This window comes from Cupriavidus sp. AU9028, assembly GCF_019795295.1.
GTDB lineage: Bacteria > Pseudomonadota > Gammaproteobacteria > Burkholderiales > Burkholderiaceae > Cupriavidus.
On sequence record NZ_JAIMCG010000002.1, the window covers coordinates 1 to 397,178 of the forward strand.

Genomic DNA, 397,178 nt, shown 5'->3' on the forward strand with positions numbered 1-397,178 from the left:
AGCTCAAAAAGGTGGCGTTGGTGGCAGCCATGCGAAAAGTCCTTGGCATGCTCAACGCCATGGCCAAGCACCGTTGCCCCTGGAATCCTGCTCTTTCCGCTTGACCGGCAAGACGGTTGCTCTCCCCCGGCCCCTCTCCCGCATGCGGGAGAGGGGAGCAAACCGGGGCAAGGCTGGACCTTTGGCCCATTGTTGCGAAGGCGCGGGTGGAGTAGCAATAGCATTCGTTGTACGGTATCGTTGCTTTTTAGGCAACGGATGGCCGGACCATGGCACATGGAGGACGGGGCGCGCTAAGCGAGACGGCACGCGATACCGCGCTGCCTGCGGGCTTGAGCGAGCGGAGGCTGCGGTATTTCTATGCGGCGGTGACATGCGGGTCGATTCGCGCCGCCGCGGACAAACTGGATGTGGAACCGTCGGTGATCAGCCGCCAGATCCAGCAGCTGGAAACCGAGCTTGGCGCGACGCTGCTGGAGCGGCGGGGCCGAGGTGTCAGCGCGACCGAGGCCGCGCAGCTGGTGCTGGATCACTACCGCGAGCGGCTGACCGGCGAGGAGACGCTGCTGGCGAGGCTACGGGAACTGCAGGGCCTGGAGCGGGGCACGATTCATATCGTGGCCGGCGAAGGGTTCACCGACGAGTTGATCAACGCCGTGCTCAACCAGTTCTGCCAGCGCTATCCCGGCATCGACGTGACGCTCGAACTGATGAACGTCAACGAGGTCGTGCGGGCGGTGGCCGAGGACCGCGCACATGTCGGGCTTGCCTACGCGCCGCCGCCGGGAGCGGGCCTGCGCGTGCTGGCCTCGCGCCGCCAACCGGTCTGCGCGGTGGTCCGGCCCGACCATGCCCTTGCCCAGCGGCGTGGACCGCTGACCATTGCGGACCTGCTGGATTGTCCCGCGGGCCTGATGACCGGCGGGTTCGGCCTGCGGCAGCTGATCCAGATGGTCGAATTCAGCGAAAAGGTCCGCTTCCGCCCGGGATTGGTGTCGAACTCGATCGCGGCGCTCAAGCACTACGCCAGCACCGGGCTGGGCGCATCGTTCCTGCCCGAGCTGGTGGTGGTGCGCGAGTCGGCCGCGGGGCAGCTGGTGGCGCTGCCGATCCGCAACCGAATTCTGGAGGCCGCGGACGCGCAGCTGGTGGTGCGGGACAAGCGGCCGTTGTCGGCGGCGGTCAAGCGCCTGCTGGACAACCTTCGGGCGATGACGGTGGTGCGGTCGCCCTCGACGCCTCGGTAGCAACTCATCGATCATGACCTGGCGGCAACCGGAACTCTCCGGTTCCATGCTGCCTCGTCAGAGTGGATGGAGATGAGAAAAGGAATCCTTGCTCATCAGCACATCGACACGGTGCACCTTTGCCGCATCGGCCAGGATGGCGTTCATCCGCTCGCGGTCGCGGAAAATGTCTCCGCCACCACCCTCCACGTGTGCCTGGCGCCCGGCCAGATCGGGAAAAGCTTCGAAAATGGCGAAGCTGGTCTCTGAAAATCGGGCAGCGAACCACGGGCCGGTGGCGGGCTCATCCTCGACGCAAGCCCGGATGTCACGCAGCATCTGGACTACGGCATCCTCTTGACCGGGGCGGGCTTCGATCCGAATGAAGAATGCCTTGCGGCCTTCAGCACCCTGCTCTCCAAGAACCTCCACACCGCGGTGCGGTCGGGGGACAATTTCCGGCGCAGGGGAGAGAGAATCGATCGGCAGATGGGTCATCTTTGAGTCTCCTGGTTGAATGCGAGTAGTGTCGTGCTCGCACTTCCTCGATCTATGCTTGAACGTCGATATTTCTTGCCTGATCGTCTGGACTCGATGGGTCGTGCAAACGGATGTGTTCAAATTCCACATGGTCGACGAACTGAAGCATGCGCTCCTTCGCTACACGCGATCGCACCCTCAGGTGGAAGGCGTGGCGGTAACGCCCGTCCAGGGCTTTTACCTGTTCCAGCGTACCACCCCGAGTGAGGTGGAGCACACGGTGTTGAATCCGTTGGTATGCCTGGTCCTGCAGGGACGCAAGCGGGTCTCATCAAGCAGCGGTGTGTCGTCATACACCGCTGGAGACATGTTCATGGTGACCGGAAATGTGCCGATTGCCAGTCGGATCAGCCACGCCAACGTTGCCAACCCCTATCTCGCGTTAGCGCTTGACCTGGACCCAGCCGTGATCACCGATCTGGTGGTGAGCGAGTCCGAAGCCTATTCATCGCATCCCGCGCACGACACCAGCGGCGATCTGCGCGATGCCCTGCGTCGGCTGGTCATGCTGCTGGACCGCCCGGAATCGCTGGCGTTGCTCAAGGATGGCGTGGTTCGGGAAATTCATCATTGGTTGCTGCTGGGCCCCCAAGGCCGCGCCATCCGGAACCTGGGCCTGCCCGATAGCCATGTGCGGCGCATCGCACGTGCTGTCGCGATCCTTCGTGCGAACTACGCCCAACCACTACGAATCGAGCACCTGGCAGCGGCAGCTGGCATGAGCCGAGCAGCGTTCCACCAGCACTTTCGCGCGATCACATCGCTGTCGCCACTACAATTCCAGAAGCAGCTTAGATTGATCGAGGCGCGCCGGCTGATCTTGTCCAAAGGCAAACGCTTGAGCCAGGCCGCTCTCGAAGTGGGATACGAAAGCACCTCGCAGTTCAGCCGGGAATACAGCCGAATCTTCGGCCGACCACCGATCAAAGACAAACAGGCAGCATCGGACCGGTAGAGATGGGTTGACACGAATGGACGGCACGCTGTCATGCGGTGCCGGCGGCTCTTTTAGTGACCCGAAGACCATGGATCCCGTGCGCACGAGTGTCGCTGTGGGTCGTTAACGGCCGCACTTTTCTCGTCAGTTCCCAAAATGCGAATACAAAAGAAACAAGGCCCGGCAATGCCGGGCCTTGTTTCTTTCGCCGGACCGATTACTACTGGTCCAGCCCGTACCAAGCATCGCGCAGCGGCCCGACCCGGACGTTCTCGAAGTCGCCAGATGCCTGCAACCACTTCTCGACCGCTTCGCGCTGCTCCGCAGTGACCGAACCGCGCGCGGCGTTCAGCAGGATATAGGCGGACAGCTGGCCGTTGTCGATGGCGCCGGCCATCAGCAGACCGTTGGCCTCGATCGCGTCTTGCAGGAACCGGTCAAGCAGCGCTTCGGGGTCGCCCTGGCGAGCCGGTTCGGCGATATCCGCCATCACTTCGAATGCCAGTTCCTGATACTCGCCAATATGGAGCTTCTTGCGTTGACGGTGGTTGTAGCGGCGGGGAGACTTCATGGGATTCCTGGATGCTCGGTGAGAAAGGTGCAATTGTGCCAGTTCCCGAGTGTCACGAGCGCTTCACAGGGCCAGACTCGCTCCACCCGGGGACGACACCGACGGCATCCAGGAAGCCAGGGCCCTTTGTCCAGCCTCTTAAGCGGAGTCAACAGGCGCAAACCGCCCGTCCCGTGCGAGGGACCGCAAATTCGGTCATTTCTTCCTGCCTTTATCGTAATGCCACTTGACGGCGAAGAACATGCCGGTGCCCAACACGAGAACCTTGAACACGATAAAGACTATTGGAAACCAATCCATCATTTTGAGTATTTCCGGGATATGACTTGACACTGTTTAGTGTGAGAAGCACTCGCCCGAGGCGCTGCTTCCGCACCAGGCTGGGGCCATCGCGCCCCGGCAAGGGAACTGAACCCGTGTATTTGGCGGTCGATCAAGCACATCGCTCCGACGGTGACGCGATCGAGGACGGTGCTCGATATCAGGCGGTCGCAGTCTACAACAAAGCCGCAGAGTCGGTTTCCCCTACCCGCGAAGGCCGACTGGAACGCGTCTGCCTCCCTCCTGCCGGCATCGGCGCCTGGCTTTCCGCAAGGCCTTGCAACCAAACGATGACAGCAGGATTACAGACGGGGGGCAGGTGTCCCCTACTGCCGGGCGGCAGGCGTGCCGCGCCGGTTGCCGGCCTTGGTGACGGCCAGGGGCCGACCTCGCACCGCTTCGCTGGCGGCGGCAAGCTGCGCGACGAGCCAGGCCAGGCCGGCGTCCATCAGCGCGACCTTCGGTACGACCAGATTGATGTCGAAGCGTCCGAGCGGGACCGGTGCGGCGACGCTGGCCACGCCATACCGGCCGCCATGCATGGCCACCAGTTGTTGCGGCAGTGCCGCCACCAGGTCGGTCTCTGACAGCACCCCCAGCGCGAACAGGAAGTTGGGCACCGTCAGCGCAACACGCCGCGACAGCCCATGCTGCGCGAGCACGGCGTCGACGAAGCCAAAGGGGTCGCCCGCATCGGACACGACCAGATGTTGCAGCGTGCAGTAATGCTGCAGCGTCGCGGCGGCCAGGAAGGGATGGCCTGCCCGCATCGCAATGACGAACTCCTCCTGATACAGCCGCTGGCAGACGAAACGCGCGGGGAGATCGCCATATGGCATGACGCAGACATCCATTGCCCGGGTTTCCAGTTCCGCCAGCGCATCGCGCCACGCGAGAGCCGGCGATGGCTCGCCGTGGCGCGGCAGCAATTGCCGGATGCCGATGTCCACGTGAGGCGCCGACTGGCGCAGCGTCGCGAGCAAGGGCGGCAGCAGGACCGCCGCCACGGCGTCCGGCGCGCCGATGGTGAAGCGACGCACCGAGCGGGCCGGCTCGAACGGCTCCCCGCTTTCGATCAGGCTGCGGACATCGCGCAATACCCTGGCGACCGGCTCGGCCAGCTCCATCGCCCGTGCGGTTGGCACGACGCCGCGCGGGGTCTTCAGGAACAACGGATCGCCAAGCAGCCGCCGCAGCCGGCCCAGCCCATGGCTGATGGCGGACGGGGTCAGATGCAGCCGCGCGGCGGCGCGGCCGACATGGCGCTCCTCCATCACCGTCTCGAACAGCACGAGCAGGTTCAGGTCCACGCGGGAAAGATCGATCCGATTCAGCATATTGCTGAAATCATATCGGTGGCTTCAGGACCCGGAAAGCATGGATTCTGTCGATACGGCATCCCGCCGTAGCTGGATCGGCCAGCCAAGCCGAGCAATCTGGATATCCCATGACAGCCACACAGCACAGCCAGTTCGGCCCCCCGCACCTGGCATCGGCCGCTGAAGACGTGCAACCGACATCGCCGTCAACCTCCACCCTATCCTCGCTGATCCAGCGCACGCAGGACCAGGCCCGCGCCTTCAATGCCGGCCACATGGACCGTTGGTTCCGGATGATCCGGTTAGCCGACGACTTCACGCTGATGCAGCCGTTCGGCGGCGCGGCGACACACGGCTTCCATGCCACGCCCGAGCGGCTGGCACGGATGTCGAGCCTGTTTCGCAATGGCGATGCGAGGCTGGAAGTGGCGCAGACCCATGTATCGGACGATCTGATCGTCCTCGTCTTCATCGAACGGCAGCATGGGGAAGTCCATGGCCTGCCGCTGCAGGATTGGTCGCTGCGGGTGACGCAGGTTTACCGGCGGCAAGGCGGGGAATGGCAGCTGGCGCACCGGCACGCCGACCCGCTGGTGCATGAACTGGGAGTGCGGGAGGCCGCGGCCCTGGCGCGAGGGGATCTGTCGCTGGAGGCGATGCAAGCGGGGCTGCGGCTGCGGCGTTATGGATAACGGGAGCGTTGGCATGGCGGCGGTCGCGGGCGGAGGGGCGCTCGATGCCCTCTCCCCCGCCCCTCTCCCGGAACGGGAGAGGGGAGCACACCGACGCAGCCGGATGGGGCCCTGCCTGCCTGCGTTCCCGCGGGAGAGGGAGTCGCGAGGGAGGCCCGTCGCGCCGGCTACCCGCCAAACCCGGAACCACCACACACTGCCACATCTCCAACCTCTGAACCAGGGACCATACGCCGGAGCAGCCCGATGCCCAGCCACAGGACCTCGAATCCGCCAAGGCCGCAGGGCAGCGCCGGCATCCCGCACGCGGTGCCGGCCGTCACCACCGCGGCCTCGGACGGACCCAATCCGAACGCCCCGCCGGGAGCAGTGCCGCCCGGTCCGATTTCCGTTCCAGCGGAACCGGCGGTTACCCGGCTGCCCTGCCCCGATCCCGGCCGGCTGGGCGGATGCGCGGATCCGGACGATGTCTCTCCCGCGCAGCGCTACCGTGAGCTGTTCGTCGCCGTGCAGACCGGCGGCATCTTCGCGGACAGCAAGACCTTCCCGGACTGCGTGCCGCTCGCACCGCCGGCGGAAATTCGGCGACGCTATCGCCAGCTGCGCGAGCGGCCCGGCTTTTCCCTGCAGGCCTTCGTCGCCGAGCACTTCGCCCGCAGCCAGGTGCCGGACAGCCACTACGTCTCGGTTCCCGGCCAGACCCTGCACCGGCATATCGAAGCGCTGTGGCCGGTGCTGACCCGCGATCCGGTGGAGCACCGCCCCGGATCGTCGCTGCTGCCACTGCCTCTGCCCTATGTCGTTCCCGGCGGCCGCTTCAGCGAGCTGTATTACTGGGACTCCTTTTTCGTGATGCTGGGACTGGTCTGCGGCGGCCGGCACGACCTGGTCCGGGCCATGGCGGACAATTTCGCCTACCTGCTGGGCACCTACGGCATGATTCCCAACGGCACCCGGTCCTACTACCTGAGCCGGTCCCAGCCACCCGTCTTCACGCTGATGACGGAGCTGTTCGAAGCGCATGGCGTCCTCAGGGCGCGCTCGTACCTGCCGTATCTGCGCGCCGAACATGCGTGGTGGATGGACGGCGCCGAGCGGCTCGACCCGGGCACGGCACACCGGCGCGCAGTGCGCCTGCAAGACGGGACGCTGCTCAACCGGTACTGGGACGACCATGCGCGTCCCCGGGAAGAGGCCTTCGTCGAAGACCTGACGACCGCGCAGCGCAGCGCACGGCCCCACCATCTGGTGTTCCGCGATATCCGGGCCGCGGCGGAATCGGGCTGGGACTTCAGCTCCCGATGGCTGGACGCGGACGAAAATGGACAGCCGCTCGGGATGCCGACGATCAGGACCACCGCGATCCTGCCGATCGATCTGAACTGCCTGCTCTGGCATACCGAAACCCGCATTGCGCAGCTGAGCGAGCGTCAGGGAGACGAGCAAGGTGCCCACCATTACGCGGCGCTTGCCGATGCACGCCGGCGTGCCATCGAGCGCCACCTCTGGCGCCCGGCCAGCGGCGCCTTCGTCGACTTCGACTGGCAGCGCGGCATGCAGCGACCCGGGCTGACGGCGGCCACGCTGATGCCCTTGTTCGTGGGGCTGGCTTCCCACCAGCAGGCAGCGCGCATCGCCGCGACGGTGCGCGAGCAGCTGCTGCGCGAGGGCGGACTCGCGACGACCTGCTTGCGCTCCGGCGAGCAGTGGGACCGCCCCAACGGCTGGGCGCCACTGCAATGGATCGCCGTCGAGGGGTTGCGGCGCTACGGATTCCACGACCTCGCCCGCGCGATTGCCCACCGATGGCTGGTCACGGTGAGCAGTCTCTACCGGCGAGAACGCAAGCTGGTGGAGAAATACCGCCTGCGTCGCAACCCCGCCCGGGCGGTCGGCGGCGGCGGCGGCGAGTACCCCTTGCAGGATGGCTTCGGGTGGACCAATGGCGTGACGGCCATGCTCCTGCAGGCCTATCCCGACTCCCTGGCAAGCGCGGCGCCGCTGCCCGGCATCGGCACTTGACGGACGGCGTGGCGCGGCCATCAGCCGAAGCATTGGCGTGACATCGCTCCCCTGTGGTTCCGGCCCGCCCCGTCGATACGCTCGCCCCCTCCTCCAGTCTGGCCCTCACTGCTGTCGGTATTCAGCGACAATGCCCGACTTAAAGCATCTTTAACCTTGGTGGTTGGAACCCACAGGGAGCGGGAAAGAACTGTGGGTTCTGGCTTTACCCCTCAAGCTTTCCCGATCCGTGCCTCCTCGAATTGGCACACCTATGTGGAGAACAACCGATGTCGCTTGCCCATCTGCACTCCGGTGCAACCCACTATTCCAGCCGTGGCAAATCCGCGCCGTTGCCGCCGTGGATTTCGAAGCGAATGGACGCCCATTTTGTCGAGCGAATGGGCAAGCTCTGGGGAGGCGACCACCTCCTGCATGGCCGCATTCCGGGGCCGGACGCGCTGCATCTGAGCAGCAACGACTATCTGTGCCTGCTCGGCGAGCCGTCGCTGGTCCAGGCCCAGGCCAGGGCCCTGCTCAACGAGGAGCCCGAGCTGCTGATGTCGTCGGTCTTTCGTCATGGCGACACGCCGCAGCAGCAGGTCGAGCGCAAGCTGGCGGCCCTGATGCAGGCCGAGGACGGCCTGATCGCGCAGTCCGGGTGGGCGGCGAATGTCGGGCTGGTACAGTGCATCGCCGGGCCCGGTGTGCCCGTCTATATCGACATGAACGGCCACGCGTCGCTGTGGGAAGGCATCAGCGCCGCCGGGGCGCAGGCCGTACCGATCCGCCACAACGATTTCGGGCACGCGCTGCGGCAGATCGAGCGGATGGGTCCGGGCGTCATCATGGTCGACTCGGTCTACAGCACCACCGGCAGCGTCGCCCCGCTGGAGGAGTACGTCCAGGTGGCCGAACGGACCGGATCGGTTATTGTGGTGGATGAGTCACATTCGTTGGGAACCCATGGGCCCTCCGGCGGCGGACTGGTGGCGGCGCTCGGCTTGTCCGACCGCGTGCACTTCCGCACCGCGTCGCTGGCCAAGGCCTTCGCCGGCCGGGCCGGTTTTGTCACCTGCTCGACCGCGTTCAAGGAATTCTTCGCCGTGGAGGCCCGTCCCGCCATCTTCAGCTCGGGTCTGCTGCGGCACGAGATCGCCTGGTTCGACGCCGCCACCGACTTCATCGCCCGTGCCGACGACCGCCGGGCGCGCCTGCACGAGATCACGCGGTCGACCCGCGCGGCAATCACGGAACTGGGCTACAACATCAGCGACGGCAGCGAGCAGATCATCGGGCTGGAAGCGGGCACCGAGCCGCAGGTGATGGTGCTGCGCGACGCGTTGCAGCGGCGCGGGATTTTCGGGGCGGTGTTCTGTTCGCCGGCCACGCCCAAGAACCGGGCGTTGATGCGCCTGACCTTGCATGCGAAACTCTCTGCCTCCGATGTCGACCGTCTGATCTCGGTCCTGGCCGCGATCCGGGACGAAGTCAGGCTGTCCGAATGGTCCTCGACGCGCCGGGCGCGCCGCGGCCAGGCAAACTCCCCAGACGGTGCCATGCCATTACCCAGCAGGAATTCAGAAGCGCACGATGCAAGCCACGCATGAGCAAACCGCAGGCGGATCGCTGTTGGCACGGCTTGCCAGGGAGGCTTCGCGCGCCGTCTTCGAGACGGCATCGAGAACCACGTTGCTGGACGAGGAGAGCGTGGCGCGGCTGCGCCGCATCCAGATGGTGGGGGCGCTCGGCGTCATCGGGCATCCGCTCTACTACGTCATCTGGTCCTATGTCTTTCCACAGCCCTACGAGAACATCTGGCTGCGGCTGATCTGCACGGCACTGTTCGTGCCGCTGCTGTTCGCCTCCGCCCTCTCGCACAAGCGGTGGCTGCCGGCGTATGCGCTGGTCGCCATCACCGTGGGGATGCCGTTCGCCTTCATCTTTCTCTATCTGGAGAATCACGGGTCGCTGGTGTGGGCCGAATCGGTGATCATCGCGGTGGTGGTGCTCTACCACTTCAGCGCGGCGTTCGCCACCATCGCCCTGCTCTCGGGCGCCGCGGCCGCATTCGCCCTCTTTGCGGTCGCCGGCAATTCGGTGGCCGGCATTCCATGGGACTCGCTGCTGCTGCAATTGCCGGTGATCGCCTTCGTGATCGCGGTGCTGTTCGTCATCAAGCTTGACCGTCAGCTGCTGCTGGAACAGAAGCGGCGCGGCATGGCGGTGGCGCTGGCCACCGTCGCGCACGAGCTGCGCACCCCGCTGACCAGCCTGATGATGACCGCGGCGGGACTGAAGAACCGGTTGCCGCCCGCGCTCAAGGCCGACGCCGCGGACCGGCAGGCGCTGCTGCAGGCCATTGGCCGGTTGCAGACCGACCTCGCGCACGTAAACAGCAGCATCGATTTCCTGGTGGCCAACTCCAAGGACCCGAAGGCGGCCCCGCAGGAACGGTTCGACCTCGTCGCGGCGATACGGGAGAGCCTCGGGCGCTTTCCGTTCGAGCGTGGCCATCACGACCTGGTAACGCTCGAATGCGCGGAGCCAGTGATGGTGGTGGGCAACGCGCAGCTGTTCGAACTGGTCATCACCAACCTGACCAAGAACGCCGTGGAAGCCATCAAGCGGGCGGGCAAGGGGAACATTGCGATCCGCTGCGAGAACCGGCCAGGCAGCGTCCATGTGCTGTTCCGCGATACCGGCGCCGGCGTCGCGCCCCACGTGCTGGCCCGAATGTTCCAGCCCTTCTTCACCTACCCGGCGCATCGGGGCACCGGCATCGGCCTGGCATTCTGCCGGGACGTGCTGCGCAGCTGGGGCGCTTCCATTTCCTGCCGCTCGGTCGAGCACGAATTCACCGAGTTCGAACTGCAATTTCCCCGGCCGAAGGACTGAAGGGACTGCCCCGCTCCACCGGCGGCACCTTCAGTGACCGCGTCTTGCCAGCACCTCGTCGCGCGGGCCGGCGTCGACCACCCGGCCGCCCTCCATCACCACCACGGTATCGAAACGGGCCAGCAGGCTCGGGCGGTGCACCGACGCCACGATGCAGGCCGACGGAAACGCCTCGTGCATGCGGTCGAAGACCCGGGCTTCGGCGCGCGGATCGAGCGCGCTGGTCGGTTCGTCGAGCAGCAGCAGCGAACTGCCCCGCGCCGCCAGGCCGCCCCGGGCCAGCGCCAGGCGCTGCCGCTGGCCACCGGACAGATTGCCGCCGCGCTCCGTGATCGGGCTGGCCAGTCCATCGGGCAGGCGCTGCAGCACCTCGTCGAACCCGCCGGTATGCACCGCCGCCTGCAGTGCGGCCGGCTCGACCGGCTCGCCGAAGGTCAGGTTCTCCTGCACGCTGGCTTCGAACACCTCGGCTTCCTGCGGAATCAGCGTGGCCAGGCCGCGCAGTTCCGACCAGTCGATCGGCGCGCCATCGCGCAGCAGGCTGCCCTGCTGCGGCCGGTAAAGACCGGCGAGGGTGCGCAGCAGCGTGCTTTTGCCGCCGCCGCTGGGGCCGATCAGCGCCACCCTGGTCCCGCGCTGCAGCTGCAGGTCGACCTCGTGCAGACCGCCGCGCGCGTCGTCGGCATAGCGCCAGCTGGCGCCGCGCAAGGCGAGCGTGCGCCACGGCGCGTCCGGCACCACGGCCGGCACGGCCTCGTCCGGGTCGCCCGGCGCCTGCCAGATCGGCTCGGCGCTTTCGTAGTCGGTATGCATGCGGGCAAAACTCTGGAAATTCGCCGCCATCGACCCCACCACCGACGCGGCCTGCTGCGCGTACTGGTAGATCATGAAGACCGTGCCCAGCGCCACCGCCTGTCCCGGCTGGCGCTCCTGCAGTACGTAGACCACCACCAGGATCCAGGTCAGCCCCATGCCAAGCAGGTCCACCGCGAACCACTTGCCCTCGTTGACCATCACCGCGCGCCGCAGCGGCGCCATGATCGCCTCCATGCGCCGGCCCAGCAGCTTGCGCGACGCCCGCTGCAGCCGCAGGCCGATCACGGTGCCGGCATTGCCGACGAAGTCGAGCAGCGCGGCGGCATAGCGCCGCTCGGCATCGTTCTCGGCCCGCGCCAGCTGCATCAGCGTGCGATCGAAGCGCAGGATGATCAGCGCAACGACGATGTAGCCCGTCACCGCGATGGCCCCGCTGGTCTTCGACAGCAAGGTCAGCGCGACCAGGGGACCGACGAAGTTGAACATGTTCTGCAGGTAGACGAACTGGTTCTGCGCGAAGTCCGATAGCGCGCGGCTGGCCTGCACTACCCTGTGCTGCAGCTCGCCGGAATGCCGGCCGTCGCGCCAGGCGAGCGGCGCGGCCGCGATGCGCGCGTACAGCTGGTCGGCCAGGCGCTCGCGCACGCGCACGCCGACATTGCGCTCCAGCACCCGGCCCGGGCCGTGCAGCAGCCAGGACAGCAGGTAGATGCCGGCAAGATAGACGATCCAGCGGCCGGCGTTGGCCAGGTCGCCCCGTTGCAGGGCGTTGATCGCCTGGGCCGCCAGCCACGGCATGGTCAGGCGCAGCAGTTGTGCCGCCGACAACAGGCCGCAGGCGCCGAGCAGCTGCGCACGTACCCCCTGCGCGTGACGCCACAGCGCCCGGTAAAGTTCGCTCGCGGCGCTGCCCAGGCCGATGGCGCGGGCGCGCGGCGGCAGGTTGGAATCGAACTGCGTCATTCAGTCATCGCTCCGTTTGGTGCAGGGCCTGCACCGGCTGGCTGGCAACGGATGCCGTGCGGCATGTGCATCAAGGTGCGTCGCTATACCGCAGGTGGCATGCAGGCCAAACTGCTATTCTCTCCGACCACGAGACCATCCACTCAGGAGACGCCATGACAGCGCCCGTCCCCGGCAGCGCGGGATACGACACGCACGCCAGCCTGCTGGCGCAACGCTATGAAGCGCTGCGCTTCGAGGACGTCCATCGTCATGTGCTGCATCTGATCCCGCCGCAGCCGTGCATGGCCGCGGATATCGGCGCAGGCTCCGGGCGCGATGCCGCCGCGCTGGCCGCACGAGGACACACCGTCGTGGCGGTGGAGCCGACCGCCGCGTTGCGTGCCGAAGGCCAGCGCCTGCATGCGGGCATGCCGATCGAATGGACCGACGACTCCCTGCCGGCGCTGAACCGCCTGCGCGAGGCGGCACGCCGCTTTGACCTGATGCTCTTGAGCGCCGTATGGATGCATCTGGACGAAGGCGAGCGCGCCGAGGGGATGGCATCGCTGGCCGAGCTGCTCGCGCCCGGCGGCGTGGCGATCCTGTCGCTCAGGCACGGCCCGGTGCCGGAGGGCAGACGGATGTTCGATGTCTCGGCGGAGGAAACCCTCGTGCTGGGCGGCCGGCATGGCCTGCAGCCCTGCCATCGCGGCACCCGACAGGACATGATGGGCAGGCCCGACGTGCACTGGAGCCTGGTGGGACTGAGAAAGCCGCAATAGCGGCCGTCGTTTGCCTGTGTCGTGCGAGGCGAAATGGCGTCGGTCGGTTGGACCCGGCTCTTTCCGCCGCAGCACGCGCGTCAGAACGCGACCGTTTCTCCGGGCTGCGGCACGACCACGCGCGTCGCCGCGTCCTTGCCAAGCGCCGCCTCGAACTGTTCAGGCGTCCCGCGGGCGTTCGGGCTGGTGCCGTAGTGGATGGGAATGGCAAACCGCGGCCGGATCAATTCGCGCACGGCGATCGCCGCTTCCTCCGGCCCCATGGTGAAATGACCGCCAATCGGGATCAACACGACATCAGGCCGATACAGCTCGCCGATCAGCCGCATGTCCGCGAACATCGCAGTGTCGCCCATGTGCCAGATGCGAAAGCCGTTCTCCAGCTCGATGATGTAGCCGACCGGCTCGCCGCCATAGTGGGTCTCCTCCTTGCCTGTGGCCGGGTTCTTCCACGCCATTTCCGAAGAATGGTCGGCCTGCACGGCAACGATACGGATGCCGTCCGGGCCGAACGGCGTCACCATGCTGCCCTTGTTGAACCGCTGCGATAGCGCGTCGGGCACCAGGCCGAGGCTGACCAACGTCCGGCTCATGCCGCCGCCGTTATAAATAGGCACGTTGTGCATTTTTGCGAGCGCCGGCGCATCGCCCAGGTGGTCGGCGTGTGCATGGGTGACCAGGAGCAGATCGACCTTGCCGATCGCGCTCAGTGGCTTGAAGGCTGGGGGTGTCTTCGGGTTGCCCGTCAGCCAGGGATCGATGACGATGACCTTGCCACCGGGGCTGGTGATGCGCACCGCCGCCTGGCCTAGCCAGAGCACTTCGGTCTTGCCGGTCACGGCGGCGGCGGCCCGGGGTGGCAGCCTTGCGGCCGACGGCGCAACCAAGCTTGCAGCGGAAGCCGTGGCCGCACTACCGTCGTTCCCCGGGGAGGCACAGCCGGTCTGGAGGGCGCTGGCCGCCGAGAGCAGAGCCAGCAGGACGGGACGTAGCAAGTGCATGGGCGTTCCTCGCTGTCGCGCGGGTTGACACCAGTGCCCCCAGCAGGGGGGCTTGTGCAGTATTGGCGGGCGAACCTGTACTGTCAAGGCAGGCCGGCCGCGCCCTGGCCTGCGCCCATCACGATGTCAGTTCGACAGCCGGCGGAAATCCCGATCCAGCCGCGCCAGTGCCGCATCGATCGCGGCACGACGGCTCTTGACCCAGGCCTGGTTCTCGACGATGCGCTGCCTGGCGGCGCCGAGCATGCGCGCCATCTCTGCCTGCTGCGGCCCGCCCTGCGTAGCGCGGTGCTTGACGATCGCGCTCGGGTCCAGGGTGGCACGGAATGCCGCCTCGCCGATCGGCAGTTCACCCAGGTTGTACTCCTTGCCAGCTTCGCGATAGATGCGCTGCGCCTGCGCATAGGGAAACTCGCTGGGCCGGATGTTGTTGGCCTTGGCGTATTCCACTACCTCCGAAGCGAAATGATGGCCGGCGCGGAACGGCACGCCGTGCTCGCGCATCAGCGTATCGGCCAGCTCCTGCGACGCGGTCCAGTCGCTGTTGAGCTCCTCCAGCGCGCGCTGGGGGTCGATCACCAGCGCCTTCAGGATGCGGTCCCATTCGCGCAATACACGGGTGCCGCTCTCCACCATCGCCGCGTTCGCCTTGACGTCCTTCGCGTCGGCCATGCCCGGCGGGATATTGTGGGCCTGCCACACCGGTCCCATCGCCAGCGTGATCGCCGTCGAGGCATGGCTGCGCGCATTGTTCAGCAGGCCGGGATTGCGCTTCTGCGGCATGGCGCTGGACACATAGGTATTGCCACCGCCTTCCTGCAGCAGGATCCAGGGCCGGGACTGCGCGTATTGCGTCATCACGTCCTCGACGAAGCTGCCGGCCTGCAGCGCGATGGTCGTCACGATGCCGCCGACCTCCACCGGATACTCGGCCGACGAAATCTGCGCGGCGTCGTAGGCGTTCTCCACCACGCCGGCGAAGCCGAGATAGTCGGCCATGCGCTTGCGGTCCAGCGGCCAGCTGGTGCCGTTCAGCACCGTCGTTCCCATCGGTGAACGGTCCACGCGCGCATACGTCTCGCGGATGCGCTGCGCGGCCCGCTCCAGCCCGGCGGCATGACCGAGCAGGTAGTGGCCGTAGCTGTTGGCCTGCGCGGCGACCCCATTGGTGTAGTTCGGCACCATGGTCTGGGCATGCCGCTCGGCCAGGCCGACCAGCGTGCCCGCCGTTGTGTCCAGTTGCGCCGCCAGCGCCAGCAGGTTGTCCCGCATGATCGCCGCGCGATAGGTTGCATGCATGTCCTGGCTGGAACGCCCCGCGTGCAGCAAGGTCGCCTCGACGCCAGCCGCACGAATCAGCATCGGCTCGAAGGTGATCACCGTGGAGGGCCGTTTCGCCCCCGGTTGACGACCGTCTTCCAGCACCTTCGCCAGGCCGGCCGCAATGCGGGGCGCAACGCTCCTGTCCAGCAGGCCTTGTTCGGTGTTGATCACGGTTGTGGCCTTGTTGATCTCCCCCAGCCAGAAGAACTCGTCGCGCTGAGGTTGGGGTGCGGCAGCGGCCTGCGCCCGCGCCGAGGCGCCGTGGAGGCACGAGATGGCGACAGCGATGGCAGCAGCGCGGGAAAGCCAGGAAGTGGTCATGAGCCGTGAGGAAGTGTTGTGAGGACATCCGGGAAACCGCGCCCCGGCCATGACGGCCGGTCACCCTGCCGATGCCGAAAAGCAAGCGCATGTCGCCATGTCCGGACTGGAATTATTTCCGGGCCATTTCCATTTCGCAATTCAGGTTGACCACTATGCGCAGGGCGGCCCATTCCGGCTCGTGCTACGTCGAACCGCGCAAGCCAACGGGAAACACGGCAATCAGGCAGCGCAGGCGCAAGTCGCGCCCCCTTTGGCACATCGCTTGCTTATGGCCGAAAAGACTGAAAAATGGGAGACGAAATGGTGAGTGCAATTGTCGTAGAAGATCATCCACTGATTGCTCTCGGCTTGCAGCAGATTCTCGAAAACACGAGCGGTGTCGAACAGGTCCAGCTGATTGAACCGTCCGCGATCGTCGATATTGCGCACAGCCTGGCACCGGTACTGGTCGTCTACGGCATGTCGGACCAATCGACCCACAATTGCGATCTGCTGCGACGCCTACACAAGCGGTTGCCCAATGCGGCGATCTTGCTGCTCTCGGACAATATCTGGACGGGGATGCCGGACGGGTGCGGCGTGGTGGACCATCTGCCCAAGACGGCATCGATCGACCGGATCGAAGCGGCCATTGCGCGCGCCTTGCCCTTGCCGGGCCGCGACCGGCAGGCCGCGCGCCGATGCGGCGCCGCGGCGCCGGTATATCCGAGCACGTGCCGGGGCATGCTGCGGTTCGCCTAGCCGCGCATCGTCAGCAATATCAACGACGCCGGAGCCTGACGCGCACGCCGTTTCCCGAGCGGATCGTCACGCGCCCCACCACCTGGGGAACATGCTCGGCCACTGCTTCGACTCGGTAACGCCGTACGATCGTCGCGAGGATCAGCACCGCTTCCTGCGTCGCGTAGGCAGCGCCGATGCACACGCGCGGCCCCTTGCTGAAAGGAATGTAGGCACATCTGGCGGACTCCTTCCCCGCCGGGGTGTCGAAGCGCTCCGGGTCGAAGTCGTCCGGCCGCTCCCACAGCGAGCGATGCCGATGGATGAGCCACGGCGAGATCAGGATCGGCGAACCCTCCTTGACCTCCTTGTCGCGGATGCAGGCCGTCTGCATCGCCTCCCGTACGAAGAAGCCGACCGGCGGATACAGCCGCAGCGTTTCCCGGAAGACGTTGCCGACGGCCGGCAGGCTCTTGATGTCGCCCAGTTCGAACGGGCGATCTCCGACCACCGCCAGGATCTCCTCGTGCATACGGTCCTGCAGGTGTGGGCAGTTCGAAATCAGATAGAGCGCCCATGTCAGCGCGCTCGCCGAGGTCTCGTGCCCGGCGAGGAACAGCATGCAGACCTGATCGACCAGTTCCTCGTAGCTGAAGCGGTCGCCGCTGACCGGATCGCTGGCGGCCATCAGGCCGGCCAGGATGTCCTCCTGCCCGCCTCGCTCGCCGCGCTCCCAGGCATCGAACCGGCGCTTGATGATCTGCGACAGGATGGCCCGGATTTTCGCGGCCGCACGCGCGCTTGCACGGCGTGCGAAGAACGCGGGCAGGCGATAGATCATCAGGATCATCGCGCGCTGGGCGTGATGCTGGAAATCGAGGAAAGCGTCGTAGATTGCCTTCGCGTCGGCTTCCTCCAGATTCTCCGACAGGATGGTGCGGAAGATGATGTCGGCCGTCACATAGGTCATCTCTCCATCCACCTCCCAGGAGCGGCCGTCTGCCACTGCATCGAGGCGGGTCACCATGCCAGCGACCGAATCCGCCATCAAGGAGAACACCAGCTTCAGCCGCGCCTGCGCGAAGGCCGGCTCGACCAGGCGGCGCTGCCGCTCCCAGGTCGGACCGTTGGTGGTGAAGATGCTGCTGCCGAGCAGCGGCTCCAGCATCCGGTGCATCAGCCGATGCTTGGGGTACTCGCGCGTATCGGCCAGGATTTTCCGCACCCAGTCGGCGTCGTTCACCATGAAGATGTCCATGCCCGGCTGGGAGATCTTGCCCATCTTCATGGAATAGCTGCGCTCGAACAGCACGTGAATCCATGAATTCCAGCCGCGCAGGAAGCGCAACAGGAACGAACTCTTGCGCACGTGCGGCTTGGGGTACGGAGGCTGGAAAGACATCGCTGCGACAGAAAGGATCAGAATGGCCGAATGCGGCTTGGCCCCGCCGTCATCCGGAAGTAGTCGTACTCGTTGGGCAAGGCACTGGCCATCAGGTACTGGAAATGCAGGCGCTGCTTGCTCAGCTTCATCCTCGCGTACTCCCCCTTGCCGAACATGCGGAAGGGTCGCACCACCAGGCGCAGGGGGCGGCCAGCGTTGCCCGCAATACCGGCAATCTCCAGCGGACTGACCTGTGCGAAGCAAAGCGAGTCCGCGCGCGCATTCATGTCAAACCACTGCATCTCGCGCTCCTGCCCGAGGCGCCGCAGCGATGCGCGGAAGGCCGTGGCGGTGGGAATCAGGCCAAGCAGCGGGATGCACTGGCCCAGCGTAATCAGTGTCATCGTTCGCCGCTGCTCCGGCGGCAACGCGTCCAGCAGCCGAGCCGCCAGCGACGTCGCCACGATGGAGCCGACGCTATGGCCGATCAGCAACGCCTCGTCTGCCGGCGAGCGCTGCAGGTCCTCTCGTATCCACGCCGCCAGTTCTTCGATACGGCGATCGAGCTCCGGCTGCTCGCGTACGCCCCAGCCGTGGACGCAGCGATAGGTGCGCAGCAGCCAGAAGACCGCGAGCCGATTGCCCAGGGACATCCCGGACCAGATGGCACCACCCGCAACGGCAAGCGCCGCAGCCGATGCCGCAAGCGGAGGAAGCGCGGCGCCCAGCAGCGCAAGGACCGCGGCGCCGGCGCCGAGGCCCAGCAGCAGGACCAGCGCGACATAGGCGACCGGATAGAGGGCGCTATAGAACGGCCCCCGAAATCCGCGCCGCAGCCGGGCAAAGGCGCCGCAGCGCGCATAGCCAGCATAGCTTGCCATCGCCGACCACAGCAGCCGCAGCAGATTCGGCTCCCACTGGGAACGGACCAGATCGTCCCAATGCAGGAACTGGTATTCCGTCACGACCTCGTGGGCGCCCCATCGGCCCGCGACGTCCCAGCCGCTGACGTGCGGGCCCCGGCGTGATCGGGCACCCACCTCCACCCTGCCATCGCCATGATGGACGGACTGCCGGGCCGCTTCCTCGCGATACAACCGATGATAAAAGGCGGCGCCGCGTGGATCGAAGCCGCTGACGTAGTAGACCTTGCGACGCCGCACCTGCGCCTGGCTGGCCGGCTCGCTGGCGTTGGTTTGCATTGTCGTCATAGCGTGCGGTCGTGCAGCTTCTTCTTCAGGATCAGGTCCACCACCGGCTGCTCCCGTTTGTTCGCGCGCCGGCAGTGGTCCTTCTGGAACTTGTCGGTCAGCCAGATCACGGCCTTCGCCCACCACAGATGCTGCTCGCGCCAGGCGTGCGAGGACACCGACTCCCAGGCGTAACCGTTGAAGACGGTCGCATTGACGAAGTGGTCCAGCGCCCGGACGCCCGCGCGGCCCCGCTCGGTCTTGCCGAAGAAGCCGACATAGACGATCAGGAGGTAGCCCGCCAGAGCAAGGGGCACGATGAAGACCATCAGCAGGAAGCCGGCGATTCGTTCTTTCATATAGCGATTGGACGCTTTGTCGCTTGAGCGGGCGTCAGCCCGCCAGCCACGCGTAAGCCGGCTGCACGAGCGACAGGATTCTCGATACCTCGATCTGCGGGAACCAGTGCGGATCCACGGCGAGCAACGCACTGAAGCAGGCGACGCGCGCCGGCCACCGCCTGTACCACCCTGCCCGCTGCCCCGCACGGCCAACGCGCTCGTCCGCGTAGAACGAGGAGTTGATCTGCGAGGCGTGGATCAGATAATTGCGGAAACGCCGGAAGGCGGGAACATCCACCGGAGGCGGGTGCTTCCAGAAGCTGTCCAGGCTACCCTGATAGGTCAGCCCTGCCTTGTCGTAGAAGCACCGGCCCAGGACGATGACAGGCACGCGGTGATAGAGCGCCTGCAGTCCGGTCGTTGAGTTGATCGTCACCACGCCGTCGCAACGCTGGAGCAGACTGGGCAAATGCGCATCGTGGACATAGACCACGCGATCTTCGACCTCATATCGATACGCGGCGGCGCGGATGACCTCGGTGTAGTCCCGGTGTCCCCGGTCCATCGGATGATGCTTGATTACCAGCATCGTGCCGTCCGGCGCATGATGCGCGAACGAATGGACCGTCCATTCGATGAAGTCCTCGATCCGGCGCCACGGGCTGTAAAGCCGTATCTGGCTGTCGTTGTGGACCTGCAGCGCAACCAGGTAGAACGGCGCGTGACCGTCCGACAGCAGCTGACGAACGATAGGCCGCTCCAGCTTGCGGTACAGCCGCTTTCGATAGGCGGCGCGCAGCCAGAAGCCAACCTCCCGCAGATGGAAGGGTTTGTGGTGACGGTAATCGGGATAGCGATGCTGCAGTGCCAGCCCTATCAGGAAATAGCAGAAGGAGTACCAGGCCATCCTGCCAAAGGCATGACTGAAAGTGCGGCCCTTCGGTTCAGCGGGAATCAGCGGCATTTCGTCCAGATCGACGGCGGCAAGCGGTGAGGCAGCATTGACTCCACCACGCTCGAGCGTGACGTAATCGGGACGGAGATACCCCTCTTCGAACACCCAGAACGCGAGCCCCAAAGACAGCGCCAACCGTTCCGCAATCCGATGGTGACGACGGGCGCTACCGAAGACAACTATCGCCTGAATGCCGAGCCGCTGAACGAGATCATGCAGAAATGCCTCCCACTCCGGCATCGGCCGGGCAAACCGGATGACATTGGCGCCACGAAAAAAGAGGTCGTCGCCCCCATTGAAGTTGACCTTCCATACCTTTCGGTCCGCACGTTCAAGAGCGTCGCGCAAGCGTGAGAAGAAGGGACCATTCGGTCCTTGGAGGAATAGCAATCTCGAGTGGCGCATCAGCTGATCCAGCGATGCCCGCTCCACCAGGCCCCGGTCTGCCACTACCGGCGTGTTGACACGCCTCGTCTCACCGGGCGTGGCAGGAACGGACCCCCATTTGCCGACGGGCTGTCGCCCTGCGCCCATTTCCCGAAATGACAACATCGTTGCTACCCCCGCACCGTTGCGACGACACGGATCAGTTGGCGCGCTTTGCGCAGTTGCTTTGCGAACCACGTGCTCTCGAGCCGTGAAGTACTGCCCGGCCGAATGGAGGCAAGATGCTGTACCACGTCCTCGACGGAGCAAAATCCGTCGACTCCGGGAAGCCGATAACGCGGATACAGACACAGCGCGGCATACACCAACTGGTCGAGCGACAGACGGCGCTGTCGGTGAGGCAACGCGAAGTGGTCGACTGTAAGACCCCAACCCGCGTAAAACGGTCCGCCATGACAATGGACTACCTTTCCGTGCAAGAGCGCCTCGAAGCCAGTCAATGACGTCATCGTATGGACCTCGTCCGCAGCGGCAATGCAGTCCCCAATGTTCGCCTCCTCAGCCACTTCATCGGCCAGTTCGCGTATGTCTTCCGGCAGCACCGCACCGCGCCGATTTCCACTGACGACGTCCGGATGCGGCTTATAGATGATCCAGGCGGCGGGATTGGCACTGCGGGTTACCCTCAGCAGTTCCAGGTTGCTGGAGACCACCGGAGAGCCGGCAAGAACCGACGCGTCATCCTCAACCTGGCCGGGCACCAGGATGATCTTCCTGCCGGCGCTCGCACGAGCGGGGCGGAATGCTCTCCCGACGTTGTATTTGCTGATCCGGTTGCGAAGCAATGTCTCCCGGAGGAGCAGGGCCCGCTGTTGCTGCGCGTCGTCCAGCTCGACCTCGGTCAACAGGCGCTCGAGACGGCTACCCGAGAAGGGATCGTAGTAGATGCCCGGCCCATCGATCGCCAGCGAAAGCGGCGCATGGAGATTGGAACCAAGTCCGATCGAGCGCACGAACCCATCCTCCACGCGCAATACCGGGATGCCGAGTACAGCGGCCTGTCGTGCAAGCTCCGGGAACCGGTTGCCCCAAAGGACGATACGCGTGTCTTTGGGCAGCATGGCAAGCTGATGGCCATCGAGCCGACGGACGAATCGAAGCCGGCTGGATGGCGTCCCGAGGAAGGGCTTGATGACGCTCCGCTTCCACAGACTCATTCCCACGCAAACGTGTGTGCCGCGGCTCTCGTCGTTGATTGCCTTGTTGCGCGCGAGCCAGTCTATGAGTTCGAAAAGACTGCCAGGTGCGCCGGTGGCCGGGTGGATGTATCGCGCGTACTGCAAGTACGCAGCGGCAAACAGCTCCTCCAGTCTGCGAGGGCTTGGCCGACGTGCCCGCAATGACTCCATATCTGCATGGCGATCGTCGGTCAGCCCCCAGCCGGCATACCACGGCTTTCCAAACACGGTTACCGGCTTCCCCAGCATCAGGGCTTCAAAGCCCAATTGCGATGTGGCAACGTAGATGTGGTCGAACTGGCCAAGCAGGCCGAGGGGACACCCGTCTTGTGCAAGCAGGTGTACCCGTGCATCCTGGGCCTGCGTCGTCAGGTTTCCCTTTTTCTTTCCCGAAATGACATCGGGGTGCGTCTTGATCCAGATCTCGGCATCAGGGTGCTCGGTTCGCGCGGCATCCAGCATGTTCCCGAAGGTGCTGGCATCGCATCCGCCGAGCAGAATCGACATGTCTTCGGCGGTCTGATCAATGACGAGGACGCGCCGTTTTCCACTCCTCGGCGCAAGAGTCAACAACGGCGCCTTGTTGTATTTGGACAGACGGTGCTGTTTCACCAGGTCCATTGCGCGGCACGCCGCGGCCATAAGCTCCGCGTCCATAGTGCCTTCCGCAATAAGAACCTCCAGTCGCGACGGTTGGCTTGCGTCATAGTAGATGCCCAGATCGTCCACCACGAGCGATAGTGGCTGGGCCCGCTCCACTCCCAATCCAATCGAGCGAAGGAACCCGTCCTCCAATCGAAGGATCACCGCGATGCCTGCCCTTCTTGCGAACGCCTCGGCAGGAAGCGCGGTTGCCCGCTTGCCCCATACCGCGACAGCCGCGGCACCAGCACCGCCTTCTGCCTGGTGACGCACGAAGACAACGTCCCTGCCCAGAAAGGACGGCAGGTTCCTGATCCTGCGGATTCCTCGCGAGCAGACGAGAATGGGGCCCGGTCCTGCTGGAGTCACGGGTGGGGATTCGTGCGGCCTCACTGCCGGGCGCCTTCCTGTTGCGCCGTGATGCAAAATGGCTTTCCGGCTTTGAAGACCACGATTCCCGGCGTGAACCTGTCGAGTCGTTGTTGGCCGATCAGCTGCTCCACGCGGTTGACGAAGTCATCGACGTTCGACATGTCGAGGTCATGCTCCTCGGGAAGCAGTTTCCAGTCCCACCAGCGGATGCTTAGCAAGCGTTCGATCGTTTCCGCCGGGAAACGGTACCGTAAAATCCGTGCTGGCACACCGCCAACGATGGCGTAGGGCGGAACGTCTCTGCTGACGAACGCGTTTCCAGCAATGACCGCCCCATCGCCAACCCGGATCCCTTGCCTGACGATGGCATTCCTGCCTATCCAGACATCGTTCCCGATGAAGGTGCGCGCGGAATTGCCGTGAAAGCGTTGGCGCGAGTCCTTGAAGAACTCCCATTCCTCCCTGCCATCGAAGTACCGCACACCATTGAAGCCGACGGGATGTGACGAAACCCAGTCGAGCGGATGCTCGGCAGGTCCGATGGCGACATTCGCGGCAATGGAACAGAAGCGGCCGATGGTCGCCCGCCTCACCTCAGCGGAGGGTCCCAGATAACTGAAGGCACCGATGGAACAATCCCCGATGATATTGGCCTTCGAGATCCGGCAAGGCGATTCCGCCTCGAATCCCTGGCTGATCTGCCGAACCGAGTCGATGCTGATTCCCATGCCCGCCAGGTGACGGCTTGCCACAGCGGCGTCGTCTGTGAAGACCGGGCTCGCGCTGCAGTCGTGCTTCTGCAGTTTGCTCATGACGGAACCGCCACCTTGGCCCAACGCTTCCATACCAGATTCTTGCTATCCGCGAAGAACTGCGTCCTGTCGCGAAGATACTTGCGATATTTGCGCTCGCCTCCCACCCACCTGACGATCCGTCCCTCGACACGTCGGAAGATCAGCACCGGTTGGGAGACGGTCTTCGCCGTCTCATGAGAGGCTCGGTGAGATTTGACAGAAGCCGTGCTTGCTTGCTGGCGGGTTGCGACCACGCTGTCGCCTTGAGTATTGCTGCTCAGGCAATCGAAACCCTGCCTCCATACCGACGCGTCCCGATCCCGAGGCGAAATCACATACCGCTGCCTGATTCCCCCGAAGGAATCCTCGAAGGCCACGCCGCGCAACAACGCCGCGTCCGCCGGGCAGGGGCGCGTGATGAACTCGCTCATCACGCGGGAAGCCGTGGAGGGGTCGATATGGATGTGCTGGAGCAATTCCCCGTAGCCGCCGCGCAGATCGGCGGCAAACGCCATGGCACCGCGGTGCACTTCCTGTATCAGGAGCCGGCGGGATGCATGCTCGCTCTCCATACGCATCACGGGCACGAACCTGTCTCCCTCCCGCGTCATCCGTTCCAGGCTGCGGTCGGTATGGCAGGTGAGAAACTCGAGCAAGTGTCGGTTGTTGACCAGCGCCGGTGCGTACCCCTGGACAAGATAGTCGCCAAGATATGCAGACAGCCGGTGCCCTTGATGAAGCCACCGTTCGGCACCCTGAAGCGTCGCAAGGTAATACCCGCCCAACGGCTTTCCCAGCAGTGCGCCAAGTGAGCCCTGCATATTGGCCTTCCAGCCGATGTCAACCACCGCGGGCGCGGGTTCGCTGTCGAGATTCTGAGCGGTCAGATACTGCAGATATGGTTCGCGTTCGCCCTCGGCCTTGGCAAGAATCAGATCCTTGATTCCGACACAAAGGTTGGTGAACGCGAGACGCCCGCCCGCACTCGACTCCATGGCAAGGTCTACTGACGCAATTCCTGCGGCTTCAAGCACTGCAGCGGGGACATCCTCGCATCGCACACCGAATCGGTCGCCGAGCAGGTCCGACAGCCGGGCGCCATTGACGAAAGGCTGCGCCGCAACCGAGCGAATATCATCCTCCGTGCGCAGCGCTGCAACACGGGCCGCCCGGCGTGAGGCATAGAGATAGCAATTCGGAATCTCCTCGGACGTGCCGTTGAAGAGCGCCTTGTATACCTGATGCAATAGCCACCCTTCCCGGGCCAGGAAGAACAGCTTCGAAACGCCATCGACCTTGGCTCGCCTCCCCAACCACAGTACGTAGCCAGCAACCAGCGGGCCGAGCGCTGCATATCCCAGCCGGAAGGGACTTCCGGTGAAGAGGCCGTCCTTTTCCGCCGCGCCGCCCGGTGCATCGAAGACGGTTCTTGCGATCAGACCGGCGATCGCGCTTCGCGGGCGCTCGCCCGCGGAAGCCCGAGGATCGAACAGGGTCTTGTAGTGGGGGTTGCCCCGCATCCTGTCAATTGCCCGCAATAGCCGGTATGGCCTCACACCCTTCGCCGCAGCCTGCTCCACGTCTGCAACCTTGTTGTCTCCAACGTGGAACATCTCCTCCGGCTTGCATCCAACTCTGGCGAGTGCCACGTCGTACAGATCGCCGGTCTTCTTCCTTGCGCCGTACTCGCTGGATACAAACAAGTGCTCGTACCCTGCGTACCCGGCCTTGTCGAGAAATTTCCGCACGACCCGGGCTGGCAGGTACATGTCGGAAACAAGCACGATTCGTTTGCCGCTCTCCACCGCGAGCTGCCAGATCCGCCGTCCAAAAGGTCGGACGTCGATTAGCTGATACTCGACGTCCACCTCCAGGTCCATCAGGCGGGCCCGCTCGGCGTCCGACAATCCGTAATGCGCCGAAATCGCGTCATAGATGTCGTCGAACGTGATTTCGCCATCCGGATTCGCCTCACGAGCCGCTATCTCGGCGGCCAGCCGCACGCGGGCGAAATCCTCGAGGCGGCCCGCCGTCATCCTCACCGCCTCGGCTTCGAGCAGCCGGTATGCGTCCGCAGGGACCTCGACCGCCCTGGAAATCAGCGTATCGAAAACGTCGAACGAGATCACCTTGGTGCGCGGGTCACGAATACCGCGCGCTGCCTTTGAAATATCGTCCATCTCGGCGCTGAGCCGTGGACTTGCCTCTTTCACGGACTTCAGCGCGCGCGCCGAGGAGAACTCGCCGAGGAGCTTCTTCTCGTAGCCGGAATCAATTTCCCGGAAATCGCAAAGGAGCTCAAGTCCGGCCTTTCCTGACCGCTTCTTCTTCACCATCGAAGAGAGAAGCTGCAACAGGAAATTCCTGTCCTCGATCACCAGCCTGGCCAGCGGCTGGTGCCGGGACAGGATGAAATCGAGCACATTATCGTATCCGGGCCGGCGATCGCCGGCCATGCGGACAATGTTCTCCGTCGAATACTGTTCGAGAAAGGTGGGCGCGGTGATGTCGATATCCGCATCCCAGAGCATCGCCTGCAAGGCAACCGAGGAGGAACAACTGACCACTCTGCCCACATAGGGCAACAGGTATTGCGAAACCGTCGGATATTGGTCGAAGCAGCGGTCGTACACAAGGTTCGGCCACCGTTGCGCCAGCACCGCGCGAATCTCCTCGTTGATCACCGTGTCCTGGACATGGTTGGAAATGTACTGAGTGACCACAATGCCGCTGCTTGGCTTGGCTTTGTGCATCACGTCGAGCAGCAAATCGAGTTGAGAGGAGTAAGGCGTGTCGGCTCGGAACGCGTAGTGCCCCGACACTTGCAGTGGGAGAAGTACGAGCTCTTCGAACCCGCCGGACAGGACAGCGGCTTCAATGTCGGTGGGTCGAATCTCCGCGAAGGCACTCCTTGCCAGATGGCGGAATCTGTCGACAAGCCCGGGGCTTCCAGCCACTGGCAGCGACGACACGATATCGCTGGCGTACCGGTGGAGCGTGCCGTGCTTGTACAAGCCGACTGGGTCGAAGGTCACCGTTTGCGGATAGGGCGCGCGGCTGAACACGCCTGGCATCTGGTGTACGACGACACTCTCTGGATAGAGCACTTCCAGAAACGGCACCGGGTTTTCCCACAACAGGATTGCATCGTAATGCGATCCGAGCCTGTCCCTCAGGCCGTCCATCAATCGCGGGTACTTGCCCTGCCAGTCGCCGGCGTAGAGTGTCAGCGCCGGATCCTCAAAAGAACCGAGCATGTCAATGACAGCGTCCATGCCGACCGGGATCCGGCGGACATTCGGTACGAGGATGTCGGCATCCGCGCCAAAAGCTTCCGGCACCACGACGTCGACCGAGCAACCGGCCGTGGCAAGGGTATTGGCTTGCGGAGCAAGATGCTTCAGGAAGCAATTCCTGAAGTGGAGGAGACTGCCGTTCGCGCCCCAAGGCGGATTCCAGATGAGTACCTTCATTTTGTCCCTTACAGCCCCAACACGACCTTCGCACTAATGGCAATCTGATAAAGAATCTGGAATACGTCCTTGGCGAACTGTCGCGTCTTCACGTCCACGCGCGGCAGTACCAGGATCTCATCACCAGCCTTGATGTCCGGATCCTGCCGGCCGTCGGAGAAGCTGCCGTCCCGATGCGCGATGATCACGCGCGAGGTATCGGCGTTCTGGGAGAAGCCTCCGGCCTGCTGGATGTAATCCTCCAGATCCATCCCCTTATCGAAGGCGATGGCGTTCGGGAACAGCACTTCGCCGTTGACGATCACCAGTCCATCCTTTACGGGGACGCGAAGGATGTCGCCGTTCTCCAGCAGCAGGTCATTGCGGTTGCTGGACCTGGCGATCAGCGTCTGCCCGGTCGGCTGGATCTTGCGCGCCCGATCGACCCACTGCAGCACCAGCGCGGCCTCTTCGCGACGCAATTGCGCCTCTTCCGCGGTGCCGGAGCGCGCGGTGAGAACGCTCGACTCGAGGCTGCGCAATGCGGCCTGCAGCAGCGTTTTCTGACGCTCGGCGACGCTGAGGCGGAACATCTGGATGCTGTCCGGGTCAGCCTGCGGCGTCATCTGGACCTTGCCGAGCACGTCGCCGATACGGCTGCCATACGGCAGCACGAATTCCTGCGGGCCGAGGTGCTCGCCTTCGACGCGGACCGTAATGGTGCCGGGGCGCTTGTCGGCGGTGAACTCGATTTCGTCGCCGTCCTTCAACACCACATTGGGGGCCTGCGATAGCGGGTAGTACTCGACGTTGCGAACGGTTCCGGTATTGCGGATCACGCGCACGTTGGTCGATTGCGGGAAGGGCTTGGCCAGGCGGACGATCTGCTCGAGGTTCGTCACGTCGCCGGCAAACTCGAAGCGCCTGGCGTTCTCGGCAAGTCCGCTGACCTTGAGCGTCTTCTTGCGAGGCTGCACGAAAATGACATCGCCATTGTTCAGTTGCCGTGAGGCAAGCTCGCCCTTGAGCAGGAAGTCGTAGAGGTTCACCACGGCAAGGGTCTGCTGCCCCCGCTTGATGGCGACATCGAGGAAGGAGCCCCGCTCCGGATCGATACCGCCCGCCTGATCCAGGTAGCGCAGGATGCTGTCGCTGGACGTTCCCGTGTACAAGCCCGGTCGATACACGGCGCCGGTCACGTACACGCGTACCGGCTGTGCGGCAAGCAGGCTCGCGTAGATGGAGACGCGCCCCGCGAACACGCGGCGCATGGCGGCACCGAGCGCGGCTTGCAGATTCTCGTTGGTAATCCCCTGCACGCGGAACGGACCCACCTCGGGCAGAACGATATTGCCGGCCGCGTCGACGGTCAGCACCGTGTCGACGTTATAGCCGTTCCACATGCGCAGCTGGATGCGGTCGCCAACCGAGATCACGTGGCTCGGATTGAATATGGAGGCGCTGTCGCGGCTGAAGGCACCGGTGAAGAGCTGCGCCCCGAACACGTCGCTCGCGAGGTTGGCGCTGTAGTCGTCCTGCTGGGGCACACCCGGCGGCATGTCGGCGCGCGCATCCTGGCCCGGTATCATCTGCGAGCCAGCGTCGGCGTACTGCCGGTCGGCGACGCCTCGCATGCCGGTCGCCGAGGATGGGGCGATCCCGCCTTGCGCCGCCCAGGTGGCATAGTCAAAGCCGGTGGCGTGATTGGTGGTGGTCGTGCGCCCATTGGCGGCGATGCCCGACGACGCATTGCGCGCTGCGTCGGCACCGATGCCGGCGTTGGGCGACCGGGCGGTCTGGGCATGCCCGCTGGCTGCGCCGAACAGGGCAAGCAGCAGCGCGAGCGACAGGGTCTGGAACTTGTCTCGCATCATCAATCCCGGTGATCCTTGATGATGGTCATGACCAGCTCGATCAGGCCGGCGACCATCAAGGTCATCAGTACAAACACCACGATGTTGTAGAAGCGCCGTGGTTGCAGGGGGTATTCCGGTGCGGTTGGCTTCTGCACCACCGCTACGTTCTTCAGCTTGCGGGTCGCCTCGATACGGGCCTTCTCCAGTGCGCCGAGCGCGGTCTTGTAGATGTCCTGGGCGAATTCGGCGCTCGCCTGCAGCCTTTCCTGCTCCTCGACAACGCGGTTCAGGCCGCCCTTGCCCTTGGTCGAGACCATGCGGCTGCGCTGCGCGGCGATCTGCCGCTCGACCGCCGCGATCTGGGCGTCCACCTCGAGGATGGCGGGCGACTGCGCGGTGAAGACGTCCAGCAGCGTGCCACGGCGCACCCGCAGCTCGGCGAGCTCGCCCTCGGCGCGCGCCACCACGCTGGACAGGCTCTCGACATCGCCACGCGGCGACACCAGCCCATTCCTGTTCTGGAAGGCCAGCAGATCCTGACGCGCGGCGATGGCTCGCTCGCCCTGCACCTGCACCTGTTTCTCGATATAGACGACCTGCTCGCTGGCAATGCGATGGGTCATCTCGTTCATGAAGCGCTCGCCTTCGGTAACGAGCATCTGGGCGATCGCCTGGGCCATTTCCGGGGTATAGGCCTGCGCCTGGATCGAGAGCACACGGGAGAAGTCGTCATACTCGATGCTGACGCGCTGCAGGTAATGGCGGTGGAAGCGTTCGAGGGAGGCATCCTCGAACCACATCCTGGACAGCGGATCCCGGGCGCCGTCGCTGTAGTGCGCACGCAGCTTGAACTGGTCGTCGAGCTTGCGCAGCATGTCGACCGAGAGCAGGTATTCGCGCAGCAGAAGCAGGTCCTGCGGAGCCGTATTGCCAACCAGCAAGGAAGCGAAGTCAGAGGTGCTCGCGCCGATGGCATCGCTGCGCTCCACTACGACCTTGGCTTCGGAGACATAGCGGTCGGAGGCGATCAACCCCCAGTAGAGCACGGCGAGCGCGCACAGCACGGCGGCCGCCTGCCATAGCCGGCCCAATCTCAAGAATCGTTTCATACGTTGATGCTTTCCTGGTAGCGATCAAGCGCTTCCTCGACCGTATCGAAGAAGCGCGCTTCGCCGTCATGCAGCCAGATGGCGGAATGGCAGAAGGTCCGCAGCGTGGAGGCGCTGTGCGAGACCATGATCAGGCCGGCCCTTCCGGCCATGTCCTCGAAGGCCCGCTGCGATTTGCGCTTGAAAGCCGCATCGCCAACGGCGGTCAATTCGTCGACCAGGTAGGTGTCGAAATCGAATGCCATCGACATGGCGAAGGCAAGGCGCGAGCGCATGCCGGACGAGTACGTCTTGACGGGATCGTCGAATGCCCCGCCCAGCTCGGAGAAGTCGCGCACGAATTCCAGCGTTCGCTCCAGCTCCTCGTGAACACCGTGGATGCGGCTGACGAACTTGGTGTTCTGACGGCCGGTCAGCGACCCCTGGAATCCTCCTGCCAAACCGAGCGGCCACGACACCCGGCACCCGCGCTCGATGGCCCCCTCGTTGGGCTGGTCGATGCCGCCGATCAGCCGCAGCAGCGTCGACTTCCCTGCGCCATTCGCCCCGATGAGGGCGACTCTGGCATTGGCGGGAATCTCGGCGGTAATGCCCTTGAGCACCCAGCGCGAGCCTCGGTGGTTCCGGTACCGCTTATGGACGTCGGTGATGCGGATCATTGCGCCACCAGTCGCTGGGAATAGCGGGTATGCAGCGCCAGGCCAAGAAACAGCAATACCAGCGCCGAGGTTCCCAGATAGCCGAAACTGACGTGGCTTTCCCCGTGATAACTGGCGAAATATCCGCCCCGCATCAGTTCCAGTCCGTGCACGATGGGATTGAGCAGCATCCACTCGCGCATCGCCCGCGGTACGCCGGAGATCGGATACATGACAGCGGAAAGGATGTACAGCGGCATGAAGGTCAGCCGGATGATGCGTCCCGCCTCGGGCAACAGCGAGGCCAGCACGGAAAACACGAGCGCCATGCCCATGCCCAGAAACCACAGCAGGAACGCCGCTGCCATGACCTGCATTGGATCCGCTGGCACGACATCCACCCCAACCAATGCCAGACCGCCGAGCAGCAGGAACCAGACGATCAGATATAACGAGCCTTCCAGCGCGGCACGGACGATGACGGTATCGACGGGGCGGACCTGCCGGTAAGCGAACAGCGCCGCGTTGGCGCTGATGGCATCCATCCCGCGGCTCGCGCCATTACGCACCAGGAAGAAGCCCCAGACGCCCAGCAGCACGAACACTTCCGCGTTGGCTGCGCCGCTGGCCAGGTGATGGCGGATCGCGCCATACAGCACCATCAGGAAGACGAGATGCGCCGCCGGTTCCAGAAAGAGCCAGAGGGCGCCGGCCCGATCCGACGCAAGGCGAGCGGTGGCCTCGCGCAAGAACAGCGCGCGCCACACGGATAACGCTACGGAAACGTCCGAGCGGACTCGGGTCGCGGTCATGCTAGTTGTCGAAGATATCCAGCACGCCAGCGACCTGGCCTTCGTCATCCAGCACGATCAGTGCGCGAATGTTGCCGTCCCGCATCAACACTTCGGCGTCGCTCAGGCGCGTGCCGGCCGTCACGGTGATCGGGTTGGCGGTCATGAAATGCGATACCGGCCGGGAGAGTGCGGCCGGATCCTTCGCGATCGCGCGGCGCAGATCCCCGTCGGTGAAGATGCCGGCCAGCTGCTCGCCGTCCATCACTACGGTCAGGCCAAGGCGACCGCTGGTCATGCTGTTGATGGCGTCTTGCAGCGGGGCGGACGGATGGACGGCCGGAATGCGCTTGTGCATGACATCCGCGACGCGGGTCAGCAGCTTGCGGCCGAGGCTGCCTCCGGGGTGGAAGCGGGCGAAGTCGAGCGGCTTGAAGCCCCGCAACTGGATCAGCGCGACCGCAAGCGCATCGCCCAGCGCCAGGGTCAGCAGCGTCGACGTGGTCGGGGCCAGATTGTTGGGACACACCTCGCGTTCCATCGGCAGATGCAGGAACACCGTGCTGTGCCGCGCGAGGGTGCTGTTCCTGTTGCTGCTGATGCCGACGATCGCGTTGCCGAAGTCCTGCAGCGAGGGCAGAAGGCGCAGGATCTCTTCGGTTTCGCCGCTATTGGAAATCAGCATGACGACATCGTCGTGACGGATCACGCCGAGATCGCCGTGCAGGGCTTCTGCCGGGTGCAGGAAATAGCTCGGGGTTCCGGTCGAGCTGAACGTGGCCGCCATCTTGCGCCCGATCAGTCCGGATTTGCCCATGCCGCTGACGATCAGCCTGCCACGGCAGCGAAGGATCATGTCGACCGCTGCCTCGATTTCAGTGCCGAAGCTCTGGGCCATCGCTGCAAGCGCTCTGGCCTGCTCCGCCACCACTCCCCTGGAAATGGCAGCGGCTGATTGCCCGACTTCGGCTAGCCCGCGTACTAGCCCTTTGCCGGTGTTCATCGTCTTGTCTTGTTATGGTAGTTGGTCTTTCCGACCTATCTGGAAGGCGCGATGTTAAGCGCCCACCGACCGACTCGCAACAAAAAGTAACAATCGTAACGAGCAATGGAATGTAACTTGCGAGCAACATTGCGGAATTGCGGCCAAATTTCGCTTTCCTCCTCGGATCGACTTCTGGAGAGCTGGATTAGCCACCAGGGGAAGCACGAGGCAAAGTGACGATATATGCTCCCCGCCGAAAACGGTGGCCGACGCCCGCAGCGACCCGCCAGGACGTTCCATAGCGGCTATGTTGCACTGAAACAACAGGTCGAAGAGGGAAAACCCTCTGTCGCGGGCTGCTTGGCACCGTCTTCTTCAAGAAGAGCGGGCGGCATTCTCCGACGTCGAAGCAGGCTGGATGCTGCCCGCCAAGGGTGGTGATAGCGGCCTGAGCGGCCGGTAGGCGATAATCCAGCCTTTGTCCCAGCGAGCGAGCGGCTCAAGAGGCTGTTCACACTGGCGCGAAGGGCCCCTATCCCCCTGGCCCGCTTTCCTACAGCGCTATTTCTTCCCCGCAAGCAACGATGCCCGCATACCGTTCCAAAACCTCCACCGCCGGCCGCAATATGGCGGGGGCGCGCTCCCTGTGGCGCGCCACCGGCATGAAAGACGAAGACTTCTCCAAGCCCATCATCGCGGTGGTCAATTCGTTTACCCAGTTCGTGCCCGGCCACGTCCACCTGAAGGACCTGGGTCAGCTGGTCGCCCGCGAAATCGAGGCGGCCGGCGGCGTCGCCAAGGAATTCAACACCATCGCCGTGGACGATGGCATTGCGATGGGCCATGACGGCATGCTGTACTCGCTGCCGAGCCGCGACATCATCGCGGACTCGGTCGAATACATGGTCAACGCGCACTGCGCCGATGCGATGGTCTGCATCTCCAACTGCGACAAGATCACGCCGGGCATGCTGATGGCCGCCATGCGGCTGAACATTCCGGTCATCTTCGTCTCCGGCGGTCCGATGGAAGCCGGCAAGACGCGGCTGGCAAACCCGGTGACCAAGGCGGTCGAGTTCAAGAAGCTCGATCTGGTGGACGCGATGGTGATCGCCGCGGACCAGTCCTATTCCGATGCCGACGTCGCCGAGGTCGAGCGCTCCGCCTGCCCCACCTGTGGTTCGTGCTCTGGCATGTTCACCGCCAACTCGATGAACTGCCTGACCGAAGCGCTGGGCCTGTCGTTGCCGGGCAATGGCACCATCGTCGCCACGCACGCGGACCGCGAGCAGCTGTTCAAGCGGGCCGGTCGCCGCATCGTCGAGCTGGCACGCCAGTACTATGAGCAGGAAGACGAGCGCGTGCTGCCGCGCTCGGTCGGCTTCAAGGCGTTCGAGAACGCCATGACGCTCGACATCGCCATGGGCGGTTCGACCAACACGATCCTGCACCTGCTGGCGATCGCGCGGGAAGCCGGCATCGACTTCACGATGACCGACATCGACCGCCTCTCGCGCGTCGTGCCGCAGCTGTGCAAGGTGGCCCCGAATACCAACAAGTACCACATCGAGGATGTGCATCGCGCCGGCGGCATCATGGCGATCCTCGGCGAGCTGGAGCGCGCGGGCAAGCTGCATACCGATGTGCCGACCGTGCACGCGCCGACCCTCGGCGATGCGCTGGAACAATGGGACATCGTGCGCACGCAGGACGAGGCCGTCAGGACGATGTACCTGGCAGGTCCGGCGGGCATCCCGACCCAGGTGGCCTTCAGCCAGAATACGCGCTGGCCGAGCCTGGACCTGGACCGCGCCGAGGGCTGCATCCGCTCCTACGAGCACGCGTTCTCGAAGGAAGGCGGCCTTGCGGTGCTGACCGGCAATATCGCGCTGGATGGTTGCGTGGTGAAGACCGCGGGCGTGGACGAGAGCATCCTGGTGTTCGAAGGCACCGCGCATGTCACCGAGTCGCAGGACGAGGCGGTCGAGAACATCCTGAACGACAAGGTCAAGGCCGGCGACGTGGTGATCGTGCGCTACGAAGGCCCGAAGGGCGGCCCGGGCATGCAGGAGATGCTCTACCCGACCAGCTATATCAAGTCGAAGGGGCTGGGCAAGGCGTGCGCGCTGCTGACCGACGGCCGCTTCTCCGGCGGCACCTCGGGCCTGTCCATCGGCCATTGCTCGCCGGAAGCAGCGGCGGGCGGCGCGATCGGCCTGGTTCGCGATGGCGACCGCATCCGCATCGACATTCCCAACCGCACCATCGACGTGCTGCTGTCGGACGAGGAACTGGCGCGCCGCCGCGAAGAGCAGAACGCCCGGGGCTGGAAGCCGGCCAAGCCGCGTCCGCGCAAGGTGTCGGCCGCGCTGAAGGCGTATGCCAAGCTGGTGATGTCGGCGGACAAGGGCGCGGTACGCGACCTGTCGCTGCTGGACGATTGAGGCGGGGGCGGGCCTGCCCCCGCCCTTCCTGCGCGCTACCGGTCACCGAGCCGCGCTTGCCGGGGCCACTGATCCACTGATCTATTCCGGCAGGGGGGCGGACCAGTCCCGGACCACGAATCCGCGGAGGCGATGGAAGGCCCGGTCGCCGTGCATGGCACGACGAGCGCATGCGCTATCATCGCCAATCACTTTCCTGTTCCGGCCATCAGGGGCGCTTGCTCCCGCCTTGCCGGCCTGCACCCTGCCCATGGCGATCTCCCTGCTGACACTGCTGATGGCGTGCGCGTTGCTGGTCTGCGCGACGGTCGCCATTGCCGGCTGGGCACGGCGCGACGATCCGACCGTGCGCGCCTTCCTGCTGCTGGCCATCGGCGCCGGCGTCTGGTGCGGGGGCCGCATGATGGAAATCCAGGCGACCAACCTCGCCGATCGCATCCTGTGGGCGAAACTGCAATACCCCGGCATCCTGATGGTGCCGGTGGGCTGGCTGCTGTCGGTCGTGCGGCTGACGCGTCCGAACCATGTCGCGGGCCATGCCTGGCTGGCGCTGGCACTGGTGATCGGGCTGGCCGGCATGGGGCTGGTGCTGACCAATGAGAGCCACCGGCTGATCTGGTCGTCGATCCAGTGGTTCGGTGGCGAAGGACTGCACACGCGCGCGGTCTTCCGCCACGGGCCGGCCTATTGGGTGCTGGCCGCCTATAGCTACGCACTGCTGGTCTCCAGCTTCTATTTCCTGCTCACGCGCCGGCCGGCGGGCAAGCTGTCGGTACGGGGCCGCAATCTGCTGGTCGCAGGCCTGATGCTGCCGCTGGCCGCCAATGCGGCCTATCTGCAGGGCTGGACTGCTGCCCTGGGCGGCGACCTGACCCCCGCCACCTTCTCGGTGATGGCGCTGCTGGTCTGGGTCTGCGCGCTGCGGCCGCATCTGGGCGATGTCGGCCACTACGCCCGGTTGCGTGTGTTCGACGCGCTGCGCGAGGGCTGCGTGATCGTCGACGACAGTGGCAGGATCGCCGACCTGAACAGCAGCGCGCGGCGGATGCTGCCGGGCCTGCGCCGCGGCGACCCGGCGCCCGGTTCCTGGCAGGCAGGCAGGCCCAATGCCGCCGACACGCCCGACTACGAACTGACGATGGAGCCAGTGCGCAATCTGGATGACCGCGTCATCGGGCGCATCGTCTTCGTGCGGGACATCAGCGCATTCCGCACCCGCGAACATGCGTTGGTCGAAGAGAATTCGAGCCTGGCGGTTCGGCTGAACGAGACCGCCGACAAGCTTTCCCGCATCGAGGGCGATCTCTACCGCGATCCACTGACCGGCCTGTTCAACCGGCGCTTCTTCCAGCGGGAGGCGGCGCTGCTGGTCGCTGCCGCGCGGGAGCGCCGCTCGCCACTGGGTCTGCTGCTGGTCGACGTGGACTTCTTCAAGCAGTACAACGATGTCTATGGCCATTTGCGCGGCGATGAAGGCCTGCGCAGGGTCGGCATCACGCTCGCCCAGATGCTGGACGAGGCCGGCAGCTTCTGCGCCCGGATCGGTGGCGAGGAGTTTGCGGTAGTGCTGCCCGAGGCGGACGCCGCCCAGGCCAGGGCGGTCGGCATGCGCATGCTGCACGCGGTGCGCGCGCTGCAGATGCCGCACGTGGGCGCGGACCCGTCTCATCCCTTCCTGACGGTCAGCATTGGCGCCGTGTCGCGCGTGCCGGAGTCGCCGCTGATCGAAGACCTGCTCTCCGCCGCCGATATGGCGCTGTACGCGGCCAAGCGCGGCGGCCGCAACCGACTGACGATGGCCGACGGCCAGCCGCAGCCGCCCGCGCGGCCCGCCTCCATGCGCCCGCTGGCATGAGAAATGGCCGAACCGGCCTATCACACTACCGCCAACATGGCAATCGGCATTACCTCTTGATATGCGGTATATTTGCGCCTTCGTTTTTTACAATGGGCAACAGCCGGGCCTCCCGGGACGCAATTCATAGTGGTCAAGACAATCAAGGCAGTTTTGCTTGGCGTGGTGCTGTCGTTCACGGCGCTGTCGGTCCAGGCACAGGAAGCGAAGAAGGTCGATGTCGTGCTGATCGGCGGTGGCATCATGAGTTCGACCCTGGGTGTATGGCTGAAGGAACTCGAGCCCGAATGGTCGATGATGATGATCGAGCGGCTCGACGGCGTTGCCCAGGAGAGCTCGAACGGCTGGAACAATGCGGGCACGGGGCACTCGGCGCTGGCCGAGCTGAACTACACGCCGGAAAAGCCGGACGGCAAGATCGATATCTCGAAGGCGATCGCCATCAACGAGTCGTTCCAGATCTCGCGCCAGTTCTGGGCGCATCAGGTCCGCAACGGCGTGCTGCAGAATCCGCGCTCGTTCATCAATTCCACCCCGCACATGAGTTTCGTCTGGGGCGATGACAACATCGCTTTCCTGAAGAAGCGCCACGCGGCGCTGCAGGCCAGCCCGCTGTTCCGCGGCATGAAGTACTCGGAAGACTACAACGAGATCAAGCAGTGGGCGCCCCTGATGATGGAGGGCCGCGATCCCGCCCAGAAGGTGGCCGCGACGTGGTCGCCGCTGGGCACGGACGTCAATTTCGGCGAGATCACCCGCCAGTTCGTCGGCCATCTGCAGAAGCAGCCGGGCTTCACCCTGGCGCTGTCCAGCGAGGTGCGCGACATCAAGCGCAATGCCGACGGCAGCTGGCGCGTGAGCTACGCGAATACGAAGAACGGCGGCCCGGCGCAGGACGTTGACGCGAAGTTCCTGTTCATCGGTGCAGGCGGCGGCGCGCTCCATCTGCTGCAGAAGTCGGGAATTCCCGAGGCGCAGGAGTACGGTGCGTTCCCGGTGGGCGGCTCGTTCCTCGTGACCGAGAACCCCGACATCGTGAACCAGCATATGGCCAAGGCCTACGGCAAGGCGTCCGTCGGTTCGCCGCCGATGTCGGTGCCGCACCTGGACACCCGCGTGCTCGATGGCAAGCGCATCATCCTGTTCGGACCGTTCGCGACCTTCTCGACGAAGTTTCTGAAGAACGGCTCCTACATGGATCTGCTCACCAGCACCAACCTGCACAACGTCAAGCCGATGGTTCGCGTCGGTATCGATGAATTCCCGCTGGTCGAGTATCTTGCCGGCCAGCTGATGCAGTCGGACGACGATCGCTTCAATGCGCTGAAGGAGTACTTCCCGAATGCCAACAAGGCGGACTGGCGCCTGTGGCAAGCCGGCCAGCGCGTGCAGATCATCAAGCGCGACGAGCAGAAAGGCGGCGTGCTGAAGCTGGGCACGGAGATCGTCAGCTCGCAGGACGGCACCATTGCCGCACTGCTCGGCGCCTCGCCGGGCGCATCGACCGCCGCGCCCATCATGCTGTCGATGCTGGAAAAGGTCTTCAAGGACAAGGTGGCGACGCCGGCCTGGCAGCAGAAGATTCGCCAGATCGTGCCGAGCTATGGCACCAGGCTCAATGCCAGCCCGGAGAAGGTCCAGCAGGAATGGGACGACACCAGCAAGGCGCTGCAACTGGCGCCGCCGCCGCGGATCGACCTGTCGCCGGCCGGCACCAGCGGCAATGCGCCGGCGCGGCCGAACAAGGCGGCCGTTGACATGGCGCTGTAAGGATTGGGGCCCCGCATCGAAAGCCACTGGGTCCCCGCTTTCGCGGGGACGACGGCACGTTGACAGCAGTCTGAGGGCTGGCCGGGAGGCCAGCCCTTTTTCATGGCGCGGCGCGAGGCGGGTCCGTCATGCCACCGGCTGGCCACCGTGCACCGGCGCCCCAGCCTGCGGCATCCCGACACTGAGGATGGTGCTGTCGGTGGAGTTGGTAATGAAGACGGTCCGCCCGTCGTCGCCGCCGAAGCACAGGTTGGTCAGCGACGCCCCGGCCGGACCGCGAATGACTTCGACCGGCTCGGCGCGGCTGTTCAGTACCCAGACGTAGCCCAGGCCCGGATTGGCGACCAGCAGATGGCCGTCGGATCGCATTGCCAGCCCGTCCGGGCCGCTCGGCCCATAGCTGGTGAAGAACTGGCCGACCTTGCTGACCGAGCCATCGCGCTGCAGCGGCATGCGCCAGACGCAATTGGCCCGCGTCATCGCCACGTACAGCACCTGGCCGTCCGGCGACAGCACCAGTCCGTTCGGACTGGGGGCGTTGGACAGCAGCATGTCCAGGCGCCCATCCGGCGACAGCCGGTAGACGCGTCCGGTCGGATCGTGCAGGCCGGTCTGGCCTTGGTCGGTGAAGTACAGGTTGCCGCGCGCGTCGAACATCAGGTCGTTCAGTCCGCGGAACCGCTCGCTGTTGCGGCGCTCGAGCCAAGGGCGCACGTTGCCGCTGGCGACATCGAGCAGCATCAGGCCGTTGCGGTAGTCGGTGATGATGAACTGGCCGTCGGCCAGCCGCTTCATGCCGTTGGGCTCGCCGTCATACTCGGCGACCTGCTCCCATTCCCCGCTGGCCGAAATGCGGAAGATGCGGCCGAACGGAATGTCCGTCACCCACAGGTAGCCGTCGGCCCATACCGGGCCTTCGAGGAATGCCTCGATGTGCTCGCCGCCCCGGTTGGCGTTCGCCCAGTCCGACGCCACGCCACGGCGGCGGAAGCGGTCCGGCATTGACGAGAAGACGGTGGCGTCGCGTACGGCGGGCGGATTCAGTAGATACATGCTTGCGGTCCTCCTGGTTCGGCGAGCGGGGGCGCGGGGCACTCGCGCTCGCCCGCCTGCCGGCCCGCTCATTGTTTCTCGATATTGGCCTTCTGCGCCACCGGCGCCCATTGGGCAGTTTCCTTGCGAATCAGCTCGGCAAAGTCCTTGCGATCGAGCTGACCGGGCTTCGAGCCCATGTTGGCGAGGAACGACTGGATATCCTGCGACTGTACCGCCTTGTGGACGGCGGCTTCCAGCTTCGCGACGACTTCCGGCGGCGTTCCTTTCGGCGCGGCGAGTCCAGACCAGTTGAACAGGCTGAAGTTCTTCACGCCGGCCTCGGCGAAGGTGGGCACGCCTGGCATCGCCGCAACGCGTTCCGCGCCGCTGATGGCCAGCAGACGGATCTGCCTGCCGTTGACCTGCGCGAGCACGCTGGCGGTGGACAGCAGCAGCACGTCGACGCTGCCGGACAGCAAGCCGACCATCGCTTCGCCCGCGCCCTTGTACGGCACATGCATCATCCTGATGCCGGCGGCCTGCTGGAACGCCTCCGCGGCGAGATGCGGCGCGCTGCCGGCCGTCCTGGCGGCGCGGGCGGCCGCTAGTCCAGCTGGACGATCTGCTGCTCGATGGTGCGGGCCAGCGTCAGCAACGGCCGGGCCAGCACCGCTTCCACGCTTGCGGCGTCCTGCTGGGTAGAGACACTGACGTTGAGTACATGGATGCCGTAGCCAGCCATGCGCAGCGGCGTGGCGATGGCGACCACCTGCGGCTGCCACGCCGCCACGCAGTAGCCGGTCGTGCGCACCGCCTGCACGGCCGCGGCGATCTCGCCCTGCAGCGCTGCCCAGCCGCGCCCGCCATGGCGGGCGGCGAGCGCGGTCATCCGCATGCGGAAGGACTCGGGGTCCAGCGTGGAAAGGTAGGCGCGGCCGAGCGAGGTCAACGCGATCGGGATGCGCTGGCCGCTGACGACGGTGCGCAGCGACTGCCGCCGGTTGTAGCGGAACGACTCGAGATAGACCATTTCATCGCCATCGGGCACCGCCAGACCGACGTTGATCCGATGGCGCATCGCCACGTCCACCATCATCGGCGTGGCCACCTTGAGCACCGCCGAGCCGTCGCGCATCGCGTGCGCCATGCTCAGAACCGGCACGCCCAGGCGGTACGCGCGATGCTGCGGCACATATTCGAGCATGCCGCTGTCGATCAGCGACTGGGTCAAGCGGCTGACGGTGGAGCGCGACAGCCCGGTGCGCTCGGCAATCTCGCTGTTGCCCAGCATCGAGGAGCCGGCGCGGAACGCCCGCAACACCGCGATGCCGCGTTCCAGCGAACGGTTGGGAGTGGCCTTGCCCTGTCCGGGCTTGAGGCGATCGGTCCTGGGCAGGAGGGCGGGCATGGCAGGAAACGCAGGACGAAGCGGAGTCGGTTCGCTGCAATGCTACCCCAGCGTTGCCTTGCCGGCCGCTGCTACCGGGCGGACAGCACCGCCACCCCGTCGGCCGCCACCACCCCCTGCCCCTGCGGCAAGACGAAGACCGGATTGATCTCCGCCTCCTCGAGCCGCTCGCCCATGGCAACCACCATGCGCGAGAACGCCACGATGGCGTCGGCAAGCGCATCCACATCGGCCTTCGGACGGCCGCGGTAGCCCGTCAGCAGCGGCGCGGTCTTGAGCGCGCCAATCATCTGCATGGCGTCATCGCGCGTCAGCGGGCGGCCGGGCGCCAGCAGGCGCAGCGTGGTGTCGCCGATCAGCTCGGCAGTGACGCCGCCCATGCCCAGCAGGATGGCCGTGCCCAGCGCATCGCGATGCATGCCGAGGATGACCTCCACGCCGCCCCTCACCATTTGTTGCACGAGGAAGCGGTCCGGCACGGTACCGGTGGCCGCGCCGACTTCCTGCGCCATGCGCGCCATGCGGTGCTCGATATCCTGCGGCCCGACATCGACCGCCACGCCGCCAACGTCGCTCTTGTGGGCGATCTGCGCCGACAGGATCTTCAGCACGACGTTGCCGCCGAACTGCCCGGCGGCGTCGCGCGCCTGGCTGGCGTCGTGCACCACCGTCTCCCTGACGACCGGAATGCCGAAGCGGGCAAACAGCGATTTCGCGGCGGCTTCGTCGAGGGAGCCGCTGCCGAACTGCGCGAGGTCCGGCAACGGTTGCGGCGACGAAACGTCGGCAAGCGGGCTTGCCCCTGCCCTCGCCTGCTTGGCGCGCAGCATCGCGTCGAAGGCGACGGTGCAGGCCTCGGGTGCGGAGAACGCCGGCACGCCGTTGCGGTTGAGCAGCGCCGCCACGCCGGGCGCGTGCGGGCTGACGTAGGCGACGACGGGCTTGTCGCTATGCGGCAGGCAGTCGCCAATCGCGTTGGCCATCAGGTCCGGCATCGCCAGCGCCGAGGAGCCGACGATCACGGCGATGGCATCGTAGCTGGGGCTGTCCAGCAGGATCCGGATCGCCGCGCGCAGCAGGTCCGGCTGCAGGCCGGCCAGCGTGACATCGATCGGGTTGCGGTCCAGGGCCGCGTGGTCGCCCTTCTGCAACGCACGCAGCTTTTCCGCGGTCGCTTCGTCGGGCGCCGGGGTTTCGAAACCGGCCACGCCCAGGCTATCCGACACCAGCGTGCCGGCGCCGCCGGTCGAGGTCAGGATGGCGATGCGCTTGCCGCCCAGGGTGCGCCCGGTCGCCAGCGCCGCCGGCATGTCGAGCAGGTCGGCGAAGGTCTGCGCCCGGATCACCCCGACCTGCTCGAACAGCGCGTCGTACATGCGGTCGGCGCCCGCCAGCGCGCCGGTGTGCGACACCGCGGCGCGCGCGCCGCTCTCCGAGCGGCCGATCTTGTACGCGACCACCGGCTTGCCGGCCGCGGCTGCTTTCAGCGCCGCCCGGCGGAAGGCGTCGGGATTGCGCACCGCCTCCACATAGAGCGCGATCACGCGGGTCGCCTCGTCGTCGGCCAGGTAGTCGATGAAGTCGGCCAGATCGAGATCGACCTCGTTGCTGGTCGACACCAGCTTGGACAGGCCGATGCCGCGCGCCGCCGCACGCGAGAGCAAGGCGCCGAGGATGCCGCCGCTTTGCGACACCACGCCGATGCTGCCGGTCGGAAAGTGGTCCATCTCCAGCGCACCGCTGGCCGACAGAGGGATGTTCTCGGTCAGGTTGACCAGCCCGATGGTGTTCGGCCCGAGCAGGCGCATGCTGCCTGCCGCCTCGACCAGCTCGGCCTGCCGGCGCGCGCCCTGCGCACCGGTTTCGGTATAGCCGCTTGCCAGCACAATGGCGGCACCGGCGCCCCGTGCGGCCAGCTCGCGCACCGCCAGATGGGCGCGTTCGGCCCCGAGCAGCACGATGCCGACATCGGGCACCTCCGGCAACGAGGCGATATCGGGGTAGCAGCGCAGCCCGTCGATCGAATCGACCTTGGGGTTGACCGGGTAGATCGCGCCGCCGAAGCCGTGCTTGCGCAGGTAGGCGACCGGACGGCCAGCGGTCTTGGCCGGGTCCGCGGACGCGCCGATCACGGCGACGCTGCGCGGGGAAACGAGGCGATGGATGGCGCTCATGGTTTCAGGCCTTGTCCGCGGTCTTGTTGAGGAAGGCCAGCACCGACTCGCGATGTTCGGTGCTGGTGTAGCAGATGCCCTGCGCCTGGCTGCCCTGGCCGAAGACCTGGTCCGCCGGCAGCTCGAACGACTGGTTCACGATGCTCTTGCCCAGCGCGATGGCGGTGGCCGAGCCACGGCTCAATTCCGCGGCCCAGGCCAGCGCGTCGGCGATCAACGCCTCGGGCTTGCTGAGGCGATCGGCGATGCCCAGCGCCAGTGCTTCGGCGGCATCGACCTTGCGCCCGGTGAACACCAGCTGCTTGGCCATCGACAGGCCGACGCGACGCGGCAGGAAGTACATGCCGCCACCGTCCGGAATCAGTCCGCGGTGGATATAGGACCAGACGAACGATGCCGACTCGGATGCGAGCACGAAGTCGCAGCACAGCGCGGTGTCCGCGCCGAGGCCCGCCGCAGCGCCGTTGACCGCCGCGATGGTCGGCTTGGGCATGGTATGCAGCAGCTTGACCGTATGGTGCACGCGCTGCTGCCGGCTCCAGCCGTTGAAGCCGACCTCGCCCTGCGGTGCCTCCATGCGCCGCTGCATGCCCGCCACGTCCCCGCCGGCGCAGAAGCCCTTGCCGTTGCCGGTCAGCACCAGCGCGCGAATGGCCTTGTCCGCGGCGACGCGCTCGAGCGCATCGATGAACTCGGCGCGCATCTCGTCGCTCATCGCGTTGCGCTTGTCGGGACGGTTTAGCGTCAGCAGCGCGATGCCGGCTTCGACCTTGAGTTCGATGAGGGAATACGTTTGCATGATGGGATCCTGATTGCGAATCGGTTGCGCAAGGGGGCGCCGCGCTCAGTCGGCGGTGATGTTGGCTTGCTTGATGACCTTGCTCCAGCGCTCGCTCTCGCCCTTGACATAGCGTCCCAGCTCCTCGGGCGTGCCGGCGCTGATGGCCAGTCCTTCCTGCTGCGCGCGCTGGCGAAAAGCCTCGGACTGCACCGCCTTCCTGGCCGCCGCGTTCAGGCGCGCGATCGCCGCCGGGGGCGTGCCGGCCGGCACGAAGAGGCCATACCAGCTGTCGGCGACATAGCCCGGTACGCCGCTCTCGGCAACGGTCGGCACCTTGCTGAGCGCCGGCGCCTGCGAGCGCTGCGCGGTGGTGACGGCCACCGCGCGCAGCCGGCCGGCTTCCAGATGGGGGGCCACCGACGCGGCGGTGGCAAACATCACGTCCACCTGGCCGCCAAGCAGGTCGGTCAGCGCGGGGCCGGCGCCACGGTACGGGATGTGGATCATGTCGACCCCGGCCAGATTCTTGAACAGCTCGCCGGCAAGGTGGGCCGAGGTGCCGGCCCCCATCGACGCATAGCTCATCTTGCCGGGCTTGGCCTTCGCCGCCGCGACCAGATCCTGCACCGTGCGGATCGGGCTGTCCGGCTTGACCACCAGCACGTTGGGCGAGCGACCGACCAGCATGACCGGCGCAAACGCCTTCTCGGTATCGAACGGCAGCTTCTTGTGCAGGCTCGGATTGGTGGCATGGGCGATAGTGGCCATCACCAGCGTGTAACCGTCCGGTGCGCTCTTGGCGACCATGTCGGTGCCGATGATGGTGCCGCCGCCCGGCTTGTTGTCGATGACCACCGGCTGGCCGAGATCGTCGCCCATCGTGGTGCCCATGGCGCGGGCAATCAGGTCGGTGCCGCCTCCCGGGGCGAACGGCACCACCATGCGGATGGGCTTGTCGGGGTAGGCTGCCAGTGCCGCGCGCGGCGCGGCCGCTGCGATGGCGAAGGGAATGATCGCCGCCGCCAGGCGGCAAAGGAAGATGCGAGGAATCGATGTCATGTCGTGTCTCCTGGTGGTTGCGATGCCTCGGTAGCTCCGGGCCCGGCGCCTCTTTGATGAGGACAGCATAGCCCCGGCCGGTCGATCGCACACCCTTCCAATTCCATTCCATGGAATTTACCCCCGACCGCGCTCCGGCGGCGCGCAAGGCGCCCGGGCACGGCATGGGCGAGCTGGCCCGTTGGCCGAGGCCGCAAAGGTGCTGGCCGGACGCGGTCGGCGTCGCCTTGGCGGCCATTACGGAAATCCGCTATGCTCCACGCACTCCGGCCACCAAGTCGCCTTCACCCCCGCCTTTCCGGTGCAGGCATGAGCCGCGGCAAATCTCCCGCACTTGCCCTATGCGCGTTCTGCTGGTCGAGGACGACTCCGAAATCTGCGCCAACCTCTACGACTACCTGGCGTCGCGAGGTCATCAGGTCGATGCCGCATCCAACGGCCTGGTCGCGCTGCACCTGGCCAGCTCCCACGGCTTCGATGCCATCGTGCTGGACCTAGGGCTGCCGGGCATGGACGGCCTGACCTTCGCGCAGCGGCTGCGGCGCGATGCACGTCTGGCCACTCCCATCCTGATGCTGACCGCGCGGGACACCCTTGACGACAAGCTGGCCGGATTCGAAGCCGGCGCCGACGACTACCTGGTCAAGCCGTACGCGATGAAGGAAGTCGAGGCGCGGCTGCTGGCGCTGGTCAGGCGGGCGCAGGGCCGGGTGGTGGACGACCGGCTGCGGCTCGGCCAGCTCGAGTACGACCCCGCCAGCGGCGAGCTGCGATGGCGAGGCCGGCAGGTCACGCTGCCGCCGAAGTCGATGCAACTGCTGGTGGCCCTGCTGCGGCGCCCGGGCCAGCTGTTCAGCCGTGCGGAACTGGAAGTGCTGCTGTGGGGCGAGGAACAGGCGACCAGCGATGCGCTGCGCACGCATATCGCGCAGGTCCGCCGCGCGTTGCAGGGCGAGGACGGCCGCTGCCCCCTGGTGACCGTGCACGGCCGTGGATACCGACTGGTCGATCCCGATGCCTGAACAGGAGCGCCGCAGTCTTCGCAAGCGCCTGGTCTGGGCGTTCTTCCTGCTGACCACGTTCGTACTGATGGTCCTGGTCGCGGCCTTGTTCATCGTCGGCGAGGCGCAGGAGCGCGACTTGATCGACGAGGTGGTGAACTCCGCGCTGGATAGCGCCATCGTGCAGGGCATGACCAGCCAGCGTGGCGTGCTCGGCGAGCACCTTACCGTGTATCGCGCACCGATCGGCGCCGTTCCGCCGGGGATGCCGGCGCCAGTGGCATCGTGGCCAACCGGATTGCACACCTTCGTCACGGGCGAGACCGAGTATCACATCGGCATCCGCGAACACAACGGCGAGCGGCTTTACCTGTTCTATGACGAAACCGGCTATGCCAGGCGCATGGGGCTGCTGTACTGGTCTCTGGCGCTGGGCGGCGTCCTGCTGTCCCTGCTCGCCCTGTGGCTCGGCTCGCGCATCGCCCGCTCGGTGCTGCGCCAGTTCGAGCAGCTCGCGTCGCGGATAACCAGCGGTGAAGGCCCGCTCGCCCGGGCGGACCAGGATCGCGAGGTGGCGGTGCTGGCCCGGGCCCTCGACGACTATCGTGCGCGCAATGCGGCACTGATCGCCCGGGAACGGGACTTTACCGCCAACGTCAGCCACGAACTGCGCACGCCGTTGACCCGGATCCGCACCAGCGCCGAGCTGGTCGCCGAGGGCCTTGACGCGGACGGCACGCGGGCAAGACGGATCGTGGCGGCCGTCGACGAGCTGGAGCGGCGGCTGAAGGGTCTGCTGTTCCTGGCCCGTGGCGACGCCCCGCCCGATGTGCGCGATGTCCGGCTGCGGCAGCTGGTGCAGGCGCAACTGGAACCCTACCGGGACAGCTGTGAGGCGCGCGGCGTGGCACTGCGCAACTGCGTGCCGGACCAGGCCACCGTGCCCGCGGACCCCGACCTGCTGGCCCTGCTGTTCGACAATCTGGTGCGCAACGCGGTGCAGTTCACCGAACGTGGCTCCATCGTCGCCAGCTTTGAAGACGGCTGGCTGTCGCTGCGCGACACCGGCATCGGCATCCCCGCCGAGCGCCAGCAACAGGTCTTCGACCGGCATTTCCGCATGGAGGGCTTCAGCCAGGGATCGGGCCTCGGCCTTTCGATCGTGCGGGAAGCCGCCATCCGGTGCGGCTGGGCCTGGCATATCGATAGCCACCTGGGACAGGGCACGGAAATCCGCGTCAAGCTGGCATAGCCCCGGCCCACAAAACCCTCACAAATCCCCAGCAGTATCCTCACGGCCGCATTGCTACCTTGTGCGGCATGATACTGCCTCGCCCCGCCGCCTTGCTGCATGCCTGGAGCCGAGCGGCCCGCCGCCCTGGCGCGGTGCCGCTGCGGGTCGAATGGCTTACGGTGTCCCTCGCGCTGTTCCTGCTCGTCTTCTGCAACGTCCCGTTCTGGAGCCGCTTGCTGGCGGTGCATCCCCTGCTGCCGGCCAATGCGGCCGGCCTGCTTGCCGCCTTCGCCTTCCTGCTTGTCACCCTTCATCTGGCGCTGCACCTGCTGGCGTGGCCGTGGGTCCTTCGTCCCGTGGGGACAGTGCTTCTGCTCTCCGGTGCCGTGGTGTCGTACTTCGCGGGCCGGTATGGGGTCATGGTCGACGTCGAGATGGTCCGCAATGCGCTGCAGACCGATGCGCGCGAAGCGTGGGATCTGGTGACCCCGGGACTCGCCGCCCATGTCGCCGCGCTGGGCGTTCTACCTGCCTTTCTGCTCTGGAGAACACCGATCCGCTGGCGCTCGCCCGGCAGGGAGATCGTCAACAAGGGGCTGGTCGTCCTGGCCTCGGTGGTGCTGTTGGCGGGCATAGGGCTTCCCTGCTACCAGACGTTTTCCGCCGTGGCGCGCAACCACCGCGAGCTGCGCCTGCTGCTGACCCCGCTCAACCTTCTGCAGGCGACCAGCCGCTACGTTCGGCACCACGGAACATCGCCGCAAGCCGTGGTGCCTTTCGGCACCGACGCGGTGCGGGTCGCGTCCTCGCCGCAGCGGTCGCGCCCCGCCGTCACCGTCCTGGTCATTGGAGAGACGGCGCGCGCCGACCATTTCTCCTTGAACGGCTACCCTCGCGACACCAATCCCCTGCTGTCGCGCGAGCCTGGCCTGATCAGCTTTGCGGATACCTGGTCCTGCGGCACCGAGACCGCCGTTTCCCTGCCGTGCATGTTCTCGGGCCTGACGCGCAAGGACTTCGACGTGGACCAGGCCAGCCGCCAGGAAGGACTGCTCGACATACTGCAGCGGGCGGGACTCGAAGTGGAATGGCAGGACAACCAGTCCGGCTGCAAGGGCGTCTGCGACCGCGTAGTCCATGCAACGGTAAAGGCCGCAACCTCTCCTGGGCGTTGCACCGAGCATGGCTGCCTCGACGAGGCGCTGCTGGAGGGGCTGGGATCCAGGCTGGATCGTCTGGACCGGGATGCCGTGATCGTCCTGCACATGATGGGCAGCCACGGGCCCGCCTATCACCACCGCTATCCCGCCAGTTCCGGCGTGTTCCGGCCGGCGTGCGGAACGAGCGAACTGGACCAGTGCAGCCGCGAGGAGATCGTCAACGCGTACGACAACTCCATCCGCTACACCGACACCGTTCTCGCCGGGCTCCTCGGCATTCTTCGCCAGCACGGCGACCGGCTCGATACGGCGATGATCTACGTCTCGGACCACGGCGAATCGCTCGGCGAGCATGGCCTCTACCTGCATGGCACGCCTTACGCGCTCGCTCCGGATGGACAGAAGCACGTGCCGATGCTGATGTGGTTCTCCGACGGTTTCCAGCGCGACTTCGGCGTCGACACCGATTGCCTGCGCAAGCGCCGGACCTCGGCCTTCTCGCATGACCATCTCTTTCACTCCATGCTCGGCCTGCTGGACGTGCACACCGGCGTCTACCGGCGCGGCCTGGACCTCTTCGCCGACTGCCGGTCCATGCCCTGAGCAGTAACGCTGCGGCCGGAGTACCATAAACGCCGACGAGCAGTAGCCAGGCAAACAGGGGAAACGGCGAGGAGAACTGCAGTGGATTCAGGCATGGTGAAATCGGCCAACCGGGTCTTCGATCTGCTCGAGCTGTTCGAGCGCGAGCGGCGACCGCTGCGGGTCGGCGAGATCGTCGACCGGCTGGGCCTGCCGCAGTCGAGCGCGTCGATGCTGCTGCGCACGCTGGTCGCGCGCGGCTATCTTGAATTCGATGCGCAGACGCGCACGTTCTGCCCGTCGGTCCGGGTGTCCTTCCTTTGCCACTGGACCGCCCGCAAGCATGGCGCCGGCGCCACCGTGCATGACGCGATGCGGCGGTTGTCGGAAGAGACCGGCGAGACCGTGCTGCTCGGACGGCAAAGCGGCATCATGCTGCAATACCTGTCGGTGGTGGAGTCGCGCCACGCGTTGCGGCTGACTGCCGTCTCCGGGGGCATGCGGCCGATGCATCTGACCGCGATCGGCATCATGCTGATGAGCCGGATGGACGACGACGAGGTGGGACGGCTGATCAGGCGCTACAACGCCGAACGCAAGCCCGGCCTGCCCGCCGCGAAACTGCCCGACACGCTGCGCGACGTCAGGCAGGCCCGCGAACAGGGCTACTACGAGTCGGCCAACCTTGCCACGCCTGGGGCCGGCGTGCTGGCCACGCTGCTGGCCACGCCGATCCGCGGGCAGTGGCTCGGCATTGGCACCGGCGGGCCGGTCGCCCGGCTTCACGCACGCAGGAAGCAGCTTCTTCCCGCCGTGCTCGCGGTCGCGCGCAGCTGCTGACGGCTACGCGCCGGTTCACTGCGCGCGCGCGGCGCGGGCCGCTTCGATGGCGTCGACCCGCACCAGCAGCCGCTGCGCCTGCTCCAGATGCAGGCGTTCCACCATCTTGCCGTCCAGGTTGATCACGCCGGCATCGCGATGCTCGTCGCGGGCGAAGGCCGCGACGATGCGGCGCGCTTCATCCACCTGTTCCCCGGTGGGAGCAAAGGCCGCGTTGGCCCCGTCGATCTGCGAAGGATGGATCAGCGTCTTGCCATCGAACGCCATCCGCACCCCCTGCGTGAGCTCCGCCGCGAAGCCGGCCTGATCGCTGAAGTCGTTCCACACCCCATCGAGGATATCGACCCGGTGGCGTTTCGCGGCCAGCACGGCGTGCATCAGCCAGGGCAGCAGATAGCGCCGCTCGTCGCCGGCGAACACGCCGGTCTCCTTGGCCAGATCGTTGGTGCCCACTACAAGGCAGTCCAGCCGCGGACTGGAGGCACAGCCCGCCGCGACGATGGCGTCGAGCCGATGGATCGCGTGCGCCGTTTCCACCATGGCCCACAGCCGCGGCGGCCGCGCCCAGTCCAGCTTGCCGCTCGCCTGCGCGAAGGCGGCGATATCGCACGGGTCCTCGACCTTGGGCAGCAGCACCGCGTCGACACCAAGCCGGGCCGCCAGGGCGAGGTCCTTCTCGAAGTCGGCAGAGCCGAGCCCGTTGACCCGCAGCACGATCTCCTGGGAGGGGCGGCTTGCGGCGAGAGCGTCGGTCAACTGCTGCCGTGCGGTCTCCTTCATCGCCGGCGCCACCGCATCCTCCAGATCGAAGACGATGGCGTCGCAGGGAAGGCCGCCGGCCTTGCCGATGGCGCGGGCATTGGAGCCCGGAACATAGAGCACCGATCGGCGCAGGCGTGGAATGTCGTCGGTCATGGCTGTCATGAAAAGAGTCGAAAGTTGCTTGCCGATACGCAAGGCCCGTGCGCAAGGCCCGGTGCGGCTCGAGTCTGACCGGACCATCGCACCCGGTCAATCACATATGTGATGGATTGAGGCAATCGGCATTCATCACATATGTGATGCCCGTCGCGGCCCGGCTGGGAAATACTGCCCTCACCTCAACGAGCGACCCCCGCAAGCCGGGCACATCGAAGGTGGACATGGACCCATCCGCAAAGACCCTGACAGGGTATACGCAAGCCGTCGCGCAGTGGATCAGCACGGTGAACGACGAGGAAATCGGCGCGGCGGCCTTCGTCTGGGCCCGCCACGCGCTGCTGGACTGGCTCGCGGTATCGATCGCCGCGGCCGACGAGCCGCTGGTGCGGATGCTGGCCGACGAGTACGGCGACGAGGACGGACCCTGCTCGCTGCTGCGCGGCGGAGGCGCGCGGCCGGCCGATGCGGCGCTGATCAACGGCTCGGCTGGCCACGCACTGGACTTCGACGACGTCGCCTCGGCAATGCGCGGCCATCCCACCGTGCCGGTGGCGCCCGCGGCGCTGGCCCTGGCGCAGTTGCAGGGGTCGAGCGGCCGCGAGCTGTTGCGCGCGCTGGTGATCGGCCACGAGATCGAATCGCGCATTGGCGAGCGCCTGGGCGATGCCCAATACCGCTTCGGCCTGCACCCGACGGGCACCACCGGCGCGCTCGGCGCCGCCGCGGCGTGTGCCCGGCTGATGGCGCTGGACCAGGGCAGCACCGCCCATGCGCTGGGACTGGCCGCGACCCAGGCCTCCGGCCTGAAGTCGATGTTCGGCACCATGGCCAAGCCGCTGCACGCGGGCAAGGCGGCCATGCACGGGGTGATGGCGGCGCGGCTGGCGGCCCGCGGCTTCACGGCCAATACCGCGGCGCTGGAATGCCCGCAGGGCTTCGCCGCGACGCAGGCACCCGGTGGCGATGCGTTGCCCGACGACTTCGAGCGGCGCGACGGCATGGCGATCGAGAAGACCCTGTTCAAGTACCACGCCTCCTGCTACCTGACGCACTCCACGCTGGAAGCGGTGGCGCAGCTGCGCCGGCAGCATGGGCTGGAACTGCACGACATGGAATCGATGACGGTGCTGGTCGCCGGCCCCCATCGCGGCGTCTGCGATATCGCCAGTCCGCGCACCGGCCTCGAAATCAAGTTTGCGATCCAGCATCTGGCGGCGATGGCGCTGGACGGCCGGGCGACCGCATCGCTGGACGCCTATACCGAGCAACAGGCCACCGATCCGAGACTGGTACGCGCTCGCGAGCGGGTCGCGCTGCGCACCGACCAGCCTGGCGAGCGCAACACCGCGACGGTGGAAATCCACACACGCGATGGGCGCACCTTGCGGCAAAGCGCCAATGTCGCCGTGCCGGCCAAGGACCTGGACCAGCAATGGCAGAAGCTCGCTGCCAAGGCGCAGGCCATCGTCACGCCGGTATTGGGCGCCGCCCGCTTTGGCCGGCTGGTGGAGGCGGTGCAATCGCTGGACCGGCTGACTTCCGTTGACCCCCTGTTCGAGGCTATCCGATGACATCCCAGGACCCCGTCGTGGCCCGGCTCAAGGCCGAGGCCACCCTTCGCGCGCGCGGCAATCGCTACGAGGACTTCGAGCCCGGCCGGCAGTTCACCCATCACTGGGGGCGCACGCTGACCGAGGCGGACAACACGCTGTTCTCGGTGCTGACGCTGCACTACAACCCGCAGTACACCAACGTGGCGATGGCCGAAGCGGCCGGGCACGCGCGCATTCCCGCCAATCCGCTGCTGGTGTTCAACACCGTGTTCGGCCTGTCGGTGGAAGACCTGTCCGAGGGCGGCGGGCCGTTCCTCGGCGTCGACGAGCTGAGCTACCTGGCGCCGGCCTACCCGGGCGACACGCTGTACGCCAGCTCGGAAGTCGTGGCGCGCCGGCCTGCCAGCAATCGTCCCGGCTACGGCATCGTGACCTGGCACACGCGCGGCAACAACCAGCGCGGGGAAGCGGTGATCGAGTTCAAACGTTCCAATCTTGTGAGGACCAGGGCATGACGATATCGGCAGACGGCAAGGGCTACATGACCGAAGAGCGCGAGATGATCCGCGAAGCGGCGCGCGACTTCACCATGCGCGAGGTGCTTCCGGTGGCCAACGCGCTCGATGGCCCGGAGGCGGAGATTCCGATGGCGCTGCGCGACAAGATGGCGCAAATGGGCTACTTCGGCATCACCATCCCGGAGGAGTACGGCGGCCTGGGTCTCGGGGTCTTCGAGTACTGCCTGATCTGCGAGCAGCTCTCGCGCGGCTGGATGTCGGTTGCCTCCATCGTCGCCCGCGCACAAGGCGGCTGGATCATGAAGGCGATGCCCGAGGAGATGCGGCGCGAGTACCTGCCGCGCGTGGTGCGCGGCGAGTTCCTCAATGCCAGCGCGCTGTCCGAGCCCGACACCGGCTCCGACCTGGCGTCGATCTCCTGCCGTGCCGAGCGCGACGGCGACGACTGGGTGCTGACCGGCAACAAGTACTGGTGCACCTTCGCCGACGGGGCGGACTACCTGATCGTGTTCGCCCGCACCTCGCCGCCGCCGTCCGCCGACAAGCGCTGGGAGGGCATTTCCTGCTTCATGATCGAGAAGGCGCGCGGCACCTTCCCGCCGGGCATGACCGGCTCGCCGATTCCGAAGATCGGCTACTTCGGCTGGAAGACCTTCGAGCTGGCGCTGGACGGCGTCCGGGTGCCGGGGCGCAATCTGATGGGCGGCGAAGGCAAGGCCTTCCTGCTGATGGCCAAGGGGCTGGAAGGCGCGCGCGCCCATACCGCCGCGCGGGCGATCGGACTGGCGCAAGGCGCGCTCGAGGACGCCATCGCCTACTCGCTGGAGCGCCGCCAGTTCGGCATGCCGATCGCCGAGTACCAGGCGATCCGCTTCAAGATCGCGACGATGGCCACCGAGATCGAGGCGGCCCGGCAGTTGCTGTACTACGTCTGCAACGAAATCGACAGCGGCCGGCGCTGCGACAAGGAAGCGTCGATGGTGAAGTACTTCGCCTCCGAGATGGCCGAGCGGGTGACCTCCACCGCGCTGCAGATCTTCGGCGGCGCGGGCTACACCAAGCTGTTTCCGGTCGAGCGCTACTGGCGCGATGCGCGGCTGACCAAGATCTTCGAGGGCACCTCCGAGATCCAGCAGCGCATCATCGCCAGCAGCCTGCTGGGCCGTTCCGAAGTGGAAACGATGATTGCCGGCCGCGCCTTCGAGCAGCGGCAGGGCGCTACGAGGAGCCACGCATGAAGACCCATGCGATGACCAGCGACGACGGCTATTTCGAGGATTTCGCTCCCGGCATGTTGATCCGCCACGCCCGTGGCAAGACCGTGACGGAGATGGACAACGTGCTGCTGACCAACATGGTGATGAACACCGCGGAGGGGCATTTCAACGAGGACGCGATGCGGCGCGCGTCCAACGGCATCTTCAGCCAGCGGGTGGTCTTCGGTGGCATCAATCTGTCGATGGTGCTGGGCCTGGCCGCGCAGGATACCGCCGAGCAGTGCCTGCGCGAGATCGGCATGGACAAGATCCGGTTGTCGCACCCGGTATTCCACGGCGATACCCTCTACGCGTTCACCGAGGTGCTGGCGACCGAGCCGTCGGGCCGCGCCGACGCGGGAATCGTGCGCTTCCGCCATTTCGGCATCAATCAGGACGACAAGCTGTGCGTGCAGGCCGAACGCACCGTGCTGCTCAAGCGCAAGAGCCATTGGGGCAACGCATGACGACCGCCGCAACCCGGCAGGGGTCCCCACCGGGCGCACCGGGCGCACCGGGCGCACTGGGCGCACTGGACGGACTCGTCGTGCTGGACCTGACGCAGATGCTGGCGGGCCCCTATGCCTCGATGATGCTGGCCGACCAGGGCGCGCGGGTCATCAAGATCGAGCCGCCCGGCGGCGACCAGACCCGACGCAACGGGCCGCACCTGGAGGGCGCGGTGCGGCCGGAGCAGCGCGGCTACGGCGCCTACTTCGGCTCGATCAACCGCAACAAGGAATCGGTGGTGCTGGACCTGAAGCACGAGGCCGGCCGCCAGGCGCTGCTGCGGCTGGTGCGGCAGGCCGACGTGCTGGTCGAGAACTATCGCGTCGGCGTCATGGATCGGCTGGGGCTGGGCTATGACGTGCTGGCCGCGGAGAATCCACGGCTGGTCTACGCGACGCTGCGCGGCTTCGGCGATCCGCGCAGCGGTGCCAGCCCTTATGCGCAATGGCCAGCGTACGACCCGGTCGCGCAGGCGATGGGCGGCATCATGGGCATCACCGGCCCGCGCCGAGGCGGCGCGCCAACCAAGATCGGCCCCGGGGTTGGCGACATCGTGCCGGCGATGTTCCTGGCCTACGGCATCGCGGCGGCCTGCTGGCGCGCGCAGCGCACCGGCCAGGGCCAGTTCGTCGACGTCGGCATGGTCGATGCCGTGCTGGCGGTCTGCGAACGGCTGGTCTTCCAGTACGGCGTCACCGGCAAGGCGCCGGTGCCCGAAGGCAACGGCCATCCGCTGCTGTGTCCGTTCGGCCTGTTCCCGGCCGCCGACGGCTACGTCAGCCTGGGCGTACCCAACGACCGCTTCTGGGCACTGCTGGTGGCGCGCATGGGCCGGCCCGAGCTGCAGCACGACCCGCGCTTTGCCTCCAACGACGCCCGCGTCGCGCATCGCGAGGCGGTCGAGGAGATCGTGGCGGCCTGGACGCGGGGGCAGACCAAGCAGCAGCTTGCGCAGGCGCTGGGCGGGGACATCCCCTTCGGCCCGGTGTTCGATGCCGGCGATATCTTCGCCGACCCGCATTTCCGCGTGCGCCAGATGCTGGTCGAGGTCGAGCAACCGGGCGCGGCGCGGCCGCTCACCGTGGCGGGAACGCCAGTGCGCATGAGCGCGACGCCGGGCGGCGTGCGGCGGCGTGCGCCGATGGTGGGCGAGCACACGGAGCGGACGCTGGCGGACTTCGGCTTCTCCCCGGCGGAGATCGCCGCGCTGCAGCCTGCAACCGCCCTGCCCTCCTCGCCGACGCGCTAGCGGAGCGACGACTGGGCAAACGACACCACAACCTGAAATAACGGAGACAACCATGCAACGCGATGCACAATCACGCCCCAGGCGTCTGCGCCGATGCCAGCTTTCGGTGCCCGGTTCGAGCGAGAAGATGATGGCCAAGGCCGCCGCGATGAACGTCGACTTCGTCTTCCTGGACCTGGAAGACGCGGTGGCGCCGTCGGAGAAGCGGCCCGCGCGCGCGAAGATCGTCGATGCGCTGAACCGGCATGACTGGGGCAAGACCACGCGCTGCGTGCGGATCAACGACCTGAGCACCGAATACGCCTACGAGGACATCATCGAGGTGGTCGAAGGCGCCGGCCGCAATCTGGACGTCATCATGCTGCCCAAGGCAATGCAGGCGGCCGACGTCCTGTTCGTCGACAAGCTGCTCACCATGATGGAAACCAAGCTCGGACTGCCGCACCGCATCGGTATCGACGTGCTGATCGAGGAAGTCGAGGCGATGATGAACGTGGAGGCGATCGCCGCGTCGACGCCCAGGCTCGAATGCCTGATCTTCGGCATGGGCGATTACTCGGCCAGCCAGGGCGTCTCGGTGCGCGACATCGGCGGCAACGGCGCCTACCCCGGCGACATCTGGCACTACCAGCGGCACCGGCTCACCATCGCGGCGCGCGCCAACCGGCTGGACGCGGTGGACGGCCCCTTCGCCGATTTCCGCAACCCGGACCTCTACCTGCAGGAAGCGCGCCGGGCGATGACCCTCGGCATGGTCGGCAAATGGGCGATCCATCCGTCGCAGGTCGAACTGGCCCAGCAGGTGTTCTCCCCCACCGCCGACGACGTGGCGCGGGCACGCGACATGATGCGCGCCTACGAAGAGGCCACCGCACAGGGGCTGGGCGCGGTGCAGTACGACGGCAAGATGATCGACATCGCGTCGATCCGCATCGTGCGCAATGTCGTCGAACGCGCGGACCTGATCGGCATGTAGGCATTCCATGCCGCGTTGGCGGCAGATCGGCGCAGCCCGCCGCCAGCCGGCCCGCTCATGCAGTGAGAACAACGATACGGAGACGATATGAAGCCTGACACATCGACGCCATGGATGGTGGACGAACGACGCCGCCGCTTGCTGCGTGCCGGCGCAGCCCTCGCCGTTCTGCCGCTGCCGCTCGCCTCGGCCCGCGCCGCCAACTGGCCGGCCCGCTCGATTCGCATCATCGCCGCGCAGGCGCCCGGCTCCTCCAACGACAGCACGGCGCGCGCATTCGCGGACTACTTCACCAGCGTGCTGAAGGTGCCGGTGGTGGTGGAGAACAAACCCGGCGGCGTCGGCATGATTGCCGCGGAAACCGTCGCCAGAAGCGAGCCCGACGGGTATACGCTGCTGTTCACCCTGCACAGCCAGCTGGCCCAGGCGCCGGTGCTGCTGCGCAAGCCGCCGATCGATCCGTCGCGTGACCTGGTGCCGATCGCGGCGGTCAGCACCGGCGTCGGCGTGATGGTGGCGAACAAAAACCTGCCGGCCAACAACTTCAAGGAGGTGCTGGCGCTGGCGCGCACCCGTCCCGTCTCGGTGGGCAACTACGGCGTCGGCTCGGGATGGCAGCTGATGGTGAGCCAGTTGAAGAAGGAGACCAACGCGCAACTGGACATCATCAACTACAAGGGCACCGGCGCGATGATGGGGGACCTGCTGGCGGGCCATATCGACGTAGGCGCGGGGTCGCTGCTCGGCATGACGGCCGGGCTGCAATCCGGCGGCCTGAAGCCGATCCTGGTCATCTCCGGCCCGCGTACGGACCGGCTGCCGGGCATTCCGACCTGGGCCGACGAGGGCTTCTCCAGTCCGGTCTTCCGCAATCTGACCGAATGCAACATGCTGCTGGGCCCGGCCGGCATGCCACCAGAGGTCGCCGCGCGACTGGCCGAACTGGTTTCCCGCTCGATCCACGAGTCGGAGCAGGTCAAGAACGTGCGCCAGCAACTGGGCAGCCAGGACACGCCGCTGACCGGCGATGCCCTGCGGCAGTTCATTGGCAGGGTCTGGCCCACCTATCAGGCGGCGACCAGGGAGATCGGGCTGACGCTGCAATAGCTGGGCAATCCCTCCGCCCGCTGCTGCCTCTGCCGTCCCCGCTGCGCTCGTTGGCCGGGCCGGCGAGGCAGCCCCTGTCCGGTCGAAAACGGGAAAACTGTACATGGCCGCGGGAGGGACGGGAGGGCTATCGTGGCGCCTCACCCACGGCAGAAGGAGAGGCGGCAGTGAAGACCATCGGACTGATCGGCGGCATGAGCTGGGAATCGTCGGCGGCATACTACCGGCTGATCAACCAGGGGATGAAGGCCCGGCGCGGGGGCCATTGCAATGCGCGCAGCATCATGGCGACCGTCTGCTTCGAGGACATCCAGGCGCTGCAGCACGACGGCCGCTGGGACGAACTGGCAGGCCACATGCAGCAGGCCGCCCGTCAGGTAGAGGCAGGCGGCGCCGACTTCGTCCTGCTTTGCACCAACACCATGCACCGCCTGGCGCCCGCCATCGAGACGGTGCTGAGCGTGCCGTTCCTGCATATCGTCGACCCGACCGCCGCCGCGCTGCGGTCCGCCGGCATCCGCAAGGTCGGCCTGCTGGGCACCCGCTTCACCATGGAGCAGGACTTCTACCGGGGCAGGATGGAGCGGTTGCACGGCATCAAGGTGGTGGTGCCGGAGGAAGCCGGCCGCCAGACCGTCCATGACATCATCTATGGCGAGCTGTGCCATGGTGTCGTGCGCGACGACTCCCGCACGGCGTACCGGCGCGTGGTCGAGCGGCTGCAGGCCGAGGGCGCCGAGGGAGTGATCCTCGGCTGCACGGAGATCGGCCTGCTGGTCGGCGCCAATGACCTGCCGCTGCCGGTGTTCGACACCACCGCGCTGCATGCGCAGGCCGCGGTGGCGATGGCGGACGTCAAGGTCTGACGGCGGTTCGGCGGCCTCAGGCGTGCCTGGCCACAGCCGGCTCGCCGACGCCCCGCGCCTCCCGGTGCGCCAGCCGGTACAGCACCGGCAGCACCAGCAGCGTGAGCGCGGTCGAGGACAGGATGCCGCCGATCACGACGGTGGCCAGCGGGCGCTGCACCTCGGCCCCGGTGCCGGTGGCGACGGCCATCGGCACGAAGCCCAGCGAGGCGACCAGCGCCGTCATCAGCACCGGCCGCAGCCGGGTCAGCGCGCCTTCCCGGATCGCCCGCTCCAGCGGCTCGCCCTGCTGCCGCAGCGCGCGAATGAAGGCGAGCATCACCAGCCCGTTCAGCACCGCCACGCCAGACAGCGCGATAAAGCCGACCGCCGCGGAAATCGACAGCGGGATGCCGCGCAGCCATAGCGCCAGGATGCCGCCCGTCAGGGCGAAGGGGATGCCGGTGAAGACCAGCAGCCCGTCCTTCACATTGCGAAACATGGCGAACAGCAGCACGAAGACCAGCGCCAGCGACAGCGGCACGACGATGCGCAGCCGCTCGGTGGCCGACTGCAGCTGCTCGAAGGTGCCGCCCCAGGCGGTCCAGTAGCCCGGCGGAATGCGTACCTGCGCGCGGATGGCCGCCTCCGCTTGCGCGACGAAGGAGCCGATGTCCCGGCCACGGACATTGGCGCTGACGACGATGCGGCGCTTGCCGTTCTCCCGCGAAATCTGGTTCGGGCCGGGCGCGAGATCGAGCGAGGCGAGCTCGCCCAGCGGAATGTAGGTCACGCGTGCGTCGCCGTTGCTGGGCAGCGGAATCGGCAAGCGGCGCAGCGTGTCGATATCCGCCCGCACGTTCTCGGCCAGCCGCACGACGATGTCGAAGCGGCGGTCGCCCTGGAAGAAGGTGCCGGCCTGCCGGCCCCCGATCGCGGTGGCGACCACGTCCTGCACATCGCGCATGTTCAACCCGTGGCGGGCCGCCTTGCCGCGGTCGATTGCGACAGTCAGCATCGGCAGTCCTGTGGTCTGCTCGACCCGGACCTCGGATGCACCCGGCACGTCCTGCAGCACCGCCGCCACACGCCGGGCCGAGTCGCCGAGCACGGCATCGTCGTCGCCGAAGATCTTGACCGCCACGTCGGCGCGCACCCCGGAGATCAGCTCGTTGAAGCGCAGCTGGATCGGCTGCGAGAACTCGTAGTTGTTGCCTGGCAGCTTGCCGACCTCGTCGCGGATGGCCTCGATCAGTTCCTCGCGCGTCTTGTCCGGGTCCGGCCATTGGGCGCGGGGCTTGAGCATGACGTAGCCATCGGAGATGTTCGGCGGCATCGGGTCCGAGGCGATCTCCGCCGTGCCGGTACGGGCGAATACCCGTTCGATCTCCGGGAAGCGGTCGATCAGCGTCGATTCGAGTTGCCGCTGCATCTGCACCGATTGCGACAGGCTGGTGCCCGGCACGCGCAGCGCCTGGATGGCGAAGTCGCCCTCGTTCAGGCTCGGCACGAACTCGCTGCCCAGCCGCGTGGCGATGGCCAGGCATACCGCGACCGCGACCGCCGCGAAGGTCAATACCACCGGCGTGTTGGCGATGGCATGGTCCAGCAGCGGCGCGTAGCGCTTCCTGGCCCACGCCATCACCCGGTTTTCCTTCTCGCCGACCTTGTCGCCGATGAACAGCGCCACGGCGGCAGGCACGAACGTCACCGACAGCACCATGGCGCCGAGTAGCGCGAGCACGACGGTCATTGCCATCGGATGGAACATCTTTCCTTCCACGCCGGTCAGCGCGAAGATGGGCAGGTAGACGATCATGATGATCGACTGCCCATACAGCAGCGGCCGGCGCGCCTCCCGGGAGGCGGCGAACACCTCCTCGAACCTCTCCGTACGGGTCAGCGGGCGTCCAAGCGCGCTCTGCGCATGCGAGAGCCGCCTCACGCAGTTCTCGACGATCACCACCGCACCGTCGACGATGATGCCGAAGTCGAGCGCGCCCAGGCTCATCAGGTTGGCGCTGATGCCGTACTGCACCATGCCGGTGAAGGTGAACAGCATCGACAGCGGGATCACCATCGCCGTGATCAACGCCGCGCGCAGGTTGCCAAGGAACAGGAGCAGCACCGCGATGACCAGCACCGCGCCTTCCAGCAGGTTGTTCCTGACGGTTTCGATGGCCCTGTCCACCAGCACGGTGCGATCGTAGACGGTGACCGCCCTGACGCCCTCCGGCAGGGTGCGGTTGATCGCTTCGATCCTGGCATCCACCGCACGCGACACGGTGCGGCTGTTCTCCCCGATCAGCATGAACACCGTACCGAGCACCACCTCCCTGCCGTTCTCGGTGGCGGCGCCGGTGCGCAGCTCGCGCCCGATCTCCACCTGGCCGATATCGCGCACCCGGATCGGCTGCCCTTGCGCGGTGCCGACGATCACCGCTCCCAGCTCGTCGACGGACTGGACCTGCCCCGGTGCGCGCACGAGGTACTGCTCGCCACGCCGCTCGATATAGCCGGCGCCCAGGTTGTCGTTGTTCCGCTCCAGTGCGGCCAGCACATCGGCCAGCGACAGGCCGAACGAGGCCAGCCGCTCCAGGCTCGGTGCGATCAGATACTCCTTCTCGAAGCCGCCGATCGAGTTGATCTCGGTGACGCCTGGCACGTTGCGCAGTTGCGGCTTGATGACCCAGTCCTGGATCTCGCGCAGATCGGCCGTGGTATAGGCAGAGCCGTCCGGCTTCCTGGCCCCGGGCTCGGCTTCGACGGTCCACAGGTAGATCTCGCCGAGGCCGGTGGAGATCGGCCCCAGCGCGGGGGCGATGCCCGCGGGCAGGTTCTCCCTTGCCTGCTGGATGCGCTCGTTGACCAGTTGCCGGGCGAAATAGATGTCGGTGCCGTCCCGGAAGATCACGGTGACCTGCGACAACCCATAACGGGACAGCGAGCGCGTCTGCTCCAGGCCGGGAAGGCCGGCCATCACGGTCTCGATCGGATAGGTGATGCGCTGCTCGGTCTCCAGCGGCGAATAGCCCGGGGCGGCGGTGTTGATCTGGACCTGGACATTGGTGATGTCGGGCACCGCGTCGATGGCGAGCCGGGGATAGCTGGCCGCGCCCAGCACGGCCATCATGGCCACCAGCAGCATGACCAGCCAGCGCTGCTCGATCACGAGGCGAAGAAGGCGTTCGAACATGGCGGCCCCTCAGTGCGTGTGCTCGGCGCTGGCCTTGCCCAGTTCCGCCTTCAGCACGAAGCTGTTGGCGGCGGCGTAGCGCTCGCCCGGCTGCAGGCCCTGCCGGATCTCGGTGCGCACGCCATCGCTGCGTCCGACCGTGACCGGCCGGGCCGCAAAGCCGCCGGGCACCGCGACGAACACCGAAGGGCGGCCATCGACGGCATGCACCGCATCGGCGGCGACCGACACCGGCACATCGGCCGCCTCGCCCACCACGCTGACCGTGACGAACAGCCCCGGCCGCCATGTCATGCCGGGATTGGCCAGCGTGACGCGCGCCGTTGCCGTCCGGGTCTGCTCGCCCAGCAGGGCGCCCACGTACGAGACCGTACCCTGCGCTTGTCCTTCGAAGGACGTGGAGCGCACCACTACGTTCTCGCCCACGCGCACCCGAGGCAGATCTCCGGCCGACACGACGAAGTCGGCCCACACCGTGCGCAGGTCCGAGATCGTGAAGACGACGGTGTCCTCCTTGACCGCTTCGCCCAGCGTCAGGTGCTTGGCGACCACCATGCCGTCGAACGGTGCACGCAACTCGAACCGATTGAGGCCACCCGCCGCCGGACCGGCGCCGATTGCCGCCAGCTTCTGGCGCGCGTTGCCGACCGCGATACGGGCCTCTTCCAGCGCCGCGCGGGCCTGCAGGAAATCCTGCTCGGCGGAGATCTTCTCCTCCCACAGCCGCTTCTCGCGCGCGTAGACCGAGCCGGCAAGGTCCAGGCGGCGCTCGGCCGCCAGCAGTTCGCTGCGCTGGTCGGAGACGCTGGTGCTGGCGATGACCGCCAGCACCTCCCCCTTGCGGACCCGCTGGCCGATCGCGGCAGGCACGGCCTCGGCCACGCCGGCGACCCGGGGCACGACATGGGCGGTGCGGTCTTCATTGAAGCGGATCTCGCCGGGGAACTGATGCGTCAATGCAATGCTGGCGGGACCGGTGGTGTCGATGCCAATGGCGGCGCGCAGGCGCTGCTCGTCGGTCAGCCGGACGATGGCTGGTCCTCCTTGCTGCTGCGCCGGGGCGTCGGCGCCCCGGCCCTTGTCGTCGCCCTGCGCGTGCGCGTGCTCCACGTCATGGTCATGCCCATGGTCGTGGTCCCCGCCAGGACGGCCGCCGAGAAGGACCGCCGCCACGGCGACGATACCGGCAACGACGATGGCCGCGATCGCGGCGATTTGTTTCTTGCTGAGGCTCATGCTTGTCACGATGGCGCGATTACTGGCCGACGATGCGGTCGATGGAAGTGGCCGCCTGATAGGTGCGGGCGAGAACGTCGAGATAGCGCAAGCGGGCCTGGAACAGCGTCCGCTGGGCGTCCAGCACATCGAGGAAGCCGAACTTGCCGGCTTCGAAGCCGCGCAACGCCACCTGGTAGGCGCGCTCCGCCCCGGGCAGGACCGTCGTCCGTAGCGTGCTGGCCGCGACTCGCGCGGCGTCGAGCTGGTTCGATGCCTGCAGCAGCTCGGTGCGCAGCCGGATTTGCGTGGCGCGGTATTCGTCCTGCGCCTTGTCGGCACGGCGGATGGCTTCGTAGAGATTGCCCTGGTTGCGGTCGAACAACGGCAACGGAATGGCGACACCGAGCACCGCCATGTTGCGGTTGACCTCGTTGTCGCGCTGGGCACCGACGCTGACCGTGATATCGGGATACCGGCGGCTTCGCTCCACGGCGACCTGCGCCTCGCGCCGCTCGATGGCCAGCCGGCTTGCGGCCAGCAGCGGCGAGCCCTCCAGCCGCGCCTGCAGCGCATCCCCGGCGGGACGCGAGGGCAGCGCAGCGAGGTCTCCCACCGCCTGGGTGAAGCGCGGCGCGGTATTGCCCCACAGCGCGGCCAGCGCCACGCGGGCCGTGCGCAATTCGGCCTCGGCCTGCGCCAGTTCGAGCTGCGCGTTGGCCTGCTCGACCTCCGCACGGGTCTGCTCCAGCGGCGGCACCTTGCCGGCGGCGACCCGGCCGGCGGCGACCGCGGCGCCGCGGGCGGCGATGTCGAGCGAGCCGGACGCCAGCGCCCGGCGCTCCTGCGCCACCAGCACGGCGAAGAAAGCCGCAATCGCGTTGGCGCGCAGCTCGGCGCGCACGCCGTTCAGCTCCGCTCGTGCCACCTCGCGTCCCCGCTCGGCGGCGGTCACCCGCGCCGAGCGCTTGCCGCCGAGTTCGAGCGGTATCTGGACCTGAGCGGTGGACGTGCGCGTCGCGCTGCGGACGCCCTCCGTGTCGGCGACGATCTGCGGGTTCGGTATGGTTGCGGCCTGGATCACGGCGCCCTGGGTCGCCTCGACCTCCTTGGCCGCGGCCGCCAGCGTGGGATTGCCGGCTTCGGCCAGCGTCAGCGCCGCCTCCAGTGTCAGCGGCTCGGCCGGCTCCGGGGCAAGCGTCGGGTCATGGAAGGGCGCCCCGCCCGCGGCAGCGGCAGCGGCAAGGGAAAATGGGACGAAAAGGATTGCCGCCAGCCCGAGCGGCACAACGAGTCTTCGCATCGAATTGCAACCGAAAAGGGATCGGGAATTCGGCGAGACGAAGAAAGGGGATTGGGGGGGTCGCCTCGCCGGTTATGCGAGGCTGTGCCATTGAGGACGGTCGGGCGCCCGGGCCCAGGGCGAGCGCGGCGACGGCGTGGCCATCGCAGCGGGAAGACCGGCCGGCAGCATGGCGATCGTGCCGGGGTTCTGCGCGAGTGCGAAGGGCACCGAGGCGGTATGGCAGGTGCCGCAGTCGGGGTCGACCAGCAGTTGCTTCTTCTGGTCGTCCTGCTTGGCGTGCTTGTCGTGCCTGGCACCGGCATCCTGCCGCTGCGCCCCGGCCTGCCCGGCGTGATGCTCGTGCTCGTGGTGGCCGAAGTGCGATGCGCCCCTGCCTTCGTGCTGGCAATAGGCTGCCGCGCCGGCCCAGGCGAACTGGAGCGGCAGGATCAGCATCAGCACGATGAGAAAAAGTCGGCGCATTCGGCGGAGTATAGCGGAGTGGGCATGCGCCTTGCCCCAATTCCCCTGCCGGCCCCTGCCGCCGCATACAGTGCGCGCTTGCTCGCTACCCCTGCCGGCAGGCGCGGAAGATGCTTGTCATCGGCTGTCGTGCACGGTTCTTCACAAAAGTTCGGTACGATTGCGCTGGTTGAACGACAGGAGCTGCGGCCGCCCCGGCTCCCGGCACGCAGGATGGCCACCGGCCGGACCTGAAGCCAGCCCGAAGGATGCAGCCAGTCGCGGGGGCGGTAACGAGAACCGGCCAAAAGCAGCTTGCCGCCGGCATCCGTGTAGCGGCACGCCAATATCCATGACGACAGCTCCCGTTCCACTCAACGAAGCGCGCAGAATCAGCGTACTGCGCTCCCTCGACGTCCTCGACACCGGCAGCGAAGAGCGCTTCGACCGGCTGACCCGGCTCGCGCAAAAGCTGTTCAATGTCGCGGCCGCCGCGGTGGATTTGCTCGATGCCGACCGCCAGTGGGTGAAATCATCGTCGGGCCGGCTCGATGGCGACATGCCGCGGTCGCAATCGTTCTGCGCCCATGCGATCGTCAGCGACGACATCATGGTGGTGCCCGACACCGCGCAGGACAGGCGCTTTCGTGACAATCCGCTGGTCGCCGGGCGTGGCGGCGTCCGTTTCTACGCCGGCTGTCCGCTGAAGGTGGCCGACGGCGTGAACGTCGGCACGCTGTCCCTGTACGACGACAAGCCGCGCGAGCTGGAAGCGCAGGAACTGGCACTGCTGGGCGATCTGGCAAGGCTGGTCGAGCGCGAACTGACCGTGCAGCAGTGCGAGACCGTCGACCGGCTGACGCAGCTCTCCACCCGTCGCGGCTTCCTGTCACTGGGGGACCGCGCCCTGGCCAGCTGCACGCGCCACGAATGGCCGGCCACCCTGCTCTTCCTCGTCCTGGACGAATTTGCCGGCATCGACGAGCGGTCGGGCCAGGCACAGGCCGCGCGCGCCCTCGAGGCGTTCGCGGACATCCTGCGCACGACCGTGCGGCAGTCCGATGTGATCGGGCGGCTGGAGGGGAATCAGTTTGTCGTGCTGCTGGTGGACGCGACCAGCGAGGACAGCGAGGCGCTGATCGAGCGCCTCGACCAGATGGTGATGGCACAGGGCCGGAGCCAGGGCGCCGGCCATGCATTGCGCTTCCGCGTCGGGGCGGTGGACTTCGACCCCGACCGGCATCGCTCGCTCGCGGACATGCTGGTCGAGGGGGAGCACAGGATGAACGGCAGCACGCGGCGAGGGAATTGACTGCCGAGGAGTGGCAGGCGCCCGCTGCCCTCTCCCCCGGCCCCTCTCCCGCGGGGCGGGAGAGGGGAGCAAACCCGCTGCGGTTGAAAACCCGTCGGTTTGCTCCCCTCGGCCCGCTTGCGAGAGAGGGGAGCAAACCCGCTGCGGTTGAAAACCGTCGGTGTGCTCCCCTCGCCCGCTTGCGGGAGAGGGCAGTCCGGAGCGACCCGGCCCTGCCGCCAATTACCCGCCGATCTTCATCGTCTTGATATCGCGATCCCAGCGCGACAGTTCTTCATTCACGCGGGTCTTGAACTCGGCCGGCGTGCTGCTTTCCGGCTCGACGCCCTGCTGGGCAAGGGCAGCCACCACATCGGGCTTGGCCAGCGCCTTCTTGACCTCGCGCGCCAGCTGCTCGACGATCGCTGGATCGGTGCCGCCGGTGGCGAACAGGCCGTACCAGCTGGAGAACTCGTAGCCGGGTACGCCGGCTTCCTCGATGGTCGGCACGTTAGGCATCGACTTGATGCGCTTCTTCGTCGTGACCGCCAGCACCTTGGCCTTGCCGGTCTTCAGCGACGCCATGGCGATGGGCACGCCCGAGAACACCATGTCGACATTACCGGAGTAGAGGTCGTTGATCGCCGGGCCGTTGCCCTTGTACGGGATGTGCAGCAGTTCGATGCCTGCCAGCTTTTCCATCAGCGCGCCCGAGACATGCAACGTGGAGCCGTTGCCCGACGAGGCGTAGGTGTAGGTGCCCGGCTTCTGCTTCGCCCCAGCGATCAGTTCCTTGACGTTGTTGAACGGCAGGTCGTTCTTGACGAGCAGCACGTTGGCCGCTTCCGCGACCAGCGACACCGGCACCAGGTCCTTGCGCGGGTCGTACGGCAGCTTGCGGTTGACCGCCGGCAGCACCGTCTGCGCGCCCGCGCTGCCCAGCAGCAGCGTATAGCCGTCCGGTGCGGCCTTGGCGACAGCGTCCGAACCGATCATGCCGCCCGCGCCCGCACGGTTTTCCACCACGAAGGTCTGGCCCATGCTCTGGCCCATTTCCTTGGCCAGGATTCGCGCGATGATGTCGTTGGCGCCGCCGGCCGCAAAGGCGACGACAAGGCGGATCGGCTTCGACGGATACTTGTCGGCCGCATTGGCAAAGGCCGGCATGGCGCAGAGCGCGGCGAGCGCCAGAACGGTGCGACGGCGAAGGGAATGGCGAACAGCTTGCATGGCAGTGAGGCTCCTGATGATCGGCAAATTATAGGGAGCCCGCACATAAAGGAAAATTAAGAAGTTGTTTGATGAAACAAAAGAAAATCTTGCATTAACCAAAGTCGGGAATGGTGCCCCGAAACGGTTCCAGCGGTATGCGGGAATACCCTGAAATGGACCCGGCTTTTCGCTCGCTCGCACCATTAGAGTGCGATGTGAATGCATAAATGGCGGCGATTCCTTTCTGATTCGCTTTCTGCAATGCGGCGCTGTGTCGCAGACCGGAGACAGCGCCCGCCAAATAGAATCGGCAATTCCCCACGTCCCTTTCCGCCCTGAATGCCGATTGCCGCCAAACGCATGCTGTTCCTGACGCACCGCTGGCTCGGCATCGTCCTGTGCGCATTCTTCGCCATGTGGTTCGCGTCGGGGGTGGTGATGATGTATGTCGGTTATCCCAAGCTGACGGAAGCGGAACGCCTGGCCCACCTGCCGCCGCTGGACGCCAGCGTTCCCTTGCTTGCGCCCGCGCAGGCGCTGCATCTGGCCGGCATCGACACACCACTGCTGTCGCTGCGCCTCGCCATCGCCAGCGGCGGGCAGCCGGTGTACCTCGCCGTCGAAGGGGCGCACAGCGATGGGCACGGAGTGGAACGCGCCCGGACCGCGGGCACCATCGCCATCGACGCACTGACCGGCGCCAGGCTGGCCCAGGTCGACCGGAGCCGCGCACTGGCAAGCGCTGCGGCGTATGCGCGCACGGCGGCGTCCGGGCGCCCGCCAGGGACGGCTGCCCTGCCCGCACTGCATTACCTCGGCACCATTGACGAGGATGCTCTCACCCATACGCGCTCTCTGGATCCGCATCGCCCCCTGCATCGCGTGCAACTGGACGACGAGGACCACACGCTGCTGTACGTCTCCGGCCTGACCGGTGAAGTGGTACGCGACGCGCCACGCGTCGAACGGTTGTGGAACTACGCAGGCGCGTGGATTCACTGGCTCTACCCCCTGCGGGGCAACGTGTTCGATCGCTACTGGGCAGACATCGTCAACGCACTGTCCATCGCCGGCATCGCCGTCGCGCTCACCGGCACGGTGGTCGGCTTGCTGCGCTGGCGCTTCGGCCGGCCGTATCGGGACGGCTCGCGCTCGCCCTACCCGTCAGCGCTGATGAAGTGGCACCATGTCGCCGGCCTGCTGTTCGCCGCCGCGACGCTGACATGGATCTTCAGCGGCCTGATGTCCATGAACCCATGGCGCCTGTTTTCCAGCGATGCGCCGGCCTTGCGCACGGCAGCGCTGCACGGTGGGCCGCTACGCTTCGACGGCAGTGAAGCGCATCCGGCCGCGCTGCTGCAAGCCGCCGGGCCGGGAGCGCGGGAATTGCGCTGGGTGCGCAATCTTGGCGCGCTCTCGGTTCAGGTGCGAAGCGCCGCTGGGCGGCCGGCGCTGCTCGACGGCCACACCGCCCTGGCACGCACACTGCCCATCGATGCCCTGCGCGGCGCCGCCGCCGGCCTGATGCCGGACAAGCTGCTTCGCATCGACGTCCTGCACGACTACGACCTGTATTACTACGACCGTGCGCCGCACACCATGACCGGAGGCGGCGACAAGCCGTTGCCGGTCTGGCGGCTGGTGTTCGCCGATCGCGACCGGATCTGGGTCCATCTGGACCCGCACACCGGCGCGGTACTGGACCGGCTGGACAAGCGCCGGCGCACCAGCCGCTGGCTGTTCTCCATGCTGCATAGCTGGGATTGGCTGCCGCTGCTGCAACGCCGCCCGCTCTGGGATCTGTTGCTGCTGACGCTCGCCGCCGGCGGCGCGGTGATGAGCATCACCGGCGTGGTGATCGGGTGGCGCCGGTTGAGACGACAGAGAAGACAGGCGCGGCAGGGACGGCAACGGCGCCGCGGCAGCGCGCCGATACAATGACGTCCTTTGCCTATCGGGGCCACGGCACCGTCATGATCCGCACCCGCAGCTTCTTTGCCCGCTACTTTGCCCGCTTCTTTGCCCGCTTCTTCCCCGGGCTTGTGCGCCAGGGCGCCCTGGCCACGATGGCGCTGTGCAGTCTTGCCCACGCCTCCGACATCAACTGCGACCCTGCTGCCAGCACCAGCGCCAATGTCGCGCCCGCCCATCGCCTGATCTGTGAATCGGCGCTGTTCTCGATGGGCGACCAGCGCATCCATGCCGAGCAGCAACGCCTGCTGCGCTCCGGCGAGTTGACGGAGGCAGAGATCGCGGCGTTCCGGCAACGGCGGGACCGCTGCGACACGGCATCCTGCCTGGACACGGTGCTGCGGGAAGAGCGTGCCGCGCTTTCCGCGCGCAGCCAGCGCAAGCCCTAGCGCGGCCGTCACACATCAAGCTGCCGCCATCGCCCCCGCCATCCGGGTGATGTGTTGCGTGCCATCGGGTACTACGAGGACAAGACCATTCGTCCTGCCTGACGCAGGCAAACCCAAGGAGTGCACCAGCCCGGACCGGCGCGTGCGACGGGCTACTTCGCCGCCAGATAGCTGGCCACCACGGCCTCCCACGACAGCCTGCGCTCCGTCGGCGCCTGCTCGGCGTCCGTCACGCCGACGCGGACCTGGCCGCTTGCATGCGGCCGCAGCGTGCCCGCCGGCGGCGCGTTGTAGTCCCTGCCATAGGTCAGTTCGCCCTGCTGCAGCGACAGCGCGTTGCCCTCGCTGCCGAACAGCAACGGCGCCGTGGTGCCGTAGTACACCCCTCCGACCATGCCACTCAGGTGCAACGCCGCCGCGCCGCTCTGCCCCGTCGCGCGGAAGGCCGGGGTCAGATCCAGACGCGTGAACACGCCCTGCGTCATCAGGCTGCCGCCCTCGACGTTCAGGTAGACGGTAGCGTCGTCGGTCAACACCGCGGGAGAACCGCCGCTGACCACCGAAGGGTCGATCGCACCGGGCGCGCCGAACGCGGCCCGGTCCACCCAGCTGCCGTTGGCACGGAACAGCACCGACTCGGCGCCTTCCGGCGTCCGGCCGTCATGGAAGACCATGTCAAAGCGGACATGGCCGCGCAGATCCGGTACCGCGTCGTCCGGACGGCCGTCATACTCGACCTGCATCCTGCCGGACCTGGCCAGCGACTGGCCCGACAGCGGCTCCTGGGTCAAGCAGCGGTCATAGTCCAGTTGAAAGGTGTCGCCATTGGTCAGGCTGGCGCTATTGTCCGCGTCGGCGAAGCGGATCGTGACAGTGCCCGCCTTTGCCGTGCCGACCGTGCAATCGAAGCGCGCCTCGCCCGCAGCCACGGCGGCGTCCAGGCGGGCAACCGGCTCCATGCGCAGCAGGGCCGGCAGCAAAGCCGTCCGGAGCACCATGGTCAGGTCGGCATTGGGTACCGGCTGTTTCTCGCGAGCGGCGGCAAGCGCCTGCTCCAGCAGGCCGCGCGCCTCGCTCGGCGGAACGTAGTCGACCTCGACCTGCCGGATCACGCCCGGCAGATCGATCACGATCTGGCTTGCCGGCGCGCCCACCAACGACATGCCGTCCCAGACGCCGGACGGACTCGGGAAGCCGAGTTGCACTCCCGAGTACCCGTACAGCAACTGGGCGATGGTCTGCGCGGTCTGGTCGCTCAGACTGCCCGACGAGGCCCAGTCCATCTGCGTGGCAAGCCCCGCTGCCTGGAGCTCCAGCATGTTGACCCTGGCATCCAGGGCGGCACGGCGGGCTTCGGTGACCTGCCGCATCACGGCACGGATCGTCGCTGCCACGTGTCCCTCGGTCGTCTGAGGCAGCGGCGTTGTCGCGTCGGCGATCTGCGTCGGGAGGACGGTATGGAAGCCCGGTTGCAGGCCGATCTTCTCGGCCAGCAGCTTGCTGATGCTGTCCTTCAGCTTCTTCGCGTGCTCGATCGCTGCCACGGTCTGCGGGTCGACACCGGCCGATGGGTCCAGCGGAACCGACGGGCGCGCGCGCATCCCAAGAATGGCGTCACGGAACGCTGCCGCTTCGGCACTTGGCAAATGCAGTGCGATTTCGTCCAGGATGCTGAGCGAGACCGGTGTCTCGGTGCCGCACACATCGGGCACCAGTGCGCGAATGCTGTCGGTATCGGGCAGCGTCTCGAACTGGCCGGTGCCTTCATTGAAATACACGGTTTCGGTGGAGCCGGCCAGCGCCACCAGCGCCGGGCCACAGCGGTCGGCGGGCACCTTGAAGACCGGATCTCCCGTCGGCGGAACCTTGGTGGTCAACGGGCCGCGAGTGTCCCCGAGGGGGACCAGGATCAGGTTGGCCCCCGGGCGCACCGCCCCCAGATGCGGGCGAACCGCAAGGCTGTACTCCCGAGGCGTGGCGGGCGGTTCCCCTCCGCCCCCTCCGCCCGTGCCGCCACCCGCCGCCGGGCTGTCGCCATCGCCGCCACATCCGGCCAGCAGGGCGGCCGCCAGCGCGGCCGCTCCCAGCGCCGTCCATTTCACCTTCACCGTCATGATCCCGTCCGTTCGAAAGGCCGCTCGCGGTCCGTTGATGCGATAACCGCCGCCGGCAAGTGTTTTTTGATATTGCCGCCGCAAGTGTAGCGGGCGGCAAGGGCATTGCGGTGAACTCGCACGGCGGGTGTGTCAAAGCTGCAACCCCGGACCGACGCAGCCACTCGCGCATCGGTGGCGGGCGGCAATAGCGGCTATGTTTACCGGGCCGGGCTCGCCAGCATGGCGGCCCGGCCCTTCTTTCAGTCCTTCGCCGCTGCCACACCCGGGATCGCCGCGAAGCCCCTCCCATCCGAAAGGTCCCTCGTGCCACCTGCCCACCGTTGCCTGCATCTCGCCCTGCTGCTTGCCGCGCTTGCGTTGGGAGGCTGTGCCAGTACGGGCAGCTCCCCGCTTTCCACGGCGACGATCCAGGAAATGCCGGAGCGCGTCTGCGTGCGCGCCGCGCATGCCGCGTATCTGCCCACCGCCGCGGATTCCGCGGGCGAACCGGAGGCGGCACAGGTCCCTGCCCGCCACGCGCTGCCCTTCTCGCGCACGGCGCTGGCCACCGCGGCCGCCATCGGCGTGCTGCCGGCGCTGAACGAGATCGTCGCGGCGAACGCCTCCCCGGCGTCCAGCGCGTCTCGCGAACAGGCGCTGCTCGCACGCCAGGCGCTGATGGAACGCATCACGCTGACGATGCTCGACGTCGCCAGCGTGACCGGGGAGATCGACTGCGAGAACGAGCGCAGCGGCCAGTTGCGGGACCAGTTGCAACGCCTGGAGGAACAGCGGCTGCGCGGCCTGACGGTGGCGGGCCTGGTGATCGGCGCCGCCACCGCGATCGTCTCGGGGGGCATCGCGCTGTATGACTCCGACGCCGTCGCCGCCAGCGTCATCAATGTGGTCGGCGGCGCGGCGCAGGCCGGCACCGGCTTTGCCGCGCTGACCTACACGCCAGCGGCAACGCTGCGGCATGAGCGCAACCTGCTGGCCGATCTCTGGGAGGGCAAGCCGGACTCGACGCTGTTCCCGCCATCGATCTGGCGCTTCCTCACCCAGGTGCGCGAGGAGGACACCGGGGTGCCGCTCGGACAAGCGCTGGTCGAGCAATGGCGCGCGGGCGAACGACTCGGCCCGCGCGACTCGCAGGAGGAACAGCGCCGCGCGGCGCTGATCTTTGGCAAGGGCGGCAACTACACCGCCGATGACCTGCGCGCCCGCGACGCCATCCTGGATCAGCTGGAGGCGACGGTAAAGCTGCTGTACCAGGACCTGGGGCTGCTGATGCGGGAACTGTCGGCCTGGACCGCGACGCGGGCCACGGCAGGAAGCGCGGCGGAGCCCGATAACGGCACGAGGAAGTCCGCCCCGCGCCCTGCGCCCGCTACGCGGCGCTGAACCTCGACCGCCGAATCCTCGCGGCGCCGCGCGCCATGTCCTAGTATGGCCAGACGAGCAGCAGATGCGACCCGCGGCGCTGCCGCGGCGATCGCCGCACCGGGCCGGCCCGGGATCTGCCGACCTCGAATGGAATCGAACAGGAGCCGACGTGAAGCGAAATCGAATGGCCTGGCTTGCCTCGCTGCTGCTGCCGATGCTGTGCGCCGGCCCGGCAAGCGGGCAGCAAGCCGATACCGCGGCCCAGGCCATTTCGGACGCCGTGCGCAGCGGCGAAACGCCATACCGGCCGTTGCCGGCCGAGGCGGTCGAAGCGGGCGCATTGGAGTCGGAGGAATGCCGCTCGCTGCGGGAACGGATCGCGGTCGCGCCCACCCGCGAGTACCAGGCGAACGGCCCGGAGATCGAGGACAGCCAGGGCACGACCTTCCCGGGCCTGACGCGGGAACGCCCGCGCCGGGAACTGGAACGGGCCTACCGCGACAACTGCCTGCGTTGACGGACTGCGGCGGCTATTGCCGCTGCGCCGGCTTGCTGAAGCTGCCGCCGGCCGCGGCCAGTTCTTCCAGCGACCGCGCCGGCTCGAAATCGGCGCCCAGGGTTTCCTGATAGCCGCGCAACGTCTGCACGACCTTGTCCAGCCCGACGGTGTCGGCATGGAACATTGGCCCGCCCCGATAGACCGGCCATCCATAGCCGTTGACCCAGATCACATCGATATCCGATGCGCGGATCGCCTTGCCCTCCTCCAGGATCTTCGCGCCTTCGTTGATCATCGGATAGAGACAGCGCTCCAGAATCTCCTGATCCGACACGGTGCGGCTGGTGCGGCCCTGACGCGCCGCGAACTCGCGGATCAACTGCTCGACCACCGGCGACGGCCGGGCGTTGCGGGCTTCGTCGTAGTCGTAGTAGCCGGCACCGGTCTTCTGCCCGCGCCGATCCATCTCGCACAGGATCTCGCGCAGGGTCGAGCCGGTCGACGTCTCGCGGCGCCACCCGAGGTCCAGCCCGGCGAGGTCGCTCATGGCGAACGGCCCCATCGGGAAACCGAATTCCACCAGCACGCGATCGACGTCCCAGGGTAGCGCGCCCTCCAGCACCAGCCTGTGCGCCTCGCGCTGGCGCTGTGCCAGCATCCGGTTGCCGACGAAGCCGGGGCATACGCCGACCAGTGCCGCGATCTTGCCGATCTTGCGCGCCAGCTCCATCGCGGTGCGGATCACCGGCCTGGAGGTCTTTTCCGCCCGCACCACCTCCAGCAGCTTCATCACGTTGGCGGGCGAGAAGAAGTGCAGCCCGATGACGGACTCGGGCCGCGATGTCGCCGAGGCAATCTCGTTCACGTCCAGTGCGGACGTATTGGTGGCCAGGATGGCACCGGGCTTCGCGATGCGGTCCAGCCGCGCGAACACCTCCTTCTTGACGTCCATGTTCTCGAACACGGCCTCGATGACCAGGTCGGCCTGGGACAGCGCTTCCATCTGCAATGCCGGGGTCAGCAGCGCCATGCGCCGCTCGATGTCGGTGGCGCTGATGCGCCCCTTCTTCGCCGTGTTCTCGTAGTTGCGGCGGATCGTGGCCAGGCCCCGGTCCAGTGCCTGCTGCGAGGTCTCGACGATGGTCACCGGATAGCCGGCGTTCAGGAAGTTCATCGCGATGCCGCCCCCCATCGTCCCCGCGCCGACGATGCCGATTGCGGCGACCGGCAGCAGCGGCGTCTCCGCGCCGATGTCGGGAAGGCGCCAGACCTCGCGCGAGGCAAAGAAATAGTGCCGCTGCGCCGCCGATTGCTCGCCCTTCAGCAGTTCGACGAACATTTCGCGCTCGCGCCGCAAACCTTCGTCGAAGGGCAGTTCGACCGCCGCCTCGATGCAGCGGATGTTGTACTCGGGCGCGAGGAAGCCGCGAAACCGCTTCGCGTTGGCACGGCGGAACTGTGCGAACAGCTCGGGCTTGCCCCGGGCAGCGGCGACACGGTCGTCGAGATCGCGCACGCGCCGCAGAGGGCGCCGTTCCGCCACGACCTGCCGGGCGAAGGCAATGGCCTCCTGCCGCAGCGAGGCGTCGTCGACGACCAGGTCGACCAGACCCATCTCGGCCGCCGCCGGCGCGGGCACATGCATGCCGGTGGTGACCAGCTCCAGCGCCCTTTCCACGCCTACCAGCCGGGGCAGCCGTTGCGTGCCGCCCGCGCCGGGCAACAGGCCCAGATTGACCTCCGGCAGGCCGCATGCCGCCGAGCGGGCCGCGACGCGATAGTGGCAGACCAGCGCCACTTCCAGGCCCCCGCCCAGTGCGGTGCCGTGGATGACGGCGATCACGGGCTTGGGCGAATCCTCGATGGCCGATTGCACCTCGGGCAAGGACGGCGGCTGGGGCGGCTTGCCAAACTCGGTGATGTCCGCGCCGGCGATGAAGGTCTTGCCGGCGCAGATCAGCACGATGGCCTGCACCGCGTCGTCCTCGACGGCCTGCCTGATTCCGGCGAGCAGGCCGGCACGCACGCCGGCGGACAATGCGTTGACTGGCGGGGCGTCGATGGTCAAGACGGCGATGCCGTCTTCAAGGGTGAGGTCGGTGACGGCGTTGAGGGTTGGCATGGTGTCTCCGTGTTTGATGGGCAAGTTGCTGGTCTGGCGCAATTGGGAGGACGTGGGCGTGGCGTGCGCTCGCTGGCCCTCTCCCCCGCCCCTCTCCCGCACGCGGGAGAGGGGAGAAAACCGTCGGAACTCGTGATGGCGATGGGCTTTCCCCCTCTCCCTCAACTCGCCCGCGCGCTGACGTCCTTCGCTATCGCCAGGAAGCGTTCCAGTTCGTCCCGGATACGCTTCTTGTTGTACTTGCCGACACTGGTCTTGGGAATGTCGCGCGTGATGGCCACGCGCGTAGGCAGCATCCACTTGGTGATGCGGCCGGCCTGCACGCCATGGACCTTCAGGAATTCGATCACGTCGACTTCGTCGGCCTGGAAGCCGGTGCGCACGCTGACCAGTGCCATCGGCCGTTCGCCCCAGACGGGATCGGGCACGCCGACCACCGTGGCCTCCTGGACGAAGTCGGCCATGGCGATCAGGTTCTCCAGCAGCACCGTGGGCACCATCTCCGCACCGCTGCGGATGACGTCCTTGATGCGGTCGGCAATGGTGATATAACCGTGCTCGTCGACCTTGCCGAGGTCGCCGGTATGCAGCCAGCCCCCGCGCCACAGCTCCGCGCTTTTCTCCGCGTCACGGAAGTAACGCTCCGTGGTCCAGGGCGCGCGCACCACGATCTCGCCGACGGTCTGGTCGTCGTGCGGCACCGGATTGCCGTCGCCATCGACCACCTCGACATCGACGCCGAGGATCGGCAGGCCGGCCTTGACCAGCAGCGCGTCGGTCTGCTCGCGATCCAGATCGACCAGGTCCTGCTTGATGAACGAACTGACGATGGTCGGCGCGGTCTCGGTCATGCCGTAGCCGGAGCTCATGCGGAACGACGGAATCAGCGCTTCGAGCTTCTTCTTCAATCCGAGCGGCAGCGCACCGCCGCCGACGTTGACGCGCACCAGGCTGCTGAGGTCGTACTTGTGCAGGTCCGGGTATTCCAGCAGCATGGCGGCGATGGTGGCGACAATGCCCACGGACGTCACCCGCTCGCGCTCGACCAGCTCGCAGAACCCCTGCACGGTGAAGGTGCCGTGCAGCACGATCTTGTGCGCGCTGTAGACCGCGACGAAGGGCGCGCCCCAGGCGTGGATGTGGAACAGCGGCGTATTGAGCAGCGGCACTGCGCCCTCGCCGAGCCGCACGCCCAGGCCATCGGCGATGTCGATGGACGGCGTGTTGGCAATCGCCTGCTGCGCCATCATATGGATGGTCATCAGGTACAGCTGCCGGTGCGTGAAGGTCGCGCCCTTGGGCTGCCCGGTGGTACCGGTGGTGTAGCAAAGCGTGGCGTTGGTGTCCTCGTGCAGCGCGGGCCAGTCGAAGCCGGCCGGCTGCCGGGCAAGCAGGTCCTCGTAGTGGATCAGTCCGGCGATGCGCGTGTCGGGCAGGCCTGGCTTGTCGGACATATAGACGAACTGCTGCACCACGTCCTTGATATGGTCGTAGATGCCTTCGACCAGCGGCAGCAGCACGTCGTCGAAGAAGATCACGCGGTCCTGCGCATGCCGGATGGTATAGACGATATGCTCGGGCGACAGGCGGACGTTGACGGGGTGCAGCGTGGCGCCCACGCCGGGCACCCCGAAGTAGAGTTCGAGATGGCGATGGGTGTTCAGCGCCATGGTGGCGATGCGGTCGCCGGGCTCGCCCGGGCTGCCGGCCGCGACATCGAGCTCGCCCGTCAATGCGCGAGCCAGCTGGCAGACCCGCCCGTACCACTCGCGCCAGGTGAAGCGGAAGTACTCGCCGCTGACGTGATTGCGGTAGACGATGCCCGTGCGCTCGGGATACATCCGCACCGGGCGCCGCATGATGGTCGTCAACAACAGCGGGTAATGGGTGCTGAACTCCGGATAGGTCCTCGCTTCCATCTTGTCTCCTGTCGTGAATGGCGGGCCGCGGCGTTCCTGGGCGCCCCTCTATCCTCTCCCCCGGCCCCTCTCTCACAAGTGGGAGAGGGAGGCAAACCGACAGCGCGTCGAACGCGCCCGTTTTTCTCCCCCTCTCCCGCCCCGCGGGAGAGGGGTTGGGGGAGAGGGTAGCGAGCCATCACCGGCCGGCGTCGCCCGGCCCTGGCTTGTCGGTGCCGGCACGCCAGACCTGCGCATAGCGCCGCAACCCGATCTCCAGCGGCACCGTTTCCAGCGACAGCATCTCCGTCACTGCGACCAGCCACGCCGGCCGCTCCCGCGCGCAAACTGTCACCGGCGTGTCCAGCGGCGATTGCTGCGCGGCGAGCATGGCAAAACTGGCTGCGTAGCCCGGCGGGCGCACATCGTTGGACAGCTCCGCCATGGCGTAGGGATCGGGCGGCGCCCACTGCCGCAGATCGGGCACCGGGATCGTCGGGTTGCTGGTGGTCCCGCCGCCGGTCAGGCCCGGCCCGTCCAGGATCAGCGCGCCGCGGATCGCTTCGGGCCGGGCCCCGGCCAGCAGCAACGCCACATAGCCGCCGATGCCCCGCCCTGCCACGGTACAGGGTCCCAGATGCGCGAGCGCGGCATCGGCGTCCGCCAGCAGCGTCTCGCAGCTATATCCCCCGCCGCGCGGCGCATCCGATTGCCCATGGCCGCAGAAGTCCAGCGCGAACACCGACCCCGGCCAATCCGCGTAGTGCCGCGGCAGAGAGGACGGCGAGCGCTCTCCCAATCCATGCAGCAACAACAGGGGCGGCCCCTGCCGCTCGGCGAGCCGATGCAGCGCCAGCCGCAGGCGGTGATGTCGCAGGGTGTGGCTCGACGGAAGTGTCATGCGCGAAGAAACTCCAGGATACGTTGCGCCGTTTCCCGCGGCTGCTCGATATGGATGAAATGGCCAACGTCGCGCATCCGGTGCACTTCGGTGTCGGGCGGGAAGTACGGCATCAGGTCGTCCGCGGTGGCATCCCACCCCATCGGCTCCTTCTCCGAGCCAAAGATCGCCAGCATCGGAATCGGAAAGCCCGGCAGGCGGTCGGTCATCCAGTGGGCCCGCATCGGGCCGAAGCCGCCCACGCCGATCATCGGATCGAGCTTCCAGCGCCAGCCGTCGGCATCGCGGCGCGCGCCGTGCGAGGCGATGTAGCAGAGCCACTCGTGATCGAGGCGCGGGTTCATCCTCGCCCTGCGCGTGGCGAGTTCGCGTAGTGTGCCGGGACGCCGCTCTCGCGCGCTGCCCTCGCGCCGCGAGTCGAGCCAGCGCGCCACGGCGGGCAACGTCAACGGCGACTTGCCGACCCGCACCGCGCCATCCTTGGCCGGGCTGCGGAACGGCAGGCCATCGATGGCGGCAAAGCGGGTGAAGCGGTGCGGCAGGGCCTGTACGGCGTGGACCAGCAGCGCGCCGCCCTTGCTATGGCCGATCGCGGGCAGCGGCGCGCGGTCGATGGAATCGGCGACGGCAAGGAGATCGCGCACGTCCGCCAGCCAGCTGTAGAGATCGGCGTGATCCGAGTCCCCATGGCCGCGCTGGTCGTAGGAGACCACCCGCAGCCCGGCATCCGCAAGCAGGGGCGCGAAGGTGTCGAAGGTGCGGGCGAAGTCCAGCGCGCCATGGACCAGCAGCACCGGCGGGGCATCCGGCTCGCCCCATTCGTGAACCGCCAGGCTGACGCCTCCCGCGTCTATCCGGCGCTGTCGATCCGGCGCTCTCGCGCCGGGATAGGTCCATGCCTCGCGGCATGCCGTGGCCTCGCTATCTTGCATGTCTCCGCCTTGCGCCGGCCTCCACGATGCATCGCAACGTCCCGGGGCCAGGCGTACGCCGATCGGACCTGGTCGGCGCGCAAGCTCGCAAGCGTGCCGCCTTCCCTGCCCTTTCGTGTTCTTGGTATGTTCCGATCGATCCTAGCACATCCAGCCGAACGCGCCAGCTGTCCGTTTATTGTGCGCCGCTTCCTCGCCGCCGGGCCGGCTTTCGCTCCGTACGCGAGATCTCATTTTCGTAAATTGCGTATTGACCCGCGCCGATGTCGCTCCTATAACGGACTGCACGGCCCGCAGAGGCCGGTGTAGACAGGAGACGGAAGTGGACGACCTCGAGACGTTCCGGCGGCAGGCGCACGCCTGGCTGCAGGCCAATTGCCCGCCCGAGATGCGGCAGCCCGTGCAGGACGATGACGACATCTGCTGGGGCGGGCGCAAGTTCCGCTTCCGCTCGCAGGCGCAGCGCCAGTGGCTCGAACGCATGGCCGAACGCGGCTGGACCGTGCCGGAGTGGCCGCGCGAATATGGCGGCGGCGGGCTGACCCGCGAGCAGGCCAAGGTGCTGCGCGAGGAAATGCAGCGGCTCGGCTGCCGCACCCCGCTGCAGAGCTTCGGCATCTCGATGCTGGGACCTGCGCTGCTCAAGTACGGCACGCAGGCGCAGAAGCAGCAGCATCTGCCCCCCATCGCGCGAGGCGAGATCCGCTGGTGCCAGGGCTACTCCGAGCCCAATGCCGGCTCGGACCTGGCCGCGCTGCAGACACGCGCCGAGGACCGCGGCGATCATTTCGTCGTCAACGGCCAGAAGATCTGGACCTCCTACGCCGACAAGGCCGACTGGATCTTCTGCCTGCTGCGCACCGATTTCGCGGCGCAGAAGCACACCGGCATCAGCTTCCTGCTGTTCGACATGGAGACGCCGGGCGTCACCACCCGGCCCATCGTGCTGATCTCCGGCAAGTCGCCCTTCTGCGAGACCTTCTTCGACAATGTGGTGGTGCCGCGCGACCAGCTGGTCGGCGAGATCCACGGCGGATGGGAGATCGCCAAATACCTGCTGACGCACGAGCGCGACATGATCAGCGCCATCGGCAGCCGTGGATTTCGCCAGCCGCTGGGCCAGCACGCGGCTCGGATCATCGGCACCGACGAAGCCGGGCGCCTGGACGATCCCATGCTGCGGGCGCAAATCGCCCGCTTCGAAATCGACGAGGCCGCATTCGGCTTCGCCGGCGAACGGGTGCGCGACCTTGCCCGTCAGGGGGACGGCATCGCGGCCTTCTCCTCCGTGCTCAAGTACTACGGCGCCGAACTGAACAAGCGGCGTCATGAACTGCTGATGTCGGCCGGCGGCAGCGACGCGCTGGAATGGGAGAGCGAGCGCAGCCGCCAGGGTGCGACCGCACGGGCATGGCTGCGCACCAAGGCCAACTCCATCGAAGGCGGCACCAGCGAGATACAGCTGAACATCGTCGCCAAGCGCATTCTCGGCCTGCCCGGCGCCTGACCAGACGCCCACGCAGTCTCCCGCCAGCCCGTCCCGAGGACAGTCAATGGCCATCGTATTGACCGATACGCAGCAGATGCTGCGCGACAGCGCGCTGACGTTCCTGCGCGAGAACGCCCCGATCCGCGCGCTGCGCGCCATGCGCGACGCCGGCGACGAAACCGGCTTCTCCCGTGCGCTGTGGCAGGGCTTTGCCGACCTGGGCCTGGCCGGCGTGCTGGTGCCGGAGCGCTGGGGCGGCAGCGAGCTTGGCGCGGTCGAGGCCGGCGTGGTCATGGAGGCCATCGGCAGGACCCTCGCGCCCTCGCCGTTCCTGTCCACCGCCGTGCTCGGCGCCTCCCTGCTGACCGCCTGGGGCACGGAGGCGCAACGCGACGCCTTGCTGCCGGAAATCGCCAGCGGGCGCCACCTGACCGCGCTGGCGCTGGACGAAGGCGCGCGGCATCGCCCCTCGCGCGTCGATACCCGCGCCACGCCGCTCGCGGACGGCTACCACATTGACGGCTGCAAGCAGTTCGTGGTCGATGGACATGTTGCCGACACGCTCATCGTGGCGGCGCGCACTGGCCACGACGATGGCATCACGCTGCTGCTGGTGCCGCGGGGCACGCCCGGCGTGGCGGTCGAGCGGGTCGTGCTCGCCGATGCCTCGCAGGCAGCGCGCATTGCCTTCGACAATGTGGTGGTCCCCCACAGCGCCGTACTCGGCGCGCCGGGCGAGGGGGCGCCGATGCTCGAGCGCGCGCTTGATCTTGGCCGCGCCGTGCTGTCCTCGGAACTGCTGGGCATCGCCGACGAGGCCTTCACGCGCACGCTTGCCTATCTGAAGGAGAGACGCCAGTTCGGCCGCATCATTGGCGAATTCCAGGCCTTGCAGCACCGCGCCGCGCACCTGTTCACCGAGATCGAACTGACGCGCGCGGCCGTGCTCGGCTGCCAGCAAGCGCTCGATCGCCGCCCGCCCGACGGACCTGATGCATTGGCCTCGATGGCGAAGGCCCGTGCCGGTGACACCGCGACCCTCGCCGTGCAGGAGGCCGTGCAGATGCACGGCGGCATCGGCATGACCGACGAGTTCGAGATCGGCTTCTTCATGAAGCGCGCCCGCACCGCGCAGGAGTGGCTCGGCGACTCGCTTTTCCATGCCGATCGATGGGCGCGATTGCGGGGCTACTAGCGCGCCGTCTTCGCAGTGCAACAGCCGCCTCCGGGAAATTCACTAGCGCCCTGGCGGCATCGCAGGTTGTCAAGGGTTCGAACGATTAGTATGCTGGACTCGGTGATGCGCGGCGCAGGCGAGCAGCAGTGCAAGCGCCGCCGCGCAACATCCGTCGCGCATCAGAACCGCTGCATTCCCCGTGCAAATAACCCGCATGCCACCCCAGCGCAATGCGGGAACAGGAGACAGCATGGCCGGAGCATCAGCAAGAATCGTGAAGGCGGTATCTCCGTTCGCGATACGCGCGGGGAGCCGTTCGATGCGCCTGCACCCACCGCGCAAACGGTGCCGCCCCGGGCCCGCGGCGTGCCGTGCCGGGGATTGACATGAGCGCCTACCTCGCACGCCGCCTGCTGGCGCTGCTGCCCACCCTGCTGTTTGCCAGCATCATCGTGTTCTCCATCGTGCGTCTGGTGCCTGGCGATGTGGTGGACCTGATGCTCAGCCAGAACGACATCAGCGCCGATGCCCGCACCCGCGACGAACTGATGGCGCTCCTCGGGCTGGACCAGCCCATCTGGCGCCAGTACCTGCACTGGATCGGCAATATCGTGCTGCGCGGCGACCTTGGTGTGTCGCTATGGCAGCAGGAGCCGGTGCTGCGGATGGTGGCGGACCGCATCCCGGTCACGCTGTCGCTCGGCCTCATCGCGCTGGTGGTGGCGTTGTCCGTCGCGCTGCCGATCGGCGTGCTGTCCGCGATCCGGCAGGACAGTGCGGCGGACTACCTGGCCCGCTCGTTCTCCATCCTGATGCTGGCGGTGCCAAGCTTCTGGCTCGGCACGATGGTGATGGTGTTTCCGTCGGTGTGGTGGGGCTGGTCGCCCGAAGTCCGCTTCGTGCCGTTCCGGGAAGACCCCGTGCAGCACGTGCGGCAGATGCTGGTGCCGGCGATCGTGCTGGGCATGTCACTGTCGGCAATCACCATGCGGATGACGCGCACCATGATGCTGGAGGTGCTGCGGCAGGACTATATCCGCACGGCCTGGGCGAAGGGACTGAACGAACGGATGGTGATCCTGCGGCATGCGCTGCGCAACGCCCTGATCCCCGTGGTCACGCTGGTCGGCCTGCAGGCGCCGCTGCTGATCGGCGGTGCCGTGATCATCGAGCAGATCTTCGCGCTGCCAGGCATGGGGCTGCTGCTGCTCGATGCGGTGCACCAGCGCGACTATCCCATCATCACCGGGGTGTTTCTCGTCGTCGGCGTGGCGGTGATGCTGATCAATCTGCTGGTCGACCTGAGCTACGGCCTGTTCGACCCGAAAGTGAGGCATCGCTGATGGCCCGCTCCGCCACCTCCCCTTCCGCGCTCGCCGCAGTCGCACCGGCGGCGGAGCCCGTCACGACGGCCCGCCGCTGGCCCGGTATCGCGGCCGTGCGCCGGCTGTTTCGCGAAAAACCGCTCGGCGCGGCCGGCGCCGTGATCTGCGCCCTCTTCCTCTTCTGCGGCGTCTTCGCCGACGTGCTCGCACCCTACGGCGTCAACGAAATCAACATGCTGCAGCGGCTGCAGGCGCCCTCGTGGGAACACCCGTTCGGCACCGACAACCTCGGCCGCGACATGCTGTCGCGCTGCCTGCACGGGGCCCAGCTGTCGGTGGTGATCGGCCTGTCCGCCGCCACGCTGGCCACCGCGGTATCGGTGCTGCTCGGCATCCTGACGGGCTATCTGGGCGGCAAATTCGATCTGGTCACGCAGCGCTTTGTCGACGCGTGGATGAGCTTTCCCGACCTCGTCATCCTGATCGTCGTGGTATCGGTGCTGGGGCCCGGCAGCTGGCAGATCGTGGTGACCCTCGGGCTGCTGCTCGGCATCGGCGGCTCGCGCATCGTGCGCAGCGCGGTGGTCTCCGTGCGCGAGAACATGTACGTCCATGCCGCGCAGTCGATGGGCGCCTCGACCTCGCGCATCCTGTGGCGCCATATCCTGCCCAACGTCCTGCCGCCGGTCATCGTGCTGTTCACCACCCGGGTCGGCACGGCGATCCTTGCCGAATCCGGGCTGTCCTTCCTTGGCCTGGGCGTTCCGCCGCCTGCCCCCACCTGGGGCGGCATGCTGTCCGGCGACGGGCGCACCTTCATGTTCCAGGGACCCTGGCTCGCCCTCGCGCCGGGCGCGTGCCTGACCGTCGTGGTCTACGCGATCAATGTCTACGGCGATGCGCTGCGGGACCTGCTCGATCCCCGCATGCGTGGCTCGCGCTAGCCACCGCGACCGCGGCGCGGAAACGCGCGCCGCTGCCCGAATTTCCGCCAGCGAGTTTCGCGGCAACAAGAACGACAGGAGACAGCGATGAAGCAGAAGCACCGTACTGCCCGCAGCCTGGCAACGCTGGCGGCAAGCGTGGCCGCAACCGCCATGCTCGCGCTGCACCCCGGCCCCGCCCACGCGCAGGGCCAGCCGCAGGCGCCCCGCTATGGCGGCACGGTGGAGATCGGCTCGGTGTACCCCACCATCTCGGCATTGTCCTGGGATCTGGCCGACTGGAACTGGAAGCAGAACTACGACACCGGACAGGTCTACGAACATCTCTTTGCCGCGGACCTGAGCAAGGCAAAGCGCAATGGCGGCAAGTATGCGTTCCAGGCCGATGCCTGGCTGCCCGAGGATGCGATCCGCGGCGAACTGGCCGAGTCGTGGAAATGGATCGACCCGCTGACGCTGGAGGTCAAGCTGCGCAAGGGCGTCACGTTCCCTGCCAAGCCCGGCGTGATGGAGGCGCGCGAGCTGGTGGCCGAGGACGTGGTGTTCAGCTATACGAGACAGGAAGCGAGTCCGAAGAAGATCCCGACCTACTTCGATCACCTGAGCAAGGTCGAGGCCGCGGACAAGCACACGGTGTTGTTCCGCTTCAAGGAGTTCAATGCGGAATGGGACTACCGCTTCGGCTGGGGCTACTACTCCGGCATCATGCCCAGGGAGGTGGCGACGGCCGGCGCGGCCAACTGGAAGCACGTCAACGGCTCCGGCCCCTTCACGCTGACCCAGTTCGTCCAGGGCAATTCGACCACCTACGACAAGAACGCCAACTACTGGGACAGCGAGCGCATCGGCGGCAAGGAGTACAAGCTGCCCTTCGTCGACAAGGTGGTGCTGCGCACCATCAAGGACGAGGCCACCCGCAACACCATGCTGCGCACGGGCAAGCTCGACATCATGGAAGGCCTGCGCTGGACCGCCGTGGAGGAGTTGAAGCGCAGCGCGCCGCAACTGCAATGGTCGCGCTGGCTGTCCTATACCGGCCAGTACCTGGCGCTGCGCGTCGATACCAAGCCCTTCAACGATATCCGGGTCCGGCGCGCGCTGAACATGGCGGTCAACAAGCAGGAGATCGTCAAGCAGTACTACGGCGGCAACGCGGAGCTGTTCGCCTATCCGCAGCATCCGGACTATGGCGGCTATTACGAGCCGCTCAGCGCAATGCCCGATAGCGTGAAGGAGCTGTTCACCTACAACCCCGACAAGGCGCGCAAGCTGCTGGCCGAGGCCGGCTATCCGAAGGGCTTCACCTTCAAGGTGCAGGTCTGCGCCTGCAACCAGGACCACATGGAATTGCTGCCGCTGATCGCCGCCTACCTGCAGCAGGTCAACGTGAAGATCGAGGTCCAGCCGATGGAGTACGGCGCCTTCCTGTCGGCCATGACGACCAGGACCAATGCGCCGGGCTACCTGATGAGCAATGGCCATACCAATCCCACCACCACCATCCGCAAGAGCTTCGTCAGCGGCCAGGTGTGGAACGCGGCCCAGTGGAAGGATCCGAACTTCGACAAGCGCGTCGAGCAGGCCTTCGAGATTCGCGATACGGGCAAGCGCCAGGAGGCGCTGCGCGCGCTGACCCGCGAGATCGTCGACCAGGCCCCGTATATCTGGCTGCCCACGCAGTATGTCTACACCGCCTGGTGGCCGTGGGTGAAGAACTATGGCGGCGAACTGCGGGCCGGCGCGGTCCGGCCCGGGCCGATCTATGCGCGGCTATGGATCGACCAGGAGATGAAGAAGAAGATGGGCTTCTGACCCGGATGCCCGGGAAACCCGCCCTGCCATGCCTGACGAGGAGCCAGCGATGACGCAGCCCATCCTGCAGGTCCGTAACCTGACCACCCGCTTTCGCACCGATCGCGGTGTGGTGACCGCGGTGGATCGGGTGTCGTTCGACGTCGCGCCCGGGGAGACGCTTGCCATCGTCGGCGAGTCCGGCTCCGGCAAGAGCGTGACCGCGCTCTCCATCCTCGGCCTGATCCCTCGACCGGCCGGTTCCATCGACGAAGGAGAGATCCTGTTCGATGGCAAGGACCTGCTCAAGCTCGATGCACCCGGCATGCGTGCGATCCGCGGCAACCGCATCGCGATGATCTTCCAGGAGCCGATGTCGTCGCTGAACCCGGCGCTGACCATCGGCAAGCAGATCGCGGAGCCGATCCGCCTGCACCGCGGCCTGCCCTGGAAAACCGCGCTCGGCATGGCGACCGAACTTCTCGGCCAGGTGCAGATACCGGAGCCGGCCAGCCGTCTGGGCGCGTACCCGCATCAGTTCTCCGGTGGCATGCGCCAGCGGGCGATGATCGCCATGGCGCTCGCGTGCCGGCCACAGTTGATCATTGCCGACGAACCGACCACCGCGCTGGATGTCACGGTGCAGGCGCAGATCCTGGACCTGCTGCAGGATCTCGCCCGACGCACCGGCACCGCACTGATCCTGATCACCCACGATCTCGGCGTGGTTGCACGCTATGCCGACCGCGTCGCGGTGATGTACGGCGGCCGCCTGGTCGAGATGGCATCCGCCGAAGCGCTTTACCGCGCGCCGCGCCATCCCTATACGCGCGGGTTGATGGCGTGCGTGCCGAGGCTGGATGGCGACACCAGCCAGCCGCTGGTGCCTATCGAGGGGCAGCCGCCCGACCTTACCGCGTTGGGGCCGGGTTGCGCATTCCGGCCCCGCTGCCCGCTCGCACAGGCGCGCTGCGCCACGGTGCGTCCCGCCCTGCAGGATGCCGCCGGGCCGAAAGGCGATTCCCGTCACCTGAACGCCTGCCACCTGCAGGAGATCGCATGACCGCCACCCTCGACATCGAAGCGAGCACCGCTACCCCGCCTTCGGTGGCCACCGCCATCGAGCCCGCCCCCCGGCCGCAGCCGGGCCGCGAGATTCTCCGCGTGCAGGATCTGAAGGTGCATTTTCCCGTCACGCGCGGCGTGCTGGTCAAACGCCGGACCGGATCGGTCAAGGCGGTCGACGGCGTATCGTTCACGCTGCGTCAGGGCGAAACGCTCGGACTCGTCGGCGAGAGCGGATGCGGCAAGTCGACCACCGGCCTGGCGATCCTGAAGATGCTGGAAACCAGCGGGGGACGCATTACCTACGACGGTACCGACCTGGCCTCGATGGACCGCGCCCAGGAGCGGCACTTCCGCCGCAGCGTGCAGATGGTCTACCAGGACCCGTTCGGCTCGCTCAATCCCCGCATGCGGGTGCGCGACCTGGTCGCCGAACCGCTCGAGATCCACGGCCTTGCCGGCGACCGCGAGGCGACGCGGGCCCGTGTGGCGGAGCTGCTGGAAATGGTCGGACTGCTGCCCTACATGGCCGACCGCTACCCCCATGAGTTCTCGGGCGGCCAGCGCCAGCGCATCGGCATCGCCCGCGCACTGGCGCTCAAGCCCGCGGTGATTGTCTGCGACGAACCGGTCTCGGCGCTCGACGTCTCCATCCAGGCCCAGGTCGTCAACGTCTTCATGGCGCTGCAGCGCCGGCTCGGGCTGTCCTATCTGTTCATCGCCCATGACCTTGCCGTGGTCCGGCATATCAGCGACCGCATTGCCGTGATGTACCTGGGCCGTATCGTCGAGATCGCGGACCGGGACGCGCTCTATGCGCGCCCCCGTCATCCCTACACACAGGCGCTGCTGTCAGCGGTGCCCGTCGCCAACGTGCAGACCGAGCGCTTGCGCAAGCGGATCGTGCTGCGCGGCGAGGTGCCGAGCCCGCTGAATCCGCCGGCCGGCTGCCGCTTTCATACGCGCTGTCCCGCGGCGATGGAGCACTGCCGCAGTCAGGAGCCGGACTTGCGCGATCATGGCGACGGGCAGATGGTGGCCTGCCATCTTTACGACTAGCCAGGCTGACCTGTCGACGCCGCCATCTCTCCCTACTGCAGCTTGACGTTGGTGCCGGCCGCCGGGGAGGGTCGCCAGGAAGCGGGCGGATTCCGTTTCAGAAAACGACTCAGTCACCGTCCCCGAGCTCATAGGGACTGTCGATATGCAGCGCGCGGATGTGCATTCGCCGGAGTCGTTGCATCTCGGCCGCCTCAATGTGCTTGACAACAACATCTGGTACGGAACCGAAGCGGTCGGTGAGCACATCGAGCACTGCCATCCGCATGGCACTGGTCGAACCTTCCTCACGCCCCTCCACGCGTCCCTCCACGCGTCCCTCCACGCGCCCTTCCTCCAGTCCCTTCTGCCGCACCTCCTCAGTCCAACGCTCCACTCCCATTGAAATTTCCATCTTCAGGTCCTCCAAGGTTTCAACGTCTGGAAGCTTCATTTCAGGCATATTTCGCCGCACTGTTGCACACATCCACAACGCGAAGGTCCGCCGCAAGTCGCAATTGTTTTCCATGAACTCCCTCACATGCTCAACAAGGTTAGACAACATTTTGGGAGTAGAGCACTGCTCCATCTGCACGACCGCGGCGAACAGGTTCCGCATCCTCGCCAGCTTTGATTTCGGGTAGCGGCTCTGGTCGATCAGCTTGAACGCCGACTGCAGCCGGTAGCGGGCCGCCCTTCCCTTCATCACGGGAATCATCCGGGACAGGTCGGTCGGCACGCCCCAGCGCCGCTTTCCCGTGTAGATCACGATGGGCAGCACAGGCGGCAACTGCTGGTGGGGCTGGACCTCTTTCCCATTGACCAGGTCCTGATACAGCAGCGATACGTAGTTGGCGATGCGCACCGCCATGAAATAGGGAGCGCTGCTCTGGAATTCGATCAGCAGGTACAGGTAGACCCATTCGCTGTCGGCGCGCACGCGCCAGACGACGTCACTGAGCCGTTGCCGCAGGTCGTCGGTGACGAAGGAGCAGGGCACCTTCTGCAAGGTGCTGAAGTCCAGCTGGCGCAGCCAGCGGTCCGGGATGAACCCGCGCACCAGATCGCGCACGAGCTCGGGGTGGGAGAACAGCAGCTTGTAAGAGGCATCGGTCTCTTGTGCCATGGCGCCATCCGGAAAGGAAGTGTTTGTCGAACAGCGTGATCTTCCGGATCGAGCGGTCCACGTGCTTTAGGTTCTCGACGGGAACTGTCAAGAGGCTGTAACGCCGCGCGGGGAAGCTATCGCAACGGCTCGCACTCGTCCGACAGCAACCCCATCAGCAACGGCCGCACGAACAGCGCCGCGGCATTCTCGGCAGTGGCATCGCGCACCCAGCGGCGCAGCTCGACCGCGGCGTTGATCATGCCGTTGACCTGCAGCGTGGCGATGGTCTGGTCCAGCGGACGGATCGAGCCGTCCTGCATGCCCTGCACCAGGAAGCGGACGTAGCGCGCCGACAGCCGGTTCATGGTCTGCATCTTTTCCTTGCGCATGTCCTCGGGCAAGGCGCCATAGATGGTCAGTCGCAGCAGCGGCCCCTGGCTGGAGAACTGGTAGTGGACCAGCGCGCGGGCGACCGCGCACAGCTTGTCCCAGCCGGTTCCGCCGCCGTTCTCGACCAGCGTCTGCGTGTTCCGGATGACGTCGAACATCCGGTCGATGCACGCGCCGATCAGCTCGTCCTTGTTCTCGTTGTGGTGGTAGAACGCGCCCTTGGTCAGGTTCAGTCGCGCGGAAATGCGGTCAGCCGACGCACCGCGATAGCCCTGCTCGTTGAGCAGTTCCGTGGCAGCGCGAAGGAACGCCTGTTGCGTGGTCTCCGGCTCGTTCAGCGCCGGCAGCAGCGCCGCAGTGTCCAGTGTTGCCTGCCACTGGGCCGACGCAGAGCCGATGCCGTGCAGCAGCACGTCGATCATGGTGTCGGCGACCTTCGGGTAATCCTCGGCCTCGTAGCGGTCCAGCCACAGCATCGCACCGCTTGTCAGCGACAACAGCAGATGGGCGCGGGCGCTGAGCCGACTGCGCTGCTCCGGCTCGGAAGGGACGCTGTCGCGCAGCAGCCGCCTGATCTGCCGGAACATGTCGTTGTAGGCGCCGAAAGCGATCTGGGCATGGCCCTCAGGCAGCGAGCGGATTTCCCGAAAGCTCATCAGCTCCGGCCGCTCCCCGGTCGCCGTGCGGGCCAGGCGGGCGAAGTACAGCCGGATGAAGGCGGCCACGCGGCCGGCGACCGTGGCCTCCGAGGCGGCCTGCGCCGCGATGCCGGCCATCTCGTCGATCGCCCGCAGCAGGCAAGCCACGACCAGATCTTCCTTCTTGCGATAGTAGTAGGTGACACTGTTGGTGCTGAGCCCAACGTCCTGCGCGACGTCGGCGAGCGTGGTGCCGCGCACGCCCTGGCGGTTGAAACGCGCCGCCGCGGCGTCCAGGATGGCCTCGCGCTTTTCGACATAGCGGCGCGTGGGGCGGGCTTCCAGAGATTCGTTGAGCATGGGTTCGGCGCGAGGGACACCATTGCGCGGCACGAGTCCGATCGCCAGACTCGATTTTCCAAGCCGCTGATGTTCATTCTATGCCGAGCGCAGGACATCGCATCGACTATGGCGGAATACCCGACCAACGCGCTGGTCCCCGCCATACCGGAGGCACGAAGAAAACCGCAAGCCGGCGCCCCTCGCCGCGCCGGGTGGTTCCGGACCAGCTGGTACTGCCCTGCGCCCGATGGCCCGGATCATGCATCGCGATGCCCTGTTCGCGGGAATTCCCCCGCGGCACCGCACTGGAGGATCAGCAGATGAGTATCTTTGGCGAAATCCTGAACAGATTGCGCGGCAAGGCGCGCCCGACGTCGCAAGCATCGCAGACCCAGGCGTCCGGCCAGCCGGCGACCCAGACGCAGGGGGCACCGGCAGGCGCTCCGGCGCAAGGCGCGGGTCAGGGTACGACCCAGGCCCAGCCGTCCCCGACCGCGCCAGTGGCAGCGGGCGCTACCGCATCGGCCGGCGGCGCCGCGGCCGCGGGCGCCAATGCCGCACCACAGGCGCCGCTGTCCGAAGTGGACGTGGAGAAGATCATGGACGATCTGGTCGGTGAGAGCGGCCAGAAGCTGAACTGGCGCACCTCGATTGTCGACACCATGAAGGCCCTGGGCATCGACAGCAGCCTGGACCACCGCAAGGAGCTGGCGCGCGAGCTGCAATATACCGGCGACATGAACGACTCCGCCGCCATGAACGTCTGGCTGCACAAGCGCGTGATGAAGGAGCTGGCCGCCAACGGCGGCAGGCTGCCGCCGGAGCTGCGCGACTGAGGGCAGCCGGTCCCTGCCGTTCGTGCGGCGGCGGGCCTGGGCAGGTGACGCAGGAAATCCTGCTCAGGCCCAGCTGGTCTCGGGGTCCAGCGGATACACCGGGTGCTGCACGTGCTGGAACGGAAACCGCTCATAGCGAGAACTGGTTACCCCTTCCCCATCGCACTCGACCACCCCACGCGCGATGGGGACAAACACCGGCCGGCAATACATGCGCGACTTCAGCAGCAGGAAGCGCGCCTGATGCGGATCGACGCCGATATGCGTGAAGATGCCCAGGTCCCAATGCTCCTGCGGCGTTTCCACGATGACGATCTGCGCCGCGCCGATATCCAGCAGCGCGCTGCGTCCCATGCGGATGCGCTGCCCGGTATAGGTGGGTCCGCTGATCACGTATTCGCCGTCGCCCAGTGCCGCGACCTTGCCGGTCAACGGCCGCGATTCCGGATAGACACCGAGCTGGGTCAGCGCCACCTTGTCGCCCACCGGCAGCGTCACGGTCGCGCCGATACCGGCGGCGATCAGCGCCGCTACCGCCTCGGGATCGCAGACCGGTCCCACCGCAATTCCGCGCAGGCCCTGCGCCAGCGCTTCGTGCAGCACGGCCATGTTGTCGCAGGTGCCGCCCGACATGCAGTTGTCGCCGTGATCGAGCAGCAGCACCGGTCCCTGCCCCGGCTCGTCGGCGAGCGCGGCTGCGCGCGCGATGGAGGCGGACAACGGTTCGCTCTCGTAGACAAAGCCGGCACGGTCGTCCCAGATACCTTGGGCGATCCGCTGCGCCACCGCATCGGCAGCCGCGCCATCCCCGTCGCCGACCACGATCACGCTCAGGCACGGCGCGGCGATGTCGGCCAGACCGAAGCCGGCCAGTACCGACACCGCCAGCATGCCCTCCGCTTCCGCCCGCCTCGCCGCCTCGACGGCGCGATGCATGGCGCCCTGGTCGGTGCGGCTGCACAGTGTATGCGTCAGCAGGGGCAGCCGCCGCCACGCCACCACCGGCCGGCTGCGTCCCGCCAGCTGGTCGAGCAGCAGGCGCCCGGCGTGCTCTCCCGCCTCGTACATGTCGACGTGCGGATAGGTCTTGAAACTGACCGCCACGTCGACATGGTCGATCAGCTTCTGCGTGATATTGCCGTGCAGATCGAGGGCGACCGCGACGGGCACGTCCGGCAGCACCGCCCGTAACCGCTCCAGCAGATCGCCCTCGCCGTCGTCGCTGTTCTCGGCGACCATGGCGCCGTGCAGGTCCAGCATCACCGCGTCGCAGCCGGGCGCCGCCTCGATGATCGCATCGCACAGCGCGGTATAAGCCTGCGCGGCAACGCGCCCGCTGGGATTGGCGCCGGCAATCACCGGCACGACGATATCGGCGCCGGCGGCCTCGGCCAGGTCGATGAAGGCACCGGCGGCCGTGCGCGTACCCCTGGCGGCCCGGTAGCCGTCCTCGCCATAGCGGGGGTCGAACGAGGCCAGCGGCGTCGGCACCGGCGAAAAGGTATTGGTTTCGTGGTTCAGGCGGGCGATCAGGATCTTCATGGCCGGGAGCTCGGATGCGGGATGGTCGCGGACAACTCAACGGGCGGCGTCGAGCATGGCGTGCAGCAGCACGTTCGCTCCCGCCTCGAGATGCTCGGGCCGCGCGTCCTCGATCTCGTTGTGGCTGATGCCGTCCTTGCAAGGCACGAAGATCATTGCGGTGGGCGCAACCCGGGCCAGGTAGACCGCGTCGTGCCCGGCGCCGCTGACCACGTCCATCGCCGACAGCCCGAGCGACGCGGCGCCGTCGCGCACCGCGTTCACCAGCCGCGGCTCGAACGGTTGCGGCGGGAAGTACACCACCTGGCTGATCGCGATATCGACGCCGGTGCGCTGCGCGATGGCGGCGCCGGTCTCGCGCAGCGCGGCGTCCATGGCGCCCAGCACGGCGTCGTCCGGCGCCCGCATGTCCACCGTCATGGTGACCTTGCCCGGGATGACGTTGCGCGAATCCGGATGGACCGAGAGGCAGCCCACCGTACCGCGGCCGTGCGGCCGGTGTTCCAGCGCGATCCGGTTCACCGCGCCGACCAGTTCGGACGCCGCCAGCAGCGCGTCGCGGCGCAGCGCCATCGGCGTCGGTCCCGCATGCGCCTCCATGCCGGTCAGCACCACGTCATACCAGCGCTGTCCCAGCGCGCCCGTGACCACGCCGATCACCGTGTCGTTGGCCTCCAGCACCGGCCCCTGCTCGATATGGGCCTCGAAATAGGCGCCGACCGGCCGGCCACCGACTTCCTCGCCGCCGTCGTAGCCGATCCCGCGCAAGGCGTCGCCGACGCTGATGCCGTCGCGATCCGTCTGCTTCAGCACATCATCGAGCGCGAACTCGCCGATAAAGGCGCCGGAGCCCATCATTACCGGCACGAAGCGGGAGCCTTCCTCGTTGGTCCAGACGGCCACTTCCAGCGGCGCCTGCGTGCGCACGCCGGCGTCGGCAAGGGTGCGCAGCACCTCCAGCCCCGCCAGCACGCCATAATTGCCGTCGAACTTGCCGCCGGTGGGCTGCGTATCGATATGGCTGCCGGTCATCACCGGCGGCAGCGTCTCGTCCCGCCCCGCCCGGCGGGCGAAGATATTGCCGATGGCATCGACGCGGATCGTGCAGCCGATCGCCTTCGCCTCGGCGATGAAGAAGTCGCGCCCCAGCCCGTCGAGCTCCGTCAGCGCCAGCCGGCACACCCCGCCCTTCGGGGTGGCGCCGATCTGCGCGAGCCGCATCAGCGAGTCCCACAACCGCTTGCCATCGACCCGCAACGATCGCAGATCGGAGACGCCTGTGGCCGTGTCCAGCATTGCGCTTGCCTGTGTGCTCATGATGATGGTTCCTGCTCCCTGCTGTCTGTCTGGATTCCGTTGTGCCGCTCAGGCGGCCAGCCCCACGCCAAGGTAGCGGTCCTTGACCGCCTCGTCGGCGATGAAATCGGCATTGCTTCCGGTATAGACCACCGCGCCCTGCTCGATGATCACGTGGCGGTCGGCCAGCTGGGTGCAGACCTCAAGGTTTTGCTCGACCAGCAGGATCGGCACGCCGGCCGCCCGGATCTGCTTGAGCTGCGCGACGATCTCCTCGACGATCACCGGGGCCAGGCCCTCCACCGGTTCGTCCAGCATCAGCAGACGCGGGTGATTCATCAGCGCGCGGCCGATCGCCAGCATCTGCTGTTCGCCGCCCGACAGATTGGCGCCGCTGTTGCGCCGGCGCTCCCGCAGGCGGGGAAAGATCCGGTAGACGTCGTCCAGCTGCCAGGGCGACTCGCGCCGCGCCCCGAGCTTCAGGTTCTCCTCGACCGTCAGCAGCTTGAAGATGCCGCGGTGTTCGGGCACGAAGCACAGTCCCTGCGCCGCGATGCGATGCGGGGCGAGGCCGGCGATATCGCGGCCGTGGAATACGACGCGTCCCTGCCGAGGCGCGACGATGCCGGCGATGGCCTTCAGCGTGGTGGACTTTCCCGCGCCATTGCGCCCCAGCAGCGTGACCAGTTCGCCCTCGCCCACCGTCAGGGACACCCCTTGCAGCACGTGGCTCTTGCCGTAGTAGCCGTGTATGCCTTGCACCTCGAGCATCATCGCTGGCCTCCGGTGATCATGTTGCCCAGATAGGCGGCGCGCACACGCGGGTCGCCGCGCACCATGTCGGGCGGGCCTTCCATCAGCACCTTGCCCTGCTGCATCACCGTGATGGTGTCGGAAATGTCCATCACGATGTCCATGTTGTGTTCGATCAGCACCACCGTATGATCCTCGGCCAGCCCGCGGATCAGCCGCTTCATCGCGCCCAGATCGTCGACGCCCATGCCGGAAGTCGGCTCGTCGAGGAAGATCGCGCGAGGCCGGGCGGCAAGCGCCATGCCGACTTCCAGCCGTCGCTGCTGGCCGTGGGACAGCGCCGCGGCCGCCGTATCGGCGACCCGCTGCAACTCCAGCCGGGCGAGCACCTTGTCGACCGTGTCGTCACAGGCCAGGTCGCCCACGGGCCGCCGCCAGCAGTTCATCGCCCGCCGCGGCGCGGTCCCCAGCGCCGCCAGCCGCAGGTTCTCGCGCACCGGCAGGCTGGGGAACAGGCTGGTCACCTGGAACGAGCGCGCGATGCCGCGCTGCACGCGCTGGTAGTCGGTTTCGCCGGTGACATCGGCACCGTCGAACACGATGCGCCCGCTGGTAACGCTGCGGGTGCCGGTCAGCATGTGAAACAGCGTGGTCTTTCCCGCGCCGTTCGGGCCGATCACCGAATGCACCGTACCGGGCATCACGCGCAGGTCGACCCCGCCCAGCGCCATGAACTTGCCGTATTGCTTGACCACGCCGGTCGCTTCGAGGATGGGTGCGGTCATGCGCGCTCCTCGTGGGCCTGGGCGGCGCCGTCAGGCTTCGGTCCGATCGCGGGCTGCGTCGCCCGCAGGCCCAGTACCCGTGCCCACAGCGTCGTTCCCAATCCCCACAGGCCGCGCTGCATGAACAGGCTGACGGCGATCAGCAGGAAGCCGAGCAGCATCAGCCAGCGCGGCCACAGGGTCGACAGCCAGTCCGACAGCAGCACATAGAAGGCCGCGCCCAGCACGGAAGCGAAGACGTTGGCGGTGCCGCCGATGACCGTCATGATCAGGATCATCTCGCTGATGTGGTAGTCGATATTGGCCAGCGGCGCGATGCCGGTCAGCATCGCGTGCAGTCCGCCGGCAAGGCCCGTCACCGCACCGGAGATGACGAAGGCCAGCAGCTTGAACGCCTTGACGTTGTAGCCCACCGCCAGCGCGCGCTCCTCGTTGTCGCGGATCGCCAGCAGCGTGCGCCCGAACACCGATTCGGTCACGCGCAGCACCAGGAAGAACACGATCAGGAACAGTACCGCGACGAAGCCGTAGAACTGCCACGGCGACGCGAGTTCGACCAGTGGCCGGCCGGCGACCGACAGCGGCGGACGGGGGATGTCGAGCAGCCCGTTGTCGCCGCCCGTCAGCGACGGCACCGAATACGCAAGGAAGTAGAACATCTGCGAGAACGCCAGCGTCAGCATCACGAAGTAGGTGCCGCGCTGGCGAATCGAGAACCAGCCGACCAGCGCCGCGGCCAGCGCGCCGATGGCCACTGCCAGCGCCAGCGACAGCGGTACCGGCAGGGCGACCCGCGTCAGCGTCAGCCCGAGCGTATAGCTGCCCAGCCCGAAGAAGATGCCCTGGCCGAACGACAGCAGCCCGGTATAGCCGAGCAGCAGATTGCAGGCCATCACCGCCATCGCATAGATCAGCACTTCCGTCGCCAGCGTGCCGGAGCGCAGCATCAGTGGCAGCAGCAGGGTGACCGCCAGCGCGAGCCACCAGAATCGGTATGCCATCATCCCCTCCCCAGCAAGCCGTGCGGGCGCAGCAGCAGCACCGCCGCCATCGCGACATAGATCATCAGCCGGGCGCCCTCGGGCCACAGCGTGCTCATCAGGCTCTGCACGATGCCCACCAGCAGTCCGCCAATCAGCGCGCCGGTAAAGCTGCCCATGCCGCCCACCACCACGACGATGAAGGCCACGCCCAGCGCCTCCACGCCCATGAACGGCTCCGCGCCGCGGATGGGCGCCGCCAGCACGCCGGCCATCGCCGCGGTGGCCGCACCCAGCGCGAACATCAGGCTGAACAGGCCGAAGACGTTGATGCCGAGCAGCGACACCATTTCGGTGGACTCGCTGCCGGCCCGCACCGCGCTGCCAAGCCGTGTCCCTTCCAGCAGCCACCACAGTGCCACCGCCAGCAGCGCGGTGAAGGCGATGACGAACAGCCGGTACTTCGGATAGATGAAGTCGCCCCACATCACCACGCCCTGCAACGCGTCCGGCGGCTGCACATCCACGCCGAGCGGTCCCCAGCCGACGATGATCAGTTCCTGCACCGCCAGCGCCAGGCCAACCGTCACCAGGATATGGAATTCATGCGGCTGGGCGTAGACGTGGCGCAGCATCACGCGCTCCACCACCCAGGCGAGCGCGCCGATGACCAGCGGCGCGAGCACCAGCGCGGCCCAGAAGTTCAGGCCCAGCTGCAGCGCCTGGAAGCACAGGTAGGCGCCCAGCGCGTAGAAGGCGCCGTGGGCGAAATTGACGAAGCGCAGCAGACCGAAGACGATGGACAGCCCGACAGCCAGCAGGAAATACAGCATGCCGATGCCGACGCCATTGATCACCTGCAACAGATAGACGTTCATGAAGCGCGTCCGAAGCGTGTGGCGGCCGTGCCGGCCGGCGTTGGCATTTCAGCCGGCGGGCACGGCAAGGGATGGGGCCCCCGCTGCGTCAGGGACGACGAGGAAGGCGCGCAAGCGGTGGCCAGGGGCGGTGGCCGGGAGCGGTGGCCGGATCAGGCCATCTTGCACTGCGTCTGCTCGACCGGCAGGAACGCCTTGCCGACGCTGACCACGTCCGCGTAGTCGTCCTTGTCCTTCATCTTCCCCTTCGCCTTGCCCTTGAGCAGGTAATAGTTCTTCAGGACCTGATGGTCTGCCGCGCGGATTTCCTCGGGACCGGTGAGACCGTCGTACTTCAGCCCCTCCATCGCCGCGATCACCGCCTTCGGGTCGGCGCTGCCGGCCTTGATCATGGCATCGACCATCAGCTTGGTGCAGATGTACGAGCCCGCCAGGCTGTAGTTCGGATTGAACTTGAACTTCGCGCGGGTACGCTGGACCAGGTCGCGGTTCAGCGGCGTGTCCACGCCATGCCAGTACTGCGCGCCGAAATAGACGCCATCGCACAGGTCCGCGCCCAGCGATTCGAACTGTTCCAGCCCCGACGCCCACGCCAGCAGGATGGTGGTGTTCTTCTTCATGCCGAAGCTGACCGCCTGGCGCAGCGTATCGGCGGACTGCGAGCCGAAGTTCAGGATCAGCAGCACGTCGGGCCGGGCCGCCATCGCGTTGGTCAGGTAGCCGCTGAATTCCTTCTCGTTGAGCGCGTGGTAGCTGTTGCCGACGTGCTCGATGCCCTTTTCCTTGAAGATGTTGGTCGCCGCCGACAACAGCCCTTCGCCGAAGACATACTGCGGGGTGATGGTGTACCAGCGTTTGGCCTTCGGCAGCGATTCGATCAGCGGCCGCACGGTCCGTTCGATGGCACCGAAGGTTGGCACCGACCAGCGGAAGGTCGCGCGATTGCAGTCCTTTCCGGTGATCTCGTCCGCGCCCGCCGTGGTGATGAACACGCCGCCGAACTTCTCGGCTTCCTTGCCCATGGCCAGCGACTCGGACGACAGGATGCCACCGGCGAAATAGCGCGCGTTCTTCTGCTGCGCCAGCTCCTGCATCTTGCGCACGGCGGTGGCCGGCTTGCCTTCGGTGTCCAGCACGCTGTAGCGCAACGGCTTGCCCAGCACCTTGCCGTATTGCTCCACCGCCAGCTTCATGCCGAGATCGGCGAACTTGCCGTTGGCGGCGAAAGGCCCGGACATCGGCACGGGACAGCCCAGCTCGATCGCCTCATCGGCTGCCAATACCGAACCGGCACGCAGCAGGGAAGCGGGAACGGCGGACAGCGCGCCCAGTTTCAGCAGATCACGACGATTCAAGGCTCACTCCTCGGATTGGTTGGTCCATCGATGGGGTGCGGCATGAAGCCGGGATGCAGGCTTCACTGGGGAAACGCTACTGCAAGAACCGAACCCGTTTATTCTATTTATGCGTATAAACTGGTGAAGGCATCTTAGGAGGCGGCCTCCACGGCTGTCAATGAAACGGAACTTGGGGTTTACCTGCGACCGAAGCCGGTGCGCGGCGCGCTGCGATGCACCAGCGTGGCGGCGGTCCTGCCCGATTGCAGGGCATGGCGGCATGGGTATCGTGCGGGATGGCAGATGCCCGCGGCCCTCTCCCCCGCCCCTCTCCCGCTGGGCGGGGCGGGGAGCACACCGGATGCCCGGAAAACGCTGACGGTTTGCTCCCCTCTCCCGCTTGCGGGAGAGGGGCCGGGGGAGAGGGACCCGCCGTCGGTTGAAAGCGCAACGAATCATCAACACGAGGACCATAGCAATGGTGATGTTCCGCGGTGCCAAGACGCCGGCACTGTCCATCCGCAAGCAGAAGCGCGCCGACCTTGTCGCGGAGGAACTGAAGCGGCTGATCACGGAGCGCAATCTGAAGCCCGGCGACAAGCTGCCGCAGGAAATCAAGCTGCAGCAGACCTTCGGCGTCAGCAAAAGCACCATTCGCGAGGCGCTCAAGTCGCTGGAAGTGCAGGGCCTGATCAGCGTCAGCACCGGACCGGCAGGCGGCGGCACCATCGTCGAGGTGCCACTGGACCGCACCTTCCAGCTGATGCAGAACTACCTGTTCTTCAAGGACGTCGGCATCGCCGACATCTATGCGGTGCGTCGTCTGCTGGAGCCCGAGCTGGCGGCCGGGGCGGTGCCGCATCTGACCGAGGAAGACTTCGAGGCGCTGGAGCACACCATCGCGCTGTGCGACCCCGGTTCCGCCAGCGCGGCGGCCCCGCTGGACCAGCGGCAGGAGGACCTGAGCTTTCACGACATCCTCGCCACGGCAAACCCCAATCCGATGCTGCGCTTCTGCTGCGAGCTGATCAACGAGATGCTGCGGCAGCTGGTCGTGTTCGGCAACGACACGCCGGCGTGCGAGCACGAGAAGTTCGGCGCGTCCAACGTCCGCTTCCACAAGAAGATCGTCGCCGCGGCCCGCGCTGGCGACGCAGAGCAGGTGCGCAAGCTGATGGCCGCGCATATGCAGGACTGCACCCGGCACGTCACCCGCATGAACGGCCGGGTGCACGGCCGCCTGGTGCTCGATTCGGAATTGCCGCGCCGCGTGCCGCAGGTACGGCCACGGGACGCCGATTGAGGCCGGCGTCGTCCGGCAAGTCGCGCTTCCCTTCCCCGCTTTCCGGCAGCACCGCCTACACTATCAACGCGCTGGTGCAGCGCCCTTCCCTGTCCGCGACGCTTCCGGAGGTGCCCCATGAACGGCCAACACGTCTTCATCGCCGGCGCAGGCCCGACCGGTCTTGCCCTGGCCATCTGGCTCAGGCTGCAGGGCATCGAGGTGACGATCGTGGACAAGTCGGCCGGACCGGGCCTGACCTCGCGGGCGATGGTGGTACAGGCGCGCACGCTGGAGTTCTACCGGCAGGCCGGCCTCGCCGAGGAGGTGGTGGCCGCCGGCAATGTCAATCCCGGCGTCAACCTCTGGGTGCGTGGCCGCAAACGCGCCCGCATCTGGTTCGGGGACGCGGGCAGTGCGGTGACGCCCTACCCCTTCATCCTGGTGTTCCCGCAGGACCAGCACGAACGGGTGCTGCTGCATCGGCTCGAGCGCCTGGGCGTCACGGTCCAGCGCAATACCGAGGTAGTGGCCTTCGCGCAATCGGCCAACGGCGTGCAGGTGCGGGTGCGGCAGGCCGATGGCACCGAGCGCGTTCACGAGGCGGCCTTTCTCGCGGGCTGCGACGGCGCACGGTCGGCGGTACGCAATCTGCTCGGGGCAGGCTTTCCGGGCGGGACCTATCAGCAGGTCTTCTACGTCGCCGACGTCACGCTCAGGGGCGAGGCCGTCGACGGACAGATTCATGTGGCACTCGAGGCGGCGGACTTCCTCGCGCTGCTGTCCTATGACAGGCAGGGGCATGCCCGCCTGATCGGCACCGTGCGGGAGGACCGCGAGGATGTGGACTCGCTGACCTTCAACGATGTCAGCCATCGCGCCATCGACGGGCTCGGCCTGTCGGTGGCGCAGGTCAACTGGTTTTCCACCTATCGGGTGCACCACCGGGTCGCCAGCCGCTATCGCGACGAGCGCGTCTTCCTGCTGGGCGACGCCGCGCATGTGCACAGCCCGGCCGGCGGCCAGGGGATGAACACGGGGATCGGCGACGCCATCAACCTGGCGTGGAAACTGGCGGCCGTCTGCAAGGGCGAGGCCGCGCCGGCGCTGCTCGACACCTACGAGCTCGAGCGCCGGGCCTTTGCCGAGCGGCTGGTCGAGACGACCGACCGCGTCTTCTCGCTGGCGACCTCGGAAAGCCGGCTGGCAAGCGTGGTCAGGCAGCACCTGGTGCCGTCGGTCGCATCGCTCGGCTACGGCATCCGTCCGGTGCGCCAGCGCATGTTCCGGGTGATCTCGCAAACCCTGATCGACTATCGCAACAGCTGGCTCAGCGTGGGAGAGACGGGGCGGGTGCGGGGCGGCGATCGCCTGCCCTGGGTCAGGTTCGAGGATGGAACGGACAACTATGCGGCCCTGGCGCGGCCAGCATGGCAGGTCCACATCTACGGCGAGGCCGGCGCGGAACTGAAGCAATGGTGCGCGTCGAAGGCGCTGGTGCTGCAGGCGTTTCCGTGGAGTTCGCACTGCAGCGACGCAGGCCTGGTGCGCGACGCGCTCTATCTGGTCAGGCCGGACATGCACGTGGCATTGACAACGGCGCGCGCGCGACCGGACGAAGTGCAGGACTATCTGTCCAGCCGATCGCTCTGGCCGCGGCGTGCCGGGGGCGGCTAAGGAGCCCCGTGACTTGCCGGCGATCCGCGTGTTTGCGCCGGACCCATCAACAATAATCGGGCAAGTTCGGCGATCTTTTACAATTGAACACCAATTAAAGCCTCATCAAAGGAGGCATTACCGTCACTTCGAAATTGTGCCGGACGGGTTTGTCCCATAGAATGAGGCTCCTCTTTCTCTCCTCCCCCGGCGCTCGCCGGAATTTTCCATGATGGCAACCGCAACCGACACGCTTCTGGCGCTGTTTGACGGCAGTATTGACGAAATTTCCGAAGAATGGACCGCCGAGTACCAGGCGTACACTGGCGCGGCGCTCTCCGGCAACGCCGTGCGGGGCGATCAGCACCGCCTGGTGCAGACCCTGCGGGAAATCCTGCGCGCGGGAGCCGATATCGAACGTTTCGACTCGCCGGAATGGGCGGCACTGCGCCACCTGCTGGCCGACCTGTCCGCCTCCCGGGCCGCACAGGGCGAAACTGCCGACGTGACCAGCGGCTTCGTGCTCGCGCTCAAGCGCCCGGTGTTCGCGCGGCTGCAACGCCAGCAGGGCGGCACGCAGGACCAGATCAATGCCATCTGGGCGGTATCCCGCCTGATCGATCGGATGGCGCAGTGGACGGTATCGACCTATCAGCGCACCCGGGAAGAGATCATCGTTCGCCAGCAGCATGAACTGCTCGAGCTGTCGACCCCGGTGATCAAGCTGTGGGACGGCGTGCTGGCGGTGCCCATCATCGGCACCCTCGACAGCAGCCGCGCCCAGCTGATCATGGAGACGCTGCTCGAGCGCATCGTCCATACCGGCGCGGAGATCGCCATCATCGACATTACCGGCGTACCGACAGTCGACACGCTGGTGGCGCAGCATCTGATGAAGACCGTGACCGCGATCCGGCTGATGGGCGCCGACAGCATCATCAGCGGCATCCGTCCGCAGATCGCCCAGACCATCGTGCATCTGGGCATCGACCTGCAGGGCATCAAGACCAAATCGACGCTGGCGGACGCGCTTGCGCTGGCCATGGCGCGAACCGGCAACGTCGTCGGCAACACCGCCGCGCAATAACCGGGCGACGGGCCGACGAACTGACGGGCGAACATCGTGGAACGCATTCCAATCCTCCAGATGGGCAAGTCCCTGCTGGTGACCATCCAGATCGACATGCACGACCAGACCGCGCTGCAACTGCAGAACGACCTGGCCGAACGGATCGAGAAAACCGGCGCCACCGGGGTGCTGATCGATGTATCCGCCCTCGAGATGGTGGACTCCTTCATCGGCCGCATGCTGGTCAACATCTCGTCGATTGCCAGGGTGCTCGACGCCGCCACGGTCGTGGTCGGCATTCAGCCCGCGGTGGCGATCACGCTGGTGGAGCTCGGACTGTCGCTTGGCGGCGTTCGCACGGCCCTGAATGTCGAGCGCGGCATGGCCGTGCTGGCCGCCGAGCGCGGGGAGCGCCTGCGTGGCTGACATCCTGCCGGGCAACGCCCCCGCCCCGGTCGGCTCGATGCCGCTGAACGACGAGCGCGACATCGTGCAATGTCGTGCCGCGGTCCGGCAGCTGACCGCGGGACTGAAATTCTCGCTGGTCGAGCAGACCAAGATGATTACCGCGGCCAGCGAACTGGCCCGCAATACCGTCATCTACGGCGGCGGCGGGCGCATGCGCTGGGAGGTGGTGCAGCAGGGTGTGCGCGCCGGACTGCGACTGCATTTCGAAGACGAGGGCCCCGGCATTCCCGATATCGAACAGGCCCTCACCGACGGCTGGACCTCCGGTTCCGGCCTGGGCATGGGACTCTCGGGCAGCCGGCGGCTGGTCAACGATTTTTCCATCGACAGCAAGGTCGGCGAGGGCACCCGTGTCACGATCGCTCGGTGGAAGTAGCGGCCACCCTCCCCATCTTTCGATACCGCTGAACGATCCGAGCCGGCTCGGCGAAGCGCGCAGGATAGCGGCGTCGATGAGCGGTGCGGCCGGTTTCGACAGCGTGGCCGCCGGCAGGGTCGCGCTGGTCGTCAGCGAGATGGCCAGCAACCTGCTCAAGCACGCCACCGGCGGCAGGCTGCTGCTGGCCTCGCGCGAGACTGCGAACGGGGCCTGCATCGACGTGCTGTCGATGGACGCCGGCCCCGGCATGGCGGACCTGGCGGCGTGCCGCCGTGATGGCTATTCCAGCAGCGGCAGCCTCGGCCAGGGGCTGGGCGCGATGGAGCGGCTGGCGGACGAATTCGACCTGATCAGCCATCCCGGCATCGGCACGCTGATCTTTGCCCGGATCCACGGCCATGGCGGTCCCTCCCCTCGCCCTGCAGCCCCTTGCAATGGCATCTTCGAGGTCGGCACCATCTGCCTGCCCGCCCCCGGCGAAGGGGTCAGCGGGGACGGCTGGGGGTTCTCCTGCGCTGGCCAGCGCCTGAGCGTGATGATGGCCGACGGCCTGGGTCACGGCCCCGGCGCTGCCGCGGCCGCCCAGGCCGCGCAGGACGTCTTCACCGCGCAATTTCCGGCCGACTGCCCCGGGGGGCCACAGCGGATGGTCGAACGTGCGCACACGGCGCTGCGTGCCACGCGCGGTGCTGCATTGACGGCAGCCTGCCTGGATGCCGAGGCCGGTACGATTCGCTATGCCGGCGCCGGCAATGTGCTGGCGCGGGTGGTCTCCGGCGTCGACGACCGCGTGCTGCAGGTGCAGAATGGCACCGTGGGCGTGCAGATTCGAACCGTCAACGAACAAACGGCCGCCTGGCCGGCCCACGCCCTGTTCATCCTGTTCTCGGACGGTGTGCAATCCCGCTGGCAACTGGACCCGGTGCTGCTGCGCGCGCATCCGGCATTGGTCGCCGCCTGGCTTGCCTGGCGGTATGGGCGGGGCAAGGATGACACGACCGTGTTGGTCGTGCGGCGCGCCAGGACATAGAGACGCAGCAACAAGACAATCGAGCAACATGACATCCGAGAATCAGGCGCAGGACAAAGACCTGCGGATCCAGACCCTGCAGCAGGCGCTGGACGCGCGCACCCGGGAGTGCGAGGCACTGCGGACCGAACTCGAGGACACCAATCGCGGCGTGCTGGCGCTGTACTCCGAGCTGGACGAGCAGGCAGAGCAGCTGCGCCACGCTACCGAGCTCAAGAGTCGCTTCCTGGCTTATATGAGCCACGAATTCCGCACGCCCATCACGGCCATCCAGAGCATCACCCGCCTGTTGATCGACCGCGTGGACGGGCCGCTGACCACCGAGCAGGAGCGCCAGGTGATATTCGTGCGCGATACGGCCGCCGAATTCGCCGACATGGTCAACGACCTGCTCGATCTTGCCAAGCTGGAAGCGGGACGGGTGGACATCTCCCCCGCCTGGTTCGAAATGGTGGACCTGTTCTCCGCGCTGCGCGGCATGTTCAAGCCGGTGCTGACCAACCCCGACGTGTCGCTGATCTTCGAGCCGCCGCAGGAACTGCCGCGCCTCTATACCGACGATCGCAAGCTGTCCCAGATCCTGCGAAACTTCATCTCCAACGCGCTGAAGTTCACCCCGCGGGGGGAGGTGCGCGTCGCTGCCGAGCTGGCTGACGCCGACCGGATCACCTTCTCGGTCACCGACACCGGCATCGGCATTGCACCGGAGGCCCACGGTTCGGTATTCCAGGACTTCATGCAGATCGATTCGCCGCTGCAGAAGCGCTATCGCGGCACCGGTCTTGGGCTGGCGGTCAGCCGGCGCCTGACCGAACTGCTCGGCGGCACCATCGGCTTCGACAGCGAGCCCAATGTCGGCTCGCGCTTCTACGTCACCATACCGCTGGCCTACGCGTCCGCGACGCAACCGTCCACGGCATCCGGTGCGCAATGACAATGAGTGAAGCCGCTTATCCGCTGCACTGGGAAGACAGCGACGACAGAGGGCCGCCGCTGGTGCTGGTGGTCGACGACAACCCGGTCACGCGCTATTCGACCGCCCGCCTGCTGACTGCGGCCGGCTACCGCACCGTCGAGGCCGACACCGGCCAGCAGGGCATCGAGCGGGCCGACGAAAGCGTCTCCGCGGTCGTGCTCGACGTGCATCTGCCCGACATGGACGGCTTTGCCGTGTGCGAGTGCATTCGCGCCAATCCGTTGACCGCTTCGCTGCCGGTCATCCACCTGTCCGCCGCCTACGTCGACACCCACGACAAGGTCAAGGGGCTGGATTCCGGTGCGAACGCCTACTTGACGCATCCGGTAGAACCGATGGTGCTGACGGCGACTGTCAGTGCGCTGATTCGCGCCAGCGCCGCCGAGCGGCGGATGCGGCGAAGCGAGGCCCGCTTCCGTGCGATCTACCATCAAGCGGTGGGCGGCATCTGCGTGCTCGATGCGAAAGGACGCTTCCTCGAAGTCAACCCCGCGCTCGTCGGCATGTTGGGGCGAGCGGCCTCGGAACTCGTTGGCACCCCGCTGTCCGACCTGCTGCCGGCCGAGTTCGCCGGCGACGTGGCGCTGGCCACCGCGCCAGAGACCGGGGCGAGCTGGCGTGGCACCCTGCCGATACGCACCCCAGCCGGCAAGCTGATTCACCTGGACTGGAATATTTCGGCCGCGCTGGACTCCGGCAGCCGCGTTGCCGTCGTCTCCGACATCACCGAACGAATCGAGCTGGAGCTGCAGCGTGACCAGCTGATCGAGCGCGAGCAGGTCGCACGCACCACGGTCGAGCGGCTGAACCGGATGAAGGATGAGTTCATCGCCATCCTGTCGCACGAGCTGCGCAATCCGATCAACGTGATTTCGGTGTGGAGCCAGATCATGGCGCGGCACGCCACCAGCGACGAGTCGCGACGGGGGCTGGCGGCGATCAACCGCAGCATCCGCATCCAGCAGCGGCTGATCAACGATCTGGTCGACGCCTCCGCCCTGAACGTGGGCAAGATGCAGTTGCAGCGCGAATTGGTCGATCCGGCCGAACTGATCCAGGCGAGCCTCGCGGAAATGCAGGCCACCGCGGCGGAGAAGCGGGTCACCCTGCATGCCCGGCTGGAAGGCCTGCCGCAACGACAGTTGCTCGATCCGGGCCGCTTCCAGCAGATCGTCTGGAACCTGGTATCGAACGCAATCAAGTTCTCGCCCGCCGACGCGACCGTTCACATCGATGCCTTCGAGCACGAAGGCATGCTCCATGTGCAGGTCATCGACCGTGGCGTCGGTATTCCGTCCGACTTCATGCCGTTTCTGTTCGACCGGTTCACCCAGAGCGAGGACGCCTCGCGCCGACGCCAGGGCGGCCTGGGGCTCGGGCTCGCCATCTCCAGCCAGCTGGCCGCCATGCATGGCGGCACCCTGCGGGCGAAAAGCGGGGGCAGCGGCCTGGGATCGACGTTCGAGATCGTGGTGCCGGTGCTGCGAGAAATGCCGCCGCCGGAGGGCGAGGACGAGCCGGGGCCGATGCTCGACGAGAAGGTCCGGCTGGAAGACATGGATGTGCTGATCGTGGAAGACGATGTCGACGCGGCCAGTGCACTGTCCACCGTGCTGCGCACACAAGGCGCCTCGACCCGTCTGGCCGGCGACTACGACGCGGCGCTGGCGGCGATCGAAGAGCGCAAGCCTGCCCTGATCGTCAGCGACATCGGCCTGCCGGGGCACGACGGCAATGCGCTGATCCGCGAATTGCGGATGCGGGAGGCACGCGCCGGGCAGCCTCACGTACCAGCGGTGGCGCTGACCGCGTTTACCCGCGACAAGGACCGCAAGTCCGCGCTGGAAGCGGGCTTCGACGCGCTGTGCGGCAAGCCGATGCAACGACAGGCACTGATGCGAGCCATCGCCGCGGCAATCAGGGTCCGCGCGGCCTGACAGCCCGGCGCCTGCTGGCCAAGTCCGGCCCCGGCGGCGGGCGACCTGGTGACGGCGCTGGACGACTTCAACCAGCCGGGGCACCTTCCGCATGCTCCGGCCCTCCCGCAAGCCCGGGCGACCGCCGGCACATCGCCGTCCTTGCCCCCGCGCGGCCCAGTGACTAACCTCCAGTCAAACCAGATCGGGCGGCTGGGGGATAGCTTCGACCCGATCGATACAGCCCGAGTTCTCCGTCCGACCCGCTTCGTCCGTTGGCAACTGGCGCGCCGTCGTTGCCGGCGCACCGCCGGCTCCGCGGTCGCTTGCGCTTTTCGAAAAGCCGGGGTAAAGCCAGCAAAGCCGGAAGGAGCAACACCATGGGCATGACCGCTACGAAGGACGGCAACGAGATCTTCTACAAGGATTGGGGCGAAGGGCAGCCGATTGTCTTTCACCACGGGTGGCCGCTGAGCGGCGACGACTGGGATGCGCAGATGCTGTTCTTCCTCGCCAGGGGCTATCGCGTCATCGCGCATGACCGGCGCGGCCACGGCCGGTCCAGCCAGGCCGCCAGCGGCCACGACATGGACCACTATGCCGCCGATGTGGCCGCGATGGTCGAGCAGCTGGACCTTCGGGACGCCATCCATATCGGCCATTCGACCGGTGGCGGCGAGGCGACCCGCTATGTCGCCCGCCACGGCAAGGGCCGCGTCGCCAGGCTGGTGCTGATCGGCGCGGTGCCGCCGCTGATGGTGAAGACTCCAACCAATCCGGGCGGCCTGCCGATCGAGGTGTTCGACGGCTTCCGGCAGCAGCTTGCGGCCAATCGCGCCCAGTTCTACCTCGACGTGGCCAGCGGGCCGTTCTACGGCTACAACCGCGACGGTGCAATGGCGCAGGACGGCGTCATCCGCAACTGGTGGCGGCAGGGCATGATGGGCGGGGCCAATGCCCATTACCACGGCATCAAGGCCTTTTCCGAGACCGACTTCACCGAGGACCTGCGGGCGATCGATGTGCCCACGCTGGTGATGCATGGCGACGATGACCAGATCGTGCCAATTGCCGACTCGGCGCTGCTGTCGGTCGAGCTGCTGAAGCGGGGCACGCTGAAGGTCTACGAAGGCTTGCCGCACGGCTTGTGCACCACGCACGCCGACATGGTCAACGCGGACCTGTTGGCCTTCGTGGAAGGCTGATCGCACACGAGGGCCGCCTCGGTGGCGGCCCTGTAGCCCAGCATGATCCGGTGCGGCATGGCGTAGCGCCACGGACGCTCCCGATGCGGGGCGCAGTAGCCGTGCCGGCCGGCTGGGAAATGCCCTGGACCCGGTGCGCCCCGTCGCGGCGTTATCTCCCCGCGCTGACAATACGCTCGGACGTCGCCCTGCAGCCGCGCCACCGTCGGCGGCAGTGTAAACTGCTGGGTTTTTCCTTCCGGCGGTATGTTGCAAGTGCCTCAGCGTCCGGCCCTGTCCGGTCCCGCGCTCGTTCGCCTGCTGGCCGGCCTGTCCGGTATCGACGCAGCCGCGCCCACCGAGTCGCTCGCCAACCAGCTCAGCCAATGGCTGGGGTGGACGGAAGCGATCGCGTTGTCGTCGGCGCTGCAGGGCCCCGCCGGTGGGGCGCGCACGCTCGCGTCCGTCGCGAACGATCCGGCGCAGCGCGAGGCGCGGGAATGTGCGCGCGTGCGCACGGCGCTCGCCACCGCGATTGCCGGGGAAACCGGCGCGGGCAGCCAGCGACGCGGGCCGGGACGCCCTGCCGCGATCGCCGCGGCGATCGACGCCGCCGTCGACTACAGCGTCTACCAGCAGCGCTATCAGCATCTGCAGCAGACGATGGAAGCGGCGATCCGGCCCCTGCGCACGCGGCTGCGGGCGGCCTTGTCGGTACGCCCCGGCATGGCGCAGCTGGCCGCGGTGGATGCCGTGATGGAGCGGGTGCTCAGCCAGCGTGAGCAAAGCCTGATGGCCGGCGTGCCGGCGCTGCTGCAACCGCATTTCGAGCGGCTGCGCCAGGCGGAGGCGCTGGCGCAGCAGAGCGATGCCGCAGACACCGCTGCCCGCCCCGGCGCCTGGCTCCGGACGTTCCGGGAGGACATGCAACGCGTATTGATGGCCGAGCTGGAGATCCGCTTCCAGCCGGTCGAAGGATTGCTGGCTGCCCTTCGCGGCGGCTGATCACCGACCATGACCCGACCCTATCACTTCATTGCCGTATTCGCCGCGGGCCTGGCCGTCCTGCTCTGGATCGCGCTCGGCTATGCCGGCACCAACCTGCTGGCGCTGGCCGTCACCCTCGTCATCGGCGGCTTCTATGCAGCCGGCGCCGCCGAGCTGGTCCGCTACCGGCGCGCCACCGCGTCCCTGCACCAGGCAGTGGCGAACCTGGGCGAGACGCCGGCGTGCCTCTCGTCCTGGCTCGGCCAATTGCCTGCGGCCCTGCAGAATCCGGTGCGGCTGCGCGTCGAGGGCGAGCGCGTGCCGCTGCCCGGTCCATCGCTGACCCCGTATCTGGTCGGACTGCTGGTGCTGCTCGGCATGCTGGGGACCTTCCTCGGCATGATCGCCACGCTGCGGGGCACGGGCCTTGCACTGGAGACCGCCGCCGACCTGGCAGCAATCCGCAGTTCGCTGGCCGCGCCCGTCAAGGGGCTGGGATTTGCCTTCGGCACCTCGGTGGCCGGCGTGGCGACCTCCGCCATGCTCGGCCTGCTGGCCGCGCTGGCGCGGCGCGAGCGGGTGCACGCCGCGCAGGCGCTCGATGCCGCCATTGCCACCACGCTGCGCCCCTACTCCCGCGCGCATCAGCGCGACGAGGCGTTCCGGCTGCTGCAGCGCCAGGCCGATGTCATGCCCGCGCTGGTCGAACGCATGCAGGACATGATGCATGCGATGGAACAGCAGAACCGGCTGCTGGGCGAGCGGCTTGCCGAAGGCCAGGCCGCGGCGCGCGAGAGTACCGAGCAGGCATGGGGCCGCCTGGCGGCGTCGGTCGGGCAGGCGCTGCAGGAAAGCGTCGCCAACGGCGCCGAGGCAGCGCGCGCGGCGATCGAGCCGTCCGTGCAGGCGACCATGGCCAGCCTGGCCGGCCAGTCGGCGGCGCTGCGCGAATCGGTGGACCGCGCGGTGCAGCAGCAGCTGGACGGCATGACGCAGCGCCTGGACAGCACCGCGGCGGAGCTGACCCGCCGCTGGAACGACGCTCTGGACGGCCAGCAGCGCACCAACGACGCGACGGCGGCGCGCACGCAGGCCATGCTGGAAGCGTTCAGCGAGTCCTTCGAGCGGCGCGCAACCGCGCTGGTCGAGACCGTCGGCGCGCGGCTGGACGCGAGCAGCGAGCGCACCGCGCTGGCCTGGGAGGCAGCGGCGGCGCGCCAACTGAGCGCCGGCGAACAGCTCGCCGCAGCCAGCCAGCAGGCCGTCACGGCCGCGTCCGCCGCCTTTGCCCAGCATGCCGCCGCACTGCTGGAATCGGTCGACCGGTCGCACGGCGCGCTGCAGGATCGCCTGCAGGCGGCGGACGAGGCGCGCCTTGCAGCATGGCGCGAGGCGCTCGCCGACAGCGCCGCGCAGCTGCGCGCCGGCTGGGAACACACCAGCGAGGCGGTCACCGCGCGCCAGCAGGCGATCTGCGAGACGCTGTCACACACCTCGCTCGACATCGCGTCGCGCGCGCAGGAGCACGCGACGCGGACCATCGCCGAGATCGACCGTCTGCTGCAAGCGGCTGCACAGGCACCGAAGGCAGCGGCGGCGCTGCACCAGGAACTGGCCGAGCGCGACGCGCAGCGGCTCGCCGCCTGGAGCGCGCAGCTGGAGAGCATCGCCCGCAGCGTGGGCGCGCAATGGGAACAGGCCGGCCAGCAGGCCGCGCAGCGTCAACAGCGCATCTGCGAGACGCTGGCGCAGACCGCCAGCGAACTGGGCGCGCGTACCGAGGCGCAGGCCAGGGACACCATCGCGCAAGTCGCGCAACTGGTGCAGAGCGCCGCCGAGGCACCGAAGGCCGCCGCCGAGGTGATTGCCGAACTGCGGCACAAGCTGACCGAAGGCATGGCGCGCGACAACGCCATGCTGGAGGAGCGCGGCCGGCTGCTGGAGACGCTGGCGACGCTGCTCGATGCCGTCAATCATGCGTCCAACGAACAACGCGTGGCGCTCGACCGGCTGGTCGGCTCCACGGCCGATCTGCTGGACCGGGTCGGATCGCGCTTTGCCGATACCGTTGCAGCGGAAAGCGGCAAGCTTGCCGGGGTCGCGGCACAGGTCAGCGGCAGCGCGGCCGAGGTGGCGAACCTGGGCGAGGCGTTCGGTACGGCCGTGCAGCAGTTCGCCAGCGCCAACGAGCGGCTGCTCGAACGCCTGCAGGCGATCGAGGCGGCGATGGACAAGTCGCTGTCCCGCAGTGACGAACAACTGGCCTACTACGTCGCGCAGGCACGGGAGGTCGTCGACCTGAGCATCCTGTCCCAGAAGCAGATTCTCGAGGAGCTGCAGCAGGCCGGTGGCGGCCGGGCAGCCGGCATGGCGGCATGAGAGACGACATCGACGCCGCCGTGGAGCCGGCGGCGCCCGCCTGGGCCGTCTTCGGCGACCTGATGTCGGTGCTGCTGGGCGCCTTCGTGCTGATCCTGCTGGCGGTGATCGGCTTCCAGCTCGAACTGTCCGCCCGGCTGGAAGACGAAGTACGCCAACGCCAGCAGGAGATGCAGCGCCGGCAGACACTGGAGCAGGCACTCTCCGGGCCGCTGGCCAGCGGACGCGTGACGCTGGTCAACGGGCGCATCGGCATCAATGGCAGCGTGCTGTTCGCCGTCGCCTCCGACGAGCTGCAGCCGGAGGGCGTCGAGCTGCTGCGCAGCCTGGCCGGTCCGCTGACGGCGTATCTGCGCTCGCGCGACGAAATCCTGATGGTCAGCGGTTTCACCGACGACCGGCAGGTACGCGATGGCAATGGCCGCTTTGCCGACAACTGGGAATTGAGCGCGCAACGCGCGCTGACGGTCACGCGCGCGCTGATCGCGGCGGGCGTGCCGTCCTCCTCGGTGTTTTCCGCCGCGTTCGGCTCGCAGCAGCCGGTGACCTCCAACGCCGATGCGGCCGGCCGCGCAAAAAACCGCCGCGTCGAGATCGCCCCGGTGCCACGCGTGTCGATGGGCGCGGCGCCGGCGGCGCGCTGACCGGCACAGCCATCATGCAAGACAGCGACCAGCGCGACCGCCCGGATGCGAAGCGAGACCCCAGCGCCGGCCCACTTGCCGAGCTGACCCGGCATCTCGCCGCCCAGCGCGCAGCGACGCCGCAGCTCGCGCGCATGGACCAGGGGGCGGCACTGGACCCGCAATTGACCGGCTATTTCCGCGACACCTGGAGCCGCGTGCGGGCGCGCGGACAGCTGCGCCAGTCGCTGCAGCGGGTCCCGGAGAACGCGGGGCCGCTCAACTCCAGCCATCTGCTGCACCGGGCGCTGACGGTGATGGAGCAGGCTTCGCCGGCCTATCTGCGCGAATTCCTGGCCTACGCCGACGCGCTGGCGTGGCTGGAAGGGATCGCGCCTGCGCAGGGGGCGCCGGTCAAGGACGGCCGCGCAGCCGCCCCGCGCAAGGCCGGCAAGGCGAAAGGCAGGAAGCCCTAGCCGCGCCAGCGGCCGATCCCCCGATGCGCGGGCGGCGGCCCTCTCCCGCGGCCCCGCTCTCGCAAGCGGGCGAAGGGAGCAACGCGGCGGCACAAGCGCCGTCCCCGTTGTCAGACGCCTTCGGATGGAACCTTTTTGCCCTCCGGGCGATGATCGCCAGGCGGCTGGCACGCTGCCGCCGCTTGCGAGGGACCGCCTGACGCCAGGAATCCGGCTTCCGATCCGCCCGGCCATTTCCGCCACCTCTGCACCGCACGATGGGCGCCACCAGCGACGAATACCAGTTCAAGCCGCACGAACGGCCGATGATGCCGGGCTCGCCCGCGACGCCGGATCATCCCGTCCCGCGGCGCATCGCGTACTTCTGCGTCGGCAGCCTGCTCGGCCTGACCGGCGGCTTCGGCAACGCGCTGGTGGTGGCGAACCTGAGCCATATCCAGGGAGTATTCGGCCTGTACAGCGACGAAGTGGCCTGGTTGTCCACGGTCTACGTCATGACCAACGTGACCATGAGCCTGCTGCTGATCAAGTTCCGGCAGCAGTTCGGCCTGCAGCGCTTCACGGCGATTTTCCTGCTCGGCTACGTCGCCCTGGCCCTCGCCCACATCTTCGTGCACACCTTCGAAACGGCGTTGCTGGTGCGCGCGGCAAACGGCATTACCGCCAGCGGCCTGAGCACGCTGGCGCTGTTCTACATGATCCAGTCGATGCCCCCCGTGCATCGGCTGAAGGGCATCGTGCTGGGCATCGGCGTGCCGCAGCTTGCGACGCCGCTGGCGCGTACCCTCACCTCGGGCATGCTCGAAGCCGGCAACTGGACCTCGCTGTACCTGTTCGAGCTGGGCCTGGCGCTGCTGTCGCTGGCGGCGGTGGCGCTGCTGCGTCTGCCGCCCAGCGAGCGGATCCGCGCCTTCGAGCCGCTGGACTTCGTCACCTTCGCGCTGTTTGCCCCCGGCATCGCGCTGCTGTGCGCGGTGCTCGGGCAAGGCCGCATCGTCTGGTGGACCGAGGTGCCATGGCTGGGCTACGCGCTGTGCGGCGCGGTCGTGCTGATCACCGCTGCATTGTGGATCGAGCACAACCGCGCCAATCCGCTGCTCAATACCCGGTGGCTCGGCAGCCGCGACATCGTGCGCTTCGCCGTCGTCGCGGTATCCGTGCGGATCCTGCTGTCCGAACAGAACTTTGGTGCGGTAGGACTGCTGACGGCGCTTGGCCTGAACAACGACCAGCTGGTCTCGCTGTTCGCGGTGGTCACCGCGGCGACCATCGCCGGCATCGCGGTCAGCGCCTTGACACTGAATCCCGCCAATATCGAGCGGCCCATCCGCATCTCGCTGGTCCTGATCGCCATCGGCGCCTTCATGGACGCGCGCTCCACCAACCTGACGCGGCCGGCCACGATGGTCCTGAGCCAGGCGCTGATCGCCTTTGCCGCCGTCTATTTCATGGGGCCGGCGCTGCTCAGCGGCATGCTGCGCGCGCTGTCGCGCGGCATGAGCCATATCGTCAGCTTCTCGGCGCTGTTCAGCATCACGCAGTCGCTTGGCGGACTGGGCGGCACCGCGTTGCTCGGTACCTTCCAGGTGTACCGCGAGAAATTCCACTCGCATGCGCTGGCGCAATCGATCTCGCTGTCCGACCCGCTCGATGCCGCCCGCATCCAGGCGCTGGGCAACGCCTATGGCCGGGTCGTGCAAGACCCGGCGCTGCGCCAGTTCGAAGGGGTGGCACTGCTGAGCCAGCAGGTCACGCGGGAAGCGAACGTGCTTGCCTTCAACGATGTCTTCCTCGTGGTCGGTACGGTGGCCGCGCTGACCTTTGTCTGCCTGTTCGCCATCTACGTGCGTGACCGCATCCGCGGCCATGATCCGATGGCGGAGACGCTGGCCGAACTGGCCCGCAGACGGGCACAGGCACAGCAAGGCACGCCGCCTGCCCCCGCGAGCAGCAATCAGGAGAAACAGTGAGGGAACGCGATCAGGACGACCGGCAGCAACCTTCGGCGGGCGGCCCTGGTGCCGCGCGCGACGGCAAGGACGAACGGCTGGAGGACCCGGTCGAGGTCGCCGAAGGCGAGCCTGCTGCCAGCCACGAGCCGGCCCGGGGATGGGCACCGCCGCGCGGTTCCCGCCGCGCCACGCTGGCGGTCGTGCTCATCGCGCTCGCCGCCATCCTGATCATCCTCTATGCCTGGGGCCTGCCCCCGTTCAGCCATGTCCTGCAGGGCACGGACAATGCCTATGTCCGCGGGCAGACCACCATCATCAGCCCGCAGGTCAGCGGCTATGTGGTGCAGGTACCGGTCCACGACTTCCAGCAGGTCAAGGCCGGACAGGTCCTGCTGAAGATCGACGACCGCATCTATCGCCAGCGGGTCGAGCAGGCACGCGCCAATCTGGATACGCAGATCGCCAGCCTGAACAACCTGGACCAGACCGAACGCTCGCGCCGCGCCACCGTGTCGGCGCAGCAGGCGAACGTCGCCAATGCCAGGGCGCAGTTGCTGCGCGCGCAGGCCGACATGCGGCGCGTGGAGGAACTGGTGGCGGACGGATCGGTATCGCTGCGCGAGCGCGACCAGACCCGGGCCCAGTTGCGGCAGGCGGAAGCGGCCGTGGAACAGGCATCGGCGTCGCTGGCGATTGCCCGGCAGGATGTGGCCGCGGTCGGTGTCAACCGGGAAGGACAGCGCGCCGCGGTGGAAGCGGCCCGCGCCGCGCTGAAGCTGGCCGAGATCGACCTGGCCAACACGGTATTGCACGCGCCGCAGGACGGCCAGCTGAGCCAGATCGCCGCAAGGCTCGGCCAATATGTCACCGCGGGCACGCAGTCGATGTTCCTGGTGCCCCCGCCGCGCTGGGTGATCGCCAACTACAAGGAGGGCCAGACCTCCCGCATGGCCCCGGGACAACCGGCCAGCTTTCGCGTGGACGGCCTGGACGATGCCCGCTTCACCGGACGGGTGGAGCAACTTGCGCCCGCCGCGGGATCGGAATTCAGCGTAATCCAGCCGGACAACGCCACGGGCAATTTCGTCAAGGTGGCCCAGCGCATCTCGGTGCGCATCGCCATCGACGACGACCAGCCGCTGGTGGCCCGGCTGCGGCCCGGCATGTCAGTCCGGGTGGAGGTCGACACGAGCGGTGGCAAGGCCGGCACGCCATGACGCAACTGTCGCTGCGCCGCCTGTCCCTTGCCGCGCTGGCGCTGGTGCCGGTGGTGGCATTGCTGATGTCCGGCTGCGCCGGTCCACGGCCTGCCGCGCCGGAGGCGGCCGCCGTGACGCCGCCCCCTGCATGGCGCGAGCAGGCCGGCCCGGCCGCGCCAATCGAACGGGACTGGTGGCGGCGCTATGGCGACCCGGTCCTGACCCAGCTGGTGGAAACCGCGCTGCGCAACAATCCCGATCTGGGCATCGCTGCGGCGCGCCTGGCCGAGGCCAACGCACAGCAACGTCTCGCGCGTGCGCAGATGCTGCCGACACTGGATGCCGTGGCCAGCGGCGGCCGCTCGCGCAGCCTCAGCGCCCTCGGACGGGAGAGCCTCTCGAACACCTTCGAGCCGCAGCTGGAAGCCGCCCTGCCGCTGGACCTCTACGGACGGCTGTCCGATCTTCAGCAGGCGGCACGGCTGGGCGGCATCGCCGCACACGCCGCCCGCGACGCCGCCATCCTGACGGTCGCGGCCAGCACCGCACGCGCCTATCTGACGCTGCGCGCCTTCGATGCGCAGCTGCAGGTGGTGCGCGACACCCTACGGGCGCGCGAAACCGCGTTGCGGCTGGCCCGCCGCCGGGCCGAGGCAGGCTACACCTCGGAACTCGAACTGGAGCAGGCCCGCGCCGAATACGAAGCTACCGCGCAGGCCGTGCCGCAGGCCGAGCTGGCCGTCTCCCAGCAGGAAAACGCGCTGCTGCTGCTGACCGGCGACACGCAGGCCACTGCCATTCCCCGTGGCGAGCCGCTGTCCGCCTTGCGCATTCCCGCCCTTGCGCCCGGGCTGCCGGCCGAACTGCTGCGGCGGCGCCCCGATCTGGCGCAGGCCGAGTATCAGCTGGCGGCCAGCGACGCCAATCTGAGCGCCGCGCGCAAGGCCTTCCTGCCGCAGATCGACCTGACCGCCTCCACCGGCCTGCTGTTTACCAGCGCGGTGTCCGGTCCGATACAGCTATGGAGCATCGGCGGCAGCATCCTTGCGCCGATCTTCGCGGGCGGCAGGATCGAGGCCAGCGCGGATCTCGCCGCGGCACAGCGCGATCAGGCGGCGTTCGCGTACCGGCGTACCGCCTTGGCCGCCTTCCGGGAGGTCAACGACAACCTTGCCGCGCTGTCGCGGCTCGACGCGCAGGCGCAGCGCCTGCGAGCCCAGCGCGACGCACTCGCGGCTGCCCTGCGGCACGCCACCAACCGGTACCGCGCCGGCTACTCCCCCTACCTGGAGCAGCTCGATGCGCAGCGGGGCCTGCTCAATGCCGAACTGAGCCTGATCCAGGTGGAAGCCGACCGCTTCGGCGCCAGCGTCGCGCTGTATCAGGCGCTGGGCGGCGGCTGGGACGCCGCGCTGTTGCGGCAATAGCGGATCCACGATTGCCTTGGGTCACTCCTGCCCTTGCGCAGGTGCGGCGCCGGGCCCCTTGCCTTTACATCGGCGCCGGCCCTGCCTTAAATGATCGGCACCAGCTGCCTCCGCCGATCCCCTTGCCCGCCTGACGCGACCTCCCCATCGACTGCATGGATGCCGCATGCGGCCGCGGGCCGGCCGGACGGCCCGTCGAGACCGCTGCGTCAACGTACTGCGGGGGTGGAGCATGTCCGATGTAACCAGACAACAAATCGACGATTGGATGGCGGGGCTGCGCGGCGCCGTGATACAGCCGGAGGACCCCGGCTACGAGGCAGCGCGGCAGGTGTGGAACGGCATGGTCGATTGCAGGCCGGCGGCGGTGGTTCGTTGCGCGGGCGTCGCCGACGTGCAGGCGGCGCTGGCCTTTGCCCGCTCGAACGGCATGCGCGTGGCGGTGCGCGGCGGCGGGCACAATATCGCCGGCACCGGCGTTTGCGACGGCGGGCTCGTGATCGACCTGTCGATGCAGCGGGGCGTGCGCATCGATCCGGATGCGCGCATGGCGTGGGTCGATCCCGGCGCCACCCTCGCCGACTTCGATCATGAGGCGCAGGCCTTCGGCCTTGCCACCCCGCTTGGCATCAATTCGACCACCGGCGTGGCGGGGCTGACGCTGGGCGGCGGCTTCGGCTGGCTGAGCCGCCGTCATGGCATGACGGTCGACAACCTGCTCGGCGCGCAGATGCTCACCGCCGACGGCAGGCTGCACCGCCTCGACGCGAAGCACGAAGAGGACCTGTTCTGGGCGATCCGAGGCGGCGGCGGCAACTTCGGCGTCGTCACGATGTTCGAGTTCGGCCTGCATCCCGTGGGACCGGAAATCTATGGCGGCCTGGTGGTCTATCCCGCCGAGCAGGCCGACCAGGTGCTGCCGGCCTATCGGCGCTTCATCGCCGCGGCTTCCGACGATCTCGCGGTATGGGCCGTGCTGCGGCTGGCGCCGCCGCTGCCGTTCCTGCCGCCATCGGTGCATGGACAACCGGTGGTCGTGTTCGCCAGCTGCCATGTCGGCAAGCCGGACAGCGGACCCGACGCGGTGGCGCCCGTGCGCGAGTTCGGCCAGCCTTGCGGCGAGCATCTGGGACCGATGCCCTATACCGCCTGGCAGAAGGCCTTCGATCCGCTGCTGACGCCCGGGGCGCGCAACTACTGGAAGTCGCACAATCTGGCTTCGCTCGGCGATCCGGTCTTTGCCGCGCTGATGCAGGCGCTGCGCGAGGTGCCCTCGCCGGAATGCGAGATCTTCATCGCGGCGCTGGGCGGCGAAGCCGGCCGCCCTGCCGGCGACGCGATGGCCTACGCGCACCGCGACGCCGACTTCATCGTCAATATCCACGGCCGCTGGCAGCGCGCCGAGGATGATGCCCGCTGTGTCGGCTGGGCGCGCGAGAGCTTCGACCGGTTGAGCCAGTTCGCCCTTGGCACCGTCTACGTCAATTTCCTGACGAGCGACGAGTCGCCGCGGGTCAGCGCCGCCTATGGGCCCAACTACGAGCGGCTCGCCCGCATCAAGGGCCGGGTCGATCCGAACAACCTGTTCCGCGGCAATCAGAATATCGCGCCGCTGCAGTAGCCTGTTGCCCGCTCCTCCCCGTTCGTCACGGGAGGAGCGAGTCTCCATCCGTCCCCGCTCGCCGGTCGCATCGGTGCGGCGGCTCTGGCACGCCGGTTGCATTCCATCTTGGATACAAGATTGGATGCACCGAAATGCGACCTGAACACTCTCCGACGACCCCTGCTGCACCCGGCTCTGCACCGGCCTGGATCCTCCGCCTCGATATCGCTGCGCAAGCGCGGCCCACGCCGTCGGGCCGCGCCCTGGAAGGGCTCACCTTCGCCATCAAGGACAACATCGACGTTGCCGGGCACCCGACCACCGCGGCATGCCCGGGCTTCGGCTTCGTGCCGCAGCAAAGCGCCCCCGTGGTGCAGCGGCTGCTCGACGCTGGTGCACGACTGCTGGGCAAGACCAACCTCGATCAGTTCGCCTGCGGGCTGAACGGAACCCGCTCGCCGCATGGCGCCGTGCCGAACGCCATCGATGCGCGCTTCGTCTGCGGCGGCTCGAGTTCCGGTTCCGCATACGTGGTGGCGACGGGCGAGGTGGACTTCGCACTGGGAACCGATACGGCCGGTTCCGGGCGGGTACCGGCGGGCCTGAACAACATCGTCGGACTGAAGCCGAGCAAGGGCCTGATCAGCGCGCGCGGCGTCGTTCCCGCGGCGCAAAGCGTGGATTGCGTATCGATCTTCGCCCGCACCGTCGGAATGGCCGCACGCGTCCTTGCCAGCGCTGCCGGGTACGACGCGCACGACCCGTACTCGCGACCGCTGACACTCGCCTCGCAGCCCTTTCCGGCCGCGTTTCGCTTTGGCGTACCCGAGCAGCTCGAATTCTTCGGCGATGCGCTGGCCCGCCGCGAGTTCGACGAGGCCATCGAACGCCTGCGCGGCCTTGGCGGCGAGCCGGTGCCGATCGATTTCGCTCCGCTCGCCGAAGCCGCTGCGCTGCTCTACGAGAGCGCGCTGGTGGCCGAGCGCTATGCCGCGATCCGGCCCTTCTTCGATGCGCACGAGGACCAGGTCGTCGAGCCGGTGCGCTCGATCCTCGCCGCCGGCCGCGCCTATGGCGCCGCCGATGTCTTCGAGGCGCAGACGCGCCTGCGCATGCTGGGCCAGCAGGCAGCGGCGATGTGGCAGAGCATCGACCTGCTGCTGGTGCCCACCGCGCCGACCCACTACACCATCGAGCAGATGCGCGCCGACCCGATCGCCTTGAACCGCAATCTGGGCGCCTACACCAACTTCGTCAATCTGCTCGACTACGCAGCGCTGGCCGTGCCCAGCAGCCTGCGTGAAGACGGCCTTCCGTTCGGCATCACGCTGATCGGCCCGTGCGGCAGCGATCTGCAACTGGCCGAGCTGGGCCAGCGTTACCACCATTGCACCGGCCTCGCCCAGGGCGCCACGGGCGAGCCGCTGCCGCCTGCCGAACCGATCCCGGGGTTGCTGCCGCGCACGGCGGCAACCGTGCAGGTGGCGGTGGTGGGCGCGCACCTGAGCGGCATGCCGTTGAACACGCAGCTGACCGAGCGAGGCGCCCGTCTGCTGCGTGAGGCGTCGACCTCGCCCGACTATCGGCTCTACGCCCTGGCCAACACCTCCCCGTCCAAGCCTGGCCTGCTGCGGGTCGAGCCGGACACCGGCGCCCGTATCGCCCTCGAAGTGTGGGAGATGCCGCTGCAGGCGTACGGCGGCTTCGTCGCGCTGATTCCCGCGCCGCTTGGCATTGGCCGGATCCGGCTCGATGACGGCGGCGAAGTCCAGGGCTTTCTCTGCGAGCCCATCGCGCTGCAAGGCGCAACCGATATCAGCGAGTACGGCGGCTGGCGCGCATGGATTGCCGCGCAGGCCTGAACACCCCATTCCAATCAATCACGCGAACTCAACCCAGGAGAATTCCATGTCCCGCGAACTTCGCGCCGAGCGCGCGCCTGCCGCCGCATCGGCCGACGCCGGCCCTAGCCAGGGCCGCCGCACCGTACTGAAAGCCGCCGCCGCACTCGGCGTGCTTGCCGCACCGGCCATCGTCCGCGCGCAAGCGACGCCGGCCATCCGTATCGGCTTCTGGCCGGTCGCTTCCGGCCTGCCCTTCTTTGTCGCGATGGACAAGGGCTACTTCAAGGAGGCCGGCCTGAACGTGCAGGCGCTCAAGTTCGCCAGTCCGCAGCAGGTCACCGAGGCCATCCTCGCCGGCCGGGCCGAAGGCAGCGCCAACGGCACCGCGTCGGCCGCGCTGGCCATCGGCGAAATCGCGCAGCCGGGACTGGTCAAGATCTTCTGCACCAATCCCACCAATGCGAAGTACGTGCTCGACGAATTCATCGTGGCCAGGGACAGCCCGTTCAAGAGCATTGCCGAACTGAAGGGCAGGAACATCGGCTGCGGGCCGGGTCTTCAGAATGTCGTGCTGGCCAAGGCGGTGCTCGAGCGCGCAGGCGCGACGGGCGCGCGCGTGGTCGAACTGCCGATCGGCCAGCATGTGGCCGCCATCGCGGCGGGCCAGCTGGATGCCTGCTACACGCTGGAGCCGACCGGTACGGTGGGACGCCTGAACGGCACCACGCGCACGCTCGAGGTCGGCGTCATCGCGCGTTATGTGCTGGGCGACCCGATGGCTCCGTGGCACGGCGGCTCGGCAAGCCTGTCCAGCGAATTCATCGGCCGGCATGCCGACGTCGCGCGCAAGTACATCGCCGCCTACCGCCGCGGCGTCGAACTGGTCAAGACCGACCCGACACAGGCGCGCGCCTCGCTCAAGGGCTATACCGCCATCGAGGGCGCGCTGACCGCGGAGGTGCCGATGTCCGACTACCAGTTCTCCACCGAATTCAAGCCAGCCGATATCGCGCACTTCCAGAAGTACTTCGACCTGTTCTCCGAGAAGGGCGTCTTCAGCCGCCGGGTACTCGTCGACAGCATGCTCTACAAGGGTTGATCGTCATGCAGAACACCACCACCTCCACCCCGGCGCCACCGTGGGCAGCCGCGCGCGGCGCCACGCGCGCGCCTGCCGCGGCGGGACCGTCGCTCGCGACCCGGCTGCTGCCCTTCGTCGGCCCGCTGGTCCTGTTCATCATCTGGGACCTGGCCGTGCGCGGCGGCTTCATCAAGGCCATCCTGCTGCCGCCGCCCTCGGACACCATCATCACGCTGGTATCCGGCCTGCTGGGCGGTCCGCTGCTGGCCGATTTCCTCGTCACCGTGTCCCGGACACTGCAGGCATTCCTGATCGCCGCCGCGATCGGCATGCCGGCGGGCGTACTGCTGGGCAGCAACGAGAAGGCCTACCGCAGCGTCGAATTCCTGATCGACTTCTTCCGCTCCACGCCGTCCTCCGCGCTGATTCCGCTGTTCCTGCTGATCTTCGGCGTCTCGGACATCAACAAGGTGGCGATCGCCGCGTTCGGCGCCTTCCTGATCGTGGTCTTCAACAGCGCCTACGGCGTCATCAACGCGCGCAAGCAGCGCGTGGCGGCTGCCAGGGTGATGGGCGCCTCGCGCTGGCAGATCTTCAAGGACGTCCTGCTCTGGGAAAGCCTGCAGCCGTCCTTCGTCGGCCTGCGCTCGGCGGTGTCGATGGCGCTGGTCATCGTCATCGTGGCCGAGATGTTCATCGGCTCCGAGAACGGACTGGGGCACCGCATCATCGACGCCCAGCAGGTGCTGAACGTCAAGACCATGTACGCAGCGATTCTCGCGGCCGGCGCGCTGGGCTATGTCCTGAACATCGTGTTCCTGGTGATCGAACGCCGGATCGTCCATTGGAGTGGCAGATGAGCGCCGTGATCAACGCCCCTGTTTTCGCCGACGCGCCGAAGCCCGCGTTTCGCCCCGGCCCTGCCGGCACGCACATCACGATTCGCGGCCTGACCAAGTACTTCGCCGGCTGGCCGCTGTACGAGAACTTCGACCTGGACATCCCGAAGGGCAAGATCGTATCGATCTTCGGCCCGAACGGCTGCGGCAAATCCACCCTGATCAACATGATCGCGGGACTGGTGCCGATCGATTCGGGCGAGATCCTGTTCGATGGCAAGTCGCTGAAGGACACCAAGATCGGCTATGTGTTCCAGAACTACCGGGAAGCGATGTTCCCGTGGATGCGCACCATCGACAATATCGCCTACCCGCTGAAGCTGGCCGGCCAGTCCAAGGCCGAGGTCGACCGCCGCATGGAGGAACTGGTCGCCTCGTTCGATGTCAAGTTCGACCTGAACCGCTACCCCTACGAGTTGTCCGGCGGGCAGCAGCAGACGGCCTCCATCATGCGTGCGCTAGCGCCCAGGCCGGAGGTGCTGTTTCTCGACGAGCCGTTCTCCGCGCTCGACTTCGAGATGACACTGTTCATTCGCGAGAAGCTGCAGGAAGTCTTCATGCAGACCGGCACCACGATGATGCTGGTCTCGCACGACCTGGAAGAGGCCGTCTATCTGGCCGACGAGGTGCTGTTGCTGACCAAGCGCCCGACCCGGGTCGCGCAGATCCTGCACTATGGCGACGTCCGTCCGCGCACCGTGGAGACCCTGTCGCGACCGAGCTTCGTCGAGACGAAGCGGCTCAGCATGGAGATCTTCCAGCGCGAAGTGCGGCGCTAGGCCGCGCGGCCCTGCGTCCGGCACGCTATGCTTGATGCAGGGCCAACCAACCGACGTGACGCCTTCGATGCTACCTCTCGTGAACCCGCCCATCGGCGCACCGCTTACCGCCACGCCTCGCCGCTCCGTCGCCGAACAGGTCTATGAAGAGCTCAAGCGCGATATCGGCCAGTTCCGCCTGGTGCCGGGGGACCGCTTCTCGGAACTGGAACTGTGCGCGCGCCTGGGCGTCTCCCGCACGCCGGTGCGGCAGGCGCTGGTGCGGCTGCAACAGGAAGGCTATGTCGAGGTGCTGTTCCGCAGTGGCTGGCGCGTGCTGCCGTTCGACTTCGACAAGTACGAACAGCTCTACGACTTGCGCATGGTGCTGGAGGTTACGGCCGCACAACGGCTCTGCGGCGACGCGCCCCCGACCGGGCAGCTCAGGCCGGCCCTGCTGCAGCAGCTTGCTGCGATCTGGCTGGTCGATCCCGCCGCGCGCAGCACTGACGGCGCCCAGGTGCGGCAGTGGGACGAAGCGTTTCACTGCACGCTGGTCGAGGCCGCCGGCAACGCGGAGATGGCGCGCGTGCACCGCGACATCACCGAGCGGATCCGGGTGATCCGCAGCCTCGATTTCACCAAGTCCTTCCGCATCGAGGCAACCTACGACGAGCACGCCCAGATCCTGCGCGCCATCCTTGCGCACCGGCCCGACCAGGCGACCATGCTGCTGCGCGCGCATATCGGCAGCAGTCAGGCCGAGGTGCGCAAGATCACGCTGCACCAGTTGCATATGGCGCGGCGTGAAGGTGGCGGCCCGGACCACATGCCGTAGTCCGCGCTCACGCCATCATCGCCATTCCCGTCGCGCGCGCCAGGCGCGCCACCGACCAGCCATTGCCGAGCAGCACCATGCGGGTGTGCAGGTCGTTCAGTACCGCGGGCGGCACGTCCTTCCCGAGCCAGCGCATCTGCTTGTCCCGCACCTGGACGTAGCCTGCCGGGTAGTGCGTGCCGAGCGATTGCCACAACGCATGCGCGCCCGGCGACTGGCGCGCGCCGCTGATCAGGCAGCGCCCGGTGTCCAGGTACCAGCGGTACAGCGCGGTAGCGAGGCCGCGGCGCTGATAGGCCGGCGCGAATTTCGAGTGCGGCGCCCGCAGGTGCCGGTCGGCGCGGCGGTCCACTTCGATCAGCCGGTTGAACACGGTATAGCCGGCCAGCCGGGCGCTTGCCACGTCCTCGACATAGCAGTAGTACTCGCCATCCGCCTCGCGGTACCGCACGGCGAACCCCGGCACGCCGCAATCGCGTACCGCGATGCCGCAGAGCGGGTCGCCGCGGCAATGCAGCCGTTCGTGCAGGGCCCGCAGTTCGGCCTCCAGTTCCTCCTGCCCGTGCTCCACATCGATGCGCAGCTCCAGCGTGCGCAACAGCCGGGACGCGTGCAAGGCAAGGCCACGCAGGCCACTTGCGAGCAGAGGCCGCACCGGCAGCGCTGCATGCAACTCAGTCTGCATGCCACGCTCCGCTCAGCAGGTTTGCGGGCCGGCTGCGGGCCAGCACGCGCGCGCTCGCGTCCCAGCAGTCCATCCGGACATTGAGGCCGGCATGGATGCCGTAGCCGGTCCCGGCGACGATTTCCTCTTCGGTCTGTACGCCCTCGCCGGACTTGATCGCACCGCCGGCCACGATGGATGCTGCGGCTCGAATGCCCCAGCCTGCCTCCAGATGGCGGCCCGCATGAATGCCGCTGCCGGCGTCGATGCCGTGCGCGGCCACGATGTCGCTGCCCGAGACGATGTTGCCCTCGGCCTTGATGAGGCCGTCGCAACGGATCGCACCCTGCGCGGCGATGCCATGGCCGGCGCGCAGGTTCGCCCCCACGGCGATATCGAGCCCGGCAACCACGTCCCAGCCGGCACGCAGATGCCCGCGGCAGTCGATGGTGGAGGCCGCTTCAACGCCCCACTTCGCGCGGATATCGCCAGCGGCTTCGATCGTGCCATCGCTGTACAAATAGCCGCCGCAGTCGATGCCGCCGCCCGCGACGATGGCAGAGCCCGCGCGGATGCCGCCGCCGACGCGGAGACTGCCGCCGGCGCGCACCACCGAATCGACGTCGATGCCGCCCTGCACGACCAGCGTGCCGGCGAACACCAGCCCTTGTGCCTCGACCGAGCGCAGATGCAGTACGGCATCGGTGGCGCCGAACTGATCCAGCAGCCAGCAGGCGTCATTGACGCGCCCGGCCTGCACCAGCGCGTCGAGCAAGCGCTGGTAGTCGCTGCCGTCCTCGCGGTTGCGCAAGAACCATTTGTAGCCATCCGCGCACGGGCGCTTGGCCTTGACGAAATCCTGTGTAAGTTCCATGGTCATCGGTGCGTCCCCTTGCAGGCAGCCGAAGCGCTGGCGCGAGGCCGATCAGCCCGCCAGCGCGATAGAGAACATCGGCCGGCGCCGCCCCGCGCACGAGGGCGACGGCGCGGCGCGGCCGATCGATCAGTCGAGACTCAACGCGAGGTAGAGGACGGCGACGCCCATCATGGCGTACGCGGCGCGGCGGTACACCGCCACGGTTTTCTTTCGAAGGGACATACGATCTCCCGTCTGCACGTTGAACAGCGGGTCATCGGAAACGACGACCCCCAGGGCAATGTGCCGTGCAAGGGAGCGAGACGATGGACCGGTGGTGGTCAGTCCCTGGCTCCCCGCACGGCCAAGGGAAGCACGGCGGGGGAGCAGGCGAGTTGGGCGATGACGATGGCACGCCGGGCGGCGCAGCCGCCCTGCACCGCACGGGCGCGCGCGGTCGCGGCATGCTGGGCATGCCGGGAACGGGCGAGGCGGCGCTGGTCAAGGTGCATTCGGTCGCGGATCGAGGGTGGCGCGAAAAAATCGCGGCGAAATTCGGTGGAAAAACGCAGGCGCCTGGGCATGGACCTCGGCGCGGACGGCGTTGTCCCGCAGCGGCAGGACCGGGCAAGTATTCCATAGACCGCAGAAAACCTCAACCCGGTCCTCCGCGCATCACGCCACCATGGGCATCCCGGCGAGCAGCTTGTCCAGCGTAATCGGATAGTCCCGCACGCGTACGCCGGTGGCGTGATAGATCGCATTGGCCACGGCCGCGCCGACGCCGCAGATGCCAAGCTCGCCCACGCCCTTGGCCTTCATCGGCGACGACAGCGGATCGGTCTCGTCCAGAAAGATCACCTCCTGGTGCGGGATGTCGGCGTGCACCGGCACCTCGTAGCCGGCCAGATCGTGATTGACGAAAAAGCCCAGCCGCTTGTCCACCGCCAGCTCCTCCATCAGCGCCGCGCCCACGCCCATTGTCATCGCGCCGATCACCTGGCTGCGTGCCGACTTCGGATTGAGGATGCGGCCGGCCGCGCAAACGGCGAGCATGCGCCGGACCCGCACCTCCGCGGTCGCCACATCGACGCCCACTTCGACGAAGTGCGCGCCGAAGGTGGACTGCTGGTACGCCTTGTCCAGCTTGCCGAAGACGATGCCATCCTCGGCGACGATCCCGCCCTCCCCCGCCGCCTCGCCAAGGGCAAGGGTGCGGCCGCCGGCGCGGATCTGCCCGTTGTCGAACACCGCGGTGCTCGCGTCGAAACCATGCCGGCGGCCCAGTTCCTCGCGCAGCCGCACGCAGGCAGCATAGACCCCGGAGGTCGCGCTGTTGGCGCCCCATTGCCCGCCCGATCCCGCGGACACCGGAAAATCCGAGTCGCCCAGCCGCACGGCGACCTGGTGCAGCGGCACACCGAGCATCTCCGCCGCGGTTTGCGCGATCACCGTATAGCTGCCGGTGCCGATATCGGTCATGTCCGTTTCGACCGTGACCCTGCCCTGCCCGTCCAGCCGCACGCGGGCCGCCGAGGCCATCACCAGGTTGTTGCGAAACGCCGCGGCGACTCCGGTGCCGATCCACCACTGCCCCTCGCGTTGCGAGCGCGGGCGCGCGCTGCGCGCTTGCCAGCCGAACCGCTCGGCGCCAAGACGCAGGCACTCCACCAGGCGCCGTTGCGAAAACGGTCGCCCATGCTGTTCGGGATCGACCTGCGTATCGTTGCGGATGCGAAATTCCACCGGGTCCAGGCCCAGCTTCTCGGCGATCTCGTCGATGGCGATCTCCAACGCCATCATGCCTGGCGCCTCCCCAGGGGCGCGCATCGCGTTGCCTTCGGGCAGATCGAGCGTGGCCAGCCGCAGGGCGGTATAGCGATTGGCGCCGGCATACAGCAGGCGGGTCTGCTGGACCGCCGTCTCCGGGCTGCCGCCGGGCAGGTCGCCCGACCAGCTCTCGTGCGCAATCGCCGTGATGCGCCCGTCCGAGCCCGCGCCGATGCGAATGCGCTGGATGGTGGCCGGACGATGCGTGGTGTTGTTGGCGATCAGGGGCCGCTGCAGCGCGACTTTCACCGGACGCCCCGCCGCGCGCGCGCCCAGGGCGGCGAGCAGCGCGTCGGCCCGCACGAACAGCTTCGCGCCGAAACCGCCGCCGACGTAGGGCGAGATCAGCCGGACGTTCTCGCGCGGGATACCCAGTGTCCTGGCGACGTCCCCGCGGCTCCAGTTGACCATCTGGTTGGAGGTCCACAGCGTCAGCCGGTCGCCCTGCCAGCGGGCGATGGAGGCGTGCGGTTCCATCATGGCGTGCGACTGGTCGGGCGTGGTGTAGGTCGCATCCAGTTGCACCGGCGCCGCAGCGAAGGCCTTGTCGAAATCGCCGACCGCGCTCTCCGGCTTCTTCTCCCCGGTCGCAAGCGCCGCGTTGCCGCGCTCGCGCGCCAGATCGAAGCGGCCGCGCTCCCTCGCGTAACGCACGCGCACCAGTTGCGCGGCGGCGCGCGCCTGCTCGAAGGTCTCGGCCACCACCAGGGCAATGGCCTGATGGTAGTGCTCGATCTCCGGGCCGCCGAGCAGCCGCGCCGTGTTGAAGTCGCCCTTGCCGAGTTTTCCCGCGTTCTGCGCGGTGACGATGGTCAGCACGCCGGGCGCGCGGCGCGCGGCGTCCAGCTCCATCGACACGATGCGCCCCTTGGCAATGCCCGCCCCGATCACGTAGCCATAGGCGGCGCCGGGTACTTCCTCGTGGTGTTCGTATGCATAGCGGGCGTGACCGGTGGTCTTGTCCGGGCCGTCGATGCGGTCCACCGGCTGGCCGACGACCTTCAGCCGGTCGATCGGATTCTCTTTCGCTGGATTGTCGAAGCGCATGGTGTCACCCCCTCGCCTGTGCCAGCGCCGCGCCCAGCGTACGCTGCGCCAGCGCGATCTTGAACGCGTTCTCGTGCGTGGGCCTTGCCCCCGCCAGCGCGGCCTCGGTGACCGCCTTCGCACCGCGCGGCATTTCCGCCTCGGCCGCTTCGACGCGCCACGGCTTGTGGGCGACGCCACCGAAGGCAACGCGGCCGCTGCCGTCTCGCTGCACGATGGTCGCCACCGATACCAGCGCGAACGCATAGGACGCGCGGTCGCGGACCTTGCGGTAGCCCTGCATGCCGCCCACCGGACGCGGCAGCGTCACCGCCGTGATCAGTTCCCCGGGCGTCAGCGAGGTTTCGATGTGCGGCGTGTCGCCGGGAAGCCGATGCAGCTCCGCGATCGGGATCACGCGCGCGGTGCCATCGGGACGGACCGTCTCGACCTTGGCGTCGAGGACGCGCATGGCCACGGCCATATCGCTGGGATGGGTGGCGATACAGGCGTCGCTGCCGCCGATCACCGCATGGTGGCGCGTGAAGCCGCCCATCGCGGCGCAGCCGGCGCCGGGCTGGCGCTTGTTGCACGGCTGGTCGGTGTCGTAGAAATAGGGACAACGGGTGCGCTGCAGCAGGTTGCCGCCGGTCGTCGCCATATTGCGCAGCTGCCCCGACGCGCCGGCCAGCAGCGCGCGTGACAGCACGCCATAGTCGGCCCGTATGCGCGCATCCGCCGCCAGGTCGGTGTTGCGCACCATCGCACCGATACGCAAGCCGCCGTCGGGCGTCGGCTCGATCCGGTCCAGCCCGATGCCATTGACGTCGATCAGATGCGCCGGCGCTTCGATGCCCAGCTTCATCAGGTCGAGCAGATTGGTTCCGCCCGCGATGAACTTCGCACCCGGCATCCGCGCGGCCGCCGCGGCCGCCTCCGCAGGCGTCGCTGCCCGCTCGTAGCTGAAGGCCTTCATGGCTGTCCTCCCGCGACCTCGGCGATCGCCTCGACGATATTCGAATAGGCTCCGCAGCGGCAGAGATTGCCGCTCATCCGCTCGCGGATCTCGTCGACCGTCAGCCGCGCGCGCGCCGTCAGGCTGGGGCTGACGTGGCTGGGGACGTTGGCGTCGATTTCCTGCAGCACGGCCACGGCCGAGCAGATCTGCCCTGGCGTGCAATAGCCGCACTGATAGCCGTCGTGCCGCACGAACGCCGCCTGCATCGGGTGCGGCTTCTCCGGTGTGCCCAGCCCTTCGATCGTGGTCACCGTCGCGCCATGCTGCATGACCGCCAGCGTCATGCACGAATTGATGCGCCGGCCGTTCACCAGCACGGTGCATGCGCCGCACTGGCCGTGGTCGCAGCCCTTCTTTGTGCCGGTCAGATGCAGATGTTCGCGCAGCAGGTCCAGCAGCGTGGTGCGGGTATCGACTTCGCCCGTCCATTGCGTGCCATTGACAAGCAACGACACCGCCACCGCCACCGGGGGACGGAGCGGCGCGCCGCCGGCTGCCGCATCGACGTCGGCGGCCGCGCTTTGCCCGGCGGGAAGCGCCACGGCCGTCGCCGAAGCCGCACCGACGATGAACAAATCGCGCCGGCTGATCCTGATATCGCCAAAGTTTTCCATGGGAACCTCGTCGCTGCCCGCTCCGCCTGCCGCGAACCGCCAGCATTGATGTTTTTGGAATGATGAAGCGCAAAAGGGTGGAATGTAGGCCGATCGGCTCGCTTGGCGCAGTCGCTCGGGCGCTGCGGCGGAGAATCGTCCAGAACGGACGGACGCAGGCATTGGGCGGAAGTTCCCCGGCAACGGACTGGATGCGCAGGGAGGACGTCAACGGCACGGGCGGTGTAATCTTGCGGGTCGTCGCCCCAGCGGTGACCGTTTACCAGCGCACGCCATGGACAAATTGCTCGCCCTGAAGATGTTCGTCGAAACCGTCGATGCCCGCGGTTTCTCCGCGGCCGCGCGCCGGCTCGAGATTGCGACATCGTCGGTGACGCGCGCCATGGACGGGCTCGAGGACGCCCTCGGCGCCGTGCTGCTGAACCGCTCCACCCGCCAGGTCACGGTCACCGAGGCCGGCGCCACCTATTACGAGCAGGCGCGGCGCATCCTGGAAGCGATTGAGGAAGCCGACGCGTCGGTCTCCGACCGGGGCGACGCCGATGGTGCGGTGGGGCAGCTGCGCGTTTCGGTGCCGGTTGCCTTCGGCAGGCGCTGCATCGCGCCGCATCTCGGACAATTGCTGGACCGCCACCCGAAGCTGGAAGTGGAAGTCACGCTGACCGACGACATTGTCGATCTGCTCGGCGAACGGATCGACCTTGCCATCCGCATCGGCAGCGTCGCCGCCTATGACCACGTGGTGGCGCGGCCGATCGGCGCGTTCCGGCGCCGTGTGGTGGCCGCACCGGGCTATCTGGAGCGGCACGGCACGCCGGGCCATCCGCTGGAGCTGGGCGGCCATCGCTGCCTGCGCTACAGCTATGGCGGACGCGACCAGAGCTGGCGCTTCCGGCTCGGCGACGACACTGTGTCGGTACCGGTGCGGGGTGCATTGCGCAGCAACAACATGGAGGTGCTGCACGACGTTGCCCGCGCGGGCCACGGCATCGCGCTGCTGCCTGACTGGATCGCGGACGCCGGCATCGCCGCCGGCAACCTGCAGCCGCTCTTCGACAACTGGTCCGTCGAGCCTGGCGATACCAGCGCGGCGATCCATGCGCTGTACTTGCCGAACCAGCGGGGCTCGCGCCGGATCAACGCTTTTCTGGACTTTCTCGCCACGCTGCCCGGCCCCCTGCAGTCGATCGCCGCGACCCGCGCCTGATCGCCCTGCATCCGGAGCGGATGCGCCATTGTCCGGGGCGCAACGCTGCGTTGCGTCACGCCCCGATTCTCGCCGCGCAACGTGGCCCCTATGCTTGGCCCATCGCAACCCCTGCCCGCTTCCCGCGCGCTCACCATGCAACCTCACACCATGACCACACGTGCTCACGCGGCCAACGACGCCAGCGTCCGCCCCGCTTCCGAGTCGCAGCACGCCGACGCCCACCGGCCCATGTCCGCTTCCCTCGTCGCGCTGTTTTCGCTCTGCGCGGGCGTGCTGGTTGCCAACCTGTACTACGCGCAGCCGATCATCGAGCTGATCTCGCCCGCCGTCGGCCTGACGGCGCAGCAGGCCAGCCTCATTGTCTCGCTGACGCAGGTGGGCTATGCCATCGGCCTGTTCTTCCTGGTTCCGCTCGCCGATCTGCACGAGAACCGCCGCCTGCTGGCGATCAGCGGCGTCGCGGCCACCGTCAGCCTGCTCGGTGCGGCCCTGTCCACGCAACCGGCGCCCTTCCTGCTGGTGTCGCTGCTGATCGGACTGAGTTCCGTCAGCGTGCAGATCCTGATCCCGCTGGCAGCGCACCTGGCGCCCGAAGCCACGCGAGGCCGCACCGTCGGCACCATCATGGGCGGGCTGCTGAGCGGCATCCTGCTGGCGCGGCCGCTCTCGAGCATGCTCGCGGAAGCATTCGGCTGGCGTGCCGTCTTCGTGGCCGGGGCGGCAATGACGCTCGCCACCGTCGTCATCATGATCGCTACCCTGCCGCGGCGCGTGCCCGAGCACAAGGCCACCTATGCCAGCCTGCTCGCCTCGCTGTGGCATCTGCTGGGCCGCTTCGCCGTGCTGCGCCGGCGCGCCCTCTACCAGGCCCTGCTGTTCGCCGCCTTCAGCCTGTTCTGGACCGCGGTGCCGCTGGAACTGGCCAATCGCTACGGACTGTCGCAGGCACAGATCGGCCTGTTCGCGCTCGTCGGCGCGCTGGGCGCGGTGGCGGCTCCGGTCGCCGGCCGCCTGGCCGATGCCGGCCACACCCGCATCGCCTCGTTCGCCGCGATGGCCCTGGCCGCGGCCAGCTTCCTGCCCGGCCTGCACGGCGGCGCCCACGGCGTGATCTGGCTCGGCCTGACCGGCATTGCGCTGGACTTCGCCGTGCAGATGAACATGGTGCTGGGCCAGCGCGCCATCTACGCGCTCGACGCATCGAGCCGGGCCCGGCTGAACGCGCTCTATATGACCGCCATCTTCGCCGGTGGCGCGGCAGGCTCGGCCGTCGCCAGCATGCTCTACAGCAGCGCCGGCTGGGCGGGCATCGTCGCCGCTGGCGCCGGGCTGTCGCTGGTCGCGCTCGCGGCGCTTATGGCAGGCACTGCAACCGCCAGGAACAAGTAGCAGCAGCGCTCTGGACGCGCCCCATCCCCTCTCCCCGGCCCTCTCCCGCAAGCGGGAGAGGGAGAAAACCGGGAGCACTCCAACGTCGCCGGTTTGCTCCCCTCTCCCGCGCGCGGGAGAGGGGCCGGGGGAGAGGGCAGCGAGCGCCAATGTTCACCCCGGCTTCTCCGCTAGTCCCGCTAGACGCCGCCCCGATCCTGCGGCCCCGAGGTAGCAAGCGATATCCCGCGTCGCGTCGCCGCCCAGAACAGCATCGCCAGCAGACTCACCCCCGCACCGAGCACGCACACCCCCTGCCACCCGGCACGCGCATACGTAGCCGTCGTGGCGATGGCGCCCGCCCCGCTACCCACCGCGTAGAACAGCATATAGAGGCCAACCAGCCGCCCATGCGCCTGGGGCCTCGCTCGCAGGATCATGGCCTGGTTGGTGACATGCAACGCCTGCCCGCCCAGATCGAGCATGACGATGCCAAGCAGCAGCGGCCACAGCGACTGATCGAGGCGCGATAGCGGCCACCACGACAGCAGCAGCAGGAACAGCGCCGCGCAGGAGGTATGCTGGCCGTATCCCCGGTCCGCCCATCGTCCGGCGAGGGCAGCCGCCAGCGCGCCGACCGCACCCACCAGGCCCAGCGCACCGATGGCCGTATGTGACAGCTGCCATGGCGCGGCGCTCAGCGGCAGGACCACCGCGCTCCAGAAAATATTGAAGGCGGCGAACATCAGCATGGCGAGCACGCCCCGGACCTGCAGCACCCGTTCCTCGCGCAACAGCGTCAGCATGGATGCAAGCAGCCGCGGGTAGCTGGCCGCGTCCGCCGCCACCGGCAGCGCCGGCAGGCGCCGCCACAGCGCCAGCGCGAGCGCGAGCATCAATCCCGCGGAGCAGAGGTAGACGCCGCGCCAGCCGGCCACATCGCTGACGGCACCGGCGAATACCCGCGCGAGCAGCAAGCCGATGAAGACGCCGCCCTGCGCCGCGCCCACGACGCGCCCCTGTTCACCGGCACCGGCGGCGGTCGCGGCATAGGCGATCAATCCCTGCGTCATCGCCGTGCCCAGCAGGCCCACCCCAAACATTCCCGCCAGCAATACCGGCACGCTGGGCGCGAAGCCGACCACGCCAAGCGCCACTACCAGCGCCAGCAGTTGTGCGGCCATCAGTCGACGACGATCGATCCGGTCGCCCAGGGGCACGAGCATCAGCAAGGCAATGGCGCAGCCCAGCTGCGTGGCGGTGATCACGCCGCCGACCGAAGCCTGGCGGATGGCGAACTCGGCCGCCAGCGCATCGAGCAGTGGCTGCGCGAAATAGACGTTGGCGACGCTCAGGCCGCTGGCGGTGGCGAACAGCAGCACGGACGCGGCGGGCAGCAGCGGTGGCTGGCAAGCCGGCAGCGCATCGCAGGGGGAGGACCACAGCGGGGGCATCGATCAATCCAGTTGCAAAACGAAACTGGTTGTATGGTAGGCATACCGGTTTTAAAATGCAACTACAGCTTCCCGCCTTCGCCCTCCGCTTCCCATGCCACGCCTGAAGTCCAGCCTCGATCCGACCTGTCCTGTCGCACGCGCGGTCGACCTGGTCGGCGACCGCTGGTCCCTGTTGATCGTGCGCGATGCCTTCGATGGCACGCATCGGTTCGGCGATTTCCAGCGCAATCTTGGCGTGGCGCGCAATATCCTGGCGGACCGGCTGGCCCGGCTGGTCGAGGCGGGCATCCTGCAGACGCAACCGGCGTCGGATGGCACCGCCTATCAGGAATACGTGCTGACAGCCCGGGGACGGGAGCTGTTTCCGATCGTGGTGGCCCTGCGTCAATGGGGCGAACAGCACCTGTTCTCCCGGGGGGAGCGGCACTCGCGGCTGCTGGATACCAGGACGGGCAAGCCCGTTCCGTTGATGATGCCGCGCGGCAGCGACGGCACGGAACTGCTGCCGGAGAATACCGAGGTCAGGAAGGTGAACGTGCCACAGGGCTGACGACGGCGGCACTTGCTTCGGTCATGATGACCCGGGACTTACCCGCCCTCATTCCCGAGCAGGAACGCCATCGCCTCGCTCCACCACGGTGCATCTACCCGGCCGAACCAATCGTTGTGCTCGGCGCCGGCCACGACGCGCAGCTGCCGCCGGGGACCCAGCGAGTCGTAGAGCGCCCGGCCAAACCGCGCCGGGACGATGCGGTCGCGTTCGGCGATGACTACCAGTACTGGACCCGCGAAGCCCGCGAGATTGCGCACGCTGTCATAGCGGTCGCGCAGCAGCCAGGATGTGGGTAGCCAGGCGTAGTGATGGGACGCGATATGGGCGAGCCGGTCCCAGGGCGTGATGAGCATGATGCCGGCGATCTTTTCGCGTTGCCGCTCGCCAGCAGCCGTTGCGGCCGCCACGCCGGCCCCGAGCGATTCGCCGATCAGCAGCAGCGGCGCGCCGAACTGCGCATGCGCCAGCTCGACGGTGCGCTGCGCGTCGGCAACAAGGCTGGCCTCGCCCAGTGCGCCATCGCGGGGACCGTAGCCCGGATATTCGGCAAGGATGACGCGCAGGCCCTGCGCGACCAGGGCGTCGGCATACAGCTGCCGGTGGCCGGCATGTCCTGCATTGCCATGGAGCACGATCACGGTACCGTGTGCCGGCCCCGCCGGTTCCGCCAGCAAACCCCGGAACTCCGCTGCTCCTGGCCACGCCTGCAATCGTCCGGAAACCAGCTCGTCCAGGGAAGCCTTGCTGGGGTAGTACAGGAAGCGATCCTGCAAGGCCGCCAGCGCGCCGCCAGGGGCCATGACAGCGAGGGTGGCCATGCACAGCGCAGCCACCCGGGCGGTCAGCGCGTGACGGCGAGGGATTGCGGTGCCCATACTGCCTCCGGATCGGCTGCCATCCGCATAGTATGCGCCCCGCTCTTCTGCACGGAAACCGCGCAATACAACCTGCCAGCCTTATTCCATCGGCCGCCCGTCGATCGGGTTGTGCATGCCGATCGCCATCCGGTTCCAGGCATTGATCGCCGCCACGACCCAGGTCAGCTCGACGATCTCCTTCTCGTTGAAATGCTCGCGCAGTGCCTCGAAGGCAGGACCGCGGTCGATATGGTTGTCCGGCAGACGCGTCATCGTCTCGGCCCACTGCAGCGCCGCGCGCTCCCTGGCGGTGAACACGTCACCGGCCTCGCGCCAGGCGGCAACCAGGCTCAGACGCTGCCACGACTCACCCGCCTTGCGCAGGTCGCGTACGTGCATGTCGATGCAGAAGGCGCAGCCGTTGATCTGCGACACGCGGGTCTGCACCAGTTCGATCAGCTTGCCGCCCAGCGACGAGCTGGCCAGCGCCTGGTTGACGCCGGCAAGCGACTTGTATTGGGCCGGGGCAAGGGTAGTCCAGGGAAGACGGGGTGCGCTCATGATGTTGCTCCTTGGTCGTGAATCGATATGGGTTGTAGAGAGTTCAGACGGGATGGCAGCGTGGCCCGCCCGCTTCGGGCAAGCTCGACCGGTCGATGCTGCGCGGCCAGCCTTCACCAGTTGGCGCCCCAGCTGGCGGCTGGTGGACCGGTCGCGACCGGGGCTGCATTCGAGCAGCAGCAGTTCGATCGGTTCATGGCGGGTTCCGGCTGCCCGCGCACAGGCATCGTTCTCGTGGTCGATGGCGACAGTGTCGGCCATCGATGTCACAATCGACAGGCACAGTTTCAGACAAAGCGACTAGGCCATCCGCCGTGCGGCGCGAGGCCAGCGAAGGCACCAGGGAACCACGGACACGACCACGCCATGACGCCACAAGCCGCCGGTACCGAACCGAACGCCGCCACGCCGCTGCATCTGCAGATCTATTCGCGCTACAAGTCGCTGATCGTGCGGGGGCGCATGGCGCCGGGCGAACGGGTGCCATCGCTGCGGGTTCTGGCCGTCGAACTTGGCGTTGCGCGCGGAACGGTGGAGGCCGCCTACGACCGGCTGATCGGCGAAGGCTACCTGGTGGCGAAGGGTCCGGCCGGGACCTTCGTCGCCGACAAGGCGGGCAGCGCCGCCGCGGTGCCGGCGCGTCGCGCCAGGGCCGCGCGTGCAACGCCGGCCGCGCCGCCGGCGCGGCACGATTCGATGGGCTTCTACGAGGATGGCAAGCCGCCGCTGCTGCAGATGGGGCTGCCGGCGCTGGACGCCTTTCCCCGCAAGCTGTGGACGCGGCTGCTGGCCCGGCACGCCCGCACGGCCACCGCATTGACACGGCCGCCTGCCGCCGGGCTGCCGGCGCTGCGCGAGGCATTGGCGGACTATCTGCACCGCTCGCGCGGCATCGAAGCCCATGCACAGCAGATCTTCATTCTGCCGGCCTATACCGCGGCGCTCGGGCTGGTGGCGCAGACGCTGCTGCGGCGCGGCGATAGCTGCTGGATCGAGACGCCGGGCTTTCCCCCCACTTCCCATGTGCTGGCGCAGCTGGGCTACCGGCTGGCCCGCATCCCGCTGGACGAGCAAGGCCTGGACGTCGCCCACGGCCGCGACAGGCATCCCGGCGCCCGCCTGGCCGTCGTTACCCCTTCACACCAGAGCCCGACCGGCATAACGATGAGCCTGGCGCGTCGCAACGCCCTGCTGGACTGGGCGGGCGAACACAACGCCTGGATCATGGAGGACGACTACGACGGCGAGTATCGCTACCGCGGGCACCCGCTGCCCGCGCTCAAGAGCCTGGACCGGGTTGACCGGGTGCTCTACTGCGGCACGCTGAGCAAGGTATTGTTTCCCGGGCTGCGGCTCGCCTATCTGGTGGTGCCGGAAAGCCAGCGGGAAGCGTTCGGCGCGGCCTGCCTGCGCACCCTGCACGGCGGCTGTCCCGAACTGTTCCAGGCGGTGGCGGCCGACTTCATCCGCGAGGGGCATTTCGCCCGCCATATCAAGCGCATGCGGACCCTCTATGCCAGGCGGCGGGCGATGCTGGCCGACGCCCTGGCGCCCTACCTCGGACACGGGTTGTCTCTCGAACTGCGGGATGGGGGGATGCACCTGCTGATCGGCCTGCCCGACCATCTGGACGATGTTGCGCTGGCGCGGCGGGGACGGGAGGCCGGCTATGGCCTGCAGGCCTTGACCGACTGGCGTGACGGCGAGCCCGGGCGACGCGGGTTGATGGTCAGCTTCACCAACGTCGCGACGCCGGTGCAGGCGCGCGAGCTGGTGGCCAATCTGATGGCGGCGCTGCAATTGCCGGCTGCCGCGCCGCCGGGAAAAACGACCGGCCCGGGCCGGCGGGCCCCGGCTTAGAGGATGTCGTCCAGCAGGTCCGGGCCGAACACCTCGCGGTGGATGCGATGCGCGGCAACCCCGTGGCCTTCCAGCGCGGCGCGCTGCACCTGCATGAACGGCAGCGGCCCGCACAGGTAGAAGTCGCAGTCGGTACCGACCTCGGCCAGCACCCGCTCCACGGCCATCCGGCCTGGCAGCGCCTTGCCGCCGGCGATGGTGGCCGGCTCCCCGGATTCGAGGAAGTAGTGCGTGGAGAGCTTCGGCAGCTTCGCCACCGCCGCCACCACGTCCTCGATGTGCGCCACCTGCGATCGCTCGCGCGCGGCATGGGCGAACACCACCCGGCGGTTCGGGTTGCGCTGCGCCAGCGTATTCAGTGCCGAGATCATCGGCGTAATCCCCACCCCCGCGGACAACAGCGCGACCGGTGTATCGCCCTCGATCGACGGCGCGAAGTCGCCATAGGGCTGGCTCACCATCAGCACCGTCCCCTCGTCGGCGTTGCGGTGCAACCAGTTCGACACCGTGCCGACCGGCCGCTCGGCGTCGCCACGCTCGACCTTGACCGAAATGCGCCAGGTATTGCCATTCGGCGCGTCCGACAGGCTGTACTGCCGCTGCTGGAACTTGCCGGGCGACAGCTCCACCACCACCGAGACGTACTGCCCCGGGGCAAAATCGACCAGCTTGCCGTCGCCCACCGGCGCCAGCGTGAAGGACACGATATCGTCCGACTGCTGCTTGCGCTGGACCACACGCACCGGAACGCGATGGTCCGGTCCGCCATTCGTGCTCTGGTACAGGCGCGCCTCCGCGGCGATCAGTTCACCGGCCAGCACCCAGTAGGCCTCGTCCCATGCCGTCATCAGTTCCGGCGTCGCGGCCTCGCCCAGGGTCGTCTTCACCGCACCCAGCAAATGCTTGCCGACGATGGCGTAGTGACTCGGCTTCAGGCCGACCGACACATGCTTGTGCACGATGCGTTCGAGCACCGGGCCCAGCGCCTCGGCGTTGCGATGGTTCGCTGCATAGGCGAAGACCGCCGCCGCCAGCGACTGCTGCTGGGAGCCATTGGCCTGATTGCCCATGTTGAACAGATTCGTCAGCTCCGGCCGCTCCTCGAACATGTTGCGATAGAACAGCTGCGTGATGGCCAGTCCATGTTGCCTGAGGACTGGAACACTGGCATCGATCAGGGGTTTCGAAGCGTCGGACAGCACGGGATTCTCCAAATATGCATTCGCATACATCAAAATAGGCGCAGCAGCGCCACCGGGGACAGGGTCGATGCGCGCCGTTGCTGCGCTGCATCGACCATGGCAGCGATTCTATTAAAGATGCATATCTAGTGCAACATTCCCATGCGGCGCAAGTTGCTTGACGTTGGCAAAGGTGTATGACAGCCGGATGTTAAACTGCGCTGTCCCGCCGCCCACCCCACCGATGCACCGCCTGCCATGAAACTCACCGACTACACCGATTACAGCCTGCGCGTGCTGCTGTACGTCGCGGTGCATCCGGACCGGCTCGTCACGGTGCAGGAGATCGCGGACACGTTCGGCATCCCCAAGAACCACCTGATCAAGATCGTCCAGCATCTCGGCCAGCTGGGGTTCCTGCATACCATGCGGGGTCGATCCGGCGGCATCCGCCTCGGCAAGCCGGCCGCGGACATCGTCATTGGCGACGTGGTGCGCGCGATGGAGCCGGACTTCAAGCTGGTGCAGTGCTTCCGCGATCCGGGCGAGCACGCCGGCTGCCCGATCCAGGGGGTCTGCGCGCTGCAAGGGGTGCTGGGCAACGCCCTGCAGGCGTATTTCAAGGTGCTTGACAGCGCCACGCTTGCCGACGTCGTGCAACAGCCGGCGCTGGCGCGAATGCTGGGGGGCACGGCGCTGGTTCCCGTCGGCGCATTGCGCCCTGCCGCGCGGGCGCGGTCGGTCGCCTGAGACGGCCGGCGGCCGCTCAGCCCCCCTGCGCCCCTTCGCGCTCGATCCGCTCCAGGTAGGCCTCGACGATCCGCGTCAGTGCACCGAGCTTGCCGGTGAAGAAGTGGTTGGCACCGGGCACCACCACCACCGGCAGCTCCTGCGGTCTTGCCCACTCGAAGATCGCCGACAGCGCAACCCGCTCGTCCTGCTCGCCATGCACAACCAGCGCGCTGGCTGCCACCGGCGGGGTCTGGTAGTCGGCGTGGGCGTGCACCTTGCCCCACGGCATGCCGGTCAGGATCAGGTGCGGGCAGGGGGTGCCCTGCTCCTTCAATTGCGCGGCTGCACGCGCCATGACGTAGGCGCCGAAGGAAAATCCGCCGAGCACGAAAGGCAGCGACGGATACTGCTGGCGCAGCGCCTCCAGCACGGTGAGCATGTCGCGCGTTTCGCCATCGCCGTGGTCGTGCTTGCCGGCGGAGGCCCCGACGCCGCGAAAATTGGGCCGCGCCGCCACATAGCCCTTCGACACCAGCACCTTCGCCAACTGCACCGGCACCTTGTGGGTCGCCGTCCCGCCCTGTACCGGATGCGGATGCGCAATCAGCGCGATGCCGCGCGGCTGTCCCTCGGGCCGGTCGACCAGCACCTCGATCTGCCCTGCCTCGCCTTGCACCTGCATCTGCTCCGTGCCGGACGGAATCGTCATGGTTCTCCCTCGGAAAACAAGAAGCCGCGCCGGGCGCGGCGGTTGGACAAGCCGTGATGGTACTGGATCGTCGCCGCTCGAGCCGCGTCGTTGCCCTCTCCCCGGCCCTCTCCTGCAAGCGGGAGAGGGGGAACACCCAGCGCGACGGTCTGCCCCCTCGCCGGCTTGCGGGAGAGGGGGAACACCCAGCGCCCGTGGTGCGCTCCCCTCGCCCGCTTGCGGGAGAGGGGTCGGGGGAGAGGGTAATCAGGCCGAACCGGCCTGCTCCGGCGGGATATCGTCCGTCAGCTTCTCTTCGAGCCGCTGGAACACGCGCGCCGTTGCTCCCTTGGCTTCCAGCGAGAACAGCAGCAGCGAGCGGCCGGTGACCGCATAGACGTCGCCGGACTCGAAGGTCGGCAAGGAATCGCGCACCGGCATATTCGTGTCGATCAGGCAGGTCCACTGGTCGCTGCCCGCGATATCGGGGAGCTTGAATTCGACCACGTCGTGATAGGCATTGAACACCAGCAGCAAGGTGGCGTCCGAGGCAGGACGTCGAATGCCGCTGACGCGGGCGCGCCCGTCGATCACCAGGCCGAAGCAGCGCATCGACGCATCGTCCCAATGGTCGGAGGTCAGCGCATCCCCGGCCGGGCTGAGCCACTTCACATCGGCGACATCGAGCTCCTCGTCGTACTCCCCGGTCAGGAAGCGGCTGCGCCGGAGTACCGGCAGCGTCCTGCGCAAGGTCGTCAGCTTGCGCACGAACTCGATCAGCGCCTTGCCCTCGTCGCCGATGTTCCAGTCCACCCAGCTGATCTCGTTGTCCTGGCAATAGGCGTTGTTGTTGCCGTGTTGGGTGCGGCCAAACTCGTCCCCGGCGACGATCATCGGCGTGCCCTGCGAGAACAGCAGCGTCGCCAGCAGATTGCGCTTCTGCCGTTCGCGCAGCGCGCAGACTTCCGCATCGTCGGTCGGCCCTTCCGCGCCGCAGTTCCAGGAGCGGTTGTCCGAGGTGCCGTCCTGGTTGTCCTCGCCATTGGCCTCGTTGTGCTTCTCGTTGTAGGAGACCAGATCGTGCAGCGTGAAGCCGTCGTGCGCGGTGATGAAGTTGACGCTGGCCCACGGGCGGCGGCCGGCATGGTTGAACATGTCGCCCGAGGCGGTGATGCGGGTCGCCAGATCGGAAGCTACCCCTTCCTCGCCGCGCCAGAAGTCGCGCGCGGTATCACGGAAGCGGTCGTTCCACTCGGCCCAGCCCGGAGGAAAGCCGCCGACCTGGTAGCCGCCCGGCCCGCAATCCCAAGGCTCGGCGATCATCTTCACGCTCGACAGGATCGGGTCCTGCCGGCATGCCTTCAGGAAGCCGCTGTCATAGTCGAAGCCGCCCGGCTCGCGTCCCAGGATGGTGGCCAGGTCGAAGCGGAAGCCGTCGACCTGCATCTCGGTGACCCAGTAGCGCAGACTGTCCATCACCATCTGCAGCACGCGCGGGTGCGACAGGTTCAGGGTGTTGCCGGTGCCGGTATCGTTGATGTAGTAGCGCTTCTGATCGGGCAGCAGCCGGTAGTACGACAGGTTGTCGATGCCGCGGAACGACAGCGTCGCGCCCAGCTCGCTGCCCTCGGCGGTATGGTTGTAGACGACGTCGAGGATTACCTCGAGGCCCGCTTCGTGGAAGCGGTCGATCATCTGCTTGAGCTCCGCCACGGCACCCGGGCCGCGGGCGAAGTAGCGTGGATCCGGGGCGAAGAAGCCGATGGTGTTGTATCCCCAGTAGTTGGTCAGCCCCTTGTCCAGCAGATGGCTGTCATTGAGGAACACGTGGATCGGCAACAGCTCGACCGACGTCACGCCCAGGCTGCGGATATGCTCGATGACCTCGCGCTGGCCCAGCCCCTCGAAGGTGCCGCGCAGCTTCTCGGGCACGGCCGGATGCAGCTTCGTGTAGCCGCGCACATGGGTCTCGTAGAAGATGGTCTGGTCCCAGGGCACCCGAATGCTCAACGGGTGCTCCCAGGTGAAGGTCTGGTCGACCACCTGGCATTTGGGCATGAAGGGCGCGCTGTCTTCGGTATTGAAGGTCAGGTCGTCCTCCCCCAGGTTGTAGCCGAAGACGGCCGGATTCCATTGCAGCTCGCCCACATAGGCCTTGGCGTACGGATCGAGCAGCAGCTTGTTGGGGTTGAATCGATGGCCGTTCTCCGGGTCGTAGGGCCCATGCACCCGATAGCCGTAGACCGCGCCAGGCGCGATGCCCTGCAAGCGCACGTGCCAGACCTCGTCGGTGTATTCCGGCAGGACGATGCGTTCGACCTCCCGCTCGCCTCGCTCGTCGAACAGGCAAAGTTCGACCTTGGTGGCATTCGCGCTGAACAGCGCAAAGTTGACCCCCTCGCCGTCCCAGGTGGCTCCCAGCGGGAACGGCAACCCCTCACTGATCCGGATGGATGACATGTCTTCGGTACTCCGCGTATGAGTTGGCCCGGAACGTTCCGGGCCGAAATCACCAGCAGAGCACGGCGCGTGCCGGGACACCGATCCGGCAATCCGCCGTGTTTCCCCACGCAAGCGCCTTGAAATCAGGCCGATTCCCGGCGGGGATCAGCAGTGCATCCCCTCGCCTCGCCAATCCCGCCGGGCCACATGGAAAAAAGCACCCCTCCTCCTTGTAGTTTCTTCCAGCGAGGAGAGAAGGGCTCCTTCACCATGTATATTTCACACCCACCCGAACGGTGTACTGGTCGTAATCCTGCTTGCCCCAAGCGCCGGCGACATTGGCCCAGCCGCTCCAGCGACGGTCCAGCTGCGCATTGACGCCCAGCTTCACCTCGTAGCGGTTCTCGGGATAGAGGTCGCCAACCGGCACCTGATCGAACCGCACGCTCTCCCCGGCATCCCCGTGCCACCAGTTCAGCGTCAGATAGGGCTGGATCCGCCGGGTTTCACTTTGTACCAGGGTGCGATGCAGCCGCACCCCAAGCCGGGTGAGCACGCCATCCGCATCCGCGCCGGAGACCCGCGTGCCGTTGGCCTCGCTGACGTCGTCGGTGCGGTTGTTCACATAGATCAACTGCGCCTGCGGCTCGACCACCCATTGCCCGCGCACGGGAACCGCATAGCCCATTTCCCCAGAGACTGCATAGCCATGCCCGTCGTACTTCACGGTGGGCAGGCCCTGCCCCTGGACTTCGTTGTCGAACCAGCCGTACTGGAACCAGCCATCCGCATAGGCGCCCAGCCGGCTCTCGTCGTTCTGGTACCAGGTCGCGTAGGCGCCGGCCAGAAAGCCATCCACCTTGCCGCGTGCGCCCGCGCTGTTGCCTTGCGCCGAGGCATCGGAGCGCGAATTGACGTAGCTGCCCATCAGACCGAAGTGCGCGCGATCCGCGCCGCCGAACACGCTCCATTTGGCCAGCTCCGCGCCGCCCTGCAGCAGGAAGGTGTCGGTATCGACATCGAACTGCCCGTTCGCGCTGCGGCTGCTCTCCCAGTTGCCGACCGCGCGCAACCAGCCGGAGCCCAGCTGCGCCACGCCGCCCCCGGCCGGGTTGCGCTGCGACTCGATGAACTGCGGTTCCCCGAGCCTGTCATGCAGGCTGTGCACGAACATCTGCCCGGCGACGCGCTGGTTGGCCAGATAGGCGGCGACTTCCGGACGGAAGAGCGGCCGAGGCGGCTCCGGCGGCGTGGGCGGTTGCGGCTGCGGCGGCTGCGGTGGCTGCGGCTGCGGTGGCTGCGGCTCCGGTGGCTGGGGATCGGGCGGCTGCGGGGGGTCCGGCTCCTGTTGCGAGCGCAGATACCAGGACTGTGGCGAAGACGAATCGGTGCTGCCCCGGAACAGCCGGTATTCGTAGGCGCCGGCGACGACCCGGCCGTCCAGCGCGAAGGCGTCCGGCGTCGTGGTGGCGGTGCCCGCCGCCTCGACCACCCGGATGCCATTCGCCTGGGTCAGGGCCCCGGTGCCGCCCGCGTTGACGATCTGCAGCCGCGTCGATCCGCTCGCCGTACGATTGACGACCAGGCGGTCGGACGGTGCCCCGTCGCCCGCCAGCACCGTGTTCAACCGCACCGTGCCGTTGTTGCCGACGTATTCGTCGACGGTCAGCGTCTTGAAGGCAGCGCCGGCGGGAGCGCCGAACCGTATCTGGCTGTTGTCCACCAGCAGTCGAGTCAGGTTCGAATTGCCAGTCATGTCCCAGTTGGTGCCCCCCAGCAGGCGGACATCGGAGACGCTGCCGGTATCGGTGAGCGCCGCACCGGTCAGCTGCGAGGCGCTGGCCGTCACGGTGCCGAAGCCCACTGCCGCATAGTTGCCGATCGCCACGTTCGCTACCGTCAGCGAACGTCCCTCGTCGGAGGCGTCCGGATTGGCCTGCGGCTCGGGCAAGCCCTCCGGCCGTGGCGAGAGCAGGCGCCTGCGCGCCTGCTCGGAGAAGGCGTCGCCGGCGCCCACGCGCAGCCACAGGACATCGCCCGTGACCTCGCTGTCCGCAAGTTGCACCTGGCCGGATCCTCCGGCGATGGCAATGGCCGGTGCCGTGGTGCTCGACAGGCTGCTGCCGCTATCGAACGTCGCGCTGGTCGCCCCCGGCTCCCCATTCGCCCCTGCAGGAGTGACGCCGTTCAGGAACAGCGCGGAAGCGTCGGTCCCCGTCGCCCGCGCCGTCACGGCCGAGCCGCGGATTTCGCCCGCGGACCACGCCGCCATCGCATGGGCTCCGACCCCGGCGGTGTCGATGGTCGAGCGCTGTGCCGATGCACTGGCGCCCAGGCCATTGGCCGTCAGGCCATGGGCGCCATCGCCAAGGGTCCGGATGGTGGTATCGGCCATCGACAGCGCGCCCCCGTCGAACGCGCTCGCACCGACAGCATCCCGCCCGCCGGTTTCGACGGTCACCCCGCTGGCCGTCAGGCGCGTGCCGCCGTCGCCCGCCCGTATCCCGTGACCGCGCTCGCCCGACGTCGTCACCGAGGCGCCCTCCAGGTCGAGGGTCGCACGGGCACGCGCATAAGCGCCGTACCCGTCGGTGCCCGCCGTGACCACCGTGGAGCCGTTGTTCGCCTCGATCGCCCCGGTATGGATGGCATACAGGCCCGCGGAGCGGTCGCCCCGCGTCTCGATGCTGGAGCCCGAGATCCGCGCGCGGGCGCCCTCGACCGTGGCCACCACGCCGTGCGTATCGCCCCAGATCGCCAGCACGCGGGTCGCATTCGCGGTGATGGTGGCGCCCGGACCGGCAATTCCTGAGGCGAACAGCGCCGTGCCGCGCTCTCCCCGCAGCGTGATGGAGCCACCCTGGATGCGGGCGACGCCGCCGGTTTGCGCCGTGACACCGTGCGCGCGGTCGCTGCGGGCATCGCCCACCTCGACCGCGACGTCGGTCAGCTCGAGCGTGCCGTCCCTGACGAAGGCCGCGCCGCTCAGCCCGCTGGTCGTGACGCTGCCGCCCGTCAGGCTGGCCGAGCCGCGCGAGTTGACGCTGACCCCGTACGCGCCGACATTCGAGGACGTTACGCCGCCGCTGGTCTGCAGCACGGCATCCACCAGGGACACCGTGCTGGCATCGCGCACCGCCAATGCGGAGGCGCCTGCCCCGGCCGTGCGCACCGAGAACCCTGCAGCGGGGGCCGTCAGGGTCGACGACTGTCTGACCAGCATGCCGTGCACGAGACCGGCGCTGGTGCTGACGGCGATGGGGCCGCCGGTGGTGTCCAGGCGTGCAGTGCCGGTGTTGAAGACCTCAATGCCCGAAGTCTCGGTGGATCCGGTCACCACGTTGACCGGACCGATGACGGTCCCGTCGCCCCCAATGAGGATCTGGCTGAAATTGCCCGGTCCGATGGTCTGGCCGAAGGCGGGCTGATAGCCCGAGAACGCCAGCGTGATGGCCGCGGTGCCGATCCACCGCATGGCCGGCTTGCCGGAGGGCTCGAGTTGGTGTGGCAGCGTATCCCGGGCAGCTCTCCCCGGGATCGCAATGGTGCGTTGGGTACGGGCGCGCGCATCCCGCGCGGCATGGCGCCTGGTCATGACGGTTTCCTCCTTGGTTCCCCTGTCGGCCTGCAGCCGTGCCTTGCTGCCGCGTGAATCGACGACGCGCGGACAGGCTTGCCGGTGCTCGGCCATAGCGGAAATCTAGATTCCCTTGGCGCCCATTTGCGACAAAAATTCATCGCCGATTTCCGATTCGGGAGCAATGACCTGCGCAAGGGCAGGATGAGATGCGCCACGGGGCCGCCGCTGTTGCGCGCACGCAAGATCGGCGACGAGAAGCGTGGTCGACAGGGCGCGTTAGAATCGCTGGCAGGAAACGACCAGCGCAACGCAACCTGCCTTCATGTCAGCCATTCGATCTCCCCAGCCGTCCTCGCCGTCCTCGCCTTCCTCCTTCACTGTCATCGGCGGTGGCGTGATCGGCATATCGGTGGCGCTGACACTGCAACGCGAGGGGCACCGCGTCACCGTGCTGGAACAGGCGGGACCGGGCGAAGGCTGCTCGTTCGGCAATGCCGGCTGCGTCAGCACGGCCTCGGTGATTCCGATGGCGATGCCCGGCATGCTGGCCAAGGTACCCGCCTGGCTGAGCGACCCGATGGGTCCACTGACGGTGCGCTGGCGCTATCTGCCCAGGGCGATGCCGTGGCTGATGCGCTGGCTCCTCGCGGCGACGGAAGCGCGCGCGCGCCACACCTCGCGGGCACTGCATGCGCTGCATCAGGAAACCTGGCCGGGGTACCGCGCGCTGCTCGGCCCCGCGCAGTTCGACGATCTGATGCAGGCCGCCGGGCACCTCTACGTCTGGCGCGCGGCCGAACTGGGCGCGGGGGACCGGCTCGCGCAGCAGATGCGCGACGACCTTGGCATCGCCTCGCAGGCCTTGAGCGGCGACCAGGCGCGCGAGCTGGAGCCGGCGCTGAGCCAGGGGATCCGCACCGCCCTGTTGCTGCCCGAGAACGGCCATACCTGCAATCCCGAGCGGCTGGTCAAGACATTGGCGGCCGCCTTCGTGCGCGAGGGCGGCGTGTTGCTGCGGCGCAAGGTGCTCGGCTTCGACATCGGCGCGCAGGGGCCGCGCACGGTCTACACCGATTGCGGCTCCTATCCGGTATCGCGGCTGGCGATCTGCGCCGGCGCCTGGTCAATGCGGGTGGCAAGGGGACTGACCGGGATGGCGGTGCCGCTGGAGACCGAGCGCGGCTATCACGCGATGCTGCGGGCGCCAGGCGTGGCGCCGACGCGGCCGATCATGGATTGCGAGAACAAGTTCATTGCCACCCCGATGGAGCACGGCCTGCGCATTGCCGGGACGGTGGAAATCGGCGGGCTGGACGCGCCCGCGAACTTCCGGCGCGCGGCGTTGCTGGCCGAACAGGGGCGCCAGCTGTTCCCGGGCCTGACCTACGAGGACGCAAGCCACTGGATGGGCTATCGGCCTTCGACGCCGGACGGCTTGCCGGTGATCGACCGGTCCGATCGCTTCTCGAACGTGTTCCTGGCGTTCGGCCACGGACATCTGGGCATCACCGAAGCGCCGGGCACGGCGCGGCTGCTGGCCGACCTGGTCGCGGACCGGGCGCCGTGCATCGACCCGGCGCCGTTTGCCATGACGCGCTTTGCGCGGGGTGGCGGCGCCGCCCAGCGAGGCGTTGCCGCGCCGGACGCGGCGCAAGCCAGCGCGGTGGCGAAGGACGCGCGGCGCAGCGCGGCTTCGTCGCGCTGACGGCCCGCTGACGGCGCGCTGACGCCGCGCAGACAGCGCCAAGACCATACGCCGACGCTGCGCCCACGTTCAGTCGGCGAAGGTGCCGGCCTTGCGCAGCATCGGCTGCCACTTGTCGCTTTCGGCCTTGAGCCAGCTCTGCAGCCCTTCCGGCGTCTGCTTCGCCGGCGGCACGATCTCGGCGCCGAGTTCGTCCAGCTTGCGCACCACCGCCGGGTCCTTCAGCGCGGCCTGCAGGGCCGCCGTCAGCCTGGCGACCACCGGCGCGGGCGTGCCCTTCGGCGCGTAGACGCCATGCCACACCTTCATCTCGAAGCCCTTCAGACCGCCCTCCTGCAGCGTGGGCGCGTCGGGCAACGCGCGGATCCGCTGCGGCGTGGTCACGCCGTACAGCTTCACCTTGTTGCCGGCGATCTGTGGCAGCGTGGCAGTGGTCTGGTCGCACAGCAGGTCGACCTGGCCGCCCAGCAGCGCCGTCATTGCCGGCGCGGTGCCCTGAAAGGGAATGACATTCAGCTTGACCTGCAGCGCCTGTTCGAACAACAGGCCGCATAGCTGCGAGACCGCGCCCAGACCCGCGTTCGCCAGGTTCAGCTTTGCCTCGTTCTTGCGGACATAGTCGATCAGCTCGGCGGTATTGTTCGGCGGCAGGTCTTTCTTGCCCAGCAGGGTCATCGGCACATCGGCGACCTGGCCGATGTACTCGAAATCCTTCAGCGGGGCATAGGAGAGTTTGCGATACAGCGCGGGCGCGGTTGCCATGCCGTTGTGATGGATCAGCAGGGTGTAGCCGTCCGGGTCGGCCCGCGCGACATAGGCGGGGGCGATGGTGCCGCCGGCGCCGGTCTTGTTCTCCACCACCACGCTCTGCCCAAGGTGCTTCGACATGGCGGCACCGAGGCTGCGGGCCACCACATCGGTCGGACCGCCTGCGGAGAACGGCACCACCAGGGCGATCGGCTTGCTCGGGTAGGGGTCCGCAGCACGGGCCTTGCCGGGCGCCACCGCCACGGTCAGTGCCGCGGTCAATGCGACGGCCGCGGCAAGCCCCCGAAGGGCGGGACGAAAGGAATCGGTGCGCGCACGCGCGATGCAGGCTGCGATACAGGCTGGCATAAGCATTGTCTCCACGAGAGTGAACTGCCCCGTTTCATCGGCCTGCGAAGGCCGCACGGGTTTTCGCCAGTGTGCGGCCAGGGGCCGGCCGGCGGCCATCTTCCATTGCTTAACCCCGTGTACGAAACTGACAAACGCGGGTTTTCGAGGAGTGGCGCGGCGCTGGCCGTGCCGCAGCCCGGAGGCGAATACTGTATATTTGTACAGCCTCCCCGCTGTGCGGGTTCTTCGCTGCGCTGCCATGTCTTCCGCCTCTCCCTCGCCTGCTGCCGCTGCCATGCCGCCGCGCTATACCGTCGCGGTGCGGACGCTGTGCGAGTTCAGCGGCCGCAGCGGCGACCTGGACCTGCGCTTCTCGCCTTCGCCCACCGCGCAGGAAGGCATTGCCGGCCATGCCGCCGTGGCGGCACGCCGGGGGCCCGGATATCAGACGGAGGTGGCGCTGACGGCGGACTTCCTGGCGCTGCGCGTGCGGGGCCGGGCCGACGGACTGGACCGGTCCGCCCGCCTGCTCGAAGAGATCAAGACCGTGCGCGGCGACAAGACCGAGGTGCCGGATGCCCAGCAGCGTCTGCACCGCGCGCAGGCCGAGACGTACGGCTGGATGCTGTGCCAGCAGGAGGCCTGGGACAGCATCGAAATCGCGGTGGTCTATTTCGACGTGCTCAGCGGCCGCGAGCGCTCCACCCGGCGCCGCTATGCCGCCGACGAGCTGCGCGAAGCCTTCGAGCAGCACTGCCGGCGCTTCCTGCAGTGGGCCGAACAGGAGATCGCGCATCGTGCGGCACGCGACCATGCCATCACGGCCCTGTCGTTCCCGCATGCCGGCTTCCGCCCCGGACAGCGCGTGCTGGCCGAAGCGGTCTACCGCGCCAACCTGGCAGGCCGGTGCCTGATGGCGCAAGCCCCGACCGGCATCGGCAAGACCGCGGGCACGATGTTTCCCGCCCTCAAGGCCATGCCGGCGCGGCAGATCGACAAGCTGTTCGTGCTGTCCGCCCGCTCCACTGGCCGCGCCCTCGCCGCCGAGGCGATGGACCGCATCGGCGAGGCCGCCGGCAGGTTGCCGCTGCGGGTGCTGGAGATGGTTGCGCGCGAGAAGGTCTGCGAATACCCCGGCCGCGCCTGCCACCCCGACGACTGCCCGCTGGCGCAGGGCTTCCATGACCGTCTTCCGGCCGCGCGCCAGCAGGCGGTGGCGCAGGGCCGGCTCGGCCGCGCCGCGGTGCGCGAGGTCGCGCGTACCCACGGCATCTGCCCCTACTACCTGAGCCAGGAACTGGTGCGCTGGAGCGACGTGGTGATCGCCGATTACCACTACTACTTCGACCGCAGCGCCCTGCTCTACGCGATGACCGCGCACGAGGACTGGCGCGTCAGCGTGCTGGTCGACGAGGCACACCAGCTGGTCGATCGCGGCCGCGCGATGTACACCGCGGCGCTGGAACAGGACACCCTGCGCGCGGTGCGCCGACGCGCACCTGCCGAATTGCGGCGGGCCCTGGACCGCGTGCGGCGGCAGTGGAACGACGCAGTGCGGGACCAGCAGCAGGACTACCAGGCCTTCGACACGGTGCCGCCCGCGCTTGTCGCCGCGCTGGATCAGCTCAGCGCGGCCTTGCTGGAGCGCTTCAGCGAGTCGCCCGCGGAGCTCGATCCTGTCTTGCAGCAGTTCTACTTCGATGTGCTGCAATTTTGCCGGCTCGCCGAACAGCCCGGGCCGCACGCGATGTTCGACATCACGCGAGTACCGCCATCCGACGGCGCCGGCAAGCGCGGCAAGCCGAAGGTCACCACGCGCCTGTGCATGCGCAACGTCTTTCCCGCGCCCTTCCTGCGGCCACGTTTTGCCGCCGCGCATTCGGTGACGCTGTTCTCGGCGACGCTGGGCCCGGCGCACTTCTACGTCGACACGCTGGGGTTGCCGGAGGATGTGGTCTGGTGCGACGTGCCCTCGCCATTCCAGGCGGATCAGCTGCAGGTCCGCATCGCCGACCGGATTCCGACGCGCTATGCGCAGCGCCAGCGCTCGCTGCCGGCGCTGGTCGCGCTGCTGCAGGCGCAATACCGTGCGGCGCCGGGCAACTACCTGGCCTTTTTCAGCAGCCATGCGTACCTGCAGGAGGTGCTCGGCGCCTTTCAGGCGGCGCATCCCGACATTGCCTGCTGGGCACAGTCGCGCGGCATGAGCGAGGCCGATCAGGCCGCCTTCCTCGACGCCTTCCGTCCCGGCGGCTGCGGCATCGGCTTTGCCGTACTGGGCGGCGCGTTCGGCGAGGGCGTGGACCTGCCGGGCGACCGGCTGGTTGGCGCCTTTGTCGCCACGCTCGGGCTGCCGCAGTTCAATGCGGTCAACGAACAGCTGCGCGCGCGGATGCAGCAGGCCTTCGGCGACGGCTATGCCTACACCTATCTCTATCCCGGCCTGCGCAAGGTGGTACAGGCCGCCGGGCGGGTGATCCGCACCACCGAGGACCGCGGTGTGCTGCATCTGATCGACGATCGCTTTGCGCGGCCGGAGGTCCTGGAATTGCTGCCCGACTGGTGGCGCATCGACCGCCCTGCGAGAGTGGAGCCTGCACGCCCCGACTGCGCGCCCAATGCCAAATTGCTTGCGGCGTTGTGAGATGTACCGCCTCGGCATGGGCCGCAAGAGACGTGCGCACAAGGGGGAGCGGATGGTACGGCATTTGCGTCCGACGATGGGTCCTGTCCTCGTATCCGGAGCCATCATGCGACCACAGCGCAAGATCACGATCGTCATCACCGGCGCCTCCAGCGGGATCGGCCGCGCGACAGCCTCCGCCTTTGCCATGCCGGGCGTCCGGCTCGTGCTCGCGGCCCGGGGGCGGGAAGCGCTGGACGTGGTTGCCAGGGAGTGCGAGGCGCGGGGCGCACGGCCGATAGTCGTACCGACGGATGTCACCGACGCCAATCAGGTCCGCCAGCTGGCTCGAGAGGCCGCTGACAGCGGCGACGGGCGCATCGATGTGTGGGTCAACAACGCCGGCGTCGGTGCGATCGGGCTGATCGAGCAGGTTCCGGCCCACGCGCACGAGAAGGTGCTGCAGACCAACCTGCTGGGTTACCTGTACGGCGCACAGTCGGTGCTGCCCTACTTCAAGCAGATGCGGCAGGGGACGCTGATCAACGTGCTGTCGCTCAACGCCTGGGCGCCGGTGGCGTATGCCGCCTCGTACAACGCCAGCAAGTACGGGCTGCGCGGGCTGTCCGAAGCGCTCCGGACCGAGCTGACGGATTGGCCCGGCATCCATGTCTGCGACATCTTTCCCACCGTCATCGATACGCCGGCGTTCCGCCACAGCGCCAATTTCACCGGCAAGCAGGTCCGCCCGCCCAAGCCGCTGTACGACGCGCAGAAGGTCGCGCGGGCCATCGTGCGGGCCGCCGCAAACCCGCGACGGCGCTCCACCACGGTCGGTTGGCCGGCCCGGCTGGCGCGCCTTGGCCACTTCGTCGCCCCGGGGCTGACGCGGCGCTTCGCCTGGACGCTGACGCGCACCTATTTCGGCCAGGCCGACGAGGCCCCAGTCAGCGAAGGGAACCTGCACCAGCCGAGCAAGGGCATGATGACCGTCGATGGGGCGTGGAAGACACAGCCGCCCCGCTCGCATCGCACCGCCGGGCTGGTCGGCCTCGGCCTTGCCACCGTGGCCACGCTTGCCGCGCTCGCGCTGAGCCGCGACACGCGGCTGCGCTAGCCTGCCCGCTGCCCTCTTTCGAACCGCTGGCCATCGCACGCCTACGCCGAGCTCCCCTCTTCCGCCCGCGGGAGTGGGGCCGGGGGAGAGGGCAACGGCGCCCGGCCGGAGCCGCAGCCGGCACCTGATCGCGATTTGCAGGACAATACGCCCTCAGCGCCGGCACAGGCGCGGAATACACAATGCGCAACGACGCGATCTCAATCTGGCTTCTTCCATGGCATTTCCTGACGGCAACCGACACACACCCTCCGCTACCCCCACCCCCTCCTCCACCGAATCCGCTCCAGGCGACAGCCGCCGCATCAGCCGCCGCGCACTGCTGGCGCTGGGCGTCGGCGGCTTCGCCATCGGCACCGGCGAGTTCGTCATCATGGGCCTGCTGCCCGACGCGGCGGCGGACCTTCGCATCTCGATTCCGGAGGCGGGCCACCTGATCAGTGCCTATGCGCTGGGGGTGGTCATCGGCGCGCCGCTGCTGGCGGTGCTCGGCGCGCGCTGGCCGCGGCGCAACCTGCTGATCGCGCTGATGGCGGTGTTCGCCGCCGGCAATGTCGCCAGCGCGCTGGTACCGGGTTACGCCTCGATGCTGGTCGCGCGCCTGCTGACCGGCTTCCCCCACGGCACCTACTTTGGCGTGGCGGCGCTGGTCGCCGCCGGACTGGTGCCGCGCGAGAAACGCGCGCAGGCGGTCGGGCTGGTGATGCTCGGCCTGACCACCGCTACCCTGATCGGGGTACCGATCGCCGCGGCGATCGGCCAGTGGCTGGGCTGGCGCGCGGCGTTCGCGCTGGTGGGCGCCATCGGCGCGGTGACGGTGCTGCTGGTCTGGCGCTGGGTACCGTTCGAAGCGGCGGACATCCATGCCAGCCCCCTGCGGGAACTGTCGGCGCTTGCGCGCAAGCAGGTCTGGCTCACGCTGGGCATCGGCGCAATCGGCTTCGGCGGCATGTTCGCCGTGTTCAGCTATATCAAGCCCACCATGATCGAACTGGCGCATATGCCCGCCGGCGGCATTCCGTTCGTGCTCGCGTTGTTCGGTGTCGGCATGGTCATCGGCAACCTGGCGGGATCGCGGCTGGCCGACAAGGCACTGATGCCGACCATCGGCGGCCTGCTGGTCTGGTCGGCCCTCGTGCTGGGACTGTTCGTGCTGACCGCGCCGCATGTCTGGCTCGCCTCGGCCAATGTGCTGCTGATCGGCACGGTGGTCGCGCTAGGACCGGCGCTGCAGATTCGCCTGATGGACGTAGCGGGCGACGCCCAGACGCTGGCCGCGGCGCTGAACCACTCGGCATTCAATATGGCGAACGCGCTCGGCGCATGGCTCGGCGGTGTCACCATCGCCGCCGGCATGGGCTGGGCCTCGACCGGCTGGGTAGGTCTGCTGCTCGCGCTGGGCGGGCTGGTGGTGTACGGCGCCTCGCTCGCCGTCTCGCCGAAGGCCCGGCGGCAGGCGCTGGCCTGACGACCCGGGGTAGCCCAGCCGCGACGGGTCACTGGCCTCGGCTAACATGGCGCGATTCGACAACGACTCCACCATGAACGACGAGCCACAACCGCACCCCCGCGCCGGCCGGGCGTCCACGCAAGCCGACGCGCCGGCGCCCACGCAGGCGGCCCAGCCCGGCTCCGCCTGGCAGGTCTTCCTCGTATTCCTGCGGCTGGGCCTGACCTCGTTCGGCGGCCCCGTCGCCCATCTGGGCTACTTCCGGGAAGCCTTCGTCGTGCGCCGGCAATGGCTGAGCGATGCCGCCTATGCGGAACTGGTGGCGCTCTGCCAGTTCCTGCCGGGCCCGGCAAGCAGCCAGGTCGGCATGGCGATTGGCCTGTTCCGCGCCGGCGTGCCTGGTGCCTTCGCGGCCTGGACCGGCTTTACGCTTCCCTCCGCGCTTGCGCTGGTCCTGTTTGCGAGCGGGCTGGCGCACTGGGGCGCGGGCGTACCGACCGGCCTGCTCGACGGCCTGAAGATCGCCGCCGTGGCGGTGGTCGCGCAGGCAGTGTGGGGCATGGGCCGTACGCTCTGCCCGGACCGCCTGCGCGCCACGGTTGCGCTCGCCTGCGCATGCCTGACGCTGGCCTTGCCGTCGGTCGCTACCCAGCTCATGCTGCTGGTCGCGGCAGGTTGGCTGGGCCGCAGGTGGATGGCGACAGCCGCGCCCGCAAGCGATGCCCCACTGCCCGTCCCCCTGTCCCGCGGCACGGGCGCCGCGCTGCTGGCGCTGTTCGCGGTGCTGCTGGCCGGCTTGCCGCTACTGGCGGCCGCCTTCCCCTCGTCCTGGTTGACGGTCTTCGACGCCTTCTACCGCAGCGGCGCGCTGGTGTTCGGCGGTGGACACGTCGTGCTGCCACTGCTTCAGGCCGCCGTGGTACCCAGCGGCTGGGTCGCCAACGATGTCTTCGTCGCCGGTTACGGCGCTGCGCAGGCGGTGCCGGGTCCGCTGTTCACCTTCGCTGCCTTCCTTGGCGCCGTCATGCGCAGCACGCCGAATGGATGGGCGGGGGCGTTGCTGTGCCTGGTGGCGATCTTCCTGCCCGGCATGCTGCTGGCGGCCGGCGCGCTGCCTTTCTGGCAACGCCTGCGCCATCACGCCGGCATGCGCGGGGCGCTTGCCGGCGTCAACTGCGCGGTGGTTGGCGTGCTGCTCGCCGCCCTGTACGACCCGGTCTGGACCAGCGCGATCCAGCGGCCACTCGACGCCGCGCTGGCGTTGGGCGCCTTCGCCGCGCTGGCCTGGTGGCGCACGCCGCCATGGCTGGTGGTCGCCGGCACGGCACTCGCCGCAGCGCTGGCCGGGGCGCTGCCGTAGGTCGCCACAGGCGGGCGGCACGGACGGGCACTACTGGCAAGCACCACTGTCGCGCACTACCGCGGGGGCGAGGCCGCCGTGCGGTCTGTCCAGGTTCGAACAACCGGGGATACTTTCGATAGTTGAGGTAGCGGTCCTGATGATGATGGCAGGCCTCGTATGCCACGCGGCGACGAGACGGGCGCTTCGCCAACAGCCACCTGCACCGTGACCGGACCTCGACATGCCACGCCTATCCTCTCGCATCCCGTTCCAGCCACCCGGATCGACCCACCGCTTCACCAGCGCCAGCGCGTTCTTCGCCCGCGCCCGCGCCTTGCGAGCAAGCGAGCATGCGCTACCCTGCCCGATCCGCAATGGTGGCATCTACATCGTCCGCGGACGGCCGGTTCGACTGTCGATCGAATCGGGCCACGGCGCCGGGCACAGCCCGCGGGTGCGGCTGCTGCGTACCGACTGGTCCGCGCTGACCAGACGGCAGCGATGGCTGGCGATATGCCTGAGCCTGGTCGGCCTGGACCTGCGCGCCTGCACGGAAGCCACGCCGGCACAGGCCCGGCGTACCGTCAAGCTGCTCAACGAGAGGGAGCAGGCCGCGGCCCTGCTGGCGAGGGATTGCAGGGCGCGGCAGTCCTGCCATATCGGGACGATACGCAACGGCTCTCGCTCCACCGCTGCAATCGACGACGCGGAGCTGCGGCTCGCTGCGTCGCTCGCGGAGGAATTCGCGCCTCGCCTGTGGGAATGCGCACATGCTGTCGATGCAGCAGAACGATACCTGGCAACGCCGGCCGGGGAAGAGCACCGCAAGAGGATACTTGCCGAGATCGTGGCGCCGGTCCGCCAGCAGCTTCACCTGCGCGTCCAGGGCTTGCGCGCCGAGCACAGCCGTATCACGGTCGGAGCCGTCCTGCAGGCGTTCGAGGCGTCGGAACCGTGGAGCAGGCTGATCGCCGAGGACTGCCACGGCGCCGGCGTGCGGCTGCTCGAGGCACTGAAGCTGAAGGCGCAATGGCGCCGGCAGCCGGACCCTGCTGCGCAGGGAAGCCGACCTGTCGTCGCGGACGTGATCTGTGCACCGCGCGGCAATCCGTTTCCCGTGCTGCGCGACCTGCTGCATGCCGGGCTGCTTCGCTGGACCCCGGACCAGCAGCTGGGGACGGAGGGTGTCAAGGTGAAACGCCGGCTGTCCGACTGGATCGGGGGCGCGGAAAAGGGAGAGCTGCACCCCGATGACCTCGCGCAGGCCTTGCGGGAATGCCTGCAGCCCACGGGACGCAGGCAAAAGGTCATCCTGAACGGTGACATCCTCGCCTGCGACGGGAACGACCCCCTGCCCATGCTGGCAACGCTCGGATTCCTGACCCGGGCGGGCGTCGCCGTGGAGTTCCTGCTGTCCGCCGACGATGCCGCGATCCTCAAGTACTACCTGGAGAACCGGGGCACCCCCGAGACGGGCAAATGGTCCAGTCAGCGTGGCGCGGTCCTTGCCGACGGCAGCACTGCGGTGGTGGCAGGGCTGCACCTGCGGCTGCATGGCGTCGATGGCAGACAGGTCCGCGCGCAGTTTCGCCGAGGGATGGAATCCGTCTATCTGCCCCGTGTCAGCTTGCTGGCGGTGGACAGCAACGCCGAACTGGCCATTACCCAGGGACTTGTCGACGCGGGCCTGTTCCGCAGGCTGTGCGACGAGGCAAATGCCACCCAGGAGCCGACCCTGGAAGACCAGGTCCGCGGCATCAATACGTGGCTGCGGCAATCGGTGCTGCGCGACGACAGGTCGCTGACGGCGGGCTGGCACCGAGGGATCGCGGACGCGTGCGGGAACGCCAACTGGGGGCCTGACCGGAAGCAGCGCACCGAACGGCGCCCGCTGGGGAATCCGGTGTTGCACCCGCGCCTGCATGGGGTGCTGCACCGCGTTCCCTCGTTGCAGGCCAGCGCCGCGGCCAGCGCCGGCACTCCCGCCCAGCATGCGTTGCTCAGCTGGTTTGCCCTTGCGGAGAATCGGCGGGCGCCGGCCGGCCGCAAGCTCGGGCAACTGCTCGCGGGGCTGCATGACGCGCCCGCCAGCTTCCAGCTGCTGGCCGCACGGCTGGTGCTGCGCACCCTGCGTCTTGCCGCGGAGAACGAGCAGGCGCCTTCGCCGGCCGCCGCATCGGCGCTTGCCGCCTGCAGCTGCGATCCCGCCGCCGATCCGTTCGATTCCGCGCGTCTGGAGCGCATCGGCGAGGAACTGGCGAGGTGCTGGTCATCCGTGCTGGTGCCGGGCTCCGTCACACTCGCCCCTACCCTCGCCCCGGCACTGCTCAGGGCCGTCGTCCGCGTTGCACGGGAGAACGACGCGGACAGCGAGCAGGCCGATCTGGACGCATGGCAAAACGTACGCGACCTGCTTCTCGATCTGCGGATGCGCGCCATCATGGAAGTCGGACCGCAACTGGAGCAAGCGCATGCCGGCACCATCGGCCAGGACGCGGAATTCCGGCTGCTGCACCGGATGCTCAGGCCCGTGCGCAGCCACGGCGGCCCGGTGCGGGGGCGGCGATACGATGCACAGCCGATCACGCTGACGCTATATGCCCATGCCGCGCAGTGATGCGCGGAGCGAGCGGTCTGGCATGACCGATGCTTGTTGCATGCCAGGACGCCATTGGTCAGGAGCCCCAGGAATCGTCATGCCGAGCACCGCCTCCCCACCCTCTTCCGACCACCCGGCAACGCTCGACGCGTGCCGCCGTTGCGATTTGTGGCGCAATGCGACGCAGGGCGTGCCGGGGGACGGGCCCGCGTCCGCGCGGATCATGCTGGTCGGGGAGCAGCCCGGCGATCAGGAGGACCTGGCCGGCAAGGCCTTCGTCGGCCCCGCGGGCCGGCTGCTCGACGAGGCCTTCAAGGAAGCCGGGCTGCGCCGGGACAAGGTGTTTCTGACCAACGCGGTCAAGCACTTCAAATGGGAGCCGCGCGGCAAGCGGCGCCTGCACAAGACGCCAGCGCAGCGCGAGATCGAAGCCTGCCACTACTGGCTGGAAGATGAACTGGAACGGGTGGCGCCGCGGATCGTGGTCGCACTGGGTGCGACCGCGCTCAAGGCCGTGCTGGGGGTCAAGGCGGTCGCGCTGACGAAGGTCCTCGGCCAACCGATCGAGCACGAAGGCCGGATCGTGATTGCCACCTGGCACCCCTCCTACGCGCTGCGGGTGCCCGACCCGGAGGCGCGGGAAGCGGCCTTCGGGCAGATCGTCGAGGCCTTGCGCCGGGCCGCCGAATTGAGCCAGGGAGCGAATCGCAACCGCCGCACCCGGGCAGCAGCGCCCGCAGAGCCCGGAGCAACCTGACGGTCAGCCGTGCCCGCCGCGCTCGGACGGCGGCGGCTCGCGGACGTCGTCCGTGAAGGTGTCGGCCCTGAAGGCGTCGTCCCTGAAGGCGTCATCCGCAAGTTCGGGCGCGTCGCGCGTGAGCGGATGGGTCGGCAGACGCTGCTGGATGGCCGCCTTCGCGAGCATATGAGCGCTGACCGGTGCGGTCAGGAACAGGAACGCGGTGAGCAGCAACTCATGCAGGCTGAGCGCGTGCTCGCGGCTGCTGAAGGCGATCACCGACGCCACCACCACGCCGCCGACCCCCAGGGTGGTGGACTTGGTCGGACCATGCAGACGCATGAAGAAGTCCGGCAGCCGGAACAGCCCGATCGCGCCGACCAGCGTGAAAACGCTGCCCAGCAACAGCAGCGCCGATACGATGGCTTCCTGCCAGATGGTCATGATGGCCCCTTTCAGCGCAATTCGATGATGTCGCCGCGCTGCAGGTACTTGGTCAGCGCGACCGTGCCAACGAAGCCCATCACCGCGATCAGCAGCGCGGCTTCGAACACCTCGTCCGAATCCACCCAGATCCCGAACACGACGATCAACGCGATCGCGTTGATGTTCAGCGTATCGAGCGCGACGATGCGGTCGGGCAGCGACGGCCCGTACAGCAGGCGCAGCACCGTCAGCAGGAACGCCAGGCCAAGCAGCGCCAGGCAGACGGGAATCACGGTTGCGAGCATGACAGTATCTCCAGCAGGGGCGCTTCGTAGCGGGACTTGATCCGCGCGATCAGTTCGACGGGGTCCTCGAGGTCGAGCACATGAATCAACAGGCTGCGCCGGTCCTCGCTCAATTCGGCGCAGACCGTGCCGGGACTGAGCGAAACGATGCCGATCAGCGCGGTCAGCGACAGCTCGTGCGCGGGCTCCAGCGGCAGCACCACGAAGCCGGGCCGCAGCCGCGAGGTGCGGCCCAGCACCAGCAGGGCAACGTGGAGATTGGCGACGACGATATCCATGGCGACGTGCCCCGCCAGCCGTAGCGCCAGGCCAGGCCGGCGCACATGGACCGGGGCGAACCACAGGCGCGTGCCCGCGATCTTGCCGCCTCCCCAGGCAAGGAACGCACCGAGCAGCCAGTTGCCGGGCGAGCCGATATCCGTCAGCAGCAGCCACACGATCAGCAGCAGCAGACTGAGCCAGGGGTGCGGTAGCCAGCGATGCATCATGGCCGCTGCTCCCAGGGTTTCTCGGTGACCTCCTGCGGCTTGTATCTCTCCTGGCCGTGCTGCGCGCCGTCGCCCATTCCCTCGGGATGCGGGTCCGCATGGCCGAGAATGGCGCGGGCATAGGACGGCCGGTCCAGCAGCTGCAGCGCCGTCGCGTCGAGATACCGAACCAGCGGCCGCGCGCCCACCACCAGACCCACCACGCTGGCCAGCAGAAGCATCGCGCCGAGCAGCTTGGCGGGGTCGGCGCGCGCCGGTAGCGGCGCATCGTCCGCGTCCGGATCGCTACTGGTCGAACGCGTGGTGCGGCGGGCCTGCGCCGACGCCGCCGCCGGCCCGCGCCACAGCAGCCGGCTGCCGGTACGGCTGACGGCGACGATGGCGGCAAGGCTGGACAGCACGACCGCCGTCCAGAATACCGGCGCGCCGTGCCAGGCGTGACCGGTCGGCGCCGCCTGCATCAGCAGCATCTTGCCGACAAACCCGGACAGCGGCGGCAGCCCCGCCACCGCGATCGCGGCAAGCAGATACAGTACCGCGGTGAGGCGGGAGGCCACTCTTCCCGGCTGCGCCTCGACCGCGTCGGCCAGCAGGAACAACGCGGCGGTCGACAGCGTGGTACTGGCCAGGTAATACAGCAACGCGCTCCACGCGCCCGGCGTCTGCAGCGACATGGCCGCCAGCAGCAGCCCCATCGACACCAGCACCAGGCAGGCGGTCAGCGACTTCATCGTCCTCGCCGCCAGCGTGCCGGCCGAACCATAGACCAGCGTGGCCAGCCCGAGCCACCAGAACCCCTGCTCGAAGAAGCGCGAGAAGTCGGCGCGGCCCGCGTCGAACAGCAGCGCCTGGCTGCGAAGCATCGCGTAGACGCCGACCTTGGTCATCACGGCGAACAGCGCCGCGACGGGGCCCGCCGCCTCTCCATAGGCGCGTGGCAGCCAGAAGCCGAGCGGAAACACCGCTGCCTTCAGGGCGAAGACCAGCATCAGCATCACGGCCGCGGTATTGGCCAGCGGCAGCGACGCCGGCCCCAGCGCCAGCAGCCGCTCGCCCAGGTGCGCCATGTTCAGGGTGCCGGTCAGCCCGTAGAGGATGCCGATGGCGATCAGGAAGAACGACGACCCGACCAGGTTCAGCACCACGTAGTGCAGGCCGGCGCCGACGCGTCCGCGGTCATTGCCGTGCACCAGCAGCGCGTAGGACGCCATCAGCAGGATTTCGAAGAAGACGAACAGGTTGAACAGATCGCCCGCGAGGAAGGCGCCGTTCAAGCCCATCAGCTGGAACTGGAAGATCGCATGGAAATGACGCCCGGCCTGCGCTTCCGGCGTGCGCACGCTGAGCAGCGCCGCGGTGCCGAGCAAGGCCGTCAGGGCCAGCATCAGTGCCGCGAGGCGATCCAGTTGCAGCAGGATGCCGAAAGGCGCAGGCCAGTCGCCCAGGTCATAGGTACGAATGACGCCGTCGTCGGCCAGCACGGCAAGCACCGCCGCCACCGGTATCAGCGCCAGCGTGGCCGCAAGATCGACCAGGCGGGAACGCGCGCGCCAGCGCGACGGCAGCATCGTCAGCGCGGCGCCGCAGAACATCGGCAGCAGGATCGGCAGCAGAACCAGATGATTCATGGTGCCGGCCCGTCCGCGTTGCCGCTGGCGCCCAGCGGCGCCTCGCGCCTGCGCGCCTCTTCGGGCAGCGCCTCGGCGGACTGGCCGTCGGGCTCGGAGTCATCGCCGCCACCGGGCTCGGAGAACGAGAGGCCGGTCTCCGGCTCGGCGCCATCGACATGGTCCGATCCCTGTTGCGCCCGCGACCGTAGCGCCAGCACCATGACGAACGCCGTCATGGCGAAGCCGATCACGATCGCGGTCAGCACCAGCGCCTGCGGCAAGGGATCGGCATAGCTGGCCCCTTCCGCGATGATGGGCGGCTTGCCGGTGGACAGCCGTCCCATGCCGAGCAGGAACAGCGTGACCGCATAGGTCAGCAGGGTCAGCCCCATCACCACGGTAAAGGTGCGCGCCCGCAGCACCAGGTAGATTCCACAGGCGGCCAGCATGCCGACCGCCGAGGCATAGACAGCTTCCATCAAGGCTCCTTGGGATCGGCCACGGCGACCTGTACGGTCCGGCGAGAGGCGGGGAACGGGTACCAGTCCGAATGGCGGCGCTCGCTGCCGCGCTTGTCACGTACTCCCAGATGGGACACGATCAGCATCACCGTACCCACGACGGTCAGGTAGACGCCAAGGTCGAACAGCATTGCCGTCGCCAGCTCGACGTGTCCGAGCACGGGCAGCTCGAAGTGGCCGAAGGCGGTGGTCAGAAACGGCCGGCCGAACACCAGGCTGCCGAGCCCGACCAGGCCCGCCAGCGCGATACCGGCGCCGCCGATGGCGCGGTAGGGCAGCGCGATTCGCTCCTCGGTCCATAGCACGCCACTGGCCACGTATTGCAGCAGCAGCGCGACCGAGGTAACAAGCGCCGCCACGAAGCCGCCGCCGGGCAGATTATGACCGCGCAGCAGCAGGAAGACCGACACCAGCACCATCAGCGGCAGCATCAGCCGCGCCAGGATCGCCAGCAGGAGCGGATGCGGCTGGCCTGCCCAGGGATACCCGCCCGGGCCGGTGTCCGGACCTTCCAGCCGCAGCCCCTTCATCAGCGAATGGACCGCCAGCCCGGCAATCAACAGCACGCAGATTTCGCCCAGCGTATCGAAACCCCGGAAGTCGACCAGGATGACGTTGACCACGTTGTGCCCGCCGCCGCCCGGCACGCTCTGCTCCAGGAAGTAGCCGGCGATGGTCTGGCCTGGCTGGGTCATCAGCGCGTAGGCAGCCACGCCGATCGTTCCGCCCACCGCCACCGACAGTGCCGCGTCGCGCAGGTACCGGGCCGGCGTCGCACCCTCGGACTGATGGGTAGGCAGGAAATACAGCGCCAGCACCAGCAGCAGGATCGTCACCACTTCGACCGAGATCTGGGTGAGCGCCAGGTCCGGCGCCGAAAAGCGGTTGAACAGCAGCGACACCAGCAGACCGCAGAAGCTGAGCAGCACCAGGGCGATCACGCGCTGGCGGTAGGCCATCACGACGGCAAGGGCGGCAAAGGCGAGCATGCCCAGCAGGACCACGGTCGGCACGTCGACCGCCATGGCAATCACCTCCTGCGGCGGCCATTCCAGCGCCGCCAGGTGATAGGCGGGAAGCAGCGCCAGCGCGGCGATCAGCCATGCCACATAGTCCTGCAGGCGGCCAGTCTCCAGCAGCGACACGCCGCGCGCGCAGGTGCGCTCCACCCACGCCACCCCTTCCTCGAAGCGGTCGCGCGCGCTGACCGCGAACTCGCTGACCTGGTATTGACGGAAGGAATCGCGCCGCAGATAGAACAGCGTGCCGCCTGCCGCCAGCGACAGCACGCTCATCGCCAGCGGCACGTTCAGCCCATGCCATGGGCTGAGGCTGTACAGCGGCAGGGGCGGCCCCATGGTGCCCCGCGCCGCGGCATCGAGCAGCCCGCCCACCGTATAGGCGGGCAGCAGACCGACCACCAGGCAGATCACCGCCAGGATCTCCACCGGGATCTTCATCAGCCGGGTCGGCTCGTGCGGCGGGTACTTGGGCAGCGAATCCGGTTCGCCATCGAAGAAGACGCCGTGGATGAAGCGCAACGAGTAGGCCACCGTCAATGCGCCCGCGCTGGTCGCCACCAGCGGGATCACCCAGTTGAAGGGCCCGAGCAGTCCTTGCGCCAGCGTCTCGCCGAAGAACATCTCCTTGCTGAGGAAGCCGTTGAGCAGCGGCACGCCTGCCATCGACAGCGAGGCGATGATGGCGAGCAACGCCGTGTGCGGCATGTAGCGGCGCAGCCCGCGCAGCTGCCCGAGGTCCCGCGTGCCGGTCTCGTGGTCGATGATCCCGGCCGCCATGAACAGCGAGGCCTTGAACACCGCGTGGTTCATGATGTGGAACAGCGCCGCGACGGTACTCAGTCCGGTGTCGAGCCCGAACAGCAGCGTGATCAGTCCCAGATGACTGATGGTCGAATAGGCCAGCAGCCCTTTCAGGTCGCGCTGCAGCAGCGCCATGCCGGCGCCGAGCACCAGCGTGGTGAGTCCCGTGAAGCTGAGGATGTAGAACCACCATGGCGTCCCTTCCAGCACCGGATAGAGCCGCGCCAGCAGGAACACGCCCGCCTTGACCATGGTCGCCGAATGCAGGTAGGCCGATACCGGGGTCGGCGCCGACATGGCGTGGGGAAGCCAGAAGTGGAAGGGAAACTGCGCCGACTTGGTGAAGACACCGATCAGCACCAGCATCAGCACGACAGGATAGAACGGGTGCTTCTGCACCGTACCCGCATTGGCGAGCACCACCGACAGCTCCATGCTGCCGCAGATGCGCCCGAGCAGCAGCACGGCGCACAGCAGTGCAAGGCCGCCGCCCCCGGTCACGGTCAGCGCCATGCGCGCGCTCTTGCGCGCATCGGAGCGGTAGGACCAGAAGCCGATCAGCAGGAAGGAAACGATGCTGGTCAGCTCCCAGAACATCACCATCAGCAGCAGGTTGCCCGACAGCACCACGCCGAGCATCGCCGCCATGAACAGCAGCAGCAGCGCGTGAAAGCGCGTGCTCGACGCGCTCCTGCCCATGTAGTAGCGAGCGTACAGCAGCACCAGCACCCCGATGCCGAGCACCAGCAGTGCGAACGCGAAGGCCAGCCCGTCCAGCCGCAGGGTCAGGTGCAATCCGGCGGCATCGAGCCATTGCACATGCCAGATCCGCACGCCGCCGGCGAAGATTTCCCCTTGCAGCGTCGCCAGCATGCCCAGCGCGGCCAGGGGCCCGCCGAGCGCGACAGGCGTCACCAGCCGGGTGAAGCGCCGGCCGAACCAGGGCAACAGGGCCGCTGCCAGCAGTGGCAGCGCAATCAGCGAAAGCACGACCATGCAGGGTCTCGCCAGCGTTCTCAGGATTGAATGGGACGACGCGGCAGGAACCGCGCCACGAAGCGATGCGCCGGCCGACGACGCAAGCACAAGGGTCTTGCGCAGGGCGGGAAAGGCGCTGCATATCGGACAGGCTAGATGGGCGTGGACCCGCCTGCAACACGAGCGGCATGAGAGAGCGCCGCAGCGACCCCCGCCCGCAATCGATCCGTCCCCCTGCACGTTGCGTGCCCAGCACTGCAATAAGAGAGGACCGCAACGACCGCGCCAGGTTCCCTCGACGCCATCCGGGTTACTCCGAGGCTGTTCCGCGAGCCCGCGTCTACATATACTGGCTAACGCCCCGCCCTGCCCGGCGGATCCGCACAGGCCCAACAAGACCGGAGAGTACGGATGCCGACGACGGAACAATACCTGGCGACACAGGAGTCCCGCCGTGCCGGGTTGCGCGCGCTGCGCGCGGCCCTGCTGAAATCCCACAAGGAGATCATCCAGTACGACCGCGCAGAGTACGAGCGGCTGCATGGCCGCATCCCGGCAGGGCAGTTCGTGCAGATCGTCACCGAGGACCGCTACTTCCGCTGGCTCGACCCGCTGTCACGGCTGATCGTCGAGATCGACGAAGAACTCGATGGACCCGAGCACCACGACGACACCTGCCGCGCCGTGGCTTCCGCCGCGGAACGGCTCTTCAGCCAGCGTGGCGATCCGCTCTTTCGCCAGCGCTACCAGGGCGCACTGCAGGACGAACCGGCCGTGACCGTCGCGCACGGGCAGCTGATGTCCGTCATCGCCCAGCTGCGGCAGCTGTAGCGGCCGCCGCCCGCATCGATTGCTGTCCTGGCAAGACAACGGGCGCCCGAAGGCGCCCGTCATGCGGCATCGTCCACCAGGGACGTGCCCTTCCTCGCAAGGCGATCAGTTACCCGGTGGACGTTCGTTCTCGACCGCCTCGGGATCGATCGAAATCGGGTCGCTGGCGGGGAAGGTCTCCTCGAGTGCCTCGTCCAGAGTGCGCTCGCCCTTGTCCTCGCCGGTGCCCGGCTTGTTCTGTTCGTCGGAAGGCCTGCGTTGCTGCGTCATGCTCCTCTCCTTCGGGCCGCCAGTGCGGTCCCGGGTTTCGTCCTGCCCCGAGGGGGCAAGGAGCCGGCACCGCCATCCCGGCAGTGCCGGCACCGATCACGAATTGGCGCGATAGCGATTGCGCAGATCCTTGACCAGGTCGTGATTGCGCAGCACGCCCTGATACTGGCGCTCAACCAGGGCACGCACTTCGAAGCTCAGGTCATCGTTCTGCAGTGCATCCGCATACTTCTTCTTGGCCACGTCCTCGCCGCGCTCGCACTCTTCCAGGATGGCGGTATCGGTGCGATCGGCCACCGCGCTGCGCAGGCTGACCCAGCCGCGGTGCAGCGCACCGGCGACGCTGCCGTCTTCCTCCGGACGGCCGCCCAGCGCGATCACCTGCGACTGCAGCTCGCGGATCGCCGTATTGATCTCGGCGGCGCGCTTGGTGAACAGCTCCTTCAGTTCCGGGTTGGTGGCGTCCTCGGCGGACTTCAGAAAACCCTGCTCGCCGTCACGCGACACTTCGATCAGATCGTTCAGCACGGAAATATTCTTGTCTGCCATGGCGGTTCCTCATCTCGTGATGCCGCAAGCGCGGCATGGGTATCGAAACGGCGCGCCGCGCAAGGCAGCGGCCCCTTGTGATCACGATAAGAGAAGCGCCTTGACGGGACTGTAAGGCGCCCTCGCAAGTCCCTGTCGGCCATCGGCCTACAGAGCCTTTCAGCAAGAATAGAAGAGATTCCGAAAACGGTGCCAGCTGGGCCGCGGCGGGCGCGGGAAACGCGCGCGGGAGCGGTTTTCAGTCGAGCAGATGGCCCAGGCGAACCCGCTTGGTCGCCAGGTATTTCTCGTTCTCGGCGTTGGACGGGACGATATGGCGCACCTGTTCCTGCACGACGATACCGGCTTCCTCCAGTTGCTGCCGCTTGCGCGGGTTATTGCTCATCAGCCGGATCGATTGCACGCCCCATTGCCGCAGCAGGTCGGCGGCGAAGGCATAGCTGCGGGCATCGATGGCCTGGCCCAGCGCCAGGTTGGCGTCCACCGTATCCAGCCCGCCGTCCTGCAGGCCGTAGGCGCGAATCTTGTGCCCCAGCCCGATGCCGCGCCCCTCGTGGCCGCGCAGGTAGAGCAGGATGCCCTGCCCTTCCTCGGCGATGCGCTCCAGCGCCAGGGCCAGTTGCTCGCCACAGTCGCATCGGCACGAACCGAACACGTCGCCGGTCAGGCATTCCGAATGCAGGCGGGTCAGCACACCCTCGCCCTTGACTTCACCCATCGTCAGGGCAAGGTGTTCCGTGCCGCTGGTCACGCCACGGAAGGCGTGCGCGGTAAATTCGCCGAACTTGGTCGGAAGCCTGGCCGCGCCAATCAGCGTGATTTCGGTATCGTTCATATTGTTTGGCCGGCCGTCGCCACCGCCGCTGCGGGAAGCCCATGCAGCAGGCGGACGGGACGGTCCGGTACGTCAGTCCTTGCGCGTGCGAACGCGCACCACCGCCAAGGATACCGCGAATTGCCGACACCCTCCGGTCGACCGCATCGAACGCGATCGCGTGTAGCCCCAGCACATGCCTTGTAAAAGTGACAGGGGCCTGCCATGCCCGGAGGACGCGCCCGCCCCCCCGCCGCGGCGGCCTACAGGATCGGCGCGAACAGCTTGGCCACGTGCATCGCCATACGCCGCCAGGCCGGCGCGTCGAGAAACTCGTCCGTGCCGATCTCGCGCGCCTGGGCAAAATCGGCCAGCAGCATGCCCTCGACCTGGGAGGCGAACTTGCGGTCGGCGGTCAACAGCATCAGCTCGAAATTGAGCCGGAACGAACGGTTGTCCAGATTTGCCGTGCCGACCGCCGCCAGTTCGTCGTCGATCAGCATGACCTTCTGGTGCAGGAAGCCCGGCCGGTAGCGGTAGATACGGATGCCGGCCGCGGTGGCCTGGTGCGCATACAGCGTCGACGCGGCGAACACCACCCGGTGATCGGCGCGATCCGGCAGCAGGATCCGCACATCCACACCCCGCAACACCGCCAGGCGCAGCACCGCGAACACCGCCTCGTCCGGCACGAAGTAGGGCGAGGTGATCCAGAGCCGCTTTTTCGCCCACTGGATTGCCTCGACGAAGAACAGCGAACACGTTTCCTGGGAGTCGGCCGGCCCCGTCGGCACCACCTGGCAGACCATCTGCCCGGCCGGCGCGGACGGCGGCAGCAGCAGCGTCGGCACCTGCCGCTCCGCCCAGTACCAGTCCTCGGCGAAGGTCATCTGCAAATCCAGCACCGCCGGACCCCGCACGGCAACGTGGGTGTCCCGCCAGGGCGCCAGCGGGGGGCGCAAACCCAGGTATTCGTTGCCCACGTTGTGACCGCCAAGGAACGCCAGTTCGCCATCGACCACGACCAGCTTGCGGTGATTGCGGAAGTTGAGCTGGAACCGGTTGACGAAGCCGCGATGCGGGGCAAAGGCACTGACGGCGACACCGGCGTCGGCCAGGCGCCGCACATAGTGGCGCGGCAAGGCGTGGCAGCCGATGCTGTCATAGAGGAAATAGACGCGCACCCCGGCCGCGGCCCGTTCGCACAAGGCGGCCGCCAGGCGCCGGCCCAGTTCATCGTCATGGACGATGAAGAACTGCACCAGCACCACCCGCCTGGCCCGCGCAATCGCCCCGAGGACGGCGTCGAACGTCTGGGTTCCGTTGACCAGCAGGTCGACGTGGTTGCCGGACAGGCAGGCCAGGCCGGTCAGCCGGGACAGTGCAAGCATCCCGGGCTGGGACGGTGTCCTGACGATCGAGGCTTCCTGGTCGCGCGGGGGCTCCATCCCATCGCGCAATTCGCGCATCTGCGCGCGGTAGAAGCGGCGGGCATTGACATAACCCACCAGGTTGCTGCTGCCGAACACCAGGTAAGGCACCAGCGCGACGTACGGGATCAGCAGCAGCGAGCCGGCCCAGGCTATCGCCCCCGGCGCGGTACGCACCGTCATGACGGCGTGCATCGCCGCCAGCGCGCCGACGACATGGGAGCACAGGACGAGGGTCGCGACAACGCTGGCAGTGGAGAACTCGACCATCCGTACGGAACCGGGTGAACGCCTTGACCGACATTGTGGCATGGCCTCCGCACCCGGTGAAGCGGGCTGCACGTCGGCAGCCCGAGCGGCGAGGACCGCACAGCGACCTGCGCCAGGGGAGTTGCCACTTTTTTGTGCACGCCGATGCGAAAACGCCGCAGCGCAGGCTCGCGCCGCCCCGGCCCCGCGTTATCCACACAAATTGTGGATAACCTGTCTCACCTCGGCCGAGGGTGAGCGCAGCCCCCGGCCGTCGCCTACACCTCGCCGATCAGGGCGACCCGCCCGCGCGTCAGCTCGACCAGGGCGAAGCCGTCGGCGCTCTTCTTCGCCTCCCGCTTGGCCGCGGCCGCCGCCGTGGCGATATCGCTGCTGCCCACCCTGCCCTCCAGCGTCTGCGGCAGGTTGCCGGCGACCCGGACGGAGCCGATCGCCAGGGTGACCAGCGGGAAAAAGGTGGTGCGGCCGTGCCGGTCCTCTCCGTGGATGCCGCCCGCCGCCCGGTCGGACGCATCGTAGAGGGCGCGAGCCGCCTCGTTGAAGCGGGCGATGGCCGAACGGGCACGGGCCGCCCAGTCCGGGCTCTGGAACAGCAGCAGAAAGTCGTCCCCGCCCACATGACCGAGAAAGTCGCGAGCCGGGTCGCAGACGTCGGCGAGGATGGCCGCCGCGCCCTTGATCATTTCGTCGCCTTTCCAGTACCCATACACGTCGTTGAACGGCTTGAAGTGATTCAGGTCGGCATAGCAGGCGCAGAACGGCGCGCCGGCGTCGAGCAGGCGCTCGATATGCCGGTTCAGCGGGATATTGCCGGGCAGCAGGGTCAGTGGATTGGCATAGCGTGCCGCCTCCATGCGGATCTCCGTCACCGCCCGGATCAGATCGGCGCCCGTGGCCAGGCCGACATAGGCGCCGCCTTCGGTGATGACGAAGCCATCGGCGAGGTCCTGCTGGCTGCCCTGCGCCAGCACCTGTGCCATGGTTTCGATGGTCGCATTGCGCTCGAAACACACCGGCTGGCGATTGGCCAGCAGGATGCAGGGCTTGCGGCCGAACAGCTCCCGGTGGTACGGGGCCGCATAACGATCGATGAAGCGCTGCCGGCCGATCAGCCCGACCGGCACGCCGTGGTCATCGACCACCGCCAGCGCATGCAGCTCGGCCTGGGCATGGAATAGCGACAGCACCTCGTTGTTGGACTGGTTCGGCGCCACCGTGGGTGCCTCGCGCAGCAGCCTGCCGGCGTCAGAACCGGACCAGTTCGACCGCACGGCCTGCGGAAACACCGCGATCTGCGCCGACCCCAGGGCATTGGCGATGTCCTCGCCGATCGCCCGGGCCGGCTCGGCCAACGGCCGCCCCAGATGGAAGCCCTGTCCGAACGGCACGCCGAGGTCGCGCAGCACGGCCAGCTCGTCCGCCGTCTCGATGCCCTCGGCGATCACGCTGGCGCCCAGCGTGCCGCCCAGATCCAGCAGGCTGCGCATCACTTCGAGCGTGCGCGAGCATTCGGCCACGCCGCGAACCAGCGACTTGTCCAGCTTGAGGAACTGCGGCTGCAGCGCGATCAGCAGATCGAGGTTGGCGTGGCCGCTGCCAAAGTCGTCCAGCGCGTAGCGCAGGCCCTGCTCGTGCAGCAGCCGCAGTGCGCGCGCCAGCGCGGTGGGATCGCCCACCCGTACCTGTTCGGTCAGTTCGAGCACGACGCGCGAAGCCGGCACGGTGTCGCGCAGCAGCTCCCCCATGGCTCGCCCGCCATCGGCGAGCAGATGCCGCAACGAGGAGGCGCTGAAGTTGATGAACAACAGACCCGGCAGCATCAGCTCGGCAAAGCGGGTCAGTGCCAGGCGCGCGGCGCGGATCTCCAGGCCAACCGTCTCCTCGACGTTGCGGGCCAGCCGGAACAGCGCATCGGGCGAGGCCAGATCCGTTCCCTGCGGGCCGCGCAATAGCGCTTCGTACCCCAGCAGCTCAGCCGATTCGAAGACCACGATCGGCTGGAACACGGTATGAAGGGGCGGCAGGCGTTCAAAGACCGCAACGGCGGAGGCAGGGGCGGCGACGGACATAGGACAGGTGCAGAGTGAGGCAAGCGGCCTGAGCTTGTCCCCCTTTTGTGACAGTCACATGACGCATCACAAAATCCATTGAAGTCTCATCTAAGTCACATAGAAGTCATTCGGATGGGCGAGGATAGCCATCCAACCATGCTGAACTCAGGAAGCCAGGAAGCATGCTACGTGCGTTCACCCTCTCCCTCCCCCGCCCCCGCACGCGTTCCCCGCGCCTGGGCGCCTTCGTCGCATCGTTACGCCGGTTGCCGCTGGTCGCGCGCATGGGCATCGCCTTCGTGCTGGTGTACGTCACCGGCGCCACCGCCGGCATCACCGGTATCGTCAACCTCGTGTCCGTCAAGGAGATGACGGACACGCTGTATCAGCGGGACATGCGCGGCGCGGTTGCGGCCGAGCAGGCCCGTGCCGAACTGGCGCGGGTCGCACATGGCCAGCTCGCGCTGACGATGGCGACCAGCACGGCGGAGCGCGACACGGCCGCCGGCACCATCGGGCAGGCGCAGGCGGCGCTGGACGCGACACTCGAACAGGTCGGCCAGGCCGCGCCAGAGCTGGCCCCGAAGCTGGCGGACGAGCGTGACAAGGTCCGCCACGCGCTGGACGGCTACGTCGCGCTGGTGCAGAAACAGCCGCTCGACCAATTGCAGTTCGACAGCGCCGTTTCCATCGAGGCTCACTTCCTCGCCGAGCGGCTCGGCGCACTCGCAACCCTGGTGGAGACGGCCCGCGATGGACTGGGCCAGCAGGCCGCCGCCACGGTAGCCGCGGTCGCCGGGCGACAGCATCGCGCGCAGTGGCTGACCGCCGGCATGCTGCTCGCCAGCCTGCTCGCCGCGGCGCTGCTGGCCGCACTTGCCGCCCGCGCGCTGTTGCGGGAGCTCGGTGGCGAACCGAGCGAAGCCGCGGACGCGGCGCGGCGTATCGCAGAGGGCGACCTGACGGAAACGATCCGCGTGCGCCCCGGCCGGGAAGGCAGCCTGCTGCACGACCTGGCGGGCATGCGGGACGGTCTGGCCGCCCTGCTGTCGAGCATCGACGCCTCGGCGCGCCAGATCCACCATGACACGGAAGGCATTGCTGCCGCCAACCGCGACCTGGCCGAGCGCACCGAGCGGCAGCTGGCGGCGGTCGATCAGGCATCGGCCAGCATCGACGAGCTGCGCGGCCTGATCGAGCAGGTGCACCGGGGCGCGGGCGAGTCCAGTGCCATGGTGGAGCAGACCCGGGTGGCGAGCACGCGGGGCGCGGACGTCGTCCGGCAGATGCGCGCGTCCATGGACAACGTGCAGGCGCACTCCCGATCGATCTCGGAAGTGGTGACGATGCTCGAGAGCATCGCCTTCCAGACCAATCTGCTCGCCCTGAACGCGGCCGTCGAGGCCGCCCGCGCTGGCCCCGCCGGGCGCGGCTTCAGCGTGGTTGCACACGAGGTGCGGGCGCTGGCCGAACGCAGTCGGCAATCCGCGGGAGAAATCGGCGGCCTGCTGCGGCAGACCACGGAGGAGATCGGCGCCGGCGCACGGCTGAGCATCAGCGTCGAGCAGGCGATGGCGGCCATCCACCACGCGGTCGGACAAAGCCATGCGCTGGCCGAGCAGCTCAATGCGCTCGCCCAGCAGCAGGCCGCGGGCATCGCCCGGGTCGACACCGCGCTGGAGGGATTGGACGCCACCAGCCAGCAGAATGCGGAACTGGTTACCACGGTCGCCGCGCAGGCGGAATCGCTGGACCGGCAGGCAGCGGAACTGGCGGCGGACGTCGGCCGCTTCCGGTATTGACGAGCCGTCGGTCCGCCTCCAGCGACCGTAAGGGAATCGGTGTTCTGCATTGCAGAACACCGATTCCGCCATGCAGTTGACGCGACCAGCAAACAGTGCAACCATCGCGGAAAACCAACCGGCGGAATCACGCCGGCGCTTTCCATGGAGACTCCGATGAGCAGCACTGCCGGCGCAACGCCCGCACCTGGTTCCATCGCGCCGCCGGCAACCGGCGCCGCCTCGCCCGCCTTCGTTCCCCCCGCCGCACGTCTGCACCAGACCATCCAGCCCTGGGTGACCAGTCAGCCCGATGTCGTCGCACTGATGGACGCCGACCGCGCGATCCGCTATGGCGAACTCGGCGAAGCCGTCCAGCGCACCGCCGCGACGCTTGCGGGGCTCGGTGTGCGAGGCGGCGACCGGGTCGTTCTCGTCACGGAGAACAGCGTCGGCTCGGCCGTGCTGATTCTCGCGCTCAGCGCGCTCGATGCCTGGGCCATTCCGGTCAACGCACGGCTGTCCGCACGCGAAATCGCCAATATCGTCGAGCATGCCGGCGCCCGGGTGGCGCTCTATATCGACAACGCCTACTCCGAGGCGCGCGACCACGGGCTGGCGCGCGGCGCGCAGTGGGCGGAATGGCCATGGGTAGGCCGGCTGCTGGTCGGGGCGCTCGACGAGACCACGCAACCCGAGCCCGTGCACGCCGAACCGGGCGAGCAGGTCGCGGCAGTGATCTACACCACGGGCACCACCGGTGCCTCGAAGGGCGTGATGCTGACCCACGCCAACCTGATGTTCATCGGCGTGTCGAACCGCATCCAGGGCCGCGTCCAGCAAGGCGACCGCGTCTACGGCGTGCTGCCGATCTCGCACGTCTATGGACTGTCGGTGCTGCTGGTCGGGCCGCTGAGCAATGGCGCGACGGTCTACTACGAACCGCGCTTCCGGCCGGAGCGCCTGGCCCGGGCGCTGCAGGAGGAAAACCTGACCGTCCTGCATGGCGTTCCCGCCATGTACGCCAAGCTGATCGAATGGGGCCGCACGCAGCCCGGCTCGCTGCGCACGCCGGCACTGCGCATGGCGCAATCGGGCGGCGCGCCGCTGACGCCGACCCTGAAGGCCGCCTTCGAGGAGACCTTCGGCATCACGCTGCATAACGGCTATGGCATGACGGAGACCTCGCCGACCGTCTCGCAGACGCGCGTCGATTCGCCCCGCACCGACTGTTCGGTGGGGCCGGCCGTTCCCGGCGTGGAAGTGCGGCTGGGCAACCCGCTGCCCGATGGCAGTGGCGAGTTGCTGGTGCGCGGCCCCAACGTGATGAAGGGCTATTACCGCCGGCCCGACCTGACCGAGCAGGCCATCGACGCCGAAGGCTGGCTGCATACCGGCGACCTGGCGCGCATCGACGACGACGGCGCCATCTCCATCGTCGGCCGCTCCAAGGAGATCATCATTCACTCCGGCTTCAACGTGTACCCGGAGGAAGTCGAGCAGTCGATCAACGCCCACCCGGCGGTGGTGCAGTCGGCGGTGGTAGGCCGGGCAACCGATGGCAACGAGGAAGTGATTGCCTTCGTCGAGGTGCGCGCCGGCGCGGACTTCGACCCCGCCGAGTTGAAGACTTTTCTGCGCGAGCGGCTGTCGCCGTACAAGATCCCGGCGGAAATCCGCGTGGTGCCGCAGCTGCCGGCCGCACCGTCGGGCAAGATCCTGAAGGCGCGGTTGCGCGAGATGCTGGCCAGCGGCACGATCTGAGTCGCACCATGCCGCAGCCCGCTCGCGCGCCGGACGAGGACACTGGCGCCGCCCTCGCGCCCGAACACGACAGCAGGCCGCGCGGCCCGAAGGACGATCGGCACTTCGTCACCGCCCTTTCCCGCGGACTCGACGTGCTGGCCTGCTTCCGCAGTTTCGAGGTTGCGCTGGGCAATGCCGAACTTGCGCAGCGCTGCGGCCTGCCCAAGTCGACCGTATCTCGCCTCACCCATACGCTGACGGAACTGGGCTACCTGCGGCTGGAAGCGGAAGCGGGCAAATACCGGCTCGGCAGCTCGGCCCTGACGCTGGCTCCCGCCGCGCGCGAAGGCGCCGAGGTGCTGGCGGTGGTCCGGCCCCACATGCTGCGGCTCGCCGAGTTGTCGCAAGGCGTCGCCTCGCTGATCCTGCGCGACCGCGACCGCATGCTGATCTTCGAGAACTGGCAGTCGGAGTCGTATCTGACCCTGCGGGTCGGCGTCGGCACGCGCATCTCGGGCCTGAGCACCGCGGCCGGCCGTGCCTATCTGCACGCGCTGCCCGCTGCCGAGCAGCGCCAGGCGCTGGCCGCCTTCCGCGCCGCCGACGGCGTCTCGCCACGCGATGCCGACCAGATCCTTGCGCGCAGCGCCAGCGAGGTGCGGCAGCTGCAGTGCACTACCTCGTTCGGCGAGTGGCTTCCTCATATCAACTCGATTGCCGCGGCCTTCCTGCCCGGAAAGAACCTGCCGCCGATGACCCTGAGCTGCAGCGGGCCCAACGCGGTGGTACCGCCGGCGCATCTGCTGGACAACGTTCGACCGGCACTGATCGAGAGCATCGCGACGATCGAGCGGGAACTGGGGGTCTGAGGTCCCGGGCACCACGCCGCTGCCAGGACTGTTTCTGCTGTAGGGCATCGGCGGACAGTCGCCCGTTCGGATCGGGCGCACGATAGAGAGCGTGACAACCGATACGCATGGGTTGCTGCAGCCTTTCCAGTTCGCCCATGCCCCCCCATGGCGTGCAACGCGTGACAGACCCACTTCTCCTCTCGGTTCGCCCCGCCGAAAGCGTCTCGACGCCTCGCGCTTACCAATGCGTGTGCGGGCGCCGGGTGTTCTTCGGCAATAGCCGCTGCCTCGCCTGCCAGACACCGCTGGGCTACGTGCCGTCCCGCTGCATGCTGTATCCGCTACGGCCGGCCGAGGAGCCGGACACCTGGCGCGTCGCCGGCGAAGAACCGAACGGTCCGGTGTACCGCCGCTGCGGCAACTTCACCATGGCGGCGGCCTGCAACTGGATGCTGGAACCCGACGACTGCAGGCCCGGCTCCACGCTGTGCAAGGCCTGCCGGCTGAACCGCACCATTCCCTATCTCGGCGACAGCCGCAACGCCGAGCTGTGGCTGAAGATGGAACGCGCCAAGCGGCGCGTGGTTTCGCAACTGATCGGGCTCGGTCTGCCGGTCGCATCGAAGGTGTCGGAGGATCCCGAACGCGGCCTTGCCTATGATTTCCTGCGCAGCCAGCCGGGCGAACCCCGGGTGCTGACCGGGCACGCCAACGGGATCATCACGATCAACCTCGAGGAAGCCGACGACGCCATCCGGGAACGGACACGCGTGCTGATGGGCGAACCCTACCGGACCCTGCTGGGGCATTTCCGTCATGAAGTGGGTCACTATTACTGGAGCCGGCTGATCGACGGCACCGAATGGCTGCCGGCCTGCCGTGAAGTGTTCGGCGACGAGCGCCAGGATTACGCGGCGGCCCTGAAGCTGAATTACGATCAGGGTCCGCCAGCGGATTGGCGGCGCCGCTTCGTCAGTGCCTACGCCAGCATTCATCCCTGGGAGGACTGGGCAGAGACCTGGTCACATTACCTGCATCTGCGCGACACCCTCGACACCGCGGAAAGCTACGGCATCGAACCGATGCAGATGGACGACGAGCCGGAACCCTTCGTTGCGGCGGACCTCTGGCGTGCCGATGCGCCCAATGGCCCGGCCTTTCTCGAGATGCTGCACCGGTGGATCCTGATCACCGGCATCATGAACGAAATGTCGCGCGCGATGGGCCAGCACGACTTCTATCCGTTCGTACTGCCGCGGGCCGCCGTCGCCAAGCTGCACTTCATACATTGCGCGGTGTCCCGACTGCCACGCCCCGCGCTCCCTGCGGAGGAGACCGCATGACCGAGGACCCCGCCACGGTTCGAGTGCAGCTGGAGGTCGATCTCGCCTATGCCGTCGAGCCCCCGGGTGCCGACTTCATCTTCAATATCCACCCGGCGCGCACCCCGCGCCAGGCGGTTTCCGACGAGCGGCTGATCCTGAACCAGCCCATCGAGGCCAGCGTCGAGACGGACCCGCACACCGGCAATCGCTATATGCGGCTGCGAGGAATGCCGGGCGAGTTGCGGGTGTCCTATCGCGCCACCGTCGACCTGCACCATCACCGGGCCGAGCCGGCGCAACTTGCCCAGGTGCCCATCCACATGCTGCCGCTCGGTGCGCTGGGCTACATCTACCCCAGCCGCTACTGCGAATCGGATCGGCTGCTGCGCCTGGCGATGAAGCAGTTCGGCCAAATGCCGCAGGGCTACGTGCGCGTGCAGGCGATCCGGGATTGGGTGCAAGGACAGATCGCCTACATCTCCAACACATCCGATGCGACCACCTCGGCCGTGCAGACACTGGTTGGACAGGCCGGCGTCTGCCGCGACTTCGCCCATCTGATGATTGCGCTCTGCCGCGCCGTCAATGTCCCGGCACGATTCACCACCGGTACCGACTATGGCGCCAACCCGGCTCTGGGCCCCTCCGATTTCCACGCCTATGTGGAAGCGTACGTAGGGGACGGCTGGTACATCTTCGATCCGTCCGGGACCGGAATTCCGATGGGCTTCGTTCGCATCGGCACTGGCCGCGACGCCGCCGATGTCGCGTTCGCCACCATCTTCGGCACGGTGACGCCGCTGCTGCGGCCAATCATCCGTGCGGTGGCCGTCGACGATCCGGCGGCCGGCTTTGCGATGCCTCGTCAGACGGCGCTGGGGGTGTCCACCGATAGCGGCTGCGCATAGCGGCCGCACAAGCCCCCGGCCCTCAACCGGGAGTACCGGCGACCACGCGCTGACGTTGCTCACCCAGGCCGGCGATCCCGAGCCGCATGGTGTCCCCCGGTTTGAGGAAGCGTTGCGGCCGACATCCCATGCCGACCCCCGGCGGCGTGCCGGTGGCGATCACATCCCCGGGCATCAGCGTCATGCAGCGGCTGATGTAGCTGACGAGGTGCGCGACGCCGAAGATCATCGTCCGCGTATTGCCGCTCTGCAAGCGCTCGCCATTGACCTCCAGCCACATCTCCAGCGCCTGCGGGTCGGGCACCTCGTCGGCCGTGACCAGCCATGGCCCGATGGGGCCGAAGGTGTCGAAGCCCTTGCCCTTGTCCCATTGCCCGCCGCTGCGTTCCAGCTGGAACTCCCGCTCGGAGACATCGTTGACCACGCAATAGCCCGCCACATGTGCCAGTGCGTCCGCTTCCGGCACGTTCTTGGCACGGCGTCCGATTACGACGCCCAGCTCGACCTCCCAGTCGCTCTTCACGGAGCCGGCCGGCAGCACCACCTCGTCATTGGCGCCGCAGATGCAGGTAATCGCCTTGCTGAACAGGATCGGTTCGGCGGGAATCGGCATGCCGGCCTCGGCGGCGTGATCGGAGTAGTTCAGCCCGACCGCGATGAACTTGCCGATGCCTGACACGGGTACCCCAAGCCGCGGCTGTCCACCGACTTCGGGCAGCCGGCCGGGGTCGATCGCCGCCAGCGCCGACAGGCTCTCCGGCGCCAGCAGTCGAGGCTCGATCTCGCCGACCAGCGCCGACAGATCGCGCAGTTTTCCCTCGGCATCCAGCATGCCGGGGCGTTCCGCTCCGGGAGGGCCATAGCGCAGCAGTTTCATGTCCGATTTCCTCTTTCGATTTCATCCCCTCCGGTATCGCATGCCGGACGTATATTGCCTCAAAGCGCAAATACGGCGCCACCCGCCCGGCTCCATTTCGCGGCCCGTTCCCGAACGGCTGCGTGCAAATCCGGAAGCGTTCTGATTGACCAGCAGGCAAGCTGCCGCCCTTGCATGTCCTCGCCGCGCCGGCGAGGCATTGGACAAGGGCATCACCATGAATATCTCCAATTTCTCCAGTACGCAGGCTCTTCTGGACGCCGTCACGGCGTTCGGAAAAGGTTACGCATTGACGCCGCCGGGGGAAACCACGGCTCTCAGGTCGGCCACGTCGGTCCGGCCCGATGACGTCTACCGGGTCAGGAACGTACCGGTCGCCTTCATTATCCGCCGGGAGAACGGCGACCGGAGGGAGTCCGTCACGCTGGAGCGGCTGGACTGGGCAACCATGGGTACGTTCCAGCGGCTGCTCAAGCGGTTGCTTGCGCTGGTCGGCAAGGAGGTCGCGCCCCGCTATCGGTTGTCGGCAAAGGAAATTTCCGATTTCCGCTGTGCCTTGCTCCAGAGGCCCGAGGAGCCGGCCTGGTTGCAGTGTTTGGAAAAGGCGGCGTGCAGCAGTGAGCAAGGGCCTGGTGGGCGGTCCAGCGGCGTGGAAGCGCTGGTCAACGCACTGCACAGTACGGTCAGCGCGCGCCTGCACGACATCGAAGGCCAGGTAGCGGTGTTGTCCGTCACCGATCCGGATGCCGCCCCCGTCGCCAGAACCACCATGCGCGAGTTGCTGACCTCCGATGTCTATCGCTTCCTGTTGGACCGGCGGCTGACCGCAAAGCAGACGGATGACGCAGTCCGGCAACTGGGGCTGAAGCGAGTCCGCATGCTGGCGCCCGGGCTCCACGGCCAAGGGCATCCCGCCGTGAAGCTCGCAGCGAGCCGACTGGTCGAACTGGACTGCCGGCTGGATCAACGCCCCGTCCCGGAGCCGCAGCTGGTATCGAAGCGCGAAGTCGCCATCGGCGACCTGCATGGCAACGGCCTGCTGCTTCTTCATACGCTGGTCCACGCCGGCTTTCTGCGTATCGAGGACGGACAGAAGTGGGACCAGGCGTGTGCGCAGCTGAACTCGCTCGAAGGTCTGAACCCGGACGAGAATTGGCAAGGCTTCGCCCGGTTGCTCTGCGACGCCGTGAAGCCGGTCGCCGGCACGGAGAAGCGCAAGCTCGTGCTTCTGGGCGATGTGTTCGCGGACCGCATGCATTCCGACCTGTTCATGCTGGCCATCCTGCAGGTAATGGCGCAAAATACGCTGGATTTCGACTGCATCTTCGGCAACCACGATGCCGAGTTCCTCGCCGCTTGCCAGTCCAATGCCACGCGGCCGTCGAACGAGGACTACTGCAGGCGTCCCGGCAATCGGGAGACCATGCAGAGCCTTTCCCGCACGATCGAGTACCTCAATGCGCATCCGGAGGACAGGGACCAGTTCAACCAGCTCGTGCGGGAGATCTGGCTTCCAAGGCTGAAGGTATGCGCGCTCAGCCATGATGGCACGGTCTTCTATTCCCATGCGTTTGCCAACCAGGATGTGTTGCGGGGAGTCGAGGCGATGGCTGGGGCTCGCCATTCCGCCACGCTGGCCGTACGGGTAGCCGACATCAATCGCTGGTTCGAAAACAGTGTGGCAACGAACAAGCAGACGCTGGACGACCTTTACGCCAACCAGACGCAGCGCTTCAAGCCAGTCTCGCCATTACAGGCAATGTGCAACAACGTCGGGCTGGACAACCTGGCCTATGACGGCAAGCTTGCGCATCGCATGAACTCCGCCCCGACGCTGGCGGATCCGTCCGTCGCGTACTGCGTCCACGGGCACTGCGAAGACATCGAGAATCGCCTGGCCGGGCTGCAGGCCGACTGCGACGTCCAGGGACTGGTCCGACTGCAGCAGTCGCTGGACCTGCACCTGCGTATCGAGCAAGAAGGCCGCGCCCGGGTTCGCCAGACATTGGCGGGGATCGGCGCCGATGCGAACGTTGACATCATCGACTTCGCGGCCCGCGTCGTCGCGTTCCATCTGCTGCACGGCCGGCTGCCGGAGGAGACGATGAGCGGCTTGCAGCAGGCTTTCCCCGCGGTCACGCCGACGGCCATCGCGGGTCCGCCGGCGAACGCCGAGGCAATCGCTGCCAGGGTGGAGAAAGCCTGGGCAGCAGTCGCAGGGCCCGATGCAAAGCCATGGCTGTACCGGCTGAGCGCGGACCAGCGCGCTCGCTTCCTGCTGACCTTCTGGCAGTTCTTCAGCACCGCCGGCAAGGCGTCCAGCATCGAACGCAGTACACACATTGCAACGAAACTCGCCGAGGCGATCAACAAGCGGCGGCACTTGAAAGCAGAACTGGACAAGGTGGCCTCAGAATTTGTCCGCCAGGACCGCGACAAGCCAAAGTACGACGTCCGCGGCAAACGGGAAAGCGCGGTGCGGACCTATCGAAGGCTGTTTGCACAGCGCTTTCACTCGCTGGACAGCATTCACGGCAGCCGCCCGGACCACATCGGTTTCCCCGTCAGGCTGCATGTCCTCTAAGCGCAGGGGCTGGCTCCGGACGACGGTAGTCAAGGGCAGCAAGGCATTATCATTTCGGCTCGCCAGCTTCATGGCAGCCGATCCCCATCCGGCCCGCCGTGCAGAGCCTCTGCATGACAGCCGCCCCTCCAGGAGACAGCCTTGCCCCACCTCGTCATCGAGTTTACCGAAAACGTTCGCCTCGCCTGCTCGGCGGAGGAACTGCTCGAGCAGGCCAACGCCACCCTGCTCGCCTCCGGGCAGTTCAACGAACCGGACATCAAGTCCCGTTGCATCAAGCTGGACATTTATCGGCAAGGCGTCGAGGCCGTCGAGCGCGCGTTCGTCCATGCGCGCCTGTCCATCCTCGACGGCCGCGACCTCGCCACACGAAAGGCGCTTGGCGAAGCGGTGTCGGAGGTTCTCGCCGAGGCAGTCAGGCCCGGCGGCGAGGGCAGCCAGGTACAGGTCACGGTCGAAGTGCTGGAAATGGAGCGCGCCACCTTCGCCAAGAAGATCGTCTCCCGATAGTCGGTCAACATTGGGCGCTGCGGATCGCCCGCAGCCATTGTTCAGGGTGGCTGAACAGGGCATGAAGCCAGCCACCCTTTTTCACCGACAGCGACGCTCGTAGCATCCTTGCATCGAGTCGCCGGCCACCTCCGGTCCGGCTGCCCTCGGTATCACGTGTGAGGGAAGAGCATGAATGCACCGTCGCTGCTCCGCTTCCGGGGCCGGGTGGCCGCGCCGATCATGGCGCTGGAGCCATTGGCCTATCTGGCGCTTCGCGCCATCTTCGGCGCCGTCATGATGACGCACGGCGTACCCAAGCTGCTCGGCATGCCGCACGGTTCGATGTCCGATCCGATGGCCGGCGCCACCAGGCTGATCGAAACGGTATTGCACCTTCCCTTCGCTGCGCAACTCGCCTGGCTCGTCGCGGGTCTGGAAGCCGTCGGTGGCGCGATGCTCGTCGTCGGACTGGCGACGCGCCCGGTCGCCGCGCTGATGACCGTGCAGATGGCGGCAATCTGCTTCATCCACCGGGCTCACTTCGCCTGGATCGACCGCGGCATGGAGTACCCGCTCGTGCTGCTCGGCGTTGCCTTCCTGCTTTGCGCGCGCGGCAGCGGGCCGCTCTCGCTCGATGCGCGGCTGACCGGCAAGGCGGCAGGAGTGCAGTCGTGAGGGAAAGCCGGCGCACCTTCCTCAAGTCCGGTATTGCGGCGGCGGGATCGGTTTCCGCCGGCGCCATTGCCGGCGCGGCGACCGTGGCCGCGGGCGATGTCTCCGAACGGACGGCACCCGGCAACGCCCCGCACCTGGAACACAGCGCGGCCGTGACGCTCGAAGTGAACGGTCAACCGGTCATGCTGGCGCTGGACAGCCGCACCAGCCTGCTCGACGCGCTACGCGATCATCTCGGCCTGACCGGTACCAAGAAGGGCTGCAACCACGGCCAGTGCGGCGCCTGTACCGTGCTGCTCGATGGCCGGCGGGTGCTGTCCTGCCTGACGCTGGCCGTTCAGGCCCAGGGCCGGCAGATCACCACCATCGAGGGGCTGGCGCGGCATCCAGGTGCGTTGCATCCCTTGCAGCAAGCCTTCATCGACCGCGACGCGCTGCAATGCGGCTACTGCACCCCCGGGCAGATCCTCTCCGGCATCGGCTGCATCCGGGAGGGGCACGCCGGCAGCGATGCCGCAATCCGCGAGGCGATGAGCGGAAACCTCTGCAGGTGCGGCGCCTATGCCAACATCGTCGCCGCGATCCGGGATGTCGCCCGCCGCAGTGCGAGCGATGTCGCCAACGATGTGCCCGCGACAGGAGGTTGACCGATGCAGCCCTTTCGTTACCAGCGCGCGGCCTCCGTGGCCCAGGCAATCGAGGCGTGGCGGGCCGGCGCACCGCACAGCTGCTATCTCGCCGGGGGAACCACGCTGGTGGACCTGATGCGCGCCGGCGCCGTCGCGCCGGCGTCCCTGATCGACGTCAGCGCCATTCCCGGCCTGGACGGCATCGCCGTCTCCCGCGAGGGCGAGTTGCACCTGGGCGCGATGGCAAGGATGCACGCGGTCGCGGACCATCCCGAGGTTCGCTCGCGCTACCCGGTGCTGGCCGAGTCGTTGGCGCTGGCAGCGTCCGCGCAATTGCGCAATATGGCGACCCTGGGCGGCAATCTGCTGCAGCGCACTCGCTGCGCCTACTTCCGCAGCCCCGAGTTTCCATGCAACAAGCGCGAACCGGGCACAGGCTGCAGTGCACGGGGAGGGCTGGACCGGGGACATGCCGTGCTCGGCGTGAGCGAGGCCTGCCGCGCGGTGTATCCAGGAGACCTGGCCATTGCGCTGGCGGCGCTGGACGCCTGGATCGACCTGCATGGCCCGTTGGGCAGGCGCTCGATCCGGCTTGCCGACCTGCACCGCTCGCCGGGCAAGGCCGCCCATGTGGAAACCGTGCTGGCCCCCGGCGAACTGATCGTCCGCATCCGGGTTCCCGCCGATGCGCCGGTCGGGGCGTCGGCCTATCTGAAGGTGCGGGACCGCGCATCGTTCTCGTTTGCCCTCGCTTCGGCCGCGGTGGCGTTGCGCCTGCACGATGGCCGGGTGGCCGACGTACGCATCGCGCTGGGCGGCGTTGCCACTCGTCCCTGGCGGGCGCGCGAGGCCGAGCGATGGCTCAGGGATCGGCGGCTGGAGGAAGCGTCGGCCAGGGCGGCGGCCGAGGCTGCGTTTGCCGGTGCAACCGTTGGCAGCCATAACGGCTACAAGGTGCGGCTTGGCATCGATACCGTCGTCGAGGCCCTGATGGTGGCGCGCAACCGGACCACATCATGACCATGAACCCGATTTCCGCTGCCAAGCCCGGGACAGACCGCCGCATTGGCGCGGACGCGCCTCGCGTCGACGCCCACGACAAGGTGACCGGCCGCCTGCGGTACGCGGCCGACCACACGCCGCCCCGACTGACGCATGCCTGCGTGGTCACCGCGACGATCGGCAAGGGAGTGATCCGTCGGATCGACACCGCGACGGCGGCGCGGGTACCCGGTGTGCTGCTGATCCTGACCCACGACAATATGGACCGGCTGCAGCCGGTCGGCTTCGTGCTCGCCGGCGGCCACGCCTTCCAGAGCCGCCCGCCCCTGCAATCCCGGCGCGTGGCCTACCGGGGGGAAATCGTCGCACTGGTGGTGGCCGAATCTGCCGAAGCGGCGGCGCAGGCCGCCGCCGATATTCGTGTGGATGCGCTCGCCGAACCGTTCGCGGTCAACATGGATGCCGCGCTTGCGCAGACCGTGGACCAGTCCAGCGCCATCCCGCTGCCCTTCACTGCCGACAAGGCCTTCGGCGATGCCGACCGGGCCCTCGCCGGCGTGGACGTCGTGGTGGAGCGCGAATACCGCGTGCCGGCGCAGCATCAGAACCCGATGGAACTGCTGGCGACCGTGGCGGAGTGGACCGGCGGCGAGCTCACCGTCCATGAATCGACGCAGGCGGCGGACGCCGTGCGGCATGGGCTGGCACGGCAGTTTGGCTTGGCCGCTGAACGGGTACGGGTTCTCTCCCCGTCCATCGGCGGCGGCTTCGGCCAGAAGAACTCGCTGATGCCGCACACCACGCTTGCCGCCGCCGCAGCCCGCCGCCTCGGACGACCTGTCAAGCTGGTGCTGCCGCGCGCGCAGGCGTATCACAACGCCAGCTTCCGCCCGGCATCCTTGCACCGCATCCGGCTTGGTGGCAACCGCGACGGCCGCATGGTGGCAGCCATCCACGAGAGCCGCTCGCAGACGTCGCGCTTCGACCTGATGCCGGCGCTGGGCACCGACATCACCGCGCGCATGTACGACCTGGCGCATTTTCGAGGCCACGAACGGCTGGTCAGGCTCGACACGCAGACGCCGGGTTTCATGCGCGCGCCCTACGAACTGGCGGCTTCCTTCGCGCTGGAAAGCGCAGTGGACGAACTGGCCACCCGACTGGCCATCGATCCCGTCGCGCTGCGTCTGCTCAACGATACACCGCGCGATCCGCTGACCGGCAAACCGTTCTCGTCGCGCCGGTTATCCGACTGCCTGCGGCGCGGCGCGCAGCGCTTCGGCTGGAGCCAGCGCAGCCTGCGTCCTGGCTCGATGCGCGCGGCGGACGGCAGCCTGGTCGGCTTCGGCGTCGCCGCTGGCGCCTACAAGGCCGCCACCGCCCCGGCGATGGCCCGGGTGCGCCTGCATGCCGATGGCACCGTGGACGCCGCGGTTGGCGTGCACGAGATGGGCCAGGGCGCGCGCACCGCCATTGCGGTGACCATCGCCGAGGTGCTCGGTGTCGATGCTTCGCGCGTTCGCCTGACGGTTGGCGACACCAGTGCTCCGCCTCAGCACCTGACGGCAGGCTCGTGGGGGACGGCCACGGCGGTGCCGGCCGTGCAGCAGGCGGCCCTGGCCGTGCGTGCGGCGTTGTTCGAGCTGGCACGCACCACGCCCAGTTCACCCCTGCATCGCGTACCGCCGTCCGCCATCCAGCTGGACGGCGCCGCCTTGCGCAGCGCCGGCGGGGCCACCGTGCCGATCCGCGACCTGCTCTACGACGCCCGCCAGCAATCTATCGAGCGCGAAGCGCGATGGCAGGCGCCGGGACAGCCCGCCGAGGCGATGCAACGGGCGATGCAGGGCCTGGCTGCGGCGCAGGGACCGGAGTACGCCGGCTTCGTCGCGATGTCCTATGCGGCGCAGTTCGCCGAGGTGCATGTCAATGCGAGGACTGGCCAGGTGCGCGTCGCCCGCGCGCTGGGCGTATTCGACTGCGGCCGCGTGGTCAGCAGGCGCACTGCCCGCAGCCAGGCGCTCGGTGGACTGGTCTGGGGCATCGGCGCCGCACTCGCCGAACAGAGCGAGGTCGACCCGCGCTTCGGCGGCTTCCTGAACGCGGATATCGCCGAGTACCTGGTTCCCGTCCACGCGGACATCGGCGAGCTGGAGGTCGACTTTATCGACGAAGCCGATCCCCTGCTCAATGCGGCGGGCGTCAAGGGGCTGGGCGAGGTGGTTACCGTTGGCGCCGCGGCGGCGATCGCCAACGCCCTGTATCACGCCACCGGCCATCGCTTCACCAGCCTGCCAATTCGCATCGAGGAAGTGCGGCACGCGCTGTCGCCGGTCGGGGGGACGCCGACGACCTGACCCCTCCGAAGGGGGAGCCGGAGAGGAAACGATGCATGCCCGGGACTGCTACCATTGCCCACGCATCGCCACTTCCCTTCGCGCCTGCCCCATGTCCCCCATCGCCCTCAGCGATCTCGAAGCGTTCGCCGCCGTTGCCCGTCATCGCAGCTTTCGCCAGGCGGCCCTGGAGCGCGGCGTGTCGCCGTCCCTGCTGAGCCAGACCGTCCGGCGCCTGGAAGACACCCTGGGCGTGCAGCTGCTGCACCGGACCACGCGCAGCGTGACGGTGACCGAGGCCGGGCAGATGCTGCTGTCCGGTATTCAACCGGCCTTCTCGGACATCCAGCGGACCCTGCAGGAGCTGGGGGCCATGCGGGGCCGGCCGGCCGGCCGTCTGCGCATCAACGCGCCGCTTCCGGTCGCCCATCTGCTGCTGGCGCCGCTGATCGCCGACTTCCTGCGTGCCCACCCGGAAGTCCAGCTCGAAATCACCAGCGACAACGCGATGGTCGACGTCATCGAGCAGGGCTTCGATGCCGGCGTGCGCTATGGCGACGACCTGGCGCAGGACATGGTGGCGGTGCCCCTGCCGCTGCCGCGCCGGCGGGCGGTCGTGGCCGCGCCCGCGTTGCTGGCGCGCGTGGGCACGCCGGCGACACCGCACGCGCTGCGCGACCACAACCTGATCGCGCACCGCTTTCCGCGCGGCAATCTCTATCACTGGTCCTTCTGCCGAGGCGAGGAAGAACTGACGATCGTGCCCAGCGGTTCGCTGGTGGTCAACGATCCGCTGGTCGGCCTGCAGGCGGCCATCGATGGCGTCGGCTTTGCGTGGATGTTCGAGGATTACGTGCAGCCGCACGTCGAGTCGGGTCGTCTGGTCCGGCTGTTCGACGACTGGGCGGCGCCCTTGCCCGGGCCCTCGCTCTACTTCTCCAGCCGGCGGCACGTGGCGCCGGTCCTGCGGGCCTTCATCGACTTCGTACGGTCGTGGCAACCGCCGGCCGGCCGCACCCCCGTGGCGGCAAACCTGGCAGCCCGCTCCTCGCCTGGGGAACCGGCACGGCAATAGCCGGCATCCGGCGCCGTCCAGGACAACGCCATGACGGCTTGCTCCGTCCGGAAAAAAGAAAAGGGAGCCGCGCGGGCTCCCTCTGCACTGCTCGTTTCGGCCATTGCCACCGCTGCACCAGGCAGCCGTGGCGACCGGCGTCCTTACAGGGCGGCGTCCTTCAGCTTCTTCAGCGGACGGACCTTGACCTTGACGCTGGCCGGCTTGGCCGGGAACCAGCGCTCTTCGCCGGTGAACGGATCCTTGCCGAAACGCTTCTTCTTCGCCGGCACTTGCTGGGCGGAGATCTTCAGCAGGCCAGGCATGGTGAACTCGCCGGCGCCCTTCTTGTGCAGCGCGCTGACGATGGTGTTCTCCAGATGCAGCAGCACCGTCTTGACAGCCTTCGGGTCCAGTTGCGTTTCAGCGACCAGATGCGCGACCAGGCTGGACTTGTTGAAGGTGTCCTTCAGCGGGCGCGGCGTCACCGCGGTCGCAGCAGTCTTCTTCGCAGCGGCCTTCACGGGAGTCTTGGCCGGAGCCTTGGTGGCGGCGGCCTTCCTGGCCGGAGCCTTGGTGGCAGGAGCCTTCTTGGCAGCAGTCTTGGTTGCGGTCTTCGCGGTCGGTTTCGCTTTGGTCGCCATATTCGTCGGAAAGAGTTGAACGATACGACGCCGCGAGCGCGCGCTACAGCGCGTCGATCGCGGCGGCCAACGAATCATAGCGGAAAGTGGCTTATTTGCAGGGGTTTTCGTCAGTCGCGCGCAGAAAACCCGCGTAAACCCCGGACAAAACCGTGCAGAGTGTCGCGCCGCCGCGTCGCCGGTCCACGATCGGCGCAGGAACGGCGGGCCGGCAATGCGGCCCGCAGCCTTCAGCAGGCAGCCGTCATCTTGAAGATGCCCTGTGCATTGCCGGCATCGAACGACAGGTCCAGGCCCGACTTGACGCCTTCGCCCGCGGGCATGACGTCGCGCGTGATGAACTCGTAGAACGAGCCCGGCACGGTGCGGCGCACGGTCACTCCGCTGGCGTCGACGAACTCGCGCTCGACCGGATCGGCCTTGAACGCGGTCTGCAGCACCCGGCCCGAGCGGGACACCTCGACGGCATCCTTGATGGGGCGGCCAAGCTCGCGCTGCGCCTGTGCCAGGGCATGGACGTCGGGCACGCGGTCGGTCGCGTGGTTGAACGCATTGCCCTCGGTGGCGATCCACGCCATCTCGGCCGACTCCTTCAGCAGCAGCTCGTAGTCGGCGAGCGCGACCGGGCCATGCTGGCGCTCGAAGCAGGCGACCAGTTGCGGCACCAGCCTGGTGGCGTCGTCCAGCGACAGATGGCCCTCGCGCTCCACCTGCGCAAGCAGGGCGACCGCGTCTTCGCTCAGCGGATCGACCGAGCTGGCGAGCACGCGGGTGACGGCCTGCTGGAATGCCGCGCTGAAGCGCTCCGGGTGCAGTTCGCTGACGAAGTACTGGGCAATATCGTCGGGCAGGTCGACATGGGCATACGAGCGGCCGGTCATGCCGATGCGGTCCAGCGGATACTGACCATTGAGCTGGTAGCCCAGCGGAACCAGGATGCGGGTGAAGGCGATTTCGCCGGCCGGCAGCGCACCGCTCTCCCACTTCACCGTGCGTAGCGCGCCGTGGTCGAACACGACCTTGCCGCCGGCTTCGATCACGTCGCGGGTGTACGCCATGCCGGTCGGCACGCGCTCCAGGATGCCGGCGAACAGCACCATGTTGAGCGCCTGCGCGATCTCCGCGCGGCTGACCCGTTGCGCGTCCGCCCGCAGCAGCGCCGGCGAAACATTCATCAATTGCATCAACTCGGCAGACTGTGCTTCGCCGCATGCGACATCCAGCATGCGCTTCAGATTGGTTTGGTTCATCGCGATGATACTTCCTTGGTAGGGCTCTCTGGATTGGCTTGGCGCAGGGATTGCCGCCCGGGGAGGGCGAGGCGGCTGCGGCGCGGCGACCATTGTGCGGCGCTGCGGGGCTTCATACAATTGATTCCTTTGCAGGAACATCCTTCCAAAATGGAATCAACTGCTCCACCCGGCGGAGGACAAGCCGATGCGTAGGGGAATCCCGAGCCTGACCGCCTTGCAAATGTTCGAGGCGGCCGCCCGGCATGGCAGCTTCACCCGCGCCGCGGACGAACTGGCGGTCACCGAGAGCGCCGTGTGCCGGCAGATTGCCGGCCTGGAGGCGCGCCTTGGCGTGCCGCTGTTCCACCGCATCCGCAAGCGGGTCGTGCTCAGCCCGGCCGGCACCGTCTATGCCGAGCAGGTGCGCCAGCGGCTGGACGAGATCGAGCAGGTGACCCTGGACGTGATGGCCCAGCGGCCGCTCGGGCGCACCATCGAACTGGCGATCGGACCGACCTTCGCCAGTCAATGGCTGGTGCCGCGGTTGCCGGGGCTGGCCCGCACGCTGCCGGACCTGACGCTGAACCTGTCGGCGCGCACCGAGCCGTTCGAGCTGGCCGATACGCCCTTCGATGCCGCGATCTACTACGGCGAAGGCGTCTGGCCCGGCACCGAGGGCGAGCGCCTGATGGAAGAAGGGCCGTCGATACCGGTATGCAGCCCGGCCCTGCTCGGGCGCCGCAAGCGGCTCGAGCCCAGGCAGCTGGAGGCGCTGCCGCTACTGCACCTGACCACCCGGCTGCGCGCCTGGGGCGAGTGGTTCGCCGGGGCGGGACTACGCCCTCCCCCGTTGCGCGGTCCCCGCTACGATCTCTATACGATGCTGGCGCAAGCGGCGGCGGCGGGGCTGGGCGTGGCGCTGATCCCGCGCATCCTGATCGCGGCCGATCTGCAGCAGGGACGGCTGATCGCGCCAATTCCCCCGTCTGGCGGCGCATCTTCCGGCGCGGAGGATGGCCCGCCCGCCAAGGCCTACTACTTCGTGCACCGCAAGGGCTTGCCGGCGCACGACCCGGTGCTGCAACTGCGCGACTGGCTGCGGGAATGCGCGCGGGCGGGCGACGTCGACAGCTTGGCGCGGGGGTGACGGGGGCTGTAGACCAACCCCTCTCCCCGGCCCTCTCCCCGGCCCTCTCCCCTTGAATGGGAGAGGGGGAAAACCGTTGGTATCTTCATATACCCGCCGGCTTGCTCCCCTCTCCCGCCTCGCGAAAGAGGGGCCGGGGGAGAGGGCCTGCTGCGCATCGCCATCCGCGCCCCCCTTCCACGTGCTATGCGCGGCGCGTGTCCGGCGAACCGGCCGCCTTGGACCGTCCCGTGGGCTCGGTTCGCTCCATCTGCGCGCGAGTGTCGCGCGCCCAGCCGAGCGCGAACGCGGTTTCCGCCACCAGGAACAGCGGGCCGATCAGCAGGCCGACCAGGTCGTCGACGAAGGCCGGCTTGCGGCCCTCGTAGTAGTGGCCGACGAACTGGACGATCCAGCCGATGACGAACAGGCCGATGCCCAGCCCCAGCCATTGCCCGGTAGGCAACGCGCCGATCCAGTGCCCGGCGATCAGGAAGGCCAGCAGGATCGCCGTCATCGCCGCGCCGAACGCCACCGACAGGCGCAGGTAGAACAGGCACGACAGCAGGTACACCGCCATCGCAGGGGTCAGCACGGCGGCGTCGCCCAGCTCCCAGCGCGGCCGCGCCAGCAGCGTGGTCACCGCCAGCACGATCATCGGGATACCGATGAAATGCGTGACGACATTGCGCCGGTCACGGTGGTAGGCGGCGTAGTTCGACAGATGCTGCGTCAGGGTCTTCATGGTGGTCTCCGGTGGCGACACACGGGTGTTTGCCCCGCTGGAATGCGATCGCCGAACTATAGTAATGTGCGCGACGGAAGCGGTCTGTCCACTTTTTGACAGTCGCCGCGCCGGCCGGAATGGGCGCTGCCGGAGGACCGGTAGCGCCGCCCCCTTCCGCGGAGTTGCCCGATGAATTCGTCCAGCAGCGACCTGTCTCCTGCCCCCGATGCGCTGGCCCTGTCTGCCATCCGCGCGGGGGCCTGGTTTGCCGCGCTGCCGCACGCCATGCAGCAGCGCATGCTGGGCGACGCGGTGGCGCGCCGTCTGGACCCGGGAGACGTGCTGTTCCGCCGTGGGGACGCCTTCGACGGCCTGTACGCCGTCGCCGCCGGGGCCATGCTGATCCATGCGCCCGATCCTGACGGCAAGGTCGCGCTGCTCGGCCTGCTCGCCCCCGGGGCGTGGTTTGGCGAGATCTGCCTGTTCGACGGACTGTCCCGCACGCACGCGGCCAGTGCCTCGGTACACACCTCGCTGCTGCATCTGTCCCGCAGCCGGCTGGACGCCATGCTCGCCGACCATCCGCAGTGGTGGCGCGAGTTCGGCAAGCTGCTGGCCGGGAAGACGCGCGAGGCCTTCCGCTATGTCGAGGAAGCGCAGTTGCTGCCACCGATCGCACGAACCGCGCGACGGCTGGCGGCGATCGCGCGCGCCTACGGCGACGCGGTCGACACGCCGCGGCCGCGGTCGATCCATCTGCCGCAGGAGCAGCTTGGACAAATGCTCGGATTGTCACGCCAGACCGTCAACCAGGCCCTGCGCGAGCTGGAAGCACGCGGCCTGCTGTCCCTTCGCTATGCCGATATCGAACTGCGCGATCTGCGCGCACTGGAGGAAATGCAATGAGCCAAAACCCCCTGCACGCCACACCCGTTCTTGCGCCGGAACGGCTTGACGCCTACCTGGACCGCCTCGGCCTGCCCGGCCGCGGCGCGCCCACGCTCGAGACGCTCGACGCGATCATCGCGGCGCAGCTGCGGCAGATACCGTTCGAGAATGTCGACCCGCTGCTGGGCTTGCCGGTTCCTATCGAGCCGGATGCGGTATTCGACAAGCTGGTGGTGCGCCGTCGCGGCGGCTACTGCTTCGAGCAGAACACGTTGCTGGCCGCCGCGCTGGCGGCACTGGGCTTCGATGTCGCGCCGCTCGCCGCGCGCGTGCGCTGGGGACTGGATGAATCGACCCCCAGCCCGCAATCGCACCTGCTGCTGCACGTGCGCGTGGCGCACCGCGACTACATCGCCGATGCGGGCTTTGGCGGTCCGACCCCGCCGGGTGCGCTGCCGCTGTCGGAGCCCGTCGCCGAGGGGATGCGCTATCGGCTTGCTGCTGCCCCGCTGTCGGCCGTGTCGTCCGGCAGCATGCATCTGTTCGACCTCGAATGCGAAGGTGACGGCGGCTGGTTCAAGCTGTATCGCTTCGACCTGTCCCCGCAACAGTGGATCGACTATCAGGCACGCAACTGGTACGTCAGCACGCATCCGCAGAGCATTTTCACCGGCAATCTGCTGGTCGCGCGGACCGACGGCAGCACCCGGCTGACCATGCGCAACAACGAGCTGACCGAACGCGAGCCGGATGGCACCGTGCGCAACCGGCGGCTGGAAACGCCCCAGGCCGTCGTGGAAGTACTGCGCGAACGCTTCGGGCTTGCCCTCGATGCCGCCACCGACGAGGCGCTTGCGCGACGGCTGCAGGGGCTGATGTAGCGCGCATGCGGGCGGGATCATGCACCGCATGAATCGCCCGCAGAAAGAATGCTGATATGACTGCTGGCATGCCGTCAGGCGGCTGGACGTGCAACATGCTGCAACGCATAATCTGGCGGTCCCTGGCGCTCGATTGCCGGGGCTAAAAAAATGGATCCCCAGACAGGATCGGTAGAGGAGACTCCCATGTCATTGTTCGACCTGACCGGAAAGGTTGCCATCATCACCGGCTCTTCCCGCGGCATCGGCCGCGCGATCGCGGAACAGATGGCGGTGCAAGGCGCGAAGGTCGTGATTTCGTCGCGCAAGGAAGAAGCCTGCCGCGAGGTCGTCGATGCCATCAATCAGCAGCACGGCGCCGGCACCGCGATTGCGGTGCCGGCCAATATCTCCTCCAAGGAAGACCTGCAGAACCTGGTCGACGAGACCAACCGGCAGTTCGGCCGCATCGACATCCTGGTCTGCAACGCGGCGTCCAATCCCTACTATGGCCCGATGGGCGGCGTGACGGACGAGCAGTTCCGCAAGGTGCTGGACAACAACGTCATCTCGAACCACTGGCTGATCCACATGGTGGCGCCGCAGATGATCGAGCGCAAGGAAGGCTCGATCATCATCGTGTCGTCGATCGGCGGCCTGCGCGGCTCGCCCACCATCGGGGTCTACAACGTCTCCAAGGCGGCCGACTTCCAGCTCGCCCGCAACCTGGCGGTCGAATTCGGTCCGCACAACGTGCGTGTCAACTGCATCGCGCCGGGCCTGATCCGCACCGATTTTGCACGGGCGCTGTGGGAAGACCCGGTGCGTTACCGTCAGTCGACCGAGAATGCGCCGCTGCGCCGCATCGGCGAACCGGTCGAGATTGCCGGCGCGGCGGTCTACCTCGCCTCGCAGGCCAGCTCCTTCATGACGGGCCAGGCGATGGTCGTGGACGGCGGCGTCACCATCTGACGCCGCGCTGCAGGGGCCGCGCGGCCCCTTGCCCTCCCTACTTCACCGGAATCGGTGTCCCCCGGTCGATCGGCACCGCGCTGACGCTGTTCTGCGGGCTGCCGGACACGATACGGTCGGAATAGGTCAGGTAGATCAGCGTATTGCGCTTGCCATCGACCATCCGCACCACGTGCAGCGCCTTGAACAGGACCGACATGCGCTCGGAGAACACGCTGTCCTGCCGGGGCAGGGGCGCGGGAAACGAAACCGGGCCAACCTGACGACAGGCGATCGACGCTTCCGCCGGGTCCTCCGCCATGCCGAGCGCGCCCTTGATGCCACCGGTGCGGGCGCGCGACACGTAGCAGGTGATGCCCGGCACCGCGGGATCGTCGTAGGCCTCGACCACCACGCGGTCGGAGCCGGTCACGCGGAAGTTGGTATTGACGCTGCCCAGTTCCTCGGCCAAGGACGGCGGCGCGATGGAAACGGCAGCCGCGCCGGCGACGGCCGCCAACCATGCCTTGCCGCCTCGTGCGGTGGACAGGGGCCGCGGAAGACCGCGCCGGTGACTCGTCATGTCTTGCTGCGTCATTCAGCTCACCGCCCCCTTGATCTCGTCATGCCGTTGCTGCATTTCCTGCCGCAGCTGACGGCGGCGCTGCGCCGCGTCGAAGCGCTGCCGCTCGACCTCGTCGCGCGGCACCAGCGGTGGCACTTCGGCCGGGCGGCCCTCGTCGTCCACCGCGACCATGGTGAAGTAGCAGCTGTTGGTATGGCGCACCAGCTTGCTGCGAATGTTCTCGGTGATCACCTTGATGCCGATCTCCATCGAACTGCGGCCGGTGTAGTTCACCGCAGCCAGGAACGTCACCAGTTCGCCGACGTGGATCGGCTGGCGAAACACCACCTGGTCGACCGACAGGGTCACCACATAGCGGCCGGCATAGCGGCTCGCGCAGGCGTAGGCCACCATGTCCAGGTATTTGAGGATCGTGCCGCCGTGGACATTGCCGGAGAAGTTCGCCATGTCCGGCGTCATCAGCACGGTCATCGAAAGCTGGTGGGAAAGGTCGTTCATGGTGCAGCGGGAGAAGGCCGAAGGGATTGCAGTGTAGCGCGGTCGCAAGACAAGGCGTTTGCCGCCGACGGCGCAAATGGAAAAAGCGGCCATCGAGGCCGCTTTTTCCGGAATCCGCACCGCGAACTTGCGCGGCATCTTGCAAGCGCAACCGGCGCGATGCCGACGACGCGAGCGGCGGAGCTTACTTCTTCTTCTGGTTGAGGGCGTCCTTGAAGCCCTGGCCGGCCGAGAACTTGACGGTCTTGGCCTCGGGAATCTTGATGGTTTCGCCGGTACGCGGGTTGCGGCCGGTGCGGGCAGCGCGCTTGCCCGCGCCAAAGCTGCCAAAGCCAACCAGCGTCACCGATTCGCCCTGGGCGACGGCCTTCTTGATGTTTTCCAGCGCGGCGTTCAGTGCGCGCTCTGCTGCAGCATTGCTCAGTTCCGCGTCCGCTGCGATGGCGGATACCAATTCACCTTTATTCATGGCTGTTTCCCTTGTTGGTCGTCGTCATCGGCGATTCTGGCGCGGGGCTGTTTCACCGACGGCGCAGTCTAATCCGCCGCTTGCAAGCGAAGCAATCCCCAGTAGCACCGATGCAACGAAAATGCGAGAAATCACCGAGTCAAGCCGGTTTTGGCGCTGTTTTCCCCGCCATTTCACGCATTTGGGGAGGGTTGGAGCGCCATTATGGGGCGCGGCTGCTTGCCCAGCGGCCATCCGCACTCAGCCAGCGCCGGACTCGCGCAGGCGTTGTCCGCCGCGGCCAACGGCGCGCATCAGCACGGCACCGATGCCGGCGGTTGCCATCACCACGCCGAGCGGAACCGCCGTGCCATCGTGCCAGACGCTGACGGCCACGCCGGCCAGCGTACCGAGCCCGAACTGCAGCGTTCCCATCAGTGCCGAGGCCGTGCCGGCACGATGGCCCTGATGCGCGAGCGCCAGTGCCGATGCATTGGGGTTGATGCAGCCGAGGCCGGCGATGAAGAGGAAGAAGCCGGCCACCAGCACGGGCAGCGCGGCGAGGCCGGCGATCGCGGCGATGGCGAGCATCACGCCGGCCAGGCACGGCGCGAACAGCGCCAGACCGAGCACACGATCGAGCGAGCGGCCGCGCACCAGCGCCGCGTTGACCTGCGACATGCCGATCAGCCCGATGGCATTGGCCCCGAAGACGAAGCCATAGTGCGAGGGGTCGATGCCGTTCAGTTCGATCAACACGAAAGGCGAACCGGCGATATAGGCGAACATGCCAGACTGGGCGAAGCCGGCGCACAGCGAATAGCCAAGGAACTCCCGGTCCCGCAGCAGCTCCCCGTAGTTGCGGAACACCTGGCCGAGCCGCAGGGGCACCACGCGCGAGCGGTCCAGCGATTCCTCCAGCCGGAAATGCACCAGCAGCAGGACCGCCGTGCCGGCGGCCACCATCACCCAGAAGATGGCGCGCCATCCCCATGCGGTCAGGATCGCGCCGCCAATCAGCGGCGCGAGGATCGGCGCAAGGCCCATCACCAGCATCAGCGACGAGAATGCCCGCGCGGACTCATGGGCCTGCAGGCGATCGCGCACCATGGCCCGCGCGACCACCACGCCGGCGCAGCTTCCGGCCGCCTGCAGGAAGCGCCAGGCCATCAGCGCGTCGACATCGTTCGCGAGCGCGCAGCCCACCGCCGCCAGCACGTACAGGCCCAGTCCGACATAGAGCGGCGCCTTGCGCCCATAGCGGTCGCTGAGCGGGCCATAGAACGCCTGCCCGGCGGCAAGGCCGACCAGGAACGTACCCAGCGTCAATTGCACCCGGTCGATGCCCACCCCGAGGTCGCCCGCCAGCGACGGGAACGCCGGCAGGTACATGTCGATCGAGATCGGGCCGAGCGCCATCAGTGCGCCGCAGATGAGAAGCCAGAGAGGAAAGCGTGACGGTGCGGAGGGAACGGAAGTCATCGATGTGGGCGCGAAGCACGACCGCCATGGCGACGGGCCGCGGCAGCAATGCCGCCGCTGCGGCGCAAGGCCGGCGGCGCGTATCAAAGGCGCAATTGTTGCATAGCTGAACTGACCCCGCGAAGCACGGGTTTCGCCAGCGACATGCGGAGGTTACAATGCCACCCGGCCGGCGAGCTGCCTGCCCGCTGCCTGACGGGCATCCATACCGCTCCAGGTGTTCCTGATCTGCATGAGAACAAGACCGATCCATACGACCGCACCGCTGGCCATCACCGCATGCCTGCTGAGCGCGTCGCTTGCGGCTGCGACGCCAGCACGTCCGGCATCGGCGCCCACGGCGACAGGAGCGGCAAATGGCGCCCACCAGCCCGACGCGCTGACCCAGATGCTGCGCGGCGCCGCGACCGGGCAGAACACCGGTGCAGCAGGCGTTCCCGAGCTGCTGCGCGGCTCCCGCCGCCCGGACGGCATCCTCGCCCGCGCCTGCCGCGAGCTGAACGACGCGCTGCCGATCGACATCGACACCGAAACCCGCTTGCGCCGTTGCCAGGCAGTCCCCGGCAAGCACATCCTCTTCCAGCTCGAACTGGTCAACTATCGCGGCCCCATGCTCGACCTCGCCAGCTTCGAAGTCAGCTATGCCGCGCCCCTGCAGCGCAATATCTGCGCGAACCGCGACGTCGAGATCCTGACCAAGCTCGGCATCAGCATGCTGTTCCGCTACATGACCCGCAAGGGCAAGGGCGAGCGCCGCGTCGGCGACGTCTATATCAACGGACCGATCTGCACGGCGGCGCTGCGTTGAGCGCGACATGAGAAAGGCCCGTGCCAGTTTCCCGGCACGGGCCTTCTGCTTTCACCTTGTCGTCCCCGCACGGGCGGGGACCCAGCGGCGTCGGTCCTGCATCAAGCCGCCGCCCCGCGCGGTCGCAGCGGCACCACGTTCGCGGCCCGCCGTGCCGGCAGCACGCGCGACTGCTTCCAGCCCTCGTCGGCCAGCGCCGATGCCCAGACCGATTCGTGCAGCCTCGACAAGGCGAGCGGATCGTTCAGCAGCAGCAGCTTCTGCTTCGGATCGAGCGCGTCCGGACCGGAGGTCAGCGCCTGCTGCACCAGCACCGCGTGCTGGCGCTGCGTGGCCGCCGGTTGCACCAGTCGCGTCGTGCCGGTCGCGCACATCAGCGCGTTGGTGACCGGATCGACCACGGCATCGATGAACTTCGGTTCCGGGCCGGCCTCGGCAACATGTCGCTGGGTATCCACCAGTTCCCGCGGCGGATGCGCTTCCTCGGGAATCACGAAGAGGCGCTGTGCCTTGGTCAGGCGTCCGAGGCTGACGCGCGAGAGCAGGACCGACAGCGGAATCGACGCCGCCAGCGAACCGACGATCGGCAGCAGCCACCACAGGAAGTCCGGGTTGAGCCAGTAGACCAGACCGCCCCAGGCCAGGCCCAGCACGGTATGCCAGCCATGGCGGCGGAATGCCTCGCCCCAGCTCGTCTCGGCGTCCTCGCGCGGGGGCGACTTCCACGAGATGCCCCAGCCGATGTAGGCGGCCAGCACGAACTGCGTATGGAACAGCATGCGCACCGGAGCCAGCAGTGCCGACACCAACATTTCGATCAGCATCGACAGCGTCAGGCGGATCGCCCCGCCATACTGCCGCGCCTGGCGCAACAGCAGCAGCACGCCGGCCAGCTTGGGCAGGAACAGCAGCGTCGCGGTGGCGGAGAACAGCGCCAGCGCCTTCTCCGGATGCCACTCCGGCCAGTTCGGATAGAGCTGGTACGGCTGCGAGAAATACTCGGGCGGCACCAGCGCATGCTTGGCCAGCATCGCGGTGGACAGCACCAGGAACAGGAACCACAGCGGCGCCGACAGGTACGCCATCACCCCGGTCAGGAACACGGCGCGGTGAACCGTATGGAAGCCCTGCTTCATCCACAACCGGAAGTTCATCAGGTTGCCCTGGCACCAGCGGCGGTCGCGCTTGACCTCGTCCAGCAGGTTCGGCGGCAGTTCCTCGAACGATCCCGGCAGGTCGTAGGCGATCCACACGCCCCAGCCGGCCCGGCGCATCAGCGCGGCCTCGACGAAGTCGTGCGACAGGATTTCGCCGGCCAGCGGCCCCTTGCCCGGCAGCGGCGCGAGCGCGCAGTGCTCCATGAAGGGCTTGATGCGGATGATCGCGTTGTGGCCCCAATAGTGCGACTCGCCCAGCTGCCAGTAATGCAGGCCGGCGGTGAACAGCGGGCCGTAGACGCGCGTGGCGAACTGCTGCATGCGCGCGTACAGCGTCTCGCGCCCGGCCGCCAGCGGCGCGGTCTGGATGATGCCGGCGCCGGGGTTGGCTTCCATCAGCCGCACCAGCGTGGCCAGGCATTCCCCGCTCATCACGCTGTCGGCGTCGAATACCACCATGTAGCGGTACTTGCTGCCCCAGCGGCGGCAGAAGTCCGAGACGTTGCCGGTCTTGCGCTTCACGCGATGACGGCGCCACCGATAGAAGATGCGGCCGAAGCCGTTGACCGCGCGGCAGGTCTCGATCCACGCATTGGTCTCGGCGGTCTTCAGGTCCGGATTGCCGCTGTCGGAGAGCACGAAGAAGTCGAAGTGCTTCAGTTGCCCCGTGCGCTCGAGCGATTCGTAGGTGGCGCGCAGCCCGGCGAAGACGCGTGTCACGTCCTCGTTGCAGATCGGCATGATGATTGCCGTGCGGGCATCGTCGGCGATCGGCGCGTCGCTGGCGGCGCTGCGCGAGATCAGATGGCGATCGCCGCCCTTGGCCAGCACCAGGAAGCCCATCATCGCGGTCCAGAAACCGGCGGACACCCATGCGAACAAGACGGCGAACAGGCCGAGGGTCACCCTCTCCAGCAGATCGGCGCCCTTGTACGGCAGCACCGTCGACATGAAGTAAGTCGCCATCGCGGTTTGCAGGATCACCAGCACCAGCAGCACCCAGCGGCGGTGCGCGCCGGCGGGATGCCACTTGCCCTCGGCATCGGGGCCGTCATGCAGCGTGTCCCACGGTTCCGGAGCGGGCGGCTTGCCCAGCATGCCGCGCCAGGCGTTGCGCAGGAATCCGGCGATGACATGGGGCGGCCAGGGCCGCGGCACCATCGAGGCACGGCGCGGCTCGGGGCCGGTCGCCACATGCACGCTGCCGTCGGCGCGGTGCTCGACCAGCGGCTCGCCGTCGATACGGGGGTCGCCATAGGCGAGCTGCAACCGCCGCTCGATCGACGCATAGGCGCCGCCGGTGGGAACACTGCCGCCCTCGCTGGCCGCCAGCGACTGCTGCAGGCGGCGCAGCGCGGTCTCCGCGTCGCCGCGGCTTGCGTCATGCGCTTCGATATCGGCCAGCAGTTCCCGGCGCTGCTCGGAAGACACCGGCAGCTGTTCGAGGTAGCGCTCGCACGCCTCGGGGGCGGTGCGCTGCTTCAGCCTGGGGGTAAGATGTAGCTCCACGTCTCGGACAGGGTTGTATTGCCGTTGCGAAGATAGCCGCGCAACTCAACCGGCTTGCTGTCATCCTTGCGGCGCAGGAACATCGTCATGCGCCACCCCCCGGTAGCCTCGTTACGCCTGGTTTGCGTGCGCAGCAACTCGGCATTGCCGTCGGCGGATACCACCGCGTCGATATGCGCGTTCGCTTCCAGCTTCTTGAAGGCCGGCCCCTCGAAATCGACGACATACGAGAAGCTGGTGTCTTCCTTGTCGCGACTCAATCCTGGCCCGCGCCGGGTCTGCGTGACCCAGGACAGCGGGGGTTGCCGCTCCTTGTCCTTCTGCCAGAGCAGGCGGTACTCGAAATCGAACGGCTGCCTGGGCTTGGGCGGATTGTCCGGGACCCAGTAGGCCACGATGTTGTCGTTGGTCTCGTCCGGCGTCGGGATCATGACCAGTTCGACCCGGCCCGAGCCCCAGTTGCCCTTCGGTTCCACCCACCCGCTCGGCCGCCGTTCATACCATTCGCCGATTTCCTGATAGCTGGCGAAATTGCGGTCGCGCTGCATCAGACCGAACCCCTCGGGATTCGTTGCGGAGAAGGATGTAACAATTAGTCGGCGCGGATTGACGAGCGGCCGCCAGATCCATTCGCCAGTGCCCAGCTGGACGGACAGGCCGTCCGAGTCGTGCACTTCCGGGCGGAAGTCGGTGCTCGGGGCCGGCTGGTTTTCGCCGAACAGATACATGCTGGTCAGCGGCGCCAGGCCAAGCTTGGTGACGTTCTCGCGCATGTAGAGCCGCGCCTTGACCTCGGTCTCGGTATCCGCGCCAGGACGGATGATGAAGCGATAGGCCCCCGTCATCCGCCGCGAGTCCAGCAGCGCATAGATCGTCAGATGCTTGTCGCCACGAGCGGGCCGCTCGATCCAGTACTCGACGAAGTCCGGAAACTCCTCGCCCGAGTTCAGCGCGGTATCGACCGCCAGGCCCCGTGCCGACAGGCCGTACCACTGGTCCTTGCCGACGCCACGGAAGTAGCTGGCGCCAACGAAGGACACCACCTCGTCCTTGTGCTTGCCATTGACCGGATGCAGTACGCGGAAGCCGGCGAAGCCGAGCCCCTTCAGCGACTCCGGGTTGAACTTGTGCGAACCGTAGTTGAAGGAGGACGGGTCGAAGCGGATCTCGCGGATGCGGCTGCCGACCACCTCGTTGATCTTGACGGGCTTGTCGAACACCATCCCTTCATGGAAGAAGGACAGTTCGAACGGCAGCTTGGCGTCGCGCCACTGATAGCGCTCCGGCTTGAATTGAATCTCGCGGTAACGCTCGTACGAGAGCTGGCGCAGTTCGGCGGGAAGCTCGTGCCTGGGGGGCTTGTACGGGCTGTTGGCCAGCTGGCGGGCGCGCGCCGCGACCGTATCGAAGCTGAAGGCATGCGCGGCCATGGCGCCGCACGCGAGCATACCCGCCAGCAGCCAGCGGCCCAGCCGGGCGCCGTGCCGCGCCGGCTGACGGCCGAGGGCCGAGGCACGGGAACGGTCAGGGAGAACCGGAAGCGGAACAGTAGCGGTCATGTTGCCGTAGTGAAGGCGGTGAATCGGAAAGCAGAGACGGAAGGCGCCATGTCGGGCTCTCCGTCGATCGGTGAGGGGCGCCATTCGAGGAACGGCACCGGGGGACTTGTCGTTTTGCTGCAATGCGGGACAAAACCTTAACAATTCAATCCTCAAAAGTCACGTTGCGATCACGCAAACTGTGCAACAAAATGCAACCTTGATTGCGCATTGTCCTCATTTCGGTTCAATGTGCGCGCGGGCGCGCATGCTCTATGCTGCTCTTTTTGCCTGTCTTGACGTGAAAGTGACTCGTGAAACCTTTACTGGTTCCCCGCGAGCCGTCAATCCTGCATAGGTTGGAGGACGCTGCCGGGGGCCAGCATTTGCGCGCGGCCAGGGACAGGAATGGCAGGCGCGCCGCCCTCGTTTTCCCGCCTGTTGCCAGTCCTGTTCGCCGCCGAACCGCCACGCCCCGATTCGGCTGGCAGGCTACCGTTCTTGCGAGTGACTAAACCGGCATTTTCCGGCCAAACCCACGCAACGATACGGAAGATGGTCTGGAGGCAACCCATGATGGACAGGCGAACCGAGCGCAATGGCGGCAGCCGGGCAGGAATCGCGTGCCAAACGAGAAGGTTCTGCATGGCGGCATTGGCCTTGTTCGCGTCCGCCGCCCACGGCTATGTCGATCACTACCTGGCCAGCACCATCGTTGGCACCATGAGCCAGAGCGAGGCGCGCTCGTTCGCCGGCGCGGTCAACCGGGCGTTGACCGGCAGCGCCGACGGCGCCGTGACCCCGTGGTCGGTCCCGGCGACACGCCGCCGCCCGGCGATCCGGGCCACCATCAGCGTATTGGAGAGCCGGCAAGACATGCGGCAGCCCTGTCGCCGGGTACGCAGCGAATTGCGGCGCGCGAGCAACCAGGAGTCGTGGACCGGCTGGTTCTGCCGGCAGGGCGATGGCCGGTGGAAAGCGAGCATCGTCGGGCAGTAGGGCCGCGGGACGGCGGCTGCCCGTCGGTGCAGCTTAACCCTCCGGATAGCTTCGGCACATCCTCTCGATCACCTCGCCGGCAATCGTGCCGGCGGCGGCCGGTTGCGGCTGGCGGCGCCCGGCGATCGTATAGAGCGGCTCGCCACGCGCGAAGCGCTTCGAATAGAGCGTCTGATCGACGACCGCATACATCGACGTAGAGCAGTCGAGCACCATGCGGCGCAGCGATGAGCGGATCGGCTCACCGTTCGCGGTCTGAATGACGCCGCTAGGGGAGTTGCGCATCAGTACGACACCCACCTGCGTACCGCGGCGGCGCACCGAGCGTTGATCCAGATAGGAGATCACGCCGTTCATTCCCATCAGCGGCACCCAGCGTTGAGGGTCGGGCGCAGCCGGATCGGGACTGGCAAGCACGATGCAGCCATCCTGGCGAGTCGAACGGAAGACGGTCCCGCCATTGGGGCCGCGGCACTGGTAGAGACCCTGGGAACGGGGCGCGTTGGCCGCCTCGCCGGCAGGTGCGGCATGGACGGCGCCGGACAGGCCGGCGGGCAGCGCCGCAACCAGCACGGGCAGGGCGGCCGCCAGGGCACGCTGGACGTGCGACCGCGAGCCACGGCCCGCGGCAAAGGCGGGAGCGGGTCGGCGGGCGGCGGAAGCGGCGGAAGCAGCGGCGGCGGAAGCGGCGGCAGAAGCCGCCGCAGAAGACGCGGAAGACGAAGCGGAGATCGGCATGGGCAGGGAGGAGGCAAGGACGGCAAGGTTGCGCCCGGCGCCGCAAGACAAAGCCGCCATTGTCGCACAGGCGCTTCCCGCGCAGGCCGCAATTGCGCTCAACCTGCGCCTTCTTCCCGGGATTTTCCGGGTTTTGGCGCCGCTGCCGGCGCGATGGCCCGGCAATGGGATGCGTCCCTGCCGTTGGCCGGAGCGGCCCTGCCCTGCCCTCGCTCAACGCGCCCGCTGCCGCCAGGCCACCAGGTCCGCGATGGTCAGCATCGGCAGGCCATGGCGCTCGGCGAAGTCCGTCACGTCCTTGCCCCGGGCCATGGTGCCGTCCGGATTCATCAGTTCGCACAGCACCGCGGCCGGCGACAACCCCGCGAGCCTCGCCAGGTCCACCGACCCTTCGGTATGGCCGCGCCGCTCCAGCACGCCGCCGTCCACCGCCACCAGCGGGAAGACATGCCCCGGGCTGACGACGGCGTCCGTACCGGCGTCGGGCGCAATGGCGGCGCGGATGGTGGTGATGCGGTCGGCGGCGCTGACGCCGGTGCTGACGCCGTGCCGGGCTTCGATCGACACGGTAAAGGCGGTGCCATAGCGGCTGCGGTTGGCTTCGACCATCGGCCGCAGGCCGAGCCGGTCGCTGGTCTCGCGCGGCAGGCACAGGCAGACGATGCCGCTGCACTCGCGGATCAGCATCGCCATGTTCTCCTGCGTCAGCCGCTCGGCCGCGACGATCAGATCCGCTTCGTTCTCGCGGTCGTCGTCGTCCATCAGCAGCACCGGGCGGCCGTCCCGCATGGCTTGCAGTGCGGCCTCGATGCGGGCCTGCAGCGCCGCGCATGACGGCGGCTCGGACGCATCGCCCATCGGCGGGAGGACGTGCAGGGGCGCGGCGATGGCGGCATCGGCGCTGCCGCTGCCCGGCTGCAAGCCGGCTTCGTTCTGATCGGGGAAGGCAAGTCCAGACATGTGAAACGCTCCTTGTTGTCGGATCCATGGGCGTTTCAGGGTGATGACGAACAAAAGGCCCGGCCCGGCAGGCGAGCGCCGGCCGGCATGCCGATTCCCGGTCCATGCCAAAGCACGCGCCGGCATGCCGGTGGGGCAGCCGCGCGCGCAAGGACAGTCCAGGCGAGCAAGAGCAACATCCGTTCGTCCATCTTCTTCCATCCGGACTATCACCGTCGGCCCTGGCTTCTCACCAGGTCTGCTGACCCCGCGCATCGGCGCGGGCGCTCGCGGGCTCGCCGTCCGCAACCGTTGGCGCGGACCGGCATACCGCCGGTGGGGACTTTCACCCCGCCCTGAAGACGTAACGCTGCCGGCGGCGGCAAGGAAACGGAAGGGTTCCGCCTGGCCGCCATCGGCGCCGAGGATGTTAACACGGCAGCGTCGATTCCGCTGGCCGGCTAGCCGGCGGCGGCCATCCGCGCCGGCCTGTCTTTCGTCGCCAGGTCCTCGAAAACCCGCCGGGACGCCTCGTCCGCCGGGAAGAAGCACTCGATGCGCATTTCCTGCAGCGTGATGTCGTGCGGGTTCCCCAGGGTGGTGAGCGTGGAGAACATCGCCACCCGGAACGGCCCGCGCCGCACGGCGACGGGCAGCACCGGCGGCAGTCCTGCCTCGGCGATGCCGTCGGCCATCGCATCGACGAGCGGCACGCCGTCGCGCACCATATCGGGATGCCAGCGGGCAATGCGGGTGAAAATCTCGCGCGCGGCACGCTCATGCGCCTGCCCCTGCAGCTCCTGCCAGACCCGCCGCAGCAGATAGCGGCCCACCTGCTCCGCGTTTTCCAGCGTGGGCCACAGCCCGTCGGGATCGAACACCGCCAGCATCAGGTTCAGCCCTGGCGGCCGCGACGGCGTCAGCAGGCGGCCGCCAATCTCGTTCGCGTCCTCGTCGTCGCCATCGATGCCGTGCGCGGCGGCGGGATGGTCTTCCCCCAGCAGCGCGGCGAGCATGCGCCGGTAGGCCCGGTTGGCGTCGATCAGGTTCCAGAAGCGGTCCAGCACGACGGCCGGGTATGGCTCCTGCTTGTCCAGGATCAGCCGCACCGCCTGCTGCACCATCTGCAGGGGCGGTTCGTCGAGCTGGTGCTCGCTGAAGACCGGCGCGAAGCCGGCCGCCAGCAGCAGCCGGTTGCGCTGGCGCAGCGGCACGTTCAGGCAATCGGCCAGCGCCAGGATCATCTCCCGGCTGGGCCGCGCGCGCCCGGACTCGAGAAAGCTGATATGGCGCTGGGAGACCCCGGCGGCCAGCGACAGCGCAAGCTGGCTATAGCCGCGCCGGGTGCGCCAGAAGCGCAGCAGGCCCGGGAAGTCGACGGCGGTTTCGGAGGCGGGAATGGCGGTTTCCATGCTTCGCATTACAGCATGCCGCGCACGCCGCAGCCATGACCGCACAGGTAATCGAAATCCCGTAGTCCAGCCTTGCCGGACGCCTGAAAGGTGGACGTAATGCGGCTGCAATCCTCTTGAAATCGTGCCGAAAAGGCCTGATGGTATGCTTGCTGACCTTACAACACCCGCGCGCAGGGGGCGCGCAACCTGATGGAAATAGCCATACTGCTGGCGCTCATCCTGCTCAACGGCGTCTTTGCCATGTCCGAGATCGCGCTCGTGACGGCCCGCAAGGCGCGCTTGCAGAAATACATCGAGGAAGGGGACCGCGGCGCGATCGAAGCGATCAAGCTCGGCGAGGACCCCACCCGCTTCCTCTCCACGGTCCAGATCGGCATTACCTCGATCGGCGTGCTCAATGGCGTGGTCGGCGAGTCGGCACTCGCCCAGCCCCTGGGCGTCTGGCTCCAGGGCTACGGCCTGGAAGCGCAGACCGCCGGCTATCTCGCGACCGGCCTGGTGGTGGCCGGCCTGACCTATTTCTCCATCGTGCTGGGCGAACTGGTGCCCAAGCGCCTGGGGCAGCTGGCGCCGGAGGTGATCGCGCGAATGGTGGCGCGCCCGCTCAGCTGGCTGGCCACGGCTTCCACGCCGTTCGTCAAGCTGCTGTCCGGTTCGACCCAGCTGATGCTGCGCCTGCTCGGCGTCAAGAGCGGCGCCGGCCCCGCCGTGACCGAGGAAGAAATCCACGCGCTGCTGACCGAGGGTTCCGAGGCCGGCATCATCGAGCGCCACGAGCACACCATGGTGCGCAATGTGTTCCGCCTGGACGACCGCCAGCTGAGCTCGCTGATGGTGCCTCGCGGCGACGTGGTGACGCTCGACGTGGAAGTGCCGCTGGACGAGAACCTGCGCCGGATCGAGGAGTCGGACCATTCCCGCTTCCCGGTGGTGCGCGGGGGCATGCACGACGTGCTTGGCGTGGTCAGCGCCCGCGCGCTGCTGGCGCGCAAGCTGCGCGGCGAAGCCACCGATCTGGCCGCGGTGATGCAGCCGGCGGTGTACGTCCCGGAGAGCGTGACGGGCATGGAGCTGCTGGAGAACTTCCGCTCCTCCGGCGGCCAGATGGCCTTCGTGATCGACGAGTACGGCGAAGTGCTGGGCATCGTCACGCTGCAGGACCTGATCGAGGCGATCACCGGCGAGTTCAAGCCCGATATTGCTGGCGACGAATGGGCGGTCCAGCGCGACGACGGCACCTGGCTGCTCGACGGCCTGATCCCGATTCCCGAACTGAAGGACCGCATCGGCCTGCGCAACGTGCCCGAGGAAGACAAGGAGCGCTACCACACGCTCTCCGGCATGCTGCTGCTGCTGCTCGGCCGGCTGCCGCAGATTGCCGACTCCGTGGTCTGGCTCGACTGGAAGTTCGAGATCGTCGACATGGACGGCAAGCGTATCGACAAGGTGCTGGCATCGCCAGTACCCGCCATCGAGGCCCCCGAGGCGGAAACCACCGGCTAGCGCCGCTTCCCGGGCAGGCCTGCCTGCCCGGGAATCCCGCTCCCAAAGCGTCATCCGCGCCGCCTATACTCGGTGGTGTTCCGTACCCTCGGAAGATGTCCAGCCGGCAGCTTGCCGCTGCCCGACCCGGAGACCACCATGCCCCACCCGCTTCACGCCATGCGCCGGGCCATCGTCGCCTCGGCGACCGTCGCCGCGGCGCTGCTCGCCGTCCCCGCCTCCGCCCATCACGGCTGGTCCACCTACGACGACAGCAAACCCGTCACGCTGACCGGCAAGCTGGTCGAGGTCCGCTACGAGAACCCGCATGCCACCGTGCGCATCGAGTCCGGCGGCAAGCGCTGGGTGGCAATCCTCGCACCCATCTCGCGGATGCAGGCGCGCGGCGCCACCGCGGAAAAGGTCGCGGTGGGCCGAGAGGTGACGCTGGTCGGCTATCCCAGCAAGGAACATGCGGATGAAATGCGCGCCGAGCGGATCGTGCTGGATGGCCAGACCGTCGAGCTGCGCTGACGTGGCGCCACTGGTGCCGCTGCCCCTGCCGCGGCCGGTCCCGCTGCGCGACCGGACATCGCCGTGAGCCTGCTGCCGCTGCTGGCCGGGCTCGGCGAGACGGTCGCCGCCACGCCGCTGTCGGCGGCGCTGCGCACTTCCCCCTGGGCCTATCCGCTGCTGGAAATCGTGCATCTGGTCGGGCTGGGGGTGCTGTTCGGCTCGATCGTAGTGGTCGACCTGCGGCTTGCCGGGGTATGGCGCAGCCTTCCCGTCACGACCCTGCTGCCGGGCGTCCTGCCGCTGACCGTCGCCGCCTTCCTCGCGATGGCGGCAAGCGGCGCGCTGCTGCTGGCGGCGCACGCGGACGAACTGGCGACCAACCCGGCGCTGCTGGCCAAGCTGGCGCTGATCGGCATCGGACTGCTCAATGCCGCGCTCTTTCATGCGCTGCCCTATCGCCGGCTGCATCGCCAGCTTCGCGGGACGGACCCGGGCGCCGGCTGGAACACCGGCGCGGCACCGCCGCCCGGGGCGCGGGTAGCGGCCGCGGTGTCCCTGGCGGTGTGGACGCTCGTCATTGCCGCTGGCAGGCTGATTGCCTATGTCTGATCCGGCCTGATATCCGGTGTTACAAATCGACGCCCCGCCCCGGCGCAATTCTGCAACGCGGACGGTAAAATCGCGCCGATCGCTTTACCTCCAAGGAGCGCAGTGTGAAAAAAGGTTGGTTGTTGGGACTGATGTTTGCGTTGCTGCTGACGGGCTGCAACACCATGGCGGGTCTGGGGCAGGATATCCAGCGCGGCGGGCAGAAGCTCGAAGGCGCCGCCCGGGGCTGATCGCCGGCATCGAGAGCGCCGGCCGCACCGGGGCGGGTCACGCCCGCCGCGCCGGCGCCCTAGAGCAGCTCTTCCGGCGTGAACGGGCCCAGCAGATCGAGCCAGAAGCGCTGCTTCCAGCTGGTGTCCGGCTCGCTGTCCAGCACTTCCGCCTGCGGCCCGTCACCGCCTACCCACCGCAGGCTGCCGTCCTCGGCAAGCCGCAAGCGCCAGCTGTTCTCGCCGATCGCCCCGGTGAACAGCTGCGCCACCTCTCCCGCCAGCCTGGCGTTGCGCACGATGATGCCGGTCTCGGTGTTCTGCGTCAGCGAACGCGGATCGAAATTCATCGAACCGACGAACAGCGCGGTGCGGTCCACCACCGCTGCCTTCACGTGCAGGCTGGCCTCCGATGAGCCGAAGTCGCCGACGGCCTTTTGCGGCCGGTTGAGCCTGACCTTCAGCTCGTGCAGTTCGATGCCGGCCCGCAGCAGGTCCTCGCGATAGCGCTTGTAGCCCACGTGCACGATGGGCGCATCGGTGGCCGCCAGCGAGTTGGTCAGGATACGAACCCGCACACGCCGCGCGGTCAGTTCGCTCAGCCACTGCACCCCCCGCTCGCCGGGCACGAAGTACGGCGAGATCAGGATCACCTCCTGCCGCGCCGCGCGCAGCATCCTGGCCAGTTCGTCGGCCAGCGTGTCGTCCGAATCGGGCAGCTTGCGGGGCGATACCTTGGACGGATCGTCCACCAGCACGCTCGCCCGCGCCCACTCCAGCGCGATCCGGCCGTCGTGGCGCGCAAGCTGTCGCGCCAGGTAGCTGGCGGCGGGATCGATCCGGCGGGGCGCGGTCAGACCGCGCTCCTGCAGGCGACGGTCCTCCGCCTGGCGCTCGGCGGCATCGTCGACGAGCGCCGCTTCCGGCGCGCTGCCGGGCTTCTGCTCGGCCGACTCGGCGCCCGGGGCGGTACCGGCGGGCCCGGGCGCCGGTCCCTCCCTGGCGATCGACTCGACGGGGAAGGCAAACTCGCTGTTCCAGTACTCGTCGAAGGCGGCCGAGAGCTCGCGTACCGCCTTGCCGGCCACCACTACGTCCAGGTCCAGGAAGTTGGTATCGGGGGCGCGCAGGAAATAGGCGTTGCCGATATTGCGGCCGCCGGTCATGCCGATCGCGTTGTCGGCAATGAACGCCTTGTTGTGCATGCGCCGGTTGACGCGCCGGGCATCGGTCAGCGAAGTCAGAAAGCGGGTGACCTTGGAAAAGCGCCCGGCCGGGAAGGGATTGAAATAGCGGACCTCGATGTTGCGGTGCCGGGCGAAACGCAGGAAGGCCGGGTCCTTGCCGTCGCTGTTCAGGTCGTCGACCAGCACCCGGACGCGCACGCCCCGCTCGGCGGCCGCGCGCACCCGGCGCAGGATCTCGCGAGAGGATTCGTCCGCCGCGACGATGTAGTACTGCAGGTCCAGCGAACGGGTGGCACGGTCGGCCAGGGTGATCAGCGTGCCATAGGCGTCTTCACCGGAGGACACCAGATGGAAGCCGGACATCGCCGGGTCCGGTGCGCTTCGCGCAACCGTCTTGCCCAGCGGCGTCGACTGCCAGTCGGAAAAAGCCTGCGAGGGGCGGCGTTGCACGTCTTGCGGCAGGCTGGCGCAGGCGGTCGCCGTCAATGCCAGCACCAACGTACAAAGCCAGCGCGCCAGCGCCGGGAGCAGGCCGTGCAGGCCGGCGTGGCGCCGCCAGGGGCGGACCGTCACGGCGCGCCCGCGCAACGGGCGCGCTTGCCATGGCGCCCCAGGGTTCGTCCTCGACGCCCGCAGCACGTTATGCCCTCTCCAGTGGGGTGGATAAGGACAGCTTAGGTGGCGAACACTGCTCCTACAATAGGCCTTTGTCCGACAGTGCGCACTTTTCGCGCGCCAGCGCGGCCGACGCGGCCCATTTGGCGGGCTCAGCCGGTTCGGAGCGCGGCCGCCTGTTCGGCAAGGGTGCGGATGCGCTGCCAGTCGCCGGCCTCGACCGCATCGCGCGGCACTACCCAGGAGCCCCCAACGCATACCACGTTGGGCAGCGCCAGATACGACGGCGCGCGGGCGGCGTCGATGCCGCCGGTCGGGCAGAAGCGCAACTGCGGCAGCGGTCCATGGATCGACTTGAGCATTGGCACGCCGCCGGCTGCTTCGGCCGGGAAGAACTTGAGGAAGCCGTAGCCCGCTTCCATCGCCGCCATCGCTTCGCTCGGCGTTGCCACCCCGGGCAGCAGCGCCACGCCGGCAGCCCGGGCGCTTTCGGCCAGCGCCGGCGTCAATCCGGGCGAGACCGCGAACGCCGCGCCGGCGTCGCGCACGGCATGCAGCTGGGCGGCGGTCAGCACCGTGCCGGCACCCACGCACGCCTGCGGCAGGGCCTGCGCCACCGCACGCATGGCCTGCAGTGCCACCGGGGTGCGCAAGGTGATCTCCAGCACGGGCAGTCCCCCGCCGACGAGCGCCTCGCAGACCTTCAGCGCCTGGTCCACGCTATGGAATTCGAGCACGGGAATGACCGGTACCGCGCCCAGGCGGTCGATCAGGGAAGAAGATTGGCTTGGCATTGTCGGCAGCAAGGTCAGCAGTGAAGTCGATGACATGAAATGCGGGAAGGACAGGCCCCATCAGGGGGAAGCCCGGCATGGCCTCAGCCGATCCGCGGCACGCTGCCGGCCAGTTCGGCCAGCACCTGCTGTGCGTGCGGAATGGCCTCCACCGCGCCGTAGCCGGTCGTCGATAGCGCCGCCGCCACGTTGGCATAGCGGGCCGCATCGAATGGATCGTCGCCCGCCGCCAGCCGGGCGATCAGGCAGCCGCCGAAGCAGTCTCCTGCGCCGGTCGCATCGACTGCCTTGACCGGATGCGCGGGCAGCAGCATGCGCGACTGCGGTGTCGCCACATAGCAGCCCTCCTCGCCGAGCTTCAGCGCGACCAGGCGGCAACCGTAACCGAGCAGATGATCGACGATGGCGTCACGCTCGTCCAGTCCCGTCAGCACGGTCACGTCATCCCAGCTGGGCAGGCAGATGTCGGTCAGGGACAGCGCCTCGCGCAGGATCGCCCGAGCCCGTGCGAGCGACCACAGCCGCAGCCGCAAATTGGTGTCCAGGCTCACTGCGACCCCGGCCTCGCGCGCCGTCTCCATCGCCGCCAGGCCACTGTCGCACGGTCCGGCGCCGATGGCCAGGCTGATCCCGGACAGATGCAGGTAGCGCGCCTGCGCGATCGCATGCTGCGGCAGCTGTTCATGCTGGTAGCGGCTCACCGCGGAACCGGCCCGCAGATAATCGAAACGGTGTCCATGGCTGTCGTGGCTGACGAAGTAGACGCCGGTCGGGGCGCCGGGGTCGACCACCACATGGCGCGTGTCGATCCGCTCCCGCGTCCACAGCGACTGCAGGCGCTCGCCGAAGGCGTCGGCGCCCACCGCGCTGATATAGCCGACCTGCGCGCCCTGGCGCGCCGCCGCCACGCAGAAATTGGACGTATCGCCGCCGAAGCCCTGCAGGTATTGCCGCGGGTCGTCCGGATGCTGGTTGAACTCGACCAGCCCTTCGCCGAACGCCAGGATGTCGATGCTCATGATGCCGCGTTCCGTTGGTCAGGATTGCCCCGGTGGCCGAGGTTGCATGGCCCTGGTGGTTTGGTCCCCCGCCTCCGCCACAGGTTCCGGACCCGCGCCAGCATCACCCGCACCGTGCCATTCGTGGCGCCCTTTCCTACAATGCCCCAGAGGGCGATGTGCCGGATGGCATCCCTGCGCTGTTCGCCCTTGCCTGCGCGTCCTGGCCTGCGAGCCGTCGCCGACGACAGCGCCTCGCTGACGGCGCGCCATTCATCGCATCCTCTCCGGAGCGCTCCATGCCGACCGATCGCCGCCGCTTCCTTGCCTGCGCCACCATGCTGACCGCGGGCGCCGCCGCGCCGGTGGCCGGTCGCGCCCTGGCCCAATCCCGCTCCTCCGGCAGCGCCGACGCGGACGCGGAGCCCGTACCGCCGCCGATCGGCGGCGAGCCGATGCGCCGGCCGATTCCGGGCACGCGCGAGACGCTGCCCGCGATCGGGCTGGGCACCGCCGACGCGTTCGATTCGAGCACGCAGGGATTGCAGCAAAGTCCGCTGTCCGACGTGCTGGCGATGCTGCTGCGCACGCCGGGATCGGTACTCGATACGGCGCCGAGTTACGGCACCGCGGAGGCCGTCGCCGGCGAACTGCTGCGGCTGCACAATGCGCGCCGCCAGGTGTTCCTCGCCACCAAGATTTCCGCGCCTGCCGCCAGCGCGCCGGCGCAGTGGGCCCGCTCCCAGCGCGAGCTGCATAGCGAGGCAGTGGACCTGCTGCAGGTGCACAACCTGATCGACTGGCAGGAAAACCTGCGCTTCCTGCGGCAATTGCAGGAGCAGGGCAAGACCCGCTATATCGGCGTCACCCATTACCGGGCGGACGCGCACGCCGCGCTGGAGCAGATCGTGCGCAGCGAGAAGATCGATTTCGTGCAGGTCAATTACTCCGTCGGCGAGCGCGAGGCCGAACGAACCCTGCTGCCGCTGTGCCGCCAGCGCGGCATTGCCGTGCTGATCAACCGCCCGTTCCAGGACGGGCGGCTGTTCCGCGCCGTACAGGGCAAGCCGCTGCCGCCGTGGGCGGGCGAACTCGACTGCGCCAGCTGGGGTCAGCTGTTCCTCAAATTCATCATCAGCCATCCGGCCGTCACCGCCGCGATCCCCGCCACGTCCAAGCCGCGCCATATGCGCGACAACCTCGGTGCCGCACTGGGGCGGATGCCGGACGCAAAGCAGCGCGAGCGCATTGCCGCGCTGGTCGCCTGAGCGCCCGGCATGCCGTCCGCCGCCGCCCGGCGCCTGGGGGCCCTCGGCATCCGGCCGGAAGAACGCCAGGCGGTCGCCGCCGGCTTCCTGTTCTTCTTCTGCCTGTTTGCCAGCTACTTCATGCTGCGTCCGGTGCGCGAGACGATGGGCATTGCCGGCGGCGTGGACAACCTGCAGTGGCTCTTCACCGCGACATTCGTGGTAATGCTGGCCGCGATACCGCTGTACGGGTTGTGCAGCGCCCGCCTGCCGCGGCGGCATTTCGTCCCGCTGGTCTATCTGTTCTTCGTGGTCAATCTGGCGGGCTTTGCCTGGGCTACCCGCGTCTGGCCCGAGGCCGTCTGGCTGGCGCGCGTGTTCTACGTGTGGCTGTCGGTCTTCAATCTGTTCGTGGTCTCCATTGCCTGGAGCGTGATGGCGGACGTGTTCCGGGCCGAGCAGGCAAGGCGGGTGTTCCCGGTGATGGCCGCCGGCGCCAGCGTCGGCGGCCTGACGGGACCGCTGCTGTCGGCATGGCTGGTGGCGCCGCTGGGCCTGACCGTGTTGATGCTGCTGTCGGCGCTGCTGCTGGCCGCGACGCTGCCGCTGGCGGCATGGCTGTTCGGCTGGCGTGGCCGTGGCGGCGCCGGGGCGGCCGAGACGGACCCGGGTCGAGACGCCGCCACCGATCCCCCATCGCCTGCCCGCGAACGCGCCGCCGCGGATGATCCCCGCCAGCCGATTGGCGGCGGACTGCTGGCGGGGCTGACCCTGATCGCGCGCTCGCGCTACCTGCTCGGCATCGCGCTGTTCGTGATCCTGCTGTCTACCGCCAACACCTTCCTCTACTTCGAGCAGGCGCGGCTGGTGGCCGAGACGTTCACCGACCGCGCCGTGCAAACCCGCGTGTTCGGCCTCATCGATGCGATCGTGCAGGCCGGGACGATCCTGGTGCAGTTGTTCTTCTCCGGGCAAGTGGCACGCCGCTACGGCGTGACCGTGCTGCTGACCGCGGTACCGGTGGCGGTGGCCGCCGGCTTCGTCGCGCTGGCGATCTGGCCCGTCTTCGGCGTGCTGGCGGTGGTCATGGTGCTGCGGCGCATCGGCGAGTATGCGCTGGTGCGGCCCGGGCGCGAGATGCTCTTCACGGTGGTCGATGCCGAGACCAAATACAAGGCCAAGAACGCCATCGACACCACCGTCTACCGGGCCGGCGACGCCGTCAGCGCCTGGGTCAAGACGGCCATCGATGCCCTTGCCGGGCACCCTGCCGTGGTTGCGCTGTTCGGCGCGCTTCTTGCATTGTTCTGGGGCGGACTGGGCCTTTGGCTGGGTCGCCGCCACGAGGGTGCCGACTCTCGCGACGGGGCGCTCCGGCGCAACCCTGCCGGGCCGATGGGGGCGGTTCCCTCCGCGTCTTCCTCCGGCCCGGATGCAGGACGTTGAAGTTCCGCCGCGGCCGTTTCCCACCCCAGGCCACTCAAGCGGCCAAATTGACGGCATCACGGGCCAATGCCGCGCGTGCCGCTCCGGCATGCCGGCCAGGCGCGCTACATTGTCGTGCCATGAACCGGCGCGGCGGTGACATGGCTCGCCGCCGCCGCGCCCTTCCCCCGCCCGCGCCGCTTCCCGGCGCCCCGAACCTGGATATGCGAAATGAAGACCAAAGCCGCCATCGCCTGGAAAGCAGGCGCTCCGCTCACCGTCGAGGAAGTCGATCTGGCCGGTCCCCGCGCCGGCGAGGTCCTGGTCGAAGTGAAGGCCACCGGCATCTGCCACACGGACTACTACACGCTGTCCGGTGCGGATCCGGAAGGCATCTTCCCCGCGATCCTCGGCCATGAAGGCGCCGGCGTAGTAATGGAAGTCGGCCCGGGCGTGACCTCGCTGAAGCCGGGCGACCATGTGATTCCCCTCTACACGCCCGAATGCCGGCAGTGCAAATTCTGCCTGTCGCGCAAGACCAACCTTTGCCAGGCGATCCGCTCGACCCAGGGCAAGGGCCTGATGCCGGACGGCACCTCCCGCTTCTCCATCGACGGCAAGCCCATCTTCCATTACATGGGGACCTCGACCTTCGCCAACCATATCGTCGTGCCGGAGATCGCGCTGGCGAAGATCCGCGACGACGCGCCGTTCGACAAGGTCTGCTATATCGGCTGCGGCGTCACCACCGGCGTCGGCGCGGTGCTGTTTACCGCCAAGGTGGAGGCTGGCGCCAACGTGGTGGTGTTCGGCCTGGGCGGCATCGGGCTGAACGTGATCCAGGGCGCCAAGATGGTCGGCGCCGACAAGATCATCGGCGTCGATATCAACCCGGCCCGCGAGGAACTGGCTCGCCAGTTCGGCATGACGCATTTCGTCAATCCGAACGAGGTCGAGAACGTGGTCGACCATATCGTGCAGCTGACCGATGGCGGCGCCGACTACTCCTTCGAGTGCATCGGCAACACCAGGGTCATGCGCCAGGCGCTGGAGTGCTGCCACAAGGGCTGGGGCAAGTCGATCATCATCGGCGTGGCCGAGGCCGGCGCGGAAATCTCGACGCGTCCGTTCCAGCTGGTCACCGGCCGAGAGTGGAAGGGCTCCGCCTTCGGCGGCGCCCGCGGCCGCACCGATGTGCCGAAGATCGTCGACTGGTACATGGACGGCAAGCTCAACATCGACGACCTGATCACGCATACCCTGCCGCTGGAGCGCATCAACGAGGGGTTCGACCTGATGAAGCGCGGCGAGTCGATCCGTTCGGTCGTGCTCTACTGAGGACAGCCCCATGCTCGAACTGGTTTCCGAGCACGGCTGCTTCGGCGGCGTGCAACGCTTCTACCGGCATGCATCGACGACGATCGGCCTGCCGATGCGTTTCTCGGTCTACCTGCCGCCGGCGGCCATGGCGGGCGTCGGCACGCCGCGGCCCGCGCTGTTCTATCTGGCGGGACTGACCTGCACCGAGGAAACCTTCATGATCAAGGCCGGCGCGCAGCGGCTCGCCGCGCAGCTGGGCCTGATCCTGATCGCCCCGGATACCAGTCCGCGCGATACCGGCATCGAGGGCGAGGCGCAGGAATGGGACTTCGGCGCCGGCGCGGGGTTCTATCTGGACGCGACGCAGGCGCCCTGGAGCACGTACTGGCGCATGGAGAGCTACGTCGCGCGCGAGCTGTTCGATCTGGCTGTCCAGGAAATCAGGATCGATCCGCGCCGCGTCGGCATCTTCGGCCATTCGATGGGCGGACACGGCGCGCTCGTGCTGGCGCAGCGCCACCGCGAGCGCTTCCGTTCGGTGTCGGCGTTCGCGCCGATCGCGGCGGCGAGCCAGTGCCCGTGGGGCGAAAAGGCCTTCAGCCGATATCTGGGCGAGGACCGCGGCACCTGGCAGGCATACGACGCCAGCGCGCTGATGCGCGCGCAGCCCTGCGTGCCATTCGACGGCAGCATCCTGATCGACCAGGGCCTGTCGGACAAATTCCTCGCCGATCAGCTCAATCCCGAGGCCTTCGAGGCGGCATGCGCGCAGGCGGGCCAGGCCCTGACCCTGCGCCGCCACCCCGGCTACGACCACGGCTACTACTTCATCGCCAGCTTCATCGAGGACCATCTGCGCCACCATGCGGCGCAGTTGCAGGGCTGAGCTGTCGCCGCCCGGCCGGGGCGGTCAACGGGTCAAGCGGCGGCGCCGAAACGCTGGCGGTAATCCCGCGGCGTAATGCCCAGATGGCGCATGAAGGCGCGCCGCAGCGCCTCGTCCGAACCGAAGCCGCTGCGGGCGGCCACGGCCTTCAGCGGCAGCTCACCCTGCTCCAGCAGGCGGCGCGCCGCTTCCAGCCGGGTCGCCTCGATGAACGCGCTGGGCGACATGCCGGTTTCCCGGGCAAACACCCGCCGGAAATTGCGCTCGCTCATGGCCGCGCGATCGGCCAGCTCGGCCATGGTGAAATCGCGCGCGACCTCCGACAGGATCCAGTCCTGCGCGCAGCGAATGCCGTCGTGCCCCGTCGCCTGGCTGGCCAGATGCATGCTGAACTGCGACTGGCCGCCCGGCCGCTTCAGGAACACCACCAGCTCGCGCGCCAGATCGAGCGCGATGTCGCGTCCGAGATCGGCCTCCACCAGCGCCAGCGCCAGGTCGATGCCGGCGGTGACGCCGGCCGACGTCCACAGGCTTCCCTGCTGCACGAAGATGGCATCGGGCTCCACGCTGACCTGCGGATACCGCTGGCGCATCAAGGCTGCCACGCTCCAGTGCGTGGTGGCGCGCCGTCCGTCCAGCACGCCCGCGGCCGCCAGAAAGAACGCGCCCGAACACAGCGCCACGAGCCGGGGTATGCGGGGCGCGACCGCACGCACCCAGGGCACGATGGCCGGCGCTTCGTCCATGGCTCGCTCGATATGCCGGGCGCCGACGATCACCGCGGTGTCCGGCAACAGCACGGTATCGAGCCGGCCGGTCGCTTCCAGCACCATCAGGGTATCGGAACGGACCGGGCCCGCCTCCGAGGACACGATGCGGATTTCGTACGCCGGCGGACGTCCGCGCCGGGCCAGCTGGTGATTGGCATAGTCGAACACCGTCATCGGGCCGACGGCTTCCATGGCCTTGAAACCGGGATAGACGACGATGTCGATGCGATGAGGGGAAGCGGAAGACTGCAGGGGCATGGCGATGAACGAGAACCTGGCGCCCCGGGGCGGCGCCCGTTGCGGCAAGCCGGCCGGCGCGCGGGGACGACAGTGTAATCGCTGCGCGCCCCATGCGGGAGCCGGGTCTTCGCGCCCGGGACGATTCACCTGCACCGCCTTCCGCGGCGTCACGCCAATCGGGTATGCTGTCGGGTTCCGCGGAGTGCGCCCGACGCACCCACGGAAGACAAATACGCGGAGAAGACTCCGGATCGAACAAGAAAGCCGTCCGATGCCGCTTCCGGGCATTCACCAGACGGCTCGGACCCGCCGCGCGGGGCCTGCACAGGCCAACGCCCACGACGGCGCGCCAGGTTGGGGGGCAGGAGCACATATGCAGGATGGGATAACGCCGATGACGTCGATGACGCCCACGGCGAGGGTGGCCCGATGAGCGGCGCCACCGCAATGCTGGTGATCACCACCGCGCTGGGCGGGATCATGCTGGCCATCGTCTGGTCGCTGCGCCGCTGCGGGCTGCCCGGCGTGCGCGAATGGTGGCAGGCCAACCTGACCATGACAGCGTCGATGATGCTGTTCTCCCTGCGCGGCACGATCCCCGATCTGCTCGCCGTCGTCGTGGCCAATACCGGACTGGCGTTCTCGCTGGCGCTCTATCACGCCGGCACCGCGCGCTTCTGCGGCCGCACCCCGCCGTGGCGCACCCTGCTGACCGGCATCGCCGGCGTGGTCGCCGGCATCGTCTATTGGCGCTACATGCATGACGACGCCAATATCCGCGTCGTGGTGGTGTCGGTATTTCATGCCGGCGTCTGCTTCGCCACCGGCATCGTGCTGCTGCGCGGCGTGCCTGCGCGGACGGTCCCCGGCGCCGCCGCGCCGCTTCCGCCCCGGTCGGACCGCGCCGTGCCGATGGGCGGTCCCCGGGCCCCGTGGGTGGCAACGGCCACCTTCGCGCTGCTGTTCGGCATCGGCCATACGTTGCGCGGCATCCTGTCCGCGCTCGCCAGCCTCGACGCCACCCCTGGGGCGCCGATGCCCGGCTTTCACATCATCTTCCTGGCACTGGGCGCGCTCGTCATGCCGATCCTGTCGATGGGTGCGGTGCTGATGATTCACGGCGCCATCGTGCAGCGGCTGGAAGCCATCGCCAACACCGACTTCCTGACTGGCGTGCTGTCGCGCAAGGCGTTCGAGGACATGGCCGCACGGGCCATCGGCCGGGCCGCCAATAGCGGCACCGCGGTGGCGCTGCTGATCGTCGACGTCGATCGCTTCAAGATGGTCAACGATACCTGGGGCCATGCTGCTGGCGACGCCGTACTGACCGCCTTCGCGCAAACGCTGACGGGCAGCGTGCGTCCCGGCGACCGCATCGGCAGGCTCGGCGGCGAGGAGTTCGCCGTGCTGCTGCCGGGCGCTACCGGCGCGGACGCCCAGCGCATCGCGGAGCGGATTCGCGCCGCCGCCGCGGCCGCCCCGGTGCACTGGGGCAAGGCCGCGATCGCCTATACCGTCAGCGGCGGTCACGCCACCTGGCGGCACGGCGATACCCTGGCGACACTGGCCGAGCGTGCCGACGCCGCGCTTTATCTTGCCAAGGTGTCAGGTCGCAACCGCGTCCATTCCGCCGAGCCGGCAGAGACAGGCGCCTAGCGACGCCCCTGCCAACCGCGCGCCGCGTCCTCCGTTCGGCTATCGCACAACTTCTGCGATACGGTCCTTGCTGCCCGCATCCGGTCCCGCATAATGGGCCGCCGAGCCAAGCTGTCGCTCGGAAGAAAAAGAATCGGAGACAAGACGTGAGCATCAAGAAAGTCACGCCGGGCATTGTGCGCCTGGCATCCCTCCTCATTGCGGGTCTGACCCTCGGTCAAGGGGCACTGGCCAGCGACGCCTGGCCGTCCAGGCCCATCAAGGTCATCGTGCCCTACACGCCGGGCGGCTCGACCGACACCGTCTCGCGGGTGGTGTTCGAGAAGGTGGCGCAGAGCCTTGGCCAGCCGATCATCATCGAGAACAAGCCGGGTGCGAACAGCACGCTGGGCGTGGGCGTCGCCGCACGTTCGGCACCGGATGGCTATACCTTCGTGTCGGTGCTGGCCGCCTACAGCGCCAACATGTCGCTGTATTCGAAGCTCAGCTACAAGCCATCGGACCTGATGCCCGTGGCGCAGATGGCCGAACTGCCGCTGTTCCTGTTCTCCAGCAAGAAGCTGCCGGTCAAGACCGTCGGCGAGCTGATTGCCTACGGCAAGAAGAATCCGGACGCCCTCACCTTCGCGTCCAGCGGCGTCGGCAGCTCCGCCCACCTGACCGGCGAAAAGCTGGCGATGGAAACAAAGATCAAGATGACGCACGTGCCGTACAACGGCAGCGCGCCCATCCTGCCGGCGCTGGTCTCCGGCGAGGTATCGGTCGCCTTCGATCCGCTGCTGGTGCCGATGCCGCATGTGAAGTCGGGCAAGATCAACGTGCTGGCGGTCGCCTCGGCCAAGCGCTGGCCGGGCGAACCGGATATCCCGACCATGCAGGAAGCCGGCGTTCCCGGCTTCGTGATGAGTTCCTGGACCGGCCTGCTGGCGCCGGCAGGAACGCCGCAGCCGGTGGTGGAGCGCATGGCGCGCGAGATCGGTGCGGCAATCAAGAGCCCGGACGTGGCGAAGAAGCTGACCGACCTGGGCTTCGTGCCGGTCGGCGGCAACACCGAAGCGTTCCGCAAGCTCATCGAAAGCGACACCGCGCGCTACGCGGAGATCGTCAAGGCCGGCAGGATCACGCTGGATTGACGGCTCGCGGGCTGCCGCAGCCGCTCGCTGCCCTCTCCCCCGGCCCTCTCCCGCATGGCGGGAGAGGGGAGCACACCGCCGGACATACCAGGGCTGCAGGTCCTCTCCCCTCGTCCGCTTGCGGGAGAGGGGCGGGGGAGAGGGCCGTCCGCCCGCACCGCAAGCACAAACTTTGCAAATCCCGGCAAAAAAATGCGTCACCCGCCGCCACGGCGTGACGCTGGTCAGCGCGATGGCGCACGGCACGAGGATTGCTCCCAAGGCTGGTTCAGCACGGCCAACCCCAGGAGCACCCCCATGTCCCGCAACGGCGCAGATATCCTCATCGACAGCCTGTCCGCCTTCGGCGTGGATACCATCTTCGGCATGCCCGGCGATGGCATCAACGGCATCATGGAAGCCATCCGGCAGCGCGCCGACAGGATCCGCTTCATCCAGGTGCGGCACGAGGAATCGGCCGCCTTCGCCGCCACAGCCTATGCGCAGTTGACCGGCAAGCTCGGCTGCTGCCTCGCCACCACCGGCCCCGGCGGTATCCACCTGCTGACCGGGCTCTACGACGCCAAGCTCGACCGCGTCCCGGTCATCGCGATCACCGGCCTGCCCTACCACGACCTCGCCGACAGCTACACCCGGCAGGACATCGACCACACCAAGGTGTTCATGGACGTGGCGGTCTATTCGGCGCGCGTCATGGGGGCCCGGCATGTCGAGAACGTGACCAGCCTCGCCTGCCGGCACGCGCTGGCCTACCGCGGCGTCGGCCACCTCGCCATGCCGATCGACGTGCAGGAGGAACCGGAGTCCGCCGACACGCCCTCCAGCCGCAATATTCCCCACCATGCGTCGATGGTGCCGGCGCTGGGCCTCGCCTGCCCGCCCGACAGCGAACTGGACCGCGCCGCCGAGCTGCTCAATGCGGGCGGCAAGGTCGCCATCCTTGCCGGCCAGGGCGCGGCCGGGGCGATCGACGAATTGCTGGAAACCGCCGAACTGCTCGGCGCGCCGATCGTCAAGGCGCTGCGCGGCAAGGGTGTGGTACCGGACGACCATCCCCTGACGACAGGCGGGATCGGGCTCCTTGGCACCCGCCCCAGCCAGGAAGCGATGGAAGGCTGCGACACGCTGCTGATCGTCGGTTCCACGTTCCCCTACATCGAGTACTACCCCAAGCCCGGCCAGGCCCGCTGCGTCCAGCTGGACTGCGACGCGACGCGGATCGGCCTGCGCTTTCCCGCGGAAGTGGGCCTCGTCGGCGATGCCCGTCAGACCCTCGCCGAACTGAACCGGCGGCTGCAGCGCAAGACCGACCGCAGCTTCCTCGAGCAGGCGCAACAGGGCTACCGCGCCTGGCGCGACCTGCTGCGCAGCGCCGTCGAGCGGCAGGCGGTGCCGATGCCCCCGGGCCGGATCGTGCGCGAGGTGGGCGACCGGCTGCGTGACGACGCGATCGTGATCTGGGACTCGGGCCACAACACCGGCCTGATGGCGCGCTACGTGCTGGCCAAGCGGGGCCAGCTCTACGCCGGCTCCGGCCTGCTGGCGTCGATGGGCTGCGGCATTCCGTATGCCGTTGCCGCGGCCCTCGCGTACCCCGGCCGCCAGGTGGTGGCCTTCGTCGGCGACGGCGGGCTCAGCATGCTGATGGGCGAACTCGTGACCATTGCCCGCTACAAGCTGCCGGTCAAGATCGTGCTGATCAAGAACAATACGCTCGGCCAGATCAAATGGGAGCAGATGATGTTCCTCGGCAACCCGGAAACCGAGTGCGATCTGACGCCGATCGATTTTGCCGCCGTCGCCCAGGCATGCGGCGTTCGCAGCTGGCGCGTCGACGACCCGGCCCAATGCGCGCAGGTCGCGCAAGAGGCGCTGGACCATCCGGGCGCGGCACTGATCGAGGCGACCGTGGATCCGAACGAGCCGCTGCTGCCGCCCAAGCGCAACGAGAAATACGCGAGCAACCTGCAGCAGGCCATCGAGCAAGGCACGCCGGGCGCAAAGGAGCTGCAGGAGGCGTTGGGCCGCGAACCGGCTCGCACCATGCTGTCGCCCTGAACTCGCCCTGAACTTGCCCTGCACCATTGCCGCTCGCCCGCCTTTCCTGTCCGCCGCCGCGGCATCGTCTTCATCGGCATGGCGCCAGCATCCGCGCTGCCCATATCCTGAAGACTGATTGAAAAGACGGTGCAACCGCCGGGCTGCCACGCCACGGCCGCTTGATATCATGCAAACGCACGGCCGCTCCGGCCGCCGTCACTTCGCTGCACGCGCCTCACCACGGGCCCTCCGCGGCCCGCTCCGGTCTCCTGCCGCCCCGCTTGCCCGCCAACCGCCGCACAGACGACTCGCCAGACCGCCATGCCGCACGAAGTCAACCTGATCACCACCATCTCGGCCGCCCTCGGGCTTGCCCTCGTCTTCGGTTTCCTCTGCACCAGGCTGAAGGCTCCTGCCCTGGTGGGCTACCTCCTCGCCGGTATCGTGATTGGCCCCGCCACGCCGGGCTTTGTCGCCGACATGGCGCTGGCGGGCCAGCTCGCCGAGATCGGCGTGATGCTGCTGATGTTCGGCGTCGGCCTGCACTTCTCGCTGGAAGACCTGCTGTCGGTCAAGCGGATCGCCCTGCCGGGCGCCATCGTGCAGATCGCATTCGCCACCGCGCTGGGCGCCGGACTGGGGCTGTGGTGGGGCTGGTCGCTCGCCGGCGCGCTGGTATTCGGCCTTTGCCTGTCGGTGGCCAGCACCGTGGTGCTGCTGCGTGCGCTCGAATCGCGCGGCATCCTGGAAACCCTGAACGGCCGCATCGCCGTGGGCTGGCTGGTGGTCGAGGACCTGGTGATGGTGCTGGTGCTGGTGATGCTGCCCGCGCTGGCCGAAGCCCTCGGCACGCTTCCCCCCGGCAGCGCCCCGACGAGTGCGCCGGCCATTGCCGCAGCCGCTCCGGCCGAGAGCACCTCGCTGCTGGCGACCATCGGCGCCACCCTCGGCCGTGTCGCCATCTTCATTGCCCTGATGCTGCTGGTCGGGCGGCGGCTGTTCCCCTGGCTGCTGTGGCAGGTGGCACGCACCGGCTCCCACGAACTGTTCACGCTGTGCCTGATCGCCGCGGCGGTCGGCATCGCCTACGGCTCCGCGGTGCTGTTCGGCGTGTCGTTCGCGCTGGGCGCCTTCTTCGCCGGCATGGTCCTGCGCGGCTCGGCGCTCAGCCATCGCGCCGCGCAGGAGACCCTGCCGCTGCGCGACGCCTTCTCGGTGCTGTTCTTCGTTTCGGTGGGCATGCTGTTCGATCCCGGCGTGCTGGTGGACGCGCCGCTGCATGTGCTCGGCACGCTTGCCATCGTCATCGTCGGCAAGTCGCTCGCCGCGTTCGTGCTGGTGCTCGCCCTGCGCTATCCGCTGAACACGGCCCTGACCGTCTCCGCCAGCCTTGCCCAGGTGGGAGAGTTCTCCTTCATCCTGGCCGGGCTTGGCGTCAGCCTGGGCATGCTCGACGCCGAAGGCCACAATCTGGTGCTGGCCAGTTCGCTGATCTCGATCGCGTTGAATCCGCTGGTGTTCAGCGCCGTGCAGCCGCTGCTGCGCAGGGTGCGGGCGAAGTCGGCACTGGCGCGCCGGCTCGAGCGCGGCGCCGACCCGCTTGCCGAACTGCCCGCCGACGTCGACCAGGCGCTGCTGAGCCGGCAGGTGGTACTGGTCGGCTACGGCCGCGTCGGGCGGCGCATCGCGGCGGAGCTGACCGCGCGCCGGCTGCCCTTCGTGGTGGCCGAACAGAACCGCGAGATCGTCGAGGCGCTGCGCGAGAAAGGCGTGCCGGCGGTGATCGGCGATGCCGCGGAACCTGCCGTCCTGATCCAGGCGCATATCGCCCGCGCCGGCATGCTGGTGATCGCCACCTCCGATACGGTCGGCGTGCGGCAGATGGTCGAAACGGCGCGCACGTTGAACCCCGGCATCTGCATCGCGGTGCGCACCCATAGCGAGGAGGAAGCGGCGCTGCTGCGCCGCGACCGCATCGGCGAGGTATTTCTCGGCGAACAGGAGCTGGCGGCCTCGATGACGCGCCACGTCCTCGACTGCATCCGGCAGGCCGCCCTTGCCGACGCGGCCGCCAATGCCGCCGCCCCCGCCGCCCAGGCACACCCTGGCCGCGCCAGCGCGGGACCAGGGCCGAACTAGCCGCGCGATCCGTCCTCGGCCGCTGCGCCGGCCGGCGCCTTGCCGCCGGCCGTCACCAGGCCATCGCCGCGGAACATCGCCTTGATGCCGCGCACTGCCTGGCGGATGCGCGATTCGTTCTCGATCAGCGCGAAGCGGACATGCTCGTCGCCGTAGTCGCCAAAGCCGATGCCGGGCGACACCGAGACCTTCGCCTTGGCCAGCAGCTGGCGCGCAAATTCGAGCGAGCCCAAGGCGCGGTATGCCTCGGGAATCCGGGCCCACACATACATCGACGCGCGCGGCACCTCGACCTGCCAGCCAGCCTCGTGCAGCCCGCGCACCAGCACGTCGCGGCGCGACTGATACTGGGCAGCGATGTCGCGCACGCATTGCTGGTCGCCTTCCAGCGCCGCGATCGCGGCAATCTGCAGCGGGGTGAACGTACCGTAGTCGTGATAGCTCTTGATGCGGGCGAGCGCCGCGACCAGGTCGGCATTGCCGGCCATGAAGCCGATGCGCCAGCCCGCCATGTTGTAGCTCTTGGACAGCGTGAAGAACTCCACCGCGATGTCCTTGGCGCCCGGCACCTGCAGGATCGACGGCGCCTTCCAGCCGTCGAACACGATGTCGGCATAGGCCAGATCATGCACGACGAAGATGTCGTGCTTGCGCGCCAGCGCCACCACCCGCTCGAAGAAATCGAGCTCGACGCACTGGGCCGTCGGATTGGACGGGAAGCCGAGCACGATCATCTTCGGCTTCGGATAGCTGCCGCGAATGGCACGCTCCAGTTCCGCGAAGAAATCCACGCCCGGCGTCAGTGGCACCGAGCGGATGTCCGCCCCGGCAATCACGGCACCGTAGATATGGATCGGGTAACTCGGGTCCGGGACCAGTACCGTATCGCCGCGGTCCAGCGTTGCCAGCATCAGGTGCGCCAACCCTTCCTTCGAACCGATCGTCACGATCGCTTCGCGCTCGGGATCGACGTCAACCGCATAGCGTTCGCGATACCAGTGCGAGATCGCCCGGCGCAGGCGCGGAATGCCGCGCGAGGTGGAATACCCGTGCGTGTCGGGCCGCTGCGCCGCCTCGGTCAGCTTGGCGACGATATGCGGCGGCGTGGCGCCATCGGGGTTGCCCATGCTCATGTCGATGATGTCCTCCCCGCGGCGGCGGGCGGCCATCTTGAGCTCGGCAGTGATGTTGAAGACGTAGGGAGGAAGACGATCGATGCGCGCGAAGCGGCGCTGCCCCGTCGCCGACGACGGTGCCTGGAAAGCCGGATTGGCTGTCATGCTGGTCCTTGAACGTAAGCGCCCGGAACCGTCCGAGCGACGTTGGCGGCGACGCAGTGTAGCCGCCGTCGCCGATGGTATCCGGGAAGTGACGACTACGTCCAGTCAGCAAGCGTTGCAGGTTGGCGTCATGCAGGTTGGCGTCAATCGTCCAGCGTCTCATGGACGCCAACGGCGCCCTGCTTCCAGTAGCTCGACACGCGCATGCGCCGCTTGTCCACGCCCTTCGATTCCGCCAGGCAGGTTCGCACCGCGCGCATTGCCGCCGCTTCCCCACCCGCCCAGACGAAGCCTTCGCCGTCCGGCAACGACACCGCGCGCACGGCGTCCACCAGGGTCTGCCCCGCACCGCGCCGCACCCATTGCACGGTCGCGTTGCCCGCCGCCAGCGACGGACCGCCCAGCGCGATGCGGTGCGCATCGTCTTCGATCTCGATCAGCGCGATCACGCGCGCCTGTGCCGGCAACTCCTCCAGCCGTCGCGAGATCGCCGGCAATGCAGCCTCGTCCCCGGCAAGCAGATGCCAGTCGAAGCCCTCGGGAATGACAAAGGAGCCGCGCGGACCGCCGATACCCAGGCGCTGGCCCGGCTGCGCCTGCGCCGCCCAGGTCGCGCCCGGCCCGTCGCCGTGCAACACGAACTCGATGTCCAGTTCACGCCGGGCCGCGTCATGGCGCCGGGGCGTGTAGTCGCGCGCCGCAGGCCGGGGCGCGTCTTCGGCGAAGACCAGGCCATCCGGTCCCATGGTAGGCAACACCGGCTCGGACTGCCCCGGTGCCGGCAGGAACACCTTGACGTGGTCATCGAAGCTCGCGGAAACGAAGTCGTCAAGGGCATCGCCGGTAAAGGTCACGCACAGCAGCGACGGCGACCGGCGCTCGACGCGCAGCACCTGCACCGGACGAATTTTCAGGGGGTGGCGCACGCGCTGTACGCCAAGATCTTTCTCGCTCGTCATATCGGGACTTTCGCAGTGAGGTTGTTCAAGGGCGGGCAATCCGTTCAGTCGCCCTGCGGCTTCGGGCGCGCCCGCGTGTCAGGCGCCGGAACCTGCTCGATCTGCGCCACCGCCTGCTGCAGGATGGAAGCGATGCGACGTTGCGCATCGACGGATGCATCGGTGCGCATCAGCAAGGCGCGCTTGAGCGCGGATCGCGCCGCGACCAGTTCTGGCGCCCAGCCCACCGCTTCGCCAGCCTCTTCGGCCGACCCCTCGTTCGCCAGCGCCCGCCGCACCCACTCCATCTTCTTGCCGGCATGGATCAGCCGCTTCCACAGCACCGCCGTGTCCTCGCGCTGCTGCGACAGCCGCTGTCGTCCTGCGTCGGAGATGCGGTACCGCTTGCGGTTGCCTTCGGCGTCCGCATGGACCGACCCGGCCTCCAGCAGGGCGGTCAGCGCCGGATACATCATGCCGGGGCTGGGCTTGTAGAAGCCGTTGCTGCGCACTTCGAGGGCTTGCATCAGCTCGTAGCCGTGTCCGGGGTGTTCGGCCAGCAGGTCCAGCAGCAACAGCTGCAGCTCCGCAGAGCCGAGCTTCCGGCCCCGGTGCAGCAGCCTCGCTTCTGAATCCGCGGGATCGCCACGAAAGCGCGGACGGCCCATCTCGTGCGAAGGTTTGCCTTGAGGCGGAGACTTGTTGTCCATGCCCTAAATATAACACACGATATGTTTTACGATATACCCGCGAACGGTACGGGAACTGCGACAGGCCGGAGTCAAAAAGGTAATAACATTGTGTGTCTGCGATATCGCCACACGGCACGAGGTGATCCAATGAAAAGCAAGATCCGCCGCATGGGGAATTCACAGGGCGTGCTGATTCCGAAGCCAATCCTCGCCCAACTTGGTTTGGAGGACGAAGTGGAAATGGAAATCAAGGAAGACACACTGGTCATTCGCAAGCCGAGGAAGATCGTGCGCGAAGGGTGGGCGGAAGCGAGCGCGGCTATCGCCGAGGAGGCAGACGACGCTCTGGTCATGGGCGAGTTCGGCAATGCCGAAGACGAAAAGTTGTCCTGGTGATGCAGACCGATCAGATCCGGCGGGGCGACGTCTGGCTCGTTACGCTAGGCCCTGTGGTGGGTAGACAAGATGCGACTGGCAAGACGCGCCGGCGCAATCCCCTCGCCGACCTTGCAGAACACGTTGCGCACCCTGCAGGAGCTGTTCGCCCAATAGCGACCGTCCGCTTGCACCGTCAACTACGGTTGCAATGCTTCCGGTACTGATTGAAATGCCGGATCGCCCGATGCGAATCGCCCAGCTCCTCGTGCAGGCGTGCCGCGTTGTAGTGCGCGTCGGCCATCTCCGGCGCAATGGCGATGCAGTTGTGATAGCTGCGCAGGGCGCCATCGGTGTCGCCCATTTCCTCCAGCACCACGCCAAGGTTGAAGTGCAGCAACGGGGCATCGGGCAGCCACGACAGGCCCTGTCGATACAGTTGCATGGCCTCGTCGTACCGTCCGGCATCGCTCAACATGCAGCCCAGGTTCAGGTAGGGGTCGAGCTGCCGGGGCGCCTCTTGCAGCGCGCGCCGGTAGGCGGCCTCGGCCTGCTCCGGATTCTGCTCCTCCAGCGAACAGCCCTTCTCGAACCAGGATTGCCAGTCCGCGTCGGCCGGCTCCATGCGGGCCCCGAGCGACAGCACGTTGCCGGCGCGATCCCGGCTGGGCTGCAGCGCCATCACCAATTGCCCCGTCTCGACCTCCCACTGGCGCTCGGACTCGATCACGACGATTTCGCCTGCTACCGCGGACAGCCGCATCGCGCTCAGCGGCCGGTCCCGGCACCAGTCGCGCAGGCGCCGCAGTGCACGGTTGACGCGGCCAGGCGGAATACGCACCTGGCGCAACGAATGCGCGGTGCGGATCAGTACCGCGTCCTGGAACGAGAACCGGTGCTCGCCCCGCTTGCCCAGGTGTGGGGTGACCAGCCCCGCCGCCACCAGCGCGGAGACGGTGGAACGGGGAATGCCGAACATGTTCTGCAGGTCCCGCAGGGACAGGGTGGAAGTGTCCTCGCTCATTTCCTCGCTGTTTTCCTGGCCGGCGCCGGTGCGGCAGCGGGTGCCGCCGCCCGCTTGGCGCTCTTGCGCGGAGCGGTTTCGCGCGCCGGTTCCGCTTTCGGCTCGCGGGTGGCCCGCTTCTGCCCCTGCACCTTGCCCAGGCTGGCCTTCAAGGCCGCCATCAGGTCGATCACCTCGCCGCCGCCGGCGGCCGGTTCCACCTGCTCGGCGACGGTAATCTTCTTGCCTTCGATCTTCTTGTCGATCTCGGCAAGGATGCGCAGCTTCTCCTCGTCCCGGTATGCGGTGGGATCGTAGGCGTCCACTGCATTCTGCTCGATCAGTTGCTGCGCCAGCGCCAGTTCGGCGGGCTGCACGTCGCTCGTTTCGATGCTCAGGTCCGCCATCGAGCGGACCTCGTCGGCATACAGCAATTGCTGCAGCACCAGTCCTTCCGGCGTGGGCCGCACCTGCACCATGTATTGCTTGCCCTTCCAGACCCAGGTCGCCAGCGCGCAGGTGCCGGTCTGGCGCATCGCCTCGGCCAGCAGGCTGTAGGGTTTGGCACCGCGCTTGTCGGGGCCGAGGTAGTAGGCCTTGTCGTAGTAAAGGGGATCGATCGCCGCCACCGGCATGAAGGCCACGATGTCGACGGTGTGCCGCGCGGTCGTCTCCAGCGCTTCGAGCTCGTCACTGGAGAAGACCACATAGCGGTCCTTCTCGAACTCGTAGCCCTTCTCCATCTCCGAGCGCTCGACCACCACGCCTTCCCGCTGGCAGATGTACTGCTGCCGCAATCGGGAGCCGCAGCCCTTGTGCAGCAGATTGAAGCCGACGCCCGACTTCGATTCCGTGGCGGAAAACACCTTGACCGGTATCGAAACCAGGCCGAAGCTCAGCGAGAGGGATGCGATCGAACGGGCAGCCATGACGTCACCTTGCGCACTATCTGTCGCATCAGCATAGGCAACAAGTGAGGGAGTGCAATGTAGGACTGCGGCGGAAAGGACTGACGGCGGCGTTCCTGCTCTGGCCGCTACTCGCCGAGGAACTCGGCGAAGAACTCGAGTTCCTCGATATGGTCGGCCACCACCTTGGCGATCACGGTCAGCGGGATGGCCAGCAGCATGCCCCACGGCCCCCACAGCCATGTGAACAGGAGCAGTGCGACGAAGACCGCCACCGGATTCATCTTTGCCATCCGTCCGGTCATCCAGGTCTGCACGATCGAGCCGATCAGCGTCGCGATCAGCAGGGAGCCGCCAGCCGCCGTGGCCGCCACACCCACCGTGCCGAACTGCATGAAGGCCGCCACCCCCAGGCACACGGCCGTCAGGCCAGAACCGAAATACGGCACCAGATGCAGCGCCGCCGCCGCAATGGCCCAGGTGGCGGCGTGGTTCACGCCCAGCAGCTGCAGCAGCAGCCAGGTACAGATGCCAAGTGCCGTATTGGTAATCAGCAGCATCAGCATGTAGCGCTGGATGGCCCGGTTGATCTCCCCGAGCATATGCACGTTGACCTTCTTGCGGCTGAGCGTGCTGCCGGTCATCTTGACGAACTTGCGCTTGAACATGTCGCCCGACACCAGCAGGAAGAACGTCAGGAACAGCACGACCGCCGCCTGCCCCGCCATGGTGAAGGCACCGACCGAGCCGGCCAGCACGATCTCGTTCAGCGCCTCGCCCGACTTCTGGATCACCACCGGCGAGTGCTGCGTCAGATGCGGCGAACCGGTCAGCACGGTGGCGGCCCGCTGGATCTTCTGCCACATCGAGTCGTCGCCGCTGAGCAGTTCCGAAAAGCCCTGGGACAGCCGCCGCGCGATCTCGGGCAGCCGGTCGACAATGGACTCGATCTGGCCCTGCAGCAGATAGGCGCCGCCGAGCAGCGCGGCCATCAGCAGCAACAGCACCAGCGCCGCGCCGATCGGGCGCGGCAGGTGTTGCCGCTGCAACAGGCTGACCAGTGGATCTAGCAGGTAGGTCAGGATGACGGCCAGCACGACCGGGATCATGAAGTCCCGCGCGACATGCAGCGCGTACAGCGATGCCAGCGTCGCGAGCACCACCAGCGCCAGGCTCGCGCGGTGCACCGACACGGGCAAGGATGGATCGGCGCGCCGGGCCAGCCTGTCCAGATCGGGGCCATCTACCGCCGTCTCGTCGCCCGCGCCGCGCCTCAGCCCCGTGCCGGCACCAAGCGCGCTACCGCGTGCTTCGGCGGAAGCAGCAGTGCTGTTCGCCGGCGTGGCAGGGCGAGGTTGCGGGGCATTCATGTTTGGCTCGGTCGACTAGGGAAAGTCGCCAGATTCGGCCCTCTGCGGGGCGATGGCGACATCCACAGCATAGCCGGATGGGTTTCCGGTGCCGTCGGACAGCAGCGGCAGGCGCTGTAGGACAAGCGCGGCATACCATGGACGTCCCCAGCCTTGCCGCATGCGAGCCATTGCCGCTTTCACGGTTTGACAATCGCACTGCCTGGACCGATGATCGCTGCACCCGTATGACTGTACCGGCACCCCAAGAAACACAGGAGAATCCAACGATGCCGCTCACGCCTGCCGCCCTTCCCGCGCTTGCCCCGGCGGCGACCCCCGGCCAGCCCGAGACAACGATCGACACACCGTCGCTCGTCCTCGATCTGGACGCCTTCGAGCGGAACCTGGACCGGATGCAACAGGCGGCCGACCGGGCTGGGGTGAACCTGCGGCCGCACGCCAAGGCCCACAAGACGCCCGCCATCGCCCTGGCCCAGATCGCGCGCGGCGCGGTCGGCATCTGCTGTCAGAAGGTCAGCGAGGCACTGCCGTTCCTGAGAGCCGGCGTGCGAGACATTCATATCAGCAATGAAATCGCCGGTCCCGCCAAGGCGTCCCTGCTGGCGAGGATGGCGGTGCAGGGCAAGCTCTCTGTCTGTGTCGACGACGCCAGCCAGATCGACGTGCTGGCCGCCGCGCTGGAAAACCATGGCAGCACGCTGTCCGTGCTGGTCGAACTGGACATCGGCCAGGGGCGCTGCGGGGTCGGCGATGCCGACGAGGCGCTCAGGCTGGTCGAGAGCATCCAGCGCCACCCCTCGATGCGGTTCGCCGGACTGCAGGCGTACCACGGCGGCATCCAGCATTTGCGCAGCCAGCTCGAGCGGCGCGACGCGGCGGCCCGCTCCGCGGAGCGGGCCGGCGAAGCCGCGGCACGGCTCGAAGCAGCGGGGGCACGCTGCGACATCATTACCGGCGGCGGCAGCGGCAGTTTTGCGTTCGACCTGACCAGCGGCGTATTCACCGAGATCCAGCCCGGCTCCTATGTCTTCATGGACGTCGATTACGGCCGCAATGAAGTGGCAGAGGACAGCGGCGACGGCGTCCAGGTCTGCCCCCGCTTCGAGCACAGCCTGTTCATTGCGTCCACCGTGATGAGCACGGCGGCAAGCGGCCAGGTGGTGGTCGATGCGGGCCTCAAGTCCATGGCGGTGGATTCGGGCCTGCCCTGGGTATGGAACCGGCCGGCCGGCGAAGTCGACGCCTCGCTGCAGTACATCGCCGCCAACGACGAACATGGCCTGATCCGGGCCAGCGGCGACGGTGGCGCCCTGCCCGCTTTGGGCACTCCCGTGTGGCTGGTGCCGGGCCATTGCGATCCTACGCTGAACCTCTACGATGAACTGATTGGCGTGCGCGGCGGCGCGGTGGAAGTGCTGTGGCCGGTAGCGGCACGGGGATTGAGCCGGTAGGCCGGACCGACTGCAACACTGCACGGCGCACCGACGGCCCACGGCACGCAGTCAAGGGGGAAGACATGAAGCCAACCCTGAATGGTGCAGGCGCCGGACTGCGCGACCGTACCCGACGTGCCGCCATTGGCGGCCTCGTCGCACTGGCTGCCCTGCTTGTCCCCGCCACGGGGTTCGGCGTGGAGGCCGGCATGGACGGCGGGTTGAGCGACGGCAATGGCGCGTCGCCTCCGGTAGCGCTGGCCCAACCGCATATCGTCGTCCTGCTGCGGCATGCCAACGCGCCGGGCGTCGGCGACCCCGACGGCTTCCGGCTGGGAGATTGCCCGACCCAGCGCAACCTCGATGCGCGCGGGCGCGAGCAGGCGCGCCGGCTGGGCGCCAGCTGGCGCGCCGCCGGCTTCCGGCCGACCAGGGTCTGGACCAGCGCCTGGTGCCGCTGCCGACACACCGCCGAACTGCTGCAGGCAGGTCCCGTCACGGTGCTGCCTCTGCTGAACTCCTTCTTCGGCAACAGTGGCGCGCGCGCCGAACAGACGCAGGCCCTGACGCGCTTCATCGATGCACTGGACCCGCAGGGCGGCCCCTATCTGATGGTTACCCATCAGGTCAATATCACCGCGCTGACCGGCCAATGGGCCGACAGCGCCGGCGGCGTGGTGATCGAACTGCCGCGGGAAGGCCGGCCGGGACGCACGCACGTGCTACGCGCCACGTTCTAGTCATCCCCCGGCGCCATCCCCGCGCGCCACCGCGCCGCCGGACAATTCCGCCGGCCCTATCCCGGATGCTGATGGCGGTACTCCTGCGTGCGCCCGCCATAGCCGTAAGCCGCGGCCCTGGCGTCGATGACGTGGATGTAGCTGCATTCGTGCACATCGCCCAGAAGGCCGGACAGCGCCTCGTGAACCTGCGCAAGATATGCCGCCTTTTCCGCCTTCGTGTTGGTTTCGTCCGTTACCGTGATATCGAGATGGAAAGCCCGGCGACCGGAGGCGGACAGCGGCTCGCCGCCGATGAACCAGGCATGCGCAGGGATCGTCTCGACCGTCACGGCGATCACCTCGCGGCGCTTGCCCAGCACGGTACGGGTCAACTCGGCCACGGTTGCGGCGGCGCGGCTGGTCAACGCCTCGTCGGGCGTACCGGAAATCTGCAGGCGAAGATGGGGCATGGCGTTTCCTCCGGATGGTTGGGAGTCGAGGGGAGCCGGCATGCGCCGATGGCAAGCCGGCAGAAGCCATGCTAGTGTTCCGTGTGGTATCGGAAAAGCGGGAAGATCCGATACCGGTCATCGCCTGTGCCGATGGCTGTGACGAACAGGACAAGGAGAACTCGGTGCGGGGCTTCGACATGGACCAGCTGCGGACCTTCGTGACAGTGGCCGACAGCGGCAGCCTCTCGGCCGCGGCGCCGCGTCTCTTCCTGTCGCAGTCCTCCGTCAGCGAGCAATTGCGCAAGCTGGAGGAACGCGCCGGGACTGCCCTGCTGATCCGGGGCCGGCGCGGCGTGTCGCCAACCGCCGCCGGCGAACGGCTGCTGAGCCATGCCAGGCGCATCGTCGATCTCGACGCCCTGGCGCTGCGCGACATGCGCGGCGAACTGTTGCAGGGCGAATTGCGGCTGGCGATCACCGACTACTTCCGGCCCGCCGAGATCGCCGCGCTGCTGCGGCGCCTGCGCGACCGGCATCCCGGCCTGCGGTTGCATGTCACGGTGATGAAGAGCGCTGCCATCGATGCCGCACAGGCGGAGGATGCCTTCGATATCGGGTTGACCATGCGGGTATTGAAAGCGGAATCCTCGCCAGCGGGGGGAGAGACGGTCCGCCGCGGCGGCGCCATCCCCCTGCACCGCGAGCCGCTACTGTGGGTTGCCGCTCCTGACGAAAGCCACCTGCTGCAGCGCCCCCTGCCCCTCGTGCTGTTGCCCGACACCTGCTCCCTGCATCAGTTCGTCATCCGGGCACTGAAACGGTCGCGCGTGCCGTATCAGGTGTCGCACTCCGCCTCGGGTGTGGCCGGCCTCCAACTCGCGCTCGCTGCCGGGCTCGGCCTGTCCTGCCTGAACGCGTCCTCGATCGGCCCCGGGTTCGCGGCACTTCCCGCTGCTGCACTGGAGAAGCTTGGCCTGCCGCGCTTGCCGCAGGTGGAATTCCTGTTGCTGCCGCCGCGCCGAGGGGAGCCAGCGTTGATCGGGTCGGTGCGGGAGGCGCTGGCGGAGGAACTCGCCAGGGAGAATGGCCGCCGGCATGGACGGCAGGCGCGGCATTGACAGTCGGCACCAGGCAGAAACAAAACTGTCATCCGGGCCTTCTACACTGACAGGTCGCCCCTCATCCGCCAACCGATGGTTCCTCCCACGCCTGCTCCGGACAGCTTTGCGGAATTGGATCTGCTGCGCGCACTACTGGAAGTCGGCCGCCCCTATTTCGAGGCCGAGGTGGTCTGCGAGACGGAATGCAGGGGCAACCGCTTTCCGGTGCATCTCGTCAGCCTCGGCAGCCAGGACCCCGCGGCACCGGCCATCGGCTTGTTTGCAGGAATCCACGGGCTGGAGCGGATCGGCACGCAGCTGCTGCTGGACTACATGCGTTCGCTGCTCAAGCGGCTGGAGTGGGACGCGCTGCTGCATCTGCAATTGCAGTCGGTACGGCTGCTGTTCATGCCGATCGTGAACCCCGCCGGGATGTGGGCCGGTCGACGCGCCAATGCGAACGGGGTGGATCTGATGCGCAATGCGCCACAGGATGCGGACGGTCCGGTGCCATTCCTGGCGGGCGGGCAGCGCGTAGGGTCCTGGCTTCCCTGGTATCGGGGCCCGGCGGGCGGCCCGATGGAACGCGAGAGCCTGGCGCTGCTGCAGGTGGTGCAGGAACGGCTGCAAACCCGCAAGCTGAGCTTCGCCGTGGATTGTCACTCGGGCTATGGCTGGCGTGACAGCATCTGGTTCCCCTACGCGCGGACCTGCACCGCCATGGCCAACCTGCCCGAGATGTACGTGATCAAGACGCTGTTCGAGCAGGCGCACCCCCATCACGGCTACGCCTTCGAACCCCAGAGCCACCAGTATCTCGCGCATGGCGATCTTTGGGACTACGCCTACGATCGCACGCCGGCCGGTCACGTCTTTCTGCCGATGACGCTGGAACTGGGCTCGTGGCTCTGGATCAAGAAGAACCCGAGGCAGCTGTTCTCCCGGCACGGCATCTTCAATCCCATCAAGGCGCATCGCACGGCGCGCGTGCTGCGGCGGCATGTCAGCCTGTTCGATTTCCTTGCCCGCGCCGCCTATGCCCCGCAAGGATGGCTGCCCGCGGGTCCCGCGCGGGAAGCCATCCTGCGCGAGGCGAGCGAGCATTGGCAAGCGCCGACACGGCGACAATGGCGGCAATGGCGATGACGTGGCTGCTGCTGCGTGGCCTGACTCGCGAGGCACGGCATTGGGGCTCGCTGCCCGAAGCGTTGCAGGAGGCCGGCGTGGCGAGCGCTGCTTCGCCGGTGGCGTGCCTGGACTTGCCGGGCAGCGGCCAGTCGCGCGCGCATCGGTCGCCGGTCACCGTCGAAGCGATGGTGGAGGCGCTGCGGCGCGATGCTCGAGCGGCCGGATTGGTGGCGCCGCTGAACCTGCTGGCGATGTCGCTTGGCGGCATGGTGGCGACAGCCTGGGCGCAGCGATATCCGGCAGAGGTGCACCGGCTGGTGCTGATCAATACGAGCATGCGGCCGTTCGGGTGGCCGCATCAGCGGCTGCGTCCGGCGGCGTGGCCCTTGCTGCTGCGACTGCTGCTGGCGTGGGACGATGCCGAACGTTGCGAACTGGCGATACACCGTCTGACCTGCGCCAATGACTCGGCCCTGCAGCGCGATCTGCTCGACTGGGTGCAGATCCGAAGGAACGCGCCCGTTCGGCGGTCCGATGCGCTACGGCAGCTGTATGCCGCCGCCCGCTTCCATGCCGGCACCGCCGCGCCCTCTTGCCCGACACTGCTGCTCGCTTCCGCGGGCGACCGCCTGGTGCAGCCGCGCTGCTCGGCGCGCATCAGCTCGGCATGGAACTATCCGCTGCGGATGCACCCTCAGGCTGGGCATGACCTGCCCCACGATGATCCCCGCTGGGTCGCGGAGCAGGTGGCGGACTGGCTGCTGCAGCGCGCGCAGACGGAAACAGCCGCTTCAGCTGGCGCCGCAACCAGCCTTGTGACGGTCCCGCGGCCGAACCTGTCGCGTCAGTGAAGGTGGTCGGGATCTCCCCGCGCGCCTGCAACGCGAGCACGCCTGCAAAAAAACCCTGACGATATCCGGCGCCCGGGATGGGGGCTTCCGTGTAAACGCACGGACTTCCGATGCCGATTCCGTGACGGTCAGTTCGGCCGAGGTGCGACTGCGGCCCGCAGCAACTCTGCCGCTGCCTGCCAGCGCTGCGGGCTCTTGAACAGGCGTGCGGATACCAGGCCATTCTGCAGCGCGCCGAAGATGACCATCGCCAGACGATCCGAATCGATGCTCTGCGCGGACGCGCCCTCCGCTTTCGCCTGCTCCAGCACCTGCGCGATCCAGCGCTCGTTCAGCGCGAAGAAGTCCTTCAGCGCGGCATGCACGGACTCCGGCAACGATTCCGCTTCGGTGGCCAGCATGCCGCACATACAGATCTGGTCGGAATCGAAACTCCAGCCCGACAGGTAGCGCTCGGCCCGCTCGGCAGCGCTCAGCTTGTCATCGATCAGACGCAGTTGCTCGGCGATACGCGCGCTGTACTGCCGGGTCGCTTCCAGCGCGAGGTCTTCCTTGCAGGGAAAGTAATAGTGGATGCTGGACGTCTTGACGCCCACCAGCTCCGCCAGGTCGCGGTAGCTGAACCCGTTGAACCCGCGGCGGCGGATCAGGGTGAAGGTGTGATCGAGCAACTGCTCGCGAACGGGCTGCGATTTCATGACACCACTTTATCTATCAACCGATAGGGTGGCAAGTCAGGGGAGTCCCTCGGTCTCCCCTTTCGCCCGTCGCCAACGAGGTGTACGACCCGTACGACGCGAGCGAACTTCAGGCAGGCAATGCCTGGGCGACAAGAGTGACCGCTGCGCCGGTGCCGAGGCAAAGCAATACCCAAGCGGAAAGGACAAGGACACTGTCAAGCAGACGCATCTGGGGACTCCTCGCAAGTACTATCTACCCATAGATAGTCTCACCTGAACTAGAAAACGCCCCGGTTTCGGTGGCGTGCCGGCGCAGGGGCGCCCGATGACTCAATATTATCTACTGATAGATAGATTGTCAAGCGATGACTGTGCTGTCGATGCGGCCATCTCCTATCACCGCACCGTCATGATGAGCAGGGAGATGGCGTGTCAGACAGCTGCTGGCATACGTCCACAGTTATGACTGCCACCATACGCTGTACGCGGAGGAACGTGGTGCACCGCACGGCCAACCACCAATCGCCGCCGCATCATCGGTTTCGCAAACGCATCCGGCGGAGTGCCAAATCGCGGCGCTCAGGTTCAGCGGCGCCGCTGCAACAGATCAAGGGTTACTGCCCGCGGCCAGCGAGTGGCGGGCGAAGAAACGACGGAGGCGGCCGGGGGCGCGAGCCCGGGAAAGAGCCGCCCTGTAACGGATGGGAAAGGGGAGCGGAACGGAACGCTGCGCCATCGTGGCGGCCGACAATCTACTCCTTCCCTGTTACGCCAACAATCGGCCATCGCCCTCTGCTGTGGGCGACGCGCGACGGCCGGGCATGGCGTGAGTGAGCTGCCAGGTTCTTGCCTATATTGAGTTGCAGTCCTGGGCAGCGTTTGACGATAGACGAGAGTACGGGAGGTACCGCCATGCGTTCGCTTGCATCACTGTTCATCGCGCCAAGTCCGGAGAAGATCGCGTCCAAGGAACTGCACGACATGAGAATGGCGCTGTTCCAGGCAGAGCGCCGGCTGCTGGAAGCGCAGATGCAGGTCGATTACTACCGGGAAATGGTGGGCTTTCTCGAAGACGTCTCCTCCTACGGCGTCGAGCGCGTCGTCGATCAGCGCCATGCCGCCGCCACTGCCCAGCTCAATGCCGACGATGCGGCCGAACACAGCGATTCCGTTGCGGAAGTCAAGGGCGTGCCGCAGCCAGCTGCGCAACCCCTGAACGCCCCGGCCCACCCGCCGTCCCGGCTTTCGCCGGGCCTGACCACCGTTCCCATCGTTCCTTCGGCTGCCTGATCGCACCACGCCGATGGGGCCCCACGGCGGTCATGCCGGAGGGTCCGCTGGCGCGCGGGCGGGCCAGGAGGCGGGCGACGGGGGCTGCTGTGCGATACTGCGCGCGAACGCTGCGCCGCAGCCCGCTGACACCCGACCATGCCAGATACCCCAGCCATCGAGATCGAAACCGCGCCCTCCCCCACGCACAGCGTCATCTGGATGCACGGCCTGGGGGCCGATGGCAACGATTTCGTCCCGGTGGTTCCGGAACTGGGGCTGCCCGCCTCGGCCGCGGTCCGCTTCCTCTTTCCGCACGCACCGCTGATTCCGGTGACCTGCAACGCCGGCTACATCATGCGGGCCTGGTACGACATCCTCTCGCTGAGCGATGCCGGTCGCCACGCCGACGTGTCGGGCATCCAGGCGTCGCGCGAGACGATTCGCGCGCTGATCGCGCGCGAGAACGAGCGCGGCATCCCGACCTCGCGCATCCTGCTGGCGGGTTTTTCGCAGGGCGGTGCGATGGCGTATATGGCCGGACTGACGCATCCGGAACCGCTGGCAGGCATCGTGGCGCTATCGACCTATATCCCCTCGCCGGAGCTGCTCGAGGCCGAATTCGACCCCGCCAATGCGGCGACGCCAGTATTCGCGGCGCACGGCACGCAGGACGATGTGGTGTCGCCCCGGCTGGGTGAGCATGCGCGCGATCTGCTGCTCGCGCGCGGCGTTCCGCTGACCTGGCAGGCCTATCCGATGCCCCATTCGGTTTGCCTCGAAGAGATCGAGGACGTCGGTGTCTGGCTGCGCGAGCGGCTCGCCGCCACCGCGGCGTAATCCCGCTGCGGCCCCTGCCCGGGCTTCGTTGTCCGAGGCCCTGTACCCTGCCTGCCATGAAACCGCCCGCCCCGATTCTCGATTTCAATACGCGCAAGGCGCTGCTGTTTGCGCTGGTGGCCGAACGGCTGTCCTCCTGGTACGAACACGGCAGCTGGCTCACCGACGCCCAGGGCGCGACCCTTGCCGCGCAATGGTTGTCGCGCTCCCGGCTGCAGCTCGGGCTGAACGAGCGGCGCCTGCTGTCTTCGCTGAGCGACGAGCTGGCGCGCCAGCTGGCCGACACGCTCTCGCGCGAGGCCGGACTCTACGCCGCGCATGAAATGATGGAGGCGCTGGATCCGAACTACCAGTCCGCCTTCGCCCATGACATGCTGGACGAGTGCGAGCGGCGGCTGCGCGAGAATGGCCTGAGCGACTGAGGCGGCGCCGGCCGCCCCTTTTGTCAGGATGCGCTGCGTGAGCGCAGTGCCTGCCAGGCCGTGGCGAGGTGATATGGCGTGGTCGACGGCATATCGGCGCGCAGCACGCTGCCATCCTCGGCAATGCACTCGTTCCAGCCGCGCTCGTGCAGGAACCGCACCGGAAAACGCCGCAACCACTGCCGCAGCGCCACCCCTCCGGCATTGTCGTTGCGCAGCGCCAGCGCTCGCCCGTACTCGGTCTGCGCCCAGATGCGCTCGGTGCGGTCCAGCACCCTTCCCTGTCCATCGATCGCCGCGACCACGCCCTGGGTCGCCGCGACGACGCCATGCCGCTGGGCAAACGCGCAGCCGCGCGCGACGTGCGCCGACAGCGGCGATTCGCCGAAGATGTCGGGGGCCATCGCCATCAGCGCATACCACTCGAACTGATGGCCCGGCTCGATGCGATTGTCGGCGGCGCCGCGCGGCAACTCCCAGATGCAGCCGGTGTCCGGATCGACGAAGGTGCGCAGCACGCCCGCGCCGATCTCAGCGAGACGATCGGCGAACCAGGCGCTGCCGGTGGCATCCCGCGCCGCCAGGTACGCCTCCGTCAGATGCATCACCGGGTTCTGCTGCAGCGGCAGCGACCTGGCCGTGAAATCCCGCTGGAGGGCGGCGTGATACTGCCCCTCGGGCAAGGCGAAGCGCGTTTCGATCGTCTGCACGGTATCGTCCAGCGCCTGGCGCGCGAGCCCGTTGCCGCTGGCGCGCCAGTAGGCGGCACAGGCGAACACCACGAACGCGTGCGTGTAGAGGTCCTTGCCGGTATCCAGCGGCTGCCCCGCCGGATCGATGCTGTAGAACCAGCCGCCCTCGGGATCGGCGAAATACCGGCACAGCGAGGCGAATAACCGATCGGCATGTTCCCTGAAGTCTTCATTCAGCGAGAACACGTAGAGCTGCCGCGCACATGCCATGGCGCGGTATCGCTGTGGCGGCAGCGGCTGCCCGGTGGCGCCGTCCAGTGCCTCGTAAGGCAAAGCGAGCGCGGCATTCCAGCCGGCGCCGGTCCAGGGCGGCAGCACCGCGGTCTGGTAGTGCGACAGGAGCGTGGCAACCGATGCCGCTTCGGCTGATGCACGCAGCCTGGGCTGGTCAGAGGCGGCGCGGGAGGAAATTCGGTTCGAGGCTGGCATGCGTCATGCGATTGGCAAGGCTGCGCGGGAGCGCAAGCGTCAGAAGATACTGGAAATGCCCTCCGAGCGAAAGCTGGACGAAAGCTGCCCGAATGGCGGCGCCACGGCATGATCCGCCTGCTAGGATGAAAGCGTAGCTGCAACCCGCGAAGCTGCCGGGAGAACGTCATGTTGCAACGACCATTGGCCACCGTGCCATCGTCTTCCGGCCCGACCGGAACCGGCCAGATCGCGCCGGGATCCGAGGCCGATTCGCCCGGGCAGATTCCGGCCCCCCTGAGACTGAGCGACCGCCATCGCACCCTGGCGCTGCATGTGGTGCAGGTCCGATCCGGCGAGTACAGCTGGCAGCTGGTGCTGGAGGAGCACTGCGGCAGCGGCGATTGCGACTGCATCATCGAAACCCAATGCTGCTGGCCGACCCATGCCCAGGCGCTCGCCGCCGGCTGGGCCGAGGGCAACCGGCTGCTGCAAGGCACGAGGGTGTTCGCCCAGCACTGATCCCCGCCTCGGCAGGCAGACAAGCCATTCCCCGTAGCGCCCGTATTTGCGTCCTTGAAGGAAAACGACATGGAAAAGCCTGTCGTCAGCCCTGCCCGTTTCGTCGAGTTGCTCAACGCACGCTTGCCCGCCCACCCCTTGTACCGGGAAGGGATGCACGTCTATGCCGTTCCGCGGCATGCCGAGCATCCGCGCAGCCTGGTCTGTGTCGGTCCCTGCGGCACCATCGGTGTCTGCACGGCGATCGAGGAAATCGTGCGCGGGGAGTGCGAGGTCGAGCCGGACATTCCTCGGGAGTGGCGCCATGCCCTGCCGCCCAGTTCGCCACATCAGCACCGCGCCACGGAGCCGGCGCTGCGCCACGACCATGCGCCGGCGGCTTCCTCCTTGGCACGCCTTTAGCATCCCAACGCCCGACTGCAACGCGGCGGGGACGACGCAAGTCCCCCGCATGTAGATACGGAGGTGGCATGAACAGATTACAGATGACTGCCCTCGCGGCCGTGGCCGGCGCAGGCGCGGCCTGGCTGCTCAATCAGCGCATGAGCCAGCCGGTGGGCAATCCGCATGTCCCGGAGCCGAACCGGGACGTGGAGATCGACCAGTATCTGGGCCGCTGGTATGAAATGGCGCGCTACGAAAACCGCTTCGAGCGCGGCTGCGACAACGTCACGGCGGAATATCACCTGCGCCACGACGGCCTGGTCGAGGTGATCAACACCTGCGGCAGCCAGGGCGCGGGGCGCGGCAGGGCCAGCCGCGGCAAGGCGAAGATCGTACCGGACAGCCGCAACGCCAAGCTCAAGGTGTCGTTCTTCGGGCCGCTATACGTCGGCGACTACTGGATCCTGGATCGCGCCGACGACTACACCTGGTCGATCGTCGGGGAGCCGTCCGGGCGCTATCTCTGGATCCTGACCCGGATGCCGGAGCCGGGCGCCGCGCTACGCGCGGAGTTGCTGCAACGGGTGACCGACCTGGGTTATGACACCGGCCTGCTGCGGCAGACCGACCAGAGCGGCAATCGGCAGCCGGCATTGAGTATCGTGCCCGCGGCCTGAGCCAGAGCGCGGGGGCGCGCCCCGGCACTACACTTCGGCTGCCTCCGCCGTTTCCCGCGTTTCGCGTTCCACCTGGCGAGCCGGCCGCGCCTTGTCCTGCCGCAGCTGCATGAAGATCCACGCCGATGCGCAGGTGATCAGGCCCACGCAGATGAAGGTGGCGTGGAACGCCTGCAAGGAGCTGCCGCCCCCGCGCGCCTCCACGGCGCGATGGAAGGTTGCCAGCAGGGCCCCCGCCGAGGTCACGGCCAGACTCATCGACAGCATCTGCACCATCGACAGCAGACTGTTGCCGCCGCTCGCGCTGGTGCCGCCCAGATCCTTCAGCGTGACGGTGTTCATCGCGGTGAACTGCACGGAATTGAGCGCCCCGAAGACCGCCAGTTGACACAGCAGCACGGCGATGGGCAACCCGGGGGAGACCAGCGCGAACGATGCCATCATCAGCCCGACCATCACGGTATTGGCCACCAGCACCCGCCGGTAGCCGTAGCGCTCGATCACGCCGGTGGCGATGCGCTTCGAAAGCATGCCCGCCGCCGTCACGGGCAGCATCATCATGCCGGCCTGCATCGGCGAGTAGCCGAGTCCGACCTGCAGCGTCAGAACGATCATGAACGGCATGGCGCCGCTGCCGATGCGCGCGAACAGATTGCCCAGCAGGCCGACGCTGAACGTGTGGATGCGGAACATGCGCAGCGAGAACAGCGGACGCGGATGTCGTACCGCGTGCAGGACGTAGGCGGTCAGCGCGGCCATGCTGGCGATCAGCAGCATCAGCACGGTGGCATGCTCGAAGCCAAGTCCCGCCAGCCCGTCGAGCGCGAACGACAGGGTCAGCATCGCGATCACCAGCCAGAGGTAGCCGGATACGTCGAAACGGCCGACGTCGTGCATCCGGTGGTCCGGCATGAAGCGCAAGGTGGCAAGCACGCCGGCCACGCCGACCGGGACATTGATCAGGAAGATCCAGTGCCAGGACAACGCCTCCGTCAGCCAGCCTCCCAGCGTCGGACCGATCAGCGGGCCCAGCATGCCGGGGATCGCCACGAAACTCATCGCCTTGAGGAAGGCCTGGCGGGGGAAGGTGCGCAGCACGGACAGCCGGCCCACCGGCAGCAGCATCGCGCCCCCCAGACCTTGCACTACCCGCGATGCCACGAGGAAATCCAGGGTCGGCGCATAGGCACACAGCAGCGAGCCGAGCACGAACAGCACGATCGCGAGCTGGAAGATCCGGCGGGTGCCGAAGCGGTCCGCCAGCCAGCCCGAGGCCGGGATGATCACGGCCATCGTCAGCGAGTAGGCGATGATCACCGACTGCATGCGCAGCGGACTCTCGCCGAGGCTGCGGGCCATGGCGGGCAAGGCGGTATTGACGATCGTGCTGTCCAGGGTCTGCATGAAAAACCCGACTGCGACGACCCAGAGCATGACCTGCTGCCTGCGCACGTCGCCGCTCGTTTCCATCATGCTGCTTGCCTCCCTGGCCTGTTCCGTCAAGTGCGTGCAGCGTAACCGCAAACCCGGTTCGCTGTCAGGAAGGGGCCCAAGCGAGCCGCGTGCCAGAAGGCGCGCAGCTTCCAGCCGGGGCGTACGAGGGAGTCGGCCGCCGACCCAATCAGGGCTTGCCTTTTCTGCAATCGTTTTCGAAATTTGCAATAGCCCTGGCGGCGGCCCATGCGTCGGAAAGCGCGACCCAGAACAAAAGCGAAACACTGCCGTCCAACCCCTATCCCTGTCACAGCAAAGGAGAGGTTCGATGAAGAAAAACAGTACTTCGTATCCGTTTGCTTCGCGCATGGCCAAGGGCGGCACCGTTGCCGCCATCGTCGCGGCCGCTGCCATGGCCATCGGCACCAGCCAGGCGCTCGCCGCCGACCTGCAGCCGCAGACCGCGGGACCGTTCACCTATGTTTGCGGCGGCGTCGGCGAGGACGAGCAGCAGGCGCTGCGGGCAGAATCGCGCAATTACGATATGGGCGTGCTCTTCACGCAGGGCGCACGGGGTGAATACCTGTCCGATGTCGACGTCACGCTGTCGCGCGGCGGCAAGGAAGTGGCTACCTTCCGCACCAATGGCCCGCGTTGCCTGATCAAGGGGCCGAAGGGCACCTATCAGGTGAAGGCCGACTACATGGGCAATACCAAGCGCGCCACGCTGAGCGCCGGCCAACGCAACCTGCAGATGCGCTGGTAAGGACGCGGGCGGCCGACGGGCCGTCCGTCCGGCTTGCGCCGGGAGCCCGAGCCGGCCGTTTCCCCCTTCGCCGTGACGTGGTGCAGACGGTTCGGCCGCATTCCTGCTCGTGCGCAGGCGCTCAGGTCCCCGGCTGGTCGGCAACCATGGCCACCGGCATCGCGGCCGGCTCCGCCTCGGACCCGGATTCGGGCATCAGCGTGGACGCCACCAGGTAACGGTCCCTGCCCTGCCGCTTGGCCTCGTACAGTGCGCAGTCGGCATGGCCGAACAGCTGCATCCACAGGCTGTGGGTGTCGGCGCCACTCTCCTGCCGCAGCTGGGCAATCCCGATGCTGACACTGGCAAAGGCGCCCGCGGCGCCGGGCAGCGGAATCGCACGGACCTTGCGCAGAATGCGGCGGGCAAGGGCGGTAGCCTGTTGTTCGTCGGTATGCGGACAGAGGACGCAGAACTCTTCGCCGCCATAACGCCCTGCCACATCCGAGGCGCGCCGCGAGTTGTCCAGGGCTTCCGCGATGGCCTGCAGCACCGCGTCGCCGGCACGATGGCCGCTGAGGTCGTTGACCTGCTTGAAGTGGTCGACATCGATGACCAGGCAGGTCAGCGCCTGGCGGTGCCGCAGCGCAGACGAGATCAGGGTGGCGGCGCTCTCATCGAGTGCCGCCCGGTTCAGCAGGCCGGTCAGACCGTCGATGCGGGCGCCGTGCTCCTTGTTGGCAATGACCTGCTCCAGCGCCATCACGGTATAGCCGAACAGTCCGAGCAGCACCGCCACCAGCGAGGCGAGCACCAGCGAGCGATCGACCCCGGCGGCGTAGAACGGCGCGACCGACGCGGCCGGGTCGCTCGAGATGGCGATGCCATAGAGCTGCACGGCCAGTTGAACCGCACAGGCGAGCATGGCCAGCGGCAGGCCGATTTCGCTGCGACCGAGCCGCCCGCGGGCGAGCAGCAGCAGGGTCATGGCCGAAAGCACGGCGAACAGCGCGCAGAAGCCCTGCTGCGCGCGCACCAGGGCTTCCGGCGAGGTCAGCGCGGCGATCGCGGCGAAGGCGAACACGGCGGAGACCGGGCCGCGCATCCGTGCGCGCACCGGCAAACCCTGATGCACCCGCACGCCCCGGTAGATGATCAGTTTGCCCAGCGCGTAGAGACCGGCGGCCAGCGCGGCGAACGCCGGCTTGCCCGCCGCGGCGGCATTGGCGGCGAAGCCCAGCCCACCGGCCGAGAGCAGCAGATGTCCCGCAGCCCAGAGACGCCCCGCGGCGCTTGCGCGCAGCCCCAGCAACAGCCCCGCGGAAATCAGCAGGCTGCTGGCAAACACGACCACCATGACGACCACAATGCTCTGCTGACCAAGCTGCACGGGATTCCTCTGAAAGTGCGGCAGTTCAGCCGGCCGGGAAGTGCGCTGCGATGGTCGGATGATAACGTCACCATGGGTGGCACGCATCCCCCTTCCGTCGGGGAAACGAGCGGCCCGCAAAAGCGGCCCGCAGCTGCGGGCGGGGGCCGGCTACCCTGCTTCAGTGGGGAATCAAGCCAGGCGCCGGACCACGGCGGCGGTGAATTCGTGCGTGGTCGCGCTGCCCTTCAGATCGCGCGTGCGCACCTGATCCTCGTTCAGCGTCGCGGCAATGGCCCGGCGCAGCCGGTCCCCCAGATCCTGGCGCCCGACATGGTCCAGCATCAGTCCTGCCGACAGCATCAGCGAAACCGGGTTGGCCACGCCCTGCCCTGCGATGTCCGGAGCGGACCCGTGCACCGCCTCGAAGATCGCCGCCTTGTCGCCGATATTGGCACCGGGCGCGAGCCCCAGCCCGCCGACCAGCCCGGCGATCTGGTCCGACAGGATGTCCCCGAACAGGTTGGTGCAAAGCAGGACATCGAACTGCCAGGGGTCGAGCACCAGCTGCATCGCGCAGGCATCGACGATGCGGTCGTCCATCTCCACACGGCCCGCGTACTCGGCGGCCACCTCCCGCGCCGCTTCCAGGAAGATCCCGGTCAGCGCCTTCAGGATATTGGCCTTGTGCACCACCGTAACCTTGCGGCGCCCATGGCGGACCGCGTATTCGAAGGCGAAACGCGCGATCCTGCGGCAGTCCTCGCGCGTATTGATGCCGGTGGAAACGGCGACGGCGCGCGGATCGTCGCCGACCGGGATGTAGTAGTCATGGGCAACATAGAAGCCGCCGACGTTCTCGCGCATCAGCACCAGGTCGATGTCCTCGTAGCGGCCCGGAATCAGCGTCCGGGCGGGCCGCACGTTGGCATAGAGCTGGAACGCCTCGCGCAGACGCACATTGACCGAACGAAAGCCGCCGCCCACGGGCGTGGTCAACGGCCCCTTCAAGGCCAGGCCCGTGGTCCGGATGCTGTCCAGCGTCGATTCGGGCAACGGATCGCCCTCGGCGTCGATGGCGGCAACGCCCGCCTGCCTGCGTTCCCACGCGAACGGAGCCTCGAGGGCGTCCAGTACCTGCAGTGTCGCTTCGACGATTTCGGGGCCGATGCCGTCGCCGGGAATCAGCGTGGCGGGAATGGTCATGTTGGCGGCAGTCTGCACGATGGTCCTCCTGGGAGCTGCGGTATCGACAAGGCATGGAACCGGCCCGCGCGGGTACCGGCGGCGGCGCTGGCGGTCCGTCTGCACGGTTCGACCCGCCGCAACGCAGCAAATTCACTCCCCCTCGCGGCGCCACCCCGGGGCGGGGCGCAGGGCTTCAGCCTGGCGCCTCGCCTTCCGCCGACGCCGTCCCCGCCTCGGCACCCACTGCGCGGGTGCGCACCACCACCTCCGAATGCAGGGTCCGGTGGACCGGGCATTTGTCCGCGATCGACAGCAGTGCCGCGCGCTGCTGGGCGTCCAGCGGCCCGCGCATGTCGATCTCCCGCTCGATCCAGTCCACCTTGCCTTCGCGCGTTTCGCACGTATCGCAGTCGGCCGCATGGATCTTTTCGTGACGCAACACCACGCTGACATGTTCCAGCGGCAGCCCCTTGCGCTCGGCATACATCCGCATCGTCATCGCGGTGCAGCTGCCCAGCGCGGCCAGCAGGAAATCGTACGGCGCCGGGCCACCGTTCAGGCCGCCGAAGGACAGCGGCTCGTCCGCCAGCAGCCGGTGCGGACCGGCGCTGACGTGCTGCTGGAACTTGCCGACGTGCGCCTCCTCGACCCGGACCCGGCCCTCCTCGACCGCGGCGGCAGGCAATGTTGCCGTATCGATCTCCAGATAGCGCTGGCTCCAGGCCGCGATCGTGCTGGCCACATATTCCGCATCCTCGCGACGGCTCAGCAGATGGTCGGCCTGATCCAGCGAGACGAAGCTCTTGGGATGGCGCGCGGCGGTGAAGATCTGGCTGGCATTGTCGATGCCGACGATGGCATCGCGGGGGGAATGCATCACCAGCAGGGCTCGGCCGAGCCGGGTGACCTTGTCCAGCAGGCGCTGCTCGGCCACGTCCTCGAGGAATTGACGCCGGATCCGGAAGGGTCGGCCGGCCAGCCGTACCTGTGCCTCGCCACGCTCGGCGATGGTGGCGGCGTCCTCGCCGAACAACCCCACGACATGGGAAGGGTCGCTGGGCGCGGCGATGGTGGCCACCGCCCTCGCCTCCGGGATGCCCTCGGCGGCCGCAAGTACCGCCGCGCCACCCAGGCTATGGCCAATCAGCAGTGCCGGCGCGCGCAGGTGCTGGCGCATATGGTCGGCGGCCGCATGCAGGTCGGCGACATTGGAGGAGAAATTGGTGTTGGAGAAGTCGCCCCCGCTGCCGCCCAGGCCAGTGAAGTCGAATCGCAGCACGCCGATGCCGTGGGTGGTCAGCGCCTGCGAGATCCGGCTGGCCGCGAGCACGTCCTTGCCGCAGGTGAAGCAGTGGGCGAACAGCGCCCAGCTGCGCGCCGGGCCGACAGGCAGGTCCAGACGGCCGGCCAGCAACTGGCCGTCCCGGCCGCGAAATTCCAGGCGATTGTCAGGCATGCAACCCTCCGTGGGGATAGGGAAAGCGGTGATCCAGCGAAATCCGTGAGGCTACTGTAGCCGGTTTGCATGACGCCGGCGTGGGCGCCGCGAACCGCCGGCATTCGGCGGCGTATGCCGGTCCAGCAAGGATCGTCGTAGCATAGAGCGTTTCAGCAGCTTGCCCATCGCACACAAAGGAGACTCACCATGCCGGACTTCACCATGGAAACCCGCCGCCTTGGCCACAGCAACCTGCGGGTATCCGCGCTGTGCCTGGGCACGATGATGTTCGCCGACCAGACCGATGAGGCGCAGGCCCGCAGCATTGTCGCCAGCGCGCGCGAGCACGGCGTCAACTTCATCGATACGGCCGACGTCTACAGTCAGGGCGCGTCCGAGGAAATGGTGGGCCGGCTGATCGCCAGCGAGCGGCATGACTGGATACTGGCGACCAAGCTCGGCAACGCGATGGGCAAGGCCCTCAATCATTCGCACTACTCGCGGGCCTGGATCCTGCGCGAAGCCGAAGCCAGCCTGCAGCGGCTGGGCACCAGCCATATCGACATCCTCTATCTGCATCGCGACTACGAGGGCGAGAACCTGGAAGAGGCGGTGCGCGCGATGGGCGCGCTGGTGCAAAGCGGCAAGATCCGCTATTGGGCCGTGTCCAATTTCCGCGGCTGGCGCATTGCCGAGATCGTGCGCCTGTGCGACCAGCTGAACGTGCCCCGCCCCGTGGCATGCCAGCCTTACTACAACCTGCTGAACCGGATGCCGGAGGTCGAGATTCTCCCAGCCTGCCATCACTATGGGCTGGGCGTGGTGCCCTATAGCCCGGTGGCGCGCGGCGTGCTGACCGGCAAGTATCAGCCTGGGCAGGCGCCCGAGGCCGGCACGCGCGCCGGCCGCGGAGATCGCCGCATGATGCAGACCGAGTTCCGGGAAGAGTCGCTGCTGATCGCGCAGCAACTGAAGGCGCATGCCGAAGGCCGCGGCCTGACACCGGGCCAGTTCGCCACGGCCTGGGTACTGGCGAATCCGGCGGTCAGCTCGGTGATTGCCGGTCCCCGCACGCTGCAGCAGTTCGAGGACTACTTCGGCGCGATCGGCGCCGTGTTGTCCGACGAGGAAGAGGCGATGGTGGACGCGCTGGTTCCCCCGGGCCATGCGTCCACGCATGGCTATACCGATCCGAACTATCCTGTCGAGGGCCGCCGGCTCGCGGGCCGGCGCCGTTGAGTGCGGGACGTCACTGCGCCATCGACATCGACGACAGGTGGAGTTGGAGCTCGCCGCCGCGGCCCATCTGCAAAAGGTGGGTCGATACCTTCTGAGGCGTCGCGGCGACGATGCTCTGATTCACTTGCCCCATCGCGGGTGAACTCTGGATCCGGGTGCCGCTTCTGGATTGTTGCCGCAGCGTTCCTCTGGAATACACGATGTCCTGGTCCGCATCGGGGCCGGAGGCCTGCCCTGTTTCGCTGGACGGGGGCGAGGGCGGCAGCAGGCGCGAATTGTTGTAGGCCTTCGCCAGCCGTTGCGCCGCTTCTGCCTCCGCCTCGGTCGATCGGGTGCCGAAGGGAACAGGGATGGCGGGCGTGTGATGCCGGTCGTTCGATCCGTTCGCCCAGACGTGGACCGGGTCGAGCGGCGGCAGGGTCGCCGATCCGCCCTGCCCGCCGCCGTTGGACGGAGGCTTGGGCCTGGCGAACAGTGCCGGCAGCATGCCGCAACAACGCCGGCACTTGCTCTTGCCGCCAATGCGAGGCAACGCGCCCCGATCTCCGAATTCCCCGGTGGTGTCATGCACCGGCAGCACCGCGTAGCCGTCGTTCTTCCCCGTGGGCACACCGGAGAAACCGAAGGTCGTGCGAACAGCATTCAGCATGAAGGCTCCTTCTGTCAGGTCTTGGGAGGCGCCATCGTGCGGGAGTTCGCACGCCCATCTTCCGAAAAGATGCGAGGTTCTTTTCCCTCTGGCCCACTCGGGGCGGGCGCGGCATCAATGGAAATCGCGGCTGGCGGCGGCCAGCCTGCCCAGCAGCGGCGACAGGTCGACCAGCTCGTCCGCGATCAGGTGCCGCACGTCGCCCTGGCGTTGCCAGGTCCCGCGCACGCCGAGCAGCGAGGCGCTGAGCACCTCCTTGCGCTGCCGCTCGATCAGATCGGGCCAGATGATCACGTTGATCGATCCGGTTTCGTCCTCGATGGACGAGAAGATGGTGCCGTTGGCCGTTCCCGGCCGCTGGCGCACGGTGACGATGCCACAGGCCAGCACCTTGCGCCCGTTGACCCGCCGCGCCAGCTGGCTGGCCGTCAGGTAGCCCATCGCCGCCAGCCGCTTGCGCAGCAGCGCCAGCGGGTGGGACTTGAGCGACAGCCCCAGGCTGGCATAGTCGTCCACCAGGTCCTCGCCCAGCCGCGGCGCGGGCAACGCCAGCGTATCCTCGGCCGACGCTGCCGCGTGCAGCAAGTCGCGGTGCGCGGCCTGCTCCGCCGCTGCCCGGGCCAGCCAGCGCGCCTGGCGGCGGTGCCCCGCCAGGGCCCGCAAGGCATCGCCGGCGGCCAGCACGTCGATGTCATGGCGATCCAGGCCCGCGCGCAGCACCAGGTCCTCCACGCTGACGAAGGGCCGCGCCAGGCGCGCCCGTTCGATCCGCAACGCGGCCGCTTCCCGCATGCCCTTGACCCGGTTCAGCCCCAGCCGCACCGAAGGCCGCTCTGGCGGACCTTCCAGCACGCTCTCCCACCCGCTCACCATCACGTCGGGCGGCAGCGACCGCACGCCATGCCGGCGGGCGTCCTGCACCAGTTGGGACGGTGAATAGAAGCCCATCGGCTGGCTGTTGAGCAGCGCGCACAGAAAAGCCGCGGGATAATGGCGCTTGATCCAGGCGCTGATGTACACCAGCTTGGCAAAGCTCGCGGCGTGGCTCTCGGGAAATCCATACTCGCCAAAGCCCTCGATCTGCTTGCAGATCGCCTGTGCAAACGACTCCGGATAGCCGTTGCGCAGCAGCGCGCGGATCAGCGCGTCCTGGTGCCGCTTCAGGTCGCCCTTGCGTCGCCACGCCGCCATCGACCGGCGCAGCTGGTCGGCCTGCCCGGGCGTGAACCCCGCCGCATCGATGGCCAGCTGCATCACCTGTTCCTGGAAGATCGGCACCCCCAGCGTGCGGCCCAGCACGCGCCGGATCACCTCGTTGTGGTAGGTCGGCATCCGCCTGGTGCGGCGGATCGTCTCGCGCCGTTTCAGGTAGGGATGCACCATCCCGCCCTGGATCGGCCCGGGCCGCACGATCGCCACCTCGACCACCAGGTCATAGAACTCGCGTGGTTGCAGACGCGGCAGCATCGCCTGCTGCGCACGCGACTCGACCTGGAACACGCCGACGGTGTCGGCCTTGCACAGCATCTCGTAGGTGGGCGCGTCGTCCTGCGGAATATCCTCCATCCGGCACGGGACAGCATCGGGACGGGGGGCGTGGCCGGGTTTCGGAATCATCGCCAGTGCGCGCCGGATCGCGGTCAGCATGCCGAGCGCCAGCACATCGACCTTCAGCAGCCCCAGCGATTCGAGGTCGTCCTTGTCCCACTGGATCACGCTGCGGTTTTCCATTGCCGCATTTTCGATCGGCACCAGCCGTGACAGCTTGTCGCGCGCGATCACGAAGCCACCCACGTGCTGCGACAGATGGCGCGGAAAGCCGCGTAGCTGCCCGACCAGGCTCGCCCACTGCCGCACTGTCACGGATTCCGGATCGAGCCCGTAGCGCGAGATCCGCTCGACAAACCCCTGCCCGCTCTCCCACCATGCCTGGCCCTTGACCACCTGCTCCACCACGCCGGGATCGATGCCCAGCGCCCGGCCGACATCGCGCAGCGCGCTGCGCGCGCGATAGGTAATCAGCGACGCCGCCAGCGCGGCGCGGTGCCGACCGTATTTCTCGTACAGGTACTGGATCACCTCCTCGCGCCGCTGGTGCTCGAAATCGACGTCGATATCGGGCGGCTCGTCGCGCTCGCGAGAGATGAAGCGACCGAACAGCAGGTTGGTCTGCTGGGGACTGACCTCGGTGATGTAGAGGCAATAGCAGACCACCGAGTTGGCGGCCGAACCGCGCCCCTGGCACAGGATCTGCCGGCTGCGGGCGAAGCGCACGATGTCGTAGACCGTCAGGAAGAACGGTTCGTAGCGCTTCTCCTCGATCAGCACGAACTCCTCTTCCAGGCGCGAGCGCACGGAAGCGGGAATGCCCTCCGGATAGCGCAGCGCCGCGCCCGCCAGCGTCTCCTGTCGCAGATAGGCAATCGGCGTCATGCCTTTGGGTACCAGTTCCTCGGGGTACTCGTAGCGCAGCGCATCCAGCGAGAAACTGCACGCCATGGCGATGCGCACCGTCTGCGCGAGCGCATCGCGCGGATACAGCCGCGAGAGCCGCTGGCGCATGCGCAGATGGCGCTCGGCATTGGGCGCCAGCGCCATGCCGCAGGCGGCCAACGGCTGACTCAGGCGAATTGCGGTCAGCACGTCGGCCAGCGGCTTGCGCGAGCGCACATGCATTTCCACCGCGCCGGCCGCAGCCAGCGGCACGCCGGTCGCGGCCGATACCGCCTCCAGCCGCTCGCGATGCAGCGAGTCGGCGTGGCCCTGCAGCAGTTCCAGTGCGATCCATGCCCGCTCGCCGAACACCTGGCGGCACCACTGGACCTGGGCCAGCAGCGTGGCGGGTTCGGCGCAGTAATCGGGAATCAGCAGCGCAAGGCAACCCGGCACGCCGCGCAGGTGTTCGATCTCCTGCGCCGGATCGGCAATGTCATCGGGGTACAGCAGATAGCTGCCCTTCTCCGCCCGGCGCCGGCCCAGCGTGATCAGCTCGGACAGGTTGCCGAAGCCGTCACGGTCCCGCGCCAGCAGCACCAGGCGCAGGCCGGCTGGGACGCCATCGCTATCGCCGGGCTGCAGGGTGATGCGGCTGCCAATCAGCAAGCGGAACGTTTCCGCGGCTTCCGCGCGCGCCAGCAGCCGCGCATGGCGGCGCAGATGTTCCGGCTGTAACGCGCCGGCGGCGGCCGCCTGGTCCAGCTGGCTGCCCCATCCTCCCAATGTCGATGCCGGCGCCTGCCACGACAGGGCGTCTTCCTCGAAGTCCTCGCCGTCGTCCTCGGCGTCCTCGTCCTCGCCGTGATCCGGCTCCCCTGCCGCCAGCCTCGCCAGCCGCGCGGAACTGCGCTCGACCGCCGTGCGGGTGCGCTCCTTCAGCGTCTTCAATGCGTGATGCGCACGGGCGGTGCCCGCCACGGACGCCTCGTCCGTCAACGCCAGCCCACGGTATCCGAGGGCGAAGGCGCGCTCGATCAGTTCCTCCGGATGGGAAGCCCCGGTCAGGAAGGTAAAGTTGGAGATGCAATGCAACTCCGCGTAGTCGGGCAGCGCGGGCAGCAAACCCTGAAGGCCACCGAGGCCGCCCACCCCGGAATACGGCTTGGTCACTTGCGCCCGGACGGGCGTCGAACCCGAGGACTCGCTTGGGGCGGATGAGCTGCCGCTTTCCGGCCCGGAAGGCGGCGCTGGATTGCGGGATGAGGAACCGGACACAACGAAAAGACAAAGGGAGAAGTCACATCAGGTACCGGCGGGCCGGCGAAGTGCAGAATCCGGTACCCGGGAACAAGCGTTCGAAGCCATACTGTATATTTATACAGTATCCGGAGGGGAATCGCTACTCGGACTGTCAACCTTGACGACTTGCGCTCCCTTCCTTCCGTTCTTTACCTTCCGCCACCGCTGCCAGGTGCTGCCGCCGCGCGATGTTCCAGAAGAGCCGTCCGCCCAGCACGGAGGGCCGGACGTCCGGCTTGAACCAGTTCGCGACGTAGTCAAGCGTGCCGGCACCGCCGTGATCTGGCAATTCCCTCAGCATCGACCACAGCCGCAGGCGCAATGCCAGGGTCGAGATCCGGTCCCCTCGGCGCAGGACCGGATCTGGCGTATTCCACTTCGTCAGTGCCGCCAGCACCCGCGACCGCACTGGCGTGGGCAGGCGGGAGACGGCGTCGAGCACAAGTCGCGCGCCAAAATCGAGGTCGTACAGCTGCTTTCCCATGCTGGTCAGCGCAGCGCCCCGCTCTGTCGCCCGGGCAATCGTCCGTGCGCCCGCAACCGCGCCGCGCATGACACGCTGGAAGAGGCCAACGCAGGCAGCGGAACCTGCGGGCGCTATTTCATGCCTCCCTTCCAGTCCGCCCGCCGCCCTGTAGGCAACCCGGAAGAGCGAGATTTGCTCGTCCCTCCCGGTCACTGTCCCCTCGACTATCGCCACAAGCGAGACGGCAAGCGCGTGTAGATCGCTTGGCGTCGCTATCCTTCCCAGGCGGTCGCCGGATTGCGACATGGCGCGCAGCAACGGCTTGCGCACCGTGCCGGACAACGCTGCCGCGCCGAGCAGCGCTGCGGTTTGCCGCACCGTCTGCGCCTTTAGCGGGTATTGGCCCCAGGCGCCGATCAGGAAGAACCCCTGGCGCTCGAAACCGAGCCGCCCCGCTGCGGCGAAAACGGCATCGTCGCACGTCGCCGGCAGCATTCTTCCGATTGTGCGGCACAGGTTGTCAACATGGTCACCTGCGGGAAGGTTGGCTGCGGCGTCCAGTAGCAGGCAGATGCGCTGGTTTTCCGCCCTGAGCGGATCGCGGTGCGCGGCTGAGGCTCGGCAAGCCTCATGAAGCGCCTGGGCAAGAGCGGTGAGTACCTCAGCGGACTGGGACGGCGACAGGCCGGTACGGTCAACGCCGAACAGCCGGTCCCAAAGGTAGAGGAGCGCAGGATGACGCGTCCAGCTTCTCAGTCCGTCCGCCATGGCGACCATTGCCCGCGCACGCACCTTGGCGGGTAGCCTCTCCGTGGCAAAGCGCTCGAACCAGTCGTCAAAGTCCGTTTGCCAGCGTTCGGAAGGCGCATTGGGCAACAGCGAGAGGCGGCACCTGCCGTGCAATGCGATACTGGACGGCAATGACAGGTCGTCCAGATCCTGCCATTGCTGTATCAGCGCCGTGTACACCCCGTTGCCCGTCAGCGCCACCCCGAGCCAAAGCCGCACTGGCCCGCGATCACGCACTGCGATGAGCCCCTCCGCCAGCGCGCGAGTGGTGTCGTCGATCTCTCCCTGCCCGAAAGGCGCCAGGCGCAGCAACGCCTCGGCACGCAGCGATGGATCGTCCAGGCATAGCGCCTCGGCAACGGCGTCGGGCCATTGCCGCCCCGCGGGATTGCCAGCGAAAGTGCCGTAGCGCAGGGCCAGATAGGTACGCAAGGCATCGCCGCGATCGGGCGGCTGCCACTCCCCGGCTTTCGACAACGGCGGGGAATGCTCGAGCAGGTAGGCTGCCAGGCCGTCAGACCCCGCACGGCACAGCCGCGCGGCATAGAACGCCTGTTGCCGGTAGTGGAAGTCGTCGTGGGGAGACAATGCCAGTGCCGCCACGACCGCCTTGCCCAGTTCCGCCTCGACTGCGTCGTACTCGCGGAAAAACGCCGCCGAAGCGACCTGGGCTACGGCCGGAGCGGTCAGGCTGGGGGGCTCGATGCCAGTCAGCGCGTCCAGCAGCGCCTTGCATGCGGCTTGCCGGTGCGCGACGGGCAGCATGACGATCTGCCGGGCAAGCAATTCCAGCAGCCGTGGCTTGCTTTGCACACAGCCGGCCCGCTTGCCGTTTCCTTTGGCAACCTCCAGCATCTCGAACCAGGCGGAGGAAGAGACGATGCGCCTGGTCTCCTCGCAGAGCCCCAACCACTCCCGATGCGGGCGTAGTCGAGCCCATAGCGCGCGGCAGGTGACGAACAGCGCATGGCAAGTATCGGCATCCAGCTCGGCCGCTATCCGGTCCAGGGCAAGCGCCGGCAACGTATCGAGATTGGAGCGCTGTGCGGCCTCCGCCGGTCTCGATTGCAACAGGCGCTGTATCCGGACCTGGGACAGAACATCCGCTGCGTCGGACGATCGCAGCGTCCAGCGCCGTCCGCCTTCGAGGCTAAACCAGGTGCGCAGCGTGGCCAGCAGGCTGCAGGTGCGGATCTTTTTTGTCGCAACGACGGTGCGGCCATCGTGCATGAGGTGCAGACGGACTTTTCCCCCGCGGAATTGAAAGGCACCGAGTTCCCCGGCCGGGATGTCGGCGGCGGACGAATCGGTTCGGGACAGGGCGGCGGGCGCCGTTGTCATCAGCGTATAGCGTGGCATGGCGGATTGGCTCGAGGGGACAGCCGAGGGCAAGCGCCTCGAAAAAACAGCCAATCTGCCGGAAGGTTGCGGATCTGCCTTCCCGAAATGGACGAATCCTTCGGCTTCGGTCCAGGCGGCAACCCGCAGTCATCCCGCAGTCACAAGGCAGCCCGTACCGGCGCGGACGTGTTCCCTTGCGCTCGCCTCAGGCAAACAGCCCGTGCAGGAACCACCGGTACTCGCCCTCGTCCTCGCCATCCGCGCCCGGGCGCTCCCGGTAGACCCAGCAGCGCAGACCGTCGGCGCGTTCCGCGATGAAGTAATCGCGGGTTGCCAGTCCTCCATCCCACCACCCGCTTTCGATCCGTTCGGGCCGCGACAGCAGGCTCAGTGGCGTGCCGTGGCAGGGACGGTGCTGCCGCACCGGCAAACGCAAGGGGGGATCCAGCAGCCAGACCGGCCGCTCTGGCGCCAGGCCCGCCGGCATGGGAATGTTGCGGCGGGCGCGCCGCTCGGCGGCGTCAACGGGGCGCCATCGATTGGCCCGTTCGGGACGATGATCGGCTGCGGGGTCCGGTTGCAGCACCTGCTCTCGGCCGAGCCTTGCCGCGAGGGTATCGAGCACGCGCGCCAGTTCGGCCTGTCCCCCTCCGGGTTCGGGAAACAGCGATTCGCTCTGCGGCAGGCACTCGTCGAGTGCCTCGACCTCCAGCGCCAGGCCCACCACCGGCGCATCGAAGGGATGCCGGTCCAGCTTCTCCTTCAGCAGCCGCGACAGATGGTCGGGATCGCGGCTGGGCTCGGCCAGGCTCACTGTCACCGGGCTGGCGGCGATGGCCGCATCGCGCCGCTGCCGCTCGTGCTCCAGGCGCAGCACGAAGCGCGTCACGCCGGCCTGATGGGCAGTCAGCCAGCCGGCGAGCGCCTGCAGCAGCCGCTGCGCACCGGACAGCACCCCGTCGGCCGATTCGGTGCGGCCGGGCAGTTCCATTCGCTGCAGGAAGGATGGCGGCGCGACATACCAGTCGAAGCGGACCGGAGTGTCGCCATAGGCCTGGTCCAGCCGTTCCAGCAGCCCGGTGCCGAGCCGTCGCTTCAGCCCCGCCCGCGGCAACCGCCGTACCTGTCCGACGGTACGGCAACCGATGCCGTCGAGCCACATCGGATCGGCCAGTCCATCGAGCATATCGACCGGCAGACCGTCGAGCAGACGGGCCATGCCGGCTTGACGGATCGCCCGGCGCCGGGGCCGATGCACGCGGCCGCGCCGGTCCTGATGCAGGGGCATGGCAGCGAGCCAGGCGGCGCCGTGGGCAGTGGTGCCGCAACCGATCTGCGCCCAGGCGCCGAGGCTGCGCACGCAGGACTTCACCGCCCGGCACAGCGCGCGATAGCCGCCAAACAGCCGCAGGCTGGCGGTGACATCGAGCGCGACGGTAGCCGGTCCCAATCCATTGGCCTCGCCATTGCCGTCCAGCACCACGTTGGGCGTGAAGCGCAGCAGTGCGAGCGCGACCGACGTCATCAGGCGCGCCTCGGCGGCGGTGTCCCGCTCGAAATGCACGATCTCGGCCGACAAGGCCTGCACGCCGCCGCGCCGCATGCCGGCGCGCACGCCCAGCGCCATGGCGGGACGATTGGCCAGCACGACCCGCTCCTGCTCCAGCACCACCATCGGCATCCGCGCCCGCGCACCGGCCAGCGCGGGCGCCTCAGGCCAGCTGGGTTGCAGCGCGTCCAGTGGCAGGCGCGGCAAATGCACCGCGATCCAGAACGGCATGATCGGACCTTGCTTCGGTTTCAGGATGGGGCCGCGCATCGCGATGCGGTTGCGCCGGCAGCGAGCGGCCGGAAGGCACCGCGGGCATCGCGTCCAGGGTCAGGAGCAGCGGCGTATCGCGCACCGGCCCGCGCCGCTTGTGGAACACGATCGAGAGCGCATTGCCCGGCTGGGGTGCGAGCAGCAGGCGCAATACCGCGGGGGACGATTCGCGCAAGGCGGTGGCGGGCCGCCAAAGCCAGACTACGCTCTCGCTGGCCTGTGCCAGTACCTGCAGACGACGGACCGCTTCGGGCCGGGCCGAAGGCAGCCACACCAGTACGGCGCCGAACGCCTGGCTGCGCAGCACCTGCTCGGCGGCCCACACCATATCGGCATCCGGGGCGTCCAGGCGCGCCGCGGCACGGTTGCCATGCGCGCGCCTGGCGGCGGGCCGCGCAGGACGCTGCGCCTTCTGCTGGTCAGTACGGATCCAGTAGAGCAGATGCGGCGGCAGTCCCCATGCCGTCAATGCGATGGCATTGGGCGGACAGGGCGGCCCGATCATCGCCACGCGCCGTCCCGCCGCAGTCAGGGATTGCAAGGTGGGACGCACCAGGCGCAGCTCGCCGATGCCGCAGTCGGCATGCAGCAGTTCGGTGACAGCGCCCAGGGGCCACCCTCCTCCGGGTAACTCGGCATCCAGCGCCGCATGGCCGGTGGACCACACCGGCACGGTGGCGGTGCGTCCCAATTGGCCCGCACGCCATAGTCCGGGATGGCGTTGCTCCAGTTCAGCCAGGGCGCTGTCCCGCTCGCGACGCGCGCGCGACGCGGCCTCGGGCATCGGGAGCCCGGATGGCAGCGCAGAGACAGGGGAAGACATGGTCATGAGCTGGAAACGCCGCCTTCAGTACGGCGAATTGGACGGCGGATGGGTGGCGGATGGGTGGCGTCTTGGGTAACGGAGACTTGGCTGACGTGTACTGTACATTTATACAGTATTTTGCCAGAATCCGACAGCACGAATCCAGCCCTGAATCCATCCCTGTTACAGAGGTGAAGCAGACGGCGAAAAAAGACCGAGAAAACGCCTCGCTCTCCTACTTGATTACCCCTAGCTGTTACCGAACCGTAAAGGTTTTCCGGTACGGTAGCGCTTCCAAAAATTCTTCCGGAGACCGCGCATGACGCTGCAAAAGCTTGAGGGCAACGAACCCACCATTCAGGCGCTCGTTGAGGCCGTCAAGGCGTGGCAGCATGCACTGGACATTACCCTGCAGAAGGCAGGTCTCAGTTATCCGAAGTGGGTGCTGCTGCAGGGCATGATCCAGCGAGACTATGTCCGCGGCCAGCCCTTCGCGGGCGCCGTCCGCATCGATCCCGACATGGCCGAGCACCTGCTGGCCGAACTGCATCGGGACGGCTGGATCGTGTTCGACGCCAACCCTCACGCCGCCTTCCATGCGACGCCGGTGATCCCGCCCGAACGCCATGGGCGGCTGCATCGGGTGGCGCAGTCCATCCGGGCGCTGCATTCGGTATCGCTGAGCAGCTTCACGGCCGAGGAACGCGTGGCGCTGTCCGCGCTGCTCAAGCGCATGCAGGCCCCGCTGCAGGAGCACAGCGCTCGCCTGCAGCACCTCGAGCGAGACACGATCCAGCTGGAAGATGCCGGCCTGCCGCAGCCGGACGCTTCAGTGGTCTCCGCGATCGCCACCGCGCCGGTACTGCCCTCGCGTGAACCGACGGAAGCACGGCTGACCCTGCAGGCGCCGCGCACGCGAGTGCGGCATGGCGCCTGGGTGAGCCGGCGCTGCTGACCCATCGCAGCCGCCGGCCGCTCAGATTCTGTAGAAGCGGCAGATCGACGCCACGTCCGGCACCTGCAGCACCTGCGGCCGCAAGCGACCCGGGCGCGGCAACTCCCAAAGCATGCGCGCTTCCTGCTGCCCGGCGTAGCCGTCCTGCGGCTTGAGAAAGGCAATATGCCCCGGCACGCGATGCTCGGACCAGAACTCGCGGCCGCAATAGTTGACCCGCGAGAACAGAGCCCGCTGCAGCGTGTAATGGCGCGCGAGCGCTTCGGTGAGCGCAACGAACAGGTCGTTCGGGTAACGGATCTCGATGCAGTACCGGCCGAAGGTCCGGGCCATCTCGTCGGACGGCGGCACCACGGTCAACGACAGCAGGAAGGCGTCCTCGATGCGCCGGTGCGCGGCCCCGTGTGCCGGGTGGTGGTGACCATGCCCGCCGCGAACCTCGTCCATCCCGCCGCCGTCGAACCGGCGTTCAAACCCGCCCTGCCCGGCGCGCCCGTCCCATCCGGCTGCCGCCCTCTGCCCACCGCCTGCGCTGGGCGCACTTCGTTCTCTCCCTGCAGGGTCGCTGCCGATGCCCAGCGGTCGCCTGAGCACGATCGATCCTTCGCCAGGATCGCGCCGGGGCTCCCGTCCCTCGCTTCGGCACGCCGACAAGGTCGATAGCCGCACGCGTCCCTCCACGAATCCGCGCGCGTGCTCGCCTCCGGTCACCAGCCGGTACATCGGCACCGGCAGGTCGCGCGCGCAGAACAAGGCTGGCAATTCGGGAGACATCACCGGCAACCGTGCCAGTGCATTCGCTTCAAGCACTCCAGGGCCGCTGGACGTCGTTGTCGCTTGTACCCCGAAGCTGTCGATACTGGCCTTCACTCGCATTGCTGCAGATGATGGCGGGCCGCGGCCGCGCCAATTTTTCACTTTCGTTACAGGACTGCCCACAGAGCAAGCCGTGTGCCCAGCCTGCCTTTGCATCCCCGACCGCGTTGGCCCATGCCCGCATTGACAGACGCCCCTTCGGCAGTAGGGCATTGCGGGCAAGTTCCCCATTGCAGCGGTATGCTCGATTCTTGTGCCGTGAGGGGCCCTTGAGACGCACCTTGCCCGGTGCGCACGGGCGAGCGCTGCGCGACGCCGCACGGCGGCACGGCAGTTGCTCCGCTTTTCTGTCGGGACCGGCTTCGTGCCGGGCCACCCGACAATCGATTCGCCACGCGCGGCAAGCCTGACCGGCAACGCGCGAACACGAGGAAACTGCAATGACCAGCGTCATGCTGCTGGAAAATATTCACGAAAGCGCGACCTCGCGGCTGCACGAAGCCGGCCTCGAGGTCGAGCGGCGCAGCGGCGCGCTGACCGGTGCGCCACTGCGTGACGTGCTAGCCAGCCACGATCTCATTGGCATCCGCTCCGCCACGCATCTGACCGCGGACGACATCCGCAGCACTCCCCGGCTGACCTCGATCGGCTGCTTCTGCATCGGCACCTCCCAGGTGGACTTGCAGGCGGCCACCGCGGCCGGCATGCCGGTGTTCAACGCGCCGTTCTCGAATACGCGCTCGGTGGCCGAACTGGTGGTGTCCGAAGCCGTCATGCTGCTGCGCCGGATCCCGGAGAAGAACATGCTCGCCCATACCGGCAAGTGGGCCAAGGGCGCGGCCGGCGCGGTGGAAGCGCGCGGCAAGACTCTTGCCATCGTCGGCTACGGCAACATCGGCTCGCAGGTCGGCGTGCTGGCCGAAGCGATGGGGATGCGGGTGGTGTATTACGACATCCAGCCGAAACTGTCGCTCGGCTCGGCGCGTGCCGAAGGCGCGCTGGTGGATGCCGTGGCGCACGCGGATGTGATCACGCTTCACGTGCCGGCCACTTCAAGAACCCGCTATATGATCGACGCGGAGATATTGGCCGCCTGCAAGCGCGGCGCCATGCTGATCAATGCGTCGCGCGGCACCGTGGTCGATATTGCTGCGCTGGCGCAGGCGCTGCGCAGCGGTCAGATTGGCGGCGCCGCGATCGACGTGTTTCCGACCGAGCCGAAGACCAACAACGACCCGTTCGTCAGCGAGCTGCAGAATCTGCCCAACGTACTGCTGACCCCGCATATCGGCGGCAGCACGGAAGAAGCGCAGGAAAATATCGGCATCGAGGTCGCCGCCAAGCTGGCCAATTTCCATGCGACCGGCTCGACCATCGGTGCGGTCAATTTTCCGGAAGTCGATCCGGGTCCCCTGCAATCGCCCGCGCGCCTGCTCAATGTCCACAGCAATGCGCCGGGGGCGCTCGCCGCGCTCAATACGCTGCTGGCGCGCGAGGGCATCAACATCACGGGCCAGCATCTGCAAACGCGCAACGACACGGGCTACGTGGTGACCGATATCGACAAGCCGCCCTCGGCGGAACTGGAGCAGGCGCTGCGCAGCCATCCCGGCGTGGTCCGCATTCGGGTGATCCGGCGGCAGGATGCGCCGGACAGCGCGGCCTGACAGCGGCCCCTGGCGCGCCCGGTTACGGCCGGGCGTCGCTGCCTGCCTTCAGCCGCGCAAGCGGCGCCGGGTTCCCCATAGCAGGATGCCGCTGATGGCCCAGCCGCAGACGAACAGCACGTCGCCGAGCTGGTTGAGCACCACCGGCATGGCATGGCCGCGGAACAGGTGCTGCACCATCTCCGCCGGCAAATGCGCGACGATCCACAGGAAGACCGCAGGCGCACTGCAGTAGACGCCGGCGTGCCACCAGGTCGACGGCTGGCGCAGTGCCTCGCCGTCCGTCGCCACCGCGGACGCGGCCGACAGGCCGGGTGAGAAACCGGTTGTCGTCTCCGGCGCCGGCAGCGGTGCGGCGGTCACGGCCGCATCGAATGCCATGGCCGTCGGGCTGCCCTGCGATGGACTGGTGGAAATCAACCCGTTGGTGGTGGACATGGTGCCCTCCTTCTGGATATGGCGAGTATCGCTGCCATACACATTCGGACACCATCGGTTACAGTCTGACACAGTGACTGGAATGTGCTTCCCGGCACACAAAAAAGCGCCGGAAGGTTTCCGGCGCTTTTGCTTGGCGATGCAGGCGGCGCTTGCCGCCCGACGCATCAGTCCGGCGTCCAGTTCTTCAGGTCCGTCATTTTCTCAGGCGACGAGACGTCCCTGCTGCGCACGCGGATCTCGTTGTCGACATCGGTAACGCCATAGACGTTGTCGGCGATGTCCTCGATATCGAACTTCTCGCTGCGGCTGCGTACGGAACCTGTCAGCTTGACCACGCCGCCGTTGACCTGCACGGTCACATCGCTCAGGTCCAGCCCGTCGGCATAGGCAAGACGTTCACAGACGGCCTCGTGGATCCGTTCGTCGCTGCGCTGGTAGCCCTTCGGGCCAACCCGGCGCCGATCCGGTTCCTGGCCGAACAGACCGCCGACCGCCTCGCCGATCCGGTGGCCAAGTTCATACAGCATGCCGTGCTCTTCGTGCCGGCCGCGCTCTCCATACGAACGGTCATCGACATGCCGGGCGCCGTACCCACTGCCGTACTCTCTGCCGTAGGGTCGATTCTGGCCGCCCGCGCCGTACCCGGAGCCCGCCCAGGCCTGCGGGCGATCTGCGTGACGGCTCCGCCCGCCAAGAAAATTGCCTTCCTCGGATAGGCCTCCCGCGCGGTGGCCTTCGAAGCCACGCTGACTCTCATCCCCCCAGTCACGGTAACCTTCGCCGCCGGCCCCGTACCCGCGCATCCGGCTGGCGTAGGCGCGCTCGAGGCTGCTTTCGGACTGGCGCGAGAAGCGGCCGCCGCCATAACGCTGGCCACCGGTGCGGTCGTCCTCGTGCGACCACGATTCGTATCCCCCCGGATCGCGCGCGCGGGTCGCGGCCACGCGGCCGTAGGCGCCGGTCAGGTCCTCGCCGTAACGGCCCGACGACTGGCTGCGGCCGCGCTGCCAATCGTGCTGCCCACCGCGCTGCTGACCGCTGTGCCGCTCGCCGGCAAGCCAGTCGCCCTCGCGTCCATACGGGCGGCCATAGGCCTGGCCATATCCCGCACTGGTGCCCTGCCGGCTGTCCTCTCCGTAGCGGCCTTCGCCATAACCGCGTCCCCGCTGGACGCTCTCATGGTCGCTCTCATAACTGCTGCCGTAGTGACCGCCGTAATCGCCGTGATCGCGCGGATCGTTGCGGTCGCCGTGATATCCGGCATCGAGCCAGCTGTCGTCGCGGTCGCCGAGCCCGCCCCGCGGCGGGCCGCCCTCGCTCAGTTGCCCGGGCGCCAGGCCAACCGCCCGTCGCGCCCTCGTCCAGACGTTGTCGTCGGACTCCCCCTGCCAGTCTTCCTGCGCCCAGCGTTCCGAGCGGTTGTCACTCCAGCCGTCATCGCGGTCATCGTAACCAGGCCATCCCGATTGCATGCGGCGGCCACGGGAGTCATAGTCGTTGCGCATCGTCGTCTCCTGTCATGGGTTGCGTGCGAGCGTCGGTGGCAGCTGCCCTCGCCCTGCTTCTGCCCGCACACGGCAAACAGGGCCCGCCTGCGTGTGCGGCAAGAACCGTACCGCCGGATGACCTGCACGCCGCAGCGCCTGCGCACGTTCGCGCCAGAGCCGCGGGCGCGGCCGGCCCTACATCGCTTGTAATTTTGTCAACCGGCGCGGGGAAGCGAGCTGGCCTGCGGTTTCCCCGAACTTTTTAGTTGCGCTTCGGTCACATTTTCCGGCCTCCGGACCGGTGGTCCGGTCTGCCCTCTCCCGCCAAACCACTCCATCACAATGGTGATTCGATGAAGACCTCGCTCCCTCGCCTGGCGCCGCTTCCCTCGCTGGCTCTCTCCATGCTGCTCGCCGGCCCCGCTCTGGCGGCCCCCGCTGCGCCGGCGGCCACTTCCGCGACGCCCGGCACGACCTACGGCCCGCAACTGGAAGGCTTCCGCTATCCGCACCCGGTCCAGCGCTTCGAGTTCACCTCGCAACAGCAGCCGATGTCGATGGCATTCATGGATGTGGCACCGAAGGGCAAAGCCAACGGCCGCACCGCGGTCCTGCTGCATGGGAAGAACTTCTGCGGCGCGACCTGGGAGCAGACCATCGAGACCCTGTCGTCCGCCGGCTATCGCGTCATTGCGCCAGACCAGATCGGCTTCTGCGCGTCCACCAAACCGCGCGGCTACCAGTTCAGCTTCCCGCAACTGGCTGCGAATACCCAGGCGCTGTTGCAATCGCGCGGCATTCAGCGGGCGACCGTGATCGGTCATTCGATGGGCGGCATGCTGGCGGCCCGCTTCGCGCTGCAGTACCCGAACATGGTGGAACAACTGGTGCTCGTCAACCCGATCGGGCTGGAGGATTGGCAGGCAGCAGGCGTGCCCTACGCCACCGTCGATCAACTCTATCAGGGCGAACTGAAGACCACCTTCGACAGCATCAAGGCGTACCAGCTGCGCTTCTACTACAACGGCAAATGGCGCCCCGAGTACGACCGCTGGGTGTCGATGCAGGCGGGCATGTATGCCGGCAGCGGGCGCGAAATCGTCGCATGGAACCAGGCGCAGACGGCGGAGATGTTGTTCACCCAGCCCGTCGTGCATGAATTCCCGCATATCACGGCGCCAACGCTGCTGCTGATCGGCGAGAAGGACCGGACCGCGCCGGGTGCGAACCGCGCGCCGGCGGAACTGGCCACCAGGCTCGGCAACTACCCCGTGCTGATGCGCCAGGCCGCGGCCGCGATCCCCCGAGCGAACCTGGTAGCGTTCCCGGATCTGGGGCATTCGCCGCAGGTAGAAGCACCGGAGCTGTTCCACCGCACCTTGCTGCGCGAACTGGATGGCGGCACGCGCCAGCGCTGATACGCCGCCCCGCCCTCACCCTGCACGGGAGCCCGCTGGGGCCAGGTCGGGGGCGGAAACTCGCTTCAGGACAGTCGAGCCATCCTCCCTGGTGTCGTGGGCAAAGCGGCGCAGTGCATCCCGATGGCTGGGATAAAGATGGAGCGCCGCCGGCAGCCGCGTGGCGCGGCGACAGCGCAAGCCTTCGGCCACCAGGGATACCGCCGCATCGGCGATCAGCCCGACCGCAGAGAGAACCAATGCGAGGCTCTGGCCTGCGATCAGGACCGTGACAAGGATGGCCCCCGGCATCAGCACCAACCCGACAAGCAGCTTGCCCACGGCACGGGAGATCGCCTTCCCGTTCATCCGTGGCTGCCAGGCGTGGCCCTTCAGATGCCCCTCGAGGTGTTCGTGCAGGGTGTCCAGCGCGTTGTCCAGTTGCTGGCAAGCGAGTAACAGTCTCTGGGCCGGCTCTGGTTCTCCAGCCCTTCCCTCGGCTTCCGCCTCCACCATCTTCGCATGCAGCCCAAGGACGGTTTGGGACAGCTCGGCCACCTGGCGAGCCGCGCCCTCTGCCGGGTCGCCGCGATGACATCGCGTCGAATCCGCCAGAAACCTGATCTTCGGCCACAGCGCGGCGTAGTAGGCCGCCGCAGCCGGGATGGCGATTGAATTCGCCTGCCGCTCGCAGGCGATCCGCCAGGGATTCGCGTCCCGCAGCCCATCGGCCGACGCCGTGCCGGTGGCGCGCAACTCGGCAAGCCACTGGCTGCGGGTGAGATCGCCGGGGCACTGCCCGGTGGTGCCTGATGACTGTGTTCGCATGGCTGGTCAACGAAGAGGAAGGAAAGAGTGTGGCAACGCTGGGTGGCCGGTGCTTTCGGGCCCTTCCAGGAATCGTAGGTTTGAGGCGGCCGCGGGAATGCATCTTGCGCCGATACCGCAGCGTGCCCCCTGCACGCACGACCGCGACTCCAAGGAGGAAACCATGGCTACGGAAACACAAGGCAGCACCCAGCAAGGCGGCGGTGTGCTGCGTGATGTCATGACCGCACAACCGGCCTTCGTCACGTCGGATGAGACCATCCAGCGCGCGGCGGAACTGATGGGTCAACTCGATGTGGGGGCGCTGCCGGTCTGCGACGGTCAACGGCTGATCGGGATGGTCACCGACCGCGACATCACCGTGCGTTGCACCGCATCGGGTGCCGACCCGGCCAGCACCAAGGTGAGCGAGGCGATGACCGCCGAGGTTCAGTGGTGCAATGAAGAGGATCCGATCGACAGCGTCCGCGAAAAAATGGCGTCGAGCCAGATCCGGCGCATCCCCGTCATCAACAAGGATCACCAGTTGGTCGGCATGGTGTCGCTCGGCGATCTGGCGGTGAAGACCGAGGATAGCGCCGGTGCCGGCCAGGCACTGGAGGACGTGTCGCAGCCCGCCCAGCCCGCGCAATAAGTCAACCTCGCGATGGTGGTGAATTGGGGCCGGCGAGCACGTCGGCCCCTTTCTATTCCACGGCTGGCAATTGTCGGCATCGGGCGCATTGGGAGCGAGATACGCGCGCAGTCCTCTCCCCCGGGCCCCCTCGCCCAAGCGGAGCGCGGCGCGAAACAGGGGAGCGAAACAGCGTTCGCTGTTCTCGGCACAAGGTTTGCATTTTGTCCGGCACGCGGGCCGACGCGGCCCGCCACCGAACATGGAGGTGAACCATGCCAGCGAAATCCAAAGCGCAGCAGATGGCCGCCGGCGCGGCGTTGTCGGCCAAGCGTGGTGACAAGAAGGCAAGCGAACTGAAGGGCGCGTCGAAGTCCATGGTCAAGTCGATGAGCGAGAAGGAGCTGCAGGACATGGCCTCGACCCCGCGCAAGGGCAAGCCCGACCACAAGTAGCGTGTCCCGCCCGGACAACCTGCAGTAGCACAAATGACCATCGGATGTAGATATGTCGAGCGCAACCGGCCTTCGTCATCCCGCTTCCCGGCTCCTGGCCGCCTGGCTGCTGGCGGCGCTGCCGCTTGCCTGGCATGCCGGCGAGGCGCAGGCGCAGCGTACGCAAGCCCAGGCGCAACGCGCTCCCGGAATTTCGCCGCCTGTCACCGATGCGTCCCGCCCTCCGGCCGCCACGCTGTCGACGGACGATCTGCGCTTCATCGACGAGGCCGTGCTGACCTCGGCGATGGGGATCGAAACGGCCGGCATGGTGCTGGAGGTTTCCGCGGACCCGACCCTGCTCGCCTACGCGCGCAAGGTCGCCGAGGACCACCAGGAGATGGCGGCCGAGCTGGCGAGCATCGCATCGGACAAGGGCGTGCAGCCGGAGAAGCGATTGCCGGAAGCGCCGGAGGTATCTCGGCTGCGCACGCTGAAGGGCCCGGACTTCGACCGAATGTATGTGCAGATGGTCGCGGTCGATGCCAACCGCCAGGCGGTGGCGCTGTTCGAGCGGCAGGCGGAAATCGGCAAGGACCCCGCCCTGCGCGCGTTCGCCAAGCGGTCGCTGGAGAAATTGCAGCGCCATCTGTCAATGGGCCAGTCCATGGCAACGCGAACCGTGACCTGGCGCAGTGGCATCGCCCATTATGCGGCGCGTCATCGCCCCCCGGCGCAGACCGCCTCGCCCGCGGCGGCCCCTGCCGTTCCCCAATGGAGTCAACTGGTAAACCATGAACGCTTCCCCCGACAATAGCCCCAACCAAGGCCCAGGCCATGCCGAAGGCGACCAGCCGGCCACCCCCGCCGACGAGGACCTGCTGACGCAGGCACGACAGCATGTCGCCGACGAGTTCGGCGGCGCGCCTCCAGCGGGGATCACGCTGACGATCGAGGATCGGCGGATCCGGCTGCAGGGGACCGTGCAAACGGTAAGCGTCGCGGAGCGCATCGCCAAGGCGGCAGCGATTGGCCCGGGCGTGCTCGGCGTCTACAACGACCTGCAGTCGGAGGAACCGCCGCCGGAATCGACCGCTCCGCCGCTGGCCCGCAATCCCGAGGGGAAGGGACAGCCGCTCGAGCCGCCTGAAGGGCAGATTCACCACAAGGTCTGACGGGTCGACCGGCGCACCGAAGACAAAAAAACGCCCCGGCGCAATGCCGGGGCGTGGTACTGCAGGGGTGCGGTGCGGTGCGGTGCCGCGCCGTCGTTTTTGCAGGGCAATGACGCGGGCAGCCCGGCTGTCAGGCCGCCTCACCCATCAGTTCCTCCTTGCGAGCCGCCATCTTGGTGGCCATTTCGCGCAGGTCGATGTCCTTGTCCATCACCATCTTGAAGAGTTCGTTCTCCTCTTCCTCGACGTGGTGGTTTACGTATTCCGAGAGGACAGTGAAGTTCGCCTCCAGCATGTCCGGTTCCTGGCCGGCTCGGATCGCCGCAATCAGGTCCTTCGCCACCTGGTGCTCGACCTTGGCCTCGTTCAACATGTTGTCGATCTTGTCATTCACGCCGCGCAGGCCGGGATAGAAAATCTCCTCCTCGATCTGCGTGTGAACGGTCAGCTCCTGACACGTCTGCTGCGCGATCTGTTCCTTTTCGGACTGCTCCTTGGCGCTCTCAAAGGCCTTGAACAGCTTCTTGACATTGCGGTGATCGTCCAGCAGCAGGCCGATTGCGGCACGCTGCGCGGTAGGGATATTGGATTTGTTCATAGCGTTTCTCCAGTTTGTGGGGAAGAGATGGCTGCCGGTCGTACACCGCGCCGGCATGTCGTTCTGGTATTGCGGTGCTGCCTTCAGGTGGTTTTCGTTGCGCGGTGGGCAGGCCGTCGCGTCAGCGCTGCCCACCGGTCAAGGCATCAGCGGGCATCAGCGGCCGGCGCCGGCCTGGTCCTGCTTGACCTTGATGCGGTTCTCGATATCGGTGACGCCCGGGCACTGGTCCGCGCATTCCTCGATCCGGCGCCGCTCTTCCCGGCTGCCGACCGTACCCTCGAGCACCACGTGCCCGTTGTGCACGTCGACGGACACTTCGCTGACGTCCAGCCCGTCGCGCCACAGGCGTTCGCAAACCCGGTCCTGAATGCGCTCGTCGGAATAGAAGGCGCGCTGGCCGCCGCTGCCCTGCTGCTGGCGCGAGGCGTCACCCTGGCGCTGGAAGCTCGGGTCTTCATTGCGAAAGCCGCCGTAGCTGCTTTGGCCCGGGTCCGCGCTGCGGCTCTGCACTTCGTCGCCCGAGCGGTCGGTACGGGTGCCGGGCGCCGCGAAGGGAGCGCCAGTCGCACTGCGTTGCCGGCCGCTGTCCGCGGATGGATGATTCGGCTGCGCCATGATGGATTCTCCTTTTTGCGTGGGGTGCCGGTCCTGGCGGGCGGGGTCGCCCTCGCCCGCCGCGACTGCGGCACGCTTCGTTGAGGAAGGCGTGGTGCCGTCCCTCTTTGCAATATCCATACCCCGATTCTGGACGGCCGGACAGGCGACTTCTATAGGCGGTGCTCTCCCGCTGCTGACCGGCGAGTTCCTACAACCGATGGCATGGAAGCTGCTGTCAGCAGCGGCAATCCTTCAACACGAGTCATCCCATGCAGACGACAAAGGAAGCCGCTCAATTTCTGCTGCGTCACGGCCTGCAACTGGCGACGGCGGAGTCCTGCACCGCCGGCCTGATCGCCGCGCGTATCGCCGACATCCCGGGCTGTGGCGACGGCTTGCGCTGTGCCGTGGTCGCCTATGCGCCGTCGATCAAGGAGGGTGTGCTGGGCGTGCCCCGCGAGACGATCAAACGATACGGATTGACCAGCGAAGAGGTGTCGCTGGCGATGGCGCGCGGCGTCATGCGGATCGCGCAGGCCAACCTCGCCATCGGCAACACCGGGCTTGCCGACGGTCGCGGCGACGACAAGACGCCCGCGGGCACGCAGTGTTTCGCCTGGATCTTCCGCCGCGCGGGCGGGGAAACCTTCGAATTCACCGAGACGGTCCGCTTTCATGGCGATCGCAACAGTGTGCGCGAATCCGCTGCCGAGTTCGCGCTCGGGCGTATCGCGCACTACTATGAAAAGAGCTTGCGACACGCTGCCGCATGACGGGGGAGGACGGCCCCGCGCCTGCACAGCCGTGTAAAAGTCGCGCAGCGCCGCGTCCCATTGCCAGGCCTTGACAGGGACCGGCAGGGCGGAAGGCAACGCTCCCTTGCCTTTCTCCACGCTGGCACAGTTGCTGCATCGATGAAACAAACCAGTCACGCGGAGAATCCAGAGATGGCCACGGAGTCCAAGCCCGAATCGCAAACGAGTCCCACCGGTACGAATTCCGGCACGCCAGGCCAGGGCAATGAGCCGAACGGCACTTCCCAAAACGACAAGCAACGCAGTGCCGATCCCGCGCGGGGGCGCGACCTTCCCGATGAAAACGGCGAGCCGCCCTCGGTGCGCAAGCCAGGCGATCCGGATGCGAGCGAACCACCGGTCGAGAATTTTTGATTTCCCGAAGGGGCTGCGTTGGCGGCCCCTTCGTTTCTGTCGCCCCGGTGCTTCGAGGCCGGGCGCGATTGCCAGCCGGCTTGCCGGCTCAGCCTCACGCAGAAATGCCTCCGCTTCCCTCGACACCGTCCTCCTACCGGGCCCCACCCGCTCCTGCTGTCCGGCGCTCGCCCGAGCCGGATGAAATCGCCGACGTTGCCGCGCAGCTGGCGGCGCTGGTCGACATGGCCGCGCTGTGCGGCCAGGCGCTGGAAGCGGCGTCGGTCAGCGCCGCGGATCCGCAGCTGCGGGCCATGCTGCTGCACCGGGCGGCATTGCAGCACCATGCCAGCGCCGATCTGTCGAACCGCATGCGCCTGATGCTCGAGCTGTCGGCGCGCACAGCGCCAGCGTCGCACGGCACGAGCCGCCCCACCCAACCGCCCGCGGCAGTGCGGGACCGCGCCGGGGACACGCCGATCCAGCTGGCGGCCCGACGCGCTTCCCGCGCCGCGACGACCTGCGGCACCATCCTGCGCTCGGAACTGGGCGACTCCTCGATCCGGCCCTTGCTGATGCGTTATTACCATGAAGTCGCCGAATTGCTGCGCGTGCTGGAACAGCTTGTGCGCGACCAGCAACCGGCGAACCGCCGCATCGGCAACCGCCAATATGGTTCGACAGGGCACGCCGCGCGCGGCGGCTAGCCTGCTGCCGTGCGGTCAATCGGGAATTGGCAGATGACACCTACCCAAGACAACTCCCTTCCTCCTACCGATCAGGATGCCGTGGCGGCGCAGGATCCCATCGCTCGCTCCCCCTGGGCGCGGCTGCTCGATGCGCTGGCGCTGACGCTGCTGGTGGTAGCGGCGGTCCATGAAGCGTTGATCTGGCTGGGGTCGCCGGGCTGGCTGCCGCGCCTGCCCCAGTCGGGCGGCAGCGACAGCGGCGTGCTGGTAGGCATCGTGTTCGCGCTGGCAGCCATCTACGGCATCTATCTCGTCGTGCGCAGCTGGCGGCGAGTCGGCTAGCGCCGCGGTCGCCGCAGCGGTGTCGGCGAGGTGGTGTCGCCGAGGTGGTGTGGGTCCGGCCCCGCTGCCGTTCAGGGTCTGCCGGGTTGCGGCCCGGTCCTGCCCTTGCGGCCCGGCTCGAGGGCTTCGTCACTGCGCGCCTCCTGCCGGCGGCGCCGTTGCCGCCAGCGCCAGCAGCGCACGAATTCCTCCACGAATGGCAGTACGCCAAAGGCGATCATCGCGGCCAGCAGCAGCCCGCGGGTGGCACCGCTAGGACCGTCCGTCTTCCAGCGCAAGCCCATGTCGGCAGCGCCGGCATCGGCCATCGCCAGGAACGCCTGCGGGTGCGACACGGCGACCAGAAAGAAGGCGGTCGCCGGCAACACTTCCAGCAGCCCGTGCATGTGCTGCTCGGTCGGACCGATCCGGCGCTTGCCAAAGGTGTAATGCACGTCCCACCAGGCCGTGAGGGCATGCAACACCAGCGCCGCCAGCATCAGCCAGAGCACCAGGGTGCTGATCTCGAAGAACAGCGCGAGCAGGATCGGCACCCCGACCTCGACCAGCATCAGCAGGTGCAGCCATGACTCGTTGACACCCACCGTCTGCTCGATGCGGTCGCGCCGATGGCAGGCCCAGTCACCCAGTCCGGCAAGCAGCCAGACCGGGATCAGCACGTAGAGCAGGATCAGTTGAACCGCCTCTGGCATGGCGACGGCAGCATCAGCGCAGACGGCCGCGCCGCATCGTCAACGCGGCGGCGATGCCGAGCGAGGCACCGATCAGCATCGCGCCGGTCGCCACCGGGTGGCGGGTACTGGCGCTATAGGCGCAGGCCTTGACGACGTGCGGCCGCCCCTGCCGGTCCACCAGGTCGTTGGTGGCGTTGTACAGCGCGTTGTTCTCCAGCGGCCCGGCCGGCTGATTGGTGCGCTGCGCGCGGCCCAGGAAGCGGCGCATCACGCGGTCGTACACGCCAGGCATGTGGTAAGCCATCGACGACATCGCCTTGGAAGCGGCACCGACGAACATGTCGCGGCGCGGATGCTCGGCGGCATACAGGATGGCTTCGGCGGCCAGCTCGGGATCGTAGACCGGCGGTGGCAGGTCCGGCTCGACCTCCAGATAGTTCTTCGCATGCGCGGCGAACGGAGTATCCAGCGCCGCCGGCTTGATCAGCGTGACCGAAATGGGCGCGCGCTCCTGCTCCAGTTCGAGCCGCAGCGAATCGGTGAAGCCCTTCACCGCGTGCTTGGAGGCGGCATAGGCGCTTTGCAGCGGCAGCGGCACGTCCGACGCTTCGCTGCCGATGTTGATGATCGCGCCGCCGCGTTCGCGCAGGTGGGCGGCCGCGACCAGCGAGCCGTGCACCGTGCCCCAGTAATTGGTGTCGAACAGCTTGCGCTGGTCTTCGACCGGCACTTCACTGTGGCGCCCGTAGACCGTAACGCCCGCATTGTTCACCCAGGTGTCGAAGCCGCCGAAGCGCTCGATGGCCGCCTGCGCCAACGCCTTCACCTCGTCCAGATTGCCCACGTCGGCGGCAACGGTGATGACTTCCGCCCCGCTCTCGCGCAGTTCCTCGGCCAGGCGGTGCAGGACCTCGGCGCTGCGCGCGGCAAGTACCAGCTTTGCGCCGCGCTGCGCCGCCCGCCGTGCCGTCAGCAGGCCGACACCGCTCGTTGCGCCGGTGATCACCATGACTTGCGAATCCAGTTTCTTCAATGTCGATTTCATCTTGCGCTCCCGGGCCCGCGTCAGTTGTAGCGCGCACCGCCGGCGACGGCGCGCGGCCGCCAGCCTTCGGGCCCTGGCAGCGGCGGCGTGCAGGGCGTCGCAAAGACCATGCCGCCAATGCGCCCCCGACGCGGCGCCGGTCCCCCAATTACAAAACGGTGCAATTTCGCCATCGTCGCTATCGCCGTGGGCGCCGCCGGAGAGGAAATTTTTTTCCTGCGGAAGGGAACCAAGGGAGAAGCGTTATAACGCTTCTCCTCTTCAACAGCCTGAGAAGACGCTTGCTGGCATGCAAGCTGCAACCTTCCCGGTTTTACAAGCGAGTCGACCGCGGCAACGTGGCCGCGGCGCGTACAACCGGGAGCCAAACCATGCGCAGGATCGCGTTGATCAGTGAACACGCCTCCCCACTGGCCGGACCAGGCAGTGTAGACAGTGGCGGGCAGAACATTTATGTAGCGCAACTCGCCCGGCATCTTGGCAAGCGAGGGTATCCGGTCGACGTGTTCACTCGACGTGACAAAGGGCTGCTGCCCGACACGGTGGCGATGGCGCCCAACGTCCGCGTGGTCCACGTTCCCGCCGGCCCCGCCGTGCATGTGCCGAAGGAACAGCTGCTTCCCTATATGAATGCGTTCGGCGACTACATGACCCAGTTCATGGCCAACGAGCGCGCCGGCTATATGGTGATGCATGCCAACTTCTTCATGTCGGGCCTGGCCGCGCTGCGTGCGAAGCAATCGCTGGGCATCCCGCTGGTCACCACCTTTCATGCGCTAGGCAAAGTGCGGCGCCTGCACCAGGGCACCGCGGACGGCTTTCCCGACAGCCGCTTCGCCATCGAGGAGCAGCTGGTGCGCGAATCGGACTGCATCGTGGCCGAATGCCCGCAGGATCGGCACGACCTGATCCGGCTCTACGACGCCAATCCGTCCTCGATCGAGACCGTCCCGTGCGGGTTCGACGGCGACGAGTTCACCCCTGTTCCTCGCGCGGAAGCGCGCAGGGCGCTGGGATGGGTGCCGGGGGAGTTCTCGGTGCTGCAACTGGGCCGGATGGTGCCGCGCAAGGGCATCGACAACGTCGTGCGGGCAATCGGCGAACTGCGGCGCGCCTACGGCATCCGCGCCCGCCTCTATATCGTGGGCGGCAATTCCGATCAGCCCAGCCCGGCGGCGACGCCCGAGATCGGCCGGCTGCAGAAGATCGCGGCCGAGGAAGGCGTCAGCGACCTGGTCACCTTCGTCGGCCGCCGCGGCCGCGACCAGCTGCGCCTGTTCTACAGTGCCGCCAACGTCTTCGTCACCACGCCGTGGTACGAGCCGTTCGGCATCACGCCGGTCGAAGCGATGGCCTGCGGCGTGCCCGTGGTGGGAGCATCGGTCGGCGGCATCCGCAGCACCGTGCTGAACGGGCGCACCGGCTACCTGGTGCCGCCGCGCGACCCGGCAGCCCTCGCGGCACGGCTGGCACGCCTGGCCTGCGATCCGATCCTGGCCGAGCGGATGGGCGCGGCCGGACGGCGCCGCGCCGACACCCACTTCACCTGGGCCGGTGTCGCGGCGCGGATGGAAAGCGTCTATAGCCGGGTGGCGAACGTGCCGGCGACGGAAACGGTGCAGCAGGCGCCGGTTGCCGCGCAAGTCGCGGCCTGAGCGCGGGAGGATCACGATGAAGGAAGCTCACCGTCGCCGGGTGCTCGTCACCGGGGGAGCCGGCTTTCTCGGCTCGCATCTGTGCGACCGGCTGGTGCAGGCCGGCCACGACGTGCTCTGCGTCGACAACTTCTATACCGGCAGCAAGGACAACATCGCCCATCTGCTGCGCGAGCCCAACTTCGAGCTGATGCGGCATGACGTCACCTTCCCGCTGTATGTGGAGGTGGACCAGATCTACAACCTGGCGTGCCCCGCTTCGCCCGTGCACTACCAGAGCGATCCGGTGCAGACCACCAAGACCAGCGTGCACGGCGCGATCAACATGCTGGGCCTGGCCAAGCGCGTCAAGGCGCGCATCCTGCAGGCGTCCACCAGCGAGGTCTATGGCGATCCGGCCTGCCATCCGCAGCAGGAGTCCTACTGGGGCCACGTCAATCCGATCGGCCTGCGCTCCTGCTACGACGAGGGCAAGCGCTGCGCCGAGACGCTGTTCATGGACTATCACCGGCAGCATCGGGTCGACGTGCGTATCGCCCGCATCTTCAATACCTATGGGCCGCGCATGCATCCGGCCGATGGACGGGTCGTCTCCAACTTCATCACGCAGGCCCTGTCGGGGCAGCCGCTGACGGTCTACGGCGACGGCTCGCAGACCCGCTCGTTCTGCTATGTGGACGACCTGATCGACGGGTTGATCCGGCTGATGGAGGCGGAGGGCGATCACAGCATGCCGGTCAACCTGGGCAATCCCTGTGAGGTGTCGATGCTCGATATCGCCCGCAAGGTGCTGGCGGCAACCGGGTCGCGCTCACCCATCGTGATGCGTCCGCTGCCGTCCGACGATCCGCGCCAGCGCTGCCCGGACATCGCCCGCGCCGCCGAGCTGCTGCAGTGGGCGCCGACGGTGGACCTGGACGAAGGCCTGCGCCGCACCGTCGCGTACTTCGCCCAGCGGATGCGGGACGAAGGCACGGTGCCGGCGGCGGTCAACGATGCCGCCACGCCTGCTCCCACCGCAGCGAAGGCGGCCGGCTCGCGCCGGAACAGCGCCGTGGCCAGCCAGGCCGGTGCGGTGGTGGTACCGGCTGGCGTGGTGCCGGCCGCCGTGCGAGGCTGATCCAGACCATCCCCGGGAACCGGTGCGGCACTGTCGACACTGCCCGGGGAGCAGCGCATGACCGCTACCGTGACCTTCCTGATCTACCGCATCGAATGGCATCGGCGCCGTGCGACCGCGATGCGTGCGGCGCGTGGCGGCATGCCGGTGCAACGCGCGCCGTGCCGGATCTACTGGGCGGAGGATGCGTTTGGCCGGCCTCGCAGCGAGGCCTCCCCCAACGGGCCGGAGCGATGGCGCGGACCTTGCAAAAGCAACGACTTGCAGACAGATTCGGACTGACCTCATGTCTCTTTCGGTATCGGTACCCCTTGTCGTCATCTCGCCGCATCTGGACGATGCGGTGTTCAGCTGCGGCAACCTGCTTGCCGCGTGTCCGGGCTCGGTGGTCGTCACCGTGTTCGCGGGCATTCCGTCCTTCGATATGCCCGCGCCCGACTGGGACAAGGTGGCGGGTTTCGATACCGCGGCGCAGGCGATGCTCGCGCGTCGCGACGAGGACCGCGCGGCGCTGGCGGAACTCGGCGCCCGGCCGATCTGGCTCGACCTGCTCGATGCACAGTATGAATCGAAGCATACGGCCGACGAGATCGCGGCCCGCCTCGCGCCAGCGATCGCGCTGAACAACGCCTGCGCCGTGGTGGCGCCCTGCGGGCTCTATCACTCGGACCATGTGCTGGTGCACGAGGCCTGCGCAAAGCTGTGGCGCGAACGCGATCACGGCGGCCCGCCCTGGCTCTTCTACGAGGAAGCGATCTACCGGCGCAAGCCGGGCATGCTGCACCAGTTGCTGGCGCGCTGGCACGATGCCGGCATGGTTTCCACGCCCGTGGACCTAGCCATCGGCGAGCACACGGCGACCAAAGCGAGGGCCTGCAATGCCTACGCGAGCCAGCTTGCCATGTTCGACTCCGCCACCATCAGCGACCTGAGCGCGCCGGAGCGGTACTGGCAATGGGAAACGGGCAGCGGCGGCAATGCGCCGGCCGCGGCCGCCTGCACCAGCGAGGATCGCGTGTGAGCGCGAGCGGCAGCGACGGGCGGCGCCGGCACGAGCCGCGCGTCAGCGTGGTGGTCCTGACCTACAACCGCTGCAACTGGCTACGCGGCACGCTGCGGCGGCTGGTCGAACTACCCGAGCGCGTGCCGATCGCCGTGGTGGACAACGGCTCGTCCGACGGCACCGCCGACATGGTGCGTGCGGAGTTTCCCGAAGCCACGCTACTGCGCCTGCCCGACAATATCGGCGCGGCGGCGCGCAACGTCGGCGTCGATTGGGCGCGCACGCCTTACGTGGCCTTCTGCGACGACGATACCTGGTGGCACCCCGGCGCCCTGACGCTGGCGGCGGACATGCTGGACCGGCATCATGACGTCGCGTCGCTGACGGCACGGCTGATGGTGGTCCGGGAAGGCCGCGAGCCGGAAACCGATGGCATCAGCCACGTGATGGCCGACAGCCCGATTCCGTCGGCCGGCCTGCCGGGCAAGGCGATCCTTGGCCTGCTGGCCGGCGCCAGCGTGTTCCGCACCCAGGCCTACCGCAGCGCCGGCGGCTATCATCCGCGGCTGTTCATCGGCGGCGAGGAAACGCTGCTGGCATTGGACCTGTCGGCGCTGGGCTGGCGGCTGGTCTATTGTCCGGAGCTGGTGGCCTACCATCAGCCCTGCCCGGTGCGCGCCCACCGGCTGCGGCGCCGGCTGCTGGCGCGCAACGCGATCTGGTCGGCGTGGCTGCGCCTGCCGGCGTCGGCGGCACTGGCGGAAAGCCTGCGCACGCTGCCGGCGCTGATGCGCGAGGGCGGCCTCATCGGCTGCCTCGATACCGTGCGCGGCCTGCCGTGGATCCTGCGCGAGCGAGCGGTCATTCCGCCCACGGTGCAGGCGCTGCGGCGGTACCTGGGTCCGCCGCAGCCGCGCTGAGTCCCCTCAGGCCGCGAAGGTCCGCAGCGTGCGGCACCAGTCGTCGACGAAGCGCTCGATGCCGAAGCGCTCCATCGCCGTCGCGCGGGCGCGCTGGCCCCAGCGCATCGCCAGCCCCGGGTCGGCCAGCAGCTGGCGCATGACGTCGACCAGCCGTTCCGGCCGCGTGTCGACGTAGCCGTTGCACTCGTTGCGAATGACCGAGGACATCTCGGTGGTCGCCAGCCCGACGATCGGCATGCCGATCGCCATCGCCTCGACCACCGCCAGCCCCAGGCTGGTGTAGCGAATCGGATTGAAGAAGAAGCGGTAGCGTGCGCAAAACGCGGCCAGTTCCGGGTTGGGCACTTCCCCCAGGCCGCCCGCTTCCTCCGCTGCCATGCCGACCAGGTCGAGCGGCAGCTGATCGCGCATCTGCGCGAACACGTCGGCGCCCAGCCGCCGGCCGCGCCGCTGCAGGTTGTTGACCACGCAGATGCCGCGCTCGAGCTCGCCGCTGTAGCGGACATTCGGATCGACCAGCACGCCATGCTCGATCACCCGGGACGGCGTCACGCCGCTGTCCCACATCAGGGCATTGAAGGGCGTCACATGCACCAGCAGCACGTTCGGATCCTGAACCGGATGGACGGTCGCGGTGGGATGCTGTTGCGGCGGATCGTGCTCCAGGAAGATGGTGGGCAGACGCCGCTGGGTTTCCGTCAGCAGCTCCAGGCGATCGCTGTCCCAGTGCCGTTGGTGCTGGTACAGCACGCAGTCGAACTCGGTGTTCGGCACCTCGTCGTAGGGGACCTCGTGCACGTTGGCGCCCCAGGGCAGCGCGCCCACCGCGCCGGCGTAGCCCGGCGGATGTCCCGGCTTGGTGACCAGATACAGGTCATGCGGGATCTGCGACAGGTAGTACAGGTAATTGCCATGGACGTGCCATGTGAGAATGCGCAAGCGCTCAGGCATGGCTCATTTCCTCGGTGACAGGTTTCGATTGGGGCGCACTGGCCAGCGCCATCGCGGTGGTGACCACCTGCTCGACGCCGATGCCGCGCGCGCAGACGTGGCCGATGGGGCAGACCACGTGCATGCAGGGCCGGCATTCAGGATAGTCGGCGAGGACCTTGTGCAGGCTGGCATCGAGCGGCGCCCAGCGTGCGCTGTCGCTGCCGCAGGACACCACCACGCTCGGCGTGCGCATCGCCGCGGCGATGTGCGAGGCCCCGGTGTCGTTGCACAGCAGCAGCCGGGCGTGCCGCACCACCGCCGCCATGGTGCCCAGGTCGGTGCGGCCGCACAGATTGACCGCGCGCGGGCCCAGTCCCTGGCAAAGGCGCTCCGCCAGCTCCGCTTCGTCGGGCGTGCCGGTCACGACCACCTTCCAGTCCTTGGCCAGCGCGGCGGCCGCGGCGGCAAAGCGTTCGATCGGCCAGCGCCGCGACTGCATGCGGGCACCGGGGTGCACGCAGATGTAGTTGCCCGGCTGCAGGCCATGCAGATGGGCGAGCAGATGAAAGCCGGCGAGGTCGGTTGCCGATAGCGGGAAATCCAGATGCAAGCCGTCCACCGGATAGCCGAGCGCCGCCGGCAGCGCGGCGAGACGTTCCACCTCATTGCCTTCCGGCCATTCGATCAGCGTTTCGCGCGGCCGGTGCGCGGCCAGCGACGTGACGGTAGGCATGTCGCGGTACGGATCGTCCGGTGCCTCGCCCGGCCCAGCCGGCGGCATCGACGGTGCCGGGCTGCCGGCCGGGCGAAAGCCCGCCATCGCCCGCGCCCCCAGGCGCCGCACGATCCCGTTGGTCAGCTGGCCGCTGCCATGCAGCTGGATCGCCAGATCGAATTGCCGCTGTCTCGCCTCGGCGTAGAAGGCGTCCACCTGCGCATCGTTGACCGGCTGCTCGGGCATGCCGGGCGCGCCGGGGAAGGCCATATGGTCGTCGACGAGCGCGGAGAAGCGCTCGGCAAACGAGGCGGCCCACGGCAGCCCGATCAGCGTGATGGTGGCGTCGGGTTCGCCCTTGCGCAAGGCGCGCAGCGCCGGCACCGCTACCAGCATGTCGCCGAGCTGCAACGCGCGGAATACGGCGATCTGGCGCGGGCGTGCGGAGGCAACAGTCATAGGAAGCCCACCTTGAAGGCCAGGGCGCCGCGCAGGCGCCAGTACAGGGAAAGCGGCGGGATCACGATGGAGGTGGCGATCATCTCCAGTACGTGCGAAGGCGTCAGCGCCGCACCGCGCAGCCGCTTGATGCAGAACCATGCCGTCAGTCCTGCCCACACCGCCAGCGCCAGCCATGCCGTGCGGGCCTCACCGGCGATGCCGGCGACCAGCGCGACCACCAGGGCCAGCACCGCGACGTAATAATTCCAGGGCGGCACCGGACGGATGCGTTCGCGGTACCAGCGCGGGTGCTTCTTGTACAGCAGCGCGTCGAAGAACACCTTCGATTGGGCCGCGATGCTGCTGCCCCACGGGGCCGGTCGCACCGGATGCACCACCACTGCCCCATGCGCGTTGCCGATCGGCCCGACCTGCTGCAACAGGCGGAATTGCAGGTCCGAATCCTCGCGCCAGGCGCGGGTGAAGCGCTCGTCGAAGCCGCCCACCTGCACCAGCGCCGCCTTGCGCACGAAGCAATTGGCGGTGACGAACTCCGCCGTGGCCAGGCCCCCGGTGTCGCGCTGATGATCGGTCGGCCGCTGCGGCAGCGGCACCACCACCCTGCCTGTCACCGCACAACATTCCGGGGCGGTGGCCAGGGCGTGGCAGCCCTCGCGCAGCCAGTTCGGATCGGGGATGGTGTCGTCGTCGGTGAAGGCCACCACCGAGGCGCGCGCCAGCCGCCAGCCGGTATTGCGCGCCGCCGCCGGGCCCTGCGTGTCGGGCACGGGTACGTAGCGCAGCGTGCAGCGCGGCCAGCTCCGCCCCAGACGCGCGACCAGTTCTTCGATCTCCTGCTGGCAGCCGTCGTCGGCAACGATGACCTCATACGCACCGGTGCCGAACTGCTGCTCGCCCAGCGCCTGCAGGCAGCGGCGCAGCAGGTCGGGACGCCGGTACGTCGGTATTACCACGGAGACCAGCGGCTCCTCGGCACTGTCCTGCGCCACCACCTGCGGCCTTTCCATCGCCTTGTCATTGCCGGCCATCCGCAGCCTCCCGCGCCGGTTTTTCCAGCAGGAACGGTCCGATCACCAGCGCATCGAGCGGCGAGGTCCAGAAGCACTCCACCGCATCGCGCGGCGTGCAGACGATCGGCTCGCCACGCGTGTTGAACGAGGTGTTGACCAGGATAGGCACGCCGGTGCGCTGCTCGAAGGCGGCAAGCACATCGTAGTAGGCCGCGTTCTGCTCGCGCCGCACGGTCTGCACGCGCGCCGTGCCGTCGACGTGCCGCACCGCCGGGATCTTCTCCTCGCAGCCGGGCTTCACGTCGAATACGAACAGCATGAACGGCGCGCGCCAGTTGCCGGGATGTGCAGCGCTGAACCACTGCGAGGCGCGCTCCTCCATCACCACGGGCGCGACCGGGCGGAAGTCCTCGCGGTCCTTGATCTGGTTCAGCCGCTGCTGCATGGACGGATCGATCGGCGAAGCGAGGATGGAGCGGCCGCCCAGTGCACGCGGACCGAACTCCATGCGACCCTGGAACCAGCCGATGATCTTGTTCTGCGCCAGCAGCTCGGCGGTCTCGCCGGCCAGGTCGTCCAGCCTGCGGTACGGCAGCTTGGCCTCGTCGAGGAAGGCGGCGATCTCCGCCTCGCCGTACTCCGGACCGAGATAGGCATGCTCCATCGACCAGGTCCGCGCGGGCCGGCCGCGCTGCTGCCAGTCGACCCACAGGGCGGCACCGAGCGCGGTACCGGCATCGCCCGCGGCGGGCTGCACCCAGACTTCCTCGAATGCGCCCTGATCCCGCACGCGGGCGTTCATCACGCAGTTCAGCGCCACGCCGCCGGCCATCGCCAGCTTGCGCTCGCCGGTTTCCGCGGCAAGCCAGGCCGTCATGCTGAGCACGGTTTCCTCCAGCACCAGCTGCAGGGAGTGGGCGATATCGAAATGCTCGCGCTCGAAGGGCGCACCCCGCTCGCGTGCCGGTCCCAGCAGCGGCGCCAGGTCGCCCTGGGCGACGCGGTAGCCGCCCTCGCGGTCGGTCGTCACCATGCCGCGGAACACATCGGCGTAGGTCGGTTTGCCGTACGAGGCCAGCGCCATCACCTTGTACTCGTCCGACGAATGCAGGAAGCCCAGATGGCGGGTCACGCGCTCGTACAGCAGGCCGAGCGAATGGGGCAGGTCGATCTGCTTGATGCGGCGGTATTCGCGGCCGTCGAACACGCCGTAGCTGGTGGTGGCGCGTTCGCCCCGGCCGTCCATGCTCAGCACCGCGCAGCGCTCGAAGGGCGCCGCGAGGAAGGCGCTGGCCTCATGCGCGGTATGGTGCTCGATGAAGTGCCAGCGTTGCTGCAGCTCCGCCCCGGTGACGCCGGCGAAGCGGCGCGACAGGTGGTGCGGCACGCCGGACGCCAGCTGGCGCGGGGCATTGACGATATACGACAGGAACAGCGGGTCCCACGGGGAATCGGCCACTCCGGGCCGCGCGTGCTTCGACGGCTCGAGGGGCAGCGTGATGGTCTCCTCTGCGCGCCGCTCGCCCAGCAGCAGCGCCGGGTCGTAGGAATACCCGATATGGTCCACCTCGGCCAGGGTGATCCCGGCCACCGACAGGCAGTAATCGATGGCGTGGAATGGCAGCTCCCAGGTGCTGAACGGCACCGGCCGCTTGCCATGCTTGATATGGGTGAACCGTTCGTCCTCGGCCGCGGCAATCACCTCGCCATCGCGAACCAGGCATGCCGAGGTGTCGTGGTAGGCGGCATTGATTCCAAGGGTGTACATGACGGCTCCTCTTCTGTATTGGGCTTCGGGCTTCTCGATGCTTCGGGACGGGCAGAACGTCAGCTCGCCAGCACGGTGCTGGCCACACGCAGCGGTTGCGTCGAGCGGCTTGCCAATCGCGGCGCGTGCAGCGCGGGGGTAGCCGAGGGACCAGCGACCGGTTCCGCAACCGGTGCCGTGAGCTGACGCAGCAATGCAGCAGGGCCTGGTCCACCGTCGGCCGCCATGCCTTGCGGCGTTGCCGGCGGCACGGCGTCGGCATACGGCCTGGGCAGCGGTGCGGCCATGGTGCTGCCATCGGCAAGGGTCAGCGCCGGCAAGGCATCCGGTGCCGGCTGCGCCCCCGCCAGCAACGCCACGGCCGCCTCGCAGACCTGCGCGACCTCGACATCCCGCAGGCAACGATGGTGCTGCTGCGGGCAGACGCTCTTGTAGCAATAGCGGCAAGGCACGTCGGCGAAGAGGGTGCGATGCGGCACCATCCACGGCGTGTGCTGGGGGTTGGTCAGCGCATACAGATCGACCACCGGGGTACCGAGCGCGGCGGCCAGATGGACCGGGCCGCTGTTGTTCGAGATCAGCAGATCGGCGGCGTCGAGCAGGGCCCCCATCTGGCCCAGGGTCAACTCGCCCGCCACGCTGACCACCGCGGGGTGGGCGGCCGCGTCACGCACGGATTCCACCAGCGGCTGTTCGCTCTGGCCGCCGGTCAGCAGCACCAGCGCGCCCTGTTCGGTAGCCAGCTGCCGGGCGGCCTGCGCGAAACGATCCGCCGGCCACTGCCGCGATTCGGCGGTGGCGCCGGCATGCATCACCACGCAGGGCCCCTGCGCGGTGGCGCGCAGCGCGTCGATACGCCGCTGCACCGCGCGCCGGTCGTGCGGCTGCACGCGAAAGCGCATGCGCTCGTCGGCGGCGGTCGCACCGACCGTGGCGACCAGATCCAGCTGACGCTGTACCTCATGCCGGATCTGCTGCTGCGGCTCGGTCTCCGGCACCCAGTCGCTCAGCATTTGATACGGGTTTTCGCGACAATGGGCCAGCCGCAGCGGAATGCCGGCCATCGTGCAGAGCAGCGCCGCGGGCAGCGGACTCTGGCTGTAGACGGTGAAGATCACCGCCGCATCGAAGCCCTCGTCCTGCAGCCGCTGCGCCATGCTTTGCACGGTCGCGCCGCTGCCTCGCCCCAACGGCCCACGGGTGCCCTTGACCCAGGGGGCGTCCCAGGTCAGCACCGCATCCACCATCGGCAGGTGGCTCGCGACCGGCGCCGCGCCGCTGGACGTCAGCAGGGTCAGATGACGGTTGGGCCCACTGTCCTTCAGTGCCTGCATCGCGGGGGACGTCATCAGTACGTCGCCCATGTTGTCCAGCCGCACACAAAGGATCTTTCTTGCTTCACGCCATGCCGTAGTCATGTCGTCTCCATACCGCTGCGCTCGGCGGCCGGCAACGGGCCGCCGAAATGTTGAATCACGATGGCGGCTGCTTCGTCCAGGTCGCGCACGACATGATCGGGCTTGCGCAGCGGCCCCGGAACCCATTCGGTTTCGTTGCCGCAGTCGACGAGGATGGTGTGGCAGCCTGCCCGCTTGCCCGCTTCCACATCGTTGAGGATGTCGCCGATCATCCAGGACTGGCGCAGGTCGAACTGCATCAGCGCCGCCGCCTGCCGCAGCAAACCCGGCATCGGCTTGCGGCAGGCGCATTCGCGCGTGAAGCGCGGCACCGCGCCGGCCGGGTGATGCGGGCAGAAGAAAAAACCGGCCAGCCGTGCGCCCTGCTCCTCGAACATCGCGGCCAGCCGTTGCCGGACCGCCGCGAGGGCGTGCGGTCCGAAGCGTCCCAGCGCGACGCCGGGCTGGTTGGATACCACCACCAGCGGCACGCCGAGTTGTCCGAGCCGGCGCAGCGCGGCGGCGGCGCCGGGGGCGAAGCGCATTTGCGCCGGATCGACGTTGTAGGGCACGTCCTCGACAATGGTGCCGTCCTTGTCGAGCAGTACTGCCCCGGTCCGCCGACCGGGCACGATGCCGCTCACCGTGGAGTTTATGGCCACGAAGTTTCCTTCATCGGCAGCACCATCACTTCTGGAATCACCGTTTCCTCCGGCTGGCACAGCACGAAACGCACCGCGCGAGCAACGTTGGCCGGGTCCTGCAGATTCGTCTCGTCGATATCGGGGAAACGGTCGAGCAGGAACGGCGTGCGCATGCCGCCGGCGACGATGGCCGACACCTTGATGCCGTGCGGCCGCAGTTCGGCATGCAGCGCGTGCGAGAAACCGAGCAGGCCCCATTTGGTGGCGTGATAGGCCGAAGCATTCGGCCAGGCGCGCTTGGAGGCGGTCGAAGCGATGTTGACGATATGGCCGCTGCCTTGCGCCTTGAGCATCGGCACCACCGCGCGCGACATCAGATAGGGACCGTAGAGGTTGACCATCATCACGCGGTGCCAGGCTTCGGTCTCGACCTCGTCGACCGGCAGCGTGATGTCGATCGCCGCGTTGTTGACGATGCCGTCGAGGCGCCCGCTACGCTCGCGCACCTGTTCGAAGGCGGTGCGGACCGCTGCCGGGTCCGACACGTCGAACGCGATGGAATAGGCCCGTTCGCCGTTCGGGGAGAGCTTCTCGGCGCAGCCGCGGGCCAGCGACTCATCCACGTCCGCGACGACGAGACTGGCACCTGCGTCGAACAGGTTTTGGCAGATGGCGGCGCCCAGCCCGCGACCTCCTCCGGTGACGAGGAAGGTTTTCCCCTGCAGGCTGGCATCGAGCGAATCCGTCATGGCGACTCCTGTGGTTTGTTGGCAAAAACACGCAGGAGCGGTGCACGAGGCGAACGCGGGCCGTGCAGGCCCGCGCTCTTGTGAAGATGGCTCTCGTGATATTGGAGAGACGCAAGGAAGGCCTCCCTGCCAACCCTGCGCCCCTTCCGCTCCCGTAATGGCATGGCTGGGAGCGAATTACATGCCAGCACTGCGGCGCATACTTCGCCTCTGATTTCCCTGGAAACGGAGGGCCGCGCCTCGCAGATTCTTACAATCGCGCCTTGGCGTTTGTGCCGGGAGTGGTAAAAGTTTCACGGGCCCGGCAAATTAGAAGCGGCATGGGGCGTCAGGCCTGCTGGCGGCGCTTTTCCTGCGCCGTCGCGCGCAAAAGACTTGCCACCGACAGCGCGAACGCTTCGTCGAACCACGGATTCGCGCCGCTGACCGCGACGACGATGCCATCGAGTACGACCGCACCGCCCAGCAACGACTCCTCGCCGCGCAGCAGGTGCGGCGCGCGCGCCTGCACCTGGTCCGTCGACATGCCGGTGCGCCATGCCACGCGCGCCTTCTCGCGCGCATACCAGGCGTAATCGGCGTCCCAGCGCTCGCGTCCGGGGGTGGAGTACTCGAACAGGATCGCCGACTCGAAGCCGCAGTCGGCCGGGGTCAGCGCGGGGTCCATCACGACGACATGCAGAAATCCGCTCTCGCCGACGCCCTTGTCCGCGAGAGCGGCTTCGAGCATGGGCGCGGCAAGGGCAACCGCCCGCTCCGCGCTGGCACGGTCCGCGAAGCGGCTACCGGCAGCAGCGGGTCGGGTGGAAGTGGACGCGACGGAATCGCGAGGCTCCATGGAGTGTTCTCCTCTGAATCTAAGGGTGGATGGAAAGGGAAAGGGAAAAGCGAGAACGAAAACCGGACCACCGCTATGCCGGCGGCTCCTGAACGGCGGGATCGGGCACCCCGTGGCGGACCAGCGCGCGGATCGCCGCGACCAGCTCGCCGATCTGCACGGGCTTGGACAGGTGGACCTGGAAGCCGGCCATCATCGCGCGAATGCGGTCCTGCGGCTGGGCGTGGCCGGACAGCGCAATCGCGCTGAGTCGCCCTGCCAGCGGCACATGACGGTCGGATTCGAGCCGGCGCACCTTGCGCAGCACGGTGTAGCCGTCCTCGTCGTCCAGCGCGATGTCGCACAGCAGCAGCTTGGGCCAGTCGTCGGGATCGGAGCGCGACAGCAGCGCCAGCAGCTCGTCGCCGCGCGCGAACGCGGTCACGGTCGCACCGACATCGCCCAGCGCGACGGTCAGCACTTCGCGGGTGGGCTCGTCGTCGTCCAGCACCAGGATGCTCAACCCCTCCAGCGCATCCGGCGCCGGCAGCAGTTCGGGCACCTGCGAGGCGGCCACCGGCGTGGGCGCCATCACTTCGCGCACCGGCCGCAGCGGCATCGCGAGCCGGTATGCATGGGCGCGTGGATCGGCGCTCAGCTTGACGCCATGTTCGAGCAGCCATTCCTCCAGTTCGCGCACTTCGGGCAGGGCGGTCTGCCGATCGGGTGTGGCCAGGAACAAGGCGGCCTCCCCGCCTTGCCGCTCCAGCCGCAGCTCCACGCGGCCGCCCGGCTCCATGTCCTCGATGATGGTCTGGCAAAGGTCCCAGATGCCCTTCTGCACCACGCCAGGATCGCCCGTGACCCGCAGCTCGGCCTCGCCCAGCACCGTGAACAGATTGATCTGGCGCTCGGCAATCGTGTCGCGCAGGCCGTCGACCACACCGGCAACCAGCGTTTCCAGCCGGATAGGCTGCAGCGCCAGCTTCTGCTCGGTGCGCTCCAGTTCGCGCTGCTGCTGCTGCAGGCGCCACATCTGCGCATAGACGCCGTCGCGCGCCAGCAGCTCGTCGTGATTGCCCTCCTCCACCACCCGGCCGTGCTCCATCACCAGGATGTGGTCGGCATCGGCGATGGTGGACAGCCGGTGCGCGATGATCAGTGCGGTGCGCCCCTTGGCCACTTCGGACAGTTCGCGCTGGATCGCACGCTCCGAGCGGGTGTCGAGCGCCGAGGTGGCTTCGTCGAACACGACGATGGGCGGCTTCTTCAGCAGCGCGCGCGCAATGGCGACGCGCTGGCGCTCACCGCCCGAGAGGCGCACGCCCCGCTCGCCCACCTGCGTGTCGTACGTATCGGGCAGCCGGTCGATCAGCGTGTCGAGCTGGGCCGCGCGCGCCGCCTCGACGATATCGGCACGGGTCGCCCCTTCGCGGCCGTAGCCAATGTTGTAGCCGATGGTGTCGTTGAAGAGGATGGTGTCCTGCGGCACGATGCCGATCACCTCGCGCAGGCTCTGCTGCGTCACCAGCCGCAGGTCCTGCCCATCGACGCTGATCGAGCCGCTGTCGGGCAGATAGAGCCGGAACAGCAGGCGCGCCAGCGTCGACTTGCCGGAGCCGCTGCCGCCGACCACGGCCACGGTCTGGCCGGCCTTGATGCGAAAGCTGACATCCCAGAGCGTCTGCCGGCTCGGGTCATAGCTGAAATTGACGTGGTCGAAGACGATCTCGCCGCGCGTGACCGTCAGCGGACGCGCCCCCGGCGCGTCGTGGTCCTCGCCCGGAGGCCCATGGGCATCGAGCAGCGCGAACAGGCGTTCAACCTGCGTCAGCGCGTCGTTGGACTCGCGGAAGATGAAGCCCAGTGCGTTCAGCGGCAGCACCACCTGGATGATGTACGCGTTGATCAGCACCAGATCGCCGACGGTCAGCGAGCCTTCGACCACGCGCTGCGTGGCCAGCAGCATCACGGCGCCGACGCCCAGCGCGATGCAGCCGCTCTGGCCGATATGCAGCGCGGACAGCGCGTACTGGTTCTCGACCCCTGCCTCGACGCGCTGCTCCAGCAGTCCGGACAAGCGCCGCGTCTCGAAGCGCTCGCGGGCGAAGAACTTGACGGTGTCGTAGTTCAGCAGGCTGTCCACCACCTTGCTGTTGGTCTGCGCTTCCACCGCGTTGACCTTGCGCTGCACGCGGGTACGGCGCCGCGTCATCGCCACGGTGTAGCCGGCATACAGGGCGAAGGTCACCAGGATGATCAGCGCGAAGGTGCTGCCGTATGCGGCGATGATGATGATCAGCACCGAGCCGATCTCCATCAGTGTCGGCACGATGGTGAAGACCGCCACGCCCAGCAGGAAGCCGATCGCCGCCGTGCCCTTTTCCAGGTCGCGGATCACCCCGCCGGTTTCGCGCCTGGCATGGAAACGCGCGCCCAACGCGTGCAGATGTGCGAAGGTGCGCTCCATGAACGCCGCCACGGTCCGTTGCGTGACCGGGGCGAACACCACGTCGCGCAGTTCGTTGAAGGCGTTGCCCAGCAGCCGCAGCACGGCATACGCCAGCACGAGGAACACCGGCATGGTGATCGCGGTGCCAGCCATGGCCGCGGCCCCGGTCGCGACCGGGGCGACATGGTCGACCACATGCTTGAGCGCGAGCGGCACCGCGACGGCGGCCGCCTTGGCGAGGATCAGCAGGACCACCGCGGCGCCGACGCGGGCCCGGTAGCGCCAGATGGTCGCCCACAGCTCGGCGGCGATACGGCGTTTGGAGGCGGGAGGCGGATGGGAGTTGGACGTCGGCATCGGCTCTCGTGCGGGCTCGCGTCAGGAGCGGTTTTCGACGTCCGGTGCGCCCGGGGTGGTGCTTCCCGGATCGTTCAGTTCGCCCTCGCCGACGCCCGGCGGGAATTCGCCGCGGCGCATCTGGCGCGCGGTGTCCTTCGGCCCGTCCGGCTCGGGCGTCGTGGTGTTGTTGCGATTGAGCGGCACGTCGGGGGCGGGAGGATCGCCCGGCTTGCGGCGCGATTCGGCCTGCTCCCACGCTTGCCCGCGGCTCACCTCGCCCTTGCCGCCAGCGCCCTCCGGCGATCCGGCCCGGTCGCCTTGCTTGCCGCCTGCATCGGCGCCTGCATCGCCGCCCGCATTGCCGCCCGCATTGCCGCCGGACCCCGGCCCCTGCTTGTTCTGCTGCTGCCCCACGGGCTGGGCCGCCTGCCCCGGGCTGGCCGGCTGCTGTGCAGGCGCCGTGCGGGCACGCGGCTCGCCACTTGCCTGCGCGTCGGCGCGGGCGCGATCGCCGCGGCTGATGTCTCCGTCCATGCTTTCCTCCATGCTGCGGCGCACCTGCGCCTCGATTTCAGGATCGCCCTGGCTTGCTCGCCCTGCACTGCCCGCGGAGCGCTCACCGAGCCGCCCGGCCGGATCCAGCATGGAACCGGGATTGCGCCGGCCGTTCTGCGCCTCCACCGATTGGTCGATCTCGCTGCCCGGGTCCTCGTTGCCGGTGGGAACGAAGGCGGCATCGCCGACCTCGCCCCCCGGTGGGCCCGAGTCCGCAGCGCCGCCGCCAGCTGGCGAGCCGCCCTCGGCGCCGGAGGAACTCGCCTGGGTGCCGAGGCTCATCCGGGTGGGCGCGCGGGAGGCATCGAAATCGGCCCAGCGGCCGCCCTCCCAGCGCCCTTCCGTGTGTTCGATCTCCTGTGCGCCGGCCGACTGCAGCAGCGCGGCGGTGCTCTGCACGAGGCCGGGTTCGGACCGGGCGGCCAGCAACACACCGGGCAGCCGCGACGAAGCCTGCGCGCCCTGGCCGGTGCCGACGCTGAACACCGAGACATCCCATACCGAAAAGCCATGTTCGTGCAGCTGTCGGGCCGCACGCTCTGCTTCGCTGATGGACTCGAATCGTCCCGCCACGATGGTTGACATGGACAGCTCCCTGCGGCATTCGCCGCTCATCTCGATTACCGGGTCGCTGCGATGTGCAAGGATTGCGCCCGCATCGGCTCCCTGGTCAGCAAGGGCGAGCAGCCGCGCATCCGGAGAGATGCGAGAGCGTCGCTTCGGCGGCTTGCCGGATCTCCATGTCGAACTTGCAATCCGTGCAGTGCGTACAAAGGCGCACTCCCCATCTTGGCCCCGGCTTGCGCTCAATCTTCCGCGCCTTCGGCGCGGCCCGCGACCACCGGCTCGCCCTGCTCTTTTTCCTGCTGTGCACGACGCTTGACGGCATGGGTCTGCAGCGCATCGTCCAGGCCATGGGTGCGTTCGATATCGTTCTCCCGCTCGGCCAGTTCCGACAGCTGGCGGTAGAAGGCGGCCAGCCGTTTCAGATCTTCCTCGTCAAGGTCTTCGATGGCGACCAGCCGGCTGCTGGCGTGGCGATGGGAGGCCAGCAGTTCGTTCAGCTTCAGGTGCATCGCCAGCGCGTCCTTGTTCTGCGCCTGCTGGATCAGGAAGACCATCAGGAAGGTGATGATGGTAGTGGCGGTGTTGATGACCAACTGCCAGGTCTCGGAGTAGCCGAAGATCGGGCCGGTGACAGCCCAGATCAGCACCATGACGCCGGCCAGACAGAACGCCAGCGGCGAGCCCGCCCATCGCGTCGCATGTCCGGCGAACCATTCGAAGCCATGCAGAATCCGCCGTCGCGCGGACGGGGCTGCGTCTTCCTGCCCGAACAAGGCTTCGTCATGTGCCGTTGTCCGAGGATACGCGGCCTGCCGTGCGACGTCGGCGGCATCCGCGTTGATGTTGATGCTGGTGTGGCCGCTGGTGTGGCCCCCGTCTGTGGCGCCGGATGCGGCGCCGGAAGAAAAGCGGGTCATGAGCGGTGTCCTCCTGGTTGTTCGTCCGGTCCGGGTGGCGCACGAAGGCACGCTTCTTCGCACTGCAGAAGCGGATGTGCGGCAAATTTCATTCCTTGGTGCTCCCGAAGTCTGTCAAGCGGTACTGCGGCCGCCTCAGCCGCCTCGCAATTGGCAGCATTTACAAACAGGGCAAAAAGCGGCGCGCCGGGCTGCGGGTATCTCCCGCAAGGCCTTCCTGGACCAAGGCGTGCCCCGCCGCCTTCCCTTGGCGAGCGTCCGCACGAGGGCAGACCGCGCCGCTCCAGCGGTATGGTTCTTGCGCGCCCTGGTGGTCCGGGCGACGGCCCTGACGTACCGCGCGTACCGAAGCCACTGAAGCTGCGGCACTGCGGTGAAACAGGGCCGGACGCGAAGTCGGAACGCAGTTCAGACGCAAGGAGGGACAGATGGCAAACGGCAATCGAGGGCGCAATTCAGGCGGATACGGCAGCGGCGAATCGTGGCTGCGCGGAGGCGGGCGCTGGGACGACGACAGCTTCATGCGCATCGCCGAGCATGACGAATGGCGCGACGAACGCGAGGATGAACCGGGCGGCCAATGGGCCCAGGGCGGCGCCTCGCAATCCAATGCCGGGTATCCCGGCGCATCCTATGGGCGGGGCGCAGAGCGCGGCGCGCAGGGCGGCTCCTTCCGTGGCGACATGAGCCGCGGCTCGAGCGAACGCGGCGGCGGCTATGGCGGCACTGGCGGACAAGGCGGCACCCGCTTCGGCCGCGAGCATGGCGGCGGCTACGGCGGCAACCATGGCAGCAACTATGGTGGCGGCTACGGTGACGAGGACGAGTTCGAGTACCGCGCTGGCCGCAGCGGCCAGGGCCAAAGCTATGGCGGCGCCTATGGCAGCGGATATGGCAGCGGATATGGCAGCGGAGACCGCGGCCGTGACAGCGGCCGCGGCATGAGCGGCGGCATGGGTGGCGGCATGAACCGCAGCGGCATGGGCGGCCATGGCCGTCAGCAGTCGAGCGCCGGCCAGCGCCTGCGTGACGAGTGGGGAAGCAGCGGCGGCGGCGACTGGCGCAACCGCCAGGGCGGCGGCGGCTCGTCGCACGAGCAACAGTCCTCCCCGCGCTGGGGCGGCGGCGACCAGGGCGGCCAGGGCGATTACGACCCCTATGCCATGGGCGGCGAGCGCAATCCGTACAGCAGCGGCTACGCGGGCTACGACCCGAGCGGCGGCGGCGTCGAACGCTACGGCATGTACGGCGTGCGCGATACCGGCCGGGAGGATGACTGGATGTCGGGCCGCACCATGGGCAACCAGCGTCATGCCGAGCGCGGCGACTATCAATCGCGCTTCGGTTCCGGCTCGGATACCTGGCGCGAGATGCAGGATCGTGAGCGTATGCGCCAGCAGGCGGGCAGCGGCCAGGGCTACCGGCCCGAGCAGCAGTCCGGCGGCGGCGGCCGGGGCGGCTGGGAGCAGTCCGCCGGTCGCGGCAGCGGCTTCGGCGGCGGCTACTACGGCCATGAGGGCGGCGGCAGTGAATGGCCGCGGTCCGGCAGCGAGCGCGGCCAGGGCGGCGGCGGACGCGGCTATGGGCTGGAGAGCTACGAGAGCGGCATGCAGGGACGTGGGCAAGGCCAGGGCTATGGCGGCGGGCGCGAACCGGGCTACGGCCGCAGTGGCGGACAGTCCAGCCAGTTCGGCCGATCGGGCCAGTCGGGTCAATATGGCCAGTCCGGGTACGGACAGTACGGTGGCAGCAGCCAGTCGCAACAGCGGCGAGTGGGACCGAAGGGCTACCAGCGCTCCGACGAGCGGATCCGGGAGGATCTGTGCGAGCGGCTGTCCGACCTGCGCGGCGTCGATGTCAGCGATGTCAGCGTGCAGGTCAGCGGCGGAACCGTGACCCTGACTGGCACCGTGCGGCACCGGCACGAGAAGTTCTATGTCGAGGACATCGCCGAGGAAGTGTTCGGTGTGCGCGACGTGGAGAATCGCGTGCGCGTAACGCGCGATGGCGACGACAGCTCACGCATGTCGGCCAGCGATAGCGGCTCGACCTCGAGCAGTTCGCTGGGCTCGGCCTCGGACAGCGCGCTGGGCTCGACCACGGGTTCCAGCACCGGCTCGATCGGCGGCACCGGCACCGGCAGCAGCGCGGCGGTCGGCACGGGCGGACTCGGTACCGTGGGCAGCAGCGGCACGCTGGGCGGCACGTCGGGCAGCACCTCCGGCACGGCGATGCCCGGCAGCGGCACGGGCGGCACGGGCGGCAGTTCGACCGGCGGCATGCTGGGCGGCTCGCCGTCTGCGGGCGCCGGCACGTCGCAGTCGTCCTCGTCGATCTCCTCGGCTTCGGGCTCCACGCCGGATATCCGCGATGGTCTGGGTTCGACGGGCAAGCCGGGTCGCACCAGCTGACGCGAGAGCATGGCCGACGATCCGGCGCCCCTGCAGGCGATCCTGGCGAAAGGCAGCAAGCTGCGGGCGCATCTGTCGCGCCTGCGGCCGACCCAGATCACGGTCGGCATGCTGCATGTCCGGCGCAAGATGCACGCAACGCGCCGGCAGCCGCAGGATCGCCTGGACGCCTTCTTCGACAAGCGGCGCATCCATGTCGTGGTCGGTCCGCAGCATGCGCTGTACGTGATCGACCACCACCACTGGGTGCGCGCCTGGAGCGAGCTGGGCATCGACATCATTCCGGTCCTGGTGCGCAAGGACCTGAGCCATCTGAACGAGGAGGACTTCTGGCGCTACATGCTGCGCCATCACCTGGTCCATCCCTACGACGAGCACGGGCGCCGGCAACCGCTGAGCGCCCTGCCGCACGGCATCGACGGCATGCGCGACGATCCCTACCGCAGCCTGGAAGCCTTCGCTCGCATCGCAGGCGGTTATCGCAAGGTCAAGCAGGCCTACCCGGATTTCAAATGGGCCGACTTCTTCCGCCAGGAAGTGCCCGGGCCCTTCGATACCACCGAGTGCTTCGCCTACGCGCTGGCGCAGGCCGTCAAGGCGGCGCGCAGCCCGAAAGCCCGGGGCCTGCCGGGCTATATCGGCTGACGCTCGGCGACAACATCGCCAGGGAGGCGAGCGCGCTCAATCCTTCGCGCTTGCCGCAGGCAGCACCCCCAGGTCTTCCATCATCGCCTTCGCGATGGGCATGCGGTGCGCGGCCAGTTCGTCGCGCGGCAAATCCATGTTGAGCGCGAATGGATGGATGCGGCCCTCGCGCTCCACCCAGCCCACCCACCATCCCAGCGACAAGCCGTCGTCCATCGCCCAGCCCGTCTTCGCGTAGACCGAATACTGAGGGGTGGATTCCACGCGCATCATCTCGCGCACCCAACGCTGGCTGCGTTGCGACGCCGGCAGCTGCCCGGTGGCCAGCCGCGCGAGGAACCGGGTCTGCTCGACCGCTGAAATCGCCAGCGGCCCACGCAGCCAGAACTGATCGACCTGCTGGCCAAGCTGCCGGTTGCCGTAGTCGAGCCGGTCGACCCATGCCTGCATCCGCTGCATGCCGATGCGACGGGCCACGCCCTGGTACAGCGGCACGTTCGACGCGGCGATGGCCTCGCGCAGGCTCATGTCGCGCTCCCATTGCGGAAAACGCGCGCGGCCGCCGCCATAGGGCTGCACCTGCTCCGGATCGGCAACCACCCCGGTCTCGAAGGCGATCACGCTGTGCGGCACCTTGTAGGTGGAGGCCGGCACCATGCGCGTCTGCGCCCGGCGGGCGTTGACCAGCACCGGCCGGCCGCTGCTCGTGTCCAGCAGCGCGAAGCAGCCCTCGACATCGAGCTGACGGAAGTAGGCCATCAGATCGTTGCGTACCAGCGGCGTTGGCCCGGCACGGCCGCCGCTCGCGGATGCGGCGAGGCTGCTACCGGCCACCGCCGCCAGCGACATGCCGCCGGCCGCCTGCAGGAAGCGGCGGCGCGAGGGTGCCGCATCGTCTGGTGCCAAAGATGGCTTGGTCCCCTGGTCTGGAATCATTGATGTTCTCCGATTGGTGATGTCGTCGTAGGGACGCCGGGCGGTGCCCGGGTCGGTCGCGGCCCCCACTCCTCTTGAAACTGCGGCGTCCGGTGCAACGGATGCTAGTGCGCACCGCCACCCGGCGGGAGTGGGACGCAAGACTGCGCCGGCACGGCTGTCACAGCTGTCACATGGGCGAAGCGAGCCACCGTACCAGTGGCATCATTGCGGTTTCACCGATCCTCCCCGCCCTTGCCGCCTTGCCGCCATCGCCGCCCATGACCGCGTCCCTGATCGTCGAGCTGGCCTCGCCCCAGCAGGTCAATGGCACCCGGGCTGCCTTCCAGTCGGTCTGGCTGCTGGTGCGCCTCTACCATGCGGCGCGTTGCACGCCGCATCGCCCGCAGGTGCATGCGGACGACCTGCGGCTGCGCATGAGCAACGCGCGCACGCTGCGCATGGCCATCGGCCGCGCGTTCCGCGACTTCGAGCACTGGGGCCTGCCTGTGGGTTGGGGCGACGATGCCGGGCGGGACCCGCGCTTCCTCAATCTGGAAGGGCGCAGCCAGGGACCGTTCTGGCTGCCGGCGCCGGCGTGCGATCGCATCGTCTGCCAGGTGCAGGGCAAGCCGGCGAGCGAAGCCGAGGTGGTGGCCTTCCTCGGGCTGGACCGCCACGAACCGGCGGCCACGCCCTTGCCCGCGGCACAGCGGCTGAGCGCGCGCGAGGATCTCGCCTTCTGGCGGCACTTCATCGACGGCAAGCAGGCGCTGCGCGAGGGTCGGCTGCTGACGCCAGTGGCGGGCAGCGCCGGCGACCCGTCGGCGCTGTCGGCACTATCGGCATTTCGCGCCGCGCGTGCGGTTGCCGCCAACGGCTTCGAGCACGCCTTTGTCGCGCTGAACGAAGCGCTGCTGTGGCGGCGCCTGGGCGACCGCTCGCAAACCCGTCGCACCTTGCGCGCCCTGCGGCTGCGCCGCCGTCATCATGCCGTGCCCGGCAACGACTACCTCGATGCGATGGAGCAGATCGTCGCCGCCTGGTGCGTCTACGACGAACGCGACCTGCACGGGGCACTGGCTCGCCTGCATACGCTGGCCCGCACGGAACCGGGCGCGACGCTGGTACGAGTGCATCCGCATGTCCGATTCGAATGGCACAACCTTGCCGGACTGATTCACCGTTCGCTTGCGCTGTCGGCAGCCATCGCCACCGATCCCGCGTCGGCGCCCGCCGGGGAAGCGAACGCCCCCGAATTGGCGGAGCGAGCCGTCGAACATTTCGAGCAGGCCCTGGCGGCGGCCTCGGAGTCCAACGTCGCCGATGCCGCCCAGCATGTCGCCGCCAACCTCGGCATGGCCCTGTGGCTGTTCGGCCAGGCGGGCATCCGCTGGTCGGGCGCGGCGCCCGCGGGGGAAACCGGCCGCGCCATCCAGTGGATCGGCATGTCGGAATGGCTCGCACGCGGGGCCGGGCACCGCCACCCGTCGGCCTGGAATGCGATCTACCTGATGCGCATTGCGCGCGGCGACTGCCCGGCCGCCCACCGTCCCCCGCTCCAGCAATTCCGCCGTGCCCGGCCCATCGGCATCGCGGCCCTGCGCGAGCTTGCCGGTCCGTTCGCCGACGCCTTCCAGGGCGACGCCTGGCCCGCGTCCTGGCACCAGGTCGCGGCGTCGCGGCTGGCGCAATCCGAGCGCGGCGAGCGCAAGTTTCCCTTGCTGCAGCAAACCAGCCTGCTGTTCGAACTGGCGTGGTACGCCGCCCATGCCGGACAGGTCGAGCGCGCGGCGCAGGCACTGGCGCGGCTGCGCGCCGACCTGCGCCAGCTTCCCGTCAGCGACCGGCACTACTTCGGCAAAGCGCTGCTGGACAGTCTGCCGGCCGAGGTCCATGCGCTGGCCGAGGCAGTCGTCGGCGGTTGACGCCCCGATGCGCGTCAGTTGACGCCACTCGCGAGGCGGCGGCGCGGCGCGCGCGCAACAGGTGACGGCGCGGGCATTGACCCCCGAATGCGAATCATTTACATTTAGCGGCCTATTTGCTGCCTTCCGATCGGGCAGCAACCCGGACAGTCGATGCCGGTTCCAGCGCCACACGCGCGTGGACCGCGAACGCCAGCCGCAACACGCCGCGGCAGCGCGCATCGCAATACGTCAAGGGATATCGGATCGGTTCCCACTTCGCCGTTCCCATTCGGAATTGACATAGCCAGCCAGGCCAGCCCCCAGGGCCGCGCCTTGCCGGAGGCCGTCCTTTTGCCGGGAGGACGGCTGCCGCCTGCCTCGGCAAGACCAAACCGGCCCATGGAAAGCAGGAGAAGCTTTATGCAACAGAAGGTCCTGGCGACAGCCGTTCGCTTGCTGGTATCGGGCGCCGCGGGCGCTGGCCTCGCCATCGCTGCCGTGCCGTCCATTGCGCTGGCGCAGACCGCCCCGGCCGGCGGTCAGGCCCCGGAGGCGGGCGGCAACGCCAATCTGCTGCCGGCCGTGACGGTGACGGCCGACGTTCCGGAGAACACCAACGCGGCGAGCACCGGCATCGCCCGCATGCCGGACACGATCAAGGAAACGCCCAAGGTCGTCAATGTCATTCCCCAGGAACTGATCGAGCAGCAGCGCGCCACCTCGCTGGAGCAGGTGCTGAAGAACGTGCCGGGCATCACCGTGTCCACCGGCGAAGGCAACGGCGGCCAGAACGGCGACCAGTTCCGCATCCGCGGCCTCTCGGCCAAGGGCGACATCTACGTCGACGGTCTGCGCGACTTTGGCGCCTATCGCCGCGACGCCTTCAATACGGAGAGCGTGCAGGTCATCAAGGGACCGGCCGGTGATCTGTTCGGCGTCGGCAACGTGGGCGGCCTGATCAACCAGACCACCAAGCGCGCGCACCGCGGCACCACCACCAGCATCGACCAGAGCGCGGGCTCGGGGCCGACCTACCGCACCACCGTCGACAGCAATATCCAGCTGAACGACACCTCTGCGCTGCGCATCAACGGCATGTTCCAGGACGGCAACACGCCCGACCGCGATCACGTCAAGGACGACCGCCGCGGCTTCGCGCTGGACTTCGGCACGGGCCTGGGCACCGCCACCGAATGGCACCTGAACTACTCCTACCTGCATAACCGCGGCGTGCCCGACATGGGCGTGCCGATGGCCGTGGGCGGCGACGGCTACTCGCGCCCGATCACCGAATACGGCGTGCCGGGCATTTCGTCGTCGACCTCCTACGTCCGCAACACCGACCGCGACCGCTCCGACACGCACATGGTGACCTCCGGCTTCCAGCACAAGCTGGACAACGGCTTCACCATCAACAACGACACGCGTTTCACTGTCTACGACCGCGATTTTTCCGCGACCAATCCGGCTGGTGTCAGCAACGCCGACCTGCAGCGCCTGCTGGCGGGACAAAACGTCGCGCTCAGCTATGGCGCAGGCGGCGGCATGGCCTATCGCCAGCGCGGCTGGGCTGTGCAGAACGTGCTGAGCCTGAAGGGCGAGTTCCACACCGGCAGCTTCCGCCATCGCGGCATCATCGGGCTGGACATGAACCATCAGCGCGACGACCGCGACCAGGGTGCGTGGACGGGGCGTGTCAACAACCAGACCGTGGTCAACCCGTCGTACCAGATGGCGCCCGGCGCGTTCGCCACCTACGGCGCGACCACCCGCAATGCCAACGCGACCAACGTCGGCATCTTCGCCAACGACCGCGTCTGGCTGAACGACCAGTTCTCGGTGCTCGGCAGCCTGCGCTGGGATTACTTCCGCAGCGAATACTCCACCAATACGTTCGGCGGCGAGGCCGATTCGCGCAAGCTCAGCCCCTCGGTCAGCGCGATCTGGGAGCCGACGCAGAACAGCATGTTCTACACCTCGTTCTCGCGCACCTACCGCCCGATCGGTACGGACATCGCACTGGCCGTCGGCGGCGTGCAGACTGAAACGCCACGCGCGGGCAGCGAGCCGGAGCGCTCCGACACCGTCGAAGTCGGCGCCAAGCTCGACCTGCTCGACAAGCGCCTTGGCCTGACCGGTGCGATCTTCCAGACCGAAAAGGACAACGCCTACACCGTCGATCCGGTCTCGGGCGAGATCGCCAACGGCTTCTCCGACAGCGGCGAAGGCCGCAAGATCCGCGGCGTCGAACTGGGCCTGAACGGCCGTATCACGCCGAACTGGGCGGTCAACCTGGGCTATGCCTATCTGGACGGCGAGATCACCTACTCGAGCAATCCTCTGAACATCGGTAGGCAGGCGCCGGGCGTCGCGCGTCATAACTTGACGCTGTGGACTAGCTATGACGTTCCCAAGACGCTGATCCCATTGCCTGGACGACTTACTTTTGGCGGCGGCCTGCAATATGCGACCGGATACCTAAACTACACCTCCCCCACCCCACCGCAGGTACCGGAGACGGCCAAGATGCCGGACAACTTCTCGATGGACGCGATGATCGCGTACCAGCAGGGCAAGTACCGCATCTCGCTGAACGGCTACAACCTGACCGACCACCTGAACTACGTGTCGTCGTTCAATAACAGCCGCGCAGTACCGGGCGCACGCCGCACGTTCATCTTGAATGTGGGGATGACGTTCTAAGGTCCTTGGCGTAGCGGTCAAGCTCCCCTCGCCCGCTCGCGGGAGAGGGGCTGGGGGAGAGGGCAAGCAGCGCTTGCACACCAATCCGCGTCCTACCCTCTCCCGATGCGGTACATTGGCACCCGTACCGTATCGCGCCAAGAGAGACAGAAGTCATGCTGGTCCAGATTCCCGACGTCCTGACTGCCGAGGAAGTCCGCCACTGCCGCCAGGTGCTGGAACGCAGCCAGTGGGTGGACGGGCGTGTCACCGCCGGCGATCTCGCGGCCAAATCCAAGCACAACCTGCAGATCCCCGTCGACAGCCCCGAAGCGGAGCAACTGGGCGACCTGATCCTGCACGCGCTCGGCCGCAACCCGACCTACAACACCGCCGCCCTGCCCTTTCGCGTGCTGCCGCCGATGTTCAACCGGTACGACACCGGCATGACCTTCGGCACCCATGTGGACAACGCCATCCGCACCGTGCCGGGAACCGGCGGCATGCGCATGCGCGCCGACGTATCCAGCACCATCTTCCTGTCCGACCCCGACGAGTACGACGGCGGTGAACTGGTGGTGCAGGATTCCTACGGCAGCCACTCGATCAAGCTGCCGGCCGGCCATATGGTGGTCTATCCCGCCTCGTCGCTGCATCGCGTCATGCCGATCACGCGCGGCAGCCGCTGGGCCTCGTTCTTCTGGGCGCAGTCGCTCGTCAAGGACGACGGCATGCGCACCATGCTCTACGAGCTGGACCTCGCCATCATGGAAACGCGGCGGCAACTGAGCGACAACAATGCCGCGGTGCTCGCGCTGGTCAACCACTATCACAACCTGCTGCGGCGCGTCGCCGAGCTGTAACGCATGCGCGTCCCCCCGGATACCGTCTCCCTGGCCGACTACGAGCGGCACTTCCATGCGCGCATCGAGCCCGGCATTCGCGCCTATATCGCCGGCGCGGCAGCCGACGGCATCACGCAGCAGGCCAATCGCGACGCGTTCGACCGGCTGCGCCTGCTGCCGCGCGCGCTTGCCGACCTGCGCGGCGCCACCGCGCACACCACGCTGCTTGGGCAATCGCTGGACTATCCGCTGCTGATCGGACCCACCGCCTTTCACAAGCTGGTCGATGCCGACGGCGAACTGGCGACCGCGCAGGCCGCCGCGCTCACGCGCACCGGCATGGTGGTCAGCGCCCAGGCCAGCGTTCCCCTCGAAGCGATCGCAGCGTCGTCGCCATCGCCACTGTGGTTGCAGCTCTATCTGCAGCCCGCCCGCGACGACACGCTGACACTGGTGCGCCGCGCCGAGAACGCCGGCTATCAGGCGCTGATGGTCACCATCGACGCGGTCGTCAGCGGCGTGCGCAACATCGAGCAGCGCGCGGGCTTTCGCTTGCCCGACGGCGTTGCCGCCGTCAATCTGCAAGGCTTCCGGCCCAACGCGCCCGTGGTCGCCCGTGCTGGCAGCCCCGTATTCCAGGGCATGCTGGCCAACGCCCCGACCTGGGACGATATCGCCTGGCTGTGCCGGCAGACCACGTTGCCGGTCCTCGTCAAGGGCCTCCTCAACCCGGCGGATGTCCCGCGCGCGCTCGACGCCGGTGTGGCCGGCATCGTCGTCTCCAACCATGGCGGCAGGACGCTGGACACCGTGCCCGCCACCATCGACGTGCTCCAAACTATCGCCAACGCAGTTGCCGGCCGCGTGCCGCTGCTGCTCGATGGCGGCATCCGGCGCGGCACCGATATCGTCAAGGCGCTGGCACTCGGCGCCAACGCGGTGATGATCGGCCAGCCCGTGCTGCATGCCCTCGCAGTCGGCGGTCTGGCAGGCGTCGCGCATATGCTGACCATCCTGCAGACCGAACTCGAAATCGCCATGGCGCTGACCGGGGCGCCGACCGTCGAGGCAATCGACGCTTCGCTGCTCTGGAATCCCGGCGGACCCGGCACGGGCCTGTAACGCCGACTCTCGTCAGTCCTGACGCGCCACCGGCGGCGTGACAATCGGGAAGGCGCTGTCGAAGGTGTCCAGCAGCCCGAACAGCGTGCGCAACGCGCCGGCATCGCCCTGCACCGACACCGCCCCCGCCTTCACCGCTTCCGGCAACGTCTGCTCCTTCAGCACGATGCGGTCCAGCGTCGCCTTGTTCAGCGTCACGGTCGCCGTCGGCTTCGCGTGTTGTCCGTCCAGCCACGTCAGCGCGCCATTGCGCAGCGTCATCGCGTACTTCGCGCCGGACTCGCGGAAATTCCAGTTCAACTGCATCGCCGTCGTCCCCGCCCGCTCCGCGTTCAGCCGCACCGCCAGGTAATCGAAGAAATGCGGCACCGTCAGGGCCCGAACCATATCGGGCGAAGCCGTGCCCCTGCCCTTCGGCGGCACACCGTGGCGCAGCTCGCGCGCCCCGGTCAGATAGGCGTTGCGCCAGGTCGCGTTCTCGCTCTGGTAGCCCAGTTGCTCCAGCGCGTCCGCCTGCAGCGCCCTGGCCCGCGCGTTGCCCGGATCGGCGAACACCAGCGCGTTGCCGATCTGCACCACCCAACGATAGTCGCCCTTCGCGTACGCGTCCTGCAGGCGCGCCAGCACCGGCTCCGGACCGCCCATCCACTCGATCGTGCGGCGCGCGGTCTCCACCGGCGGCAACGGATTCAGATTGGCCGGATTGCCGTCATAGAACCCCAGATAGCGCTGATAGACCGCGCGCACGTTGTGGCTCACCGAGCCGTAGTAATCGCGCGTGTGCCACTTGCGCGCCAGCGGCGCCGGCAAGCTGCGCAAGGTCGCTGAGATATCGTTGGGCGTCAGACCGTGGTTGATCAGCCGCACCGACTGGTCATGAATCCACGCGTACATGTCGCGCTGATCCGCGAGAAACTCCACGATGCGCTCGCGCCCCCACGTCGGCCAGTGGTGCTGCGCCAGCAGGACATCGGTGCGCTCGCCATAGCGCTGCAACGACTGCGCGATGTAGTGCGACCACGCCTTCGGATCGCGCACCTGCGCGCCGCGGATCGTCAGGATGTTGTGCTGCGTGCGGACCGTGTTCTCCGCCATGCAGAGCACGCGCGTGGCCGGGAAATACAGGTTCATCTCCGCCGGCGCTTCCGTGCCCGGCGTCAGCTGGAACTCGATCTCCACGCCGTCGATGCGCCGCGTCTCCACCGGCTTGTCGATCGTCTCCGTCGGCGGCAGCAGCGTGATCGTGCCGCGCGAGGTCGCCTTGCCCAGGCCCGCATCCACCTGCCCCGTCGCATCGCGTGGCAACGCCGTGCCGTACATGTATTGCGCGCGGCGGCTCATCGCGTTGCCTGCCACCACGTTCTCGCTGACCGCTTCCTCCTCAAAGCCCGCCGGCGCAAGGATCGCCACCTTCCCCGCCCGCACCGCCGCCTCGCTGACCACCCCGCGCGCCCCGCCGAAGTGGTCCACATGGCTGTGCGTGTAGATCAGCGCCACCACCGGCCGGCGCGGGCGGTGCTGGTAGTACAGCTCCAGCGCCGCCCGCGCCGTCTCCGCGCTCAGCAGCGGGTCGATCACGATCACACCCGTATCGCCCTCGACGATGGTCATGTTCGACAGATCGGCGCCGCGCACCTGATAGATCTTGTCGGCAACCTGGAACAGGCCCGCTTCGTTGTTCAATTGGGCGAGGCGCCACAGGCTGGGGTTGACCGTCTCGGGCGCGGCCTTGTCCGTCGTGAAGCGGTAGGCGTTGAAGTCCCAGGCCACCCCACCCCCATCGCGGGCAATCGTTGCCTGCGGGAAACGGGCGATCAGCCCCTTGCGCGCAGCCTCCGCGTCGTCGGTCTCGTCGAACGGCAGCTTGTCCAGCCAAGCGCGATTCGATTGGGCAGTCTGGGGCGTAGCAGGCTTGCCGGCCGGTTCACCGGGCGCGGCCCAGGCAGGGGTGACGAGCGTGGCGACAAGCGTGGCGACGAGGGTCGGCGGCAGGAACGGCAGGGAACGCGGCATGACGGAGGTCCGATCGGTAGAGCGAACGCCTATTGAACCCCAGCGCCTCCTATAATCCAATTGCAAATTTCTCACGTATTCCATGCGCCTCGCGCATATGCCGATGAACCTCAAACGCCTGACCCACCTGCTTGCTGTCGAAGAGACCGGATCGCTCGCCGCAGCGGCACGCCGCGTCCACCTGAGCCAGCCCGCGCTGACCCGCAGCATCCAGGCACTGGAAGCCGAAGCCGGCATGACCCTGTGCGACCGTGGCGCCCGTGGTGTGACCTTGACCGCAGCGGGCATCATGGTGGCGCAACGCGCGCGGCGAATCCTGCTGGAGACACGCTCCCTGGAGCGGGATCTGATGCTGATGCGCGAGAGCCAGCTTGGCAGCGTGCGGTTGGGGTTAGGCGCGCTGCCCGGAGCAATCCTGCTGCCCGACCTGCTGGTGTCGATGCGGCGCGACTGGCCGGGCATCGCGGTAGCGGCACAAGTTGGCGACCCGGCCACCCTGCTGCAAGCGCTGTCGGCCGAAACGCTCGACTTCGTCGTCGTCGAGCAGCGCACCGTGCCGGCGTCCGAGGAGCTTGATACCATCCGGCTACCCGACCAACCGGCCGGCTGGTACGTCCGGCCAGATCACCCGCTGCGGCGGCGCAGCGTCACGCTGCAAGCCCTGCGCGAAGCCGCGCTTGCGACCGCGTTCCTCACCGAGGCCGGCGAGCGGCAGCTGCGCCGCGCCCTGCGCTGCCGCGCCGGCGATGCCTTGCAGCTGCAGGTCGAAAGCAATGACTTCTCGGCGCTCACGCGTGTGGCGCGCGAATCGGATGTGGTGTTGTTCGCGCCGTCGCGGGCCGTCGAGGCCGATGTCAAGGCCAGGAGGCTCGTGCCGCTGGCCGTCGCCGACCTTGCGCCCGTGATGCTGCGTTTTGTGATCGTGTATCTGAAGCGCAGGACGGTAGCGCCCGCAGCCGAGCGCGCCATCGCGGCGCTGACGGCCGGCTGACTAGCTCCAATCCGCAATAAAGGTGTCGCGGAACCCTCGCAGCCATTGCAGCTGCGCCTCTCCCAGACGCCGCGCCGCGGCCGTCTGCATCGAGGCCGGCAGCTTTGCCAGCTTCACCTCGATATGGTCCAGCGCGTAGGCGCGGTCATCCAGTTCCCGGTGCTCCCCGAGAGCGTCGTCCGGATGCGCCAGTGCCGACCCCATCCGTCCGGCGGTATAGAACAGCCTCGCCAGCCCCACCGGCCCCAGCGCGTCCAGCCGGTCCGCATCCTGCACGATCTTCGCCTCGATCGTCAGCGGCGCGATCCCCGCCGAGAAGCTATGCGCCTCGATCGCATGCCGCACGCCATCCAGCTTCTCCACCGGAAAGCCGTCCTGCTCCAGCTTCGCGCACGCCACCCTTGCCGCCATCATGGAGGCCTGCGTCCGCTCGGGATGGTTCTTCGGCAAGTTGACGATGTCATGCAGATAGCACGCGGCCAGCACCACCAGCGCGTCGGCCTCCGGGTGGTCCGCCAGCAGCCGCTGCGCGGTCTTCCAGACGCGGTGGAGATGGTTCAGATCGTGCGCGCCATCGTCCTGCGCCGCTTGTTCAGCGTAGCCAAGCAGCTTCGGCTTCCAGTCGTCGAGATCTTGCGGCACGAGTTGGTCCCGTGAAGTGTTCAAAGAAAGGCGTCTCGATAGCGCCGGTCAGGCGCCCGCCTGCTGTTCCGCCTGCGCGTTCGTCATCGCCTGCGCCAGCTCCTCCGTCACCCGAATCTCTGCCCCAATCGGCGTCATCTGCGGTGTCGCAGCGAAAGGCGCGGCGGACAGCGGCGAGGGATTGTTGTTCCGGCGCCAGAGGAAGAACGACGCCAACCCCGCATGCAGCACCAGAAACGCCACGAACAGACCGCTCGACCCCATCCGGTTCATCATCGGCGAGATGATGAGCGGGCTGATCGACGCACCCACCGAGTTGATCAGCAACATGCCCTGAATCACCCGCACCAGATCCCGCGCATCCGCCCGATCCGCCGAATGACTGACCGCCACCGGATAGATCGCAAAAATGCCGCCGCCAATCAGGAACAGCAACACCATCAACAACGGCGGATAGGTCGGCAGGATCAGCACGAGCAGCGATGCCACCGCACAAGCCGCACTAAGCCACAGCAAAACGGTTTGCCGGTCCTTCCTGTCCGACCAGCGTCCGACAGGATACTGCAGCGCCATCGCCCCGAAGATCGCGCAGGCCATCAGCTGGCCGACTTGCCCAACGCTCATGCCTTCCCGCTGCAGATAGATCGGCAGCAGCGTGTAGACCGCCGCGATGCCGATGCCCGAGCCCAGGCTACCGATCGCCCCGGCCGGCGTCATGCGAACGAGATCCTGCGGCATCAGCGGCTCGACGTGCCCTACCTCGGGCGCGGTCCTCGGCAGAATGCCCATCGGCAGCACAGCCAGCGAGCCAAGCAGTCCCGCGACCATGAACGGCGCGCTGTCACCAACCGTGCTCGCCGCGCCAAGGCCCATCTGCGCGAGCATGATCGAGCCGTAGAGCGCAATCATGTAGATCGCCAGCAGGCGTCCTCGGGACTTTGTATCCCCGGCAAGCAGCAGCCAGCTTTCCACCACCAGATAGATGCCGACCATCGCCCAGCCGTTGACCAGGCGTAGGAAGAACCAGAGCCAAGGATCGAAGATCAAGCCTTGCAGCAGATAGGTGATCGACGCCAGTGAGGCGAAGCTGCTGTAGGAGCGGATGTGACCGACTCGGGTGATGAGCCGGTCGCTCGTTACGGCGCCAAGCGTTAGCCCAATGAAATAGGCCGACGAGATGGCACCGATCATGGTGGCCGAGACAGAGGCAGCGTCGAGGCGGAGAGATGTCAGGGATGACATGAAGCCGCTGCCTAGACTGACGATGAATAAACCTAAAAGTGGCCCAATCGCCATGGCCGTGGTGTTGCGGGACAAGACTTTTCTCAGGAGCGTACGGATGGTAGGGGTGAAGGATACCCGAGGTCTTCGCGCAGAGCCTCACCTCAGCGAGCGCTTCTCGGAATGCAAGAGCGAAGTGGCCGCGGATTCGGAGCGCTCGATCCGCCTATGAACAGAGCCTGCGCTACTGCGGCCTTCTCTTACTCGCGCCACTACAGGCCTGAAATCGCTGTTGCCATTCGTGCTCACACCGATATGCCCCAGCTTCGATAGGCCCATCGAACCACCTTACTCTTGAGTCGGTCGGACAGCCCCCCATTAGCGTACCGGCTTCAATCACTCCTCAATTAGGTATCTCCAACAAGGACTCCTAAGCCACTGCATGTTGGTCGCCCGCAACAGACGCAGCCTTCAAAAAGCCCTGATTGCGGGGAGGTAAGCGGTAGATACTTCAATTCAATCGTCATTGGCCACTACAATTTAACCTTGCCGAGCAGAGAAAAAATCAACCATCAGGAAGACAAATTAAATGCCAGAGACATCGTGGACATCCCCGGCTTCCGAACCGTCGATTGTAGAGCACTTCAGCATAGAGGGTCTTTACGGCTACAGAACCGTGTCCCTCGCTTCAAAGTATGCAGCGACGATTCTGATTGCGCGGAATGGAGCAGGCAAGACAACTCTTCTAGGAGCGCTGGATGCTTTCCTGAAAGGGCAGTTTTATCGACTTGCAAGCGTAGAATTTTCGACCATTAATTGCAAACTACGCGGCGTCGACGACCTCTTAACGCTTGACAAGCAAGACGTAGAAGCCATTGCCGCACCCCCATCAAACAAGGACCTATTAAGGACGGCGGCGACTATTGACGCATCTCCATCCGATCTCTACGAGTTTATACAGTCCGACTACATAAAACGACTTTCCCGCGGTGAGACCATCAATTTCGGTGAAAGCGAGATCCACGACAGTCTCATGCGCTCAGTGGTGCGCTACGATAGGGACGAAATTGTTCGTCTTGCAAACAGCCTGCTCTCATCCGTCGAAGAAGCGCACCCTCGTATCGCTGACGTGCGTAAGAAAGTGCGCGCTGCGCTCGAAGGGGCGGAAGTTGTCTATCTGCCTACTTACCGACGTATCGAGCTACCCCTTCCCGCCGAAGATTCTGATGAAATTCTGTTCCGCAGGCGTAAAAGCGTATCCGAGCTACTAAATATCTCAAAAAATGGGCTATTCTCGGGCGACATCAATTTCGGGCTCTCCGACATATCAGAGCGGCTCACTTGGCTCAACGAACGTCTCGTAAACGAGGCAAACCGCGGTTACAGCAAAATAAGCGCTGACATTATAAATGAGTTAATCAGCGGAGCGTTAGATCGTGAGGAGCCAGATGTACCAGAGCGACCAAGCAAGGAATCGCTCAATCTTTTCTTCGCTCGACTAAAATCAGCCCGCCGACGTTCGCATAGCGATATAGCCATACCAAAATTCGACAACATATACGACAGAAGCATTTCGTACGAATCTAACCGGTTTCTAACATATTTCCTTAGCAAGCTCAATCAAGTAATCAAAGCGACACGAGACATTGATCTAATGGTCGATGGCTTTGTTGAATCTTGCAATCGCTATCTATCGTCGGAGGACTTGAGCACGGAAATTGGGCGACTCAAAGCTCGAAATCGAGGGTCCATTAGCACGGACGACAAATATCTCCTGCTGGATCGAGAGGCGCTCAAGGTGAACGTGGTCAGCGTCCGGACAGGAAGAAAGATATCCATAGAGTCCCTTTCTTCCGGCGAAAAGCAGATGATCTCGCTGTTTGCCAAACTCTATCTTTATCCCGGGAAAAAAATCATTCTCGTTGATGAGCCGGAGCTGTCGATGTCCATGGACTGGCAACGGAAGATCCTTGTTGACGTAATCTCGGCGCCGTTATGTAGTCAAGTCGTAGCGATTACACACTCTCCATTCGTGTTCGATAACGAGCTCGAGCCATATGCGAAACCCCTTTTTCTTAGAATAGACGCGGATGCGGTCCGCCGACTCCACCGTACAGAGGACGAGTCGAATGGATGATTTTCAAGAGGCCGTGATGGAGGAGCTTTCGTATCTGGAGGATATGAAGAGCTCCCGAGGAGTGGCGGCAGTACTCAAAGCCCGGCTGGCCCAGATCAGGTCTTCTGCGCCTGACATACCCATTCTTTCTTTCGAAGGGCCGGACGACAAGCTCATTTACTATGCGTGGACTAGCCGTGTTAGACCGGGATTTAAATACGAACCTTTTGTTTGCAACGGAAAGGATGGCGTCCTCACACTTAGACGTATGGTGCGGAGGGATTTGGGGAATATCGGAGAGGGAGTTTACTTTCTTATTGACAGGGATTTCGACGATCTTCGTGGCGAGGAAGAGTCCGACGATTTGTTCATGACCGACCTTTACTCGGTTGAAAATTACCTTGTAGACGAGCAGGTATTGGACGAATTACTCAAAAACGAATTCCACTGCCACGGCGGACCAGTCGAGCGCAAAAAGATAATCGAAATCTTCGCCAAGTTGTACGATGAATTTCAAACTATTGTCAGGCCCATCAACTATCGGCTATACATTGCGCGCAAGCTGAACGTTGAACTTGCGGGACGACTTCCAGACCGCATTGCGAGAATCGCATCCGTCTCGCTATTTGACGTCAAACCGGCTGGTTCCGATGCAGCGAGACTAATAGAATTTACGCGCGAGCCGTCCGCCGATGAGGTGCAATCGATTCATAATGAGTTCGCCAATCTGTCGCCCAGAGACCGATTTCGGGGAAAGTTTTTTTTGCTTTTTTTCCTGAAATGGTTAGAGCACTTAGCTTCCGATAGAAATTCGGAGAACCCTAAGTGCTTCCAGAGCACGAATTGCGAAATGAAGGCAAACTTCTCCTTACTAACACTCGGAGCACTTGCAGGAAAGAGTCCGATGCCATCGGGTTTTGCAGAATTTATAGATCGCGTAAAGGCCCCGAGGCCGCTCCAAAGGGCGGCTTAAACAAATAGCAGAAGCGGGATATTGAGAGAGCCGTGCATCGTGCGAAAGTTTCCCCAAAACAAAAGGCCATGGGCATCCTTCCCTGACGCCGATGGCCCTTAGGGCGTTCCATCCGCAAGAGAAAAGAGAAACGCCGTGCGGCTCCCCGCACGGCGCTCCTTCGGGCGTCAGGGAAGTCCTCGACCTCCCTGATCAAACTACACCTGACCCCTACACCGCCTCATCCTTCGCCGGATCCACCTTCCGATCATCAAACCAGCGATACAACGTAGGCACCATCACCAGCGTCAGCAGCGTCGAAGTAATCAACCCCCCAATCACCACCACGGCCAGCGGCCGCTGAACCTCGGACCCCGGCCCAGTAGCAAACAGGAACGGCACCAGGCCCAACAGCGCAATCGTCGCCGTCATCATCACCGGCCGGAACCGCTTTTCAGCGCCGTGCCTGACGGCCTCGTCCAGCTCCATCCCGCCATCACGCAAATTGCGGATATACGAAACGAGCACGACGCCGTTCAGCACCGCAATCCCCCACAGCGCAATAAAGCCCACGGAAGCCGGCACCGACAGATACTCGCCGGTGACCGCCAGCCCGATGATCCCGCCGATCGATGCGAACGGCAGCACCGTGATGATCAGCGTGGCGAAGCGCAGCGAGTTGAACAGCAGGAACAGCAGGAAGAAGATCGCGGCGATAGTGATCGGCACGATGATCTTCAGGTGGCCCATGGCGCGTTCCATGTTCTGGAACTGGCCGCCCCACTCGTAGTAGTAGCCTTCGGGCAGCCGCACCTTCTGCGCAGTCGCCTGCTGCAGTTCGGCGACGAAGCCGCCGAGGTCGCGGTCCTTGACGTTGATCATGACCACGACACGGCGCTTGGCCATTTCGCGGCTGATCTGCGCGGGGCCGTCGCTGACTTCGATCTTGGCAACGCTTTGCAGCGGCACCTGGATGCCGTCAGGCGTGGTGACCAGCAGCTGGCGGATCGACTGGACATCGTGGCGGAAGCGCTCGGGCAGACGCACTGCCGCGCTGAAGCGGCGCTCGCCTTCGAAGATGTCGGTGGCGCGCTTGCCGCCAATCGAGATCTCGATGATGTCGTGGATATCCGAGACGTTGAGCCCGTAGCGCGCAATGGCCTGGCGGTCGATTTCGATCGACAGGTATTGCTGCCCGGTGATGCGCTCGATGCGGATGTCCTGCGAGCCCTGAATGCTGCCGGCCACGCGCGCGACTTCGCCGGCGAGTTCGCGCAGTTCGCCGAGGTCGTCGCCGAAGATCTTGACGGCGATGTCGGAGCGCACGCCGCTGACCATTTCGTCGATCCGGTCCGAGATCGGCTGGGCCATCACGATCTGCACGCCGGGGATGGCGCGCAGTTTTTCGCGGATGGCTTCGGCGATGTCGTCCTGGGTCCAGCCGTCGGGCCACTCGTCGCGGTCCTTGAGGCTGGCGATCGGGGTCGATTCGTTCTGGCTCTGCGGATCGGCGGGGCTTTCGCCACGGCCGACACCGGAGACGACGGACTTGACGCCGGGTACGCTGAGCACCAGCTTGTTGGCCTCCTTCTCCAGCTTGATCGACTCTTCCAGCGAGATGTTGGGCACGCGGTCCAGCGCCGGAACGATGGAGCCTTCCTTCATCTCGGGCATGAACGAGGAGCCGAGCAGCGGCACGACGCACAGCGTGGCGATGAAGAGGCCAACGGCGCTGAACACGGTCTTGCGGCTGTTCGCCAGCGCCCAGTTCAGCATGCGCAGGTAGTGGCGCTTGAGGAAGGCGATCACCTTGGTGTCGTGCTCCGCGCCGCCCTTGAGCAGGTAGGAGGACAGCACCGGCGACAGCGTCAGCGACAGCACGAGCGAGATGGCGAGGGCGATGGCGATGGTGAACGCCAGCGGGGCGAACATCTTGCCTTCGGTGCCGGTCAGCGTCATCAGCGGCAGGAACACCAGGATGATGATGCCGACGCCGACGATGACGGGCGTGGCGACTTCCTGCACGGCCTTGACCAGGACTTCGGTCTTGGAGATGCCAAGTTCTTCCTTGCGTCCCAATCGCTCGAACGCATTTTCGACCACCACCACGGAGCCGTCGACCATGAGGCCGATGGCGATCGCCAACCCCCCTAGTGACATGAGGTTGGCCGACAGGCCGACATGGTTCATCACCATGAAGGTCAAGAGCGGCGTGAGCACCAGCGTAGCGAGCACGATGACGGAGGAGCGCAGGTCGCCAAGGAACAGGAACAGCACGATGACGACCAGCACCACGCCTTCGAGCAGCACCTTGGTGACGGTCCACAGTGCGGCGTCGACCAGCTCGCTACGGTCGTAGTACGGCACGATCTGCAGCCCGCCGGGCAGCATGCCGCGCTCGTTGATCTCGGCTACCCGAGCCTTGACGCGGCTGACGATCTCCTTCGCGTTGCCCGCGCGCATCATCATGACGATGCCGCCGACCGCTTCGGTCTGGCCGTTCTTGATCAGCGCGCCCTGCCGCACTTCGTGGCCGATGGTGACTTCGGCAACGTCGCGCAGATAGACCGGGGTGCCGTCGACTTCCTTGAGCACGATGCTCTGCAGGTCTTCGACGCCGTTGGCCAGACCCACGCCGCGGATGAGGTACTGCTCAGCGTAGTGGGGCAGGATGCCGCCGCCGGAGTTGGCGTTGTTGCGCGCCAGCGACTCGAATACCTGTTGCACGGACAAGCCGTAGTGGCGCATCCGGTCGGGGTTGATCAGCGCCTGGTATTGCTTGACGTAGCCACCCTGCGAGTTGATTTCGGCGACGCCGGGGATGGAGCGCAGCATCGGGCGAACCACCCAATCCTGCACGATGCGGCGCTCGGCGAGCTCTTCCTGCGTCAGTTCGCGGTCGCCGTCGTCGGGCCGGTCCAGCGTGTACTGGTAGACCTCGCCCAGACCCGTGGATACCGGGCCGAGCACGGGCGTGACCCCTTCAGGCATGCGGCCGGCGACTTCGATCAGCCGCTCCATGACGAGCTGGCGGGCGAAGTAGACGTCGGTCGCGTCGGTGAAGACAAGCGTGATCAGCGACAGGCCCGCCTTGTTCAGCGAGCGCATTTCGACCAGCCCGGGCAGGCCGGTCATGGCGATTTCGACCGGGACGGTGACGAAGCGCTCGACTTCCTCGGGCGAACGGCCGGCGGCTTCGGTGGCGATCTGCACCTGGACGTTGGTCACGTCGGGGAACGCATCGACCGACAGCTTGGTGGCCGCGCGCAGGCCGAAGAAGAACAGCACCACGGCGATGACGCACACCACCAGCCGCTGGTTGATGGCGGATTGGACTAAGGATCGGATCATGGCGTCAACCTTGCTCGAGTCGCTTGCGCTCGTTGTCGAGATGGAAGGCGCCATTGACGACCACGCGGTCGCCCGACTTCAGTCCGCTTTGCACGACGCGCATGCCGTCGCTCTCCGCACCCAGCTTGACCTTGACCGCGCGATAGGTGTTCTCGCCCTGCTGGACGTAGACCTGCTCTTCGTTGCCATCGCGCACGACGGCCGAGCCCGGCACGACCAGGCGGTCGGTCGGCTTGCTGGCGATCAGCATGCTGGCGAGCATGGCGGGCTTGAGCCTGCCGTCGCGGTTTTCCAGCTCGGTGCGGACCAGCACGGTGCGCGATTGCGGGTTGACGGTGCGGCCGACGTAGATCAGCTTGCCGGTGATGCGGTCGCTGCCCTGCCCGTTGGCGAGCGACGGTACCTGGATGTCGACGGATTGCCCTTCGGCGACCAGCGCGGCCTGCTGTTCGGGCACTTCGGCGACGACCCAGACACGCGAGAGGTCGGCGACGGTATAGAGGGTCTCGGCCGGCTGCACGACCTGGCCTTGCGCGACGTTGCGCTCGACGACGGTGCCGCCGATGCTCGAATAGACCGACGAGATCGAGTTGATGCGGCCGGTGCGGGCCAGCTCGTCGATGGCCTTGGCGGACATGCCGAGCACGCGCAGCTGGTCGCGCGCGGCGCGCATTTCGGCGGAGGCGATGGCGTACTCGCTCTCGCGGCGCTGCAGTTCGCCGCGGCCGATCACGTCGGCGGAGAACAGCTGCGTGGCGCGCTCGGCATTGCGCTGCTGCAGTTCGGCCTGGGCGGCGGCACGTACAAAGGCCATCTGCGTGGTGCCCAGTTCGGTGCTGTGCAGTTGCGCCAGCACCTGGCCGGGCTTGACTTCGTCACCGAGCAGCGCATGCAGCTTGGTGATGCGGCCGGTCACGGAGGCGCCGATGCGCGTGACGCGTTGCTCGTCGAAATCGATGCGGCCGGCCACGTGCAGCACTTCGCTGAACGGGCTGGTAGTGACGGCGGCCACGGTCAGGCGCTGTTGCAGCTCGGGCGCGGGTTGGACGACGCCCGGCGGCAGCTTCGGCGCTTCGGCGGCCGGTGCGCTGTCTTCCGAGGAGCAGGCGGCAAGAACGAACATCATGGCGGCAGCCGCCGCCAGGGTACGAATGGATTGGGGGCGCATGGTCACGGTTGCTTCGGTTCGTTGGAGGTGGCGGCAATGCCTGCCGGATTCTGTCCGCTGAGAGGTGCACCGGTGGCGGGCACCATCGACAGCAGGCGCTCGATCTGGATCGCGGCCATCTGTTGTTCGTATTGCGCGGCGATCAGCTCGTTGCGCGCGTTGCGCAGCACGCGCTGCGCGTCGATGAAGTCAAGGATGCCGCGCTCCCCAAAGCGGTAGGCGGCTTCGGCCACGGCCAGCGCGGACTCGGCCTCGCGCACGATGCCGGACTCCAGCGCAGACACTTGCGCCTGGGTGATCTCCAGCTGCCGGTAGGCGGATTCCAGCTCCTGGCCCAGCTCGAATTCGCGCGCCTCATAGGCGTTGCGCGCCTGCACGGACTGCGCAACGGCCTCGTTGACCGGACCGCGGCGCCGGTCCCACAGCGGGATGGTGAGCACGAGGCCGACCTGCGAGACGTTGTTGTCCGGCTCGCGCGTGGTGGTGGCGCGCACGGCGACTTCGGGCAGGCGCAGCGAGCGCTGGTAGTCCACCGACAGGTTGGCGCGCTCGAGCTCCATCCGGCGCTGCACCAGCTCGGCATTCTGGCTGGCCAGGCTCTGGCGCATCACGGCGAGGTCCGGCAGCGCGACCGTATTGCTCAGCGTGCCGGTCAACGCGAACTCGGGCGGCAGCACGCCGCCGACCTGCTGGCGCAGCGCGGCCTTGGCCTGGTTGACGCGGTATTCGGCGCTCTGCAGGTTCTTCTGCGCGGTCAGCAGCTCGGTCTCGGCCTTGATCAGCTCGTAGCGCGGCGCTTCGCCGACCTCCACGCGCAGGCGGGCCCGCGAGTGGATCTGCTTCATCATGGCGAGGTCCTCGCGGGCGGCAGCGAGCTCGCTTTCCCGGCGCAACACGCCGTAGTAGTTGGTCTTGATGCGCGAGGCCAGGTCGGCATAGAAGGCGTGCAGGCCGGCCTGCGAGGCATCGAGGCCCCGCTCGGCCATCTCCTGGCGCAGCGCGCGCTGCTGCGGATAGTCGAAGCGCTGCGTCAGCGAGAAGCTGGGCGCGCTGCCTTCCTGAACACCGGCCTGACGGCCGCGCAGGCGGCCGTACATCATTTCGACCTGCGGGTTGGGATAGGCGCCGGCACTGACGATGGCGGCACTGGCGGCGTCGACGCCGGCCTGGGCCGCGACGACGCCCTTGTTGGAGGTTTGCGACAGAGCGAGCAGCTGGTCGAGCGTGTAGGTCTCGACGGCAAACGCCGACGACACCCCAAGCGACAGTGCCGCTATCAAAGTGAGCGTAGTGATCTTCATGGCAACGGAATAAAGCCGGACCACTGCATGCCCGGCCATTCGGCGCGGAGGAATTCGCGGCGATGGCCAGCGCCCGCGCGTCAGCGGAGGACGCGGCGGGACGAAACACGCAGACAGGGGAGCGCCACCGGACCGGCAGGTCGCCGGTCAGGCGTCGCGAGGGGAATCAGGCGAGGAGGATGGGAGGCTTGTAGACGGCGTCCGGCAACGGCGGCGCGCGTCCATGTCCACCCTGCGCAATATCGCTTTCCAGCCAGGGAAAGCGCAGCGGGGGCAGTGCGATGAGGGCGCTCGACTCTTCGATCTCGTCGAGCACATCGGGCGGATCGAGCAGATCCGCCGACCAGATGTTGCAGTAACCGCGCGGCGTGGGCTCGGCCAGATCCTCGGGATGCAGGCCGTCGTCACCGGGGGCTTCCATGCGGGTGCCGTCGTCCTCGGCGGCAAAGCCCTTGGCCGGCGGCGCGACGGTCTTGACGACCGAGGCCAGCGTACAGGCCAGCGCGCCGACGCGCAGCTCGCGCGCCTGGGTATCCGACGCGCGCGTGCTCGCCGCTGCCCCGGAGGACAGCGACAACAGGCATATCGCGATCAGACACATCCACAACGCTTGCATGGAGCGGGGCGGGATTCCCTGGTTACGGTGCCGGCCGGCGGAGGCGGTTGCGCAAGCGCGCAAGGCGGACTGCCGGCAGCAGAATATTGTTGATGCAGCACGGCATTGTAACCGAATGAAAGCTGATTGCAGGGTTCTCCCTAAGCTTGTTACCTCAATATGACGGTTTGGCGATCACTTCCAAGGTTGTGCGGGAGGCGAGACGATTTGATGGTTTTCCCCTCGCCCGCTTGCGGGAGAGGGGAGCAAACCAGCAGTATTGGGGCTACCTGCCGGTGTTCCCCCTCTCCCCTTCAAGGGGAGAGGGTCGGGGAGAGGGGTTGGTCTTCCCCACGGTGGCATCACGACGGCCCGCTACCCTCTCCCCGGGCCCCTCTCCCGCAAGCGGGCGAGGGGAGCAAACCAGGGGTACCGGACAGGCTATCGCACCATCCCCCAGCGCCGCACGCTGATCCGCTCCACGCTGCGGAACACCAGGTTCTCCACCAGCAGTCCGATCAGCACCACCATCGCCAGACCGGCGAACACGCGGTCGGTGTAGAGCTCGTTGCGGTTCTGGAAGATGTACCAGCCCAGGCCGCCCTGCCCCGAAGACGCGCCGAACACCAGTTCGGCGGCGATCAGGGTGCGCCAGGCGAAGGCCCAGCCGATCTTCAGGCCCGACAGGATGGCCGGGGTGGCGGCGGGGACGAGGATCAGCGCGACATAGCGTGGGCCGCGCAGTCCATAGTTGCGCCCCGCCATCCGCAGGGTCTCGGGGACGGCGAGGAAGCCGCCATAGGTGCTCAGCGCCAGTGGCCACAGCACCGAATGGACCAGCACGAAGATCAGGCTGTCGGCGCCCAGGCCAAACCAGAGCAGCGCCAGCGGCAGCAGCGCGATGGCGGGCAGCGGGTTGAACATGGCAGTGAGCGTGTCCAGCAGGTCGCGCCCGAGCCGCGTGGAGACGGCCAGGCCGGTCAGGGTCAGCGCCAGCACCACCCCGACCGCATAGCCCTGCAGCAGCAGGCCGAGCGAGATCGCCGCCCGCGCCGGCAGGTCGCCGGAGCGCCAGCCGTCGACGAACGCCACGGCGGTGGCCAGCGGTCCCGGCAGCAACAGGTCGTTGCCGTGCCAGCGGGCGGCGGCCTCCCACAGGATGGCCAGGCCCGCCAGGATCAGCAGGCGGCGCAGCCACGCATGGCTCCACAGCCGTTGCGGCGCGGGCAAGGCGCGCTCGATCGATGCCACGTCGAACGGTTGCAGGGTCCGCTCATACTCGGGGCGCACGACGGAAGAATTTGCCGGCATTATCGTTTCTCCTCATGGGCCGCGGGCGCGCTGCCCGGCTCGTCCTCGTCGAACAGCAGCCGGTGAATGCGCCGGGCCTGCGCCTGGAATTCGGCATCGGCGGCGGGGTTGTCGCGCGCGTGCAGCCCGGCGCGGGGGCTGTTCAGCTCGGCGCGCACGCGCCCGGGATGCGGCGAGAGCAGCAGGATGCGATTGCCAACCAGCAGCGCCTCCTCGATGGAATGGGTGACGAACAGCAGCGTGAAGGGCGCGTCCTCCCACAGTTCCAGCAGCTCCTGCTGCATGCGCCGGCGCGTCAGTGCGTCCAGCGCGGCGAAGGGCTCGTCCATCAGCAGGATGCGCGGGCGCATCGCCAGCGCCCGCGCGATGGCCACGCGCTGCTTCATGCCGCCGGAGAGCGTATGCGGATGGGCATCGGCAAAGCGCGCCAGACCCACCTTGTCCAGGTAATGCTCGGCCCGCTGCGCCGCCTCCTTGCGCGACAGGCCGCGTGCCTGCCGCAGGGGAAAGGCGATGTTCTGCCGCACGGTCAGCCATGGCCACAGCTGGTCGAACTCCTGGAACACCACCACGCGATCGGCGCCGGGGCGCTCCACCTGCTTGCCGTCCAGCAGGATGCGGCCCGCGGCGGGTTGCACGAAGCCGGCCACCGCCTTGAGCAAGGTCGACTTGCCGCAGCCCGAGGGACCAAGCAGCACGAAGCGATCGCCTTCCTGCACGCTGAAATCGACCTCGTGGGTGGCGCGCACCACGCGGTCCGGTGTTCGGTACTCCAGCGTCAGCGCTTGCGCGCGCAGCACCGGGTCGGCCGCCGCAGCGGCGGACCGCCCCGTCGTGTTGCCCTCCGCTTGCGGCGCGGTGGACTCGCTCCAGCGCATCCGATGTCGAAGCACGGCATCCATGTCAGCTCCCCGAGGCGGTGACCGGGTCCTGGAAGAAGTAGTCCTGCCAGGAACGCGGCCGATTGCGGATCGCGCCGATCCGATGCATGAACTCGGCGAGCTGGAAGGTGTTCTGCGGCGCGACGCGGAACTGCACGCGCGGGTCCTTGAGCAGGCCGACCAGCAGCGCCCGGTCGACCTTGGCCTGGTTCACGCGCAGATACAGGTCGGCCGCGGCTTCCGGCTGCGCGGTGACATAGCGCGCGGCGTCGGCCAGCGCATCGACGAAGGCGCGGTACGTCTTCGGATTCTCGTTGCGGAAGCGCTCGGTCGCATAGAGCACCGTCGCCGAGCTGGGACCACCCAGCACCTGGTACGAGTCCAGCACGATATGCGCCTTCGGGTTGGCGGCGAGCTCCTGCTCCTGGAACGGCGGGTTGGCGAAGTGCGCGGTGATTTCGGTACCGCCGGAGACGATGGCCGCGGCGGCATCGGGATGCGGCATCGCCACGGTCCACTTGTCGAGCTTGTCGAATGCCTTGTCGCCCCACTGCCGGGCGGCGGCCAGTTGCAGGATGCGCGACTGCACCGAGACACCGACGGCAGGCACGGCAATGCGATCCCGTTCGCTCAGATCGGCGATGGTCTTCACACTGGGATTGTTGCTGATGAGGTAGTACGGAAAATTGCCAAGCGAGGCGACCCCCTTGACGTTCTGCCGGCCATGGGTGCGATCCCACACCGTCAGCAGCGGGCCGACGCCGGCGCCGGCGATATCGATGGCGCCCGACAGCAGCGCGTCGTTGACGGCCGCGCCGCCCGACAGGCGCGTCCATTCCACCTTGATATCGATGCCCTGCTTCTTGCCATGCTGCTCGATCAGCTGCTGATCGCGTACGACGTTCAGCAGCAGGTAGACCACGCCGTATTGCTCGGCGATGCGAATGCGGCCTTCCGCATGCGCGGGTCGCGCCATGCCAAGGCCGAGGCCGGCCAGCACGAGGATCAGGGCGAACGCCACGGCGTGGCGCAGGGAACGGCTCGGCAAGGACGAGCGAAGGGACGGTGCGTCCATGAGGGCTCCGGAAACAGGATGACTACGGGGTAGTTGGGTACGCAAGGCGGGCGCGGCGGACACCATGCCGCCGGCCCGGCTCGCTTGACGCAGCGCAGGCAGCGGGGGGCTGCCTGCGGCACCATCAATAGGGCTGGTCGCCCTCGATGGTGGTGCGGTACATCAGGCGACGCAGATGCGGCGGACAGCCGGCGGCCAGATGCTGCAGCGACCGGTTGTCCCAGAACACCAGGTCGTGCGGCTGCCATCGATGCCGGTAGACGAAGGCCGGCTTGACGCTGTGCGCAAAGAGTTCGTCCAGCAACGCCCGGCTTTCGTCCTCGGGCAGGCCGACGATGCGGGTGGTGAAATGCTCGCTGACAAACAGCGCCTTGCGGCCGGTCTCCGGGTGCGTGCGCACGACCGGATGCGTGACGGGCTTGACCTGCGCAATCTGCTCCGCGCTGAGCGCCGGCCGCCACGGGCTGCGCTGGCGCAGCTCCTCGTAGCGGGCCAGATAGGTGTGCTCGGCCACGCGGCCCTCCACCGCACGGCGCAGCGCGTGGGGCAACGTTTCCCAGGCCAGATGCTGGTTGGCGAACAGGGTGTCGCCGCCCTCCTCCGGCAGCTCGCGCGCGTGCAGCAGCGAGCCCAGGCTCGGGCGCTCCTTGTACGACAGGTCCGAATGCCAGAAGTGGCCCGCATCGCCCAGGCCGATCGGCTTGCCGTTCTCGACGATATTGGACACCACCAGCACTTCGGGATGACCAGGCAGCGCGAACTGGTGCAGCACGTGGATCTGCAATTCGCCGAAATGGCGGCTGAAGGCGATCTGCTGCGCCGGCGTAATCCGCTGATCGCGAAAGACCAGGACGTGGTATTCAAGGTGCGCCGCATGAATGCGGGCCAGGGCCTGCGGCGACAGCGGCTGCGACAGGTCCAGCCCGACCACTTCCGCACCGAGCGGCGCGTCGAAGGGCCGGATGGCGAAGTCCTGGTGCGCGGTGCCGATCAGAAAGGTGTCCGCGGCGGGGGCGCCGGCCAGCTGCGGCAGCAGGCCGAGATTCACACCGGTCGGGGAGGCACTGCGTTGCATCGACATGGGTTTCGCTCCGGTCTGTCATCGAACTGATATCGAACTGATATCGATTGATAGCAGCGATGATCCGGCGCACGGCGTGGCACGGTCAACGAATCAAAACGCGCACCCTTATCCGTAAATGTCATATGCCTGGCCAATTGCTTGCGTTCCGCGGCGCTGGCCCGGCTTGTGCTTCCCCTCCTGTCATCCCCAGCACTTGTGGAGGCAGTGATGCGCATTCTTCAAACCCTTGCCCTGCTGGGCTGCACCATCGGCGCAGGCGTCGCCGTGGCCCAGCCCGCCAACGTCCCCCTGCAGAACGAGCGCGGCAGCGGCACCCATATGTCGCGCCCGAACGAACAAGGGGCGGCACAACCCTCGACCTCGGAAGGCCGCGCCGTTCGCTCGAACCCCGGTGGCCTGGGGACGCTTGACAGCGCCAATCCCGGCGCGCCGGGCAACAAGGACGTCCCCTCGCCGCGCACGCAGGATGCGCGGCCGGTGACGGCGCCCAGCAGCAAACCGTTGCAAGGCAGCCCACGCGAGCGCGACCGCAGCGGCGGCGCAAGCATTGACCAGACCCGGGAGCCGAGCACGGATCCCAAGGAGTCCGGCTCCTGAGGAACGGGCGGCCGGGCTAGAACAGCTCGGCCGGCTTGGCGATCATCAGCCAGAAGATCGCCAGGAAGGCGAACAGCGCCGGCACGCCCAGGACGAACCACCAGCGGAAGTATCGCCAGTAGGCCGGGGGCAAGGGCGCGCCCGCGCCCGCGGCGGCCGCCGCGACATTGCGCATGCGCATCTGCAGCCAGACCACCGGCAGCCAGCAGGCAATGGCAACGACATACAGAATCACCGAGAACTTCAGCCAATCGGCCTGCCATGGGAAGTTGGCGGTGCGCACCAGCATGTAGCCGGTCAGCGGCTGCAATATCGCGGTCGATGTGGTGAACAGCCAGTCCGCGATCACGACATGACGGGACGTCACCGCAACGGCATGGGTGTCGCGCGTCAGCGTGGCGGCCAGCAGGTAGAACGCACTGCCGACCCCGGTGCCGAACAGCAGGGTGCTTGCCACGACGTGTATCCACTTCAGCGTGATGTAGTCCATAGCCTGTGTTCCAGCGTGCCCAGCAGCCACAGCGCGGCGAGCATGGGCAGGTTCTTGGTCAGTGGCCCGTACGGATGCAGCCAGAATTCGGGCAGCCGCACGGAAATGATGACGGTGTAGCCGAGGATCAGCGCCGCCTGCGCAGCCCACACCCACGGGAAGCCCGGGCGCAGCCGCCAGCGGGAGAAGCACAGCAGGCCCAGCACGATGTCGAGCACCGCGGCGCCATAGAGCGACAGCGGCTGCAGGGCGGGCGGCACGCCGGCGCGCGCCAGCAGCGCGTAGCTCTCCTGCACCGGGTAGACGCCCAGCGAGACGATGCCGGTGATGATCCAGACCGCCGCAATGGCCAGGCGCAGCACCGGCAATTGCCAGCGCAGCACGGCGGCGCTGCGGGCCGGTTCGCGCCAGGCAGCGGGAATGAAGCGCTCGACCGGCAGCGGCTGTCGCCCAAGCAACCGGCGCAGCGGTTCCGGGTCGGCGGTGTTGCCGCGCGCCAGCATGGTCAGCGCGTCGCGGCTCATCGGCAGCGCGGGGGCGAGGCGCGCGACGACCGGCGCCATCGCAAGGGCAAGCGATTGCGGCACCGACATGACGCGCAGGCGTCCGCCGTGTCCCAGCAACGCGCGCAAGGCCGACAAATAGCCGTGCAAGGTCACCGCTTGCGGACCGACCACGGCAAGCCGTCCCTGCTGTGACGCTTCGGACGATGGCGCCGCGGTGCCCGGGGTCGCCAGCCGCACCACCGCTTCCACCAGGTCGTCCACATGCACCGGCTGGATCCGCTGCTTTCCTCCGTCGGGCAGCGCGAGCAGCGGCATGGTGGCCAGCATGCCGAACATCGAAGCGCTGACGCCCTCGGCGCCGAACACCAGCGAGGGTTGCAGCACCACCGCCCGCATGCGGCCTTGCCGAGCCAGATCGAGCAGCGCGTCGTCAGCGGCCTTCTTGCTGCGGTGATACGCCGTCTTGGCCCCGTCATCCGCGCCGAGCGCGGACAACTGGATCACCGTATGCACGCCGGCCTCGGCGCAGGCGGAGAACAGCGCGATGGGCGCGCGCCGATGCAGCACGTCGAAGGTCTGCCCCGGCCGCTCCTCGAAGATGCCGACCGCATTGACCACCACGTCCACGCCTTCGAGCAGCGGCCGCCAGTGCGAGGGGTCGAGCATGGCGTTGAAATCGGCGGCACGGAATTCGCATGATGGCTGCACCGGTCCGGACCGGCGCCGGCTGGCATCCGGATCGCGCACGCCACAGATCACGCGGCAGCCCGCTCCCGCCAGCGCCGCGGCGATCCTGGCCCCGATGAACCCGCTCGCGCCGGTCAGCAGCACCGTGGGTCGCCCCAAGGGCGCCGGCGCCCTGCCCTGTCCAGAGGAATCGACATGTCCAACGTGCTCCAGTTCGTCGGCCATACCCTGCAATCCGGCAGTTGCGCCAGTGCGCTGTCCACGCTGGCGCTCGCCTGCGCCGGCCATTTCGAAACCCGGCATGCGGTCGCCCCCGTCAATGCCATCAGCCACTGGCTCTGGGGCGATCGTGCCATTCACGTCAACTGGCCGGCCTGGCGATATACCGCGGTGGGCTATCTGATCCATCATGCGACGTCCGTATTCTGGGCTGCGTTCTACGAAGGCTGGACCAGCCGCTCGCCAGAGCGGCGCCGCACCCTGGCGGCGGTCGGCGCCGGACTCGCGGTGGCCGCGGTGGCCTGCGTGGTGGATCTGAAGTTCACGCCGCGGCGGCTGACGCCGGGGTTCGAGCGCCGGCTGTCGCCACTGTCGCTGGGGCTGGTCTACCTGGCCTTCGGCCTGGCCCTGCCGCTGGCCACGCTGTGGCGGGAACGCAGGCGCAATGATGCAAGAGCCATTCCGGAAGCGGGGGAGCGCGAAGCGGCCTGAGTCGGGGGCCGACGCAGGCCATCATGAGCCGGCACCCGGCGGGTTTTGCACGCGGGGGAGAATTCTTACAAGGGGCAGCCTCGGTGTGCCGGCGCGATGTTCCGCCGGGAGGCGGTGAGCGACCGTCAGCTACGGTCAGCGGGCACTGAACACTGGATGCCGCGAGCAGGCCGACAGCACGATGCGCTCGGACTGCACCAGGTAGTCGTTCAGCGCGCTGGCACATTCGGCAAGCTTCCCCGCCTCGAACAGCTGCAGGATGTGCTGGTTCATTTCGACATAGGGGCCATGCAGGTATTCGGCGTCCTGCAACATGCCGAAGGCCAGCCGCAGTTCGGCAAGCAGGTGGGCGAACATGACGTTCAGCCGCTCGCTGTCGGCCAGCTCGACGATGGCCATATGGAATTCCATATTGGCCGTGCCCGCGCCCTGCCAGTCGCCATTGTCGCGACACTGCAGCCCCGCTTGCACCGCCGCGCGCATATGCTTCCTTGCAGGGTGACTCGGATAGGCGTGGGCGATCGCCTGGCATTCGATCAGCCGGCGCACCCGGTAGATGTCGATGATGCTGGCGATGCTGGGCACCGCCACCGATACCCCGCGGTTCGGCTCGTGCTTGAGCAATCCCTCCTTGGTCAGCACACGAAAGGTCTCGCGCAGCGTATTGCGCGAGATCTGCAGGCTCTCGCTGAGCGCCGCCTCCGACAGGCGCTGGCCGGGCGCGAATTCGCCCTGGATGATGCGGTGACGGATGTCTTCGGTGACTCGGTCGGCGAGATTTCTGACGTCAGAAGTGGTGGTCATGTCGAGTGGAAGCAGCGGGGAGGCCGCGAGCTGCGCCTTGCGGGCCTGATCTTACCCGACCTTGTTCAACAATCTGGCCAGAAGTGAGCGGGATTCCTGGCTCCAATGGGAGGCTAGGTGTATACCATGATCGAAACCCGGCACTGTTTTGTTGAACAATGCGTGACGTGTGGTTGAGCTACCGTGCCGTTTGTATCAACGCCACACATGTTTTGCTAAACAGAAACCGGAACGGCGGGCGTGGGCCTGGCGCTCCTCATCGATAGCGAGCACAACCATGTGGCTAAAGGAAACGACACAGGGAGAGCGCAAGACGCTCTTCGCCGCCTTCGTCGGCTATGGCGTCGATGCGTTCGACTACATGATCTACACGTTCATGATCCCCACCTTCATCCTGGTGTGGGGCATGACCAAGGCGGAGGCGGGCTATATCGCCACCGGCGCCCTGATCAGTTCGGCGCTGGGCGGCTGGCTGGCGGGCATCCTCGCGGACAAGTACGGCCGCGTGCGAATCCTGCAGCTGACGGTGCTGTGGTTCAGCCTGTTCACCTTCCTGAGCGGCTTCACGCAGTCGCCCGAGCAGCTCTTCGTCACGCGCATGCTGCAGGGGCTGGGCTTCGGCGGAGAATGGTCGGTCGGCTCGGTGCTGATCGCCGAAATGATCCGGGCCCGCCATCGCGGCAAGGCGGTGGGGCTGGTGCAAAGCAGCTGGGCGGTGGGATGGGGCCTGTCGGCCATCGCCTTCTGGGCCGTCTATGCGCTGGTCGAGCAGGAAACCGCCTGGCGCGTGCTGTTCTGGCTCGGTGTGCTGCCGGCGCTGTTCATCCTCTACATCCGCCGCAACATCGCGGAGCCCGAGGTCTATCGGGCAACCCAGGAGCGGCTGGCGCGCACCGGCCAGAGCAACAGCTTCATGCTGATCTTCAAGCCGGGCGTGCTGCGCACGACGGTGCTGGCCAGCCTGCTGGCAACCGGCATGCAGGGCGCCTACTATTCGGTCACCACCTGGCTGCCGACCTATCTGAAGATGGAGCGCAACCTGTCGGTGCTCAACACCAGCGGGTACCTGATGGTGCTGATCGCCGGCTCCTTCGCTGGCTACCTGACCAGCGCCTGGCTGTCGGACCGGCTGGGGCGCCGCCGCTGCTTCATGCTGTTCGCGATCTGCGCGGCGATCCTGGTGATCTGCTATACGAAGCTGCCGATTACCGACGCGGTGATGCTGGTGCTGGGCTTCCCGCTCGGCTTCTTCCTCTCCGGCATCTTCTCCGGCATGGGCGCTTACCTGACCGAGCTGTACCCCAGCCACATCCGCGGCTCGGGCCAGGGTTTCTGCTACAACTTCGGACGCGCCGTCGGTTCGGTGTTCCCCGCGGTGATCGGGCATATGGGCGCCACCATGTCGCTGGGCGCGGCGATCGGCTATATGGCCGCCGGCGCGTATGGGCTGGTGGTGATCGCCTGCCTGGTGCTGCCGGAAACGCAGGGACGCGAGCTGCTCGACGAGGGCGAGGTCGAGGCCGACGCCCGAGCCGAAGCGGTGCACTGACGACGGGGCGCCGCCTGCAAGGACAACTGACATGATGCAAATCGACCTGAACAGCGATCTGGGCGAGAGCTTTGGCGCCTGGACCATGGGCAACGACGCGGCAATGCTGGATATCGTCAGCAGCGCCAACGTCGCCTGCGGCTTCCATGCCGGCGATCCGGCCGGCATCCTGCGCACGCTGGAAGCCGCGCAGGCACGCGGCGTTGCAGTGGGCGCGCATATCTCCTACCCCGATCTGCAGGGCTTTGGTCGCCGCAACATGGACGTCGCCAGCGCGGACCTGATTGCCGATGCGATCTACCAGATCGGCGCGCTGTCCGGTCTGGCGGCCGCAGTCGGCGCGACCGTTCGCTATGTCAAGCCGCACGGTGCGTTGTACAACACCATCGCCCATGATGAGCGCCAGGCGCGCGACGTGATCGCGGCCATCCGCAAGGTCAATCCCGATCTGGCGCTGGTGGCGCTGGCCGGCTCGCCGCTGGTGACCTGGGCGCGCGAGGCGGGGCTGCGCGTCATCGCGGAGGCCTTCGCCGACCGCGCCTACACGCCGCAGGGCACGCTGGTGTCGCGCCGGGAAAAAGGCGCGGTGCTGCACGATGCCGAACGGGTCGCGCAACGCATGCTGCGGCTGGTGCGCGAGGGCGTGGTGGAAGCGATCGACGGCAGCCTCGCGCGCGTCGAGGCGCAATCGATCTGCGTGCATGGCGACAGCGCGGGGGCGCTGGAAATGGCGCGCGCCGTGCGGCAAGCGCTGGAGAACGATGGCGTGACCGTGCGCGCGTTTGCCTGAGCCCGCGCCATTGCAGCAACCGCGAGAACACTGGAGAACCGACATGCAAGCCAGCGCACTGGAACAGGCCCGCGCGGCCGCCATCGACGCTGCCCGCGCCGCCCGCGAGCGCTATCGCGCGGGCGCGGTGCAACCGACCGCCGGGGTCGCGCCCGGCATGACGCAGGCGAACATGATCGCCCTGCCGCGCGACTGGGCGTGGGATTTCCTGCTGTATGCGCAGCGCAATCCCAAGCCCTGTCCAGTGCTGGACGTGATCGAAGCGGGCTCGCATCGGACCGTGCTGGCCGACGGCGCCGACATCCGTACCGACATCCCGCTGTACCGGGTCTGGCGCGACGGCAAGCTGGTCGACGAAGTCGCCGACGCCACCGCGCTGTATGACGAGCATCCGGACCTGGTCACCTTCCTGATCGGCTGCAGCTTTACTTTCGAGACGCCGCTGCAGGAAGCCGGCATCGAGGTCAGGCATATCGCCGACGGCTCCAACGTGCCGATGTATCGGACCAGCCTGCAGTGCCGTCCCGCGGGCCGGCTGCACGGCGAGCTGGTGGTGTCGATGCGGCCGATCCCCGCGCACCGGGTGGCCGATGCGGTTTCCATCAGCGGGCGCTTTCCGTCGGTACACGGCGCGCCCGTGCATATCGGCGAGCCGCAAGCCATCGGCATCGCCGATCTGGGCAAGCCCGACTTCGGCGATGCGGTGCGCATCGAGCCCGGCGAGATCCCGGTGTTCTGGGCATGCGGCGTGACGCCGCATGCAGCGGTGATGGCCTCGGGCGTGCCGTTCGCGGTCACGCATGCGCCTGGCCACATGTTCATCACCGACGTACCCGACACCACCTATCACGTCTGATTCCCCCGTCTTCGCGGAGTCCGTCTTGCGCTTTCTGCCTGTCACCACCAACGCATTGCTGGTGGAGCTTACCGACCTGGAACAGACCCTCGCGCTGCTGGCCTCGCTGCAGCGCGATCGGCTGCCGGGCGTCGACGAACTGGTCCCGGCGGCGCGGACCATCCTGGTCTGCTTCCGTCCCTGGGTAGTGAGCGCCGGCGCGCTGGTGGCCAACATCGCCGGCCGCGATCTCTCGCAGCGGGTCGCCCGCAGCGACGTGCTGATCGAGATTCCGGTGCGCTACGACGGCGAGGACCTGGACGAAGTGGCGCAGATGCTCGGGGTTTCCCGCGACGAAGTGGTGCGCCGTCATACCGGCAGCGAGTACACCGTCGCCTTCACCGGCTTCGCACCCGGCTTTGCTTACCTGAGCGGTGGCCATCCGAGTCTGGACGTGCCGCGCCGCAAGACCCCGCGCACGCGCATTCCCGCCGGCGGGGTCGGCCTCGCCGGCACTTTCAGCGGCGTCTATCCGCAAGCCAGCCCCGGCGGCTGGCAGATCATCGGCGTGACGCCGCTGACGATGTGGGACACCGGGCGCGAGCAGCCTGCCCTGCTGCAGCCGGGGTACCGGGTGCGCTTCACCGATCTGGCGACGGTGGGCGATGCCGCGGACCTGCACTCTTCAGCGTCTTCTGCATCTTCCGCACCGCCGCGCGCCAACGCGCTTGCGACACCGGCCCGCAACGCTGGCGCCACCGCTCCCGCGCTGAAGGTCAAGGGCACCGGCCTGCTGACGGTGTTCCAGGACCTGGGCCGCCCCGGACAGGCCGGCCAGGGCGTCTCGGCGTCCGGGGCCATGGACCGGTCTTCGCTGATGACCGCCAATCGCCTCGCCGGCAACCCCAGCGATGCGGCGGCGCTCGAAACCGTCGGCGGCGGGCTGCAACTGCAAAGCGTGGGCGAGACGGTGGTCGCGGTCACCGGTGCTCAAGCGCCGCTGACCCTGCGCAGCGCCGATGGCCGGCAATGGTCGGTCCCCGCCTGGCAGCCGATTGCGCTCGCCGACGGCGATACCTTGACGATCGGCCAACCGGTAGCGGGCGCCCGCTGCTATGTGGCGGCACGCGGCGGCTTTGCCGTCGATCCGGTACTCGGCAGCTGCGCGACCGACACGCTGGCCAACGTCGGGCCCGCGCCGCTGGCCGTGGGCGATGTGCTGCCGCTGCGCGAAGCGGCAGCGGGCGCCGTGGTCGGCGCGCACGCGCTGCCACCCGAAGGGCTGCCCACGGCGGCCGAAGACGTCGTGCTCGACGTGGTGCTGGGTCCCCGCACCGACTGGTTCACCGCCGAGTCGGTGGCGCGGCTGGCCCAGCAGCGCTGGCAGGTCACGCCGCAATCGAACCGCGTCGGATTGCGGCTGCACGGCGAGACGCCGCTGGAGCGCGCCATCACCGGCGAGCTGCCGAGCGAGGGCACCGTGCTGGGGGCACTGCAGGTGCCGCCCAGCGGCCAGCCCGTGCTGTTCCTCGCCGATCATCCGCTGACCGGCGGCTATCCGGTGATTGGCGCGGTGGCGCCCCACCATCTCGATCGTGCGGGCCAGATCCCGGTGGGCGCCTGGCTGCGCTTCAACGTGATCAGCGCCTTTGAAGACCTGCGACCGTTCGCCGCCTGAGCGCGAACGCCGCGACCCGAAGCCTCCTACCGAGACTTGCGATGAAGAAAGTCCTGATTGCCAATCGCGGCGAAATCGCCGTTCGCATCCTCCGCGCCTGCGCCGACTACGGCGTCAGCTCGGTGGCCGTCTATGCCGATGCCGATATCGACGCGCTGCACGTGCGTCTTGCCGACGAGGCCTGGGCACTCGACGGCGAGCGGCCGGCCGACACCTATCTGAATATCCCGAAGCTGATCGACATCGCCCGGCGCAGCGGCGCCGACGCGGTGCATCCCGGCTACGGGTTCCTGTCCGAGAGCGAGGCCTTCGCCCGCGCAGTGATCGAGGCCGGCCTCACCTGGATCGGCCCGTCGCCGGAGACCATCGCCCGCCTGGGCGACAAGGTGCAGGCGCGCAAGATCGCGTTGCAGGTAGGGGCGCCGCTGGTGGCGGGAACGCCCGATCCGGTCTCGGATGTCAGCGAGGTGCTCGCCTTCGCCGAACGGCACGGCCTGCCGATCATCATCAAGGCGGCCTTCGGCGGCGGCGGTCGCGGCATGAAGATCGCGTGGCGCATGGACGAGGTGCAAGAGCTGTACGCTTCCGCGGTGCGCGAGGCGATCACGGCCTTTGGGCGGGGCGAGTGTTTCGTCGAACAGTTCCTCGACAAACCCCGCCATATCGAAGCGCAGGTGCTGGCGGACCGGCATGGCAACGTGGTCGTGCTGGGCACGCGCGACTGTTCCCTGCAACGGCGCAACCAGAAGCTGGTCGAGGAAGCGCCCGCGCCCTTCCTGACCGATGCGCAGCGCGAGCGCATCCACGCCGCCGCCCGCGACATCTGCGCCGCGGCGGGCTACACCAGCGCGGGCACGGTCGAGTTCCTGCTCAGTGCCAGCGGTGCGATCTCCTTCCTCGAGGTCAACACGCGGCTGCAGGTCGAGCATCCGGTGACCGAGCAGACCACCGGCGTGGATCTGGTGGTGGAGCAACTGCGCGTGGCCGACGGCCTGCCGCTGTCCATCACCGGGACCCCGGCGCCGCTGGGCCACTCGATCGAGTTCCGTATCAACGCCGAGGATGTCGGCCGTGGCTTCCTGCCGACGCCGGGGCCGGTGCAGCGCTTCGAGCCGCCCGCCGGCCCGGGCGTGCGGGTAGACGCCGGCGTTCAGTCCGGCTCGGTCGTGCCCGGCGCGTTCGATTCGCTGATGGCCAAGCTGATCGTGACCGGCGCCACCCGCGAGCAGGCCCTGGCGCGGGCGCGCCGCGCGCTGCGCGAGTTCCGGATCGAGGGCGTCGCGTCGGTGCTGCCGTTTCACCGCGCGGTGATCGAGCACCCGGATTTTCTCGGCGAGGATGGCTTCCGGGTCCATACCCGCTGGATCGAGTCGGACTTCGCCGCGCCGCTGTCCGCGGCCGCGCGCGCGGAGCCGTTGCAGGACACCGCGCTGCTGCGCACCGCCATCGAGATCGACGGCCGCCGCGTGGTACTCGGCTTGCCGCCGCAACTGCTGGCGGGGCTGGCCAGCACGCCGGTTCAGTCGGGAGCCGTGGCGGGGGCGCAGGAAGCACCGGCCAGCGAAGCCGACTTGCCCGCGCCGATTGCCGGCACCGTGCAGGCCTGGAGGGTCGCGGTCGGCGACGAGGTCAAGGAGGGCGACCTGGTCGCGGTGATGGAGGCGATGAAGATGGAGATGCAGGTGCTCGCGCACCGCAGCGGCCGCGTCAGCTGGCAGGCGGAAGCGGGCAGCATGCTGGCGGCCGGGGCGCGGCTGGCGAGCATCGAGTAGCAGCGCCGACGTCGGCGCGGGGGCAGCCGTGGCTCCCGCGTCCTGCCACTGTGACGGCGCCTGGCTATCCGCGCTCGATATCCGGATGCGCGGCAACCAGCGCGGCCATCGCCCGCGCCATGGCGTGCGCCGGCCGCTCGGCTTCGCGCAGCAGGCCGCTGACAACGCCCTCACGGTCCGAGGCCGGCCGGTTCTGGCTGACCTTCCACTTGCCTTCGATGCGCTGGATCGGAATCTCGACGCCGACCACCGCGCGCAGCATCGCCTCGACAAATGCCGGCGGCGCATCGTCGACCGACCAGGGATGCTCGCGGTCCGTCTCCATCTGCCGCGTCAGCCCGTCCACCTGCGCGCGCAGCCAGCCGGCGTCGTCGACGACTGCCGGCGTGCCGTGCACCTGCACGGCGGCATAGTTCCAGGTCGGCACCGCCTTGCCATGCTCCAGCTTGCTCGGATACCAGGACGGCGTGACATAGGCCTGGGGTCCCTGGAAGACGATCAGGCAAGCGGTCGCCTCGCGCAGGGCCGCGGCCATCGGATTGGCCCGTGCCAGATGCCCGCGCAGCGTACCGAGGCCGCGTTCGCCGGGCGCGTCGTCGAGCAGGAAGGGCACGGGATCTGCCACCAGCCCTTGCGGGCCGTGCACCGTCAACCAGCCGAGCGGGAACTCGCGAATCAACTGGTGCTGCAGCGCAAGCCGGGGTTCATCGAAGGCGTTGGGACGGTACATGGAGGGCTCCTGGGCGGATGGTCATCATGATAAGGGAATGAATGACCGGCCTTGAAACCCGGCGGGCTGTGCCAGATGCCCGCCGCCCGCCAAGCTCCCGTTGCCCTCTCCCCCGGCCCCTCTCCCACAAGTGGGAGAGGGGCGCAAAGCGGCAGGCCATGCACCCTGCCTCGGCATGCTGCCCCTCTATCCTTCTCAGCGCGCTGACGGTGTGCTCCCCTCTCCCGCCCCGGCGGGAGAGGGGCCGGGGGAGAGGGAAAGCGAACCCGCAGGGCTTGCCGAAACGCCCTCGACGTGCCCCGTCAACAGCTATTGCGCCGTCGTACCCTCCCCCTGCGAGTGCGGCAGGAAAGCGCCCGGCGTCATGGTGAAGAGGCTGCGCCAGGCATCCAGCCAGCGACCTTGCAGATCGGCGCTCAGCTCCATCATGCTTTCGCTGTAGCGCATGGCCATCGACAGCGGCGGCAGCGGCGAGCTGATCTGCTGCGCCAGCCGTTCGTCGGGCCACTTGAACCACCACGCCGCCCAGTGGAAGCCGTTCTCTTCCATGAAGGTGCCGTAGAAGTTCCAGGTCATCCGCGTGAGCTCCATATAGTTCTGCACCAGGTTCTGTCCCGCCATCACCGCTTGCTGCGGGTCGGCTGCGAAGGCTTGCCCGCCGCCAGCGGGAACCAGTGCACGAGACGTGGCTTGCTGCGCCTGCTCTGTCATCTGCTGTGGAGTCGAAGTTGGGCTCATAGTTTTGCTCCGGTAGGACTGGTGAGTGGCATGTTGGAGTGGGCAGGTTTTGCTGGAATGCAGCAATGGGGGCTGCCCGGCACAAGCGCGTATTGCACGCAAGAACGGCGCCCGCGGTGTTGCGCAGGTTTCAACGGATGCCGTCGCCGTGGATGGCGGATTGCCGGTGCAATGAGCGCAGCTTTTACAGTGCTCCCGAACCGGGACATTGCCGTTGGACAGACCCGCTCCATGACGCGGCCTCCCCGCGGCGATTCGCAGAGCGCGGCTCATCTGGCACGGACGATGCGTCAGTTCCCGTTTCCGATGGAGAACTGACGATGAATCCCTCCCTGCATGAGCCGACGAGTGGCCAGGCAGTCCCCGAGAGCGATCTGATCGAGCGGATCGCGAGCGCCGCCGAACGGTTGCCGGCGATGGAATCGTCTGCCTTCGGCACAGCGGTCGATCGCTTCGCGAACTGCCGGGTCGTGTTGCTGGGCGAAGCGAGCCACGGCACCCTGGAGTTCTACGAAGCTCGCGCCGCGCTAACCCGTCATCTGATCGAGCACCATGGTTTCAATATCGTTGCCGTCGAGGCTGACTGGCCGGACGCGGCGGTGCTCGATCGGTACGTGCGCCAGCTTCCGGCGCCCGAGCACCAGGAGCCACCCTTCCGCCGTTTCCCTACCTGGATGTGGCGCAACACCTGCGTGGAACGCTTCATCGAGTGGATGCGCCAATACAACGCGGACCGTTCGCCGGAGCAACGCGCCAGCTTTCACGGACTGGACATCTACAGCCTGGGCAGTTCCATCTCGACGGTGCTGGGCTACCTGAACGACGTGGACCCCGATGCCGCCCATCAGGCGCGCGAGCGCTACGGTTGCCTGCTCCCCTGGCGCGGCAACCCCTCCGCCTATGGACTGGCCGTGCTGAGCGGCCGTGCCCGCGACTGCGAGGACGCCGTCACCGCGCAGTTGCAGGCGCTGCTGCAAAAGCGGCTGGACTACGCGGGGACCGGGCACGAACCCTTCTTCGATGCCGCGCAGAACGCGCATCTGGTCGCGTCCGCGGAGCAGTACTACCGCCTGATGTACCGGGGCGGCCCGGACAGCTGGAACCTGCGCGATACGCACATGTTCGACACGCTGGCGCGCCTGATCGAGATCGGCAGGCCGAATGCGCGCGCGGTGGTGTGGGCGCACAACTCGCATATCGGCAATGCCCAGGCCACCGCGATGGGGCGGGACCACGGCGAGGTCAATATCGGGCAACTGTGCCGGGAGCGCTTCGGCGCGCAGGCGGCGCTGATCGGCCTGTCCACCAGCGGCGGCACGGTGGCCGCGGCGTCGGACTGGGACGGCCCGATGGAAATCAAGACCGTGGTGCCGGCTCGCTCCGACAGTTACGAGGCGCTGTTCCACCGCACCGGCATCGACCGCTTCCTGCTGGACCTGCGCGAAGGACAGCACGAGGACATGCGGACCCTGCTGACGGTGCCGCGGCAGGAGCGCTTCATCGGCGTGATCTACCGGCCCGACACCGAGTTCGCCAGCCACTACGCGGTTGCCTGTCTGCCGGAACAGTTCGACGCACTGCTGTGGTTCGATACGACCCGCGCCGTGGACGCCTTGCCCACCGGCATGCGCGCGGGCGTTCCGGACACCTATCCGTTCGGCGTGTAGCGCGGCTTGACGGCAGCGCGTTGCAGGAATCCGACGCCGACGGCGCAAGTTGCATCCGGTCACAAGGCGGAGACGGCCCGGCGCTATCATCGGCACGCCAGCAAGCAACGGTCGATTGCCGATCCCATGCGCCTGCCCTCCAGCGTTTCCCGTCCGCCACGCCCACTTGCCAACCGCCGTGCTGGCCGGCGTGCAGCGCATCGTGCCGGCCGCTCTGCCCTTGCCGTCCTTGCCGTCCTTGCCCTCCTTGCAGCCGTGCTGCCGGCATCGGCCTTCGCCGCACGACCGCTGGTCACCGACGACGCCCGCATCGTCGATCCGAAGGCGTGCCAGCTGGAGACATGGCTGCGCTTCAACCGCGGAGGCACCGAACGCTGGGCGCTGCCCGGCTGCAACTTCACCGGCAACCTGGAGATCACGGCGGGCGGTTCGGTCCAGCGTGTCGGCGACGACCTCGCCCTGACCGATGCGGTGCTGCAGGCCAAGACCGTGCTCCATCCTGTCGAGCCCAACGATTACGGCGTCGCGCTGACCGTCGGCGTGACCGAAGAGCCGAAGGCCGAGCGCCGCACCACCCCCGGCTCGGTATTCGCCTACCTCCCCGTAACGGTTTCCCTGCGGGATGACCACACGCTGCTGCACGCGAACCTCGGCGTGACCCGCAGCCGCACCGAAGGCACCACGCGCATGACATGGGGCGTGGCCGCGGAGAACGTGGTGACCCACCGCCTGGCGCTGATTGCGGAAACCTATGGTGAGAACCGCGGCAATCCCTGGTATCAGCTCGGGCTGCGCCTGTGGCTGGTGCCGCAGCGGGTGCAACTCGATGCAACCTATGGCAGCCGCCTTGGCGATCAGCGCGATGCCCGCTTCGTCTCGCTCGGCCTGCGGCTGCTCTCGCCGCCCTTCCTTCCCTGATCCGCTCTCGCCCTTGCCACCCTTTCAGGGGCAGGGCAAGCCGCTTTCTTTTTGCGTTGCACCAATGCAACGGACCGGAAAGCGGATTAGTAGTTACCCGAGGATGTCACAAAAGGTAACCATTATTGGCCCCGTCTTCACCGGCGGGCGTTCACGGTCCAGCCTGCGCCGCATGGCCGGTGACAGATGGAATGTCTCCCGTTACCAATCAAAAGAGATAACACCGTGAAGAAAGCCCTTCTCGCCATGGCCGCCACTGCGGCATGTGCTTCCTCCGGCGCAGCGTTCGCCCAAACCAATGTCACGCTGTACGGTATCGTCGATGCCGGTCTGGAATTCGCCACCAACGCGCCGAACGACGCCGGCGGCGACAACGTCTTCCGCATGAACTCGGGCAACCTGTCGGGCTCCCGCTGGGGCCTGAAGGGCACCGAGGACCTGGGCAACGGCCTGAAGGGTATCTTCGTGCTGGAAAGCGGCTTCGACATCGACACCGGCCGCTCGGCACAAGGCAGCCGCCTGTTCGGCCGCAACGCCTATGTCGGTCTGCAAGGCAACTTCGGCGCCGTCACGCTCGGCCGCCAGCAGAACGCCCTGTACGACCTGTTCGGCGCCTATGACCCGATGGCTGTCGGCCCGCGCTACTCGCTGAACAGCGTCGACTCCGCCTTCAACGGCCGGGCCGACAACATGATCAAGTACCGCGGCAAGTTCGGCGGCCTGACCGCCATGGCCTTCTACAGCTTTGGCCGCGACAACAACGGCGAAGTCCCGGGCGAAGCCAAGGTTGCCCGCAACATCGGTGCTGGCCTGTCGTACTCGGCCGGCGCCTTCTCGATCGGCACCGCCTACGACCAGTACCAGGGCGCCACGGTTGCACTGGCAGACCGTGCTTCGAAGCGTTGGGCCTTCGGCTCCTCGCTGGCCCTGGGCAACGCCAAGCTGTTCGCGGGCTACCGCTGGATGCGTGACGACGGCGTGGGCAGCGCTACCGCCGCCTCGACCCGCAGCAACCTGTACTGGACCGGCGCCAGCTACAAGTTCACCCCGGCCTTCAGCCTGACCGGCGCGGCCTACTACCACGACAGCAAGAACAGCGGCGCCGATCCGTGGATGTTCGTGGTGTCGGCCGACTACTCGCTGTCCAAGCGTACCGACGTGTACCTGAACGCTGGGTACGTTCGCAACAAGGACGGCTCGGAGCTGGGCCTGAGCGGCGTGGGCACGGCCCAGGCTGGCGAAAACCAGACCGGCGTGACTGTCGGCCTGCGTCACCGCTTCTGATAGAAGCATCGGCTGGCCCACGTGACGGGCAAGCCGCGCGCCGTGCCGGGAAACCGGCGCGGCGTGCGCGAACCTTCATATCGACCTTGTCTTCTTCATGGGTGCAAGGACGTTGGGCCGGTCACTTCGACCGGCCCTTTTTTCTTGGCCCCACGCCGGCTGTCGCCCTTCGCCCTGCCACGGCGCCCAAGCCCGTCACCGGCGCGCTGGCTCGGAAGCCGGCTCCGGCTCCAGCTCGCAAAAGCGCAGCCGGTTGCCGAAGGGGTCCGCCACTTCCATCACCTTTCCCCACGGCACCTCCTCGACGCCAGGCCGGGCATACCGGTAGCGCTTGCTCGCCAGCTCCTGCTGGAACGCATCGATACCCGTCACCGGCACGAATACCACCCCGCCCGGCGTGCTGTCGCCATGGTGCTCGCTCAGGTGCAACACCAGTTCCGAGCGCCGAATCTGCGCGTAACGCGGCAAATCGGCTTCGAATTGATGTTCCCAGTCGAGGGTGAAGCCGAGAAAGTCCAGATAGAAGTCGCTCGCCTGCTGCCAGGCGAAGACGCGCAATACGGGAATGGCGGGGGCCAGGTGCATATCGGTTCTCGGGTCTTGTCTTGCGGCGGGGGTCGGCCTGGAAGCCACTCCTGATGATCTCGTGGCCCGTGCGCAACGCCAACCTTGTTGCTCCGGATTCTCACCGATTTTCCCTTGCATCCGCGCCAATACTGTATATCCTTACAGGTACTGTACGTCCATACAGTTACGGGAGTCAGCGATGGAAAACCGACTTGAGGACCTGATCGATCTCCACGGCAATTACGACCGGATGGTACTGCGCTGGCTGTGCCACCACGTCGGCGTTCCCAGGCTGGGCCGCGCTGCCGCCGAACTGTCGCGCCGGCCGCAGGGCGGCAAACCGGACCTCGTCGCCGTCTGCAGGAAGCTTGGAGTGCGCCCGCTCGGCCGGATGGCCGGCACGGGCAGCAAACCCTCCTCCAGCCGCAAGGCCAGGGACCGGACCGTGGGCGACCGGTATCTCGCTCGCATCCGGCAGATCCTGGACGCCCCGAAGGGCGAGTCACCTGCGGGCGGCCAGCACAAGCCGGCCCGGGACGACCGCAACGCAAAGGAAGGCAGCGCGGCGCCGGTGCGGCAGGGATCGTTGCCCTTTGCGGCAACCCCGGCTTAGCCGCCGGCTTGCTCCATCTCCCCGGCTGGCGGGAGGGGCGCTGGGGAGGGGGGTGGCCGGGATGAGCGCAACAACCGGAATGGCAGGGATATCGCCCTACGCCAGCGGATCGTTGCGCGGTGGCCGCTCCTCGCGCTCGTCGGTGCGGTCGGCGCGGTCCGAAGGCATATCCGCCGGTATGCCCTCGGCCGCATCGGCGATCCGCTCGCCGATCTGCTCCTCGGGCAGGATCGACTCCGTCCGGTTGTCCATCGGATAGTCCTGCTCCGCCTCGGGCAGCCCTTCCACGTTCATGTCCGAGTCGATCGGCTCGATTTCGGCGGCCGGATCCAGCGTGCTCGGGATCGCGCCCGCTTCGCGCACGATCTCGCGCTCGCGTTCCAGATCCTCGTCTCCCGTTTCGTCCGGCGTGTCCTTCGCGACAACCGAGTCTGGATCGACATTGTTCGACTGCTCTTTCATTTGGGCTCCGTCAAATAGAAGAAGGGTTGGACCCGGCGCAGCAGCCGCGCTGGTGCGCCGGTCGTTTCCGCTGCCAAAGTTCAGGTCGAGCGCTCCGTCGGCTTGGTACTGCCGCCATAGGGATCGGTGCCGCGGGGTACCTCCCCGGCGCCGACTTCCATGCCGCCCGCGTAGCTGCTGGCAGTACTGCCGGTATTCGCGCCCGCCGAGCTGACGCCGCTGATATGCGAGTCGTCCGGCCGGGTCTCATGGCTCACCCCGAGTTGCGGCACCTTGCCGCCGCTGCGGGATCCTTCCCGGTCCACCCGGATCTGGTTCTCCACTTCGGTGACACCGAAGGTGTCATCGGCCAGATCCTCGATGTAGAACTTCTGCTGGCGATCGCGCACCGTGCCGCTGAGCGTCACCACTCCCTCGCGCACCTTCACCTCGACATGTTCGACGTCGAGGCGATGATCGTGCGCGAGCCGTTCGCACAGGTCCTCCTGGATCCGCTCGTCGCTGCGTCGATACCCCTTGGGTGCCACGCGCCGGCTTCCGGTACCGGGGCTGCTCTGCCCCCATTGGGAGCGCATCGGCGAGCTGGTGAACTGCTCGTAGGACGCGTCACGGCCGTGCGGCTGTCCATAGCCGGACCGGTTCCAGTCGTCGCCAGCCCAGCCGGCCACGCGGCCGCCCGCACCCGGGCGCTCCGATTCCGGATAGCGCCCGCCAGCGTCAGTCCAGCGCGAACTGGCGGCCCGGCGCTGCATGTTGTCCTGCATGGCGCCGCCCATGCCTTCGCCTTCCTGCTGCCAGGACTGCGCATCGAGCTGTCCGACATCCGAGATGCCGTAGGCATCGGCCATCCGCTCGCGCGCCTGCGGATCGTCCGGCTCATAACGGTCACGCCAGGGCGTGCGCGATTGATCGGGGAACGGTCCGCCGCCGAAACGCTCGCCGCGGTGCTGCCGCGGGTCCGGACGGTCCCAGCCGCCGCGCGGCGTCCCGCGGTCGCCGCGCATCACCTCCCGCGTGGAGGGGAAGGTGCCGTACGGGTTGTCGCCCATCGGCTCCTCATAGGTGTTGCCATAGCGGCCCTCGCCGAAGCGACCGGCGCCATACCCGCCCTCGGCGCGGCGACCCTGGCCGAAGGCCTCGTCGTAATCGGCATGACCGCGCCGGCCCCAGCCTTGCCCGCGCGTGGTCGGCCCGCGTTCCTGGAATTCACCCGGCCCGTCGTTGCGATCTTCACCACTGTAGGGTTGCCGGTAGTCCCATACCCGGCGGCTTGTCCTGTCTTCGTTCATGGTTGCCTCCGTTGTAAGAAATGCAAGACGCGGCGGAGCAATTCGCAACGGCGCGCGCAGAGCGGCCAAGGCGATATGCCGCCGCTTGGCGACGTCCATGCAACGCAATTTCCATTCCGTCGAGGGATTTGTGCGCGAAGAGACAGTTCAACCATACCGGGCCCGGTAGGCTGTTTCTGCGCGGGAGGACTGACCGCTCGCCCGCGTTTGACGCCTCTCCCGTTCCCCGGTGGAGAGGCGTCCTTTCTCTGCCGCAGGAAATCGGCAAGAGGGCTGACGAAGGCGGGAAGACAGGCCGGCGACTCGGGTGAGCACCGGCCTTTTGCAGTTGGGACAGGCTAGCCTGCGGCGACGTCCGCCGCGATTGTCATAGCGGTTTGCGCGCGACGCAGAACAGGCTCAGCGCCGCGGCCGGCGAGTTCGGATCGATACCGGAGAGCCGCTGCGCAAGGCGGATTTTCAGAGGCGGCCGCCCCATCGTGCCGGTCATCACCTCCCTGCCGACATAGTGGCTGTGCGGATAGATCTGGATGTCGAAGCCCAGCGGACGCAGCGTCGAATTCACCAGCTCGCGCGTGAGCCCGTCACCGGGGCGGTGGTGCAGCTCGGTGGCCAGCGCCCAGATCTGTTCGTCGTCCGCCGCGGTATGGCCGCCGCGCTTGAGCCAGCGGTAGATCGGCAGACGCATGCGCCAGGCCAGCAGCGCAATGCCGCGGAAGTCCCAGGCCGACTGCTGCGGATCGTGGTCGAGGATCAGATAACCGCCCGGACGAACGAGGCGCGCCGCCTCGATCAGCGCGCGGCGCATATCGTCCAGGTGGTGCAGCGATCCGTTGATCGCGACCACGTCGGCGATGCCCGAGCGCAGCGGCATGTCGTGTCCATCCGCGCGCAGCGGCACATAGCCGACGCTTGCCGCTCGCTCCAGACTGCCGGTCGCGATGTCCACGCCGATGGCGATGAGCGGTTTGCCGCCCAGCGTCGCCAGCAGGTTGCCCGGACCGCAGCCAACGTCCACCAGCACCTTGCCGTCCAGTGTTCCCAGCACCCCAAGCCAGCGATCGCGCAGCTCCGGGTAACGGTGCACGAAGGCGAGCCAGTCATCCATCCAGCGCGGATGGCTGAAGTAATGCGCGTTGGCGTGCATCCCTTCGGTAAACCACGGAATCGCGCTTTCCGGATAGGTGCCGTCGTGCACCTTGGCGTCCGGTTTCAGATACGGCCGCAGCCGCTCCATATAGCCCTCCTGTCGCGCCGCGCCCTTGCGTGCGGCAGAGGACGTCTCTCGACGGGCCGGTCCACGTTGGGAGGCGTCGGCGTCGGGGGGTGGCGAAACAGCAGGGTTGGTCAGCAGTGCGTCGTTCATTATTGGGTCCCGGGTGAAACGCAGGGCGCGCCGCCGTCGCGGGCGGAACCGGCGTCAGGTACAGGTATGCATCACGACGGGCAGTCCGCGCTGAAGATTCGGACTGCGCCGCGCCAGGAACGCAAAGAGAGGCCGAGCCGATGCGTGCCGGCCGGCTTGCCCTACTTTGCGCGATCGAACAAATGGCGGCAGCATGCGCCGAAGACGAGTCCTGACCCGGTGGACCTTGCCGAGGCTCTTCCTTTCCCCCGGATGGGAGCCTTGGTACATAGCGCGCGTGCACATCCAATAACGGTGTCCCATAGTGGATGACACTGCGACCGATGCAGCGCCGCCAACCATGGAACTACCCCTGATGGAATCTAGGCAGCGGATGTTGCAAGCGCAAATGATTTGGAAGGCGGTTTGTTATTCAGCGCACACAAGAAAATGCCCCCGCGGGCGTTACTGCGGCGTGAAATCGGGACGGAAAGGGAGTTAGGTAAGGGAAAGTGGCGGGATAGAGATCGGAAGAAGGGAGACCGTGACGCCGGGCAGAATGGAGCAGTCGTGCACTGCAACATGTTCTTCGACTCGACGCAAAGGCCCGCCAGCAGGGCCGGCGGGCGCCCTTCAGCCAGCCCCGGGGCGGTCATTTCCCCTTGGCATCCGAGGCGGGATATCCATAGCTCTGCGCCGCCGATCCGGTGCGATTGCTGCTGGAGTTCGACTGTTTCCCGCTGCTGCTTCGGCTGCCGCTGCCCTTGGTTGCGTCATGCTGGCGGCTCCCCGCCTGCGCCTTGTCCGGGCCGGTACCGGTGGTCGGCGCATGCCTGGTGGGGCCCGGCGCGACATCCGAAGCGGCGGTACCCGGTGCACGATCGCTTCCCGCGGCGGTTCCGGTTCCGGATGTCTGCGACCAGGCGGGAGTGGTCAGCAGGATGGCAGTGACCAATGTGGCAATGCGTTTCATGGCAGTCTCCTTTTGATTGTCGGTAAGGCCGCCGGTGGTCGGCAGCGTGCCAGAAGTGTCCCAGGACGGAACTGCCGCGCCCGCGCAACTTCCGTGCCGCACGCGGCGTCACTCTTGCCGGCCAGCGCCACGGCATCGTCCCGAGAGGCGTGCAGGTAGCCGCGATCGATTCGGCTACCGACCGGAATGCCGGCGCCGCTGCCCCCGCCAACTGCAGTCGAGAGGCCCGCACATTTCTACATCGTCACGTAAGGATTGCAGCAGCGGTGGAGAGGGGCCGCATGCGTTGTCCAGGGCACTGGTGCCCAAGCGGCCCGAGGCGTCGTCCGATTCCTACATGCGTTTCAGGCATCGCCCCCGTGAGGCGATTGGGTGGCCGCACCTATCGTTACATCAACGGGCCACGTTCCGCAGCCACACCCGGTACAGCTGCTGCCCGCCAATACCTTGTCAATGGAAGGAGTCAACGATGAAGCGAATCCTCAGCACGACCGCACTCGCGCTGTGCGCGGCCCTGAGCCTTCCCGCCGTCGCCCAGCAGGCGCCGCCCGCCAACAACGCCCCGAACCCGAGCGCTCCGCCGGCCGAGGGTAACCCACCGGCAAGCCGCAGCACCACGCCGTCCGCCACTGGCAGCAGCATGGGCGGCAGCAGTTCCGGCTCGACCAGCGCCACCAGCGGCAGCAAGAGCAAGAAGAGCGACAGCAATACGCACCGCAGCAAGAAGCCGCGCGAGCAAGGCATGCCGGCTTCGCCGACGCCGGATTCGCCGAACGCCCCCAAGGGCGATTCACCGAGCCCGGCCACCGGTACCAAGCAGTAACCGCGGCCCTGCAACACCAAGCAAGAACACCACGGCCCGCGCTGCCCGATCCAGGGCACGCGGGCCGTGTGCGTGGTGGTCCGGCATTGTTGCCGCCGCCGCGGCGACAGCGCGGTCCATCTCACCAGCGATAGGTTGCCGTCGCCAGCACGTTGCGCCGATAGCCGTAGTAGCAGGTCGTCGCGCTGCCGCACTGGCCGACATATTCCTTGTCGAACAGATTGGTGGCATTCAGCGACAGGCGCCAATGCGCGTCGAGCGTGTAGTGAAGGGCGGCATCCGCCAGCCATACCGAGGGCACCTTGAAGGTATTGCCCGCATCTCCCCACGACGATCCCACATAACGGGCTCCCGCGCCCAGACCGAGCCCGCGCAGCCATCCTGCCCGCACGGTGTAATCCAGCCACAGCGCCGCGGTGTGCTGTGGCCGGTTGGTCGGCGTCTTGTGCAGGTCCGCGCCGTTGCTGCGCGTCACCTCCAGGTTCATCAGCGTATAGGAGCCGAGGGCCTTCCAGCCGTTGCCGAGATCCATCGCGCCCTCCAGCTCGAAGCCGCGTGAACGCACTTCGCCGGTCTGCACCTGGAAGCGCGGGTTGGCCGGGTCCGCGGTCAGCACGTTCTGTTGCCGCAGGTCGTACACGGCGGCAGTCACGAAGCTGTTGCTCCCCGATGGCTGGAACTTGATGCCGAGCTCGGCCTGCTTGCCGGTGGTGGGCTCGAACGGCGTGCCGACGGCATTGGTGCCCGCTTGCGGCTGGAACGAGGTCGAGTAGCTCAAGTAGGGCGCGAGGCCGAACGGCCCCTGGTACATGAGACCGAGGCGATAGGTCAGATCGTGCTGGTCGATCGGCGTGCTGGTCGCCGTGGAGGCTGCGCCAGCCACGCGCGTCGTGGTCGTGTCCGAGCTTGCCCAGTCCTTGCGCAGACCGGCGACGAAGATCAGCCGCTCCGCCAGCTTCATCTGGTCCTGGAAATAGAGGCCCAGTTGCCGCTGCGTCTGTTCCGCGATGGTGCGCGAGGTGATCGGATTGATGCTGGAGCCGTAGACCGGATTGAACGGATCGATCAGGCCCCTGCCCGTGCTACCGACGGTGCCGAAGCCCTGGCTGTCGTCGAACTTGCCGTACTGGTAGTCGACGCCGAACAGCATCTTGTGCCGCACCGCGCCGGTCGCGAAGTCGGCCTGCAGCTGCGTATCGACCCCGACGGTGTCCAGCTTGCCGGTGGATTCGAGCGATCCGCGACGCAACTGCTGCTGCGCCGGCGTATCCCAGCCCACTGCATAGACGCCGGTATAGGTCAGGTCCGCATGCGAATAGCGCAGGTTCTGGCGGACCAGGAAGGTGTCGTTGAAGCGATGCTCGAAGGCGTATCCCACCGCATAGGACTCGCGATCGAACTTGTTGAAGTTGGGCTCGCCAGTGAAGAAGGAAGTCGAGATCCTGCGTCCACCCACGGTCGGGATGATGGTGCCTTCGCGCGGCAGGAAGTTGATCGCGGTACCCTGCCGGTCACGCTGATAGTGGGTCAGTAGCGTGAAGGTCGTGTCGGCCGAGGGACGGAAGGTCAGCGCCGGCGCAATGAAAATGCGGTCGTCCTTCGCATGGTCGGTCTGCGTATCGCTGTCGCGCAGCAGCCCGGTCAGCCGATACAGCACCGTCCTGTTTTCATCGACCGCACCGCTCAGGTCGAAGCCGGCCTGCTTGCGATCGTGCGAGCCGTATTGCAGCGTGATCTCGCGCAGCGTCTCCTCGCTCGGGCGCTTGCTGACCAGATTGATGAGGCCGCCCGGCGCATTGGCACCGTACAGCACCGAGCTGGGACCGCGCAGCAGCTCCACCCGCTCCAGGCCATACGGATCGATGCGCGGCATCAGGTAGCCCGATGCGTAGTAGTTGATGTAGAGGCCGTCCTGATACTGGCGCGCCGTAAAGCCGCGAATGACCGGCTTGTCGTAGCGGCTCTCCACCACGTTGTCGCCCACCACGCCCGCGGAATAGGCGAACGCCTCGGACACCGTGGTAACGGCCCGATCCTCCATCTGTTCGCGGCCGATCACGGAGATGGACTGCGGCGTCTCGTTCAGCGGGGTATCGGTCTTGGTTGCGGTCGCGCTGCGACGCGCGACATAACCGCCAACCGGGCCGCTGGCGGTTTCCGCCGACGCCGCGCGCACCGTCACTTCCGGCAGCTGGGCCTGGCTGGCGCCCGGCGTCGCTGCGGGGCCGGCCTGCTGTCCAGGCTGCGCCTGAACGGAAGCCGAGAGGGCAAACAATGCCCATACTGCCCGCCGGATATCGGTCCGGCGGCAGGCTGACACCCGCTTCATATGACTCCCCTTTTTTCTTGTCGAGACGCCGGATCAGCACCGGCCAGATCGCAAACGCGAATACGAATGCGAACGATTCTCGATTATTATGGAGAAGTGACGTGAAGTGCAATACGCCTGGCGACGCCAGCGACAGGAAAACAACGCCTTTGCGCGTTACGCGCCGGCTCGGATGGCGATGCCATCCCCGACATGGCGCGGGACGCTATCGCCGCGCAGCGGGGGAACGGCGGCCGGCATGCCACAACGCAACGGCGGTCATGGTGCCCAGCGCGACCCAGGACATCCAGTCCCAGAGGCCATCGGCGAACAGCGCCGATGCCAGGCCGACGACGCCGAGTCCGGCAAGCACGATCGGCATGCCGTAAATCCACAGGAACGTGCCTGGCTTTTTCATCTGGTCAGTTCCTCCTCGCGCGCCGGCATCGGCTCGCGGGCCGGGCGATGCGCCGGTTCGCCCTGCGCTTCCAGCAGCCGCAGCCTCGCGTTTGCCGTGCGGGTCCGGCCGACCCAGAGGTAGATGCCGCTCGCGAGCAGGACGATGCAAATCACGTCCAGCACGGCCCACAGCAGCTTCAACGGCATCCCGCCATAGTCGCCGAAATGCAGGGGTCCCGAGATGCGCAGCGCCGCCACGTACCAGGGCATCTCGCGCGCCGCCGCGAACTGTCCGGTCTCGGCGTCGACCAGTACCGGCTTGATCAGGCGGGACGTGATATGGGCGTCCCCTCGCATGAAGACCGCGTAATGTCGCGCGCCCGCGAGCGGGGTGCCCGGGAAGGCGATGAAGGCGGTGGTCATGGCAGGCTCCCGGGCGGCGGCCAGCGCGATCGCGGCGTCCAGGGACGACAGGTGTTCGGCCGGACCCAACGGTGCGAAGGGCGCCAGCATGGCGCGCAGTTCGGTCGATTGCCAGACCCCGTATGTCGGTTTGGCAAGCGTCAGCAAGACGCCGGTCACGCCGACCACCAGCACCCATGACAGCGTCGCCATGCCGAGCACGTTATGCAGGTCCAGCCATTTGAGCCGGGCAGAACGGTCGCGCCGCACGGTGCCGAACGGCAGCTTCTGCATCAGAGGACCGTAGACGACGATGCCCGAGACGATCGAGATGACGAACAGCAGCCCCATCGCGCCAAGGAACAGCGTTCCCGGCAGCCCCGCGAACAGGTCGGTATGCAGCTTGACCATCACGAGCATGAAGCCGGAACGCAGCGGCGTGTCGCGCAGCAGTTCGCCGGTGCGCGCGTCGTAGGTCAGTAGCGCCCCGCCCTCGCGCGGCGCGGTGCGGGATGACAGCGACACAAACCAGACCGGCTCCTCGTCGTCCCGGGTGACGAAACGCACCGCGGTACCCGGCCGGCGCGCCCGCGCATCCTCGACGATATGGTCCACCGGCACCATTGCCGTGCCGGCCGGCAGCGCTGGCGCCTCGACGCCGTTGCCGAGCCAGTGGTCGATCTCATGCCCGAAGATCAGCGGCAAGCCGGTCAGGCAGAGCAACAGCAGAAAGACCGTGCAGACCAGGCTCGTCCACTTGTGGACGAGATACCAGAGGCGAAAGGTGCGGATTTCCATGGGCAAGAGGGACGGCCGCAATCGCGACATGGGTGTGCCCGTTGCCCCGGAGCCCCCGCTCGACGGCCCTGGCCGCCAGCGGCCCCTGCCAGCAGTGGTCACATTGCGAATGATTCGCATTCTATACGGAGAAGACGGCTCCGTATGCAGTGCAATGACCTTGCCGGTGCCCGTTTCGTCTATTTGATCCGCTGCTTCTCGAGCTTGCGCGCCAGCGTGCGCCGATGCATGCCCAGCCGGCGCGCCGTCTCGGAAATATTGAACCCGGTCGCCGCCAGCGTTTCATGGATATGTTCCCACTCCAGCGTCTTGATCGAGGTCGGCCGTCCGGTCACCTCGACATCGACATCCCCCGCCGCGCGGTCGAAGGCGGCCTCGATATCGTCGGTCGTGGACGGCTTGGCCAGGTAGTGGCAGGCGCCCAGCTTGATCGCCTCCACCGCCGTGGCGATGCTGGCATAGCCGGTCAGCACCACGATCAGCATCTGGTCGTCATGCGCGTGCAGCGCCTGCACGCACGCCAGGCCGGAAGCCTCCCCCTTGAGCTTCAGGTCGACCACGGCATAGCCGGGCGAATGCTCGTGCAGCAGCTCGTTGACCCCTTCGAGGCTGGTGGCGTGGATCACCGTGTAGCCGCGCCGCTCGAAGGAGCGCCGCAGCGTGCGGGCGAACGCCGCATCGTCCTCGACCAGCAGCAGCACGCGCGATTGCGCGGCGGCGTTGGCCGCGGCATCGGCTGCCGAAGCGGTGACCGAAGCGGTGACCGAAGCGGTGACCGAAGTGGTGGCCGGAGTGGTGAGCGAAGTGGTTTCCGGAGTCGTTGCCGAAGTGGCGGCAGGCTGCGCCGGATGCGCCGTCGCCGGACCCTCTTCGCCCGGCTTGCGCGGATCATCGTGGTTCGCTTGCATACTGCGTCTCCTCCAGCGTGATGGCGGCCAGTGGCAGGCTCAGCACCACTTCCGCTCCCCCCTGCGGGCGATTGCGCGCCGTCACCCTGCCGCCCAGCGTACGCAGGACATTGACGACGAGAAACAGGCCCAGGCCGCTGCCCGGCCGGCCCTTCGTCGACTGGTACGGCTTGCCCAGGCGCTCCAGCATGTTGCCGTGAAAGCCCGGGCCTTCGTCCGCCACCGTCAGCACCAGCGTCTCGGCGTCGCGGCGCACCTCGAAGGAAACCCAGTCCGGCGACGCTTCCAGCGCGTTGTCGAGCACGTTGCAGATCATCTGCTTGATGGCGGAGTCGGACACCACCGTCTGATCCTGACCGAAGCGGAAGCTGTAGTCGAACGCGCGCACCGGCCGCGTGGCGCGCCACTCCTGCACCAGATCGTCGAGGAAGGTGCGCACGGTAGTCTGCGTCGGCGCCTCGCCGCGCGCTTCGCCGGCCGAGAGCAGGATGCCGCTGACGATCGATTTGCAGCGTTGCACCTGGGTCTGCATCTCGCCCAGCTCCTGCAGCAGTTCGGGATCGCTGGCAAACGGCTCCATCCGCTTCCAGTCCGACAGGATCACGGCCAGCGTCGCCAGCGGCGTGCCGAGTTCGTGCGCCGCGCCGGAGGCCAGCAGCCCCATCCGCACGATATGGTCCTCCTCGGCGGCACGCTGGCGCAGGGCGGCAAGACGTTCGTCGCGGGCGCGCAGGTTGCGCATGATGCGGGTGATGAAGGTGACCAGCAGCGTCGCGTTGATGACGAAGCAGATCAGCATGCCCTGCACATACAGGCTGCCCAGCCCCTCGGCGTGGTCCGCGGGCAGCGCCAGCGGACTGCCCACCGCCGCCAGCCCGCCAAAGCACAGCGTGGCGATCAGCACGATCAGCCAGGTCGACCAGACCTCCAGCAGCACCGCGCCGAGGGTGACCTGCAGCAAATAGAGGAAGACGAAGGGATTGGCGGCGCCGCCGCTCAGGTAGAGCTGCGCCGTCAGCATGGCGACGTCGACCAGGAGGGCGACGAACAGCTGCGTGTTCGACACCTCGCTGGCGAAGCGCAGCCGGAGCAGGCTGAGCGCGTTGAAGGCGACCAGGCCGAACAGCACCGCGAGCATCGGCACCACCGGCAACGGCGCGCCGAGGCCGAAATGCACCACGCTGATGGTGGCGACCTGGCCGAGCACGGCAATCCAGCGCAGCTCGATCAGCTGCTGCATGTTCTGCCGGCCAGTGGTATCGAAGTCGCGCAGGCGCCCGCGGCCCGCCGACGGGGCGCGCGCGGCGGTGTCGATGGTGACCGTCTGCGCATCGCGCGGCGCTGCACCCGGCGCACTGGTGGGAGAAGGCATCTTCACTGGCTGGAAACGCGTGGATGCCAATTGTCCCTCATTGCCGGCGCCGGCGGCGAGATTCCTCCCGCCCGACATACCAGGCGGCGGCCGCGACCATCAGCGCGAGCCCATACCAGGTCAGCGCGTAGACCAGGTGATTGTTGTTGAAGCGCACGACCGTCAGCCCGCCCTGCGGCCAGCTGCCCGTCGTGCCGTTCGCCGGCACAGCCGATGGCAAGGCGCCCGCTGCGGGGGTACGCCGGCCGCCATCCTCGGACACCACCGCGCCGGCGCCGGCCGTACCGGGCGCGGCGTCGGCATCGATGAAGTACGGGGCCACCGTGCCAAGCCCGTGCGCGGCGGCGATCGCCTGCACGTCGCGCGAATACCAGCGGCCTGCCGCCGGATCGTTCTGGCGCAGGAACGCCCCGCCCGGCTCCGGCATGCGCAGCAGCCCGACCACCGCGGTCTCGCCAGCCGGTTCGTTGTCCGCGCGCGTCGACCGCTCGCGGAAGTCCGGCGGCACGAAGCCGCGGTTGACCAACACCACGGTGCCGTCGTTGCGGCGCAGCGGCGTCAGCACCCAGAAGCCGCCGCCAAGGTCCGTGGTCGCCTGCACCAGCGTTTCCTTGTCATGCAGGAAGGTGCCGGTGACGGCGACACGACGGTACTCATCGGCTGCCGCTGTCACCAGCGGCCAACGCGCGGGGCCAGGCGCCGGTACCGGTGCCGCATGGATGCGGGCCTCGACCCGTTCGATCAGGTCGAGCTTCCACGCGCGGCGTTCCACCTGCCAGGTCCCCAAAGCAAAAAACCCGGCGAACGCCAGGGCCGCGATCACCGCGAGCACCGTCAGGACGACAGTGCTGCGGGGACGGGCCCGGCGAGCCGGGCTGGGATTCGAGCCGGTCGTGCTCAAGGCATGGTCTTCATGTCATGCGTCATCGTCGGCATCATGTTCGCGTTCATGTGGTACATCACCCACAGCGAACCGGCCAGTGTAATGACGACGATCACGATGGTGAACATCAGCGCCAACAGGTTCCAGCCTCCCTCGGACTTGGTGTCCATGTGCAGGAAGTAGATCATGTGGACGACGATCTGCACCGCAGCCAGGCCAAGCAGGACCATCGCGGTCGTGCTCGAATCGGCGATGACGTTGCCCATCACCAGCCAGAACGGGATCACCGTGAGGATCACCGCCAGCACGAAGCCGGTCACGTAGCCGCGCAGCGTCACGGGGCTGTGGCCGTCATCGTCGTGATGATCGTGCGCGTGGTGATCGAGGTCGACGTGCTTGCCGCCCTCGGTCGACTCCAGGTTGGAGAATGCGTAGTCGTGCGCTTTGCTCATGGCAGGACTCCCATCAGATAGACGAAGGTGAACACGCCGATCCAGACCACGTCCAGGAAGTGCCAGAACATCGACAGGCACATCACGCGGCGCTTGTTGGCGGCGATCAGGCCATGCTTCTTCAGCTGGAACATCAGCGTGATCAGCCAGATGATGCCGAAGGTCACGTGCAGGCCGTGCGTACCCACCAGGGTGAAGAACGCGGACAGGAAGGCGCTGCGCTGCGGCACCGCACCTTCATGGATCAGGTGGGCGAATTCGTACAGTTCCAGGCCGACGAAGGCGGCGCCCAGCAGGCCGGTGACGGCCAGCCAGGTCAGCGTGCCCTTCAGGCGGTTGCGCTGCATCTCCAGCATGGCGAAGCCATACGTGATCGACGACAGCAGCAGCATCGACGTGTTCAGCGCCACCAGCGGCAGGTCGAACAGGTCGGCGCCCGACGGGCCGGCGGCATAGCTGCGGCCCACCACGCCGTAGACGGCGAACAGACAAGCGAAGATCAGGCAATCGCTCATCAGGTACACCCAGAAGCCCAGCAGGGTGCCGTTCTTCGGGTGATGCTCGGTCGGCAGGTAGAACTGCAGCGCGTTGTCACGCTGCGTTCCCTGCGCGCCGGCAGCGCCGGCGCCTTGGTTTGCGGTGATATCAAGCATGGTTGGCAAGCAGACGGGTACGTTCCGACTCGGTTTTGACCACTTCCTCAGCCGGGATGTAGTAGTCGCGCTTGTAGTTGAAGGTGTGCCCAATGGCCACCGCCAGGATCGCGATGAAGGACACCACGACCAGCGGCCACATATGCCAGATCAGACCGAAGCCGCACACCGTCGACAGGCCAGCAAGGATGATGCCGGCGCCGGTGTTCTTCGGCATGTGGATCGGCAGGAAGCCCTGTTGGGGACGCTCGAAACCGCGCTGCTTCATCTGCCACCAGGCGTCATTGTCGTGAATGACCGGGGTGAAGGCGAAGTTGTACGACGGCGGCGGCGACGAGGTCGACCATTCCAGCGTGCGGCCATCCCACGGGTCGCCCGTCACGTCGCGCAGTTGCGCGCGGCGCTTGAAGCTGACCACCAGCTGGATCAGGAAGGCAGCGATGCCGAAGGCGATCAGGAACACGCCCACTGCGGCGATCTGGAACCAGATCTGCAGCGACGGATCCTCGAAGTGGCTCACGCGGCGGGTCACGCCCATCAGGCCCAGCACATAGACCGGCATGAAGGCGACGTAGAAACCGACCAGCCAGAACCAGAACGACATCTTGCCCCAGAACTCGTCCAGCTTGAAGCCGAAGGCCTTCGGGAACCAGTAGTTGATACCGGCGAACAGGCCGAACAGCACGCCACCGATGATCACGTTGTGGAAGTGAGCGATCAGGAACAGGCTGTTATGCAGCACGAAGTCCGCGGGCGGCACGGCGAGCAGCACGCCGGTCATGCCACCGATCACGAAGGTGACCATGAAGCCAACGGTCCACAGCATCGGCACGTCGAACTTGATCCGGCCGCGGTACATCGTGAACAGCCAGTTGAAGATCTTCGCGCCCGTCGGGATCGAGATGATCATCGTCGTGATGCCGAAGAACGAGTTGACGCTGGCGCCCGAACCCATCGTGAAGAAGTGGTGCAGCCATACCAGGTACGACAGCACGGTAATCACGACGGTCGCGTAGACCATCGACGCGTAGCCGAACAGGCGCTTGCGCGAGTAGGTCGACACCACTTCGGAGAAGATGCCGAAGCAGGGCAGGATCAGGATGTACACCTCGGGGTGGCCCCAGATCCAGATCAGGTTCACGTACATCATGGCGTTGCCGCCAAAGTCGTTCGTGAAGAAGTTCGTGCCCACGTAGCGGTCCAGCGACAGCAGCGCCAGCACTGCCGTCAGCACCGGGAAGGCGGCGACGATCAGCACGTTGGTGCACAGCGAGGTCCAGGTGAACACCGGCATCTTCATCATCGTCATGCCGGGTGCACGCATCTTGACGATGGTCACCAGCAGGTTGATGCCTGACAGCGTTGTCCCGACCCCCGCGATCTGCAAGGCCCAGATGTAGTAGTCCACCCCCACGTCCGGACTCTGCAGGATGCCCGACAGCGGCGGATAGGCCAGCCAGCCGGTCTTGGCGAACTCGCCGACGAACAGCGACACCATGATCAGCGCAGCGCCAGCCGCGGTCATCCAGAAGCTGAAGTTGTTCAGGAACGGGAAGGCCACGTCGCGCGCGCCGATCTGCAGCGGCACCACGTAGTTCATCAGGCCGGTCACCAGTGGCATCGCGACGAAGAAGATCATGATCACGCCGTGCGCCGTGAAGATCTGGTCGTAGTGGTGCGGCGGCAGGTAGCCCAGGTTGTCGCCAAAGGCGATGGCCTGCTGCAGGCGCATCATCACCGCGTCGGCAAAGCCGCGCAGCAGCATCACCAGGCCGAGGATCATGTACATGATCCCGATCTTCTTGTGATCGATGCTGGTGAACCACTCGCGCCACAGGAAGCCCCACTTGCGGAAGTAGGTCAGCGCAGCGACGAGGCCGAGTCCGCCGAGAATGACCGCGCCGAAGGTCGCGATCAGGATCGGCTCATGCAGCGGGATCGCCTCCCATGTGAGGCGGCCGAAGAAAAGCTTGGTAAGGTCGAAACTGTCAAGCATGCTGGTCAACGATGCCAAAGGCGCGTTGTGAGAGAGGGAGCTGGGGAACCGCCACGGCCGCCGATTCACCGGCGGATTCGCGAACGGACAGCGGGTTCAGCCCGGGAACCGACGAGCTGATCGGGGCGACGTCGCCGGTCCCTTGCGGGTCCGACACCGTGCACATGCCGCCAACGTAGGTGCGCACCGGTGCGTCCTCCAGGCCCAGGCGGGCGCGGGTGGCGGCATCGAGCGAAGCCACGTTGAAGGCGCCGGGCTTGCCCTGGCCGCCATTGGCGTCGATGGCCATCATTTCGCGCATGCACATGCGGTTGGGCTCGACGCAGCGGTTCAGGATGGCGTCATACAGGCCATCGGCAACGTTGGCGTAATAGCGGACCGGCTCGCGCTCGCTGGGCTGCTCCAGCTTCAGGTAGTCCTCGCGGGTCAGCGCCTGGCCGCTCGCCTTGACCTTCTGCACCCACTGGTCGAAACCGGCCTCATCCACGCCATGGAACTTGAAGCGCATCCACGAGAAGCCCGGGCCGCTGTAGTTCGCCGAGAAGCCGTCGAATTCGCCCGGCTTGTTGATCACGGCGTGCAGCTGGGTTTCCATGCCCGGCATGGCGTAGATCTGGCCTGCCAGCGCCGGGATGAAGAACGAGTTCATCACCGTCGAGGCGGTCATCTTGAAGTGAATCGGGCGATCCACCGGCGCTGCCATCTCATTGACCGTCGCGATGCCCTGCTCCGGGTAGAAGAACAGCCACTTCCAGTCCAGCGCGACCACTTCCACCGTCAGCGGGCGGACATCGGTCGGCAGCGCCCGGTTCTCGTCCAGGCGGCTCAGCGGCCGGTACGGGTCCAGGGCGTGCGTGCTCACCCAGGTGATGGCGCCGAGCGCGATGATGATCAGCAGAGGTGCTGACCAGATCACAAGCTCGAGCATCGTCGAGTGATCCCAGTCGGGCTCGTAGCGGGCGTCCTTGTTCGATGCGCGGTAACGCCAGGCGAAAACCAGCGTCAGGATGATCACCGGAACGATGATCAGCAGCATCAGGATGGTGGAAATGTAGATCAGGTTCCGCTGCTGTACCGCGATGTCGCCCGAAGGAGACAACAACACAGCATTACAACCTGTCAATAGGAGAATGACGGGCAGCAGAACCAACCCGCGAATGGTATTAATGAGGGGCATTGCCGGCAGAGGAAAGAGCGTTGCCGTCGGAACGGACGAGACGGAAAGCAACCGATGCAGCTAAGTCACTTTTAGCGGAGTTACAGCTATAGCGACGGATGCGGACTGTACGCTATCTGGCAAGCAGGGTGAATTGGACATTTTGTCCCATGGGAGCCGTCGGCCGCTCCGGCCGAATCCTCCTGTTCTATCCTATAGATGAGAGAGGTACAAGCATGGCGAGCATTACGCACCAGGCCCCCTTCCCCGAGGGAGCACTGCACGACGCCCACGACCGCTCCGAGGTCGCCCCGGGCGAGATCGCGACCGGCGTCGTGATTGGCCGGGCATCCGAGTACTTTGACTTCTTTGTCTTCGGGATTGCCTGCGTCCTGGTCTTCCCGGGCGTGTTCTTCCCATTCGTGGGAAGGTTGGAAGGCACGCTGTATGCCTTCTCGATCTTCACGCTGGCGTTCATTGCCCGCCCGTTCGGCACCGCCCTGTTCATGGCGATCCAGCGGCGCTTTGGCCGTGGGATCAAGCTGACCGTCGCCCTGCTGCTGATGGGCACGTCCACGGTCGGCATTGCCTTTGTGCCGGGCTACGCCGATCTCGGCATGACGGCCATCCTGATGCTTGCCGGCTTCCGCGTGCTGCAGGGGATCGCCTTCGGCGGCTCCTGGGACGGCCTGCCGTCGCTGCTGGCCCTCAACGCCCCGCCCGAGCGCCGCGGCTGGTACGCCATGCTCGGCCAGCTCGGCGCCCCGCTCGGCTTCCTGGTGGCCGGCGCGCTGTTCCTCTACCTGACTTCCACGGTTTCCCAGGAAGACTTCATCACCTGGGCCTGGCGCTACCCCTTCTTCGTCGCCTTTGCCATCAACGTCGTGGCGCTGTTCGCCCGGCTGCGGCTGGTGGTGACCGAGGAGTACACCCGGCTGCTGGAGGAAGGCGAACTGGAGCCGATCAGCACCCGGGAAATGGTGCGCGGCCAGGGCTACAACATCTTCATTGGCGCCTTCGCGGCATTGGCCAGTTATGCGCTGTTCCACCTGGTGACGGTGTTCCCGCTGTCCTGGCTGGCGCTGCGCTCGACGCAGGCGATCGGCGAGATCCTGACCGTCCAGATCATCGGCGCCGGCCTGGCCATCCTCACGACGCTGCTGTCGGGCTATGTCGCCGACCGGATCGGCCGCCGCACCACGCTGGGCGTGACCTCGGCGCTGATCGGTATCTTCAGCCTGTTCACCCCCATGCTGCTGGACGGCGGGGCGGCGGCGCAGGATACCTTCCTGCTGGTCGGCTTCGCCCTGCTCGGCCTGTCCTACGGCCAGTCGGCCGGCACCGTGACGTCGAACTTCGCGTCGCGCTTCCGCTACACGGGCGCCGCCCTGACCTCCGATTTCGCCTGGCTGTTTGGGGCCGCCTTCGCTCCGCTGGTGGCGCTGGGACTGTCGGTGCGCTTCGGGCTGGTGGCAGTGAGCCTCTATCTGCTCTCCGGTGTGGCTTGCACGATGATCGCGCTGCGCATCAACAAGGCCCTGGTGGCCAGCCGCGACTGACGGCCCGCGCTCCCTGCCCTCTCCCCGGCCCTCTCCCGCCGAGCGGGAGAGGGAGCAAACCCAGCGCCTCTCAAGTACTGTCGGTGTTACTCCCCTCTCCCGCCGGGCGGGAGAGGGGCCGGGGGAGAGGGAAACGGACCCCCGCCCTACCTCTGCCCGAACCGGCTCGCGGCAAACAGATCCTTGTACTCATACGGCTGGCAACGCCAATACTGTGGCGGAGCCGTCACTTGCGCGCCCAGTGCCGCGGCCGCATGCCACGGCCAGCGGGGGTTGTACAGCATCGCCCGGGCCAGCGACACCGCGTCCGCCTCGCCGTCGGCGATGATCCGCTCGGCCTGCTGCGGCTCGGTGATCAGTCCTACCGCCATGGTCGGCAGCCCCACTTCCGCCTTGACCCGCTGGGCATACGGCACCTGATACCCCGGTCCGATCCGGATCGCCTGCAGCGGAGACACCCCGCCGGTCGTCACATGGATTGCGGCGCAGCCGCGCTCGCGCAGCGCGCGCGACAGCGCCACCGTTCCCTCGATATCCCACCCGCCCGGCACCCAGTCGGTCGCCGAGATGCGCATCCACACCGGGCGCTCGGCCGGAAACACGGCCCGGACCGCTTCGAACACTTCGAGCGGAAAGCGCATGCGGTTCTCCAGGCTGCCGCCGTACTCGTCATCGCGCTGGTTGCCCAGCGGCGACAGGAACTGATGCAGCAGGTAGCCGTGCGCGCCGTGGATCTCGATGCCGTCGATGCCCAGCCGCGCCGCGCGTCGCGCCGTCTCGACGAAGCCGCGCTTGACCCGCTCCAGCCCTTCCCGGTCCAGCGCCGTGGGGGCAACCTCCCCGTCCGCGTGCGCCAGCGCCGAGGGCGCCTCGGTCTGCCACCCGCCAGGCTGCCCCGGCGGGATCTGCGCGCCGCCCTCCCAGGGCACCTGGCTGGACGCCTTGCGGCCCGCGTGGCCGATCTGCATGGCGATCGCCATCGGCGAATGCTGCCGGACCGCCTCGAGCACGCGCGCCAGCGCCGCCTCGTTCTCGTCGGAATACAGACCGAGATCGCGGGCGGTGATGCGCCCCTCGGGCGAAATCGCCGTCGCCTCGAGGATCAGCATGCCGGCGCCCGACAGCGCCAGATGCCCGAGATGGATCAGATGCCAGTCGGTCGCGCAGCCCTCGTCGGCAGAGTATTGGCACATCGGCGCGATGACGATGCGGTTGGCCAGCGTCAGCCCGCCGATCGACAACGGTTCGAACAGTTTGCTCATGGAACGCTCCTTTTTTACCTATTCCCGCCGTCAAACCCGGCGCGGATACCGCCGCCAGCACGCAACCGCTGTTCCAGCGCGCGCCTGCCCGCACCGGGCCTGGATTGTGCTCTATCCCGCGGCACCGTGCCGGGCGGCGGAGCCGGTTGGCCGGCTTAGCCGATACAATGCAGCATCGCGTGCCAGCACCATGCACGCCAGCGTTGCGACTTGCGACAGGACGGTTCGCGCAACCAGCAGCGCTGGCTGATCAACACCCCATCTGTAAGAGAGTTTGCCGTGGAGCCATCCAAGCCATTTCTGGTGGACCATCACGACTGCACTGGCTGGAACGGCGAAATGGCCCGCCGCATCCGCGACTTCGACTGGTCCCGCACGGAGCTTGGGCCAATCGACCAGTGGCAGCGCAGCCTGGCCGGCACGGTCCAGCTGATCCTCGCTTCGCCGGTGCCCATGGTGCTGTTGTGGGGCAAGCTCGGCTACATGATCTACAACGACCCGTACGCCGGTTTCGCCGGCGGCCGCCACCCCTATCTGCTCGGCAGCCCGGTCGAGCGGGGCTGGCCGGAAGTCGCGGAATTCAATCGGCACGTGATGGACGTCTGCCTGGGGGGCGGCACCCTGACCTATCGCGAGAAGGAATTGGTGCTGCTTCGCAACGGCAAGCCCGAAGACGTCTGGATGGACCTGTACTACAGTCCCGTCGCCGACGATCACGGTCGTCCGGCCGGGGTGCTGGCCGTCGTGATCGAGACCACCGAGCGCGTGCGGATCGAGCGCTCCCGGGAACAGGCCGAGGCCGCGCTGCAGCGGACCAATGAACGGCTGCAACTGGCGCTCAATACGGGGGCGGTGCTGGGAACCTGGGTCTGGGATGTCTCCACCGACCTCGTGCGAGGCGACGAACGCTTCGCCCGAACCTTCGCGGTGGGCGTTGCCGAGGCCGAAGCCGGCGTGCCGCGCACGCTGGTCAGCCGCAGCATTCATCCCGACGACTATGCCGACCTGGAACAGCTGACGGGCGAGGCGGTCGCGACCGGCAAGCCCTTCCGCGCCGAATACCGCATCCGCCGCCCGGGGGGCGACTACATGTGGGTACAGGCCAACGGCCAGTGCCAGTTCGGCGCGCAGGGCGAACCGCTGCGTTTTCCTGGCGTGCTGATCGACATCCACGAGCGCAAGATCGCCGAACAGGCGCTGCTGCAACTGACCGAAACCCTGGAGCGGCGGGTGGCCGAAGCGGTCTCCGCGCAGGCCATGGCCGAGGGCCAGCTGCGGCAGGCGCAGAAGATGGAAGCCATCGGCAGCCTGACCGGCGGCATCGCGCACGATTTCAACAACGTCCTGCAGGTGATCAGCGGCAACCTGCAGATGCTCGCCAGCGAAGTGGCCGGCAACCCGATGGCGCAGGGGCGCATCGCCACCGCCTCCACCGCCGTGCGCCGGGGCGCGAAGCTGGCCGCCCACCTGCTGGCCTTCGCCCGCCGTCAGCCGTTGTCCCCGGCGCCGGTCGACCCCGCCCGCCTGGTTTCGGGCATGACCGAACTGCTGCACCGGACCCTGGGCGAGGCCATCGACGTCGAGACCAAGATGCCGGGCGGGCTGTGGAACGTGCTGGCCGACCGTAACCAGCTGGAAAACGCCCTCCTCAACCTGGCGATCAACGCGCGCGACGCGATGCCCGGCGGCGGCAAGCTCACCATCGCGGCCAGCAACGTGGTCGTCGACAACAACGTCAGCGAACATCCCGGCGTGACCCCGGGCGAGTATGTCTTCTTCACGGTGCGCGATACCGGCGTGGGAATGTCATCACATGTCCTGGAACACGCTTTCGAACCGTTCTTCACCACCAAGCCCGATGGTCATGGCACGGGTCTGGGCCTGAGCATGGTGTTCGGTTTCGTCAAGCAGAGTGGCGGTCATACCGCCATCCACAGCGCCGAAGGCGCTGGGACCACCGTGTGCCTGTACTTCCCGCGGTGCGAGGACGAAGAGCCGGTCGAAGCGCCGGAGCCGGATCATTTGCCGCTGGGCGGGCACGAGACCGTACTGGTGGTCGAGGACGATGCGGACGTGCGCATCACGGCCGTCGAGATGCTGGCCCAGCTCGGCTACCGGGTCAGGGTCGCCAGCGACGGGGAAGCGGCGCTGCGCGTGATCGAAAGCGGCGATCCGATCGACCTGCTGTTCACCGACGTCATCATGCCCGGCCAGCTCAAGGGCGGCGAACTGGCAAGGCGCGTGGGCGAGCTGCGCCCGGGCCTGCCGGTGCTCTTCACCTCCGGCTACACCCGCGACGAGATCTTCCACCACGGCAAGCTCGACGAGGGCGTCAACCTGCTCAGCAAGCCGTACCGTCGCGACGATCTGGCGCGGGCGGTGCGCAGCGTATTGAATGCGGTGCGCAACGAACAGATCCGCCGCAACATCGAAGGCGGCGGCCGCTCGTCCAGCCCGGCGCGCGACCCCGACGCGCCTCCTTCGGTACTGCTGGTCGAGGACGACGTCTCGTCGCAGGAAGCACTGCGCGAGCTGCTGATGGCGTTCGGGCTGCGATGCTCCGCCGCGGGCAGCGCGGAAGAAGCGCTGCAACTGGCGGCGCTCTACTACCACGATGTGCTGCTGACCGACCTGACGCTACCAGGGATTCCCGGCGATCAGCTCGCCATGCAGTTGCGCGACGTCCAGCCAGAGCTCGCCGTGGTCATCATGTCGGGCTACGGCGCCGATCCGGAGATCATGACGCGCATCCCCGGCCTGCGCTGGCTGGCCAAGCCAATCGACCTCATCACCCTGCAGGAAAGCCTGGCGGAGTGGATCGGCAACGCCGCGCCAGCCTAGAAAACCGGCACCAGCCGCCCCCCAGATTTCCCACGGCACTTGGACAACCAACACGCCGTTCCTGCGAAAGCGGAAATCCAGCGTCTTCTGCAGCCGCTGGGTCCCCGCTTTCGCGGGGACAACGGCACTTGGTCAGCAGCCTGACTGCCCGCCTCAAAGCAGGCGGTCCCATTGACGATCCTGCTCGCGGCGCTCCCGTGCTTCCTGGCAGTTGGCGCGGATATGCAGCGTGGCACCGAGCATCCAGACCGCGCCCACGGCCAGGCTGATGCCGGCCAGCACGGGAACGTGCGGGTGCGACTGCGTCAACACCGCCCCGCCGGCCAGGAACAGGACGCCGGGCAACACCGCGACTGCCGCCATGAGCCTGGGGTGTTGCTGCTCCGCCTGCCAGAGCAGCGGCCAGGGACTCCATCTGCTCTCGCCGCAACGCAATGCCTCCCGCCGCAGATGGCCAGCCGGCGTCAGGGACGGGCTCGACGACCCATTGCAGGAGCGGTCCTGCGGGATCGCAGCGGGGTTGAGCAAGGGCTCGTTCAGCATGACGTCCTCCTGGAAAAAGGGGCGCGGCCCCCGCTCTCGCGACAGCGGCACGGCGAGCCGGCCCTGGGCCAATGGACCGCATACTGCGGCCAATAGCCCGAGTGGCGGGTCGCCGGCCCGGCAGCCACGGTTGCGCAACGCAAGAGATCGCAGGAAATCGGCGATTACAGGCCGCACCTGCCCTGGTCGCAGGCAAGAAACACAACGGGCCGCGCAAGGGCGGCCCGTCGGAGCGGTGTCGGGCAAGGCGGGATCAGTCCCCTTCGGCCCACTCCACCTGGACGCCGAGGCTGCGCAGGTTCTCGACAAAGCGCGGATGCGCGCGCCGGATCGGCGCCGCGTTGCGAATCTCGGACCGCCCCTCGATGCTCGCCGCCACCATGAACAGGGCGATCGCCACGCGGATGATGTACGGACTCTCGACCACCGCCGGCGCCAGCGGATTGCCGCCGAAGGTGATCAACCGGTGCGGGTCGGACAGGAACACGTGCGCGCCAAACTTGGACAGCTCGCCAGTCCAGCCCAGCGCACCATCGTAGACCTTGTTCCAGAACATCGCGTTGCCCTGCGCCCGCACGCCAAGCGCAATGAAGATCGGCAGCAGGTCGACCGGGAAATACGGCCAGGGCGCCGCTTCCACCTTGGTCAGCACGTTGCTGGTGAAGGGCGTCTGCACCTGCAGCGGCCCGGACCGTTCGGCGCGCGACCAGCCGTCCTCATGGACGATCCGCACGCCAAATTTCTCGAAGGTGCGGTCGATCAGCGGGAAATTCTCCGGCGCGCTGTTCTTCACCACCACATCGCCGCCGGTAATCGCACCCAGCGCCAGGAACGTGGTGATCTCGTGGAAATCCTCATCGAAGCGGAATTCCCCGCCGCGCAGCGGCACGCCGCCGTGCACCGTGATGCGGGAAGTGCCGATGCCTTCGATGCGGGCGCCCATCATCGCCATGAAGCGGCAAAACTCCTGCACGTGCGGTTCGGAGGCGGCATTGGTCAGGGTCGAGGTGCCGTCCGCGGCGGAGGCGCACAGCACGAAATTCTCGGTCGTCGTCACCGAGGCGTAGTCGAGCCAGTGGTTCACCGGACACAACGGCCCGTCCCGCTGCACCAGCAGCGAGCCCTCGGCGCGCTCCACCTGGCTGCCGAAGCGCCGGAAGATGTCCACGTGCGGATCGATCTCACGCACGCCCAGCGTGCAACCCTTGACGTTGTCCTCCAGACGGGCAACACCGAAGCGGGCGACCAGCGGCGGCACCAGCATGATCGACGAGCGCATCTCCTCCGGAAGCCGGTGGCTTGCCGCGTCGAAGACCGTGTCCTTGTGATGCAGGTCGAGCGTGCCGCTCTCGTGGTCCATCCGCACATCGCTGCCGAGCTTGCGGAAGATGTCGAGGATCTTGCGGACGTCGGTGATGTCCGGCACGCCATGCAGGCGGACCGGCTGATCGGTCAACAGGGTGGCGCACAGCACCGGAAGCACCGCGTTCTTGTTGGCCGAAGGGACAATGCGGCCGCGCAGCGGCGTGCCGCCATGGACGATGAGATTGCTCATGAAGGAGAGTCAGGCCCCGGCCAGGCTGCCGGTCCCGCCGTGAAGGTAGCGGATGGAAACGCGGCATTGTACTGCCCGCGGAGGCCATCGCCCGCCCCGAAGGCGGGCGATGGGCGGATTTTCCTGGCGCCGATGTCGGTAGCGAGCGACACTCTGTGGCCTTCGCGCCACCGGAGCCCCGCCTTACTCTTCGCTAACTGGCCCCGGCGTCACTGCGAAGGTCATCTCGGCGGCGGCCGGCGCTTGTACCAGAGGTAGCCGGGCAACACGTCGGCGGCCCCCGGGTGGCCGACACTGTCCGGGTTCTCCGACACCATCGTCACGAACCCGACCGGTTCCCCGGAGCGCTGCAGCGCCCGCAATGCCTCGCAGCGCGCCAGGACGGACGCTAGCTGGTCCGAAGCAAAGTCCTCGGCATGCGGGGTGGGCACGCCATTCTCGTCGTACGTGGTCCAGTAGACGCGGTACATGGAAATGTTCAGGCGGATCGTCGGGATCGTTGGCCGGAATGCGCAAGGTCTCCCTCGCCATGTCACTTCGGATACAAAACCATCTGCGTACACCGGAACAGAGCGATCGTCTTGCCCGTGTCCCGATGCGTCACGGTGGCATCCCATACCTGGGTTGTCTTGCCAAGATGAACCGCGGTAGCGGTGCAATCGAGCGTGCCGTCTCGAGCCGTGCCCAGGTGGTTCGATTTGAGTTCCACCGTCGTGAACCCGCTCGCACCCTCGGGCAGGTTGGCAACGCAGCCGTAACCCGCGCAGGTATCGGCCAGCGTCACGACCGTGCCGGCATGCAGGAATCCGTTGGGCGCCATCAGCGCCTTGCGCACCACGAGCTCCGCACTGACGGTGCCTTCGGCGACCTTGGTGACGACGATGCCAAGCGTTCCCGGCAGGTTCTCGGCGCCCTTGCGATTGAATACGTCGGGATCGATCATGTCTCCTCCTGCAATGCGTGGCGTTGTTTGTGTATGACAGTGCATTGTAAGCGCAAGCTTCGGACGGCACGGCGCAGCGGTCGCGGGGTGGCGCCGGGGTGGAAGACCAACCCCTCTCCCCGGCCCTCTCCCCTTGAAGGGGAGAGGGAGAAAACCCGCGGCATATCAAGTGCTTCAGGTTTGCTCCCCTCGCCCGCCCTGCGGGAGAGGGGCCGGGGGAGAGGGCCCGCGCCCATCCGCCGCCGCCAGGCAAAAAAAAACGCGCGGCGGGTGCCGCGCGGCGAGGACAGCTGGAAGGGAGCGGCATCGCGCCGTCCGCGAGTTCGCCCTCGGGGCGCGGCTGACCGAGCATCAGGCGCGGCGCCCTCGGGGATCAGGCTCCGATCACGCAGCGATCAGGCGAGAATCGGTCATCGAGGAAAGCTGGAACGAGGACACCGCCTGCTTGAGCTTCTGCGCCTGCTCTTCCAGCGAGCCGGCGGCAGCGGCGGCCTGTTCGACCAGCGCGGCGTTCTGCTGGGTCACGGTGTCCATCTGGTTGACGGCCTGGTTGACCTGCTCGATGCCGGCGCTCTGCTCGGCCGAGGCGGCGCTGATTTCGCCCATGATGTCGGTGACGCGCCTGACCGCCTGGACGATCTCGTCCATCGTCTTGCCCGCTTGCGCGACGAGGTTGGTGCCAGTCTCCACACGGTCGGCGGAGTCCCCGATCAGCGCCTTGATCTCCTTGGCGGCCGTTGCGCTGCGCTGGGCGAGGCTGCGAACTTCGCCAGCCACCACCGCGAAGCCGCGGCCCTGCTCGCCGGCGCGCGCGGCTTCCACCGCGGCGTTCAGCGCCAGGATGTTGGTCTGGAAGGCAATGCCTTCGATGACCGCGATGATCTCCACGACCTTGCGCGAAGCGACGTTGATCTCTTCCATGGTGTCGACCACCTGGCCGACCACCTGGCCGCCGCGCATGGCGATGTCCGATGCGTTGACGGCGAGGGAGCTGGCCTGCTTGGCGTTGTCGGCGTTCTGGCGAACGATGCCGGTCAGTTCTTCCATGCTGGACGCGGTTTCTTCCAGCGAGGAGGCCTGCTCTTCCGTGCGCTGCGACAGGTCGGTGTTGCCGGCCGCGATCTGGCTGGTGCCAATGGCAATAGCTTCGGTACCGGCGCGCACCTGACCGACGATGCGCTGGAGGTTGCTGTTCATCTCGCCCAGCGCTTGCAGCAGCTGACCGGTCTCGTCCTTGCTCGGTGATTCGATGTGGCCGGACAGGTCGCCGTCGGCAACGGTGCGGGCGAAAGTCACGGCGCGCTGCAGCGGGCGCGTGATGCCGATGGTCAGCCAATAGGCGAAGCCCACGCCAATTGCCAGCACGAAGAGCCCCAGGCCGATCAGGCGATTGCGGGCGCGTTCATAGATGTCGTTGATTTCCTGCGCGGTCGTGTCGATGCTGGCGCGCTGGATGTCGAGCAGCTTTTGAATCTCGCCGAGATACGCATCGCCAGCCGGAACGAATTCCTTCTCCAGCACGGCATTGGCTTCGTCGGTCTGACCCGCGGCCTTCAGTTCGGCGATGCGGACGCGCGATTTGTTGTACGGGTCGCGCACCTGCAGGATCTTCTGGAAGGCCGCCTTCTCCGCGTCGGAGGACAGCATCGTCTCCATCTTGTCGCGCAGCTCGCCGATGGTCTTGAAGGACACCTTGACCTCATTCTCGAAGAATGCGGCAAGGGTGGGATCGGCGCTGCGCGCCACTGCGGTGGTGCGGCGCACGCTGGTATGCATCAGCCGATACCAGTCGCTGACGATGCGCTCCTTGGCCAGCGGCTCTTCCATCATCGCGCGAGTGCGCTCGGCGACTTCCTGCAAGCGGAAAATGCCGAGTCCCGTCATCAACGTGGACAGCAGCAGCACGAGTCCGAAGCCGATACCCAGCCGGACGCCAATTCCTAGGTTCTTCATTTCTCTACCTGAAAGACATTGAAATCGCGGCGAAAGACCGGCGCAGAATCGGCGTTCTGCCATCGTGGGCGCCGCACCGCTCGACGGTCATCCACGAGTTCATCCTTCAGATCAACGTCATTCCCGGTAAAAACTTTAGCGGCGGCAACATGCAGAACCGCGCTCCAGTGCGCGCGACGCCCGCGCTGCGTTCTGGGCTGGGGTGTTATTGTCTTGCGCAGATGCGGCGACACGACCGTATCGAAACCCCACCATTACAAAGGAGACGATCCCGATGTTCAGCAAGCCGTTGCGCCAGTGTCTTGTCACCATTGCGCTGGTTGCCAGCGCGAGCGCGCATGCCGCCTATCCCGAGCGCCCGATCAAGCTGATCGTGCCGTTCCCGCCCGGGCAGGCGACCGATATCTTTGCAAGGGCGCTGGGCGAACGGCTGGGCAAGCAGCTGGGCCAATCGGTGGTGGTGGAGAACCGGGCCGGAGCCGGCAGCAATATCGGCATGGAACTGGCCTCGCGAGCGGCAGCGGACGGCTACACGCTGGTGATGGCCGGCAGCGCGATGGCGATCAATCAAACGCTGTACGCCTCGCCCGGCTTCGATCCGCGCAAGGATTTCCAGGCCATCTCGGGCGTGTTCTCCGTGCCGCTGGTGTTCCTCGCCACGCCGCAATCCGGCATCACGTCGCTGCGCGATCTGATCGGCAATGCCAAGGCGGCGCCGGGCAAGATCAGCTACGCCAGCGCCGGCATCGGCGGAACGCAGCATCTGTCGGCGGAAATGCTGAAGGCGCAAGCCGGCATTTTCATGGTGCACATTCCCTACAAGGGGAGCGGACCGGCGCAGGCGGACTTTCTTGGCAATCAGATTCCCGTGATGGTCGATTTGGTCACCGCGGCGCTGCCGCTGGTGCAGTCGAAGAAGGCCGTACCGCTCGCCGTGACCGCGGCAAAGCGGGTACCGCAGCTGCCTGACGTGCCGACGGTGCAGGAACAGGGGGTGCCCGGGTTCGAAGCGGTGGGCTGGGCGGCCCTGCTGGCGCCGGCCGGCACGCCTGCCGCGATCGTCGCGCAATTGAACGCGGAGACGGTCAAGGCGTTGCAATCGCCCGAGCTGTCCAGGTTCATCACGGATCGTGGATCGGAGCCGATGCCGATGTCGCCGGAGCAGACCGCGCGCTTCATCGACAGCGAGATCAGGAAGTGGGCCCCGGTGGTCAAGCGCTCCGGCGCGAAGCCCGATTGACGGCTGGAGCGGCCACCGCCATGGCACAGGCCCTTCCGATGCAAGGGCCTGCGCCGGCCTTGGGGTGACGCGGATGCAGGAGGTGGCAGCGGGTGTTCCTTATGCCGCGCCACGGGCGCCTTCGGTGAAGACGTCCAGGTTGCCGCTGCGCGCGCCATCGGTGAAGGCGTCACGGCTGCCGCGGGCACCATCGGTATAGACGTCGGCCGAGCGTCCGGGCGCGGCGGAGACGCCTGTGCGGTCCAGCCCGGCCAGCGTGCGGGCGCCTTCGGTAAAGATGTCGAGGTTGCCACTGCGAGCGCCTTCGGTGAAGACGTCATGGTTGCCGCGGGCGCCTTCGGTGAACACATCCAGATTCCCGCTGCGGGCGCCGTCGGTGAATGCCGAGGGCTGGGCGCGGAAGGTGTAACCGTAGGCGTCCGGCGTGCCGGCGGCGGGCGCAGCGTGGGCAGCGCCAGCGGCGGCGAAGACGAGGGTCAGGGCGGACAGGACGCGGGTAGCACGGCGAGCGGTCATGATAATTTCTCCAAATTCGTTGATGTTGTTCGCTTGAGTTGCCGCGCTCTTCGCTGCGGCATGGACTCAACTATAGGGAACCGCCCGGGACCAATGTCATGCGATCTTGCTATACATCGTTCAAATTTTTTGATTGCCGTTGACGCCGGCTGGCCACCGCCATTCCGGTAATGGCTGGCCGCGACATCGTGCGGGTCCGCTTTGCACGTAAAATCCCGCTGCCGCCGGACGGTTCGGCGCCATGTCTCTACATTCGGGATGCACGTCGATCTCCTTACTCTTTATCTCCTCGCGACGGGAACGCTGCTTGCCAGCGCCGCCATGATGTTCTGGGAGCATCGGACCAATCCCGGCCGCAGCCGCACGCTGCGGATCCTGGCGGCCGGCTTTGCCACGCTGGCGGTCGGCTGCGCGGTCATCCTGTTCCGGCACGATGTGCCCGGGCCGATCGGCTCGGCGATCGGCAACCTCATCATCCTGAGCGGTTACCTGCTGGTGCTGAGCGGCGTGGCTTCCCTCGACGGACGGCAGCACCGCGCCACCAGCGTGGCGGTGCTGTTGGGCATGGCCCTGATATGGGCGCTGCTGGGGCCGCGCTGGCAGGAACTGGTGTGGGCCCACGTCAGTTCCATTCCCATCGCCGTGGTCAGCGCCATGACCGCCTGGGAGATGTTCCGCTGCAAGGCGATGAAGGGCCTGCACTCGCGCCATATCGTCGTTCTGGTCGCCGGCATCCACGCGGTCGTCTATGCTTCGCGCTCCCTTGTCCTGCCGTGGCTGGTGGATGCCTACGGGCCCGGCGTCCAGGCGCTCGCCAGCAAGATCACCATCTACGAAGGCGTGCTGTACTCCGTGGTGCTGCCGATGACGCTGCTCAAGCTGATTCGCGATGAAACGCACGGACAGTTGCTGCAGGAGTCGCAGACCGACTATCTGACGCGCCTGGGCAATCGCCGCTGGTTCTTCGAACAGGGCGAGCGCCTCGTCGGCGACGGCTATGGCAACGGGCCGGTTGCGGTGCTCGCCTTCGATCTGGACCAGTTCAAGGCGATCAATGACCGCTACGGCCACCAGACCGGCGACCAGGTCCTGAAGGCGTTCGCGCAGATCGCGCGCGAGGTGGTGGGCGCCGACTGCATTCTCGCGCGCATCGGCGGGGAGGAATTCGCGGCGGTGCTGTGCGGCAGCGACGCGGCCCGCGCGCACGCGCTGGGCGAAACCATCGCCGCCCGCTTCGCCGAGGCCGTTCCCGCCCGCATCGACAGCATCGGTATCCCGGCGACGGTCAGTATCGGCCTTGCCCGCTTCGATAACGGTGTGTCCAGCCTTGCCGACGCGCTCGCCATTGCCGACCAGGCGCTGTATCGCGCGAAAGCGCTGGGCGGGAATCGGCTGGAAGTCGCGCAGGTCGGTCCGCCTCCGGCGGTCGCATGAGGCGCCTCCGCCGCCATGCCCCTGCCGCCGCCCTCCCCTCTGCTTGCTGATGTCCTCCCTACCGTCCCGCGGCGGTACCGCCTGCCGCCTCTGGATACGCTCTGGGGCGACGCCGGGCATTGCCACGCGGCAACGGCGCTCGCACTGGCCATCGAGCAGGCGCGCGATGCGGTGGCACGGGCAGAGGCGCCAGGCAAGGACCTCGAGGAGCGATTCACCGATGCCCTCGCCCGCATGGTCGGCGACGGGATACGAGCAGAAGGCGGCGATCCCGTATTGCAGGCAATGCTGCTGCGGCATCGTTACCCGGCGGTGCGCGAGTATGCCTCGCTGTCCGCTCGCGCCGAGCACGACCGGCGCACCATCGTTGGCGCGGTCAACACCCTGGCCCATCCGGTTAGGCAGCAACACATGCCGCCGGGAACCGGCCGCGAAGCGCTGGCCCGGCTGCAGTCCTGCGCGTCGTCTCGCTGCTGGCCCCGATTGCGGCAGGCGGCGCAGGACGCGCTGCGGATGCCGCCGTTCGACCAGGATCCGGCCCTGCAGGAGCGCCTGACGCGGCTGCTGAACCACGAGGCGCTCGGGCGGCTGCTGCGGATCGACGGGCTGGCTGGCGATCCGCAGGTGCTGCGTTACCAGTCGCTGCGAAACGCGCAGGGACCGGGCGCCGGCAGCCCGAGTGCCACGGCGCTTGGCGTCTCCTCCCGGCAACGTGGCGCGGCAGCGGAAGCGACGGCCGCAAAGGCCGTCATGGCGCTGGCGCGGCGGCTGAACACGGTCGAGGGAAGCGAGCGTCAATACCGCGTCGTCACCTCGATGCGCGTGCCGTCCACCATACCGGCCAGCCATGCCCACGCGAAGACCGAGTGGGACGTCGTGCTGCTGGTGCGTTCCGGTGCAGACGGCCCGGCGGCCGCCTGGCAGGTCTGCCTGCTGGTGGAAGTCAAAGCCTCCGTCGATGCGGCCACCACCGGTCTTCCCCGCCTGCTGCGCGGCCTGCAGCTGCTTGCACATGCCGAGGCCCACACGGTGTACGCGTTCGAGACGCAGCAGGGCACGGTGCAGCTGAGCGGCGAGTCGTTGCGCGCGCTGTCCCCCGACGCCGCCGATCCGCGCCGGACCGTGCTCTATTGTTGCGACAGCAGCGCCGACGCGACGGCTCGCCTGCTCGGTGCCGCTACCCGCATGCAGCTGCTGTCGGCGCCGATGACGCTGGCTTTCGCCAGCGCGCTCGCCGAACGGCAGGATGCCGATATCGAACCCCTGCGCACACTCTGGCAGGAGCTGCTGACATCGCCGCGCTGGCGAGCGGTGCTCGGCCAGTTGCCTCTGCTGCGCCAGGTGCGCGACCTGATGGTCCATACGGCCGACCTGCTGGCCTGCGTCGAGTCGCTTGACATGCAATAGTTTTATTGCATTTAATGGGACATGGATCCGGAGCAGCTCGATCGAGTGTTCAAGGCCCTGGCCGACGAGACGCGGCGCAGGATTATCGACCGGCTATGCGAGCGTTCCGACCAGACGTTATTCGAGATCTGCGCGGCGTTGGCAGCCGAAGGCGACAAGGCGTTGTCTCGCCAGGCCATTACCCAGCATCTGGACATGCTGGAGAAAGCCGGACTGATCCGGGTGTCCTGGTCGGGAAGAACGCGGGTGCATTCGCTCGACCTGGCGCCGTTGCGGAAAGCCGCCAATGTCTGGCTCAACCCGCATCTAAAAGGCAGGGGACGATGAGAATCCATGTGATGAGCGTCTTTGTCGATGACCAGGCCAGGGCACTGGATTTCTATACGAGCAAACTGGGCTTCACGGTAAAGCACGACATCCCGCTCGGCCCGCACCGATGGCTGACCGTGGTGTCTCCCGAAAATCCCGAGGGGACGGAACTGCTGCTCGAGCCGGGCGAGCATCCCGCCGTGGGACCGTACAAGAACGCGCTCGTCGCCGATGGCATCCCCGCGGTGTCGTTTCAGGTGGACGATCTGGCGGCGGAGCACCAGCGGCTGCGTGAGCTGGGGGTCCGCTTCACGGTCGAGCCGATGGATGCCGGGACGGTCCGCATGGCGGTGCTCGACGATACCTGCGGGAACCTGGTGCAGTTGATCGAGATGAAGCAAGGGCAATAGCGCCCCTGCCCTCGGTGTCCGCTCCTTAGCCAGCCGTCTGCCCGGCTGGCGCTCCGGCCATGACCCGATTGCGCCCCGCCGCCTTTGCGCGGTACAGCGCATCGTCGGCCCGGTTCACTGCCATGGCTTCATTGACGTCGCCCTGCCGCACCTGCTCCACGCCGATGCTGACCGTCACCTGACCTACGGGGTCGATCGGGTTCGACGCGACCACATCGCGGATCGTCTCGGCCACGCCCATCGCTTGCGACGCGTCGGTCTCGGGAAGCACCACCAGGAATTCCCCGCCGCCGACGCGACCGACGAAGTCTGTCCCTCGAATCGCCGCGCGCAGGATGGGTGAGCAGGTTGACCCGTTGCAGGCTGCGCACCTCGGCAAGCACGCTGTCTTCACCCTGGCGGACCACGACGTGCCAGCCCAGCCGATTCGATTGCACCGGGTTCTGCACACCCGCGGACGCAGTCAGATACAGCGACGTGTCGTCCCAGGCCATGAAGCGCTCGCGTGGAGCGCTGCCCAGCGCGTCAAGCCGCGGCGCCTTCAGTTCCGGCGGCAGGTTTTCCGGGTGGATGACCTCGCCCTTGTCGTTGAAGATGAACAGGTCGAAGTTCTCGGGAGTGGTATTGGCCGGCGCAATGGTCGACAGCAGCGCGCCAGCCCAGTCCCAGTGGGCGTGCGCGCCCAGCACGCCCTTGACGCGGCCGGATTCGTCCAGGATCGGCGCGGAGTAATCGATGAAACGGACCGGCTGGTCGGACGACGGCCGGGGCAACAGCTTGGCAAGCAGCACCGCCTCATGGACGTCGCCAACGAACGTTCCCTGCAATCCCGCCTGGAACCACGGTCGGCGTGAACGGCAGGCAAACGCGCTTCTTTAGTGCCTTTCCCTTCACTCCGCGAAATATAAGCGTGCTACCCTGCGGTGGGCAACTCAAAACTGACGATCGCCCCGCCCTCTGCATGGCTGACCGCGCCGAGCCGGCCCGAATGTGCCTCCATGATGGTTCGGCAGATGGACAGCCCCATTCCCATGCCGTCTTCCTTGGTGGTGAAGAACGGCTCGAAGGCCCGCTCCAGCGCTTCCGCTCCGAAGCCGCAGCCGCTATCGCGCACGCAGACGCGGACATAGCCATCCTCCAGGACCTTTGACGACAGCCGCAGATTCCGCAGCTCCCGCGGGGTTGCGTACATTGCCTCGACGCCGTTCTTGATGAGGTTCAGCAGCACCTGGCGCATCTGCACGAGATCGCCGCAGATGATGCAAGGGCTGGCGGACAGATCGAGGGTCAGCCGCACGCCATTGCGCTGCAGATCCATGGTGGTCAGCGACAGCACCTCGCGGATGACGTCATTGAGGTCGAAGCGGGTCACTTCCGGCCGCGATTTGTCTGCCAGGGACCGCACGCTGCGCACCACGTCGGCGGCGCGCCTGCCGTCATTGACGATGTGCGTCAGCGCGGTCTGCACTTCCTCGATGTCCACCGGCTGGCGCGCGAGGAAGTTCAGCCCCGCGCGAGCGTGCGTCACCACCGCGGTGATCGGCTGGATGATCTCGTGAGCGATGGAGGCGGTCAGCTCGCCCATGGTCATGATGCGGGAAACCCGCTCGATTTCCGCCTGTGCGTCCTGCAGCGCGCTCTCGATGGCCAGCTGCTGGGTCAGGTCCCGCACCACCACGACCACGCCGGTGACGCCCGCCTTGCCATCGATGATGGCCGATGCCCGGTAGTCGATCGGGTATTCGGGACCATCGCGGCTCAGCAAGGTGGCGCGTCCGGCCACCGCGCTGTCCGCTTCGGTCCGCAGCACCATCGCGGCCGGATTATCCATCGGTTCCCGGCTTTCCGCGTGCACCGCCCGGAAGATCGCGGACAGCGGCAAGCCCATTGCCCGATCGCCGGGCCAGCCGGTGATCGCTTCCGCGGCAGGGTTGATGAAGGTGACATGGCCGGTGCTGTCGGTGGCGATCACCGCGTCGCCGATGCTGGCCAGCGTGGCGGCAAAGCGGCTCTCGCTCTGGCGCAGGCGCTGCTCGGCGGCGTACTTGTACAGTGCCATCTGCACCACCGTACGCAGTTGCGAATCCTCGAACGGCTTGACGAGATAGCCGAACGGCTCGGTCAGCGTCGCACGCTGGACAGTCTCTCGATCCGCATAGGCGGTCAGGAAGACGACGGGGATCCGCATGCGGTCGCGCATCGCGGCGGCCACTTCGATGCCGTCGCGCGCGCCATCGATCTGCAGGTCCATCAGGACCAGGTCGGGCGCCTGCTCCTCGGCGATGCGCAGCGCCTCCTCGCCGGAGCCGACGGTGGCGACGATGCGGTAGCCTTCCCGGGTGAGTTGCTGGGCAATGTCCCTGGCGACGACGCGGTCGTCCTCGACAATCAGGATGGACGCAGCGGTCATCGGTTCAGGTTTCCTGTCCAGGCGTGGCGAAAGCAATGGTGACGGCGAGCCCGTGCTGGTGCGCGACGGTGCAGGTGCCGCCAAGCTGGGCGACCAGGTCGTCGACCAGTTCGAGACCCAGGCCCGCGGCGGCATGCGACCGCCTTGACGGACCCATGCCAATGCCGTTGTCCGCCACCTGCAGCACGCATTGCTGCGGCTGCGCGACATGCAGACGCACTGTCACGATGCCGTCGCGTCCATCGACGAAGCCGTGCTTGAGCGCGTTGGACACCAGTTCGTTGACGATCAGGCCGCAGGAGATGGCCCGGCCGATGTCCAGTTCGACTTCGTCGGCATCCACGCGCACCGTGACATCCTGCCGGGGAGGCCGATACGCGCGCGCCAGCTGCGCGCACAGGTTGCGCAGATGGTCCGCCATCGCGACGCGCGCGAAGTTGCCGGCGCGGTAGAGGTTTTCGTGGGCCAGCGCCATCGAGCGCACGCGGTCGCGGCTCTCGGCGAACAGGCGCACGATATCCGGGTCGTCGATGGCCGACGCCTGCAGGCTCAGCAGGCTGCTGATGAGCTGCAGGTTGTTCTTGACGCGGTGGTGGACCTCCTTGAGCAGCACGGTCTTTTCGTCAAGGCCCGCGTTCTCGATGGAGATCGCCGCGGTGGAGGCGAGCAGTTGCAGCACGGCAAGCCGCTGCGGCGTGAAGGCATGCGAGATGAGGCTGTTTTCCAGATACAGCATACCCAGCATCTCTCCTTGCCGGCGCAGCGGCAGGCACAGCACCGAGCGGTGCGCTTCGCGGTCGAAGTACGGGTCGGCGGCGAAGGCGTGGCGCTCGCGGGCGTCATCGATCAGCACGTGGGCATGGGTCCGGATCACGGCCTGCACGATGGTGAGCGGGACATGGGCCGCTGCAATATCGATATCCTCGCTCGACACGGCTACGCCGCCCGCGCCGACCCGGGCCTGGGCGCGGCTGCGCAGCCCCTTCTCGGCAGGAAGGACCAGCACGGCGCGCTCGGCGCCGGCCTGCTCCAGCGCGATGGTCATCACGCTGTCGATCACCTGCGCGAGAGTGCCCTGGTCGCTGACGGCCTGCAGCGAGCGGATGATGGCCTGCAGGTCCAGCGCCTGGGGCGAGGTGGCGACCACGGACGCCGCTTCGGGATGCGCTTGGGTCTGCGCTTGGGTCTGCGCTTGGGTATGCGCTTCGGCGAGCCGCTGCGCCACTGCCGGGTACGCGCGGCCGATTGCCGCCACCTTGCCGTGGGCGCCCCACTGCCGGTAGCAGCGCGCCGCCTCTGTCAGCAGCGCCGTCGCCATGCTGGACAACCCCTGCGCCAGCCACAGACGCGCGGCGTACTCGTTGGCAAGCGCCTCGTCATGAATGTGGCCGCAGCTGGCGGCGCTGGCGATGGCGGACTCGAGTTGCCGCATCGCCTCCTCGATCCGCCCTTCCATGCGCGCCACCTCGCCGGCAAGCAACGCCGCGCGGCTGGCGAAGTTTGCCGGCGCGTGCTGGGCCCACACGCGCATCTTGTCCAGATGACCGAGCGCGGCCTCGCGATGCATGCGCCGGCCGTCGGCGTCAGCAGCGGCGTGGCAGCCGGCGTGCGCCAGCCCGGCGAAGAAGTGATATTCGGCGTATTCGAGATGCCCCGCCGTACTCCAGAGCAGCGGCTGCGCGCGGTCGGCGGCGGCCAGCGCCTCCGGGAAGCGGCCGGCATAGATGTGGCACTGCGTCCGGCGTATCCAGTACCAGCAGGACGCGATGGCGAGGCTCCGATTGGCGTCCAGATGCGCCTCGAACTCGGCCTCGGCGAAGACGCCGTCGTCGAAGCAAGACAGCTGGCGCGTCGCGCCCCGCAGCGCGCGGATCAACTGCCGCTGCGCCGTGACGATGTCGACGATCAGCCCGAAGCGGGTCGCGCGGACGTGGGCGAGCTTCTCGTCCGCTTCCCGTTCCAGCTGGGCGAGCGGCGCACCGGCGGCGAGCCGGCTGCTGATCAGCGTGCTGGAACTGTAGCCGGCATAGGTCAGGTCCCCGCCTTCCACCGCTTCGTCGAAGGCCCGGCGCAGCAGCGCATCGCCAGCGGCGAAAGGACGCGTCCACGGCAGCACGTGGTAGGCGAACGTCATATAGACGCGCGGCTTGTAGCGCACGAGGCCGCGCGTCTGGACCAGGTCGTAGCCCAGCTTGCCGAACCGGTATGCCTTGCCGTAGTCGCCGAAGCAGGGACCGACCACCATGCCCAGGTAGGCGTACGCAAGCGACGACGCATCGGTATTGCCGTGCTGCACGCTGATACGGGCCATCCGGCACAGAATCAGGCAGACCAGATCCTCGTCGCTGAAGAACGCCGGCGGCAGCATCGCCGCGAGAACGTCGAGCATGGCGGTCTCGCGCGACTCCTGCAGCGTGGGCAGCGAGATCAGCTCGCCGATCTCGCGCGGGCCGATGGCGGCGAGCAGCGCGTCGTATTCCTGCCGCACGTCGGCGCGCGACGGCCGCTCGTTCCACGAGATGCCGGCCTGGCGCAGGAACGCCAGTCCCGTTTCGATGGCCCGGTCGCTGCGGTCCCATGCCGTGTACAGCGTCACGCGCAGGCCCGCAATCGCGGCACGCTCGGGCAGCGCGTCGGTCGTGCCGGCGATGGCCGCGAGCCGGTCGTCCGCTACCTGCAGCTGCCCGGTCAGGAATTCGCACTCGGCGCGCTTCCACGCGAGCTGGAAGCGCTGCCGGGCGAGCGGTTCCCCGTTGCCAGCGCTCCCCTCGATACCGTCGATACCGTCGATGCCGTCGTCCGGCAAGCCGGCGAGCAGGTCGTCGCCGGCAATGAAATAGGCCAGCGCGGATGCATGGGCGCTGGCCGCCCTTGCCTTGTCGCCGGCCAGGCCAAACAGCGCCGCGACCTGCCGCCGCTCCGCGTGCGATTCGATCATCGACACCGCCTGCAGGAAGTGCGTGGCGATGTCGAAGACCGCATCGGCAGGCAGATCGGCGCCGTTGCCGGCGAGCAGCCGGCGACCGATCAGAAGATGCATACGGGTCCGCTCGCGCTCCGGCAGCAGGGCATAGGCCGCTTCCTGGACCCGGTCATGCGCGAAGGCAACGACGCTGGCATCCACGCGGACGAGGGACGCCAGGGCGGCGGGCTGAAGGCGCCGCCCGGCCTTTTCCGTCGACACCGCCATCGCCATGCGCAGCGCCTCGAGCGAGGCGGCATTGCCCAGGCAAGCGAGCGTGGACAACGCTTCGCGGGTTGCGGCGGGTAGCGAACGCAGCCGCTCGGCGGTCACGTCGATGGCATCCTCGCAGGACGCAAGCGCCTGCAGCGCGGGCAAGTCCCACTGCCATGCCTGCCTTGCCGGCTCGAAGCGCAGCAGGCCGCGATCGGCGAGCGACATCAGCAGCTGGACCGCGAAATAGGGATTGCCGCCGGTTCTCTCGGCCAGCACCTCCGCGAGCGGCGCCGCGCGTGCTTCATCGCATGCAAGGGCCTCCGCAACCAGCGCGGTGAGCGGCGCGGCGGCGAGGGGCTTCAGTTCAAGACGCTGCACGACGGCGGCGCCCGAGCCGATGGCGTCGAGCGTCCTGACCAGGCTCGGCGTCATGTCCGCTTCCGCGTCCCGGTAGGCGCAGACCCAGACCAGATGAGGCACGTCAGCGCTCCGGGCGAAGTCCTCGAGCAGGCAAAGCGTGGCGTCGTCGAGCCACTGCAGATCGTCGAGGAACAGCACCAGCGGCCGCTGCGCGCTGGCAAAGACGCGCAGGAAGCGCTGGATCGCAGACTGGAAGCGCACCTGCCGCTGAGCGGGGGTCAGCACCGGCAGCGCCGGCGGCGCGCCGATCAGCGTTTGGAGCACCGGCACCAGCCCGAGCAGCAGCCTGGCGTTCGCGCCCAGCGCATCCTCGATGGCGAGCCGCCACGCTTCGCGCTCGTCCGGGCCGCTGGAGAGCACCTGCCGAACCAGCCCATCGAAGCACTGCGACAAGGTGGCGTAGGGAATGTCGCGCACGTACTGGTCGAACTTGCCGGTGGCAAAGCGCACCGTGTCCGCATCGAAGGACCGGCGCACCGCGTCGACCAGCGCGGACTTGCCAACGCCCGAACGTCCGGAGACGAGCACGAAGGCGGAGGCGCCGTCCCTGCGCACCCGCTCGATCGTGCCGGCAATGGCCGACGCTTCCCCGTCCCTGCCATGCAGCGTGTCGCTGCGGTGGATGCGCGCGCGCACGTCATCATCGAACAGGACGAACGCATCCAGCGGCAGGCCTTGCCGCAGTCGGGACAGGCATCGATCGAGATCCTGCACCGCGCCGAACGCCGACTGGTAGCGATCTTCCGGCGCTTTTTCCAGCAGCTTCATCACGATCCGCGATACCTGCTGCGGCACGGCCGGCGTGCGTTCGTGCGGCGGCAGCGGCCGTTGCGCCAGATGGCAGTGCACCCACTCCGCCGGCTCGGTCGCATGAAAGGGCAGCGTGCCGGTGAGCAGCCGATAGAGCAGCACGCCGAAGGAATAGAGGTCCGCCCTGCCATCGACCGCCCGGTTGATCCGTCCGGTGCGCTCCGGTGCCATATAGGCGAAGGTGCCTTCGATCGCCTCCCCGTCCCGAGGCACCGCCCTGCCCTCGCGCACTTCGGCGGCAAGGCCGAAGCCCGTCAGCCGCGCGGCAAGCGATTCGCCGACATCGTCGACCAGCACGTTCTCCGGCTTCAGGTCGCAATGCACCAGCGCCGCACCGTGCAGGCCATCGAGCGCCCGTGCGACGGCAACCCCGATGGCCAGCGCGGCGTCCAGCGCTGGCGGCTGCGCGAGCCGCTCGGACAGCAACGTGCCACCCGGATCGGCAAGCATCAGAAGCAGCTGGCTGCGATGCTCGATCAGCGCGAGCGGGCGGGCACCCCATTGCGGATCGATGGCCGCGCGCAGCGCGTACTCCTGGCGCAGCCGCTGCGTGCCAGCGGGCAGTGGGCTCGCCATCGCGGGCGCTGTCACGGACGCCCTCGCGGGCGCCATCGCGGCAAGGCAACTGGCGCCCGCCGCGCTGACGCGATACAGCGTCACGCCGGCATCGCGCCGCAGCAGATGAACGGCCTGCACGCTGGCGAAGCGGCTGTCCAGCGCGGCGAGCGGTTCCAGCAGGGCGGCGGATTCCGCCCCGGCTTCAGTCGGGCGTTCGGTCATACGTCGATGGAGACTGGCGGGGAGGACTGACGAGCAAGCGCGGATCGGACCGACAGCGGCACTAGCGCAGGCCGAGCTGCTGGGCCATCAGCACGAGATCGGCGAAGGTACGTGCCTTCATCTTGCGCATGGCCTGACCCCGATGGATCTTGACCGTGACTTCGCTGATGCCGATATCGGCCGCGATCTGCTTGTTCAGCCGCCCGCTTGCCGCCAGCCCCATCACTTCGCTCTCGCGCGGTGTCAGGGTGGCGTAGTTGGCGCGGACCTCGTCGGCCTGACGCATCTCTTCGCGGCGCAGCCGATCCTTTTCCAGCGCCGCCGAGACTGCGTCGAGCAGGTCCTGATCGCGAAACGGCTTGACCATGAAGTCCTCGGCGCCGGCCTTCATCGCCGCCACCGTCATCGGGATGTCGCCATATCCCGTCATGAAGATGATCGGAATGCGCACCTGCCTTTGCGCGAGCCGGCTCTGCAGGTCCAGCCCGCTGGGGCCGCGCAGGCGCACGTCGAGCACCAGGCAACACGGGGTATCGGGCAGCGGGTAGTCGAGCATTTCGGAGGCCGAGCCGAACAGGGCGGCCTGCATGCCGACGGAGCGAAAAAGACTTGCCAGGCCGGTACGGACCCCGGCATCGTCGTCGACGACCAGGACCATCGACTCGTTGCCGGCGCTGCCCTGCGCCACGCTGAGGGATGTCACGGTAAACCTCCAGTCCGCTCGCCGGATCGACGCGGAGTCCATAAAGACGGGGCGGTCATGCCGCCCCGGGCTCGGGTAGATTTCAGCACATTGACGTTGCGTTGACCACCATACCATTGTCTTAGTGTACAGACAGGTGCGAGCCACGATGCTCCCGTGGGGCCCGCCTGTCGGCCGCATGCCGACTGTGCGGCGGCATCGGCCCGTCTACCATGTGCTGTGGCCGGGCCTGTCCGGCGGACCAGACAAGCACAATGAAACCCGACGCCAGGCTCACTACCGGCCCGATCGGCCGCACCCTGCTGCTGTTCTCGCTGCCGGTGCTCGGCAGCAACATCCTGCAATCGCTGAACGCCTCCATCAACTCGATCTGGGTTGGCCATCATCTGGGCGAGGCTGCGCTGACGGCGACCTCGAACGCCAACATCCTGCTGTTCTTCCTGCTCGGCGTGGTGTTCGGCACCAGCATGGCCAACACCATCATGGTGGGGCAGGCCATCGGCTCGGGCGACGCGCAGGCGGCGCGGCGCGTGGTGGGCACCAGCGCCGTGTTCTTCGTGCTGCTGTCCGTCGCCGCCGCGGGGATCGGCTACGTCTTCACCCCTGCCATCCTGCAGGCGATGGGCACGCCCGCGGACGCCACGCCGCTGGCGATCCGCTATCTGCGGATCATCTTCCTGGCGCTGCCGTTCATGTACTTCTACAACTTCGTGATGATGACGTTACGCGGCGCGGGCGATTCCCGCACGCCGTTCTACTTCATGCTGCTGTCGGTCGTGCTAGACGTGGTGCTCAACCCGATCCTGATCTTCGGCGTCGGTCCGCTGCCCGCGCTGCACATCGCCGGTTCGGCCCTGGCCACGCTGATTTCCCAGCTGGTGGCGCTGGCCGCGATGCTGTGGGTGCTCTACCGCCGCCGGCACTTCCTCGCGCTCGGTCGAAGCGAGCTGGCGTTCCTGCGGCCGGACCCCGCCATTCTGAAGGCGCTGCTGATCAAGGGCATCCCGATGGGATTGCAGATGGTCGTGATCTCGTCGTCGGCCATCGTGATGATGGCGATGGTCAATCGATATGGCTCGGAGACCGCCGCCGCGTACGGCGTGGCGTCGCAGCTGTGGACCTATGTGCAGATGCCCGCCCTTGCCGTGGGCGCCAGCGTCTCGTCGATGGTCGCGCAGAATATCGGCGCCCGGCGCTGGGACCGCGTGGGCCAGATCACGCGCACCGGCCTGCTCTTCAACGTGCTGATGACCGGCGCGCTGGTGGGCCTGATCTACCTGTTCAACCGGCATTCGCTTGGGCTGTTCCTGCCGGACGAAGGCGGCGCCATCGAGATCGCGCAGCACATCAATGCGGTGGTGCTGTGGTCCTTCGTGCTGTTCGGCTTTTCCATCGTGCTGTTCGGCACGGTGCGCGCGACCGGGGCGGTGATGGTCCCGCTGGTGGTGCTGTTCGTCTCGATGTGGCTGGTGCGCGTGCCGTTCGCCTGGGGGCTTGGCGACCGCTATGGCGCCGATGCGATCTGGTGGAGCTTTCCGCTGGGATCGTTGATTTCGCTGGCGCTGGCCGCGGCCTACTACCGGTATGGGAACTGGCGCGCGAGCCACGTGCTGCCGGTCTCCGATGCGGCCAGCGAGGTGGTCGGCCAGGCCGCGGACACGAGCATGGCACCGCCTTGCGAGGATGCGCGGGAGCCGCTGGCCGAGCCGGAAGCGAGGCCTGCGTAAGGGGCGATGCGGGCGCAGGCCATGCGGGCCGGCCCCGGTCCTACCCTCTCTCGCCGCGCGTGACCGTGCTCTCTATCAGGTCCACCATCGCCGCGCGGATTGCCCGCGGGTCGTCACCGGCGTCGATCGCCAGCGCCGCCCGGTCGAAGGCAGCCGACAACAACGTCGCCAGCGCTGCGATCGTCAGCGGCGGGGCGAGGCGGCTGTCGAGCGCGGCGGCCAGGCCCTCGCGCAGCGTGCGGCCAGCCCAGGCCTGATCCAGCGCCAGGGCCTCGGCAACCCCCAATACCGCCGGGCCGTCCACCAGCATCAGCCGGGTCCGGCCCGTCACCGTCATTGCCGCCAGATAGGCCTCGCTGCCGGCCACCAGCGCGGCCCTGGCATCGTCCGCGGCAGGGGCCGCGCGCTCGATCTCCTCGGCCACTTGCCGCATCTCTTCCTCCACGACGGCCCGGAACAGCGCGCGCTTGTCCTCGAAGTGGTGATACAAGGCGCCGCGCGTGATGCCCGCCGCCGCGACGATCTCCGGCGTGGAGGTGGCGGCATAGCCCTTCTCGACGAACAGGGCTCGTGCGGCCGCGATCAGCGCGGCGCGCGTGGTGTCCGTTCTTTCCCGATTGGTCCGAGCCATGGCGGTTGCGATCCTCCTTTGCATACATGCAGCCTGTATGCTATAACGGAACGCAACATGCAGCCTGTATGTTTTTTTCGTCCTCCAGGAGTGTCGCCATGAAGATCACCAGCTTCTACCCCGTCATCCAGACCGCCGACGTCGCCGGCACGGCCGGGTTCTACCGCGAGCATTTCGGCTTCGAGCCGCAATTCTCCAGTGACTGGTACTGGCACTTGCAGATGCCGGACGCGCCGGAGGTGAACCTGGCGGTACTGGACTACCGGCACGAGACCATCCCGGCCGGCCGGGGCGCCCCCGTGGCGGGCACCATCCTCAATTTCGAGGTGGAGGATGTGGACGCCGTGTATCGCCACGCGCAGCAGGCGGGGCTGCCGATCCTGCTTGCGCTGCGCGACGAGCCGTTCGGCCAGCGGCATTTCATCACCGCCGATCCGAACGGCGTGCTGATCGACGTGATCAAGCCGATCCCGCCCTCGGCGGAATTCGCGGCACAGTACACGCCCGACGCCCTGCCGCAGTGACGGTGCGCCCGCGCGCGGCCGTCAGTCCATCGTCGTGCCGGTCGACTTGACCAGTGCCGCCCACCACGCCGTATCGGTGCGGATCTGCTCGGCAAACTGTTCGGGCGTGTTGCCGACCGGCTCGGCGCCCTGTTCGATCAGCCGCTTGCGCACCTCGGGACGCGCCAGCACCTTGACGGTGGCCTGGTTGAGCCGGTCGATGACAGGCCGAGGCGTGTTGGTCGGCACCATCAGGCCCTTCCAGGCGGTGACCACATAGCCCTTCAGACCGGCCTCCTCGGCGGTCGGCACGTCCGGTGCGCCGGAGGCGCGCTTCTCGCTGGTTACCGCCAGCGCCCGCAGCCGGCCCGACTGCACGTGCGGCCAGATGGCCGGCATGTTGTCGATCATCAGCGTGATATGCCCGGCGATCAGGTCAGCGACCGCGGGACCGCTGCCCTTGTAGGGCACATGGCGCATCCAGAGCCCCGCGGTCTGGTTCAGCAGTTCGCCGCCCAACTGTGCGGGGCTGCCGTTGCCCGGAGAGCCGAAGGTGATCTTGTCCGGATTCGCCTTCGCGTAGGCGACGAATTCCTTCACCGTCTTGACCGGCAGCGATGCGTTGACCGCCATCATGTTGTGGTCGCGCGCGATCATCGTCACCGCGGCGAGGTCGCGCGCGGGGTCGTAGCTCATCTTCTTGTAGAGGCTGGGATTGATCGCGGTCTGGCCGGCGGCTGCCATCAGTACCGTGTAGCCGTCGGGCGCCGCCTTGGCGACCGTGTCGCCACCGATATTGCCGCCCGCGCCGGGACGGTTCTCCACGATGACGGACTGGCCCAGCTCCTCGCGCAGCGGCTCGGCAATCACCCGCGCCACGATATCGGTGGAGCCGCCGGGCGCGAACGGCACCACCAGCCGGATGATCTTCGACGGGTATCGGTCCTGCGCGCCGGCGGGCGCCGGCAGCAAGGCAAACCCGCCCAGCACCGTGGCGGCGGCGGCGGTCAGCGTGCGCTTGAACATGGTTGTCTCCTCCTTTGTGTCCGGCCTTGTGGCTCCGTGCGGCGGCTCAGTGGCCGGCGCGCTGGGCGAAGGTCCGCTTGGCGATATTGAGCTGGTGAATCTGGCTGGTGCCTTCGTACAGGCGGAACAGCCGCACATCGCGATAGAAGCGCTCGATGCCGTAGTCGGCGATGTAGCCATAGCCACCGAACAGCTGCACGCAGCGGTCCGCCACGCGGCCGCACATCTCGGAGGCGAAGTACTTGCAGATCGACGCTTCCATTGTCACGTCCTGCCCCTCGTCGCGCTTGCGCGCGGTATCGAGAATCAGCGCGCGGGCGGCGTGGATTTCCGTCTGGCAGTCGGCGACCATCGCCTGCACCAGCTGGAATTCCGCCAGGGGCTGGCCGAACTGCTTGCGCTCGGTGACGAAGCGCACGGCATCGTCAAGCATGCGGATGGCCGGGCCGGTGCACAGCGCGGCCAGGTGGATGCGCTGCTTGTTCAGCACCTTCATCGCGGTGCGGAAGCCCTGCCCCTCCTTGCCGCCGATGATGCTGGAGGCCGGCACGCGGCAATTGTCGAAGTGCACCTCCGACACCGGCGAGCCTTCCTGCCCCATCTTCTCGTAGGGCTTGCCGGTGGAGAGGCCCGGCGTGTCGCGCGGCACGATGAAGGCTGAGATGCCGCTCGCGCCCGGCTTGTCGGGATCGGTGCGCGCCATCACCGTGAAGAGGCCCGCAATCGGCGCGTTGGTGATGAAACACTTGGTCCCGTTGAGCACATAGTGGTCGCCGTCGCGCACCGCGGTGGTCTGCAGCGCGGTGGCGTCCGAGCCGGCCTCCGGTTCGGTTAGCGCAAAGGAGCCGGTCAGCTCGCCGCGCGCGAGCAGCGGCAGATAGCGCGCCTTCTGCTCGGGCGTGCCGTCGGCCACCAGCGCCTCGGAGCCGATGCCGGTATTGGTGCCGACGCGCGCGCGGAATGCGACCGAGCACTGCGACAGCTCCATGGCCGCCAGCACCAGTTCCTCGGTGGTCATGCCAATGCCGCCGTACTGCTCGGGGATGGAATAGCCGAACATGCCCTGCGCGGCCATGGCGTCGACCACGTCGTCGGGGACGCAGTCCAGCCGCGCCACCTCGGCTTCGCGCGGCACCAGCCGTTCGCGCACGAAACGGCGCAGCGAGTCCAGAAAGGACGTGAAGGATTCGGGGTCTCGGATCATCGCGGTCTCGCTCCGTGGTTCCTGTGTATCGATGAGCGGCAGCGTAAGCGCGCACACCGCGCGATGGCAGTACTGTTTCGCTATCTTGAACACCCGCCACAGGCGGCGCATACTGCGACCGAGGAAAGCCATGCCATGCCCGCCCCCAGACCCATCCATCACCATCCCGATCCCGCCTTCGCCACCACGCTGGCCAACGGCCTGTCGCTGCTGCAGTGTTTTCGCATCGGCGAGACGGTGCTCAGCAACAAGGAACTGGCCGAACGCACCGGCCTGTCGAAGGCGACCATCACCCGGCTGACGTACACGCTGGCCGAGCGCGGCCTGCTGCTCTACGACGCGCAGCTGCGCCGCTACCGGCTCGGTTCGACCGCGCTGTCGCTGGGCTACCCGCTGCTGGCAAGCCTGCGCGTGCGGCAGCTGGCCCGGCCGCTGATGAAGGCGCTGGCCGACCGGATGGGCGGCTCGGTCTCGCTGGGTTTGCGCGACCGGCTGCAGATGGTCTACGTCGAAACCAGCCGCGGCCACGATGCGGTCGCTTTCCGGCCCGATATCGGCGCCTCGTTGCCGATGCTGGCGTCGGCGATGGGACGGGCGTGGCTGGCGCAGGCGCCGGCGCGCGTGCGCGACGGCGTGCTTGCCGAGTTGAAGGAAGCGGACCCGCAGCAATGGCAGCGCCATGCCGGCGCGATACCCGCCGCGCTCGACGATCTGGCCACGCTCGGCTTCACCCGTTCGCGCGGCGACTGGCTGCCCGATGTGCATGCCGTCGGCGTGCCGCTGCGCAAGATGGTCGATGCCGACGTGCTGATCTTCAACTGTGGCGTTCCGGCCAGCCGGATGACGCCGCGCAAGCTGGATCGGGAAATGGGACCGGCGCTGCTCGAACTGGTCGCCGAGGTGGAGGCGCTGCTCGAATGAACACGGATCGCACCCACGCCGTTAATGCCACCCCCGCCGCTGCCGAGGAATCCAAGGACCGCCAGTTCGCCGCGACGCTGGCCAACGGCATCGACATCCTGCTGGCCTACCGGCCCGGCGAAGCGATGCTGGGCAATCGGGACTTCGTGCAGCGCACGGGGCTGTCGAAGTCCACGGTCGCGCGGCTGACGCATACCCTGAGCCTGCTGGGCTATCTGCGGCATGACCGGGAACTGGGCAAATACCGCCTCGGCGCGCCGGTACTCGCGCCCGGCTATCCGCTGCTGGCCGGCATGCAGATCCGGCAGGTGGCGCGCCCGCTAATGAAGGCCCTCGCCGATGAAGTGGGCGGCGCCGTCTCGCTGGGCCTGCGCGACCGCACGCAGATGGTCTACGTCGAGACCGCGCTGTCCACCGACCGGCTGGTGGTGTCGCCCGACATCGGCGCAGCGCTGCCGATGCTGACCACCGCAATCGGCCGCGCCTGGCTATGGGGCGTGCCGCCCACCCTGCGCGAGCCGGTGCTGAACCGGCTGCGGCTGCAGGAACCCGATGCCTATCGTCGCACCGAAGCCGCATTGGCGCAGGCCCGGCGCGATCTGCAGACCCGCGGCTACTGCTCGAACCGCGCCGAGTGGCGCCACGACGTGTTCGCCTTCGCCGTGCCGCTTTGCAAGCCGGTGGATTCGCAGTGGTTCGTCGTCAACAGCGGCGTGCGCGCACGGCCCGGCACCTTCCAGACGGAACAGAAGCGGGTCGGGCCGCGCGTGGTGACGCTGGTACGGGAACTGGAGGAGCGGCTGGGGCTGCGGTAAGGACGCTGCTGCGGCCATCGCGGCCAGGCCATGCGCAAGATGAAGGCCGCCACCTTCGCCGATCTCGTCGTCATGGCGCAGCAATTGCGCGACGTCGCGCGCGCGCCCGCCGCGCCACGCCTGGCCTCCGGCACCGCCTCTTCCGCCGCGCGCATAGAGCTGGCCGCGGCGCTCTGACCGGGCGAGCACCCTACCGCAAGGTATTACCTCCAGTCGCGCCGATCCGCCCATCCGGGCCACGCGGCCGGCATGCCTGCGCGCCCGATCCACGCATTCAAAATTCCTGAACGACTTTGGCAATTTCTGCTGGAAAAAGGTGGCGTTTGGACCTCTATAGTTCAACCCATCGCAGCAAGCAAGCGCTGCGCGGCAACGACAAGACATTCAAAACCGCTGCTTTCAGGATAACGAATATGTGTGCTTTTACCGCGAGCTGGCGTCCGCCGCCTCACCCCGGCAGGCGAGCCAATTAATACGATCAGCCAATGGCACCGGCGCCGGCCGGCAACTAGTCTTCGGTCGGGTCGCACCGCGTTCATCGACGACGATGACGCTGGAATGACCAACGCCCCCAGTGCCGCATCGCTTCGCCTCGCAGCGGGCGGCCCATGAACCAAACCTCGATCTCCAAGGAGCGACACCATGAACAACTCGAAACTCGAAGTCCTGACCCCGCACAACAGCCAGCTGATCATCATCGACCAGCAGCCCCAGATGGCCTTCGGCGTGCAGTCGATGGACCGCCAGACGCTGAAGAACAACGTGGTGGGCCTGGCCAAGGCAGCGAAGATCTTCAACATCCCGACCACCATCACCACGGTCGAGAGCGAATCGTTTTCCGGCTACACCTTCCCGGAAATCCTCGATGTGTTCCCCAACACGAAGACGCTGGAGCGCACCTCGATGAACTCGTGGGACGACCAGAAGGTGCGCGACGCCCTGGCGGCCAACGGCCGCAAGAAGGTCGTGGTGTCGGGCCTGTGGACCGAAGTCTGCAACACCACCTTCGCCCTGTGCGCGATGCTCGAAGGCGACTACGAGATCTACATGGTGGCCGACGCCTCCGGCGGCACGACCAAGGAAGCGCACGACTACGCGATGCAGCGCATGGTGCAGGCCGGTGTGGTGCCCGTGACCTGGCAGCAGGTGCTGCTCGAATGGCAGCGCGACTGGGCCAACCGCGACAGCTATGACGCCGTGATGAAGCTGGTCAAGGAACACTCGGGTGCGTACGGCATGGGCGTGGACTACGCCTACACCATGGTGCACAAGGCCGAGCAGCGCACCGCCACGCCGCACGAGTCGATCGCGCCGGTGGCCGCGCGCTGATCGCCGCCCGCCCACCATTCTCCTCGCCATCCACCTTCAGGAACCAAGACCATGAACAGCATCACCACCAGGGACGGTACCCGGATTTTCTACAAGGACTGGGGCTCGGGCCAGCCAGTCGTGTTCTCCCACGGCTGGCCGCTCAATGCCGACGCCTGGGACGCGCAGATGCTGTTCCTCGTGCAGAAGGGCTTCCGCGTGATCGCCCATGACCGCCGCGGCCACGGCCGTTCGGACCAGCCGAGCACGGGCAACGACATGGACACCTACGCCGACGATCTGGCGGCCCTGCTCGATGCGCTGGACCTGAAGGGCGCCACGCTGGTCGGTCATTCGACCGGCGGCGGCGAAGTCGCGCACTACATCGGGCGCCATGGCACCAGCCGCGTGGCCAAGGCCGTGCTGATCGGCGCGGTGCCGCCGACCATGGCGAAGAGCAAGGCCTACCCCAATGGCCTGCCGCTGGCGGTGTTCGACAACATCCGCAAGGGTGTCGCCGACAACCGCTCGCAGTTCTACCAGGACCTGGCGGTGCCGTTCTTCGGCTTCAACCGGCCCGATGCCAAGGTCTCGCAGGGCACCATCGACGCGTTCTGGGCGCAGGGCATGGCCGGCGGCATCCTCGGCCAGTACGCCTGCATCAAGGAATTCTCCGAGGTCGACTACACCGAGGACCTGAAGAAGATCGACGTGCCGACGCTGATCCTGCATGGCGACGACGACCAGATCGTGCCGATCGACAACTCGGCGCGCCTGTCCGCCGAGATCGTCAGGAACGCCACGCTGAAGGTCTACAAGGGCGCATCGCACGGCATGTGCGTGATCAACGCCGACCAGGTCAACGCCGACCTGCTCGCCTTCCTCAACGCCTGATCCCGCCTGATCCCATGTCAGTTACCCGCCGGCAATTCATCGCGTCGGCGGCCGCGCTTGGCGCGGCCGCCTCTTCGGAGCTCTTCGCCATGTCACCGAACCCGACCCCCGACCTGATTCTCGTCAACGGCAAGTTCGCCACGCTCGACCGCGCCAATCCCCAGGCCGATGCCGTCGCCATCGCCGACGGCCGCTTCCTGGCCGTGGGCACCCGCGACGAGGTCATGAAGCTCGCGGCGGCGGGCACACGGGTGATCGACCTGAATGGCCGGCGGGCCATTCCCGGGCTGATCGACAGCCATATGCACATCATCCGCGGCGGGCTGAACTACAACATGGAACTGCGCTGGGACGGCGTGCGTTCGCTGGCCGATGCCATGAGCATGCTCAAGGCGCAGGTCGACCGCACCCCTGCCCCGCAATGGGTGCGCGTGGTGGGCGGCTTCACCGAGCACCAGTTCGCCGAGAAGCGGCTGCCGACCCTCGAAGAACTGAACGCGGTGGCCCCCGACACGCCGGTGTTCATCCTGCATCTGTATGATCGCGCGATCCTGAACGGCGCCGCGCTGCGGGCGGTGGGCTACAACAAGGACACGCCGAACCCGCCGGGCGGCGAGATCGTGCGCGACGCGAGCGGCAACCCGACCGGCCTGCTGCTGGCCAAACCCAACGCGACCATTCTCTACGCGACCCTTGCCAGGGGACCGAAGCTGCCGCCGGAGTACCAGAAAAACTCCACGCGCCACTTCATGCGCGAGGTGAACCGCCTGGGCGTGACCGGCGTGATCGATGCCGGCGGCGGCTACCAGAATTACCCCGAGGACTACAACATCATCGAGGAGCTGCACCGCGACGGGCAGCTGACGGTGCGGCTGGCGTACAACCTGTTCACCCAGAAGCCCAAGGAAGAACTGCAGGACTTCCAGAACTGGACCGCCAAGGTCAAGCCGGGCCAGGGCGACGACCTGTACCGCCACAACGGCGCGGGCGAAATGCTGGTCTACACGGCGGCGGACTTCGAGGATTTCCGCGTCGAGCGCCCGGACATGCCGCCGTCGATGGAAGGCGATCTCGAACCGGTGATCCGGCTGCTGGCCGAGAAGCGCTGGCCGTGGCGCCTGCACGCGACCTATGACGAGACCATTACGCGGGCGCTGGACGTCTACGAGAAGGTGGCGCGCGACATCTCCTTCGATGGCCTGAACTGGTTCTTCGACCACGCCGAAACCATCTCCGACCGCAATATCGACCGCATCGCCGCGCTGGGCGGCGGCATCGCGGTGCAGCACCGGATGGCCTATCAGGGCGAGTACTTCGTCGAGCGCTATGGCGCCAAGGCGGCCGAGGCCACGCCGCCGATCAAGAAGATGCTGGAAAAGGGCGTCAAGGTCGGCGCGGGCACGGACGCCACGCGGGTCGCCTCGTACAACCCGTGGGTATCGCTGTACTGGCTGACCACCGGCAAGACCGTGGGCGGCATGTCGATGTATCCGCAGGCCAATCTGCTCGATCGCGACACCGCGCTGCGGCTGTGGACCGAGGCCAACACCTGGTTCTCGTCCGAGGTCGGCAAGAAGGGCCAGATCAAGGCGGGCCAGCTCGCCGACCTGGCCGTGCTGTCGGCCGACTACTTTGCCGTGCCCGGCGACGAGATCCAGGACATCACCTCGGTGATGACGGTGCTGGGCGGCAAGGTGGTCTACGGCGATGCCGAGTTCGGCCAGCACGCACCCGATCTGCCGCCGGCCATGCCCGACTGGTCGCCGGCTCGCCACGGCAGCCGCTACCAGCCGCGTCCGCAGGCACAGGCCCGCACGCTGGCGCTGAACACCGCATGCGGCTGCGCATCGTCGTGCGGCGTGCATGGGCACGCCCATGCCAGGGCGTGGACCTCCAGCGTGCCGACCTCGCAGGAAAGCACGTTCTGGGGTGCGCTGGGCTGCTCCTGCTGGGCCTTCTGACCCATCGCGCCACCTCGCCACCGGAGAACGAACATGGCCCTGTCCAACACCCGGCTGTCCCCCGCCGAGGACCGCCCGTCGCTTGCGCACCGTCTCAAATGGTTTGCCCTCTTGCTGCTGTGCGGCGCCTATCTGCAAGGGGGACTGGTCAAGCTGTTCGACTTCTCCGGCGCGGTGGCCGAGATGCAGCACTTCGGCCTGACCCCGGCAGTGCCGATGGCGATCGCCACCATTGCGCTCGAACTGGCGGCAAGCGCCATGATCCTGCTCGGGGTCTGGCGCTGGCTCGGCGCGCTCGCGCTGGCCGCCTTCACCCTCTTGGCGACCTTCGTCACCAATCGCTTCTGGAGCGCGCCCCCGGAGGCGCAATTCATGATGACCAACGCATTCTTCGAACATCTCGGGCTGGTCGGCGCGCTGCTGCTGGTGGCCGTGGACGACCTGCGCGAACGGAGGCGCCCATGAGCGCGACCGCTCCCTCCCCTGGCAAGGCAGCCGCCTCGGGCTCGTTCGCGCCGCTCGCGCAGCCGACCTTTGCCGTGCTGTGGGTCGCCACGGTGCTGGGCAATATCGGCAGCTTCATGCGCGATGTCGCCAGTGCCTGGTTGGCGACCGACCTGTCTACTTCCCCCGCTGCCGTTGCGACGATCCAGGCGGCCGCCACGCTGCCGGTGTTCCTGCTGGCCATTCCGGCCGGCGTGCTGTCCGACATCCTGGACCGGCGCCGCTTCCTGATCGCGATCCAGGTCGGCCTGGCGCTGGTCAGCGGCACGCTGATGCTGCTGGCCTGGCGCGATGGCCTGACCATCGAGATCCTGATCGGCCTGGCCTTTCTCGGCGGCATCGGCGCGGCCATGATGGGGCCGAGCTGGCAGGCGATCGTGCCGGAGCTGGTGCCATCCAGCTCGCTGCGGCAGGCGGTTGCGCTGAACGCGCTGGGCGTCAACATCGCCCGCGCCATCGGCCCGGCCACTGGCGGCCTGCTGCTGGCGGCGTTCGGCGCCGCGGCGACGTATGGCGCCGACCTGCTGAGCTATCTGTTCGTGATCGGCGCGCTGGTCTGGTGGCGCCGTCCGGTGCGCGAGACCGATCCGCTGCGCGAACACTTCTTCAGCGCGTTCCGCGCCGGCCTGCGCTTTACCCGCGCCCACAGCAAGCTGCATATCGTGCTGGTGCGCGCGGCCGTGCATTTCGCCTTCGCCAGCAGCGTGTGGGCGCTGCTGCCGCTGGTGGCGCGCCAGCTGCTGCAGGGCGGCGCGGGCCTGTACGGCCTGCTGCTGGGCGCGGTCGGTGCAGGCGCGATCCTTGGCGCGCTGACCATGCCGTTGCTGCAGAAGCGCCTGGACGGCGACGGCCTGGTGCTGGTCTCCGCGATCACGACCGCCGTGGTGATGGCGGCGCTGTCGTTCGCGCCGCCCATCTGGCTGTCGCTGGTACTGCTCCTGCTGCTTGGCGCGGCGTGGATCACCGCGCTGACGACGCTGGGCGGCGCCGCGCAGGCCATCCTGCCCAACTGGGTGCGCGGCCGGGCGCTGGCGGTCTACCAGATGGTCTTCAATGGTGCGCTGGCCGGCGGCAGCCTGATCTGGGGTTTTGTCGCGCAGGGGCTGGGGACGCCGAACGCGCTGCTGATCGCCGGCGCGGGCCTGGTCGTCGCCGCGCTGCTGCTGCATCGGCTGCGCCTGCCGCGCGGCGAAGAGGATCTGGCGCCCGCCGGCCACTGGCCCGAGCCCGAGGCGGCTGGCGACATCGCGCACGACCGCGGCCCGGTGATGATCCTGATTGAATACCGCATCCCGCCGCAGAACCGCGACGGCTTCCTGCACGCCGTGCACCAGCTATCCGAGGAACGGCTGCGCGACGGCGCCTTCAACTGGGGCGTGATGGAAGACCCGGCCGATCCGGACCTGTTGACGGAGTGGTTCCTGGTGGAGTCGTGGGCCGAGCATCTGCGCCAGCACCGCCGCGTGCCCAACGCCGATGCCGACCTGCAGCGCGATGTCGCGAAGTACCACGTTGGCGCGGAACGGCCTCGCGTACGCCATCTGCTTGGCGTGGGGCTGCCGCCCGACGCGGCTGCCCGGCGCTGACCGCCATCTCGATTCCCTGGGACCACCATGAAACTCTATCTCGTCTCTCTTGGCGCCGGCGTGCTGGTCGGCATCCTCTACGCGCTGATGCAGGTGCGCTCGCCCGCGCCGCCCGCGGTCGCGCTGATCGGCCTGCTCGGCATGCTGGTCGGCGAGCAGCTGGTGCCGCCGGTCAAGCGCATGCCGGAAGGACAGCCGGTGACGGCGGCCTGGTTCCATACCGAATGCATGCCGAAGATCACCGGCAAGCCGGCCCCCACACTGGCGGCGCAGCGCAAGGATGACGATGCGGTGCATTAGCGGGCTGCGTTGGGGTGCTGGCACGGGGGTGCTGCCGACGTTGTCCGTTCAGCAGCTATCGCTGCTGGCCGGCGCCGCGCACGCACGTGGCAATACCACCGTATGATGTGGCGGCGGGCCGCAAGGCGGTATGCTTGAAGACCAGCGGTGGGGGACCCGGACGCCTTGTCATCGCACGATCCCCAAGGATGCAATGTGAATGCGACCCCCGTGATTGCCATCGTCGACGATGACGCCTCCGTGCTGCAGGCCATGGGCCGGCTGGTGCGCTCCTTCGGCCTGGCCGTCGAACTGCATGACGGGGGCGCCGAGCTGCTGGCCTCTCCGACGATCGATCAGATCGCCTGCGTCGTCACCGACGTGCAGATGCCGCGGATGAGCGGCTTGGCGCTGTTCGAGGCGTTGCGTATGCAGGGCCGGCAGATGCCAGTCATCTTCATGACAGCGTTTTCGAGGGAAGGCGTTGCCCGGCAGGCTCGGGCCGCCGGGGCGGTGTGTTTCCTGGACAAGCCGTTCCAGGATACCGAGTTGCTCGCATGCATCGAGCGGGCGCTGGCAGCGGGGCGCAGCGCGCCGCTGCCCTGAAGGCCGGGCGCTGTCCCCCTCGGGGGCGCCCCGGCCCCGGCAAAGTGCGGTTGTCCTACCGGATCGCGGGTGCGCCGGCGCCCCCGATGACCGCGGCGACGTTCAGCGCCTGCTGCTCGCTGGCCATCGGCACGAAGAGCACGCCATTGGCGACGGGGCCACCGATGCGCGGTGTCGCCACCAGGTTGCCACCCACCGTCAGCACCAGGTTCTTCCCCGGGAAGCGCTGGGTCACGGCAGCCAGTTTTTGCGCCCCGCTTTCGTTGAAGGCAAAGCGCACGTAGGGCTTGCCGTCCTTGCTGCGCACCGAGACCACGGTGCTGAGGTCGCTTCGCGTCAGTACCGGTTGCGGCGCGACCCACAGCGTCGCGTTCGCCATGCGAAGCTGGCTCAGGTTGGGCGCCTGTTCGGGCTGTGCCAGCCGGAACTCGACGCTCGGGCGCAGCGCTGCCTGCGCGGACGGCGCCGCCTGGGCGGGCGCCGCGGCAGCGCCGGCTGCGCTCGCGGCCGTTGCCGCAGCGCCGGCGCGTACCGCCTCGCCGCCCTGCCCCGACTGGGTCGGTAGCTGTTGACAGGCGCTCAGGGCGAGAAATGCGAGGAGCGAGAGGGCAGTCGTCGCGGTGCGGGACATGGAAACTCCAGGAACAGAAAGAGATGGGCGAAGGCGCCCTCGTCTATACGAAGCGCACTGCGGACCGGCATCGTGGCAACGCCGCCGGGCGAACCGGCAGCACCGCCACGTTTGCAACGATGCAGGTCAGGCGCCCGGCTTGCTGCCCGCCGCAGCCGCGGATAACGCCGTCGCGGCGTCCGCGCACGCCTGCTCGCGCCACAGGAACTGCTGCGCGCGCATGTCCCGGTCGAAGAGCACCTTGTACTGGCACGCCTTGTCGCCGGATGGGGTCTGCAGATGGAACAGGTAGTCCCACTCGCGCACGAAGAAGAACCCTTCCAGGAAGTGCGGACGGCCGAGCAGATGATACAGCTGGTCCTTGGTCATGCCAGGCTTGACCAGTGCGAGTCTGGCGGGGTCTGGATGGATGCCCTCGCGCAGCGTCATGGTGGTCTCGTCCATGGCGGGCCAGACCGGCGATGCACTCGCCCCACGGTCGTCGATACGGCTCAGGTTGCCACATCCGCCCAGCATCAACGCTGCAAGCAGACCGGTCAGCGGTGCCGCATGGCGTTTCATCGAATCAAACATGATATTGCCCTCCTTGTCCCGTCGCGCCATCGCGCTGCCGGAACGGCGATGATCGAAAGCCTGCGTGGCGGGGGGGGGGGGGGGGGGGGGGGGGGGCCCCCCCGCAAGAAAAAAACCCGGGGGTTTTTAAAAAAAAACGCCCCCCCCCCCGCGGCGGGG

Annotated in this window: 341 protein-coding genes, 2 pseudogenes and 1 riboswitch; of the genes and pseudogenes, 171 read left to right on the forward strand and 172 right to left on the reverse strand. The window is 67.6% G+C overall.

Annotated features, from left to right (window positions below):
• Positions 1-269 precede the first annotated feature (269 nt).
• Positions 270-1,247 carry a LysR substrate-binding domain-containing protein gene (locus K6V06_RS02375; protein WP_222239989.1) on the forward strand — a complete coding sequence of 326 codons (978 nt, stop codon included), beginning with the start codon at positions 270-272 and terminating at the stop codon, positions 1,245-1,247.
• Positions 1,248-1,304: 57 nt separating this feature from the next.
• Here the strand turns inward: K6V06_RS02375 and K6V06_RS02380 are convergent, their stop codons facing one another.
• Positions 1,305-1,724, reverse strand: a complete 420-nt coding sequence (locus tag K6V06_RS02380) for a putative quinol monooxygenase (RefSeq protein WP_222239990.1) — start codon at positions 1,722-1,724, stop codon at positions 1,305-1,307.
• A 58-nt stretch (positions 1,725-1,782) separates the two neighbouring features.
• On the opposite strand from K6V06_RS02380, the gene K6V06_RS02385 reads away from it, so the two are divergent.
• Complete coding sequence (locus K6V06_RS02385) at positions 1,783-2,721, forward strand: AraC family transcriptional regulator (protein ID WP_255581538.1); 939 nt, start codon at positions 1,783-1,785, stop codon at positions 2,719-2,721.
• Between the two features lie 202 nt (positions 2,722-2,923).
• On the opposite strand, the gene K6V06_RS02390 is transcribed toward K6V06_RS02385, so the two are convergent.
• Both K6V06_RS02390 and K6V06_RS02395 read right to left on the reverse strand, forming a co-directional pair.
• The gene (locus K6V06_RS02390) at positions 2,924-3,274 is read right to left on the reverse strand and encodes a YggL family protein (protein WP_222239991.1); all 351 of its coding nucleotides are present in this window, start codon (positions 3,272-3,274) and stop codon (positions 2,924-2,926) included.
• 647 nt (positions 3,275-3,921) lie between these two features.
• Positions 3,922-4,932: a LysR family transcriptional regulator gene (locus tag K6V06_RS02395; protein ID WP_222239992.1), complete on the reverse strand. Its 1,011-nt coding sequence runs from the start codon at positions 4,930-4,932 to the stop codon at positions 3,922-3,924.
• A 110-nt stretch (positions 4,933-5,042) separates the two neighbouring features.
• Here K6V06_RS02395 and K6V06_RS02400 point away from each other — a divergent pair, with 110 nt between their 5' ends.
• The 4 genes from K6V06_RS02400 (at position 5,043) to K6V06_RS02415 (ending at position 10,505) form a co-directional block, all read left to right on the forward strand.
• A complete protein-coding gene (locus tag K6V06_RS02400) occupies positions 5,043-5,606 on the forward strand; it encodes a DUF4440 domain-containing protein (protein WP_222239993.1) in 564 nt (187 codons plus the stop codon).
• A 246-nt stretch (positions 5,607-5,852) separates the two neighbouring features.
• Positions 5,853-7,628 carry an alpha,alpha-trehalase TreF gene (gene treF / locus K6V06_RS02405; protein ID WP_222239994.1) on the forward strand — a complete coding sequence of 592 codons (1,776 nt, stop codon included), beginning with the start codon at positions 5,853-5,855 and terminating at the stop codon, positions 7,626-7,628.
• 269 nt (positions 7,629-7,897) lie between these two features.
• Positions 7,898-9,217 carry an alpha-hydroxyketone-type quorum-sensing autoinducer synthase gene (gene cqsA, locus K6V06_RS02410; RefSeq protein ID WP_222239995.1) on the forward strand — a complete coding sequence of 440 codons (1,320 nt, stop codon included), beginning with the start codon at positions 7,898-7,900 and terminating at the stop codon, positions 9,215-9,217.
• On the forward strand, positions 9,201-10,505 hold the full coding sequence (locus K6V06_RS02415) for a HAMP domain-containing sensor histidine kinase (protein ID WP_222239996.1): 1,305 nt from the start codon (positions 9,201-9,203) through the stop codon (positions 10,503-10,505). Before cqsA ends, K6V06_RS02415 begins: the two co-directional genes overlap by 17 nt.
• Positions 10,506-10,535: 30 nt before the next feature.
• Here K6V06_RS02415 and K6V06_RS02420 read toward each other — a convergent pair whose 3' ends face one another.
• Positions 10,536-12,284: an ABC transporter ATP-binding protein gene (locus K6V06_RS02420; protein ID WP_222239997.1), complete on the reverse strand. Its 1,749-nt coding sequence runs from the start codon at positions 12,282-12,284 to the stop codon at positions 10,536-10,538.
• Positions 12,285-12,439: 155 nt separating this feature from the next.
• On the opposite strand from K6V06_RS02420, the gene K6V06_RS02425 reads away from it, so the two are divergent.
• A complete protein-coding gene (locus K6V06_RS02425) occupies positions 12,440-13,048 on the forward strand; it encodes a bifunctional 2-polyprenyl-6-hydroxyphenol methylase/3-demethylubiquinol 3-O-methyltransferase UbiG (protein ID WP_222239998.1) in 609 nt (202 codons plus the stop codon).
• Between the two features lie 80 nt (positions 13,049-13,128).
• Here K6V06_RS02425 and K6V06_RS02430 read toward each other — a convergent pair whose 3' ends face one another.
• Positions 13,129-14,049, reverse strand: coding sequence for a metal-dependent hydrolase (locus K6V06_RS02430; RefSeq protein ID WP_222239999.1), 921 nt, complete (start codon positions 14,047-14,049; stop codon positions 13,129-13,131).
• A gap of 126 nt (positions 14,050-14,175) precedes the next feature.
• Positions 14,176-15,693, reverse strand: coding sequence for a lyase family protein (locus K6V06_RS02435; protein WP_222240000.1), 1,518 nt, complete (start codon positions 15,691-15,693; stop codon positions 14,176-14,178).
• 49 nt (positions 15,694-15,742) lie between these two features.
• On the opposite strand from K6V06_RS02435, the gene K6V06_RS02440 reads away from it, so the two are divergent.
• Both K6V06_RS02440 and K6V06_RS02445 read left to right on the forward strand, forming a co-directional pair.
• A complete protein-coding gene (locus K6V06_RS02440) occupies positions 15,743-16,003 on the forward strand; it encodes a hypothetical protein (RefSeq protein ID WP_222240001.1) in 261 nt (86 codons plus the stop codon).
• Complete coding sequence (locus tag K6V06_RS02445) at positions 15,997-16,437, forward strand: DNA-binding response regulator (protein ID WP_222240002.1); 441 nt, start codon at positions 15,997-15,999, stop codon at positions 16,435-16,437. Before K6V06_RS02440 ends, K6V06_RS02445 begins: the two co-directional genes overlap by 7 nt.
• Positions 16,438-16,456: 19 nt before the next feature.
• Here the strand turns inward: K6V06_RS02445 and K6V06_RS02450 are convergent, their stop codons facing one another.
• From K6V06_RS02450 to K6V06_RS02505, 12 genes are all read right to left on the reverse strand, one after another.
• Positions 16,457-17,818 (reverse strand): cytochrome P450, encoded by a 1,362-nt coding sequence (locus tag K6V06_RS02450; RefSeq protein ID WP_222240003.1) that lies wholly within the window; start codon positions 17,816-17,818, stop codon positions 16,457-16,459.
• A 17-nt stretch (positions 17,819-17,835) separates the two neighbouring features.
• Positions 17,836-19,011: a hypothetical protein gene (locus K6V06_RS02455; RefSeq protein WP_222240004.1), complete on the reverse strand. Its 1,176-nt coding sequence runs from the start codon at positions 19,009-19,011 to the stop codon at positions 17,836-17,838.
• Positions 19,008-19,349, reverse strand: a complete 342-nt coding sequence (locus K6V06_RS02460; protein WP_222240005.1) for a hypothetical protein — start codon at positions 19,347-19,349, stop codon at positions 19,008-19,010. Before K6V06_RS02460 ends, K6V06_RS02455 begins: the two co-directional genes overlap by 4 nt.
• A 34-nt stretch (positions 19,350-19,383) precedes the next feature.
• The gene (locus tag K6V06_RS02465) at positions 19,384-20,634 is read right to left on the reverse strand and encodes a capsule biosynthesis protein (RefSeq protein ID WP_255581539.1); all 1,251 of its coding nucleotides are present in this window, start codon (positions 20,632-20,634) and stop codon (positions 19,384-19,386) included.
• A 209-nt stretch (positions 20,635-20,843) separates the two neighbouring features.
• Complete coding sequence (locus tag K6V06_RS02470) at positions 20,844-22,922, reverse strand: capsular polysaccharide biosynthesis protein (RefSeq protein WP_222240006.1); 2,079 nt, start codon at positions 22,920-22,922, stop codon at positions 20,844-20,846.
• A gap of 20 nt (positions 22,923-22,942) precedes the next feature.
• Positions 22,943-23,737, reverse strand: coding sequence for a CatB-related O-acetyltransferase (locus K6V06_RS02475; RefSeq protein ID WP_222240007.1), 795 nt, complete (start codon positions 23,735-23,737; stop codon positions 22,943-22,945).
• A complete protein-coding gene (locus K6V06_RS02480) occupies positions 23,734-27,192 on the reverse strand; it encodes an HAD-IA family hydrolase (protein WP_222240008.1) in 3,459 nt (1,152 codons plus the stop codon). The genes K6V06_RS02475 and K6V06_RS02480 overlap by 4 nt, the downstream gene beginning before the upstream one ends.
• Before the next feature lie 8 nt (positions 27,193-27,200).
• A complete protein-coding gene (locus tag K6V06_RS02485) occupies positions 27,201-28,730 on the reverse strand; it encodes an SLBB domain-containing protein (RefSeq protein WP_255581574.1) in 1,530 nt (509 codons plus the stop codon).
• Positions 28,731-29,044: 314 nt separating this feature from the next.
• Complete coding sequence (locus tag K6V06_RS02490) at positions 29,045-30,136, reverse strand: chain-length determining protein (RefSeq protein WP_222240009.1); 1,092 nt, start codon at positions 30,134-30,136, stop codon at positions 29,045-29,047.
• A complete protein-coding gene (locus tag K6V06_RS02495; RefSeq protein ID WP_222240010.1) occupies positions 30,133-30,795 on the reverse strand; it encodes an ABC transporter ATP-binding protein in 663 nt (220 codons plus the stop codon). The genes K6V06_RS02490 and K6V06_RS02495 overlap by 4 nt, the downstream gene beginning before the upstream one ends.
• The gene (locus K6V06_RS02500; RefSeq protein WP_222240011.1) at positions 30,792-31,586 is read right to left on the reverse strand and encodes an ABC transporter permease; all 795 of its coding nucleotides are present in this window, start codon (positions 31,584-31,586) and stop codon (positions 30,792-30,794) included. Before K6V06_RS02500 ends, K6V06_RS02495 begins: the two co-directional genes overlap by 4 nt.
• Position 31,587: 1 nt before the next feature.
• Complete coding sequence (locus K6V06_RS02505; RefSeq protein WP_222240012.1) at positions 31,588-32,568, reverse strand: SIS domain-containing protein; 981 nt, start codon at positions 32,566-32,568, stop codon at positions 31,588-31,590.
• 566 nt (positions 32,569-33,134) lie between these two features.
• On the opposite strand from K6V06_RS02505, the gene ilvD reads away from it, so the two are divergent.
• The 3 genes from ilvD to mqo all read left to right on the forward strand — a co-directional run bounded on the left by ilvD (position 33,135) and on the right by mqo (position 38,619).
• Entirely contained in the window at positions 33,135-34,994 is a 1,860-nt protein-coding gene (gene ilvD, locus K6V06_RS02510) for a dihydroxy-acid dehydratase (protein ID WP_222240013.1), read from the forward strand.
• A gap of 250 nt (positions 34,995-35,244) precedes the next feature.
• Positions 35,245-36,849 (forward strand): histidine kinase N-terminal 7TM domain-containing protein, encoded by a 1,605-nt coding sequence (locus tag K6V06_RS02515; RefSeq protein WP_222240014.1) that lies wholly within the window; start codon positions 35,245-35,247, stop codon positions 36,847-36,849.
• A 141-nt stretch (positions 36,850-36,990) separates the two neighbouring features.
• On the forward strand, positions 36,991-38,619 hold the full coding sequence (mqo, locus tag K6V06_RS02520; protein ID WP_370637380.1) for a malate dehydrogenase (quinone): 1,629 nt from the start codon (positions 36,991-36,993) through the stop codon (positions 38,617-38,619).
• A gap of 126 nt (positions 38,620-38,745) precedes the next feature.
• On the opposite strand, the gene K6V06_RS02525 is transcribed toward mqo, so the two are convergent.
• From K6V06_RS02525 to K6V06_RS02550, 6 genes and pseudogenes are all read right to left on the reverse strand, one after another.
• Positions 38,746-39,672 carry an SMP-30/gluconolactonase/LRE family protein gene (locus tag K6V06_RS02525; protein WP_222240016.1) on the reverse strand — a complete coding sequence of 309 codons (927 nt, stop codon included), beginning with the start codon at positions 39,670-39,672 and terminating at the stop codon, positions 38,746-38,748.
• A gap of 68 nt (positions 39,673-39,740) precedes the next feature.
• Positions 39,741-40,229, reverse strand: a pseudogene (locus K6V06_RS02530) (tripartite tricarboxylate transporter substrate binding protein); the annotation flags it as partial.
• A gap of 29 nt (positions 40,230-40,258) precedes the next feature.
• The gene (locus K6V06_RS02535) at positions 40,259-41,062 is read right to left on the reverse strand and encodes an IclR family transcriptional regulator (protein ID WP_222240017.1); all 804 of its coding nucleotides are present in this window, start codon (positions 41,060-41,062) and stop codon (positions 40,259-40,261) included.
• 71 nt (positions 41,063-41,133) lie between these two features.
• The gene (locus K6V06_RS02540) at positions 41,134-43,236 is read right to left on the reverse strand and encodes an acetate--CoA ligase family protein (protein WP_222240018.1); all 2,103 of its coding nucleotides are present in this window, start codon (positions 43,234-43,236) and stop codon (positions 41,134-41,136) included.
• 4 nt (positions 43,237-43,240) lie between these two features.
• Positions 43,241-44,035: an enoyl-CoA hydratase/isomerase family protein gene (locus tag K6V06_RS02545; RefSeq protein WP_222240019.1), complete on the reverse strand. Its 795-nt coding sequence runs from the start codon at positions 44,033-44,035 to the stop codon at positions 43,241-43,243.
• Positions 44,036-44,080: 45 nt separating this feature from the next.
• A complete protein-coding gene (locus tag K6V06_RS02550; RefSeq protein ID WP_222240020.1) occupies positions 44,081-45,076 on the reverse strand; it encodes a tripartite tricarboxylate transporter substrate binding protein in 996 nt (331 codons plus the stop codon).
• Between the two features lie 341 nt (positions 45,077-45,417).
• Between K6V06_RS02550 and K6V06_RS02555 the strand changes: the two genes are divergently transcribed.
• The 4 genes from K6V06_RS02555 to K6V06_RS02570 all read left to right on the forward strand — a co-directional run bounded on the left by K6V06_RS02555 (position 45,418) and on the right by K6V06_RS02570 (position 49,893).
• The gene (locus tag K6V06_RS02555; RefSeq protein WP_222240021.1) at positions 45,418-46,098 is read left to right on the forward strand and encodes a response regulator transcription factor; all 681 of its coding nucleotides are present in this window, start codon (positions 45,418-45,420) and stop codon (positions 46,096-46,098) included.
• A complete protein-coding gene (locus K6V06_RS02560; protein WP_222240022.1) occupies positions 46,091-47,329 on the forward strand; it encodes a HAMP domain-containing sensor histidine kinase in 1,239 nt (412 codons plus the stop codon). The genes K6V06_RS02555 and K6V06_RS02560 overlap by 8 nt, the downstream gene beginning before the upstream one ends.
• A 68-nt stretch (positions 47,330-47,397) precedes the next feature.
• A complete protein-coding gene (locus K6V06_RS02565) occupies positions 47,398-49,074 on the forward strand; it encodes a phosphoethanolamine transferase (protein WP_222240023.1) in 1,677 nt (558 codons plus the stop codon).
• Positions 49,075-49,167: 93 nt separating this feature from the next.
• Positions 49,168-49,893, forward strand: coding sequence for an IclR family transcriptional regulator (locus K6V06_RS02570; RefSeq protein ID WP_222240024.1), 726 nt, complete (start codon positions 49,168-49,170; stop codon positions 49,891-49,893).
• A 15-nt stretch (positions 49,894-49,908) separates the two neighbouring features.
• Here K6V06_RS02570 and K6V06_RS02575 read toward each other — a convergent pair whose 3' ends face one another.
• Complete coding sequence (locus tag K6V06_RS02575; RefSeq protein WP_255581542.1) at positions 49,909-50,817, reverse strand: CoA ester lyase; 909 nt, start codon at positions 50,815-50,817, stop codon at positions 49,909-49,911.
• A 218-nt stretch (positions 50,818-51,035) separates the two neighbouring features.
• Here K6V06_RS02575 and K6V06_RS02580 point away from each other — a divergent pair, with 218 nt between their 5' ends.
• The 8 genes from K6V06_RS02580 (at position 51,036) to K6V06_RS02615 (ending at position 58,849) form a co-directional block, all read left to right on the forward strand.
• Positions 51,036-52,385, forward strand: a complete 1,350-nt coding sequence (locus K6V06_RS02580) for an MmgE/PrpD family protein (RefSeq protein WP_222240025.1) — start codon at positions 51,036-51,038, stop codon at positions 52,383-52,385.
• Positions 52,382-52,882 carry a MaoC family dehydratase gene (locus K6V06_RS02585; protein WP_222240026.1) on the forward strand — a complete coding sequence of 167 codons (501 nt, stop codon included), beginning with the start codon at positions 52,382-52,384 and terminating at the stop codon, positions 52,880-52,882. The genes K6V06_RS02580 and K6V06_RS02585 overlap by 4 nt, the downstream gene beginning before the upstream one ends.
• Positions 52,879-54,123, forward strand: coding sequence for an acyl-CoA dehydrogenase family protein (locus K6V06_RS02590; protein WP_222240027.1), 1,245 nt, complete (start codon positions 52,879-52,881; stop codon positions 54,121-54,123). Before K6V06_RS02585 ends, K6V06_RS02590 begins: the two co-directional genes overlap by 4 nt.
• Positions 54,120-54,608 carry a MaoC family dehydratase gene (locus K6V06_RS02595; protein ID WP_222240028.1) on the forward strand — a complete coding sequence of 163 codons (489 nt, stop codon included), beginning with the start codon at positions 54,120-54,122 and terminating at the stop codon, positions 54,606-54,608. The genes K6V06_RS02590 and K6V06_RS02595 overlap by 4 nt, the downstream gene beginning before the upstream one ends.
• Positions 54,605-55,900 carry a CaiB/BaiF CoA-transferase family protein gene (locus K6V06_RS02600; protein ID WP_255581543.1) on the forward strand — a complete coding sequence of 432 codons (1,296 nt, stop codon included), beginning with the start codon at positions 54,605-54,607 and terminating at the stop codon, positions 55,898-55,900. Before K6V06_RS02595 ends, K6V06_RS02600 begins: the two co-directional genes overlap by 4 nt.
• A 52-nt stretch (positions 55,901-55,952) precedes the next feature.
• The gene (locus tag K6V06_RS02605) at positions 55,953-56,876 is read left to right on the forward strand and encodes a CoA ester lyase (protein ID WP_222240029.1); all 924 of its coding nucleotides are present in this window, start codon (positions 55,953-55,955) and stop codon (positions 56,874-56,876) included.
• A gap of 87 nt (positions 56,877-56,963) precedes the next feature.
• Positions 56,964-57,983, forward strand: a complete 1,020-nt coding sequence (locus K6V06_RS02610) for a tripartite tricarboxylate transporter substrate binding protein (RefSeq protein ID WP_222240030.1) — start codon at positions 56,964-56,966, stop codon at positions 57,981-57,983.
• A gap of 167 nt (positions 57,984-58,150) precedes the next feature.
• Entirely contained in the window at positions 58,151-58,849 is a 699-nt protein-coding gene (locus tag K6V06_RS02615) for an aspartate/glutamate racemase family protein (RefSeq protein WP_222240031.1), read from the forward strand.
• Positions 58,850-58,865: 16 nt separating this feature from the next.
• Here K6V06_RS02615 and K6V06_RS02620 read toward each other — a convergent pair whose 3' ends face one another.
• The 4 genes from K6V06_RS02620 to czcI all read right to left on the reverse strand — a co-directional run bounded on the left by K6V06_RS02620 (position 58,866) and on the right by czcI (position 65,007).
• On the reverse strand, positions 58,866-62,024 hold the full coding sequence (locus tag K6V06_RS02620; protein WP_222240032.1) for a CusA/CzcA family heavy metal efflux RND transporter: 3,159 nt from the start codon (positions 62,022-62,024) through the stop codon (positions 58,866-58,868).
• Positions 62,025-62,033: 9 nt separating this feature from the next.
• Entirely contained in the window at positions 62,034-63,260 is a 1,227-nt protein-coding gene (locus K6V06_RS02625; protein ID WP_222240033.1) for an efflux RND transporter periplasmic adaptor subunit, read from the reverse strand.
• Positions 63,261-63,279: 19 nt separating this feature from the next.
• Complete coding sequence (locus tag K6V06_RS02630; protein WP_222240034.1) at positions 63,280-64,542, reverse strand: TolC family protein; 1,263 nt, start codon at positions 64,540-64,542, stop codon at positions 63,280-63,282.
• Between the two features lie 72 nt (positions 64,543-64,614).
• Complete coding sequence (czcI, locus tag K6V06_RS02635) at positions 64,615-65,007, reverse strand: cation efflux protein, CzcI family (RefSeq protein ID WP_222240035.1); 393 nt, start codon at positions 65,005-65,007, stop codon at positions 64,615-64,617.
• 331 nt (positions 65,008-65,338) lie between these two features.
• On the opposite strand from czcI, the gene K6V06_RS02640 reads away from it, so the two are divergent.
• Positions 65,339-66,298, forward strand: a complete 960-nt coding sequence (locus tag K6V06_RS02640; protein ID WP_222240036.1) for a diguanylate cyclase domain-containing protein — start codon at positions 65,339-65,341, stop codon at positions 66,296-66,298.
• Positions 66,299-66,520: 222 nt separating this feature from the next.
• Here the strand turns inward: K6V06_RS02640 and K6V06_RS02645 are convergent, their stop codons facing one another.
• Positions 66,521-67,507 carry a tripartite tricarboxylate transporter substrate binding protein gene (locus tag K6V06_RS02645; protein ID WP_222240037.1) on the reverse strand — a complete coding sequence of 329 codons (987 nt, stop codon included), beginning with the start codon at positions 67,505-67,507 and terminating at the stop codon, positions 66,521-66,523.
• A gap of 321 nt (positions 67,508-67,828) precedes the next feature.
• On the opposite strand from K6V06_RS02645, the gene K6V06_RS02650 reads away from it, so the two are divergent.
• On the forward strand, positions 67,829-69,430 hold the full coding sequence (locus K6V06_RS02650) for a PepSY domain-containing protein (RefSeq protein WP_222240038.1): 1,602 nt from the start codon (positions 67,829-67,831) through the stop codon (positions 69,428-69,430).
• Positions 69,427-69,849 (forward strand): hypothetical protein, encoded by a 423-nt coding sequence (locus K6V06_RS02655; RefSeq protein WP_255581544.1) that lies wholly within the window; start codon positions 69,427-69,429, stop codon positions 69,847-69,849. Before K6V06_RS02650 ends, K6V06_RS02655 begins: the two co-directional genes overlap by 4 nt.
• A 152-nt stretch (positions 69,850-70,001) precedes the next feature.
• Here K6V06_RS02655 and K6V06_RS02660 read toward each other — a convergent pair whose 3' ends face one another.
• Positions 70,002-71,963: a hypothetical protein gene (locus K6V06_RS02660; RefSeq protein ID WP_222240039.1), complete on the reverse strand. Its 1,962-nt coding sequence runs from the start codon at positions 71,961-71,963 to the stop codon at positions 70,002-70,004.
• Positions 71,964-72,269: 306 nt separating this feature from the next.
• On the opposite strand from K6V06_RS02660, the gene K6V06_RS02665 reads away from it, so the two are divergent.
• Positions 72,270-73,346, forward strand: coding sequence for a hypothetical protein (locus K6V06_RS02665; protein WP_222240040.1), 1,077 nt, complete (start codon positions 72,270-72,272; stop codon positions 73,344-73,346).
• Between the two features lie 151 nt (positions 73,347-73,497).
• Entirely contained in the window at positions 73,498-73,845 is a 348-nt protein-coding gene (locus K6V06_RS02670) for a hypothetical protein (protein ID WP_222240041.1), read from the forward strand.
• Between the two features lie 13 nt (positions 73,846-73,858).
• On the opposite strand, the gene K6V06_RS02675 is transcribed toward K6V06_RS02670, so the two are convergent.
• The 4 genes from K6V06_RS02675 to K6V06_RS02690 all read right to left on the reverse strand — a co-directional run bounded on the left by K6V06_RS02675 (position 73,859) and on the right by K6V06_RS02690 (position 79,680).
• Positions 73,859-75,949 carry a 3-hydroxyacyl-CoA dehydrogenase NAD-binding domain-containing protein gene (locus K6V06_RS02675; RefSeq protein WP_222240042.1) on the reverse strand — a complete coding sequence of 697 codons (2,091 nt, stop codon included), beginning with the start codon at positions 75,947-75,949 and terminating at the stop codon, positions 73,859-73,861.
• 161 nt (positions 75,950-76,110) lie between these two features.
• A complete protein-coding gene (locus K6V06_RS02680; protein ID WP_222240043.1) occupies positions 76,111-77,868 on the reverse strand; it encodes a long-chain-fatty-acid--CoA ligase in 1,758 nt (585 codons plus the stop codon).
• Between the two features lie 178 nt (positions 77,869-78,046).
• Complete coding sequence (locus K6V06_RS02685) at positions 78,047-78,748, reverse strand: alpha/beta fold hydrolase (RefSeq protein WP_222240044.1); 702 nt, start codon at positions 78,746-78,748, stop codon at positions 78,047-78,049.
• Positions 78,745-79,680 (reverse strand): alpha/beta fold hydrolase, encoded by a 936-nt coding sequence (locus tag K6V06_RS02690; protein WP_222240045.1) that lies wholly within the window; start codon positions 79,678-79,680, stop codon positions 78,745-78,747. Before K6V06_RS02690 ends, K6V06_RS02685 begins: the two co-directional genes overlap by 4 nt.
• A gap of 322 nt (positions 79,681-80,002) precedes the next feature.
• Between K6V06_RS02690 and K6V06_RS02695 the strand changes: the two genes are divergently transcribed.
• From K6V06_RS02695 to K6V06_RS02725, 7 genes are all read left to right on the forward strand, one after another.
• Positions 80,003-81,187: an acyl-CoA dehydrogenase family protein gene (locus K6V06_RS02695; protein ID WP_222240046.1), complete on the forward strand. Its 1,185-nt coding sequence runs from the start codon at positions 80,003-80,005 to the stop codon at positions 81,185-81,187.
• 46 nt (positions 81,188-81,233) lie between these two features.
• Positions 81,234-82,364, forward strand: coding sequence for an acyl-CoA dehydrogenase family protein (locus K6V06_RS02700; protein ID WP_222240047.1), 1,131 nt, complete (start codon positions 81,234-81,236; stop codon positions 82,362-82,364).
• Between the two features lie 368 nt (positions 82,365-82,732).
• The gene (locus K6V06_RS02705; protein ID WP_222240048.1) at positions 82,733-83,689 is read left to right on the forward strand and encodes an ABC transporter permease; all 957 of its coding nucleotides are present in this window, start codon (positions 82,733-82,735) and stop codon (positions 83,687-83,689) included.
• Entirely contained in the window at positions 83,689-84,615 is a 927-nt protein-coding gene (locus K6V06_RS02710; protein ID WP_222240049.1) for an ABC transporter permease, read from the forward strand. The genes K6V06_RS02705 and K6V06_RS02710 overlap by 1 nt, the downstream gene beginning before the upstream one ends.
• A gap of 153 nt (positions 84,616-84,768) precedes the next feature.
• The gene (locus K6V06_RS02715) at positions 84,769-86,427 is read left to right on the forward strand and encodes an ABC transporter substrate-binding protein (protein ID WP_370637382.1); all 1,659 of its coding nucleotides are present in this window, start codon (positions 84,769-84,771) and stop codon (positions 86,425-86,427) included.
• A 49-nt stretch (positions 86,428-86,476) separates the two neighbouring features.
• On the forward strand, positions 86,477-87,469 hold the full coding sequence (locus K6V06_RS02720) for an ABC transporter ATP-binding protein (RefSeq protein WP_222240051.1): 993 nt from the start codon (positions 86,477-86,479) through the stop codon (positions 87,467-87,469).
• Positions 87,466-88,530 (forward strand): ABC transporter ATP-binding protein, encoded by a 1,065-nt coding sequence (locus K6V06_RS02725; RefSeq protein ID WP_222240052.1) that lies wholly within the window; start codon positions 87,466-87,468, stop codon positions 88,528-88,530. Before K6V06_RS02720 ends, K6V06_RS02725 begins: the two co-directional genes overlap by 4 nt.
• Positions 88,531-88,639: 109 nt before the next feature.
• Here K6V06_RS02725 and K6V06_RS02730 read toward each other — a convergent pair whose 3' ends face one another.
• Positions 88,640-89,635 carry an Rpn family recombination-promoting nuclease/putative transposase gene (locus K6V06_RS02730; RefSeq protein WP_222240053.1) on the reverse strand — a complete coding sequence of 332 codons (996 nt, stop codon included), beginning with the start codon at positions 89,633-89,635 and terminating at the stop codon, positions 88,640-88,642.
• A gap of 116 nt (positions 89,636-89,751) precedes the next feature.
• Positions 89,752-91,005 carry a TetR/AcrR family transcriptional regulator gene (locus tag K6V06_RS02735; RefSeq protein ID WP_222240054.1) on the reverse strand — a complete coding sequence of 418 codons (1,254 nt, stop codon included), beginning with the start codon at positions 91,003-91,005 and terminating at the stop codon, positions 89,752-89,754.
• Between the two features lie 302 nt (positions 91,006-91,307).
• On the opposite strand from K6V06_RS02735, the gene K6V06_RS02740 reads away from it, so the two are divergent.
• Positions 91,308-91,823: a DUF3597 domain-containing protein gene (locus K6V06_RS02740; protein WP_222240055.1), complete on the forward strand. Its 516-nt coding sequence runs from the start codon at positions 91,308-91,310 to the stop codon at positions 91,821-91,823.
• 63 nt (positions 91,824-91,886) lie between these two features.
• Here K6V06_RS02740 and K6V06_RS02745 read toward each other — a convergent pair whose 3' ends face one another.
• From K6V06_RS02745 to K6V06_RS02775, 7 genes are all read right to left on the reverse strand, one after another.
• On the reverse strand, positions 91,887-93,365 hold the full coding sequence (locus K6V06_RS02745) for a M81 family metallopeptidase (protein ID WP_222240056.1): 1,479 nt from the start codon (positions 93,363-93,365) through the stop codon (positions 91,887-91,889).
• 36 nt (positions 93,366-93,401) lie between these two features.
• Positions 93,402-94,661: a Zn-dependent hydrolase gene (locus K6V06_RS02750; protein ID WP_222240292.1), complete on the reverse strand. Its 1,260-nt coding sequence runs from the start codon at positions 94,659-94,661 to the stop codon at positions 93,402-93,404.
• A 69-nt stretch (positions 94,662-94,730) separates the two neighbouring features.
• On the reverse strand, positions 94,731-95,435 hold the full coding sequence (locus K6V06_RS02755) for an ABC transporter ATP-binding protein (RefSeq protein WP_222240057.1): 705 nt from the start codon (positions 95,433-95,435) through the stop codon (positions 94,731-94,733).
• A complete protein-coding gene (locus K6V06_RS02760) occupies positions 95,432-96,199 on the reverse strand; it encodes an ABC transporter ATP-binding protein (RefSeq protein ID WP_222240058.1) in 768 nt (255 codons plus the stop codon). Before K6V06_RS02760 ends, K6V06_RS02755 begins: the two co-directional genes overlap by 4 nt.
• Positions 96,196-97,200, reverse strand: coding sequence for a branched-chain amino acid ABC transporter permease (locus tag K6V06_RS02765; protein ID WP_222240293.1), 1,005 nt, complete (start codon positions 97,198-97,200; stop codon positions 96,196-96,198). The genes K6V06_RS02760 and K6V06_RS02765 overlap by 4 nt, the downstream gene beginning before the upstream one ends.
• On the reverse strand, positions 97,200-98,057 hold the full coding sequence (locus tag K6V06_RS02770) for a branched-chain amino acid ABC transporter permease (RefSeq protein WP_222240059.1): 858 nt from the start codon (positions 98,055-98,057) through the stop codon (positions 97,200-97,202). Before K6V06_RS02770 ends, K6V06_RS02765 begins: the two co-directional genes overlap by 1 nt.
• Before the next feature lie 152 nt (positions 98,058-98,209).
• Positions 98,210-99,412 (reverse strand): ABC transporter substrate-binding protein, encoded by a 1,203-nt coding sequence (locus K6V06_RS02775; protein WP_222240060.1) that lies wholly within the window; start codon positions 99,410-99,412, stop codon positions 98,210-98,212.
• A 460-nt stretch (positions 99,413-99,872) separates the two neighbouring features.
• Here K6V06_RS02775 and K6V06_RS02780 point away from each other — a divergent pair, with 460 nt between their 5' ends.
• From K6V06_RS02780 to K6V06_RS02885, 22 genes are all read left to right on the forward strand, one after another.
• Positions 99,873-100,697: a FadR/GntR family transcriptional regulator gene (locus K6V06_RS02780; protein WP_222240061.1), complete on the forward strand. Its 825-nt coding sequence runs from the start codon at positions 99,873-99,875 to the stop codon at positions 100,695-100,697.
• Between the two features lie 117 nt (positions 100,698-100,814).
• Entirely contained in the window at positions 100,815-102,353 is a 1,539-nt protein-coding gene (locus tag K6V06_RS02785; protein WP_222240062.1) for an FAD-dependent monooxygenase, read from the forward strand.
• A gap of 208 nt (positions 102,354-102,561) precedes the next feature.
• On the forward strand, positions 102,562-103,419 hold the full coding sequence (locus tag K6V06_RS02790; protein ID WP_255581547.1) for an STAS domain-containing protein: 858 nt from the start codon (positions 102,562-102,564) through the stop codon (positions 103,417-103,419).
• A gap of 36 nt (positions 103,420-103,455) precedes the next feature.
• A complete protein-coding gene (locus K6V06_RS02795; RefSeq protein WP_222240063.1) occupies positions 103,456-103,827 on the forward strand; it encodes an STAS domain-containing protein in 372 nt (123 codons plus the stop codon).
• A 37-nt stretch (positions 103,828-103,864) separates the two neighbouring features.
• Positions 103,865-104,245 carry an anti-sigma regulatory factor gene (locus K6V06_RS02800; RefSeq protein ID WP_255581578.1) on the forward strand — a complete coding sequence of 127 codons (381 nt, stop codon included), beginning with the start codon at positions 103,865-103,867 and terminating at the stop codon, positions 104,243-104,245.
• Entirely contained in the window at positions 104,220-105,278 is a 1,059-nt protein-coding gene (locus K6V06_RS02805) for a SpoIIE family protein phosphatase (protein ID WP_370637367.1), read from the forward strand. The genes K6V06_RS02800 and K6V06_RS02805 overlap by 26 nt, the downstream gene beginning before the upstream one ends.
• A 28-nt stretch (positions 105,279-105,306) precedes the next feature.
• A complete protein-coding gene (locus K6V06_RS02810) occupies positions 105,307-106,212 on the forward strand; it encodes a sensor histidine kinase KdpD (protein WP_222240066.1) in 906 nt (301 codons plus the stop codon).
• Between the two features lie 2 nt (positions 106,213-106,214).
• On the forward strand, positions 106,215-108,191 hold the full coding sequence (locus K6V06_RS02815; RefSeq protein ID WP_222240067.1) for a response regulator: 1,977 nt from the start codon (positions 106,215-106,217) through the stop codon (positions 108,189-108,191).
• A gap of 359 nt (positions 108,192-108,550) precedes the next feature.
• Complete coding sequence (locus tag K6V06_RS02820; RefSeq protein WP_222240068.1) at positions 108,551-109,375, forward strand: alpha/beta fold hydrolase; 825 nt, start codon at positions 108,551-108,553, stop codon at positions 109,373-109,375.
• 246 nt (positions 109,376-109,621) lie between these two features.
• Positions 109,622-110,359: a DUF3348 domain-containing protein gene (locus tag K6V06_RS02825; RefSeq protein ID WP_222240069.1), complete on the forward strand. Its 738-nt coding sequence runs from the start codon at positions 109,622-109,624 to the stop codon at positions 110,357-110,359.
• 9 nt (positions 110,360-110,368) lie between these two features.
• Positions 110,369-112,720 carry a DUF802 domain-containing protein gene (locus K6V06_RS02830; protein ID WP_222240070.1) on the forward strand — a complete coding sequence of 784 codons (2,352 nt, stop codon included), beginning with the start codon at positions 110,369-110,371 and terminating at the stop codon, positions 112,718-112,720.
• Positions 112,717-113,364 (forward strand): OmpA family protein, encoded by a 648-nt coding sequence (locus tag K6V06_RS02835; RefSeq protein ID WP_222240071.1) that lies wholly within the window; start codon positions 112,717-112,719, stop codon positions 113,362-113,364. Before K6V06_RS02830 ends, K6V06_RS02835 begins: the two co-directional genes overlap by 4 nt.
• Before the next feature lie 14 nt (positions 113,365-113,378).
• Complete coding sequence (locus K6V06_RS02840; RefSeq protein ID WP_222240072.1) at positions 113,379-113,819, forward strand: DUF2894 domain-containing protein; 441 nt, start codon at positions 113,379-113,381, stop codon at positions 113,817-113,819.
• Between the two features lie 257 nt (positions 113,820-114,076).
• The gene (locus K6V06_RS02845; RefSeq protein WP_222240073.1) at positions 114,077-115,789 is read left to right on the forward strand and encodes an MFS transporter; all 1,713 of its coding nucleotides are present in this window, start codon (positions 114,077-114,079) and stop codon (positions 115,787-115,789) included.
• A complete protein-coding gene (locus K6V06_RS02850) occupies positions 115,786-116,988 on the forward strand; it encodes an HlyD family secretion protein (RefSeq protein ID WP_370637368.1) in 1,203 nt (400 codons plus the stop codon). Before K6V06_RS02845 ends, K6V06_RS02850 begins: the two co-directional genes overlap by 4 nt.
• Positions 116,985-118,397: an efflux transporter outer membrane subunit gene (locus K6V06_RS02855; RefSeq protein ID WP_222240074.1), complete on the forward strand. Its 1,413-nt coding sequence runs from the start codon at positions 116,985-116,987 to the stop codon at positions 118,395-118,397. The genes K6V06_RS02850 and K6V06_RS02855 overlap by 4 nt, the downstream gene beginning before the upstream one ends.
• Before the next feature lie 232 nt (positions 118,398-118,629).
• The gene (locus tag K6V06_RS02860) at positions 118,630-120,018 is read left to right on the forward strand and encodes an FAD-binding oxidoreductase (RefSeq protein ID WP_222240075.1); all 1,389 of its coding nucleotides are present in this window, start codon (positions 118,630-118,632) and stop codon (positions 120,016-120,018) included.
• A gap of 134 nt (positions 120,019-120,152) precedes the next feature.
• Complete coding sequence (atzF, locus tag K6V06_RS02865; protein WP_222240076.1) at positions 120,153-121,862, forward strand: allophanate hydrolase; 1,710 nt, start codon at positions 120,153-120,155, stop codon at positions 121,860-121,862.
• A 46-nt stretch (positions 121,863-121,908) separates the two neighbouring features.
• Positions 121,909-122,943, forward strand: coding sequence for an ABC transporter substrate-binding protein (locus tag K6V06_RS02870; protein ID WP_222240077.1), 1,035 nt, complete (start codon positions 121,909-121,911; stop codon positions 122,941-122,943).
• 5 nt (positions 122,944-122,948) lie between these two features.
• A complete protein-coding gene (locus tag K6V06_RS02875; RefSeq protein WP_222240078.1) occupies positions 122,949-123,785 on the forward strand; it encodes an ABC transporter permease in 837 nt (278 codons plus the stop codon).
• Entirely contained in the window at positions 123,782-124,603 is an 822-nt protein-coding gene (locus K6V06_RS02880; RefSeq protein ID WP_222240079.1) for an ABC transporter ATP-binding protein, read from the forward strand. The genes K6V06_RS02875 and K6V06_RS02880 overlap by 4 nt, the downstream gene beginning before the upstream one ends.
• 67 nt (positions 124,604-124,670) lie before the next feature.
• On the forward strand, positions 124,671-125,420 hold the full coding sequence (locus K6V06_RS02885) for a GntR family transcriptional regulator (RefSeq protein ID WP_255581549.1): 750 nt from the start codon (positions 124,671-124,673) through the stop codon (positions 125,418-125,420).
• A gap of 7 nt (positions 125,421-125,427) precedes the next feature.
• Here the strand turns inward: K6V06_RS02885 and K6V06_RS02890 are convergent, their stop codons facing one another.
• The 5 genes from K6V06_RS02890 to paoA form a co-directional block, all read right to left on the reverse strand.
• Positions 125,428-126,105: an N-acetyltransferase gene (locus K6V06_RS02890; RefSeq protein WP_255581550.1), complete on the reverse strand. Its 678-nt coding sequence runs from the start codon at positions 126,103-126,105 to the stop codon at positions 125,428-125,430.
• Entirely contained in the window at positions 126,095-126,958 is an 864-nt protein-coding gene (locus K6V06_RS02895; RefSeq protein WP_222240297.1) for a FapA family protein, read from the reverse strand. The genes K6V06_RS02890 and K6V06_RS02895 overlap by 11 nt, the downstream gene beginning before the upstream one ends.
• Positions 126,959-127,615: 657 nt before the next feature.
• Positions 127,616-129,817: an aldehyde oxidoreductase molybdenum-binding subunit PaoC gene (gene paoC, locus K6V06_RS02900; protein ID WP_222240081.1), complete on the reverse strand. Its 2,202-nt coding sequence runs from the start codon at positions 129,815-129,817 to the stop codon at positions 127,616-127,618.
• Between the two features lie 4 nt (positions 129,818-129,821).
• Positions 129,822-130,772 (reverse strand): xanthine dehydrogenase family protein subunit M, encoded by a 951-nt coding sequence (locus K6V06_RS02905; RefSeq protein ID WP_222240082.1) that lies wholly within the window; start codon positions 130,770-130,772, stop codon positions 129,822-129,824.
• The gene (paoA, locus tag K6V06_RS02910; RefSeq protein ID WP_222240083.1) at positions 130,769-131,428 is read right to left on the reverse strand and encodes an aldehyde dehydrogenase iron-sulfur subunit PaoA; all 660 of its coding nucleotides are present in this window, start codon (positions 131,426-131,428) and stop codon (positions 130,769-130,771) included. The genes K6V06_RS02905 and paoA overlap by 4 nt, the downstream gene beginning before the upstream one ends.
• A gap of 274 nt (positions 131,429-131,702) precedes the next feature.
• On the opposite strand from paoA, the gene K6V06_RS02915 reads away from it, so the two are divergent.
• Both K6V06_RS02915 and K6V06_RS02920 read left to right on the forward strand, forming a co-directional pair.
• Entirely contained in the window at positions 131,703-132,635 is a 933-nt protein-coding gene (locus K6V06_RS02915) for a LysR family transcriptional regulator (protein ID WP_222240084.1), read from the forward strand.
• 231 nt (positions 132,636-132,866) lie between these two features.
• Positions 132,867-134,027, forward strand: a complete 1,161-nt coding sequence (locus K6V06_RS02920; RefSeq protein WP_222240298.1) for an MFS transporter — start codon at positions 132,867-132,869, stop codon at positions 134,025-134,027.
• 179 nt (positions 134,028-134,206) lie between these two features.
• On the opposite strand, the gene K6V06_RS02925 is transcribed toward K6V06_RS02920, so the two are convergent.
• Positions 134,207-135,460 (reverse strand): MFS transporter, encoded by a 1,254-nt coding sequence (locus K6V06_RS02925; protein ID WP_222240085.1) that lies wholly within the window; start codon positions 135,458-135,460, stop codon positions 134,207-134,209.
• 94 nt (positions 135,461-135,554) lie between these two features.
• On the opposite strand from K6V06_RS02925, the gene K6V06_RS02930 reads away from it, so the two are divergent.
• Positions 135,555-136,013 (forward strand): helix-turn-helix domain-containing protein, encoded by a 459-nt coding sequence (locus K6V06_RS02930; protein WP_222240086.1) that lies wholly within the window; start codon positions 135,555-135,557, stop codon positions 136,011-136,013.
• A 38-nt stretch (positions 136,014-136,051) separates the two neighbouring features.
• Here K6V06_RS02930 and K6V06_RS02935 read toward each other — a convergent pair whose 3' ends face one another.
• The gene (locus K6V06_RS02935; RefSeq protein ID WP_222240299.1) at positions 136,052-136,834 is read right to left on the reverse strand and encodes an alpha/beta hydrolase; all 783 of its coding nucleotides are present in this window, start codon (positions 136,832-136,834) and stop codon (positions 136,052-136,054) included.
• 138 nt (positions 136,835-136,972) lie between these two features.
• Complete coding sequence (locus K6V06_RS02940) at positions 136,973-137,434, reverse strand: carboxymuconolactone decarboxylase family protein (protein ID WP_222240087.1); 462 nt, start codon at positions 137,432-137,434, stop codon at positions 136,973-136,975.
• Positions 137,435-137,800: 366 nt separating this feature from the next.
• Here K6V06_RS02940 and K6V06_RS02945 point away from each other — a divergent pair, with 366 nt between their 5' ends.
• Positions 137,801-139,294 carry a PLP-dependent aminotransferase family protein gene (locus K6V06_RS02945; RefSeq protein ID WP_222240088.1) on the forward strand — a complete coding sequence of 498 codons (1,494 nt, stop codon included), beginning with the start codon at positions 137,801-137,803 and terminating at the stop codon, positions 139,292-139,294.
• On the opposite strand, the gene K6V06_RS02950 is transcribed toward K6V06_RS02945, so the two are convergent.
• Complete coding sequence (locus K6V06_RS02950) at positions 139,291-140,496, reverse strand: globin domain-containing protein (protein ID WP_222240089.1); 1,206 nt, start codon at positions 140,494-140,496, stop codon at positions 139,291-139,293. The two genes, K6V06_RS02945 and K6V06_RS02950, sit on opposite strands and share 4 nt — an antisense overlap.
• A 237-nt stretch (positions 140,497-140,733) precedes the next feature.
• On the opposite strand from K6V06_RS02950, the gene K6V06_RS02955 reads away from it, so the two are divergent.
• Complete coding sequence (locus tag K6V06_RS02955; RefSeq protein WP_222240090.1) at positions 140,734-141,225, forward strand: Rrf2 family transcriptional regulator; 492 nt, start codon at positions 140,734-140,736, stop codon at positions 141,223-141,225.
• Positions 141,226-141,241: 16 nt separating this feature from the next.
• Here K6V06_RS02955 and K6V06_RS02960 read toward each other — a convergent pair whose 3' ends face one another.
• The 3 genes from K6V06_RS02960 to K6V06_RS02970 all read right to left on the reverse strand — a co-directional run bounded on the left by K6V06_RS02960 (position 141,242) and on the right by K6V06_RS02970 (position 147,932).
• Positions 141,242-141,916, reverse strand: coding sequence for an alpha/beta hydrolase (locus K6V06_RS02960; protein WP_222240091.1), 675 nt, complete (start codon positions 141,914-141,916; stop codon positions 141,242-141,244).
• Between the two features lie 246 nt (positions 141,917-142,162).
• On the reverse strand, positions 142,163-144,355 hold the full coding sequence (glgX, locus tag K6V06_RS02965) for a glycogen debranching protein GlgX (RefSeq protein ID WP_222240092.1): 2,193 nt from the start codon (positions 144,353-144,355) through the stop codon (positions 142,163-142,165).
• A 247-nt stretch (positions 144,356-144,602) separates the two neighbouring features.
• Entirely contained in the window at positions 144,603-147,932 is a 3,330-nt protein-coding gene (locus K6V06_RS02970; RefSeq protein WP_222240093.1) for an autotransporter outer membrane beta-barrel domain-containing protein, read from the reverse strand.
• Between the two features lie 307 nt (positions 147,933-148,239).
• Here K6V06_RS02970 and K6V06_RS02975 point away from each other — a divergent pair, with 307 nt between their 5' ends.
• Positions 148,240-149,622 (forward strand): FAD-binding oxidoreductase, encoded by a 1,383-nt coding sequence (locus K6V06_RS02975; RefSeq protein WP_222240094.1) that lies wholly within the window; start codon positions 148,240-148,242, stop codon positions 149,620-149,622.
• A 69-nt stretch (positions 149,623-149,691) separates the two neighbouring features.
• Here K6V06_RS02975 and K6V06_RS02980 read toward each other — a convergent pair whose 3' ends face one another.
• The gene (locus tag K6V06_RS02980; RefSeq protein ID WP_255581552.1) at positions 149,692-150,738 is read right to left on the reverse strand and encodes a tripartite tricarboxylate transporter substrate-binding protein; all 1,047 of its coding nucleotides are present in this window, start codon (positions 150,736-150,738) and stop codon (positions 149,692-149,694) included.
• 241 nt (positions 150,739-150,979) lie between these two features.
• Here K6V06_RS02980 and K6V06_RS02985 point away from each other — a divergent pair, with 241 nt between their 5' ends.
• The 6 genes from K6V06_RS02985 to K6V06_RS03010 all read left to right on the forward strand — a co-directional run bounded on the left by K6V06_RS02985 (position 150,980) and on the right by K6V06_RS03010 (position 160,608).
• Complete coding sequence (locus tag K6V06_RS02985) at positions 150,980-153,364, forward strand: ATP-dependent DNA helicase (RefSeq protein ID WP_255581553.1); 2,385 nt, start codon at positions 150,980-150,982, stop codon at positions 153,362-153,364.
• 106 nt (positions 153,365-153,470) lie between these two features.
• Positions 153,471-154,460, forward strand: coding sequence for an SDR family oxidoreductase (locus tag K6V06_RS02990; RefSeq protein WP_222240095.1), 990 nt, complete (start codon positions 153,471-153,473; stop codon positions 154,458-154,460).
• A gap of 217 nt (positions 154,461-154,677) precedes the next feature.
• On the forward strand, positions 154,678-155,928 hold the full coding sequence (locus tag K6V06_RS02995) for an MFS transporter (RefSeq protein WP_222240096.1): 1,251 nt from the start codon (positions 154,678-154,680) through the stop codon (positions 155,926-155,928).
• 73 nt (positions 155,929-156,001) lie between these two features.
• On the forward strand, positions 156,002-157,270 hold the full coding sequence (gene chrA / locus K6V06_RS03000; RefSeq protein WP_222240097.1) for a chromate efflux transporter: 1,269 nt from the start codon (positions 156,002-156,004) through the stop codon (positions 157,268-157,270).
• A 223-nt stretch (positions 157,271-157,493) separates the two neighbouring features.
• Positions 157,494-159,869, forward strand: a complete 2,376-nt coding sequence (locus K6V06_RS03005) for a hypothetical protein (protein WP_222240098.1) — start codon at positions 157,494-157,496, stop codon at positions 159,867-159,869.
• Positions 159,870-159,948: 79 nt separating this feature from the next.
• Positions 159,949-160,608: a UdgX family uracil-DNA binding protein gene (locus K6V06_RS03010; RefSeq protein ID WP_222240099.1), complete on the forward strand. Its 660-nt coding sequence runs from the start codon at positions 159,949-159,951 to the stop codon at positions 160,606-160,608.
• A gap of 3 nt (positions 160,609-160,611) precedes the next feature.
• Here the strand turns inward: K6V06_RS03010 and K6V06_RS03015 are convergent, their stop codons facing one another.
• The 6 genes and pseudogenes from K6V06_RS03015 to K6V06_RS03040 all read right to left on the reverse strand — a co-directional run bounded on the left by K6V06_RS03015 (position 160,612) and on the right by K6V06_RS03040 (position 166,759).
• Positions 160,612-161,034, reverse strand: coding sequence for a Na+/H+ antiporter subunit G (locus K6V06_RS03015; protein ID WP_222240100.1), 423 nt, complete (start codon positions 161,032-161,034; stop codon positions 160,612-160,614).
• An 11-nt stretch (positions 161,035-161,045) separates the two neighbouring features.
• The gene (locus tag K6V06_RS03020; protein ID WP_222240101.1) at positions 161,046-161,321 is read right to left on the reverse strand and encodes a K+/H+ antiporter subunit F; all 276 of its coding nucleotides are present in this window, start codon (positions 161,319-161,321) and stop codon (positions 161,046-161,048) included.
• Positions 161,306-161,809 (reverse strand): Na+/H+ antiporter subunit E, encoded by a 504-nt coding sequence (locus K6V06_RS03025; RefSeq protein ID WP_222240102.1) that lies wholly within the window; start codon positions 161,807-161,809, stop codon positions 161,306-161,308. Before K6V06_RS03025 ends, K6V06_RS03020 begins: the two co-directional genes overlap by 16 nt.
• Positions 161,806-163,437, reverse strand: coding sequence for a monovalent cation/H+ antiporter subunit D (locus tag K6V06_RS03030; protein WP_222240103.1), 1,632 nt, complete (start codon positions 163,435-163,437; stop codon positions 161,806-161,808). Before K6V06_RS03030 ends, K6V06_RS03025 begins: the two co-directional genes overlap by 4 nt.
• A gap of 134 nt (positions 163,438-163,571) precedes the next feature.
• A pseudogene (locus K6V06_RS03035) lies at positions 163,572-163,898 on the reverse strand (Na+/H+ antiporter subunit C); the annotation flags it as partial.
• Positions 163,898-166,759 carry a monovalent cation/H+ antiporter subunit A gene (locus K6V06_RS03040; RefSeq protein ID WP_222240105.1) on the reverse strand — a complete coding sequence of 954 codons (2,862 nt, stop codon included), beginning with the start codon at positions 166,757-166,759 and terminating at the stop codon, positions 163,898-163,900. The pseudogene K6V06_RS03035 and the gene K6V06_RS03040, both read right to left, overlap by 1 nt.
• Positions 166,760-167,152: 393 nt before the next feature.
• Here K6V06_RS03040 and K6V06_RS03045 point away from each other — a divergent pair, with 393 nt between their 5' ends.
• Positions 167,153-167,572 carry a hypothetical protein gene (locus K6V06_RS03045; RefSeq protein ID WP_222240106.1) on the forward strand — a complete coding sequence of 140 codons (420 nt, stop codon included), beginning with the start codon at positions 167,153-167,155 and terminating at the stop codon, positions 167,570-167,572.
• Between the two features lie 105 nt (positions 167,573-167,677).
• Here K6V06_RS03045 and K6V06_RS03050 read toward each other — a convergent pair whose 3' ends face one another.
• The 5 genes from K6V06_RS03050 to K6V06_RS03070 all read right to left on the reverse strand — a co-directional run bounded on the left by K6V06_RS03050 (position 167,678) and on the right by K6V06_RS03070 (position 172,974).
• Complete coding sequence (locus K6V06_RS03050) at positions 167,678-167,842, reverse strand: hypothetical protein (protein ID WP_222240107.1); 165 nt, start codon at positions 167,840-167,842, stop codon at positions 167,678-167,680.
• Positions 167,843-167,938: 96 nt separating this feature from the next.
• Positions 167,939-168,391, reverse strand: a complete 453-nt coding sequence (locus K6V06_RS03055) for a PA2169 family four-helix-bundle protein (RefSeq protein WP_222240108.1) — start codon at positions 168,389-168,391, stop codon at positions 167,939-167,941.
• A gap of 238 nt (positions 168,392-168,629) precedes the next feature.
• Complete coding sequence (gene ribA / locus K6V06_RS03060) at positions 168,630-169,226, reverse strand: GTP cyclohydrolase II (protein ID WP_222240109.1); 597 nt, start codon at positions 169,224-169,226, stop codon at positions 168,630-168,632.
• Between the two features lie 242 nt (positions 169,227-169,468).
• Positions 169,469-170,905, reverse strand: coding sequence for a cardiolipin synthase (gene cls / locus K6V06_RS03065; protein ID WP_222240110.1), 1,437 nt, complete (start codon positions 170,903-170,905; stop codon positions 169,469-169,471).
• Positions 170,906-171,162: 257 nt separating this feature from the next.
• A complete protein-coding gene (locus K6V06_RS03070) occupies positions 171,163-172,974 on the reverse strand; it encodes a phosphodiesterase (protein ID WP_222240111.1) in 1,812 nt (603 codons plus the stop codon).
• Between the two features lie 164 nt (positions 172,975-173,138).
• Here K6V06_RS03070 and K6V06_RS03075 point away from each other — a divergent pair, with 164 nt between their 5' ends.
• The 5 genes from K6V06_RS03075 (at position 173,139) to K6V06_RS03095 (ending at position 179,567) form a co-directional block, all read left to right on the forward strand.
• Positions 173,139-174,758: a methyl-accepting chemotaxis protein gene (locus K6V06_RS03075; protein WP_222240112.1), complete on the forward strand. Its 1,620-nt coding sequence runs from the start codon at positions 173,139-173,141 to the stop codon at positions 174,756-174,758.
• Positions 174,759-174,914: 156 nt separating this feature from the next.
• Complete coding sequence (locus K6V06_RS03080) at positions 174,915-176,501, forward strand: class I adenylate-forming enzyme family protein (protein ID WP_222240113.1); 1,587 nt, start codon at positions 174,915-174,917, stop codon at positions 176,499-176,501.
• A gap of 8 nt (positions 176,502-176,509) precedes the next feature.
• Positions 176,510-177,352: an IclR family transcriptional regulator gene (locus tag K6V06_RS03085; protein ID WP_222240114.1), complete on the forward strand. Its 843-nt coding sequence runs from the start codon at positions 176,510-176,512 to the stop codon at positions 177,350-177,352.
• A 161-nt stretch (positions 177,353-177,513) separates the two neighbouring features.
• On the forward strand, positions 177,514-178,677 hold the full coding sequence (locus tag K6V06_RS03090; protein WP_222240115.1) for a putative zinc-binding metallopeptidase: 1,164 nt from the start codon (positions 177,514-177,516) through the stop codon (positions 178,675-178,677).
• The gene (locus K6V06_RS03095; RefSeq protein WP_222240116.1) at positions 178,674-179,567 is read left to right on the forward strand and encodes a transglutaminase family protein; all 894 of its coding nucleotides are present in this window, start codon (positions 178,674-178,676) and stop codon (positions 179,565-179,567) included. The genes K6V06_RS03090 and K6V06_RS03095 overlap by 4 nt, the downstream gene beginning before the upstream one ends.
• A gap of 22 nt (positions 179,568-179,589) precedes the next feature.
• Here the strand turns inward: K6V06_RS03095 and K6V06_RS03100 are convergent, their stop codons facing one another.
• Complete coding sequence (locus K6V06_RS03100) at positions 179,590-180,444, reverse strand: fumarylacetoacetate hydrolase family protein (protein WP_222240117.1); 855 nt, start codon at positions 180,442-180,444, stop codon at positions 179,590-179,592.
• Between the two features lie 217 nt (positions 180,445-180,661).
• On the opposite strand from K6V06_RS03100, the gene K6V06_RS03105 reads away from it, so the two are divergent.
• From K6V06_RS03105 to K6V06_RS03135, 7 genes are all read left to right on the forward strand, one after another.
• Positions 180,662-183,028 carry a hypothetical protein gene (locus K6V06_RS03105; RefSeq protein WP_222240118.1) on the forward strand — a complete coding sequence of 789 codons (2,367 nt, stop codon included), beginning with the start codon at positions 180,662-180,664 and terminating at the stop codon, positions 183,026-183,028.
• A 141-nt stretch (positions 183,029-183,169) separates the two neighbouring features.
• Positions 183,170-183,538 carry a 5-carboxymethyl-2-hydroxymuconate Delta-isomerase gene (locus K6V06_RS03110; RefSeq protein WP_222240119.1) on the forward strand — a complete coding sequence of 123 codons (369 nt, stop codon included), beginning with the start codon at positions 183,170-183,172 and terminating at the stop codon, positions 183,536-183,538.
• A 171-nt stretch (positions 183,539-183,709) separates the two neighbouring features.
• Entirely contained in the window at positions 183,710-184,195 is a 486-nt protein-coding gene (locus tag K6V06_RS03115; RefSeq protein WP_222240120.1) for a DoxX family protein, read from the forward strand.
• A complete protein-coding gene (locus tag K6V06_RS03120; RefSeq protein ID WP_222240121.1) occupies positions 184,192-184,842 on the forward strand; it encodes a (2Fe-2S)-binding protein in 651 nt (216 codons plus the stop codon). The genes K6V06_RS03115 and K6V06_RS03120 overlap by 4 nt, the downstream gene beginning before the upstream one ends.
• A gap of 3 nt (positions 184,843-184,845) precedes the next feature.
• A complete protein-coding gene (locus tag K6V06_RS03125; RefSeq protein WP_222240122.1) occupies positions 184,846-185,844 on the forward strand; it encodes a xanthine dehydrogenase family protein subunit M in 999 nt (332 codons plus the stop codon).
• Positions 185,841-188,183: a xanthine dehydrogenase family protein molybdopterin-binding subunit gene (locus tag K6V06_RS03130; RefSeq protein ID WP_255581555.1), complete on the forward strand. Its 2,343-nt coding sequence runs from the start codon at positions 185,841-185,843 to the stop codon at positions 188,181-188,183. Before K6V06_RS03125 ends, K6V06_RS03130 begins: the two co-directional genes overlap by 4 nt.
• A 91-nt stretch (positions 188,184-188,274) precedes the next feature.
• Positions 188,275-189,237: a LysR family transcriptional regulator gene (locus tag K6V06_RS03135; RefSeq protein WP_222240123.1), complete on the forward strand. Its 963-nt coding sequence runs from the start codon at positions 188,275-188,277 to the stop codon at positions 189,235-189,237.
• Between the two features lie 143 nt (positions 189,238-189,380).
• On the opposite strand, the gene K6V06_RS03140 is transcribed toward K6V06_RS03135, so the two are convergent.
• Both K6V06_RS03140 and K6V06_RS03145 read right to left on the reverse strand, forming a co-directional pair.
• Positions 189,381-189,860: an HU family DNA-binding protein gene (locus K6V06_RS03140; protein ID WP_222240124.1), complete on the reverse strand. Its 480-nt coding sequence runs from the start codon at positions 189,858-189,860 to the stop codon at positions 189,381-189,383.
• A gap of 230 nt (positions 189,861-190,090) precedes the next feature.
• Positions 190,091-191,110, reverse strand: a complete 1,020-nt coding sequence (locus K6V06_RS03145; RefSeq protein WP_222240125.1) for a DUF1338 domain-containing protein — start codon at positions 191,108-191,110, stop codon at positions 190,091-190,093.
• A 187-nt stretch (positions 191,111-191,297) separates the two neighbouring features.
• Between K6V06_RS03145 and K6V06_RS03150 the strand changes: the two genes are divergently transcribed.
• Positions 191,298-192,239 carry a LysR substrate-binding domain-containing protein gene (locus K6V06_RS03150; RefSeq protein WP_222240126.1) on the forward strand — a complete coding sequence of 314 codons (942 nt, stop codon included), beginning with the start codon at positions 191,298-191,300 and terminating at the stop codon, positions 192,237-192,239.
• Between the two features lie 184 nt (positions 192,240-192,423).
• Here K6V06_RS03150 and K6V06_RS03155 read toward each other — a convergent pair whose 3' ends face one another.
• Entirely contained in the window at positions 192,424-192,963 is a 540-nt protein-coding gene (locus K6V06_RS03155; protein WP_222240127.1) for a DUF962 domain-containing protein, read from the reverse strand.
• A gap of 171 nt (positions 192,964-193,134) precedes the next feature.
• Here K6V06_RS03155 and K6V06_RS03160 point away from each other — a divergent pair, with 171 nt between their 5' ends.
• The 3 genes from K6V06_RS03160 (at position 193,135) to K6V06_RS03170 (ending at position 195,665) form a co-directional block, all read left to right on the forward strand.
• Complete coding sequence (locus K6V06_RS03160; protein WP_222240128.1) at positions 193,135-193,851, forward strand: Crp/Fnr family transcriptional regulator; 717 nt, start codon at positions 193,135-193,137, stop codon at positions 193,849-193,851.
• Positions 193,848-194,714 carry an arylamine N-acetyltransferase gene (locus K6V06_RS03165; protein WP_222240129.1) on the forward strand — a complete coding sequence of 289 codons (867 nt, stop codon included), beginning with the start codon at positions 193,848-193,850 and terminating at the stop codon, positions 194,712-194,714. The genes K6V06_RS03160 and K6V06_RS03165 overlap by 4 nt, the downstream gene beginning before the upstream one ends.
• A gap of 186 nt (positions 194,715-194,900) precedes the next feature.
• Positions 194,901-195,665: an SDR family NAD(P)-dependent oxidoreductase gene (locus K6V06_RS03170; protein WP_222240130.1), complete on the forward strand. Its 765-nt coding sequence runs from the start codon at positions 194,901-194,903 to the stop codon at positions 195,663-195,665.
• Positions 195,666-195,702: 37 nt separating this feature from the next.
• On the opposite strand, the gene K6V06_RS03175 is transcribed toward K6V06_RS03170, so the two are convergent.
• The 4 genes from K6V06_RS03175 to K6V06_RS03190 form a co-directional block, all read right to left on the reverse strand.
• Complete coding sequence (locus tag K6V06_RS03175; protein ID WP_370637369.1) at positions 195,703-196,242, reverse strand: CreA family protein; 540 nt, start codon at positions 196,240-196,242, stop codon at positions 195,703-195,705.
• Positions 196,243-196,728, reverse strand: a complete 486-nt coding sequence (locus tag K6V06_RS03180; RefSeq protein WP_222240131.1) for an acyl-CoA thioesterase — start codon at positions 196,726-196,728, stop codon at positions 196,243-196,245.
• 184 nt (positions 196,729-196,912) lie between these two features.
• Positions 196,913-197,197: an HU family DNA-binding protein gene (locus tag K6V06_RS03185; protein ID WP_222240132.1), complete on the reverse strand. Its 285-nt coding sequence runs from the start codon at positions 197,195-197,197 to the stop codon at positions 196,913-196,915.
• 240 nt (positions 197,198-197,437) lie between these two features.
• On the reverse strand, positions 197,438-198,658 hold the full coding sequence (locus K6V06_RS03190; protein WP_222240133.1) for a Bcr/CflA family multidrug efflux MFS transporter: 1,221 nt from the start codon (positions 198,656-198,658) through the stop codon (positions 197,438-197,440).
• 232 nt (positions 198,659-198,890) lie between these two features.
• On the opposite strand from K6V06_RS03190, the gene K6V06_RS03195 reads away from it, so the two are divergent.
• Positions 198,891-199,466, forward strand: coding sequence for a hypothetical protein (locus K6V06_RS03195; RefSeq protein WP_370637370.1), 576 nt, complete (start codon positions 198,891-198,893; stop codon positions 199,464-199,466).
• A gap of 101 nt (positions 199,467-199,567) precedes the next feature.
• Here K6V06_RS03195 and mdoH read toward each other — a convergent pair whose 3' ends face one another.
• The 3 genes from mdoH to K6V06_RS03210 all read right to left on the reverse strand — a co-directional run bounded on the left by mdoH (position 199,568) and on the right by K6V06_RS03210 (position 204,317).
• Positions 199,568-202,132, reverse strand: coding sequence for a glucans biosynthesis glucosyltransferase MdoH (mdoH, locus tag K6V06_RS03200; protein WP_222240134.1), 2,565 nt, complete (start codon positions 202,130-202,132; stop codon positions 199,568-199,570).
• Positions 202,105-203,691: a glucan biosynthesis protein G gene (locus K6V06_RS03205; protein ID WP_222240135.1), complete on the reverse strand. Its 1,587-nt coding sequence runs from the start codon at positions 203,689-203,691 to the stop codon at positions 202,105-202,107. The genes mdoH and K6V06_RS03205 overlap by 28 nt, the downstream gene beginning before the upstream one ends.
• Positions 203,692-204,014: 323 nt before the next feature.
• The gene (locus K6V06_RS03210; protein ID WP_222240136.1) at positions 204,015-204,317 is read right to left on the reverse strand and encodes a hypothetical protein; all 303 of its coding nucleotides are present in this window, start codon (positions 204,315-204,317) and stop codon (positions 204,015-204,017) included.
• On the opposite strand from K6V06_RS03210, the gene K6V06_RS03215 reads away from it, so the two are divergent.
• Positions 204,316-204,669 (forward strand): hypothetical protein, encoded by a 354-nt coding sequence (locus K6V06_RS03215; protein WP_222240137.1) that lies wholly within the window; start codon positions 204,316-204,318, stop codon positions 204,667-204,669. The genes K6V06_RS03210 and K6V06_RS03215 overlap by 2 nt on opposite strands.
• A gap of 33 nt (positions 204,670-204,702) precedes the next feature.
• On the opposite strand, the gene K6V06_RS03220 is transcribed toward K6V06_RS03215, so the two are convergent.
• The 3 genes from K6V06_RS03220 to K6V06_RS03230 form a co-directional block, all read right to left on the reverse strand.
• Positions 204,703-205,407 carry a surface-adhesin E family protein gene (locus K6V06_RS03220; protein WP_255581556.1) on the reverse strand — a complete coding sequence of 235 codons (705 nt, stop codon included), beginning with the start codon at positions 205,405-205,407 and terminating at the stop codon, positions 204,703-204,705.
• 213 nt (positions 205,408-205,620) lie between these two features.
• On the reverse strand, positions 205,621-206,265 hold the full coding sequence (gene ribB / locus K6V06_RS03225; protein ID WP_222240306.1) for a 3,4-dihydroxy-2-butanone-4-phosphate synthase: 645 nt from the start codon (positions 206,263-206,265) through the stop codon (positions 205,621-205,623).
• A gap of 287 nt (positions 206,266-206,552) precedes the next feature.
• A riboswitch (FMN riboswitch) is annotated at positions 206,553-206,714 on the reverse strand.
• Positions 206,715-206,807: 93 nt separating this feature from the next.
• Positions 206,808-207,758: a helix-turn-helix domain-containing protein gene (locus K6V06_RS03230; protein ID WP_222240138.1), complete on the reverse strand. Its 951-nt coding sequence runs from the start codon at positions 207,756-207,758 to the stop codon at positions 206,808-206,810.
• A gap of 192 nt (positions 207,759-207,950) precedes the next feature.
• Between K6V06_RS03230 and K6V06_RS03235 the strand changes: the two genes are divergently transcribed.
• From K6V06_RS03235 to K6V06_RS03250, 4 genes are all read left to right on the forward strand, one after another.
• Positions 207,951-209,264, forward strand: coding sequence for a hemolysin family protein (locus tag K6V06_RS03235; protein WP_222240139.1), 1,314 nt, complete (start codon positions 207,951-207,953; stop codon positions 209,262-209,264).
• Between the two features lie 138 nt (positions 209,265-209,402).
• Positions 209,403-209,777, forward strand: coding sequence for a DUF6152 family protein (locus K6V06_RS03240; protein WP_222240140.1), 375 nt, complete (start codon positions 209,403-209,405; stop codon positions 209,775-209,777).
• A gap of 63 nt (positions 209,778-209,840) precedes the next feature.
• The gene (locus K6V06_RS03245) at positions 209,841-210,368 is read left to right on the forward strand and encodes a hypothetical protein (RefSeq protein WP_222240141.1); all 528 of its coding nucleotides are present in this window, start codon (positions 209,841-209,843) and stop codon (positions 210,366-210,368) included.
• 104 nt (positions 210,369-210,472) lie between these two features.
• On the forward strand, positions 210,473-210,598 hold the full coding sequence (locus tag K6V06_RS03250) for an entericidin A/B family lipoprotein (protein WP_370637371.1): 126 nt from the start codon (positions 210,473-210,475) through the stop codon (positions 210,596-210,598).
• 59 nt (positions 210,599-210,657) lie between these two features.
• On the opposite strand, the gene K6V06_RS03255 is transcribed toward K6V06_RS03250, so the two are convergent.
• The 3 genes from K6V06_RS03255 to K6V06_RS03265 form a co-directional block, all read right to left on the reverse strand.
• Positions 210,658-212,337 (reverse strand): phospholipase D family protein, encoded by a 1,680-nt coding sequence (locus K6V06_RS03255; protein ID WP_370637372.1) that lies wholly within the window; start codon positions 212,335-212,337, stop codon positions 210,658-210,660.
• A 194-nt stretch (positions 212,338-212,531) separates the two neighbouring features.
• Entirely contained in the window at positions 212,532-213,173 is a 642-nt protein-coding gene (locus K6V06_RS03260; RefSeq protein ID WP_222240143.1) for a bifunctional 4-hydroxy-2-oxoglutarate aldolase/2-dehydro-3-deoxy-phosphogluconate aldolase, read from the reverse strand.
• An 83-nt stretch (positions 213,174-213,256) separates the two neighbouring features.
• On the reverse strand, positions 213,257-214,192 hold the full coding sequence (locus K6V06_RS03265) for a sugar kinase (protein ID WP_222240144.1): 936 nt from the start codon (positions 214,190-214,192) through the stop codon (positions 213,257-213,259).
• A 278-nt stretch (positions 214,193-214,470) separates the two neighbouring features.
• On the opposite strand from K6V06_RS03265, the gene K6V06_RS03270 reads away from it, so the two are divergent.
• The 4 genes from K6V06_RS03270 to fghA all read left to right on the forward strand — a co-directional run bounded on the left by K6V06_RS03270 (position 214,471) and on the right by fghA (position 219,049).
• Positions 214,471-215,439, forward strand: a complete 969-nt coding sequence (locus tag K6V06_RS03270) for an aldo/keto reductase (RefSeq protein WP_222240145.1) — start codon at positions 214,471-214,473, stop codon at positions 215,437-215,439.
• 9 nt (positions 215,440-215,448) lie between these two features.
• Positions 215,449-216,864 (forward strand): NTP/NDP exchange transporter, encoded by a 1,416-nt coding sequence (locus K6V06_RS03275; RefSeq protein WP_222240146.1) that lies wholly within the window; start codon positions 215,449-215,451, stop codon positions 216,862-216,864.
• Positions 216,865-217,074: 210 nt separating this feature from the next.
• The gene (locus tag K6V06_RS03280) at positions 217,075-218,181 is read left to right on the forward strand and encodes an S-(hydroxymethyl)glutathione dehydrogenase/class III alcohol dehydrogenase (protein WP_222240147.1); all 1,107 of its coding nucleotides are present in this window, start codon (positions 217,075-217,077) and stop codon (positions 218,179-218,181) included.
• 10 nt (positions 218,182-218,191) lie between these two features.
• Positions 218,192-219,049: an S-formylglutathione hydrolase gene (gene fghA, locus K6V06_RS03285; RefSeq protein ID WP_222240148.1), complete on the forward strand. Its 858-nt coding sequence runs from the start codon at positions 218,192-218,194 to the stop codon at positions 219,047-219,049.
• A 32-nt stretch (positions 219,050-219,081) separates the two neighbouring features.
• On the opposite strand, the gene K6V06_RS03290 is transcribed toward fghA, so the two are convergent.
• Positions 219,082-220,077 carry a GlxA family transcriptional regulator gene (locus K6V06_RS03290; RefSeq protein WP_222240149.1) on the reverse strand — a complete coding sequence of 332 codons (996 nt, stop codon included), beginning with the start codon at positions 220,075-220,077 and terminating at the stop codon, positions 219,082-219,084.
• A 411-nt stretch (positions 220,078-220,488) separates the two neighbouring features.
• Here K6V06_RS03290 and K6V06_RS03295 point away from each other — a divergent pair, with 411 nt between their 5' ends.
• The 4 genes from K6V06_RS03295 to ybaL all read left to right on the forward strand — a co-directional run bounded on the left by K6V06_RS03295 (position 220,489) and on the right by ybaL (position 227,027).
• The gene (locus tag K6V06_RS03295) at positions 220,489-221,715 is read left to right on the forward strand and encodes a GGDEF domain-containing protein (RefSeq protein WP_222240150.1); all 1,227 of its coding nucleotides are present in this window, start codon (positions 220,489-220,491) and stop codon (positions 221,713-221,715) included.
• 146 nt (positions 221,716-221,861) lie between these two features.
• Complete coding sequence (locus K6V06_RS03300; RefSeq protein WP_222240151.1) at positions 221,862-222,848, forward strand: tripartite tricarboxylate transporter substrate binding protein; 987 nt, start codon at positions 221,862-221,864, stop codon at positions 222,846-222,848.
• A gap of 297 nt (positions 222,849-223,145) precedes the next feature.
• Positions 223,146-224,906 (forward strand): thiamine pyrophosphate-dependent enzyme, encoded by a 1,761-nt coding sequence (locus K6V06_RS03305; protein WP_222240152.1) that lies wholly within the window; start codon positions 223,146-223,148, stop codon positions 224,904-224,906.
• A 303-nt stretch (positions 224,907-225,209) separates the two neighbouring features.
• Positions 225,210-227,027 (forward strand): YbaL family putative K(+) efflux transporter, encoded by a 1,818-nt coding sequence (gene ybaL, locus K6V06_RS03310; protein WP_222240153.1) that lies wholly within the window; start codon positions 225,210-225,212, stop codon positions 227,025-227,027.
• On the opposite strand, the gene alaC is transcribed toward ybaL, so the two are convergent.
• The 3 genes from alaC to K6V06_RS03325 form a co-directional block, all read right to left on the reverse strand.
• Positions 227,024-228,307, reverse strand: a complete 1,284-nt coding sequence (gene alaC, locus K6V06_RS03315; protein WP_222240154.1) for an alanine transaminase — start codon at positions 228,305-228,307, stop codon at positions 227,024-227,026. The two genes, ybaL and alaC, sit on opposite strands and share 4 nt — an antisense overlap.
• Positions 228,308-228,450: 143 nt before the next feature.
• On the reverse strand, positions 228,451-229,266 hold the full coding sequence (locus K6V06_RS03320) for a siderophore-interacting protein (protein WP_222240155.1): 816 nt from the start codon (positions 229,264-229,266) through the stop codon (positions 228,451-228,453).
• A gap of 44 nt (positions 229,267-229,310) precedes the next feature.
• Positions 229,311-229,955: a PadR family transcriptional regulator gene (locus tag K6V06_RS03325; RefSeq protein ID WP_222240156.1), complete on the reverse strand. Its 645-nt coding sequence runs from the start codon at positions 229,953-229,955 to the stop codon at positions 229,311-229,313.
• A 129-nt stretch (positions 229,956-230,084) separates the two neighbouring features.
• Here K6V06_RS03325 and K6V06_RS03330 point away from each other — a divergent pair, with 129 nt between their 5' ends.
• Entirely contained in the window at positions 230,085-230,333 is a 249-nt protein-coding gene (locus K6V06_RS03330; RefSeq protein ID WP_222240157.1) for an AbrB/MazE/SpoVT family DNA-binding domain-containing protein, read from the forward strand.
• Between the two features lie 175 nt (positions 230,334-230,508).
• Here the strand turns inward: K6V06_RS03330 and K6V06_RS03335 are convergent, their stop codons facing one another.
• From K6V06_RS03335 to K6V06_RS03345, 3 genes are all read right to left on the reverse strand, one after another.
• Positions 230,509-231,336 carry a tetratricopeptide repeat protein gene (locus K6V06_RS03335; RefSeq protein WP_222240158.1) on the reverse strand — a complete coding sequence of 276 codons (828 nt, stop codon included), beginning with the start codon at positions 231,334-231,336 and terminating at the stop codon, positions 230,509-230,511.
• Entirely contained in the window at positions 231,333-232,244 is a 912-nt protein-coding gene (locus K6V06_RS03340) for a Ku protein (RefSeq protein WP_222240159.1), read from the reverse strand. Before K6V06_RS03340 ends, K6V06_RS03335 begins: the two co-directional genes overlap by 4 nt.
• A gap of 107 nt (positions 232,245-232,351) precedes the next feature.
• The gene (locus K6V06_RS03345; protein ID WP_222240160.1) at positions 232,352-233,593 is read right to left on the reverse strand and encodes an AI-2E family transporter; all 1,242 of its coding nucleotides are present in this window, start codon (positions 233,591-233,593) and stop codon (positions 232,352-232,354) included.
• A gap of 269 nt (positions 233,594-233,862) precedes the next feature.
• Here K6V06_RS03345 and K6V06_RS03350 point away from each other — a divergent pair, with 269 nt between their 5' ends.
• A complete protein-coding gene (locus K6V06_RS03350; RefSeq protein ID WP_222240161.1) occupies positions 233,863-235,047 on the forward strand; it encodes a DSD1 family PLP-dependent enzyme in 1,185 nt (394 codons plus the stop codon).
• A 65-nt stretch (positions 235,048-235,112) separates the two neighbouring features.
• Positions 235,113-235,769 carry a histidine phosphatase family protein gene (locus tag K6V06_RS03355; RefSeq protein ID WP_255581557.1) on the forward strand — a complete coding sequence of 219 codons (657 nt, stop codon included), beginning with the start codon at positions 235,113-235,115 and terminating at the stop codon, positions 235,767-235,769.
• Between the two features lie 56 nt (positions 235,770-235,825).
• On the opposite strand, the gene K6V06_RS03360 is transcribed toward K6V06_RS03355, so the two are convergent.
• Entirely contained in the window at positions 235,826-236,221 is a 396-nt protein-coding gene (locus K6V06_RS03360; RefSeq protein ID WP_222240162.1) for a 4-oxalocrotonate tautomerase, read from the reverse strand.
• 164 nt (positions 236,222-236,385) lie between these two features.
• Between K6V06_RS03360 and K6V06_RS03365 the strand changes: the two genes are divergently transcribed.
• From K6V06_RS03365 to K6V06_RS03375, 3 genes are all read left to right on the forward strand, one after another.
• A complete protein-coding gene (locus K6V06_RS03365) occupies positions 236,386-237,321 on the forward strand; it encodes a LysR family transcriptional regulator (protein WP_222240309.1) in 936 nt (311 codons plus the stop codon).
• A 75-nt stretch (positions 237,322-237,396) separates the two neighbouring features.
• Positions 237,397-238,449 carry a M14 family zinc carboxypeptidase gene (locus K6V06_RS03370; RefSeq protein ID WP_222240163.1) on the forward strand — a complete coding sequence of 351 codons (1,053 nt, stop codon included), beginning with the start codon at positions 237,397-237,399 and terminating at the stop codon, positions 238,447-238,449.
• Complete coding sequence (locus tag K6V06_RS03375; protein WP_222240164.1) at positions 238,446-239,282, forward strand: alpha/beta fold hydrolase; 837 nt, start codon at positions 238,446-238,448, stop codon at positions 239,280-239,282. The genes K6V06_RS03370 and K6V06_RS03375 overlap by 4 nt, the downstream gene beginning before the upstream one ends.
• A gap of 128 nt (positions 239,283-239,410) precedes the next feature.
• On the opposite strand, the gene K6V06_RS03380 is transcribed toward K6V06_RS03375, so the two are convergent.
• The gene (locus tag K6V06_RS03380; protein ID WP_222240165.1) at positions 239,411-239,980 is read right to left on the reverse strand and encodes a TetR/AcrR family transcriptional regulator; all 570 of its coding nucleotides are present in this window, start codon (positions 239,978-239,980) and stop codon (positions 239,411-239,413) included.
• 894 nt (positions 239,981-240,874) lie between these two features.
• Between K6V06_RS03380 and K6V06_RS03385 the strand changes: the two genes are divergently transcribed.
• From K6V06_RS03385 to K6V06_RS03395, 3 genes are all read left to right on the forward strand, one after another.
• A complete protein-coding gene (locus K6V06_RS03385; protein ID WP_222240166.1) occupies positions 240,875-241,252 on the forward strand; it encodes a hypothetical protein in 378 nt (125 codons plus the stop codon).
• Positions 241,253-241,390: 138 nt separating this feature from the next.
• Positions 241,391-242,071, forward strand: coding sequence for an alpha/beta hydrolase (locus tag K6V06_RS03390; protein ID WP_222240167.1), 681 nt, complete (start codon positions 241,391-241,393; stop codon positions 242,069-242,071).
• 56 nt (positions 242,072-242,127) lie between these two features.
• A complete protein-coding gene (locus K6V06_RS03395; protein WP_222240168.1) occupies positions 242,128-242,493 on the forward strand; it encodes a hypothetical protein in 366 nt (121 codons plus the stop codon).
• Between the two features lie 23 nt (positions 242,494-242,516).
• On the opposite strand, the gene K6V06_RS03400 is transcribed toward K6V06_RS03395, so the two are convergent.
• The gene (locus tag K6V06_RS03400; protein WP_222240169.1) at positions 242,517-243,674 is read right to left on the reverse strand and encodes an AGE family epimerase/isomerase; all 1,158 of its coding nucleotides are present in this window, start codon (positions 243,672-243,674) and stop codon (positions 242,517-242,519) included.
• A gap of 168 nt (positions 243,675-243,842) precedes the next feature.
• Here K6V06_RS03400 and K6V06_RS03405 point away from each other — a divergent pair, with 168 nt between their 5' ends.
• The 3 genes from K6V06_RS03405 to K6V06_RS03415 all read left to right on the forward strand — a co-directional run bounded on the left by K6V06_RS03405 (position 243,843) and on the right by K6V06_RS03415 (position 245,236).
• Positions 243,843-244,175 carry a hypothetical protein gene (locus tag K6V06_RS03405; RefSeq protein ID WP_255581558.1) on the forward strand — a complete coding sequence of 111 codons (333 nt, stop codon included), beginning with the start codon at positions 243,843-243,845 and terminating at the stop codon, positions 244,173-244,175.
• A 69-nt stretch (positions 244,176-244,244) separates the two neighbouring features.
• A complete protein-coding gene (locus K6V06_RS03410; protein WP_222240170.1) occupies positions 244,245-244,577 on the forward strand; it encodes a hypothetical protein in 333 nt (110 codons plus the stop codon).
• Positions 244,578-244,645: 68 nt separating this feature from the next.
• Entirely contained in the window at positions 244,646-245,236 is a 591-nt protein-coding gene (locus K6V06_RS03415; RefSeq protein WP_222240171.1) for a lipocalin family protein, read from the forward strand.
• 27 nt (positions 245,237-245,263) lie between these two features.
• Here K6V06_RS03415 and mdtD read toward each other — a convergent pair whose 3' ends face one another.
• The gene (mdtD, locus tag K6V06_RS03420; protein WP_222240172.1) at positions 245,264-246,709 is read right to left on the reverse strand and encodes a multidrug transporter subunit MdtD; all 1,446 of its coding nucleotides are present in this window, start codon (positions 246,707-246,709) and stop codon (positions 245,264-245,266) included.
• A gap of 328 nt (positions 246,710-247,037) precedes the next feature.
• Between mdtD and K6V06_RS03425 the strand changes: the two genes are divergently transcribed.
• Positions 247,038-247,436, forward strand: a complete 399-nt coding sequence (locus tag K6V06_RS03425; protein WP_222240311.1) for a hypothetical protein — start codon at positions 247,038-247,040, stop codon at positions 247,434-247,436.
• A 121-nt stretch (positions 247,437-247,557) separates the two neighbouring features.
• On the opposite strand, the gene K6V06_RS03430 is transcribed toward K6V06_RS03425, so the two are convergent.
• The 3 genes from K6V06_RS03430 to K6V06_RS03440 all read right to left on the reverse strand — a co-directional run bounded on the left by K6V06_RS03430 (position 247,558) and on the right by K6V06_RS03440 (position 251,428).
• Positions 247,558-248,805: a diguanylate cyclase gene (locus K6V06_RS03430; RefSeq protein ID WP_370637373.1), complete on the reverse strand. Its 1,248-nt coding sequence runs from the start codon at positions 248,803-248,805 to the stop codon at positions 247,558-247,560.
• 171 nt (positions 248,806-248,976) lie between these two features.
• Complete coding sequence (locus tag K6V06_RS03435; protein WP_222240313.1) at positions 248,977-249,990, reverse strand: isocitrate/isopropylmalate dehydrogenase family protein; 1,014 nt, start codon at positions 249,988-249,990, stop codon at positions 248,977-248,979.
• Positions 249,991-250,165: 175 nt separating this feature from the next.
• Positions 250,166-251,428, reverse strand: a complete 1,263-nt coding sequence (locus tag K6V06_RS03440) for a bifunctional alpha/beta hydrolase/OsmC family protein (RefSeq protein WP_222240173.1) — start codon at positions 251,426-251,428, stop codon at positions 250,166-250,168.
• 189 nt (positions 251,429-251,617) lie between these two features.
• On the opposite strand from K6V06_RS03440, the gene K6V06_RS03445 reads away from it, so the two are divergent.
• Positions 251,618-252,649: an aldo/keto reductase gene (locus K6V06_RS03445; protein ID WP_222240174.1), complete on the forward strand. Its 1,032-nt coding sequence runs from the start codon at positions 251,618-251,620 to the stop codon at positions 252,647-252,649.
• Positions 252,650-252,659: 10 nt separating this feature from the next.
• Here the strand turns inward: K6V06_RS03445 and K6V06_RS03450 are convergent, their stop codons facing one another.
• The 5 genes from K6V06_RS03450 to imuA form a co-directional block, all read right to left on the reverse strand.
• Positions 252,660-253,298 carry a hypothetical protein gene (locus K6V06_RS03450; RefSeq protein ID WP_222240175.1) on the reverse strand — a complete coding sequence of 213 codons (639 nt, stop codon included), beginning with the start codon at positions 253,296-253,298 and terminating at the stop codon, positions 252,660-252,662.
• Positions 253,299-253,412: 114 nt separating this feature from the next.
• The gene (locus K6V06_RS03455; RefSeq protein ID WP_370637383.1) at positions 253,413-256,883 is read right to left on the reverse strand and encodes an error-prone DNA polymerase; all 3,471 of its coding nucleotides are present in this window, start codon (positions 256,881-256,883) and stop codon (positions 253,413-253,415) included.
• A gap of 262 nt (positions 256,884-257,145) precedes the next feature.
• A complete protein-coding gene (locus K6V06_RS03460; RefSeq protein ID WP_222240176.1) occupies positions 257,146-259,647 on the reverse strand; it encodes a hypothetical protein in 2,502 nt (833 codons plus the stop codon).
• Between the two features lie 187 nt (positions 259,648-259,834).
• Entirely contained in the window at positions 259,835-261,409 is a 1,575-nt protein-coding gene (locus tag K6V06_RS03465; RefSeq protein ID WP_222240177.1) for a DNA polymerase Y family protein, read from the reverse strand.
• Positions 261,342-262,280: a translesion DNA synthesis-associated protein ImuA gene (imuA, locus tag K6V06_RS03470; RefSeq protein WP_222240178.1), complete on the reverse strand. Its 939-nt coding sequence runs from the start codon at positions 262,278-262,280 to the stop codon at positions 261,342-261,344. The genes K6V06_RS03465 and imuA overlap by 68 nt, the downstream gene beginning before the upstream one ends.
• Before the next feature lie 295 nt (positions 262,281-262,575).
• On the opposite strand from imuA, the gene K6V06_RS03475 reads away from it, so the two are divergent.
• Positions 262,576-263,211, forward strand: coding sequence for a MarR family transcriptional regulator (locus tag K6V06_RS03475; protein ID WP_222240179.1), 636 nt, complete (start codon positions 262,576-262,578; stop codon positions 263,209-263,211).
• 21 nt (positions 263,212-263,232) lie between these two features.
• On the opposite strand, the gene K6V06_RS03480 is transcribed toward K6V06_RS03475, so the two are convergent.
• Positions 263,233-264,081 (reverse strand): hypothetical protein, encoded by an 849-nt coding sequence (locus K6V06_RS03480; protein WP_222240180.1) that lies wholly within the window; start codon positions 264,079-264,081, stop codon positions 263,233-263,235.
• A gap of 386 nt (positions 264,082-264,467) precedes the next feature.
• Between K6V06_RS03480 and serA the strand changes: the two genes are divergently transcribed.
• Positions 264,468-265,694 (forward strand): phosphoglycerate dehydrogenase, encoded by a 1,227-nt coding sequence (serA, locus tag K6V06_RS03485; protein ID WP_222240181.1) that lies wholly within the window; start codon positions 264,468-264,470, stop codon positions 265,692-265,694.
• A 48-nt stretch (positions 265,695-265,742) separates the two neighbouring features.
• Here the strand turns inward: serA and K6V06_RS03490 are convergent, their stop codons facing one another.
• Together K6V06_RS03490 and K6V06_RS20610 are read right to left on the reverse strand one after the other, a co-directional pair.
• Positions 265,743-266,132, reverse strand: coding sequence for a hypothetical protein (locus K6V06_RS03490; RefSeq protein WP_222240182.1), 390 nt, complete (start codon positions 266,130-266,132; stop codon positions 265,743-265,745).
• A 167-nt stretch (positions 266,133-266,299) separates the two neighbouring features.
• Positions 266,300-267,640 carry a BON domain-containing protein gene (locus K6V06_RS20610; protein ID WP_255581559.1) on the reverse strand — a complete coding sequence of 447 codons (1,341 nt, stop codon included), beginning with the start codon at positions 267,638-267,640 and terminating at the stop codon, positions 266,300-266,302.
• Positions 267,641-267,975: 335 nt separating this feature from the next.
• On the opposite strand from K6V06_RS20610, the gene K6V06_RS03500 reads away from it, so the two are divergent.
• The gene (locus K6V06_RS03500) at positions 267,976-269,040 is read left to right on the forward strand and encodes an alpha/beta fold hydrolase (RefSeq protein ID WP_255581561.1); all 1,065 of its coding nucleotides are present in this window, start codon (positions 267,976-267,978) and stop codon (positions 269,038-269,040) included.
• 15 nt (positions 269,041-269,055) lie between these two features.
• On the opposite strand, the gene K6V06_RS03505 is transcribed toward K6V06_RS03500, so the two are convergent.
• Entirely contained in the window at positions 269,056-269,847 is a 792-nt protein-coding gene (locus tag K6V06_RS03505; RefSeq protein WP_222240183.1) for a hypothetical protein, read from the reverse strand.
• A gap of 163 nt (positions 269,848-270,010) precedes the next feature.
• Here K6V06_RS03505 and K6V06_RS03510 point away from each other — a divergent pair, with 163 nt between their 5' ends.
• The 4 genes from K6V06_RS03510 (at position 270,011) to K6V06_RS03525 (ending at position 272,069) form a co-directional block, all read left to right on the forward strand.
• Positions 270,011-270,481: a CBS domain-containing protein gene (locus K6V06_RS03510; protein ID WP_222240184.1), complete on the forward strand. Its 471-nt coding sequence runs from the start codon at positions 270,011-270,013 to the stop codon at positions 270,479-270,481.
• 254 nt (positions 270,482-270,735) lie between these two features.
• On the forward strand, positions 270,736-270,915 hold the full coding sequence (locus tag K6V06_RS03515) for a DUF3008 family protein (RefSeq protein ID WP_222240185.1): 180 nt from the start codon (positions 270,736-270,738) through the stop codon (positions 270,913-270,915).
• Between the two features lie 52 nt (positions 270,916-270,967).
• Positions 270,968-271,711, forward strand: coding sequence for a DUF4142 domain-containing protein (locus K6V06_RS03520; protein ID WP_222240186.1), 744 nt, complete (start codon positions 270,968-270,970; stop codon positions 271,709-271,711).
• Entirely contained in the window at positions 271,689-272,069 is a 381-nt protein-coding gene (locus K6V06_RS03525) for a BON domain-containing protein (RefSeq protein ID WP_222240187.1), read from the forward strand. The genes K6V06_RS03520 and K6V06_RS03525 overlap by 23 nt, the downstream gene beginning before the upstream one ends.
• 130 nt (positions 272,070-272,199) lie before the next feature.
• On the opposite strand, the gene K6V06_RS03530 is transcribed toward K6V06_RS03525, so the two are convergent.
• Together K6V06_RS03530 and K6V06_RS03535 are read right to left on the reverse strand one after the other, a co-directional pair.
• A complete protein-coding gene (locus tag K6V06_RS03530; RefSeq protein WP_222240188.1) occupies positions 272,200-272,667 on the reverse strand; it encodes a hemerythrin domain-containing protein in 468 nt (155 codons plus the stop codon).
• A gap of 156 nt (positions 272,668-272,823) precedes the next feature.
• Positions 272,824-273,285 carry a BON domain-containing protein gene (locus K6V06_RS03535; protein ID WP_255581562.1) on the reverse strand — a complete coding sequence of 154 codons (462 nt, stop codon included), beginning with the start codon at positions 273,283-273,285 and terminating at the stop codon, positions 272,824-272,826.
• A 251-nt stretch (positions 273,286-273,536) separates the two neighbouring features.
• Here K6V06_RS03535 and K6V06_RS03540 point away from each other — a divergent pair, with 251 nt between their 5' ends.
• The 4 genes from K6V06_RS03540 to K6V06_RS03555 all read left to right on the forward strand — a co-directional run bounded on the left by K6V06_RS03540 (position 273,537) and on the right by K6V06_RS03555 (position 275,446).
• Entirely contained in the window at positions 273,537-274,040 is a 504-nt protein-coding gene (locus tag K6V06_RS03540) for a CinA family protein (protein ID WP_222240190.1), read from the forward strand.
• A 141-nt stretch (positions 274,041-274,181) separates the two neighbouring features.
• On the forward strand, positions 274,182-274,436 hold the full coding sequence (locus tag K6V06_RS03545) for a hypothetical protein (RefSeq protein WP_222240191.1): 255 nt from the start codon (positions 274,182-274,184) through the stop codon (positions 274,434-274,436).
• A gap of 104 nt (positions 274,437-274,540) precedes the next feature.
• Positions 274,541-275,122, forward strand: a complete 582-nt coding sequence (locus K6V06_RS03550) for a hypothetical protein (RefSeq protein WP_222240192.1) — start codon at positions 274,541-274,543, stop codon at positions 275,120-275,122.
• A gap of 33 nt (positions 275,123-275,155) precedes the next feature.
• Positions 275,156-275,446 carry a hypothetical protein gene (locus K6V06_RS03555; protein ID WP_222240193.1) on the forward strand — a complete coding sequence of 97 codons (291 nt, stop codon included), beginning with the start codon at positions 275,156-275,158 and terminating at the stop codon, positions 275,444-275,446.
• A 71-nt stretch (positions 275,447-275,517) separates the two neighbouring features.
• On the opposite strand, the gene K6V06_RS03560 is transcribed toward K6V06_RS03555, so the two are convergent.
• Positions 275,518-276,138 carry a diguanylate cyclase gene (locus tag K6V06_RS03560; RefSeq protein ID WP_222240194.1) on the reverse strand — a complete coding sequence of 207 codons (621 nt, stop codon included), beginning with the start codon at positions 276,136-276,138 and terminating at the stop codon, positions 275,518-275,520.
• Positions 276,139-276,151: 13 nt separating this feature from the next.
• Complete coding sequence (locus tag K6V06_RS03565; protein ID WP_222240195.1) at positions 276,152-277,165, reverse strand: SDR family oxidoreductase; 1,014 nt, start codon at positions 277,163-277,165, stop codon at positions 276,152-276,154.
• 371 nt (positions 277,166-277,536) lie between these two features.
• Here K6V06_RS03565 and K6V06_RS03570 point away from each other — a divergent pair, with 371 nt between their 5' ends.
• The 4 genes from K6V06_RS03570 (at position 277,537) to K6V06_RS03585 (ending at position 281,863) form a co-directional block, all read left to right on the forward strand.
• Positions 277,537-278,820: a glycosyltransferase family 1 protein gene (locus K6V06_RS03570; protein WP_222240196.1), complete on the forward strand. Its 1,284-nt coding sequence runs from the start codon at positions 277,537-277,539 to the stop codon at positions 278,818-278,820.
• 16 nt (positions 278,821-278,836) lie between these two features.
• Positions 278,837-279,940: a UDP-glucuronic acid decarboxylase family protein gene (locus K6V06_RS03575; protein ID WP_222240197.1), complete on the forward strand. Its 1,104-nt coding sequence runs from the start codon at positions 278,837-278,839 to the stop codon at positions 279,938-279,940.
• A gap of 286 nt (positions 279,941-280,226) precedes the next feature.
• The gene (locus K6V06_RS03580) at positions 280,227-280,961 is read left to right on the forward strand and encodes a PIG-L deacetylase family protein (protein WP_222240198.1); all 735 of its coding nucleotides are present in this window, start codon (positions 280,227-280,229) and stop codon (positions 280,959-280,961) included.
• The gene (locus K6V06_RS03585) at positions 280,958-281,863 is read left to right on the forward strand and encodes a glycosyltransferase family 2 protein (protein ID WP_370637375.1); all 906 of its coding nucleotides are present in this window, start codon (positions 280,958-280,960) and stop codon (positions 281,861-281,863) included. The genes K6V06_RS03580 and K6V06_RS03585 overlap by 4 nt, the downstream gene beginning before the upstream one ends.
• Positions 281,864-281,869: 6 nt before the next feature.
• On the opposite strand, the gene K6V06_RS03590 is transcribed toward K6V06_RS03585, so the two are convergent.
• From K6V06_RS03590 to K6V06_RS03640, 11 genes are all read right to left on the reverse strand, one after another.
• Positions 281,870-282,817 carry a glycosyltransferase family 4 protein gene (locus K6V06_RS03590; protein WP_222240200.1) on the reverse strand — a complete coding sequence of 316 codons (948 nt, stop codon included), beginning with the start codon at positions 282,815-282,817 and terminating at the stop codon, positions 281,870-281,872.
• Positions 282,810-283,973 carry a glycosyltransferase family 9 protein gene (locus tag K6V06_RS03595; protein WP_222240201.1) on the reverse strand — a complete coding sequence of 388 codons (1,164 nt, stop codon included), beginning with the start codon at positions 283,971-283,973 and terminating at the stop codon, positions 282,810-282,812. The genes K6V06_RS03590 and K6V06_RS03595 overlap by 8 nt, the downstream gene beginning before the upstream one ends.
• The gene (locus K6V06_RS03600; protein WP_222240202.1) at positions 283,970-284,983 is read right to left on the reverse strand and encodes a glycosyltransferase family 2 protein; all 1,014 of its coding nucleotides are present in this window, start codon (positions 284,981-284,983) and stop codon (positions 283,970-283,972) included. The genes K6V06_RS03595 and K6V06_RS03600 overlap by 4 nt, the downstream gene beginning before the upstream one ends.
• Before the next feature lie 7 nt (positions 284,984-284,990).
• Positions 284,991-286,754, reverse strand: a complete 1,764-nt coding sequence (locus K6V06_RS03605; protein ID WP_222240203.1) for a carbamoyltransferase C-terminal domain-containing protein — start codon at positions 286,752-286,754, stop codon at positions 284,991-284,993.
• 59 nt (positions 286,755-286,813) lie between these two features.
• Positions 286,814-288,172 carry a lipopolysaccharide heptosyltransferase II gene (waaF, locus tag K6V06_RS03610; RefSeq protein ID WP_222240204.1) on the reverse strand — a complete coding sequence of 453 codons (1,359 nt, stop codon included), beginning with the start codon at positions 288,170-288,172 and terminating at the stop codon, positions 286,814-286,816.
• Positions 288,169-288,807, reverse strand: coding sequence for a D-glycero-alpha-D-manno-heptose-1,7-bisphosphate 7-phosphatase (locus K6V06_RS03615; RefSeq protein ID WP_370637384.1), 639 nt, complete (start codon positions 288,805-288,807; stop codon positions 288,169-288,171). Before K6V06_RS03615 ends, waaF begins: the two co-directional genes overlap by 4 nt.
• A complete protein-coding gene (locus tag K6V06_RS03620) occupies positions 288,804-289,544 on the reverse strand; it encodes an SDR family oxidoreductase (protein ID WP_222240205.1) in 741 nt (246 codons plus the stop codon). Before K6V06_RS03620 ends, K6V06_RS03615 begins: the two co-directional genes overlap by 4 nt.
• 328 nt (positions 289,545-289,872) lie before the next feature.
• Positions 289,873-290,382 (reverse strand): heme-binding protein, encoded by a 510-nt coding sequence (locus K6V06_RS03625; protein ID WP_222240206.1) that lies wholly within the window; start codon positions 290,380-290,382, stop codon positions 289,873-289,875.
• A gap of 73 nt (positions 290,383-290,455) precedes the next feature.
• Positions 290,456-293,170 carry an ABC transporter transmembrane domain-containing protein gene (locus tag K6V06_RS03630; protein ID WP_222240207.1) on the reverse strand — a complete coding sequence of 905 codons (2,715 nt, stop codon included), beginning with the start codon at positions 293,168-293,170 and terminating at the stop codon, positions 290,456-290,458.
• A gap of 21 nt (positions 293,171-293,191) precedes the next feature.
• Positions 293,192-294,292: a hypothetical protein gene (locus K6V06_RS20615; protein ID WP_255581563.1), complete on the reverse strand. Its 1,101-nt coding sequence runs from the start codon at positions 294,290-294,292 to the stop codon at positions 293,192-293,194.
• Positions 294,293-294,513: 221 nt separating this feature from the next.
• Complete coding sequence (locus K6V06_RS03640; RefSeq protein WP_222240208.1) at positions 294,514-295,191, reverse strand: low affinity iron permease family protein; 678 nt, start codon at positions 295,189-295,191, stop codon at positions 294,514-294,516.
• 428 nt (positions 295,192-295,619) lie between these two features.
• On the opposite strand from K6V06_RS03640, the gene K6V06_RS20620 reads away from it, so the two are divergent.
• Both K6V06_RS20620 and K6V06_RS03650 read left to right on the forward strand, forming a co-directional pair.
• Positions 295,620-297,602 (forward strand): BON domain-containing protein, encoded by a 1,983-nt coding sequence (locus K6V06_RS20620; RefSeq protein ID WP_255581564.1) that lies wholly within the window; start codon positions 295,620-295,622, stop codon positions 297,600-297,602.
• Between the two features lie 9 nt (positions 297,603-297,611).
• On the forward strand, positions 297,612-298,247 hold the full coding sequence (locus K6V06_RS03650) for a ParB/Srx family N-terminal domain-containing protein (RefSeq protein WP_222240209.1): 636 nt from the start codon (positions 297,612-297,614) through the stop codon (positions 298,245-298,247).
• A 36-nt stretch (positions 298,248-298,283) separates the two neighbouring features.
• Here the strand turns inward: K6V06_RS03650 and blaOXA are convergent, their stop codons facing one another.
• The gene (gene blaOXA / locus K6V06_RS03655; protein ID WP_222240320.1) at positions 298,284-299,096 is read right to left on the reverse strand and encodes a class D beta-lactamase; all 813 of its coding nucleotides are present in this window, start codon (positions 299,094-299,096) and stop codon (positions 298,284-298,286) included.
• Between the two features lie 347 nt (positions 299,097-299,443).
• Here blaOXA and K6V06_RS03660 point away from each other — a divergent pair, with 347 nt between their 5' ends.
• From K6V06_RS03660 to K6V06_RS03675, 4 genes are all read left to right on the forward strand, one after another.
• Positions 299,444-301,090 (forward strand): hypothetical protein, encoded by a 1,647-nt coding sequence (locus tag K6V06_RS03660; RefSeq protein WP_222240210.1) that lies wholly within the window; start codon positions 299,444-299,446, stop codon positions 301,088-301,090.
• 402 nt (positions 301,091-301,492) lie between these two features.
• The gene (locus K6V06_RS03665) at positions 301,493-303,775 is read left to right on the forward strand and encodes a TonB-dependent siderophore receptor (protein ID WP_222240211.1); all 2,283 of its coding nucleotides are present in this window, start codon (positions 301,493-301,495) and stop codon (positions 303,773-303,775) included.
• 155 nt (positions 303,776-303,930) lie between these two features.
• Positions 303,931-304,617, forward strand: a complete 687-nt coding sequence (locus K6V06_RS03670) for a Fe2+-dependent dioxygenase (RefSeq protein WP_222240212.1) — start codon at positions 303,931-303,933, stop codon at positions 304,615-304,617.
• A 3-nt stretch (positions 304,618-304,620) separates the two neighbouring features.
• Positions 304,621-305,721: an alpha-hydroxy acid oxidase gene (locus K6V06_RS03675; RefSeq protein ID WP_222240213.1), complete on the forward strand. Its 1,101-nt coding sequence runs from the start codon at positions 304,621-304,623 to the stop codon at positions 305,719-305,721.
• A 12-nt stretch (positions 305,722-305,733) separates the two neighbouring features.
• Here the strand turns inward: K6V06_RS03675 and K6V06_RS03680 are convergent, their stop codons facing one another.
• The gene (locus tag K6V06_RS03680; protein ID WP_222240214.1) at positions 305,734-307,734 is read right to left on the reverse strand and encodes an alkyl/aryl-sulfatase; all 2,001 of its coding nucleotides are present in this window, start codon (positions 307,732-307,734) and stop codon (positions 305,734-305,736) included.
• 103 nt (positions 307,735-307,837) lie between these two features.
• Here K6V06_RS03680 and K6V06_RS03685 point away from each other — a divergent pair, with 103 nt between their 5' ends.
• On the forward strand, positions 307,838-308,725 hold the full coding sequence (locus tag K6V06_RS03685; RefSeq protein ID WP_222240215.1) for a LysR family transcriptional regulator: 888 nt from the start codon (positions 307,838-307,840) through the stop codon (positions 308,723-308,725).
• Here the strand turns inward: K6V06_RS03685 and K6V06_RS03690 are convergent, their stop codons facing one another.
• Together K6V06_RS03690 and K6V06_RS03695 are read right to left on the reverse strand one after the other, a co-directional pair.
• On the reverse strand, positions 308,726-309,367 hold the full coding sequence (locus tag K6V06_RS03690) for an HD domain-containing protein (protein ID WP_222240216.1): 642 nt from the start codon (positions 309,365-309,367) through the stop codon (positions 308,726-308,728).
• Positions 309,368-309,415: 48 nt separating this feature from the next.
• Positions 309,416-310,684: an MFS transporter gene (locus K6V06_RS03695; protein WP_255581566.1), complete on the reverse strand. Its 1,269-nt coding sequence runs from the start codon at positions 310,682-310,684 to the stop codon at positions 309,416-309,418.
• Between the two features lie 493 nt (positions 310,685-311,177).
• On the opposite strand from K6V06_RS03695, the gene K6V06_RS03700 reads away from it, so the two are divergent.
• Positions 311,178-312,725: an AAA family ATPase gene (locus K6V06_RS03700; protein ID WP_222240217.1), complete on the forward strand. Its 1,548-nt coding sequence runs from the start codon at positions 311,178-311,180 to the stop codon at positions 312,723-312,725.
• On the forward strand, positions 312,718-313,677 hold the full coding sequence (locus K6V06_RS03705) for a DUF4435 domain-containing protein (RefSeq protein ID WP_222240218.1): 960 nt from the start codon (positions 312,718-312,720) through the stop codon (positions 313,675-313,677). The genes K6V06_RS03700 and K6V06_RS03705 overlap by 8 nt, the downstream gene beginning before the upstream one ends.
• A gap of 210 nt (positions 313,678-313,887) precedes the next feature.
• Here K6V06_RS03705 and K6V06_RS03710 read toward each other — a convergent pair whose 3' ends face one another.
• The 8 genes from K6V06_RS03710 to K6V06_RS03745 all read right to left on the reverse strand — a co-directional run bounded on the left by K6V06_RS03710 (position 313,888) and on the right by K6V06_RS03745 (position 324,419).
• The gene (locus K6V06_RS03710) at positions 313,888-317,007 is read right to left on the reverse strand and encodes an efflux RND transporter permease subunit (protein WP_222240219.1); all 3,120 of its coding nucleotides are present in this window, start codon (positions 317,005-317,007) and stop codon (positions 313,888-313,890) included.
• A 4-nt stretch (positions 317,008-317,011) separates the two neighbouring features.
• The gene (locus tag K6V06_RS03715; RefSeq protein WP_222240220.1) at positions 317,012-318,175 is read right to left on the reverse strand and encodes an efflux RND transporter periplasmic adaptor subunit; all 1,164 of its coding nucleotides are present in this window, start codon (positions 318,173-318,175) and stop codon (positions 317,012-317,014) included.
• Positions 318,176-318,177: 2 nt separating this feature from the next.
• Complete coding sequence (locus tag K6V06_RS03720) at positions 318,178-319,476, reverse strand: TolC family protein (RefSeq protein WP_222240221.1); 1,299 nt, start codon at positions 319,474-319,476, stop codon at positions 318,178-318,180.
• A gap of 166 nt (positions 319,477-319,642) precedes the next feature.
• Complete coding sequence (locus tag K6V06_RS03725) at positions 319,643-320,092, reverse strand: cobalt-zinc-cadmium resistance protein (RefSeq protein ID WP_222240222.1); 450 nt, start codon at positions 320,090-320,092, stop codon at positions 319,643-319,645.
• 420 nt (positions 320,093-320,512) lie between these two features.
• Entirely contained in the window at positions 320,513-321,382 is an 870-nt protein-coding gene (locus K6V06_RS03730; RefSeq protein ID WP_222240223.1) for an ABC transporter permease, read from the reverse strand.
• Positions 321,382-322,260, reverse strand: a complete 879-nt coding sequence (locus K6V06_RS03735; RefSeq protein ID WP_222240322.1) for an ABC transporter ATP-binding protein — start codon at positions 322,258-322,260, stop codon at positions 321,382-321,384. The genes K6V06_RS03730 and K6V06_RS03735 overlap by 1 nt, the downstream gene beginning before the upstream one ends.
• Before the next feature lie 25 nt (positions 322,261-322,285).
• Positions 322,286-323,239: an ABC transporter substrate-binding protein gene (locus tag K6V06_RS03740; protein WP_255581593.1), complete on the reverse strand. Its 954-nt coding sequence runs from the start codon at positions 323,237-323,239 to the stop codon at positions 322,286-322,288.
• A gap of 223 nt (positions 323,240-323,462) precedes the next feature.
• Complete coding sequence (locus K6V06_RS03745; protein ID WP_255581567.1) at positions 323,463-324,419, reverse strand: TauD/TfdA family dioxygenase; 957 nt, start codon at positions 324,417-324,419, stop codon at positions 323,463-323,465.
• 210 nt (positions 324,420-324,629) lie between these two features.
• Between K6V06_RS03745 and K6V06_RS03750 the strand changes: the two genes are divergently transcribed.
• Positions 324,630-325,019, forward strand: a complete 390-nt coding sequence (locus K6V06_RS03750) for a hypothetical protein (RefSeq protein ID WP_222240225.1) — start codon at positions 324,630-324,632, stop codon at positions 325,017-325,019.
• Between the two features lie 16 nt (positions 325,020-325,035).
• On the opposite strand, the gene K6V06_RS03755 is transcribed toward K6V06_RS03750, so the two are convergent.
• Both K6V06_RS03755 and K6V06_RS03760 read right to left on the reverse strand, forming a co-directional pair.
• The gene (locus K6V06_RS03755; RefSeq protein WP_222240226.1) at positions 325,036-325,509 is read right to left on the reverse strand and encodes a DUF2269 domain-containing protein; all 474 of its coding nucleotides are present in this window, start codon (positions 325,507-325,509) and stop codon (positions 325,036-325,038) included.
• Positions 325,491-326,927: an SDR family oxidoreductase gene (locus tag K6V06_RS03760; protein ID WP_222240227.1), complete on the reverse strand. Its 1,437-nt coding sequence runs from the start codon at positions 326,925-326,927 to the stop codon at positions 325,491-325,493. The genes K6V06_RS03755 and K6V06_RS03760 overlap by 19 nt, the downstream gene beginning before the upstream one ends.
• Between K6V06_RS03760 and K6V06_RS03765 the strand changes: the two genes are divergently transcribed.
• Entirely contained in the window at positions 326,898-327,413 is a 516-nt protein-coding gene (locus tag K6V06_RS03765; RefSeq protein ID WP_222240228.1) for a hypothetical protein, read from the forward strand. The two genes, K6V06_RS03760 and K6V06_RS03765, sit on opposite strands and share 30 nt — an antisense overlap.
• A 135-nt stretch (positions 327,414-327,548) precedes the next feature.
• Here K6V06_RS03765 and K6V06_RS03770 read toward each other — a convergent pair whose 3' ends face one another.
• Positions 327,549-328,217, reverse strand: a complete 669-nt coding sequence (locus tag K6V06_RS03770; RefSeq protein ID WP_222240229.1) for a GntR family transcriptional regulator — start codon at positions 328,215-328,217, stop codon at positions 327,549-327,551.
• A 277-nt stretch (positions 328,218-328,494) separates the two neighbouring features.
• Between K6V06_RS03770 and K6V06_RS03775 the strand changes: the two genes are divergently transcribed.
• Genes K6V06_RS03775 through K6V06_RS03795 form a run of 5 tightly spaced genes read left to right on the forward strand, consistent with a single transcriptional unit; the run spans position 328,495 to position 334,841 of the window.
• Positions 328,495-329,766 (forward strand): MFS transporter, encoded by a 1,272-nt coding sequence (locus K6V06_RS03775; protein ID WP_222240230.1) that lies wholly within the window; start codon positions 328,495-328,497, stop codon positions 329,764-329,766.
• Between the two features lie 34 nt (positions 329,767-329,800).
• Positions 329,801-330,556 (forward strand): LamB/YcsF family protein, encoded by a 756-nt coding sequence (locus tag K6V06_RS03780; RefSeq protein ID WP_222240324.1) that lies wholly within the window; start codon positions 329,801-329,803, stop codon positions 330,554-330,556.
• A 43-nt stretch (positions 330,557-330,599) separates the two neighbouring features.
• Positions 330,600-331,412 carry a putative hydro-lyase gene (locus tag K6V06_RS03785; protein WP_222240231.1) on the forward strand — a complete coding sequence of 271 codons (813 nt, stop codon included), beginning with the start codon at positions 330,600-330,602 and terminating at the stop codon, positions 331,410-331,412.
• A 25-nt stretch (positions 331,413-331,437) separates the two neighbouring features.
• The gene (locus K6V06_RS03790; RefSeq protein WP_222240232.1) at positions 331,438-333,069 is read left to right on the forward strand and encodes a 5-oxoprolinase/urea amidolyase family protein; all 1,632 of its coding nucleotides are present in this window, start codon (positions 331,438-331,440) and stop codon (positions 333,067-333,069) included.
• Positions 333,070-333,110: 41 nt separating this feature from the next.
• Positions 333,111-334,841, forward strand: a complete 1,731-nt coding sequence (locus K6V06_RS03795; protein ID WP_222240233.1) for a biotin carboxylase N-terminal domain-containing protein — start codon at positions 333,111-333,113, stop codon at positions 334,839-334,841.
• 64 nt (positions 334,842-334,905) lie between these two features.
• Here the strand turns inward: K6V06_RS03795 and K6V06_RS03800 are convergent, their stop codons facing one another.
• Positions 334,906-335,571: an FMN-binding negative transcriptional regulator gene (locus K6V06_RS03800; protein WP_222240234.1), complete on the reverse strand. Its 666-nt coding sequence runs from the start codon at positions 335,569-335,571 to the stop codon at positions 334,906-334,908.
• Positions 335,572-335,880: 309 nt separating this feature from the next.
• Positions 335,881-336,309, reverse strand: coding sequence for a hypothetical protein (locus K6V06_RS03805; protein ID WP_222240235.1), 429 nt, complete (start codon positions 336,307-336,309; stop codon positions 335,881-335,883).
• A gap of 320 nt (positions 336,310-336,629) precedes the next feature.
• Here K6V06_RS03805 and K6V06_RS03810 point away from each other — a divergent pair, with 320 nt between their 5' ends.
• The 3 genes from K6V06_RS03810 to K6V06_RS03820 all read left to right on the forward strand — a co-directional run bounded on the left by K6V06_RS03810 (position 336,630) and on the right by K6V06_RS03820 (position 340,178).
• Positions 336,630-337,976, forward strand: coding sequence for an erythromycin esterase family protein (locus K6V06_RS03810; RefSeq protein ID WP_222240236.1), 1,347 nt, complete (start codon positions 336,630-336,632; stop codon positions 337,974-337,976).
• 255 nt (positions 337,977-338,231) lie between these two features.
• Positions 338,232-338,894: a hypothetical protein gene (locus tag K6V06_RS03815; protein WP_222240237.1), complete on the forward strand. Its 663-nt coding sequence runs from the start codon at positions 338,232-338,234 to the stop codon at positions 338,892-338,894.
• A gap of 225 nt (positions 338,895-339,119) precedes the next feature.
• Complete coding sequence (locus K6V06_RS03820) at positions 339,120-340,178, forward strand: porin (protein ID WP_222240238.1); 1,059 nt, start codon at positions 339,120-339,122, stop codon at positions 340,176-340,178.
• 195 nt (positions 340,179-340,373) lie between these two features.
• Here the strand turns inward: K6V06_RS03820 and K6V06_RS03825 are convergent, their stop codons facing one another.
• Positions 340,374-340,763 (reverse strand): glyoxalase superfamily protein, encoded by a 390-nt coding sequence (locus K6V06_RS03825; RefSeq protein WP_222240239.1) that lies wholly within the window; start codon positions 340,761-340,763, stop codon positions 340,374-340,376.
• Between the two features lie 181 nt (positions 340,764-340,944).
• Between K6V06_RS03825 and K6V06_RS03830 the strand changes: the two genes are divergently transcribed.
• Positions 340,945-341,358, forward strand: coding sequence for a hypothetical protein (locus K6V06_RS03830; RefSeq protein ID WP_222240240.1), 414 nt, complete (start codon positions 340,945-340,947; stop codon positions 341,356-341,358).
• A gap of 96 nt (positions 341,359-341,454) precedes the next feature.
• Here K6V06_RS03830 and K6V06_RS03835 read toward each other — a convergent pair whose 3' ends face one another.
• From K6V06_RS03835 to K6V06_RS03850, 4 genes are all read right to left on the reverse strand, one after another.
• Positions 341,455-341,820 carry a hypothetical protein gene (locus K6V06_RS03835; protein ID WP_222240241.1) on the reverse strand — a complete coding sequence of 122 codons (366 nt, stop codon included), beginning with the start codon at positions 341,818-341,820 and terminating at the stop codon, positions 341,455-341,457.
• A gap of 80 nt (positions 341,821-341,900) precedes the next feature.
• Positions 341,901-343,109 carry a BON domain-containing protein gene (locus K6V06_RS03840; protein ID WP_255581568.1) on the reverse strand — a complete coding sequence of 403 codons (1,209 nt, stop codon included), beginning with the start codon at positions 343,107-343,109 and terminating at the stop codon, positions 341,901-341,903.
• A 367-nt stretch (positions 343,110-343,476) separates the two neighbouring features.
• Positions 343,477-344,475 (reverse strand): class I SAM-dependent methyltransferase, encoded by a 999-nt coding sequence (locus K6V06_RS03845; protein ID WP_255581569.1) that lies wholly within the window; start codon positions 344,473-344,475, stop codon positions 343,477-343,479.
• A 631-nt stretch (positions 344,476-345,106) separates the two neighbouring features.
• A complete protein-coding gene (locus tag K6V06_RS03850) occupies positions 345,107-345,427 on the reverse strand; it encodes a hypothetical protein (protein WP_222240242.1) in 321 nt (106 codons plus the stop codon).
• 469 nt (positions 345,428-345,896) lie between these two features.
• Here K6V06_RS03850 and K6V06_RS03855 point away from each other — a divergent pair, with 469 nt between their 5' ends.
• A complete protein-coding gene (locus K6V06_RS03855) occupies positions 345,897-346,250 on the forward strand; it encodes a hypothetical protein (protein ID WP_222240243.1) in 354 nt (117 codons plus the stop codon).
• A gap of 121 nt (positions 346,251-346,371) precedes the next feature.
• Here K6V06_RS03855 and K6V06_RS03860 read toward each other — a convergent pair whose 3' ends face one another.
• The 10 genes from K6V06_RS03860 to cyoA all read right to left on the reverse strand — a co-directional run bounded on the left by K6V06_RS03860 (position 346,372) and on the right by cyoA (position 357,598).
• Positions 346,372-348,525, reverse strand: a complete 2,154-nt coding sequence (locus K6V06_RS03860; protein WP_222240244.1) for a TonB-dependent siderophore receptor — start codon at positions 348,523-348,525, stop codon at positions 346,372-346,374.
• Positions 348,526-348,784: 259 nt separating this feature from the next.
• On the reverse strand, positions 348,785-348,976 hold the full coding sequence (locus K6V06_RS03865; RefSeq protein ID WP_222240245.1) for a hypothetical protein: 192 nt from the start codon (positions 348,974-348,976) through the stop codon (positions 348,785-348,787).
• Positions 348,973-350,157, reverse strand: coding sequence for a PepSY domain-containing protein (locus tag K6V06_RS03870; protein ID WP_222240246.1), 1,185 nt, complete (start codon positions 350,155-350,157; stop codon positions 348,973-348,975). Before K6V06_RS03870 ends, K6V06_RS03865 begins: the two co-directional genes overlap by 4 nt.
• Positions 350,158-350,336: 179 nt before the next feature.
• Positions 350,337-350,858, reverse strand: coding sequence for a response regulator transcription factor (locus K6V06_RS03875; RefSeq protein ID WP_222240327.1), 522 nt, complete (start codon positions 350,856-350,858; stop codon positions 350,337-350,339).
• Between the two features lie 187 nt (positions 350,859-351,045).
• A complete protein-coding gene (locus K6V06_RS03880) occupies positions 351,046-352,437 on the reverse strand; it encodes an ATP-binding protein (protein ID WP_222240247.1) in 1,392 nt (463 codons plus the stop codon).
• A gap of 37 nt (positions 352,438-352,474) precedes the next feature.
• Entirely contained in the window at positions 352,475-353,338 is an 864-nt protein-coding gene (locus K6V06_RS03885; RefSeq protein ID WP_370637376.1) for an SURF1 family protein, read from the reverse strand.
• The gene (gene cyoD / locus K6V06_RS03890; RefSeq protein ID WP_222240248.1) at positions 353,335-353,772 is read right to left on the reverse strand and encodes a cytochrome o ubiquinol oxidase subunit IV; all 438 of its coding nucleotides are present in this window, start codon (positions 353,770-353,772) and stop codon (positions 353,335-353,337) included. The genes K6V06_RS03885 and cyoD overlap by 4 nt, the downstream gene beginning before the upstream one ends.
• The gene (cyoC, locus tag K6V06_RS03895) at positions 353,769-354,425 is read right to left on the reverse strand and encodes a cytochrome o ubiquinol oxidase subunit III (protein ID WP_222240249.1); all 657 of its coding nucleotides are present in this window, start codon (positions 354,423-354,425) and stop codon (positions 353,769-353,771) included. Before cyoC ends, cyoD begins: the two co-directional genes overlap by 4 nt.
• Complete coding sequence (cyoB, locus tag K6V06_RS03900) at positions 354,418-356,421, reverse strand: cytochrome o ubiquinol oxidase subunit I (RefSeq protein ID WP_222240250.1); 2,004 nt, start codon at positions 356,419-356,421, stop codon at positions 354,418-354,420. Before cyoB ends, cyoC begins: the two co-directional genes overlap by 8 nt.
• Positions 356,414-357,598, reverse strand: a complete 1,185-nt coding sequence (cyoA, locus tag K6V06_RS03905; RefSeq protein ID WP_222240251.1) for a ubiquinol oxidase subunit II — start codon at positions 357,596-357,598, stop codon at positions 356,414-356,416. The genes cyoB and cyoA overlap by 8 nt, the downstream gene beginning before the upstream one ends.
• A gap of 215 nt (positions 357,599-357,813) precedes the next feature.
• On the opposite strand from cyoA, the gene K6V06_RS03910 reads away from it, so the two are divergent.
• Positions 357,814-359,136 carry an MFS transporter gene (locus tag K6V06_RS03910; RefSeq protein ID WP_222240252.1) on the forward strand — a complete coding sequence of 441 codons (1,323 nt, stop codon included), beginning with the start codon at positions 357,814-357,816 and terminating at the stop codon, positions 359,134-359,136.
• A 146-nt stretch (positions 359,137-359,282) separates the two neighbouring features.
• Here K6V06_RS03910 and K6V06_RS03915 read toward each other — a convergent pair whose 3' ends face one another.
• Positions 359,283-360,398, reverse strand: coding sequence for an NADH:flavin oxidoreductase/NADH oxidase (locus K6V06_RS03915; RefSeq protein WP_222240253.1), 1,116 nt, complete (start codon positions 360,396-360,398; stop codon positions 359,283-359,285).
• Between the two features lie 339 nt (positions 360,399-360,737).
• On the opposite strand from K6V06_RS03915, the gene K6V06_RS03920 reads away from it, so the two are divergent.
• The gene (locus tag K6V06_RS03920; RefSeq protein WP_222240329.1) at positions 360,738-363,239 is read left to right on the forward strand and encodes a response regulator; all 2,502 of its coding nucleotides are present in this window, start codon (positions 360,738-360,740) and stop codon (positions 363,237-363,239) included.
• Between the two features lie 153 nt (positions 363,240-363,392).
• Here K6V06_RS03920 and K6V06_RS03925 read toward each other — a convergent pair whose 3' ends face one another.
• The 6 genes from K6V06_RS03925 to K6V06_RS03950 all read right to left on the reverse strand — a co-directional run bounded on the left by K6V06_RS03925 (position 363,393) and on the right by K6V06_RS03950 (position 368,466).
• Complete coding sequence (locus tag K6V06_RS03925) at positions 363,393-363,782, reverse strand: hypothetical protein (RefSeq protein ID WP_222240254.1); 390 nt, start codon at positions 363,780-363,782, stop codon at positions 363,393-363,395.
• 253 nt (positions 363,783-364,035) lie between these two features.
• Positions 364,036-365,337: a UDP-N-acetylglucosamine 1-carboxyvinyltransferase gene (locus K6V06_RS03930; protein ID WP_222240255.1), complete on the reverse strand. Its 1,302-nt coding sequence runs from the start codon at positions 365,335-365,337 to the stop codon at positions 364,036-364,038.
• A 221-nt stretch (positions 365,338-365,558) separates the two neighbouring features.
• Positions 365,559-365,807 carry a hypothetical protein gene (locus K6V06_RS03935; RefSeq protein ID WP_222240256.1) on the reverse strand — a complete coding sequence of 83 codons (249 nt, stop codon included), beginning with the start codon at positions 365,805-365,807 and terminating at the stop codon, positions 365,559-365,561.
• Between the two features lie 62 nt (positions 365,808-365,869).
• Complete coding sequence (locus tag K6V06_RS03940; protein WP_222240257.1) at positions 365,870-366,280, reverse strand: PaaI family thioesterase; 411 nt, start codon at positions 366,278-366,280, stop codon at positions 365,870-365,872.
• Positions 366,281-366,664: 384 nt separating this feature from the next.
• Complete coding sequence (locus K6V06_RS03945; RefSeq protein ID WP_222240258.1) at positions 366,665-368,233, reverse strand: methyl-accepting chemotaxis protein; 1,569 nt, start codon at positions 368,231-368,233, stop codon at positions 366,665-366,667.
• Positions 368,230-368,466 (reverse strand): hypothetical protein, encoded by a 237-nt coding sequence (locus K6V06_RS03950; RefSeq protein WP_222240259.1) that lies wholly within the window; start codon positions 368,464-368,466, stop codon positions 368,230-368,232. The genes K6V06_RS03945 and K6V06_RS03950 overlap by 4 nt, the downstream gene beginning before the upstream one ends.
• 41 nt (positions 368,467-368,507) lie before the next feature.
• Between K6V06_RS03950 and K6V06_RS03955 the strand changes: the two genes are divergently transcribed.
• Positions 368,508-369,473 (forward strand): tripartite tricarboxylate transporter substrate binding protein, encoded by a 966-nt coding sequence (locus K6V06_RS03955; protein WP_222240260.1) that lies wholly within the window; start codon positions 368,508-368,510, stop codon positions 369,471-369,473.
• A gap of 99 nt (positions 369,474-369,572) precedes the next feature.
• Here the strand turns inward: K6V06_RS03955 and K6V06_RS03960 are convergent, their stop codons facing one another.
• Positions 369,573-369,989 (reverse strand): hypothetical protein, encoded by a 417-nt coding sequence (locus K6V06_RS03960; protein WP_222240261.1) that lies wholly within the window; start codon positions 369,987-369,989, stop codon positions 369,573-369,575.
• Positions 369,990-370,247: 258 nt separating this feature from the next.
• Between K6V06_RS03960 and K6V06_RS03965 the strand changes: the two genes are divergently transcribed.
• The 4 genes from K6V06_RS03965 to K6V06_RS03980 are packed head-to-tail and all read left to right on the forward strand — an operon-like array spanning position 370,248 to position 373,549.
• On the forward strand, positions 370,248-371,423 hold the full coding sequence (locus tag K6V06_RS03965) for a diguanylate cyclase (protein ID WP_222240262.1): 1,176 nt from the start codon (positions 370,248-370,250) through the stop codon (positions 371,421-371,423).
• A 15-nt stretch (positions 371,424-371,438) separates the two neighbouring features.
• The gene (locus tag K6V06_RS03970) at positions 371,439-372,830 is read left to right on the forward strand and encodes a 3-deoxy-D-arabino-heptulosonate 7-phosphate synthase (RefSeq protein ID WP_222240263.1); all 1,392 of its coding nucleotides are present in this window, start codon (positions 371,439-371,441) and stop codon (positions 372,828-372,830) included.
• 21 nt (positions 372,831-372,851) lie between these two features.
• Positions 372,852-373,157: a helix-turn-helix transcriptional regulator gene (locus tag K6V06_RS03975; protein ID WP_222240264.1), complete on the forward strand. Its 306-nt coding sequence runs from the start codon at positions 372,852-372,854 to the stop codon at positions 373,155-373,157.
• Positions 373,154-373,549: a VOC family protein gene (locus K6V06_RS03980; protein ID WP_222240265.1), complete on the forward strand. Its 396-nt coding sequence runs from the start codon at positions 373,154-373,156 to the stop codon at positions 373,547-373,549. The genes K6V06_RS03975 and K6V06_RS03980 overlap by 4 nt, the downstream gene beginning before the upstream one ends.
• A gap of 25 nt (positions 373,550-373,574) precedes the next feature.
• Here K6V06_RS03980 and K6V06_RS20850 read toward each other — a convergent pair whose 3' ends face one another.
• The 4 genes from K6V06_RS20850 to K6V06_RS04000 all read right to left on the reverse strand — a co-directional run bounded on the left by K6V06_RS20850 (position 373,575) and on the right by K6V06_RS04000 (position 381,805).
• On the reverse strand, positions 373,575-374,000 hold the full coding sequence (locus tag K6V06_RS20850; protein ID WP_370637377.1) for a GGDEF domain-containing protein: 426 nt from the start codon (positions 373,998-374,000) through the stop codon (positions 373,575-373,577).
• 462 nt (positions 374,001-374,462) lie between these two features.
• On the reverse strand, positions 374,463-375,959 hold the full coding sequence (locus K6V06_RS03990) for a response regulator (RefSeq protein ID WP_222240267.1): 1,497 nt from the start codon (positions 375,957-375,959) through the stop codon (positions 374,463-374,465).
• Between the two features lie 4 nt (positions 375,960-375,963).
• Positions 375,964-381,147, reverse strand: coding sequence for an AAA family ATPase (locus K6V06_RS03995; protein WP_222240268.1), 5,184 nt, complete (start codon positions 381,145-381,147; stop codon positions 375,964-375,966).
• 61 nt (positions 381,148-381,208) lie between these two features.
• A complete protein-coding gene (locus K6V06_RS04000; RefSeq protein WP_255581598.1) occupies positions 381,209-381,805 on the reverse strand; it encodes a response regulator transcription factor in 597 nt (198 codons plus the stop codon).
• Between the two features lie 299 nt (positions 381,806-382,104).
• Between K6V06_RS04000 and K6V06_RS04005 the strand changes: the two genes are divergently transcribed.
• Complete coding sequence (locus K6V06_RS04005; protein WP_222240270.1) at positions 382,105-383,577, forward strand: MATE family efflux transporter; 1,473 nt, start codon at positions 382,105-382,107, stop codon at positions 383,575-383,577.
• 40 nt (positions 383,578-383,617) lie between these two features.
• Here K6V06_RS04005 and K6V06_RS04010 read toward each other — a convergent pair whose 3' ends face one another.
• On the reverse strand, positions 383,618-384,208 hold the full coding sequence (locus K6V06_RS04010) for a TetR/AcrR family transcriptional regulator (RefSeq protein ID WP_222240271.1): 591 nt from the start codon (positions 384,206-384,208) through the stop codon (positions 383,618-383,620).
• Positions 384,209-384,306: 98 nt separating this feature from the next.
• On the opposite strand from K6V06_RS04010, the gene K6V06_RS04015 reads away from it, so the two are divergent.
• Positions 384,307-384,732 (forward strand): VOC family protein, encoded by a 426-nt coding sequence (locus K6V06_RS04015; protein ID WP_222240272.1) that lies wholly within the window; start codon positions 384,307-384,309, stop codon positions 384,730-384,732.
• A gap of 21 nt (positions 384,733-384,753) precedes the next feature.
• Here the strand turns inward: K6V06_RS04015 and K6V06_RS04020 are convergent, their stop codons facing one another.
• Positions 384,754-385,737, reverse strand: a complete 984-nt coding sequence (locus tag K6V06_RS04020) for a tripartite tricarboxylate transporter substrate binding protein (protein WP_222240273.1) — start codon at positions 385,735-385,737, stop codon at positions 384,754-384,756.
• 46 nt (positions 385,738-385,783) lie between these two features.
• Positions 385,784-386,941 carry an acyl-CoA dehydrogenase family protein gene (locus tag K6V06_RS04025; RefSeq protein ID WP_222240274.1) on the reverse strand — a complete coding sequence of 386 codons (1,158 nt, stop codon included), beginning with the start codon at positions 386,939-386,941 and terminating at the stop codon, positions 385,784-385,786.
• Positions 386,942-387,076: 135 nt separating this feature from the next.
• Here K6V06_RS04025 and K6V06_RS04030 point away from each other — a divergent pair, with 135 nt between their 5' ends.
• The 10 genes from K6V06_RS04030 to K6V06_RS04075 all read left to right on the forward strand — a co-directional run bounded on the left by K6V06_RS04030 (position 387,077) and on the right by K6V06_RS04075 (position 395,815).
• Entirely contained in the window at positions 387,077-387,862 is a 786-nt protein-coding gene (locus K6V06_RS04030; RefSeq protein WP_222240275.1) for an IclR family transcriptional regulator, read from the forward strand.
• The gene (locus K6V06_RS04035) at positions 387,859-388,677 is read left to right on the forward strand and encodes an IclR family transcriptional regulator (RefSeq protein WP_222240276.1); all 819 of its coding nucleotides are present in this window, start codon (positions 387,859-387,861) and stop codon (positions 388,675-388,677) included. Before K6V06_RS04030 ends, K6V06_RS04035 begins: the two co-directional genes overlap by 4 nt.
• A gap of 30 nt (positions 388,678-388,707) precedes the next feature.
• Positions 388,708-388,854, forward strand: a complete 147-nt coding sequence (locus tag K6V06_RS20630) for a hypothetical protein (RefSeq protein ID WP_255581572.1) — start codon at positions 388,708-388,710, stop codon at positions 388,852-388,854.
• Between the two features lie 465 nt (positions 388,855-389,319).
• Positions 389,320-390,006 (forward strand): hydrolase, encoded by a 687-nt coding sequence (locus K6V06_RS04045; RefSeq protein WP_222240277.1) that lies wholly within the window; start codon positions 389,320-389,322, stop codon positions 390,004-390,006.
• 51 nt (positions 390,007-390,057) lie between these two features.
• Positions 390,058-390,879 (forward strand): alpha/beta fold hydrolase, encoded by an 822-nt coding sequence (locus K6V06_RS04050; protein ID WP_222240278.1) that lies wholly within the window; start codon positions 390,058-390,060, stop codon positions 390,877-390,879.
• A 14-nt stretch (positions 390,880-390,893) separates the two neighbouring features.
• Positions 390,894-392,840, forward strand: a complete 1,947-nt coding sequence (locus K6V06_RS04055) for an amidohydrolase (RefSeq protein ID WP_370637378.1) — start codon at positions 390,894-390,896, stop codon at positions 392,838-392,840.
• A gap of 33 nt (positions 392,841-392,873) precedes the next feature.
• Positions 392,874-393,305, forward strand: a complete 432-nt coding sequence (locus tag K6V06_RS04060) for a DoxX family protein (protein WP_222240280.1) — start codon at positions 392,874-392,876, stop codon at positions 393,303-393,305.
• The gene (locus K6V06_RS04065; RefSeq protein ID WP_222240281.1) at positions 393,302-394,930 is read left to right on the forward strand and encodes an MFS transporter; all 1,629 of its coding nucleotides are present in this window, start codon (positions 393,302-393,304) and stop codon (positions 394,928-394,930) included. Before K6V06_RS04060 ends, K6V06_RS04065 begins: the two co-directional genes overlap by 4 nt.
• Positions 394,931-394,957: 27 nt before the next feature.
• Entirely contained in the window at positions 394,958-395,230 is a 273-nt protein-coding gene (locus K6V06_RS04070; RefSeq protein WP_222240282.1) for a XapX domain-containing protein, read from the forward strand.
• Positions 395,231-395,440: 210 nt separating this feature from the next.
• Positions 395,441-395,815: a response regulator transcription factor gene (locus K6V06_RS04075; protein ID WP_370637379.1), complete on the forward strand. Its 375-nt coding sequence runs from the start codon at positions 395,441-395,443 to the stop codon at positions 395,813-395,815.
• 55 nt (positions 395,816-395,870) lie between these two features.
• Here K6V06_RS04075 and K6V06_RS04080 read toward each other — a convergent pair whose 3' ends face one another.
• Both K6V06_RS04080 and K6V06_RS04085 read right to left on the reverse strand, forming a co-directional pair.
• A complete protein-coding gene (locus K6V06_RS04080; protein WP_222240284.1) occupies positions 395,871-396,446 on the reverse strand; it encodes a hypothetical protein in 576 nt (191 codons plus the stop codon).
• Between the two features lie 126 nt (positions 396,447-396,572).
• Positions 396,573-397,019: an outer membrane protein assembly factor BamE gene (locus K6V06_RS04085; protein ID WP_222240285.1), complete on the reverse strand. Its 447-nt coding sequence runs from the start codon at positions 397,017-397,019 to the stop codon at positions 396,573-396,575.
• Between the last annotated feature and the right edge of the window lie 159 nt (positions 397,020-397,178).

What these genes read in the sequence shown, in the direction of transcription:
- glgX (WP_222240092.1), bottom strand. Translation starts at nt 144,355, where the DNA reads ATGTCATCCATCCGGATCAGTGAGGGGTTGCCGTTCCCGCTGGGAGCC.
- K6V06_RS03730 (WP_222240223.1), bottom strand. Translation starts at nt 321,382, where the DNA reads ATGCCGGCAAATTCTTCCGTCGTGCGCCCCGAGTATGAGCGGACCCTG.
- treF (WP_222239994.1), top strand. Translation starts at nt 5,853, where the DNA reads ATGCCCAGCCACAGGACCTCGAATCCGCCAAGGCCGCAGGGCAGCGCC.
- K6V06_RS02720 (WP_222240051.1), top strand. Translation starts at nt 86,477, where the DNA reads ATGACGCAGCCCATCCTGCAGGTCCGTAACCTGACCACCCGCTTTCGC.
- K6V06_RS03115 (WP_222240120.1), top strand. Translation starts at nt 183,710, where the DNA reads ATGAATGCACCGTCGCTGCTCCGCTTCCGGGGCCGGGTGGCCGCGCCG.
- K6V06_RS03105 (WP_222240118.1), top strand. Translation starts at nt 180,662, where the DNA reads ATGAATATCTCCAATTTCTCCAGTACGCAGGCTCTTCTGGACGCCGTC.
- K6V06_RS03205 (WP_222240135.1), bottom strand. Translation starts at nt 203,691, where the DNA reads ATGACCGCTACTGTTCCGCTTCCGGTTCTCCCTGACCGTTCCCGTGCC.
- K6V06_RS03560 (WP_222240194.1), bottom strand. Translation starts at nt 276,138, where the DNA reads ATGCCAGAGGCGGTTCAACTGATCCTGCTCTACGTGCTGATCCCGGTC.
- K6V06_RS03700 (WP_222240217.1), top strand. Translation starts at nt 311,178, where the DNA reads ATGCCAGAGACATCGTGGACATCCCCGGCTTCCGAACCGTCGATTGTA.
- K6V06_RS03590 (WP_222240200.1), bottom strand. Translation starts at nt 282,817, where the DNA reads ATGCCTGAGCGCTTGCGCATTCTCACATGGCACGTCCATGGCAATTAC.
- K6V06_RS02740 (WP_222240055.1), top strand. Translation starts at nt 91,308, where the DNA reads ATGAGTATCTTTGGCGAAATCCTGAACAGATTGCGCGGCAAGGCGCGC.
- K6V06_RS04060 (WP_222240280.1), top strand. Translation starts at nt 392,874, where the DNA reads ATGGCCCTGTCCAACACCCGGCTGTCCCCCGCCGAGGACCGCCCGTCG.
- K6V06_RS02760 (WP_222240058.1), bottom strand. Translation starts at nt 96,199, where the DNA reads ATGACCGCACCCATCCTCGAAGCGACCGGCGTGGTCAAGCAATACGGC.
- K6V06_RS02985 (WP_255581553.1), top strand. Translation starts at nt 150,980, where the DNA reads ATGTCTTCCGCCTCTCCCTCGCCTGCTGCCGCTGCCATGCCGCCGCGC.
- K6V06_RS03010 (WP_222240099.1), top strand. Translation starts at nt 159,949, where the DNA reads ATGCCGAGCACCGCCTCCCCACCCTCTTCCGACCACCCGGCAACGCTC.
- K6V06_RS02925 (WP_222240085.1), bottom strand. Translation starts at nt 135,460, where the DNA reads ATGCCCCCGCTGTGGTCCTCCCCCTGCGATGCGCTGCCGGCTTGCCAG.
- K6V06_RS04010 (WP_222240271.1), bottom strand. Translation starts at nt 384,208, where the DNA reads ATGGCTCGGACCAATCGGGAAAGAACGGACACCACGCGCGCCGCGCTG.
- K6V06_RS02475 (WP_222240007.1), bottom strand. Translation starts at nt 23,737, where the DNA reads ATGAGCAAACTGCAGAAGCACGACTGCAGCGCGAGCCCGGTCTTCACA.
- K6V06_RS02660 (WP_222240039.1), bottom strand. Translation starts at nt 71,963, where the DNA reads ATGACGGTGAAGGTGAAATGGACGGCGCTGGGAGCGGCCGCGCTGGCG.
- K6V06_RS03515 (WP_222240185.1), top strand. Translation starts at nt 270,736, where the DNA reads ATGCCAGCGAAATCCAAAGCGCAGCAGATGGCCGCCGGCGCGGCGTTG.
- K6V06_RS03865 (WP_222240245.1), bottom strand. Translation starts at nt 348,976, where the DNA reads ATGAAAAAGCCAGGCACGTTCCTGTGGATTTACGGCATGCCGATCGTG.
- K6V06_RS03500 (WP_255581561.1), top strand. Translation starts at nt 267,976, where the DNA reads ATGAAGACCTCGCTCCCTCGCCTGGCGCCGCTTCCCTCGCTGGCTCTC.
- K6V06_RS03345 (WP_222240160.1), bottom strand. Translation starts at nt 233,593, where the DNA reads ATGAATGCCCCGCAACCTCGCCCTGCCACGCCGGCGAACAGCACTGCT.
- K6V06_RS03395 (WP_222240168.1), top strand. Translation starts at nt 242,128, where the DNA reads ATGAAACCGCCCGCCCCGATTCTCGATTTCAATACGCGCAAGGCGCTG.
- K6V06_RS02420 (WP_222239997.1), bottom strand. Translation starts at nt 12,284, where the DNA reads ATGACGCAGTTCGATTCCAACCTGCCGCCGCGCGCCCGCGCCATCGGC.
- K6V06_RS03440 (WP_222240173.1), bottom strand. Translation starts at nt 251,428, where the DNA reads ATGCCTGACAATCGCCTGGAATTTCGCGGCCGGGACGGCCAGTTGCTG.
- K6V06_RS02880 (WP_222240079.1), top strand. Translation starts at nt 123,782, where the DNA reads ATGAGCGCCGTGATCAACGCCCCTGTTTTCGCCGACGCGCCGAAGCCC.
- K6V06_RS03835 (WP_222240241.1), bottom strand. Translation starts at nt 341,820, where the DNA reads ATGAAAGAGCAGTCGAACAATGTCGATCCAGACTCGGTTGTCGCGAAG.
- K6V06_RS02650 (WP_222240038.1), top strand. Translation starts at nt 67,829, where the DNA reads ATGCCGATTGCCGCCAAACGCATGCTGTTCCTGACGCACCGCTGGCTC.
- K6V06_RS02585 (WP_222240026.1), top strand. Translation starts at nt 52,382, where the DNA reads ATGACATCCCAGGACCCCGTCGTGGCCCGGCTCAAGGCCGAGGCCACC.
- K6V06_RS02560 (WP_222240022.1), top strand. Translation starts at nt 46,091, where the DNA reads ATGCCTGAACAGGAGCGCCGCAGTCTTCGCAAGCGCCTGGTCTGGGCG.
- paoA (WP_222240083.1), bottom strand. Translation starts at nt 131,428, where the DNA reads ATGGAAAACTTTGGCGATATCAGGATCAGCCGGCGCGATTTGTTCATC.
- K6V06_RS20610 (WP_255581559.1), bottom strand. Translation starts at nt 267,640, where the DNA reads ATGCGCAACGACTATGACTCCCGTGGCCGCCGCATGCAATCGGGATGG.
- K6V06_RS03980 (WP_222240265.1), top strand. Translation starts at nt 373,154, where the DNA reads ATGAGAATCCATGTGATGAGCGTCTTTGTCGATGACCAGGCCAGGGCA.
- K6V06_RS02490 (WP_222240009.1), bottom strand. Translation starts at nt 30,136, where the DNA reads ATGAAACGATTCTTGAGATTGGGCCGGCTATGGCAGGCGGCCGCCGTG.
- K6V06_RS02890 (WP_255581550.1), bottom strand. Translation starts at nt 126,105, where the DNA reads ATGCAGACTGAGTTGCATGCAGCGCTGCCGGTGCGGCCTCTGCTCGCA.
- K6V06_RS02395 (WP_222239992.1), bottom strand. Translation starts at nt 4,932, where the DNA reads ATGCTGAATCGGATCGATCTTTCCCGCGTGGACCTGAACCTGCTCGTG.
- K6V06_RS02685 (WP_222240044.1), bottom strand. Translation starts at nt 78,748, where the DNA reads ATGACACTTCCGTCGAGCCACACCCTGCGACATCACCGCCTGCGGCTG.
- K6V06_RS02600 (WP_255581543.1), top strand. Translation starts at nt 54,605, where the DNA reads ATGACGACCGCCGCAACCCGGCAGGGGTCCCCACCGGGCGCACCGGGC.
- K6V06_RS02975 (WP_222240094.1), top strand. Translation starts at nt 148,240, where the DNA reads ATGTCAGCCATTCGATCTCCCCAGCCGTCCTCGCCGTCCTCGCCTTCC.
- K6V06_RS02545 (WP_222240019.1), bottom strand. Translation starts at nt 44,035, where the DNA reads ATGCAAACGTATTCCCTCATCGAACTCAAGGTCGAAGCCGGCATCGCG.
- K6V06_RS03155 (WP_222240127.1), bottom strand. Translation starts at nt 192,963, where the DNA reads ATGAAGACCCTGACGCAGCATCTGTCGAACTACGCCGCCTACCACCGT.
- K6V06_RS02770 (WP_222240059.1), bottom strand. Translation starts at nt 98,057, where the DNA reads ATGAACGTCTATCTGTTGCAGGTGATCAATGGCGTCGGCATCGGCATG.
- K6V06_RS20630 (WP_255581572.1), top strand. Translation starts at nt 388,708, where the DNA reads ATGCGCAAGATGAAGGCCGCCACCTTCGCCGATCTCGTCGTCATGGCG.
- K6V06_RS04020 (WP_222240273.1), bottom strand. Translation starts at nt 385,737, where the DNA reads ATGTTCAAGCGCACGCTGACCGCCGCCGCCGCCACGGTGCTGGGCGGG.
- K6V06_RS02555 (WP_222240021.1), top strand. Translation starts at nt 45,418, where the DNA reads ATGCGCGTTCTGCTGGTCGAGGACGACTCCGAAATCTGCGCCAACCTC.
- K6V06_RS02785 (WP_222240062.1), top strand. Translation starts at nt 100,815, where the DNA reads ATGAACGGCCAACACGTCTTCATCGCCGGCGCAGGCCCGACCGGTCTT.
- K6V06_RS03370 (WP_222240163.1), top strand. Translation starts at nt 237,397, where the DNA reads ATGGTTCCTCCCACGCCTGCTCCGGACAGCTTTGCGGAATTGGATCTG.
- K6V06_RS03360 (WP_222240162.1), bottom strand. Translation starts at nt 236,221, where the DNA reads ATGCCCCATCTTCGCCTGCAGATTTCCGGTACGCCCGACGAGGCGTTG.
- K6V06_RS03810 (WP_222240236.1), top strand. Translation starts at nt 336,630, where the DNA reads ATGAATCCCTCCCTGCATGAGCCGACGAGTGGCCAGGCAGTCCCCGAG.
- cyoC (WP_222240249.1), bottom strand. Translation starts at nt 354,425, where the DNA reads ATGCTTGATATCACCGCAAACCAAGGCGCCGGCGCTGCCGGCGCGCAG.
- K6V06_RS03230 (WP_222240138.1), bottom strand. Translation starts at nt 207,758, where the DNA reads ATGGAAACCGCCATTCCCGCCTCCGAAACCGCCGTCGACTTCCCGGGC.
- K6V06_RS03270 (WP_222240145.1), top strand. Translation starts at nt 214,471, where the DNA reads ATGCCGACCGATCGCCGCCGCTTCCTTGCCTGCGCCACCATGCTGACC.
- K6V06_RS03725 (WP_222240222.1), bottom strand. Translation starts at nt 320,092, where the DNA reads ATGCAAGCGTTGTGGATGTGTCTGATCGCGATATGCCTGTTGTCGCTG.
- K6V06_RS02620 (WP_222240032.1), bottom strand. Translation starts at nt 62,024, where the DNA reads ATGTTCGAACGCCTTCTTCGCCTCGTGATCGAGCAGCGCTGGCTGGTC.
- K6V06_RS03630 (WP_222240207.1), bottom strand. Translation starts at nt 293,170, where the DNA reads ATGCCGACGTCCAACTCCCATCCGCCTCCCGCCTCCAAACGCCGTATC.
- K6V06_RS03505 (WP_222240183.1), bottom strand. Translation starts at nt 269,847, where the DNA reads ATGCGAACACAGTCATCAGGCACCACCGGGCAGTGCCCCGGCGATCTC.
- K6V06_RS04015 (WP_222240272.1), top strand. Translation starts at nt 384,307, where the DNA reads ATGAAGATCACCAGCTTCTACCCCGTCATCCAGACCGCCGACGTCGCC.
- ribB (WP_222240306.1), bottom strand. Translation starts at nt 206,265, where the DNA reads ATGGGCGATGCGTCCGAGCCGCCGTCATGCGCGGCGCTGCAGGCCCGC.
- K6V06_RS03510 (WP_222240184.1), top strand. Translation starts at nt 270,011, where the DNA reads ATGGCTACGGAAACACAAGGCAGCACCCAGCAAGGCGGCGGTGTGCTG.
- alaC (WP_222240154.1), bottom strand. Translation starts at nt 228,307, where the DNA reads ATGACAGCCAATCCGGCTTTCCAGGCACCGTCGTCGGCGACGGGGCAG.
- K6V06_RS03605 (WP_222240203.1), bottom strand. Translation starts at nt 286,754, where the DNA reads ATGTACACCCTTGGAATCAATGCCGCCTACCACGACACCTCGGCATGC.
- K6V06_RS04055 (WP_370637378.1), top strand. Translation starts at nt 390,894, where the DNA reads ATGTCAGTTACCCGCCGGCAATTCATCGCGTCGGCGGCCGCGCTTGGC.
- K6V06_RS02435 (WP_222240000.1), bottom strand. Translation starts at nt 15,693, where the DNA reads ATGACCACTTCCTGGCTTTCCCGCGCTGCTGCCATCGCTGTCGCCATC.
- K6V06_RS02945 (WP_222240088.1), top strand. Translation starts at nt 137,801, where the DNA reads ATGACGCCACAAGCCGCCGGTACCGAACCGAACGCCGCCACGCCGCTG.
- K6V06_RS02675 (WP_222240042.1), bottom strand. Translation starts at nt 75,949, where the DNA reads ATGCCAACCCTCAACGCCGTCACCGACCTCACCCTTGAAGACGGCATC.
- K6V06_RS03825 (WP_222240239.1), bottom strand. Translation starts at nt 340,763, where the DNA reads ATGCACCTGGCCCCCGCCATTCCCGTATTGCGCGTCTTCGCCTGGCAG.
- K6V06_RS03475 (WP_222240179.1), top strand. Translation starts at nt 262,576, where the DNA reads ATGACGCTGCAAAAGCTTGAGGGCAACGAACCCACCATTCAGGCGCTC.
- K6V06_RS03325 (WP_222240156.1), bottom strand. Translation starts at nt 229,955, where the DNA reads ATGGACAACAAGTCTCCGCCTCAAGGCAAACCTTCGCACGAGATGGGC.
- K6V06_RS03050 (WP_222240107.1), bottom strand. Translation starts at nt 167,842, where the DNA reads ATGACGCAGCAACGCAGGCCTTCCGACGAACAGAACAAGCCGGGCACC.
- K6V06_RS03175 (WP_370637369.1), bottom strand. Translation starts at nt 196,242, where the DNA reads ATGACGCAGCAAGACATGACGAGTCACCGGCGCGGTCTTCCGCGGCCC.
- K6V06_RS03995 (WP_222240268.1), bottom strand. Translation starts at nt 381,147, where the DNA reads ATGACCGAACGCCCGACTGAAGCCGGGGCGGAATCCGCCGCCCTGCTG.
- waaF (WP_222240204.1), bottom strand. Translation starts at nt 288,172, where the DNA reads ATGACTACGGCATGGCGTGAAGCAAGAAAGATCCTTTGTGTGCGGCTG.
- K6V06_RS03670 (WP_222240212.1), top strand. Translation starts at nt 303,931, where the DNA reads ATGCTGGTCCAGATTCCCGACGTCCTGACTGCCGAGGAAGTCCGCCAC.
- K6V06_RS03650 (WP_222240209.1), top strand. Translation starts at nt 297,612, where the DNA reads ATGGCCGACGATCCGGCGCCCCTGCAGGCGATCCTGGCGAAAGGCAGC.
- K6V06_RS02830 (WP_222240070.1), top strand. Translation starts at nt 110,369, where the DNA reads ATGACCCGACCCTATCACTTCATTGCCGTATTCGCCGCGGGCCTGGCC.
- K6V06_RS03215 (WP_222240137.1), top strand. Translation starts at nt 204,316, where the DNA reads ATGGCGGCATTGGCCTTGTTCGCGTCCGCCGCCCACGGCTATGTCGAT.
- K6V06_RS03770 (WP_222240229.1), bottom strand. Translation starts at nt 328,217, where the DNA reads ATGACCACCACTTCTGACGTCAGAAATCTCGCCGACCGAGTCACCGAA.
- K6V06_RS02540 (WP_222240018.1), bottom strand. Translation starts at nt 43,236, where the DNA reads ATGAGCGCCATCCATCGCCTCGTTTCCCCGCGCAGCGTCGCCGTGATC.
- K6V06_RS04065 (WP_222240281.1), top strand. Translation starts at nt 393,302, where the DNA reads ATGAGCGCGACCGCTCCCTCCCCTGGCAAGGCAGCCGCCTCGGGCTCG.
- K6V06_RS03940 (WP_222240257.1), bottom strand. Translation starts at nt 366,280, where the DNA reads ATGATCGATCCCGACGTATTCAATCGCAAGGGCGCCGAGAACCTGCCG.
- K6V06_RS03545 (WP_222240191.1), top strand. Translation starts at nt 274,182, where the DNA reads ATGAAACAAACCAGTCACGCGGAGAATCCAGAGATGGCCACGGAGTCC.
- K6V06_RS03795 (WP_222240233.1), top strand. Translation starts at nt 333,111, where the DNA reads ATGAAGAAAGTCCTGATTGCCAATCGCGGCGAAATCGCCGTTCGCATC.
- K6V06_RS03235 (WP_222240139.1), top strand. Translation starts at nt 207,951, where the DNA reads ATGGAAATAGCCATACTGCTGGCGCTCATCCTGCTCAACGGCGTCTTT.
- serA (WP_222240181.1), top strand. Translation starts at nt 264,468, where the DNA reads ATGACCAGCGTCATGCTGCTGGAAAATATTCACGAAAGCGCGACCTCG.
- K6V06_RS03405 (WP_255581558.1), top strand. Translation starts at nt 243,843, where the DNA reads ATGTTGCAACGACCATTGGCCACCGTGCCATCGTCTTCCGGCCCGACC.
- K6V06_RS03520 (WP_222240186.1), top strand. Translation starts at nt 270,968, where the DNA reads ATGTCGAGCGCAACCGGCCTTCGTCATCCCGCTTCCCGGCTCCTGGCC.
- K6V06_RS03075 (WP_222240112.1), top strand. Translation starts at nt 173,139, where the DNA reads ATGCTACGTGCGTTCACCCTCTCCCTCCCCCGCCCCCGCACGCGTTCC.
- K6V06_RS03880 (WP_222240247.1), bottom strand. Translation starts at nt 352,437, where the DNA reads ATGCCTTCTCCCACCAGTGCGCCGGGTGCAGCGCCGCGCGATGCGCAG.
- K6V06_RS02930 (WP_222240086.1), top strand. Translation starts at nt 135,555, where the DNA reads ATGCCACGCCTGAAGTCCAGCCTCGATCCGACCTGTCCTGTCGCACGC.
- K6V06_RS03220 (WP_255581556.1), bottom strand. Translation starts at nt 205,407, where the DNA reads ATGCCGATCTCCGCTTCGTCTTCCGCGTCTTCTGCGGCGGCTTCTGCC.
- K6V06_RS03765 (WP_222240228.1), top strand. Translation starts at nt 326,898, where the DNA reads ATGTCCAACGTGCTCCAGTTCGTCGGCCATACCCTGCAATCCGGCAGT.
- K6V06_RS03125 (WP_222240122.1), top strand. Translation starts at nt 184,846, where the DNA reads ATGCAGCCCTTTCGTTACCAGCGCGCGGCCTCCGTGGCCCAGGCAATC.
- K6V06_RS03265 (WP_222240144.1), bottom strand. Translation starts at nt 214,192, where the DNA reads ATGAGCATCGACATCCTGGCGTTCGGCGAAGGGCTGGTCGAGTTCAAC.
- K6V06_RS03960 (WP_222240261.1), bottom strand. Translation starts at nt 369,989, where the DNA reads ATGACCGCTCGCCGTGCTACCCGCGTCCTGTCCGCCCTGACCCTCGTC.
- K6V06_RS03290 (WP_222240149.1), bottom strand. Translation starts at nt 220,077, where the DNA reads ATGCCCCTGCAGTCTTCCGCTTCCCCTCATCGCATCGACATCGTCGTC.
- ilvD (WP_222240013.1), top strand. Translation starts at nt 33,135, where the DNA reads ATGCCCGCATACCGTTCCAAAACCTCCACCGCCGGCCGCAATATGGCG.
- K6V06_RS03445 (WP_222240174.1), top strand. Translation starts at nt 251,618, where the DNA reads ATGCCGGACTTCACCATGGAAACCCGCCGCCTTGGCCACAGCAACCTG.
- K6V06_RS02700 (WP_222240047.1), top strand. Translation starts at nt 81,234, where the DNA reads ATGGCCATCGTATTGACCGATACGCAGCAGATGCTGCGCGACAGCGCG.
- K6V06_RS03530 (WP_222240188.1), bottom strand. Translation starts at nt 272,667, where the DNA reads ATGAACAAATCCAATATCCCTACCGCGCAGCGTGCCGCAATCGGCCTG.
- K6V06_RS02390 (WP_222239991.1), bottom strand. Translation starts at nt 3,274, where the DNA reads ATGAAGTCTCCCCGCCGCTACAACCACCGTCAACGCAAGAAGCTCCAT.
- K6V06_RS03295 (WP_222240150.1), top strand. Translation starts at nt 220,489, where the DNA reads ATGAGCGGCGCCACCGCAATGCTGGTGATCACCACCGCGCTGGGCGGG.
- K6V06_RS03525 (WP_222240187.1), top strand. Translation starts at nt 271,689, where the DNA reads ATGAACGCTTCCCCCGACAATAGCCCCAACCAAGGCCCAGGCCATGCC.
- K6V06_RS03080 (WP_222240113.1), top strand. Translation starts at nt 174,915, where the DNA reads ATGAGCAGCACTGCCGGCGCAACGCCCGCACCTGGTTCCATCGCGCCG.
- K6V06_RS02725 (WP_222240052.1), top strand. Translation starts at nt 87,466, where the DNA reads ATGACCGCCACCCTCGACATCGAAGCGAGCACCGCTACCCCGCCTTCG.
- K6V06_RS03490 (WP_222240182.1), bottom strand. Translation starts at nt 266,132, where the DNA reads ATGTCCACCACCAACGGGTTGATTTCCACCAGTCCATCGCAGGGCAGC.
- K6V06_RS03745 (WP_255581567.1), bottom strand. Translation starts at nt 324,419, where the DNA reads ATGTCGATGCAACGCAGTGCCTCCCCGACCGGTGTGAATCTCGGCCTG.
- K6V06_RS02625 (WP_222240033.1), bottom strand. Translation starts at nt 63,260, where the DNA reads ATGAGCCTCAGCAAGAAACAAATCGCCGCGATCGCGGCCATCGTCGTT.
- K6V06_RS02460 (WP_222240005.1), bottom strand. Translation starts at nt 19,349, where the DNA reads ATGAAAGAACGAATCGCCGGCTTCCTGCTGATGGTCTTCATCGTGCCC.
- K6V06_RS02550 (WP_222240020.1), bottom strand. Translation starts at nt 45,076, where the DNA reads ATGACATCGATTCCTCGCATCTTCCTTTGCCGCCTGGCGGCGGCGATC.
- K6V06_RS03135 (WP_222240123.1), top strand. Translation starts at nt 188,275, where the DNA reads ATGTCCCCCATCGCCCTCAGCGATCTCGAAGCGTTCGCCGCCGTTGCC.
- K6V06_RS02575 (WP_255581542.1), bottom strand. Translation starts at nt 50,817, where the DNA reads ATGACAGCCATGACCGACGACATTCCACGCCTGCGCCGATCGGTGCTC.
- K6V06_RS02735 (WP_222240054.1), bottom strand. Translation starts at nt 91,005, where the DNA reads ATGCTCAACGAATCTCTGGAAGCCCGCCCCACGCGCCGCTATGTCGAA.
- K6V06_RS03805 (WP_222240235.1), bottom strand. Translation starts at nt 336,309, where the DNA reads ATGAGCCCAACTTCGACTCCACAGCAGATGACAGAGCAGGCGCAGCAA.
- K6V06_RS03855 (WP_222240243.1), top strand. Translation starts at nt 345,897, where the DNA reads ATGAAGCGAATCCTCAGCACGACCGCACTCGCGCTGTGCGCGGCCCTG.
- K6V06_RS02885 (WP_255581549.1), top strand. Translation starts at nt 124,671, where the DNA reads ATGCTACCTCTCGTGAACCCGCCCATCGGCGCACCGCTTACCGCCACG.
- K6V06_RS03390 (WP_222240167.1), top strand. Translation starts at nt 241,391, where the DNA reads ATGCCAGATACCCCAGCCATCGAGATCGAAACCGCGCCCTCCCCCACG.
- K6V06_RS02430 (WP_222239999.1), bottom strand. Translation starts at nt 14,049, where the DNA reads ATGCACTTGCTACGTCCCGTCCTGCTGGCTCTGCTCTCGGCGGCCAGC.
- K6V06_RS02505 (WP_222240012.1), bottom strand. Translation starts at nt 32,568, where the DNA reads ATGAACACCGGCAAAGGGCTAGTACGCGGGCTAGCCGAAGTCGGGCAA.
- K6V06_RS02935 (WP_222240299.1), bottom strand. Translation starts at nt 136,834, where the DNA reads ATGGCCACCCTCGCTGTCATGGCCCCTGGCGGCGCGCTGGCGGCCTTG.
- K6V06_RS04070 (WP_222240282.1), top strand. Translation starts at nt 394,958, where the DNA reads ATGAAACTCTATCTCGTCTCTCTTGGCGCCGGCGTGCTGGTCGGCATC.
- K6V06_RS03620 (WP_222240205.1), bottom strand. Translation starts at nt 289,544, where the DNA reads ATGACGGATTCGCTCGATGCCAGCCTGCAGGGGAAAACCTTCCTCGTC.
- K6V06_RS20620 (WP_255581564.1), top strand. Translation starts at nt 295,620, where the DNA reads ATGGCAAACGGCAATCGAGGGCGCAATTCAGGCGGATACGGCAGCGGC.
- K6V06_RS02710 (WP_222240049.1), top strand. Translation starts at nt 83,689, where the DNA reads ATGGCCCGCTCCGCCACCTCCCCTTCCGCGCTCGCCGCAGTCGCACCG.
- K6V06_RS02680 (WP_222240043.1), bottom strand. Translation starts at nt 77,868, where the DNA reads ATGGAAGCGAGGACCTATCCGGAGTTCAGCACCCATTACCCGCTGTTG.
- K6V06_RS03680 (WP_222240214.1), bottom strand. Translation starts at nt 307,734, where the DNA reads ATGCCGCGTTCCCTGCCGTTCCTGCCGCCGACCCTCGTCGCCACGCTT.
- K6V06_RS03540 (WP_222240190.1), top strand. Translation starts at nt 273,537, where the DNA reads ATGCAGACGACAAAGGAAGCCGCTCAATTTCTGCTGCGTCACGGCCTG.
- K6V06_RS03330 (WP_222240157.1), top strand. Translation starts at nt 230,085, where the DNA reads ATGAAAAGCAAGATCCGCCGCATGGGGAATTCACAGGGCGTGCTGATT.
- cqsA (WP_222239995.1), top strand. Translation starts at nt 7,898, where the DNA reads ATGTCGCTTGCCCATCTGCACTCCGGTGCAACCCACTATTCCAGCCGT.
- K6V06_RS03100 (WP_222240117.1), bottom strand. Translation starts at nt 180,444, where the DNA reads ATGAAACTGCTGCGCTATGGCCCTCCCGGAGCGGAACGCCCCGGCATG.
- K6V06_RS03335 (WP_222240158.1), bottom strand. Translation starts at nt 231,336, where the DNA reads ATGAGCGAGGACACTTCCACCCTGTCCCTGCGGGACCTGCAGAACATG.
- K6V06_RS02780 (WP_222240061.1), top strand. Translation starts at nt 99,873, where the DNA reads ATGGTGATGTTCCGCGGTGCCAAGACGCCGGCACTGTCCATCCGCAAG.
- K6V06_RS04080 (WP_222240284.1), bottom strand. Translation starts at nt 396,446, where the DNA reads ATGTCCCGCACCGCGACGACTGCCCTCTCGCTCCTCGCATTTCTCGCC.
- K6V06_RS02860 (WP_222240075.1), top strand. Translation starts at nt 118,630, where the DNA reads ATGTCCGATGTAACCAGACAACAAATCGACGATTGGATGGCGGGGCTG.
- K6V06_RS03130 (WP_255581555.1), top strand. Translation starts at nt 185,841, where the DNA reads ATGACCATGAACCCGATTTCCGCTGCCAAGCCCGGGACAGACCGCCGC.
- K6V06_RS03575 (WP_222240197.1), top strand. Translation starts at nt 278,837, where the DNA reads ATGAAGGAAGCTCACCGTCGCCGGGTGCTCGTCACCGGGGGAGCCGGC.
- K6V06_RS03195 (WP_370637370.1), top strand. Translation starts at nt 198,891, where the DNA reads ATGAGAACAAGACCGATCCATACGACCGCACCGCTGGCCATCACCGCA.
- K6V06_RS03755 (WP_222240226.1), bottom strand. Translation starts at nt 325,509, where the DNA reads ATGGACTACATCACGCTGAAGTGGATACACGTCGTGGCAAGCACCCTG.
- K6V06_RS03150 (WP_222240126.1), top strand. Translation starts at nt 191,298, where the DNA reads ATGCGTAGGGGAATCCCGAGCCTGACCGCCTTGCAAATGTTCGAGGCG.
- K6V06_RS03735 (WP_222240322.1), bottom strand. Translation starts at nt 322,260, where the DNA reads ATGCGCTGGAGCGAGTCCACCGCGCCGCAAGCGGAGGGCAACACGACG.
- K6V06_RS02610 (WP_222240030.1), top strand. Translation starts at nt 56,964, where the DNA reads ATGAAGCCTGACACATCGACGCCATGGATGGTGGACGAACGACGCCGC.
- cls (WP_222240110.1), bottom strand. Translation starts at nt 170,905, where the DNA reads ATGGTCGAGTTCTCCACTGCCAGCGTTGTCGCGACCCTCGTCCTGTGC.
- K6V06_RS03340 (WP_222240159.1), bottom strand. Translation starts at nt 232,244, where the DNA reads ATGGCTGCCCGTTCGATCGCATCCCTCTCGCTGAGCTTCGGCCTGGTT.
- K6V06_RS03460 (WP_222240176.1), bottom strand. Translation starts at nt 259,647, where the DNA reads ATGCCACGCTATACGCTGATGACAACGGCGCCCGCCGCCCTGTCCCGA.
- K6V06_RS02640 (WP_222240036.1), top strand. Translation starts at nt 65,339, where the DNA reads ATGACGACAGCTCCCGTTCCACTCAACGAAGCGCGCAGAATCAGCGTA.
- K6V06_RS03385 (WP_222240166.1), top strand. Translation starts at nt 240,875, where the DNA reads ATGCGTTCGCTTGCATCACTGTTCATCGCGCCAAGTCCGGAGAAGATC.
- K6V06_RS02415 (WP_222239996.1), top strand. Translation starts at nt 9,201, where the DNA reads ATGCAAGCCACGCATGAGCAAACCGCAGGCGGATCGCTGTTGGCACGG.
- mdtD (WP_222240172.1), bottom strand. Translation starts at nt 246,709, where the DNA reads ATGATGGAAACGAGCGGCGACGTGCGCAGGCAGCAGGTCATGCTCTGG.
- K6V06_RS03870 (WP_222240246.1), bottom strand. Translation starts at nt 350,157, where the DNA reads ATGGAAATCCGCACCTTTCGCCTCTGGTATCTCGTCCACAAGTGGACG.
- K6V06_RS03665 (WP_222240211.1), top strand. Translation starts at nt 301,493, where the DNA reads ATGCAACAGAAGGTCCTGGCGACAGCCGTTCGCTTGCTGGTATCGGGC.
- K6V06_RS02825 (WP_222240069.1), top strand. Translation starts at nt 109,622, where the DNA reads ATGTTGCAAGTGCCTCAGCGTCCGGCCCTGTCCGGTCCCGCGCTCGTT.
- K6V06_RS02515 (WP_222240014.1), top strand. Translation starts at nt 35,245, where the DNA reads ATGGCGATCTCCCTGCTGACACTGCTGATGGCGTGCGCGTTGCTGGTC.
- K6V06_RS02875 (WP_222240078.1), top strand. Translation starts at nt 122,949, where the DNA reads ATGCAGAACACCACCACCTCCACCCCGGCGCCACCGTGGGCAGCCGCG.
- K6V06_RS02535 (WP_222240017.1), bottom strand. Translation starts at nt 41,062, where the DNA reads ATGCCCGCCCTCCTGCCCAGGACCGATCGCCTCAAGCCCGGACAGGGC.
- K6V06_RS02920 (WP_222240298.1), top strand. Translation starts at nt 132,867, where the DNA reads ATGTCCGCTTCCCTCGTCGCGCTGTTTTCGCTCTGCGCGGGCGTGCTG.
- K6V06_RS03535 (WP_255581562.1), bottom strand. Translation starts at nt 273,285, where the DNA reads ATGGCGCAGCCGAATCATCCATCCGCGGACAGCGGCCGGCAACGCAGT.
- K6V06_RS03085 (WP_222240114.1), top strand. Translation starts at nt 176,510, where the DNA reads ATGCCGCAGCCCGCTCGCGCGCCGGACGAGGACACTGGCGCCGCCCTC.
- K6V06_RS02450 (WP_222240003.1), bottom strand. Translation starts at nt 17,818, where the DNA reads ATGTCTTTCCAGCCTCCGTACCCCAAGCCGCACGTGCGCAAGAGTTCG.
- K6V06_RS03015 (WP_222240100.1), bottom strand. Translation starts at nt 161,034, where the DNA reads ATGACCATCTGGCAGGAAGCCATCGTATCGGCGCTGCTGTTGCTGGGC.
- K6V06_RS02495 (WP_222240010.1), bottom strand. Translation starts at nt 30,795, where the DNA reads ATGATCCGCATCACCGACGTCCATAAGCGGTACCGGAACCACCGAGGC.
- K6V06_RS03930 (WP_222240255.1), bottom strand. Translation starts at nt 365,337, where the DNA reads ATGAGCAATCTCATCGTCCATGGCGGCACGCCGCTGCGCGGCCGCATT.
- K6V06_RS02845 (WP_222240073.1), top strand. Translation starts at nt 114,077, where the DNA reads ATGGGCGCCACCAGCGACGAATACCAGTTCAAGCCGCACGAACGGCCG.
- K6V06_RS03415 (WP_222240171.1), top strand. Translation starts at nt 244,646, where the DNA reads ATGAACAGATTACAGATGACTGCCCTCGCGGCCGTGGCCGGCGCAGGC.
- K6V06_RS03320 (WP_222240155.1), bottom strand. Translation starts at nt 229,266, where the DNA reads ATGACGAGCGAGAAAGATCTTGGCGTACAGCGCGTGCGCCACCCCCTG.
- K6V06_RS03020 (WP_222240101.1), bottom strand. Translation starts at nt 161,321, where the DNA reads ATGCTCGCAACCGTGATTCCCGTCTGCCTGGCGCTGCTTGGCCTGGCG.
- K6V06_RS02835 (WP_222240071.1), top strand. Translation starts at nt 112,717, where the DNA reads ATGAGAGACGACATCGACGCCGCCGTGGAGCCGGCGGCGCCCGCCTGG.
- K6V06_RS02745 (WP_222240056.1), bottom strand. Translation starts at nt 93,365, where the DNA reads ATGAAGATCCTGATCGCCCGCCTGAACCACGAAACCAATACCTTTTCG.
- K6V06_RS03435 (WP_222240313.1), bottom strand. Translation starts at nt 249,990, where the DNA reads ATGACCATTCCCGCCACGCTGATTCCCGGCGACGGCATCGGCCCCGAA.
- K6V06_RS03565 (WP_222240195.1), bottom strand. Translation starts at nt 277,165, where the DNA reads ATGAAATCGACATTGAAGAAACTGGATTCGCAAGTCATGGTGATCACC.
- K6V06_RS03180 (WP_222240131.1), bottom strand. Translation starts at nt 196,728, where the DNA reads ATGAACGACCTTTCCCACCAGCTTTCGATGACCGTGCTGATGACGCCG.
- ribA (WP_222240109.1), bottom strand. Translation starts at nt 169,226, where the DNA reads ATGAACGATACCGAAATCACGCTGATTGGCGCGGCCAGGCTTCCGACC.
- K6V06_RS02630 (WP_222240034.1), bottom strand. Translation starts at nt 64,542, where the DNA reads ATGCGAAGACTCGTTGTGCCGCTCGGGCTGGCGGCAATCCTTTTCGTC.
- K6V06_RS02895 (WP_222240297.1), bottom strand. Translation starts at nt 126,958, where the DNA reads ATGGAACTTACACAGGATTTCGTCAAGGCCAAGCGCCCGTGCGCGGAT.
- K6V06_RS03990 (WP_222240267.1), bottom strand. Translation starts at nt 375,959, where the DNA reads ATGACCGCTGCGTCCATCCTGATTGTCGAGGACGACCGCGTCGTCGCC.
- atzF (WP_222240076.1), top strand. Translation starts at nt 120,153, where the DNA reads ATGCGACCTGAACACTCTCCGACGACCCCTGCTGCACCCGGCTCTGCA.
- K6V06_RS03970 (WP_222240263.1), top strand. Translation starts at nt 371,439, where the DNA reads ATGCCCCTGCCGCCGCCCTCCCCTCTGCTTGCTGATGTCCTCCCTACC.
- K6V06_RS02980 (WP_255581552.1), bottom strand. Translation starts at nt 150,738, where the DNA reads ATGCCAGCCTGTATCGCAGCCTGCATCGCGCGTGCGCGCACCGATTCC.
- paoC (WP_222240081.1), bottom strand. Translation starts at nt 129,817, where the DNA reads ATGCGCTTCGACAATCCAGCGAAAGAGAATCCGATCGACCGGCTGAAG.
- K6V06_RS03145 (WP_222240125.1), bottom strand. Translation starts at nt 191,110, where the DNA reads ATGAACCAAACCAATCTGAAGCGCATGCTGGATGTCGCATGCGGCGAA.
- K6V06_RS03275 (WP_222240146.1), top strand. Translation starts at nt 215,449, where the DNA reads ATGCCGTCCGCCGCCGCCCGGCGCCTGGGGGCCCTCGGCATCCGGCCG.
- K6V06_RS02855 (WP_222240074.1), top strand. Translation starts at nt 116,985, where the DNA reads ATGACGCAACTGTCGCTGCGCCGCCTGTCCCTTGCCGCGCTGGCGCTG.
- K6V06_RS03850 (WP_222240242.1), bottom strand. Translation starts at nt 345,427, where the DNA reads ATGAAACGCATTGCCACATTGGTCACTGCCATCCTGCTGACCACTCCC.
- K6V06_RS03595 (WP_222240201.1), bottom strand. Translation starts at nt 283,973, where the DNA reads ATGACTGTTGCCTCCGCACGCCCGCGCCAGATCGCCGTATTCCGCGCG.
- K6V06_RS02580 (WP_222240025.1), top strand. Translation starts at nt 51,036, where the DNA reads ATGGACCCATCCGCAAAGACCCTGACAGGGTATACGCAAGCCGTCGCG.
- K6V06_RS04035 (WP_222240276.1), top strand. Translation starts at nt 387,859, where the DNA reads ATGAACACGGATCGCACCCACGCCGTTAATGCCACCCCCGCCGCTGCC.
- K6V06_RS02990 (WP_222240095.1), top strand. Translation starts at nt 153,471, where the DNA reads ATGCGACCACAGCGCAAGATCACGATCGTCATCACCGGCGCCTCCAGC.
- K6V06_RS02480 (WP_222240008.1), bottom strand. Translation starts at nt 27,192, where the DNA reads ATGAAGGTACTCATCTGGAATCCGCCTTGGGGCGCGAACGGCAGTCTC.
- K6V06_RS02810 (WP_222240066.1), top strand. Translation starts at nt 105,307, where the DNA reads ATGACATCCGAGAATCAGGCGCAGGACAAAGACCTGCGGATCCAGACC.
- K6V06_RS02915 (WP_222240084.1), top strand. Translation starts at nt 131,703, where the DNA reads ATGGACAAATTGCTCGCCCTGAAGATGTTCGTCGAAACCGTCGATGCC.
- K6V06_RS02955 (WP_222240090.1), top strand. Translation starts at nt 140,734, where the DNA reads ATGAAACTCACCGACTACACCGATTACAGCCTGCGCGTGCTGCTGTAC.
- K6V06_RS03915 (WP_222240253.1), bottom strand. Translation starts at nt 360,398, where the DNA reads ATGAGCAAACTGTTCGAACCGTTGTCGATCGGCGGGCTGACGCTGGCC.
- K6V06_RS02750 (WP_222240292.1), bottom strand. Translation starts at nt 94,661, where the DNA reads ATGCTGGACACGGCCACAGGCGTCTCCGATCTGCGATCGTTGCGGGTC.
- ybaL (WP_222240153.1), top strand. Translation starts at nt 225,210, where the DNA reads ATGCCGCACGAAGTCAACCTGATCACCACCATCTCGGCCGCCCTCGGG.
- K6V06_RS03740 (WP_255581593.1), bottom strand. Translation starts at nt 323,239, where the DNA reads ATGGCGCGACCCGCGCATGCGGAAGGCCGCATTCGCATCGCCGAGCAA.
- K6V06_RS02870 (WP_222240077.1), top strand. Translation starts at nt 121,909, where the DNA reads ATGTCCCGCGAACTTCGCGCCGAGCGCGCGCCTGCCGCCGCATCGGCC.
- K6V06_RS03355 (WP_255581557.1), top strand. Translation starts at nt 235,113, where the DNA reads ATGAAGCCAACCCTGAATGGTGCAGGCGCCGGACTGCGCGACCGTACC.
- K6V06_RS03095 (WP_222240116.1), top strand. Translation starts at nt 178,674, where the DNA reads ATGACCGAGGACCCCGCCACGGTTCGAGTGCAGCTGGAGGTCGATCTC.
- K6V06_RS04030 (WP_222240275.1), top strand. Translation starts at nt 387,077, where the DNA reads ATGCCCGCCCCCAGACCCATCCATCACCATCCCGATCCCGCCTTCGCC.
- K6V06_RS04085 (WP_222240285.1), bottom strand. Translation starts at nt 397,019, where the DNA reads ATGTTTGATTCGATGAAACGCCATGCGGCACCGCTGACCGGTCTGCTT.
- K6V06_RS03955 (WP_222240260.1), top strand. Translation starts at nt 368,508, where the DNA reads ATGTTCAGCAAGCCGTTGCGCCAGTGTCTTGTCACCATTGCGCTGGTT.
- K6V06_RS02525 (WP_222240016.1), bottom strand. Translation starts at nt 39,672, where the DNA reads ATGTATCTACTGAATCCGCCCGCCGTACGCGACGCCACCGTCTTCTCG.
- K6V06_RS02705 (WP_222240048.1), top strand. Translation starts at nt 82,733, where the DNA reads ATGAGCGCCTACCTCGCACGCCGCCTGCTGGCGCTGCTGCCCACCCTG.
- K6V06_RS02375 (WP_222239989.1), top strand. Translation starts at nt 270, where the DNA reads ATGGCACATGGAGGACGGGGCGCGCTAAGCGAGACGGCACGCGATACC.
- K6V06_RS03070 (WP_222240111.1), bottom strand. Translation starts at nt 172,974, where the DNA reads ATGTCCGTCGCCGCCCCTGCCTCCGCCGTTGCGGTCTTTGAACGCCTG.
- K6V06_RS03715 (WP_222240220.1), bottom strand. Translation starts at nt 318,175, where the DNA reads ATGCGCCCCCAATCCATTCGTACCCTGGCGGCGGCTGCCGCCATGATG.
- K6V06_RS03055 (WP_222240108.1), bottom strand. Translation starts at nt 168,391, where the DNA reads ATGGCAGACAAGAATATTTCCGTGCTGAACGATCTGATCGAAGTGTCG.
- K6V06_RS02820 (WP_222240068.1), top strand. Translation starts at nt 108,551, where the DNA reads ATGGGCATGACCGCTACGAAGGACGGCAACGAGATCTTCTACAAGGAT.
- K6V06_RS02400 (WP_222239993.1), top strand. Translation starts at nt 5,043, where the DNA reads ATGACAGCCACACAGCACAGCCAGTTCGGCCCCCCGCACCTGGCATCG.
- K6V06_RS02605 (WP_222240029.1), top strand. Translation starts at nt 55,953, where the DNA reads ATGCAACGCGATGCACAATCACGCCCCAGGCGTCTGCGCCGATGCCAG.
- K6V06_RS03550 (WP_222240192.1), top strand. Translation starts at nt 274,541, where the DNA reads ATGCCTCCGCTTCCCTCGACACCGTCCTCCTACCGGGCCCCACCCGCT.
- K6V06_RS03185 (WP_222240132.1), bottom strand. Translation starts at nt 197,197, where the DNA reads ATGAATAAAGGTGAATTGGTATCCGCCATCGCAGCGGACGCGGAACTG.
- K6V06_RS02905 (WP_222240082.1), bottom strand. Translation starts at nt 130,772, where the DNA reads ATGAAGGCCTTCAGCTACGAGCGGGCAGCGACGCCTGCGGAGGCGGCC.
- K6V06_RS03005 (WP_222240098.1), top strand. Translation starts at nt 157,494, where the DNA reads ATGCCACGCCTATCCTCTCGCATCCCGTTCCAGCCACCCGGATCGACC.
- K6V06_RS02425 (WP_222239998.1), top strand. Translation starts at nt 12,440, where the DNA reads ATGACAGCGCCCGTCCCCGGCAGCGCGGGATACGACACGCACGCCAGC.
- K6V06_RS03710 (WP_222240219.1), bottom strand. Translation starts at nt 317,007, where the DNA reads ATGATCCGATCCTTAGTCCAATCCGCCATCAACCAGCGGCTGGTGGTG.
- K6V06_RS02590 (WP_222240027.1), top strand. Translation starts at nt 52,879, where the DNA reads ATGACGATATCGGCAGACGGCAAGGGCTACATGACCGAAGAGCGCGAG.
- K6V06_RS03190 (WP_222240133.1), bottom strand. Translation starts at nt 198,658, where the DNA reads ATGACTTCCGTTCCCTCCGCACCGTCACGCTTTCCTCTCTGGCTTCTC.
- imuA (WP_222240178.1), bottom strand. Translation starts at nt 262,280, where the DNA reads ATGACCATGTCTTCCCCTGTCTCTGCGCTGCCATCCGGGCTCCCGATG.
- K6V06_RS03975 (WP_222240264.1), top strand. Translation starts at nt 372,852, where the DNA reads ATGGATCCGGAGCAGCTCGATCGAGTGTTCAAGGCCCTGGCCGACGAG.
- K6V06_RS03750 (WP_222240225.1), top strand. Translation starts at nt 324,630, where the DNA reads ATGCGCATTCTTCAAACCCTTGCCCTGCTGGGCTGCACCATCGGCGCA.
- K6V06_RS03800 (WP_222240234.1), bottom strand. Translation starts at nt 335,571, where the DNA reads ATGTACCGTCCCAACGCCTTCGATGAACCCCGGCTTGCGCTGCAGCAC.
- K6V06_RS03660 (WP_222240210.1), top strand. Translation starts at nt 299,444, where the DNA reads ATGACCGCGTCCCTGATCGTCGAGCTGGCCTCGCCCCAGCAGGTCAAT.
- K6V06_RS03830 (WP_222240240.1), top strand. Translation starts at nt 340,945, where the DNA reads ATGGAAAACCGACTTGAGGACCTGATCGATCTCCACGGCAATTACGAC.
- K6V06_RS03170 (WP_222240130.1), top strand. Translation starts at nt 194,901, where the DNA reads ATGTCATTGTTCGACCTGACCGGAAAGGTTGCCATCATCACCGGCTCT.
- K6V06_RS02645 (WP_222240037.1), bottom strand. Translation starts at nt 67,507, where the DNA reads ATGCAAGCTGTTCGCCATTCCCTTCGCCGTCGCACCGTTCTGGCGCTC.
- K6V06_RS03025 (WP_222240102.1), bottom strand. Translation starts at nt 161,809, where the DNA reads ATGATGCATCGCTGGCTACCGCACCCCTGGCTCAGTCTGCTGCTGCTG.
- K6V06_RS03425 (WP_222240311.1), top strand. Translation starts at nt 247,038, where the DNA reads ATGGCCAAGGGCGGCACCGTTGCCGCCATCGTCGCGGCCGCTGCCATG.
- K6V06_RS03450 (WP_222240175.1), bottom strand. Translation starts at nt 253,298, where the DNA reads ATGCTGAATGCTGTTCGCACGACCTTCGGTTTCTCCGGTGTGCCCACG.
- chrA (WP_222240097.1), top strand. Translation starts at nt 156,002, where the DNA reads ATGAACGACGAGCCACAACCGCACCCCCGCGCCGGCCGGGCGTCCACG.
- K6V06_RS02790 (WP_255581547.1), top strand. Translation starts at nt 102,562, where the DNA reads ATGATGGCAACCGCAACCGACACGCTTCTGGCGCTGTTTGACGGCAGT.
- K6V06_RS03040 (WP_222240105.1), bottom strand. Translation starts at nt 166,759, where the DNA reads ATGGTCGTGCTTTCGCTGATTGCGCTGCCACTGCTGGCAGCGGCCCTG.
- K6V06_RS04050 (WP_222240278.1), top strand. Translation starts at nt 390,058, where the DNA reads ATGAACAGCATCACCACCAGGGACGGTACCCGGATTTTCTACAAGGAC.
- cyoB (WP_222240250.1), bottom strand. Translation starts at nt 356,421, where the DNA reads ATGCTTGACAGTTTCGACCTTACCAAGCTTTTCTTCGGCCGCCTCACA.
- K6V06_RS03165 (WP_222240129.1), top strand. Translation starts at nt 193,848, where the DNA reads ATGAGCCAAAACCCCCTGCACGCCACACCCGTTCTTGCGCCGGAACGG.
- K6V06_RS02765 (WP_222240293.1), bottom strand. Translation starts at nt 97,200, where the DNA reads ATGGCATACCGATTCTGGTGGCTCGCGCTGGCGGTCACCCTGCTGCTG.
- K6V06_RS03580 (WP_222240198.1), top strand. Translation starts at nt 280,227, where the DNA reads ATGTCTCTTTCGGTATCGGTACCCCTTGTCGTCATCTCGCCGCATCTG.
- K6V06_RS02445 (WP_222240002.1), top strand. Translation starts at nt 15,997, where the DNA reads ATGGTGAGTGCAATTGTCGTAGAAGATCATCCACTGATTGCTCTCGGC.
- K6V06_RS03600 (WP_222240202.1), bottom strand. Translation starts at nt 284,983, where the DNA reads ATGGAAAGGCCGCAGGTGGTGGCGCAGGACAGTGCCGAGGAGCCGCTG.
- K6V06_RS03760 (WP_222240227.1), bottom strand. Translation starts at nt 326,927, where the DNA reads ATGGCCGACGAACTGGAGCACGTTGGACATGTCGATTCCTCTGGACAG.
- K6V06_RS04045 (WP_222240277.1), top strand. Translation starts at nt 389,320, where the DNA reads ATGAACAACTCGAAACTCGAAGTCCTGACCCCGCACAACAGCCAGCTG.
- K6V06_RS02715 (WP_370637382.1), top strand. Translation starts at nt 84,769, where the DNA reads ATGCTCGCGCTGCACCCCGGCCCCGCCCACGCGCAGGGCCAGCCGCAG.
- K6V06_RS03705 (WP_222240218.1), top strand. Translation starts at nt 312,718, where the DNA reads ATGGATGATTTTCAAGAGGCCGTGATGGAGGAGCTTTCGTATCTGGAG.
- K6V06_RS03140 (WP_222240124.1), bottom strand. Translation starts at nt 189,860, where the DNA reads ATGGCGACCAAAGCGAAACCGACCGCGAAGACCGCAACCAAGACTGCT.
- K6V06_RS03045 (WP_222240106.1), top strand. Translation starts at nt 167,153, where the DNA reads ATGCCGACGACGGAACAATACCTGGCGACACAGGAGTCCCGCCGTGCC.
- K6V06_RS04025 (WP_222240274.1), bottom strand. Translation starts at nt 386,941, where the DNA reads ATGATCCGAGACCCCGAATCCTTCACGTCCTTTCTGGACTCGCTGCGC.
- K6V06_RS03925 (WP_222240254.1), bottom strand. Translation starts at nt 363,782, where the DNA reads ATGCTGAACGAGCCCTTGCTCAACCCCGCTGCGATCCCGCAGGACCGC.
- K6V06_RS02485 (WP_255581574.1), bottom strand. Translation starts at nt 28,730, where the DNA reads ATGCCGCCGGGTGTGCCCCAGCAGGACGACTACAGCGCCAACCTCGCG.
- K6V06_RS02690 (WP_222240045.1), bottom strand. Translation starts at nt 79,680, where the DNA reads ATGCAAGATAGCGAGGCCACGGCATGCCGCGAGGCATGGACCTATCCC.
- K6V06_RS03685 (WP_222240215.1), top strand. Translation starts at nt 307,838, where the DNA reads ATGAACCTCAAACGCCTGACCCACCTGCTTGCTGTCGAAGAGACCGGA.
- K6V06_RS04000 (WP_255581598.1), bottom strand. Translation starts at nt 381,805, where the DNA reads ATGGTCCTGGTCGTCGACGACGATGCCGGGGTCCGTACCGGCCTGGCA.
- K6V06_RS02565 (WP_222240023.1), top strand. Translation starts at nt 47,398, where the DNA reads ATGATACTGCCTCGCCCCGCCGCCTTGCTGCATGCCTGGAGCCGAGCG.
- K6V06_RS03935 (WP_222240256.1), bottom strand. Translation starts at nt 365,807, where the DNA reads ATGTACCGCGTCTACTGGACCACGTACGACGAGAATGGCGTGCCCACC.
- K6V06_RS02755 (WP_222240057.1), bottom strand. Translation starts at nt 95,435, where the DNA reads ATGATGCTCGAGGTGCAAGGCATACACGGCTACTACGGCAAGAGCCAC.
- K6V06_RS03375 (WP_222240164.1), top strand. Translation starts at nt 238,446, where the DNA reads ATGACGTGGCTGCTGCTGCGTGGCCTGACTCGCGAGGCACGGCATTGG.
- K6V06_RS02960 (WP_222240091.1), bottom strand. Translation starts at nt 141,916, where the DNA reads ATGACGATTCCGTCCGGCACGGAGCAGATGCAGGTGCAAGGCGAGGCA.
- K6V06_RS03465 (WP_222240177.1), bottom strand. Translation starts at nt 261,409, where the DNA reads ATGCCGTTCTGGATCGCGGTGCATTTGCCGCGCCTGCCACTGGACGCG.
- K6V06_RS04005 (WP_222240270.1), top strand. Translation starts at nt 382,105, where the DNA reads ATGAAACCCGACGCCAGGCTCACTACCGGCCCGATCGGCCGCACCCTG.
- K6V06_RS03030 (WP_222240103.1), bottom strand. Translation starts at nt 163,437, where the DNA reads ATGAATCATCTGGTTCTGCTGCCGATCCTGCTGCCGATGTTCTGCGGC.
- K6V06_RS03845 (WP_255581569.1), bottom strand. Translation starts at nt 344,475, where the DNA reads ATGAACGACGCACTGCTGACCAACCCTGCTGTTTCGCCACCCCCCGAC.
- K6V06_RS03570 (WP_222240196.1), top strand. Translation starts at nt 277,537, where the DNA reads ATGCGCAGGATCGCGTTGATCAGTGAACACGCCTCCCCACTGGCCGGA.
- K6V06_RS02970 (WP_222240093.1), bottom strand. Translation starts at nt 147,932, where the DNA reads ATGACCAGGCGCCATGCCGCGCGGGATGCGCGCGCCCGTACCCAACGC.
- K6V06_RS03305 (WP_222240152.1), top strand. Translation starts at nt 223,146, where the DNA reads ATGTCCCGCAACGGCGCAGATATCCTCATCGACAGCCTGTCCGCCTTC.
- K6V06_RS03640 (WP_222240208.1), bottom strand. Translation starts at nt 295,191, where the DNA reads ATGACCCGCTTTTCTTCCGGCGCCGCATCCGGCGCCACAGACGGGGGC.
- czcI (WP_222240035.1), bottom strand. Translation starts at nt 65,007, where the DNA reads ATGCGCCGACTTTTTCTCATCGTGCTGATGCTGATCCTGCCGCTCCAG.
- K6V06_RS03945 (WP_222240258.1), bottom strand. Translation starts at nt 368,233, where the DNA reads ATGAAGAACCTAGGAATTGGCGTCCGGCTGGGTATCGGCTTCGGACTC.
- K6V06_RS03260 (WP_222240143.1), bottom strand. Translation starts at nt 213,173, where the DNA reads ATGCCAAGCCAATCTTCTTCCCTGATCGACCGCCTGGGCGCGGTACCG.
- K6V06_RS03350 (WP_222240161.1), top strand. Translation starts at nt 233,863, where the DNA reads ATGCCGCTCACGCCTGCCGCCCTTCCCGCGCTTGCCCCGGCGGCGACC.
- K6V06_RS03775 (WP_222240230.1), top strand. Translation starts at nt 328,495, where the DNA reads ATGTGGCTAAAGGAAACGACACAGGGAGAGCGCAAGACGCTCTTCGCC.
- K6V06_RS02595 (WP_222240028.1), top strand. Translation starts at nt 54,120, where the DNA reads ATGAAGACCCATGCGATGACCAGCGACGACGGCTATTTCGAGGATTTC.
- K6V06_RS03920 (WP_222240329.1), top strand. Translation starts at nt 360,738, where the DNA reads ATGGCCCGCCGCATCCGCGACTTCGACTGGTCCCGCACGGAGCTTGGG.
- K6V06_RS02800 (WP_255581578.1), top strand. Translation starts at nt 103,865, where the DNA reads ATGCCGCTGAACGACGAGCGCGACATCGTGCAATGTCGTGCCGCGGTC.
- cyoD (WP_222240248.1), bottom strand. Translation starts at nt 353,772, where the DNA reads ATGAGCAAAGCGCACGACTACGCATTCTCCAACCTGGAGTCGACCGAG.
- K6V06_RS03410 (WP_222240170.1), top strand. Translation starts at nt 244,245, where the DNA reads ATGGAAAAGCCTGTCGTCAGCCCTGCCCGTTTCGTCGAGTTGCTCAAC.
- K6V06_RS02380 (WP_222239990.1), bottom strand. Translation starts at nt 1,724, where the DNA reads ATGACCCATCTGCCGATCGATTCTCTCTCCCCTGCGCCGGAAATTGTC.
- K6V06_RS02815 (WP_222240067.1), top strand. Translation starts at nt 106,215, where the DNA reads ATGAGTGAAGCCGCTTATCCGCTGCACTGGGAAGACAGCGACGACAGA.
- K6V06_RS03160 (WP_222240128.1), top strand. Translation starts at nt 193,135, where the DNA reads ATGAATTCGTCCAGCAGCGACCTGTCTCCTGCCCCCGATGCGCTGGCC.
- K6V06_RS03210 (WP_222240136.1), bottom strand. Translation starts at nt 204,317, where the DNA reads ATGCAGAACCTTCTCGTTTGGCACGCGATTCCTGCCCGGCTGCCGCCA.
- K6V06_RS02570 (WP_222240024.1), top strand. Translation starts at nt 49,168, where the DNA reads ATGGTGAAATCGGCCAACCGGGTCTTCGATCTGCTCGAGCTGTTCGAG.
- fghA (WP_222240148.1), top strand. Translation starts at nt 218,192, where the DNA reads ATGCTCGAACTGGTTTCCGAGCACGGCTGCTTCGGCGGCGTGCAACGC.
- K6V06_RS03785 (WP_222240231.1), top strand. Translation starts at nt 330,600, where the DNA reads ATGCAAGCCAGCGCACTGGAACAGGCCCGCGCGGCCGCCATCGACGCT.
- K6V06_RS02655 (WP_255581544.1), top strand. Translation starts at nt 69,427, where the DNA reads ATGACGTCCTTTGCCTATCGGGGCCACGGCACCGTCATGATCCGCACC.
- K6V06_RS02730 (WP_222240053.1), bottom strand. Translation starts at nt 89,635, where the DNA reads ATGGCACAAGAGACCGATGCCTCTTACAAGCTGCTGTTCTCCCACCCC.
- K6V06_RS02940 (WP_222240087.1), bottom strand. Translation starts at nt 137,434, where the DNA reads ATGAGCGCACCCCGTCTTCCCTGGACTACCCTTGCCCCGGCCCAATAC.
- K6V06_RS02440 (WP_222240001.1), top strand. Translation starts at nt 15,743, where the DNA reads ATGACGGCCGGTCACCCTGCCGATGCCGAAAAGCAAGCGCATGTCGCC.
- cyoA (WP_222240251.1), bottom strand. Translation starts at nt 357,598, where the DNA reads ATGCCCCTCATTAATACCATTCGCGGGTTGGTTCTGCTGCCCGTCATT.
- K6V06_RS03675 (WP_222240213.1), top strand. Translation starts at nt 304,621, where the DNA reads ATGCGCGTCCCCCCGGATACCGTCTCCCTGGCCGACTACGAGCGGCAC.
- K6V06_RS03400 (WP_222240169.1), bottom strand. Translation starts at nt 243,674, where the DNA reads ATGCCAGCCTCGAACCGAATTTCCTCCCGCGCCGCCTCTGACCAGCCC.
- K6V06_RS03720 (WP_222240221.1), bottom strand. Translation starts at nt 319,476, where the DNA reads ATGAAGATCACTACGCTCACTTTGATAGCGGCACTGTCGCTTGGGGTG.
- K6V06_RS03280 (WP_222240147.1), top strand. Translation starts at nt 217,075, where the DNA reads ATGAAGACCAAAGCCGCCATCGCCTGGAAAGCAGGCGCTCCGCTCACC.
- K6V06_RS02455 (WP_222240004.1), bottom strand. Translation starts at nt 19,011, where the DNA reads ATGACGACAATGCAAACCAACGCCAGCGAGCCGGCCAGCCAGGCGCAG.
- K6V06_RS03840 (WP_255581568.1), bottom strand. Translation starts at nt 343,109, where the DNA reads ATGAACGAAGACAGGACAAGCCGCCGGGTATGGGACTACCGGCAACCC.
- K6V06_RS03555 (WP_222240193.1), top strand. Translation starts at nt 275,156, where the DNA reads ATGACACCTACCCAAGACAACTCCCTTCCTCCTACCGATCAGGATGCC.
- K6V06_RS02500 (WP_222240011.1), bottom strand. Translation starts at nt 31,586, where the DNA reads ATGACCGCGACCCGAGTCCGCTCGGACGTTTCCGTAGCGTTATCCGTG.
- K6V06_RS03910 (WP_222240252.1), top strand. Translation starts at nt 357,814, where the DNA reads ATGGCGAGCATTACGCACCAGGCCCCCTTCCCCGAGGGAGCACTGCAC.
- K6V06_RS03780 (WP_222240324.1), top strand. Translation starts at nt 329,801, where the DNA reads ATGCAAATCGACCTGAACAGCGATCTGGGCGAGAGCTTTGGCGCCTGG.
- K6V06_RS03625 (WP_222240206.1), bottom strand. Translation starts at nt 290,382, where the DNA reads ATGGAGCCTCGCGATTCCGTCGCGTCCACTTCCACCCGACCCGCTGCT.
- K6V06_RS20615 (WP_255581563.1), bottom strand. Translation starts at nt 294,292, where the DNA reads ATGTCAACCATCGTGGCGGGACGATTCGAGTCCATCAGCGAAGCAGAG.
- K6V06_RS03965 (WP_222240262.1), top strand. Translation starts at nt 370,248, where the DNA reads ATGCACGTCGATCTCCTTACTCTTTATCTCCTCGCGACGGGAACGCTG.
- K6V06_RS02840 (WP_222240072.1), top strand. Translation starts at nt 113,379, where the DNA reads ATGCAAGACAGCGACCAGCGCGACCGCCCGGATGCGAAGCGAGACCCC.
- K6V06_RS03240 (WP_222240140.1), top strand. Translation starts at nt 209,403, where the DNA reads ATGCCCCACCCGCTTCACGCCATGCGCCGGGCCATCGTCGCCTCGGCG.
- K6V06_RS03380 (WP_222240165.1), bottom strand. Translation starts at nt 239,980, where the DNA reads ATGAAATCGCAGCCCGTTCGCGAGCAGTTGCTCGATCACACCTTCACC.
- blaOXA (WP_222240320.1), bottom strand. Translation starts at nt 299,096, where the DNA reads ATGTCGCTGGCGGCGGTGGCCGGTAGCAGCCTCGCCGCATCCGCGAGC.
- K6V06_RS02995 (WP_222240096.1), top strand. Translation starts at nt 154,678, where the DNA reads ATGGCATTTCCTGACGGCAACCGACACACACCCTCCGCTACCCCCACC.